The organism is Streptomyces triculaminicus, assembly GCF_017349075.1.
Lineage (GTDB): Bacteria > Actinomycetota > Actinomycetes > Streptomycetales > Streptomycetaceae > Streptomyces > Streptomyces triculaminicus.
Genome location: NZ_JAFMOF010000001.1, coordinates 1,147,418 through 1,604,421, shown reverse-complemented (window position 1 = coordinate 1,604,421; position 457,004 = coordinate 1,147,418). Strand labels below are relative to the sequence as shown.

General features: G+C 71.9%; 403 protein-coding genes, 13 tRNA genes, 1 other RNA gene and 15 pseudogenes (2 of these 432 running past the window's edge). 227 read left to right on the top strand and 205 right to left on the bottom strand.

All coding sequences use genetic code 11. From position 1 onward, the window contains the following. The 3 genes from J1792_RS07430 to J1792_RS07420 form a co-directional block, all read left to right on the top strand. On the top strand, nt 1–126 hold the end of the coding sequence (locus J1792_RS07430; protein WP_086565991.1) for a rod shape-determining protein. Its footprint begins 903 nt before the window's first position; only the last 126 of its 1,029 coding nucleotides appear in the window; its start codon lies off the left edge, out of view; the stop codon is at nt 124–126. A gap of 117 nt (nt 127–243) precedes the next feature. After that, nucleotides 244–699: a tellurite resistance TerB family protein gene (locus J1792_RS07425; protein WP_207246865.1), complete on the top strand. Its 456-nt coding sequence runs from the start codon at nt 244–246 to the stop codon at nt 697–699. A 142-nt stretch (nt 700–841) separates the two neighbouring features. After that, nucleotides 842–2,632, top strand: a complete 1,791-nt coding sequence (locus J1792_RS07420; RefSeq protein WP_242645468.1) for a S8 family serine peptidase — start codon at nt 842–844, stop codon at nt 2,630–2,632. Here the strand turns inward: J1792_RS07420 and J1792_RS07415 are convergent. Together J1792_RS07415 and J1792_RS07410 are read right to left on the bottom strand one after the other, a co-directional pair. Beyond that, nucleotides 2,520–3,641 (bottom strand): type III polyketide synthase, encoded by a 1,122-nt coding sequence (locus J1792_RS07415; protein ID WP_086569037.1) that lies wholly within the window; start codon nt 3,639–3,641, stop codon nt 2,520–2,522. The genes J1792_RS07420 and J1792_RS07415 overlap by 113 nt on opposite strands. Before the next feature lie 179 nt (nt 3,642–3,820). Beyond that, nucleotides 3,821–4,174, bottom strand: a complete 354-nt coding sequence (locus J1792_RS07410; protein ID WP_207246864.1) for a winged helix-turn-helix transcriptional regulator — start codon at nt 4,172–4,174, stop codon at nt 3,821–3,823. 276 nt (nt 4,175–4,450) lie between these two features. Between J1792_RS07410 and J1792_RS07405 the strand changes: the two genes are divergently transcribed. Beyond that, the gene (locus J1792_RS07405; protein ID WP_086569033.1) at nt 4,451–5,095 is read left to right on the top strand and encodes a ScbR family autoregulator-binding transcription factor; all 645 of its coding nucleotides are present in this window, start codon (nt 4,451–4,453) and stop codon (nt 5,093–5,095) included. Between the two features lie 40 nt (nt 5,096–5,135). On the opposite strand, the gene J1792_RS07400 is transcribed toward J1792_RS07405, so the two are convergent. Then, nucleotides 5,136–5,636: a flavin reductase family protein gene (locus tag J1792_RS07400; RefSeq protein ID WP_086569031.1), complete on the bottom strand. Its 501-nt coding sequence runs from the start codon at nt 5,634–5,636 to the stop codon at nt 5,136–5,138. Between the two features lie 222 nt (nt 5,637–5,858). Here J1792_RS07400 and J1792_RS07395 point away from each other — a divergent pair, with 222 nt between their 5' ends. Both J1792_RS07395 and J1792_RS07390 read left to right on the top strand, forming a co-directional pair. Beyond that, entirely contained in the window at nt 5,859–7,403 is a 1,545-nt protein-coding gene (locus tag J1792_RS07395; RefSeq protein WP_207247104.1) for an acyl-CoA carboxylase subunit beta, read from the top strand. A gap of 325 nt (nt 7,404–7,728) precedes the next feature. Beyond that, on the top strand, nt 7,729–8,142 hold the full coding sequence (locus tag J1792_RS07390) for an SgcJ/EcaC family oxidoreductase (RefSeq protein WP_086569043.1): 414 nt from the start codon (nt 7,729–7,731) through the stop codon (nt 8,140–8,142). Nucleotides 8,143–8,206: 64 nt separating this feature from the next. On the opposite strand, the gene J1792_RS07385 is transcribed toward J1792_RS07390, so the two are convergent. Both J1792_RS07385 and J1792_RS07380 read right to left on the bottom strand, forming a co-directional pair. Further along, nucleotides 8,207–9,787 (bottom strand): MFS transporter, encoded by a 1,581-nt coding sequence (locus J1792_RS07385; protein WP_242705386.1) that lies wholly within the window; start codon nt 9,785–9,787, stop codon nt 8,207–8,209. Between the two features lie 84 nt (nt 9,788–9,871). Further along, a complete protein-coding gene (locus tag J1792_RS07380) occupies nt 9,872–10,501 on the bottom strand; it encodes a ScbR family autoregulator-binding transcription factor (RefSeq protein ID WP_179198857.1) in 630 nt (209 codons plus the stop codon). A gap of 225 nt (nt 10,502–10,726) precedes the next feature. Here J1792_RS07380 and J1792_RS07375 point away from each other — a divergent pair, with 225 nt between their 5' ends. From J1792_RS07375 to J1792_RS07345, 7 genes and pseudogenes are all read left to right on the top strand, one after another. Beyond that, nucleotides 10,727–11,701, top strand: a complete 975-nt coding sequence (locus tag J1792_RS07375; protein ID WP_307842943.1) for a DUF1702 family protein — start codon at nt 10,727–10,729, stop codon at nt 11,699–11,701. 110 nt (nt 11,702–11,811) lie between these two features. Further along, a complete protein-coding gene (locus J1792_RS07370; RefSeq protein ID WP_207246862.1) occupies nt 11,812–12,783 on the top strand; it encodes a DUF1702 family protein in 972 nt (323 codons plus the stop codon). Nucleotides 12,784–12,855: 72 nt separating this feature from the next. After that, nucleotides 12,856–14,706 (top strand): CRTAC1 family protein, encoded by a 1,851-nt coding sequence (locus tag J1792_RS07365; RefSeq protein ID WP_086569039.1) that lies wholly within the window; start codon nt 12,856–12,858, stop codon nt 14,704–14,706. Between the two features lie 5 nt (nt 14,707–14,711). Then, on the top strand, nt 14,712–15,698 hold the full coding sequence (locus J1792_RS07360; protein ID WP_086569021.1) for a YccS family putative transporter: 987 nt from the start codon (nt 14,712–14,714) through the stop codon (nt 15,696–15,698). Beyond that, a pseudogene (locus J1792_RS07355) lies at nt 15,695–21,553 on the top strand (type I polyketide synthase). Before J1792_RS07360 ends, J1792_RS07355 begins: the two are co-directional and overlap by 4 nt. Further along, nucleotides 21,550–22,008 carry an acyl-CoA thioesterase gene (locus J1792_RS07350; RefSeq protein WP_207246861.1) on the top strand — a complete coding sequence of 153 codons (459 nt, stop codon included), beginning with the start codon at nt 21,550–21,552 and terminating at the stop codon, nt 22,006–22,008. Before J1792_RS07355 ends, J1792_RS07350 begins: the two are co-directional and overlap by 4 nt. Then, the gene (locus J1792_RS07345) at nt 22,005–23,396 is read left to right on the top strand and encodes a cytochrome P450 (RefSeq protein ID WP_242645467.1); all 1,392 of its coding nucleotides are present in this window, start codon (nt 22,005–22,007) and stop codon (nt 23,394–23,396) included. Before J1792_RS07350 ends, J1792_RS07345 begins: the two co-directional genes overlap by 4 nt. A 75-nt stretch (nt 23,397–23,471) precedes the next feature. Here J1792_RS07345 and J1792_RS07340 read toward each other — a convergent pair whose 3' ends face one another. Further along, nucleotides 23,472–24,239: a helix-turn-helix domain-containing protein gene (locus J1792_RS07340; protein WP_207246860.1), complete on the bottom strand. Its 768-nt coding sequence runs from the start codon at nt 24,237–24,239 to the stop codon at nt 23,472–23,474. A 45-nt stretch (nt 24,240–24,284) separates the two neighbouring features. Further along, nucleotides 24,285–25,253, bottom strand: a complete 969-nt coding sequence (locus tag J1792_RS07335; RefSeq protein ID WP_207246859.1) for a ParB/RepB/Spo0J family partition protein — start codon at nt 25,251–25,253, stop codon at nt 24,285–24,287. A gap of 275 nt (nt 25,254–25,528) precedes the next feature. Here J1792_RS07335 and J1792_RS07330 point away from each other — a divergent pair, with 275 nt between their 5' ends. The 4 genes from J1792_RS07330 to J1792_RS07315 are packed head-to-tail and all read left to right on the top strand — an operon-like array spanning nt 25,529 to nt 29,551. Then, entirely contained in the window at nt 25,529–26,044 is a 516-nt protein-coding gene (locus J1792_RS07330; RefSeq protein WP_372446076.1) for a DUF5987 family protein, read from the top strand. Then, complete coding sequence (locus J1792_RS07325; protein ID WP_207246858.1) at nt 26,041–27,687, top strand: FAD-dependent oxidoreductase; 1,647 nt, start codon at nt 26,041–26,043, stop codon at nt 27,685–27,687. Before J1792_RS07330 ends, J1792_RS07325 begins: the two co-directional genes overlap by 4 nt. Then, the gene (locus tag J1792_RS07320; RefSeq protein ID WP_207246857.1) at nt 27,684–28,694 is read left to right on the top strand and encodes a carboxymuconolactone decarboxylase family protein; all 1,011 of its coding nucleotides are present in this window, start codon (nt 27,684–27,686) and stop codon (nt 28,692–28,694) included. The genes J1792_RS07325 and J1792_RS07320 overlap by 4 nt, the downstream gene beginning before the upstream one ends. Nucleotides 28,695–28,741: 47 nt before the next feature. Further along, the gene (locus J1792_RS07315) at nt 28,742–29,551 is read left to right on the top strand and encodes a TIGR03084 family metal-binding protein (protein WP_207246856.1); all 810 of its coding nucleotides are present in this window, start codon (nt 28,742–28,744) and stop codon (nt 29,549–29,551) included. A 115-nt stretch (nt 29,552–29,666) separates the two neighbouring features. On the opposite strand, the gene J1792_RS07310 is transcribed toward J1792_RS07315, so the two are convergent. Beyond that, nucleotides 29,667–30,611: a ParB/RepB/Spo0J family partition protein gene (locus tag J1792_RS07310; RefSeq protein ID WP_086568066.1), complete on the bottom strand. Its 945-nt coding sequence runs from the start codon at nt 30,609–30,611 to the stop codon at nt 29,667–29,669. A 159-nt stretch (nt 30,612–30,770) separates the two neighbouring features. Between J1792_RS07310 and J1792_RS07305 the strand changes: the two genes are divergently transcribed. The 3 genes from J1792_RS07305 to J1792_RS07295 all read left to right on the top strand — a co-directional run bounded on the left by J1792_RS07305 (nt 30,771) and on the right by J1792_RS07295 (nt 34,511). Beyond that, the gene (locus tag J1792_RS07305; RefSeq protein ID WP_242705387.1) at nt 30,771–32,078 is read left to right on the top strand and encodes an MFS transporter; all 1,308 of its coding nucleotides are present in this window, start codon (nt 30,771–30,773) and stop codon (nt 32,076–32,078) included. A gap of 65 nt (nt 32,079–32,143) precedes the next feature. Then, entirely contained in the window at nt 32,144–33,493 is a 1,350-nt protein-coding gene (locus J1792_RS35015; protein WP_207246855.1) for an NsdA family TPR-like regulatory protein, read from the top strand. A gap of 13 nt (nt 33,494–33,506) precedes the next feature. Continuing rightward, complete coding sequence (locus J1792_RS07295; RefSeq protein WP_242645466.1) at nt 33,507–34,511, top strand: UDP-N-acetylmuramate dehydrogenase; 1,005 nt, start codon at nt 33,507–33,509, stop codon at nt 34,509–34,511. 85 nt (nt 34,512–34,596) lie between these two features. On the opposite strand, the gene J1792_RS07290 is transcribed toward J1792_RS07295, so the two are convergent. From J1792_RS07290 to bldG, 10 genes and pseudogenes are all read right to left on the bottom strand, one after another. Beyond that, nucleotides 34,597–34,670 (bottom strand) — tRNA-Thr (locus J1792_RS07290). 43 nt (nt 34,671–34,713) lie between these two features. Further along, nucleotides 34,714–36,368, bottom strand: a pseudogene (locus tag J1792_RS07285) (alpha/beta hydrolase). Nucleotides 36,369–36,588: 220 nt separating this feature from the next. Beyond that, nucleotides 36,589–37,809 (bottom strand): DNA polymerase III subunit delta', encoded by a 1,221-nt coding sequence (locus J1792_RS07280; protein ID WP_086565939.1) that lies wholly within the window; start codon nt 37,807–37,809, stop codon nt 36,589–36,591. A gap of 143 nt (nt 37,810–37,952) precedes the next feature. Next, nucleotides 37,953–41,678, bottom strand: a complete 3,726-nt coding sequence (gene tmk, locus J1792_RS07275) for a dTMP kinase (protein WP_207246854.1) — start codon at nt 41,676–41,678, stop codon at nt 37,953–37,955. A gap of 265 nt (nt 41,679–41,943) precedes the next feature. After that, nucleotides 41,944–44,790, bottom strand: a complete 2,847-nt coding sequence (gene topA / locus J1792_RS07270; RefSeq protein WP_207246853.1) for a type I DNA topoisomerase — start codon at nt 44,788–44,790, stop codon at nt 41,944–41,946. Nucleotides 44,791–45,062: 272 nt separating this feature from the next. Then, nucleotides 45,063–46,610 carry a DUF7059 domain-containing protein gene (locus J1792_RS07265; RefSeq protein ID WP_086565942.1) on the bottom strand — a complete coding sequence of 516 codons (1,548 nt, stop codon included), beginning with the start codon at nt 46,608–46,610 and terminating at the stop codon, nt 45,063–45,065. A 141-nt stretch (nt 46,611–46,751) separates the two neighbouring features. Continuing rightward, entirely contained in the window at nt 46,752–47,327 is a 576-nt protein-coding gene (locus tag J1792_RS07260) for a small secreted protein (RefSeq protein WP_242705388.1), read from the bottom strand. 195 nt (nt 47,328–47,522) lie between these two features. Beyond that, nucleotides 47,523–49,916 (bottom strand): sodium-translocating pyrophosphatase, encoded by a 2,394-nt coding sequence (locus J1792_RS07255; RefSeq protein WP_086565944.1) that lies wholly within the window; start codon nt 49,914–49,916, stop codon nt 47,523–47,525. Between the two features lie 445 nt (nt 49,917–50,361). Then, nucleotides 50,362–50,811 (bottom strand): ATP-binding protein, encoded by a 450-nt coding sequence (locus tag J1792_RS07250; protein ID WP_086565945.1) that lies wholly within the window; start codon nt 50,809–50,811, stop codon nt 50,362–50,364. A gap of 193 nt (nt 50,812–51,004) precedes the next feature. After that, nucleotides 51,005–51,346 carry an anti-sigma factor antagonist BldG gene (gene bldG / locus J1792_RS07245; protein WP_086565946.1) on the bottom strand — a complete coding sequence of 114 codons (342 nt, stop codon included), beginning with the start codon at nt 51,344–51,346 and terminating at the stop codon, nt 51,005–51,007. A 54-nt stretch (nt 51,347–51,400) separates the two neighbouring features. On the opposite strand from bldG, the gene sftH reads away from it, so the two are divergent. After that, entirely contained in the window at nt 51,401–53,947 is a 2,547-nt protein-coding gene (gene sftH / locus J1792_RS07240; RefSeq protein WP_086565947.1) for a DEAD/DEAH box helicase, read from the top strand. 4 nt (nt 53,948–53,951) lie between these two features. Here the strand turns inward: sftH and J1792_RS07235 are convergent, their stop codons facing one another. The 7 genes from J1792_RS07235 to ssd all read right to left on the bottom strand — a co-directional run bounded on the left by J1792_RS07235 (nt 53,952) and on the right by ssd (nt 59,070). Beyond that, a complete protein-coding gene (locus tag J1792_RS07235) occupies nt 53,952–54,263 on the bottom strand; it encodes an Rv3654c family TadE-like protein (protein WP_086565948.1) in 312 nt (103 codons plus the stop codon). Nucleotides 54,264–54,270: 7 nt separating this feature from the next. Next, nucleotides 54,271–54,651: a TadE family type IV pilus minor pilin gene (locus tag J1792_RS07230; RefSeq protein WP_086565949.1), complete on the bottom strand. Its 381-nt coding sequence runs from the start codon at nt 54,649–54,651 to the stop codon at nt 54,271–54,273. Next, on the bottom strand, nt 54,638–54,943 hold the full coding sequence (locus J1792_RS07225; RefSeq protein WP_372446075.1) for a DUF4244 domain-containing protein: 306 nt from the start codon (nt 54,941–54,943) through the stop codon (nt 54,638–54,640). The genes J1792_RS07230 and J1792_RS07225 overlap by 14 nt, the downstream gene beginning before the upstream one ends. 90 nt (nt 54,944–55,033) lie before the next feature. Next, on the bottom strand, nt 55,034–55,615 hold the full coding sequence (locus J1792_RS07220) for a type II secretion system F family protein (RefSeq protein WP_307842941.1): 582 nt from the start codon (nt 55,613–55,615) through the stop codon (nt 55,034–55,036). 266 nt (nt 55,616–55,881) lie between these two features. Continuing rightward, a complete protein-coding gene (locus tag J1792_RS07215; RefSeq protein WP_207246852.1) occupies nt 55,882–56,580 on the bottom strand; it encodes a type II secretion system F family protein in 699 nt (232 codons plus the stop codon). 226 nt (nt 56,581–56,806) lie between these two features. After that, nucleotides 56,807–57,964 carry a TadA family conjugal transfer-associated ATPase gene (locus J1792_RS07210; RefSeq protein ID WP_086565951.1) on the bottom strand — a complete coding sequence of 386 codons (1,158 nt, stop codon included), beginning with the start codon at nt 57,962–57,964 and terminating at the stop codon, nt 56,807–56,809. After that, nucleotides 57,961–59,070 carry a septum site-determining protein Ssd gene (gene ssd, locus J1792_RS07205; protein WP_372446074.1) on the bottom strand — a complete coding sequence of 370 codons (1,110 nt, stop codon included), beginning with the start codon at nt 59,068–59,070 and terminating at the stop codon, nt 57,961–57,963. The genes J1792_RS07210 and ssd overlap by 4 nt, the downstream gene beginning before the upstream one ends. Before the next feature lie 451 nt (nt 59,071–59,521). Here ssd and J1792_RS07200 point away from each other — a divergent pair, with 451 nt between their 5' ends. After that, nucleotides 59,522–60,421, top strand: coding sequence for an HAD family hydrolase (locus J1792_RS07200; RefSeq protein ID WP_207246851.1), 900 nt, complete (start codon nt 59,522–59,524; stop codon nt 60,419–60,421). 279 nt (nt 60,422–60,700) lie between these two features. Here the strand turns inward: J1792_RS07200 and J1792_RS07195 are convergent, their stop codons facing one another. Beyond that, nucleotides 60,701–61,522: a Fic family protein gene (locus J1792_RS07195; protein WP_207246850.1), complete on the bottom strand. Its 822-nt coding sequence runs from the start codon at nt 61,520–61,522 to the stop codon at nt 60,701–60,703. Between the two features lie 101 nt (nt 61,523–61,623). On the opposite strand from J1792_RS07195, the gene J1792_RS07190 reads away from it, so the two are divergent. The 7 genes from J1792_RS07190 to J1792_RS07160 all read left to right on the top strand — a co-directional run bounded on the left by J1792_RS07190 (nt 61,624) and on the right by J1792_RS07160 (nt 70,567). After that, nucleotides 61,624–62,616, top strand: a complete 993-nt coding sequence (locus J1792_RS07190) for an ATP-binding protein (RefSeq protein WP_207246849.1) — start codon at nt 61,624–61,626, stop codon at nt 62,614–62,616. A gap of 184 nt (nt 62,617–62,800) precedes the next feature. Continuing rightward, on the top strand, nt 62,801–64,897 hold the full coding sequence (locus tag J1792_RS07185; RefSeq protein WP_242645464.1) for a carbonic anhydrase: 2,097 nt from the start codon (nt 62,801–62,803) through the stop codon (nt 64,895–64,897). A gap of 185 nt (nt 64,898–65,082) precedes the next feature. Continuing rightward, on the top strand, nt 65,083–67,050 hold the full coding sequence (gene acs / locus J1792_RS07180) for an acetate--CoA ligase (RefSeq protein ID WP_086565956.1): 1,968 nt from the start codon (nt 65,083–65,085) through the stop codon (nt 67,048–67,050). A gap of 210 nt (nt 67,051–67,260) precedes the next feature. Continuing rightward, nucleotides 67,261–68,658 carry a Na+/H+ antiporter NhaA gene (nhaA, locus tag J1792_RS07175; protein ID WP_207246848.1) on the top strand — a complete coding sequence of 466 codons (1,398 nt, stop codon included), beginning with the start codon at nt 67,261–67,263 and terminating at the stop codon, nt 68,656–68,658. Nucleotides 68,659–68,704: 46 nt separating this feature from the next. Next, the gene (locus J1792_RS07170; protein ID WP_086565958.1) at nt 68,705–69,163 is read left to right on the top strand and encodes a phage holin family protein; all 459 of its coding nucleotides are present in this window, start codon (nt 68,705–68,707) and stop codon (nt 69,161–69,163) included. Then, the gene (locus J1792_RS07165) at nt 69,160–70,167 is read left to right on the top strand and encodes an alpha/beta fold hydrolase (RefSeq protein WP_086565959.1); all 1,008 of its coding nucleotides are present in this window, start codon (nt 69,160–69,162) and stop codon (nt 70,165–70,167) included. The genes J1792_RS07170 and J1792_RS07165 overlap by 4 nt, the downstream gene beginning before the upstream one ends. Nucleotides 70,168–70,360: 193 nt before the next feature. Continuing rightward, the gene (locus J1792_RS07160) at nt 70,361–70,567 is read left to right on the top strand and encodes a hypothetical protein (protein ID WP_086565960.1); all 207 of its coding nucleotides are present in this window, start codon (nt 70,361–70,363) and stop codon (nt 70,565–70,567) included. Nucleotides 70,568–70,627: 60 nt separating this feature from the next. Here J1792_RS07160 and J1792_RS07155 read toward each other — a convergent pair whose 3' ends face one another. From J1792_RS07155 to nth, 3 genes are all read right to left on the bottom strand, one after another. Continuing rightward, nucleotides 70,628–71,827: a MarP family serine protease gene (locus J1792_RS07155; protein ID WP_086565961.1), complete on the bottom strand. Its 1,200-nt coding sequence runs from the start codon at nt 71,825–71,827 to the stop codon at nt 70,628–70,630. Nucleotides 71,828–71,876: 49 nt separating this feature from the next. Continuing rightward, nucleotides 71,877–72,596, bottom strand: coding sequence for an NUDIX hydrolase (locus tag J1792_RS07150; RefSeq protein WP_086565976.1), 720 nt, complete (start codon nt 72,594–72,596; stop codon nt 71,877–71,879). A gap of 110 nt (nt 72,597–72,706) precedes the next feature. Further along, entirely contained in the window at nt 72,707–73,516 is an 810-nt protein-coding gene (gene nth / locus J1792_RS07145; RefSeq protein ID WP_086565962.1) for an endonuclease III, read from the bottom strand. 268 nt (nt 73,517–73,784) lie between these two features. Between nth and J1792_RS07140 the strand changes: the two genes are divergently transcribed. Continuing rightward, nucleotides 73,785–74,459, top strand: a complete 675-nt coding sequence (locus J1792_RS07140) for a Crp/Fnr family transcriptional regulator (RefSeq protein ID WP_004939715.1) — start codon at nt 73,785–73,787, stop codon at nt 74,457–74,459. A 145-nt stretch (nt 74,460–74,604) separates the two neighbouring features. Here the strand turns inward: J1792_RS07140 and J1792_RS07135 are convergent, their stop codons facing one another. The 4 genes from J1792_RS07135 to sp36 form a co-directional block, all read right to left on the bottom strand. After that, on the bottom strand, nt 74,605–75,435 hold the full coding sequence (locus J1792_RS07135) for an MBL fold metallo-hydrolase (RefSeq protein ID WP_086565963.1): 831 nt from the start codon (nt 75,433–75,435) through the stop codon (nt 74,605–74,607). Beyond that, a complete protein-coding gene (locus J1792_RS07130) occupies nt 75,432–76,400 on the bottom strand; it encodes an NUDIX hydrolase (RefSeq protein ID WP_086565964.1) in 969 nt (322 codons plus the stop codon). Before J1792_RS07130 ends, J1792_RS07135 begins: the two co-directional genes overlap by 4 nt. A gap of 107 nt (nt 76,401–76,507) precedes the next feature. Then, nucleotides 76,508–76,972 carry a RidA family protein gene (locus tag J1792_RS07125; protein WP_086565965.1) on the bottom strand — a complete coding sequence of 155 codons (465 nt, stop codon included), beginning with the start codon at nt 76,970–76,972 and terminating at the stop codon, nt 76,508–76,510. Continuing rightward, nucleotides 76,969–77,127 (bottom strand): Sp36 family protein, encoded by a 159-nt coding sequence (gene sp36 / locus J1792_RS07120; protein WP_019992579.1) that lies wholly within the window; start codon nt 77,125–77,127, stop codon nt 76,969–76,971. Before sp36 ends, J1792_RS07125 begins: the two co-directional genes overlap by 4 nt. A 71-nt stretch (nt 77,128–77,198) precedes the next feature. On the opposite strand from sp36, the gene bagA reads away from it, so the two are divergent. Together bagA and bagB are read left to right on the top strand one after the other, a co-directional pair. Further along, the gene (bagA, locus tag J1792_RS07115; protein ID WP_207246847.1) at nt 77,199–78,212 is read left to right on the top strand and encodes an ATPase BagA; all 1,014 of its coding nucleotides are present in this window, start codon (nt 77,199–77,201) and stop codon (nt 78,210–78,212) included. After that, nucleotides 78,209–79,660: an ATPase BagB gene (gene bagB, locus J1792_RS07110; RefSeq protein ID WP_207246846.1), complete on the top strand. Its 1,452-nt coding sequence runs from the start codon at nt 78,209–78,211 to the stop codon at nt 79,658–79,660. Before bagA ends, bagB begins: the two co-directional genes overlap by 4 nt. 129 nt (nt 79,661–79,789) lie before the next feature. Here the strand turns inward: bagB and J1792_RS07105 are convergent, their stop codons facing one another. Beyond that, entirely contained in the window at nt 79,790–80,125 is a 336-nt protein-coding gene (locus J1792_RS07105) for a WhiB family transcriptional regulator (protein ID WP_179198708.1), read from the bottom strand. A 385-nt stretch (nt 80,126–80,510) separates the two neighbouring features. On the opposite strand from J1792_RS07105, the gene J1792_RS07100 reads away from it, so the two are divergent. Continuing rightward, the gene (locus tag J1792_RS07100) at nt 80,511–82,778 is read left to right on the top strand and encodes a transglycosylase domain-containing protein (protein WP_207246845.1); all 2,268 of its coding nucleotides are present in this window, start codon (nt 80,511–80,513) and stop codon (nt 82,776–82,778) included. 172 nt (nt 82,779–82,950) lie between these two features. Here J1792_RS07100 and J1792_RS07095 read toward each other — a convergent pair whose 3' ends face one another. After that, nucleotides 82,951–83,415 (bottom strand): GatB/YqeY domain-containing protein, encoded by a 465-nt coding sequence (locus tag J1792_RS07095; RefSeq protein ID WP_086565970.1) that lies wholly within the window; start codon nt 83,413–83,415, stop codon nt 82,951–82,953. Between the two features lie 142 nt (nt 83,416–83,557). Here J1792_RS07095 and J1792_RS07090 point away from each other — a divergent pair, with 142 nt between their 5' ends. The 6 genes from J1792_RS07090 to J1792_RS35010 all read left to right on the top strand — a co-directional run bounded on the left by J1792_RS07090 (nt 83,558) and on the right by J1792_RS35010 (nt 87,898). Beyond that, entirely contained in the window at nt 83,558–84,484 is a 927-nt protein-coding gene (locus J1792_RS07090) for a metallophosphoesterase (RefSeq protein ID WP_086565971.1), read from the top strand. A 46-nt stretch (nt 84,485–84,530) separates the two neighbouring features. Beyond that, nucleotides 84,531–85,325: a Pr6Pr family membrane protein gene (locus J1792_RS07085; RefSeq protein ID WP_086565972.1), complete on the top strand. Its 795-nt coding sequence runs from the start codon at nt 84,531–84,533 to the stop codon at nt 85,323–85,325. Between the two features lie 47 nt (nt 85,326–85,372). Further along, nucleotides 85,373–85,446: transfer RNA gene (locus J1792_RS07080), tRNA-Pro, on the top strand. A 295-nt stretch (nt 85,447–85,741) separates the two neighbouring features. Further along, complete coding sequence (locus J1792_RS07075; RefSeq protein WP_207246844.1) at nt 85,742–86,707, top strand: DMT family transporter; 966 nt, start codon at nt 85,742–85,744, stop codon at nt 86,705–86,707. A 106-nt stretch (nt 86,708–86,813) separates the two neighbouring features. After that, nucleotides 86,814–87,776: an amino acid kinase family protein gene (locus tag J1792_RS07070; protein ID WP_307842915.1), complete on the top strand. Its 963-nt coding sequence runs from the start codon at nt 86,814–86,816 to the stop codon at nt 87,774–87,776. After that, the gene (locus J1792_RS35010) at nt 87,773–87,898 is read left to right on the top strand and encodes a hypothetical protein (RefSeq protein ID WP_278186205.1); all 126 of its coding nucleotides are present in this window, start codon (nt 87,773–87,775) and stop codon (nt 87,896–87,898) included. The genes J1792_RS07070 and J1792_RS35010 overlap by 4 nt, the downstream gene beginning before the upstream one ends. 20 nt (nt 87,899–87,918) lie before the next feature. Here the strand turns inward: J1792_RS35010 and J1792_RS07065 are convergent, their stop codons facing one another. After that, the gene (locus J1792_RS07065) at nt 87,919–88,827 is read right to left on the bottom strand and encodes a LysR family transcriptional regulator (RefSeq protein WP_207246843.1); all 909 of its coding nucleotides are present in this window, start codon (nt 88,825–88,827) and stop codon (nt 87,919–87,921) included. 184 nt (nt 88,828–89,011) lie between these two features. Between J1792_RS07065 and J1792_RS07060 the strand changes: the two genes are divergently transcribed. After that, complete coding sequence (locus J1792_RS07060; RefSeq protein WP_372446073.1) at nt 89,012–90,883, top strand: S9 family peptidase; 1,872 nt, start codon at nt 89,012–89,014, stop codon at nt 90,881–90,883. Here the strand turns inward: J1792_RS07060 and J1792_RS07055 are convergent. From J1792_RS07055 to J1792_RS07015, 9 genes and pseudogenes are all read right to left on the bottom strand, one after another. Next, on the bottom strand, nt 90,798–91,649 hold the full coding sequence (locus tag J1792_RS07055) for an SURF1 family protein (RefSeq protein WP_086567264.1): 852 nt from the start codon (nt 91,647–91,649) through the stop codon (nt 90,798–90,800). The two genes, J1792_RS07060 and J1792_RS07055, sit on opposite strands and share 86 nt — an antisense overlap. 287 nt (nt 91,650–91,936) lie before the next feature. After that, nucleotides 91,937–93,043: a hypothetical protein gene (locus J1792_RS07050; protein WP_207246841.1), complete on the bottom strand. Its 1,107-nt coding sequence runs from the start codon at nt 93,041–93,043 to the stop codon at nt 91,937–91,939. Next, a pseudogene (locus tag J1792_RS07045) lies at nt 93,040–93,638 on the bottom strand (SigE family RNA polymerase sigma factor). The gene J1792_RS07050 and the pseudogene J1792_RS07045 overlap by 4 nt, the downstream one beginning before the upstream one ends. 413 nt (nt 93,639–94,051) lie before the next feature. Continuing rightward, complete coding sequence (locus tag J1792_RS07040) at nt 94,052–95,173, bottom strand: aspartate-semialdehyde dehydrogenase (RefSeq protein WP_207247101.1); 1,122 nt, start codon at nt 95,171–95,173, stop codon at nt 94,052–94,054. 14 nt (nt 95,174–95,187) lie between these two features. After that, nucleotides 95,188–96,456, bottom strand: a complete 1,269-nt coding sequence (locus J1792_RS07035; protein ID WP_086574972.1) for an aspartate kinase — start codon at nt 96,454–96,456, stop codon at nt 95,188–95,190. Nucleotides 96,457–96,567: 111 nt separating this feature from the next. Next, on the bottom strand, nt 96,568–97,116 hold the full coding sequence (locus tag J1792_RS07030) for a Uma2 family endonuclease (RefSeq protein WP_207247100.1): 549 nt from the start codon (nt 97,114–97,116) through the stop codon (nt 96,568–96,570). A 14-nt stretch (nt 97,117–97,130) separates the two neighbouring features. Then, nucleotides 97,131–98,105, bottom strand: a complete 975-nt coding sequence (locus J1792_RS07025) for a hypothetical protein (protein ID WP_143587881.1) — start codon at nt 98,103–98,105, stop codon at nt 97,131–97,133. Nucleotides 98,106–98,280: 175 nt separating this feature from the next. Then, nucleotides 98,281–98,583: a DUF397 domain-containing protein gene (locus J1792_RS07020; RefSeq protein ID WP_207246840.1), complete on the bottom strand. Its 303-nt coding sequence runs from the start codon at nt 98,581–98,583 to the stop codon at nt 98,281–98,283. Continuing rightward, complete coding sequence (locus J1792_RS07015; RefSeq protein ID WP_207246839.1) at nt 98,580–99,401, bottom strand: helix-turn-helix domain-containing protein; 822 nt, start codon at nt 99,399–99,401, stop codon at nt 98,580–98,582. The genes J1792_RS07020 and J1792_RS07015 overlap by 4 nt, the downstream gene beginning before the upstream one ends. Nucleotides 99,402–99,582: 181 nt before the next feature. Between J1792_RS07015 and J1792_RS07010 the strand changes: the two genes are divergently transcribed. Beyond that, entirely contained in the window at nt 99,583–99,762 is a 180-nt protein-coding gene (locus J1792_RS07010) for a hypothetical protein (protein ID WP_086572952.1), read from the top strand. A gap of 62 nt (nt 99,763–99,824) precedes the next feature. Here the strand turns inward: J1792_RS07010 and J1792_RS07005 are convergent, their stop codons facing one another. From J1792_RS07005 to ffs, 5 genes and pseudogenes are all read right to left on the bottom strand, one after another. Continuing rightward, on the bottom strand, nt 99,825–100,493 hold the full coding sequence (locus tag J1792_RS07005) for a DUF5063 domain-containing protein (protein WP_086572951.1): 669 nt from the start codon (nt 100,491–100,493) through the stop codon (nt 99,825–99,827). Next, nucleotides 100,486–101,085, bottom strand: coding sequence for a recombination mediator RecR (gene recR, locus J1792_RS07000; RefSeq protein WP_086572949.1), 600 nt, complete (start codon nt 101,083–101,085; stop codon nt 100,486–100,488). Before recR ends, J1792_RS07005 begins: the two co-directional genes overlap by 8 nt. Nucleotides 101,086–101,139: 54 nt before the next feature. Further along, on the bottom strand, nt 101,140–101,478 hold the full coding sequence (locus J1792_RS06995) for a YbaB/EbfC family nucleoid-associated protein (protein ID WP_086572948.1): 339 nt from the start codon (nt 101,476–101,478) through the stop codon (nt 101,140–101,142). Nucleotides 101,479–101,621: 143 nt separating this feature from the next. Next, nucleotides 101,622–103,797, bottom strand: a pseudogene (locus J1792_RS06990) (DNA polymerase III subunit gamma and tau). An 86-nt stretch (nt 103,798–103,883) separates the two neighbouring features. Then, nucleotides 103,884–103,978: signal recognition particle sRNA small type (gene ffs, locus J1792_RS06985), an RNA gene on the bottom strand. Between the two features lie 110 nt (nt 103,979–104,088). Here ffs and J1792_RS06980 point away from each other — a divergent pair. Next, a tRNA-Ser gene (locus tag J1792_RS06980) sits at nt 104,089–104,176 on the top strand. A gap of 62 nt (nt 104,177–104,238) precedes the next feature. Here the strand turns inward: J1792_RS06980 and J1792_RS06975 are convergent. Together J1792_RS06975 and J1792_RS06970 are read right to left on the bottom strand one after the other, a co-directional pair. Beyond that, nucleotides 104,239–104,835: pseudogene (locus J1792_RS06975) on the bottom strand (tyrosine-type recombinase/integrase); the annotation flags it as partial. Nucleotides 104,836–104,902: 67 nt separating this feature from the next. Then, the gene (locus J1792_RS06970; RefSeq protein ID WP_307842914.1) at nt 104,903–107,518 is read right to left on the bottom strand and encodes a tetratricopeptide repeat protein; all 2,616 of its coding nucleotides are present in this window, start codon (nt 107,516–107,518) and stop codon (nt 104,903–104,905) included. A 124-nt stretch (nt 107,519–107,642) separates the two neighbouring features. Between J1792_RS06970 and J1792_RS06965 the strand changes: the two genes are divergently transcribed. Next, on the top strand, nt 107,643–107,840 hold the full coding sequence (locus J1792_RS06965; protein ID WP_207246838.1) for a hypothetical protein: 198 nt from the start codon (nt 107,643–107,645) through the stop codon (nt 107,838–107,840). A gap of 427 nt (nt 107,841–108,267) precedes the next feature. Here the strand turns inward: J1792_RS06965 and J1792_RS06960 are convergent, their stop codons facing one another. After that, nucleotides 108,268–108,936, bottom strand: coding sequence for a hypothetical protein (locus J1792_RS06960; protein WP_207246837.1), 669 nt, complete (start codon nt 108,934–108,936; stop codon nt 108,268–108,270). 108 nt (nt 108,937–109,044) lie between these two features. Between J1792_RS06960 and J1792_RS06955 the strand changes: the two genes are divergently transcribed. The 3 genes from J1792_RS06955 to J1792_RS06945 all read left to right on the top strand — a co-directional run bounded on the left by J1792_RS06955 (nt 109,045) and on the right by J1792_RS06945 (nt 112,538). Continuing rightward, nucleotides 109,045–109,671 carry a TetR/AcrR family transcriptional regulator gene (locus J1792_RS06955; RefSeq protein ID WP_207246836.1) on the top strand — a complete coding sequence of 209 codons (627 nt, stop codon included), beginning with the start codon at nt 109,045–109,047 and terminating at the stop codon, nt 109,669–109,671. 146 nt (nt 109,672–109,817) lie between these two features. Next, complete coding sequence (locus J1792_RS06950; protein ID WP_207246835.1) at nt 109,818–110,111, top strand: heavy-metal-associated domain-containing protein; 294 nt, start codon at nt 109,818–109,820, stop codon at nt 110,109–110,111. A 102-nt stretch (nt 110,112–110,213) separates the two neighbouring features. Beyond that, nucleotides 110,214–112,538: a heavy metal translocating P-type ATPase gene (locus J1792_RS06945; RefSeq protein ID WP_207246834.1), complete on the top strand. Its 2,325-nt coding sequence runs from the start codon at nt 110,214–110,216 to the stop codon at nt 112,536–112,538. Nucleotides 112,539–112,629: 91 nt separating this feature from the next. On the opposite strand, the pseudogene J1792_RS06940 reads toward J1792_RS06945, so the two are convergent. The 3 genes and pseudogenes from J1792_RS06940 to J1792_RS06930 form a co-directional block, all read right to left on the bottom strand. Then, a pseudogene (locus J1792_RS06940) lies at nt 112,630–113,305 on the bottom strand (response regulator transcription factor). After that, nucleotides 113,302–114,546, bottom strand: a complete 1,245-nt coding sequence (locus J1792_RS06935) for a sensor histidine kinase (protein ID WP_242705394.1) — start codon at nt 114,544–114,546, stop codon at nt 113,302–113,304. The pseudogene J1792_RS06940 and the gene J1792_RS06935 overlap by 4 nt, the downstream one beginning before the upstream one ends. Nucleotides 114,547–114,645: 99 nt before the next feature. Then, nucleotides 114,646–115,620: a beta-ketoacyl-ACP synthase III gene (locus J1792_RS06930; RefSeq protein WP_086571543.1), complete on the bottom strand. Its 975-nt coding sequence runs from the start codon at nt 115,618–115,620 to the stop codon at nt 114,646–114,648. Between the two features lie 129 nt (nt 115,621–115,749). Here J1792_RS06930 and J1792_RS06925 point away from each other — a divergent pair, with 129 nt between their 5' ends. Then, the gene (locus J1792_RS06925; RefSeq protein WP_207246833.1) at nt 115,750–116,358 is read left to right on the top strand and encodes a TetR/AcrR family transcriptional regulator; all 609 of its coding nucleotides are present in this window, start codon (nt 115,750–115,752) and stop codon (nt 116,356–116,358) included. A 42-nt stretch (nt 116,359–116,400) separates the two neighbouring features. On the opposite strand, the gene J1792_RS06920 is transcribed toward J1792_RS06925, so the two are convergent. The 10 genes from J1792_RS06920 to J1792_RS06875 form a co-directional block, all read right to left on the bottom strand. After that, a complete protein-coding gene (locus tag J1792_RS06920) occupies nt 116,401–116,889 on the bottom strand; it encodes a DUF6083 domain-containing protein (protein WP_207246832.1) in 489 nt (162 codons plus the stop codon). Nucleotides 116,890–117,098: 209 nt separating this feature from the next. After that, complete coding sequence (locus J1792_RS06915; RefSeq protein WP_242645460.1) at nt 117,099–118,301, bottom strand: MFS transporter; 1,203 nt, start codon at nt 118,299–118,301, stop codon at nt 117,099–117,101. Between the two features lie 150 nt (nt 118,302–118,451). Continuing rightward, nucleotides 118,452–119,123 (bottom strand): SAM-dependent methyltransferase, encoded by a 672-nt coding sequence (locus J1792_RS06910; protein WP_207246830.1) that lies wholly within the window; start codon nt 119,121–119,123, stop codon nt 118,452–118,454. After that, complete coding sequence (gene epsC, locus J1792_RS06905) at nt 119,120–119,749, bottom strand: serine O-acetyltransferase EpsC (protein ID WP_242705395.1); 630 nt, start codon at nt 119,747–119,749, stop codon at nt 119,120–119,122. Before epsC ends, J1792_RS06910 begins: the two co-directional genes overlap by 4 nt. Beyond that, complete coding sequence (locus J1792_RS06900; RefSeq protein ID WP_143587714.1) at nt 119,746–120,345, bottom strand: NADPH-dependent FMN reductase; 600 nt, start codon at nt 120,343–120,345, stop codon at nt 119,746–119,748. Before J1792_RS06900 ends, epsC begins: the two co-directional genes overlap by 4 nt. Continuing rightward, entirely contained in the window at nt 120,345–121,628 is a 1,284-nt protein-coding gene (locus J1792_RS06895) for an ATP-grasp domain-containing protein (protein ID WP_207246829.1), read from the bottom strand. Before J1792_RS06895 ends, J1792_RS06900 begins: the two co-directional genes overlap by 1 nt. A gap of 1 nt (nt 121,629) precedes the next feature. After that, a complete protein-coding gene (locus J1792_RS06890; protein ID WP_207246828.1) occupies nt 121,630–122,610 on the bottom strand; it encodes a pyridoxal-phosphate dependent enzyme in 981 nt (326 codons plus the stop codon). 117 nt (nt 122,611–122,727) lie between these two features. Continuing rightward, the gene (locus J1792_RS06885; protein WP_307842913.1) at nt 122,728–123,729 is read right to left on the bottom strand and encodes a formylglycine-generating enzyme family protein; all 1,002 of its coding nucleotides are present in this window, start codon (nt 123,727–123,729) and stop codon (nt 122,728–122,730) included. Then, entirely contained in the window at nt 123,726–125,411 is a 1,686-nt protein-coding gene (locus J1792_RS06880) for a WD40 repeat domain-containing protein (RefSeq protein WP_207246827.1), read from the bottom strand. The genes J1792_RS06885 and J1792_RS06880 overlap by 4 nt, the downstream gene beginning before the upstream one ends. Continuing rightward, entirely contained in the window at nt 125,408–126,064 is a 657-nt protein-coding gene (locus J1792_RS06875; RefSeq protein WP_372446072.1) for a GTP cyclohydrolase II, read from the bottom strand. Before J1792_RS06875 ends, J1792_RS06880 begins: the two co-directional genes overlap by 4 nt. Before the next feature lie 242 nt (nt 126,065–126,306). On the opposite strand from J1792_RS06875, the pseudogene J1792_RS35715 reads away from it, so the two are divergent. From J1792_RS35715 to J1792_RS06845, 5 genes and pseudogenes are all read left to right on the top strand, one after another. Continuing rightward, nucleotides 126,307–127,591, top strand: a pseudogene (locus tag J1792_RS35715) (dihydrofolate reductase family protein). Nucleotides 127,592–127,694: 103 nt separating this feature from the next. Beyond that, entirely contained in the window at nt 127,695–128,309 is a 615-nt protein-coding gene (locus tag J1792_RS06860) for an HhH-GPD-type base excision DNA repair protein (protein ID WP_207246825.1), read from the top strand. 52 nt (nt 128,310–128,361) lie between these two features. Beyond that, nucleotides 128,362–128,571 carry a DUF5988 family protein gene (locus J1792_RS06855; protein WP_086574706.1) on the top strand — a complete coding sequence of 70 codons (210 nt, stop codon included), beginning with the start codon at nt 128,362–128,364 and terminating at the stop codon, nt 128,569–128,571. A 358-nt stretch (nt 128,572–128,929) separates the two neighbouring features. Further along, nucleotides 128,930–129,226: a type II toxin-antitoxin system VapB family antitoxin gene (locus J1792_RS06850; RefSeq protein WP_004929488.1), complete on the top strand. Its 297-nt coding sequence runs from the start codon at nt 128,930–128,932 to the stop codon at nt 129,224–129,226. 145 nt (nt 129,227–129,371) lie between these two features. Beyond that, nucleotides 129,372–130,031, top strand: a complete 660-nt coding sequence (locus J1792_RS06845; protein WP_086566487.1) for a LytR C-terminal domain-containing protein — start codon at nt 129,372–129,374, stop codon at nt 130,029–130,031. A 65-nt stretch (nt 130,032–130,096) separates the two neighbouring features. Here the strand turns inward: J1792_RS06845 and upp are convergent, their stop codons facing one another. Beyond that, on the bottom strand, nt 130,097–130,732 hold the full coding sequence (upp, locus tag J1792_RS06840) for a uracil phosphoribosyltransferase (RefSeq protein WP_086566486.1): 636 nt from the start codon (nt 130,730–130,732) through the stop codon (nt 130,097–130,099). Nucleotides 130,733–130,890: 158 nt separating this feature from the next. On the opposite strand from upp, the gene J1792_RS06835 reads away from it, so the two are divergent. From J1792_RS06835 to gap, 10 genes are all read left to right on the top strand, one after another. Continuing rightward, entirely contained in the window at nt 130,891–131,130 is a 240-nt protein-coding gene (locus J1792_RS06835) for a hypothetical protein (RefSeq protein ID WP_086566489.1), read from the top strand. A gap of 222 nt (nt 131,131–131,352) precedes the next feature. Next, nucleotides 131,353–131,880 carry a tRNA adenosine deaminase-associated protein gene (locus J1792_RS06830; RefSeq protein ID WP_207246824.1) on the top strand — a complete coding sequence of 176 codons (528 nt, stop codon included), beginning with the start codon at nt 131,353–131,355 and terminating at the stop codon, nt 131,878–131,880. A gap of 33 nt (nt 131,881–131,913) precedes the next feature. Further along, complete coding sequence (gene tadA / locus J1792_RS06825) at nt 131,914–132,435, top strand: tRNA adenosine(34) deaminase TadA (RefSeq protein WP_086566483.1); 522 nt, start codon at nt 131,914–131,916, stop codon at nt 132,433–132,435. 91 nt (nt 132,436–132,526) lie between these two features. Then, nucleotides 132,527–132,613 (top strand) — tRNA-Ser (locus J1792_RS06820). Between the two features lie 374 nt (nt 132,614–132,987). Beyond that, nucleotides 132,988–133,947: a hypothetical protein gene (locus J1792_RS06815; protein WP_207246823.1), complete on the top strand. Its 960-nt coding sequence runs from the start codon at nt 132,988–132,990 to the stop codon at nt 133,945–133,947. Nucleotides 133,948–133,951: 4 nt separating this feature from the next. Continuing rightward, entirely contained in the window at nt 133,952–136,771 is a 2,820-nt protein-coding gene (locus tag J1792_RS06810; protein WP_207246822.1) for an ATP-binding protein, read from the top strand. Further along, nucleotides 136,768–138,282 carry a prolipoprotein diacylglyceryl transferase gene (locus J1792_RS06805; RefSeq protein WP_207246821.1) on the top strand — a complete coding sequence of 505 codons (1,515 nt, stop codon included), beginning with the start codon at nt 136,768–136,770 and terminating at the stop codon, nt 138,280–138,282. Before J1792_RS06810 ends, J1792_RS06805 begins: the two co-directional genes overlap by 4 nt. Then, nucleotides 138,279–138,644, top strand: coding sequence for a DUF6086 family protein (locus J1792_RS06800; protein ID WP_207246820.1), 366 nt, complete (start codon nt 138,279–138,281; stop codon nt 138,642–138,644). The genes J1792_RS06805 and J1792_RS06800 overlap by 4 nt, the downstream gene beginning before the upstream one ends. A gap of 803 nt (nt 138,645–139,447) precedes the next feature. After that, complete coding sequence (locus J1792_RS06795; RefSeq protein ID WP_179198747.1) at nt 139,448–140,239, top strand: AfsR/SARP family transcriptional regulator; 792 nt, start codon at nt 139,448–139,450, stop codon at nt 140,237–140,239. Between the two features lie 230 nt (nt 140,240–140,469). Further along, the gene (gene gap, locus J1792_RS06790; RefSeq protein ID WP_086566471.1) at nt 140,470–141,483 is read left to right on the top strand and encodes a type I glyceraldehyde-3-phosphate dehydrogenase; all 1,014 of its coding nucleotides are present in this window, start codon (nt 140,470–140,472) and stop codon (nt 141,481–141,483) included. A gap of 86 nt (nt 141,484–141,569) precedes the next feature. Here gap and J1792_RS06785 read toward each other — a convergent pair whose 3' ends face one another. Continuing rightward, entirely contained in the window at nt 141,570–142,145 is a 576-nt protein-coding gene (locus tag J1792_RS06785; RefSeq protein ID WP_086566469.1) for a TetR/AcrR family transcriptional regulator, read from the bottom strand. 273 nt (nt 142,146–142,418) lie between these two features. Between J1792_RS06785 and J1792_RS06780 the strand changes: the two genes are divergently transcribed. The 3 genes from J1792_RS06780 (at nt 142,419) to J1792_RS06770 (ending at nt 145,354) form a co-directional block, all read left to right on the top strand. Beyond that, nucleotides 142,419–143,429 carry a TauD/TfdA family dioxygenase gene (locus tag J1792_RS06780; protein ID WP_207246819.1) on the top strand — a complete coding sequence of 337 codons (1,011 nt, stop codon included), beginning with the start codon at nt 142,419–142,421 and terminating at the stop codon, nt 143,427–143,429. 135 nt (nt 143,430–143,564) lie between these two features. Next, entirely contained in the window at nt 143,565–143,954 is a 390-nt protein-coding gene (locus J1792_RS06775) for a cupin domain-containing protein (protein ID WP_179198746.1), read from the top strand. A 29-nt stretch (nt 143,955–143,983) separates the two neighbouring features. Further along, a complete protein-coding gene (locus J1792_RS06770) occupies nt 143,984–145,354 on the top strand; it encodes an MFS transporter (RefSeq protein ID WP_207246818.1) in 1,371 nt (456 codons plus the stop codon). A 34-nt stretch (nt 145,355–145,388) separates the two neighbouring features. Here J1792_RS06770 and J1792_RS35330 read toward each other — a convergent pair whose 3' ends face one another. Together J1792_RS35330 and J1792_RS06760 are read right to left on the bottom strand one after the other, a co-directional pair. Further along, nucleotides 145,389–146,108: a response regulator transcription factor gene (locus J1792_RS35330; protein ID WP_086573730.1), complete on the bottom strand. Its 720-nt coding sequence runs from the start codon at nt 146,106–146,108 to the stop codon at nt 145,389–145,391. Between the two features lie 15 nt (nt 146,109–146,123). Next, the gene (locus tag J1792_RS06760; protein ID WP_207246817.1) at nt 146,124–146,858 is read right to left on the bottom strand and encodes an L-threonylcarbamoyladenylate synthase; all 735 of its coding nucleotides are present in this window, start codon (nt 146,856–146,858) and stop codon (nt 146,124–146,126) included. Between the two features lie 122 nt (nt 146,859–146,980). On the opposite strand from J1792_RS06760, the gene J1792_RS06755 reads away from it, so the two are divergent. Continuing rightward, entirely contained in the window at nt 146,981–147,661 is a 681-nt protein-coding gene (locus J1792_RS06755; protein ID WP_086573727.1) for an IclR family transcriptional regulator, read from the top strand. Nucleotides 147,662–147,748: 87 nt separating this feature from the next. On the opposite strand, the gene J1792_RS06750 is transcribed toward J1792_RS06755, so the two are convergent. From J1792_RS06750 to J1792_RS06740, 3 genes are all read right to left on the bottom strand, one after another. Continuing rightward, on the bottom strand, nt 147,749–148,909 hold the full coding sequence (locus J1792_RS06750; RefSeq protein ID WP_207246816.1) for a LeuA family protein: 1,161 nt from the start codon (nt 148,907–148,909) through the stop codon (nt 147,749–147,751). Between the two features lie 270 nt (nt 148,910–149,179). After that, a complete protein-coding gene (locus tag J1792_RS06745) occupies nt 149,180–150,361 on the bottom strand; it encodes a pyridoxal phosphate-dependent aminotransferase (RefSeq protein ID WP_207246815.1) in 1,182 nt (393 codons plus the stop codon). Beyond that, complete coding sequence (locus tag J1792_RS06740) at nt 150,358–150,948, bottom strand: cysteine hydrolase family protein (RefSeq protein WP_086573722.1); 591 nt, start codon at nt 150,946–150,948, stop codon at nt 150,358–150,360. The genes J1792_RS06745 and J1792_RS06740 overlap by 4 nt, the downstream gene beginning before the upstream one ends. 395 nt (nt 150,949–151,343) lie before the next feature. Here J1792_RS06740 and J1792_RS06735 point away from each other — a divergent pair, with 395 nt between their 5' ends. The 4 genes from J1792_RS06735 (at nt 151,344) to J1792_RS06720 (ending at nt 156,585) form a co-directional block, all read left to right on the top strand. After that, nucleotides 151,344–153,332 (top strand): FAD/NAD(P)-binding protein, encoded by a 1,989-nt coding sequence (locus J1792_RS06735; RefSeq protein ID WP_207246814.1) that lies wholly within the window; start codon nt 151,344–151,346, stop codon nt 153,330–153,332. 73 nt (nt 153,333–153,405) lie between these two features. Next, entirely contained in the window at nt 153,406–154,806 is a 1,401-nt protein-coding gene (leuC, locus tag J1792_RS06730) for a 3-isopropylmalate dehydratase large subunit (protein WP_086572709.1), read from the top strand. An 11-nt stretch (nt 154,807–154,817) separates the two neighbouring features. Continuing rightward, the gene (leuD, locus tag J1792_RS06725; protein WP_086572710.1) at nt 154,818–155,432 is read left to right on the top strand and encodes a 3-isopropylmalate dehydratase small subunit; all 615 of its coding nucleotides are present in this window, start codon (nt 154,818–154,820) and stop codon (nt 155,430–155,432) included. Nucleotides 155,433–155,610: 178 nt separating this feature from the next. Then, nucleotides 155,611–156,585 carry a LysR family transcriptional regulator gene (locus J1792_RS06720; RefSeq protein ID WP_179199002.1) on the top strand — a complete coding sequence of 325 codons (975 nt, stop codon included), beginning with the start codon at nt 155,611–155,613 and terminating at the stop codon, nt 156,583–156,585. Nucleotides 156,586–156,651: 66 nt separating this feature from the next. On the opposite strand, the gene J1792_RS06715 is transcribed toward J1792_RS06720, so the two are convergent. Both J1792_RS06715 and pdhA (J1792_RS06710) read right to left on the bottom strand, forming a co-directional pair. Continuing rightward, complete coding sequence (locus J1792_RS06715; RefSeq protein WP_242645755.1) at nt 156,652–157,617, bottom strand: alpha-ketoacid dehydrogenase subunit beta; 966 nt, start codon at nt 157,615–157,617, stop codon at nt 156,652–156,654. A gap of 16 nt (nt 157,618–157,633) precedes the next feature. Then, nucleotides 157,634–158,722 (bottom strand): pyruvate dehydrogenase (acetyl-transferring) E1 component subunit alpha, encoded by a 1,089-nt coding sequence (pdhA, locus tag J1792_RS06710; RefSeq protein ID WP_242645457.1) that lies wholly within the window; start codon nt 158,720–158,722, stop codon nt 157,634–157,636. A 699-nt stretch (nt 158,723–159,421) separates the two neighbouring features. Here pdhA (J1792_RS06710) and J1792_RS06705 point away from each other — a divergent pair. The 4 genes from J1792_RS06705 to J1792_RS35325 all read left to right on the top strand — a co-directional run bounded on the left by J1792_RS06705 (nt 159,422) and on the right by J1792_RS35325 (nt 165,302). Beyond that, nucleotides 159,422–160,804, top strand: coding sequence for a family 2B encapsulin nanocompartment shell protein (locus J1792_RS06705; protein WP_207246813.1), 1,383 nt, complete (start codon nt 159,422–159,424; stop codon nt 160,802–160,804). Next, nucleotides 160,791–162,140: a cysteine desulfurase gene (locus tag J1792_RS06700; protein WP_086572718.1), complete on the top strand. Its 1,350-nt coding sequence runs from the start codon at nt 160,791–160,793 to the stop codon at nt 162,138–162,140. Before J1792_RS06705 ends, J1792_RS06700 begins: the two co-directional genes overlap by 14 nt. Before the next feature lie 161 nt (nt 162,141–162,301). Continuing rightward, entirely contained in the window at nt 162,302–164,308 is a 2,007-nt protein-coding gene (locus J1792_RS06695) for an AfsR/SARP family transcriptional regulator (protein ID WP_207246812.1), read from the top strand. Between the two features lie 64 nt (nt 164,309–164,372). Beyond that, nucleotides 164,373–165,302 carry a tetratricopeptide repeat protein gene (locus J1792_RS35325; protein WP_307842940.1) on the top strand — a complete coding sequence of 310 codons (930 nt, stop codon included), beginning with the start codon at nt 164,373–164,375 and terminating at the stop codon, nt 165,300–165,302. Between the two features lie 43 nt (nt 165,303–165,345). Here the strand turns inward: J1792_RS35325 and J1792_RS06690 are convergent, their stop codons facing one another. Then, nucleotides 165,346–165,720, bottom strand: coding sequence for an STAS domain-containing protein (locus J1792_RS06690; RefSeq protein ID WP_086567534.1), 375 nt, complete (start codon nt 165,718–165,720; stop codon nt 165,346–165,348). 516 nt (nt 165,721–166,236) lie between these two features. Here J1792_RS06690 and J1792_RS06685 point away from each other — a divergent pair. From J1792_RS06685 to J1792_RS06655, 7 genes are all read left to right on the top strand, one after another. Further along, nucleotides 166,237–166,401, top strand: coding sequence for a hypothetical protein (locus J1792_RS06685; RefSeq protein WP_179198797.1), 165 nt, complete (start codon nt 166,237–166,239; stop codon nt 166,399–166,401). 57 nt (nt 166,402–166,458) lie between these two features. After that, the gene (locus J1792_RS06680) at nt 166,459–166,752 is read left to right on the top strand and encodes a Dabb family protein (RefSeq protein ID WP_086567536.1); all 294 of its coding nucleotides are present in this window, start codon (nt 166,459–166,461) and stop codon (nt 166,750–166,752) included. Nucleotides 166,753–166,903: 151 nt separating this feature from the next. Next, nucleotides 166,904–167,803, top strand: coding sequence for an RNA polymerase sigma factor SigF (locus J1792_RS06675; RefSeq protein ID WP_372446071.1), 900 nt, complete (start codon nt 166,904–166,906; stop codon nt 167,801–167,803). A 190-nt stretch (nt 167,804–167,993) separates the two neighbouring features. Then, nucleotides 167,994–168,827: an RNA polymerase sigma factor SigF gene (locus tag J1792_RS06670; protein WP_071964858.1), complete on the top strand. Its 834-nt coding sequence runs from the start codon at nt 167,994–167,996 to the stop codon at nt 168,825–168,827. A gap of 65 nt (nt 168,828–168,892) precedes the next feature. Further along, the gene (locus J1792_RS06665; protein WP_207246811.1) at nt 168,893–169,651 is read left to right on the top strand and encodes a hypothetical protein; all 759 of its coding nucleotides are present in this window, start codon (nt 168,893–168,895) and stop codon (nt 169,649–169,651) included. A gap of 181 nt (nt 169,652–169,832) precedes the next feature. After that, a complete protein-coding gene (locus J1792_RS06660; RefSeq protein ID WP_086574512.1) occupies nt 169,833–170,282 on the top strand; it encodes a MarR family winged helix-turn-helix transcriptional regulator in 450 nt (149 codons plus the stop codon). Between the two features lie 97 nt (nt 170,283–170,379). Further along, entirely contained in the window at nt 170,380–171,960 is a 1,581-nt protein-coding gene (locus tag J1792_RS06655; RefSeq protein WP_483883528.1) for an MDR family MFS transporter, read from the top strand. Nucleotides 171,961–172,485: 525 nt separating this feature from the next. Here the strand turns inward: J1792_RS06655 and J1792_RS06650 are convergent. The 3 genes from J1792_RS06650 to J1792_RS06640 all read right to left on the bottom strand — a co-directional run bounded on the left by J1792_RS06650 (nt 172,486) and on the right by J1792_RS06640 (nt 176,069). Then, nucleotides 172,486–173,115 (bottom strand): TetR/AcrR family transcriptional regulator, encoded by a 630-nt coding sequence (locus J1792_RS06650; RefSeq protein ID WP_086575509.1) that lies wholly within the window; start codon nt 173,113–173,115, stop codon nt 172,486–172,488. A 522-nt stretch (nt 173,116–173,637) separates the two neighbouring features. After that, nucleotides 173,638–175,143, bottom strand: a complete 1,506-nt coding sequence (locus J1792_RS06645) for an MFS transporter (RefSeq protein ID WP_207246809.1) — start codon at nt 175,141–175,143, stop codon at nt 173,638–173,640. Nucleotides 175,144–175,226: 83 nt separating this feature from the next. Further along, nucleotides 175,227–176,069 carry a response regulator transcription factor gene (locus J1792_RS06640; protein ID WP_207246808.1) on the bottom strand — a complete coding sequence of 281 codons (843 nt, stop codon included), beginning with the start codon at nt 176,067–176,069 and terminating at the stop codon, nt 175,227–175,229. Nucleotides 176,070–176,168: 99 nt separating this feature from the next. Between J1792_RS06640 and J1792_RS06635 the strand changes: the two genes are divergently transcribed. Further along, nucleotides 176,169–177,047 (top strand): TIGR03620 family F420-dependent LLM class oxidoreductase, encoded by an 879-nt coding sequence (locus J1792_RS06635; RefSeq protein ID WP_207246807.1) that lies wholly within the window; start codon nt 176,169–176,171, stop codon nt 177,045–177,047. Nucleotides 177,048–177,093: 46 nt separating this feature from the next. Here the strand turns inward: J1792_RS06635 and J1792_RS06630 are convergent, their stop codons facing one another. From J1792_RS06630 to J1792_RS06615, 4 genes are all read right to left on the bottom strand, one after another. Continuing rightward, nucleotides 177,094–177,969, bottom strand: a complete 876-nt coding sequence (locus tag J1792_RS06630) for an amidohydrolase family protein (protein WP_086571024.1) — start codon at nt 177,967–177,969, stop codon at nt 177,094–177,096. 61 nt (nt 177,970–178,030) lie between these two features. Beyond that, nucleotides 178,031–178,104, bottom strand: a tRNA-Met gene (locus tag J1792_RS06625). Nucleotides 178,105–178,133: 29 nt separating this feature from the next. Then, a tRNA-Arg gene (locus J1792_RS06620) sits at nt 178,134–178,206 on the bottom strand. A 205-nt stretch (nt 178,207–178,411) separates the two neighbouring features. Next, a tRNA-Ser gene (locus tag J1792_RS06615) sits at nt 178,412–178,502 on the bottom strand. Nucleotides 178,503–178,721: 219 nt separating this feature from the next. Here J1792_RS06615 and J1792_RS06610 point away from each other — a divergent pair. Together J1792_RS06610 and J1792_RS06605 are read left to right on the top strand one after the other, a co-directional pair. Continuing rightward, nucleotides 178,722–179,195 (top strand): SSI family serine proteinase inhibitor, encoded by a 474-nt coding sequence (locus J1792_RS06610; protein ID WP_086571022.1) that lies wholly within the window; start codon nt 178,722–178,724, stop codon nt 179,193–179,195. Nucleotides 179,196–179,477: 282 nt separating this feature from the next. Next, nucleotides 179,478–183,813, top strand: a pseudogene (locus J1792_RS06605) (response regulator). 110 nt (nt 183,814–183,923) lie between these two features. Here the strand turns inward: J1792_RS06605 and J1792_RS06600 are convergent. Beyond that, entirely contained in the window at nt 183,924–184,520 is a 597-nt protein-coding gene (locus J1792_RS06600; protein ID WP_207246806.1) for a TetR/AcrR family transcriptional regulator, read from the bottom strand. A 108-nt stretch (nt 184,521–184,628) separates the two neighbouring features. Between J1792_RS06600 and J1792_RS06595 the strand changes: the two genes are divergently transcribed. Continuing rightward, nucleotides 184,629–185,879 carry an MFS transporter gene (locus tag J1792_RS06595; protein WP_207246805.1) on the top strand — a complete coding sequence of 417 codons (1,251 nt, stop codon included), beginning with the start codon at nt 184,629–184,631 and terminating at the stop codon, nt 185,877–185,879. Nucleotides 185,880–185,921: 42 nt separating this feature from the next. Here J1792_RS06595 and J1792_RS06590 read toward each other — a convergent pair whose 3' ends face one another. Both J1792_RS06590 and J1792_RS06585 read right to left on the bottom strand, forming a co-directional pair. Then, a complete protein-coding gene (locus J1792_RS06590; RefSeq protein ID WP_086575229.1) occupies nt 185,922–186,269 on the bottom strand; it encodes a DoxX family protein in 348 nt (115 codons plus the stop codon). 160 nt (nt 186,270–186,429) lie between these two features. Further along, complete coding sequence (locus J1792_RS06585) at nt 186,430–186,864, bottom strand: ester cyclase (protein WP_086575230.1); 435 nt, start codon at nt 186,862–186,864, stop codon at nt 186,430–186,432. A gap of 89 nt (nt 186,865–186,953) precedes the next feature. On the opposite strand from J1792_RS06585, the gene J1792_RS06580 reads away from it, so the two are divergent. After that, nucleotides 186,954–187,580, top strand: a complete 627-nt coding sequence (locus J1792_RS06580) for a TetR/AcrR family transcriptional regulator C-terminal domain-containing protein (RefSeq protein ID WP_086575232.1) — start codon at nt 186,954–186,956, stop codon at nt 187,578–187,580. A gap of 32 nt (nt 187,581–187,612) precedes the next feature. On the opposite strand, the gene J1792_RS06575 is transcribed toward J1792_RS06580, so the two are convergent. After that, on the bottom strand, nt 187,613–188,506 hold the full coding sequence (locus J1792_RS06575) for a sigma-70 family RNA polymerase sigma factor (protein ID WP_207246804.1): 894 nt from the start codon (nt 188,504–188,506) through the stop codon (nt 187,613–187,615). Nucleotides 188,507–188,603: 97 nt separating this feature from the next. Here J1792_RS06575 and J1792_RS06570 point away from each other — a divergent pair, with 97 nt between their 5' ends. After that, entirely contained in the window at nt 188,604–189,065 is a 462-nt protein-coding gene (locus tag J1792_RS06570) for a carboxymuconolactone decarboxylase family protein (RefSeq protein ID WP_207246803.1), read from the top strand. A gap of 27 nt (nt 189,066–189,092) precedes the next feature. Here the strand turns inward: J1792_RS06570 and J1792_RS06565 are convergent, their stop codons facing one another. From J1792_RS06565 to J1792_RS06545, 6 genes and pseudogenes are all read right to left on the bottom strand, one after another. Continuing rightward, nucleotides 189,093–189,824, bottom strand: coding sequence for an SDR family NAD(P)-dependent oxidoreductase (locus J1792_RS06565; RefSeq protein WP_207246802.1), 732 nt, complete (start codon nt 189,822–189,824; stop codon nt 189,093–189,095). A 212-nt stretch (nt 189,825–190,036) separates the two neighbouring features. Further along, entirely contained in the window at nt 190,037–190,462 is a 426-nt protein-coding gene (locus tag J1792_RS06560; protein WP_207246801.1) for a lasso peptide biosynthesis B2 protein, read from the bottom strand. Further along, nucleotides 190,459–190,719 carry a lasso peptide biosynthesis PqqD family chaperone gene (locus J1792_RS06555; protein ID WP_207247096.1) on the bottom strand — a complete coding sequence of 87 codons (261 nt, stop codon included), beginning with the start codon at nt 190,717–190,719 and terminating at the stop codon, nt 190,459–190,461. Before J1792_RS06555 ends, J1792_RS06560 begins: the two co-directional genes overlap by 4 nt. Beyond that, nucleotides 190,716–191,129 carry an asparagine synthase-related protein gene (locus J1792_RS35710; RefSeq protein WP_242645747.1) on the bottom strand — a complete coding sequence of 138 codons (414 nt, stop codon included), beginning with the start codon at nt 191,127–191,129 and terminating at the stop codon, nt 190,716–190,718. The genes J1792_RS06555 and J1792_RS35710 overlap by 4 nt, the downstream gene beginning before the upstream one ends. Nucleotides 191,130–191,451: 322 nt before the next feature. Continuing rightward, nucleotides 191,452–192,264: pseudogene (locus tag J1792_RS35705) on the bottom strand (asparagine synthase-related protein); the annotation flags it as partial. A gap of 328 nt (nt 192,265–192,592) precedes the next feature. Then, nucleotides 192,593–192,742 (bottom strand): lasso RiPP family leader peptide-containing protein, encoded by a 150-nt coding sequence (locus tag J1792_RS06545; RefSeq protein ID WP_179199023.1) that lies wholly within the window; start codon nt 192,740–192,742, stop codon nt 192,593–192,595. A 261-nt stretch (nt 192,743–193,003) separates the two neighbouring features. Here J1792_RS06545 and J1792_RS06540 point away from each other — a divergent pair, with 261 nt between their 5' ends. Continuing rightward, complete coding sequence (locus J1792_RS06540) at nt 193,004–194,656, top strand: long-chain fatty acid--CoA ligase (protein WP_207246800.1); 1,653 nt, start codon at nt 193,004–193,006, stop codon at nt 194,654–194,656. 55 nt (nt 194,657–194,711) lie between these two features. On the opposite strand, the gene J1792_RS06535 is transcribed toward J1792_RS06540, so the two are convergent. From J1792_RS06535 to J1792_RS06510, 6 genes are all read right to left on the bottom strand, one after another. Then, on the bottom strand, nt 194,712–195,254 hold the full coding sequence (locus J1792_RS06535; protein ID WP_086573165.1) for a SigE family RNA polymerase sigma factor: 543 nt from the start codon (nt 195,252–195,254) through the stop codon (nt 194,712–194,714). Between the two features lie 116 nt (nt 195,255–195,370). Next, nucleotides 195,371–196,207, bottom strand: coding sequence for a glycoside hydrolase domain-containing protein (locus tag J1792_RS06530; protein WP_242645456.1), 837 nt, complete (start codon nt 196,205–196,207; stop codon nt 195,371–195,373). Between the two features lie 54 nt (nt 196,208–196,261). Further along, nucleotides 196,262–197,419 carry a lipid-transfer protein gene (locus J1792_RS06525; protein ID WP_086573168.1) on the bottom strand — a complete coding sequence of 386 codons (1,158 nt, stop codon included), beginning with the start codon at nt 197,417–197,419 and terminating at the stop codon, nt 196,262–196,264. Then, nucleotides 197,416–197,889: a hotdog family protein gene (locus tag J1792_RS06520; RefSeq protein WP_207246799.1), complete on the bottom strand. Its 474-nt coding sequence runs from the start codon at nt 197,887–197,889 to the stop codon at nt 197,416–197,418. Before J1792_RS06520 ends, J1792_RS06525 begins: the two co-directional genes overlap by 4 nt. Further along, nucleotides 197,886–198,797 carry a bifunctional MaoC family dehydratase N-terminal/OB-fold nucleic acid binding domain-containing protein gene (locus tag J1792_RS06515; RefSeq protein ID WP_086573171.1) on the bottom strand — a complete coding sequence of 304 codons (912 nt, stop codon included), beginning with the start codon at nt 198,795–198,797 and terminating at the stop codon, nt 197,886–197,888. Before J1792_RS06515 ends, J1792_RS06520 begins: the two co-directional genes overlap by 4 nt. 180 nt (nt 198,798–198,977) lie before the next feature. After that, nucleotides 198,978–199,289: a hypothetical protein gene (locus J1792_RS06510; RefSeq protein ID WP_207246798.1), complete on the bottom strand. Its 312-nt coding sequence runs from the start codon at nt 199,287–199,289 to the stop codon at nt 198,978–198,980. A gap of 559 nt (nt 199,290–199,848) precedes the next feature. Here J1792_RS06510 and J1792_RS06505 point away from each other — a divergent pair. Next, nucleotides 199,849–200,508 carry a GGDEF domain-containing protein gene (locus J1792_RS06505; RefSeq protein ID WP_207246797.1) on the top strand — a complete coding sequence of 220 codons (660 nt, stop codon included), beginning with the start codon at nt 199,849–199,851 and terminating at the stop codon, nt 200,506–200,508. A gap of 106 nt (nt 200,509–200,614) precedes the next feature. Here the strand turns inward: J1792_RS06505 and J1792_RS33885 are convergent, their stop codons facing one another. After that, nucleotides 200,615–201,028 (bottom strand): peptidoglycan-binding domain-containing protein, encoded by a 414-nt coding sequence (locus tag J1792_RS33885; RefSeq protein ID WP_307842911.1) that lies wholly within the window; start codon nt 201,026–201,028, stop codon nt 200,615–200,617. 300 nt (nt 201,029–201,328) lie between these two features. Between J1792_RS33885 and J1792_RS06495 the strand changes: the two genes are divergently transcribed. The 3 genes from J1792_RS06495 (at nt 201,329) to J1792_RS06485 (ending at nt 203,323) form a co-directional block, all read left to right on the top strand. Beyond that, entirely contained in the window at nt 201,329–202,246 is a 918-nt protein-coding gene (locus J1792_RS06495; RefSeq protein WP_086573176.1) for an SGNH/GDSL hydrolase family protein, read from the top strand. Nucleotides 202,247–202,394: 148 nt separating this feature from the next. Continuing rightward, entirely contained in the window at nt 202,395–203,054 is a 660-nt protein-coding gene (locus J1792_RS06490) for an HNH endonuclease family protein (RefSeq protein WP_372446089.1), read from the top strand. Continuing rightward, on the top strand, nt 203,051–203,323 hold the full coding sequence (locus tag J1792_RS06485; protein ID WP_207246795.1) for a hypothetical protein: 273 nt from the start codon (nt 203,051–203,053) through the stop codon (nt 203,321–203,323). Before J1792_RS06490 ends, J1792_RS06485 begins: the two co-directional genes overlap by 4 nt. 63 nt (nt 203,324–203,386) lie before the next feature. Here J1792_RS06485 and J1792_RS06480 read toward each other — a convergent pair. Next, nucleotides 203,387–203,460: transfer RNA gene (locus J1792_RS06480), tRNA-Lys, on the bottom strand. A 207-nt stretch (nt 203,461–203,667) separates the two neighbouring features. Here J1792_RS06480 and J1792_RS06475 point away from each other — a divergent pair. Then, nucleotides 203,668–204,570 carry an FG-GAP repeat domain-containing protein gene (locus J1792_RS06475; protein WP_307842910.1) on the top strand — a complete coding sequence of 301 codons (903 nt, stop codon included), beginning with the start codon at nt 203,668–203,670 and terminating at the stop codon, nt 204,568–204,570. 64 nt (nt 204,571–204,634) lie between these two features. On the opposite strand, the gene J1792_RS06470 is transcribed toward J1792_RS06475, so the two are convergent. The 3 genes and pseudogenes from J1792_RS06470 to J1792_RS06460 all read right to left on the bottom strand — a co-directional run bounded on the left by J1792_RS06470 (nt 204,635) and on the right by J1792_RS06460 (nt 206,880). After that, a tRNA-Ser gene (locus J1792_RS06470) sits at nt 204,635–204,721 on the bottom strand. A 161-nt stretch (nt 204,722–204,882) separates the two neighbouring features. Beyond that, entirely contained in the window at nt 204,883–205,107 is a 225-nt protein-coding gene (locus tag J1792_RS06465; RefSeq protein WP_207246793.1) for a hypothetical protein, read from the bottom strand. Nucleotides 205,108–205,270: 163 nt separating this feature from the next. Further along, nucleotides 205,271–206,880 (bottom strand): annotated as a pseudogene (locus J1792_RS06460) (S1C family serine protease). 195 nt (nt 206,881–207,075) lie between these two features. Between J1792_RS06460 and J1792_RS06455 the strand changes: the two are divergent. The 3 genes and pseudogenes from J1792_RS06455 to J1792_RS06445 all read left to right on the top strand — a co-directional run bounded on the left by J1792_RS06455 (nt 207,076) and on the right by J1792_RS06445 (nt 209,764). After that, nucleotides 207,076–207,921, top strand: a complete 846-nt coding sequence (locus J1792_RS06455; protein ID WP_242705402.1) for a glycerophosphodiester phosphodiesterase — start codon at nt 207,076–207,078, stop codon at nt 207,919–207,921. Nucleotides 207,922–208,002: 81 nt separating this feature from the next. After that, nucleotides 208,003–208,605, top strand: a pseudogene (locus J1792_RS06450) (ATP-binding protein). A 187-nt stretch (nt 208,606–208,792) separates the two neighbouring features. Then, nucleotides 208,793–209,764 (top strand): DUF5926 family protein, encoded by a 972-nt coding sequence (locus tag J1792_RS06445; RefSeq protein ID WP_086572199.1) that lies wholly within the window; start codon nt 208,793–208,795, stop codon nt 209,762–209,764. Nucleotides 209,765–210,525: 761 nt separating this feature from the next. On the opposite strand, the gene J1792_RS06440 is transcribed toward J1792_RS06445, so the two are convergent. Together J1792_RS06440 and J1792_RS06435 are read right to left on the bottom strand one after the other, a co-directional pair. Continuing rightward, entirely contained in the window at nt 210,526–211,125 is a 600-nt protein-coding gene (locus J1792_RS06440) for a hypothetical protein (RefSeq protein WP_242645455.1), read from the bottom strand. Between the two features lie 423 nt (nt 211,126–211,548). Then, complete coding sequence (locus J1792_RS06435; protein ID WP_086572194.1) at nt 211,549–212,286, bottom strand: bifunctional DNA primase/polymerase; 738 nt, start codon at nt 212,284–212,286, stop codon at nt 211,549–211,551. An 815-nt stretch (nt 212,287–213,101) separates the two neighbouring features. Here J1792_RS06435 and J1792_RS06430 point away from each other — a divergent pair. The 3 genes and pseudogenes from J1792_RS06430 to J1792_RS06420 all read left to right on the top strand — a co-directional run bounded on the left by J1792_RS06430 (nt 213,102) and on the right by J1792_RS06420 (nt 216,510). Further along, nucleotides 213,102–214,530, top strand: a pseudogene (locus tag J1792_RS06430) (PP2C family protein-serine/threonine phosphatase). A 108-nt stretch (nt 214,531–214,638) separates the two neighbouring features. Then, a complete protein-coding gene (locus J1792_RS06425; RefSeq protein WP_242705403.1) occupies nt 214,639–216,120 on the top strand; it encodes an aminopeptidase P family protein in 1,482 nt (493 codons plus the stop codon). A 138-nt stretch (nt 216,121–216,258) separates the two neighbouring features. Further along, a complete protein-coding gene (locus tag J1792_RS06420) occupies nt 216,259–216,510 on the top strand; it encodes an SCO4226 family nickel-binding protein (RefSeq protein WP_086568997.1) in 252 nt (83 codons plus the stop codon). Between the two features lie 60 nt (nt 216,511–216,570). Here J1792_RS06420 and J1792_RS06415 read toward each other — a convergent pair whose 3' ends face one another. Next, nucleotides 216,571–217,050 (bottom strand): ATP-binding protein, encoded by a 480-nt coding sequence (locus J1792_RS06415; protein WP_086568998.1) that lies wholly within the window; start codon nt 217,048–217,050, stop codon nt 216,571–216,573. Nucleotides 217,051–217,300: 250 nt separating this feature from the next. On the opposite strand from J1792_RS06415, the gene J1792_RS06410 reads away from it, so the two are divergent. From J1792_RS06410 to J1792_RS06370, 9 genes are all read left to right on the top strand, one after another. Further along, nucleotides 217,301–218,086, top strand: coding sequence for a hypothetical protein (locus J1792_RS06410; RefSeq protein WP_086569000.1), 786 nt, complete (start codon nt 217,301–217,303; stop codon nt 218,084–218,086). Between the two features lie 104 nt (nt 218,087–218,190). Next, entirely contained in the window at nt 218,191–218,931 is a 741-nt protein-coding gene (locus tag J1792_RS06405; RefSeq protein ID WP_086569002.1) for a YcnI family copper-binding membrane protein, read from the top strand. Between the two features lie 134 nt (nt 218,932–219,065). Further along, on the top strand, nt 219,066–219,719 hold the full coding sequence (locus J1792_RS06400) for an SCO family protein (protein WP_086569004.1): 654 nt from the start codon (nt 219,066–219,068) through the stop codon (nt 219,717–219,719). Continuing rightward, complete coding sequence (locus tag J1792_RS06395; protein ID WP_207246792.1) at nt 219,719–220,195, top strand: copper chaperone PCu(A)C; 477 nt, start codon at nt 219,719–219,721, stop codon at nt 220,193–220,195. The genes J1792_RS06400 and J1792_RS06395 overlap by 1 nt, the downstream gene beginning before the upstream one ends. A 7-nt stretch (nt 220,196–220,202) precedes the next feature. After that, nucleotides 220,203–222,077, top strand: a complete 1,875-nt coding sequence (locus J1792_RS06390; RefSeq protein WP_207246791.1) for a copper resistance CopC/CopD family protein — start codon at nt 220,203–220,205, stop codon at nt 222,075–222,077. Continuing rightward, complete coding sequence (gene efeB / locus J1792_RS06385; RefSeq protein ID WP_086569009.1) at nt 222,077–223,375, top strand: iron uptake transporter deferrochelatase/peroxidase subunit; 1,299 nt, start codon at nt 222,077–222,079, stop codon at nt 223,373–223,375. Before J1792_RS06390 ends, efeB begins: the two co-directional genes overlap by 1 nt. An 81-nt stretch (nt 223,376–223,456) precedes the next feature. Next, on the top strand, nt 223,457–224,407 hold the full coding sequence (pheA, locus tag J1792_RS06380) for a prephenate dehydratase (protein ID WP_307842909.1): 951 nt from the start codon (nt 223,457–223,459) through the stop codon (nt 224,405–224,407). Nucleotides 224,408–225,057: 650 nt separating this feature from the next. Continuing rightward, nucleotides 225,058–226,335, top strand: a complete 1,278-nt coding sequence (gene serS, locus J1792_RS06375) for a serine--tRNA ligase (protein WP_086569013.1) — start codon at nt 225,058–225,060, stop codon at nt 226,333–226,335. Beyond that, nucleotides 226,332–227,144, top strand: coding sequence for an HAD family hydrolase (locus tag J1792_RS06370; RefSeq protein WP_086569015.1), 813 nt, complete (start codon nt 226,332–226,334; stop codon nt 227,142–227,144). Before serS ends, J1792_RS06370 begins: the two co-directional genes overlap by 4 nt. Here J1792_RS06370 and J1792_RS06365 read toward each other — a convergent pair. Then, complete coding sequence (locus J1792_RS06365; RefSeq protein ID WP_242645738.1) at nt 227,086–227,901, bottom strand: rhomboid-like protein; 816 nt, start codon at nt 227,899–227,901, stop codon at nt 227,086–227,088. The two genes, J1792_RS06370 and J1792_RS06365, sit on opposite strands and share 59 nt — an antisense overlap. Before the next feature lie 94 nt (nt 227,902–227,995). Between J1792_RS06365 and J1792_RS06360 the strand changes: the two genes are divergently transcribed. Both J1792_RS06360 and J1792_RS06355 read left to right on the top strand, forming a co-directional pair. Beyond that, entirely contained in the window at nt 227,996–228,733 is a 738-nt protein-coding gene (locus tag J1792_RS06360; RefSeq protein WP_207246789.1) for a FadR/GntR family transcriptional regulator, read from the top strand. A gap of 47 nt (nt 228,734–228,780) precedes the next feature. Then, nucleotides 228,781–230,055, top strand: coding sequence for a CynX/NimT family MFS transporter (locus J1792_RS06355; RefSeq protein ID WP_207246788.1), 1,275 nt, complete (start codon nt 228,781–228,783; stop codon nt 230,053–230,055). Between the two features lie 68 nt (nt 230,056–230,123). On the opposite strand, the gene J1792_RS06350 is transcribed toward J1792_RS06355, so the two are convergent. Genes J1792_RS06350 through J1792_RS06335 form a run of 4 tightly spaced genes read right to left on the bottom strand, consistent with a single transcriptional unit; the run spans nt 230,124 to nt 233,792 of the window. Continuing rightward, on the bottom strand, nt 230,124–230,843 hold the full coding sequence (locus tag J1792_RS06350; protein ID WP_086570515.1) for an ABC transporter permease: 720 nt from the start codon (nt 230,841–230,843) through the stop codon (nt 230,124–230,126). Between the two features lie 18 nt (nt 230,844–230,861). After that, nucleotides 230,862–231,773, bottom strand: a complete 912-nt coding sequence (locus J1792_RS06345; protein ID WP_086570513.1) for an ABC transporter ATP-binding protein — start codon at nt 231,771–231,773, stop codon at nt 230,862–230,864. Further along, a complete protein-coding gene (locus J1792_RS06340; protein ID WP_086570511.1) occupies nt 231,770–232,693 on the bottom strand; it encodes an ABC transporter permease in 924 nt (307 codons plus the stop codon). The genes J1792_RS06345 and J1792_RS06340 overlap by 4 nt, the downstream gene beginning before the upstream one ends. Next, nucleotides 232,683–233,792 carry an ABC transporter ATP-binding protein gene (locus tag J1792_RS06335; protein WP_086570510.1) on the bottom strand — a complete coding sequence of 370 codons (1,110 nt, stop codon included), beginning with the start codon at nt 233,790–233,792 and terminating at the stop codon, nt 232,683–232,685. Before J1792_RS06335 ends, J1792_RS06340 begins: the two co-directional genes overlap by 11 nt. 189 nt (nt 233,793–233,981) lie before the next feature. Between J1792_RS06335 and J1792_RS06330 the strand changes: the two genes are divergently transcribed. The 4 genes from J1792_RS06330 to J1792_RS06315 are packed head-to-tail and all read left to right on the top strand — an operon-like array spanning nt 233,982 to nt 238,521. Then, a complete protein-coding gene (locus J1792_RS06330) occupies nt 233,982–234,827 on the top strand; it encodes a M24 family metallopeptidase (protein ID WP_207246787.1) in 846 nt (281 codons plus the stop codon). Next, nucleotides 234,824–236,620 carry an SDR family oxidoreductase gene (locus J1792_RS06325; protein WP_086570507.1) on the top strand — a complete coding sequence of 599 codons (1,797 nt, stop codon included), beginning with the start codon at nt 234,824–234,826 and terminating at the stop codon, nt 236,618–236,620. The genes J1792_RS06330 and J1792_RS06325 overlap by 4 nt, the downstream gene beginning before the upstream one ends. A 12-nt stretch (nt 236,621–236,632) precedes the next feature. Beyond that, complete coding sequence (locus J1792_RS06320) at nt 236,633–237,541, top strand: metal-dependent hydrolase (protein WP_207246786.1); 909 nt, start codon at nt 236,633–236,635, stop codon at nt 237,539–237,541. Between the two features lie 11 nt (nt 237,542–237,552). Further along, on the top strand, nt 237,553–238,521 hold the full coding sequence (locus tag J1792_RS06315; RefSeq protein WP_086570503.1) for a MerR family transcriptional regulator: 969 nt from the start codon (nt 237,553–237,555) through the stop codon (nt 238,519–238,521). Between the two features lie 25 nt (nt 238,522–238,546). Here the strand turns inward: J1792_RS06315 and pspAB are convergent, their stop codons facing one another. The 3 genes from pspAB to J1792_RS06300 all read right to left on the bottom strand — a co-directional run bounded on the left by pspAB (nt 238,547) and on the right by J1792_RS06300 (nt 241,082). After that, nucleotides 238,547–239,131: a PspA-associated protein PspAB gene (gene pspAB, locus J1792_RS06310; protein WP_086570501.1), complete on the bottom strand. Its 585-nt coding sequence runs from the start codon at nt 239,129–239,131 to the stop codon at nt 238,547–238,549. A 57-nt stretch (nt 239,132–239,188) separates the two neighbouring features. After that, nucleotides 239,189–240,091 carry a zinc metalloprotease HtpX gene (gene htpX, locus J1792_RS06305; RefSeq protein ID WP_086570500.1) on the bottom strand — a complete coding sequence of 301 codons (903 nt, stop codon included), beginning with the start codon at nt 240,089–240,091 and terminating at the stop codon, nt 239,189–239,191. Nucleotides 240,092–240,182: 91 nt separating this feature from the next. Then, nucleotides 240,183–241,082 (bottom strand): LLM class flavin-dependent oxidoreductase, encoded by a 900-nt coding sequence (locus J1792_RS06300; protein WP_086570498.1) that lies wholly within the window; start codon nt 241,080–241,082, stop codon nt 240,183–240,185. Between the two features lie 130 nt (nt 241,083–241,212). On the opposite strand from J1792_RS06300, the gene J1792_RS06295 reads away from it, so the two are divergent. Next, a complete protein-coding gene (locus J1792_RS06295) occupies nt 241,213–242,082 on the top strand; it encodes a Cof-type HAD-IIB family hydrolase (RefSeq protein WP_207246785.1) in 870 nt (289 codons plus the stop codon). A 31-nt stretch (nt 242,083–242,113) separates the two neighbouring features. Here J1792_RS06295 and J1792_RS06290 read toward each other — a convergent pair whose 3' ends face one another. From J1792_RS06290 to hisC, 6 genes are all read right to left on the bottom strand, one after another. Next, on the bottom strand, nt 242,114–242,968 hold the full coding sequence (locus J1792_RS06290; protein ID WP_086570494.1) for a M23 family metallopeptidase: 855 nt from the start codon (nt 242,966–242,968) through the stop codon (nt 242,114–242,116). Nucleotides 242,969–243,116: 148 nt separating this feature from the next. Beyond that, entirely contained in the window at nt 243,117–244,766 is a 1,650-nt protein-coding gene (locus tag J1792_RS06285) for a sensor histidine kinase (protein WP_086570492.1), read from the bottom strand. 9 nt (nt 244,767–244,775) lie between these two features. Next, nucleotides 244,776–248,312 (bottom strand): thiol reductant ABC exporter subunit CydD, encoded by a 3,537-nt coding sequence (gene cydD / locus J1792_RS06280; protein ID WP_207246784.1) that lies wholly within the window; start codon nt 248,310–248,312, stop codon nt 244,776–244,778. A 36-nt stretch (nt 248,313–248,348) separates the two neighbouring features. Next, the gene (gene cydB / locus J1792_RS06275; RefSeq protein WP_086570488.1) at nt 248,349–249,350 is read right to left on the bottom strand and encodes a cytochrome d ubiquinol oxidase subunit II; all 1,002 of its coding nucleotides are present in this window, start codon (nt 249,348–249,350) and stop codon (nt 248,349–248,351) included. 24 nt (nt 249,351–249,374) lie between these two features. Next, the gene (locus J1792_RS06270) at nt 249,375–250,943 is read right to left on the bottom strand and encodes a cytochrome ubiquinol oxidase subunit I (RefSeq protein WP_086570486.1); all 1,569 of its coding nucleotides are present in this window, start codon (nt 250,941–250,943) and stop codon (nt 249,375–249,377) included. Nucleotides 250,944–251,180: 237 nt separating this feature from the next. Then, complete coding sequence (hisC, locus tag J1792_RS06265; protein WP_086570484.1) at nt 251,181–252,257, bottom strand: histidinol-phosphate transaminase; 1,077 nt, start codon at nt 252,255–252,257, stop codon at nt 251,181–251,183. Between the two features lie 331 nt (nt 252,258–252,588). Between hisC and J1792_RS06260 the strand changes: the two genes are divergently transcribed. The 3 genes and pseudogenes from J1792_RS06260 (at nt 252,589) to J1792_RS06250 (ending at nt 256,204) form a co-directional block, all read left to right on the top strand. Then, nucleotides 252,589–253,701, top strand: a complete 1,113-nt coding sequence (locus J1792_RS06260; RefSeq protein ID WP_086570482.1) for a LacI family DNA-binding transcriptional regulator — start codon at nt 252,589–252,591, stop codon at nt 253,699–253,701. A gap of 342 nt (nt 253,702–254,043) precedes the next feature. Continuing rightward, nucleotides 254,044–255,139, top strand: a pseudogene (locus J1792_RS06255) (metallophosphoesterase family protein). A gap of 180 nt (nt 255,140–255,319) precedes the next feature. Further along, on the top strand, nt 255,320–256,204 hold the full coding sequence (locus J1792_RS06250) for a hypothetical protein (RefSeq protein WP_207246783.1): 885 nt from the start codon (nt 255,320–255,322) through the stop codon (nt 256,202–256,204). Between the two features lie 57 nt (nt 256,205–256,261). Here the strand turns inward: J1792_RS06250 and thiC are convergent, their stop codons facing one another. Then, nucleotides 256,262–258,034: a phosphomethylpyrimidine synthase ThiC gene (thiC, locus tag J1792_RS06245; protein ID WP_086573808.1), complete on the bottom strand. Its 1,773-nt coding sequence runs from the start codon at nt 258,032–258,034 to the stop codon at nt 256,262–256,264. Between the two features lie 194 nt (nt 258,035–258,228). On the opposite strand from thiC, the gene J1792_RS06240 reads away from it, so the two are divergent. Then, complete coding sequence (locus tag J1792_RS06240; protein ID WP_307842908.1) at nt 258,229–259,536, top strand: YibE/F family protein; 1,308 nt, start codon at nt 258,229–258,231, stop codon at nt 259,534–259,536. A 322-nt stretch (nt 259,537–259,858) separates the two neighbouring features. Here J1792_RS06240 and J1792_RS06235 read toward each other — a convergent pair whose 3' ends face one another. The 3 genes from J1792_RS06235 to J1792_RS06225 all read right to left on the bottom strand — a co-directional run bounded on the left by J1792_RS06235 (nt 259,859) and on the right by J1792_RS06225 (nt 261,489). Next, nucleotides 259,859–260,305, bottom strand: coding sequence for an SsgA family sporulation/cell division regulator (locus J1792_RS06235; RefSeq protein WP_086573811.1), 447 nt, complete (start codon nt 260,303–260,305; stop codon nt 259,859–259,861). Nucleotides 260,306–260,734: 429 nt separating this feature from the next. Continuing rightward, nucleotides 260,735–260,953 carry a DUF5326 family protein gene (locus tag J1792_RS06230; protein WP_086573813.1) on the bottom strand — a complete coding sequence of 73 codons (219 nt, stop codon included), beginning with the start codon at nt 260,951–260,953 and terminating at the stop codon, nt 260,735–260,737. A gap of 218 nt (nt 260,954–261,171) precedes the next feature. After that, on the bottom strand, nt 261,172–261,489 hold the full coding sequence (locus J1792_RS06225) for a cupin domain-containing protein (RefSeq protein ID WP_086568383.1): 318 nt from the start codon (nt 261,487–261,489) through the stop codon (nt 261,172–261,174). 104 nt (nt 261,490–261,593) lie between these two features. On the opposite strand from J1792_RS06225, the gene J1792_RS06220 reads away from it, so the two are divergent. From J1792_RS06220 to J1792_RS06210, 3 genes are all read left to right on the top strand, one after another. Beyond that, nucleotides 261,594–261,974 (top strand): phage holin family protein, encoded by a 381-nt coding sequence (locus J1792_RS06220; RefSeq protein ID WP_086568385.1) that lies wholly within the window; start codon nt 261,594–261,596, stop codon nt 261,972–261,974. A 212-nt stretch (nt 261,975–262,186) separates the two neighbouring features. Continuing rightward, nucleotides 262,187–263,083, top strand: a complete 897-nt coding sequence (locus tag J1792_RS06215) for a LysR family transcriptional regulator (RefSeq protein WP_207246780.1) — start codon at nt 262,187–262,189, stop codon at nt 263,081–263,083. A gap of 41 nt (nt 263,084–263,124) precedes the next feature. Then, nucleotides 263,125–263,622 carry an NUDIX domain-containing protein gene (locus J1792_RS06210; protein ID WP_086568388.1) on the top strand — a complete coding sequence of 166 codons (498 nt, stop codon included), beginning with the start codon at nt 263,125–263,127 and terminating at the stop codon, nt 263,620–263,622. 32 nt (nt 263,623–263,654) lie between these two features. Here the strand turns inward: J1792_RS06210 and J1792_RS06205 are convergent, their stop codons facing one another. From J1792_RS06205 to J1792_RS06195, 3 genes are all read right to left on the bottom strand, one after another. Next, nucleotides 263,655–264,983, bottom strand: coding sequence for a globin domain-containing protein (locus tag J1792_RS06205; protein ID WP_086568390.1), 1,329 nt, complete (start codon nt 264,981–264,983; stop codon nt 263,655–263,657). A gap of 199 nt (nt 264,984–265,182) precedes the next feature. Next, a complete protein-coding gene (locus tag J1792_RS06200) occupies nt 265,183–265,821 on the bottom strand; it encodes an HAD family hydrolase (RefSeq protein WP_207246778.1) in 639 nt (212 codons plus the stop codon). Between the two features lie 94 nt (nt 265,822–265,915). Next, the gene (locus J1792_RS06195) at nt 265,916–267,139 is read right to left on the bottom strand and encodes an MFS transporter (RefSeq protein ID WP_086568392.1); all 1,224 of its coding nucleotides are present in this window, start codon (nt 267,137–267,139) and stop codon (nt 265,916–265,918) included. Between the two features lie 190 nt (nt 267,140–267,329). Between J1792_RS06195 and J1792_RS06190 the strand changes: the two genes are divergently transcribed. Next, entirely contained in the window at nt 267,330–267,791 is a 462-nt protein-coding gene (locus J1792_RS06190) for a MarR family winged helix-turn-helix transcriptional regulator (protein WP_086568394.1), read from the top strand. Nucleotides 267,792–267,839: 48 nt separating this feature from the next. Here J1792_RS06190 and J1792_RS06185 read toward each other — a convergent pair whose 3' ends face one another. Further along, on the bottom strand, nt 267,840–268,202 hold the full coding sequence (locus tag J1792_RS06185) for an ArsR/SmtB family transcription factor (protein ID WP_207246776.1): 363 nt from the start codon (nt 268,200–268,202) through the stop codon (nt 267,840–267,842). A 105-nt stretch (nt 268,203–268,307) separates the two neighbouring features. On the opposite strand from J1792_RS06185, the gene J1792_RS06180 reads away from it, so the two are divergent. Beyond that, nucleotides 268,308–269,585: an MFS transporter gene (locus J1792_RS06180; RefSeq protein WP_207247092.1), complete on the top strand. Its 1,278-nt coding sequence runs from the start codon at nt 268,308–268,310 to the stop codon at nt 269,583–269,585. Nucleotides 269,586–269,597: 12 nt separating this feature from the next. Here the strand turns inward: J1792_RS06180 and J1792_RS06175 are convergent, their stop codons facing one another. From J1792_RS06175 to dnaB, 5 genes are all read right to left on the bottom strand, one after another. Beyond that, nucleotides 269,598–270,350: a TetR/AcrR family transcriptional regulator gene (locus J1792_RS06175; protein WP_207246774.1), complete on the bottom strand. Its 753-nt coding sequence runs from the start codon at nt 270,348–270,350 to the stop codon at nt 269,598–269,600. Nucleotides 270,351–270,533: 183 nt separating this feature from the next. Next, nucleotides 270,534–271,661, bottom strand: coding sequence for a pyridoxal-phosphate-dependent aminotransferase family protein (locus tag J1792_RS06170; RefSeq protein ID WP_207246772.1), 1,128 nt, complete (start codon nt 271,659–271,661; stop codon nt 270,534–270,536). Between the two features lie 92 nt (nt 271,662–271,753). Beyond that, the gene (locus tag J1792_RS06165; RefSeq protein WP_207246771.1) at nt 271,754–273,121 is read right to left on the bottom strand and encodes a serine hydrolase domain-containing protein; all 1,368 of its coding nucleotides are present in this window, start codon (nt 273,119–273,121) and stop codon (nt 271,754–271,756) included. Between the two features lie 132 nt (nt 273,122–273,253). Then, complete coding sequence (locus tag J1792_RS06160; protein ID WP_086568402.1) at nt 273,254–273,655, bottom strand: hypothetical protein; 402 nt, start codon at nt 273,653–273,655, stop codon at nt 273,254–273,256. A gap of 137 nt (nt 273,656–273,792) precedes the next feature. Then, nucleotides 273,793–275,274, bottom strand: a complete 1,482-nt coding sequence (dnaB, locus tag J1792_RS06155; RefSeq protein WP_086568403.1) for a replicative DNA helicase — start codon at nt 275,272–275,274, stop codon at nt 273,793–273,795. 516 nt (nt 275,275–275,790) lie between these two features. Here dnaB and J1792_RS06150 point away from each other — a divergent pair. After that, a complete protein-coding gene (locus tag J1792_RS06150) occupies nt 275,791–277,131 on the top strand; it encodes an MATE family efflux transporter (RefSeq protein ID WP_207246770.1) in 1,341 nt (446 codons plus the stop codon). 151 nt (nt 277,132–277,282) lie between these two features. On the opposite strand, the gene rplI is transcribed toward J1792_RS06150, so the two are convergent. The 4 genes from rplI to rpsF form a co-directional block, all read right to left on the bottom strand. After that, nucleotides 277,283–277,729 (bottom strand): 50S ribosomal protein L9, encoded by a 447-nt coding sequence (gene rplI / locus J1792_RS06145; RefSeq protein WP_086567625.1) that lies wholly within the window; start codon nt 277,727–277,729, stop codon nt 277,283–277,285. A gap of 18 nt (nt 277,730–277,747) precedes the next feature. Continuing rightward, nucleotides 277,748–277,984, bottom strand: a complete 237-nt coding sequence (gene rpsR / locus J1792_RS06140; protein ID WP_004950692.1) for a 30S ribosomal protein S18 — start codon at nt 277,982–277,984, stop codon at nt 277,748–277,750. Between the two features lie 78 nt (nt 277,985–278,062). Further along, entirely contained in the window at nt 278,063–278,647 is a 585-nt protein-coding gene (locus J1792_RS06135) for a single-stranded DNA-binding protein (protein ID WP_086567626.1), read from the bottom strand. Between the two features lie 81 nt (nt 278,648–278,728). Then, nucleotides 278,729–279,019: a 30S ribosomal protein S6 gene (gene rpsF / locus J1792_RS06130; protein ID WP_006604399.1), complete on the bottom strand. Its 291-nt coding sequence runs from the start codon at nt 279,017–279,019 to the stop codon at nt 278,729–278,731. Between the two features lie 273 nt (nt 279,020–279,292). Here rpsF and J1792_RS06125 point away from each other — a divergent pair, with 273 nt between their 5' ends. The 3 genes from J1792_RS06125 to J1792_RS06115 all read left to right on the top strand — a co-directional run bounded on the left by J1792_RS06125 (nt 279,293) and on the right by J1792_RS06115 (nt 281,955). After that, nucleotides 279,293–279,619, top strand: a complete 327-nt coding sequence (locus tag J1792_RS06125) for a hypothetical protein (RefSeq protein ID WP_086567628.1) — start codon at nt 279,293–279,295, stop codon at nt 279,617–279,619. Between the two features lie 101 nt (nt 279,620–279,720). After that, nucleotides 279,721–280,839 (top strand): lipid II:glycine glycyltransferase FemX, encoded by a 1,119-nt coding sequence (locus J1792_RS06120; RefSeq protein ID WP_086567629.1) that lies wholly within the window; start codon nt 279,721–279,723, stop codon nt 280,837–280,839. Between the two features lie 84 nt (nt 280,840–280,923). Next, complete coding sequence (locus tag J1792_RS06115; RefSeq protein WP_086567631.1) at nt 280,924–281,955, top strand: alanine racemase; 1,032 nt, start codon at nt 280,924–280,926, stop codon at nt 281,953–281,955. A gap of 37 nt (nt 281,956–281,992) precedes the next feature. Here J1792_RS06115 and J1792_RS06110 read toward each other — a convergent pair whose 3' ends face one another. Together J1792_RS06110 and J1792_RS06105 are read right to left on the bottom strand one after the other, a co-directional pair. Further along, nucleotides 281,993–283,486, bottom strand: coding sequence for a glycosyltransferase family 87 protein (locus tag J1792_RS06110; RefSeq protein ID WP_086567632.1), 1,494 nt, complete (start codon nt 283,484–283,486; stop codon nt 281,993–281,995). Nucleotides 283,487–283,615: 129 nt separating this feature from the next. Beyond that, entirely contained in the window at nt 283,616–286,222 is a 2,607-nt protein-coding gene (locus tag J1792_RS06105) for a transglycosylase domain-containing protein (RefSeq protein ID WP_207246768.1), read from the bottom strand. Nucleotides 286,223–286,652: 430 nt separating this feature from the next. Here J1792_RS06105 and J1792_RS06100 point away from each other — a divergent pair, with 430 nt between their 5' ends. The 4 genes from J1792_RS06100 (at nt 286,653) to J1792_RS06085 (ending at nt 290,351) form a co-directional block, all read left to right on the top strand. Next, entirely contained in the window at nt 286,653–287,240 is a 588-nt protein-coding gene (locus J1792_RS06100; protein WP_086567636.1) for a PadR family transcriptional regulator, read from the top strand. Nucleotides 287,241–287,289: 49 nt separating this feature from the next. Next, a complete protein-coding gene (locus tag J1792_RS06095) occupies nt 287,290–288,372 on the top strand; it encodes an inositol-3-phosphate synthase (protein WP_207246763.1) in 1,083 nt (360 codons plus the stop codon). Between the two features lie 73 nt (nt 288,373–288,445). Beyond that, nucleotides 288,446–289,714 carry an MFS transporter gene (locus J1792_RS06090; RefSeq protein ID WP_207246756.1) on the top strand — a complete coding sequence of 423 codons (1,269 nt, stop codon included), beginning with the start codon at nt 288,446–288,448 and terminating at the stop codon, nt 289,712–289,714. Nucleotides 289,715–289,823: 109 nt separating this feature from the next. Continuing rightward, nucleotides 289,824–290,351 (top strand): LppU/SCO3897 family protein, encoded by a 528-nt coding sequence (locus J1792_RS06085; RefSeq protein ID WP_207246754.1) that lies wholly within the window; start codon nt 289,824–289,826, stop codon nt 290,349–290,351. 113 nt (nt 290,352–290,464) lie between these two features. Here the strand turns inward: J1792_RS06085 and J1792_RS06080 are convergent, their stop codons facing one another. Then, nucleotides 290,465–291,925: a CCA tRNA nucleotidyltransferase gene (locus J1792_RS06080; RefSeq protein WP_086567642.1), complete on the bottom strand. Its 1,461-nt coding sequence runs from the start codon at nt 291,923–291,925 to the stop codon at nt 290,465–290,467. A 210-nt stretch (nt 291,926–292,135) separates the two neighbouring features. Between J1792_RS06080 and J1792_RS06075 the strand changes: the two genes are divergently transcribed. From J1792_RS06075 to trxA, 7 genes are all read left to right on the top strand, one after another. Next, nucleotides 292,136–294,469 (top strand): DUF6049 family protein, encoded by a 2,334-nt coding sequence (locus J1792_RS06075; protein WP_086567644.1) that lies wholly within the window; start codon nt 292,136–292,138, stop codon nt 294,467–294,469. A gap of 45 nt (nt 294,470–294,514) precedes the next feature. Further along, entirely contained in the window at nt 294,515–296,818 is a 2,304-nt protein-coding gene (murJ, locus tag J1792_RS06070) for a murein biosynthesis integral membrane protein MurJ (RefSeq protein ID WP_207246753.1), read from the top strand. 109 nt (nt 296,819–296,927) lie between these two features. Continuing rightward, nucleotides 296,928–298,595, top strand: a complete 1,668-nt coding sequence (locus J1792_RS06065) for a protein kinase family protein (protein ID WP_207246751.1) — start codon at nt 296,928–296,930, stop codon at nt 298,593–298,595. Between the two features lie 31 nt (nt 298,596–298,626). Further along, a complete protein-coding gene (gene sigM, locus J1792_RS06060; protein ID WP_086567648.1) occupies nt 298,627–299,316 on the top strand; it encodes an RNA polymerase sigma factor SigM in 690 nt (229 codons plus the stop codon). Further along, nucleotides 299,313–300,296 (top strand): anti-sigma factor family protein, encoded by a 984-nt coding sequence (locus J1792_RS06055; RefSeq protein WP_207246750.1) that lies wholly within the window; start codon nt 299,313–299,315, stop codon nt 300,294–300,296. Before sigM ends, J1792_RS06055 begins: the two co-directional genes overlap by 4 nt. 118 nt (nt 300,297–300,414) lie before the next feature. Continuing rightward, nucleotides 300,415–301,383, top strand: coding sequence for a thioredoxin-disulfide reductase (gene trxB / locus J1792_RS06050; protein WP_086567651.1), 969 nt, complete (start codon nt 300,415–300,417; stop codon nt 301,381–301,383). 48 nt (nt 301,384–301,431) lie between these two features. Beyond that, the gene (gene trxA, locus J1792_RS06045) at nt 301,432–301,758 is read left to right on the top strand and encodes a thioredoxin (protein ID WP_086567653.1); all 327 of its coding nucleotides are present in this window, start codon (nt 301,432–301,434) and stop codon (nt 301,756–301,758) included. 101 nt (nt 301,759–301,859) lie between these two features. Here trxA and J1792_RS06040 read toward each other — a convergent pair whose 3' ends face one another. The 9 genes from J1792_RS06040 to rpmH form a co-directional block, all read right to left on the bottom strand. Continuing rightward, entirely contained in the window at nt 301,860–302,477 is a 618-nt protein-coding gene (locus J1792_RS06040) for a GNAT family N-acetyltransferase (protein WP_086567654.1), read from the bottom strand. A 321-nt stretch (nt 302,478–302,798) separates the two neighbouring features. Beyond that, nucleotides 302,799–303,968, bottom strand: a complete 1,170-nt coding sequence (locus tag J1792_RS06035; protein ID WP_086567655.1) for a ParB/RepB/Spo0J family partition protein — start codon at nt 303,966–303,968, stop codon at nt 302,799–302,801. Beyond that, nucleotides 303,965–305,017 (bottom strand): ParA family protein, encoded by a 1,053-nt coding sequence (locus J1792_RS06030; RefSeq protein WP_086567657.1) that lies wholly within the window; start codon nt 305,015–305,017, stop codon nt 303,965–303,967. The genes J1792_RS06035 and J1792_RS06030 overlap by 4 nt, the downstream gene beginning before the upstream one ends. 260 nt (nt 305,018–305,277) lie before the next feature. After that, nucleotides 305,278–306,012 carry a 16S rRNA (guanine(527)-N(7))-methyltransferase RsmG gene (rsmG, locus tag J1792_RS06025; protein WP_086567659.1) on the bottom strand — a complete coding sequence of 245 codons (735 nt, stop codon included), beginning with the start codon at nt 306,010–306,012 and terminating at the stop codon, nt 305,278–305,280. Nucleotides 306,013–306,097: 85 nt separating this feature from the next. Further along, entirely contained in the window at nt 306,098–306,610 is a 513-nt protein-coding gene (locus J1792_RS06020) for a Jag family protein (protein WP_242705409.1), read from the bottom strand. A gap of 14 nt (nt 306,611–306,624) precedes the next feature. Next, nucleotides 306,625–307,725, bottom strand: coding sequence for a membrane protein insertase YidC (gene yidC, locus J1792_RS06015; RefSeq protein ID WP_086567662.1), 1,101 nt, complete (start codon nt 307,723–307,725; stop codon nt 306,625–306,627). 3 nt (nt 307,726–307,728) lie between these two features. After that, nucleotides 307,729–308,046 (bottom strand): membrane protein insertion efficiency factor YidD, encoded by a 318-nt coding sequence (gene yidD, locus J1792_RS06010; RefSeq protein ID WP_086567664.1) that lies wholly within the window; start codon nt 308,044–308,046, stop codon nt 307,729–307,731. Then, nucleotides 308,043–308,471: a ribonuclease P protein component gene (gene rnpA, locus J1792_RS06005; protein ID WP_086567665.1), complete on the bottom strand. Its 429-nt coding sequence runs from the start codon at nt 308,469–308,471 to the stop codon at nt 308,043–308,045. Before rnpA ends, yidD begins: the two co-directional genes overlap by 4 nt. Nucleotides 308,472–308,495: 24 nt before the next feature. After that, the gene (gene rpmH, locus J1792_RS06000; RefSeq protein WP_003949374.1) at nt 308,496–308,633 is read right to left on the bottom strand and encodes a 50S ribosomal protein L34; all 138 of its coding nucleotides are present in this window, start codon (nt 308,631–308,633) and stop codon (nt 308,496–308,498) included. A gap of 427 nt (nt 308,634–309,060) precedes the next feature. Here rpmH and dnaA point away from each other — a divergent pair, with 427 nt between their 5' ends. The 10 genes from dnaA to J1792_RS33880 all read left to right on the top strand — a co-directional run bounded on the left by dnaA (nt 309,061) and on the right by J1792_RS33880 (nt 322,376). After that, entirely contained in the window at nt 309,061–310,911 is a 1,851-nt protein-coding gene (gene dnaA / locus J1792_RS05995; protein WP_086567667.1) for a chromosomal replication initiator protein DnaA, read from the top strand. A 950-nt stretch (nt 310,912–311,861) separates the two neighbouring features. Next, nucleotides 311,862–312,992 (top strand): DNA polymerase III subunit beta, encoded by a 1,131-nt coding sequence (dnaN, locus tag J1792_RS05990; RefSeq protein WP_086567668.1) that lies wholly within the window; start codon nt 311,862–311,864, stop codon nt 312,990–312,992. Nucleotides 312,993–313,156: 164 nt separating this feature from the next. Next, a complete protein-coding gene (gene gnd / locus J1792_RS05985) occupies nt 313,157–314,035 on the top strand; it encodes a phosphogluconate dehydrogenase (NAD(+)-dependent, decarboxylating) (protein ID WP_086567671.1) in 879 nt (292 codons plus the stop codon). 35 nt (nt 314,036–314,070) lie between these two features. Beyond that, nucleotides 314,071–315,195: a DNA replication/repair protein RecF gene (gene recF / locus J1792_RS05980; protein ID WP_086567673.1), complete on the top strand. Its 1,125-nt coding sequence runs from the start codon at nt 314,071–314,073 to the stop codon at nt 315,193–315,195. Nucleotides 315,196–315,208: 13 nt separating this feature from the next. Beyond that, nucleotides 315,209–315,751: a DciA family protein gene (locus J1792_RS05975; RefSeq protein ID WP_086567675.1), complete on the top strand. Its 543-nt coding sequence runs from the start codon at nt 315,209–315,211 to the stop codon at nt 315,749–315,751. 336 nt (nt 315,752–316,087) lie between these two features. Continuing rightward, nucleotides 316,088–318,127, top strand: coding sequence for a DNA topoisomerase (ATP-hydrolyzing) subunit B (gene gyrB / locus J1792_RS05970; RefSeq protein ID WP_086567676.1), 2,040 nt, complete (start codon nt 316,088–316,090; stop codon nt 318,125–318,127). A 51-nt stretch (nt 318,128–318,178) separates the two neighbouring features. Beyond that, on the top strand, nt 318,179–320,809 hold the full coding sequence (gene gyrA / locus J1792_RS05965) for a DNA gyrase subunit A (RefSeq protein WP_086567677.1): 2,631 nt from the start codon (nt 318,179–318,181) through the stop codon (nt 320,807–320,809). A 384-nt stretch (nt 320,810–321,193) separates the two neighbouring features. Next, a complete protein-coding gene (locus J1792_RS05960; RefSeq protein ID WP_207247091.1) occupies nt 321,194–321,934 on the top strand; it encodes a DUF3566 domain-containing protein in 741 nt (246 codons plus the stop codon). Between the two features lie 72 nt (nt 321,935–322,006). After that, nucleotides 322,007–322,080 (top strand) — tRNA-Ile (locus J1792_RS05955). A 161-nt stretch (nt 322,081–322,241) separates the two neighbouring features. Continuing rightward, nucleotides 322,242–322,376 (top strand): DLW-39 family protein, encoded by a 135-nt coding sequence (locus J1792_RS33880; protein ID WP_003958712.1) that lies wholly within the window; start codon nt 322,242–322,244, stop codon nt 322,374–322,376. Nucleotides 322,377–322,558: 182 nt separating this feature from the next. Here the strand turns inward: J1792_RS33880 and J1792_RS05945 are convergent. Continuing rightward, nucleotides 322,559–323,685, bottom strand: a pseudogene (locus J1792_RS05945) (serine/threonine-protein kinase). 50 nt (nt 323,686–323,735) lie between these two features. Further along, a complete protein-coding gene (locus tag J1792_RS05940) occupies nt 323,736–324,281 on the bottom strand; it encodes a helix-turn-helix domain-containing protein (RefSeq protein ID WP_086568698.1) in 546 nt (181 codons plus the stop codon). 117 nt (nt 324,282–324,398) lie between these two features. Here J1792_RS05940 and J1792_RS05935 point away from each other — a divergent pair. Next, nucleotides 324,399–324,471, top strand: a tRNA-Ala gene (locus tag J1792_RS05935). Nucleotides 324,472–324,583: 112 nt separating this feature from the next. On the opposite strand, the gene J1792_RS05930 is transcribed toward J1792_RS05935, so the two are convergent. After that, on the bottom strand, nt 324,584–324,820 hold the full coding sequence (locus tag J1792_RS05930; protein ID WP_086568700.1) for an acyl-CoA carboxylase epsilon subunit: 237 nt from the start codon (nt 324,818–324,820) through the stop codon (nt 324,584–324,586). A gap of 216 nt (nt 324,821–325,036) precedes the next feature. Beyond that, entirely contained in the window at nt 325,037–325,684 is a 648-nt protein-coding gene (locus J1792_RS05925) for a DUF5324 family protein (protein ID WP_086568702.1), read from the bottom strand. Nucleotides 325,685–325,910: 226 nt separating this feature from the next. On the opposite strand from J1792_RS05925, the gene J1792_RS05920 reads away from it, so the two are divergent. Then, nucleotides 325,911–326,438 (top strand): peptidylprolyl isomerase, encoded by a 528-nt coding sequence (locus J1792_RS05920; protein WP_207246749.1) that lies wholly within the window; start codon nt 325,911–325,913, stop codon nt 326,436–326,438. Nucleotides 326,439–326,567: 129 nt separating this feature from the next. Further along, complete coding sequence (locus tag J1792_RS05915; RefSeq protein WP_086568705.1) at nt 326,568–327,431, top strand: rhomboid family intramembrane serine protease; 864 nt, start codon at nt 326,568–326,570, stop codon at nt 327,429–327,431. A gap of 366 nt (nt 327,432–327,797) precedes the next feature. Here J1792_RS05915 and crgA read toward each other — a convergent pair whose 3' ends face one another. Continuing rightward, nucleotides 327,798–328,055 (bottom strand): cell division protein CrgA, encoded by a 258-nt coding sequence (gene crgA, locus J1792_RS05910; protein ID WP_086568707.1) that lies wholly within the window; start codon nt 328,053–328,055, stop codon nt 327,798–327,800. Between the two features lie 157 nt (nt 328,056–328,212). Here crgA and J1792_RS05905 point away from each other — a divergent pair, with 157 nt between their 5' ends. From J1792_RS05905 to J1792_RS05880, 6 genes and pseudogenes are all read left to right on the top strand, one after another. Then, nucleotides 328,213–328,974 (top strand): DUF881 domain-containing protein, encoded by a 762-nt coding sequence (locus J1792_RS05905; RefSeq protein ID WP_086568709.1) that lies wholly within the window; start codon nt 328,213–328,215, stop codon nt 328,972–328,974. 18 nt (nt 328,975–328,992) lie between these two features. Continuing rightward, nucleotides 328,993–329,817 carry a class E sortase gene (locus tag J1792_RS05900; protein WP_086568710.1) on the top strand — a complete coding sequence of 275 codons (825 nt, stop codon included), beginning with the start codon at nt 328,993–328,995 and terminating at the stop codon, nt 329,815–329,817. Nucleotides 329,818–329,893: 76 nt separating this feature from the next. Continuing rightward, on the top strand, nt 329,894–330,088 hold the full coding sequence (locus J1792_RS05895) for a hypothetical protein (protein ID WP_086568712.1): 195 nt from the start codon (nt 329,894–329,896) through the stop codon (nt 330,086–330,088). A gap of 4 nt (nt 330,089–330,092) precedes the next feature. Further along, nucleotides 330,093–330,731 carry an aminodeoxychorismate/anthranilate synthase component II gene (locus J1792_RS05890; protein WP_086568713.1) on the top strand — a complete coding sequence of 213 codons (639 nt, stop codon included), beginning with the start codon at nt 330,093–330,095 and terminating at the stop codon, nt 330,729–330,731. After that, nucleotides 330,701–331,639 (top strand): annotated as a pseudogene (locus J1792_RS05885) (class E sortase); the annotation flags it as partial. The gene J1792_RS05890 and the pseudogene J1792_RS05885, both read left to right, overlap by 31 nt. Before the next feature lie 47 nt (nt 331,640–331,686). Beyond that, nucleotides 331,687–332,379, top strand: a complete 693-nt coding sequence (locus J1792_RS05880; RefSeq protein ID WP_242705410.1) for a class E sortase — start codon at nt 331,687–331,689, stop codon at nt 332,377–332,379. A gap of 76 nt (nt 332,380–332,455) precedes the next feature. Here J1792_RS05880 and pknB read toward each other — a convergent pair whose 3' ends face one another. From pknB to J1792_RS05850, 6 genes are all read right to left on the bottom strand, one after another. Next, nucleotides 332,456–334,480, bottom strand: a complete 2,025-nt coding sequence (gene pknB / locus J1792_RS05875) for a Stk1 family PASTA domain-containing Ser/Thr kinase (RefSeq protein ID WP_086568715.1) — start codon at nt 334,478–334,480, stop codon at nt 332,456–332,458. A gap of 162 nt (nt 334,481–334,642) precedes the next feature. After that, entirely contained in the window at nt 334,643–336,094 is a 1,452-nt protein-coding gene (locus tag J1792_RS05870; protein ID WP_086568717.1) for a peptidoglycan D,D-transpeptidase FtsI family protein, read from the bottom strand. After that, nucleotides 336,091–337,488 carry an FtsW/RodA/SpoVE family cell cycle protein gene (locus J1792_RS05865; protein ID WP_086568718.1) on the bottom strand — a complete coding sequence of 466 codons (1,398 nt, stop codon included), beginning with the start codon at nt 337,486–337,488 and terminating at the stop codon, nt 336,091–336,093. The genes J1792_RS05870 and J1792_RS05865 overlap by 4 nt, the downstream gene beginning before the upstream one ends. Nucleotides 337,489–337,537: 49 nt before the next feature. After that, nucleotides 337,538–339,058 (bottom strand): PP2C family protein-serine/threonine phosphatase, encoded by a 1,521-nt coding sequence (locus J1792_RS05860; RefSeq protein WP_207246748.1) that lies wholly within the window; start codon nt 339,056–339,058, stop codon nt 337,538–337,540. A gap of 75 nt (nt 339,059–339,133) precedes the next feature. Continuing rightward, nucleotides 339,134–339,670, bottom strand: a complete 537-nt coding sequence (locus J1792_RS05855; RefSeq protein WP_086568719.1) for an FHA domain-containing protein FhaB/FipA — start codon at nt 339,668–339,670, stop codon at nt 339,134–339,136. A 10-nt stretch (nt 339,671–339,680) separates the two neighbouring features. Continuing rightward, nucleotides 339,681–340,514: an FHA domain-containing protein gene (locus J1792_RS05850; RefSeq protein ID WP_086568720.1), complete on the bottom strand. Its 834-nt coding sequence runs from the start codon at nt 340,512–340,514 to the stop codon at nt 339,681–339,683. A gap of 349 nt (nt 340,515–340,863) precedes the next feature. On the opposite strand from J1792_RS05850, the gene J1792_RS05845 reads away from it, so the two are divergent. The 4 genes from J1792_RS05845 (at nt 340,864) to J1792_RS05830 (ending at nt 344,144) form a co-directional block, all read left to right on the top strand. Continuing rightward, nucleotides 340,864–340,947: transfer RNA gene (locus J1792_RS05845), tRNA-Leu, on the top strand. Nucleotides 340,948–341,452: 505 nt separating this feature from the next. After that, entirely contained in the window at nt 341,453–342,862 is a 1,410-nt protein-coding gene (locus tag J1792_RS05840) for a DUF2252 domain-containing protein (protein WP_207246747.1), read from the top strand. A gap of 81 nt (nt 342,863–342,943) precedes the next feature. Further along, complete coding sequence (locus J1792_RS05835) at nt 342,944–343,786, top strand: J domain-containing protein (RefSeq protein WP_086568723.1); 843 nt, start codon at nt 342,944–342,946, stop codon at nt 343,784–343,786. A gap of 10 nt (nt 343,787–343,796) precedes the next feature. Continuing rightward, complete coding sequence (locus tag J1792_RS05830; protein ID WP_086568725.1) at nt 343,797–344,144, top strand: rhodanese-like domain-containing protein; 348 nt, start codon at nt 343,797–343,799, stop codon at nt 344,142–344,144. 43 nt (nt 344,145–344,187) lie between these two features. Here J1792_RS05830 and J1792_RS05825 read toward each other — a convergent pair whose 3' ends face one another. The 6 genes from J1792_RS05825 to paaA form a co-directional block, all read right to left on the bottom strand. After that, entirely contained in the window at nt 344,188–345,324 is a 1,137-nt protein-coding gene (locus J1792_RS05825) for an acyl-CoA dehydrogenase family protein (protein ID WP_086568726.1), read from the bottom strand. A 102-nt stretch (nt 345,325–345,426) separates the two neighbouring features. After that, a complete protein-coding gene (locus tag J1792_RS05820; protein WP_086568728.1) occupies nt 345,427–346,512 on the bottom strand; it encodes a 2Fe-2S iron-sulfur cluster-binding protein in 1,086 nt (361 codons plus the stop codon). Continuing rightward, nucleotides 346,513–346,971 carry a 1,2-phenylacetyl-CoA epoxidase subunit PaaD gene (gene paaD, locus J1792_RS05815; protein ID WP_207247090.1) on the bottom strand — a complete coding sequence of 153 codons (459 nt, stop codon included), beginning with the start codon at nt 346,969–346,971 and terminating at the stop codon, nt 346,513–346,515. 78 nt (nt 346,972–347,049) lie between these two features. After that, nucleotides 347,050–347,754 (bottom strand): 1,2-phenylacetyl-CoA epoxidase subunit PaaC, encoded by a 705-nt coding sequence (gene paaC / locus J1792_RS05810; protein WP_086570934.1) that lies wholly within the window; start codon nt 347,752–347,754, stop codon nt 347,050–347,052. After that, nucleotides 347,751–348,038: a 1,2-phenylacetyl-CoA epoxidase subunit PaaB gene (gene paaB / locus J1792_RS05805; protein ID WP_086570932.1), complete on the bottom strand. Its 288-nt coding sequence runs from the start codon at nt 348,036–348,038 to the stop codon at nt 347,751–347,753. The genes paaC and paaB overlap by 4 nt, the downstream gene beginning before the upstream one ends. Beyond that, the gene (paaA, locus tag J1792_RS05800; protein ID WP_086570930.1) at nt 348,035–348,985 is read right to left on the bottom strand and encodes a 1,2-phenylacetyl-CoA epoxidase subunit PaaA; all 951 of its coding nucleotides are present in this window, start codon (nt 348,983–348,985) and stop codon (nt 348,035–348,037) included. The genes paaB and paaA overlap by 4 nt, the downstream gene beginning before the upstream one ends. Before the next feature lie 216 nt (nt 348,986–349,201). On the opposite strand from paaA, the gene J1792_RS05795 reads away from it, so the two are divergent. From J1792_RS05795 to J1792_RS05785, 3 genes are read left to right on the top strand one after another with little or no spacing between them, the layout of a single operon-like run. Continuing rightward, a complete protein-coding gene (locus J1792_RS05795; RefSeq protein WP_086570928.1) occupies nt 349,202–349,879 on the top strand; it encodes a DUF5819 family protein in 678 nt (225 codons plus the stop codon). Beyond that, nucleotides 349,876–351,123 (top strand): HTTM domain-containing protein, encoded by a 1,248-nt coding sequence (locus J1792_RS05790; protein ID WP_086570926.1) that lies wholly within the window; start codon nt 349,876–349,878, stop codon nt 351,121–351,123. The genes J1792_RS05795 and J1792_RS05790 overlap by 4 nt, the downstream gene beginning before the upstream one ends. 10 nt (nt 351,124–351,133) lie before the next feature. Beyond that, nucleotides 351,134–351,898, top strand: coding sequence for a TrmH family RNA methyltransferase (locus J1792_RS05785; protein ID WP_086570924.1), 765 nt, complete (start codon nt 351,134–351,136; stop codon nt 351,896–351,898). A gap of 5 nt (nt 351,899–351,903) precedes the next feature. Here the strand turns inward: J1792_RS05785 and paaN are convergent, their stop codons facing one another. After that, nucleotides 351,904–353,604 (bottom strand): phenylacetic acid degradation protein PaaN, encoded by a 1,701-nt coding sequence (gene paaN, locus J1792_RS05780; RefSeq protein WP_086570922.1) that lies wholly within the window; start codon nt 353,602–353,604, stop codon nt 351,904–351,906. Between the two features lie 155 nt (nt 353,605–353,759). On the opposite strand from paaN, the gene J1792_RS05775 reads away from it, so the two are divergent. Further along, entirely contained in the window at nt 353,760–355,283 is a 1,524-nt protein-coding gene (locus tag J1792_RS05775) for a 3-hydroxyacyl-CoA dehydrogenase (RefSeq protein ID WP_207246746.1), read from the top strand. A 2-nt stretch (nt 355,284–355,285) separates the two neighbouring features. Next, on the top strand, nt 355,286–355,879 hold the full coding sequence (locus J1792_RS05770; RefSeq protein WP_086570918.1) for a TetR/AcrR family transcriptional regulator: 594 nt from the start codon (nt 355,286–355,288) through the stop codon (nt 355,877–355,879). 14 nt (nt 355,880–355,893) lie between these two features. On the opposite strand, the gene J1792_RS05765 is transcribed toward J1792_RS05770, so the two are convergent. Then, entirely contained in the window at nt 355,894–356,418 is a 525-nt protein-coding gene (locus J1792_RS05765; RefSeq protein WP_086570916.1) for an Lrp/AsnC family transcriptional regulator, read from the bottom strand. A gap of 170 nt (nt 356,419–356,588) precedes the next feature. Here J1792_RS05765 and pdhA (J1792_RS05760) point away from each other — a divergent pair, with 170 nt between their 5' ends. The 9 genes from pdhA (J1792_RS05760) to J1792_RS05720 all read left to right on the top strand — a co-directional run bounded on the left by pdhA (J1792_RS05760) (nt 356,589) and on the right by J1792_RS05720 (nt 366,303). Continuing rightward, the gene (pdhA, locus tag J1792_RS05760; protein WP_207246745.1) at nt 356,589–357,758 is read left to right on the top strand and encodes a pyruvate dehydrogenase (acetyl-transferring) E1 component subunit alpha; all 1,170 of its coding nucleotides are present in this window, start codon (nt 356,589–356,591) and stop codon (nt 357,756–357,758) included. After that, entirely contained in the window at nt 357,755–358,801 is a 1,047-nt protein-coding gene (locus tag J1792_RS05755; RefSeq protein WP_086571230.1) for an alpha-ketoacid dehydrogenase subunit beta, read from the top strand. Before pdhA (J1792_RS05760) ends, J1792_RS05755 begins: the two co-directional genes overlap by 4 nt. Further along, the gene (locus tag J1792_RS05750; protein ID WP_086571228.1) at nt 358,801–360,165 is read left to right on the top strand and encodes a dihydrolipoamide acetyltransferase family protein; all 1,365 of its coding nucleotides are present in this window, start codon (nt 358,801–358,803) and stop codon (nt 360,163–360,165) included. The genes J1792_RS05755 and J1792_RS05750 overlap by 1 nt, the downstream gene beginning before the upstream one ends. Nucleotides 360,166–360,260: 95 nt before the next feature. After that, the gene (locus J1792_RS05745) at nt 360,261–361,118 is read left to right on the top strand and encodes an NTP transferase domain-containing protein (RefSeq protein ID WP_207246744.1); all 858 of its coding nucleotides are present in this window, start codon (nt 360,261–360,263) and stop codon (nt 361,116–361,118) included. A gap of 486 nt (nt 361,119–361,604) precedes the next feature. Continuing rightward, the gene (locus tag J1792_RS05740) at nt 361,605–362,846 is read left to right on the top strand and encodes a molybdopterin molybdotransferase MoeA (protein WP_086566199.1); all 1,242 of its coding nucleotides are present in this window, start codon (nt 361,605–361,607) and stop codon (nt 362,844–362,846) included. Then, on the top strand, nt 362,843–363,916 hold the full coding sequence (locus tag J1792_RS05735; RefSeq protein WP_207246743.1) for a potassium channel family protein: 1,074 nt from the start codon (nt 362,843–362,845) through the stop codon (nt 363,914–363,916). The genes J1792_RS05740 and J1792_RS05735 overlap by 4 nt, the downstream gene beginning before the upstream one ends. Nucleotides 363,917–363,962: 46 nt before the next feature. Beyond that, nucleotides 363,963–364,940 (top strand): NAD(P)H-quinone oxidoreductase, encoded by a 978-nt coding sequence (locus J1792_RS05730; RefSeq protein WP_086566200.1) that lies wholly within the window; start codon nt 363,963–363,965, stop codon nt 364,938–364,940. Nucleotides 364,941–365,079: 139 nt separating this feature from the next. Beyond that, complete coding sequence (locus J1792_RS05725; protein ID WP_207246742.1) at nt 365,080–365,547, top strand: hypothetical protein; 468 nt, start codon at nt 365,080–365,082, stop codon at nt 365,545–365,547. Between the two features lie 195 nt (nt 365,548–365,742). Further along, a complete protein-coding gene (locus tag J1792_RS05720) occupies nt 365,743–366,303 on the top strand; it encodes a bacterial proteasome activator family protein (protein WP_086566202.1) in 561 nt (186 codons plus the stop codon). 140 nt (nt 366,304–366,443) lie between these two features. Here J1792_RS05720 and J1792_RS05715 read toward each other — a convergent pair whose 3' ends face one another. Continuing rightward, nucleotides 366,444–368,117, bottom strand: coding sequence for a protein kinase domain-containing protein (locus tag J1792_RS05715; RefSeq protein ID WP_086566203.1), 1,674 nt, complete (start codon nt 368,115–368,117; stop codon nt 366,444–366,446). Nucleotides 368,118–368,497: 380 nt separating this feature from the next. On the opposite strand from J1792_RS05715, the gene J1792_RS05710 reads away from it, so the two are divergent. After that, entirely contained in the window at nt 368,498–370,093 is a 1,596-nt protein-coding gene (locus J1792_RS05710; protein ID WP_207246741.1) for a protein kinase domain-containing protein, read from the top strand. Nucleotides 370,094–370,121: 28 nt separating this feature from the next. Here J1792_RS05710 and J1792_RS05705 read toward each other — a convergent pair whose 3' ends face one another. The 3 genes from J1792_RS05705 to J1792_RS05695 form a co-directional block, all read right to left on the bottom strand. Further along, nucleotides 370,122–371,174: a phosphotransferase gene (locus J1792_RS05705; protein WP_086566205.1), complete on the bottom strand. Its 1,053-nt coding sequence runs from the start codon at nt 371,172–371,174 to the stop codon at nt 370,122–370,124. A gap of 15 nt (nt 371,175–371,189) precedes the next feature. Next, the gene (locus tag J1792_RS05700; RefSeq protein WP_086566206.1) at nt 371,190–371,633 is read right to left on the bottom strand and encodes a pyridoxamine 5'-phosphate oxidase family protein; all 444 of its coding nucleotides are present in this window, start codon (nt 371,631–371,633) and stop codon (nt 371,190–371,192) included. Between the two features lie 84 nt (nt 371,634–371,717). After that, nucleotides 371,718–372,377, bottom strand: a complete 660-nt coding sequence (locus tag J1792_RS05695) for a response regulator (RefSeq protein WP_307842907.1) — start codon at nt 372,375–372,377, stop codon at nt 371,718–371,720. A 361-nt stretch (nt 372,378–372,738) separates the two neighbouring features. On the opposite strand from J1792_RS05695, the gene pdhA (J1792_RS05690) reads away from it, so the two are divergent. The 6 genes from pdhA (J1792_RS05690) to J1792_RS05665 all read left to right on the top strand — a co-directional run bounded on the left by pdhA (J1792_RS05690) (nt 372,739) and on the right by J1792_RS05665 (nt 379,482). Continuing rightward, nucleotides 372,739–373,881, top strand: coding sequence for a pyruvate dehydrogenase (acetyl-transferring) E1 component subunit alpha (pdhA, locus tag J1792_RS05690; protein WP_086566208.1), 1,143 nt, complete (start codon nt 372,739–372,741; stop codon nt 373,879–373,881). A gap of 2 nt (nt 373,882–373,883) precedes the next feature. Beyond that, on the top strand, nt 373,884–374,870 hold the full coding sequence (locus tag J1792_RS05685; RefSeq protein ID WP_086566209.1) for an alpha-ketoacid dehydrogenase subunit beta: 987 nt from the start codon (nt 373,884–373,886) through the stop codon (nt 374,868–374,870). A gap of 15 nt (nt 374,871–374,885) precedes the next feature. Next, nucleotides 374,886–376,358, top strand: a complete 1,473-nt coding sequence (locus J1792_RS05680) for a dihydrolipoamide acetyltransferase family protein (protein WP_207246739.1) — start codon at nt 374,886–374,888, stop codon at nt 376,356–376,358. A 223-nt stretch (nt 376,359–376,581) separates the two neighbouring features. Next, nucleotides 376,582–377,391, top strand: a complete 810-nt coding sequence (locus J1792_RS05675; RefSeq protein WP_179199146.1) for a helix-turn-helix transcriptional regulator — start codon at nt 376,582–376,584, stop codon at nt 377,389–377,391. A 106-nt stretch (nt 377,392–377,497) separates the two neighbouring features. Continuing rightward, a complete protein-coding gene (locus tag J1792_RS05670) occupies nt 377,498–378,160 on the top strand; it encodes a GntR family transcriptional regulator (RefSeq protein ID WP_207246738.1) in 663 nt (220 codons plus the stop codon). Then, the gene (locus tag J1792_RS05665; protein WP_207246737.1) at nt 378,157–379,482 is read left to right on the top strand and encodes an MFS transporter; all 1,326 of its coding nucleotides are present in this window, start codon (nt 378,157–378,159) and stop codon (nt 379,480–379,482) included. Before J1792_RS05670 ends, J1792_RS05665 begins: the two co-directional genes overlap by 4 nt. Before the next feature lie 18 nt (nt 379,483–379,500). On the opposite strand, the gene J1792_RS05660 is transcribed toward J1792_RS05665, so the two are convergent. Further along, nucleotides 379,501–380,331: a maleylpyruvate isomerase family mycothiol-dependent enzyme gene (locus tag J1792_RS05660; RefSeq protein ID WP_086567920.1), complete on the bottom strand. Its 831-nt coding sequence runs from the start codon at nt 380,329–380,331 to the stop codon at nt 379,501–379,503. A gap of 143 nt (nt 380,332–380,474) precedes the next feature. Here J1792_RS05660 and J1792_RS05655 point away from each other — a divergent pair, with 143 nt between their 5' ends. Then, complete coding sequence (locus J1792_RS05655) at nt 380,475–381,254, top strand: carbon-nitrogen family hydrolase (protein WP_086567918.1); 780 nt, start codon at nt 380,475–380,477, stop codon at nt 381,252–381,254. 72 nt (nt 381,255–381,326) lie between these two features. Further along, nucleotides 381,327–382,880: a recombinase family protein gene (locus tag J1792_RS05650; protein WP_086567916.1), complete on the top strand. Its 1,554-nt coding sequence runs from the start codon at nt 381,327–381,329 to the stop codon at nt 382,878–382,880. A 31-nt stretch (nt 382,881–382,911) separates the two neighbouring features. On the opposite strand, the gene J1792_RS33875 is transcribed toward J1792_RS05650, so the two are convergent. Next, nucleotides 382,912–383,178, bottom strand: a complete 267-nt coding sequence (locus J1792_RS33875; RefSeq protein ID WP_242645449.1) for a hypothetical protein — start codon at nt 383,176–383,178, stop codon at nt 382,912–382,914. A 523-nt stretch (nt 383,179–383,701) separates the two neighbouring features. On the opposite strand from J1792_RS33875, the gene J1792_RS05640 reads away from it, so the two are divergent. Beyond that, nucleotides 383,702–385,546, top strand: coding sequence for an NHL domain-containing thioredoxin family protein (locus J1792_RS05640; RefSeq protein WP_086567915.1), 1,845 nt, complete (start codon nt 383,702–383,704; stop codon nt 385,544–385,546). A 31-nt stretch (nt 385,547–385,577) separates the two neighbouring features. Here the strand turns inward: J1792_RS05640 and J1792_RS05635 are convergent, their stop codons facing one another. From J1792_RS05635 to J1792_RS05620, 4 genes are all read right to left on the bottom strand, one after another. Beyond that, complete coding sequence (locus tag J1792_RS05635; protein WP_086567913.1) at nt 385,578–385,802, bottom strand: DUF6458 family protein; 225 nt, start codon at nt 385,800–385,802, stop codon at nt 385,578–385,580. 119 nt (nt 385,803–385,921) lie between these two features. Next, nucleotides 385,922–386,551 (bottom strand): DUF4232 domain-containing protein, encoded by a 630-nt coding sequence (locus tag J1792_RS05630; protein ID WP_086567911.1) that lies wholly within the window; start codon nt 386,549–386,551, stop codon nt 385,922–385,924. A 55-nt stretch (nt 386,552–386,606) separates the two neighbouring features. After that, the gene (locus J1792_RS05625; protein ID WP_207246736.1) at nt 386,607–387,899 is read right to left on the bottom strand and encodes a M18 family aminopeptidase; all 1,293 of its coding nucleotides are present in this window, start codon (nt 387,897–387,899) and stop codon (nt 386,607–386,609) included. 96 nt (nt 387,900–387,995) lie between these two features. After that, nucleotides 387,996–389,822 (bottom strand): acyl-CoA dehydrogenase, encoded by a 1,827-nt coding sequence (locus J1792_RS05620; RefSeq protein ID WP_086567907.1) that lies wholly within the window; start codon nt 389,820–389,822, stop codon nt 387,996–387,998. A 131-nt stretch (nt 389,823–389,953) separates the two neighbouring features. Between J1792_RS05620 and J1792_RS05615 the strand changes: the two genes are divergently transcribed. Then, entirely contained in the window at nt 389,954–390,406 is a 453-nt protein-coding gene (locus J1792_RS05615) for an SseB family protein (protein WP_086567906.1), read from the top strand. A gap of 28 nt (nt 390,407–390,434) precedes the next feature. Here the strand turns inward: J1792_RS05615 and J1792_RS05610 are convergent, their stop codons facing one another. Further along, complete coding sequence (locus tag J1792_RS05610) at nt 390,435–391,352, bottom strand: trypsin-like serine peptidase (protein WP_207246735.1); 918 nt, start codon at nt 391,350–391,352, stop codon at nt 390,435–390,437. A gap of 160 nt (nt 391,353–391,512) precedes the next feature. On the opposite strand from J1792_RS05610, the gene J1792_RS05605 reads away from it, so the two are divergent. After that, entirely contained in the window at nt 391,513–392,481 is a 969-nt protein-coding gene (locus J1792_RS05605) for a pirin family protein (RefSeq protein WP_086567903.1), read from the top strand. Nucleotides 392,482–392,487: 6 nt separating this feature from the next. Here J1792_RS05605 and J1792_RS05600 read toward each other — a convergent pair whose 3' ends face one another. Continuing rightward, nucleotides 392,488–393,054, bottom strand: coding sequence for a CD225/dispanin family protein (locus tag J1792_RS05600; protein ID WP_179198816.1), 567 nt, complete (start codon nt 393,052–393,054; stop codon nt 392,488–392,490). 111 nt (nt 393,055–393,165) lie between these two features. Then, complete coding sequence (locus tag J1792_RS05595; protein WP_086567897.1) at nt 393,166–395,304, bottom strand: ATP-binding SpoIIE family protein phosphatase; 2,139 nt, start codon at nt 395,302–395,304, stop codon at nt 393,166–393,168. A gap of 171 nt (nt 395,305–395,475) precedes the next feature. Between J1792_RS05595 and aspS the strand changes: the two genes are divergently transcribed. After that, on the top strand, nt 395,476–397,239 hold the full coding sequence (aspS, locus tag J1792_RS05590) for an aspartate--tRNA ligase (RefSeq protein ID WP_086567895.1): 1,764 nt from the start codon (nt 395,476–395,478) through the stop codon (nt 397,237–397,239). Nucleotides 397,240–397,315: 76 nt separating this feature from the next. Here the strand turns inward: aspS and J1792_RS05585 are convergent, their stop codons facing one another. The 6 genes from J1792_RS05585 to J1792_RS05560 all read right to left on the bottom strand — a co-directional run bounded on the left by J1792_RS05585 (nt 397,316) and on the right by J1792_RS05560 (nt 402,860). Next, a complete protein-coding gene (locus tag J1792_RS05585; protein ID WP_086567893.1) occupies nt 397,316–397,690 on the bottom strand; it encodes a hypothetical protein in 375 nt (124 codons plus the stop codon). A 144-nt stretch (nt 397,691–397,834) separates the two neighbouring features. After that, entirely contained in the window at nt 397,835–399,553 is a 1,719-nt protein-coding gene (gene metG, locus J1792_RS05580) for a methionine--tRNA ligase (protein ID WP_086567891.1), read from the bottom strand. A 97-nt stretch (nt 399,554–399,650) separates the two neighbouring features. Continuing rightward, a complete protein-coding gene (locus tag J1792_RS05575; protein WP_179198815.1) occupies nt 399,651–399,884 on the bottom strand; it encodes a DUF7848 domain-containing protein in 234 nt (77 codons plus the stop codon). Then, on the bottom strand, nt 399,881–400,078 hold the full coding sequence (locus tag J1792_RS05570) for a hypothetical protein (protein WP_086567888.1): 198 nt from the start codon (nt 400,076–400,078) through the stop codon (nt 399,881–399,883). The genes J1792_RS05575 and J1792_RS05570 overlap by 4 nt, the downstream gene beginning before the upstream one ends. Nucleotides 400,079–400,216: 138 nt before the next feature. Continuing rightward, entirely contained in the window at nt 400,217–400,957 is a 741-nt protein-coding gene (locus tag J1792_RS05565; RefSeq protein WP_207555506.1) for a vWA domain-containing protein, read from the bottom strand. Nucleotides 400,958–401,498: 541 nt separating this feature from the next. Continuing rightward, the gene (locus J1792_RS05560; protein ID WP_207246733.1) at nt 401,499–402,860 is read right to left on the bottom strand and encodes a carotenoid oxygenase family protein; all 1,362 of its coding nucleotides are present in this window, start codon (nt 402,858–402,860) and stop codon (nt 401,499–401,501) included. Between the two features lie 379 nt (nt 402,861–403,239). Here J1792_RS05560 and J1792_RS05555 point away from each other — a divergent pair, with 379 nt between their 5' ends. After that, nucleotides 403,240–404,523 carry an alpha/beta hydrolase gene (locus J1792_RS05555; protein ID WP_307842906.1) on the top strand — a complete coding sequence of 428 codons (1,284 nt, stop codon included), beginning with the start codon at nt 403,240–403,242 and terminating at the stop codon, nt 404,521–404,523. 10 nt (nt 404,524–404,533) lie between these two features. Here the strand turns inward: J1792_RS05555 and J1792_RS05550 are convergent, their stop codons facing one another. Continuing rightward, on the bottom strand, nt 404,534–405,493 hold the full coding sequence (locus J1792_RS05550) for a ScbA/BarX family gamma-butyrolactone biosynthesis protein (RefSeq protein WP_086573495.1): 960 nt from the start codon (nt 405,491–405,493) through the stop codon (nt 404,534–404,536). 233 nt (nt 405,494–405,726) lie between these two features. Here J1792_RS05550 and J1792_RS05545 point away from each other — a divergent pair, with 233 nt between their 5' ends. The 3 genes from J1792_RS05545 to J1792_RS05535 all read left to right on the top strand — a co-directional run bounded on the left by J1792_RS05545 (nt 405,727) and on the right by J1792_RS05535 (nt 408,112). After that, entirely contained in the window at nt 405,727–406,458 is a 732-nt protein-coding gene (locus J1792_RS05545; RefSeq protein ID WP_086573497.1) for a haloacid dehalogenase-like hydrolase, read from the top strand. Beyond that, nucleotides 406,455–407,228: an SDR family NAD(P)-dependent oxidoreductase gene (locus J1792_RS05540; protein ID WP_372446070.1), complete on the top strand. Its 774-nt coding sequence runs from the start codon at nt 406,455–406,457 to the stop codon at nt 407,226–407,228. The genes J1792_RS05545 and J1792_RS05540 overlap by 4 nt, the downstream gene beginning before the upstream one ends. A 191-nt stretch (nt 407,229–407,419) precedes the next feature. Beyond that, a complete protein-coding gene (locus J1792_RS05535; protein ID WP_207246732.1) occupies nt 407,420–408,112 on the top strand; it encodes a ScbR family autoregulator-binding transcription factor in 693 nt (230 codons plus the stop codon). A 104-nt stretch (nt 408,113–408,216) separates the two neighbouring features. On the opposite strand, the gene J1792_RS05530 is transcribed toward J1792_RS05535, so the two are convergent. Further along, nucleotides 408,217–408,813, bottom strand: coding sequence for a TetR/AcrR family transcriptional regulator (locus tag J1792_RS05530; protein WP_086573500.1), 597 nt, complete (start codon nt 408,811–408,813; stop codon nt 408,217–408,219). Nucleotides 408,814–409,305: 492 nt separating this feature from the next. Here J1792_RS05530 and J1792_RS05525 point away from each other — a divergent pair, with 492 nt between their 5' ends. From J1792_RS05525 to J1792_RS05515, 3 genes are all read left to right on the top strand, one after another. Beyond that, the gene (locus J1792_RS05525; RefSeq protein WP_207246731.1) at nt 409,306–409,581 is read left to right on the top strand and encodes a hypothetical protein; all 276 of its coding nucleotides are present in this window, start codon (nt 409,306–409,308) and stop codon (nt 409,579–409,581) included. A gap of 136 nt (nt 409,582–409,717) precedes the next feature. Continuing rightward, nucleotides 409,718–410,143, top strand: a complete 426-nt coding sequence (locus J1792_RS05520; RefSeq protein ID WP_086573503.1) for a rodlin — start codon at nt 409,718–409,720, stop codon at nt 410,141–410,143. 209 nt (nt 410,144–410,352) lie between these two features. Beyond that, the gene (locus J1792_RS05515) at nt 410,353–410,802 is read left to right on the top strand and encodes a rodlin (RefSeq protein WP_207246730.1); all 450 of its coding nucleotides are present in this window, start codon (nt 410,353–410,355) and stop codon (nt 410,800–410,802) included. 111 nt (nt 410,803–410,913) lie between these two features. Here the strand turns inward: J1792_RS05515 and J1792_RS05510 are convergent, their stop codons facing one another. Both J1792_RS05510 and J1792_RS05505 read right to left on the bottom strand, forming a co-directional pair. Next, nucleotides 410,914–411,180, bottom strand: a complete 267-nt coding sequence (locus tag J1792_RS05510) for a hypothetical protein (protein WP_086573506.1) — start codon at nt 411,178–411,180, stop codon at nt 410,914–410,916. 152 nt (nt 411,181–411,332) lie between these two features. Next, on the bottom strand, nt 411,333–411,728 hold the full coding sequence (locus J1792_RS05505) for a helix-turn-helix domain-containing protein (protein WP_086573508.1): 396 nt from the start codon (nt 411,726–411,728) through the stop codon (nt 411,333–411,335). A 229-nt stretch (nt 411,729–411,957) separates the two neighbouring features. Here J1792_RS05505 and J1792_RS05500 point away from each other — a divergent pair, with 229 nt between their 5' ends. The 5 genes from J1792_RS05500 (at nt 411,958) to J1792_RS05480 (ending at nt 416,183) form a co-directional block, all read left to right on the top strand. Then, entirely contained in the window at nt 411,958–412,173 is a 216-nt protein-coding gene (locus J1792_RS05500; RefSeq protein ID WP_086573510.1) for a hypothetical protein, read from the top strand. Between the two features lie 141 nt (nt 412,174–412,314). Further along, the gene (locus J1792_RS05495; RefSeq protein WP_086573511.1) at nt 412,315–412,533 is read left to right on the top strand and encodes a hypothetical protein; all 219 of its coding nucleotides are present in this window, start codon (nt 412,315–412,317) and stop codon (nt 412,531–412,533) included. Between the two features lie 97 nt (nt 412,534–412,630). After that, the gene (locus tag J1792_RS05490) at nt 412,631–414,742 is read left to right on the top strand and encodes a zinc metalloprotease (protein WP_207246729.1); all 2,112 of its coding nucleotides are present in this window, start codon (nt 412,631–412,633) and stop codon (nt 414,740–414,742) included. A gap of 19 nt (nt 414,743–414,761) precedes the next feature. Then, nucleotides 414,762–415,409 (top strand): hypothetical protein, encoded by a 648-nt coding sequence (locus J1792_RS05485; protein ID WP_207246728.1) that lies wholly within the window; start codon nt 414,762–414,764, stop codon nt 415,407–415,409. A 36-nt stretch (nt 415,410–415,445) separates the two neighbouring features. Next, on the top strand, nt 415,446–416,183 hold the full coding sequence (locus J1792_RS05480) for a hypothetical protein (RefSeq protein WP_242645448.1): 738 nt from the start codon (nt 415,446–415,448) through the stop codon (nt 416,181–416,183). 24 nt (nt 416,184–416,207) lie between these two features. On the opposite strand, the gene J1792_RS05475 is transcribed toward J1792_RS05480, so the two are convergent. Continuing rightward, nucleotides 416,208–416,564 (bottom strand): MerR family transcriptional regulator, encoded by a 357-nt coding sequence (locus J1792_RS05475; RefSeq protein WP_086574014.1) that lies wholly within the window; start codon nt 416,562–416,564, stop codon nt 416,208–416,210. Between the two features lie 426 nt (nt 416,565–416,990). Between J1792_RS05475 and J1792_RS05470 the strand changes: the two genes are divergently transcribed. Together J1792_RS05470 and J1792_RS05465 are read left to right on the top strand one after the other, a co-directional pair. Further along, on the top strand, nt 416,991–417,194 hold the full coding sequence (locus J1792_RS05470) for a cold-shock protein (protein ID WP_037915390.1): 204 nt from the start codon (nt 416,991–416,993) through the stop codon (nt 417,192–417,194). A 215-nt stretch (nt 417,195–417,409) separates the two neighbouring features. Next, nucleotides 417,410–417,679 carry an SCO5918 family protein gene (locus tag J1792_RS05465; RefSeq protein ID WP_086574012.1) on the top strand — a complete coding sequence of 90 codons (270 nt, stop codon included), beginning with the start codon at nt 417,410–417,412 and terminating at the stop codon, nt 417,677–417,679. On the opposite strand, the gene J1792_RS05460 is transcribed toward J1792_RS05465, so the two are convergent. The 5 genes from J1792_RS05460 to J1792_RS05440 form a co-directional block, all read right to left on the bottom strand. Next, entirely contained in the window at nt 417,666–418,373 is a 708-nt protein-coding gene (locus tag J1792_RS05460; protein ID WP_179199074.1) for a DUF998 domain-containing protein, read from the bottom strand. The two genes, J1792_RS05465 and J1792_RS05460, sit on opposite strands and share 14 nt — an antisense overlap. 165 nt (nt 418,374–418,538) lie before the next feature. Then, complete coding sequence (locus J1792_RS05455) at nt 418,539–421,409, bottom strand: M56 family metallopeptidase (RefSeq protein ID WP_207246727.1); 2,871 nt, start codon at nt 421,407–421,409, stop codon at nt 418,539–418,541. Nucleotides 421,410–421,415: 6 nt separating this feature from the next. Then, nucleotides 421,416–421,910, bottom strand: a complete 495-nt coding sequence (locus tag J1792_RS05450; RefSeq protein ID WP_242705413.1) for a hypothetical protein — start codon at nt 421,908–421,910, stop codon at nt 421,416–421,418. A 168-nt stretch (nt 421,911–422,078) separates the two neighbouring features. Beyond that, complete coding sequence (locus tag J1792_RS05445; RefSeq protein ID WP_307842905.1) at nt 422,079–423,755, bottom strand: serine/threonine-protein kinase; 1,677 nt, start codon at nt 423,753–423,755, stop codon at nt 422,079–422,081. A 134-nt stretch (nt 423,756–423,889) separates the two neighbouring features. Beyond that, nucleotides 423,890–423,960, bottom strand: a tRNA-Gly gene (locus J1792_RS05440). A 524-nt stretch (nt 423,961–424,484) separates the two neighbouring features. Between J1792_RS05440 and dcd the strand changes: the two genes are divergently transcribed. Further along, nucleotides 424,485–425,060, top strand: coding sequence for a dCTP deaminase (gene dcd / locus J1792_RS05435; RefSeq protein ID WP_071962992.1), 576 nt, complete (start codon nt 424,485–424,487; stop codon nt 425,058–425,060). 29 nt (nt 425,061–425,089) lie between these two features. Then, nucleotides 425,090–425,587 carry a phosphoribosyltransferase gene (locus tag J1792_RS05430; protein ID WP_086573381.1) on the top strand — a complete coding sequence of 166 codons (498 nt, stop codon included), beginning with the start codon at nt 425,090–425,092 and terminating at the stop codon, nt 425,585–425,587. A gap of 90 nt (nt 425,588–425,677) precedes the next feature. Here J1792_RS05430 and J1792_RS05425 read toward each other — a convergent pair whose 3' ends face one another. The 4 genes from J1792_RS05425 to J1792_RS05410 form a co-directional block, all read right to left on the bottom strand. After that, on the bottom strand, nt 425,678–426,685 hold the full coding sequence (locus tag J1792_RS05425) for a Yip1 family protein (RefSeq protein ID WP_086573380.1): 1,008 nt from the start codon (nt 426,683–426,685) through the stop codon (nt 425,678–425,680). Between the two features lie 98 nt (nt 426,686–426,783). Continuing rightward, nucleotides 426,784–427,266, bottom strand: coding sequence for a MarR family winged helix-turn-helix transcriptional regulator (locus tag J1792_RS05420; protein ID WP_086573378.1), 483 nt, complete (start codon nt 427,264–427,266; stop codon nt 426,784–426,786). 50 nt (nt 427,267–427,316) lie between these two features. Further along, entirely contained in the window at nt 427,317–427,880 is a 564-nt protein-coding gene (locus J1792_RS05415) for a Uma2 family endonuclease (protein WP_207246725.1), read from the bottom strand. 138 nt (nt 427,881–428,018) lie between these two features. Then, complete coding sequence (locus tag J1792_RS05410; RefSeq protein ID WP_207246724.1) at nt 428,019–430,283, bottom strand: (Fe-S)-binding protein; 2,265 nt, start codon at nt 430,281–430,283, stop codon at nt 428,019–428,021. Nucleotides 430,284–430,563: 280 nt separating this feature from the next. Between J1792_RS05410 and dnaK the strand changes: the two genes are divergently transcribed. The 5 genes from dnaK (at nt 430,564) to J1792_RS05385 (ending at nt 435,820) form a co-directional block, all read left to right on the top strand. Beyond that, a complete protein-coding gene (gene dnaK, locus J1792_RS05405; protein WP_086573376.1) occupies nt 430,564–432,414 on the top strand; it encodes a molecular chaperone DnaK in 1,851 nt (616 codons plus the stop codon). After that, nucleotides 432,411–433,067 carry a nucleotide exchange factor GrpE gene (gene grpE, locus J1792_RS05400; RefSeq protein WP_086573375.1) on the top strand — a complete coding sequence of 219 codons (657 nt, stop codon included), beginning with the start codon at nt 432,411–432,413 and terminating at the stop codon, nt 433,065–433,067. Before dnaK ends, grpE begins: the two co-directional genes overlap by 4 nt. Before the next feature lie 33 nt (nt 433,068–433,100). After that, nucleotides 433,101–434,282 (top strand): molecular chaperone DnaJ, encoded by a 1,182-nt coding sequence (gene dnaJ, locus J1792_RS05395; RefSeq protein WP_086573373.1) that lies wholly within the window; start codon nt 433,101–433,103, stop codon nt 434,280–434,282. Nucleotides 434,283–434,285: 3 nt separating this feature from the next. Beyond that, nucleotides 434,286–434,744, top strand: coding sequence for a heat shock protein transcriptional repressor HspR (locus tag J1792_RS05390; RefSeq protein WP_086573372.1), 459 nt, complete (start codon nt 434,286–434,288; stop codon nt 434,742–434,744). A 158-nt stretch (nt 434,745–434,902) separates the two neighbouring features. Then, complete coding sequence (locus tag J1792_RS05385; protein ID WP_242645445.1) at nt 434,903–435,820, top strand: hypothetical protein; 918 nt, start codon at nt 434,903–434,905, stop codon at nt 435,818–435,820. Nucleotides 435,821–435,831: 11 nt separating this feature from the next. On the opposite strand, the gene J1792_RS05380 is transcribed toward J1792_RS05385, so the two are convergent. Next, nucleotides 435,832–436,236, bottom strand: a complete 405-nt coding sequence (locus tag J1792_RS05380) for a TIGR03618 family F420-dependent PPOX class oxidoreductase (protein ID WP_086573370.1) — start codon at nt 436,234–436,236, stop codon at nt 435,832–435,834. Between the two features lie 232 nt (nt 436,237–436,468). On the opposite strand from J1792_RS05380, the gene clpB reads away from it, so the two are divergent. Both clpB and J1792_RS05370 read left to right on the top strand, forming a co-directional pair. Beyond that, complete coding sequence (gene clpB, locus J1792_RS05375; RefSeq protein ID WP_207246723.1) at nt 436,469–439,123, top strand: ATP-dependent chaperone ClpB; 2,655 nt, start codon at nt 436,469–436,471, stop codon at nt 439,121–439,123. An 85-nt stretch (nt 439,124–439,208) separates the two neighbouring features. After that, entirely contained in the window at nt 439,209–439,742 is a 534-nt protein-coding gene (locus tag J1792_RS05370; RefSeq protein ID WP_179199152.1) for a YbjN domain-containing protein, read from the top strand. Nucleotides 439,743–439,773: 31 nt separating this feature from the next. Here the strand turns inward: J1792_RS05370 and J1792_RS05365 are convergent, their stop codons facing one another. Beyond that, nucleotides 439,774–441,003: a hypothetical protein gene (locus J1792_RS05365; RefSeq protein ID WP_307842904.1), complete on the bottom strand. Its 1,230-nt coding sequence runs from the start codon at nt 441,001–441,003 to the stop codon at nt 439,774–439,776. Between the two features lie 294 nt (nt 441,004–441,297). Here J1792_RS05365 and J1792_RS05360 point away from each other — a divergent pair, with 294 nt between their 5' ends. The 3 genes from J1792_RS05360 to J1792_RS05350 all read left to right on the top strand — a co-directional run bounded on the left by J1792_RS05360 (nt 441,298) and on the right by J1792_RS05350 (nt 445,002). Beyond that, nucleotides 441,298–442,500, top strand: a complete 1,203-nt coding sequence (locus J1792_RS05360) for an aminotransferase class I/II-fold pyridoxal phosphate-dependent enzyme (RefSeq protein ID WP_207246722.1) — start codon at nt 441,298–441,300, stop codon at nt 442,498–442,500. 345 nt (nt 442,501–442,845) lie between these two features. Beyond that, nucleotides 442,846–443,364 carry a DUF2617 family protein gene (locus J1792_RS05355; protein WP_086574103.1) on the top strand — a complete coding sequence of 173 codons (519 nt, stop codon included), beginning with the start codon at nt 442,846–442,848 and terminating at the stop codon, nt 443,362–443,364. 75 nt (nt 443,365–443,439) lie between these two features. Beyond that, on the top strand, nt 443,440–445,002 hold the full coding sequence (locus tag J1792_RS05350; protein ID WP_086574101.1) for a polyamine aminopropyltransferase: 1,563 nt from the start codon (nt 443,440–443,442) through the stop codon (nt 445,000–445,002). On the opposite strand, the gene J1792_RS05345 is transcribed toward J1792_RS05350, so the two are convergent. Further along, complete coding sequence (locus tag J1792_RS05345) at nt 444,990–445,913, bottom strand: helix-turn-helix domain-containing protein (protein ID WP_207246721.1); 924 nt, start codon at nt 445,911–445,913, stop codon at nt 444,990–444,992. The two genes, J1792_RS05350 and J1792_RS05345, sit on opposite strands and share 13 nt — an antisense overlap. Nucleotides 445,914–446,011: 98 nt before the next feature. On the opposite strand from J1792_RS05345, the gene J1792_RS05340 reads away from it, so the two are divergent. The 12 genes from J1792_RS05340 to J1792_RS05285 form a co-directional block, all read left to right on the top strand. Continuing rightward, complete coding sequence (locus tag J1792_RS05340; RefSeq protein ID WP_086574099.1) at nt 446,012–446,662, top strand: NAD(P)-dependent oxidoreductase; 651 nt, start codon at nt 446,012–446,014, stop codon at nt 446,660–446,662. A 78-nt stretch (nt 446,663–446,740) separates the two neighbouring features. Continuing rightward, nucleotides 446,741–447,469 (top strand): SRPBCC domain-containing protein, encoded by a 729-nt coding sequence (locus J1792_RS05335; protein WP_086574098.1) that lies wholly within the window; start codon nt 446,741–446,743, stop codon nt 447,467–447,469. An 80-nt stretch (nt 447,470–447,549) separates the two neighbouring features. Next, nucleotides 447,550–448,341, top strand: coding sequence for an aldose epimerase family protein (locus tag J1792_RS05330; protein WP_086574096.1), 792 nt, complete (start codon nt 447,550–447,552; stop codon nt 448,339–448,341). Between the two features lie 4 nt (nt 448,342–448,345). Then, nucleotides 448,346–448,891, top strand: coding sequence for an orotate phosphoribosyltransferase (gene pyrE / locus J1792_RS05325; RefSeq protein WP_207246720.1), 546 nt, complete (start codon nt 448,346–448,348; stop codon nt 448,889–448,891). 290 nt (nt 448,892–449,181) lie between these two features. Beyond that, complete coding sequence (gene fbaA, locus J1792_RS05320; protein WP_086572930.1) at nt 449,182–450,204, top strand: class II fructose-bisphosphate aldolase; 1,023 nt, start codon at nt 449,182–449,184, stop codon at nt 450,202–450,204. A 134-nt stretch (nt 450,205–450,338) separates the two neighbouring features. Next, nucleotides 450,339–451,829: an MFS transporter gene (locus tag J1792_RS05315; RefSeq protein ID WP_207246719.1), complete on the top strand. Its 1,491-nt coding sequence runs from the start codon at nt 450,339–450,341 to the stop codon at nt 451,827–451,829. Between the two features lie 60 nt (nt 451,830–451,889). Then, nucleotides 451,890–452,303 carry a DUF3151 domain-containing protein gene (locus J1792_RS05310; RefSeq protein WP_086572931.1) on the top strand — a complete coding sequence of 138 codons (414 nt, stop codon included), beginning with the start codon at nt 451,890–451,892 and terminating at the stop codon, nt 452,301–452,303. A 167-nt stretch (nt 452,304–452,470) separates the two neighbouring features. Next, a complete protein-coding gene (locus tag J1792_RS05305; protein WP_207246718.1) occupies nt 452,471–453,337 on the top strand; it encodes a tryptophan 2,3-dioxygenase family protein in 867 nt (288 codons plus the stop codon). Beyond that, a complete protein-coding gene (gene kynU / locus J1792_RS05300; RefSeq protein ID WP_086572925.1) occupies nt 453,330–454,520 on the top strand; it encodes a kynureninase in 1,191 nt (396 codons plus the stop codon). Before J1792_RS05305 ends, kynU begins: the two co-directional genes overlap by 8 nt. Further along, entirely contained in the window at nt 454,517–455,242 is a 726-nt protein-coding gene (locus tag J1792_RS05295; protein WP_207246717.1) for an alpha/beta hydrolase, read from the top strand. Before kynU ends, J1792_RS05295 begins: the two co-directional genes overlap by 4 nt. 109 nt (nt 455,243–455,351) lie before the next feature. After that, nucleotides 455,352–456,623 (top strand): sensor histidine kinase, encoded by a 1,272-nt coding sequence (locus J1792_RS05290; protein ID WP_207246716.1) that lies wholly within the window; start codon nt 455,352–455,354, stop codon nt 456,621–456,623. After that, nucleotides 456,620–457,004, top strand: the 5' portion of a protein-coding gene (locus J1792_RS05285; protein ID WP_278251596.1) for a response regulator. It continues 281 nt past the right edge of the window; the window shows 385 of its 666 coding nt (coding positions 1–385); the start codon lies at nt 456,620–456,622; the stop codon falls past the right edge of the window. The genes J1792_RS05290 and J1792_RS05285 overlap by 4 nt, the downstream gene beginning before the upstream one ends.

Genomic DNA, 457,004 nt, shown 5'->3' with positions numbered 1-457,004 from the left:
ATCGAGCAGGCGACCGGCATGGTCGTACGCGTCGCGGACAACCCCGACACCTGTTCCGTCGTCGGGCTGGGCGCGATGATGGAGGGCAGGATCCGGCCGATGAAGCTGGACCCGATGGTGAGCTGAAATCCGATCCGGAGGGCGATTCCTCAATCGAATCCCATCCGCCGCCTTGGGAACTTCTTTACCCACCGGAACGGTTCTCCCTGTGCACCCCCTATTCGCACAAGGAGATACACGCACATGGCGCTCTGGGACCGGCTCAAGGAATCGGCCACGACGATGCAGGGCCAGTTGCTGGCGAAGAAGAACGACCTGAAGAGCGGGGCGTTTCGTGACGCGAGCATGGCAATGTGCGCTCTGGTGGCGGCCGCTGACGGTTCGATCGACGCCTCCGAGCGGCAGCGCGTCGCCGCGCTGATCGCCACCAATGACGTTCTGCGGAACTTCCCCGCCGACGATCTGCAGGCGCGTTTCAACGACTACTGCCAGAAACTCGCCACCGATTTCGCCTTCGGCAAGGTCAGCGTCATGCAGACCATCGGCAAGGTGCACAAGAAGCCGACCGAGGCACGTGCCGTCATCCAGATCGGCATTGTCATCGGCGGCGCCGACGGCGACTTCGACAAGTCGGAACAGGCCGTCGTCCGCGAGGTCTGCTTCGCGCTGGGCGTCAACCCCGCCGAGTTCGACCTCTGAGCCACCTCTGAGCCCTCGGCACGGGCCCGGGTCGCCTCGGTGACCTGCGCCCGTGCCGCTGAGAGGCGCCCGCCGTCCGGACTGCGGTGTCCGATCCGCCGGCCTTGCCGGCCGCTCGCCCGCCCCAGCAGATTGGGGGCTCATGGCGGACCGGCATCGCCCCGGCGCGGGCGGCTTCAGCTACCTCCCCCTGGACCGCGAACTCATCGTGGTGGCGCGCGCCCAGACGCGGCTGCGCGCGGACCCCTCGGGCGTACGCTCCGAGGCGGGGGCCGACCTGCGCGCGCTCGACGCGTTCCTGGCCGACGAGCGCCTGACCTTGGAACCCCTCTTCGGCGCCGGCCGTACTCCCCCGCTGGGCCTCTTCCACCGGGTGCGCGGCACGGACCGGCGGCAGGAGGAGATCGCCGCCCGGCTGACCGCGCTGCCGGGCGTCGAGGCGGCGTACGTCAAACCGAGCGCCATGCCCGCCCGCGCGCCGGGCGGCCCGGTCGAACCACCTTCGGATCCCATCGATCTCACTCAACGTCAGGGGTTTTTGGACCCCGCCCCCGCCGGGGTGGACGCCCGCTGGGCCTGGACCCTGCCGGGCGGCACCGGCGAGGGGGTGCGGGTCGTCGACGTGGGGGCCGCCTGGCGGCTCGGCCACGAGAACCTGGGCCATCAGCTCGCCGGGATCGTCGCGGGCACGCCCGTGGCGGACCTGGCCTGGCGCAACCACGGCACGAACGCGATCGGCGTCGTGTGCGGCGACCGCGGCGGCCCCGGCACCACCGGGCTGGCGCCCGGCGCCCACGTCGGCGCCGCCTCCTTCCACGGCATCGGCACCGCCGCCGCCATCCACCAGGCGGCGGCGCGCCTGTCGCCGGGGGACGTCGTCCTGGTCGGGCTGCACCGGCCCGGCCCCCGCTTCGGCTACCGCGACCGCGACGACCAGCGCGGCTGCGTCCCGCTGGAGTGGTGGCCCGACGACTTCGCGGCGATCCGGCACGCCACGGCGAACGGCGTCCTGGTCGTGGCGGCCGCCGGCAACGGCGCCGAGTGCCTGGACGACGTGCTGTACCGGGAGCGCCCGGACGGCTTCCCCGCCTGGTGGGACAACCCTTTCGACGCTCGCGGCCCCTCGTCGGGCGCCGTCGTCGTGGGCGCGGGCGCCCCGCCGCCCGGCACCCACGGCCGCGACCACGGCCCGGACCGCTCCCGGCTCGCCTTCTCGTGCTTCGGGACGCGGGTGGACGCGCAGGGCTGGGGCCACGAGGTCACCACGACCGGCGGCCACTGGGACGGGCCCGGCGACCTGCGCGGCGGCCCGGACGAGGACGCCTGGTACACCGACGCCTTCCGGGGCACCTCCGCCGCGGCGGCCGTCGTCGGCGGCGCCCTGGCGTCCGTACAGGGCGTGCTCGGGGCGGCGGGCCTGCCGCCGCTGACGCCGCGGCGGGCGCGCGAGCTGCTGCGCACCACCGGCTCGCCGCAGCGGGACGCGCCCGGCCGGCCCGCCGCCCAGCGCATCGGCGACCGCCCCGACCTGCGCGCGGCCCTCGCGCGGCTGCTGCCCGGCCCGGTCGGCTCGGGCGTCGCCGAACGGCTGCGGGACGAGCTGATGCCCTACCCGCCCGGGTCCGGGCCGCGGCTGCGGCTGTACGTGGCCGGGGCCTGGCGCGGGCTCGAGCGCCCCGGCCCGGACGTCCGCCACGCGGTGCACGCCGCGTTCGCGGGCGGGCGGGCCGGGGCGTCCGCGTCTGGTACGCGGGCGACCGGGTCGTCGGCCTCGTCGTCGACGACCCCGCCGACGGCGGGTGACCCCGCCGGGCCCGGCCTCAGACCGGCTGGGTCACGGGGGCGGCGCGCTCGCCGCCCCCGTGACCGTCGCCGTTCGCGCCGCCGTGGCCGTTGCTCCGGGACCAGGTGCCCAGCGCGATCTCCGCGGTGATGCCCGGGCCGAAGCCGGCGATGACGCCCCGGGCCTGGTGGTCGGCGCCCCCGTCCTGGAACAGCCGCTCGAGGGCGTCGAAGATGACCGCGCTGGCGATGTTGCCGCGCTCGGTGAGGGTCTCCCTGCTGTAGCGGAACGTCTCCGGCGCCAGGCCCAGATAGTGGCTGAGGTCGTCCAGGATGCGCGGACCGCCGGCGTGCACGATGTAGAAGTCGAGCTCGGAGACGTCCCACTGGTGGGGCTCGGCCATGTCGCGCATGGCGGGAGCGAGCATCGCCATCGTGCCCGGCACCCGCTTGTCCAGGATGAAGTGGAAGCCGGTGTCCCGTACTCCGTAGGAGATCCAGTCCTCGGTGTCGGGCACCAGATGCGAGCCGTTGGCCTCGATCCGCACGCCCGTGCCGCCCTCGCCGCGCACGACGGCCGCGGCCAGCGCGTCGCCGAAGAGCCCGTTGGAGAGCAGATTGCCGACGCCCAGGTCGGTGGGCTGATAGAGCAGTGAACAGAATTCGCAAGCCACGATCAGCACGTTCGCCCCGGGATAGGCCCGGCAGAAGTCGTGCGCGCGGTTGATGGCCGCCCCGCCCGCCGCGCAGCCCAGCTGGGCGATGGGCAGCTGCCGGGTCTCGTTGCGGAAGTCCATGGTGTTGATCAGCCATGCCGTCATCGACGGCATCATGAAGCCGGTGCACGAGACGTAGACGATGAGGTCGATGTCGCGGGGGGTCAGCTCGGCATGGTCGAGCGCACGTCGTACGACATCGGGAACGCGCGCCTTGGCCTCCCGTTCGTAGCGGGCGTTGCGCATGGTGAAGCCCGGATGTTTGAGCGTGTCCTCGATCGGTTGCACGAGGTGTCGTTTCTGCACACCCGTATTGCCGATCAGCCGGAGCGCGAGCCCCAGCTGTGGGTGATCGGCATGCAGCGTACGGGCGAGCTCCAGAGTCTCTTCCCTCGTGATCACATGCTCGGGGACGGCGATGGCCGGTCTGCACAAAGTCGCCATGACGGCCTCTCCCAGTCGCGTCGGTATCGATGCTCGATGCCTGGACCGCCGAAATGATCCGGCAGCTTATGTCCAGTACATGCCGCATTGGGAAGACCAACACACATTTGGGTGGGAACTTCACCCGAAGAGTGGAATTTCCCGTAGGGGCCGGGGCCGACGCAAGGGCGCGCCTTCCGTCATCGCCCGGCCCGTGGCGCGCGCTGTTCGTGCTGTTCGCCCCAGGCGGCAAGTGGCCGCAGGCTCTCGTGCAGGGCGAGGCCGAGCTCGGTCAGCGAATAGCGCACGGAGCGGGGCAGGGTCCGGGAGCACTCGTCGCGGTGGACGACGCCGTCCAGCTCCATCTCGCGCAGCTGCTGGCTGAGCACCTTCTCGCTGACGCCGGGGATGGCGCGCCTGAGCTCGCCGAAGCGGAACGGATGGTGGTGCAGCTCGGTCAGGATCACGGGTTTCCACTTCCCGCCGATGACGCCCAGGGCGGCCACCAGCCCACCGGTGAACGACGGCAAGGTCGGTAACGACTGGCCTCTCATGCCCCACCCCTACCCGGCACCACGACCGCAGCTGACTGAGTCTCACCATGACCAGCAGACCATACCGCATAAGCGGTATTTTTTCCTTTCGGAAGGGTCGCCTTTCCGCCCTGCGGACCTCGCCCTCCGCATCGAATTCCGGTTCCCGTACCCGCTCCTGTCGATTCGGAATTCTCTCTTCCAACGTGCAGGATTACTCCACCGCTACGGACACGGCCCCCTGGAATGCCGGCAATCGGGGATCGCCGGACCCGTCGAAACAGAAGGAGGGTTTGCATGCCGCAGCAGGAGCGTGCGATCCGGACCCGGTGGGCGATTCTCGAGGCCGCCGGAAAAGTCTTCGACGAGTGGGGTTACGAAGCGGCCACCATCGCCCAGATCCTTGCGCAGGCCGAGGTGACGCGGGGCGCCCTGTACTTCCATTTCAGTTCCAAGGAGGACCTGGCGCGGGGCGTGCTCGACACGGCCGTCACCACGGAGGGCGTGCTGCCCCAGGAGCTCAAACTGCAGGAGCTGGTGGACGCCTCGCTGCTGCTGGCGTACCGGCTGACGCGGGAGCCGCTGCTGCGGGCCTCCCTGCGGCTGTCCGTGGACCAGCGGGCGCGGGCGCTGTTCGGCACCAGGTGGCCCGACTGGATCGAGGTGCTCGCCGAGCTGTTGCGGCAGGCCGGCGCCAACGGGGAGACGCTGCCGGGCGTGGACCCCGTGCAGGTCGCGCGGCTGCTGGTCGGGTCCTGGACGGGGGTGCAGCTGGTCTCCGACGCCGTGCCGCAGGAGGGGGAGCTGGTGCACGAGATCGCCGCGCTCTTCCGGCTGGTCCTGCCGGCCATCGCCGTGCCCGAGGTGCTGCCCCGGCTGGACGTGGCGGCGGACCGGCCCTTGCGCCTGATGTCGGAGGCCGGCGTTCCGGCCCCGAACTGAGCCGTTCGGGCCGGAGCCGCCGAACCGGTCGCGAGGCCGGTCAGCCGGCGGGCGTCAGGTCGTGGAACCGGCGCTGGAAGTAGACCAGCGGCTCGCCCTCCCGCTCCGAGGCCTGGTGCACCTCGCCGATGAGGATCAGGTGGTCGCCGCCCGGAACGCGCCGCTCGGTGCGGCACTCCAGGCGTGCCAGCGCGCCCGGCAGGAGCGGCTGCCCGGCCGGCGAGAGCGTCACCCCCGACCCCGCGAACTTGTCCGCCCCCTTGCTGGCGAAGCGCCCCGCCAGCTCCTGCTGGTCCCGCGCCAGCAGGTGGACGACGAAGCCCTCCGAGCTGTCGAAGGCGTCGAAGCAGTTCGCTCTGTTGTCGAGGCACACCAGCACGAGCGCCGGGTCCAGCGACACCGAGGAGAACGCGCTGGCCGTGAACCCGTGGTTCTGCCCGGCGGCGTCGCGCGTCGTCACCACGGTGACGCCGCTGGCCCAGTGGGAGAGCGCGGCGCGGAACAGGTCGGGGGAAATCGTCTCTGTCGTCTCTGTGAGCACGCCGACAGACTGGGCGGCCCCACTCGAGGCGGGATCGAGGTACGGGTGAGAGGCGGTGGGGCGCGCCCCAGGCCGGAGTCCACCTCGCTTCGAGCCGCCGTATAGCGGACCTCGCCACGCTGGCGGCGCCGAGCGCCACCCTACGACGGGGCGTTCCCGACCGGAGAAGAGGTCCGCGTGAGCATCGTCGAGGACAAGCCGCCGAACAGCACCCCGGACGGCATGGCCGACCGCGTGGCGGAGCTGGCCGAGCTGCGCGAGCAGATCCTCGAGGGGCCGAGCGCCAAGGCCACCGAGGCACAGAAGTCCAAGGGCAAGCTGACGGCCCGCGAGCGACTGGAACTCCTTTTCGACAAGGGGACCTTCAGCGAGACCGAGGCCTTCCGGCGGCACCGCGCCACCGGCTTCGGCCTGGAGGCGAGGAAGCCGTACACCGACGGCGTCGTCACCGGCTGGGGCGAGGTCGACGGCCGGACGGTCTTCGCCTACGCCCACGACTTCCGGATCTTCGGCGGTGCGCTCGGCGAGGCCCACGCCCAGAAGATCCACAAGCTGATGGACCTGGCCGAGACCGCGGGCGCCCCCATCGTGGGCCTGTGCGACGGTGCCGGCGCCCGCATCCAGGAGGGCGTCACCGCGCTGGCCGGCTACGGCGGCATCTTCCAGCGCAACGTCCGCAACTCCGGCGTGCTGCCCCAGATCAGCGTCATCATGGGCCCCTGCGCGGGCGGCGCCGCCTACTCCCCCGCCCTGACCGACTTCGTCTTCATGGTCCGGGGCACCTCGCAGATGTTCATCACCGGCCCCGACGTGGTCCAGGCGGTCACCGGCGAGCAGATCACCCAGGAGGGCCTCGGCGGCGCCGACGTCCACGCCGAGACCTCCGGGGTCGCCCACTTCGCGTACGACGACGAGGAGGCGGCCCTGGAGGACGTACGGCACCTGCTGTCGCTGCTGCCCTCCAACAACCGCGAGATGCCGCCCTCCGAGATCGCCCACGACCCGGCGGACCGGCGCACCGAGCGCCTGCTCGACCTGGTGCCGGCCGACGGCAACCGCCCGTACGACATGCGCGCGGTCATCGAGGAGATCGTCGACGACGGCGACTTCTTCGAGGTGCACGAGCGCTGGGCCCCCAACATCATCTGCGCGCTGGCCCGGCTGGGCGGCGAGGTGACCGGGATCGTGGCCAACCAGCCGCAGCGGCTGGCCGGCGTGCTCGACATCGAGTCCTCCGAGAAGGCCGCCCGCTTCGTCCAGATGTGCGACGCCTTCAACATCCCGCTGGTCACCCTCGTGGACGTGCCCGGCTTCCTGCCCGGCGTCGACCAGGAGCACGGCGGCGTCATCCGGCACGGCGCCAAGCTGCTCTACGCCTACTGCAACGCCACCGTGCCCCGGATCTCCCTGGTGCTGCGCAAGGCCTACGGCGGGGCGTACATCGTGATGGACTCCCGCTCGATCGGCGTCGACCTCGCCCTGGCGTGGCCCACCAACGAGATCGCGGTCATGGGCGCCGAGGGCGCCGCCAACGTCGTCTTCCGGCGCGAGATCGCCGCCTCCGACGACCCCGAGGCCACCCGCCAGGCCCGCATCGCCGAGTACCGCGACGAGCTCATGCACCCCTACTACGCCGCCGAGCGCGGTCTGGTGGACGACGTCATCGACCCGGCCCTGACCCGCACCGCCCTCATCGACGCGCTGACCATGCTCCGCAACAAGCACGCCGCGCTGCCCGCCCGCAAGCACGGCAACCAGCCGCAGTAGACACGGGGCGACCCCCGGCCCCGCAACGGAAAAGACCCGGACCGTCCGCGACGGTCCGGGCCTGATCCCGGGGGACGGGCCATGTGGCCTGCCCCGATTTACGCAGGTCCAGGCATGCGGGGGCAAGTACCTACCTGAAAGTGCCCACTTACCTCGAAGTGCTTACCGTGACGTAAGCACCGGGCGCGAGGCGCGAGTGAAGTCACCTGTGCGACCGGGTGGTTGACGTTCCACACCGCAACCCGGGAGTTGTCCGCCGCGAGCCGCCGAACGGACGATGAGGCGTTCCGAGGCCGACACCCGAACGCGGAAGGCGGGAACCCTCATGACGACGAACGGCGTGCACCCCGACCCCGAACTGGCGGCCGCGGCCGCCGTGCCGCAGCGCATCGTCGAGGCCTGGGCGGCCCACGACGCCGAGACCTTCGCCGAGGTCTTCACCGAAGACGGCACCATGATCCTGCCCGGCGTCTACGAGAAGGGCCGGGAGGGCATCCGCCGGTTCATGACCGCCGCCTACCAGGGCCCGTTCAAGGGCACCCGGGTCACCGGCACACCCCTCGACCTCCGCCGGCTGGACGCCGGCACCGCACTGCTGATCACCCAGGGCGGGATACTGGCGGACGGCGAGAGCGAGGTCGCCGAGGAGCGGGGCGTACGGGCCTCCTGGCTGCTCGTACGGCGGGACGACACCTGGCTGCTGGCCGCCTACCAGAACACCCCGCGCCACGAGGCGTGAGCGCGACGACGACCGGCCCCGGCGACTCCCGCCGGCGGCCGGTCGTCCCGCGTCCCGGCCCGCGTCAGGGCGTGGCCGCGCCCTCCGGCTCCGCGGACCGCTCGCCGGCGTGGCCCGGGCCCGGGGCGTCCGCCGCCCGCCCGGCGGTCTCCTTGCCCCGCATCGCGACGGCCGTCGTGGCCAGCGCCATCGGCACCGCCACCACGGCGGCCACCCGGCTCAGCGACATGAAGGACGTCATCCAGGCGATGAGCGGCGGCCCGAACATGCCGCCCGACTTCCCGCACGCCGCCGCCAGTCCGCTGCCCATGCCCCGGAACGCCGTCGGGTAGGTCTGCGCGGCGTACGGGCCGAGGACCGCGACCACGCCGCTGGTGCCCGTCAGCAGGCCCATCAGCACGAGGACGACGGCGGGCGCGCTGTGCAGCGGGATCAGCAGCAGGGCGAGCAGGGACACGGAGGCGATGGCGCCGTAGAGGGCCATCGTCTTACGGGACGACCAGCGGCTGTAGAGCCACGCGCCGACCGCCGTGCCGGGGATGGACAGCAGCGACGCCACGAAGAGGATCTGCGGGGGCTTCACCCCGACCCCCACCTTGGACAGCAGGCTCGGCAGGAAGGTGAGGAAACCCCAGTAGATCAGCCCCCAGGCCAGCCCGTAGCCGCAGATGATCAGCGTCTGGACCAGGTAGCCGCGGCCGAAGAGGGCGCCCGGCCCCTGCCGCGGGCCCGGCTCGGCCCGGGGCGTGGTGTTCAGCCCGAACAGGCGGCTCATCCGCCGGGCCTCGGCGAGCCGGCCCCGGGAGGCCAGGAACGCCGGCGACTCCGGGATCCAGCGGTTGAGCACCAGCAGGGCCAGGGCCAGCGGCAGCTGCACGAACCACAGGATGCGCCAGCCGGCGATCGGCTCGAAGACGGCGGCCAGGCCGCTGGCCGCCAGGTAACCGCCCACGGTCGTCAGGCCCGCCTGCAGGACCATGACGCCGCTGCGCCCGGGCAGCACCTCGGACATCAGCGCGTAGACGATGGGCAGCATGCCGCCCGCCGACATGCCCATCAGCAGGCACATGAACACGCTGGCCTCGAAGCTCGGCATCGCCCCGCAGACCGTCGTGGCCACGAACAGCAGGGCCGCCAGCAGCACGGCGGCGCGGCGCCCGATGCGGTCGGCCAGGTGTCCCCACAGCAGCGACCCGGCGACCGTCCCGGTCAGGCCGCCCATGGGCAGCCAGGCCACCTCGGAGGCGGACAGGGCGTACTCGGCGCGGGCGCCGGGCAGCATGAACGCCAGCGTGGCGGGCTTCATCTGGTCGACGACCAGCGCGAAGGACAGCACGGCCACCAGCCGCCTGCGGGCCAGCGTGCGGCGGGCCTCCGGCACGGGTCCCGGCTCCGGCTCGAGGACCTCGCGGGCCTGCCCGGCGGGAAGCCGGCGGGGGACGAGCCCGCCCGCCGCCATGACCAGCCCGGCCACGATCGCCACCATGGCCAGCCACATGGACGCGTCCACCGGCATGTGGGCCATGCGGTAGTCCATCGACGCGGAGTCGGCGAACATCACGACGTGCTCGCCCACCCCGGCCGAGCAGACGAGCACGCCCGCCCAGAACAACGGGGGACGGGGTATCAGGACATGGCTCTCCACTCGTACTCCTCACACAGGGGACGGGGAACGCGGGCCACCAGGATGCTGGGGGCCGTGGACCCTGTCTTCTCCCCCTGTGCTGTGTCACCCGCCCGGGGGTTCCTCGAGCACCGCGTACATCTCGGCGGCGCAGGGCGCGGTGACCAGGCCGGGCAGCAGCGAGCGCCACAGGGCCGTCGCCCAGCCGACCGGGTCGGCGGGTTCCGCTCCGGCCGCCAGTGCCTGCGGCAGCCCGGCGAACGCCGAGACGATCACCACGGCGGTCGGCCCGGGCAGCACGTCCGGCCGCAGGTCGCCCTGCTCGCGCGCCTCCGTCAGCAGCCCCTCGACGGCCGTCACCCAGGAGACGAACGGGCGCGGCACGGAGGGGCCGATGAGGTTGCGCTCGGACATCAGCCGCAGCCCGGCCCGCACCCCGGTCTGGTGCAGCAGCATCTGCGCGATGCGCCGGGAGAGTTCGATCAGCAGCCGTACGGCCCGGGGGTGTTCGGGCCGCAGCCGGCCGGTCAGCTCGGACCACAAGTCGTAGTGCTCACGGACCACGGCCGCCGCGAGGGCCTCCTTCGAGGGGAAGTGGAAGTACAGCGCGCCCTTGCTGATGCCCTGGCCGTCGACGACGTCCTCGAGGCGGGTACCGACGTACCCCCGGTCGTCGAAGACCGTGGCGGCAGCCCGGAGGATCACCTCACGGGTCCGGCTCGCGCGATCCTGCATGTGCCCCTTACCGCCCTGTGTGCTCCGCACTCCTCGGTATCCCAGCGCCTGGGCGTCCTCCCCGGCAACCTCGAGAATGCTCGCCGCTCCCGCCGTCCCCACGGCCCGGCTCCGCTCGTCCGGAGGTTCAGCTCCGCACATCCAAAGATGCCGAAGCCGCCCCGCCGGCACGACCATGAGCTCTCCGCCACCGGCGGACCGGTGGCCCAAGGCCAGGAGGCACCCGTGCCCACCGTGCTCGGATCGCTGCGCAGACTCGCCCTGACCCCGTCGCCCGCGAGCGTCGGATTCTCCCAACGCCGCTTCCCCGGCGCCTCGTCCCCCGCCGCCGGGCACCTCGAGGCCATTCCCCGGGCGGTGGTCTGCGGCTTCGAGTGGGCGATCGACGCCCGCGACCTGTGGGAGATCGAACGCCGGCTCGAACTGGCCGACCCGCCGCTGCGCGGGTTCGCCTACGAGGGCGCGACCATGGCCCTGACCGTGCGGGACGCGATGGGGCCGGGGCGGGGCAACCGCACCCGGGAGCTGCTGTCGGGCCGCGGCGGGCTGCCGCACATCTTCCTCAACTACATCGGCGTCGGCTTCGCGATGGCCCGCCTGCCCAGGATGCTGTGGGGGAAGGTGCTGCCCGCGGTCAGCGGCTCGCCCTACCACCCGGTGATGAGCTGGCTGGCCGTCGACGGCTACGGCTTCGACCGCGCCTACTTCGACACCCGGCGCTGGGTGGACCGGCAGTACCGGCCCGCCCCGCACCCCTGGCAGGGCTCGCCGGAGTACTTCCGGCGGGCCGCCGACCAGGGCGTGGGCCGGGCCCTGTGGTTCGTCCACGGGGCGCGGCCCGACCATGTGGCCGCGGCCGTGGGCCGGTTCGCCGGGGACCGGCACGGCGACCTGTGGAGCGGGGTGGGCCTCGCGGCGGTGTTCGCGGGGGGCGCCTCGCCCGCGGACCTGGCCGCCCTGCGCCGGGCGGCGGGCGCGTACGCGGGCGAGCTCGCCCAGGGCGCGGTCTTCGCCGCCAAGGCGCGCGACCACTCGGGGACCGTGCCCGCGCACACCCACGCCGCGGTCACGGCGCTGGCGGGCGTCGGCGTCGAGAAGGCGTCCGCGCTGGCCGACGAGTGCGCGGTGCCGCCCTCCGAATCGGGCCGTGTTCCGGCCTATGAAACCTGGCGCCGGAACGTGCGAATCCGCCTGCAATAGCAGGGGAATCGAGCACTCCTGAAGTAGACGGAAGTTCGTCGTGCGTGTGTACATTCGAATTCGGCTGACCGAGCACCACGAGGCATATCAACGAGGGGCGGTACAGCGCGTTGTCAACTCTTCTGCGTGCGCTCAGGCGCAAGATCCTCACCCCCGGCGTATCGGCCACGAGCCTGGAGCGACGTGGCTTCCACAAGAAGAATTCCGATGCCCGGGATTTGCTGGAGATGATCGGCCGGACGTTTCTCGAGGGCTATGGTCACGCGGTCGGTGAACGCTCGATCGCCGACGCCGAGGCCCGTCTGGAGTCCGTACTCCGGCAGTTCCGCGGATTCGCCTACGAGGGCGCGGCCATGGGCGCCACCGTCCTCGACGCGCTGCCGGGCAGCGGCGGGCGGCGGCTGCCCGCGCTGCTGTCCGGGCAGGGCCGCCACCACGCGTACATGGCCTACGTCGGCGTGGGCTGGGCCATGGCCCGGCTGCCGAGGTTCCTGTGGCCCGACGTGGCGACGACCGACCCCATGCTGCGCTGGCTCGTCCTCGACGGATACGGCTTCCACCAGGCCTACTTCCATACCGAGCGCTATGTGCGCGGGCAGTTCGAGGGCCCCGGCCTGGCCTGGGGCGCGGAGCCGGCCTCGTACCACCGGCACGCCGTCGACCAGGGCATCGGACGCGCGCTGTGGTTCGTGGCGGGCACCGACCCCGAGCGCGCGGCGGACCTCATCGACGCCTATCCGGCGCGGCGCCGCCCCGATCTGTACAGCGGCACGGGACTGGCGGCCACCTACGCGGGCGGCGCCGACGAGGCCGAGCTGCGCCACCTCGCCGAGCGCTCCGGCCCGTACCGCCCCCAGCTGCTGCAGGGCGCGGCCTTCGCGGCCGAGGCCCGCGAGCGGGCCTCGCTGACCGTCGACCACACCCGCCTGGCGACCCGGGTGCTGTGCGACATGGACCCGGTGCAGGCGGCGAAGCTGTGCTCCGGCACCCGCCCCGACGTGAGCGCCGGCGGCGATGTTCCCGCCTATGAGATCTGGCGGCGGCGGATCGCCGAAGAACTCGTTTCCCGGGGAAGGGGCTGATTCCCCATGGCGATACGGGCGATACGACCCTGGCTCTTCAAACAGCTTCCCGGGATTGTCGCACTGGTCGTGATGGTCGGCATGTTCATCGCCGTTCAACCGCCGTCGACCTCGGCGGCCGACACGGCGAAGATGGCGGACGGTTACGCGTTCACGCCGATGACCATCGAGATGCCGGGCGGATACAAACAGCAGAACGTCCGTAAGGTCAACAAGGCCTACAAGCACATCGAGGCCTGGATTTCCTCGGTCGGCGCCGGCATCGCGATGAACGACATCGACGGCGACGGCCTGGCGAACGACCTGTGCGTCACCGACCCCCGCATCGACCAGGTGGCCGTGACGCCGGTGCCCGGCAAGAACGCGGGCCGCTACCGGCCCTTCGCCCTCGACCCGGCCCCGCTGCCGATGACCCGGACGATGGCCCCGATGGGCTGCGCGGCCGGCGACTTCAACGAGGACGGCCGCCCCGACCTGCTCGTCTACTACTGGGGGCGCACCCCCATCCTCTACCTGGCCAAGCAGGGCTCCGACGGGCGCAGCGCCGCCGCGTTCGAGCCCACCGAGCTGGTGCGGGGCGTGAGCTCCGGCGGGACGTACACCGGCCCGCTGTGGAACAGCAACGCCACCACCATCGCCGACTTCGACGGCGACGGGCACGACGACATCTACATCGGGAACTACTTCCCCGACAGCCCGGTCCTCGACGACACCAAGGACGGCGGCGTGGTCATGAACGACTCGCTGTCCAACGCCCACAACGGCGGCGAGGACCACATCCTGCGCTGGACGCGGGGCGGATTCGAGGAGGCGAAGGACGCCCTCCCCAAACAGGTCCGGCACGGCTGGACGCTCGCCGTCTCCGCCACCGACCTCGACGGCGACCAGCTGCCGGAGATCTACCTCGCGCACGACTTCGGCACCTCGAAGCTGCTCTACAACAAGTCCACGCCGGGGAAGATCTCCTTCGCCGTGGTGGACGGGGCGCGGGACGCGATGACGCCCAAGTCCAAGCAGCTCGGCCGCACTTCCTTCAAGGGCATGGGCGTCGACTTCGGCGATCTGGACAACGACGGTCTGTACGACATGTTCGTCAGCAACATCACGACCTCGTTCGGCATCCAGGAGAGCAACTTCGCCTTCTTCAACCGGTCGCGCGACCAGAAGGCCGCGCGGGAACGTTTCCGCAGCGGTGAGGCGCCGTACGAGGACCGCAGCGCGCCGCTGAACCTGGCCTGGTCCGGCTGGGGCTGGGACGTCAAGACGGGCGACTTCGACAACGACGGCACCCTGGAGATCGCCCAGGCCACCGGCTTCGTCAAGGGCAAGACCAACCGGTGGCCGCAGCTGCAGGAGCTCGCCACCGCCAACGACCAGCTGACGCACAACCCCCTGTGGTGGCCCAACGTCCGCTACGGCGACGACCTCGCCGGCAACCAGGTCATGCGCTTCTTCGCCAAGGGCGGCGACGGCCGCTACACCAACCTGTCCAAGCCCCTGGGCCTCGCCGTGCCGATCCCCACCCGGGGCATCGCCACCGGCGACGCCGACGGCGACGGGCGCCTGGACATGGCCGTCGCCCGGCAGTGGGGCGAGCCGGTCTTCTACCACAACGTCTCCTCCCACCCCGGCGGCTTCCTCGAGCTGAAGCTCACCCACCCCTCCGGCTCACCGGTGGTCGACGCCCAGGTCACCGTCACCCTGCCGGACGGCACCAAGCGGATCTCCCGCGTCGACGGCGGCGGCGGTCACTCGGGCAAGCGCAGCCACGAGGTCCACATCGGCCTGGGCAAGCGGGCCGACGGGCCGGTGCAGGTCCACCTGAAGTGGCGGGACCGCTCCGGCGAGGTGCGCGAACAGGACCTTCGTACGAGCCCGGGCCGGCACTCCTTCCAGCTCGGCTCCGAAGCCAAGGAGAAGTGACACAGATGGCCACTCAGGCAAGCAGCCCCCCGCCGCATCACGACCCCAAGGTCGTCACCGCGCTCCGCCGCTTCGCGATCTCCATCACGGTCCTGAACATCCTCGGCTACACCGTGCTCGGCTTCGAACAGCCCTGGACCTGGCCCCTGATCGCGGTGGCCACCGCCTACACGGTGGAGATCTCCCTGGAGGCCGTCGCGGCCAAGGTCGACGGCCGGGCCCCGCGCTTCATGGGCCGGGGGCGGCGCGGCATGGTGGAGTTCCTCTTCCCCTCGCACATCACCGGTCTCGCGGTGAACATGCTGACGTACGTCAACGACCGCGTCTGGGTGATGATCTTCGGCGTGGTGGTGGCCGTCGGCACCAAATGGGTGCTGCGGGCCCCCGTGCGCGGCCGCATGCGGCACTACATGAACCCGTCGAACTTCGGTATCGCCGTCATCCTCGTCCTGTTCCCCTGGGCCAGCATCGCCCCGCCCTACCACTTCACCGAGAACATCTCCGGCCCCTTCGACTGGGGCCTGCCCGTGGTCATCCTCGGCCTCGGCACGCTGCTGAACTCCAAGCTCACCGGGCGGATGTGGCTGATCGGCGCCTGGCTGGTCGGCTTCGCCCTGCAGGCCGTCGTGCGCGGCCTGGTCTTCGGCACCTCCATCCCGGCGGCGCTGGGCATGATGACGGGCACCGCCTTCGTGCTCTTCACCAACTACATGGTCACCGACCCCGGCACCTCCCCCTCCAAGCGCAACTCCCAGATCGCCTTCGGCGGCGGCGTCGCCGCGATGTACGGCCTGCTCACCGCACTGGGCATCGCGTACGGCATCTTCTTCGCCACCGCCGCCGTCTGCCTGCTGCGCGGCGGCTACCTGTGGTGGCTGCACCTGAGCGAGAAACAGCGCGCGGCCACGGCGGCGGACCCCGCCGCGACGACCGCCGGAACCGAGCGCCCCACGCCGTCCACCGGAGCGGGGAAGGAAGCGGTGGCTGCATGAGCAGGATCGCCATCGTCGGCATGGCGTGCCGCTATCCGGACGCCTCCTCCCCCCGCGAGCTGTGGGAGAACGCCGTCGCCGGACGCCGTGCCTTCCGCAGGCTCCCCGGCGTCCGGATGAACCTGGAGGACCACTGGCACGCGGACCCGGCCACCCCGGACCGCTTCTACGCGCGGGAAGCCGCGGTCCTCGAGGGCTACGAGTTCGACCGCATCGCCCACAAGGTCGCCGGCAGCACCTACCGCTCCACGGACCTCACCCACTGGCTCGCGCTCGACGTCGCCGGGCGGGCGCTCGCGGACGCGGGCTTCCCGCTGGGCGAGGGCCTGCCCCGCGAGCGGACCGGCGTGATCGTGGGCAACACCCTCACCGGCGAGTTCGCCCGCGCCAACGTCATGCGGCTGCGCTGGCCCTACGTACGGCGCGTGATGGCCGCGGCCCTCAAGGACGAGGGCTGGGACGACGACCGGCTCGCCGGCTTCCTCGAGGGCGTCGAGACCGCGTACAAGAGCCCGTTCCCCGCCGTCGACGAGGACACCCTCGCCGGCGGCCTGTCCAACACCATCGCCGGACGCGTCTGCAACCACTTCGACCTGGGCGGCGGCGGCTACACCGTCGACGGCGCCTGCTCCTCCTCGCTGCTGTCCGTCACCACCGCGGCGGCCGCCCTCCTCGCCGGCGACGTCGACGTCGCCGTCGCCGGCGGGGTCGACCTCTCCCTCGACCCGTTCGAGATCACCGGCTTCGCCAAGACCGGCGCCCTCGCCCGGCACGAGATGCGGGTCTACGACCGGGCCGCCAACGGCTTCTGGCCCGGCGAGGGCTGCGGCATGGTCGTACTGATGCGCGAGGCCGACGCCCTCGCCGACGGGCACCGGATCTACGCCTCCGTCGCGGGCTGGGGCATCGCCTCCGACGGCCAGGGCGGCATCACCCGCCCCGAGGTCGGCGGCTACCAGCTGGCGTTGCGGCGCGCCTACGAACGGGCCGGCTTCGGCATCCAGACCGTGCCGCTGTTCGAGGGCCACGGCACCGGGACGGCCGTCGGGGACACCACCGAACTCCAGGCCCTGTCACTGGCCAGGACCACCGCCGACCCCGAGGCCGCGCCCGCCGTCATCAGCTCGGTCAAGGCCATGATCGGCCACACCAAGGCCGCCGCCGGCGTCGCCGGCCTGATCAAGGCCGCGATGGCGATCGACGCCCGGATGCTGCCCCCGGCCCGGCGCCCACCACCGCACCGTCGCCGGCCCCCACCCGGCCCTACGGGTGCTGCGCCGGGCCGAACCCTGGCCGGACGGCGCCCCGCCGCGCGCCGGCATCACCGCCATGGGCTTCGGCGGCATCAACACCCACGTCGTCCTCGACCGGCCCGGCGCCCACCACCGCACCGTCGCCGGCCCCCGCGACCGGACGCTCGCCTCCTCCGCGCAGGACGTCGAACTCCTCCTGCTCGACGGCGACTCCCCGCAGGAGCTCGCCGCCCGCCTCGACCGGCTGACCGGCTTCGTACCCCAGCTGTCCTACGCCCAGCTCGCCGACCTGGCCGCCGCCCTCCAGCGCGAGCTGCGCGACGCCCCCTACCGGGCCGCCGCCGTGGTCTCCTCGCCCGAGGACGCCGAACGCAGGCTGCGGCAGCTGCGCGACGCGGTGGACGCGGGCGAGACCAGCCTGTTCGCCGCCGACGGCCGCGTCTTCCTCGGCCGCGCCCGCGGCCCCGCCCGGATCGGCTTCCTCTTCCCCGGCCAGGGCTCCGGGCACGGCACCAGCGGCGGAGCGCTCGGCCGGCGGATGGCCGAGGCGGCCCAGGTGTACGAGCGGGCCGCACTGCCCGCCGCCGGGGACATGGTGGCCACCGCCGTCGCCCAGCCGCGCATCGTCACCGGCTCGCTGGCCGGCCTGCGCGCGCTGCGCGCCCTGGGCGTGGAGGCGACCGTCGCGGTCGGCCACAGCCTGGGCGAGATCTCCGCGCTGCACTGGGCCGGCGCCATGGACGAGGAGACCCTGCTGCGGGTGGCCACCGTCCGCGGCGAGGCCATGACCGAGCACGGCGACTCCGGCACCATGGCCTCCCTCGCCGCCGCGCCCGAGGCGGTCCTCGCGCTGACCGCCGGGCTGCCGGTGGTCGTCGCCGGCTACAACGGGCCCGAGCAGACCGTCGTCGCCGGGCCCGCCGACGCCGTCGAGGCCGTGGCGGGCCGGGCCCGGGAGGCCGGCGTCGGCTGCACCCGGCTGCCCGTCTCGCACGCCTTCCACTCGCCCCTGGTCGCCCCCGCCGCCGAGGCCTTCGGGGACTGGCTCGCCGGCGTGGACTTCGCGGCGACGGACCGGCGGATCGTCTCCACCGTCACCGGCCGGGCCCTGGCGCCCGGCACCGACGTCCCCGCCCTGCTGCGCCGCCAGATCACCGACCCGGTGCTCTTCGCCCAGGCGGTCGAGCTGGCCGCCAAGGACGTCGACCTGTTCGTGGAGGTGGGCCCCGGACGGGTGCTCAGCGGCCTCGCCGCGACCGCCACCGACGTACCCGCCGTCGCGCTGGACACCGACGACGAGTCGCTGCGCGGGCTGCTGCAGGCGGCCGGCGCCGCCTATGTCGCCGGCACGCCCCTGGCCCACGAACGCCTCTTCCACGACCGGCTGATCCGGCCCCTGGAGATCGGCGCCGAACTCCGCTTCCTGGCCAGCCAGCCTGCGAGCAGGCCCCGGCGCCCCCGCCCCGTACGGACCGCGCCGCCGCCCCCGCCGCGTCGCCGCGCCCGGCGGCCGGCCGGGACGCCGCGCACGACCCGTCCGCCGCTCCCGGCGACGCGGCGCGCGACACGGCGCGCGACACGACGGACGACGGCACCGGCGCGGACGGCGAGCGCGCCGCCGCCCTGCTGCGCCGCCTGGTCGCCGAACGCGCCGAACTGCCCCTGGACCTCGTCGGCGACGACAGCAGGCTCCTGGACGACCTGCACCTGAGCTCGATCACCGTGGGACAGCTCGTCAACCGCGCCGCGCGCCGGCTCGGCGTACCGCCCGCCCAGGTGCCCACCAACTTCGCCACCGCGACCGTCGGCGAGCTCGCCGAGGCCCTCGACACCCTCGCCGGCACGGACCGGGACGGCGACGCCGCCCCCGTACCCGTCGTCGCGGGCGCCGCACCCTGGGCCCGCGCCTTCGCGCCCGGGTACGACGAACTCCCCCCGCCCGCCGGGCCGCTGCCCGAGCCCGACGGGCCCTGGCGGCTGTTCACGCCCGGCGGCACACCGCTCGCCGAGCCGCTGCGCACCGCGCTGGAGAGCGCGGGGGCCGGCTCCGGCGTCCTGGTGTGGCTGCCGCCCGGCTGCTCCGAGGAGCAGCTGGAGCCGGCGCTCGAGGCCGCCCGGGCGGCACTGGCGGACACGACCGCGAGCCGGTTCGTCCTCGTCCAGCACGGGCGCGGCGCGGCCGGGCTCGCCAAGACGCTGCACCTGGAGGCGCCGCGCCTGCGCACCACCGTGGTGCGGGTGCCCGAGGTGCCGGAGCTTCCAGAGGCTGTCGGCTGGGTGGTGGCCGAGACCGCGGCGACCACACGCTTCTCCGAGGCCCACTACGACGCCGACGGCACCCGCCGGGTGCCCGTCCTGCGCGCCCTGCCCATGGCGCCCGCGCACCCCGAACAGCCGCTGGACGACGGCGACGTGCTGCTGGTGACCGGCGGCGGCAAGGGGATCTCGGCCGAGTGCGCGCTGGCCCTCGCCACGGACACCGGCGCCCGCCTGGCCGTCCTGGGCCGCTCCGACCCGAAGGCGGACCCGGAGCTGGCGGCGAACCTGAAGCGGATGGCCGAGGGCGGAACGACCGTGCGCTACGCGCGTGCCGACCTCACCGACCCGGAGGCCACCCGCGCCGCCGTCGAGGAGCTGACGCGGGACCTGGGCCCGGTCACCGCCGTGCTGCACGGCGCGGGCCGCAACGAACCCACCGCCCTGACCGGGCTGGACATGGCGGCGTTCCGGCGGACGTTCGCGCCCAAGGTCGACGGGCTGCGCCACCTGCTGGACGCGCTCGACCCGGCGCGGCTGCGGCTGCTGGTCGCCTTCGGCAGCGTCATCGGCCGCTCCGGGCTGCGCGGCGAGGCCCATTACGCCACCGCCAACGAGTGGCTGACCGACCTCACCGAGGAGGTGGCACGGCGGCACCCGCACTGCCGTGCGCTGTGCCTGGAGTGGTCGGTGTGGTCCGGGGTGGGGATGGGCGAGCGGCTGTCGGTCGTGGAGTCCCTCTCCCGCGAGGGCGTCACCCCCCTCTCCCCCGACCAGGGCGTGGCCGTCCTGCGGCGACTGCTCGCCGACCCCGAGGCCCGCGGACCGGTGGTGGTCACCGGCCGCACCGAGGGCGTCGCGACCCTGCGGCACGACCTCCCGCCGCTGCCGCTGCTGCGCTTCGCCGGCAAGCCGCTCGTGCGCTACCACGGCGTCGAGCTGGTCACCGAGGTCGAACTGAACGCCGGCACCGACCCCTACCTGGCCGACCACCTCCTCGACGGCGACCTGCTCTTCCCCGCCGTGCTGGGGATGGAGGCCATGACCCAGGTCGCCACCGCCGCCACCGGCTGGACGGCCGTACCGGTGATCGAACAGGCGGAGTTCCTGCGGCCCGTCGTGGTGCCCCCCGCGGGCAGCACGACGATCCGCGTCGCCGCGACCGTCACCGGCCCCGAGACCGTCGAGGTCGCCGTGCACAGCGAGGAGACGGGCTTCGCCGCCGAGCACTTCCGGGCCCGCCTGGTCTTCTCCGGGGCCGCCGTCCCCGACGGGCCGCCCCTGCCGGCGGAGGACGACGCGCCGCCCGTGCCGCTGGACGCGGCGGCCGACCTCTACGGGAGCGTGCTGTTCCAGGGCCCGCGCTTCCAGCGGCTGCGCCGCTTCCACCGGGCCGCCGCCCGGCAGGTCGACGCCGACGTGGCCACGGCCGGACCGGCCGGCTGGTTCGCGGGCTTCCTGCCGGACCGGCTGCTGCTCGGCGACCCCGGCATGCGGGACGCGCTGATGCACGGCAACCAGGTGTGCGTACCGGACGCGACGCTGTTGCCGTCCGGCGTCGAGCGGGTGTACCCCCTCGGCGGCGGCACGGCACCCCAGGGCCCGCTGCGCTACCGCGCCACCGAGCGCGAACGCGACGGCGACACCTACGTCTACGACATCGCGGTGCGCGACGGGCGGGGCGAGGTCGTCGAACGCTGGGAGGGCTTGCGGCTGCGGGCCGTGCGCCAGGGCGACGGCGGCGGACCCTGGGCGGCCCCCCTGCTGGGCCCCTACCTGGAACGCGCGGTGGAGGACGTCCTGGGCGCGCGCATGGCCGTCGTCGTGGAACCGCACGGCGGCGAGGACGACCGCAGGGCCCGTACCGCGCTCGCGGTGCGGCGGGCCCTGGGCCGCCCGGCCGCGGTGCGCCACCGCCCCGACGGCCGCCCGGAGACCGACGGCGGCGACGTCGTCTCGGCCTCCCACGGCGCCGGGATCACCCTGTGCGTCGTCGCCGATTCGACGGTGGCCTGCGACGCCGAGACCGTGACCGCCCGCCCCGCGGACGAGTGGGCCGGGCTCCTGGGCGCCCACGCGCCGCTGGCCGCCCTGCTCGCCGAGCAGTCGGGCGAGACGTACGACAGCGCCGCCACGCGCGCGTGGACCGCCCTCGAGTGCCTGAAGAAGGCCGGGATCACGACCGACGCCCCGCTCACCCTCGACCCGCCGCGCGGCGACCGCTGGGCGGTCCTCGCCTCGGGCGGCCTGCGCGTCGCGACGTTCGCCACCGCGCTGCGCGGCGAACCCCGGCCGGTCGTCCTGGCATTCCTGACCGAAGGAACCGAAGGAGCGGCACGCGGATGACCGACTACTTCGAGTACCGGCACACGGTGGGCCTCGAGGAGACCAACCTCGTCGGCAACGTCTACTACGTGCACTACCTGCGCTGGCAGGGCCGCTGCCGGGAGATGTTCCTCAAGGAACGGGCGCCCGGCGTCCTCGCCGAACTGCGCGAGGACCTCAAGCTGTTCACGCTCAAGGTGGACTGCGAGTTCTTCGCCGAGATCACCGCCTTCGACGAGCTCTCCGTCCGCATGCGGCTGGCCGAACTCGCCCAGACCCAGCTCGAGTTCACCTTCGACTACATACGGCTGGGCCCGGACGGCGACCAGCCGCTGGTCGCTCGCGGCCGCCAGCGCGTGGCCTGCATGCGCGGGCCCAACACCGCCACCGCCCCGGCCCTGGTGCCCGAGGCCCTGGCCCGGGCGCTCGCGCCGTACGCCGCCGGGGGCCCGGCGCTCGCGGGGAGGCCGGCATGACACGGCACGGCATGACACCGCACGGCACGCGGCGGCACGGCACCGGCCGCACCCCGCCGGGGCCACCGCGCAGGGCGCTGCCCGGCCTGCTGAAGAAGCTCGCCACGGACCGGCTCGCCCTCATGCGGGAGGCGGCGGACCTCGGCGACGCGGTGCGGGTGTCCATGGGCCCCAAGACGCTCTACGTCTTCAACCACCCCGACCACGCCAAGCACGTCCTCGCCGACAACAGCGCCAACTACCACAAGGGCATCGGCCTGGTGGAGGCCCGCCGCGCCCTGGGCGACGGCCTGCTGACCAGCGACGGCGAGCGCTGGCGGGCCCAGCGCCGCACCATCCAGCCCGTCTTCCAGCACAAGCGCGTCGCAGGCCAGGCCGACGTCGTCGCCGAGGAGGCGGCGAAGCTGGTGGCCCGGCTGCGCGCGCACGAGGGCGGCGCCCCCGTCGACGTGGTGCGGGAGCTGACCGGGCTGACCCTCGGCGTGCTCGGGCACACCCTGCTGGACGCCGACCTCACCGCCCACGCCACGGTGGCCCACGACTTCGAGGCCGTGCAGGACCAGGCGATGTTCGAGATGGTCTCCCAGGGCCTGGTGCCCATGTGGGTGCCGCTCCCCCACCAGCTGCGCTTCCGCCGCGCCCGCAGGCGGCTGCGGGAGGTGGTCGACCACCTGGTCGTTGAGCGCGGCGGCCGCCCCGGCGGCGCCGACGGCGACGACGCGCTGTCCCGGCTCATCGCCTCGACCCGGCTCGACGCCGCCGGGCCCCGCGCGGGCCGGCAGCGGCTCCACGACGAACTGGTCACCCTGCTGCTCGCCGGGCACGAGACCACCGCGAGCACGCTCGGCTGGACCTTCCACCTGCTCGACCGGCACCCCGAGGCGCGGGCCAGGGTGCGCGAGGAGGCGGTGACGGTCCTCGGCGACCGGGCGCCCTGCTACGAGGACCTGCGGCGGCTGACGTACACCACGGCGGTCGTCCAGGAGGCGATGCGGCTCTACCCGCCGGTGTGGATCCTGCCCCGCAGGGCCCAGGGGGCGGACGACGTGGACGGCTGGGCGGTGCCGCCCGGCTCCGACGTGCTGATCTGCCCGTACACCCTCCACCGCCACCCGGACTTCTGGGACGCGCCCGAGCGCTTCGCCCCGGACCGCTTCGGCCCGGACGGCGGGGGCGACCGGCCCCGCTACGCCTACCTTCCCTTCGGCGCCGGCCCCCGCTTCTGCGTGGGCAGCAATCTCGGCATGATGGAGGCCGTCTTCGTGACGGCCGCGGTCGTACGGGAACTCACCCTGAGCACACCGCCGGGCCACCGGGTGATCCCCGAGCCCATGCTCTCCCTGCGGGTGCGGGGCGGGCTGCCGATGACCGTCCGAGCCGCGGCATGACCGCAGCCCCGAGCGGGACGTCCCGCGCGCCGCGGCCGCCCGCCCGGCCCCCGCCCCTCAGCCGGCGACCGTCCCTCAGCCGGCGACCGCCTCGAGGGCCGCCATCCGCAGGTCGAGCAGCGCCAGCAGCACCGGCGGGTCCAGCGTCCGCACGCCGCGCAGCCAGATGTCGGCGGGGGCGAGGACGGTGTCGGGAAGGACGGTGAGGGGGCCGAAGGCCCCGACGGACGGGGTCACGGCGTCGCCGAGACCCGAGGGCACGCCCTCGTATCCGAAGGGGACCGAGTGCACCAGCAGATGCCAGGTGCCCACGGGCACGTCCGGCAGCTCGTAGGCGCCGGGCCCGTCGAGCACCGCGCAGCGCACGGGCTGACCTTGGGGCACGCAGCCGGGGAAGAGGCCCATGAAGACGAAACCCGGCGACCGGGCGGGCGGAAGGAGGACCTCGCCGCGCAGCGACTGCTGCCGGCCGCCCGTCCAGTGACTGTCGTCGGTGCGGATCTCCGAGGTGAATCCGCCCATTTCGCGATACGCGGAGGGAGCGACGCCCACACATATCTTGAAACGTGAACTGAACGTCCCGACGCTGCTGTAGCCGACCTCGCTGCTGATGTCGGCGATGCTCATCGACGTACCGACGAGAAGGCGCTTGGCCTCCTGGAGCCTGAGCGCGGAAAGGAAGCGCCCCGGTGAGACCCCGGTGGTGTCCCGGAAGATCCGGGTGAAGTGGAACTTGCTGAACATCGCCGTACGGGCCATGTCGTCGATGGTGAGCTCTTGGCCGAGATTGGCGTGCATGTCATCGATGACCCTTTTGACGGCCAACTCGGTGGAATTCAGCATGACCCCTCCCTGATTCGATGAAGATGCATCACGGTGTGGCGGCGGTCATTCGGCGGACGTGCGGCGGTGCATTTCCCGGGCGATCTGCCGCCAGGTGTCCGAGCACTGCCGGGCCAGTTCGGCCACGGCGTCCGCGCAGTGCGGCGGAACGGCGTCCATCCGCCTTTTCCAGTCGTCGCCCATGGCGACCTGAGTGTGCAGCCAGCGCAGCAGTTCCCGGCCCGACTCGCTCTGCCGCAGCGAGGGGTCGCCGGCGAGCCTGCGCAGCGTGAAATGAGGATCTCGTGTGCCGTCGTGTTCGTCCCGTCCCGTCCGCGCGGTCGTCCGCACGCGTCCGGCGACGGCGCCGTCGCCGGTCGCGGCGCGCGTCGCGGGGACGGGGGCCTCCCCGCGGCGCAGCCGGGTGCGGACGTCGTGCGCGGTGCCCACGGAGATGCCGGCGACCCTGGCGATCTCGCGAAGGGGCAGGTCGGGCCGCTCGGCGATGACCTCCGAGGCCCGGATGCGGCCGGCGGCGCGGTTGAGCGGGTGCGGCTTGCCGTCGGTGCCGATACGGACGTTCACCTGCAGCGAATCCGCGGCTGAACGCCGTCGCACGGCTCCCACCGACCGGGCGGCCAGGCCCGTGTAGGCGGCGACGGCGCGGTCGGAGAGGAGGGGGTGCGAGGTCAGGATCCGGGCCGCCGCGGCCTTGCGGTCGGCCATCGACAGGGGGAGTCCGTGCGAGATGTTGGCGACGACCGAGCGGAGGAAGGCCTCCGCGGCGGAGCCGTCGAAGAACGTGGCCGCGATCTCCGAGCGGCCGTTCAGTTCGGCGGCGCGTATCCGGTGCATTCCGTCGATGACCCGCAGGGTCGTCCGGTGGACGAGGATCGGCGGTAATTCCGATTCCTTCTCCGCCAGCTGGCGCGCGTGTTCCTCGTCCAGTCCGTTCAGCCGCGGTGAATCCGCGGGAAGGAGGTTGTCGATTCGCACCGAATAGGCGTAGCGCACACCGACGTCGGCTCTTTCCATACTGTCCCCCGTGGTTCGTTCTTGCCTCGCATGATCGGTTCTTCGAGCGGGCCGTACTTCACGGTGGAGCGGACCGGGCAGGCGCACGCGACGGCGGCCCGGCCTTGATCGGTCAGAGCCTACCGGCTGGCCGGTTTTTGGCAAGAATTTCAAACGGGTTTGCACCGAGGGAATTCGGAACGATTCCTTCCGAACTCGCCGGTAACCTGGGCGCGCCCGCGCCCCCAGCCTATTACCGGCACACCGAAAGCCATATCCACGCAGTGGAGGCGGAGTTGAGTGACCGGAAGATACCGGACGAGCAGCACACGGCGCGGACGCTCGAGGCGTACGCGGACACCATCCTCGACGGCGCGGCCGCGGCCGGCGCCCTGGAGCTCCTGCGCTGGGACGCCACCGGCATCTCCCAGGACCTGGACGAACTCGCGCGGCTGCTCGACGAGCACGCCCGGTCCCACGCCGACGAGCACGCGCTGCCGCCCGACGGCACGTCACCGGCCTTCGAGGCGCTCCCACCCGGCCACCGCGCGGCCCTCGTCCGGCGGCTGACCGCTCCCGGCCACCCCGAGCGCGAATTCTGGGTGCTGCTCGCGCTGTTCTGCAACATGGCCTTCGACTCGGCCGCCCACCTGCACACCGCCGAGGCGATCGCCGCCGGCCATCCGGGCCTCGCCGTCATGGGCATGCGCCGGCCCGACCCCGACGGCCTGTGGCGCTACCCCGACCACTCCTACGGCCGGCCGCTGGCGCGCCTGCACCCCGACACGACACCCTCAGGGAGCCCGGCATGAGCAGCACCGAACGCACCGACATCCTCGTCGTCGGCAGCGGCTTCGGCGGCGCGATCGCCGCCTACCACCTCGCCGCGGGCGGCGCCTCGGTCACCGTCCTCGAACGCGGTCCGTGGCTGGAAAGCGCCGACTTCGAGCAGGACTACAAGCTCGGCTCCTCCTACACCCGCGCCTTCGACTTCGTCGTCGGCGACGGCATGAGCGTGCTCGGCGGCAACTGCGTCGGCGGCGGCAGCGTCGTCTACTTCGCGGCGATGCCCCGCGCCCCCCGGTTCGTCTTCGACCGGCACGGCAGCATCGGCCGGCGCATGTGGCCGGCGGCGATCAGCCGCGACACCCTGGACCCCTGGTACGACCGGGTCGCCGAGGCCATGCCCGTCACCCGCCAGGACTGGAACGACGTCACCTACGCGGGCGGACTGTGGGCGGCCGCCTGCCACCACGCCGGCCGCACCGCCAACCCCCTGCCCGTGGCCATCGACGGCGACAAGTGCGTCAACTGCAACTGGATGATGGCCGGCTGCCGCTTCGACGCCAAGCGGTCGCTGCTCTTCAACTACCTGCCCGCCGCCCTCGCCCACGGTGCCGAGATCCGGCCGCTGCACGAGGTGCAGTACCTCTCGAGGACCGACGACGGCGGCTTCCGCGCCCACTACACGCTCATCGACGAGGAGGACTACCGCGTCCACGGCGAGAGCGGCACCATCGACGCCAAGCTCGTCGTACTGGCGGCCGGGGCCGGCGCCACCCCCGTCATCCTCCAGCGCAGCGAGGCCGCCCTCGGCTCCATGCCCCGGGCCGTCGGCCGCTACTTCTCCGGCAACGGCGAACGCCTCAACACCGCCGTCCTCGACGAGGACAAGGTCGCCGAGGTCCTCGGGCTCACCCGCCCCGACGGCACCGCGTACGAGGCCAACCACATCGGCAGGGGACCCACCGCCGCCAGCTGGGACCGCCTCGACGGCTCGCTGCCGGAGTTCTCCCGCTACTCACTCGAACAGCTCTACTTCCCACCCGGCCTCGGCACCATCCTCGCCCAGACGGCCGGCGCCGACGGGCCCGTATGGTTCGGCCCCGAGAAGCGGAAGATGCTCGAGCGGTGGCGCTCCTGGCTGACGATCTTCACGATGAGCGAGGACGACAACGAGGGCGTCTTCGGCCCGCCCCCGGCCACCGGCAACGCCCACCGCATCTCGCAGCAGATGCTCGGCCGCGGCTCGCTGCGGTACGTACCGACCGAGAACACCCTGCGCGGCTGGGCCAGTTCCGACGCCGAGGTGAAGGAGATCCTGGAGAAGGACGGGCTGGCCACCGTCCTGCCCTGGACCAACGACGTCGTCGGCGCCTACACCGTCCACCCGCTCGCCTCCTGCCGCATCGGCGACGACCCCGCCACCTCCGCCCTCGACGACCGCCACGAACTGCGCGGCCACCCCGGGATCTTCGTCACCGACGGCTCGGCCGTGCCCGGCGCCCTGACGGTCAACCCCGCCATGACCATCGCCGCGCTCGCCGAACGCGCCGTGCCCGGCATCGTGCGCGCCGCCCGCGAGCGGGGCGTCAAGGTCGCCTACGGCGCCCCGGCGCCCGACGGCTCGACGGCCGGGCGGCGCGGCGTGCTGCCCGTGGTCTCCGCACGATGACCGCGGCGACCGCGGCGAGAACGCTCGTCCGCACGGCGCTGCGCGGCTCGCTGGCACAGATCCGGCACGTACGGGCGGTGCCGCAGGGCGCCGCCGAGGGCACGGTCGCCACCGTGTACGCCGCCTCCGAGCGGGAGTTCGGGCTGCTCGCGCCGCCGCTGGCCCTGCACTCCCCCGCGCCCGAGTCCCTCGCCGCCTGCTGGCTGATGCTCCGCGAGACCCTCCTCGCCGACGGCCGGGTGAGCCGCGCCGCCAAGGAGGCGGTCGCCACCGGCGTCTCGCGGGACAACTCCTGCCCCTACTGCGTCGACGTGCACCGGGCCCAGGTGCGCACGCTGCCGCCGGACGACGCGGCCGGGCGCCTTTCGGCCTGGGCCCGGCGCGGCGGGCCGCGCCCGTTCCCGGACGAGGACGCGCCGGAGGTCGTCGGCGTGGCGGTGACCTTCCACTACCTCAACCGCATGGTCAACCTCTTCCTGCGCGACTCGCCCGTACCGCCGCTCGCCCCCGCTGCCCTGCGCGGCGGAATGCTGCGGGCCGTCAGCCGCGTCACGCGCCCGCCGGCCCCCGGCGCCCCCGCGCCCGGCGACTCGCTGGGGCTGCTGCCCGCCGCGCCCCTGCCGCCCGACCTGGCCTGGGCGGCGGGGCGGCCCGCCGTCGCGGGGGCCTTCGCCCGGGCCGCCGCGGCCGCCGACGCCGCGGGCGACCGCTCGGTGCCGGAGCCCGTACGCCGGCTGGTCCACGACGCCCTGGCCGACGCGGCCGCCGGGCCGCCGGACCGCCCCGGACCCCTCCGGGCCGAGGCCGCGGCGGACGGCCTGCCGCCGACACTGCGCCCGGCGGGCCGGCTGGCCCTGCTGACCGCGCTGGCCTCCTACCGGGCGGGCCCGGACGCCGTCGCCGCCTTCCGGGCCCGCCGCCCCGGCGACCGGCCGCTGATCGAACTCACCTCGTGGGCCGCGTTCACGGCGGCCCGGCGGGCCGGCGCCCGGCTCGCCCTCCGATGACCGAAGTCGACTGAAGACCAATGAAGTTCGCTGAAGGGAATCCGCACATGGACAACGTCCAGGACGTACTGAAGGACCTGACCGCCGCCATCGACGACCTCGACCGGCTCGTGGCCGGCCTCGACGACGAGAAGTGGCGCGCGCAAACACCCGCGCCGGGCTGGTCCGTGGCCGACCAGATCGCCCACCTGACCTTCATCTTCGACGCGGCCGGCACGGCGGCGAGCGACCCGGAGGCCTTCAAGGCGATGGCCGCCGGCGCGGCGCGCGACTTCGACGGCGCGGTGAACGCGGCCCTCCAGCCGTACCGCGCCATGACCCGCGAGCAGGTGCTGGCCCGCTGGCGGGCCTCGGCCGAGGCGTCGGTGGCGGCCCTGGCGGCGGTGCCCGCCGGGCAGGTGGTGCCGTGGCTGGTCAACCCGCTCCCGCCGGCCGTGCTGGCCTGCGCCGGGCACATGGAGGTCTTCGCGCACGGTCAGGACATCGCCGGCGCGGTCGGCGTCCGCCCCGAGCCCACCGACCGGCTCCGTCACCTTGCCGGATTCATCGCCCTCACCCGGGACTTCGGCTACCTCTCCCGGGGTCTGACACCGCCGAGCGAGCCCTTCCGCTTCGAGCTGACCGCGCCCTCCGGCACCCGCTGGGAGTTCGGCCCCGCCGACGCCGCACAGAAGATCAGCGGGCCCGCCCTGGACCTCTGCCTCCTGGCGACCCGGCGCCGGCACCCCGACGACCTCGCCCTCGTCGCCACGGGCGACGAGGCGGCCCGCTGGCTGCCCATAGCCCAGTGCTATCGCGGCCCGTCCGGCGAGGGACGCAAGCCCGGGCAGTTCGCCGGTACGGACGCCACCTCCTGAGACACCCCCGGCCGGGCCGCGTCACGGCCCGGCCGGGAGCGCCGTGGCCCGGACCGGTGGGGGTCGGTCCGGGCCACGGCTTCGGGAGCGGCTGAGGGCGGTTCCGGGAACCGCTTCAGGAACGGCTGAGCTCGCCCCGCGCCGCCGAGCGCCGCTCCGAACCCCGCTGCTCGATGTCGCGGGCGAATTTCAGCCACTGCTCGGCGCAGCGTCGCGCGGCCTGGGCCACGTCGGCCGTGCGGTGCGGCGGCACGCTCTCGGCGAGCCAGCGCAGCTTCTCGCCGTCCAGGGAGCGGAAGCTCAGCAGCCGCAGCAGGGTCCGGCCGGACTCGGAGAAGCGCAGCGAGGGGTCGCGGCGCATGGCGGAGCCGCTGTCGAAGGGCATCGGCATCTCATCGCCCGTACTGCCCTCCGCGGCGCGCAACTTCGCCGGCACCGGGTCCTCGCCGTGGCGCAGCCGCTCGCGCACGTCCCGTGCGGTGGCCACGGCCACCCCCGCCACCTGGGCGATCTCCCGCAGGGACGCCCCGGGCCGGTCGGTGATGTACTGCACGGCGCGCCGGCGCCCGTCCGCCGCGTTGAGCGGGCGGACCCGCCCGTCGCGTCCCGTCCGCGCGCTCAGGCCCTTGTCCCGGCCTATGGAGCGCCGCCGCTGGGCGACGACGCTGGCGGAGACGCCGGTGAGCGCCGCGATGCGCCGGTCCGACCAGTGCGGGTGGCTGACGAGGATGCGTGCGGCGGCGGCCGTACGGTCCTCATGGGTGAGCGGCATGCCCTGCGTGGTGTTCAGCCGGACGGCGAGGACGAACGCGTCCTCCGGCGTCCCTTCCACGAACCGCACCTCTATGCGCGCGTCGCCGCGGCGCTGGGCGGCGCGATGGCGGTGCACGCCGTCGACGATGCGCATGGTGGGCCGGTGCACGACGATCGGCGGCAGGGCCCCGCCGGACTCGGCCAGCATCCGGGTGTGCCGGACGTTCTCGCCGGCGAGACGCGGGGAGTCGGCCGGCAGCAGCATCCCCACGGGCACGAACTCGGTTCTCGCCAATACATCGGACATGGCTTCAACTCCCCCGTGCGCGTCCTGACTGGTGATCCCACTCCAGCGCACCTGAGATCCTTTCTGAAGGCGTGGCGGCGGTCAGTTCGGTCAGCTTGGTCAGGTCGGGCCTGACCGGCGGGGCGAGTGGCGCGTCCACGGAGGGGAGGAGCGGGGCCGGTGGCTGGATCCGGGGGACGTACGCGCTGGGCGATCGGAGGGCTGATCGCCGGCGGCATCCTGGTCAACTTCGTCGACCGCACCGCCCTGTCCGTCGCGAGCTCCTCCATCGCCACCGACTTCGGGCTCGACCTCGCCCAGCTGGGCATCGTCCTGTCCGCGTTCACCTGGTCGTACTGCCTGGTGCAGCTGCCCGCCGGCCTCCTCGTCGACATGCTGGGCATCTCCCGGCTCACCCGTATCGCCTCGCTGCTGTGGTCGGTCGCCGGTCTGCTGACCGCGATCGCCGGCGGGCTGGGGACGGTGATCGCGGCCCGGCTGCTGCTGGGCGTGGCGGAGGGGCCGTCGATGGTCGGCGCCTCGAAGGCGACCGCGGCCTGGTTCCCCGTGGACGAGCGCGGCATGGCGACGGCTCTCTTCGACGGCGCGACCAAGCTGGCCAACATGGTGGCCTTCCCGGTGCTCGCGTTCGTGATGAGCGAATGGGGCTGGCGGGCGGGCTTCCTGTTCACCTCGGTGCTCAGCCTGCTGTTCACGGCGGTGTGGTGGATCGGCTACCGCGATCCGTCCGAGCACCCCCTGCTGGGCGCGGCCGAACGGGAGTTCATCCTCCGGGGCGGGGCGCGGGACGCCGACCGGCCCCGGGCCGGAGGGCTGCGCCGGGCGCTGGGCTCCCGCCGGATCTGGGCCCTCTCGCTCGGCTTCGCCTGCTACGGCTACACGATCAACATCGTGCTCACCTGGATGCCGGCGTTCTTCCAACGGCAGTTTCACGTCAAGCTGCTGGCCTCCGGCCTCTACTCGATGGTCCCCTGGGCCGTCGCCACCGTGGCGGAACTGCTGCTCGGCGGCTGGCTGGTCGACCACCTCGTACGGAGCGGCCGCGACCCGTGGGCCGTCCGCCGGTGGGTGCTCGTCGCGGGCCTGGCCTGCGGCGCGACGATCGGCGCGGCCGGAACGGCCGGCTCCCCGGGCATGGCCGTCGCCTGGATGTCCCTCTCGCTCGCGGGCCTGGCCGTGGCCGCCCCCGTGGCCTGGAGCCTGCCCGGCCTGCTCGCCCCGGAGGGCGCGGTGGGAGCCGTCAGCGGGCTGATGAACTTCGCCAACACCGCCGCCACCGCGTGCGGCGTGCTGCTCACCGGCTGGCTGGCGCAGACGACCGGCTCGTTCCACGCCCCCTTCCTCTTCGCGGACGGCATGCTGGCGGCAGGGGTGGTCCTCTACTGGCTCGTGCTGCGGCCGCGTCCGGTCGCCGGTTCGCATGCTTCGCACGATGAGTCACCATCTGTGGCTGCCGTCACAGATTGACCACACGGGTAAGGGGAATGCCTGGTTACGTTCACAAGCGTCCGCGAAGGGCGGGGGAGCGAGCGATGGAAGCCGGCGGCACCTCCGTACTCGCCTCCTGCCTGCAGCTCCTCTCCTGGACCCCTGAACAGCTGGCCCGCGAGATCAACAGGAAGTGCGGCCCCGGCACCATCAGCGCCAAGGCGCCCTACAACTGGCTCAAGGGCGCCCTGCCCCGGCGCCGGCTCCCCCACGTCGTCGCCACGATCCTCTCCGAGCGCCTCGGCGAGCACATCACCGTCGGCGCGCTGTGGCCCCAGCACTTCCCGCCGTCCGCCCGCCAGGCCCGCCCCTCGCTCGTCCCGGACCCGCGCGGGGCGACCTCCACCGGGATACCGGACCCGGCCCCCGAACCCCCCTTGCCGGACCCGCTTCCCGCCGCCGTCGACTGGCTGCTCGGCGACGAGAACGCGCCGCCCACGCGCATGCGCGGCGCCGAGATACCCGTCGAGGCGCTGGACATGCTCACCGCCCGCATACGCCAGCTCCGCCTCCTGGACGACAGCTCCCACGGCGGGCTGGTGATGGACTGGGCGCTGCAGGACCTGCGGTGGGCCCGCAAGATGGCCGCCGACTACGCCTACCCCGCCTCCACCGGCGTCCGCCTGCACGGCATCATCGCCGAACTCGCCCAGCTCGCCGGCTGGCTCGCCGCCGACCTCGGCCTCGAACGGCGCAGCCGCTCCTGCTTCCTGACCGCCCTGGACGCCGCGCGCACCGCCGGCGACCGCTCCCTGGCCGCCTACGTCATCTCCTGCATGAGCTACCGCGCCGCCTGGTCGGGCCGGGGCGAGGAGGCGCTGCGGCTTATCCGCATCGCCCGCAAGGGCTCGGCCGGCGAGGAACCCGGCATCACCCAGGCCCTGCTCGCCACCCGCCAGGCCAGGGCGCACGCCGGCCTCGGCGACGAGACAGGCTGCCGACGGGCCCTGGAGGAGGCCGCCGAACTCTCCCAGGCCGGCGGCCCGCCCGCCGACGCCCCCTGGGCGTACTGGCTCTCCCCCGCCGTCATGGTGGCCGACGCCGGCCGCGCCTGGCTGGAGATCGGACGCCCCCGGCAGGCCGAGTGGCACCTCCAGCACGGCATCGAACTGCTCGGCGACAGCCAGCCCCGCAACCGGCTGCTGCACTGCGCCTCCCTGGCCGAGGCCCGGCTCGCCCGCGGCGAGGTCGACGGCGCCGCGGAAGCCGCCGGGGACGCCCTGGACCTCACCGACACCGTCACCTCGCTGCGCGCCACCGCCCGGCTGTCCGAACTGCGCGGACGCTTCCTGCGCTTCGACAGCGCGGCGGCCCGGACGATCGTGCAGCGGACCGACGACCTCCTGAGGGCGGACCGGCCCCAGGAGGAGGACAGCCCTCGCGCGGCCAGTTAGGCAGAAGGAATCCATGCACGTCACCCACGCGTTACCGCTCGCCTCGATGACGACCCTGGGCATCGGAGGTCCGGCCTCCGTCGTCGCCGAGCTGCACGACCCGGCGGACTTCCCCGACTTCGCCGCCCTCGCGGCCACCCGCCCCGGCCCGCCGGTCACCCTCGGCGAGGGCAGCAACGTCCTGGCCGCCGACGCCGGCTGCACCCCCACCGTCCTGAGGATGGCCACCAAGGGCGTACGCGTCGCCGGCACCGCCCCGGACGACGGCCTGCTCCTCGACGTCCAGGCCGGGCACCCGCTCGGCGACCTGGTCGCCCTCACCGTCGCCGAAGGCCTCACCGGCATGGAGATGCTCACCGGCATCCCCGGCACCACGGGCGCCACCCCGGTCCAGAACGTCGGCGCCTACGGCCAGGAGGTCGCCGACACCCTGCGCCATGTCACCGCCTGGGACTGGCAGCAGGGCCGCCGGGTCACCCTCGACGCCGCCGCCTGCCGCCTCGGCCACCGCACCAGCCTCTTCAAGCACACCCGCCGCTGGACCCTGCTCACCCTGACCTTCGCCCTGCGCCGGTCCGCCCTGAGCGCCCCCGTCTCCTACGGCGCCGTCGCCGCCGAACTCGGCGTCCCCCGCGGCACCCGCGTGCCCCTCGCCGAAGCCGCCGGCGCCGTCCTGACCGTCCGCCGGGGCAAGGGCATGGTCCTCGACCCCGACGCCCCCGACCGCCGCTCGGTCGGCAGCGTCTTCCTCAGCCCCGAGGTCACCCCCGCCCAGGCCACCGCCCTCCGCGCCCACGGCGCCCCCGTCAACCGCTTCCCCGACGGCTCCACCCGCGTCAGCGCCGGCTGGCTCATCCAGCACTCCGGCTTCACCCTCGGCACCCCCTCACCCAGGGCGTCCGCGTCTCCACCCTCCACCCCACCCTCGTCGCCGACGAAGGCGCCACCGCCACCGCCTTCGCCCAGGCCGTCACCCACGTCCGCACCCACGTCCTCCACCACACGGGCGTCCGCCTGACCTCGGAGATCGACTACCTGGGCGACTGGACGGAGTGAACGACAAAAGAAGCCCTGGATCACGGAGTGATCCAGGGCTTCGTCTGAGCCGCCTTCGGGATTCGAACCCGAGACCTACGCATTACGAGTGCGTTGCTCTGGCCAACTGAGCTAAGGCGGCAAGCTGCCGGAAACCGAGGTCGGCATCAGCAGCGCGGCCAAGTCTACACAGGTTCCGGGGGTGCTCCGTACACGGCGGCCGGGGAGGGAGCTCGCAGGTCAGGAGCATTTACGGGAGGCGGGGGCGCGGTGGCGGTGAGGAGGTAGGCGTTGACGGCGGAGTCGACGCAGGAGCTGCCGCGGGTGTAGGCGGTGTGGCCGTCGCCGTCGTAGGTCAGCAGGCGGCCGGAGGAGAGCTGGGAGGCGAGGGCGCGGGCCCAGGGGTAGGGGTTGCGGGGTCGCGGGTGGTGCCCACGACGAGGATGGGGGCGGCGCCCGCGGCGGTGATGCGATGGGGGGAGCCGGTGGCCTGCGTCGGCCAGTACGCGCAGGTCAGGGCGGACCAGGCGAAGCTCGTGCCGAGGGCGGGGGACGCCTTCTCGAAGTCGGGGAGGGCCCGCAGGACGCCCGCCGGGCCGTTGAAGGCCGGGGGCAGGTCGAGGCAGTTCACGGCGGAGTTGGCGGGCATGAGGTTGCTGTAGGCGCCGTGCTCGTCGCGCTCGTAGTAGGCGTCGGACAGGCGCAGCAGGAGGGCGCCGTCGCCGTGCTGGGCGTCGCGCAGGGCCTTGCGCAGCAGCGGCCAGGACGCCTCGTCGTACATGGCGGAGATCACACCGGTGGTGGCCAGGCTCTCGGTCAGCTCGCGGGATTTGCCGGTGGGAAGGGGGTGGCGGTCGAGCTGGTCGAAGAAGGACCTGAGCCGGACCGCCGCGACCTCCGTGCGGCCGCCCGAGGCGAGGGGGCAGTCGTCGCGCTGGGCGCAGTCCTGCGAGAAGGAGGCGAAGGCGGTCTGGAAGCCGGCGTTCTGGTCGCGGTTGATCTGTTCCTGGTCGAGCGAGGGGTCCAGCGCGCCGTCGAGGACGAGCCGGCCGACGCGGGAGGGGTAGAGCCCGGCGTAGGTGGCGCCGAGGAACGTGCCGTAGGAGGCGCCGACGTAATGGAGCTTCTCGTCGCCGAGGGCGGCGCGGAAGATGTCCATGTCGCGGGCGGCCTCGACGGTCGAGACGTGCCGCAGGAGCCGGCCGGAGCGGGTCGCGCAGCCGGCCGCGAACTTTTTGTACGCGGCGACCAGTTCGCGGACCTCGGAGGAGTCGTCCGGGGTCTGGTCGACCTGGGCGTAGTCGTCCATCTCCTCGTCGGACAGGCACCGGACCGGCTCGCTCCCCGCCACGCCGCGCGGGTCCATGGCCACCATGTCGTACCGGGCGCGGACGGGCGCGGGGTAGCCGGCGGCCGCGTACCCGCGGAGGAAGTCGATCGCGGAGCCGCCCGGGCCGCCGGGGTTGACCATGAGCGAGCCGAGGTGCTTGCCGGGGCCGGTGGCCTTCTTGCGGGAGACCGCGAGTCTGACGTCCCCGGCCTTCGGCTCGGCGTAGTCCAGGGGGGCGCGCAGCGTGGCGCATTCGAAGCCGGAACCGCCCTTGCCGGCGCAGGGGCGCCAGGCCGGCTTCTGGGCGTAGTACGGGCGCAGGGCGGCGGGCAGCGCGCCGGGCAGGGGTTCCAGCGGGGGCGCCGGCGCGTCGGCCGCCGCGTCCCGCGCTCTGCCGGATCCCGCCGCGCTCGCGCCCGGCACCGCGCCTCCCGCGACGGCTGCCGAGATCAGCAGGGCCGCGGTCGCGACGAGCGTGCCGGATGTACGGAGCAGGCGGCTGGTGTCCATCGGCGGGTCCCTCACGGGTGGGAGGCAGGCGGCATCTCGCACATGACGCGCATCACGCACCACATGCGGGCTTTACGGAGCGTATCCGGACGGATACCCGCCTTGGCCAGGCTTACCGGCCACTAGTCCTCATACGAGTGAGGAATCACCCAACCTGCGGTCTGCCCCGCCCCGCCCGTATTACTCACGCACCCACGCGCCCCCTCGCCCTTCCGGGGCCTCAGCCCGCTCTGAGCGCCACCGCCATCGCCTCGACGGCCAGCAGGGGAGCCACGTTCCGGTCGAGGGCCCGGCGGCAGGCGACGATCGCCTCGATGCGGCGCAGCGTGGCCTCCGGCCGGGAGCCGGCGGCGATCCGCTCCAGGGTGTCGCGGGCGTCGGTGTTGGCGAGCTCGACGCGCGAGCCGAGCTGTATCGCCAGCACGTCGCGGTAGAAGCCGGTCAGGTCGGTCAGGGCCAGGTCGAGGCTGTCGCGCTGGGTACGGGTCGCCCGGCGCTTCTGCCGGTCCTGGAGGTCCTTCATCGCGCCGGCCGTGCCGCGCGGCAGCCGGCCGCCGGTGCCCGCCGCGGCGCCGAGCGCCGCGCGCAGCTCCTCGGTCTCCTTGGTGTCGACCTCCTCCGCGACCTGCTTGGCGTCCTCGGCGGCGGCGTCGATCAGCTCCTGGGCGGCCTTGAGGGCACCGCCCATGTCGGCGACCCGCAGCGGCATCTTGAGCACCGCGGCACGCCGGGCGCGGGCCCGCTCGTCGGTGGCGAGCCGGCGGGCCCGGCCGATGTGGCCCTGGGTGGCCCGGGCGGCCTGGGCCGCCAGCTCCGGCTCGATGCCGTCCCGGCGCACGAGGATGTCCGCCACGGCGCCGGCGGGCGGCGTACGCAGCGTCAGGGAGCGGCAGCGGGAGCGGATCGTCGGCAGCACGTCCTCCAAGGAGGGCGCGCACAGCAGCCACACCGTGCGCGGAGCGGGCTCCTCCACGGCCTTGAGCAGGACGTTGCCGGCGCCTTCGGTGAGCCGGTCCGCATCCTCCAGGACGATCACCTGCCAGCGGCCGCCGGCGGGCGACAGCTGGGCGCGCCGGACCAGCTCGCGGGTCTCCTTGACGCCGATCGAGAGCACGTCCGTACGGACGACCTCGACGTCCGCGTGCGTGCCCACCAGAGAGGTGTGGCAGCCGTCGCAGAAACCGCAGCCGGGTCCGCCGTACGCGCGGTCCGGGCTGACGCACTGCAGCGCGGCCGCGAAGGCCCGGGCGGCGGTGGCCCGCCCCGAGCCGGGCGGGCCGGTGAACAGCCACGCGTGCGTCATCTTCGACGCGCCCCCTGGCCCGGCTCCGGGCCCGCCGGGAGCGGCCTCCGCCGTGACGAGCGCGTCGGCGTCGCGCGCGGCAGCGGCGAGCTGCTCGATCACCCGGTCCTGGCCGACCAGGTCGTCCCACACCGCCATGGCTGTCCTCCGCGCTGTCCGTCCTGCGGTTACCCATTGTGGGACACGCCACTGACAAAGCGGACCGTCGGCCGAGGGCCGCCCGGTGTACGAGGGCGTGGTCCGCGCCGCCCTAGGGGGTGTCCGACGGGTCGGCACAGGCCCTAGTCGCGGTCGCGCTCGTCGCCCTTCGCCCGCTTCTTCCGGCGCCCGAGGAGGTCGTCCGCCAGGGTGGGGGCCTCGTCGTCCGCCCATTCGGGCCGACGGCGCGCCTTGCGCACCGGCCGGCCCGTACCGTCGTCGTCGGCGACGGGCGGCAGCTCGCGGGTGGGCTCGGACCCGTCCCGCGCCCCCGGCCGCGCCTCGGCGCCGGCCTCGCCGCCGTCGCCGTCCTCGGGCCGGAACAGCCAGTCCGGCACCCGGTCCGCCGGGTTCTCCGGCCGGGCGGCCGGTACGGGCGGAGTGGCCGGCTTCGGCAGGACCGTCGTCTCCTCCGACTCCGAGCCGGCGGCGCCCGCCGGGGGCTCGACGCCCCACGTGACGCGCTGGATCACCGGATTGCCGGTGATCACCGGCGGCAGCACGGTCGTCTCGTCCTCGGCGGCGGCCACGGGGGGCAGCACCGCCGTCTCGTCCTCGGCGTCCCGGACAGGCGGCAGGACCGCCGTCTCGTCCTCGGCGTCCCGGACAGGCGGCAGGACCGCCGTCTCGTCCTCCGCGCCCTTCGCACCCTTGGCAGGCTTGGCAGGCTTGGCGCCCTGGGCGCCACGCGATCCGCCGGACCGGCGCGGGGCCGGCGTCTCGACGGTGGGGGCGTCCCCCGCGTTCTCCACGTGCCGCGCGTTCTCCGCGCCGCCGCCGACGGCGTCATGCGCACTGGCCGTCTTACGGAGCGCCGCGGTCCCGACGACCGGCGGGCGCACCGCCGACCGCGCGTCCTCGGACGCCCGCGGAGCGGGCGTCTCACCGGCCGCAGCGGACGGCTTCGCCGTCCACGCTCCCCGGGGGTCGGCCGCACGGGGCGCCGGAGCACCGCCGTCCCGCGCCTCCGGCGCCTCCGGCTTCCGCAGGGACGGCCGCTCGACCGTAGGCGCCTCCGCCGCGTCCCGCGCCCCGGTCGCGCCCGGCACCGGCGTCTCCACGGTCGGCGCGTCCGCACCACCCTGAGAGCCACTGCCCGGCTTGCGCAGCGAAGGCCGCTCGACCGTCGGCGCCTCGTCCGCACCCGCCACAGAAGCACCAGCACCCGCACCGGCACCAGCCGCGAGAGCCGCGACCGCCGCAGCGGCCTCCGCGGCCGAGGCAGCCTCCGCCGCGATCCGCGCCCGCTCGGCCCTCAGCAGGGCCTCCTCCGCCTTGCGCTGCTTCTCCAGGCGCCGCTCCTCGGCCTCGGCGCGCAGCCGGGCCTCCTCGGCCGCCTGCTTGCGCAGCCGCTCCTGCTCGGCGGCGCGGGCGCGCTCCTCCGCCTCGCGGCGCTCGCGCTCCTCCTCGGCCTTCCGGCGGGCTTCCTCGGCGCGCTGCCGGGCCTCTTCCGCCTGGCGTTCCTCCTCGCGTCGCCGGGCTTCCTCGGCCTCGCGCAGCTTGCGGGCCTCCTCCTCGGCGCGCAGCCGGGCCAGCTGCTCCTGGCGCTCGCGCTCCAGGCGTGCCTCCTCGGCTTTGCGCGCGGCTTCTTCCTCGGCCTTGCGCCGGGCCTCCTCCTCGGCGGCCTTGCGGGCCGCCTCGCGGGCCTCGATCTCGGCCTGGGAGAGGGGCAGCGTCTGATCGAGCCGGTGGCGTACGACCTTGGTGATGGCCTCTGGCTCCTGGCCGGCGTCCACGACCAGGTACCGCGCCGGGTCGGCGGCGGCCAGCGTCAGGAAGCCGGTGCGCACGCGCTGGTGGAACTCCGCCGGCTCGGACTCCAGCCGGTCGGGGGCCTCGGTGAAGCGTTCGCGCGCGGTCTCCGGCGAGACGTCCAGCAGCACGGTCAGGTTCGGTACGAGCCCGTCGGTGGCCCAGCGCGAGATGCGGGCGATCTCGGTCGGCGACAGGTCGCGTCCGGCGCCCTGGTAGGCGACCGAGGAGTCGATGTAGCGGTCCGTGATGACGATCGCGCCGCGCTCGAGGGCGGGGCGTACGACCGAGGCGACGTGCTCGGCGCGGTCGGCCGCGTACAGCAGCGCCTCCGCGCGGTCCGACAGCCCGGCCGACGCGACGTCCAGCAGGATGGCGCGCAGCCGCTTGCCGATGGGCGTGGCGCCCGGTTCGCGGGTGACGACGACCTCGTGGCCCTTGGCGCGGATCCACTCCGCGACCGCCCGTACCTGCGTGGACTTGCCGGCGCCGTCGCCGCCCTCGAAGGCGATGAAGAAGCCCTGGGTGCTGACGCCCTCGGCCGGGTCGCCGCCCCGCAGGGAGTCCAGCAGGTCCTTGTGGAACGGCACTCCGTGCCGGTCGTCCGTCTTGCCCAGCACGAGCGCGCCGACGGGCAGGAGCAGCGCGCCGACGAGCATCAGCGTGAAGGCGGCCCCGCCGTGCGCGAAGACGAAGTTGCCGCTCTCGACCCGGTGCGGGCCGACGAGGGCGGCGAAGACGGGGGCCACGACCGCGCCCAGCGCGATGCTGACGCGGACGACGGCGTGCAGGTGCTCGGTGGTGCGGGCGCGGCGGTTCTCCTCGGTCTCCTGGTCGAGCAGGGCGTGCCCGGTGTTGGCGACGATGCCCGCGCCGACGCCCGCCAGCAGCACGAGCAGCAGCACGGTCGTCGGGTCGGGGACCAGGCCGCCGGCCAGCAGCGCCAGGCCGGTCAGCGCGAGCGACAGCGCCAGCAGGCGGCGCCGGGAGAAGCCGGGGAGGACCTTGCGCGCGCCGCGGATGCCGGCGACCGGGCCGCCGGTGAGCGCGAGGACCAGCAGCCCGAAGCCGACGGGGCCGCCGCCGAGCTCGCCGGCCTGCAGCACCGCGACGCCGACGGCCGCGGCGATCGCGCCCGCGACGGCCGCGCAGGCCAGGACGAGGACGGGGATCGCGCCCGTACGGCCCGTGTCGGGCGTGCCCTGGGCGGTCTTGGGGCGGCGCATCCCCTCGAGCGGGGAGCGCACGCGGGGTGCCTGGGCGCCCTCCCGGACGCCGGGCAGCGGCAGGAGGTACAGGATCACGCCCGAGACCGCGAAGAGCGCGGCCGCCAGGTACGCGCCGAGGGCGGGCTGGTGGCTGTGGAACCACTCGATGCCGGCGCCGCCCAGCAGGTTGCCGAAGAGCGTGATCGCGACGAGCACGGCCGCGGCGAGGGGCAGCGCGACGAAGGTCGTACGGAGTGTCAGGCGCCGCAGGGCCTCGTAGTGGTCGGGCAGCGGGCGTACGGCGTCGCCCTCCGGCGGCGCGTTGGGCATCAGCGCCGGGACGGCGCCGTCCTTGGCCACGGTCCACACGCGTTCGGCGACGCCGACGACGAAGGCCGTCACGAGCAGCAGGGCGAGCGACTTGTCCTCGGTGAGGTCGATCCAGGTCGGCGCGAGGCCGAGCAGCACCAGCCGCAGCCCGTCCGCCCCGATCATGGCCCAGCGGCGGTCCAGCGGACCGGCGGGCGCGAAGAGCGCGGACAGCGGCCCCAGCAGGACCGCACCGAAGAGGAGCGTCGCGAACAGCCGCACGGCGATGACCGCGGCGACGGCCAGGGCCGCGCCCCGGTACCCGCCGCCGAACGAACCCGCCACCAGTGCCGCCTGCAGCGACAGCAGCAGCAGGACGAGAACGGCGAGGGCGTCGCCGACGCCTCCGCTGAACTGGGCGCTCCACAGTCGCCTGAGCGGACGGAAGCGCAGCAGGGCCCGTACGGCACGCTCGCGGGAGTCCGCCGCCAGTGCTCCGGAAGTGGGGGTTTCCCCTGTTGGCTGCTCGGCTCGCGTCATCCTGCCAGCCTATCCGGAGTGCCCGAATGCTGAACCTTGCGCCGAACGCGTGAACGAACATACGTGCGGGCGCATACGGCCCGTCGACCGGCCGAAAGGCCGCACGGCGACGGGCCGCACGCCGAAGGGCAGAACACCGAAAGGCGGAACGCCGAAGGACGGAACGCCGAAGGACGGAACGCCGAAGGACGGAACGCCGAAGGGCGGCGAACCGGAATCCGGCCCACCGCCCTCTCGACACCTACAGGACGTACATGGCGCCCGACTACTCGCCGTCCGCCGCCTTCGCCGCGGCGGCGGTGGTCTTCTTCGCCGCCGTCTTCTTCGTGGCGGCGGCCTTCTTCGTCGCCGTCGTCTTCTTGGCGGCCGTCTTCTTCGCGGCGGTCTTCTTCGCCGGAGCCTTCTTGGCCGTCGTCGTCTTCTTCGCCGCGGCCTTCTTGGCGGTCTTCTTCGCCGGGGCCTTCGCGCGCTTCTCGGCCAGCAGCTCGTAACCGCGCTCCGGCGTGATCGTCTCGACGTCGTCGTCGCGGCGCAGGGTCGCGTTCGTCTCGCCGTCGGTGACGTACGGGCCGAAGCGGCCGTCCTTGACCACGACCGGACGCTCGCTGACCGGGTCGGTGCCCAGCTCCTTCAGCGGCGGCTTGGCGGCGGCCCGCCCGCGCTGCTTGGGCTGCGCGTAGATGGCGAGGGCCTCCTCCAGCGTGATGCTGAAGAGCTGGTCCTCGCTCTCGAGCGAGCGCGAGTCCGTGCCCTTCTTCAGGTACGGGCCGTAGCGGCCGTTCTGCGCGGTGATCTCCACGCCCTCGGCGTCGGTGCCGACGACGCGCGGCAGCGACATCAGTCTCAGCGCGTCCTCGAGCGTCACCGTGTCGAGGGACATCGACTTGAAGAGCGAGGCCGTCCGCGGCTTGACCGCGTTCTTGCCGGTCTTCGGGGTGCCCTCAGGGAGGATCTCGGTGACGTACGGGCCGTAACGGCCGTCCTTGGCGATGATCTCGTGGCCGGTCTCCGGGTCCTTGCCCAGCTCGAACTCGCCGCTCGGCTTGGCGAACAGCTCCTCCGCGTACTCCACCGTCAGCTCGTCGGGCGCGAGGTCGGCGGGCACGTCGGCGCGCTGGTGGCCCTCCGCGTCCTTCTCGCCGCGCTCGACGTACGGGCCGTAGCGGCCGACGCGCAGCACGATGTCGTTGCCGACGGGGAAGGAGGACACCTCGCGGGCGTCGATCGCGCCCAGGTCGGTGACGAGCTCCTTCAGGCCGCCGAGGTGGTCGCCGTCGCCGTTGCCGGCGTCGGCGGCGCCGCCCTCGGGGCCCTCGCCGAAGTAGAAGCGGCGCAGCCACGGCACGGCCTGGGCCTCGCCGCGGGCGATGCGGTCGAGGTCCTCCTCCATGGAGGCGGTGAAGTCGTAGTCGACGAGCCGGCCGAAGTGCTTCTCCAGCAGGTTGACGACGGCGAAGCTCAGGAAGGACGGGACGAGCGCCGTGCCCTTCTTGAAGACGTAGCCGCGGTCGAGGATCGTGCCGATGATCGACGCGTATGTCGACGGGCGGCCGATCTCGCGCTCCTCGAGCTCCTTGACCAGGGAGGCCTCGGTGTAGCGGGCCGGGGGCTTGGTGGCGTGGCCGTCGGCGGTGATCTCCTCGGCCGTCAGCGGGTCGCCCTCGGTGACCTGCGGCAGCCGGCGCTCGCGGTCGTCGAGCTCGGCGTTGGGGTCGTCGGCGCCCTCGACGTAGGCCTTCATGAAGCCGTGGAAGGTGATGGTCTTGCCGGACGCGCTGAACTCGGCGTCGCGCCCGTCGGAGGACCGGCCACCGATCTTGACGGTGACGGAGTTGCCGGTCGCGTCCTTCATCTGGGAGGCGACGGTCCGCTTCCAGATGAGCTCGTAGAGCCGGAACTGATCACCGGTCAGGCCGGTCTCGGCGGGAGTGCGGAAACGATCACCCGAAGGACGGATCGCCTCGTGCGCCTCCTGCGCGTTCTTGACCTTGCCGGCGTACGTGCGCGGCTTCTCGGGCAGGTAGTCGGCGCCGTAGAGCTGCGTCACCTGGGTGCGGGCGGCGTTCACCGCCGTGTCGGACAGCGTCGTGGAGTCCGTACGCATATAGGTGATGAAGCCGTTCTCGTACAGCTTCTGGGCCACCTGCATGGTCGCCTTGGCGCCGAAGCCCAGCTTGCGCGAGGCCTCCTGCTGCAGCGTCGTCGTGCGGAAGGGGGCGTACGGCGAACGGCGGTACGGCTTGGACTCGACGGAGCGCACCGCGAAGGACGCGTCGGCGAGGGCCGCGGCCAGCGCACGGGCGTTCGCCTCGTCCAGGTGGAGCACCGGGGCGCCGTCCTTGAGCCGCCCGGTCGAGCCGAAGTCGCGGCCCTGCGCGACGCGCCGGCCGTCGACCGCGCTCAGGCGGGCGGAGAGGGTGCCGGGCTCGCCCGCGTCGCCCGCCCGGCCGGTGCCGAAGACGCCGGTCAGGTCCCAGTACTCGGCGGAGCGGAAGGCGATGCGCTCGCGCTCCCGCTCGACGACGAGGCGGGTGGCGACGGACTGCACGCGGCCGGCCGACAGCCGCGGCATGACCTTCTTCCACAGGACCGGCGAGACCTCGTAGCCGTAGAGGCGGTCGAGGATGCGGCGGGTCTCCTGGGCGTCGACGAGCTTCTTGTTCAGCTCGCGCGGGCTGGCGACGGCGGCCTGGATGGCGTCCTTGGTGATCTCGTGGAAGACCATCCGGCGGACCGGGACCTTGGGCTTGAGGACTTCCTGCAGGTGCCACGCGATGGCCTCGCCCTCGCGGTCCTCATCCGTGGCGAGGAAGAGCTCGTCGGAGTCGGCCAGCAGCTCCTTGAGCTTCTTGACCTGATCCTTCTTGTCGCTGTTGACCACATAGATGGGCTGGAAGTCCGCGTCGACGTTCACGCCGAGGCGGGCCCAGGGCTCGCCCTTGTACTTGGCCGGGACCTCGGCGGCCCCGTTCGGCAGGTCACGGATGTGCCCGACGCTCGCCTCGACGACGTATCCGGGGCCGAGGTAGCCCTTGATCGTCTTCGCCTTGGCAGGCGACTCGACGATGACGAGTCGGCGGCCGCCCTGTGCGGTCTCGCTGGTCGGGGACAACTTCGCTCTTCTTCCGGTCGGCACTCGGTGTGGGCGTTTCTGTGGGCGTTACGTGACGCTGCGGAGTGTGACGGTACATCCCGCCCCCGTGTCAAACGGAAAAAGCCCGCAACGCCACTCGAACGGTAACCCGACAAGCGTCCTGTCTGCCGCCCGGACCGTCACACCACCGTGGGTAAGGGGGACACCACCCGGCCGGACCGGGGGAAGGAAAAGGTGACGCGAACACGACCCCTCCTTCCCCCCTTCTCGTCAGTCGGCCGAAGGGCCCCTCAGCCGGTCACCGGCGTGATGAAGCCCTGGCCGACGAGCATCCGGACGGACTCCGGCGTGCGGTCGCGCAGCAGCACGGGGTCCTCCCCGATCAGCTGGGCGATCGCGTCCAGGATCCGGCCCGCGCTGAGAGAGCCGTCACACACGCCGGCGAACCCGGCACCCACCGTGTCGACCTTGGTCGCCCGCCGCATGCCCCTGTTCTGCCGCAGCACCACGTGCTCGGGGTCCTCGGCCCCCGGCAGCCCGACCTGCTCCTGCACGACCTCGTCGGCCAGCCGGTAGTGCGCGGCCAGCAGCGCGGCGTCGTCGTGGGTGCGCAGGAAGTCCTGCCGCTCGAAATGCGCCCTTACGGTCTCGCCCAGCGGCTGCTCGACCGGGTGCGGCCACTCCTCGGTGATCACGGAGGGGCGGTCGGAACCCGTCTTGCGCAGCGTGATCCAGCCAAATCCGACGCCCTTGGTCTTACGGGCCTCGAACTCCTCCAGCCACGCGTCATAGCGGGACGCGTACTCCTCGGGGGTGGTGCGGTGATCGCCGGCGTCGCGCAGCCACAGCTCGGCGTACTGCGCGACGTCCTGCACCTCCCGCTGCACGATCCAGGCGTCGCAGCCGTTCGGCACCCAGGACGCGAGCCGCTCCCGCCAGTCCTCGCCGCTCACGTGCTGCCAATTGGCCAGCAGCTGGCAGTAGCCGCCGTCGTTGAGCCGGTCGGCCGCCTGGCCCACCAGCGTGCGGCACAGGTCGTCGCCGCCCATGCCGCCGTCGCGGTAGGTCAGCCGGGCGCCGGGGGAGATGACGAAGGGCGGGTTCGAGACGATCAGGTCGAAGGTCTCGCCCGCGACCGGCTCGAAGAGCGAACCCTGGCGCAGGTCGGCCTCCGGTGCGCCGGACAGTGCGAGCGTGAGCCGCGCGAAGTGCAGCGCGCGCGGGTTGAGGTCCGTGGCGGTGACCCGCCCGGCGTGCTGGGCGGCGTGCAGGGCCTGGATGCCGGAGCCGGTGCCGAGGTCGAGGGCGCTCGACACGGGCGTACGGACGGTGAGCCCGGCGAGCGTCGTGGACGCGCCGCCCACCCCGAGGACCAGCTCCGAGCGGTCCACACCGGCGGGGCCCGCCGCCCCCTGCGCGATCCCGCCCGCGCCGCCGACGGCGCAGCCCAGGTCGGAGACGATCCACCAGTCCTCGCCGTCGGGACCGCCGTACGGGCGTACGTCCACGCTCGCCCGCACCTGGCCCTCGTCCCGCGCGTCGCGCACCAGCCAGCCGTCGGCCAGGCAGTCCTCCACCGGCAGCGCGGCGGCGGCCTGCCCGTAGGCGACCGGGCGCTGCAGCAGGAAGAGCCGGACCAGGGTCTCCAGCGGGCCGTCGCCGCGCGTGGCGCGCAGGGCGGGGACGGTCTCGCTGCGGGCGAGCGCGGCGTAGGCGGGGGCGCCGAGCAGCTCGAGGAGACCGTCGGCGGTGAAGGCGGCGGTCAGCAGGGCGTCGCGCAGCCGGGCGGTGCGCGTGGGATCGGCGGCGGGGAGGTGCGTGGTACTCACGGGACCCATTGTCGGGGCGCCACCGGTAAATGGCGAAAGCCCGGCGCGGCGCGGGCGGGCGCGGCGCCGGGCGGAGCCAACTGAATGGCGGCCCGGGTCACTTCTCGACGGTCAGGTCATGCCGTCACGCGTGGCTGTCGCCCCGGGCCGTCACTTCTTGGTCGGCGTCGGCGTGACCGACGACTTCTGACAGCCCGGCTGCTTCGCCATGGCCTTGCCGACGTCACCGGACTGCAGCTTCTTGAGCGCCTCGTCGCTGCGGCTGCTGAGCTTGCCGATGTCCGTGGCGATGCTCTTGAGGCCCTCGGCGAACTTGGCCTTGTCCTTGGTGTCCAGCGCGTCCATGCGCTTCTTCAGCCCGGTGTAGGCCGTGGAGAGGTCGTTGAGCGCCTTGACCGCGTTCTTCTGGCTGGTCTCGCCGTCCTTGACCGGGGGCGCCCCCGCGCGGTCGACGGACGTGCCGAGCGCCCTGTAGGCGTCGGCGTTGGCCTGGAAGGCGGTCGAGTCGGTCTGCTGGATCTTCTTCGAGTCCTCCTCGTTCTGGACGTTGGCGATCGAGGAGTTGGCCTCCTGGATCTTCTTCACCTGAGGCTGCATCTGGTCGCAGACGTTCTTCGCCCAGTCGTCGAGCTTCTTCTTGCTGTCGTCGCCGCCACCGCCGCAGCCCGTCAGCGCCAGGACAAGTGCCGCCCCGCCGGACAGTGCAGCCACAAGCTTCTTGTTCACCGGATTGGTCCCTTCAATGGCTCTCGGCCCCGGAACTTACACGGCCGGGCGGCACGGGCCGGGAGCCGAGCACACCATACGTCCGCTTTTCGATCCATTTGCACCAAGAACGGCGTGGCATTCGCCGCACCTGGCGACCGGTACCGACGGGACGTACGGCGCGCTACGGCTGTCACATTCCGGACTGAGGAACCGTCAGGAGACCACCGCCGGATCGACCGGCTTGGCCGCGGGCTCGGCCTCCCCGTCGTCGCCGTCCACGGCCACACCGCGCCGCTTGGAGACGTAGACCGCGCCCACGATCACGGCGATCGCCAGCGCCGCCACCGCGATCCGCAGCCCCCGGTTGGCGTCCGCCCCGTAACTGAACTTCACCACCGCCGGCGCGATGAGCAGCGCCACCAGGTTCATCACCTTCAGCAGCGGGTTGATCGCGGGACCGGCGGTGTCCTTGAACGGGTCGCCGACCGTGTCGCCGATGACCGTCGCCGCGTGCGCCTCGCTCCCCTTGCCGCCGTGATGCCCGTCCTCCACCAGCTTCTTGGCGTTGTCCCAGGCGCCACCGGAGTTGGCGAGGAAAACGGCCATCAGCGTGCCGGTGCCGATCGCGCCCGCCAGATACGAACCGAGCGCGCCGACGCCGAGCGAGAAGCCCACCGCGATGGGCGCCATGACCGCCAGCAGACCGGGCGTGGCCAGCTCGCGCAGCGCGTCCTTGGTGCAGATGTCCACCACCCGCCCGTACTCCGGCTTCTCGCTGTAGTCCATGATCCCGGGGTGCTCGCGGAACTGCCGCCGCACCTCGTAGACCACCGCGCCTGCCGAACGCGACACCGCGTTGATGGCCAGGCCCGAGAAGAGGAAGACGACGGCCGCGCCGAGCACCAGCCCGACGAGGTTGTTCGGCTGCGAGATGTCCAGGCTCAGCCCCATCTCGCCCGCCTTGGCGTGCACGTCGTCGACGGCGGTGGCGATCGCGTCGCGGTACGAGCCGAACAGCGCGGACGCGGCCAGGACGGCCGTGGCGATGGCGATGCCCTTGGTGATCGCCTTGGTGGTGTTGCCGACGGCGTCGAGGTCGGTGAGCACCCGCGCGCCCGCGCCCTCGACGTCGCCGGACATCTCGGCGATGCCCTGCGCGTTGTCGGAGACCGGGCCGAAGGTGTCCATCGCGACGATGACCCCGACCGTGGTCAGCAGGCCCGTCCCGGCCAGCGCCACCGCGAACAGCGCCAGCATGATGGACGTGCCGCCCAGCAGGAACGCCCCGTACACGCCGAGGGCGATCAGCACCGCCGAGTAGACCGCCGACTCCAGGCCGAGCGAGATGCCGGAGAGGACGACCGTCGCGGGACCGGTGAGGGAGGTCTTGCCGATGTCCCGTACGGGCCGCCGGCTGGTCTCGGTGAAGTAGCCGGTCAGCTGCTGGATGAGCGCCGCGAGGACGATGCCGATCGCCACGGCCACCAGCGCGAGCACCCGCGGGTCGCCGTCGTGGCCGGCGATGTCGGCGTCTTCGATGCCGGTCAAGTCCGCGTAGCTGGAGGGCAGATACGCGAACACCGCCACCGCCACCAGGACGAGGGAGATGACGGCCGAGATGAAGAAGCCCCGGTTGATCGCGGTCATTCCGCTGCGGTCGCTGCGCCGCGGCGCCACCGCGAAGACGCCGATCATCGCGGTCAGCACGCCGATGGCGGGCACGAGCAGCGGAAAGGCCAGACCCGCGTCGCCGAACGCCGCCTTGCCGAGGATCAGCGCGGCGACGAGCGTGACGGCGTACGACTCGAAGAGGTCGGCCGCCATGCCCGCGCAGTCGCCGACGTTGTCGCCCACGTTGTCCGCGATGGTCGCGGCATTGCGCGGGTCATCCTCCGGAATGCCCTGTTCCACTTTGCCGACGAGGTCGGCGCCGACGTCGGCCGCCTTGGTGAAGATGCCGCCCCCGACCCGCATGAACATCGCCAGCAGCGCCGCGCCGAACCCGAAGCCCTCCAGCACCTTGGGCGCGTCCGCCGCGTACACGAGCACCACGCAGGAGGCGCCCAGCAGGCCGAGGCCGACGGTGAACATCCCGACGACACCGCCCGTACGGAACGCGATCTTCATGGCCCGGTGGGCGACCTCCGTCAGGTCCTTCTCGGGCTCGCCCTCGGCCGGAGTCGCCTCCCGGGCCGCCGCGGCCACCCGCACATTGCTGCGCACCGCCAGCCACATGCCGATATAGCCGGTGGCCGCCGAGAACAACGCGCCGATCAGGAAGAAGACCGAACGGCCGAGGCGCTGCGACCAGTTGTCCGCCGGAAGCAGCATGAGCAGAAAGAACACGACCACGGCGAACACGCCGAGCGTGCGCAACTGCCGGGCGAGATACGCGTTCGCGCCCTCCTGCACCGCCGCGGCGATTCTCTTCATGCCGTCGGTTCCCTCGCCTGCCGAGAGCACCTGTCGCACCAGTACCACGGCCACCACCAGTGCCGCGATCGCGACGGCCGCGATCACCATCACCAGCGTGCGATTGCCGTCGGTCAGCTCGACCGCGAGATTCTGAGTGAAGTCCACCTGTCGAGGGGTAAGGGGCCCCGCCATTCGTCCTCCCTGACGTTTGGCACATGGGCGTGCGGCCGCAGCGCGACACAGGGACAACCGCGGGAACAGCCGCCACGCTCAGGCGTCCTGAGCTCAAGATGGACGGATTGTAGGGAGCATGGCGAGATCAAAACAGAGCGCGGGAACCGGAATGAGACTGCGCGCCTACGGACCCCGAAACGATCCGCCGGCCCTTCGCCGGTGTCGTGCCGACCCTTCGCCAGTGTTTCGCCGGTCTTTCACCGGTGATCTGCAGATGACCGGCAGATCATCGGCAGGTGATCTGGCGATTCGAGGACCTTCCCGTGAAGATCCGGAACCCGGCGGGGCCCACGACCGGAATTCCGCGGGCACGATCGAGAATCAGCCAGGTGTTTTCACCCGGGCCGACGACGGGATTACGCCGGTCGGGGCGAGAGACCTACAGCGGAAGGCGGCCGGTGGGCTACGGCGTCGCGGACGCCGGGGTCGTCGGCCAGCTCATCCGGATCAGACCGCCGTCCGCGCCCGCCGACACCTCGACGTCGTCGACCAGACCGCTGATCACGGCCAGGCCCATGTCGTCCTCGCCGTCACCACCGGCGTCGTCCGCCGCCGGCGCGGTCCCCGCGGAACCCGGGGTGGCCACGGCCACGGAGATCGCGTGCGGGGCGTCGTCGGCGACCTCGATGGAGAACTTCTTCTCGTCCTCGGTCAGCACCACCCGTACCGGGCTGGAGATCTCCTGGCTGACATGCAGGCCGACGGCGCGCGAACACGCCTCCCCGACGGCCAGCCGGACCTCGTCCAGCACCGCCTCGTCGACCCCGGCCCGGCGCGCCACCGCGGCCGCCACCAGCCTGGCCGTCCGGACATGCTCGGGAAGGGCACTGAAGAGAAGTTCGACGGTGGCCATGCCATCCCCCTCGGTGGAACGTGCCCTCTTTCCCTCTTCCGGAAGAGGGCGGACTCGCAGAGGGGCCGGACCCTCGGGCCCAGGACCCCCCGGCGTGGCTCTGTCGTCGGGCGTCCGCCGCCGGCCGGTCCTCCCGGCCGCCGGGTCCGCCCGGCCGTCTTGTCCGGTCGCGACGTGTGCGGTCGCGTCCTTCCTAGTCGGTCGCCTGCACCGCGTCCTCGACCGAGGTGTGGATCGGGAACACCTTGGTCAGACCGGTGATACGGAAAATCTTGAGAATGCGCTCCTGGTTGCAGACCAGCCGCAGCGAGCCCTCGTGGGCCCGTACCCGCTTCAGTCCGCCGACCAGAACGCCGAGCCCGGTGGAGTCGAGGAAGTCGACGCCCTCCATGTCCACGACGAGGTGGTAGTTACCGTCGTTGACCAGCTCGACCAGCTGCTCACGCAGCTTGGGCGCGGTGTACACATCAATCTCGCCACCGACCCGGACAACCGTACGGTCGCCTACGGTCTCGGTTGACAGGGACAGGTCCACGGATCCTCCAGCACCTTGCATCGAGCGGTCGCCCCCCATGGATCGGCAGCCGCGATGGCATTCAATCACTTACCGGCAGGCGTGTACGACGCCTTGGCGCCATTGTCCGTCACTCCAGTGACACACTCGATGTCGATGGCCAACGATCAACTCCCGCCGGAGGCGGGCGTACATCCCGCTCCCCGGACGGTCCTCGACCGACTCGCCGCCGGGCCGAGCCGGGCTGCACGCATCACTCATACGGAGCACTTGCCCCCGCGTCCCGGACGTCATGCCCCCTGGCCCGAGAAGATCCGGCCGGAAGTGATCGAGGCCATCCGGGCGGCGGGCATCGAGCGGCCCTGGGCCCATCAGGCGCTCACCGCCGAGCACGCCCTGCGCGGCGAGTCCGTCGTCGTGGCCACCGGCACCGCCTCCGGCAAGTCCCTCGCCTACCTCGCGCCGGTGCTGAGCACCCTCCTGGACGGCTCCGAGGCCCCCAACGGCCGCGGCGCCACCGCCCTGTACCTCGCCCCCACCAAGGCCCTGGCCGCCGACCAGCGCCGCGCCGTGCGCACTCTGGCCGCCCCCCTGGGCAAAGGCGTCCGGCCCGCCGTCTACGACGGCGACACGCCCGTGGAAGAACGCGAATGGGTGCGTCAGTACGCCAATTACGCACTCACCAACCCCGACATGCTCCACCGCTCGATCCTGCCCGCCCACCCCCGATGGGCCTCCTTCCTGCGCGCCCTGCGCTACGTCGTCGTCGACGAGTGCCACACCTACCGCGGCGTCTTCGGCTCCCACGTCGCCCAGGTGCTGCGCCGGCTGCGGCGCATCTGCGCCCGCTACGGCTCCTCCCCCGTCTTCCTCCTCGCCTCCGCCACCGCCTCCGACCCCGCCACCGCCGCGAGCCGCCTCACCGGCCTGCCGGTCACCGGCATCACCGAGGACGCCTCTCCGCGCGGCGAGCTCGTCTTCGCCCTCTGGGAGCCCCCGCTCACCGAGCTCCACGGCGAGCGCGGCGCCCCCGTCCGCCGTACCGCCACCGCCGAGACCGCCGACCTCCTCACCGACCTGACCGTCCAGGGCGTGCGCACCGTCGCCTTCGTACGCTCCCGGCGCGGCGCCGAGCTCATCGCGCTGATCGCCCAGGAGCGCCTGGCCGCGGTCGACCGCTCCCTCCCCTCCCGCGTCGCCGCCTACCGCGGCGGCTACCTCCCCGAGGAGCGCCGGGCCCTCGAGCGCTCCCTGCACACCGGCGAGCTCCTGGGCCTCGCCGCCACCTCCGCCCTCGAACTCGGCGTCGACGTCGCCGGCCTCGACGCCGTCCTCCTGTCCGGCTACCCCGGCACCCGCGCCTCCCTGTGGCAGCAGGCCGGCCGCGCGGGCCGTACGGGCCGGGGCGCGCTCGCCGTCCTCATCGCCCGCGACGACCCCCTGGACACCTACCTCGTCCACCACCCCGAGGCGCTGTTCCGCCGACCGGTGGAATCCACCGTCCTAGACCCGGACAACCCCTACGTCCTCGCCCCCCATCTGTGCGCCGCGGCCGAGGAACTGCCGCTCACCGAATCCGACCTGTCACTGTTCGGCCCCGAGGCCATGGTCGTGATCTCCCAGCTCGAGGCCCGCCGGCTGCTCCGCCGCCGGGCCGCCGCCTGGCACTGGACCCGCCGCGAGCGCGCCGCCGACCTCGCCGACATCCGTGGCGGCGGCGGAAAGCCCGTCCAGATCGTGGAGGAGGGCACGGGCCGGCTACTGGGCACCGTGGACGCGGCCGCCGCCCACAGCACCGTCCACGAAGGCGCCGTCCACCTCCACCAGGGCCGCACGTACCTCGTGCGCCACCTCGACCTGGACGAGGCCGTCGCCCTCGTCGAGCAGGCCGACCCGCCCTATTCGACGACCGCCCGCGACACCACCGCCATCTCCGTCCTCGAGACCACCACCGAGATCCCCTGGGGAGACGCGCGGCTGTGCTTCGGCTCCGTCGAGGTCACCAACCAGGTCGTCTCCTTCCTCCGTCGCAAACTCATCACCGGCGAGGTCCTCGGCGAGTCCAAGCTGGACCTGCCGGCCCGCACCCTGCGCACCCGTGCCGTGTGGTGGACGGTCACCGAGGACCAGCTCGACGCCGCCCGCATCACCCCCGAGGCCCTCGGCGGGGCCCTGCACGCCGCCGAACACGCCTCCATCGGCATGCTCCCCCTCTTCGCCACCTGCGACCGCTGGGACATCGGTGGCGTCTCCGTGCCCCTGCACCCCGACACCCTCCTGCCGACGGTCTTCGTCTACGACGGCCAGCCCGGCGGCGCCGGCTTCGCCGAGCGCGCCTTCCACACGGCCGCCCGCTGGCTCGGCGCCACCCGCGAGGCGATCGCCTCCTGCGAGTGCGACACCGGCTGCCCCTCCTGCATCCAGTCCCCCAAGTGCGGCAACGGCAACGACCCGCTCGACAAGAGGGCGGCGATCCGGCTCCTGACCCACCTCCTCGCCGGCGCCCCCGCCCCGGAGGACCCCGAGGAGGCCGGGAGCCCCGAAGGCGGCCTCGAGGCCCCTGACGCTCCCGAAGGCCCCGAAGGTCCCAAGAGCCCCGGAGGAACGCCCGGGAGGGACTGAGGGGCTAGCCGGGCGGTCCCGCGCGCGAGCGCACCCGTACGGAGTAAGGACCCGCTCGCGCCTCCGCCGCCACTTCCGCGAACTCGCCCTTCACCGTGCAGCGCACCACCCGCGCCGCCTGCGCCGCGGCGACCTCACGAGCCAGAGCGCAGGCCGCGCTCTCGCCGAGCAGAGCGTGATCCGCCGCGGCCAGCACCGCCAGGTCCGCCGCGCCGCCCGCGCGGTGCCGGGCCGCCACGGCCTGGCCCAGGGCCAGGACCGCGGCGAACACCACGCAGAACGCCGTCGCGACGACCGCCACCCACACCGACGCCATGCCCCGATCACCCCACCGTGTCCTCCGCAAGGGCCACCGCCTCCCCGCTCAGCGGCACCGTCAGCGGCCCCGGCCCGTCCGCCTCCGCCCGAACGCGCACCCGCACCAGATCTCCCTCGCGCGCCAGCGAGATCCGCGCCCCACGCGGAGCCGCCGACCGGGCCGCGGCGACGGCCGCCGACGGCGGGTCCGAGCGGGCCGCCGCCCGCGCCCCCGCCCGGGCCGCGTCCACACACTGGATCTGCGCGGCCGACGCCATCACGCCCCAGAGCAGAGCCAGGGCGAAGAATGTCAGCACGGGCAACGCCAGAGCGGCCTCGGCGGTCACGTACCCCGCGTCTACGGCGGCTGCCGTGTCTGCCGCGCCTCCCGCCTCAGAACGTCGCATGGAGGGCCTTCACGATCAGCTGCTGCAGTGCCGCGCTCACCGGCCCGCTGGTGACCACCTTGTAGAGAACCGCCGCCAGCGCACACGCGGCGAGCGTCCCCACCGCGTACTCCGCGGTCGTCATCCCGTCCTCGCCGGCACCCCGCACCCGGTCCCGGCACCGTGACCACCACGTCGCGGCCTTCGAGGCCCTCGCCGACGGCGTCATCGGCGTCTCCGCCGTCGTCCGTGCTGCCGTCGTCGCCTGCATCGCTGCCGTGCCCGTCATCGTCGTGCCCGTCATCGTCGTCATGGCTGATCCCCCTACTCGCCGCGAGGTTCTCGCTTCGCGCATCGTCACTTTCGTTGTCCGAACGCCGCCTTGGCGGCATCGCGCCGGTCCTCACCGGCTCCGCATCAGTCCGCCGGCCAGCCCGATCACCACGGGAACCACCCCGACCGTCAGGAACGCGGGGAGGAAGCAAAGCCCCAGCGGTGCCGTCGCCAGGACGCCCGCGCGCCGTGCCCGTATCCCCGCCGCCCGCGCCTGCGCCGCGCGCAGCTGTGCGGCCAGCCGCGACATTGGCTCCACCGCCGGAACTCCCGTGGCCTGAGCGCGTTCCAGGCAGCGGGCGGTTCCTCCGGCCCCGGGAAGGCTGCCGAGCCGGCCCCAGGCCACACCCGGCTCTCCGCCGAGGCGCACTTCCGCCGCGGCCTGGGCCAGCCGCTCCCCCACAGGGCCGCCGAGCGAGCCCCCGACCGCCTCGGCGGCCTCCCGTGGGCCCGCACCCGCGGCGAGGCAGGCGGCCAGCAGATCCGCTGCGAGCGGCAGTTGCCGCTCCACCTCTTCCACGGACACCTCGCCACGGGCACTGTCCGCTCTCCTGCGCCACCACCGGATGCCGTAAGCGGCGACGAGGCCCGCCACGCACCAGGTGATTCCTCCTACGAGCCCGACGAGGACGAGGCCCACGCCTCCTATCACCGCCAAGGGCCGCCCGCCTCTAGCCAGGGCCTGCCGTGCCCGCCGCCGCCACGGGTTCGCCGCCGCCGGCGAACCCGGCGCGCCACCCGCCGACCCCGCCGGCCCCGCCGACCGCATAGAGCCCGCCCTCGCGCGCATGTCGAGCAGCAGCGCCCCTCGCCGCCGGATCGATCTCCTGTCGCGGGCCCCCTTCCCCAGTACCGTCACGGCCGACGTTGCCGCGACCGCCAGAACCACTGCCCACAGGCTGTGGACAACTTCCGAACTCATTTCCGCCCCCTTCCCGGGCCTTCGGCCGCCCGTACGATCCGCCGCGTCCAAGCGATTCCCGCGCACTCGAGCAGCCCGCCGAGAGCCAGACAGCCGAGCCCGCCCGGGGTGTGCAGCAGCACCCGCAACGGCTCCGCCCCCAGCGCACTGCCCATCAGCAGGGCCAGCACCGGCAGCAGGGCGAGCATCACGGCGGTCGACCGCGTGCCGGCCAACTGCGCCCGTAATTCGTCCCGCTGGTCGCGCTCCGTCCCAAGGGCTGCCGCGACCCGCTCCAGTCCGGCGGCGAGCCCCGCTCCGCCGTCGACCGCGACCCGCCAGCACGCGGCCACTCCGTTGAGCCCCTCCGCGCCCTCCTGCAGCCCTGCTCGCCGCAGCGCTTTCGGCACATCACCCCCGAACCTCGCGGCCGCCGGCACCGCCGACCAGCCCGGGCCCAGGTCGCGTCCGGTCAACCCCGCGACCGCCTCGCCCGGTTGCCGCCCCGCTCGCAGCTCACCCGCGACGGTGCCGCACATCTCGATGACGGCCGTCTCACGCCGCTCGCGCTCCCGATCCCGTAACCGCGCGGCAAGCAGCCGCCGCACCAGTGGCACGGCCAGCACCGCCGCCATGGGCGGCAGCAGGGAATCGCCCAGGAATCCGACCGCGCAGCCGACCGGAAGGCAGGCCCACTCGCGCCTGTCCCGGGCCATCCGCCGCAGCCGGGCGCCCCATTCGGCGACCCGCGGTGGCAGCGGCCCCCACGCTCCGCTCCCGACGGCCGTCTCTCCCCGGCCAACAGCAGCCTGGCCCGTCGCAACCCCGCCCCCGGGCGCGCCCCCAGCCCCACGATCACCGCACCGCACAGCAGCAATGCCACGCCGCTCCACGGCATCGCCTGCGACGCCGTCATGGCGGCGGACAAGCGCACCCCGCCGGTCATGGCCCGCCCCTTCCGCGTCGGCACAACGCCACCAGCCGGCCCCACCCGGGCGCCTGCTCGAAGCCGCCCGCACCCCGGACGGCGGCGGGGACCGTCGTCACGAACCCCGCACGGTCGCGGTCCAGTACGTGCACCTCCGCGACCCGCCGCCGGCCGCCCTGATCGCGTACGAGGTGGATCACCACCGACAAGGCGGCCGCCAACTGGCTGTGCAGCGCGGCCCGGTCCAGCCCGGCCGTCGATCCCAGCGCTTCCAGCCGGGCCGGGACGTCCGAGGCCGCGTTGGCGTGCACCGTGCCGCAACCGCCCTCGTGACCGGTGTTGAGCGCCGCCAGCAGATCGGTCACCTCCGGGCCGCGCACCTCCCCGACCACGAGCCGGTCGGGGCGCATGCGCAGGGCCTGGCGGACCAGGTCCCGCAGGGTGACCAGGCCGCTGCCCTCCTGGTTCGCGGGCCGGGTCTCCAGCCGCACCACGTGCGGGTGGTCGGGGCGCAGCTCGGCGGAGTCCTCGGCGAGCACGATCCGTTCGTCCGGCGCAACCAGTCCCAGCAGGCTGGACAGCAGTGTGGTCTTGCCCGAGCCCGTACCGCCGCTGATGAGGAACGACAGGCGGGCTTCGAGCACGGCTCGCAGGAGCCGTTCCCCGCCGGCCGGCACCGTCCCCTCGGCCACCAGCTCCTCCAGCGCGAAGGCCCTGGGGCGTACGACCCGCAGCGAGAGGCAGGTGGAACCCACGGCCACCGGCGGCAGCACGGCGTGCAGGCGTGTGCCGTCGGGGAGCCGGGCGTCCACCCAGGGCCGGGCGTCGTCCAGCCTGCGTCCGGCGATCGCGGCCAGCCGCTGGGCCAGCCTGCGCACCGCCGCCGGGTCGGGGAAGGACACCTGGGTGCGCTCCAGGCCCGCCCCGCGGTCCACCCACACCTGGTCGGGTGCGGTGACCAGCACATCGGTGACGTCGGGCTCGGCGAGCAGGGGCTCCAGCGGTCCGGTGCCGACCAGCTCCGAGCGCAACCGGGCGGCCACGCCGAGCACTTCGGCGTCCCCCATCAACCGCCCTTCGGAACGCAGCGCCTCCGCGACCCGTGCGGGCGTCGGCTCGGCACCGCTCTCGGCAAGTCGCAGGCGCACCGCCTCCAGCAACGCGCCGCTCATACCGGCATCCCTCCGCCCTCGGTGAGTGACTGCGCCCAGAATTCGGCGCTGAAGCGGGCCAGCGGGCCGCGCTCGGCGCTGCCGGGTGGCCGGCCGGCGTTCAGCGCGTCCGCGAGGCCTGGCTCCGGGGGCAGTTCACCGGCCAGCGGCAGCTCCAGGAGGCGTGCGATCTCCTCGCCCGGCAGCCCGGACCCGAACGGTCCGCGCACCACCGCGCGGAGGTCGCCCAGCATCATCCGCAGCACGGAGGCCACCCGGTGTGCCGCCGCGACGGCCCGCAGCTCGGCGGGCACCACCAGCAGGCCCATGTCGAGCTGCCCGAGGGCCTCCAGCGCCGTGTCGTCCAGCCTGCGCGGCAGATCCACGACCACCACTCCTCCGCGCCTGCGCGCGGCGGCCAGGACGGCCCGCATCGCGTCGGGCGGGACGGCCGCGCAGTCGCCGCGGTCCCAGCTGAGGACGCGCAGGGAGTGCAGCTCGGGCAGGGCCTCTTCCAGCGCCCGGGCGGCCACCCGGCCGCGCGAGTCGGCGAAGGCGGGCCAGCGCAGTCCTTCGGCCCGCTCCCCGCCGAGCAGGACGTCGAGGCCGCCTCCCAGCGGATCCCCGTCGATCAGCATGGTCCGCCGGCCGGCGCGGGCGGCTCCGACGGCCAGGGCGCAGGCCAGCGTGCTCGCCCCGGCGCCGCCCCGGCCGCCGATCACCCCGACCGTGAGCGCGGGGCGCCCCACGCCCTCGACCGCGTCGGCGATGCGGTCGACCAGCCAGCTCTCGCCATCGGGCAGCAGCGTGACGTTCTGGGCGCCGATGCCGACGGCCCGCCGCCAGACGCCGGAGTCGTCGAGGTCCGTACCGACGAGCACGACGCCTTCCCTGCGGGCGACACCGCCCAGCTCCGTCGAGCAGTCGTCGCCCACCAGGATCAGCGGGGCGTTCTCCCATCCGCCCGTGCGCGGGGGCGCCCCGTGGGCGACCTCGGGCACGGCCCCCGCCGCCGCGCACAGCCGCAGTAGATCGTCGAGCAGCTCCTCGTCCGCCGTGACGATCAGCGGCCTGCCCTGGCGCAGGTCCATGGCGGCCGGACAATCGGATGTGTTGGATCCGGTCACGGTCTCCTCCCCTCTCACTACGCGCTCTCGCATCCGCGGACATCGCGGAACACGCGGGGAATCACCGTGCAGCGAACTGGGAAATCGTGTGGATCTTGGTCAAAAACTGTGGACAACTCAACGGATGTGAATATCCCGCTCACCTATACCGGTGACTTCCGGAGAGCAGCCTGTTGATTACCCTGCGTAACAGGTAAGAAGGAAGCGTCGGTCGCGCCCGTCGAGGCGTACGGAGAGAGGGAGGGCCCGAGGGTGATGGCGAAAACGCATCCGGACATGCGACGACCCCCGCCGGGGGGGAGAGCGGGGGTCGTCCCCACGGCCGACTCGGGGGGGGAGGAGTCGGACCGGGTTAGACACGGTCGCGAACGATCCGTGACTTCCATGGTGTACCCGAGAGCCTTCTCAGGCAAACCCACACGCCTCAGCTTACGCCGAATGGAGGGCGCCTATGCTCGGCGACGTGGAAAACCACTCCTTGCCTCGGACTGCCGCGTTCTTTGATCTGGACAAGACAGTCATTGCGAAGTCGAGCACCCTCACCTTCAGCAAGTCCTTCTACCAAGGCGGCCTGATCAACAGGCGCGCCGTGTTGCGCACGGCCTATGCGCAGTTCGTCTTCCTGGCCGGCGGCGCCGATCACGACCAGATGGAGCGGATGCGCGAGTATCTGTCGGCGCTCTGCCGCGGCTGGAATGTCCAGCAGGTCCGCGAGATCGTCGCCGAGACCCTCCACCAGCTCATCGACCCGATCATTTACGACGAGGCCGCGTCCCTCATCGAAGAGCACCACACCGCCGGGCGCGACGTGGTGATCGTCAGCACCTCCGGCGCGGAGGTCGTGGAGCCGATCGGCGCCCTGCTGGGCGCGGACCGGGTGGTCGCCACCCGAATGGTCGTAAAGGAGGGCGTTTTCACCGGGGAGGTTGAGTACTACGCCTACGGCCCCACCAAAGCGGAGGCCATCAGGGAGCTCGCCGCCTCGGAGGGATACGACCTGGCGCGCTGCTACGCCTACAGCGATTCGGTGACCGACATCCCGATGCTGGAATCGGTGGGCCATCCGCACGCCGTCAATCCGGACCGCGGGCTGCGCCGCGAGGCCGTAGCCCGCGACTGGCCGATTCTTTCCTTCAGCCGGCCCGTGCGGCTCAAACAGCGCGTGTCCTCGCTGTCGATGCCCTCGCGCCCCGCGCTGGTGGCGGCCGCCGCGGTCGGTGCGGCAGCCGCGACGGCGGGCCTGGTCTGGTTCGCCAGCCGCCGACGCGCACCCGCATCCGCCTTGGTGGGTTTTGCCCCCAAAAGCAAAGAAGTGCGGCTTGGACTTCCGCTTCTGTCGAGACAGGAGTAGAAAGGACTTAACGGCCCGCGAGACCAGGGACATCCGGGAGGACGCCCTTCACGCACCAAGGCCCCACGGACCGCGCATGAAAGTCGGGCACCCACGCGACGCCGACCCGTCGATTACGGGCCAGCCGCACCAGGTGACGGGCGAAGTACCCGGCCTGATGGGCAAATATCGTGCACGCATGGTAACCCGGCGGACGTGCCAGCGGCGGTACCGGAGCAGTACAGGTACCGCCGCAACCCATGTCCGCACCCGTGCGCCTTTCCGGCGCCGGACGTGCGATCAGGCCGCGCCGCGCTGGAGCGCCTCGCAGACGGCCGTGCTCTCCCGCACACCGAGCTCGACGGCGCGGCCGCAGTGCGCGATCCAGGCCGCCACCCCGTCGGGCGTACCGGACGTATAGCCCTCGAGCGCCGCCACGTAGGCCTGCGACCCCAGCTCCGCGTGGCCGACCTCGGCCGGGCAGATCGACTTCGGGTCCAGCCCGCTGCCCACCAGCACGATCCGCTCGGCCGCCCGGGCGACCAGGCCGTTGTACGAGCCGAACGGACGCAGCGCGAGCAGCTCGCCGTGCACCACGGCGGCCGTCACCAGCGCGGGCGCCTGGCTTCCCGCGAGCAACAGGCCGGCCAGCCCCTCGAGCCGGCCCGACATCTCGTCGGCGTCCGGCAGCGGCAAACGGAGCAACGGCTCGTCGACCGTCTCACCGGCCAGTCGCGGCCTGCCGATCGCGTCGTCCGCTCCGCCGCCCCCGGCGGCCACGAGATGCAGCCGGGCCAGGACCCGCAGCGGCGACTGCCGCCACACGCTCAGCAACTGGCCGGCCTCGGCGGTCAGTCGCAACGCCGCGCCCACCGTGCGCGGCTCGCCCTCCCCGCCGAAGTCGGTGCGGCGACGCACCTCTTCGAGCGCCCAGTCCGCGCCGGACAGCGCGGCCGAGCCCCGCGCGCCCCGCAGGGCGGCCTCGGAGGTGATCTCATTGCTGCGGCGACGCATCACCCGGTGGCCGTACACCCGGTCGACCGCCTTGCGTACGGAGTCCACGGAGTCGGCGACGCCCGGGAGCGAGCCCAGGACGGCGAGCGGATCAGCTGTCGTACTCATGGGTAAGACACTACGCACTTCGCCCTGACACCCCTCGAAAGAGTGGTCCTCTTCACTCACGGCACTCACTCAGGGCACCTCCGCACCTACTCTTGGTGAACATGAAGATCGCTTTCGTAGGGAAGGGCGGCAGCGGCAAGACCACGCTGTCCTCTTTGTTCATCCGTCACCTCGCCGCCGAGCAGGTCCCGGTCATCGCCGTGGACGCGGACATCAACCAGCATCTGGGCGCCGCGCTGGGGCTCGACGAGGCGGAGAGCGCCGCCCTGCCCGCGATGGGGGCACGGCTGCCCTTGATCAAGGACTATCTGCGCGGCTCTAACCCGCGCATCACCTCGGCCGAGACCATGATCAAGACGACGCCTCCCGGTGAGGGCTCCCGGCTGCTGCGCGTCCGCGAGGACAACCCGGTCTTCGACGCGTGCGCCCGCACGGTACGGCTGGACGACGAGGCCGCCGTACAGCTGATGGTGACCGGCCCGTTCAACGACTCCGATCTGGGCGTCGCCTGCTACCACTCGAAGGTCGGCGCGGTCGAGCTGTGCCTGAACCACCTCGTCGACGGCCCGGGCGAGTACGTGGTCGTCGACATGACGGCGGGCAGCGACTCCTTCGCCTCCGGCATGTTCACCCGCTTCGACATGACCTACCTGATCGCCGAGCCCACCCGTAAGGGCGTCTCCGTCTACCGCCAGTACAAGGAGTACGCCCGGGACTTCGGCGTCGGGCTGAAGGTCGTCGGCAACAAGGTCCAGGGCCCCGACGATCTCGACTTCCTGCGCGCCGAGGTGGGCGACGACCTGCTGACGGTCTTCGGCCACTCCGACTGGGTACGCGCCATGGAGAAGGGCCGCCCGCCCCGCTTCGAGCTCCTGGAAGAGGCCAACCGGCAGGCTCTGGAGACCCTGCGCGCCACGGCGGACCGGTCGTACGAGCGGCGCGACTGGCAGCGGTACACCCGCCAGATGGTGCACTTCCACCTCAAGAACGCGGAGCGCTGGGGCAACGCGAAGACGGGCGCGGACCTGGCGGCGCAGGTAGACCCCGCCTTCGTGCTCGACGAACGGCTCCTGGCCGCCCCCCAGCCCGCCTGACGCCCGGAACCACCGCGGCGGACGGCTTTACGGCCTACGTCGGAAACGGCCAAACAGATAAAAGTACATAGTCACCCAATAGAGGGAAGCTTCCGCCTGCCCCTCGGCCATTTCTTTACTCTCCATTACGATTCGTTTACTGAGAGTTGAGAAACACCCGCCATCGCCGACACGAGGACGGGAAATGATCATGCGCGCTCGGCGGGATGTGTCCGCCTCCGTCTCCCTCTTTCTGGCCGCCGTTCCCCTCTCCCTGGGAATCGCGCTCGCCTGCGGCGCACCGTTGTGGGCGGGGCCGGTCGCGGTGGCGGTGGGCGGTCTCGCGGCCGGGGCGTTCGGGGGAGCGTCGCTTCGCGCGAGCGGCGCGGCCACGGGGCTGATCGTGGTGACGGCCGAGCTGGTCCAGCGCCATGGCTGGCGGGCCATGTGCGCGATCACCGTGCTCGCCGGCGCCGCCCAACTCGTCCTGGGTGCGGTGCGGATGGCCCGCCCCTCGCTCATGGGGCGCGCTCTGCCGGCGATCGGTCCGCCGATCGTGCGGGGCCTGCTCGCCGCGACCGGTGTCACGATCGTGCTCGGTCGGCTGCCCGCGGTGCTGGGCAGTCGGCCCAACGAGTCGGCTCTGGGGAATCTGGCGGCTCTGCCCGCCGACATGATGCGTGCGCATCTGCCGACGCTGCTGGTGGGCGCGGCCACCGTGGCGGTGCTGGTCGCCTGGCCCCGGCTGCCCGCACCGGCCGCTCGCTGGGCCCGGCCGGCCCCCGCGGCGTTCGTCGCCCTGGCCGTCGCCACGGCGACGGGTCTCTTTGTCGACGTCGCCAGCGTCACCGCTTCCCCCTGGGCGCTGACAGCGCTTCCCGCCCTGCCGGACGAGCCGGCCCTGGGGCTCCTCGGCGCCGTGGTGATGGTCGTGCTCGTCGCGAGCGCGGAGACGCCGGGCCTTTCGGCGCGGGCCTTCGCCGGACAGGGCGTGGCGAATGTGGTGTCCGGGCTGCTGGGCGGGCTGCCGGTGGCGGGCGGCGCGATCCACCCCTGGCGTCACACCCGGCCGAGCGGCGAGGACGAGAGCACCGCAGGAGACGCGAGCCGGGACCGGGCGCCGTCCTCGGCCGAGGACGGGCCGACAAGGAGCGCACAGAAGGCGGCAGGAGAAGCGGCGGGAGAAGAAGGCTCCCGCGCGGCGACGGTTCTGTACGGCGTCTGGGCGCTGCTGTGCGCCGCCCTGTTCACGGCCGCGTTCGCGTGGATCCCGGCCGTCGCCCTGGCGGTTCTGATCACGGCGGTCGGTGTGCGGATGGTGCGCTTCGCGCACCTTCGGCACGCGCGACGGCAAGGCGACTTCGCGGTGTACGCGGCCACGTTGGGGGCCGTGGTGCTGTTCGGCGTTCTGCAGGGGGTCATCGTGGGCATCTCGGTCACCGCGCTTCTCGCCCTGAGGCGGCGCTGGGCAGGCTTTCGCAGCCGGTACGGACAGGCGGTGGCGGATGCCGTCGACGCCCACAGGTGTCTTCCCTGGACGCCTTGGCGCCAGCATGACTGCACCCGTCCCGCCGACGCCGAGGCGGACACGGCGGAGATCGGTGGCGAGCGGCAACTGCTCGGCGGGGTGAGTGCCTTCCAGCGCAACACCGCCCCGCTCGTCCGCGACGAGCTGGCGCGGCTCGCCCGCGAGGGCCAGCGCCCCAGCCAGCTCTTCCTGACATGTGCCGACTCCCGGCTGGTGACCAGCATGATCACCTCCAGCGGCCCCGGAGACCTCTTCACCGTGCGCAACGTCGGCAATCTGATGCCTCCGCCGGGCAGCGACGCCAGTTGCGACTCGGTGGCGGCGGCCGTGGAGTACGCGGTCGAGGTGCTGAAGGTGGGCAGCATCACCGTCTGCGGCCACTCCGGGTGCGGGGCAATGCAGGCGCTGCTGGACCTCGCCGCCTCGCCCGCCGGGCACGGGCTCCCGGGGGGCGGCCAGACCCCGCTCACCCGCTGGCTGCGGCACGGCCGCCCGAGCCTGGCCCGTATGCAGCGGATCGGGCGGCTGGGGCGCGGGGAGGTGGCGCTGGCCGAGCGGCTCGTGGCGGACGACGTGGAGCGGCTGGCGCTCGTCAACGTGATGCAACAGCTCGACCACCTGATGGCCCATGCCTGTGTCGCCCGACGGGTGGCGGAAGGATCGCTTCAGCTGCATGGGATGTACTTCCACGTCGGGGAGGCGCAGGCCTACGTCCTCGACCGCCGCTCCCGCACCTTCACCGCCGTCCGGCCCGAAGTCCTGGACGCGGCATGAGCCCCTCCCCCGGCCGCGCGCCCGTCACGGTGCGCCCGTAGCACCGGGCGCACCACACCCTCTGACCTCGGGCGATCACCGGGCAAAGGTCTAAACCAGTTTTTACCCACACCCCTTGTCAGGGTGTGCCCCGGGCTGATGAGCTATGGCCGGGAGCAACGAGCCCCCTGGGAAAGGGAGATGTCGTGAGCAACGAAAGCCTGGCCAACCTCCTGAAGGAGGAGCGCCGCTTCGCACCGCCTGCGGGCCTGGCCGCCCGGGCCAACGTCACCGCGGAGGCGTACGAGCAGGCGGCGGCGGATCGGCTGGGCTTCTGGGCCGCGCAGGCCCGCCGCCTGAGCTGGGAGACCGAGCCCACCGAGACCCTCGACTGGTCGAACCCGCCGTTCGCGAAGTGGTTCGCCGACGGCAAGCTGAACGTGGCCTACAACTGCGTCGACCGCCACGTGGAGAACGGCCTGGGCGACCGTGTGGCCCTGCACTTCGAGGGCGAGCCGGGCGACACCCGCTCGATCACGTACGCCGAGCTCCAGAGCGAGGTCTCCAAGGCCGCCAACGCCCTGATCGAGCTGGGCGTGCGGGCCGGCGACCGGGTCGCCATCTACCTGCCGATGATCCCCGAGGCGGTCATCTCGATGCTGGCCTGCGCCCGCATCGGCGCTCCTCACTCGCTCGTCTTCGGCGGCTTCTCCGCCGACGCCCTGGCGACCCGCGTCCACGACGCCGACGCCCGCGTCGTCATCACCGCCGACGGGGGGTACCGCCGCGGCAAGGCCTCCGCGCTCAAGCCCGCCGTCGACGAGGCCCTCACCCGCCCCGGCACCGAGAATGTCCGCAGCGTGCTCGTCGTCCGCCGCACGGGCCAGGAGGACATCGCCTGGACCGAGGGCCGCGACGTGTGGTGGCACGACCTCGTCGAGCGGCAGTCCGACCGGCACACCCCCGAGGCGTTCGACGCCGAGCACCCGCTGTTCATCCTCTACACCTCGGGCACCACGGGTAAGCCGAAGGGCATCCTGCACACCACCGGCGGCTACCTCACCCAGACCTCGTACACCCACCACGCCGTCTTCGACCTCAAGCCGGAGACCGATGTCTTCTGGTGCACCGCCGACGTCGGCTGGGTGACCGGCCACTCGTACATCGTCTACGGGCCGCTGAGCAACGCCGCCACCCAGGTGCTCTACGAGGGCACGCCCGACAGCCCGCACCAGGGCCGCTGGTGGGAGATCGTGCAGAAGTACGGCGTCACGATCCTCTACACCGCGCCCACCGCGATCCGCGCGGCCATGAAGTGGGGCGACGACATCCCCGCCAAGTTCGACCTGTCCAGCCTGCGCATCCTCGGCTCGGTCGGTGAGCCCATCAACCCCGAGGCCTGGATCTGGTACCGCAAGCACATCGGCGCCGACGCCACCCCCGTGGTCGACACCTGGTGGCAGACCGAGACCGGCGCGATGATGATCAGCCCGCTGCCGGGGGTGACCGAGACCAAGCCCGGTTCGGCACAGGTGCCGCTGCCCGGCATCGCCGCCACCGTCGTGGACGACCACGGCGAGGAGGTGCCCGACGGCTCCGGCGGCTACCTCGTCCTGACCGAGCCGTGGCCGTCCATGCTCCGCACGATCTGGGGCGACGACCAGCGCTACATCGACACCTACTGGTCCCGCTTCGAGAACACCTACTTCGCCGGCGACGGCGCCAAGAAGGACGAGGACGGCGACATCTGGCTGCTCGGCCGCGTGGACGACGTCATGCTCGTCTCCGGCCACAACATCTCCACCACCGAGGTCGAGTCCGCCCTCGTCTCCCACCCCAAGGTGGCCGAGGCGGCGGTCGTCGGCGCGACGGACCCGCAGACCACCCAGGCGATCTGCGCGTTCGTCATCCTGCGCAGCGGCGTGGACGCCGACGCCGAAGGCCTCACCGAGGAGCTGCGCGCCCATGTGGCCAAGCAGCTCGGCCCGATCGCCAAGCCCAAGCGGGTCCTGCCGGTCGCCGAGCTGCCCAAGACCCGCTCCGGCAAGATCATGCGCCGCCTGCTGCGCGATGTGGCCGAAAACCGCGCCCTCGGCGACGTGACCACGCTGACCGACTCCTCGGTCATGGACCTTATCCAGGCCAAGCTCCCCGCCGCCCCCAGCGAGGACTGACCTTCACGGCCACCACGGCCGCCACGGCCCGCGTGAACGAAGGGCACCCGGCAACGCGCCGGGTGCCCTTCACCCATTCCGGCTAAAGTAAGTACTTGCCGCGTCAATATCGCGACAAGAATCAGAGGCGCGCCGGGAAGTCTGGTCGGCACACAACACACGTGTACCCACGTGTTTTCAGTCGACGCCGACCCCAGGAGGTCCACCACCGTGGCCGCGCCCAAGAACCGCCGCTCCGTCTTCCTCGGCAGGCTTCCGCTGCCCGAACGGAACCACCTCGCGGAGGCGCTGCGTACCGAGACCGTCGGCGGTGTACTGCTGCTCGTCGCCGCCGTCGCCGCGCTGATCTGGGCGAACACCCCCCTGCGCGACAGCTACGAGGCCGTGCGCTCCTTCCACGTCGGACCCGCCGCCATCGGCCTGGACCTCTCCCTGCAGCACTGGGCCGCCGACGGTCTGCTCGCCGTCTTCTTCTTCGTCGCCGGCATCGAGCTCAAGCGCGAGCTGGTCGCCGGTGAGCTGCGCGACCCCAAGGCCGCGATGCTCCCGGTCGTCGCCGCGCTCTGCGGCATGGCCGCCCCGGCCCTCGTCTACTTCACCGTCGCCTCCAGCGGCGGCGGCTCGCTCGCCGGCTGGGCCGTGCCCACCGCCACCGACATCGCCTTCGCCCTCGGCGTGCTCGCCGTCATCGGCACCGCCCTGCCCTCGGCGCTGCGGGCGTTCCTGCTGACCCTCGCGGTCGTCGACGACCTCTTCGCGATCCTGATCATCGCGGTGTTCTTCACCTCGCGGCTGAACTTCGCCGCCCTCGGCTTCGCCGTGCTGGGCCTGGTGGTCTTCTGGCTGCTGCTGCGCAAGGGGGTGCGCGGCTGGTACGTCTACGTACCGCTGGCCTTCGTCAACTGGGCGCTGATGTACAACAGCGGCGTCCACGCGACGATCGCGGGCGTCGCCATGGGGCTCATGCTGCGCTGTACCCGGCGCGACGCCGAGGAGCGCTCCCCCGGCGAGCACATCGAGCACATCGTGCGCCCCCTGTCGGCGGGCCTGGCGGTGCCGCTGTTCGCGCTGCTCTCGGCGGGCGTGGCCGTCACCGGCGGCGCGCTGGCGGACGTCTTCACCCGACCGGAGACGCTGGGCGTCGTCCTGGGCCTGGTCCTGGGCAAGGCGGTGGGGGTCTTCGGCGGCACCTGGGCGGCGGCCCGCTTCACCAGGGCGGAGCTCAACCCGGACCTGAAGTGGCCGGACGTCCTGGCCGTCGCCTCGCTGGCCGGCATCGGCTTCACGGTGTCCCTGCTGATCGGCGAGCTCGCGTTCGGCGACGACGCGCTCCTGGTCTCGGAGATCAAGGCCGCCGTGCTCGTGGGCTCCCTGATCGCGGCGATTCTCGCGTCCGTACTCCTCAAACTGCGCGACAACAAGTACAAGAAGCTGTGCGCGGAAGAGGACCGCGACGACGACGAGGACGGCATCCCGGACATCTACGAGCAGGACAATCCCGAGTTCCACCTGCGCATGGCCGCCCTGTACGAGGCGAAGGCGGCCACGCACCGCAAACTGGCACAAGTCGCCTCGGAGCGCACCACCCTGGGCGACGGTCCGGCATGATCTGAGAGTCTTTACGCCCGAGCTGATGACGATGAGGGAGCAGCCGATGAGCGCAGCCGACGACGGCGCGAACCGCAGCCTCGGCCAGCTGGTGGCGGCGGCCACCACGGAGCTGTCCGCGCTGGTGCACGACGAGATCGCGCTGGCCAAGGCCGAGCTGCGACAGGACGCCCGCCGACTGGGCATCGGCGGCGGTGCCATCATCGCCGCGGGTGTCCTGGCGCTCTTCTCCCTGCCGGTGCTGAGCTTCGCGGCGGCGTACGGGATCCACAACCTCGGCCTCGGGCTCGCCTGGTCGTTCCTGATCACCGGTGGCGCCTACCTGCTGCTCGCGGCGCTGCTCGGGCTGATGGCCGTGGCCAAGTTCAAGAAGATCAAGAAGCCCGAGAAGAGCATCGCCTCGGCCAAGGAGACGGCCGCGGTGCTCGGCACCGTCAAGCCGCACCCGCGTCCCCTGACCGACACGAGCCCGGCGGACGCATCTGTGACACGCTCGTCCGTATGACGGTGCCCGATACCTCCGCAGCGCCCGCGTCCCCCGACCCCGACCGGCCCGAGGTCCCCTCGGCGCCGCCCGCACCGGGCGGGTCGGGGACCTCGCCCACCGCGGTCGTACGACCGGACGGCCCCTGGACGCACCGGGAGGTCGCGGCGAACGGGGCCCGGTTCCACATCGCCGAGATGGGCGAGGGGCCGCTGGTGCTGCTGCTGCACGGCTTTCCGCAGTTCTGGTGGACGTGGCGGCATCAGATGCCGGCGCTCGCGGAGGCCGGGTTCCGGGCGGTGGCGATGGACCTGCGAGGGGTGGGCGGCAGCGACCGTACGCCCCGGGGCTACGACCCCGCCAACCTCGCCCTCGACATCACGGGCGTGATCCGTTCCCTCGGCGAGCCGGACGCCGCGCTGGTCGGGCACGACCTGGGCGGTTACCTCGCCTGGACCGCCGCCGTGATGCGGCCCAAGCTGGTGCGCCGGCTGGCGGTGTCCTCGATGCCGCACCCGCGCCGCTGGCGCTCCGCCATGCTCGCCGACGTCAAGCAGAGCACCGCGAGCTCCCATATCTGGGGCTTCCAGCGGCCGTGGCTGCCCGAACGCCGGCTGGTCGCGGACGACGCGGCGCTGGTGGGGCGGCTGATCCGGGACTGGTCCGGCCCGAGGCTGCCGGACGACGAGTCCGTCGACGTCTACCGGCGGGCGATGACGATCCCCTCCACGGCGCACTGCTCCATCGAGCCGTACCGCTGGATGGTGCGGTCCATGGCCCGCCCGGACGGCATGCAGTTCAACCGCCGTATGAAGCGGCCGGTGCGGGTGCCGACGCTGCACCTGCACGGCTCCCTCGATCCGGTGATGCGCACGCGCAGCGCCGCGGGCTCCGGCGAATACGTCGAGGCGCCCTACCGCTGGCGGCTCTTCGACGGCCTCGGGCACTTCCCTCACGAGGAGGACCCCGTCGCCTTCTCGGCGGAGCTGGTCAGCTGGCTGAAGGACCCCGAGCCCGACCGGTAGGCGTTTCCGGGCGGCCGGGCACGTCAGGGGCGTCAGGCACCCCCGGACGGCCCCGTATGGCCCTACACACGGGTGATGTACCGATGAACGGACAGGAACGTTCGTTCATCGAACAGCCAATTGCCTCGCGCATAGGCCAATTGCCGGGCCCACGGGCGATTACCGACCTTTGGGCCCGGGCAGAGCTTTTGGTATGGGCTGGACGCACGACTACCGTGACGTGACCGACGTGACTCAGGAGCGCGGCGATGCCGACGCCGCCGTGGCGGTGACGGATACGCCGGGACGGGGCGATCATCGTCCGGGGGCCGAGCCGGACCCCCGGATCGGCATCCCGCGGATCATCCACCGTCGCGCCCGATGGGTGTCGGCGCGGCTGCGGCATCCCCGCAGCCGCTGACGCCGAGGCCGTCACGACCGCCACGGACGGCGTGAGGCCGCTGATCGCCCCGGGACGGGCTCAGAGAGCGCAGCCCTGGGTGTCGGCCCGGGTCGTGGCGGTACGGCCGTAGAGGGCATCCCCACGCACCTCGTCGGCCGTCAGGGCGTACCCCGTGTCGGGATCGTCCAGGGACTTGGCGAAGACGACGCCGTAGACCTCGCCGTCCGGCGTGAGCAGCGGGCCGCCGGAGTTGCCCTGCCGCACGGTGGCGTAGAGGGAGTACACATCGCGGCGGACGTTGCCACGGTGGTAGATGTCCGGGCCCTTGGCCTGGACCCGGCTGCGGACGCGGGCGGCGCGTACGTCGTACGAGCCGTTCTCGGGGAAGCCGGCGACGATGGCGCTCTTGCCGCTCTGCGCGTCGGACCCGGCGAACGGCAGGGCCGGCGCGTCCAGGGCGGGCACGTCGAGCACGGCGATGTCGCGCCTCCAGTCGTAGAGGACGACCCTGGCGTCGTAGAGCTTTCCCTGGCCGCCGATCTGCACGGTCGGCTCGTCCACCCCGCCGACGACGTGGGCGTTGGTCATCACCCGGTTGGGCGCGAAGACGAAGCCGGTGCCCTCCAGGACCTTGCCGCAGCCGGGGGCGCTGCCGACGACCTTGACGATGCTGCGCTGGGCGGCCACGGCCACGGGGCTGTTCGCGAGCGCGGGGTCGGGCGCGGGCACCGACGTGATGGGCTCGGTGGAGAACGGCGCGAAGACCTGCGGGAAGCCGTTCTGCGCGAGGACGGTGCTGAAGTCCGCGAACCAGGTGTTGGCCTGCGACGGAATCACCCGGGCGACGCCGAGCAGCACCTTGGAGCCGCGCACCTCCCGGCCCAGCGTCGGCAGGGTCGTACCGGCGAGCGCGGAGCCGATCAGCCAGGCCACCAGCAGCATCGCGACGACGTTGACGAGCGCGCCGCCCGTGGCGTCGAGGGCGCGCGCCGGGGACCAGGTGATGTGGCGACGGAGCTTGTTGCCGAGGTGGGTGGTGGCGGCCTGGCCCACGGAGGCGCAGACGATGACGATGACGACGGCGAGGATGGCCGCGATCGTGCCGGGCTCGGCGTCGCCGGTGGTGGCGGCCCAGATCACGGGCAGCGCGTAGACGGCGGCGAGGCCGCCGCCCAGAAAGCCGATGACCGAGAGCACGCCGACGACGAAGCCCTGGCGGTAGCCGATGACCGCGAACCACACGGCGGCGATCATCAGCACGATGTCCAGCACGTTCACCGAAAGATGCCTCGCATTGCAGTCGTCGTGGCCTCGCGGGGCCACCGTCTCATGCCGGTCGGGGGCGCCAGTCCAGCGGGACCTCCCGCTCGCGGTCCCAGGGCAGCTCCCATCCCGCGTAGTGCAGGATGCGGTCGATCACCCCTGCGGTGAACCCCCACACCAGCGCCGGGCCCACCTTGAAGGCCGCGCCCCGCTGGCCGCTGGGGTGCACGGTCGTCGCCCGCTTCGCCGGGTCGGTGAGCTCGGCGACCGGCACGGTGAACACCCGGGCCGTCTCCTGCGCGGAGACGGGCGCGACCGGACTGGGCTTGCGCCACCAGCCGAGCACGGGCGTCACCACGAAGCCGCTCACGGGGATGTAGAGCCGGGGCAGCACGCCGAAGACCTGGACGCCGGACGGGTCGAGCCCGGTCTCCTCCTCGGCCTCGCGCAGCGCCGCCCGGACCGGGCCGTCACCCTCCGGGTCGCCGTCCTCCGGGTCGAGGGCACCGCCGGGGAAGGAGGGCTGCCCGGCGTGCGAGCGCAGCGTGCCGGCCCGCTCGAGGAGCAGCAGCTCGGGGCCGAGGTCGCCCTCGCCGAAGAGGACGAGCACGGCGGACTGGCGGCCGCCCGACTCCGGCGGCAGGAAGCGGCTGAGCTGCTGCGGCTCGATGGTCCGCGCGGCCCGCGCGACCGGCTCCAGCCACTCGGGCAGCCCGTCCGAGGAGATCACGATCTCCTCCGCCTGCTCCGCCCCCGCGGCCTGACCGCCGTACGTCCTCGTCATCCGTATCCCCTGGCCTTCCCCGGCGGCTTCCCCGGCTGTCGTACGGTCCTGCGGCGTGCGGTCCTGCAGCGTGCGGTGTTCCGGCGTGCGGTCGTCCGGCGTGCCCTCGCTCACTCGGCTCCCAGGGGACGAGCGGGCAGGCCCGGATAGTCCGGCGGGGGCTTGAGCCGCTGTCCCGGCCGGCCGCCCATCTCGTACTTGAGCAGCTTCTTCGCCTTCTCCGGGTCGGTCTCGCCCTCGCCGTAGGACGGGCAGAGCGGGGCGATCGGGCAGGCACCGCAGGCGGGCCGGCGGGAGTGGCAGACGCGCCGGCCGTGGAAGATCACGCGGTGCGAGAGCATCGTCCACTCGCTCTTCGGGAAGAGCGAGCAGACCTCCGCCTCGACCTTCTCCGCGTCCTCCGCCTCGGTCCACTTCCAGCGCCGGACCAGCCGGCCGAAGTGCGTGTCGACCGTTATGCCCGGCACGCCGAACGCGTTGCCCAGCACGACGTTGGCGGTCTTGCGGCCGACTCCGGGAAGGGTGACCAGGTCCGCCAGGCGGCCGGGCACCTCGCCGTCGAAGCGGTCCCGCAGCGCGGTGGAGAGGCCGATCAGGGACTTCGCCTTGGCACGGAAGAAGCCGGTCGGCCGGATCAGCTGCTCCAGCTTCTCCGGGTCGGCGGCCGCCATGTCCTCGGGAGTGGGGTAGGCGGCGAAGAGGGCGGGGGTGGTCTGGTTGACCCTCAGGTCCGTGGTCTGGGCGGAGAGGACCGTGGCGACGAGGAGCTGGAACGGATTGTCGAAATCCAGCTCGGGATGTGCGTACGGATAGACCTCGGCGAGCTCGCGATTGATCCGGCGGGCGCGCCGGACGAGGGCGGTCCGCGACTCGGACTTCGCCGGGGATTTTTTCTTTTTTGCCGCTTTTGCGCTCTCCATTTCGGCGCGTTCGCCCACAGCGGAATTACCGGTCGACGTCACCCTCCCGGCCCCCTTGCCCTCTGCTCTCACCGGCGTATTGGACACCCGGCCAGACTAAAGCCCAGCACTGACATCCGCCCCGACCGCAGGAAAACCACAGCCCAATCGGACCCCTGCCGTAGGGCTCCGGGCGACGATGCGCCACACTTGTGTTTGATCACACAGTTTTACCGACGGGCATCATGGGGACCACGGTCCTCTGTGCATGTCGACAAGGAGAGAACTCGTGGACGACGTTCTGCGGCGCGCCCCGCTTTTCGCGGCGCTCGATGACGAGCAGGCCGCTGAGCTGCGCGCCTCCATGGGCGAGGTCACCCTCGCAAGGGGCGACGCCCTGTTCCACGAAGGCGACCCGGGCGACCGCCTCTACGTGGTGACCGAGGGCAAGGTGAAGCTTCACCGCACCTCCCCCGACGGCCGCGAGAACATGCTGGCGGTCCTCGGCCCCGGCGAGCTCATCGGCGAGCTGTCCCTCTTCGACCCCGGGCCGCGCACCGCCACCGCCACCGCGCTCACCGAGGTCAAGCTGCTCGGCCTGGGCCACGGCGACCTCCAGCCCTGGCTCAACGCGCGCCCCGAGGTGGCCACCGCCCTGCTGCGCGCCGTCGCCCGCCGGCTGCGCCGCACCAACGACTCGATGTCGGACCTCGTCTTCTCCGACGTGCCCGGCCGTGTCGCCAAGGCCCTGCTGGACCTGTCCCGCCGCTTCGGCGTCCAGTCCGAAGAGGGCATCCACGTGGTGCACGACCTCACCCAGGAGGAGCTCGCCCAGCTCGTCGGCGCCTCCCGGGAGACCGTCAACAAGGCGCTCGCCGACTTCGCCGGCCGCGGCTGGCTCCGCCTGGAGGCCCGCGCCGTGATCCTGCTCGACGTGGAGCGCCTCGCGAAGCGCTCGCGCTGACCCGGCTGATCCACGCGAAGGGCCCCGCCACGCGCCACCACGGCGCACGGCGGGGCCCTTCGTCGTTTCCGCTCGGGCTCGGGCTCCGGCCCGGACCCGGATTCGGATCAGGGGCTCGGACCCGGACCCGGACTCGGACCCGGACTCAGATCAGGCCGCGCTCCTCCAGGTAGTCCAGCTGGGCCCGTACCGACAGCTCCGCGGCCGGCCACAGCGACCGGTCGACGTCCGCGTAGACGGCCGCCACGACGTCCTCCGGCGTGCGGTCGCCGTTCTCGACGGCCGTCTCGACCTGGGCCAGCCGCTTGGCGCGGTGGGCGAGGTAGTACTCGATGACGCCCTTGGCGTCGTCCAGCACCGGACCGTGGCCCGGCAGCAGCACCTCCACGCCCTCGTCGACCGCGAGCGCGCGCAGTCGGCGCAGCGAGTCGAGGTAGTCGCCGAGCCGGCCGTCGGGGTGGGCGACGACCGTCGTACCGCGCCCGAGGACCGTGTCTCCGGTGAGGAGTGAGCCCTCGGCCGGAAGGTGGAAGCACAGGGAGTCGGCGGTGTGGCCGGGCGTGGAGATGACGTGCAGCTCCAGGCCGCCGGTGGTCACCACGTCGCCGACGCCGAGCCCCTCGCCGCCCAGCCGCAGTGCGGGGTCCAGCGCGCGTACGCGCGTACCCGTCAGCTCGGCGAAGCGGGCGGCGCCGTCGGAGTGGTCGGGGTGGCCGTGGGTGAGGAGCGTCAGGGCGACGCGCTTGCCCGCCGCTTCGGCCGTGGCGACGACGTTGGCCAGGTGGGCCTCGTCCAGCGGTCCGGGGTCGACGACGACCGCGAGGTCCGAGCCGGGCTCGGCGAGGATCCAGGTGTTGGTGCCGTCGAGCGACATGGCGGACGGATTGGGGGCGAGCACGCAGGTGGCGCGGGCGGTCGCCGGTCCGCCGGGGGCGCCCGGACGCGGCTGCCCGGGCAGGTCGGTGGTGTTCGTCATGCGTCGGCTCCCGCGGGTCCTGAGGAGTTTGCGTCTGCTTCTTCTGCTGCGGCTGATTCAGATTCTTCGGCTGCTGACTCTGAGCCTTCTTCTGCTGCTTCCGGCGCCCGCGAGGGGATGTGCTTGGTGAACTCCTCGTGCCCCGGCCAGCTCAGCACGATCTCTTCCCCGTCGAGCCGGGCCTGTGCGAGGACGGGCGTGAGATCCCGCTCACCCGAAGCGGCCAGGACCTCGCCGACCGTCGCGTACGGGACGAGGGAGCGCAGCGTCGAGATGGTCGGCGGCATCATGAGCAGCTCGCCGCGGTCGTACCCCGCAGCGGCCTCGGCGGGTACGGCCCACACGGTGCGATCGGCCTCCGTGGAGGCGTTGCGGGTGCGCTGGCCCTCGGGGAGAGCGGCCACGAAGAACCAGGTGTCGTAGCGGCGCGGCTCGAACCCGGGGGTGATCCAGCGGGCCCAGGCGCCCAGCAGGTCGCTGCGCAGCAGCAGGCCGCGGCGGTCGAGGAAGTCGGCGAACGACAGCTCCCGGCTGACGAGCGCGGCCCGGTCGGCCTCCCACTCCTCGCCCGTGGTGTCGGCGACGACCGTGTCCGGGGTGGGCCCGGCCAGCAGGACGCCCGCCTCCTCGAAGGTCTCGCGGACGGCAGCACAGACGATGGCCTGGGCGCTCGCGGCGTCGGTGCCCAGCCGCGCGGCCCACTCGGTGCGCGGCGGGCCGGCCCAGGGGACGTCGCGTTCGTCGCGCGGGTCCACCGAACCGCCCGGATACGCGTACGCGCCCCCACCGAAAGCCATGGAGGCGCGTCTGCGCAGCATGTGGACGGCGACGCCGTCCGGGGCGGCGCGCAGCAGAAGGACGGTGGCGGCGCGGCGGGGCGCCACGGGCCGGAGCTCGCCGCGGGCGAGCGCTCTGATCCGGTCCGGCCACTCCGGCGGGTACCACTGGCCGTTCGCAGTCGACATGGCCGGATGCTATGCGCTCACGCGCGGATGTTCGAGAGCACCGGGCCGCGACCGCTCGCCCCGGGCCGCCTCCGGACGACGTCCGGGCGGCCCCGGGGCAGGGGCGGTCAGTCCCGCACTTCCACCATGATCTCGACCTCGACGGGAGCGTCCAGCGGCAGGACCGCCACGCCCACGGCCGAGCGGGCGTGCACGCCCTTGTCGCCCAGCACCTCGCCCAGCAGCTCGCTGGCGCCGTTGAGGACGCCCGGCTGGCCGGTGAAGTCCGGGGCGGAGGCGACGAAGCCCACGACCTTCACGACCCGCTCGATGCGGTCCAGGTCACCGATGACGGACTTCACGGCGGCCAGGGCGTTGAGCGCGCAGATCCGGGCCAGTTCCTTGGCCGTCTCCGGGCTGACCTCGGCGCCGACCTTGCCGGTCTCCGAGATGGAGCCCTTGACCATGGGGAGCTGGCCCGCGGTGTACACGTACGAACCGCTCCGCACGGCCGGCTGGTAGGCGGCCAGCGGCGGCACGACCTCGGGCAGCGTCAGCCCGAGCCCGGCGAGCTTGGTCTCGACGGCACTCACGGCTTTTCCCGCTTGAGGTAGGCCACCAGCTGCTCGGGGTTGTTCGGCCCCGGGACGACCTGGACGAGCTCCCAGCCGTCCTCGCCCCAGGTGTCCAGAATCTGCTTGGTCGCGTGCACCAGAAGCGGCACGGTCGCGTATTCCCACTTGGTCATGGCCTGACTGTAATGCCTTCCACCGACAGCCTCGTGCGTAGGCCGCGCGGGGACTGGTTAGGCTCCAAATCATGAGCAGGCTCCATGTCGTCAGCGGCAAGGGCGGTACCGGCAAGACCACGGTCGCCGCGGCCCTAGCGCTTGCCCTCGCCGCCGAGGGCAAACGCGCTCTGCTGGTCGAGGTCGAAGGCCGGCAGGGCATCGCGCAGCTCTTCGAGACCGAGGCGCTGCCCTACGAGGAACGGAAGATCGCCGTCGCTCCAGGAGGCGGCGAGGTGTACGCGCTCGCCATCGACGCCGAACGGGCGCTCCTGGACTACCTCCAGATGTTCTACAAGCTCGGCAGTGCCGGGCGGGCGCTGAAGAAGCTGGGCGCCATCGACTTCGCCACCACCATCGCGCCCGGCCTGCGGGACGTCCTGCTGACCGGCAAGGCGTGCGAGGCGGTGCGCAGGAAGGACCGCACAGGTCGCTTCACCTACGACTACGTCGTCATGGACGCGCCCCCCACCGGGCGCCTCACCCGCTTCCTCAACGTCAACGACGAAGTGGCCGGGCTCGCCAGGATCGGACCGATCCACAATCAGGCGCAGGCCGTCATGCGGGTGCTCAAGTCGCCGGAGACGGCGGTGCACTTCGTGACGCTGCTGGAGGAGATGCCGGTCCAGGAGACGGCGGACGGCATCGCCGAGCTGCGCGCCGCCGGGCTTCCCGTCGGCGGGGTCGTCATCAACATGGTGCGGCCCGAGATACTCGGTGAGGCGGCCGTCGAAGCCGCCGCGAACGGCCGGCGCGCGGATGTCGTGCACGCCCTGGCACACGCCCTGGAGCGCACCACCCCGGGCGGCGCACGGCGCACGGGCCTCGCGGAGCAGCTCGTCGATCCCCTGCTGGAGCAGGCGCTCGAGCACACCGAGCGGCTCGCGCTCGAGCACCAGGGGCGCGCCGAGGTGGCCCGCTTCGGCCTGCCCACGTACGAACTGCGGCTGCTCGGCGACGGCGTGGACCTCGCGGGGCTCTACCGCATGGCCCGCGAACTGCGGAAGCAGTTCACCGAGCGATCAGAGCAAGGAGTGTCCGCGTGACCCTCGATCAGGCTGTGGAACCGCTCGACATAGACCCGATCCTCGACAATCCCCGCACCCGCATCGTGGTGTGCTGCGGCTCCGGCGGCGTCGGCAAGACCACGACCGCGGCCGCCCTGGGCGTACGGGCCGCGGAGCGCGGCCGGAAGGTCGTCGTCCTGACCATCGACCCGGCGCGCCGCCTGGCGCAGTCGATGGGCATCGACGAGCTCGACAACGTACCCCGCCGGGTGCCCGGCATCGACGGCTCCGCCGGTGGCGAGCTGCACGCCATGATGCTCGACATGAAGCGGACCTTCGACGAGATCGTCGAGGCGCACGCCGACAAGGAGCGCGCCCGGGCGATCCTGGAGAACCCCTTCTACCAGTCCCTGTCGGCCGGCTTCGCCGGCACGCAGGAGTACATGGCCATGGAGAAGCTCGGCCAGCTCCGCGCCCGCGACGAGTGGGACCTGATCGTCGTGGACACCCCGCCGAGCCGCTCCGCGCTGGACTTCCTGGACGCCCCGGTCCGGCTGGGCTCCTTCCTGGACGGAAAGTTCATCAAGGTGCTGATGGCACCGGCGAAGATCGGCGGACGGGCCGGGATGAAGTTCCTGGGCGTCGGCATGTCCGTGATGAGCGGGCCGTTGAACAAACTGATGGGGGCCCAGCTCCTGCGCGACGTACAGACCTTCGTCGCCGCGATGGACACCATGTTCGGCGGCTTCCGTACCCGCGCCGACGCCACCTACCGCCTGCTGCAGGCGCCGGGTACGGCCTTCCTGGTCGTCGCCGCGCCCGAGCGGGACGCCCTGCGGGAGGCCACCTACTTCGTGGAGCGGCTGGCGGCGGAACGGATGCCCCTGGCCGGGCTCGTACTGAACCGGGTGCACGGCAGCGGGGCGGCCCGGCTCACGGCGGAGCGGGCGCTGGCGGCCGCAGAGGCGCTGACGAGCGGAACATCCGAATACACAGAAAATCTTGACGGCTCCGGCATTGTGGATCGTGGCAGCGGGCAGGCTGGCTCACGTACCGCTGACGACCCTGGCATCGTCACTCCCACGGACACGTCCTCTCCCGAGAGCGGCTTCCCCCAGCCCGCGTCCTCGGGAGCGACGACCTCGGACGCCACAGCGGAATCGGCGGAGACCTCCGCACGGCTCGCCGCCGGGCTGCTGCGGCTGCACGCCGAGCGCATGCGTGTGCTCGCGCGCGAGCAGCGCACGCGCGATCGCTTCACCGCCCTGCACCCCGAGGTCCCGGTGGCGGAAGTGGCCGCACTGCCCGGCGATGTGCACGACCTGGCCGGGCTGCGGGCGATCGGCGTCCGCCTCGCCGTACAGGCGGACGACCTCGCCGAAGAAACACACGGCCCCACGGAAGGGCACGACGGTACGGAAGGGCACGGCCGCACGGAAGAAGCCGACGCGACGAACCCGGAACCGAGGATGTCTCCGTCGGCATGACCCACGACGGCGGACCCGACGACTCCGGGGCGTGGCAGGGGAACTGACGGCGCGCCGATCACCGGCCGGTGCGTCCACGGCGTCCACGCGGCGCGCGGACGGCCGTCAGCGGGCCCTGGGGGCCCGTGGCTAGCCCACCGCGGCGTACTCGTCGTACTCCGGCTCGCCGAGCGGCAGGATGCCCGCACCGCGCTCGTACTCCGTCCGCGCGGTCTCCAGGAGCCTGCGCCAGGACATGACCGTCGGCCTGCGCCGCAGGAGCGCCCGGCGCTCACGCTCCGTCATGCCGCCCCACACGCCGAACTCGACGCGGTTGTCGAGAGCGTCCGCGAGGCACTCGGTGCGCACCGGGCAGCCGGTGCAGACCGCTTTGGCCCTGTTCTGTGCTGCGCCCTGAACGAAAAGTTCGTCCGGATCGGTCGTGCGGCAGGCGGCCTGCGCACTCCAGTCGGTTACCCAGCCCATGCTGGCGCCGTCCTCTCCCGAATCGAGGCTCCCCCACGGCGGCAGCGGCATATTCACCGTTGCCAGTTGAGGACGTTACGGAAGGCGGACAGGGGGCAACACCCCCTTCGGGCCCAATCTTGAATGGCCCGAACGGACTATGCGTACGCGGCAGATCACCCAACGGAGTGAGCGGACGACATCACGGACCAACCCCGTCAAAGTGGGGCGTTTCGCCCGAGCCGCGGTGGGCAGGCGATGACACAGTCGGCAATACGGACACACCTCATCACCCACAAGAGTGAGGTCAGAGGTGATGCGGGAGAGCATCGCAGTGACTGGCGTGAAACAGCGTAGGCGAACACACCTGCGTCTGTCCGCCGAATGAGAACGTAGGCTTCGCCTCATGGCTACGAAGCGCTCCGGCAGGGGTCCCACGGCGACCCAGCAGGCCGCGAAATTCCTTGGCGTCAGCGTGCTCTCGGGAGTAGTGCTGGCGGGTCTCGCCCTGCCGGGCATCGGTGCGTTCGGCCTGGTGGCCAAGGGGACGGTGGAAGGATTCGACGAGATCCCCGCCAACCTCAAGACGCCGCCGCTCAGCCAGCGCACCACCATCCTCGACTCGGAGGGCGGCGAGATAGCCAAGGTCTACTCCCGCGACCGCACCGTGGTGCCGCTGAACGAGATCTCGCCGTACATCCGGAAGGCGATCGTCGCGATCGAGGACTCGCGCTTCTACGAGCACGGCGCCGTCGATCTCAAGGGCGTGCTCCGCGCGGTCAACAAGAACGCCCAGTCCGGCGGCGTCTCGGAAGGCGCCTCCACCCTCACCCAGCAGTACGTCAAGAACGTCTTCGTCGAGGAGGCCGGCGACGACCCCGACAAGGTCGCCGTGGCCACGCAGCAGACCATCGGCCGCAAGGTCAAGGAGCTGAAGTTCGCGATCCAGGTCGAGAAGGAGCTCGGCAAGGAGCGCATCCTCAACAACTATCTGAACATCACCTTCTTCGGGCAGCAGGCCTACGGCGTCGAGGCCGCCTCCCAGCGCTACTTCAGCAAGCACGCGAAGGACCTCACCCTCGGTGAGTCCGCGCTGCTGGCCGGCATCGTCCAGTCGCCCAGCCGCTACAACCCCGTGCTGGCCCCCAAGGAGGCCACCAAGCGGCGCAACACCGTGCTGGCGCGCATGGCGGAGCTGAAGAACATCACGCCCGCCGAGGCCGCCGCCGAGCAGGCCAAGCCGATCAAGCTGAACGTCAGCCGGCCCAAGAGCGGCTGCATCACCGCCGTCGACGGCGCGGGCTTCTTCTGCGACTACGTGCGCGAGACCTTCCTCAACGACCCGGTCTTCGGCAAGACCAAGGAGGCCCGCGCCAAGCGGTGGAACGAGGGCGGCATGACCATCCGCACCACCCTCGACCCGCAGACGCAGAAGTCCGTCCAGAAGTCGATCACCGATCACGTCTACCAGGACGACAAGGTGGCCACCGCCATCTCGATCGTCCAGCCCGGCAGCGGCAAGGTGCTCGGCATGGGCCAGTCGCGCCCGTACGGCTTCGGCCAGTACCAGACGCAGATCAACCTCTCCGCCGACAAGGCGATGGGCGGCTCCACCTACGGCTTCCAGGTCGGCTCGACGTTCAAGCCGATCGTCGCCGCGGCCGCCCTCGAGGAGGGCGTGTCGCCGTACAAGACGTACTCCTCCCCGTTCCGGATGCCGTATCCGGAGGAGGTCGAGACGTGCGGCAAGCCGTGGAAGAACAGCATCGGCGAGACGGTCAACAACGAGAACCGCAGCGAGGTCGGCCCCTACGGCATGAAGGAGGCCATCGCGAAGTCGGTCAACACCTACTTCGTCCAGATGGTCGGTGACATCGGCCTCTGCCCGGTGGTCAAGATGGCGGAGAAGATGGGCGTGAAGCCCGCCGCCGGCGGCAAGCTCGACCAGCTGCCCGCCCTGACTCTCGGCGGTTCGGACGGCATGTCCCCGCTCACCATGGCCGCCGCCTACGCGACGTTCGCCAACCGGGGCACCTACTGCACCCCCGTCCTCGTCGAGTCGGCCACCGGCCCCGACGGCAAGAAGCTGCGCGTCCCCAAGACCAAGTGCTCGCGGGCGATGTCCGAGCAGACCGCCGACACCGTCAACACCCTGCTGCAGGGCGTCGTCGAGGACGGTACGGGCAAGGAGGCCGGCCTCAGCGGCCGCGACAGCGCGGGCAAGACCGGTACGACCGACGAGCGGCGGGCGGCCTGGTTCGTCGGCTACACCCCGAACCTGGCCGGCGCGGTCTGGGTCGGCGGCCCCGGCGACAAGGTCGAGATGGAGGGCATCACCATCGGCGGCGTCTACCACGACAAGGTCTACGGCGCCGACACCCCCGGTCCCATCTGGCGCGACGCCATGAACGGCGCCCTGGACGGCCGGGACGCCCCGTCCTTCGACACCATCCCGATCGCGGGCGCCGACAAGAGCTCCGACAAGGGCTCCGGCAACAAGCCCGACAACGGACGCGGCCAGCGCAAGCCCGGCACCGCCAAGCCCGGCGGTGGCAAGCCGGGAACGAACAAGCCCGGCAACGCCAAGCCCGGCAACAAGCCGGCCGACGTCCCCGCCCCGCTGCTGCCCAACGGGATCTCCATCCCCGGCATCACCGGCGCAAGCGAGCAGTAGGGGTAGCCAGCCGGAGAGGCTCACGGCCTCCCGCAGGCGGCCGAAGCAACGAAGACGAAGGGGCGCCCGGACCACGACGGTCCGGGCGCCCCTTTCGCGTACGCGCGCGTGCGCGTGGCTTTCCGTACATACAGTGCCGTTGCGTACGGCGCCGGGCGTACGGTGCCCGCGGTCAGCCCGCGAGCAGGCGCTTCACCGCGGCGGCCACGCGGCCGCCCTCGGCCCGGCCCGACACCTTCGGGTTCACGATCTTCATGACCGCTCCCATGGCCTTCGGCCCCTCGGCACCGCCGGCCCGGGCCTCGGCCACCGCCTCGGAGACGATGGCGTCGAGCTCCTCGTCCGACAGCTGCTTCGGCAGGTACTCGGCGAGCACCTCGCCCTCGGCCCGCTCGCGCTCCGCGGAGTCGGCCCGGCCGCCCTTGTCGAACGCCTCCGCGGCCTCGCGGCGCTTCTTGGCCTCGCGGGTGATGACCTTGAGCACCTCGTCGTCCGAGAGCTCACGAGCGGCCTTGCCCGCCGTCTCCTCGTAACCGATGGCGGAGAGAGTGAGGCGAAGGGTGGAGGAGCGCAGTTCGTCGCGCGCCTTGATGGCGGTCGTGAGGTCGTCCTTGAGCTTGGACTTCAGCGTGGTCATGCCGCAATCTTCGCATCCCGGCCCGGCGCGCGCCCCGTATTAACCGCCGGGCGCCCGGTGCGGGCGCCCGGTGCGGACGTAACTCCCGCCCCCGCCCCGGCCCGTGACGGCGCACCCCGGCCGGTCTGCGACGATGGGCGACATGCGTGCGCGATACGGAGTACCCCTGGGAATCACCGCCGTCGGCGCGGCGGGCCTCGCCTATGCCGCCGGCTTCGAAGTCCGTTCCTTCCGGCTGCGGCGGGTCACCGTCCCCGTGCTGCCGCCCGGCATGCGGCCGTTGCGGGTGCTCCAGGTCTCCGACATCCACATGGTCGGCGGGCAGCGCAAGAAGCAGCGCTGGCTGCAGTCGCTGGCCGGGCTCCGCCCGGACTTCGTCATCAACACCGGCGACAACCTCTCCGACCCCGAGGGAGTGCCCGAGACGCTGGACGCGCTCGGCCCCCTGATGCGCTTCCCCGGCGCGTACGTCTTCGGCTCCAACGACTACTACGGGCCCAAGCTGCGCAACCCCGCCCGCTACCTGATCGAGAAGGCCACCAAGCGGCACGGCCTCAACGGCAACAAGCCCGTCGTCGGCGCGATCCACAACCCGTGGGAGGAGCTGCGCGACGGCTTCGACGCCGCGGGCTGGGTCAACCTCACCAACGCGCGCGGCTCGCTCAAGATCGACGGGATCGAGATCGCCCTCACCGGCCTCGACGACCCGCACATCAAGCGCGACCGCTACGCCCACGTCACCGGCGGCCCCCGCCCGGACGCCGACTTCTCGCTCGCCGTCGTGCACGCCCCCTACCTGCGGGTCCTGGACGCCTTCACCGCCGACCGCTACCCGCTGATCCTCGCCGGGCACACCCACGGCGGCCAGCTGTGCATCCCCTTCTACGGCGCGCTGGTCACCAACTGCGACATCGACACCGACCGGGTGAAGGGCCTGTCCACCCACCGCGCGGGCGGCCACCGGTCCTACCTCCACGTCTCCGCGGGCTGCGGCACCAACCGCTACACCCCCGTCCGCTTCGCCTGCCCCCCCGAGGCCACCCTCCTCACCCTCGTCGCCCGCGACTGACCTCCGGGCCTCCGGGCTCCCCAGGGCCCGCACGTACGGTGGGGGGATGACCGACCCGGCTTCCCCCACCACCACCCCGCGGCCCGACCTGCCCGAGGCGCCGGACGCCCCGGCGACGGCCCCGCCACCGGCGACGGCCCCGGCGCCCACGGCGGCCCCCACGGGCCGCCGTCCCTTCGCCGCGGCCTGGCGCGCGCTCGTGGCCCTGGCGGCGCTCACCGGCGTCGCCCTGGACACGATCGAATCCGACGACCTGGGCCGGCTCTTCGGCTACTTCACGGTCCAGTCCAACCTCCTGCTCGCGATCGCCTGCGCCTGGTCCGCCCACCGCGCCTGGACCGGCCGTCCGGCCCTCTCCCCGCGGATCACGGGCGGCGCGCTGCTCTACATCTCGATCACGGGCCTGGTGTTCCACTTCGTCCTGTCGAACGACTCCAGCGGCTTCGCCATGACCAGCGAGCGCACCCCCCTCGAGTCGGTCGCCAACCACCTCCTGCACACCGTGACCCCGCTCGCGGCCGCCCTCGACTGGCTCGTGCTCACCGCCCCGGGCGGCTTCCTCCTGCGCCACGCCGGGCAGTGGCTGGCCTATCCCTTCCTCTACCTCCCCTTCGCCCTGATCCGCGGCGCCCTCCTCGACCCGGGCACCGAGGGCCGCTACCCGTACCCGTTCCTGGACGTCGACCTCCACGGCTACGCCGGCATCCTCGGCAACGCCGTCGTCTTCGGCCTGGCCTTCTACACACTGGCCCTCGTCCTCGTCCTCCTCGACCGCGTACGCCCCCATCCGCACCGCTCCCGGAATCGGATTTCGCCTCCTGGCTCCGGTCCGCTAAAGTAGACCTCGTTGCGCCGGGGACCTGCGAAAATCAGGGAAACGACGCACATCGGGGTGTAGCGCAGCTTGGCAGCGCGCTTCGTTCGGGACGAAGAGGTCGTGGGTTCAAATCCCGCCACCCCGACTTCGTAGTACGCATCAGGGCCGGTCTCCTTCACGGGAGACCGGCCCTGATGCGTTGTGCGGGACGATCACCCTCCCGTCGCCGCCTCGTATCACCGCGACCCACGCCCATCGGCTGAGCCGATGGGCGCCATCGGCACAGCGCCCCAGTGGACCGTGGACGGGGATTTTCGCCCATCCGTAGATTTCCTGCTGTCGGACCTACCGATGGCGGGCCTGCACTACGCCTTCCTTCTGCACTGGCCGCTCACCCGCTCGCCTCTCTCCCCCCACCCCCGCACAGAAGGAGCTCTGTCATGTCCACATCACCCACGCCGTCTCAACAAGAGACGAAGGGAGCGATCGAGCTCACGCTCGCCATGGTGCTCTCCGGAACCATCGGCATCTTCGTCGTCGAGTCCGGCGCCTCGCCCTTCAACGTCGTCTTCTTCCGCTGCCTCTTCGGCGCCCTGGCCCTCGGCCTCTACTGCCTCGTCCGCGGCTTCTTCAAGAACCACGGCTTCACCCCCAAGAAGCTCGGCCTGGCCGCGCTGGGCGGCGTCTTCATCGTCTTCAACTGGGCATTCCTCTTCCAGTCCTACGAGACGACGTCCATCTCCGTGGCCACCGTCGTCTACCACACACAGCCCTTCTATGTGGTGCTGCTGGGCGCTCTGCTCTTCAAGGACCGCCTCACCGCCGACAAGCTGGGCTGGCTGGCCGTCGCCTTCGTCGGACTCGTGCTCGTGGCCGGGGTGTCCCTCTCCGACCTCCGCAGCGGCAGCGCCTACCTCACCGGCCTCGGCTACGCCCTGCTGGCCGCGCTCTTCTACGGCTTCTCCACCGTCATCACCAAGCGCGTGACCGGCGTGCGCCCCCACCTCGTGGCCCTGGTCCAGGTCCTCCTGGGCATCCCGCTCCTGCTGCCCTTCGCCGACTTCGGCGAGGCCTCGAACCTGGGCGGCGGCTGGGCGTGGCTGGCCGGCCTGGGCCTGATCCACACCTGCCTGATGTACGTCCTGATGTACTCCGCCTACCAGAAGCTGCCCACCCCGAAGATCGCCGTGCTGGCGTTCGTCTACCCGGTCGTGGCCATGGTGTGCGACTGGGCCGTCTACGGCCACCACGTCAGCCTTCTGCAGGCTCTGGGCATCCCGCTGATCGTCGCGGCCAGCCTGGGCAACAACCTCGGCTGGCGCATCCTGCCCCGCCGCTCCACCGCCCCGGCCCCCGCCGAGCTCCGCGTCCCCCGCCGGACCACCACCGCCGGAAACAACCGATGACTCTCGTCGACGGCGCCACCGTTCCCCGCATCGCCCTCGTCGGAGCCACCGGTGCCGCGATCAACGCCCTGCAGATCGCCGAGGCGCTCGTCGCACGGGGCACGCTGTGACCGCCCCGGCCGCCGTCCTGAAGTTCGGCGGGTCCAGCTTCCGTTCCCCCGAGTCGTACAACGAGCTGGCGGACGCCCTGGCCCGGCGCGTGGACGCCGAAGGCCCCCTGGTCGTGGTCGTCAGCGCGATGACCGGCGAGACGGAGGAGCTGCGGCGGCGACTGCACGAGGTGGACCCCTACCCGGCGGAGGCCACCACCGCGGGCCTGCTCACCATGGCCGACACCATCAGCGCCCACCTGCTGACGGCTGCCCTGTACCGCGCCGGCCGTCGGGCCACCGTCCTGGCCGGACACCAGCTGGGGATCGTCACCGACAGCACGTACGTATGGGCGCGGGTCAAGGAGAACGACCCGGGACCGGTGCTGCGGGCGCTCGCCGAGCACGACGTGGTCGTCCTACCCGGCGGCCAGGCAGTCGACGAGCACGGCCGCCCCACCTGGCTGGGCAAGAACAGCTCGGACCTGACGGCGCTGCTCGTCGCGGCGTCGACCGGCGCCGAACGCTGCGAGATCCACTCCGACGTCGACGGCATCCACAGCGCCGACCCCCACGTCGTCGAAGGCACCCGGCTGCTGCCGCGCGTCTCGTACGACACCGCGGCCACGCTGTCCCTGTACGGGGCGAAGGTGCCGCACCGCGGGGCGGTGCAGCTGGCCAAGAAGCACGGCATCGCCATCGTGTGCCGGCTCGACAAGGCGCCCTTCACGACCGGAACGGTGATCGACGGCGAGGGCGGCCCCGTGTCGGGCGTCATCGCCAACAAGCGGTCGGTCGTCCTCGACCACCGGACCGCCGCCGCGGCCGACCACGCCCACAGCGTCTACCACGCCGAGGGCATCGACTCCGTACGGCTGGAGAGCGGCCCGTACGTCGCCGTCATCGGCGGCTGCCCGAACCTCGATCAGCTGCACCGGCGGCACGACCTGCCGCCCGCCCGTCCGTCGGCATCCCGGTGACCGAACTGAGCGGCTCCAGCGTCACCACGCACATCGCCGAGGACGAGACCGCGGCGGAACACCTCGCGCAGAAGCTCCACGAGAACCTCCCCACCACCCTGGGACGGCTCCACTCGGCCTGACGCGATCAGCGCCAGCGGCGTCAGGCGGACACCATCTGCCGCTTCTCCTCGGCCATGGTCCGCATCGCCTCGTCGACGAACAGCCGCAGTTCACGCGAGAGGCGTTTGCCCTGCCGCCACGCCAGCTGCGTGTACACGGTGAACGGCACCTCCCACGGCAGGATCACCAGCTCGCCCGCGCGGACCGCGTCGGCCACCGTCATCTCCGGCAGCAGGCACACGCCCAGGCCGGCGGCGGCACCCCGCTTGATCGCCTCGATCGTGCCGAACTCCAGGAACCCGACCGGATTCCCGTCCCCCGTGCTCAGTTCGGCCTCGAACAGCTCCCGATACGCGCATCCCGCCTCCGTGGCCAGGACCTGCGCCTGCCGCAGCGCCTCGGTCGTCACCCGCTGCTCGGTGGCGAGCGGATACGACGGCGACGCGACGAGCACCAGCCGTTCCTGGGCCAGCACCACCGTCTCCAGCCCCTGGTGCCCGGTGGTCTGTTCCATGAGGAACCCCAGGTCGTACACCCCGTGCCGGAGTGCCTGGCAGGTCTCGGCGCACAGACTCGGGCGCAGGGACAACTGCACGCGCGGATAGCGATGGTGAAAGAGTTCGAGCAGGGGCGGCATGCGGTAGGAGGTGATGCTCTCCATGGTGCCGATCACCAGCGTGCCCGCCGGTTCGCGCAGCCCCGCCACGTCGGCGCGGGCCTCTTCGGCCAGGGCCAGGATCTGCTCCGCGTACGGCAGCAGCCGGACACCCGCGTCCGTGAGCTGGATCTTCCCCCCGAGCCGGTCGAAGAGCTGCGTCTGCAACGAGCTCTCGAGTGCTTTTATCTGGCCGGTCACGCTGGACTGCGCGTAGCTGAGCTCGGCAGCCGCTCTGGTGAAGCTCATGACGGCGGCGACTTTCTGAAAGGTCGCCAGGTGTCGCAACTCCACTCCCCACCCCCGTTGTCATAGTGACGACAAACGTCACAAATCAACCTGCGATCTTGATCACGCCCGGCCCGGTTGCCTGCCGGGCCCTCCCGCTCACCCTGAGGGGTGAGCGAGTTACGCACAACCGGCCAGTAATCCACAGCCCGCGGCTCCTCTCCCCACCGAGTCAGCCCCTCGGCGCAGAATGGGGGGCATGACTGAGAGCAACGGGGCCCTGCGGGGCGATGCGGGCGTGCCCGACTGGGAGAAGCGCTTCCGGGCGCCGCGGGTGGGGCTGCCGAAGTGGGCGAAGAACGCTCCCGACCGGTCGTTGTTCACCTCCAACGTGACGGGCACCTTCGAGCTGTACGCCTGGGACCGGACCACGGGCGAGCAGCGGCAGGTCACCGACCGGCCGAACGGCACGACCGGCGGAGCGCTCTCCCCGGACGGCGAGTGGATCTGGTGGTTCGCCGACACCGACGGCGACGAGTTCGGCACCTGGGTACGCCAGCCGTTCCACGGCGGGCCGGACGAACCCGCCACCCCGGGGCTCGAGCCCTCCTACCCCGACGGGCTGGCCCTCGGCCGCGACGGCACCGCCGTCGTCGGCCGCTCCACCGACAAGGGCGGCTCCACCGTCCACGTCGTACGCCCCGGCGGCGAACCGGTCGAGGTCTACCGCCACCAGCAATCGGCCGGCGTCGGCGCCTTCTCCCACGACGGCTCGCTGATCGCCATCGAGCACACCGAGCACGGCGACGCCATGCACTCCGCGATCCGGGTCGTCCGCACGGACGGCACCACCATCGGGGAGCTCGACGACACCCACGGCGGCACGCAGGAGCTGGGCCTGGCCGTCATGGGCTTCGCGCCCGTCGACGGCGACCCCCGGCTGCTCGTCGGCCACCAACGGCACGGCCGCTGGGAGCCGATGCTGTGGAATCCGGTCACGGGCGAGGAAACGCCGCTGACCGTCGACCTGCCCGGCGACCTGGACGCCGACTGGTTCCCCGACGGCGGCGCACTGCTGATCGACCACAGCTACCGGGCGCGCAGCGAACTGTGGCGGTACGAACTGGCCGACGGCACGCTGACCCGCCTCGACACCCCGCAGGGCACCGTCTCCGGAGCACTGCCCCGGCCGGACGGCACCGTGGAGTTCCTGTGGTCCTCGGCCGCCAAACCCCCGGTGGTGCGCTCCACCACGGGCCACGTCGTCCTGACCGCCCCGACGGCACCCGCCGCGCCCCACGCCATAGCCCAGGCGCCCGACTCGGTGCCGGTCACCGACGCCTGGGTCGAAGGACCGGGCGGCACCATCCACGCGCTGGTGCAGAAGCCCGCGGGCGAAGGACCGTTCCCCACGGTCTTCGACATCCACGGCGGCCCGACCTGGCACGACAGCGACACCTTCGCCGCCGGACCGGCGGCATGGGTCGACCACGGCTTCGCCGTCATACGCGTCAACTACCGCGGCTCCACGGGATACGGGCGCGCCTGGACCGACGCGCTCAAGCACCGCGTCGGGCTCATCGAGCTGGAGGACATCGGCGCGGTGCGCGAGTGGGCCGTGGCCTCCGGGCTCGCCGACCCCGAGCGCCTGGTGCTGGCCGGCGGCTCCTGGGGCGGCTACCTGACCCTGCTGGGCCTGGGCACCCAGCCCGACGCCTGGGCGGTGGGCCTGGCCGCGGTGCCGGTCGCGGACTACGTGACGGCCTACCACGACGAGATGGAGGCACTGAAGGCCCTGGACCGCACACTGCTGGGCGGCACCCCCGAGGAGGTCCCGGACCGCTACGCCGCCTCGTCACCCCTGACGTACGTCGACGAGGTCCGCGCCCCGGTGTACATCTCCGCCGGCCTGAACGACCCGCGCTGCCCGATACGCCAGGTCGAGAACTACGTGGAGCGGCTGGAGGGGCGCGGCCACCCCCACGAGGTGTACCGCTACGACGCGGGGCACGGCTCGCTGGTGGTGGAGGAGCGGATCAAGCAGCTTCGGCAGGAGATCGCTTTTGCCGAGCGTCATCTGGGCCCCCGGAACCGTCAGGGCTCCCGGGCTCCTCGGGGGTGATGCCGAGCGCGAGATCGCGGGCCGCCTCGGCCTCACGGCGGAACAGCCGGAACCACATGAACAGGACGAAGCCGGCGAAGACGAACCACTCACCGGTGTAGCCGAGGTTCTGGAAGGCCTTGAGGTCGAGGCCGCTGTTCGGGGCGGCGGCCGGAGGCACCGCGGTCAGGGGGCCCGACGCCTTGGACACGGTGATCCACGCGTCGTACACCTCATACGGCACGAGGTTGACCAGCGAGGCGGCGCTGATCACGCCGAGCTGGCCGTCGGGCACCCCGCCGGAGGTCCGTACGCCCTTGGACGACGGGCTCTCCGAGGCCTGCAGGGCGCCGGTCACGGTGACCTCACCGGACGGCGGCGCTGGGACCTTGGCGGTGTCGGTCCGGGAGCGGGCGTCGCCCGGCAGCCAGCCGCGGACGACGGGCAGCGCCTTGCCGCCGTCGGTACGCAGCAGGCTCAGGACGTAGAAGCCCTCGCGGCCGTCGAGGTCACGGTCGGGTACGAGCAGTTGGTGCCCGGCGTCGTAGCGGCCGGCGGCGGTGGCCTGGCGACCCGAGGTCTCGGTGCTCACCGGCAGCAGGTCCCGCAGGGGGGCGGCGTCCGCCGTCCGGGCCTGGTCGGCCTGGGTCTGCTGATCGCGATGCGAGTCGACGCGCGTCTCGAAACGGCCGAGCTGCCAGCTGCCCATGAACAGGCACACAGGGATGGCCAGCACGGCGAAAACGTTGATCCCCCACCACCGGGGAGTCAGCAGGAACCGATACACACCACCACGGTACGGGCACGACGCCGGACACCGTCCCCGGGGCGGGCAGGGGGCGGGGCGGGGTGAGGTCGGCCGAGTGCGCGCGGGGGCGGGGCGGGAGGGGAGGGTGGGGCGGGGGCGGGGGAGGCCCCCTGGATCACCGGGTCATCTGGTCGCCGGATCGCCGGACCGCCGGGGCGTCTACGCCGCCGGGGTCGTGGCGAGGGCCCGTGCGGTAGACGGTGCCGGCGCACGCTTCGGGGATGGTGGCGTCGGCGGCCTTGGGTTCGCCCGCGTCGGGGTGTGGCTCAGGGTGACGCTCGCCGGGGTGCCTGGGTGGCGGCGGCGTTGGCGCTGTCCCGCGTCTGCTGGTTCTCCAGCACGGCGGGGTGGCCGGTGCCGGGGGCCGTGGACGGCGTGGGCGGCGCGCTGGGGGTGGGGCGGCTGGGGCGGGCGCAGCCGCTGGAGCCTCCGTCGGCGGCCGGGATCCAGGCGAACTGGATCTCGTAGGCCTGGCCGGGCTTGAGGATCACCTGGCTGGGTTCGGTGGCGGCGTCGGGCAGGCCGACGGCCGCGTCGCCCGGCGTGTGGTCCACCACGGAGACGCGCGAGCTCTCGGCGCCGCCCTGCGCGTGCACGGCGACCTCGCCGGCGGCGGTCACGGCGCAGACCGTTCCCGAGACGTTGACGACGCGGAAGGCGCCGTAGACCCGGCCGTCCTTGTCGGCGGTGCCGACGGTGCCGGTGCCCTTGCCGAGCTGGTTGCGGTCGCAGGTGGGCGAGGACGCGGCCAGGGTGGGTGCGGTGGCGGTCGGCGTGCTGCCGGTGGTGCCCGCGGGGCCGGCGGTGCTGCCGTCCTTCTTGTCCCGCTCGGCCTTCTCCTTCTTGTCGTCCTTGTGCTCGTCCGGGCCGGAGGTGCTTCCCTGCCGGTCGCCGTCCTTGCCGGTGGTGCCGCGCGTGCCGCTCGCGTAGTCGTCGTGGGAGCGCTGGCGGCTGCTGGCGGCGTTGGTGGACCGCTCGTCGGCGGTGCCGCCGGTCGTCGCGACGTGGATGAGGACGGGCAGGGCCGTGGCGCCGAGGATCACCGCGGCCGCGGCGCCCACGACGGCCTGCCGCTTGCGGGTACGCCGGGCCGGCACGGCGCGCCGGAGGTGCTCCAGCGCGTCCGGGGAGGGTTCGAGGTCGCCGACCGCGCCCTGCAGCAGCCGTCGGAGCGCCTGCTCGTCGACGCCGGCGCCGCTGCCGGTGCCGATGCCGGCGGCCGCGCCCGTGTCCGTACCGCCGCCGCTGCCGTCGTCCAGGCCGTCGGCGTCGTCGCCCGGCAGCCGGTGCCCGAAGCCGCGCCCGTAATCGGCTCCGGCACCGGCTCCGTAGTCGCGTTCCTGGTCGCCGTGATCGTGGTGCTGGTGGCTCATACCGGCGCCTCCATGGCGACCCGGAGCGCCGCGATCCCGCGGGAGCCGTAGGCCTTCACCGAGCCCAGCGAGAGGCCCAGGGTCTCGGCGACCTGGGCCTCGGTCATGTCGGCGAAGTAGCGGAGGACGAGGACCTCACGCTGGCGGCGCTGCAGTCCACGCATCGCTTTGATCAATTGGTCGCGCTCCAGCTGTTCGTACGCACCCTCCTCCGCGCTCGCCATGTCGGGCATCGGCTTGGAGAGCAGCTTCAGACCGAGAATGCGGCGGCGGAGCGCGGAACGGGACAGATTGACCACAGTCTGCCGCAGATAGGCGAGGGTCTTCTCCGGCTCGCGGACGCGGCCGCGTGCGGAGTGCACGCGGATGAAGGCTTCCTGGACGACGTCCTCGCAGGAGGCGGTGTCGTCGAGAAGCAGGGCGGCGAGGCCGAGCAGCGACCGGTAGTGGGCCCGGTAGGTCTCGGTGAGGTGGTCGACGGTGGTGCCCGCTGCCATCGCCTCGTCAGCGTCCCCGGGCCGCGAGGACGCCTGGGCGGGGAGCTGGGGCGGTATCTGCGTGGGGCGGGGGCCGACCAGGGGGCTATCACCGGCATACCGCCCGTTGAGCCGGCACGCGGGCGTGCCGGGGCGCTGCCGCGCCTCGGGACGGTTGCGATGCTGATGACCTCTGCCACGCCTGTTGGACACGCTTCCCCCCGTCAGGGTTGTACGCGCGAGGCATGACGTCCGGCGCGACGTCGGACGCGGTGTCCGGCGACCGGTCTGCCGACACGCCTCCTGACCATGCGTCACATGCCCTCATGCGTACCAACTCTTCCTCACATGCGCCTTTTTGGTACCGCCGCGAGAGGCGGCAACAAAGACGCTCCCCGCCTCAGCTGCGGTTGCAGTGGGCGGGGAGCGAATCGTCGAACAGTTCGTCTGCCCAGTTCAAGAGGTCCGCACCAGTAAGTTGATCACACGCGGCACGCCGATGATCACAGGACCTTCACACATTCCCCCAGTATTACGGAGCGGTCAGCTCCGCCGCCACGGATTCCGCGATCTGAGCCGTGTTGAGGGCGGCGCCCTTGCGCAGGTTGTCGCCGCAGACGAAGAGGTCGAGCGCCCTGGGGTCGTCCAGCGAGCGCCGTACGCGCCCCACCCACGTCGGGTCCGTGCCCACCGCGTCGGCGGGCGTGGGGAACTCCCCGTCCGCCGGGCTGTCGCACAGCACCACTCCCGGCGCGTTCGCCAGGATCTCGTGGGCCCGTTCGACGGTCACCTCGTTCTCGAAGCGCGCGTGCACGCTCAGCGAGTGCGTCGTGATGACGGGTACGCGCACGCAGGTCGCGCTCACCCGCAGGTCCGGCAGCCCCAGGATCTTGCGTGCCTCGGCGCGGACCTTCAGCTCCTCCGAGGACCAGCCGTCCGCCATCAGCGACCCGGCCCACGGCACCACGTTCAGCGCCACCGGCGCGGGGAAGGGCCCCATCGCGTCGCCGACCGCCCGCCGTACGTCGCCGGGCTGGGTGCCCAGCTCGGTGCCCGCCACGGCGGTCAGCTGCGCGCGCAGCGCGTCCACGCCGGCCTTGCCCGCGCCGGAGACCGCCTGGTACGAGGCGACGACGAGCTCGCTCAGCCCGAACTCGGCGTGCAGCGCGCCCACCGCGACGATCATCGACAGCGTGGTGCAGTTCGGGTTCGCGACGATGCCGCGCGGACGTACCCGCGCCGCGTGGGCGTTCACCTCGGGCACCACCAGCGGAACGTCCGGGTCCATCCGGAACGCCGCCGAATTGTCCACGACCACCGCGCCCTTGGCCGCCGCGATCGGCGCCCAGCGCGCGGAGATGTCGTCCGGTACGTCGAACATCGCGACGTCGACGCCCTCGAGCGCCTCTTCGCCCAGCGCGACGACCTCGGTCTCCTCGCCCCGGACGGTCAGCTTCCGCCCCGCGGAGCGCGCGGACGCGACGAGGCGGATCTCGCCCCAGACGTCCGCACGCTGGGAGAGGATCTCCAGCAGGACCGTGCCCACCGCGCCGGTCGCACCGACGACGGCGAGCGTGGGCCTGGCACTACGGGCCGAGGCCCTGCGCGCCTCGGCGGCACGGGCGTCGTCCGCGGTCGTACGTCCGACGCCCATACCGCCGACGGCCGTCATCGGCCGGTGCCTCCGTAGACGACGGCCTCGCTGTCGCTGTCCAGGCCGAACGCCGTGTGGACGGCCCGCACGGCCTCGTTCACGTCGTCGGCGCGCGTGACGACCGAGATACGGATCTCGGAGGTCGAGATCAGCTCGATGTTCACGCCGGCGTTGGACAGGGCCTCGAAGAACGTCGCCGTGACACCGGGGTTGGTCTTCATGCCGGCGCCGACCAGCGAGATCTTGGCGATCTGGTCGTCGTAGCGCAGCGAGTCGAAGCCCACGCGGGCCTTCGTCTTCTCCAGCGCCTCGATCGCCTTGCGGCCCTCGGTCTTCGGCAGCGTGAAGGAGATGTCCGTCAGGCCCGTGGAGGCCGCCGAGACGTTCTGCACGATCATGTCGATGTTGATCTCGGCGTCGGAGATCGCCCGGAAGATCGTCGCGGCCTCGCCCGGCTTGTCCGGCACCCCGACGACCGTGACCTTCGCCTCGGAGGTGTCGTGCGCGACGCCCGAGATGATCGCCTGCTCCATCGGCTGGTCCCCTTGCGGTTCGTTGCTGACCCAGGTGCCGCGCAGCCCGGAGAAGGACGAGCGGACGTGGATCGGGATGTTGTAACGACGTGCGTACTCGACGCAGCGGTGCAGCAGCACCTTCGAGCCGGACGCGGCCAGCTCGAGCATGTCCTCGAACGAGATCCACTCGATCTTGCGGGCCTTCTTCACGACCCGCGGGTCGGCGGTGAAGACGCCGTCGACATCGGTGTAGATCTCGCACACCTCGGCTTCCAGCGCGGCCGCGAGAGCGACGGCGGTGGTGTCGCTGCCGCCCCGGCCCAGGGTGGTGATGTCCTTCTTGTCCTGGGACACGCCCTGGAAGCCGGCCACGATCGCGATGTTGCCCGCGTCCACGGACTGCTGGATGCGGCCCGGCGTGACGTCGATGATGCGCGCTTTGTTGTGGACCGAGTCGGTGATGACTCCGGCCTGGCTGCCCGTGAACGACTGCGCCTCGTGACCGAGGTTTTTGATCGCCATCGCCAGCAGGGCCATGGAGATCCGCTCTCCGGCGGTCAGCAGCATGTCGAACTCACGCCCGGCAGGAATCGGGGAAACCTGCGCGGCGAGATCGATCAACTCGTCCGTCGTGTCGCCCATCGCGGAAACCACGACGACCACCTGGTGGCCGTTCTTCTTGGCTTCCACGACTCGCTTGGCGACCCGCTTGATGCCTTCGGCATCGGCAACGGAGGAGCCTCCGTACTTCTGCACGACAAGGCCCACGTGCGCTCCTCGCAGCTATACGTAATGCGTAATGCGGTCGGGTCCGAGTCTAACGAGCGGCCGGAACCGGCCACGCCGGTATCACATGGTGAGATTTCCGGCCGTAGGCCGTCAGTCGGCGAATTTCTTCAGCTCCTCGGTCTCCAGCACGATGCCGACGGGGGCGGGGATCTCGACGCGGGCACGGAAGGGGCGCGTGGTGATGCTGCGGTACTCGCCGTCCTCCGGTTCCTCGTGGACGGTGACGGCACGACGCCCCCGGTCGACAAGGAGATAGAGCGGGATGCCCGCAGCCGCGTACACATCGGGCTTCTCCACCCGGTCGCGGTAGTCCGTGTCCGGATCGTTGGAGGTGATCTCGACCGTCATCAGTACGCCGCTGGGGTCCGACCACTCCCCATGGCCGACGAAATGCTCCTCAGGCGCGAAGGCGCCGTCCGGTCGCGCCCGCCCCGTACGGCGGGCCCCCACTTGCAGCCCGCGCCCGGGGTAGAGCGCGAAGCCCGGCCGCTGCCGCATGCACTGCTCCATCAGCCACACGACGATCTCACCGTGGTTGCCGTCCGGCGTCGGCTTGACCTCGAGCTTGCCGTTGATGAACTCGAGCCATACGCTCTCCGGCTCCTTGTGGGCGAGTTCCTCGAAGTCCTCTACGGGCATCTGGGGCCGGGCGGTCACGTACGACCCCTACGGGCCTGGCGGGCGGCGACCCGGAGGCCGTCCACGTGGCGCCGGACCTCGTCGGGCGGCAGAGCGTTCCATTCCTCGCTCCGGTCCCCCCAGGGGTCCTCGGGGAGGAACGTGTCCGTCACGTCCGGGACCCTCGCGCACGTCGCGCACGAGTAATCGCCCAGCACCGTGTTGAGGTCCACCCCGCCGCAGTCTCCGCACGGCGAGAAACTCGGGGTGGGGGGCCGACGTGAAACGGAGCGGTCGTCGTACGCCGCGATCAAGCGCGTGGGAATCGGGGGCATCTTTTTCTCCAGTCGTGTGCGAATGAACCCGGCCGGGCTGAAGATCACCGCCGGCAGCCCGGCCGTCACCGATGCCGTCATCTGTTCGACCGTCGTGTCACGTGCCAGCCACTGCTCGACGAGCGGCTCGAGCTCCGCGCACTCGGCGGCGGAGAGCGTCAGCCGGGGGTCGGCGTGGCGGAGCGCGACCAGCGCCCCGTACGCGCGGGAGCGGCGCGGCGCGGGGGCCGCACGGACGGGACCGGGTACGGGCTCGGGCTCCGGCTCGGGGGCGCCCTCCGTGGGCACCTCGCCGCGCTCGAACCGCTTCCACCACTCCCCCGAGCGCGCGGTCCGGGAGAAGAACGTCCGCGTCACCCGGCGCACCCCGGCCTTCGTCACCTTGGACACGTGGCGGATGAACACGTGACCGGCCTCGCGCAGGTACCGCAGCGCTGAGCCGCACGCCTGCTGGCCGTAGTCCGGTAGCACCTTGGCCAGCGTCTTCGCGTCCATCGCCGCCCCTTCGGGCAGCCGGTCGAGGAACGCGGCGATGGCCGCCTCGCGCTTGGGCAGATGTGCGAAGTCGTCACCGGTGGGCGGGGCCTGGTCCGGGGCGTTGCGCTTGCCGAAGCCGGGATTGGCCATGGGGTGTGCGGGGGCGGGCAGGGCAGCACTAGGGTTGGCAGTAGCCACGGATCGACTGCTTTCGATCTCGGAGGTCAGACCCCGGTTCGGTGTTCCAGCACCGGCCGGGGTTGTTTGTTGCTCGCACGCTAGGGCGTCCGTACGCCGCGTCGCAACCCGATCACCCAAAGTCATCCCGCTTGTGGTAAAGGCGACTTGGGGGTGGGTGGGTGGGAGATAGCCCCTACCCACCATTCCTTGAAAGCAGGGCTCGGGTCTCGGAGCTCGGGGCGAACCTCAGAAATGCCGCCCAGGCGGCGGGGTTTACGTCGAGTCTCGGAGCTCGGGGGTCGAGCTTCGAGTCACGTATGTGGACGGTGCCGGGGCAGGCGGCAACTTCGACGCACGCGTCGCCTTCATCGCTGCTGTAGCTGGACTTCCGCCAGGAGAAGGCGACTTCAACACAGGCGCCGCCATCCCCACTGCTGTAGCTGGACTTGAACCATTCCAGCCCTTCGTAACTACCTATCGCCCACTCGCGGTTCATAGCTCCCCTAGCGTCTTCTCCAGCAGACTCACCGTGTCTTCCGGGGTGAGGGCCTGCGACCGCAGGATGGCATAGCGCATGTTCAGCTCGGAGACGCCCTTCGGATCGGAGGTCAGCACGCTGGCCTTCTGGCCTTCGAAGTAGACCAACCGCTGCTGCTCCTGGGTCTCCAGCACATACATGGGCCCAGACAGCCCCGCATGCGTCTCGCGCTGCGTAGGCATCACCTGAATGTCCACGTTGCGCCGCTCCGCCAGCTTGAGCAGAGCACGCAATTGGCCACGCATCACTTCCTTGCCACCGATCCATCGCTCGAGCGTGACCTGCTCGATCACCGCGTTGATCACCGCGTGCGGCGTGCGACACAGAAGCTGTTGGCGCTCTGCACGAGCAACCACGCCCTCCTCGACTTCGTCGTCATCGAGGATCGGGCGATTACTGCGGAATACCGCCCGCGCGTACTCCTCGGTCTGGAACAACCCAGGAATCACGTGGTTCTCGTAGATGCCGAGCGACGCGCACTCCGCCTCGTACCGCGCGAACTCCTCAAACCAGTCCGGGAACTTGCTCTGCACAATGTGCTCGGACGCATCCCGCAACAGCCCACCCGCGTTGCACAACAACTCGGCGGCGTCGATGAGTGGGAGCTGCGGCTTCCGCCGCCCCTGCTCCACCGACTTCACCAGCTCCACCGAGTACCCGGCCTCCTGGGCCAGCTCCTCCCGGCTCACCCCCGCCCGCTTGCGCCAGCCCATCAGCTGACTGCCGAACATCCGCATGGTCGCCGACCGGGTCTCCGCTTGCCTGTCGCCCGACATGTTTCTCCCCTCCCGGCCTTCCCCGCCGGCCGCGCCTTACACGCAGGCTAGACACGATCACGCACCGTGTTCGCCGTAAAGCACGAATCACCCCTCAATCCGGGCGTGTGCGTCCGCACGCCGTCGCGCGTTTTGCGCCGGACGCCAACACTGGAAGGAGGGTCGGCCCTGGGAGGCAGCGATGATCTTCGATCACAAAGCCGAGGTGGACATGCGGCTGTACTCGGAGAAGAAGGCCGCGGAACTGGCGCAGAAGCGTCGCGAGGAGGCCGAAGAGGCCCGGTCCCGGGCCGATGGCGAGGCCGCCGAGGCAACGGAAGCCGAAGCGGACGCCGAGGCCGGCAGCGGCGAAACGCGGTAATTCGCCTGGCGGGCCGCAGGGGCTCAGGGCCCCAGAGCCCCTGCGGCCTCAAAACCTCCTGCTCAGGACTCCAGGGGAGCCCGGGTCCGCAGCCCCAGCGGGCCGCCGATCTCGGCCTGCATGACGCGTCCGGCCTCCTCGGCCAGCTGCTCGTCGGCCACCGCGTCCGTGTCGAGCCCGTCGAGCTCGTCCAGCGGCTGGTCGAGCCGTACGTGCGCGACGAGGGACTGCAGGGCGCGCAGGCAGCCCGAGGCGGTGGGGCCCCAGTTGGAGAGGTAGGAGAACTGCCACCACCACAGGGCCTCGCTCACGCGGCCGTCGCGGTAGTGGGCCATGCCGTGCCGCAGGTCGGTGATGATGTCGGCGAGGTCGTCGGAGATGCGCGACGCGACGGGCGCGCTGCGGGGCACGTAGGGGTCGAAGACCTCGGAGTAGACGTCCACCGGGTCGAGCATGGCCGCGAACCGCTCGCGCAGTTCGTCGACGTCCGGCTCGGGGCCGACGTCCGGCTCGTAGCGCTCGTCGGGGAGGAAGTCCTCGTGCGCGCCCAGCCTGCCGCCGGTGAGGAGGAGCTGCGAGACCTCCAGCAGCAGGAAGGGAACCGCGCTGTCGGGCTCGTCGCCGCGTGACACCTCGGCGACGGCCACGATGAAGCTCTCGATCGAGTCGGCGACCGAAACGACGAAGTCGTCGGGATCGCGCTTGGAGTCGTGCAGCGTTGCGTCAGACATCGAGCAGTCTTCTCCCTTCGAAGGCACGCCCGAGCGTGACCTCGTCGGCATATTCAAGATCCCCACCCACGGGCAGACCACTGGCCAGCCGTGTGACCTTCATCCCCATGGGCTTCACCATGCGCGCGAGGTACGTGGCCGTGGCCTCGCCCTCGAGGTTGGGGTCGGTGGCCAGGATCAGCTCGGTGACCGTGCCGTCCGCGAGCCGCGCGAGCAGCTCGCGGATGCGCAGGTCGTCCGGGCCGACGCCTTCGATGGGGCTGATCGCCCCACCGAGTACGTGGTAGCGGCCGCGGAACTCCCGCGTCCGCTCGATCGCGACGACGTCCTTGGACTCCTCGACGACGCAGATGACGGCGGGGTCGCGGCGCGGGTCCTGGCAGACCCGGCACCGCTCCTCCTGCGCCACGTTGCCGCACACCGCGCAGAAGCGGACCTTCGCCTTGACCTCGGTCAGCGCGTGCGCGAGCCGGCGGACGTCGGCCGGCTCCGCCTGGAGGATGTGGAAGGCGATCCGCTGGGCGCTCTTGGGACCGACACCGGGCAGCCTGCCCAGCTCGTCGATCAGGTCCTGGACCACGCCTTCATACACGGATCAGGTTCTCCTTCTGCGATTTTCCGTACGAACCTACGTACGGGTGTGGGGTCAGAACGGCAGGCCGGGGATGCCGCCGCCGAGGCCCTGGGCGAGCGGGCCGAGCTTCTGCTCCTGCATCTGCTGGGCGCTCGCGGTGGCGTCGCGCACGGCGGCGAGGACGAGGTCCGCGAGGGTCTCGGTGTCCTCGGGGTCCACGGCCTTGGGGTCGATGACCAGGCCCTGGAGCTCGCCGGCACCGGTGACGGTGGCCTTCACCAGGCCGCCGCCGGCCGATCCCTCGACGAGCGTGTTCGCCAGCTGCTCCTGGGCCGCGGCGAGATCCTGCTGCATCTTCTGGGCCTGCTTGAGCAGCTGCTGCATGTTGGGCTGGCCACCACCGGGGATCACGGGTTCGCTCCTGGCTGTAGACGACTGAATGCTTCGGTAGCCCGAGCCTACGTGCTCACCGCGCCGCGCGCCCTACGCCGTGGGAAGGAGACGGGAGGGACGCGGGAAACGCCCGGAAACACAGGCTCCGGGCGGCCCGCGCCTCACTCGTTGGCGATCTCCTCGATGACCGTCGCGCCCAGTTCGCGCACGATCAGGTCGTGGCCGCTCAGCGCGCTGTCGACGAGGTCGGGGTCGTCCTCGGCGGGCATGTCGTCCTCGATCGCGACGGACGGCGGCTCCGGCTCCCGGTACGGCGCGGCGGGCGCCGCGGGCGCGCTGGGCGGGGCCTGGCGGTACTCCTGCGCGCGGGGGCGGGGGCGGCCGGGGCGGCGGCCTGCTGGGGGGCGCCGCGGGCGCGGCGGCCGGGGCGTAGGCCTGGGGTCGCTCCTGCGCCGGGGGCGGGCGTAGGAGGTCGCGCCGCCGCCGAATCCGCCGCCGGCCGGGGCGGCACCCGCGCCGCCGGAGGGGTCGACGAGCAGCTCGGTCTTCCAGTGCAGGCCGAGGTCGCCGAGGGCCTGCCGCAGGACGTCCTCGCTGCCGCCGTTGGCGAAGCTGTCGCGCGCTCCGGCGTTGGAGAAGCCGACCTGGAGCGTGGTGCCGTCGCAACCGGCGACCTGGGCGTTCTGGCTCAGCAGGATCCACGTGAAACGGCGGCGGTTCTTGACCGCCTCCAGGATGTTCGGCCAGAGCTGGCGGGCCTGGGTGGCGTCGCCGTGGGGCTGGGGGCGCCACCGCCGGCCGGGGCGGCGGACGCGGGGGCGGCGGGGGCCGCGGCGGCCTGCGGGGCCGTGGCGGCGGTGGGCCAGGCGCCGGCCTTCGGCGCGGCGGCGGGGCGGGAGCGGCCGGGGTCGCGGCGGAGGGCCAGGCTCCTACGGTCGGGGCCGGCGCGGCGGGGGCCGGGGCCGGGGTGGGGGCCTGCTGGGGCTGCGGCGGCTGTACGTGCGCGGGGGCCGGGGCCGCCGGGGCGGGCGGGGCCATGGGGGCGGCGGCAGCGGCCGCCGGGCCGCCGACGGCGGCCCGGGCCGCGGCGGGCCCGGAGAGCCCGGCAGCGGCCGGAGCGTGCGCCTCCGGCCCTGGGACGTACCCGACGGGGGCGCCGCCGGGGGGCGCGGCGACGATGCCGCCCCGCTCGAGCCGGTCGAGGCGGGCCCGTACCGAACGCTCGTCGTCGAAGGCGGCCGGGAGCAGCACCCGGGCGCAGATCAGCTCCAGCTGCAGCCGCGGCGAGGTGGCGCCGCGCATCTCGGTCAGGCCCTCGTTGACGATGTCGGCGGCCCGGCTGAGCTCTCCGGCGCCGAAGACGGACGCCTGGGCCTGCATGCGCTCCACGACGTCCACAGGGGCGTCGATGAGGCCCTTCTCGGCGGCGTCCGGCACCGCGGCGAGGATCACGAGGTCCCGCAGCCGCTCGAGGAGGTCGGAGACGAACCGCCGGGGGTCGTTGCCGCCCTCGACGACGCGGTCGACGACCTCGAAGGCGGCGCCGCCGTCGCCCGAGGCGAAGGCGTCGACGACGGCGTCGAGCAGCGAACCCTCCGTGTAGCCGAGGAGGGACGTCGCCATGGCGTATGTCACACCGTCCTCGGCGGCGCCGGCCAGCAGCTGGTCCATGACGGACATCGAGTCACGCACGGATCCGGCGCCGGCGCGCACGACGAGCGGCAGCACGCCGTCCTCGACGGGGATGGCCTCGCGCCCACAGACCTCGCCCAGGTACTCACGCAGGGTGCCCGGCGGGACGAGCCGGAAGGGGTAGTGGTGGGTGCGCGAGCGGATCGTCCCGATGACCTTCTCGGGCTCCGTGGTGGCGAAGATGAACTTCAGGTGCTCCGGCGGCTCCTCGACCACCTTCAGCAGGGCGTTGAAGCCCGCCGAGGTGACCATGTGGGCCTCGTCGATGATGTAGATCTTGTACCGGCTGCTGGCCGGGCCGAAGAAAGCCTTCTCGCGCAGCTCGCGCGCGTCGTCGACGCCACCGTGGGAGGCGGCGTCGATCTCGATGACGTCGATCGAGCCGCGGCCGTTGCGCGCGAGGTCCTGGCAGGACTGGCACTCCCCGCACGGCGTGGGGGTCGGCCCCTGCTCGCAGTTCAGGCAGCGCGCCAGGATGCGGGCGCTGGTCGTCTTTCCACAGCCGCGCGGCCCGCTGAACAGGTACGCGTGATTGACCCTGTTGTTGCGCAGCGCCTGCTGCAACGGGGTGGTGACATGCTCCTGCCCGATGACCTCGGCGAAGGACTCGGGACGGTAGCGGCGGTAGAGCGCGAGGGACGACACACCTACGACGATATCGGGCCCCACCGACAAGTGGCCTCGCTCACACTTTCCGGGGCCCCACGGCCCCCGGTCCGCCCCCGGAAAACACAAGGGCCCCTCACGCACCCGCCAGAGCCCACTTACCCTTGCTGCCTTCCGGCCCTGGGGGAGTTGGGTGAGATAGCGCCACGTGAGGGGCTTACCCCCACCTTAGCCGATCCCGGGGGGTGCACGGGCCCGCTCACCCCTTCCGAGACCCCCGTCCCGGATCAGGTTCGCGAGCACTGCCCGGAGTCTTGTATTGTTTGCCGCGGAGGATTCGCCTAGAGGCCTAGGGCGCACGCTTGGAAAGCGTGTTGGGGGCAACCCCTCACGAGTTCGAATCTCGTATCCTCCGCCAGTGCCTCACCGGGCACGACTCGAAGGGCCCCACCGCTTGCGGTGGGGCCCTTCGACGTTTCCTCAGCCCTTGTTGTCCTGGTTTTCGCCCACAGGGGGCGTCCCCGGGGCTCCCCAGATCGCCGTACCGATCTTCTGCGCCACCTCCTTGAGCAAGCGGTCAGGCGCGTGGAGGTACCGCGCTCGCATCCTCGCGGCGCCACCCGGCTCCCATCCCATGATCTGGTCGATGACCCGGTCCGGGACGCCCAGCAACATCAGCACCGTTCCGGCAGTGTGACGTGCGTCATGAAGCCGACCGTCCCGCACCGCAGCGTCTTCGAGCAGGCGCTTCCAGTCGTGCTAGTCCGTGTTCGGGCTCAGCGGCCCGCCCAGCGGCTTGGTGAACACGTACTCCGACTCGGCCCACAGGTTGTCGGCGGCCTCGCGCTCACGTGCCTGGTCCTCTGCGTGCGAGCGGAGCATGACAACCAGAGGACCGGGCAGGGGCACCGCACGGCGCCCCGCCCTCGACTTGGTGTTCTTGGTCTCGCGCCGCACCTGTTTCCGTTCCAGGCAATATCCGGCCTTCCGGCCGCAGGGCGCGGTCTCCGAGCAACCATGCTCGTACGACGCCGGCCGCCGCGAGGTCCAGCGCCGTGCGCAGGTGATTCCCGTCCGGGCGATTCTCGGTGCGGGAGCGCCGGGTCTTGCAGTCAGGTGTCATGCTGTCTGGAGACTCGCCAGCTCATGGCGCTGTTGGAGCGCCGTCCGGATCAAGTCCGTAGGGCCACCGGGCTTCCAGTAGGCGGCCCATGTCATCAGTACGGCCAGCATCAGCGGCCTGCCGGGCCAGAACTTCGGCCCGCTCATGGTCTCCGGTTCTCTCCCACCGGGAAACCAGGCGTGCCAGAACGTTCGGATTGCCAGCGTGGGCGGCTTGCCAGGCCAGGGCTTCGGCCCCCTCGTGGTCTCCCGCTTCCTCCTGCCAGTGGGCCAGGAAGTCAAAGGCATACATGTCGCCGGCGTCAGCGGCCTGCTGCATCAGTGCTTCGGCCTTTGCCCGGTCACCGGTCCCCTCAATGACTCGCAAGGCCAGGAAGGTCAGCGCGTTCGGGTTACCGGCCTCAGCGGCTCGCTTGGCCAGGGCCTCAGCCCTCTCATGCTCCCCGGCTTCCTCTCGCCGGATGGCCAGAAGCGTTAGGGGGGTGCAGTGTCCGGCGTCAGCAGCCTGCTGAGCGAGGGCTTCAGCTCTCTCGTGCTCTCCGGCTTTCTCTCGCTGCGAGACCAACGATGCCAGGGCGGTCGGAGCGCCAGCGTCAGCGGCTTGCCGAGCCAGGACCTCGGCTCCCTCAAAGTCTCCTGCTTCCTCCCGCTGCTCAGCCAGAAGTGCCAGGGCATACCAGTCTCCAGCGTCAACGGTTTGCTGAGCCAGAGCTTCGGCTCCGTCGTTATCTCCTTCTTCCCTCCGCCAGGCAGCCAGCAGCGCGAGGGCCTGTGAATCACCAGCGTCAGCAGCTTGCCGAGCCAGAGCTTCGGCTTCCTGTCGTTTTCCTGCTTCCCTCCGCCAGCCGGCCAGGATTCTCAAAGCGCCTGGATCACCGTCGTCAGCAAATTTCCGCACCAGGGCTTCGGATCTCTCGCGATCTCCGTCTTCCTCTCGCCAGGAAGCCAGAAGCGCGAGGAGTCTCGGGTAGCCAGCGTCGGCGGCTTGCTGAGCCAGGGCTTCGGCTCCCTCGAGGTCTCCCTCGTTTTCCCGCTGGAAAGCCAGGGAGGTCAGAGCTCGCGGGTCGCCGGCGTCAGCCGCTGACCGGAGCAGGGCTTCAGCCTCCTGTCGGTTTCCGGCATCCTCAAGCCAAGTGGACAGGCGGTGCAAGGCGTCCGGATGTCCGGTGTCGGCAGCACGGTGCATGAGGTGGTGAGCCCACTGGAGGCGGTGCCGCGCGCGGGCTGCCTCTGCGAGCATTTTAAGGTCGTCAGGATTCGTGATTTTGGCGTGGGCGGCGTACCAAAAGGAGGCGGGTGGACACGCCAGGAGGCGCGTCTCGCGGCCGTGTTGTTCGAGGTAATCGGCGAGCCGAAAAACCGGCCCTGGTGTAGAGCTGAGCGGTGCGACGTGGTGCGGCGGGCGCCGGGGCGGGCGGACTGTGACGCGGCGCAGGGGGGCTTGCTTGCCATGGACGGGCTCGGCGAGTTCAGCGAAGGCGGCTTCCGCCCAATCATCAGTGAGGTTGTCGTAGTCGGTGTCGGTGAGGTAGTCGATTGCGGCGTCGATGAGGAAGGTCTGGGGCAGGTGCAGTCCGACGCCGAGCCGACGCGCGTCCATCGCCACCTCCAGCAACGCCCTGGCCGCAGGGGAGCTGTGTTCGTAGCGACGCAAGAGTTCGGGGGCACCGGCCAGGTCCTGTGTCACACGTCCGTGGTTGCCCGCCCGGGTGAGAGCGTCGGCCAGCAGCCGGTCACCGCTTTGTGCAAGGACAGTGGCGGCACGTAGTGCCTCTGCGTCGAAGCTGTCCGGGACGCTGACAGTGCGTCCGGACAGCAGTTCTCGCACGCGGCTGTGCGGGTCCGACTGGCCGGGCGCAGACACGGCGGCATATTGACGGCCGTACTCGGGCCACAGGGTTCCCAACACCAAGACGGGCATACGCCTTTCATCAATGAGCAGTGCGTGGAGTGCGGCGGCGATCTGCTCGCCCACGTGGGCATCCCCGAGGTAATGCTGGGCCTCGTTGAGCCACACAACGGTCTTTGGGCGGACGCGTTCGATTGCGTCGAAAGCGGCTTCGGCACGCGTGGGATCAAAGGGGTGCCACAGTCGCCACCCAGCATTGGCCAGCGGCCGAACGGCTTCCCAGCAGGCCCGGGTCTTGCCGGTTGAGGAGGTACCGACCAGGACCACCATGCGGCTGCGCCCCGCTTGGGCATGCCGCACCGCTTCCGCCAGGGTTCGGTCATGCGCCCGCAACACATAGCCCGGCAGCTGCCGCTGTCTTGGTGGGTCGGCCCCGTCTGTTGCCGTGCTGGCGGAGTGGACCTCCAGGTCATGAGGCTCCCACTGGTCGATGGGCTTGCCCGGTCCCGATGCTTCCTCGATCGTCGGTTCTGCCTCTTCAGCCGTGGCAGTTCGCCGGATCTCCAGTAACTCCTCCACGGGCAGGCCCAGAGCCTTGGCCAGTGCGGCCAGCGTCCTGGCGGACGGCGCCGGCTCGTCAGGCTGAAAGGCCGACCACACGGTCGTACGCGCCAGCCCGGAGCGACGAACCAGCTGTGTTTTGTTCAACCCGGAGACGGCCAGCCTGTCGTTGAGCCGCTGACGCAGCTCGGCGAGAGCCACATCGGGCTTGCTCTGCTCGTCGTTCACCTGTTCACCACCGGCCGCTTGGTGTGTTCGCCAACGTTCATCTTCGTCCGCCGTGAACCCCGGCGTACACCGTTTTCGCGACCTTCGATCGCGTCAACGCCCCATCGCCTACAGGGAGGCCGGCGTGTCCGTCGCCGTCGTTTTGCTCACTGCCGCTCTCGTGGTCGTCTTCGCGCTTCTCGCCGCCGCCGGCGCAGGGAAGCTCGCCCGTCTGGACGGCGCCAGCTACCCCAGCGCCGTCCAGCTGGCGGCCGCTGCGTTCACAGCGACACTCAGCCTCGCGGCTGCCGTGACATCCGCCATCGCCGCCGTGCACACCTGATCTGCAACAACCCCGCGTCAAACGACGTGACCCCACGCAGTAGGGCCAGCTGGCCAGAGGTGGTCTCCAAGGGCTCCCCTGGTTCCGTCCTTGTCCCGGTCTTTATCCAATGCACTGCCGGACGCTGTGGTTCATGGTCGTCCGCTGCCCCCTCCTGACCTGCAGCGCGAACGTTCATGAACCACCTCGGACCGCCGTGCGCACAGTTGGAAAGCGTGTTGGGGCAACCCCTCACGAGTTCGAATCTCGTATCCTCCGCCTCTGCCCGCCAGGGCAGACGAAGGCCCGGACCGCTCGGCGGTCCGGGCCTTCGTCGTGTTCCGGTGGGCGGTCCGCTGTGGTGCACTGAGATCGCCCCGTGATCTGGCAAGAGTCGTCGATTACGGGCTTCCCTCCGTGCCGCGAGCGGCCGCCGAAGTGCCGCGGGTCAGGTCGTCCGGCCGGGTGCCGGGCGAGCCGCCCGGCGGCGGACCGCCCACACCGCCGCGGCGAGGGCGAACCCGTAGACGGACACCAGCCCGTGCCCGTTGTCCTGGGCGAGCCACATCGCGAGGCCCAGCGCCGGGACGCCGGCCGCCAGCGCGATCTCCTTGGGCAGGCGGGTTCGGGTGAGGAAGGCGAGAGCAAGGGTGGCGCCGAGGAAGTAGGTGGCACCGGAGCTGCCGGCGAAGTTGCGGGGGTCGATGCTGGGGCCCTCGCCGAATCCGAGCAGGGTGTCCACGCGGCCGGGCAGCACGATGCCGGCGAGGAAGAAGGCGAGGGTGAGCGGGCCGCCCCAGCACCACTGGGCGAGCGCGGCGACGGCGGCCAGGGTAACGAGGTTCCACAGGCCGCCGAAGAGGCCGCCGTTCTGCATGAACACCGAGGTGAACTCGCGCCACCAGCCGGACTTGGCGGGGTCGGCGTCCAGCGCGTCCATGGCGCCGGACCAGGCCAGCTGGAGCAGGACGCCCCCGACGGCGAGCGCGGTCAGGGCGATCGCCGCCCAGGGCAGCGGCCGCCCGCGCAGCGTGTCGCGGCCGACCACCCCGAGCCCGCAGTTGACCATCATGACCATCAGCGCGGCCGTGGTCACGTTGAAGACGATCGCCTCCATGGCCTGACTCTCCCCCCGTTGCGGTTTTTTCCAACACCGTTCGAAACCTGCTGACGCAAAGCTAGCACAGCTTTCGAACGGTGTTGGAAAACGCTGTACGGTGGCCCCATGAAGCTCACCAAGGAGCGCATCGTCGCCGCAGGCATGGCCGTCTTCGCCGAGGTCGGATACCACAACCTGTCCATGCGCCAGGTCGCCGACCGTCTCGACGCCCACGCCGGAAGCCTCTACTACCACGTGCGCGGTAAGGACGAACTGCTCGCGCTGATGGCCGACCAGGTCTGCCGACAGGCCTACGACGCCGGCACCGAGGCCCTGACCGCCCTCGCGCCCACCGCCACCTGGCAGGACCGGGTCGAGGCCCAGGCCATCACCCTGCGCCTGAGCATCAAACAGCACCCTGGCGGCGCCCAACTCCTCGCCGAGAGCCCCGGCATGCTCAGCACCGGCGCCCTCTCCCTGATGGAACGCCTACTGCGCACCCTCCTCGACGCCGGCCTACCCGCCGACCACTGCGACATCGCCGCCGACACCCTGCTCAGCCACGTCACCGGCTTCGTGCTCCAGGAGCAGAACCAACCGACGACGCCGCCGGCCGTCACCGCCGAGCGCTACGCCGAACTGCGCGAGCAGTTCCCCCTGCTCATGAGCCCGTCGATGCCGCGCCCGAGCCAGGACGAGAAGTTCACGCGGAGCCTCCGCCTACTCTGCACCGGCTTCGCAACACCCGCCTAGCCACCGGCGTCGGCGCGGCCGCACACCCACCCTTCCCATATACCCCTGGGGGGTATATGTTTCTGCTCGTGGGAAGGAGACGCCCGGCACCATCCCGGACTTCTCCCCCCGCAAGGCACCGCACCAGCGTCCCGAAGGAAGCAGCCATGACCTCCCAGATGAACTCCACCTCCTGCTGCACCCCGGCCGGCACCTGCGGCTCCGACGCCCGGGCCGACGTCCAGGTCGGCATCACCACGGTCTACAAGGTGACCGGCATGACCTGCGGCCACTGCGAGGGCTCGGTCTCGCGGGAGGTCTCCGCGATACCCGGCGTGACGTCCGTCAAGGCCGTGGCCGCCACCGGCCTGCTGACCGTCACCTCCACCCGTCCGCTGGACGACGAGGCCGTCCGCGCCGCCGTCGACGAGGCGGGCTACGAGCTCGCCGGCCGCGTCTGAGATACCCCCACCCCGTACTCCCGTAGTTCCCGGTACCGCCGGATCGTGCCGCTCCACTGATATGGACGCCCGCAGCTCCGGCCCTCCTCCAGGAGACTCCGTATGACCAGCACCGCTCTCGAGAAGGCCCCGACAACCGCCGCGCCCGCCGCCTCCGAAGTCGAACTTTCCATCGGTGGCATGACCTGCGCGTCCTGCGCGGCGCGCATCGAGAAGAAGCTCAACCGGATGGACGGCGTCACGGCGACGGTCAACTTCGCGACCGAGAAGGCCAAGGTCGCCTACGGGCCGGGTGTGGAGGTCGCCGAGCTGATCGCCACCGTCGAGAAGACCGGCTACACCGCGCAGGAACCGCCCAAGGCGACCGCCCGCGCGGAAGCGGAGACGCCGCAGGGGCAGGAGCCCGGCCACGGTGGCGGAGAAGTCGGCGCCCTGCGGCAGCGGCTGCTGGTCTCGCTGGTGCTCGCGGTGCCGGTCGTCCTGATGGCGATGGTGCCGGCGCTGCAGTTCGACAACTGGCAGTGGCTGTCCCTGACCCTGGCCGCGCCGGTGGTGGTGTGGGGCGCGCTGCCGTTCCACCGGGCGGCGTGGACCAACGCCCGGCACGGGGCGGCGACGATGGACACGCTGGTGTCGATCGGTACGCTCGCGGCCCTCGGCTGGTCGCTGTGGGCCCTGTTCTTCGGCCACGCCGGCATGCCGGGCATGCGCCACGGCTTCGACTTCGCCGTCTCCCGTACGGACGGCTCCTCCTCCATCTACCTGGAGGCCGCCGCCGGCGTCACCGCCTTCATCCTCGCCGGGCGCTACCTGGAGGCGAAGTCCAAGCGCAAGGCCGGTGCCGCCCTGCGAGCGCTGCTGGAGCTGGGCGCCAAGGACGTGACCGTGCTGCGCGACGGGCGCGAAACCCGCATACCCGTGGCGGAGCTGATGGCCGGCGACCGGTTCGTCGTACGGCCCGGCGAGAAGATCGCCACCGACGGCACGGTGGTCGAGGGCAGTTCGGCCGTCGACGCCTCGATGCTCACCGGCGAGTCCGTCCCCGTCGACGTGACCGTGGGCGACGCCGTCACCGGCGCCACCGTCAACGTCTCCGGCCGTCTGGTCGTCGAGGCCACCCGGGTCGGCTCGGACACCCAGCTCTCCCGCATGGCCAAGCTGGTCGAAGACGCCCAGAACGGCAAGGCCGCCGTCCAGCGCCTGGCCGACCGCATCTCCGGCGTCTTCGTCCCCGTCGTCCTTCTCATCGCCCTCGGCACCCTGCTCACCTGGCTCGCGGTCACCGGCGACGCCACCGCCGCCTTCACCGCCGCCGTCGCCGTACTGATCATCGCCTGCCCCTGCGCCCTGGGACTCGCCACCCCCACCGCCCTCATGGTCGGCACCGGCCGCGGCGCCCAGCTCGGCATCCTCATCAAGGGCCCCGAGGTCCTGGAGTCCACCCGCCGCGTCGACACCGTCGTCCTGGACAAGACCGGCACCGTCACCACCGGCAAGATGGCCCTGCACGAGGTCATCACCGCCCCCGGCGTCACCGAACAGGACCTGCTGCGCCTGGCCGGCGCCCTGGAGCACGCCTCCGAGCACCCCATCGCCCGCGCCATCGCCGACGGCGCCACCACGCGCACCGGCGCCCTGCCCGTCCCCGAGAGCTTCGAGAACATCGCCGGCCTCGGCGTCCAGGGCGTCGTCGACGGACACGCCGTCCTCGTCGGCCGCGAGAAGCTGCTGGCCATGGGGGCACCCCCTGGACCGGAGCTTGTCGGAGGTCCTTGGGGGAGGGTCATCGAACTGCCGGTCGAACTCGCCGCGGCGAAGGCCGCCGCGGAAGCCGAGGGCCGCACCGCCGTGGCCGTGGCCTGGGACGGCCAGGCCCGCGGCGTCCTCACCGTCGCCGACGCCGTCAAGGACACCAGCGCCGCCGCCATCGCCGAACTGCGCCGCCTCGGGCTGACCCCCGTCCTGCTGACCGGTGACAACAAGGCCGTCGCCGAGGCAGTCGCCCGCGAGGTGGGCATCGACGAGGTCATCGCCGAAGTCCTCCCCCAGGACAAGGTCGACGTCGTCAAGCGCCTGCAGGCCGAGGGCCGTACCGTCGCCATGGTCGGCGACGGCGTCAACGACGCGGCAGCCCTGGCCACCGCCGACCTCGGCCTGGCCATGGGTACCGGCACCGACGCGGCCATCGAGGCCGGCGACCTCACCCTCGTCCGCGGCGACCTGCTCGTGGCGGCGGACGCCATCCGGCTCTCCCGCCGCACCCTCGGCACCATCAAGGGCAACCTCTTCTGGGCCTTCGGCTACAACATCGCCGCCCTTCCCCTCGCGGCGGCCGGCCTGCTCAACCCGATGATCGCCGGTGCGGCCATGGCCTTCTCCTCCGTCTTCGTCGTCACCAACAGCCTCCGCCTCCGCCGCTTCCGGTAAGGAGTCCAGGCAGGCCCGCCGGCGGCCGTATCCGGGAATCCCCCGGATACGGCCGCCGGCCTTTGCCCGTCGTCAGGCCCCGGCGGCCGGCTCAGGCCGGCCGGGGCGGGACGTGGCCGCCGCCCGCGGTGACGTAGCCGTATTCGTAGGCGAGGATCACGGCCTGGGTGCGGTTGCGGGCGGAGAGTTTGGCCAGGAGGTTGCTCACGTGGGTCTTGACCGTCTCCAGGCTGACGACGAGGGCGTGGGCGATGTCCGGGTTGGACAGGCCGCCCGCCATGAGGCGAAGGATCTCCAGTTCCCGGTGGGTGAGGGCGGGGTACCGCGTGGGGGCCGGGGAGCGGGGTGGGGCGGGCGGCGGCGAGGTTGCGGACGGCATCGGGGAAGAGGAGGGAGTCGGTGGTGGCGACGACGCGGATGGCGTGGGCGATCTGTTCCGAGGGGGAGCGTTTGAGGACGAAGCCGGCGGCGCCGGCGCGGAGGGCGTCGTAGACGTACTCGTCGTTCTCGAAGGTCGTGATCACCACCACCTTCGGCGGGTCGGGGAAGTCTGCCTGCAGGCGGCGGGTGGCCTCGATGCCGTCGACTTTGGGCATGCGCACGTCCATCAGCACGACGTCGGGGCGGAGTTCGGCGGCGAGGGCCAGGGCCTGCTCGCCGTCGGCGGCCTCGCCGACGACGCGCAGGCCCTCTCTGGCCGAGAGAAGGGTTCGCAGGCCGGTGCGGGTGAGTTCCTCGTCGTCGGCGATGAGCACGGTCACGGTCATGCCGCCGACCGTAGGGGGATGCGGGCGGTGAGCAGCCAGCCGGTGCCCTCGGGGTCCGGCCCGGCGTAGGCCTCGCCCCGCAGGAGCTGGACGCGCTCCACGACGCCGTCGACGCCCTGCCCGTGGCGGGAGCGCCGCGCGAGGCGGGCGCGGCCGGAGACCGCGTTGGCTATCTCCAGCTCCAGGCGGGCCGCCGTGACCGTCACCCGCAGGCCGATCCGGGACCGGTCGCCGTGCCGCAGGGCGTTGGTGAGGCCTTCCTGGACGATCCGGTACGCCTCGCGGGAGACGGTGGCCGGTACGGCCGCCAGGTCGCCCTCGAGGTCGGCGCGTACGTCCGTACCGGTGTGCCGGACGCGGTCCACCAGCGCCGGGAGGTCGGCGAGGGCGTACGGCGGGGCGGTCGGGGCGCGTTCCTGGCGGAGGATGCCGAGGACGTGGTCGAGGTCGTCCATGGCGGCCCTGGAGGCCTCCTCGAGGCCGGTCAGGGCGCGGCGGGCGGCGGCCGGGTCGGTGTCCATCAGCTCTCTCGCCACCGCCGCCTGGATGGTGGAGGACGTGAGCGTGTGACCGATGGAGTCGTGCAACTCCTGTGCCAGGCGGTTGCGGTGCGTCAGGTGACGCATCTGCGTCTCGAGCGCGGCGAGGCGTTCGTCGGGGCGGTGGCCCAGCAGGGTGGGCGCGAGGAGCCGCAGGAGCGCTGTCGTGGCGGCGGCGGTGCAGCAGGCCAGGGCGAGGAGCGCGGCAGCCGCCGGCAGCGTCCACGCCCCGCGCACCCCGCCGGCCACGTCGACGGGCACGAGCAGGGTGATCCGCTCGCCGCCCTTCAGCCAGACGGCGACCAGGGGGACGGCTACCACCAGGGCGAAGGCCGTCACGGCCGCCGTCACGCATCCGGCCAGCGCGTGCAGCACCAGCCAGGCCGCCGTACGCGTCCGGTGCGGCACGCGCGGGTGCTCCGCCGCCGCGACCGGGGCCGGAAGGGCCGTGCCGAGCAGGCGGTTGGCCAGGCGTACGCAGGCGTGGCGGGCGGGACGCGGGCAGCCGGCGGCCGCCGTGAGCGCCGCCCAGGCGGCCAGGAGCACCGTGGTGCGCACCGGCCCCGGCCAGTCCCGCGGGGTCGCGGCGGTGACGAGCGTCGCCACGGGAAGGGTCAGGAGGCCGGTGGCCGCGCCGAGCAGTGCGTACAGCCAGCCTCGGTAGGTGTCCGCGCGCGAAAGCGGACGTATCAGCGTGAGCACATCGGCAGTCTCGCAGCGGCCTCGCACCCGGCGCCTCCCCCGCGCGAGCCAGATCGCGAGCCAGATCACGGGCAGTGCCGGGATCAGTGCCCGGCTTCGTCAGGGGCAGGTGACGACCTGGCCCGCCCAGGACAGGCCGCCGCCGAAGGCCAGCAGCAGCACCGGGCCGCCCTGCGGCAGTCGGCCGCTCTCGGTCAGCTTGGACAGGGCGAGGGGCACGGACGCGGCGGAGGTGTTGCCGGAGTCGACGACGTCCTTGGCGATCAGGACGTGTTCCGGCAGGTCGAGGTGGCGCGTCAGGGCCTCGATGATGCGGAGGTTGGCCTGGTGGGTCACCACGCCGGCGAGATCGGCCGGGGTGATGCCGGCGCGGCGGCAGGCCTCGCGGGCGATGGCGGGGAGTTCACCGGTGGCCCAGCGGAAGACGGTCTGGCCTTCCTGGGCGAAGCGCGGGTGCCAGTCGCCGGCCAGGCGGACGGCGTCGGAGCGTGTGGGGTCGGAGCCCCAGACGACGGGACCTATGCCGTCCCGCTCGCCGGCGTTCCCGCCGTCCCGCTCGTCGCCGCTGACGCTGATGACGGCGGCGCCCGCGCCGTCGCCCAGCAGGACGCAGGTGCCGCGGTCGCTCCAGTCGGTGACGGCCGACATCTTCTCGGCACCGATGACCAGGGCGTGGCGGGCCGCACCGGCGCGCAGTGAGTGGTCGGCGGCGGCGAGGGCGGTGCAGAAGCCGGCGCAGCCGTTGTTCAGGTCGTAGGCCACGGCGGCGGGGATGCCGAGGCGGCCGGCGACCTGGGCGGCGGTCGAGGGGCAGCGGTCGACGGCTGTGCAGGTCGCCACGGTGACCAGACCGATGTCGCGGGGTTGCAGGCCGGACGCGGCGAGGGCCTTGGCCGCGGCGGCGGCCGCCATGTCGGTGACCGTTTCGGTGTCGGCGGCGATGCGGCGGGTGGCGATGCCGGTCCGCCGGCGGATCCATGCGTCGCTGGTGTCGACCATGCCCGCCAGGTCGTCGTTGGTCAGGACGCGCGACGGCTGGTAGTGGCCCAGGGCGGTGATACGGGATCCCGGCACGGCTGATCTCCTCGGCTCGGTGGCGGCAGGGCGGAGTGCGGCGCGGGCGGTGCGCCGCGGGCGATGCCGGGGAATATAGCAACCGATCGATCGGAAGCTAAATGGGAGCCGAGTGGCTAGGATGACGGCATGAGCCCACGCAAGTCCGCCGCCGAAGCCCGCAGGACGCGGGAGCGGATCGTCGAACGCGGCGTCGCGATCGCCTCGGTCGAAGGGCTGGAGGGGCTGACGATCGGGCGCCTCGCGACCGACCTGGGCATGAGCAAGGCCGGCATCCTCGGCCACTTCGGCACCAAGGAGACCCTCCAGCTCGCCACGCTCGACGAGGCGTCGGCGGTCTTCCTGCGCGTGGTCTGGCAACCCGCCGCGCACGAGACTCCGGGCCTGCCGCGACTGCGGGCCGTCTGCGAGGCCTGGATCACCTACCTGGAGCACGAACGCGAGATCTTCCCCGGCGGCTGCCTCTTCACGACCGCCTCCGTGGAGTTCGACGCCCGCGGCGGCCGCGTACGGGAGGCGGTGGCCCGCCTCCACCGGCTGTGGCGGCGCCGGCTCGTGGGCGAGCTGCGGCTCGCCGTCACGGCGGGCGACCTGCCGTCCGGCACCGACCCCGAGCAGGTCGCGTACGAGCTCGTCGGCCTCTACCTGGCGCTGAACCAGGCCATCCAGCTCTTCGCCGACCCGCTCGCCCCCGACCGCACCCGGCGCGCGCTCGACCGCCTCCTCGCCCAGGCCTGACCCCCGGCCGGTCCGATGGTCCCGGCAGCCACCACCCCACCCTCATAACGCCGCCCGCCGGGCGTTGCGGTTCCACAGCGCGAGCAGCGGCGGCGAGTCGTACGGAGCCGGGCGCGCCGGGCACACGTCGGCATGGCCGACCCGGCACCGGTCGGACGGGGCGGCGGCCGCCCCGAGGCGGACGGCCGTGCCGTCACCCGCGATCCGCCAGCGCCTGCCGGCCGGAACGGCGGCCACCGGCCATTCGCCCGCCTGGATCAGGACCCATCGGCCCCCCGCGGTGCGATGCCACGCGGCGCGTCCGCCACAGGCCCGGCACACCGCTCCGCCCCCGCCCCACGGGCCCGGCACGACCGGGTCCGGACGGCTCGCGAGCCCCAGCGCGTCGGCCGTGGCCCCCAGCACCTCGCCCACGAGCACCGGCTCCCGGCTGCGCCGCCCGGCGCCGACCCGCTCGCACGGCACGCAGAGCGCCGTGCCCCGGCCGACGACCCACCTGGCGTACGGACCGTCGCACGCTTCGCAGACCATGTCCCACCCCCTCCGTCGGGATCCCTCGCCGGGATCCCCAAGATCCGTCGTAGTGAGCCGACTTCACGGAAAGCGTCGCACCCACCACTGACAATCGGGCGGGAGTACGAGGTCACGGCACCTTTCACGGGCTTCGCCGAGCGGGCGCGCAACGCCCTTTGCCAGGCGGGAGGTTCACTGGGGGCGGCGCCCCGGCCGGCGCTCCTGACCTACGGCGTGGCGGGGCGCGGGCCGCGGCGCGTCAGGGCGAGGGCGAATACCGCGGCGGCCAGGGTCGCCACCGCGCCGCAGGCGAGGATGCCGGACCTGGCGCCGTAGTGTTCGACGACCCAGCCGACCACGGGGCCGCCGATCGGGGTGCCGCCCGTGTAGACGAGCATGTACAGGCCCATGACGCGGCCGCGCATCGCGGGGTCGGTCGCCAGTTGCACCAGCGAATTGGCCATGGTGCTGAAGACGACGCTGAGCAGGCCGACGAGCACCAGCACGAGGCCGAACACCCACAGCCGGGGGGCCAGCGAGCTCGCCATCTCCAGGGCGCCGAAGCCGGCCGCGGTGGCGACGAGGAGCCAGGGCCGGCCGCTGCGCCGGCGGGCCGACAGCAGGGCGCCGCCGAGGGCGCCGACGCCGACCGCGGTGGTCAGCCAGCCGTATTCCTTCGCGCCGCCGTGGAAGACGTTGTAGGTGAAGCCCGACAGCAGGGTCGGGAAGTTGAAGCCGAAGGTGCAGACGAATCCCACGAGCAGGATGGGCCACAGCAGCTTGGGGTGTTCCCGGACGTGGCGCAGGCCGGCCCGGATCTGTCCCTTCTCGCGCGGCTGCGGGCGGGAGGGGAGCAGGTCGGCGGTGCGTACGGCCAGCAGGGAGACGATCACGGCGACGTACGACAGCGCGTTGACCGCGAAGGCCCAGCCGCTGCCGATCACCGCGATCAGCGGGCCGGCGGCGGCCGGGCCGAGCAGCCGGGCGCTCTGGAAGTTGACCGCGCCCAGACTGACGGCGTTGCCCACCCGCTCCGGGCCGACCATTTCCACGACGAACGTCTGGATCGCGGGATTGGTGAAGGTGTTCATCAGGCCGAGCAGGAACGCGAAGCCGTAGACGTGGGCGACCGTGACGGCGTCGGTCAGCGTCAGCACCGCCAGCAGCGCGGCGAAGACGCCCATCGCGCTCTGGGTGGTGAGCAGGATCCGGCGCTTGGGGTAGCGGTCGGCGACCACTCCTCCGAAGAGGCCGAAGAGCAGCACGGGAAGGAACTGCAGGGCGGTGGTGACGCCGACCGCGAACGTGCTGCCGGTCAGGTCGAACACCAGCCAGTCCTGGGCGACGAACTGCATCCAGGTGCCGGAGTTGGAAAGGAACTGCCCGATGAAGAAGAGGCGGTAGTTCCGCACCCGCAGGGAGGCGAACATCCCGCCGCCCGCGGCCTTTCCGGATGCGGCGGCCGGGGCGTCGGACGTGGCGGTGCCGCGCCCCTTCGGCGCATCAGGCGCATCAGGTGAACCAGGTGAGTCAGGTGAGTCAGGTGAGTCAGGTGAAGCATTCATGCGTTGTGCCAGTCCTCAGACATCGATACGCCGGGCCAGCACCAGCAGATAGGCGAGGCCCGGAAGTTCCCTGCGCACCAGGCGCGTCGCCGTCACCGCGAAACCGGCGCCGGACAGCAGCTCGGCCGCCTCCCGCTCGTTGAACCAGCGCGACAGACGGCCGTCGTCGGCGCGGTTCAGGACGCCTTCGTCGAGCTCCTCGGCGGTGGTGAACAGGCTGATGGCCAGCGTTCCGCCGGGGCGCAGGCGGCGGCGTACGCCCGCGAGGTACGCGGGGTAGTCGGCGGGGTCCTGGTGGTGGAGGACGCCGTTGTCGACCGCGGCGTCGAAGCCGGTGTGGCCGTCGAGTTCGGTGAAGTTCCCGACCGCGAACTCGACCTGGTCGCCCCAGCGTTCGGCGAGGTCGTCCCAGTCGGGAAGGCGCACGAGGTCGACGACGGTGACCCGGTGTCCCGCGGCGAGGAGCGCCTCGGCGTCCCGGCCGCGGCCCGCGCCGATGTCGATCACGCGGCTGCCCGGCGCGAGCCCGTCGGTGAGCAGGGGCACCAGCAGCCGCATGGCGGGTTCCTCGCTCCAGGAGTCCGCGCCGTCCTCGTAGCGCCGGCTGAAGGACTCCCGCAGGAGGCGGCGGTAGCCGGGGGCCACGGCGGCGTCGCCGCCGGGGGCGTCTGTGCTGCTGCTCGTCACGCGCTTCTCTTCTCCGTTGTCGCTTCGGCTCCCGTCGGCACGACGACGGGTCTCTCCTTCTGCTGGATGTGGCTCTTGGGGGCCCACACCCGGCCCCCGGCCGGCACATCGCTCGTGACCAGGGAGTGGGCGCCGACCAGGCTGTCGTCGCCGACGCGCACGGGCCCCAGGACGGAGGCGTTGGCGCCGACCACGACGCGGTCGCCGATCGTCGGGTGCCGCCGCTCCCCCGGCGGCCTGCGCCGGTCCCGCCACCAGCCCAGGGCGCCGATGGTGACCTGGTGGTACAGCGTCACGTCGTCGCCGATGACGGCGTCCTCGCCGATCACGACGGCCGCGCCGTGGTCGATGAACAGCCGCCGCCCGACCTGGGCGCCGGGGTGGATGTCGACGCCGCCGGAGAGGAACCTTCCGATCAGCGACAGCACCCTGGCGGTCACCCGGTGGCCGCGCCGGTAGAGGCCGGAGGCGATCCGGTGCAGCCACAGCGCCGGCAGGTGCGGGGCGAGCAGGGCCTCGCCCCGGCTGCGGACGGCCGGGTCGCGTTCGACGACGACGCGCAGGTCCTCGCGCATGCGGCGGACCGTGCGAGCCGCCGTACGGCCCGGCTCGCGGGCGGCGCTCACGCGACGGCCCCCTCGGTCCCCTCGGTCCCCGCGGTGCCCTTGCGCATGGCCCGGGTGAAGGCGGCCAGCTGGTCGGCCATGCCGGCGCACCGGTCGTGGAGGGGGCCGCTCGCGTCGAGCGCGGGCCGCTCGTCGGCGCCCGGGGCGAAGTCGGCGGCGACCGTGCTGACCTGGGCCGGTACGGGCCAGCCGCCCAGCGCCTTGACCACCTGCCGCAGTTGCTCGCAGGCGCCGGCGCTGCCGCGCGGCCCGCCGGCGTTGGCGGCCAGGCCGACGGCCTTGCCGTCGAAGGCGTCGTACGGCAGCAGGTCCAGGGCGTTCTTCAGCAGCCCCGAGTAGCCCGCGTGGTACACGGGCGTGCCGAGCACCACCGCGTCGCAGTCGCGCGCCGCCGCCACGAACTCGCGTGCGGCGGGTACGGGATGGGGCTCGCCGCTCCAGTAGTGCTCGGGGCGGCTGTGCGGGAGTTCCCGCTCGGCCAGGTCGGCCAGGGTGACCGTGAAGCCGCGCCGTTCCAGGAGGGCGGCGATGTGCAGCACCAGCGCCCTGGTGTGGGAGTGCGGGCTGGGGCTGCCGACGACACACAGGGCGCGCATCACGCCACCACCCCCTCCGGCGCCTCCGGCTCCCGCCCCTCGGGCTCGGGCGTCACGCGCACCTCCACCCGGTCGTGCGCCGCCTCGGCGGCCGCCCGGGCCTCAGGCGCGGTGGCGCCCGTGGTGATGAGGAAGCCGAGCCGGTCGAAGTTGTCCCGGGCGGGCCGCACCCGCCGGCCGGGGCGGGCGTGCAGCATGACCTCGGCGACGCCGGGGCCGCGCCGGGCGGCGTCGGCGCCGATGCCGGCGAGCACGCCGGCGGCCGGGGCGGTCAGGGCGCGGATGCAGCCCACGCCGTGCGCCGCGGAGGGGCGGGGGCTGCCGCCCAGGGCGAGGTCGATGACGTCGTGGTAGACGTTCCGGCCGAGGACGTGATTCATCATCGTGGGCACGTAGCCGCCGATGAGCCGGCCGTTGATCTCGATGATCGCCGGCCCTTCGGGGCCCAGCACCACCTCGGTGTGGGTGTGCCCCCGCCGCACTCCGGCGGCGTCCAGCGCCCGGGCGCAGACGTCCACGACCGCGTCCCGTACGTCGTCGGGGAGTTCGGCGGGGAAGCAGCCGCCCAGCTCCACGGGGTAGGGCGGCGGGCTGAGCATCTTGTCCACGCAGCCGTACGGGTGGTGGGCGCCGTCGACGGTGAGCATCTCGCAGCTGACCACGGGGCCGGGGACGTAGCGCTCCAGCAGCACCACGCCGATGCCGGTGATGCCGCGGCCGTAGACGCGGGTGGCGAGGACGGCCTCGGCGAGCTCGGCGACCTCGCCGGCGGTCTCGGCCACGCCGACGCGGACGGAGCCGAAGCCGTCGGCCGGCTTGACCACCACCGGGTAGCCCAGCTCCTCGGCGGCCGCCACGGCCTCCTCGGCGGTCAGCGCCTGGCGGAACGCGGGCTGGGGCACCCCGGCGTCGTCGAGGAGGAGCCGCACCTCGTGCTTGTTGCGCAGCCGCTTGGTCGTCTCCGGCGACTCGAACGGCAGGCCGAGGGCGTGGGCGGCCTCCGCGATGGCGGGGAGGTGGCCCTCGCTGAGGGCGAGCAGACCGTGCACGGGGTGTTCGCGGTGGAGCCGCTCGAGCTCCTCGCGCAGGCTGCCGGGGTCGGCGGTGGTGATCCCGGTACGGATCCGGGTGGGCGTCCGTACGGCCTCCTCGCCGCCCTCGGCGGCGAGGTAGGGGTCCAGGGACTCGGCGACGAAGGTCACCTCGTGGCCGAGCGCGACGGCCTCCTGGACGATCTTGAAGCCGGCGGTGGGGGTGGTCTCGACGAGCACCAGATGCGCCATGTCACTCACCCCTGCCTATCCGCTCCCACTCCTCGGGCGTTCCGGCGTCGGGGAGCACGGTGACGACCGTGGCGGACGGCGGCAGCGTCGCCGCGACCGCCCTGGCCGTCAGCCAGTTGGCGGCGGCCGAGCTGCCGATGCGGACGCCGGTGAGGTCGTGGAACTCCGCCATGCCCTCGAGGGCGCGGGGGTAGGAGACGGTCCGGTGCTCGATCTCGTCGTCGTGCAGCGTGACGAAGGGCTGCCGGATGCCGTGCCCCATGCCGCCGGAACCGCCGTACTTCGGCAGCCCGTTGGGCGGCCGGTCGCTGCCGTAGGGCAGCTCCTCGGGGGTGACGCCCACGGCCCGCACCCCGGGGAAGGCGCCGCGCAGGGCGCGCAGGACGCCCACGAGCGTTCCGCCGGTGCCGATGGAGGCCACCCAGGCGTCCGCCCGGGGCACGCCCGGGAGTTCGCCCAGCTGCCGGACGATCTCCGCGCCGGTGGTGCGTTCCTGCAGCAGCAGGTTGGCGGTGTTGCGGTGCTGGTAGAGCAGCGTCCAGCCGCTGTCCGCGGCGGCGATGTCCAGCGCGGTACGGACGACGTCGAGGAAGCCGCGCTCCTTGTCGACGAGGTCGACCTGGGCGCCGCGCTCGGCGAGGACGTCCAGGAGGCTGCGCGGGCTGGCCGAGGACAGTACGAAGCGCGCGGTGACGCCCAGCTCCGCGCAGAGGTGGGACAGGGCCTTGGCGAGGTTGCCGCCGGAGTACTCCAGGACGCGCAGTTCCTCGAGCGGGCGGTCGCCGTGCCGGTGCAGGGCGCTGCCCAGCAGGGCGTAGGCGACCCGGTCCTTGATGGAGCCGACGGGGTTCTCCCACTCGCACTTGGCGAGGACGGTCGCGCCGCCGTCCGGGCCGGGCACCTCGGTCAGCGGGGTGTTCCCCAGGCGGGCGGCGAAGCGTCCGTACGCCGGGTGGCGCCGCTCCAGGGCCGCGTAGTCCACGGCGTCCACGGGCTGTGCGCCGGCCCCGGTCCGGCCGTCGAGGGAGACGGGCGCCTCGAGGGAGAAGGGCGCCTCGAGGGCCTCCGGGGGGGGTGGCGGTGGGGCCGGGGGTGGGGGTCATGGTGTCTCCGCGAGTCGGAAGCCCATGGCGTAGATGGGCTTGCGGTACCAGCCGTGGCGGCGCCGGCAGCGGGCCAGGTCCCCGAAGCGGGTGAAGCTGCCGCCGCGGGCGATGCGGTAGGGGCCCTCGGCGACCAGCAGGTCGTCGTCGATCCGCTCGCCGCCGGGGTAGGGGCCGTAGGCGTCGGCGACGTACTCCTCGACGTTGCCCGCCATGTCGTCGTTGCCGAAGGGGGCCCGGCCGCCGGGGTAGACGCCGACCGGGGTGGTGGTCAGCGGTCCCTGCTCCACGGTGTTGGACAGCTCGGGGCGGAACTCCTCGCCCCAGGGGTAGGCGCGGCCGTCGCCGCCGGAGGCCGCGTACTCCCACTCGGCCTCGGTGGGCAGCCGGAAGGCGCGCCCGGTGCGCTCGGAGAGCCACTGGGCGTAGGCGTCCGCCGCCTGCGGGGGCACGGTCCACACCGGGTGGTTGGCGAGATGCTCCGGGTAGGCGCCGAACTGCCAGGAGGTGGGCAGCCAGTGGGTGCCGGTCTCCTCCGCGAAGAGCCGGTACTCGGCGTTGGTGACGGGGTAGCGGGCGATGCGGAAGGCCGCGATGTCCGCCTCGTACCGGGGGGTCTCCTTGGCGATCCACTCGGGCAGGACGCCGACGTGGCGCCAGGCCGCGGTCACGGCCTCGACGTCCTCCTCGGCGAGGCCGAGGAGGATCCGGCCGGCCGGGACGTCGGTCATGGCCGGGTCGAGGGGACGGATGCGGGGGTCGCCGAGCAGGGCCAGCAGCGTGCCGGCCGCGTAGCGCTCGGCGAACGGCCGCTCGGGCGACTCGGCGGCGGCCGCCAGCTCGTCGGGGCCGAGGCCGGCCAGCGCCCGGTGGGCGCCGGCGAGCCCGGCCCGGTCGAGCCGGGAGACGAAGGAACGGGGAAGTCCCATCGCCTCCCGGTCGTCCAGGGTGTTGGGGTTGGCCGTCAGCGTGGCCGGGGGCGTCTCCTGGGTCCTCACGCCTGCCCCGGGGTGATGCGGTGGACGTCGCCGTCGTAGGAGCTGGCGAGGAAGCAGCGCTCGGCGGCGTCGTAGTGCAGGGACGAGATACCGGCCGTGGTGGGGCGCAGCACGGTGGTCCAGGCGGCGGCCTCGCGGTCGTAGACGGCGACGAGGCCGTTGTAGGCGCCGGTGGCGATGAAACGGCCGTCCGTGGAGGCGCTCACGCTCTTGATCGAGTGGTCGTGCGGGGTGTCCAGCACCTCGGCCTCGGTACCGGTCCAGATCCGCAGCTTCAGGTCGCGGCTGATGCTCGCGAACTCGCCGTCGGCGAAGCCCACGCAGCCGTTGGCGATGCGGTCGTGCGCCTCGGGGACGCGCGCGACCTCGGTGAGCGTGCCGGTGGAGAACCAGGCGGCCTCGGCGTCGGCGCACACGGAGAAGATGACGTCGCCGGCGACGGCGACGCCCTTGACCGCGTTGGAGTGCAGCGGCAGCGTCGCCTCGTGGCGGAACTCGCCCGCCTCGGTCAGCGAGAAGACCAGGCCCTCGCCGGTGTACGTGCCGACGACCACGTGCGGGCGGCCGTCGCGGACGAACGCCGCGCCGCAGTTGAGCGGGGAGCGGTGCTGGTGGAGGACGTCGCCGGTGAAGGCGTCGAAGACGGTGCCCATCTGGCCGCCGGTGACGACGCGGTCGCCCACGGGGGTCAGGAAGTTGCACAGGCTGCCGGTGCGGGCGCGCTCGGCGCCGTCCTGCCACAGGATGCCGGCGTCGCCGATGGTCAGGGTGGTGTCCTGGTGCGTGATGACGGCGTTGGCGCCCTGGGTCGGCTCCACGCCCCGCAGGTCCCACTTCTCGTCCTCGATGCGGTACGTGGCGTAGGACGAGCCGAAGGTGGCGAAGACGAGCGTGGTGTCGTCGAGGAAGGCGCAGGAGCGCGGCCAGACGTCGCTGGGCAGCGAGGAGGAGGCCACGGGGGCGAGCCCGGCGGCGGTGTCCCACACCCGCAGGGTGCGGTCGTAGCTGAGGCTGACCAGCAGTTCGCGGGCGCCGTTGTAGACCAGGCGCTTGATGCCGGCGTCGTGGGCGGGGCGGGTGCTGGTGCCGTCGGCGGTGACGATGACGATCTCGCCGTCGTCGTTGCCGGCGTAGACCGTGCCGTTCGAGGCCAGGGCCACGGTGTCGGTCTCCACGCCGCCCAGGTCGATGTCGGCGACCATGGAGCCGGACGCCAGGGACCAGCGCTTGATGGTGCCGTCGTCGCTGGAGGAGACGATCTCGTCGTCACCGGCCCAGACGACGGAGATGACGTCGGCGGTGTGGCCCTCGAACGTGGTGCGCAGGGCGCCGTCGAAGCCGTAGACCCGCACCCTGTGGTCGCGCGAGGCGGTGGCGATCAGGGGCTGCGAGGGGTGGAAGACCGACATCTCCACGTCGTCCTCGTGGTCCGCGAGGACGGCGAGGAGCTTGAGGTCGGGCAGCGACCACAGCCGCGCGGTGTAGTCGCTGGAGGAGGTGACGAGGAACTTGCCGTCGGGGCTGAACGTCACCTGGTTGGCCAGGTGGTCGTGCTGGCTGCGGGCGAGGGGGCGCTTGTCCGCGGCGTTCCACAGGATGACCTGGTTGTCGTAGCCGGCCGTGGCCACGTAGGTGTCGGGCAGCGCGGCGATGCCGCTGATGGGCCCGCGATGGCGGATCACAGGGTCACCCTTCCAAGATCAATGGCGTGGTTCGTCTCGGAGACCTTGGCCTCCAGATACCGGTAATTGCTGGGATTCACGTGCGCGCCGGTGGAAATGCTGTCCCGCACCCGGATGCCGAGCGCGGTGAGCTGCGCGGCCTTGTCCGGGTTGTTGGAGAGCAGGTCGATTTCCTCGGCATTCACACAACGCAGCATCTGGGCGGCCGAGAGGTAATTCCGCTCATCGGCACCACGGCCCAGCCGGATATTCGCCTGGTACGTATCGTATCCCTCGTCCTGCAAACGATAGGCGTCGAGCTTGTTGTACAGGCCGATTCCGCGTCCTTCTTGACGCAAATACAGCAGGTAGCCGCCGCGCTCGTGGATACGGGCGAGCGCCTCGCGGAGCTGCGGGCCGCAGTCGCACCGGAGCGACCCCAGGGCATCGCCGGTCAGGCACTCGGAGTGCAGCCGCACCAGGGGCACGCCGGAATCGGCGTCGCCCAGCCGGATCGCGAGATGCTCCTGCCCGTCGGCCAGGCCTTCGAAGGTGATGATTTCCGATTCCACCGGCGCCTCGAGCCCGATATCCAGCGGAACCCGGGTGCTGCTGCGAACGGCGACCAGAGCGGAGGCCGGATACTCCTGGTCTCTTTCGCTGACCTTATTCACTGTCAGTCTCCCACTAATTGCACAGGTCCGACCACCTCAAACCCCGGTGTACACGGCGGGGTTATGTAGGCATGATCACCATAGGTGGCTTCACCAATTGACAATGCAATTTGTGACCTGCATCACAGGACCGGAGCAACTATGGCTGATTCCTATTGCATTTCCCGCCGCCCACGGCCGTCCGCACCCGCCAGGCCGTGGGCCGTAACGACCGATTCGCCTGCTTCCCCGGGGTCGCACACATGAACATTCAGTCGCAGTCCGACGAGATCAAGCCAGCCCCGGCTACGCGCCCGTACGGCCGCCCGCACGTGCTACTGAGCGTCGCGGTCTCCATAGACGGCCACATCGACGACGCCTCCCCGGAGCGGCTGATGCTCTCCGGGCCCGAGGACCTGGACCGGGTGGACGGGGTCCGCGCCGCGTCGGACGCCATCCTCGTCGGCGGCGGAACGCTGCGCGCCGACAACCCCCGGCTCCTCGTCAACAGCCCCCGGCGACGCGCCGACCGGCTGGCCTCGGGCCGGCCCGAGTACCCCCTGAAGGTCGCGGTCACCGCCGGCGGCGACCTGGACCCGGAGCTGAGGTTCTGGCACTGCGGGGGCGCCAAGGTCGTCTACAGCACGGACGCGGGCGCCGTGCGGGCCCGCGAGCGGCTAGCCGGCCTCGCCGACGTGGTGGGCCTCGGCCCCGGCCTGGACTTCGGCGCCCTGCTCGACGACCTCGCGGCGCGCGGCGTCCGGCGGCTGATGGTCGAGGGCGGCGGCGGCATCCACACCCGCTTCCTCGCCCAGGGCCTGGCCGACGAGCTCCACCTCGCCCTCGCCCCCCAGCTGGTCGGCCAGCCGGCCGCCCCCGCTTCCTGGGCCCCGCCGACTACCCCGGCGGCCCCGCCCGGCGCCTGACCCTGCTCGGCGCCGAACCCGTCGGCGACATCGTGCTGCTGCGCTACGCGACCAAGGAGACCCCCGCATGACCACCGGCCCCGACGACCACGGCACCCCACCCGGCCACGCCACCCCGGACGACCGTGCCACCCCGGAGACCCCGCCCGGCCCCGCCGCCGACGCCGGCGACCGCCGCGCGAGCGACCGCGCCTGGCTCGAACTCGCCATCGAACTGGCCCGCGACTGCCCGCCGTCCACCACCGCCTACTCCGTCGGCGCCGTGATCGTCGCGGCCGACGGCACGGAGCTCGCCCGCGGCCACAGCCGCGAGGACCACCCCCTCTCGCACGCCGAGGAGGCCGCCCTCGCCAAGCTCTCCCCCGACGACCCCCGGCTGGCCGGCGCCACCCTCTACAGCTCTCTCGAGCCCTGCTCCGTGCGCGCCTCGCGCCCCCGCGCCTGCACCCACCTCGTGCTCGGCGCCGGCATCCCGCGCGTCGTGCTCGCCTGGCGCGAGCCCGCACTGTTCGTCGCCGACTGCACGGGCGTCGAGCTGCTCGAACAGGCCGGCGTCGAGGTCGTCGAGCTCCCCGAACTCGCCGACGCCGCACGGGCGGTCAACGCCCACCTGGACGTCTGACGGAGAACGGGGCGCCGCCCGGCCACCGTCCCGCGCCGCGCGCCGACACGCCCGGCCGGGCCGGCGGCGTGCGGCGCGTGCGGCTCCAGGGGACCATCGGCACATGGACCCCACGGACCACCCTCTTCGGCTCGCCCAGCAGCCCGAGGCCGACGCGCTGCTCTCGCGCAGCCCGCTGGCCGCCCTGACCGGGATGCTGCTGGACCAGCAGATCCCCATGGAGTGGGCGTTCACCGGCCCGTACACCCTCGCCGAGCGCCTGGGCGGGGACGACCTGGACGCCCACGAGATCGCGGCGTACGACCCCGAGGCGTTCGCGGAGCTGTGCGCGCGCAAGCCGGCGGTGCACCGCTACCCCGGCTCCATGGCCAAGCGGGTGCAGCAGCTGTGCCGGTACCTCGTGGAGCACTACGACGGCGACGCGAGCGCGGTCTGGCGCGACGCGCGCACCGGCGACGAACTGCTCGGCCGCCTCACCGCGTTGCCCGGCTACGGCACCCAGAAGGCGCAGATCTTCCTGGCGCTGCTGGGCAAGCGGCTGGGGGTGCGGCCGGAGGGGTGGCGCGAGGCGGCGGGCGCGTACGGGGAGGAGGGCTCGTACCGCTCGGTGGCCGACATCACCGGCCCCGAGACGCTGGAGAAGGTGCGCGCCCACAAGCAGGAGGCGAAGCGCGCCGCCAAGGCCGCCAAGGCGGCCAAAACCTCCGAGAAGCGCTGAAGTCGGCGCGTCGTGGGGCCCCCGGCGGGCGGGCGCCGCGACACTGTCCCCCATGACCAGCAGCGCCAAAGCTTTCCTCCGAGGTGGCCCCGACGAGCTCCCCGAGCGGATCGTGCCGATCACTCCGCCCGGCACCGAGCTGAAGATCAAATTCCGGGGTGGATACGAGCACTTCAAGAAGAGCACGGGAAAGCACGAGGACACGGTCGAGGGCCGGCTACCCGTCTACGAGTGGTGGGAGCGCACCGAGATCGCCGAATAGGCGCCGCCCTCGGCCCGGCCGGAACACCCCACTGTCGACCGCCTGTTCGATCGGTGAGGGTTCGGATCCGGCCTTCTTCCGCTCCCCCTCCCACTCCCCCTTCCGCCCCTTCTTCCGCTTCTCCCCCGGCGGCGCCGCCGGCTCGGGCCCACCACGAGGCCGCGCCGCCGGCTTCTCGCGCGCCGATTCGCGGTCCACAGGCTGTGCATAACCTTTGCGCGGCCGCGGATTCGATGCCGGGCGAGAAGAATTGTCGCTCGTTCGGCCCATGCATCACTCCCGGTATGCGGCCGATTGTCACCTTCGCACTCCCGCGCCATGGCTGCGCTCGGAGCCACCGGCCCGGTAGGCTTTCCGTGTGATCTTCAAGCGCATCGGAAACGGGCGGCCGTATCCCGACCACGGCCGGGAGAGCACCCGGCAGTGGGCGGACGTCGCCCCCCGCCCGGTGCGTCTGGACCAGCTGGTGACCACGAAGCAGCAGCTCGACCTCGAGACGCTGCTCGCGGAGGACTCGACGTTCTACGGCGATCTGTTCGCCCACGTCGTGAAGTGGCGCGGCGACCTCTACCTGGAGGACGGGCTGCACCGCGCCGTGCGCGCCGCCCTGCAGCAGCGCCAGGTCCTGCACGCGCGCGTCCTCGAGCTGGACTGACCCCGGCCCGCAGCCCGCACCGCCACCCGCCCGGGGGGCCCTGCGGCCGCTCGTACGCACGGCTATTGACCCTTTTGGGTTGGCGTCCGCGCAACCCATTGATCATCTAGTAGGCAGCGGCTCCGCCCCGCACTACGCTGCGCCCATGAGCATGCTCACGCCTCCCGGCATGGGTGGTAAGTACCGCATCACGGGCAATCGGTACCCGCATATGCGTCGCCCCCGCAACCGCCGCAGGATCGTGCTCGCCGTGGTCGCCACGGCCGCCGTCCTCGGACTGGCCGGGTGGGGGACGCTCGAGCTCGTCGACGTCTTCTCCGGAGACCACACGAGGCAGACCCAGGCGGCCGCACGGCAGAAGAAGGGCGCCGGGGACTGCAAGGACGGCGACGAAGCCCTCCCGGCCGGACGCGCGGCCCCCAAGGAGCTGCCCAAGCCCGGCGACATCACCGTCAACGTCCTCAACGCCACCCCGCGCGGCGGCCTCGCCAAGATCACGGCCGACGAGCTGGAGCGGCGCGGCTTCCGGATCGGCAAGGTGGGCAACGCCGAGGCCGACTACGACAAGAAGGTGCCCGGTACCGGGCTGCTGGTGGGCCCGCAGGCCGCCGTCGAGGGGGCGCTGAAGGTGCTGGGCACCCAGGTGGCCGGCGCCGAGACCAAGGGCGACCAGCGGGAGGGGCAGGACGTCGACCTCGTCCTGGGCGACGCGTACAAGGAGCTGAAGCCCAAGGAGGAGGCCGAGAAGGCGCTGGCCGGGCTGACGGCACCGCCCACGCCGCAGCCGTCCGCCACGAAATGCTGAGGCGCGTCCGCTCGGGACACGCCCTGGCCCGCCGGTGATACGTCACCCCGGCGGGCCGGACGGGCTCAGCCCGCGGTGCCGTACATCCGGTCGCCGGCGTCGCCGAGGCCCGGGACGATGTAGCCGTTCTCGTTGAGGCGCTCGTCCACCGAGGCGGTCACGACGGTCACCGGCGCGCCCTCGAGCTCGCGCTCCATGACCTCGACGCCCTCCGGCGCGGCCAGCAGGCACAGCGCGGTCACGTCGTCGGCGCCACGGGCGATCAGCTCGTTGATCGCGGCGACGAGGGTGCCGCCGGTGGCCAGCATCGGGTCCAGGACGTAGACCTGGCGGCCCGAGAGGTCCTCGGGCATCCGCGTCGCGTAGGTCTCCGCCTTGAGGGTCTCCTCGTTGCGGATCATGCCCAGGAAGCCCACCTCGGCCGTCGGCAGCAGACGGACCATGCCGTCGAGCATGCCCAGGCCGGCCCGCAGGATCGGCACCACCAGCGGGCGCGGGTGCGAGAGCCGGACGCCCGTGGTCGCGGTGACCGGGGACTCGATGCTGACCTGCTCGGTGCGCACGTCGCGCGTGGCCTCGTACGCGAGCAGGGTCACCAGCTCGTCGCAGAGACGCCGGAAGGTGGGGGAATCGGTGCGCTTGTCGCGCAGCGTGGTGAGCTTGTGAGCCACCAGGGGGTGGTCGACGACGTGGATCCGCATGACATCGACATTAACCGAGCTTTAACGGCCGGGCGCCCGCCGGGACTCCTTCGACGGTCTGTCGCAGCCCTGGCATCAAACCACCACCAAGGGGGAAAGTGGGCACGTACGCCCGGTCTGTCGCCGGGCGAGGACCTCGGCACGAGGTGGTGCTGCCCATGGCCGGCCATGAAAAACGCGGATCCAGCAGGCCCGATGAGCTCCGGGAACGCCGCGAGCCCCGGGAGCGGACGAGACCGGACGACGCCGGCGAGAGCAGCGAGGACCGCCGGCGCAGACGCGCCCAGTTCCTCCGCGAGCTGAACGAGGCCAAGGAACTGCGCGACCGCGTCCAGCCCCGCCGCGCCCGGGCCGCCCGGATGCGCCAGCAGATGCGGATGCGGACCTTCCGCTGGTAGCGCGTACGGGCGCCGGGAAGGCCGGCGACGCGCCGCGCGTCCGGGTCCGCGCGGACGCCCTCCCGGTCCCGCCCCGGGCCGCGCGTGAGGGACATCTCTTCGGACTGCTGCACGACGCAGCGCGGAAGACCTCTCGCAACGCCCGGCTTTCTGCCACGATTCCGATGGGCGGGGTGGTCCCCGTCCGACCCGGCACCGCCTATGACCAGTGGGAGAGTCACGGTGTACTTCGCCGCATTGCTCGCGCGCACCGACGACGGGTGGGAAGCGAGCGACACAGAACTCGACAACGTGGAGACCCTGTCCGACCTCGCCGACCTGGCCCGGGCGAGCTCGGTGGACGACGACACGGTCCTGGCCCTCATCGAGCAGGAGGACTCCTGGTTCGCCATCGTCCGGGTGGACGGTGAGGACGACCCGCGCGTCTTCGTCTCCAACGCCGCCTTCGCCAAACGCAGCTCGTACGGCGCGATGCTCGTCGACGAACTGACCGGCCGCGAGGAGGACGCCGGGGACGAGCTCGACAGCCTCGACCTGGACGGCACCGAGGACGGCGAGCCCGAGGCCGCCGAGGAGGACGTGGACGCCGCCGCGGCCGCCGGGCCGGCCCCGCACGGGCCGCTGGGGGACGACGCGCTCCTGGACGACCTGGGGGTCGGCGCGAAGGAGCTGCGGGCCCTCGACGGGGACGCGCTCAGCACGATCGCCGACGCCCTGGGCTGCACGGAGGTCCTCGAGGCCGTCCGCTGACGGCCCCGGGCCGGCTTCGCCCACACTGGTGCCATGAACGAAGCCGTCCGAGACCAGGGGGGTCCCTCCCGCGCCGCCGAGGCCGCGGGGGGCCCCGACCCCGTACGCGATCCCTGGCGCGCCCCGATGCGGGCCGCCCTCGAGGAGGCCGTACGGGCGCCCGGCACCGGCGACGTGCCGGTGGGCGCCGTGGTGCTGGCTCCGGACGGCTCCGTGATCGGCCGCGGCCGCAACGAGCGCGAGGCGACCGGCGACCCCACCGGCCACGCGGAGGTCCTCGCGATCCGTGAGGCCGCGCGGGCCGTCGGCGAGTGGCGCCTGTCGGGCTGCACGCTGGTCGTCACCCTGGAGCCGTGCACGATGTGCGCGGGGGCGATCGTCCTCTCCCGGGTGGACCGGGTCGTCTACGGCGCCGTCGACGAGAAGGCCGGCGCGGCCGGCTCGCTGTGGGACGTCGTGCGCGACCGCCGCCTCAACCACCGGCCCGAGGTGATCTCCGGCGTCCTCGCCGACGAGTGCGCCGAGCTGCTGACCCGCTTCTTCCGCGACCGCTGAGCCCCCGGCGCGCGCGGCATGACGAGCGTCACACCCCTCGCGCCCGGATCGGATTTCAGACCACGGCCACCAGTCCGCTAAGCTCTCTCTCGGTAGCGTGTCCGAGCGGCCTAAGGAGCACGCCTCGAAAGCGTGTGTGGGGGCAACTCCACCGTGGGTTCAAATCCCACCGCTACCGCTTCAAGAGAACCGCCCTTGACCTGTGAAGACAGGCCAGGGGCGGTTTTTCGTCGTGCCGCTTGCCAGCACGACGCCGGCACGGCCTGCTGTTCGGCATTCTCCCGTCGGCAGTCGACGCGGACAAACCCCTGCGGTCTTCCGCGTCAGCCGCTCTCTCACCGCCGGCCTCAGGTCGGGTCCGGCCACTCGGAGCGCCAGTGATTCCCAAGCCCGGCGCGCGAGTTCGATTCCCCTCGCCCGCTCCACCCAGGCCCTCCAGGTCAGGTCTTGGCGGGCTTTTTGATCTGGTCCTCCATCGACCTGATGTTCGGATATGTTGCCGTGTTGCAGTGATCAACGATCTCCGTCAGCCCTCCGATGTGGAGTATGCACATGAGCACTTACCCGGGCAGCGCCGCCGGGCCGGCCGGCTGGGCGGCCTCGGGTGCGACCGGTCCCAACGGCTCCTATCGGAACCAGACGCTGAAGTACCAGCCCGTCGAGCTGAGCTTCGACGAGTCGGTCACGCTCCGGACGGTCATCGGCCACTGGTGCACCGCGAGCTTCGCCGCGATCATCGTCTGGCTGTTGTGCGGACTTCTCGGGCTCGCGCTGACCGGTTTCGACGACGCCGAAACCGGTTTCACCGTGGGCGGCGTCCTGAGCTTCATCATCTTCTGGACCGTCCTGCTGATGGCGTCCTTCACCGAGCCCGTCGCGGAGTGGCGGACGCTGTTGGAGGACAAGGCCCCGGCCTCCCCGTCCGCCTACGCCGCGATATACGGCGCGCTGGCCCGCCGCCGCATCCCGGTGGCCGCCGTGGCGTCCCGGATACGCAGCGACATCCTGCAGCCGGAGGCGGTCAGCAATCGTCTGGTCGTCAGCAGTGGACGGTACGTCGCCTACATCTCCGTCTTCGAGTACGGCACCAGCCTCTACCTGGGCTGGACGATGTGGCGCATCCGCCCGGGGGCCGTGATCATCGGCACGTACCTCAAGGACCTCCTCGGCGGGCTGCTCGGCCGCACCGGCGACGTCAACCAGATGCTGCGCACGGAGCGACCGCGCGCCATGCGCGAGGCCGTGCACTCGGCGGTCCGGGAAGGCGTGGAGATCGCCGTGCAGGGCGTCGAGGTACCCATCGCCTCGACGTTCGGGCAGGACCTGCCCATCACGAGCACGATCGGCCAGAGGCCGGCACCGGCCGCTCCGCCGACCCCGACCGCGCCGCCGAACCCGACCGTGCCGCCGGCCATGCCCGCCGTACCGCCGGGACAGCCAGGACAAGGCCCGCAGGCCGGGCAGCCCGCGGCGACCGGGGGTCACGGCCCTTCCTCTCCCTGGTCCCGCTGACGCCATGGAACAGCAGACAGACGGGACGACCCCACCGGGCGTCCTGACCGCCGGCGACGGCACGGCCGTGTGGGCCTGGACGGCCGTGCGCATCGAGGCCGCCGCCGACCTCACCGAGACCAGGGAGTACGCGGACCTCCCCGAGGACGAACGCCGAATCAAGGCGGTCGCGGCGGAGACCGCCTGGCTGGCGGGCCAGTGGGACACCCATCACGACGCCCGCATCGAGCTGCGCTACCTGACGGACCCGGCCGAGCGGCGGATCTCGTGTGCGCTGCTCGCCCGGGTGCGCTCCGACAGCCAGGGCTCCGCCGTGGCGGCCGCGCTCGCTCTGCGCGACCGGCTGGGGCAGCTCCCGCATCATGTGCACAGCGCCCCGATCGAGGACGACGCCGAAGTGTCCCGATGGCTGGCGCCGTTCGCTCCCGACCCGGCGGGGCTCGCCGAGATCCGCAAGCGCTACCGGACAGGCCGGCCCAACCGGCCGGACGCGGGCGTGCACTACTACCTCGCCCCGCAACCCTTCACCGCGGCAGCGCCTCCGTGGGACGCCCTGTGGCAGGCGTTCGCCGCCCATCCGCACCCGCTCATGCTGACGGTCGGCCTCGAACCGTACCGGCTGCCGGACGACCTCGGACCGCTGCTGCACCGCATCGCCACCCACTACGGGCGGCTGGCGACTCCGGGCCAGATGCCGGAGGGGCTGTGGAGCCCCGGTGCCCAACTCGCCCCGGACGCCTTCGCCGTGGACGCCGCCAAGGTGTACACGGACGCCACGCGCCGCTACACCGACCGTGCCTTCCGCATACGAATAGCGCTCGCGTCCTCGCATCCGCTTCCCGAGTCCCTCGCCGAGCTGGCCGGCACCACGGTCTCCCCGCAGGAACGGCCCGCCCAGGGCACCGCACTGACCGGCACCTTCACCGGCCCCGCCTACGTCACCGTACGACCGGCGCCACCGGAGCTGGCCGCGGCGTGGACGGGCATCACGACACTGGAGCACACGCGCTGGGGCGGCGACCAGCGCTGGCAGCTGCCCGAACCGCTGTCCCCGCCGCTGCGCCTGCTGTCCGAGCTGGTCGACGCCCGTGAAGCCGGCGCCGCGATGCGGCTGCCGCTCGCCGTTCACGGCCACATGCCGGGCTTCCCCGTGCGCAGGCCCGACATGGCGCTGGAAACCGACTACCGGCCCGACGGTCCGGCCGTCGAACTCGGCCGGCAGCTGGTGCACGGCGCCCCGGCCGGCCCCCTGGGTATCGGCATCGGCGCTCTCACCCGGCATGCCCTGTTCGTCGGCACGACCGGCTCGGGCAAGACGAACACCACCCTGGCCTTCTGCCAGCAGCTCTGGCGGGACCACAAGGTTCCGTTCCTGGTGTTGGAGCCGGTCAATTCCGAGCTCGACGACTACCGCTGGCTGGCCACCCGTCCAGGCTTCGAGGACATGCTCGTCCTCACTGTCGGCGACGAGACCACGGCACCGTTCCGGCTCAATCCGTTCGAGGTGCCGCCCGGGGTCCGGATCAGCACCCATACGGCGGGACTGCTGGCCTGTTTCGACGCCGCGTTCGGTCTCTGGGACCCGCTCCCGGCCATCTACAACCGGGCGCTGCGCAACACGTACGCGCGGAAGGGCATCGTCCCCACCGACCTCTCCACCTCCGCGCATGCCGGTTCCTGGCCCACGCTCCGCGACTTCATCACCGAGATGCGCAAGGAGTGCGAGCAGCTCGGCTATTCCGGGGAAGTCCGGGACAACATCATCGCCGCGTCCCGGCTGCGGGCCGAATCACTGGCGGAGGGCGCCTGCGGCAGCACGCTGGACTGCGCACGCTCGTACCCCGTGGAGGAGCTGCTCAACCGCCCGGTCGTCATCGAACTGGCGGCCGTCGGCGACAACGAGAAGGAGCAGTCCCTCGTCACCGCTCTGATCCTGCAGACGATGACGGAGCACTACAAGGCGACCCGGCGGGGCGACGGCCTCTCCCACGTCACCATCATCGAGGAGGCCCACCGACTGCTGGGACGCCCCGTGGCCTCCGGCGGGGAGGGCAAAGAGGGCAACGCGCAGGCCCGCGCGGCGCAAGCCTTCGCCAACACGCTGGCGGAGAACCGTAAGTACGGGGAAGGCCTGGTGATCGTCGAGCAGGTGCCGGGGAAGCTCGTCGAGGACGCGTACAAGAACACCAACCTCAAGGTCATGCACCGGCTTCCGTCCGCGGCCGACCGCGAGCTCATCGGCGGGACGATGCGCTTCGCCCCCGACCAGGAACGGTACGCGTCGTCCCTGGAGCCGTTCCAGGCCTTCGCCCACCATGACGGGATCGACCGCCCGGCGCTGATCCGGGTGCCGAACGTACGGGCCGAGGCGGCGGCGGAGAGCGGGCTGGCCCGGGCACCGCTCGCCGGCAACACGGAGCTGGCCGACCGCTTCCGCGCCTTCGTCGAGGCGACACCGGGCGTGGACGCGGCGCTTGGCCCTTTCCCGGACTGCGAGGGCTGCCGCCATCGCTGCACGTTCCGCTCGCGGGCGGCGACCGCGGTGTGGCCGGAGCACGGGACCGCGCTGAAGAAGAAGGTCGCCGACTATCCCAGGACGTCGGCGGAGCAGGCGGAGTGGTGGTCCCGCACCTCGGAATGGGTGGCGGGGATCGCCGACACCGTCGCCCCACTGGGCGCCGACCAGGACGCGGTCGAGGACTACCGCGCCTGCGTCTTCATCCACTTGGCCCAGACGGCGTGGAAACGGAAGACGCTGCCTTGGGTGCGTCTGTACCGCAGTCATGCCCTACAGAGCCGAAGCCGAACGAGAAATGATCCATGAGCGATCGTCCTACTGAGACCGAAGCGCCGCCCGAGCAACCGTCGACGTCGGAAGCGTCGGCCGAGGCGCCCGAGCCGGCGGCGGCCCAGGACGCATCCGCGGCGGACGGCGCCCCGCCTCCGGAACAGCCGAGGAACAGCGCTGAGACAGGTGACAGCGCGGCCCCCACGGATGACGCCGACGACGATGCGCCCGAACCGGACCGGGCGGACGAGGCCCCGGACTCCGCCGATGCTGGAGCGGAATCGGCAAGCGCCACGGAGGCGACCGAGGACTCCGACGACGCACCGGAGCCGGCGACTGCGGCAGAGGCGGAGGCGGAGGCGGAGGAGATACCCGAGTCCGCCGACACCGCGCCGGAAACCCAGAACCCGGCCGAATCCCAGGACGCACCCGAAGCCCAGGACGCGCCCGAGCCGGGCGCCTCCGAACAGCCGGACACACCGGCCGAATCGCCCGGAGCCGACGACGGCGCCACTGAACACACTGGCGGCGAGGACACGGACGCATCCGGCGCCGAGTCCTCCGAACCGGCGAGCTCCACAGACTTCGAAGAGACGGTGGAGACGCCGGACGACGCCGCCCAGGAGTCCAGCGAGGATCAGGACCAGCCGTCCTGGTCCGGCGAATCCGAGAGCCCGGCGGAGGCCGGGAATCCCGAGGGGCAGTACGAGTCCGACGACGCCTCGGAGGCACCTGAGCCTGAGGATGCCCCGGAGGCAACTGAGTCCGAGGAAGCTCCTGAACCGACCGAGTCCGAGGAAGCCGTCGATTCCGTCGACGAGGCTCCTGAGCCACCGGAGGCCGAGAGTGCCTCCGAGGCGGCCGACGACGCTCCCGACCCGGCCGAGGCCGAGGCGGACGAGGTCGCGGAATCAGCACCGGAAGGCGAGGACGCGGACGATCCCGACGAGGCCCCCTACCCCTTTCAGGCAGAGGATGGAGATCTCTCCGAGAGCGCCTTGCCGCAGAAGGACGCGTCACCCGAGCCGCCCATGGAGTCGAACCCGGAAACAATCTCCGCCGCTGACTCATCCGCCGACCCGCATGGGGACCCGTATCTCAAACTTGCTGCCGAGACCCCACCCGGAAACAATACCGCCGATTTTACCGACGCCAGTGGAAATGAAACTGAAGAGGAGCTATCAAACCGTATACGACCTCCCCGCGAAGGTGACAAAAATTATGTCGTGTACGACTTGAATAATCTGTCGGACACCATAACGGACATCGATGACATTCAAGACGGAATACTTTGGGAAGAAAAGACAGCCACCGGCCAGGACCCCCGAGTCGATATTGACAAATGGGTCGACAAGCATGTGCATAAGAAGCTGGATTCTTATGTGCGCGCACGCCCACATATGGAGAACTACGAACAGGCTCCTATCGGGCTGGATTTCACACGCCCTGGGGCGACGCCGCGCTTCAGAGCTGCGGTTGAGTCTGGTATGAAAGACTGGGAAAATAGAAACCCAGGAACCCAATTGAAGGTCAGGTGGGCCGAGTGAGCTGCTACTTCCAAACAGCCGATGAAGATCTCTGGAATCCGTCGAATTCCGTCGCCAGACTTTTCCTGGACCAGGCCAACACATTGGCCCGCTTGATCGACAGGAAATCAGGCCTGGGACCGATCATCGAGGATGAATGCGAGATCAACTTCCCCGAATTCCTCAAATTCGTAGACAGTCTGGTGGAAGCGTATCAGAATTCCAATAACAGGCCCTTCAGGGCACTGCTGCGGGGTTTCATTTCGGTGGCCCTCGTACTGGTTGAGCGCGGCGGTGGCGTGCTCGAATCCGTCAGTCCAGAGGATTCCGAAATGTGGGAGAACCTTCGGTCATCCAATGCTTTGGGGATGCCGAAAGGATGACTTAACCGCCCGACCGGCCCCGTCACCTACGCGCTGCGCGCCCAGGCCGCTGTCCGACCGGGCGAATGGGTGTAAGCGATCGCTCCCTACTTCGATCCCAACGGTGAGATTCCGCCGTCGGGATCGTCGAGGCCTGGAAGGTCGACGAGCAGCGGCGGCTAAGGACTGTGTGATGTCTTGCTCAAACCTGCGGATTCACCTTCGCTCGGAGGCCGGGTCCGGCAGTAAGCCGATCACGACTCGCAGGCAACACAGCTACGAGCAATGAAGGTTATTCGAGCCGCACCTGCCGACAGGCGAGTGCGGCCCGCACCCTGCAAGGCTGCGGCACCCGTTCGAGTGGACGGCCCGTACCCCCGTGATGCCGCCAGGATTCTCATGCGGAGGACGCCCGAGGCGGCCGGCCCGTCAGCCACACCTGCAGCAACCACTCGTGCGCCACGATCCCAGCAGTCCTCTGGCGGACCTTCGCGGGCCGGCGGGCAGGTCACTCGCCATCGGAGAAGCGATCCGGGCCGAGCGCGCGAACCGGATCGCAGGGGCATATAGAACTGCGATTTGTCCGGTTCTTCAGTGAAGCCACAAGTGAGAAGCGCCACTTGCCGGGTTCACATCCCACCGCTACCGCCGCGACATGCGCTGCAACCGCGGGTGAAGGCTGCAGGCAAAGAGATGGCAAAGGCGGGATGCCGACGAGAGACGGGATCGGGCCAAGATCACCGTTGGGGTACGGTCGAAACCGACGGCTCGAGGTCCCTCGCGGGGGGCCACGGGGGGGCCGAGACCGACGGACAAGGACTCTCGTGCAGTTCCGGATACTTGGACACTTCGAAGTCGCGGGCGACAAGGGAACGGTGTGCACACCGCGGGCGCCCAAACAGCGATCGCTGCTGGCCTACCTCTGTGTGAACAACGGCCGGTGCCTGTCCGTCGACGAGCTCATCGACTTCCTGTGGCGGGATTCCGCTCCCCCCACGGCACGGGCCGCCCTCCAGGTGTACCTCTCCCAGATACGCCGCCGGCTCGGCGCCTTCGGGTTCGACCCGGCCGACCTCACCAACGTGTATCCGGGCTATGTGCTCCGGCTGGACCGCTACTCCTTCGACCTCAACGAGTTCACCCGGCTCTCGTCCCGTGGCTACGGGCCGCGGAGCGCCGCCGAGCTCGAGCGGGAGGCCGAGGACCTGCGGCAGGCGCTGGCCCTGTGGCGGGGGCCCGCCCTGGCCGACCTGCGCACCGTCCCGGCCCTGGAACGGCTCGGGCGGTCGCTCGACGAGTCCTGGATGGCGTCGTACGAGCGCCGGCTCGAGATCCAGCTGCTGCTCGGCAAGGAGCGGACCATACTGAGCGAGCTCTACCGCCTGGCCTTCGACTACCCCGAGCGCGAGAACATCCACGGCTATCTGATGCTGGCGCTCTACCGCAGCGGCCGCACGGCCGAGGCGCTCTCGAAGTACGACGAGCTCCGCGACCGGCTCGTGGAGAAGCTGGGGATGGAACCGGGCGACCGGCTGCGCCGGCTGCACCGGGCGATGCTCCACCGCGAGGCCTGGCTCGAGCAGCCCGTCGACGGAATACTCCCCGCGTCCGCCTGAAGCGGCGATCAGGCGTCACTTATGCCGGACTAAAGGCCGATCGGCGCGATGGATGCAGAACGCATGTAGTGGGTAAGTGGTGTTGTCGGGGGACCGCCTAGACTCTCGGTAGCGGGCACTGAATTGCAACGGCGCTTTCTCTTACGCCCCGCCGGTCCTCCCTCTGGCGCGCCGTTGCCACGACGCGCGCCTTGGCATCCGTTTGAACCTTGAGAAGGGACTCGGATCACATGACTCTGCGTCTTGCCATCAACGGCTTCGGCCGCATCGGCCGCACCGTCGCCCGCGCAGCACTGCGCCGGAGCGACGTGGAGGTCGTCGCCGTGAACGACCTCAGCGAGCCCGCCCTGCTGGCCCACCTGCTGAAGTACGACTCCGTGCACGGCCGCCTCGACGGAACGGTGGAGGTCGACGGCGACCACCTGGTGGTGGACGGCCGCCGCATCCGCGTGCTCAGCGAGAAGGACCCGGCGAACCTGCCGTGGGGCGAGCTGGACGTCGACGTGGTCGTCGAGTCCACCGGTGTGTTCACGAACGCGAAGGATGCCCAGCGCCACCTGGACGCCGGCGCGCGCCGCGTCCTGATCTCGGCCCCGGCCACCGGCGAGGACCTCACCGTCGTCATGGGCGTCAACTCCGACGCGTACGACGGCAGCCAGCGGATCATCTCCAACGCCTCGTGCACCACGAACTGCGCCGCGATGATGGCCAAGGTCCTCGACGACAGCTTCGGCATCCAGCGCGGCCTGATGAACACGGTCCACGCCTACACCAGCGACCAGCGCATCCAGGACGTCCCGCACAAGGACTACCGGCGCGCGCGGGCCGCGGCCTCCAACATCGTGCCCACGAGCACCGGCGCCGCCCGCGCCATCGGGCTGGTCCTGCCGAAGCTGGCCGGCCGCCTGGACGGCCTGTCGATGCGGGTGCCCGTCATCGACGGCTCCGTGGTCGACCTGACCGTCGAGCTGGACCGCGTGGTCACCGCCGAGGAGGTCAACGAGGCGTTCCGCAAGGCGGCCGAGGGCGAGCTCGCGGACTTCCTGGTCTACACCGAGGACCCGATCGTCTCCTCGGACATCGTCAGCACCCCGGCCTCGTGCACCTTCGACGCCCAGCTGACCATGGTCAGCGACCGCCCCGGCGGCGGCTCGGTGGTCAAGGCCATCGGCTGGTACGACAACGAGTACGGCTTCTCGCACCGCACCCTCGACCTGGCCCTCATGGTCGGCGGCCGGGCCTGATCCCTGACCGGCGCGGCCGCCCTCGTCCCGCGCGAGGACCGTGGCACCCCACGCCACGGGCCGCGCCGGGCGGGCCGCGCCGGCCCTCAGGCCGCCACGGCGGCCGACGGGATCCCCAGCAGGTCCAGCACGCCGCCGACGGCCCGCTCGAAGGGCTCGGCGCTCCCGGCGGCGCGCGCCAGGACGTACCCGCCCTGCAGGACCGCCGCGATCACGGCCGCGGTGCCGCTCGCGTCGAGGCCGGCGGGGAACTCGCCGCCGCGCCGGCCCTCCTCCAGCACCTCCTCCAGGCGGCCGCGCAGCCACCGGAAGGCGCCGTCCACCGTCTCGCTCATCCCCGGGTCGCCGACGACCTCCGGGTCCTGCGCCATGCGCCCCACCGGGCAGCCGCGCAGCACCTCCCTTTCCGAGAGCAAATATCCGGTGATGCGCTCGGCGGCGCCGCCCGGGCCCCCGAGCCACGCCTCGGCATCGGCCCTGAGCTGCTCGGCGCTGCGCCTCATGGCCGCCAGGGCCAGCTCCGGCTTGCCGGAGAAATGGTGGTACATGCTCCCCTGGCCCGCCCCGGCCCGCTGCTGGATGGCCCGCGGGCTGGTGCCCGTGTACCCCCGTTCCCACAGCAGTTCCCGCGTGCTCTCGATAAGGCGTTCCGCAGTCGACATACGGCGACTATGCGCACGGCCCGAATGCCGCGCAATCCCCGCCCGGGCCGTCGCTCCCCCGCCACGGCCGGTCCCGGTCTCCTCCTTTGGTGGTGGTCCGGCCGGCCGTCTCCACTTTTTATGCGGTCGATCCACTCCCCCGGTGGGAGGCGAATACCGGGTCCTCAACCGTAGGGCGATGCCCGAACGGGCCGCGGAACGGACACTTCTCTTGACCACAAGTCTTGGGCACCGGCCACAAGTCATTGCCCTTGGGGAAAGATTGGTGAGGTTATGGAGCCGACCTACGTCCTGTCCGACGCCGAACGCGATGAGCTGTACGGGGTCCTGAGCGCGGTCGACAAGAGCCCGTACGAGGACTACTCGGCGTTCTCCCGCGCGGTGGGCGACCTGGTGGACCGTGGCGAGGTTCCCGCCTTCTTCACCGAGGTGTGCGGCCGTGTCCGCAACGACCGCGAGACGGGCGCCGCCGAGGCCCACGTGCTGCGCAACTGCCCGCTCGACGCGGAGATCCCGGTCCTGGACCTGGACGACCCGGTGGCGGACAAGCACGCCAAGAAGAAGACGTTCGTCGGCGAGACCTTCCTCGAGCTGTTCGCCCAGCTCGTGGGCACGCCGCTGCTCTCCTACGGCACCCGCTTCAACGGCGACTTCTTCATCGACGTCGTGGCCATCAACCGCTACAGCGGCATGCAGACCGGCTTCAGCGACAGCGAGCTCGTCTACCACAACGACCGCACCGCGCACCCGGTCCGCGCCGACTTCATCTCGCTGCTGGGCATGCGCAGCCCCGACGGCGACTACATCTACACCGGCTTCGTCGACGGTCGCGACCTCCTCAAGCACCTCTCCGAGGAGCACCAGGAAGTGCTGCGCCAGCCGCACTTCTTCACGCCGTACGACGTCTTCTCGCGCGACAACAACGGCGACCTGACGGTGTCCGAGAAGCACGCCATCCTCGAGAACCACCACAGCTTCCGCTACCTGGACACGAGCACCACCGTGGCCGAGGGCTCGCCGGAGATCGCCAAGGACGCCCTGCTCGAGCTGAAGAACGCTCTGGTCCGCGCGGACAAGACGCGTCACCGCATCCTGACCGGCGACCTGTTCACCTTCGCCAACCAGGACGGTCTCCACAGCCGCGACAAGATGGAGATCAACGACCCGGAGCGCGCCCGCCAGCGCTGGCTGCTGAAGACGTACGCCTTCCGCAACCAGGCCGCCGCCGACCGCCACGCCGACCGTTGGATCGACGGGGTCCAGGGCCGCGTCGGCGACAAGTAAGCCGCACCGCACCGCCGCGCCCGTACGCCTCCCCCCCTTGACGAGGTGCACGGGCCGCCCTGCGCGGACGCAGGCCTACCGCCTGGGACCGCGCGCCCCCGCTCCGTCGCACCATCCCACCAGGAGATGATCCGCATGTCCGCCCAGACCCTGGCCGAGCGCCTGCCCCAGCTCTTCGCGTCCCTGCCCGACGGCCGGTTCGACCTGCAGGAGCTCGAGTTCGAGCCCCTCGTCAGCGACGGCCGCGTCGGCGCCGAGGTCCACCGGCTCTACAGCACCGTGGAGACCGGCGAGAACGGCCCCGCCGCCGCGATCGTGCGCTACCTGCCGGGCGCCCAGGCCCAGCAGCACCGTCACCCCGGCTACGAGCTGATCTACGTCCTCAGCGGCGAGCTCCGCACCGAGGACGGCATCTACCCCGAGAACAGCCTTCTGCTGATGAAGCCGGACAGCATCCACGCCCCGGCCAGCCCCGAGGGCTGCATCGCCCTCGTCGTCTGGGAGCAGCCGGTCAAGCCCCTCTGACCGAGCTCTCCTTGGGTGGGCGGCGGGTCGTGCCGCCGCCCGCCACCCCGCCCGTCGGATCCCGGTCCCCGGCTTCCGGCCCGGCACACCCCGCCGATCCCCCACCTCGCCAGCCTCGAAGGAGTGAGTGTGACACTCTCCCCACAGCCGCCCCGCAACAGACGGGCGGCAAGCCCGCCCGGCGGTACGGCCCCAACCACCGTTGGACCGTCCTCGGCATCGGCGTCGCCGCCCAGGCCAGCTTCTCCGCCACGTTCGCCGGCATCCCCGTCACCGGCACCACCATGCGGGGCGAATACCACCTGTCCAACGGGCAGCTCGGCGTCGTCCTCGGCGGCATCCTGCTGGGCGTCGCGGTGTCCGAGATCCTGTGGGGCCTGCTGACGGACAAGTTCGGCGACCGCAAGGTCCTGCTGACCGGTCTGCTCTCCACCGGCGCCGTGCTCGCCCTGATGTCGCTGTTCACGGTGCCCTCCGGCGACTCGGTGCCGTCCGTGGCCCTGCTCGCCGCCGCCATGCTGCTCGTCGGCATCCTCGGCGGAAGCGTCAACGGCTCCTCCGGGCGCGCGGTGATGATCTGGTTCCGCGAGGGGGAGCGCGGATTCGCCATGAGCATCCGGCAGACCGCCATCCCGGCGGGCGGTGCCATCGGCGCCGCACTGCTGCCCTGGCTCGCCTCGAGCTACGGCTTCCGCCCGGTCTTCGGCGTGCTGGCGGCCTTCTGCTTCATCACGGCGGGGGCCACCTGGCTCTGGCTGCACGAGCCGGACGACGCCCCGGCGGCGGCCAAGGCGGCCGCGGCGGCTGCGGACGACCGCTCGCCGCTGCGCCGGTGGGACTGCTGGCGGCTCGCCCTGGCGAGCGCGCTGCTCACCATGCCGCAGATCGCGGTGCTGTCCTTCGCGGGCATCTTCCTCCACGACGCCAAGGACGCCGGTCTCGTCGTCGGCAGCGTGACCATCCTCGCGGTCCAGATCGGCGGCGCCGCCATCCGCGTGTGGAGCGGCCGCTACACGGACCGTACGGGCAACCGGCGCGGCTACGTCCGGGCGGTCGGAGTGATCACGGGTGTGGCCATGGCCGCCGCGGCCGTCCTCACCCACGCGCCGACCGTGCTGGTCGCGATATCGCTCGCCATCGGCGGCATGCTGGCCAACGCCTGGCACGGCGTCGCCTACACCGAGATCGCCGCCATGGCCGGTGCCCAGCGGGCCGGCACCGCGCTCGGCCTGGAGAACACCACGGCCTTCGCCGGCGCCACGCTCACCCCGCTGCTCATCCCCCTCCTGCTGGGCTGGTCCTCCTGGACCGTGGTGTGGGCGGCCGTCGCCGCCGCGTCGCTGATCGCGGTGCCGCTGGCGCCCGGCAAGGCCAAGCCCAAGCCGGTCACCGCCGGCTGACCGTACGGGCGGACGCCATGTCTCCCGGTGCCCCTCAGCGCATGCTGCGCGCCTGCTGCATCATCAGCACCGCCTCCAGGCGGTTGCGGGCGCCCAGCTTGCTCAGCGAGTGGGAGACATGGCTCTTGACCGTGGCGGGCGACAGGGTGAGGGCGCCCGCGACCTCCGCGGTCGACAGCCCGTCCGCCAGCAGGTCGAGGACCTCGCGTTCGCGCTCGGTGAGCGCGCGCAGCAGCCGTTCGGGGCTGCGGGCCTCACTCCGGTGGGCGGCGAGGACGGCCCGCGGCCCGTGGACCCGCGGCGAGGCCGTGAACAGGCCGAACAGCTGCGGCGACATCACCACATGGCCGGACGCCACGGCGCGGGTGGCCGTGGCCAGGCGCCCGATCTCGGTGTCCTTCACCAGGCAGCCGGTGGCGCCGGCGGAGAACGCGGCGTCGACCCGGTACCTGCTCCAGCCGGTGCCGATGAGCAGGACCCTGATGCGGCGGGAGGCCAACTGCCGGACGATCGGCACCGGGTCGTCCTGCGGCCCCACCGAGAGGACGACCACGTCGGCCTGGGACAGCGGCCACTCCTCCAGCGGGCGGTGGCTGTCGACGCAGCAGATGTACTGCAGTTGAGCGGCGTCCCGGAGCACCGTGCCCAGGACGCGGCGCGATATGGGATCGGCATCGGCGAGTACGACGCTGGCTCTGGGCTCGCTCTGGTCCTCTCCGACCAGCCATTCGTCCTCAAAAGCGCGGATCTGCACCGCTTTTCCTCCCGCTCATCTCATCGTCACGGAGTCGTCGAGGTCGGGGAGACGGCGGCGCACCGCGTCGGCGAGGACGTCGCCCTCGCGGACGAGCACGGGTCGCCGGCCGGTCAGGTCGACGACGGTCCCGATGCCGGTCGTACGCTCCCGGCCGCTCCTCTCCCCCTTGATCACGATGTCGGCGCCCCTCCCCGGGGACATCATGACAGCGTCCGGGGCGGCAGGCCCGAAGCCGCCGGCCGCCCTGTTTTCCCCGAAGCCTTCCCCGAGGTTTTCCACGGCGGTTTCCGCAGCGTTTTCCGCGACGCCTTCCCCGGCCCCGGCGTTTTCCGCAAAAGCGCAGGCGAGCGGCAGTCCGCTGTAGATCGACAGCAGGTTGAGGGAACGGCGATCGGGGTGGGCGACCGTCACGGTCCCGTCGTCGGACGTCATCCAGGCGGGCAGTGTCCGGCGCGCTCGGGCGACGATTTCCAGCGGGCCCGGCCACACCTCGTCGAGGAGATCGTCGACACCCGGATGCGGCGCGTACGCCCATCGCCGCCATTCCACGGGAGAGGAGACGAGGAGGGCCGGCGGAAATCCATCGGATCCCAGCGCGCCCACCCGGTGGGCGGCCTTCTCGTTGAACGGGTCGCAGAGGATCGCCCATCCGCCGCCGGCGGGAGTGGCGATCACGGCTCCTCGCCGCAGCCGGTCGGCGGCGGATATCAGGCCGGCGAGGTCATCCGACTCGACAATGCGCGTCAACTTCTTCTCCTCCCACGGCCGATCACCCGAAGAACAAATGATTTCACGAGCCACACATTACTATTACCGGCGTCGCTGATACTTTTTCAGCAGTCTTGCAGTCGGAGGGGAGTTGCAGACCGGTGGCCAACGTCGTACGCATATTGGCGGTCATGGACGCGGTGTCGCGGGGGGCACGCTCGCCGAGCGACATCCGCAGGGTCACCGGAATTCCCCATTCCACGCTGCATCGCATCATGCGGGAACTGACGGAGCAAGACATTCTGCGGCGTGACGAGGACGGCGGAATCAGCATCGGGGCGCGCATCAGGGCATGGGCGGACGACACCGGGGCGAAGCCGGAGGCCTCCACCGACTACGCCGTCCTGGAACGACTTCTCGGGCAATGCGGCGAGAGCGTCCAGCACTTCCGGAGAATGGGCGAGAGCTACGCCTGCGTCGCCTCGGTGGAACCCGCCGACGGACTGCGCGACACCGTCCCCGTCGGCAGCGCCTTCCCCCTGCGGGACGGACCCGCCGGGCGGATCCTCCTCGCCTATTCCGCCGAACCCGCGGGACTTTCCGAGCGGGAGCGCAGAAAGCTCTCCGTCATCCGCGACCAGGGATACGCCATGGGATCGCGCGAGGCGGAGAAGGACGTCCTGGGCATCGCCGTCCCCGTCCACGAGGGCCACACCCGGGTCAACTCCGCACTGTGCGTGAGCGGACCGGCCTGGCGCATGGGCCCACGGGCCGAGGAGATCCGTTCCCACCTGGCGGCCGCCGCCCAGGACCTGCGCCGCACGCTGCGCGACGCCGCCTGACCCGCCCGCCGGCGGGGCGGGTCGTGGCCCGCCGCCGGCGGCGGGCCACGACCCTCGCTGTCCCTCGGAAGTCGCCGTCAGTCGTTCCTAGGCGGCCACCAGTCCCGCGCCGAGCTCGCGCGCGAGGCGGTCCTTGAGCACCTCCAGGTCCTCGCAGTCGCCGCCCTCGCGCTCGGCGATGTGGACGCGGTACAGCTCGTCCAGCTCGGTGTCCGAGACCTCGAGGCCGAGCTGGTCCAGCAGGTGACGCAGGACCGAGCGGCCGGAGTGCCGGCCGATCAGGATGGAGCGACGGCGCCCGAACCGGTCCGGCTCGACGTACTCGTAGGTCGCCGGGTTGCGGAGCATGCCCTGCTGGTGGATGCCGGCGGCGGTGCCGAACGCGTAGGCGCCGAAGATCGCCTTGTTGCGCGGCTCCTCGAGCCTGATCACACGGCGGAGCACGTTGTAGGCCTCGTACATCGCCGCGAGGTCGATGTCGGTGCGCAGGCCGTTGTGGTCCTCCTTGTAGGCCAGCAGCGCCGCGATCTCCTCGAGCGCGGTGTTGCCCGCGCGCTCGCCGATGCCGCCGAGCGTCGCCTGGACCTCGTCCGCGCCGGCCTCCAGGCCCGCGAGGGCGTTGGCGGTCGACAGGCCGAAGTCGTCGTGGCAGTGGGTGGCGATCCGCACCGGGGACGGGGCCCAGGAACGGAACTTGCGGATCAGGCCGGCGTACTGGTCCGGGGTCATGGCGCCGGAGGTGTCGGCGACCACGAAGCAGGTGGCGCCGGCCTCGATGGCCTTCTCGGTCATCGGCTGCAGCAGGTCGTCCTCGCCGCGGCTGGAGTCCTCCAGGCCCACGGAGACGTGCTCGACGCCCAGGGAGCGGGCGAGGGCGACCGCCTCGGCCACCTCGTCGATACCCTGCTGACGGGTGATGCGCCGCTTGTGACGCAGGTGCATGTCACTGGCGGTCGCCGCGACCTGGATCTGGTGGTTGGCGGTGCCGCCGGCCTCGATCGCGGTCTCGATGTCCTGGGGGACGGCCCGGCAGAAGGTGGTGAAGCGGGCCTTGGTCAGGTGCTGCGAGATGAGGCGGGTGGCCTCGAAGTCGCTCGGGGACGAGGCCGGGAAGCCGGTCTCGATGTAGTCCACGCCCAGGGCTTCGATGCGCAGTGCGAGGTCCAGCTTGTCCTCGGGGCCCATCGCGTTGGCAGGCGCCTGCTCTCCGTCACGGAGAGTGGTGTCGAAGAAAGAAATCCGACGCATAAGAGGTCGTTCTCCCATTTCATCCTCTGCTCGCGGGCCCCTGCGGGAAAAGGGCAGCAGGCCGCCAGAGGCGCTGAACAGAAAGGTCTGGAGTGAGCTCGACGGCACAGACAGAATTTCCGCCGGTCGAGTGCAGGCCGGAAACAATGAAAAGAAATTCCGGCCGCAACAATTGATTCCACGCTACAGCAGTTCAATTTGCCCGGGCAAGAGAATTACCCCGGCAAAGGCCCGGCGGAAACCCGCCGCCGGACCTCTTTCAGCGACGTGCTACGAGCGCTTCGCCAAGGCCCGGGCCATACGCCCGACGGCCTCCTCGATGACGTCCCGCGAGGTGGCGAAGGAAAGCCGGATGTGCCCCTCGCCGCCGGGTCCGAAGGCGGTTCCCGGCATCACCGCGACGCCCGCCTCGGTCAGCAGCCACTCGGCGAATTCCGCCGAGCTCGAGAATCCGGTGCCACGAATGTCGGGGAAGACGTAGAAGCCGCCCCCGGGAATGTCGCAGGTGATTCCCGGCAGGGAGTTGAGACCCTTGACGATCAGCGCCATGCGGGCGGCGTACTCGTCCGCCATCTCGGCGATGACGCCCTGGTCACCGGTCAGCGCGGCCAGCCCGCCGCGCTGCACGAACGAGCCGGCGCAGCCGACCGAGTGCTGCTGGACCTTGAGCACTTCCGAGATGACCGGGGCGGGGCCGGCGACATAGCCCAGGCGCCATCCGGTCATGGCGTATCCCTTGGAGAACCCGTTCACGGTCAGCGTCCGCTCGGCCATGCCCGGCAGGGCCGCGATGCTGATGTGCTCGGCACGGTTGTAACGGATCTTCTCGTAGATCTCGTCGGAGACGACGAAAAGGTCGTGGTCCCGTGCGAAGGAGGCGATGCCCTCGGCCTCTTCGGGGGTGAGGGTGTGGCCCGTCGGGTTGTTCGGCGAATTGACGAGAATCGCCTTCGAACGGTCCGTCACATACCGCTCGAGGAGCTCCCGCGTGACGCGGAAGCCGTTCTCGGACGACAGCTCGGCGGACACCGGGACGGCCCCGATGAGATGCGCCATGGACTTGTAGCTGACCCAGCTGGGCGTCGGGATGATGATCTCGTCGCCCGGGTCCAGCAGCGTCATGAGCGAAATGAATAGAGCGTGCTTGGCCGACGGCGTCACGATGATCTCGGTCGCCGGGTCGGCCACCACGCCGCTGTCCTCGCGCAGCTTGTGCGAGATCGCGGTCAGCAGCTCGGGCAGGCCGCGGCTGGGCGAGTAGTGGGTGAAGCCGTCGTGCAGCGCGTCCACGGCGCCCGCGACCACGTGCTCGGGCGAGTCGAAGTCGGGCTCGCCGCCGCCGAGGTCGAGGACCGAGACGCCCTTGGCGCGCAGTTCGTGGACCAGCTCGAGGACGGCGTAGGTGGCCGACTTCTCGATGCCGGAGAAGCGGGTCGCGACGTGGTTCCTCACCGGTCCGCCTTCAGGGCCTCGTCGACCGTGGTGATCTTCGCGCAGCGGCCGATCACCTTGAGCGCGGCCTCGTGCATCTCCGGGCCGTCGGCGGCGGTGGCGTCCTCCAGGACCTCGACGGCGTAGTCGCGGTCGTGGGCGTCGCGCGCCGTGGCCAGGATGACCATGTCGGTGGAGACACCGGTCAGCAGGAGGGTGTCGATGCCCTGGTTGCGCAGCAGCAGGTCCAGGCCGGTGCCGTAGAACGGGCTGATCCGGTGCTTGGCGATGACCGGCTCGCCGGGGGCGGGCTTGACCGACTCGTGCACCTCGGTCGCCCAGGTGCCCAGCTGGATGCGCCCGTCCTCCTTGGCGATCTTGAAGATGGGCGAGCCCGCCGGCCACTCCGGGTACCCCTCGGAGAACCCGACCACCACGTAGATCACGGGGATGCCGGCGGCGCGGGCCCCCTCGATCGCCCTCGCGGCGTTCCCGAGCACCCCCCGCTCGGCCACCTGCCGCTCGTAGCCGTCCGCCCCGTACTTGCCCTCCGGGTGCACGATCTCGTTGATCAAATCAAGAACCAGCAATGCCGGGCGCTGCCCCATTTTCCCTCCCAGTGCGCAGCGGCTGGCCAGAGCCAGCCGGTGAGCGCGATTAGACCGAACAGATCGTTGGCACGTCAAACGATGGATATGGGAATAGGGCTCGAGAAAGCCCGGGGAGCGGTCGCGAACGCCCACCCAGCCGCCACGCCAAGCTTCTGACCTGCATGTTTGCCTTCCAGGTCACCCTCGGAGGCCCATGAGGAGAGCTCATACAAAGCATGAACGGCTCGGTATTGATCAGCGATGCAGATCGAGACTAGAGTGATCATCCGCAAGGTTATCGGTGAATTGAATTCGAGCTGAATAAATGTCGGCCGAACGACCCGAAACCCCTCGCCGGCATGAATTCCTCGTGCCGGGCCCCCGCGGCGATTGTTTTCGAGAGAGGTTGACAAGTGAAGGACCGCGCTGACGGCAGTTCCTCCCGGCTCACCAAGCCGTCCGAGGCCGGCTTGCTCGACCCCCGCCCCGGGGCGGCGGGTGCGCACCGGATCGCGGTGGTGGGCAGCGGCCCGCGCGGGCTGAGCGTGGTGGAGCGGCTGGCGGCCCGGCTGGCGGAGGAGCCGGCCCGGGGGCCGGTGGAGATCCTCCTGATCGACCCCGTACAGGTCGGCAGCGGCCGGGTGTGGCGCACGGACCAGCCCGAATGGTTCCTGATGAACACCGTGGCGGCCGAGGTCTCCTCCTTCTCCGGCACCCCCGACGGCGGCCCCGCCCGCCCCGGCGCCGGCCCCTCGCTCGCGCAGTGGTGGCAGGCCAACGAGCCCGACACCTACGCGGGCCCCAACGGCTACGCCCCGCGCGCCCTGCACGGCCGCTACATGCAGTTCGTCCTGGAGACCGTCGAGGCCGGCCTGCCCCCGCACGCGGTCCTGCACCGGGTGCGCGGCGAGGTCACCGACCTCGAGCGCACGATGGACGGCTACCGCCTGTCGCTGGCCGACGGCTCGGCGCTGGACGCCGACCGCGTCGTCCTCACCACCGGCCACACCACGCCCGAGCTGTCCGGACAGCAGAAGACGCTCGCCGAGTTCGCGGCCGCCCACCCGGACGTGCGCTACGTCCGCGGCGACTCCGCCGCCGACATGCCGCTCGCGGAGATCCCCGCCGGCTCGTACGTCGGCGTGCTGGGCCTGGGCCTGTCCTTCTACGACGTCATGGCCGCGCTCACCCTGGGCCGCGGCGGCCGGTTCACCGAGGGCGCGGACGGCCGGCTCGCCTACGAGCCGAGCGGTGACGAGCCGGTGCTGGTGGCCGGCTCGCGCAGCGGCATGCCGCTGCCCGCCCGCGGCCGCAACCAGAAGCACCACGACTTCCGTTACAGCACCCTCCTGTTCACCGCCGACCGGGTCCGCGCCCAAAGCCCCGACGGCACCTGCGACTTCAACCGAGACGCGCTGCCCCTGCTGCTCGCCGAGGTCGAACTCGTCTACTTCCGCACGGAGATACGCCTGGCCTCCGGCGAGGAGCGGGCCGCCGCCTTCACCGCCGACGTGGTGAGCGCCGCCGAGCACGGCGTGCCGGACGTCCGGGCCATCGCGGCCCGCCACGACGTCGGCGGCCTGCCGCCCGTGGACCTGGAGTCGCTGGCGCGCCCCTTCACCGGCCGCGTCTACGACAGCCCCGAGGCCTTCGCCAAGGACCTGGACGAGGCGCTGCGCGACGACCTGGCCCACGCCGAGCGGGGCAACGTGGACTCGCCGCTGAAGGCGGCGCTGGACGTCCTGCGCGACACCCGGGGCATCATCCGCGGCCTGGTGGACTTCGCCGGCCTCACCCCGCGGTCGCACCGCACCGACTTCCTCGGCTGGTTCGTGCCGCGCAGCTCCTTCCTGGCCGCCGGCCCGCCCATGATCCGCCTGCGGCAGGTCGCCGCCCTGATCGACAGCGGCCACCTGCGCATCGTGGGCCCCCAGACCTGCTTCGAGGGCGACGAGGACAGCGGACGCTTCGCCATGTCCTCCCCGGCCGTGGCCGGCTCCCGTACGCTCGTCGACACCGTGATCGACGCCCGTATCCCCACCCCCGACGTGCACCGCGACCCCGCGCCGCTCACCCGGCGCCTGGTCGAGCGGGGCATCTGGACCTCCTACGTCAACGGCCGGGGCGACGAGGCCTTCGACACCGGCGGCGTCTTCGTCACGCGGGCGCCCTTCCACCCGGTGGGCCGGGACGGGCAGCCCGACGAGGGCCTGTACGTCCTGGGCATCCCGACCGAGCACACCCGCTGGTTCATGCAGGGCGGCAGCAGCCGGCCCGGGTTCTGGACCGACTTCGTCCAGGACGCCGACGCCATCGCCGCCGCCGCGCTGACCGTTCCCGAGCGCGAGCCGATCGCCGTGGGCACGGGCGCGGCCATCGGCCGGGCCGACGGCGACCAGTGACCCGACGGGCGGCCCCACGGCCGCCCGTCCCGTACCACCGACACCACGAACCGCAGGGAGCAGAGAGAGTCACATGGGCTCGACATTGGCGCAGAAGACCTGGGACGCACACGTCGTACGACACAACAGCGCCGGAGACGACCTCCTCTACATCGACCTGCAGCTGCTGCACGAGGTGAACACCCCGCAGGCGTTCGACCGTCTGCGGGCCGCCGGGCGCACGGTCCGCAGGCCCGACCTCACCGTCGGCACCGAGGACCACAACACCCCCACGATCGCCATCGACCGCATCATCAAGGACCCCTCCGGGCGCCGCCAGGCCGAACTGATGCGCTCCAACTGCGCCCAGTTCGGCATCCCGCTGCACCGCCTGGGCGACCCCGGTCAGGGCATCGTGCACGTCATCGCGCCCGAGCTGGGCCTGACCCGCCCCGGCATGACCATCGTCTGCTGCGACTCGCACACCACGACGCTCGGCGCCTTCGGGGCACTCGCCTTCGGCATCGGCGCCAGCCAGGTCGAGCACGCGCTCGCCACCCAGACGCTGTCGATGCGCCGCATGAAGGACCTCGCAGTCAACGTCACCGGCGAACTGCCTGCCGGCGTCACCGCCAAGGACGTCATCCTCGCCCTCATCGCGAAGATCGGCACCGCGGGCGGCCAGGGCCACATCATCGAGTACCGGGGCGACACCATCACGGCCCTGTCGATGGAGGCCCGGATGACCCTGTGCAACATGTCCGTCGAGGCGGGCTCCCGCGCGGGCCTGATCGCCCCCGACGAGACCACGTTCGCCTACCTCAAGTCCCGCCCCGGCATGCCCCAGGGCGCCGACTGGGACGCGGAGGTGGCCTACTGGAAGACCCTGCGCACGGACGCGGACGCGGTGTTCGACAAGGAGGTCCACCTCGACGCCGCCACCCTGAGCCCGTACGTCTCCTGGGGCACCAACCCCGGCCAGAGCATCCCGCTCGACGGCCACGTGCCCGCGCACACCGACTTCGAGGGCGAGGAGGAGCGCGCGGCCGCCGAACGGGCCCTGGAGTACATGGACCTCAAGCCCGGCACCGCCATGCGCGACATCTCCATCGACACCGTCTTCCTCGGCTCGTGCACCAACAGCCGCATCGAGGACCTGCGGGCGGCCGCCGACGTGCTCAAGGGCCGGCGCGTGGCGGACGGCCTCCACATGGTGATCGTCCCCGGCTCGGCGCAGGTGCGCCTGCAGGCCGTGGAGGAGGGCCTCGACCGGGTCTTCGCCGAGGCGGGCGCCGACTTCCGGGCCGGCGCGGGCTGCTCGATGTGCGCGGCCCTCAACGAGGACCGGCTGCGCCCGGGCGAGCGCGCGGCGTCCACCAACAACCGCAACTTCGAGGGACGGCAGGGCAAGGGCTCGCGGACGCACATCGTCTCGCCTCCGGTCGCCGCCGCCACCGCCGTGGCCGGCCGCCTCGCCGCCCCCGCCGATCTGTGAGGTCCACGTTCATGGAGAAGTTCACCGTCCACACCGGCACGGCGGCGCCCCTGCGGCGCAGCAACGTCGACACGGACCAGATCATCCCGGTGCGTTTCTGCGCCAGCACCACCCGCGACGGCCACGCGGACGCGCTCTTCGCCGACTGGCGCGGCGACGACCCGTCGTTCGTCCTCAACCAGCCCCGGTACGCCGGGTCGACGGTGCTGATCGCGGGCAACGACTTCGGCACCGGCTCGTCCCGCGAGTACGCGGTGTGGGCCCTGCAGGACTACGGGTTCAAGGTCGTCATCGCCCCCCGGTACGGGGACATCTTCCGCGGCAACTCGCTGATGAACGGGCTGCTGACGGTCCAGCTCCCGCTCGCCACGGTCGAGGAGCTGTGGGAGGCCGTGGAGGCCGAGCCGCGGACGGAGGTGATCGTCGACCTCGAGCGGCTGGAGGTCCGCTGCGCGGGCCGCGTCCATCCGTTCACGCTGGACGAGGACGCCCGCGACCGGATGCTCGCCGGCCTGGACGCCATCGCCGCGACCCTGCTGCACGAGGAGGCCATCGCGGCCTACGAGCGCGGCCGCCGGCCGGCCCTGCCCACCACCCTCGCCGACGCCGTGGCGCCGCCGCGCTGAATGACAAACGGCACCGGCCGCAAAAAATTACACAGTAAAGCCGCTATTTCCCCTATCGGCTTCAGCCCCGCTTAAGCGCCGCGCAAGCAAGTTACTTTCGGGTTACATGAGTCTCGCTCACGGTTACTCGAGGCGCTATCCTGTACGAGCCGAGCTGAACTTGAGGGGGGTTGGCTCCGTGCGCCGCGTCATCTGGCGTGCGGAGCCATATCGTTTTATGAAGCTTTCGCAATGCGCCGCCTTTGCCGCGATTATTGACACGGGCAGCTTCACCGCTGCGGCCCGAGCACTTGACATCAGCCAGTCCGCCGTGAGTCATGCCATATCGAGCCTGGAAAAAGAGCTCGGTGTCGGCCTCATGAAGCGCGACCGCACCGGAATCGAACTCACCGAGACGGGACGTCGCGTGTTGGCCCACACGCGCGCCGTGCTCATGCACTCGGAACAGATGCGGCACGCCGCCAACAGCGCGCCGGAGGACCTGCGGGGCCGGATCAGGATCGGCACGAGCCAGAGTTTCGCGTGCCGGTTGCTGCCGGCCCTGATGACCGCTCTGCGCACCCGTCACCCACAGCTGGAAATCGAGTTGCGGGACGGCCCGGATATGCAGATCGCCGATTGGCTGCGCGGTTATGCCATCGACGTGGGCATCGTGACGCTGCCCAAGAAGGACCTCTCCACCATTCCGCTGCTGCAGGACCGGATGTACGCCGTCCTGCCCGCCGCGCACCGTTTGGCACAGAATGCCGGTGCCGGGCTGCGCGTTCAGCAGCTCTCCACGGAACCGCTTCTGCTGCCGGTGGGCGGAATGGAGGCGATGGTCCGGGCGATGTTCCGTACGGTCGGCCTCGAACCGCACATCGCCTATCGGGTGCAGGACGTGAACGCCCTGCTCGCCATGGTCGCGGGAGGACACGGCATCACGGTGCTGCCCTCCCTGGCGATGCCCGTCATGCCGGCCGGCCTGCGCGTCGTGCCGCTGACGCCGGCGGTCTCCCGCAAGCTGGCCATCGCGATGAGCCCCCGGGCCAAGAACTCGCGGGCGGTGGCCGCGTTCATCTCCGTCGCCCAGACCCTCGCCAACCGCGAGGACTGGACCCAGCCGCCCAGCAGGACGGGCCGCCCGGCGAACCCGCTGGCCGTCCGCTCGTAGGCGCCGGCCGTACGGGCCCGCCGCGACCCTCCGGCCGCGGCGGGCCCGTACGCCGTCGCGCGGGAATCAGTACGCGAGCACCTGGTCCACGCTGTCGAGCACCCGGTCCAGGCCCGGAAGGTAGTCGTCCTCCAGCCTCGACGGCGGGTACGGGGCGTGGAAGCCGCCGACCCGCAGGACCGGCGCCTCCAGGTGGTAGAAGCACTGCTCCTGGACGCGGGCGGCGATCTCGGCGCCGGGCCCGACGAAGACGGGGGCCTCGTGGACGACCACCAGCCGCCCGGTCTTCTCCACCGACGCCCGCACCGTGCCGAAGTCGAGCGGGGAGAGCGACCTGAGGTCCACCACCTCCAGCGACGTGCCGTCCTCGGCCGCCGCGGCGGCCGCCTCCAGGCCCACCCTGACCGTGGGGCCGTAGGTGACGAGCGTCGCGTCGGTCCCGGGCCGGACGACGCGGGCCTTGTGCAGGGGCGCGGGCGCGACCGAGGTGTCGACGGGCGCCTTGTCCCAGTAGCGGCGCTTCGGCTCGAAGAAGATCACCGGGTCGTCGCTCTGGATGGCCTGCCGCAGCATCCAGTAGCCGTCCTCGGCGGTGGCCGGGGACACCACCTTGAGGCCCGCGGTGTGCATGAAGTACGCCTCGGGCGACTCGCTGTGGTGCTCGATCGCGCCGATCCCGCCGCCGTACGGGATCCGCACGACGACCGGCAGCCGGACCTTGCCGAGGGAGCGGGCGTGCATCTTCGCCAACTGCGTGACGATCTGGTTGAACGCGGGGAAGACGAACCCGTCGAACTGGATCTCCACCACCGGCCGGTAGCCGCGCAGCGCGAGCCCGATCGCCGTCCCGACGATGCCGGACTCGGCCAGCGGCGAGTCGGAGACCCGGGTCTCGCCGAAATCCTTCTGCAGGCCGTCGGTGACGCGGAAGACGCCACCCAGCCGGCCCACGTCCTCGCCGGAAATCCGCACCTTCGGGTCGTCCTCCAGCGCTCTGCGCAGGGAGGCGTTGAGGGCGCCTGCGAGCGTCATCTCCTGGGACACCACGTCAGTTGCCCTCCTCGAACGAGGCCTGGTAGTCAGCGAATCGTTTCTGCTCTTCCTCGACGAGCTCGTGGCCGTCGGCGTAGACGTGCCGGAACATCGCCGCGCTGTCGGGGTCGGGCATGGCCCGCACCCCCTCGCGGATCCGGCGCGCGAGCCGTTCGCCCTCCTCCGCCACCTCGGCGTAGAAGGCGTCGTCGGCGTGGCCCTCCTGGGTCAGGTGCCGCTCGAGCCGCAGGATCGGGTCCTTGGCCTCCCACTCCCGCCGCTCGGCGTCCTCGCGGTAGCGCGTGGGGTCGTCGGAGGTGGCGTGGGCGCCCATGCGGTAGGTCAGCGCCTCGATGAGCATCGGCCCCTGCCCCGAGCGGGCCCGCTCCAGGGCGTCCCGGGTCACGGCCAGACAGGCCAGCACGTCGTTGCCGTCGACGCGCACGCCGGGGAAGCCCCAGCCGGCGGCCCGGCGGTGGATGGGCACCCTGGTCTGGCGCTCGGTGGGCGTGGAGATGGCCCACTGGTTGTTCTGGCAGAAGAAGACGACCGGGGCGTTGTGGACGGACGCGAAGGTGAAGGCCTCCGCCACGTCGCCCTGGCTGGAGGCGCCGTCGCCGAAGTACGACAGGACGGCGGTGTCGGCGCCGTCGGCGAGCACGCCCATGGCGTATCCGGCCGCGTGGAGCAGCGGCGGGCCGATGACGATGGTGTAGAGGTGGAAGTTGTTCTCGTTGGGGTCCCAGCCGCCGTGGTTGACACCACGGAACATGCCGAGCAGCTTGAGGGGGTCCACGCCCCGGGTCCAGGCGACGCCGTGCTCGCGATAGCAGGGGAAGACGTAGTCGTCGGGCCGCGTCGCGCGGCCCGAACCGATCTGCGCGGCCTCCTGGCCCAGCAGCGAGGCCCACAGGCCCAGCTCACCCTGGCGCTGCAGCGTCACCGCCTCGGCATCGAAGCGGCGCGTCAGCACCATGTCCCGGTAGAGCCCGCGCAGGGCGTCCGGTCCGATGTCGAGGGAATAGCGCGGATGATCGATCCGCCGGCCCTCCGGGCTCAGCAGCTGGACGAGCTCCGGCTCGTCCACGAGGTCTTTCGCACCCAATTCTGCTCCTCCATATGTCCTGCCGTCGGGATCCGCCGTCGGCAGGGCCCCTGCCGCGAGGCAGGGGAGGCGGCTTCACCCGGAGCCGGCGAGTCCGCACGGTCTGCGCGCCACACACCGGTCCCGGGCGTATCAAGGCTCAGGCGAGAGGCGTGGCGCGATGCGCCCCACCCGCACCGTCGGACACTAGCGGAAGAGATCCTGAAACTGCCCCTTTGTTCGGCAGTCCTAGTAAATTCACGGGCCGCCAGGCGGCGTTGATCCCCCGTCCATACGGCGGAACAGAACATTCCAGGGATGGGATCCGGCCAGCCGAGAGGCCGAATTCCGACAGCATTACCGCGCCGGGACAACGATCACCGCATTGCGGACCGTCGATTTTCGGACGCCTCTCACCGGGAGCGGCGCATTCCGGGCGGATGACGGGGATCGAATCCGGCCGAGTCCTGGTGCGGACCAAACCTCCGCCGCGGGCTCCGGGCCATACGACCGACAGGCGCCGGCCGCTCGACGCACATGTCACGGGCACGTGAGACCGGCCGACGGCCCCCCGCACCGGGCCGGTCGCTCAAGATGTCGATCATTTCAGGACGCGCGCCCCAGGCCGGAGGCCTTGTGACGGACGACGGCCCGACCGGACGATCGGTCCTCGATGGCCCGCATGGCCCCTCCACGCGGGCCCGACCGAGGAGGACACCCGTGAACGATCGCCTCAGTCTCGCGCCCGACGCCGCACGGCAGTTGGCCACCACCACCAAGACCACCCCGCAGATGCGCGGCATCACGCCCCGCTACCTGCTGCGCGCCCTGCCCTGGGTCGACGTCGAGGGCGGCGTGTACCGCGTCAACCGGAGGCGGACGTTCATCCTCGGCGACGACCGGATCAGCTGCTACGGCGAGGCCGGCACCCACCGCGTCGTACCGGAGGACCTGCGCGAGCTGCCCTTCCTCCGGGGCGCGGAGGGGGGTCAGTTGGCGGAACTCGCCGGGGCCTTCACCGAGGCGTCCTTCGAGCCGGGCCAGGTCCTCGCCGACGAGGGCACCGCCTGCGACAAGCTGTGGGTGATCGTCACCGGCCGCGCGGAGAAGCGCGTGACCGGACGCTACGGCGAGGACGCGCTGCTCGAGGTCATCGGCGACGGGCAGTTCTTCGACCTCGACTCCTGGGCCCGATGTCAGCCCTTGCCGTTCCGCGTCAAGGCGCTCACCTCCGGCGTCGCCCTGACCATCGAGCTCGACGCGCTGAACGCCCTGGCGGACCGGGACGCGGGCCTGCGCGCCGCGCTCGACGCCCACATCGCCGGCGAGGGGCCCGTGCCCGGCGCCGAGGTGCCCGTGGACCTCGCGGGAGGCCACGTCGGCGAGCCCGAACTCCCGGGCACGTACGTGGAGTACGAGGACACGCCGCGTGAATACCACATGACCCTCGCCCAGACCGTCCTGCGCGTCCACACCCGGGTCTCCGACCTCTACAACGCGCCCATGGACCAGACGAAGGTCCAGGCGGGCCTGACCATCCAGGCGCTGCGCGAGCGCCAGGAGGCGCTGGTCCTCAACCACCCCGAGTTCGGCCTCCTCCACAACATCGCCCCGGGCCAGCGCGTGCAGACCCGCACGGGCGCGCCGACCCCCGACGACATGGACGAGCTGCTGTCGCGGGTATGGAAGCAGCCCGGCTACTTCGTCGCGCACCCCAGGGCCATCGCCGCGTTCGGCCGCGAGTGCACCCGCCGGGGCGTCCCGCCGGTCATCGACACCCGCTTCGGCAGCCCGCTGCTGACCTGGCGCGGGGTGCCGCTGCTGCCCTCGGACAAGATGCCGTTCACCGGCTCCGGCGGCGCCGGGATGACCCAGGTGCTGCTGATGCGCACCGGCGAGGCCGAGCAGGGCGTCATCGGGCTGCGCCCGGCCGGGGTGCCGGACGAGGTCGAGCCGGGCCTGTCCATGCGCGACATGGGCACCGACAAGAAGGCCATCACCTCGTACCTGCTCACGGCGTACTTCAACGCGGCCGTGCTGGTGGAGGACGCCGCCGCCGTCCTGCAGAACGTCGAGGTGTCCAAGTTCCATGACTATTCCTGACGTTCGGGCGCACGACGCCTTCGCGGCGACGAACCCCCTCCCGCCGGGCGCCCTGCCGCCGAACGCCCTGCCACCGGCCCCGGCCGCGCCGGCGTCCACCCCGCCCCGGGGCGCCGGCGGCTTCGACCCCGAGACCGCCCGCCGCGACGTCCCCGTCCTGCACCGCACGGTCAACGGCCGGCCGCTGGTCTGGCTGGACAACGGCGCCACGACGCAGAAGCCGCGCCAGGTCATCGAGGCGCTGGGCACCTACTACAGCGCCGCCAACTCCAACATCCACCGCGGCGCCCACACCATGGCCCGCGAGGCCACGGAGACCTACGAGGCGGGGCGGGCCGCGGTCGCCCGCTTCCTGGGCGCCGAGTCACCCGACAGCATCGTCTTCACCCGCGGCACCACCGAGGCGATCAACCTCGTCGCCCAGACGTGGGGACGGACGAACATCGGCCCCGGCGACGAGATCCTGGTCCCCCGGCTGGAGCACCACTCCAACATCGTCCCCTGGCAGCAGCTCGCCAAGGAGAAACGGGCGCGCCTGGTGCCCGTACCGCTCCTCGCGGACGGCAGCGTCGACCAGGCCGCCTTCGCCGACCTGCTCTCCTTCCGCACCCAGCTCGTCGCCGTCAGCCAGGCGTCGAACGTGCTGGGCACCGTCCCGCCGGTGAAGGAGATGGCGGCGCTCGCCCACCGCTACGGCGCCAAGGTGCTGGTCGACGGCGCGCAGGCGGTCGCGCACTTCCCCGTGGACGTGCGGGACCTGGGCGCGGACTTCTACGTGTTCTCCGGGCACAAGCTGTTCGGCCCCACGGGCATCGGCGCGCTCTACGGCCGGCCCGAGCTGCTGGAGGCCATGCCGCCCTGGCAGGGCGGCGGCAACATGATCGACCAGGTGGATTTCACGGGCAGCACGTACGCGCCCGTGCCGCACCGCTTCGAGGCCGGGACCGGGCACATCTCCGGCGTCGCCGGGCTGCTGGCGGCGATCGACTGGCTGACGGGCTTCGACCGCGAGGCCGTGGCCGCGTACGAGCACGAGCTGCTGGCCTACGCCGAGCGGGCCCTCGCCGAGGTGCCGGGGCTGGAGATCCTGGGCTCCGCCCCCGGCAAGATCGCGGTGCTGACCTTCACCCTCGCGGGCCTGGACCCGGCGGACATCGCCCGCCTGCTGGACCGGGACGGCATCGCCGTGCGGGCCGGGCACCACTGCGCCCAGCCCTCGTTGCGCCACTACGGCCTGGAGACCGCGGCGCGGGCGTCGCTCGCGCTCTACAACACCCCCCAGGACGTGGACCGGCTGGCGACATCGTTGCTGCGGATGCGCGAGGACATCGCCTGACCGGGTGAAAGGGGTCCGGGTCGCGCTTCCGGCGCGGCCCGGACTCGCGCTAGTACTGTGCTCTTCAGACAATTCCCATGAGTTCCGGCCAGCCTCTATCAATTCCGATTAAACCGGTACAGCTTTCAAATGGTCACAGCGCAGCGAGGAGCGAACGGCCCGTGCCCGGCGACGAGGAGACCCAGCGCCTGCGGTTCCATGTGCTCGGCCCCGTACGGGCGGACATGGACGGCCGGCCCCTGCCGCTGGGCTCCCCCGAGCAACGGGCGGTCCTCGCCATCCTGCTGCTGCGCGGCGGCCGGCCCCTCACCACGAACGAGCTCGTCGAGGCGCTGTGGGGCGGCAGACCTCCCGCGCGCGCCGTGGACACCCTCAACGCCTACCTCGCCCGGCTGCGGGCCGCCCTCGAGCCGGAGCGCACGCCCGGGTCGAACGCCCGCCTGCTGGTCTCGGAGGGCGACGGCCACGCCGTACGGGTGCGCCCCGACGCGGTCGACGCCGCCGTGTTCGACCGCCACCGGGAGGAGGCCGAGGCCGCACGGGCCGCCGGCGACCTCGCCGGGGCGTACGAACACCTGGGCGCGGCCCTCGCCCTGTGGGAGGGAACCCCGCTCTCCGCACTGCCCGGCCCGTACGCCGAGCGCGAGCGGGCCCGCCTCGCCGACCTGCGCGTGGCGGCCCAGGAGGACCTGTTCGCGTGCGCCCTCGCGCTGGGGCGCGACGCCGGCGCCGTCGCCGCGCTGCGCACGCTGGCCGCCGAGCACCCCCTGCGCGAACGCCCCCGCGCCCTGCTCATGCACGCCCTGCACCGCGCCGGGCGGCAGGCCGAGGCGCTGGCGGTGTTCACCGACGCCCGGCGCGCCCTCGAGCGGGAACGGGGCCGCGGCCCCGGCCCCGAACTCACCCGGATGCACGAACAGGTCCTCGCCCGCGACCCCGCCCTCACCACCCCCGCGGGACCGCTGCCGGCCGCCGCCCCCGACGCCGCCGCCGGGCCCGACCCGCTGCCCTGGAACGACGCCACGGACGCCGCCGGCGCCGCCCCGGACCCCGCCGGGCGCGAGGAGCTCGCCGCCCGCGTCCGGGACGCGCTCACCGCCCCCGCAGGGCGGCCCGCGCCCGTCGTCGTCCTCACCGGCCCCGCCGGCGCCGGCACCACGGACCTCGCCCTGCACGCCGCCCACGCCCTGCACGCCCGCCACCCCGACGGCCTGATCACCCTCGACCTGCGCGGCGACGGCCCCGAGCCGCTGGACACCGACGCCGCCCTCGACCGGCTCCTGCACGCCCTCGGCGTCACCGACGGAGCCCTGCCGGAGGGCACCGCCCGGCGGACCGCCCTCTACCGCTCACTGCTCGCCGAACGCCGCGCGCTCCTGCTGCTCGACGACGCCGCCGGCACCGGCCAGGTCCTGCCGCTGCTGCCCGGCGCGCCCGGCTGCGCGGTCCTGGTCACCGGCCGCACACCGGACCTCGAGGTGCCCGGAGCCCAGCACCTCGAGGTAAGCGTGCCGGAGGAGAAGGAGGCGCTGGCGATGCTCGCCGCGCTCGCGGGCGACACCGCGGCGGGCCCCGCCGAGGCCGCCCGGGCCGTGGTGACCGCCTGCGGAACGCTCCCCTCGCCCTGCGCGTCGCGCCGCCGCCCGCCTCACCACCCGCCCCTTCCTCACCCCCGCCGACCTCGCCGCCCGGCTGCGCGACGAGCGCCACCGCCTCGAGGAGCTCCACACCGGCGACACCCACCCGGGCGACCTCGCCACCGAGGCCGCCTTCCGCGTCGCCTACGACGCCCTCGAACCCGAACCCGCCCACGCCTTCCGGATCCTGGCCCTCGCCGACGTGCCCTCCTTCGACGCCGCCTCGGCCGCCGCCGTCCTGGAACTCCCCCAGGCCGCCGACGCCGATCCGCTCCTCGCGGCCCTGACCGCCGCCGGACTGCTGACCTCGCCCGGCCCCGGCCGCCACCGCCACCCCGCCCTCCTCCGGGGATTCGCCCGGCGGCAGAGCGAGCGCACCGACAGCCCGCCCGTGCGCGACGCGGCGCTGCTGCGACTGCTCGACCACCACCTCGCCACCGCCGTCACCGCCCTGCTCCGCGTACGCCCCGACAGCCCCGTACCCCGCCACCTGCGCCACCGCCTCGCCACCACCGGCCACCACCTGCCTGACGCCCCCGCCGCCCGCGCCTGGCTGCACGACGCCCACCCGCACCTGCTCGCCCTCACCGGCCAGGTGCTGGACCTCGACATCCCCGACGCGCTGCGCCCGGCCGCCGACCTGCTGACCGTCTGGGACCGGCTGACGACGGGCACCGCCCGGCAGCGGGACCTCGAGGCGCCCGCCCGCCGGGCGCTGGAGAGGGCCCGGCGGTGGGAGGACGACGCGAGCGCCGCCCGCGCGCTGCGCGTGCTCGCCGCGCCCCGCTTCGGCCCCGACACCTACGAGCGGGCCGAGCGCGACCTGCGGGCGTGCCTGCGGCTGGCCGAGAAGGCCGGCGACCCGCTCGCGCTCACCCTGGCCTCCGGCGAACTCGGCGTGGTCCTGCTGTCCCTGGGCCGGCCCGGCGACGCCCTGCCCCTGCTCGTCCAGGCCGAGGAGCGCCTGCGCGCCGAGGGGGCGACGACCTCGGCCCTCGAGGCGCGGGCCCAGGCGGGGCGGGCGTACATCGGGCTGGGCCGGGCGGAGGAGGCGCTGGCCGCCGTCAACGAGGCGACCGAGGCGGCCCGGGAGGAGGAGCACGCGGTGGTCCTGCCCGCCGTCCTGCACCTGGCGGGCCGTACGTTCCTGGCCGCCGACCGCGCGGCGACGGCCACCGACCGGCTGCGCGAGGCCCTGGGCCTGGAGACCGATCCCCGCCGGACGGCGCTGCTGTGGGCGCATCTGGCGCACTGCCGGCTGGACCAGCGCCAGCACCGCGAGGCCGTCACGGCCGCCGACCGGGCGCTGGAGGCCGAGGCCGGGCTCGGCGACGCCTACTGCCGGGGGCTGGCCCTGGCCGCCCGCGGCCGGGCGCTGCCGGCCCTGGGCGAGCCGAGGATCGCGCTGGGCTGCCTGCGGGAGGCGTACGACGTGCTGGAGCGGCGCGGCGCCGCGGAGGCGGCGGACGTCCGGGCGCTGCTGGACGAGGAGTTCCCCGACTGGCACGCCACGGGCGGCGCCTGACGCGGGGCGGCCCCGCCGGCACCGTACGACCGTGAACGGAGCCTCAGGCCGGCACGCTGCCCACCGCCGACGGCGGGAAGGCGTCCAGCCAGGTGAACGCCGGCTCGACCCCGGATATCCGGATCACCTTCGACACCATCGACCCGCCCCGTACGACCCGCAGCCGCGCCCCGCACCGGACGGTCCGCCCGCGCGCCCGCAGCAGCAGCCGCACTCCGCTGGCGTCGAGGAACGTCACTCCGCGCAGGTCGATGACGAGGTCCCCGCGGCACCGCCCCGCCAGCGTCTCGAGGCGGGGCCCCAATGTCTGTTCCGCCAAGATGTCGATCTCGCCGAGCAGTTCGACGACGACCGCTCCCCCGGCCACGCGTTCCCGCATGGTGAAGGCGAGCTCGTACACGCCCATGGCGAACCTCACCGCCCTCCCTCATCGGGCATATCGTGTGCCTTTCTGGTGCCCCGGCGGAGGTCCGATATCACCTCCGACACGCACCCGTGATGACAGGAAAGCCCCGGCTCCGGACCTGTGCGCGAAACGGTCCGGAGCCGGGGCTTCCGGCACCTGCAGGACGGGGGAGGCGGCATCGGGGGGGGCCGGCCGCCTCCCCCGGCGAGGACACGGTCTCCACGTACGGGCCGCGGTCGGGGGGAAGCGCGCGGCCCGGACCCCGCAGTGAGGTTCCGTGTCCCTGCCCGCCGGATTCCTGCCAGACCCGCGGGCACCCCCATCCTCCGCCCGGCCTGCGCCCGGAAAGACCGGCGAAGGGCCTTCCTCACAGGGCCGAAGGTCCTTGAAGACGGCGTGAGGGCGTGAAGAGCCCCACACCGTCCGTCCAGGCGACGCGCCCATGCGTTTCGGCCATACGTCCGTTCGCACGCCTGCACGGATAGACTCTCGCGACCGCACAGGGGACAGCAGGGGAGGCAGCGCGTCATGGTGCAGACGAAGAAGGTCGCGCTCTGGGGACTCGGCATCTTCGTGGCCTACACGATCATTCACTCCCCCGCCCGTGCGGCCGAGCTGGTGCAGATAGGGTTCGAAGGGATCTCGGACGCCGCCAACAACATCGGCGAGTTCATGACCCAGCTGATCAGCTGAGGACCCGGCCCGCCGGGCGCCCGCGGCGCGTCGGCACGACAAGCGAAGAGGCAGCCTGTGATCCGCCACCTCGTCCTGTTCAAGCTCAACGAGGGCGTCGAGCGCGACGACCCGCGCGTCGCCGCGGGCGTGCGCGCGTTCGAGGAACTCGGTGGGCAGATCCCGGAGCTGCGCTCCTGGGAGTGCGGCTGGAACATCTCCGACCGCCCCATCGCCTATGACTACGCCATCAACTCCGCCGTCGAGGACACCGACGCGCTCCAGCGTTACCTCGAGCACCCCGCCCACCAGGCGGGCGTCGGCCAGTGGCGCGAATTCGCCACGTGGGTCATCGCCGACTACCCGTTCTGACACCCCGGTACGGCCCGCAGGAGCGCCCCTCACCGCCTTGGTGAGGGGTCCTTTTTCACGTCAACACGGTGTTATGCGGTGCTTGCACACACTGCACATGTCTTGTGATGCTATGACCGCTTTTGCCGGATGAGTCGACCGAAAAGGGGTGGTGACCGTGCCGGCCCGTACAGCGCCCGAAGCCCCCCTCCGGAGCGACAACCCCACCGACGAACCGCACCGGACCGACGACGCCGAGGAGCCCGGCGACGGCGACCTCGCCGGGGCCGCCGCGCGCAGCCGCGAGAGCCGCGGCGCGGACGCCCGGGCCCTGACGCAGGTGCTCTTCAAGGAGTTCGCCGCGCTCGAGCCCGGCACGCCCGAGCACGCCCGCGTGCGCGCCGCCCTGATCGAAGCCAACCTCCCCCTCGTGCGGTACGCCGCGGCGCGTTTTCGCAGCCGCAACGAGCCGATGGAGGACGTGGTCCAGGTCGGCACCATCGGACTCATCAACGCCATCGACCGCTTCGACCCCGACCGCGGGGTGCAGTTCCCCACCTTCGCCATGCCGACGGTCGTCGGGGAGATCAAGCGGTACTTCCGCGACAACGTCCGCACCGTGCACGTCCCGCGCCGCCTCCACGAGCTGTGGGTGCAGGTCAACGGCGCCACCGAGGACCTCACCGTGCTGCACGGCCGGTCCCCGACCACCGCCGAGATCGCCGACCGCCTCAAGATCGCCGAGGAGGAGGTGCTGGCCTGCATCGAGGCCGGCCGCTCGTACCACGCGACCTCCCTCGAGGCCGCCCAGGAGGGCGACGGCCTGCCCGGACTGCTCGACCGGCTCGGCTACGAGGACCCCGCGCTCGCGGGCGTCGAGCACCGCGATCTCGTGCGCCACCTGCTCGTACAGCTGCCGGAGCGGGAACAGCGCATCCTGCTGCTGCGCTACTACAGCAATCTGACGCAGTCGCAGATCAGCGCCGAGCTGGGGGTGTCGCAGATGCATGTGTCCCGGCTACTCTCACGAAGCTTCGCCCGGCTGCGCTCCGCAAATCGAATCGAGGCGTAACCCCCCCGGGTGACCCTCCCCCCGGCGTCATGGGGAAGATAAGTCGACTTGACGCTACAGCGTGTTGCCGACATGTGACATTCTGCAGGAACTGCGTTTGCCACAGCGCAGCCTCCGGTATTCAGGTGGAGGCTGAACCCCCTCACCCGAGAGGGTTGCTGTGACCCGTCCGCGACCTCAAGGGGGTGGCATGTCCGTAGACCTGGGCAGCGCGAAGGTGCTCGCCAACGACGCACCGCACGCCGTGCTCGACGACTGCGAAGCCATCGACACCCGCACCCTCTCCCGCTCCCTGTTCCTGCGGCTGGCCACGCTCGAACGGGACAGCGCCGAACGCACGTACGTACGCGACACCCTCATCGAGCTCAACCTCCCCCTCGTGCGCTACGCCGCGGCCCGCTTCCGCAGCCGCAACGAACCCATGGAGGACATCGTCCAGGTCGGCACCATCGGCCTGATCAAGGCGATCGACCGGTTCGACTGCGAACGGGGCGTGGAATTCCCGACCTTCGCGATGCCCACCGTCGTCGGCGAGATCAAACGCTTCTTCCGCGACACCAGCTGGTCCGTACGCGTGCCGCGCCGGCTGCAGGAGCTGCGCCTGGCCCTCACCAAGGCCAGCGACGAGCTCGCCCAGAAGCTCGACCGCTCCCCCACCGTCCCGGAACTCGCCCTGTGCCTGGGCGTGTCCGAGGAGGACGTGGTCGACGGCCTCGCCGTCGGCAACGCCTACACCGCCAGCTCCCTGGACTCGCCCTCCCCCGAGGACGACGGCGGCGAGGGTTCGCTCGCCGACCGCCTCGGCTACGAGGACACGGCCCTGGAGGGCGTGGAGTACCGCGAGTCGCTCAAGCCGCTGCTGGCCAAGCTGCCGCCGCGCGAACGGCAGATCATCATGCTGCGCTTCTTCGCCAACATGACGCAGTCCCAGATCGGCGAGGAGGTCGGCATCTCGCAGATGCACGTCTCCCGGCTGCTCACGCGCACGCTGGCACAGCTGCGCGAGGGGCTCATCGCGGACTGAGCGGGCGTGGAGCACATCGGCCCGGAAGCATGTACAGCTGACGCACCGTCAGCGACACTGGGCCGATGCGACGGAAGACGCTCGCCCGCGCCACGGCGCTCTGCGCGCTCGCTCTGAGCGCGTCACTCACGGGCTGCGGCGGCGGCGAACGCGACGGATACGTCGCCACGGGGGCCGCCGGACGCGGCGCGTACGGCCCGGGCCCGGTGCCGCCGAAAGGCGGCGTGGAGCTCGTCCCCCTCCAGGACGCGACGCCGACGCCCTTACCCGCGCGAAGCCCGGCCTCCTCCTCCGCGCCGGCGAACGGCACGAACGGTACGAGCGCCACGCACAGCCCCCGCCCGGCCCCCGCCAACCCGAGCGGCAGCGGCGGCATCCCACCCACGCGCCCGCCGCGCCCCTCGCCCCTGCCGCGCGACCGCCGGCCCCGGGCCACGCCACGCCGCCCTCCCCGCCGTCACCCCTCGCGCCCCTCGCCGCCGCCCTCCCCGTCCTCGCGCCCCACGCCCGCGCCCGGGCCCGCCGTGCTCGGCGTGAGCGAGCCGCGTCGCGAGCCCGCCGACGACCGCTGGTGCGAGCGGGTCACCCTCACCTTCACCAACACCGGCGGCAGCCCCGTGACCGGCGGCACCGTCACCCTGGGCACCCACATCGTCGATCTCTTCGGCATCGACTGGTGGACGGTCTCCTCCGCCCACGCCCTCCCGGCGCCGATCCGCCCCGGCGAGTCCGTGGAGGGGACCTGGACGGTGTGCGCCGACGCCTGGCGCGTGCCGCCGGGGCTGCGCGTGGAGACCCGTGACGTGGCCGTCGACTGGGTCTGACCGGGCCCGACCGGGGCTGCCCGCCGCCGAACCGGGGCTCTGACCTGCCGCTTTACGGCCAAGCAAGCAACCTTTGAGCCTTCCTTTACCCGATTTGCGCATTATTCGTTTGCCTTCAGCAACCAATCAACCCTATGGTTGCCCTAAGCAACCTAACTCCGGAATCGAGGAGCCGAAGCCGGTGGCGGCACAGGAACAGTACGAAGAGCTGGCCAAGCAACTCAGCGCCATCGGCGCGGTCAAGCGCGGCCTGGGCCGCGCCCTGCCGCACGACTGCCCACCCGCCACGGCCGCGCTCCTCGCCCTGCTCAAGCAGCACGGCGACATGCGCATGAGCCGGCTCGGCGAGCTGATGGGCATCGACGCCTCGGTCACCAGCCGGCACGTCGCCCACGCCGCCGACCGCGGCTGGATCGACCGGCAGCCCGACCCGCTGGACAAGCGGTCGCGGCAGCTGAGCCTGACCCCCAGCGGCACCGAGAAGCTGCGCGAAGTGAGCGGGCGCTACACCGACGCCCTCGCCACCTGCCTGCGGGACTGGTCCGACGACGACATCGGCCAGCTCATCGACCTGATGAAGCGACTCCGCGAGAGCTTCGGCGAATGCCGGATCCCCCGTACATCAGCCTGAAAACCCGAGCAAGAAAAGGAAGTCCATGGCCAAGTCCACACCAGCAGGTGTGCGGGACGCCGCCGACGCCGACGCCAAGGCGCCCGCCGGCGCGCCCATGACGCACCGTCAGATAATGGAGGCGCTCTCCGGACTGCTGCTGGGCATGTTCGTGGCGATCCTGTCCTCGACGATCGTCTCCAACGCCCTGCCCGAGATCATCCACGACCTCCACGGCAGCCAGTCCTCCTACACCTGGGTCGTCACCGCTTCGCTGCTCGCGATGACCGCCTCCACCCCGCTGTGGGGCAAGCTCTCCGACCTCTTCAGCAAGAAGCTGCTGGTCCAGCTGGCCCTCGTGGTCTACGTGGCCGGCTCCGTCGTCGCCGGCCTGTCGCAGAACACCGGCATGCTGATCGCCTGCCGCGTCGTGCAGGGCATCGGCGTCGGCGGCCTCTCCGCCCTCGCCCAGATCGTCATGGCCGCCATGATCTCCCCGCGTGAGCGCGGCCGTTACAGCGGTTACCTCGGCGCGACCTTCGCCGTCGCCACCGTCGGCGGCCCCCTCCTCGGCGGCGTCATCACCGACACCGACTGGCTCGGCTGGCGCTGGTGCTTCTACGTCGGCGTGCCGTTCGCGATCATCGCGCTCATCGTGCTGCAGAAGACCCTCAAGCTCCCCGTCGTCAAGCGCAAGGTCAAGGTCGACTGGCTGGGCGCGTTCTTCATCACCGCCGCCGTCACCCTGCTGCTGATCTGGGTCACCCGGGCCGGCAAGGGCAAGGACTACGACTGGCTCTCCTGGCAGACCGCCGTCATGGTCAGCGGCTCCGTCCTCCTCGGCGCGCTCTTCATCCTCACCGAGGCCAAGGCCGCCGAACCGATCATCCCGCTGCGGCTGTTCCGCAACAAGACCATCGCCCTCTCCTCGCTCGCCAGCCTCTTCGTCGGCGTCGCGATGTTCGCGGGCACCGTGTTCTTCTCCCAGTACTTCCAGCTCGCCCGCGGCGAGTCGCCGACCATGTCCGGCGTCCTCACCATCCCGATGATCGCCGGCCTGTTCGTCTCCTCCACCGTCTCCGGCCAGATCATCACCAAGACCGGCCGCTGGAAGGCCTGGCTGCTCAGCGGCGGCGTGCTGCTCACCGCCGGCCTCGGGCTCCTCGGCACCATGCGCTACGACACCGCGTACTGGCACCTCGCCCTCTTCATGGCCCTCACCGGCCTCGGCATCGGCATGATGATGCAGAACCTCGTGCTCGCCGCGCAGAACCAGGTCGAGCCCAAGGACCTCGGCGCCGCCAGCTCCGTCGTCACCTTCTTCCGCTCCCTCGGCGGCGCGGTCGGCGTCTCCGCGCTCGGCGCGGTCCTGGCCACGCGCGTCCCCGACTACGTCAAGGACGGCATCACCGCCCTCGGCCCGAAGGCCGCGGCCGCCATGGGCCACGGCGGTACGGGCGGAGGCGGCATCCCCGACCTCGACGCGTTGCCCGCGCCCATCCGGACCGTCGTGGAGAGCGCTTACGGGCACGGCGTCGGCGACGTCTTCCTCTACGCGGCGCCGTGCGCGCTGATCGCGTTCATCGTGACCCTCTTCATCAAGGAGGTCGCGCTGAAGTCCAACGCGGACGGGGGGCCGAAGGCCGCCACGTCCACCGAGGCGCCCTCGGGCGCCGAGCCGGCCCGGCAGGCCGGCTGACCCACCGAACCCCGGCCGACGGGGGGCGCGCCACGAGCGGAACGCGCCCTGCGGCGGCCGGTGGCCCCGGACCTGAACGGCATGAACGGTCCGTGGGCCTTGGCCCCGGCAGTGGTCCGCACGTCATATGAGGCAGGGGACGGCCTCGTGCGGAGCAGTGCCGGGGCCGTCGTCTTGTGCCGTCGTCTTGTGCCGTCGTCTTGTGCCGTCGTCTTGTGCCGTCGTCTTGTGCCGTCGTCTTGTGCCGTCGTCTTGTGCCGTCGTCTTGTGCCGTCGTCTTGTGCGGGTGGGTTGGGGGCGGGGCCGGGGCGGGATGGGCCGGGCCCTTACGGGACTGGATTATTTACGGCCCGGAGCCCTCTACGGGCTTGGTCACCCCGCACTTGGGCCGCAAATAACCCTTACGTCCCTCTCAGGGCCCGGCCCATCCCACCCCGGCCCCTCCGGTCGGATCCCGTCCGCGGGTGGTCCCTCAACAGCGCAGCCCCACGCGCCTTCGGCGCGTGGGGCTGCGGCTGGGGGCCTTCAGCGGGCCTGCATGGCCTCCATGCCGGCGATCATCATGTCCAGGGCGTAGGTGAAGTCCTGGTTCCGGATCGTGGCGATGGACTCGGTGCCGCGCGCCTCCACCAGCTCGGCCGCTTCCTTGTACTGCTTCGAGAACTCGGGCCGCTCGGCGATCACGCCCATGACCTGCTTGAGGTAGTCGTCCTCGCTCACCCCGGCCTCGCGGCAACGCTCCCGGTAGAGCACTTCGATCGTCGCGAAGCCGTAGACGAACTGGAAGACGGCGTTGAGCGCACCCGTCACCCCGCGATCGTCCAGCCCCATGCGCCGTATCACCGCCAGCGCGGCTTCGGAGAAGGCCATCGAGTGAGGGCCGATGTTGAGGTACCTGCCCACCAGCTGGGCCACCCAGGGGTGGGCGACGAGCATCTTGCGGTACTCGGTCGCCAGCTCACGCACCTGATCGCGCCAGTCGGCACTCTCGTCGGACACGTCGGGGACGCTCATGCCGGCGGACGCCTGGTCCATCGCCAGCTCGAGGAGGTCGTCCTTGTTGTCGACGTACCAGTACACCGACATGGCCGTCACCCCGAGCTCCGCCGCCAGCCGGCGCATCGAGAACTTCGCCAGCCCGTCGGTGTCGAGCATCCGGACCGTAGTGGCGACGATCCGATCCCGGTCGAGCCCCCGACCTCCGCCCCCGCCCCCTTGCGCTTCGAGGCCTTGCCCTCTCCCTCACCGGCCAGCCACACGCTGGTGGTCCGCAGGCTGCTTGCCATGGATTTCTCACTTTCCGACGCCTGTGGATGTGGTGGATGTAGCGGTGCGGTGTATGCGATCGACATAGATGCTAGATGGGGCCGGCCGCCCCAAGCCCCGGGCAGTGCCCCCGGCCGGTGAGCCGGTCAGAGGCCCGTTTCCCCTCCCTCCCGCAGACAGGAGGGGGGCTCCCCAGACGGGGTGGCACCCTCGGGACGGCCCGGGGCGGGGCCGGGGTGGGATGGGCCGGGCCCTGAGAGGGACGTCAGGGTTATTTGCGGCCCACGTACGGGCCAACCATCACTGCGAAACGGCTCCGGGCCGTAAATAATCCAGTCCCGTAAGGGCCCGGCCCATCCACCCCGGCCCCGCCCCCACCCCCAACAAGCCCCGCCCCACCAACAACCCCCGTCAGCGATCCTGCCGCTCCGCCCTCCACAGCAGCACCGCCGCCACCACACCACCAGCCATGACGGCCCCCGCCCCCACCAGCTGACTCGCCTGCACCCCGGAAGCGAACGCCTCCGAGATCGACGACCGCTCCGCGTCCGACCCCGCCCGCGCCAGCGCCTCCGGCAGGGATCCGGCCCCCGCCGCCACCGCGGGCAGCAGTGCCGCGAAGCGGGAGTTGAGCACGGCGCCCAGTACGGCCACGCCGAGGCCGTTGCCGCATTCCTGCAGCGTGCCGTTGACGCCGGCGCCGACGCCCGCCTTCTCCGGCGGTATCGCGGACATGACGGCGGTGGCCATGGCGGGCATGGACAGGGCGATGCCGATGCCCATGAGGACCAGGCCGAGGAGCATTCCGTTGTAGCCGTGGGCGCCGAGCACGGCGATCGCGGCGAGGCCGGCCGCCAGCAGTCCCATGCCGCCGGCGATGGCGACGGGCGTACCGATCTTCGGCAGCAGGCGGGCGCCCACGCCGGTGAAGTTGAGGACGACGATGACGAGCGCCAGCGGGGTCATGCGCAGGCCGGTCTCGAGCGGGTCGTAGTGGAGCACGAGCTGCAGGTGCTGGCCGAGCAGGAAGAAGGAGCCGCCCATGCCGAAGGCGACGAGGATGCCGCCGGAGACGGCGCCGACGAACCGGCTGTTGCGGAAGAAGTGCATGTCCAGCATGGGGTACGGGCAGCGCCGCTCCCACAGGGCGAAGAGGGCCAGCGTGACCACGCCCACGGCGGCGGAACCCAGCACCCGACCGGAGGTCCACCCGTGGCCGGGGCCGGAGATGATCGCGAAGACGACGCCGGTCATGCCGATCGTGGACAGGAGTGCGCCGAGCAGGTCGGGGCGGTCGCCGGTGGGGTTCTTGGACTCGGGCACCCACTTGAGGACGGCCAGCAGGCCGAGGAACGCGACCGGCAGGTTGATGAGGAAGATCGAGCCCCACCAGTAGTGGTTGAGCAGGGCGCCGCCGATGAGGGGTCCGGCCGCGAAGCCGAGTGCGCTGACCGCGCCCCACAGGCCGATGGCCTTGGTGCGCTCCTCGTCGTCGAAGACCTGGACGACCACGGCCAGCGTGGTGGTCATCAGCAGGGCGCCGCCGACGCCCATGCCGGCTCGGGCGGCGATGAGCTGCCCGGCGGTCTGGGAGAGCGCCGCGCCCAGCGAGCCGATGCCGAAGAGGGCGAGGCCGGTGGCGAGGAGCTTCTTGCGTCCGTAGCGGTCGGCGGCGCTGCCGGCGGTGAGCAGGAGGCCGGCCTGCACCAGCGAATACGCGTTGATCATCCACTGGATGTCGGAGGTCGCGGCGCCCAGGTCCTCGGTGAGGGAGGGGATCGCGACGGTCAGGACGGTGTTGTCCAGCAGCACGGTGAGCTGGGCCAGGCAGATGACCGCGAGGACCAGCCACCGGGTGGGAAGCCGGTGGTCTTCGCCTGTGGTGGCGGGTGGTGAGTCGGTGGTCGTCGCAGCCATGGGAGCCCCCTTGTACGGTGTACGTCTGATGACGCTGTACACCGTACAAGAGCCCCTCTACGCCGTACAAGTGAATTTCGGCGTCACTCTCCTCCGGCCGGTTTGATGAGGTATCCGGCCCCGCGCCGGGTGTGGATCATCGGCGGGCGGCCGGCGTCGATCTTCCGTCGGAGGTAGGAGATGTAGAGCTCGACGACGTTGACCCGGCCGCCGAAGTCGTAGGACCAGACCCGGTCGAGGATGAGCGGCTTGCTGAGCACCCGGCGCGGATTGCGCATGAGGAAGCGCAGGAGCTCGAACTCGGTGGCGGTCAGGTGGATCTCCGCGCCTCCCCGGGAGACCTCGCGGCTGTCCTCGTCCAGGACGAGGTCGCCGACGGTCAGGACGGCGGCGGCGCGCGGCGCCGCCGTCCGTGACCTGCGCAGCAGACCGCGCAGCCGGGCGACGACCTCGTCGACTCCGAACGGCTTGACGACGCAGTCGTCGCCCCCGACGGTGAGCCCGGCGGCGGCACGGACCTCCCCGGGGCCCCCGCCGGAACTCCCCCCGGCGAGGAAGAGCACCGGCACACCCGGCAGTTCCCCCCGCAGCCGCCCGAGCGCGGCCGCGCCGCCCGGGCCGTCCGCGCCGGACGTCCGCGCGCCCACGACAGTGGCGCCCACGACAGCGGCGTCCAGGACGACGGCGTCCGGCCGGAAGTCATGGGCGATACAGATCGCTTCGGCGCCGTCGGCGGCCGTACGCACCTGCCAGCCCTCGGAGCGCAGGGCGTGGGAGAGCCGTTCGGCCGGCACGGCTTCGTCGTCGACGACCAGAACGCGGACGGCGCCCGCGTCGTCGTGCGGCAGCGCGGCAGGAGCGTGCGGCGACTGGGGACGACGCCCGTGGGCCGGCCGGGTACGCCCGTGAGGCGTGGCGGTGGTCATGCCGCGATAGTGGGCGGGAAGGCTGAGAGCGCTCTTTCGGCATCCTGTGAAACGCCTGAGAATCGGAATAACCGGAAGCGACCTCCGATTGGAGTGATCATGGATCTCTCTTCCGACCTCGGCACGATCGGCATCTGGAGCGCAGGCCTCCACTCGGATGACCCCCACCTGCAGGGCGAAATCGGCGAGGCGGCCGCCGAATTGGAGGAGCTCGGCTTCTCGGCCCTGTGGATCGGCGGCAGCCCCGGCCTCGCCGCGGCCGCGCACGTCCTCGAGGCGACGCGGCGCGTCGCCGTGGGCACCAGCATCCTGAGCATCTGGGACCACGAGGCGGCCGACGTCGCCGCGGGGTACGCCGCCCTCGCGCCCTCGGCGCGCGAGCGCCTCGTCCTCGGACTCGGCGTCAGCCACACCGCGCTCACCCCGCGCTACGCCCGCCCGTACTCCGCCATGCGGGACTACCTGACGGCTCTGGACGACGCGCCCGTGCCCGTGCCCGCGGAGCAGCGCGTACTGGCCGCCCTCGGCCCCAAGATGGCCGGCCTCGCCCGGGACCGCGCGGCCGGGGCGATCCCCTACCTGGTCACCACGGACCACACCGCGCGCACCCGGGAGCTGGTGGGCGACGACGCCTTCCTCGCCCCCGAGGTGAACGTCGTCCTCGACACCGACCTCGGCCGCGCCCGCGACACCGCCCGCAGCTTCCTCGCCCGCTACCTCGCCCTGCCGAACTACACCAACAACCTCCTGCGTCTCGGCTTCACCGAGGACGACTTCAAGGACAACGGCAGCGACCGCCTGGTCGACGCGCTCTTCGCCCTCGGCGACGAGCAGCGCATCCGGGACCGGATGGACGAGTACGTGGCCGCGGGCGCCGACCACCTGGCGGTGCAGGTGGTCCTCCCGCAGGGGAAGGAGCGGGTCCGCTCCCTGGCGCGGCCGCAGTGGCGCGAGCTGGCGCAGATCCTGCCGCTCTGACGGGCGGCGGAGTCAGGGTCCGGGCCGGCTCACGGCCCGGACCGGATCACAGCCCGAACAGCCGCGCGGCGTTGTCGTGGCACACGCCGCGCAGCCACGCCTCGTCCTGCCCCAGCCGCGTCAGGGACTCGAGCGCGTGCGCGTAGCCGTACGGGATGTTCGGGAAGTCGCTGCCGAAGAGGATGCGGTCCCCCAGCGCCGCCAGGCGTCCCCGTTCCGCCGGTGGGAACGGCGCGATCCGCTCGGAGAAGTCCGTGAACGCCATCGTCGTGTCGAGGTGCACACCGGGATGACGCTCGGCCAGGTCCAGGAAGTCGGTGTACTCCGGCATCCCCATGTGGGCGATCACCAGCCGCAGCCGCGGATGCCGGGCCAGTACGCGGGCCACCGGAGCGGGCCCGGTGTGCTTGCCGGGCGCGGGGCCGGAGCCGCAGTGGATGACGACGGGCGTCCCGGCGTCCTCGAGCGTGCCCCACACGTCGTCCAGCAGCGCGTCCTCGGGGTCGTAGGCGCCCACCTGCACATGCGACTTGAAGATCCGCGCCCCGGCGTCCAGCGCCCGGCGCACGTAGTCCGCGGCTTCTGGTTCGGGGAAGAAGGTCGCGGTGTGCAGGCAGTCGGGCGTACGGGAGGCGAAGTCCGCCGCCCAGCCGTTGAGCCAGGAGGCCATGCCGGGCTTGTGGGGGTAGATCATCGAAGTGAAGGCCCGCACGCCGAAGCCGCGCAGTATGCCGAGCCGCTCGAGCTCCGCGTGCCGGTAGGTGATCGGCCAGGGCCGGCCGATCAGAGGGCCGGCGGCGTCGAAGTACGCCCAGACCTTGTCGAGCACCCGCTCGGGCATGAAGTGCGTATGGACGTCGATCAGGCCCGGCAGGCCCAGAGCCCTCCGGAAGGCCAGGACCCCGTCGTCGCTCACCCGCATGCCTCCCGCACCGGAAACGCCACAGGCCCGGTACCTTGTGGTACCGGGCCTGTGGTTCTAGTAGCGGGGACAGGATTTGAACCTGCGACCTCTGGGTTATGAGCCCAGCGAGCTACCGAGCTGCTCCACCCCGCGACGGTCGGAAGTCCGAGGACTTCCGGCTGTGCGCTCGGCAGGATTCGAACCTGCAACCTCTTGATCCGTAGTCAAGTGCTCTATCCGTTAAGCTACGAGCGCTCGGCTTTCCGGCGTTTTTTCTTGCCGGTCGGCGTTGCGTGGACAACATTACATGACCTGCGCCGGGAGACGAAATCCATTCGCCACACCTTCTCTGAGCTGCAAAAACGCCGAAGAGAAGATCGTTCGCGATGCCCCGGGGACGCCCTCGCGAGGGCGGGAACGCAAAAGCCCCGGTCGTATCGCTACGACCGGGGCCCGGCTGCGGAGGCGGAGGGATTTGAACCCTCGATGGGATTTAAGTCCCAAACCGCATTAGCAGTGCGGCGCCATAGACCGGACTAGGCGACGCCTCCAGCACACCCGCGCGAGCGCGAGTGTTGCGTGCAGATGATGACACAGCCTTGCGGCTTCTCACCAATCGCACCCTACGGTACCGGCCCTTGGGTGCCTCGGGCAAAGGCGTTCGCGGCGCGCAACGCGGGGCGCTCCGGAGCGTTAGTTCGGAAGAAGGGCTCCGCCGGCGCTTCCGGCGCTCCCTCCGCCCCGTACCGCCGCACCCCAGGAGCTTTCGCATGTCACTCCGCAGCCTCGCCCTCGCAGCAGCGCTGGCCCCGGCGCTCCTCGCCGTGCCCGCCGCCTCGGCCGCCCCGCTCCCGCTCGGCGGTGCGGAGGCGCTGGAGACCGGCGGCGACCACCTCACGATCACCGTCTCGGGCAGCGGCGGCCACGACCGTACGTACGAGCTGTACTGCCACCCGGCCGGCGGCACCCATCCGCACCCCCAGCAGGCCTGCGACCAGCTCGACACCCAGACCAAATGGGGCAAGGACGTCTTCGCGCCCGTGCCGGAGGACGCGAACTGCACCCAGATCTACGGCGGCGACGAGCAGGCCCATGTCAGGGGAACGTGGGCCGGGCGCCCCGTGAACGCCGACTTCAACAAGAGGAACGGCTGCGAGATGGCCCGGTGGGACCGTTTCTCCACTGTGTTCGCACAGTCGAAGGGCTCGCCGAAGAAAACGTCCGCGGAGAGTGGTCGGAGCTGACCGTCAGGTCGCCACGAAGGTGGACACGAGGGGCATGTCCGGCCTGCCCGAGACGCCCTGGAGAGGCCCGGCGGAGGGTGTCGCCACACCCGTCATCCGCAGTAGCGCCCGTATCGGCAGCCCGTAGACTTCCCCTCAATGACACGCCGAGGGGCGGTGCAAACCCGCCCCAAGCGGTCGGCAAAGTGCAGTAACCAGGGAGGAAGCGTCGTCGTGAGCAGCAGGCCATCCCGAGGCGCTGCTCGCCTCGCAGCCATACTCGACGCCCTGCCCGACGCGCTGTTGCTCGTCAACTGCAACGGCACGGTCGTCAACGCCAACCACATCGCGCTCGAGACGTTCGAGGTGCCCGGCACCGGGCTCGTCGGGCGCGGTCTGCTCGATCTGCTGCCGGAGTTCGACTCCCGCCGCATCCCGGGCGGGCTGCGGCCGCCGCGCGACGATCCGGACGGCGGGCGCACCAGGCCCACCCGGATGATCGCCCGGCGCACGGACGGCACCCAGTTCCCCGTCGAGGTCACCAGCGCCAACCTCGACGGCCGCACCCCCTACGCCGAGCCGAGCGCCTCCTACGACGACGAGCTGCTGATGCTCGTGGTCCGCGACCTGACCGGCACCCTCGACACCGAGGCCGAACTGGCCCGTTCGCAGCGCCAGACCGAGATGATCCTGCGCGCGGCGGCCGAGGGCGTCGTCGGCGTCGACACCGCCGGCAAGGTCGTCCTCGTCAACCCCTCCGCCGCGCAGATCCTCGGCTACCGCGCGAGCGACCTCGGCGGCCGCGAACTGCACGCCCTCATCCACCACTCCCGCGCGGACGGCACGCCGTTCCCGTACGAGGAGTCGCCGATCGCCGACACCCTGCGCTCCGGCCGCAAGCACCGGGTCCGCGGCCAGGTGCTGTGGGCCAAGGACGGCCGCGCGGTGTCGGTCGACCTGACCACCGCGCCCGTGCGCGACGGCGATCAGCTCGTCGGCGCGGTGATGACCTTCACCGACCGCCGCCCCTACGACGCCCTGGCCGCGCGCCACGCGCAGCTGGTGGCCATGCTGGACGAGTCGCTGCGCGGGCCCCTGGACCAACTGCGCGCCGAGCTGGGCACCCTGGCCGACGACCCGGCCGGGCAGCTGTGGCCCGAGGCCAACCAGATTCTTCACCACTTGGCCGCCGGTTATGCCCGGATGACCACTCTTGTCGATAATGTGCTGGCCTATCAGCGTCTGGACGCCGGGGAGGACAAGCTCGCGCGGGAGAAGGTCGCACTCGACGAGGTCGTGGCGGCCGGCGTCGAGGGCGCCGTCGAGCTGATCGGACCCGGGCGCGCCCAGTTCGCCGTGCACGCCCCGGCGATCGAGGCCGACGTGGACCCCGAGCGGTTCGCCCAGGCGCTGGCGCACCTGATCGCGGACGTGGCCGGGGTCGACTCCACGGGTTCCACTTCGGCTTCCGCTTCCGCCGCCGCGGCGGGCTCCGGTTCCGTCTCCGGCGACTCGACGATCGTGGTCGCGGCCGCGCAGCGCGGCGAGGTCGTACGCATCGAGGTGCGCGGTCCCTTCCCGGGCGGCGACCCCGTGCACGGCCCCCTGGTGCGCGGCATCGTCCGCCGGCACGGCGGCGTGCTGCAGACCCACGACCTGCCGGGTGCGTCGGGCGGCAAGGCGTACGTGCTCGAGGTCCCGGTCTCGGCGGACGCGGGCCCCGTCCCCCCGTCGGCCGAGCGGCGCGGGCCGGACACCGAGAACCTGACCACGGTCATGCCGATGCCCACGCAGCGGGGCCGCGGCACCAGCCCCGTTGCCCCGGCGCCCGAGCCCGCCCGCCCCCAGGGCGGCGGCCGCCGCGCCCGCCGTCCGAGGCGCCGGGCGGCGCGGGGACGGGTGTTGGCAGCGGCGTTGGTGGCGGTGCGGGTGCCAGTGCCGGTGCCGGTGCGGAGGGCGCGGCCACGACGGCCGGGACGCCTTCGGGCACGCGCGCGGGGACGAATGGCGTGGGTATGCCGTCGGGCACGCACGCGCCGGGGACCAACGGCATGGGTATGCCGTCCGGCACGCACGCCGGAACGAACGGCGTAGGCATGCCGACGGGCACGCACGCGGGGACGAACGGCGTGGGTATCCCGTCGGACGCGCACGCGCCGGGGACGAACAGCACGGGTATGCCGACGGGCCCGCACCCGGGGACCAGCGGAACGGGCATCCCGTCCGGCACGCACGCGGGGACCAACGGCGTGGGTATGCCCGCCGGTGCCGCTGCTGCCGCCGCTGCCGACGCCTCCCCGGGCGCGGCCCCGGTCGCGGCGCCCGTCGCGGCGCCGCAGCCCACCGGGCGCCGACGGGGGCCCGCCCGCCCCGAGGAGGAGCCCGCCGACGACGCGCGAGGCGGCCGTACGGGGACCGGCCTGGTGCCGCCGCAGGCCACCGGGGCCGCGCCCACCGGCCGTCGGGCGCGCCGTGAGGCCGCGTCGACCGCCGCGCCCGAGGGCGCCGAGGCGCAGCGCACCGCGTTCGCGCTGCCTCCGGCCGACGCCGACCGGGCCGCGGGCACGCCCGCCGACTCCGGCCGTCCGACGGGCCGCCGCGCGCGCCGCGCGCTGGCCGAGGCGGAGCACCCGCACCAGATCCCCGGCCAGGCGACCGACGAACCGTCCATGCCGCGCACCCCGTTCGCCCTGCCCGCGGCGGACAGCGACCGCAAGGCGTCGCCGGACGGCCCCGCCGAGGCTCAGCCCGCCGCTCCGGTTGCGGTTCCGCCGCAGGGCCCGGGCACGGGTTCGCCCGCGGGCCCGGCTACGGGCACCGGTGTGGAGGCGGCCGACGGCGCCCCCGGCGGCCCGTCTCCCGCAACGCCCGGCCTCACGGCCCCGGTTCCGGGTGCCGCCGGCCCGTACGGCCCGCAGGGCCCCGGGCGGGAGAGCACCTCCCCGGCCACGACCGCCCCCGGCGGTCCCGCAGAGCAGAGCGGCCCGGGCACCCCGGTCCGTACAACCAGCACGGCCCCCGCCCGGAGGGCAGCGGCCCGGCCGCTGCCGCCGTTCCCGGCGCGCCCGCAGGCCAGGCCGGCCCCGGCACGACAGGTCGTCAGGGCCCTGACGGCGGCCCCACCGCGACGCCCGCCCCCGCCGGACCCGCGGGTCGGAACGGCTCGGACGCCCCCACCGGTCCCGCCGCCACAGGCGGCCAGGGCGGCCCGGGTGCGCCGGCTCCGTTCGCCCTGCACGGCCCCCGGCCGGAGGGCGGACCCGCCGGTCAGGTGCCCGGTGCGCGACCCGCCGGGGACGCTTCGCCGAGCGGCGGCGCGCCCACGGGCCAGGGCCGGGCCGACGCGAGCGCGGGCACCACGCCCGCGCACGGCACGCCGGTCCCGCACCCGGCCCCGGCGGGCGACAATGCGCCGAACGCCGCCGGCGGCGGCCAGGGCGCGCCCGAGACCGAGAGCGCCCAGGCGCAGGCCGCCGACGTGCCCACCGGGCGCCGCCGGGCGCGCCGCGCGCTCGCCGAGGAGCCCGGGGCGGCCGCCCCGGCGGCGGGAGCGGCGGCGGCCGAGGGGCCGCGTCCGATCAGCGTGCGCGCGCTGGGGCAGCGGCCTGGGACGAGCGACACCCCGCCCGGCGGGACGCCGACCTCCGGTTCCGGTCGGCGCCGGAAGCTGGCCAACCCCGCCGAGGGGGAGCGCGAGGCCCAGGCGCAGGCTCAAGCGGCGGCAGCAGCCGCCGGCCCCGTGCGCCCGCAACCCCACTCGCATCCGCACCCTCAGCCGTCGCTCGGGGCGCCCGAGGTCCGTGCGTTCGCCATAGGAGCACCGGACGAGGGCGCGGAGGGGCCGGAGCCGCTCGACGGGCCGAACAGCGCGGTCGAGGTCGTGGAGGCCGTGCGCCCGCCGATGGACGACGAGTTGCCGCCCGAGCCGCTCGACAATCCGCGCCGGCTGCTCGTGTGGCCCGCGCCGGACGAGTCCACCGAGAAGGCGCTGACCGAACGCGGCTACCGCCCGGTGATCGTGCAGTCGCGCGAGGAGGTGGACGAGCAGATCTCCGCGTACCCGGCGGCGCTGTTCGTCGACCCGCTGACCGGTCCGATCACGCGGGCCGCGCTGCGGTCGCTGCGCGAGGCGGCGGGCGCGGCCGAGGTGCCGGTCCTGCTGGCGGCGGGGCTGGGGCACGCCACGCGGGAGGCGGCGTACGGCGCCGACCCGGCGCTGCTGCTGAAGGCGCTGGCGCCGCGCGACAGCGAGATGCACCCGCCGCGCGTGCTGCTGGTCGAGGAGCACGAGCCGATCGCGAACGCCCTGACCGCGACCCTGGAGCGGCACGGCATGCACGTGGTGTGCGGGGCGACGGACTCCGAGGCGGTGACGCTCGCCGCGCAGACCAGCCCGAACCTGGTGGTCATGGACCTGATGCAGGTGCGCCGCCGCCGCGCGGGCATCGTCGACTGGCTGCGCGGCAACGGCGCGCTGAGCCGTACGCCGCTGGTCGTCTACACCTCCGCCGACATCGACCCGTCCCAGCTCCCGCGCCTGGCGTCGGGCGAGACGGTGCTGTTCCTGGCGGAGCGCTCGACGAGCGCGGAGGTGCAGGGCCGGATCGTGGACCTGCTGGCGAAGATCGGTACGAACTGATCGGCACGAACTGATCGGTACGAGCTGACCTGACGGCGACCGGCCGGGTTCCGGCCCCGTCGGCCCGGCTGACGCCGGGTCGGCTCCGGTCGGTCAGGTACTCCGGCCGGTCAGGACTCCGGCCGGTCGAGGCCGGCGATGCGGCGGGCGGCGGTGCGGACCGAGGCGCGCAGGCGTGCGCGGTCCTCGTCCGTCTCGCCGACGAGGATGCGCTGCATGTGCGGCTGGACGGTCGGCCAGGAGGCGAGGGCGGTCAGCATGAACAGCAGGTCGCCGGCCGGGATGGTGGAGTCGATGATCCCCTTCTCCTGGGCCTCGGCGAACGCGGCGGCCTTGCCCGCGTAGTGGCGTCGGCGCTCCGCCTCGTGCGGGAAGCCCCCGGTGCCGTACTCCAGGCCCTCCCAGAAGACCAGCCGGATCAGCTCGGGGTTGGCCGCGTGGTAGTCCATGATGCGGTCGATCCAGCCGTCGACGTCCTCGGCGTCGACGGGGTGGGCGGCGGCGAGTTCGACGAGGCGGCGCTCGAGGACCTGGGAGAAGAGTTCGGCCTTGTTGCCGAAGTAGGCGTAGATCAACTGCTTGTTGGCGCAGGCCTCGCGTGCGATGCGGTCGATGCGCGCGCCGGCGATGCCGTACGCGGCGAACTCGGCCGTCGCCGCCTCGAAGATGCGCGCCTTGGTGGCCTCGGGGTCCCTGACTGCTGCCATGCCGCACAGAGTAACCAACCATTTGGTTGACAAGCCTCGCGGCATTCTGGGATCTTGCAACCAACCAGTTGGTTGCAAGACCGTTCCACGCAGGGGGCCTCCACCGTCATGACCACCCACAGCCATCCGGACCAGGCCGCGCGGCCCTCCGTACACCCCTCCGCAAGCCCCGAGGCGGCGCCCGCCGGCCCCCGGCCGGGCCTCCTGCTCGGCGTCATCGCCCTGTGCACGGGCGTCACCGCCGCCAACATCTACCTCGCCACCCCGCTCCTCGGCCTGATCGCCCAGGACCTCGGCGCCTCGACGTCCGCCGCCGGCTGGATCGCCTCCATATCCCAGCTCGGCTACGCGATAGGCCTGTTGTTCTTCGCCCCGCTCGGCGACACCGCCGACCGCCGCCGCCTCGTCGCCGTCCTCTGCGGCGTCGCCGGAGTGGCCCTGGTCGCGGGCGCCCTCGCCCCCGGGCTCCCCGCCCTGGCCGCCGCCGTGCTCGTCGCCTGCGCCGCGACGGTCGTACCGCAGCTGCTCGTCCCCCTCGTGGCCGAACGCGCGCCCGCCGACCGGCGGGGGCGGCACGTGGCCGCCGTGGTGGCGGGTCTCTTCACGGGCATCGTCGCGGCCCGCGTGCTCGGCGGACTCGCCGGCCAGGCCTACGGCTGGCGCGCGGTGTTCACCGGCGCGGCCGTACTGACCGTGGCCGTCGGCCTGCTGACCGCGCTCGTCCTGCCGGCCGAGACCCGCCCGCGCGGCAAGGGCGTCAACCCCTTCAAGACCATCGCCGGCCTGCCCGGCCTGCTCGCCTCGTCGGCCCCGCTCCGCGCCGCCTGCCTGCGCCAGGGCGGCATCTTCGGCGCCTGGAGCGCCCTGTGGACCACGCTCACCCTGCTGCTGACCGGCACGAGCGGCGCCTACCATCTCTCCCCCGGAACGGCGGGCCTCTTCGGCCTCTTCGGTCTCGTCTCCACCGCCGTCGCCCCTGTCTCCGGCAGCCTCATCGACCGCTTCGGCGCCCAGCGCGTCGTCAACACCGGCTTCGCCCTGACGGCCGCGTCCCTGCCCTTCTTCTGGCTCGGCGCCCACCACCTGTGGGCCCTGTGCGTGGCCGCCGTCCTCATCCACGCGGGCCTCATGGCAGGCCAGGTCGCCAACCAGACCCGCGCCCTGGCCGCCACCCCCAAACCGGCCGTCGCCAACACCGCGTACGTCGTCTGCGGCTTCATCGGCGGCGCAACCGCCTCGGCCGTGGCGGGCCCGGCCTTCGACCACTGGGGCTGGACCGGCGTCTGCGCCATCGCCGTCCTGTGGCTCACGGTGGGCTGGACCGGCGGCCTGGCCGCGGCGGGGCGCCGGTCCGCGTAAGGGGGGCGCGGGGTCGGCGAACGCTCCGGCGGCGTACGGGCCTCAGGCGCTGAAGCCCAGCGCCAGGGAGCCGATCACCGGTGCCGCGTACACCATCGGGAACGGGATGTGCGCGTACGACCGCGCCCGCATCACGCTGACCACGGCCCCGGCGAAGTACAGCACCAGGCCGATCCCGGCCATGACCCCGATGACCGGCACGAACAGGCCGGCCAGCAGCCCCAGCGCCCCCGCCGCCTTGGCCGTACCGAGCCACACCCACCACGACCGGGGGACGCCGTAGTCGGTCAGCGACTGCACGACCCACGTGGCGCCGGAGAGGACCGCGTAACCGGAGTAGCCCGCCATGGCGGCGGCCAGGATGGTGACGACGATGTAGGCGGTGGACATCAGAGATGCTCCTCATCAAGCGGATGCCGGGAGGAGCTTGCGCGCCCCGCTCCGGCCGTGTCGTGTGCGGTTGGTCCGTCGCTCTATCGACCCGGCGCGGCGCGAGGATGTGACAGGACGGCCGAAAGTCTTTTTCTGCTTCCGGTGCGCGCCCCGCGGCTCATGACGCCGTCGGCCAGTCCCAGCCCAGCTGCAGGAACAGGCCCAGCCGGTCGGACACGCCACGGATCTCGCTGATCCGGCCCGTCTCCCCGGCCACGGTGAAGACGAAGACGGCCTCGTTCTCGAAGCGACGACCGGTCGGCACCGGCATGCGGGGGTGGGCGCCGGAGCTGACGCCGGTCTGGGTGATGCGGGCGACGACCTTGTCGCCCTCGGCGATCAGTTCGTCGACGCGGGCGCGGTAGGGGCGCAGCGCCATGAGCTGCTGCTCGATGGCCGCGAAGGCGGCGCCCGGCTCGTCGGGCTCACCGTGAATGATCTTGTTGTGGTCGATGACGTCATGGGCGAGGTAGTCGCCGAGGTCGGCCGTGCGGCCCTCGTTGAGGGCCGTGAAGAAGCCGTTGACCAGCTGCTTGTTGCGATCGGCGGTCATCTCCGACCCCTTTCTTACACCGTAAGAGTTCGTTGGGGAGTACTCTGTCCTTACGGCGTAAGAAAGTCAAGAAACGCGGGGAGAAGTCGATGAACGCCACCGCCAAGCGGGCCGGGCTCACCCGGGAGAAGGTGCTGCGGGCGGCACTGGAACTGGTCGACCGCGACGGCATCGAGAAGCTGTCCATGCGCAGGCTCGGCGCGGAACTCGGCGTCGAGGCCATGACGCTGTATCACTACGTGCCCCACAAGGCCGCCCTGCTGGACGGCCTCGTCGAGCAGGTGGTCTCGGCCGTCCGGCCCGCCTTCGACGGCCCGGCGGCCGAATGGCCCGCCCGTCTACGGGAGTTCGCCGTGGCGTTCCGGGACGAGCTACTGCGTCACCCGGGGGTGATTCCGCTGGTCGCCACGCGCCCGGCGCGCTCGGCCACCGCGTTGCGGGCGGTGGAGGACGCCGCCGCCGCGCTGGGAGAGGCCGGGATCGCCCCGGTCCAGGCGCTGCGGATCGTCAACGCGGTCTCCACGCTGGTGATCGGCCACTGCCTGGCCGAGGCCGCCACCACGCCCGGTCACCCCGAGCAGCCGGGCGACGACCTCGACCTCACCGCGTTTCCCACCCTGGCCGAGGCCGTCGCGGGCGGCCTGGGCACCCCCGCCGATCACCAGGCCCGCTTCGACCTCGCCCTGGACGCCCTGCTGACCGGACTCCAGGCCTGAGAACCGGAGTTCATCGGAAACCCTGGGGATCCTCAGACCCCCAGGGCGCTCAGGTCGAGGCGCGCCAGGCGCTCGGGGTCGGTCAGGATGTCGAGGGCGATGACGCGGTCGCCCTGGATGGTGAACGCCATGACGGACATCGGGCGCCCCTGCGCGAACGCGACGACGCCCGGGGTGCCGTTGATCAGCGCCGGACGGCCGGCCTCGGCGAACCGGGCGAACGTGATCGCCTGGGACGCGACCTCGGCCGCCCCACGGCGCAGCGCGCTGGGGAGCAGGGTGCCGCCGTCGGAACGGGCCACCACGTCCGGGTCGAGGACGGCGACCAGGGCGTCGAAGTCGCCGCCGCGCGCGGCGGCCAGGAAGGCGTCGACGACCCGGCGGCGCCGGGTCAGGTCGGCGTCGGGGGCGGGTGCCGCGCCCTGGACCCGGCGGCGGGCGCGGCTGGCGAGCTGCCGGGTGGAGGCGGGGGTGCGGCCGAGGACGGTGGCGATGTCGTCGAACGGCACGGCGAACATGTCGTGCAGGACGAAGGAGAGCCGTTCGGCGGGGGCGAGGGTCTGCAGGACCACCATGAGGGCGATGCCGACCGAGTCGGCCAGGAGGATCTCCTGCTCGGGGTCGATCCGGTCCGGGCCGCTGATGAGCGGGTCGGGGAGGCGGACCCACCCGTCCTGGTCATGGAGGGGCTCCTCGCCGCGCGTGGAGCGGGAGCGCAGCATGTCCAGGCAGACGCGGCCGACCACCGTGGTCAGCCAGCCGCCCAGGTTCTCCACCGCGTCCGTGTCGGAGCGGCTGAGCCTGAACCAGGCCTCCTGCACGGCGTCCTCGGCCTCGCTGAGCGAGCCGAGCATCCGGTAGGCGACCGCCCGCAGATGGGGTCGGTGCTCCTCGAACCGCTGCGCCAGAAAATCTTCTTCGCTCACCTGTCACATCCTCGCGTCCTGATCCGTCAGTGGAGTGTCGGACCCACCGAGCGGGCGGCGCGGGCAACGCCGCCGTTCAACGGACGGAGATTTGATCATGAAGGCTCGCATGAAGAACCCCGCGATGATTCTGCCCGACACCATGCAGGGGATCCAGAACCTCTACAAGGCCATGCGCCAGGGCGGCGTGCCGCAGGAGCTCCTGGAGCTGGTCTACCTGCGCGTCAGCCAGATCAACGGCTGCAGTGCCTGTGTGTACGCGGGCGTGACCAGCGCCAAGAAGGCCGGTGAGAGCGACGAGCGGCTCCACGCGGTGGCGGCCTGGCGCGAGGCCCCCTTCTTCACCGACGCCGAGCGGGCGGCCCTGGCGCTGACCGAGGCCGCCACCCGGATCGCCGACCGCTCCGGCAAGGCGGTGCCGGACGACATCTGGGCCGAGGCCACCGGCCACTTCGACGAGCAGCAGCTGGCCGCCATCATCCTGATGATCGCCACGACCAACTTCTTCAACCGTCTCAACACCACCATCGAGGAGTCTGCCGGCGCGACGTGGGCCTGAAGGGCCCCGCGCGCCGCGCCCCGGCCGCTACGCCGCGTGGCCGCCGTCCACGGTGATCTCGGCGCCGGTGACGTAGCGGGCCTCGTCGCTCGCGAGGTGGGCGACCGTCGAGGCGATCTCGTCGGGCGTGCCGAACCGGCCGAGGGCGGTCATCGCGCTCTGGCCGGCCGCGTACGGGCCGTCGGCCGGGTTCATGTCGGTGTCGACCGGGCCCGGGTGGACGATGTTCGCGGTGATCCCGCGCTCGCCCAGCTCCCGTGCGAGCGCCTTGGTCATCCCGACGAGCGCGGCCTTGCTCATCGCGTAGAGCGTGCCGCCGGGGCCGGGCACCCGCTGGGTCATGCAGGAGCCGATGGTGACGATCCGTCCGCCGCGCGTCATCAGCGGGGCCGCCGCCTGCGCGGCCAGGTAGGCGCCGCGTACGTTGACGGCGAGCACCCGGTCGACGTCGGCCGGCGCGATCTGCTCGAGCGGGCCGAGCACGCCGACGCCCGCGTTGTTGACCAGTACGTCCAGACGGCCGAGGGCTTCGGCCGTCCGCCGCACCGCGTCGGCCGGGGCGGTCGCGTCCCCGGCGTCGGCGCGGATCGCCAGGCCGCGCCGGCCCTCCGCCTCTATCGTGCGGACCACGGCCTCGGCCGCCGTCCCGTCGGACACGTAGGTGATCGCCACGTCCGCGCCGGCGGCCGCCAGCCGCAGCGCTGTCGCCGCGCCCATGCCCCGGCTGCCGCCGGTCACCAGAGCCACCTTGCCGTCCATGTGTCCTCCTCGCCTTACCGGATCACCCGGATACCCCGGATCGCTCGGATCCCTACGGATCGCTCGGATCCCACGGATTCCCGAGTTCCCGAATCCCAGGAACTTCGTTGCGTGTTCAATAAAACTCCGGAGAACGGGCGCCCCGCTGGCGGGAATCGGACCTCGCGTTCGGCCGGGCGGGGCGGGAGAGCGGGGAGGGAGAACGAAAGGGGCTAGCGCTCCCCCACGGGCCCCGTCGGCCCCACCGTGAGCGTCGGTGTGTAGTACCCCGGCGGCTCGGTCTCGCCCACCGGCAGGCCCTCCGCCTCCACCCACGCGTGGGCGCGGAACGGGGACGTACGGATGCCCGTGCACCACGTCGGCCACGCACCCCCCATGCGGCACAACAGCACCACCGCCAGCGACCGTTGGAGGCACGCGCGCCCCGCGCAGCGCGTGCTCGCGTACACCACGGCGTCACGGGCGGCGCCGGCCTGAGCGGTCGTGGCCGGGGCGGCGCCCCGGCGGAGGGCGTACAGCACGGCGCGGATGCGGCACGGCGGCATCAGGGCCAGCAACCGGGCCGCGGCCACGGCCAGATGGGCGCCCGCGCGGGTGCGGGCGGGCAGGGGCTCCCAGAGAGCGAGCGGCGTGGTCATCGCTCCGCCAGCCGGGTCCTGCGCAGGGTGTCGACCAGCGACGCCACGTCCGCCTCCGCCCGCGCCACGGGGATGCCGTAGCGCTCGCGCAGGGCCCGCGCCGCGCCCTGCGGGCCGCCGCCGTCCAGCAGCACGCGCAGGATCAGGGCTCCTGTGGGGTTCAGTTGGTAGTACCGGCCGCGGCGCTGGTCGAAGAGGACCGTGGCGTGCTCGGTCTCGGTCGCCGTCACATGGCGGCGCAGCGCGAACGCGGTCACGGGGTCGCTCCTTCGCGCTGCCGGCCGGCGGCCAGGGTGCGCAGCCAGGCCTCGCAGGCGAGCGTCGGCTCCAGGGCGAGCAGTGGAGCGACCGTGACCGGTGTGGTGCGCAGGGCGGCGCGGACGGCGGCGTCGTCGACCAGGCCCATCCGGCCCAGCTCCGAGCCGTCGAACAGCTCGAGCAGCGCCCTGCGGTGGCGGCGCATGCCGTCCATGACGTCCTCGCCGTAGTGGCCTCCGGGCGTCCGGCCCAGGATGTCGTCCGGGACGAGGTCCCGTACGGCCGCCGCGAGGAGCGGCTTGCCGCGGCCGGGCGGCGCGGCGCGCTCGCAGGGGCGTACCGCCAGGGCGGCCTCGATCACTCGGTCGTCCAGGAAGGGGGCGGCCAGGTCGACGCCGTGGGCGGCCATCAGCCGGGTGGCGTAGCCGGCGGCGGCGCCGGCGCGGCGGAGGGCGTCGAGGGCGCTGTGGGCGCCGCGGTCGGGGGCGAGCGGTTCGTACGAGGCGTCGGTGATCATCTCGTGGACGGCGTCGATGGCGTCGGGCGTGGCCCAGCGCGGCATCCGCAGCTCCGCCGTCCATCCCAGCTGGGGGTGGCAGGGGCGCGGCGGGGGCGCGGTCAGACGCAGCGCGCTGTGGGTGAGCCAGGCCGGGAAGCCCCGGGAGTCGGCGACGGCCCGCCAGGTGGCGCCCAGCGGCCAGCGGGTCAGGGCTCTTCGGCCCCGGATGCGGCGGAGGGCGGCCAGGGGGTGGGAGCGGGCGAGGGTGTGGAGGTAGGGGCGGGGGCGCGAACAGCTCCTCCCCGCCGTGGGCGCCCAGGTGCAGCCGCGCGCCCCGGGAGGCGACCTCGCGCGCGGTGTGCTCGACGCGGGCGCCCGCCCGGACCCGGTGCGGGGGCTCGGCGGGCAGGACGCCCGCGCCCTGGTCCAGCCCGGCGTAGAGGGCGGGGGCGTGGGCGTACTCGAGCACCACGTGCTCCGCACGGGGCAGGCGGGCGGCGATCCGGCGCGCCCACGGGGCGTCGTCGCCGCCGGGGTCGAGGCGGGCGGTGCGCACCGTGATCAGGCGGTGGTCGCCGGAGGCGGCGAGGTGGGCCAGGACGGCGGACTCCATGCTGCCGGGCAGGGCGACGCCGATCGCGGCCGCGCCGCTCTCGTCGCCGCCGAGGGCGCGCAGGCGCGTACCCACCGCCTCGGTGAGGGCGTCGCGCACCGCCGGCGCGCCTTCCTCGAGGCCGAGCTCCGGCGGGGGCGGGGTCCACCAGCGGACCGTGCGCGCCGTGCCGTCGGGATCGATCGTCAGATAGCTGCCGGGCGGCACGGCCTCCACGCCGCACCACGGTGTGCGCTCCCTGAGCGGGTGGGGCACGAAGGGGGTCAACAGGCGCAGGCCCACGAGGCGTTCGTCGATGGACGGGCCCGTCGTACCGGCGAGGGCGTCGGGCCGGTCGGCGGCGACGCTCACGCCGGCGATCCGTGCGCGGTAGACCGAGCGGACGCCCGCCACGCCGCCTTGCACCCGGACCCGGCCGCCGACGGACGCCATCAGATGCGCGCTGCCGCCGAGGCGCCGGGCGAGGTCGTCGAGACCGGCGACGCCGCCCGTCAACCGGGTGGCGCAGGCGGCGAGTTCGGCGGTGGCGAGCGGGCAGAAGCCGGCGACCACGACGCGCGTGCGCCCGGCCGTGGCGACCTTGACCGCGTCGGCGGGCCAGCGGCCCATCAGCCATGGACGGCCCGAGGCGTGGTTGATCACCCGGGGGCCGGGGGCCGGCACGGCGGCCGCGGCGGCGCTGCCCGCCGCGCTGTCGGGCAGCGCGACGAACGACACGTCGGCGGAGACGGAGGTCATGACGGACACCGGGCCACCGCCCTCAGTCGTCCATGCCGAGGAGCGCTTCGGGGCCGGCGTCGCCGCCACCGAGCGTCAGCTCGGCGAACGTGCCGACTTCGATCAGCTCGGGGGGTTCGTAGTCGCTGACGTCCTGAGCGGTGGTGTCGGCGTCGTCGGCTCGCTGTTCCATGGCAATCACTCTACGTAATCGACTGATTACGCGACAACACGAGCCGGGGGCGCGCGGGGTCTCGGCGCGCACTACGGCAAACGTCGCACGCCCCCCGGCGCACACGCCCCGCCGCCGCACCCCGCCATCCGAACACGAAGGCGCCCGAACGCGAAGTGTGGCGGACTCGTTTCGTCCGGGTAGTGACTTACCAGCGGATACCCCAGCACAATCGCCGGGAACTACCCTCGCGTCCACGCGCGCAGATTGGGAGGCCCCCCGGTGCAGAGCACGATGCAGGACGTCCCGCTGACCGTCACACGGATCCTGGCCCACGGAGCCAAGGTGCACGGCAGCGCGCAGGTCACCACCTGGACGGGCGAAGGCGAGCCGCAGCGCCGCACGTTCGCCGCCGTCGGCGGCCGTGCCACGCAGCTGGCGCACGCCCTGCGCGCGCTCGGCGTCGCCGAGGGGGAGCCCGTCGGCACGCTCATGTGGAACAACGGCGACCACCTCGAGGCCTACCTCGCCGTGCCGTCCATGGGCGCCGTGCTCCACACCCTCAACCTCCGGCTGCCTCCCGAGCAGCTCGCCTACATCGTGCGGCACGCCGCCGACCGCGTCGTCATCGTCAGCGGCTCCCTGCTGCCGCTGCTCGCGCCGCTGCTGCCGCACCTGGACTGCGTCGAGCACGTGATCGTCTCCGGCGCCGGCGACACCTCCGTCCTCGACGGTCCCCACCCCCGGGTGCACCGGTACGAGCAGCTGATCGCCGGCCACCCCGCCGACCACTACGCCTGGCCCGCGATCGACGAGCGCCAGGCCGCCGCCCTCTGCTACACCTCCGGCACCACCGGCGACCCCAAGGGCGTGGTCTACAGCCACCGTTCGATCTATCTGCACGCGATGGAGGTCTGCAACCCGGCCTCCTTCGGCCTGACCCCGGCCGAGACCTGTCTGCCGGTCGTGCCGATGTTCCACGTCAACGCCTGGGGCCTGCCGCACGCCGCGTTCATGGCGGGCACGTCGCTGCTGATGCCCGACCGGTTCCTGCAGCCCGCCCCGCTGGCCGAGATGATCGAGTCGGAGCGTCCGACAGTGACGGCCGGCGTGCCCACCATCTGGCAGGGCCTGCTGGCCGAACTCGACGCCAAGCCGCGCGACATGACCTCGCTGCGGACCGTCGTCAGCGGCGGCTCCGCCTGCCCGCCCGCGCTGATGAAGGCGTTCGAGGAGCGGCACGGCCTGAACGTCGTCCAGGCCTGGGGCATGACCGAGACCTCGCCCCTGGGCTCCGTGGCCTACCCGCCGGCCGGGGTGGGCCCCGAGGAGGCGTGGCCGTACCGCGTCACGCAGGGCCGCATGCCCTGCTCGGTGGAGGCCCGCCTGATCGGCCCCGGCGGCGAGGTCCTGCCCTGGGACGGGACGTCGGCCGGCGAGCTGGAGGTCCGCGGCCCCTGGATCGCCGGCGCGTACCACGGCGGGGCGGGCAGCGAGCCGGAGCGCCCGGAGGACAAGTTCAGCCCCGACGGCTGGCTGCGCACGGGCGACGTCGGCACGATCACCTCCGACGGCTTCCTGACGCTCACCGACCGCGCCAAGGACGTCATCAAGTCCGGCGGCGAGTGGATCTCCTCGGTCGAGCTGGAGAACCACCTCATGGCCCACCCGGAGGTCGCCGAGGCCGCCGTGGTGGCCGTCCCCGACGACAAGTGGGGCGAGCGCCCGCTGGCGGCCGTCGTGCTCCGCGACGGCTCGTCCGTCGACTACGAGTCGCTGCGCGCCTTCCTCGGCGAGCGCGTCGCCCGCTGGCAGCTCCCCGAGCGCTGGGCGCTGATCCCGGCGGTGCCGAAGACGTCGGTCGGCAAGTTCGACAAGAAGGTCCTGCGCAGGCAGTACGCCGACGGCGAGCTCGTCGTCACCACCCTGGGCTGACCCGACCGGCGGCGGGGCCGGGGCGGGACGCTCCGGCCCCCGCGGTGTCCCTGGCCTACGCCGCCGCCGCGAGGTCCGGGTCCTCGCGGAGCTTGCCGAGGGCGCGGGAGACGGCGCTCTTGACCGTGCCGACGGAGACGCCGAGGAGCTCGGCGGTCTGGACCTCGGTGAAGTCCTCGTAATACCTGAGGACGACCATGGCCCGCTGACGGGCGGGGAGCCTGTGGACCGCTCGCCACATCGCGTCGCGCAGCGCCTGCGCCTCGGCGGGGTCCGTGGAGGGGGCGTGCTCGCGCTCGGGGAGCTCCTCGCAGGGGAACTCGTCGACGCGGCGCTTGCGCCACTGGGAGGTGCGGGTGTTGACCAGGGCGCGGCGGACGTAGCCGTCCAGGGCGCGGTGGTCCTCGATGCGGTCCCAGGCCAGATAGGTCTTGGTGAGGGCCGTCTGCAGCAGATCCTCGGCGTCGCACGGGTTCGAGGTCAGGGAGCGGGCGGTGCGCTGCAGCGCCTGGCCGCGGACCCGTACGTACGTGGAGAACGACGGGTACACGGCGGCGGTGGATGCGCTGGTGCACACAGACGTCGTGGTTGCTGTCATGCCTCCACGCTAGGAGCGCGCGCCCTCCCGGCGGATCGGCCGGAGGTGCCGAAGAACCGTCCGCCTCAGGTCGTACCCCGGGGGTTTGCCCCACCTCCCGCAGGGGGAGGGCGAGGTCAGTCCCGGATGACCGCCACCGGGGCGTCGACGAGGTTGCGGTCGATGGTGAGCTTGCGGCCACCGTGCGTCTCGGTCACGTTGCCCGCGTACTGGTGGATGCGGCGGTGCGCCCAGGACCCGGCGGAGAGCACCCGCTCGCGGGCGGTGGAGGCGGGCACCCGCCACCGGGCGAACCACAGGATCTCCGGCAGGTCCCCCTCGCCGGCCCGCCGGGCGACCTCCATATGGCGCACGCCGGAGGCGGCGCTGCTGTAGAAGCCCGGGATGTAGCCGTGGCTCTTGACCGTGGAGCTCCAGGCCTGGACGAAGGTCAGGGTGATATCGGCGCACTCCTCGTCACGGTAGTCGTACGCCTCCATGTCGTAGTAGAGCGGGCTGCCGGCGGCGATGCCCAGGTCGGCGGCGGTACGTACGGCCTCGTGGCCCTCGTCCGTGCCCTGCCCCCAGGGGTCGTCGCCGATGGGGAAGCCGTCCTTGGAGGAGGCGCCGACGCACGGCGACTGGGAGCCGACGAAGACCGGGAGCACCCGCCAGCCCAGGTCGCGGGCGCCGGTCAGCCAGCGGTGGCTGAGGTAGCGCTGGCGGGGGCAGGCGCGGGCACGGCCCCCGTAGTAGACGCCCACGGCTCCGTAGGTCGCGGCCGCCCCCCAGGCGCTGAGCGTGGTCAGCGGCGGGGCCTGACAGGTGTCGAAGCCCCGGCCCCGGTAGACGCTGGGCCCGGCGGCCTCGGCCGGCACGGGTGCGGCGGGGGCGGGCAGCGCGAGGACGACCACCTGGGCCAGCGCCGCCATAAGAGCGACGAGATATCCGATGATCTTCTTCCGTGGGTCCATACGGAGGAGTCAAGGTGCCGGAACACCACGGCTATGCGATGACACGCCCTGGTTTCATCCGTCTGCGCCGAGAATGAGCCCCGAGGTGGGAACGCCCGTACCGGCGGTGACGAGCACGCGCGCGGTGCCCGGCACCTGGTTCACAGAAGTGCCGCGCAGCTGCCGGACGGCCTCGGCGATGCCGTTCATGCCGTGCAGATACGCCTCCCCCAGCTGCCCGCCGTGGGTGTTGAGCGGCAGCGCGCCGGAGGCGACGAACGCCCCGCCCTCGCCGGGGGCGCAGAAGCCGAACTCCTCCAGCTGCATGAGCACGTACGGCGTGAAGTGGTCGTAGAGGATGCCCACGTCGATGTCGGACGGGCGCAGTCCGCTGTCCGCCCACAGCCGCCGGGCGACGACGGCGGTCTCGGGCAGGCCGGTCAGCCCGTCGCGGTAGAAGCCGGTCATCTGCTCCTGGGCGCGGCCCGCCCCCTGCGCGGCGGCGGTGATCACGGCGGGCGGGTGGCGCAGCGTACGGGCGCGCTCGGTGCTGGTGACCACGAGGGCCTGGCCGCCGTCGGTCTCCTGGCAGCAGTCGAGCAGCCGCAGCGGCTCGGCGATCCAGCGGGAGGCTGCGTGGTCGGCGAGGGTGATGGGGCGGCGGTGGAAGTACGCGGCCGGGTTGGCGGCGGCGTGACGGCGGGCGGTGACGGCGACGTGGCCGAAGACCTCGGGCTCCAGGCCGTATGCGTGGAGGTAGCGGCGGGCGGCCATGGCCACCCAGGAGGCGGGGGTGAGCAGGCCGAACGGCATGACCCAGCCGAGCGCCACCCCTTCCGCGGTGGGTTCGCGCCGTCCCACCCCGGCGCCGAAGCGGCGGCCGGAGCGCTCGTTGAAGGCGCGGTAGCAGACGACGACCTCGGCGACGCCGGCCGCGACGGCGAGGGCCGCCTGCTGGACGGTGGCGCAGGCGGCGCCGCCGCCGTAGTGGACGCGGGAGAAGAACGACAGCTCGCCGATGCCGGCGGCCTGGGCGACGGTGATCTCGGGGCTGGTGTCCATGGTGAAGGTGACCATGCCGTCGACGTCGCCGGGTGCGAGTCCGGCGTCGGCGAGGGCCGCGCGAACGGCCGCGGCGGCCAGGGCGAGTTCGCTGCGGCCGGAGTCCTTGGTGAAGGCGGTCGCGCCGATGCCGACGACGGCCGCCCTGCCGCCGAGGGTGCTGCCGCTCATGGCGACTCCCTGAGGGGTGGCTGTGCGGTGGGGAGCGCGACGACGACCGTTCCCGTGACGTGGCGGCCGAGGCTGTTGGTGCCCACGACGGCGACTTCGGCGAGGAGGCGGAGGGCGTCTTCGGAGAGGCGATCGACGTCTTCGGCGTGGCGTTCGTCCGCACATATGGAGTTAATGGTTCCGGTCAAAAGGAGGGTGTCTCCGGGGTAGTTGGGCACACCCAGCCGGATGGCCACCTTGCGCAGGACGGCGCCCGGGCCGAGACGATCGGTGATGTAGCGGCCGACGAGGCCGTTGGTGGTGAGGATGTTCATGAAAATGTCCGGAGCACCCTTGGCCCGTGCGGCCTCGGCGTCGTGGTGCACGTCCTGGTAGTCACGCGACGCGATGGCCCCCGCGACGATCAGGGTGCGGGTGATGGGCACCGTGAGGGACGGGAGCACGTCGCCGGGCGACGGGGCGGGCGTCATACGGCCCCCTCGTCGGCGGGCCGAAAGAGCGGCAGCACCAGATCGTCGTCCACCCGCACAAACTCCAGCACCACCGGCATCCCCACCCTCACCCGCTCCGGCTCCACCCCGACGATGTTGCTGATCATCCGTACGCCCTCGGCGAGTTCGATCAGCCCGACCGCGTACGGGGGTTCGAAGGCCGGGAAGGGCGGGTGGTGCATGACGACATACGAGAAGACCGTCCCGGCGCCCGAGGCCGGTACCGCCGTCCAGTCGGGCGATCCGCAGTCGCCGCACCCCGGCAACCAGGGGAAACGCGGCCTTCCGCAGGCGTCGCAGCGCTGGATGAGCAGCTCGCGCGCGGCGACGCCCTCCCAGAAGCCGGCGTTGTCGCGGTTGATCACGGGGCGTGGGCGGGCGGGGCGGTCCCCGGCCCGGCCGGCGGGCGCGTACTTCAGGAAGCGGAAGAGATGCGTTCCCGCGAGTTCGCCGTTCGCCCGGATCTCCGTGCGCGTGGTGACGAAGTGACCCGTGCCCAGCCGGGTGGTCTTGCGGGGCGAGACCGACGCGATGACCGAGTCGAAGGTGATCACGTCTCCGGGGCGCAGCGGCCGTAGATACTCCTGCTCGCAGTCGGTGGCGACGATGGCGGTGCAGCCGGCCGCCTCGAGCAGGGCCATCAGCTCGCGGTACGGGCCGGGGCGGACCTGGGCGCCGCCCGGGCCGCCGAGGCCGGCCAGGGTCCAGGCCTGGAGCATGGTGGGCGGGGCGACGGGGTCGGGGCCGGTGTAGGCGGGGTCGGTGTCGCCCATGGCCTCGCACCAGTGCCTGATCATCGGGGAGTTGACGGGGTCCGGGCCCCGACCCGAGACGGCGACGGGGCGGCCCTCGTACGTCTTCAGGAGGTCGTGGAGATCGTCCCTCACGCTTCTGACTGTCCGTCAGATGCTGTCGTCTGTCAACGGTGCCGACGACGTGCGGGGATGGTGCGAACGCCGAGCGGCGGCACCTGAGGCGCCGCCGCTCGGTCCGTACAGACCCAGTCCACATCTCACCACGTCACCTGTGGGCCACCCCGGGGGCGGGGCGCCGCACAGGGCCCCGGCTCACCAGATCTGAGTGAAGGTGATCCGGATGTTGTCCTGCCGGATCACCGTATGGCCCGAGCCGTTGACGCTGGCCGTATTCGCCTGATTCGTAGCGTTCCTGCCTGTGGCCTGTTGCAGCGCGGTGGTGCTGTTGCCGTGGTTCCTACCCGTGATGCCGCTGCCGACGATGCCGGCGGCGGCCGCGTTCGAGCCCCGGTTGGCCAGCTGGCCGCCGTCGTCGGCCGTGGCCACGCCGGAGAAGAGCAGGGCCGCCATCGGAAGAGCCACGAGGGCGGCGAAAACGCGGGCGGCAGTGCGGGTGCTTGCCATGTCGATTCCTCCAGGAAGAACTACCGGTTTCTGCCAGGAGGTTGGCCGACCGCCCCGGCGCTTCTTTCGACGTCGCGCCTCCAGACTTGCCCACCGAATCTCCACCGAACCCCCAGCTCATCCCCATTCCCTCGCAAGCATGACGTCCCGGACTTAAACCACTACCTCATAGAAACCGTCGCGTATCGACCGTAACGGCGCCCTCTCAACGCCCTCCGGCCTCCTGCGCCCCACAAGGCGAACCGTTTCGGCGGATCTGTGCACCGCGTCAGCGGCGCGGCACTTCCCGGCGCCCGGCACCGCTCCCGCCCGCCGGAAACGGGGGACGTCCTTGCTTGACGGCCCGATCCACCGCCCGGTCCCGCCGGCCCGTCACCGGCGGTCCCGCGACGGCGCGATCGGGCCGCCGGTCCGCCAGGTCCGCTACGGGCGCGCCTGCCGGCGGCCTCCGGCGGCCGAGCCCTCAGAGCTCTCAGGTCACCGAAGCCCCCCGGGCCACTGGCCGCCACCCCACACCCAACTGCCCCTGCAACCACCAAAAACCACAGGAAGGTACCCGATGAACCTCATACTCCAGGCCCTCCCCGTCGCCGCCCCCACCATCGGCTGGGTCGTGCACGCCCTCTTCCTGAGCCGCCGGCTGCGCACCGCCCGCACCGACCGGCTGACGGGCCTGATGCGGCGCGAGGAGTTCACCTCCCGCGCGCTGCGGGCCATGCGGCACCCGCACACGGCCGTCCTGCTGCTGGACCTCAACGGCTTCAAGCAGATCAACGACACGCACGGGCACGAGGCCGGCGACCAGGTCATCGCGGCCGTCGGCCGACGGCTGGGGGCCTGGAGCCGGGAGTACGGCGGGTTCGCGGCGCGGCTGGGCGGCGACGAGTTCACCGCCCTCGTACGCCTCGCCCCGGACGCCGACGCGGACGCGGAGATGACCCGGCTGTCGTCCCGGTTGTCGCAGCCCCTCGACACGGGCCGAGTGACTCTGGCGCCCCGGGCCTCGATCGGGCTGTGCCACACGAGTTACCGTCCGGGCGCCGGGCTCTCGGACCTGCTGCGCAGCGCGGACGAGGCCATGTACGCGGCGAAGCGGTGCGGCGACCACTGGCGGCCCGCCGGAGCCGCCGGTGCGCACCGCACCGCTCATGGCCGCCGCGCCGGCCGGCCGGGTCCTCATCTGACCCTGCTCACGCCGGTGTGGCGGAAGGCGTCGTAAGCGGCCGGTCCGGCCGTCGGGGTCCTGCTGGTTGCCGGACCCCGCGGCCGGACCCCCACGGTCCGGTCACCGGACCGTGGACGACGCCCGGTCGTCGCCGCGACCGTCAGTCGAGCCGGGTGTGGACGTACATCGCCCCGAGCCGCCAGTCGCTGGGCATCTTGGCGTTGCAGTACCCGCCGGTGCCGCCGTAGTACTGGTCACCGAAGTAGAGCAGGTAGTCGCCCGTCTCGGGGCCGACGATGCCGTCCTTCTTCAGGCCCAGCCGGTCCTGGAACCACACGACCTGCGCCTTGGTCTTCGGGCCCCACTCACCATCCTCGTCGACCGTGGCGCGGCCGGCCTTGCGGGCGACGTCGTTGGCCAGGTGCTGCACGCACCAGACGCCCGAGCCGCTGGTGGTGTCGGTGCCGATGTAGCCGACGCCCTCGGCGGCGCTGGCGGAGCCCATGGTCGCCCCGACGGCCATGGCGACCGCGCCGAGTACGACGCCGGCCCTCGCCGCGTACTTCTTGAACACGTGCGTGTCTCCCCGTTGAAAGTTGATCTTCGACAGGGAGATTAGGTGCTGATGCGGCCATGTCAGGCCGTTCGCCCGTTCCCGGAATGCCCCTGATGCGCGTTCGAGGCGGTCCGGTGAAGTCCGTGACAGAAGCGGAACGTTCCGGCACCCCGTCAAGCCCGCACGGCCGGACACTCGAGTCCGATATCCGGTCATGTGAATCCGACATCACGGGCATCGCATTGACCCCCCGGGCCGTCGGGCCCGAGTCTGACGCCCGCATCCACGGAACGGAACCTTCCTCACGAGGAGCGAGAAATGGTCCGTAGCGGACGGAACAGAATCCGGTTCACCGTCGCCGCGCTCGCCACAACGGCCGCCCTGGCGACAGGCACCGCCCTCACACCGGCCACGGCCGCCACGCATCCGCAGCCCCAGCCGCTGGAACGCACCCAGCGCTACGTCGCCCTCGGCGACTCCTACGCCTCGGGCCCCGTCATCCCCCGGCAGACCGACCTCACCTGCCTGCGCTCCAGCGTCAACTACCCCTCCCTCATCCGCAAGGAACTGGGGGTCACGGACTTCCAGGACGTCTCCTGCATGGGCGCCAAAACCGACGACATGTGGCGGCAGCAGCGCGACACGCGCAGGCCCCCGCAGCTCGACGCCGTCAGCGGCGACACCCGCCTCGTCACGATCAGCGTCGGCGGCAACGACATCGACTTCGCCGACATCCTCAAGCGCTGCACCTACCCCTTCAGCCCCATCCCCGACGGCAACCCCTGCCAGCGGCACTTCTCGCAGCGCGGCACCGACGAGCTCGACAAGCGGATCGACGACACCGCCCCCAAGGTCGCCGCCCTCCTGAAGGCCGTCCACAAGAAGGCCCCGCACGCACGCGTGGCCGTCGTCGGCTACCCGGCGCTCATCGGGGACGACGCGCGAGGCTGCCGCGAATCCCTGCGGATCGCCGACGGCGACGTGCCCTACCTGCGCGGCACGCTCCGCCGCCTGAACGCCATGCTGCGCCGGGAGGCCTCCGCCCAGGGCGACCTCTACGTCAACACCAACGCCACGACCGCCGCCCACTCGGCCTGCCGGCCTTTCGCGGACCGCTGGATCGAGGGGATCCGCTCCTTCCCCCGGGCCTCGGCCGCCTTCCACCCCAACGCCAAGGGGGAGAAGGCCATGTCCGGCGCCGTGGTCGACGCGCTGGTCTTCGGTCCCAAGCGCTGACGCGACGACGAGGCGTTTCCCGTTCCAGGCCGCGGGCTCCGCACCTCCGGCCCTCCGGGGAACGCCTCGCCGCCAATACGGTCAATCACGGCATATCCGGCACGCCGCCTGCAGGTGAAGATCCCCGCCCGACCACCCGGAACTCGGTATCCGTGGGCTCGTGATCAGACGTAACCGGTGGCATCGCGCCACCATCGCCGCCACAGCGGCCCTGTGCCTGTGGAGCACCGCCGCACGGACCACCGTCCGCCGGGACCTTCCGGAGCCGCCTCCGGCATCCGTCGCCCGCGAGGAGCTGGCGGAGCTGGTCGTCGAGGCGCCACACTCGATGGATGGCTACAGCCGCGCGAAGTTCCCGCACTGGATCAAGCAGATGGGCACCTGCGACACCCGCGAGGTCGTCCTCTCGCGCGACGGCGGGAACGTGAGGACCGACAGCGAGTGCCGGGCCGTGTCCGGCACATGGACCAGCGCCTACGACGGCAAGGTCCTCGGCGCCGCGAGCCAGGTGGACATCGACCACATGGTCCCCCTGGCCAACGCCTGGCGTTCGGGCGCCGACGGCTGGGACACCGGCAAGCGCAAGGCGTTCGCCAACGACCTGACGAACCCCCAGCTGATCGCCGTGTCCGCGGGCTCCAACCGCAGCAAGGGCGACCAGAGCCCGGACCAGTGGCAGCCCCCGCTCGCCTCGTACTGGTGCACGTACGCCCGCGCCTGGACCCACGTGAAGCACCTCTACCGACTCCGCGTCACCCAGCCCGAACAGGCCGCCCTCGTCAACATGCTGGACACCTGCGACCGATGACCGCCGAACGCTACGTGGACGAGGTGACGGCCGGCCCGGGCGGCGCCATGACCGACGACGTCGGCGTCATCACCGGCGACCTCACCATCGCCACCTCGGCCGCCCCCGGCGAGCGCCGGGCCCGCATCGACATCCAGTACACGGGCGCCGAGGAGTGGTACGCCCTGACCGGCAGCCCGGCCCCGATCCCACCGGGGGGCCTGGCGGCCCTGCACGCCGAGGTCACGGCCCGCGTGCGCGCGGGCGGGGCGGCGCAGGCGCCGACCTGACCGGAGCCCGGCCGGGAAACGCGAAGAGGGTGTCCCTTGCGCAGGGACACCCTCTTCGTTCTGTGCGCCGCCAGGGACTCGAACCCCGGACCCGCTGATTAAGAGTCAGCTGCTCTAACCAACTGAGCTAGCGGCGCGTGAGGAAATATTACACGAACGTGTCAGTGGTCCCGCCGGACCGGCCCCGGCCCGCCCTCCGCTTCGCCGTCCGTACGGAATTACTCATTCCGGACCCCTCGCGCAAATCCACTGGGACACACGTGCAAAGATCCGGACAATGGTGCGGGCGCTCCCGGTACATGGGGGCGTCCCAACGTGATTCGGCACAACTCATGGAGTCATACGTGACCCAGTCCTCCCGACGAGAGCGCACCCTGTCGCGTCTCGTCACTTCGGCGATAGCCGTCACCCTGGTCGGCGCCGCCGCCGGTACGGCCGTCGCCGACGCTCCCGCGGCCTCCGGTGCGAAGAAGAGCATCGCCCGGAGCGCCGCCGCGGCCGGGCAGAACAAGCCGACCCCCGCCGCGCCGTTCTACTTCCTGTCCGGGATCCTGCCGTCGGGCCAGATGTACGCATACATGCCCAACGGGAAGGGCGGCTTCGAAGAGCGCTCGGGCGCCTACATGTGGCAGCACTTCAAGTTCGGTGTGCCGATCGACCTCAAGCTGACCGGTTACCAGGACGGCGCGTACCACGTCATGGACGACGGCACGCTGAACCTGTGGCTCGACGGGAAGCTCACGAAGGTGGCCACCGGCTGGGGCGGGTACGACACCGTCTTCTCGCCCGGCACCCTGGGCGGCTCCGCCCACCCCGACCTGCTGGCCCGCGACAAGCAGGGCGTTCTCTGGCGCTACCGGACCAAGACGGACGGCTCGCTGGAGTCGCGCGCCGAAGTCGGCCCCGGCTGGAACCAGTACACCCAGATCACGGGCCTCGGCGACCTGAGCGGCGACGGGAAGTCGGACATCGTCGCCCGCGACAAGCAGGGCGTCCTCTGGCTGTACAAGGGCACGGGCGACCTGCGGAAGCCGTTCGCCCCCAAGGTCAAGGTCGGCCCCGCCTGGAACCAGTTCAACAAGCTGGTGGCCACGGGTGACGTGGACGGCGACGGTCACAGCGACCTGCTCGCCCGCAACCCCAAGGGCGACCTGTACCTGTACAAGGGCACGGGCAAGGCGGCCTCGCCGTTCAAGCCCAAGGCCAAGATCGGCACCGGCTTCGACCAGTACCGCGACCTCTTCTGACAGAGCGCGAAAGGGGCGCCCCGACTTGGGGCGCCCCTTTTGACCTGCGGCAACGCAGGAGCGGCGGAGGCTGAGGGATTTGAACCCTCGGTGACATCGCTGCCACGACGGTTTTCAAGACCGTTCCCTTAGGCCGCTCGGGCAAGCCTCCCCACGTCGTCCACGGGGGATGACGCGGGGACCAGCGTACCCGGTGCCGGGATCGTGGTCGGCTGGCGGCCGGGCCTAATGGCCCTCGGCCGGGCCGGGTTGGGTGCTCGGGCCGGGGGCGACGGAGAGGGGACGCGGCGTCAGGGGAGGCTCAGGGGCGGTTCAGGGGAGGTTCTGGACGACGCGTTCGGCCGCCTCGCTCTCGGCGGCCGCCGGGGAGAGTTCGCTGAGGGTGTCGAGGTCGGTGTCCTCGGCCAGCTCGGCCTCCCACGCGGCGGCGAGCTTCTCCTGCTCTCCCGGCGGCAGCTGCCGGATCTTCTCCCGGGCGGCCGGGCTCGCGGCGTTCAGGAACCGGTTCACGGTGTCGTCGGTGTCGTCGGTCGGCATGGGCGGGGCCTTCGCTCGTCGTCGGGGTCCGGGCCGCCCCGTCCGGGGGGCCACCCGTACGTCTTCCAGCCCAGCCCGCCGGACGATCGCCCGGCGGGCCGACGTCACCTGAAAGACGCACGCCGGCCGCCGCACCCGGCGCCGCCCCGAAGAACCCGGAGGGTCAGCTGTTGTCGCCCCGGCGCTCGCCGAGGACGATCTGCGCCGTGGTGGTCTTGCCGTCGCGGGTGTAGGTGACCGTGACCTTGTCGCCGGGGCGGTGGGTCCAGATCTCGCTGATCAGGGTCGGACCGCTGTCGATCTTGGTGTCGTCCAGCTTGGTGATCACATCGCCGGCCTTGAGGCCGGCCTTGTCCGCCGGGCCGCCCGGGGTGACGGCCTCCGAGCCGCTGCCGTCGATCTTGGCGCCCTGGCCGGTGTCCTTCATGTTCACCGTCGCCTGGATGACCGGGTAGACGGGCGTGCGGTACTTGATCAGCTGCTCGGCGACGTTCTTCGCCTGGTTGACCGGGATCGCGAAGCCGAGGCCGATGCTGCCGGCCTGGCCCTGGCCGCCGCCGAAGCCGCCACCGCCGCCGCCCGCGGACTGGATGGCGGAGTTGATGCCGATGACCGCGCCCTGGGCGTTGAGCAGGGGGCCGCCGGAGTTGCCGGGGTTGATCGAGGCGTCCGTCTGCAGGGCGCTCATGTACGAGGCCTTGCCGTTGCCGCCGTCGCTGGAGGCCACCGGCCGCTTCTTGGCGCTGACGATGCCGGTGGTGACGGTGCCGGACAGGCCGAACGGGGCGCCGATGGCGACGGTCGCGTCACCGACGGCCGTACGGTCGGAGTCGCCGAGCGGGAGCGGCCGGAGCTTCGCGCCGGAAGGATTTTTCAGCTTGATGACCGCGACGTCGTAGCCCTGCGCGCGGCCGACCACCTCGGCGTCGTACTGCTTGCCGTCCGAGAAGGTCACCGCGAGCTTGCCGCTGTCGGCGGCCGAGGCGACGACGTGGTTGTTGGTGAGGATGTGGCCCTGCTTGTCGTAGACGAAGCCGGTGCCCGTGCCGCCCTCGCCGTTGCTGCTCTGCGCCTCGATGGTCACGACGCTCGGCAGCGCCTTGCTCGCGATGTCCGCGACCGAGCCGGGGCTGCGGCTCTCGGTCTTCGGGTCGCCGGAGGAGGAGAGCGTGGTCGAGCTCTCGCCGACCCCCTTGTCGGCCGCCCAGTACCCGACGCCGCCGCCGACGCCGCCGGCGATCAGGGCCGCCGCGACGACGGCCGCGACGAGTCCGCCGGAACGCTTGCGCTTCGGCGGTACGGGCGCACCCCAGGGCGCGGGCGTGGCGCCGTAGGGCGGGGGCGCGTCGGCGCCGCCGTACCAGCCGCCGGGCGCGGCGGCCGGGGCGCCCGCCGGGGCACCCGGTGCGCCGGGCGCGGCCGCGAACGCGGCGGAGTCCTGGGGGCGGGCGGGGCCGCGGGGAACTGTCCGGTGGGCGCCGCCTGGGCGTACGGGTCGGCGGTGGGCGGCGGCACCACCTGGCCGCCGGCGCCGGCAGTGCCGGCAGTGCCCTCCGTACCGCCCGTGGCCGCGGTCGCCTCGTCGGGCCGCGGGGGCGTCGTGGCCTCGGGGGCCGCCGGCGCGGGCGGAGCGAGCGGAGGCTCGGCCGGAACGGCCGGAAGCTGCGCCGTCCGATCGGTGGCGGGCGCCTGTGGCATGACGCCCTCGGACGGAGCCGCCTTGTCCAGCCCGGCGTCAGCCGGACGGGCGGCGCCCTCGTTCTCGGTGCTCACAGTCGTCGTCTCCTCAATCAGGTGCACGTCAGGTCGGTCGCGATTTCCGGCCACGCTCGCATATGTCTGCGACCAGCTTTTCCCATGGCGCGTCAGACCACCGTAAGCGCAGCCTGTGACCTCGGCGGCCCGCCCTTACTATGGGACAAATTGGACCGCATGCGGGATTGTGCCAGCCGGTGGCACCATAACGCGGTGACCTACGCGTACCCGGCCGGGAACGACCGCCCCGAGCGCCGTCCCCTCGACGTCGTCGCCCACCGCGGAGCCTCGGACGACGCCCCCGAGCACACGCTGGCGGCCTACCGCAAGGCGATCGAGGACGGCGCGGACGCGCTGGAGTGCGATGTACGGCTGACCGCCGACGGCCACCTGGTCTGCGTGCACGACCGCCGGGTCAACCGCACCTCCAACGGCCGCGGCGCCGTCTCCACCCTCGAGCTCGCCGACCTCGCGGCGCTCGACTTCGGATCCTGGAAGGCGCCGACCGGCGAGCACGAGGCGCCCGACCGCGACCCCGAGCGCGACAACCGCGAGCACACCTCGGTCCTCACCCTCGAGCGCCTCCTCGAGCTCGTCGCCGACTCGGGGCGGCGCGTGGAGCTCGCCATCGAGACCAAACACCCCACCCGTTGGGCCGGCCAGGTCGAGGAGCGGCTGCTGGCCCTGCTCGGCCGCTTCGGCCTCGCCGACCCGCCCCGGGACGACCCCTCGCCCGTACGGGTGATGAGCTTCTCGGCCAGGTCCCTGCACCGGGTCCGGGCGGCGGCTCCCGCCCTGCCCACCGTCTATCTGATGCAGTTCCTCTCCCTCCGCTACCGCGACGGCCGGCTGCCGGCGGGCGTCGACATCGCCGGGCCGAGCATCCGGATCGTGCGCAACCACCCCGAGTACGTGGCCCGGCTGCACCGCGCGGGCAACCGCGTGCACGTCTGGACGGTCAATGAACCCGAGGACGTCGAGCTGTGCGCCCGCCTCGGCGTGGACGCGGTCATCACCAACCGGCCGAAAGCCGTCCTGACGCAGCTCGGGCGCCGCTGACGATCGTGGCACCACGGGTGCCGGGCGGCGCCCATTACATGGAGTGCACCGGCGCGTTCGGTACGTATTCGACCCGCGCGAGTGCCCCACCCGGTGAAGGATGGCCGGTTTCCGGTCCAGTCCATTGGGGCATCCATCCCCTGACGTGGGGCAAAGGAGGTCTCGGGGGTGGCGTTGGTGGTGGCACAGGAGGTGCCCACGTCGTCGATCATGGCCGTACCCCATGGTCCCGCCGGTGTGGGCGAGGCGAGACACCGGATGCGCGAGGATCTGCGCGCCGGTGGGGTACCGGACACGGTCATCGACGACGCCGTACTGATCCTTTCGGAGTTGCTCAGCAACGCGTACCGGCACGGTCGCCCGCTGAGCCGGGAGAACGGCGACAGAGGCCTGGGAACGGACGGCGCCTTCCGCGCCGCCTGGCGGGTCGACGCCCGCGGCAGGCTCACCGTCGAGGTCACCGACGGCGGCGGTCCGACCCGGCCCTTTCCGGCCACTCCGTCCGTCACCGCGCGCGGTGGCCGAGGCCTGAACATCATCAACGCGCTCTCCCAGGACTGGGGCGTACGGGACGCCTGCGGCGAGGTGACCGTATGGGCGGCGCTCTCCGCGCGTGCCGGTTTCGCTACGCGCGTCGACGTGGACCCGCTCCTCCTCTACTCCGACCTCGACGAACCGGCCTAGCCGAGGCCTGGCCGCCCGTCGCCGACTCCGCGCCCTCTTCCTCCCCTCCACCTCTTCCCGACCCGGTTCGCCCGGCTCGCGCGCGTGCCCCGTCGCACCGCACGCCGGGCGCTAGGCTCGCGCCCGTCAACGAAGTGATGCCGCCAGGCACACGAGCCGGACGCACCGATCGGGAGACACGCACACCATGGCCAAGAAGCGCCGCCCCCAGACCCAGGCTGCCGCCAAGCCGCAGGCCGGCGACGCGCCGATCCCCGTCGTCGGCGCCCGCGAGCCCTGCCCCTGTGGCTCGGGCCGGCGTTACAAGGCCTGTCACGGCCGTGAGGCCTCGCACGCCGTGGCCGAGCTGGTGCGACGCCCCTTCGAGGGGCTGCCCGGCGAGGCCGACTGGGTCGCCCTGCGCGAGCTGGTGCCCGCCGCGACCGTGGAGCTGAAGCTCAAGGGCGGCCTGCCCGAGGGCGTGCCCTCCGTGACGCTCGCGACCGTCCTGCCGATGGCGTGGCCCGCGCTGCGCCGCGACAACGGCTCGGTGCTGCTGGGGCTGCAGAACGACACCCCCACCGGCGACCTCAGCCGCGACCTCGCCGACACGCTGCGGCGCGCCCTGGCCGCCGAGCCCGGCACGCCGGTCGCCGCCGAGCGCCACGGCGCCGAGGGCCCGCGCCTGCAGGACCTGCTGGACCCCGAGGGGCCGTTCGAGCCGGTCGTGCACACGGGCTTCGAGTTCTGGGTGGAGAACGCCGAGAACGCCACCGGCGAGGTGGCGGCCTCCCTGGAGCGCGCCAACGCCGCCGCGATCCCGACCGTCCGGCTGTCCGGCCTGGACGCCGCGTACTGGTGCGAGACGCCGGAGAAGAACCACCTGCGCTGGGTCATGACCCACCCCGAGGAGACGCTGCTGGACGCCCTCGCGCGACTGCACGCCGCGGGCGGCACCTCGCTGGGCGAGGGCACCCGCCTGGTGGGGTCGTTCCGCGCGCACGGGCTGACCGTGCCGGTGTGGGACCTGCCGAGCGGCATGGGCGCGGCGGACATCGAGAAGCCGGCCCACGCGTTCGCCGAACGGCTGGCCGGGGCACTGGCGGACGGGTCCCCGCTGACCGCCGACGAGCGGCGCGCCCGCGCGGGCCTTACGAGCCGTCAGGTCACGCTGAACTGACGGCGATAGCGCCCGCGAGGTTGGGCGAGACCCGGCCACGTGGGCGCCGATCGTGGGCGCCCCGGACGCCGAATCGATTCCGTCGCGCCGCGTCACGCGGGCGGAGGTTTGGATTCCGGTGAGGGCGGCGGGTAAACGACGAGTCAAAGCGCGTGACTCCTGTCACAACTCCCGCTGCCAGACCGGAAATCGGCGTCCGGAAATCCACGATCGAATTTGCGAACCGCCGATCTCTTGTTACGGTTCTAAAAGCCCGGTCGCTGGTGCATCCCCCGTCGCCAGCGACCGGGCGTTTCCATGCCCGGACCGGTACGGACCCGCGGAGGACGCCCGCCGGCCGAGGCCCTCGGACATCGCCGGGCCACCGGGCACACGCCGTCCCCGCTCCGCCCCCGCACCGGCCGCGGAGCGCCCCGTGACGGACTCCGGGCGCACATCCGAGCAGCACCGGACCGGCACCAGGACGAACACCTGACCGATGCAGGGTCGTCCTCCGCGAGCCCTCGAAAGCCGCCCGCGCCCCGCCGCCCGCGTGCACGCCCCTTCCGCGACTCCCTGCGCCCGCCGCCGGACAGACCGCCCCCGGGCGGACCCAAGGCCGACCCCAGGGCGCCTCACCTGCGACGATGCCACCTCGCCGGCCCGTACTCCCCCTCCCCGCAGGGCGTGCGGACCGCTCGCCGGACCGCGCCCGATGTCCCCTCGGGGTGCACTCCGCCGGGGCGCTCCGCCGGAGTGCGCGGTGGGCGGTGGGCGTGCGATCAATCCTCTTCGGGTTCCGGCGAGTTGCTGCCGGAGCGGAGGAGAAGCTTCCCGTCCGCCGAGGCGATCTCCGCGACCGCTGCATACGAGCCATGTCCGCGCACCGTCGGTTCGTGGGGCGTCTCGCACATGTCCGGATCATCGGTTGCGGCCATGCCGCAATTCACCTGCACGGTCCGCCCGGCCGGGCCCATGAGGGTCAGGACGCCGGTCAGAGGGGTGCCCGTGGCGTTGCGGTAGTAGGTCCGGGCCCAGGTGTCGTTCGCCTGTTCAAGGACGCAGGTCTGGGCCTCCACGCCTTCGGGGGCGGTGAGTTCGGGGCCGCAGCGGGCGATGCCCCGGTCGCCGTCGTCCGGCCCGGCGCCCATCAGTCCGTCGGAGGAGAGCCGGCTCCCCAGGACGTCGCCGGCGACCGCCTTCTCGCCGGAGCCGCCGTACGGGGCGTACGCGCCGGAGGGGCCCGCGGCGCCGGAGCCGCCGCGTCCGGTGCCGCCGGCCGGGGACCTGCCCGGTTCCGCGCGCCGCACCACCGGACCTGCCGAGGCGACCGCCAGCGGCAGCACGACGGCCAGGACCACCGTGCTCGCGAGAGCGATCATGCGGAAGTTCACCGCACGCCGCCGAACCGAGCCGGACACACTGGAGGCACTGGACGCACGCACCATCGGACCCACCTGCACTTCGCCTGCGATGCGCCACGGAAGCGCGCACGCCGCCGAAGGGGACGGCGGCGCGCTCGCGCGGCGGGAACGGATTGATCGCGAGGACGTATTCGTGCGTTCGCGATCGGAACGCACGCACGCATGCCCCGCCGGGCCGTCGGCGGTCCTGTGACAGGCGCCCGATACGGCCTTGCTCCGAACATACGGGCACGACCGCGCTCTCAGCGCCCTCGCACGCCCGTTTCCTGCGGTTCTCGGAGCGGCTTGCACCCGTAAGAGTGAGAGCGCGGGCGTCTCCCGTCCGTACGCGCCCTCACGTCCGCCTGCCGGAGCCGGCCGCTCCGTTCACCGCGCCGGCGGTCAGTACGCCAGCTTGCTGCCGTCGCCACCAGGCGTGCCCGTGTTCGCGCTCTGCTCCACCAGGACGTCGACGACCGTCGCCACATCGGGCAGCCAGGGCCGCGCGAGACCGTCAACACGCCGTCCGGAGCCCGGCCTTCCGCCGCGCCCGGCCACGGCCCCGGCCGGCCTGGGCGCGCGTTCCCAGCGGACCCGGCCGGCGCCCGTGGGGGACGGCGGCAGGACGGCGTAGCCGCCCTCGCCGTGGAAGCGCAGCGAGCTCGGCACCCAGTCCTGGCGGTGCAACAGCTCGCCGAGGACCTCGAGGGAGTACGGGGCCACCAGCAGGGACCAGCGGGTGGGGGTGGCCACCACCGGGCCCAGCCGCACGCCCGCGCGGTCGAAGGCCGCCAGCGCGCGGGCGCCGGCGACGGCGGGCAGGCTCACCGCGCAGGGCGCGCGGCCGCCGGTGGCCAGCACGACGGGGGCCTCGGGCCGGTTGGTCCACCACCAGCGCACCATCCGCGCGTCGGTGGTGGCGGCCAGCAGGCCGGGGTCGAAGGGGTGGGCGCCCGGCACCACGCACTCCGGATCAGGGCAGCCGCACTCGCGCACGCGGCCGATGCCGGGCCGCAGGCCCACACCGGGGAGTACGGGCCACTGCCACTCCGTGGCGTAGGTCAGGGCCGCGGTGAGCACCGCGGACCGACCGGCCCGCCGGAGGGAGAGCCTGCGTCGCCTTCCGAGGATCTCGCGCATGAGCGCTCGTTCCTTTCCGTGAACGCCGAAGGTGGGTCCTTGCCTGGGGGCAAGGGCCGTATCGCACAACTGAACACGCTGACATGAACCGCGAGCACCGCAGGGGTTGCGGAAGCCGCGGGCACCGCCTGGACTGCATGGAACGCGTAGCCCCTGGAAGCGCGAGGGCTACATGGCACTACGGGCACTGCTCGGCGCGGTACTCAACGCGCCGTGGCCCCTCGGGCCGGCACACCACGTGGATCACGAGTCACTGCGTAGACACACGCAGCGCATCACGCCGCGGGCCGAGCGTGAAACCTGGCGGGGGGTGGCGCGCGTATGGCGCTTCGTGCTGAACCGGTGCGCCCCTCGCCTGCGGCATGGGTTGCCCCACGCCGCTCGGGGATGGGCGTGGCCGTCGACCGATAGGACGCTCAGGTCCGCCGCCGGGTTGCGGGGCGGCCCCAACTGCCCCTGCCCTTCTCCGAGTACGTACCCACCGTGCCGGGTGTGACGCGTTGTTGGAGCGAGGCCAGTCGATCGCAAATCGAGGGTCAGGGCACTATTTTCCGGCCAAACTTTACGGCTTCCTCCAGAGGCACGGAACCCCATCAGACACCACCAATCCCACTGGTCCAATGCTGGACATTCCCTTGCCCGGGCGTGTACATGTGGAGCACCGCTCGCAAGCGACACGACAGGGGGTTTGCGATGCAGTCACGCAGAACGCCCAGGCCAAGCAGCTGGTCGAGAGCGCTCGGCGGGCTGCCCCGACCCGATCGGCGCCCCGGCCCCCGGGGCGGCCCCGCACGGCTCGGCCGGAGCGGACGGCCATGAACGCGCCCCACCTGCCGAAAGTGGCCGGAATCGATCCCTCGGTGCCCGCTCCCGCCCACACTTCCGCCCCTGCGGTTCCTCCTCCCCCTTCCGCCCCCACCTCCTGCGCCACCGCCGACCCCCGGTGCAGGACCGCCTCGCGGGCTGGGTCTCCGACCTGACCACGCTCCAGGAGCTGACCGAGCGCCTGACCCGGACCTCGGAGCTGGAAGGCGCCCTGCGCGAACTCCTGCGTGCCGGGGCCTCGCTCATGGGCGCCGGACGCGGCCTGGTCACCCTCCACCCCGACCACCACGGCGGGCACCCGCTGACCGTGGGCCTGGGCCTGGGCCACGCCGACATCGGCCACCTCGAGACCATCCCGCACGACCCGGCCTCCGCCCCCGGCCCCTACGTCCGCCTCCTCGACGACCTCCCGCCCGTGGGCGACCGCTCCGGCAGGGCCCACCCCGACATCCCGGGCGAGGACGACCTCGACCCCGCCACCGCGAGGTCGCCGCCCGCCTCGGCTACGCCGCCAGCTACGCACTCCCCCTGGAGTCGGCGGCCGCCCCCACCGGCGAAACCCCCTCCGCCGGCCGCGTCGGCGCGGCCGTATGGCTCTACGACGAACCCGCCGAGCCCACCGAACGCCAGCGCCATCTGGCCGGCCTCTACTGCGGCTACGCCGCCGAGCACCTCGTCCGGCTCCTGGAACTGACCCGCGCCCGCCGCACCCTGGGCGCCCTGCGCGAGGAGCTGCTGCCCGGCCGGCTGCCCCGGGTGCCCGGCATCCGGCTGGCCGTCCGGCACCGCACCGGGCCGCAGGGCGGCGGCGACTGGTACGACGCGCTGTCCCTGCCGGAGGGGGCGCTGGGCCTCGCGATCGGCGGGATCAGCGGCTCCGGGCCCGGGGCGACGGCCGCCACGGCACGGCTGAGGGCCTCCCTGCGCGCGTACGCCGTCATAGAGGGTGAGGATCCGGTCGCCGTCCTGTCCGACCTCGAACTGCTGCTCAGGCTGACCGAGCCGACCCGCACCGCGACCGCCCTCTTCGCGTACTGCGAGCCGGGCACCCGCAAGGTCGTCGTCGCCGGCGCCGGGCACTGCTCGCCGCTGATCATCGGCGCGGACCGCGCCGAGTACGTGGAGACCTCGCTCTCGGCGCCGCTGGGCATGCTCGCCTGCTGGGAGGCCCCCAGCGTGGAAATCGAACCGGCACCCGGAGAAACGCTCCTCTTCTACAGCGACGGTCTGCTCAACCGCCCCGGCGACGCCATGGACCGGTCCTTCGCCCGGCTGCACTCGGCGGCGGCGAGCGTGCCGCGGTCCGCGCGGAGGGATCCGGAGGCGATCGCGGACCACGTGCTGCGCACGGTCCTGCCGGACGGGCCCGCCGGGCCGGGCGACGAGGACGTCGTCCTGCTGGTGGCGCACTTCGACTGAGCGCGACCCCTGTCGCGCCCGGTCTTCGATCGCCATCGGTCATGGCCTTCTCGGCCGCATTCCTCCGCACATACGATGGAAAGCGGCCCCGTTCGAGGAGGAAAACCAGTGACCGAGCAGCAGCCCGCGCCCGAGAACCCCGAAGGCGACGAGCCGATCAAGCAGCGGAAGAACGGCCTCTACCCCGCCGTCTCCGACGAGCTCGCCGAGAACATGAAGTCCGGATGGGCCGACACCGAGCTGCGTGATCTCCAGCCGATACCCCAGGCCGCCGAGACCGCGCGCCGCCGCGCCGAGCTGTCCGCCCGATTCCCCGGCGAGCGGCTGGTGATCCCGGCGGGCAACCTCAGGACCCGCTCGAACGACACCGAGTACGCCTTCCGCGCCTCGACCGAGTACGTCTACCTCACCGGCGACCAGACCCAGGACGGCGTCCTGGTGCTCGAGCCCACGGGCCCGGAGGGCCACACGGCGACGCTCTACCTCCTGCCCCGCTCCGACCGTGAGAACGGCGAGTTCTGGCTCGACGGCCAGGGCGAGCTGTGGGTCGGCCGCCGCCACAGCCTGACCGAGGCCGAGCTCCTGCTGGGCCTGCCCGCCAAGGACGTCCGCGAGCTGGCCGACGCCCTGCGCGAGGCCACCGGCCCCGTCCGCAACGTCCGCGGCCACGACGCGGGCATCGAGGCGGCCCTGACGGACAACCCCGGCGGCAACGCCACCGCCGAGCGCGACGAGGAGCTGCGGGTCTTCATCAGCGAGCAGCGCCTGGTGAAGGACGCGTTTGAGATCGGCGAGCTGCAGAAGGCCGTCGACTCCACCGTCCGCGGCTTCGAGGACGTCGTGAAGGTCCTCGACAAGGCCGAGGCGACCAGCGAGCGCTACATCGAAGGAACGTTCTTCCTGCGCGCCCGCGTCGAGGGCAACGACATCGGCTACGGCTCCATCTGCGCCGCCGGCCCGCACGCCACCACCCTGCATTGGGTGCGCAACGACGGCCCGGTCCGCTCCGGCGAGCTGCTCCTGCTGGACGCCGGCGTGGAGACCCACACCCTCTACACCGCCGACGTCACCCGCACGCTGCCGATCAACGGCACGTACACCGAGCTGCAGCGCAAGATCTACGACGCGGTGTACGAGGCGCAGGAGGCCGGCATCGCGGCGGTCGTGCCGGGCGCGAAGTACCGCGACTTCCACGACGCCGCCCAGCGCGTCCTGGCCGAGAAGCTCGTCGAGTGGGGCCTGGTCGAGGGCCCGGTCGAGCGCGTCCTGGAGCTGGGCCTGCAGCGCCGCTGGACCCTGCACGGCACCGGCCACATGCTCGGCCTGGACGTCCACGACTGCGCGGTCGCCCGCACGGAGACCTACGTCGACGGCGTCCTGGAGCCCGGCATGGTGCTGACCGTGGAGCCCGGCCTGTACTTCCAGGCCGACGACACCACCGTGCCCGAGGAGTACCGCGGCATCGGCGTCCGCATCGAGGACGACATCCTCGTCACCGAGGACGGCAACCGGAACCTCTCCGCCGGTCTGCCGCGCACGTCGGCCGACGTCGAGGCCTGGATGGCGGCCCTCAAGGGCACCCAGGGCTGAGCCCCACCGCCTCCGGCGACCCCGTGGCCCGCACCGGCGGGCCACGGGGTCGCGCGCGTCACGGGCCGGGCGGCGGGCGGGCGCCGACGGGCGGATGATGGGCGTAGAGGACATTCGCACCAAGGGAGGTGCCCGGTCATGACCCTGTTCATGGACGTCCATCACGGCATGCAGGGCGTCAGCCAGAAGCAGCTCGCGGAGGCGCACCGGGCGGACCTGGCCATCGAACGCGAGGAAGGCGTCCACTTCCAGCGGGCCTGGGCGGACCCGTCGTCGGGCACCGTCTACTGCCTGTCCGAGGGCCCCTCCGAGGAGGCCGTCCAGCGCGTCCACACGCGGGCCGGTCACCCCGCGGACGAGATCCATCCGCTGGCCCTGTCGGTCTCCTGACCGGCGAGCCTGTCGGTCCCATGACCGGCGGGCCGCTGCGCGCGGAGCACCGGCGGCGGGTCAGGACGCCTTCAGCAGGGCCGCCGCCGGGGGCGCTCCGTCGCGCCACTTGAGGATCTTGTCGAAGCTCACCACCGCGCCCTGCCGGCCCGGGCGGTTGCGGACGCGCACGTGGTCGGTGAGGGAGGCGATCAGAAAGAGACCCCGGCCGTGTTCGTCGTGAACCGAGGCCGGGGTCCTTTCGCGCGTCGGGGGGGCCGGCCTGCGGCCCGGTCGCGAGCGTCCGGAGAATCCGGGCCCGGAATCGGTGACCTCGATGCGACAGGTGTCGCCGTCGATGAGGGCGGTGACGCGATAGCCGGTCGAGGCGTCACCGCCGTGCTCGACGGCGTTGGCGCACGCTTCGCTGAGGGCGACCGCGAGGTCGTAGGACGTCTCCGGGTCGACCCCGGCCGTCTCCATGGCACCGATCAGGAGCCGCCTGGCGAGCGGAACGCTCGCGGCCTCGCGCCGCAAGTGGAGTGACCACCAAATGCTCATGCTCAGCCTCCTGGCTGCGGCTCGACATACCGATACGTATAGCCGGGTGAGGCATGCGGTAAGCCTGCCGGGACTGTGAGACCGCTCATTCGGCCGACGCGCCGTGTGGGTGAGGGCGTGTACGGGGACCGGGTGACCGACCGGGCCGGGCGGCCCCGGTGATCCGGGTGACGGACCGGGCCGGGCGGCCCCCGGTGATCAAGCCCCTGCCGTAGGGATCCGGTCGGCCCGATGGGATGATGGCGCCGCCATGCCTCACCCCGTCGCGCGCGCCGGCGCCGATCTGCGACTGATCCGGGCCGCGGTGTTCACCGCGGTCTGCGTTCTGCTGTCCGCAGGCGGGCACGTGCTGGCGTCCTGCGCGAGCGTCCCGCTGTGGACGCTGGGCGCGGGCTTCGCGCTCGTCCTCGCGGCGGTCGTACCACTGGCCGGCCGGGAGCGCTCGCTGCCGGGCATCACGGCCTTCCTGGCCGTGGGGCAGCTCGCCCTCCACACACTCTTCGGGCTCGGGCAGCGCGGCGCCGGAACCTCCGGCCGGGCCGTCCCCTCCGAGGGCCACCTCGTCCACTTCGCCGGGCAGCTGATCTGCGATCAGCGCCCGATGTCGGCCGCCCAGGCCCGACGGGTCATCACCGACGCCGGGCTGGACCCGTCCGTCCACCCGATGGGTCCGGCCGCGCCGGCGCCCGCCACGGGCGGCGCCTCGGCCGCGTTCCCGCACGCCCTGCTGCCGTCGCTGCCGATGGTGCTCGGCCACCTGCTCGCCGCCCTGGCCGTCGGCTGGCTGCTGCGCCGCGGCGAGGCCGCGCTGTGGCGGCTGGTGCGGCTGTCGGCGCGCTCCGCGCGCGACGTCGTGGACGCCGCGCTCGTCCGGGCGCTGGGCGCCGCCCTGGTGCTCGTGGGCCTGCGGGCGCCCGCGTCGCCCGCCGTTCCGGCGCGCCGCACGCGCGCGGACGACGAATCCCCGCTCAGGGCGCCGGAACTACGGCATTCCGTGATCAGGCGGGGCCCGCCGCGCTGCGTTCTCGCGGCCTGACGACGCGACGCACCACTGCCCGACAGGGGCGGGAGGGCGGTCGCGGCGCCGCCGCACGCGCGCCACCCCCACCCTCATCCCTTCCTGCCGTGGAGTGTTGTCCCATGAACGCATCGCGTGTCCGTACCGCCCGTGCCTCCCTCGTCGCCGCCCTCGCCGCCGGTGGCGTGCTGCTGCTCGCCGGCCCTGCCTCCGCGCACGTCGGTGTGCAGCCCGGCACCGCCGAGAAGGGCGGCTACAGCACCATCAACATCAAGGTGCCCAACGAGAAGGACGACGCCTCGACGGTGAAGCTCGAGCTCAACCTCGACCCCAAGCACCCGCTGGCCTCGGTGATGCCGCAGGCGGTGCCGGGCTGGGAGGTCAAGGTCGAGAAGACCAAGCTCGACAAGCCGCTGCAGATGCACGGCAAGACGATCGAGGAGGCCGTCAGCAAGGTCACCTGGACCGGCGGCAAGATCGAGCCCGGCCAGTTCCAGCAGTTCCCGCTGTCGGTCGGCCAGCTGCCCACCGACGCCGACGAGCTGGTCTTCAAGGCCCTGCAGACGTACTCCGACGACGACGTCGTCCGCTGGATCGACCCGTCCAAGCCCGGCGGCCACGAAGCCGAGCACCCGGCCCCGGTCCTCAAGCTCGTCGACAAGGCCGCGAAGCCCGGCGAGAAGAACGCCGCCGACGACAAGGGCCCCAAGGCCGAGGCGGCGTCCGCCACCACCGAGAAGGCCGCCGGCTCCGAGGGCGGCTCCGACACCACCGCCCGCGTCCTGGGCGCCGCCGGCATCGTCGTGGGCGTGGCCGGCGTCGTCTTCGGCGTGCTCGCCGGCCGCCGCCGCGCCTCCGCCTGACCTTCCGCCGACGCCGCCGGCACTCCGCCGGCGTCACGGCGTCCGGTCCACCGCACGGCCACGCCCGGTCCGGCGGCGCGTACGAACGCGCCCGCCGGGCCGGGCGGCACCGACCCTCTCTGGAGAAGCACTCCATGCGCACCACGTTCGCGGGCGCGGCGATCGCCATAGCCGCCGTGCTCACCCTGACCGCCTGCGGCGGCTCCGGCGATGCGGGCGACAAGCCCGCGGCCGACGTCTCCGTCGAGCCCACCAAGGCCGGCGCGATCGTCCTCGACGCGCCCAAGGCCAAGCCCGACCTGGTCCTGACCGACACGTCGGAGAAGAAGTTCGAGCTGGTCAAGGAGACCAAGGGCCACCCGGTCCTGCTCTACTTCGGCTACACCTACTGCCCCGACGTCTGCTCGACGGTCGTCTCCGACATCGCCGCCGCCGAGAAGAAGCTCTCCAAGGCCGACCAGGAGAAGCTGCGGGTCGTCTTCGTCACCACCGACCCCGAGCGCGACACCCCCAAGCGGATGCGCGAGTGGCTGGACGCGCAGGGCGGGCAGGACATCGTCGGCCTGACCGGCGACTTCGCCACCATCCAGGCGGCGGCCAAGCCGCTGGGCATCCTGGTCGAGCCGCCCAAGAAGGAGAAGGACGGCTCCGTGACGGTCAGCCACGGCGCCGAGGTCGTCGGCTTCTCGCCGAAGGACGACGGCGGGCACTGGATCTACACCGCCTCCACCACGTCCGAGCAGTACGCCAAGGATCTCCCGAAGATCGTCAAGGGGGAGAACCCGTGATGCGCAAGTCCACCGTCGCCACCGCCGCCGCCCTGCCGCTGCTGCTCGCCGGCGGCCTGCTGCTGGTCACCGGCTGCCAGTCGGAGAAGAACGCCCTGGCCGGCGACAAGCCCGAACTGTCCGTCAGCGGCGCCTACCTGCCGGAGCCCGCGATGGCCGACATGGCCGCCGCGTACTTCACCGTCGTCAACGACGGCGGCAAGGCCGACCGGCTCACCAAGGTCACCAGCCCGCTCTCCCGCGACGTCACCCTGCACACCACCGAGGGCGCGCGGATGAAGCACGCGGAGACGCTGGAGGTGCCCGCCAAGGGCAGGCTGTCGCTCGCGCGCGGCGGCACCCACCTGATGCTGGGCACGCTCGACCACAAGCCGAAGACCGGCGAGAAGGTCGAGTTCACCCTGCACTTCGCCGCCTCGGCGCCCATCCGGATCCAGGTGCCGGTCGAGAGCACCACCTTCCGCCCCAAGGACTGAGGTCACGATGAGGACCCCGACCGCCGCGCGGCGCACGGTGTCGCTCCTCGGCACCCTCCTCGCCGCGCTGCTGTGGACGTGGACGGCCGGCGCGGGCACCGCGTCGGCGCACGCCGCGCTCACCGCCACCGACCCCGCCAACGGCTCGGTGGTGGCGAGCGCGCCCCGGCAGGTCCGGCTCACCTTCTCCGAGGGCGTGCTGCTCGGCGCCGACTCCGTGCGGGTCCTCGACCCGCGCGGCGAACGCGTCGACCAGGGCGCGCCGGAGCACGTGGGCGGCAGGTCGGAGACGGCCGCCGTCGCGCTGCGCGCGGGGATCGCCGACGGCACGTACACCGTGGCGTGGCAGGCGGTCTCGGCCGACAGCCACCCGGTGGCCGGGGCCTTCACCTTCTCGGTGGGGGCGCCGTCGGAGACGACGGTCGCGGCGGCGTCGGCCGCCGGCGGCATCGACCCGGCCGTCGACGCCTTCTACGGCATCGGCCGCTTCGCCGCGTACGGGGGCTTCGTCCTGCTCGTCGGCGGCGCCGTCTTCGCCGGCGTGTGCCGCTCGTCGCGGGCCGTGCAGCGGGTAGCGGTGGGCGGCTGGGTCGCCCTGTTCGTCTCGACGACCGTGCTGTTGCTGCTGCGGGGCGCGTACGCCGGCGGCAAGGGCCTGGGGTCGGTGGCGGACCTGTCGCTGCTGGGCGACGCGCTGTCCACCAAGCCCGGGGCGGCGCTGCTGTCCCGGCTGCTGCTGCTGAGCGCGGCGGCGGTGTTCCTGGCGGTGCTGTTCGGCACCCACAGCCGCGAGGACGGCGGGGCCGCTCCGGAGCGCGGGCGCGGCACGGCCTGGGGGCTGGGCGCCGGCGGCGCGGTCGTGGCGGCCGGGCTGGCGGCGACCTGGGCGATGGCCGAGCACGCCTCCGCCGGCATCCAGCCGTGGCTGGCGGTGCCGGTGGACGTCGCCCACCTGCTGGCCGCGGCGGTCTGGCTGGGCGGGCTCGCGGCGCTGCTGGCCGCCCTCTGGTCGGGCGATACGGTCCGCCGGGCGGCGGTGCAGCGCTTCTCGCGGATGGCGTTCGCGTCGGTGGGCGTGCTGGCGGCCACCGGGCTCTACCAGACCTGGCGGCAGGCCGGCTTCTCGTGGAGCTCGCTGACGGGAACGGAGTACGGGCGGTGGCTGCTGCTGAAGACGGCGCTGGTCGCCGTCCTGCTGGCCGCCGCCTTCCTCTCGCGGCGGTGGACCGGCCGGCTCGCGGACGTCGCGGCGCCGAGGGCGGCCGCGAAGAAATCCGCCGGGGTTCCGGCCGGCCGGGCCGGCGCGGGCGATCCCGTACGCGCCGCCCAGCTCGCACGGCAGCGCGCGGCATTGGCGAAGGCCGAGGGGCGGCGCCGGCGCGACGCCGACGCGCACCGCAGCGGCCTGCGGCGCTCGGTCCTCGCCGAGGCGGCCGTCGCCGTGGCCGTGCTGGCCGTCACCACCCTGCTCACCGGCACCCAGCCCGGCCGCGCCGAGGCGGAGCAGAAGCGGTCCGGGGCGCCCGCCGCACCGGCCGCCGGCCCGGCCGAGGTGAGCATCGCCTACGACACCGGCGGGACCAACGGGCGCGGCACCGCCCGCGTCACCGTCGACCCGGCCCGTACGGGGGCCAACACCGTCGACGTCACTCTCCTGGACGCCTCGGGCCGCCCCGTGGACGTACCTGAGCTGACACTGTCCATGACCGCGACTGAAAAACGCATCGGTCCGCTGCGGGCCGATCTGAAGCGTCAGTCCGCCGGTCATTGGCAGGCCACCGACTTCCGGCTGCCCATGGCCGACAGCTGGCAGCTGTCCCTGACCGTACGGACCTCGGACATCGACCAGGTCACCGAGATCGAGAACGTGAAGATCAATTGATGGCTGACAAGACTGACACCACGTCCGAACCGAAGCCCGGCGACGCCTCCAGGAACACACCGCCCGGCCCGGCCCATGTCTCCCGCAGACGGCTGCTGGGCACCGCCGGCGCGGCCGGCGCCGCCGCGCTCGTCGCCGGCGGGGCGGCCGGCGCGGCCGGCGCCGAGGCCGTGCGCGAGGGCCCCGACCCGCTGTCCTCCGTCGGCTCGGCCGCCGTGCCCTTCCACGGCCCCCACCAGTCCGGCATCCTCCAGCCCGCGCAGGCGCACGCCCACCTGGCCGCCTTCGACCTCATGCCCACGGCGGACCGCAAGGCCGCGGCGGCCCTGATGCGCCGCTGGTCGGACGCGACGGCGGACATGATGGACGGCCGCACGCCCCAGGGCGACGAACTGGGCGTCGCCCTGGACGCGGGGCCCTCCTCCCTGACGATCACCTTCGGCTTCGGCCGTACCTTCTTCGACCGGACCGGCCTGGCGGCCAAGCGCCCCGACGCGCTCGAGCCGCTGCCCGCCTTCACCGCCGACGCCCTCGACCCCAAGCGCAGCGAGGGCGACCTGTGGGTGCAGATCGGCGCCGACGACACGCTGGTCACCTTCCACGCGCTGCGGATGCTGCAGAAGCTGGCGGCGGGCACCGCCCGGATGCGCTGGCAGATGAACGGCTTCAACCGCACGCCGGGCGCCACCGAGCAGCCGATGACCGGCCGCAATCTGATGGGCCAGATCGACGGCACGAACAACCCCAAGCAGTCCGACGCGAACTTCAACACCCGGATCTTCGTGCCGGACGACCGCAACGGCGCCGACGGGTGGATGGCGGGCGGCTCGTACGCCGTCGTGCGGCGCATCCGGATGCTGCTCGACACCTGGGACAACCTCTCCCTGGACCAGCAGGAGAAGGTCATCGGCCGCCGGAAGTCCGACGGCGCGCCGCTGTCCGGGGGCCAGGAGACCACCCGCGCGGACCTCAACAAGGTGGGCTCCGACGGAGCCCTGGCCATCGCGGGCGACGCGCACATCCGGGTGGCGTCGCCGGCGACCAACCGGGGGGCGGCGATGCTGCGCCGCGCCTTCAACTACCACGACGGGTTCCGCGACGACGGCGCACCGGACGCGGGCCTGCTGTTCGTGGCCTGGCAGGCGGACCCGCTGAAGGGCTTCACGCCGGTGCAGCGGAAGCTGGACCGGGGGGACGGCCTCTCGCGCTTCCTCCGGCACGAGTCCAGCGGCCTGTTCGCGGTGCCCGGCGGGTGCGAGCGAGGGGAGTACGTGGGGCAGCGGTTGCTGGAGGGATGAACCCCTTCGGGGGAAACGGCCTCACGCCACCCACCGGTATCGTGACTGCTCCAGCAGATGATCGGTTCGGAGGGACAGCGCGTGAGGTCGGCAACCCGCTACACCTACCTCGGCCCCGAGGGCACCTTCACCGAGGCGGCCCTGCGCACCCTGCCCGAGGCGGCCACCCGCGAGCTCGTTCCCATGGTGTCGGTGCCCGCCGCGCTGGACGCGGTCCGCGCGGGCGAAGCCGCCGCCGCGCTCGTGCCGATCGAGAACTCCGTCGAGGGCGGCGTCACCGCGACCCTGGACGAACTCGCCACCGGCGAGCCGCTGATGATCTACCGCGAGGTGCTGCTGCCGATCGCCTTCGCACTGCTGGTGCGGCCCGGTACGCGCCTGGAGGACGTCAAGACGGTGACCGGGCACCCGGTCGCCCAGCCGCAGGTGCGCAACTGGCTGGCGGCGCACCTGCCGGACGCGGCGTGGGAGTCGTCGGCGTCGAACGCGGACGGCGCGCGCCTGGTGCGCGAGGGCCGCTACGACGCCGCGTTCGCGGGGGAGTTCGCGGCGGCCACGTACGGGCTCGAGCCTCTGGTGACGGACATCCACGACGCGCAGAACGCGCAGACCCGCTTCGTCCTGGCCGGCCGTCCGGCGCGGCCGGCGGCGCGCACGGGCGCGGACCGCACGTCGCTGGTGGTGTGGCTGGGGGACGATCACCCCGGTGCTCTGCTGGAGTTGCTGCAGGAGTTCGCGGCGCGCGGGGTCAACCTGATGCGCATCGAGTCGCGGCCGACGGGCGAGGGGATGGGCCGTTACTGCTTCTCGGTCGACTGTGAGGGCCACATCACCGACCGCCGGGTGGGCGAGGCCCTGATGGGGCTCAAACGGACCTGCCCGAAGGTGCGCTTCCTGGGCTCGTACCCGCGTGCGGGTGTTGACCCGGACGACCGGTCGGGTGCCCTGGGGGCGGTCCGGCCCGGGACGTCGGACGGCGATTTCGTGGTGGCGGCGGACTGGCTGGCGCGCTGCCAGGACGGCCGGGCCTGACGCCACGGGCGGGCCCTGGGGCCCGTACGGTGCGCTGGGAGGCGGGCTCGGGGCGGGCCTTCTGTGAATACCCACAGAGTTATCCACAGGTTGCTCTCGAGCTGGGGATAAGTCGACACATCCAGACGTGGCCGCGAGGGGCGAAACGGTCAACGTCGACAAATCTCTCTAGCTATCCATCCGACCATCCACAGGCCCCCGCCGCTTACCCACCGGCGCCCTGTCCATCGAAAAGCCTCGAACAACCCGTTAGAGGGAGTGAATACCACCCTAAAGAGCGGCCGCGCGAGGTTTGCCCCAAGAAACTCTGACGAATGACAGAGCGGGGCGGAATGCTGCATTCCGAAATCCACAGAGGGGAGGCGCACCCTGTGGACAAAGAAGCGGAAGGCGTCGTTCCTGTGGACAACGACTATTCTGGGCCGCGGTGCCGACCGTTCGCCAACTGCCGGGCGCGCCAAGGCGGCTCACCCCGCCCGCGCGGCGCGACGGGGGGATGAATACCGGCCACCCGTAGGCCTTTTCCGGAATATTCGCGATCACCCTCGCCCTTTGTTCAAGGGATTTTTCTCGTCCACAAAACCGGACAGAACACCACGAAGGGGAATATCATCTCGAACAATCGCAGCTCACGACGGTAGCCTGGTGGGGTGATTGACCTTCGCCTGCTTCGTGAGGACCCCGACCGTGTGCGCGCGTCCCAGCGTGCCCGTGGAGAGGACGTCGACGTCGTCGACGCCCTGCTCTCCGCCGACGAGCGGCGCAGGTCCTCCAGCGTCCGCTTCGACGAACTCCGTTCCGAGCAGAAGTCGCTCGGCAAACTCATCCCCAAGGCCACCGGCGACGAGAAGGCCGAGCTGCTCAAGCGGGCCGGCGAGCTCTCCGCCGCCGTCAAGGCCGCCGACGCCGAGCAGAACGAGGCCGCCGAAGAGGCGCAGCGCCTGCTCCTGCAGATCGGCAACATCGTCCACCCGGACGTGCCGCGCGGCGGCGAGGACGACTTCGTCGTCCTCGAGACCGTCGGTACCCCGCGCGACTTCGCGGCCGAGGGCTTCGAGCCCAGGGACCACCTCGAGCTCGGCCAGACGCTCGGCGCCATCGACGTCGAGCGCGGCGCCAAGGTCTCCGGCTCGCGCTTCTACTACCTGACGGGTGTCGGCGCGCTGCTGGAGCTCGCCCTCGTCAACGCCGCCATCGCCCAGGCCACCGCCGCCGGCTTCACCCCGATGCTCACCCCGGCGCTGGTCAAGCCGCGCGCCATGGAGGGCACCGGCTTCCTCGGCCAGGCCGCCCAGGACGTCTACCGCCTCGACAACGACGACCTCTACCTGGTCGGCACGTCCGAGGTCCCCCTCGCCGCGTACCACATGGACGAGATCATCGACGCGGACCAGCTGCCGCTGCGCTACGCGGGCTTCTCGCCCTGCTTCCGCCGCGAGGCCGGTACGTACGGCAAGGACACCCGGGGCATCTTCCGCGTCCACCAGTTCGACAAGGTCGAGATGTTCTCGTACATCGCGCCGGAGGACGCCGAAGCGGAGCACGCGCGCCTGCTCGAGTGGGAGAAGCAGTGGCTGACCAGCCTCGAGCTGCCCTTCCAGGTGATCGACACGGCCACCGGTGACCTCGGCTCGTCCGCCTCGCGCAAGTTCGACTGCGAGGCGTGGATCCCCACCCAGGGCAAGTACCGCGAGCTGACCTCGACGTCCAACTGCAACGAGTTCCAGTCCCGCCGCCTGTCCGTCCGGATGCGCGACGGCAAGAACGTCAAGCCGCTGGCGACCCTCAACGGCACGCTGTGCGCCGTCCCGCGCACGATCGTGGCGCTGCTGGAGAACCACCAGCAGGCCGACGGCTCCGTGCGGGTGCCCGAGGTGCTGCGCCCCTACCTCGGCGGCCGCGAGTTCCTGGAGCCCGTCGCCAAGTGACGCCGCCGCCCCCGCCGCCGTACCGCCTGATCGCCACCGACCTCGACGGCACGCTGCTGCGCGCCGACGAGACCGTCTCGGAGCGCACCCGTGCCGCGCTCGGTCTGGCGACGGCGGCGGGCGCCGCGCACATCGTCGTCACCGGGCGGGCCGTCGCCTGGACCCGGCACATCCTCGAGGCCCTGGACTACCGGGGCCTCGCGGTCTGCGGGCAGGGCGCGCAGGTCTACCACGCCGGCGAGCACCGGCTGCTGACCTCGGTGACGCTGGACCGGCAGCTCGCCGCCCTGGCCGTCGCCAAGATCGAGGCGGAGGTCGGCCCCCTGTACCTCGCCGCCAGCCGCGACGGCATGGACGGCGACGTCCTGGTCGGCCCCGGCTACCGCGTCCAGGAGGGGCCGCTCCCGGCCGTTCCGATCACGGACGCGTCCGAGCTGTGGTCGGCTCCGCTGAACAAGCTCTACCTCCAGCACCCCGACCTCGGCGACGACGACCTGGCGGAGGCCGCGCGCACGGTGGCCGGAGGCCTGGTGGGCGTGACGCTGGCGGGCGCCGGCATCGTCGAGCTGCTGCCACTGGGTCTGAGCAAGGCCACGGGTCTCTCGCTGGCGGCCCGCCGGCTGGGCGTCAAGGCCGCGGACACCATCGCGTTCGGCGACATGCCCAACGACGTCCCGATGTTCGGCTGGGCGGCGCACGGCGTGGCCATGGCCAATGCCCACCCCGAGCTGTTGGCGGTGGCCGACGAGGTCACCGCTTCGCACGAGGACGACGGAATCGCCGTGGTTCTCGAGCGCCTGTTCGGGTAAGGGCGGCTTCCGGGCCGAGGGCGTCCGCCGTGACGGGGACGTCCGACGGGCCGAGGGCGTCCGTCGCGCCCAGGGCCTCCGCATCACCGGCAGCCCGGAACCGTCGGCGCGCCGCGGGGCCCAGGTCCCACCGCCACGTCGGCCGGCCGCGCGTCAGCGGCCACAGCGCCAGCCCCAGGGCGAGCGCGATCGCGTGGCCGGCGTCGGTGAACGTACCGCCGGTCGTCAGCGGTACGGCGAAGAACAGCACGGCTCCCGTCAGGTAGAGCCAGCGCCACGGGCGGGGCATCCGGTAGGTGAGGATGCCCACGGCCCCGGCGAGCCCGTAGGAGACGCCTATGTCGACGACGTGCTTCATCGAGCGCGGCGCCGAATGGCTCTCTATCGCCAGCAGCAGGATCTGCTGGCTGACGAGCGTGGCCGCGACGTGTGCGACGGCGACCGCGCACAGCCAGCGCAGCGTGCCGGTCCAGCGTTCGACGTTGGCGTGGAAGACCTCGAAGAGCACGGCGTAGAAAAGGAACGAGGACGGGTCCGCCATCCAGAAGCCGCTGATGAGCAGCGACTGCAACGGGTGCTTGTCGAGCTCGTGGATGTTGCTGCTGGTGCGGTGGAGGAGGAAGGTCTCCAGTCCCTCGCTGGCCGAGGCGATGACGAGGCTGGTGATGCCGATGATCAGCAGATAGATGTGCGTGCCGGGAGAGGAACGCACCCAGGCGCGGGCCGAGGACCACAGCGACCACAGCCGGTCCGGCAGCCCTTCGAGGTTCACCCTTAGACGGTAGCCCGGGGAACGCGGACGCGCAGTTGTAGGATGACTGGGCAACCGGATGAGAGAAGGGGTTTCGGCCATGGCACTCCGTGCGGCGGGACGGCAGTCCCTGGTGGACACGGTCGTCGAACAACTGCGCGCGCAGGTGGGCGCCGGCGAATGGCGGGTCGGGGAGCGCATCCCCACCGAACACGCCCTCGCCGAACAGCTGCAGGTCGGCCGCAATACGGTCCGTGAGGCCGTCCGCGTGCTCGTGCACGCCGGAATGCTGCGCTCCAGGCAGGGCGAGGGCACCTTCGTGGTCTCCACCGCCGACCCCTCCGAGATCATGCGCGGCCTGCGCCGCGCCCGGGTCCGCGACGTCCTCGAGCTGCGCATCGCCCTGGAGGCGGAGGGCGCCCGGCTCGCCGCGCTCCGGCACGAGCCCGCCGACCTCGACCGGATGCGGGCGGCGCTGGACGCCCAGGCGGCCTTCGAGGACGCCGAGGGCCAGCCCGACTCCACAAGCCTCGAGCTCTACGCCGACCACGACGTCGCCTTCCACCGGGCCGTCGTGGAGGCCGCCCACAACCCCGCGCTGACCGCCACCTACGCCTGGTTCAGCGACGCCGTGCGCGAGGCCCTGCTCGCCGGGCTCGGCGACCGGGAGATGCCGCCCACCGTCCGCGGCGACCACCACGCCGTCATGGACGCCATCGCCTCCGGAGACCCGGAAGCGGCCGCCCACGCCGCCCGGGCGCTGCTGGAGCGCCCCAAGCAGGCCGTCGAGTCGCTGCTCACCGAGAGCAGCGTCGAATCGCTGCTCGCCGAGAGCTGAACCGGCCCGCTCCACACCCCCGCACCACCCCTTTGGAGAGCACCCGCATGCCCGAGACGAGGCCGCCCGCACCAGTGATCGACACGACGGCCGCACCGAAGACCCCCGCGTCCGTCCCCGCGCCCGCCGCCCCGCGCGTCGCGCGCGCCCACCCGGCCCTGGTGATGCTCGGCATCGTCCTCGCCTCGCTCAACATGCGGGCCGCCCTCGCCGGGGTCTCGCCGCTCATGGGCGAGATCGGCGGCTACTTCCACCTGGCCGCCGCCACGAGCAGCCTGGTGACCACCATCCCGCTGATCTTCATGGGCCTGGGCTCGATCGTCGCCCCCCGGCTGGCCCGGCGCTGGGGCACCGAGGCCGTGCTGTGCGGCGCCCTCGTCCTGCTGGCCGGCGGCATCCTGCTGCGCGTCGCTCCTCCCCTCGTCGCCCTCTTCGTCGGCTGCGCGCTCGTCGGCACCGCGATAGCCCTGCTCAACGTCCTGATGCCCGGCCTGGTCAAGCGGGACTTCCCGGACCGGGCGGCGAGCATGACGGCGCTGTACTCCACCACGCTCATCCTCGGCGCCACGGGCGCGGCCGCCTCGTCCGTACCGTTGGAGAACGCCCTCGGCGGCTGGCGGGGCTCCCTCGCCTCCTGGGCGCTGCTAGCGGCCGTCGCGGCGATCGTCTGGCTCCCCCAGGCGCTCCTCGCCCGCCGCGGCGCCACCCCCGGCGTACCCGCCCCGACGGCGCGGCGCGGCACGGCGGCGCCCGTGGCGCTCACCCGCTCGCCCCTGGCCTGGCAGGTGACGCTGATGATGGGCACGCAGTCGCTCATCGCCTATGTGTGCATCGCCTGGATGCCGACGGTCTTCACCGACCACGGCATGAGCAGGAGCGAGGCCGGCATGGTCTACGCGTTCTACACCCTGGTGCAGATGGCCGGTTCGTTCTTCGTTCCCCTGATCGCCGGGCGTACGCGCGACCAGCGGCCGCTCGCCGTGGCCGTCGTCGCCCTCATGGCGGCGGGCGTCACGGGCCTGCTGATCGCGCCCGTGGCGGGCGCGTGGGTGTGGGCGACGCTGATGGGCGTGGCCCAGGGCGGCCTGCTCGGCCTCGCCCTGACGCTGATGGTGCTGCGCACGCGCGACGCCCATACGGCCTCCCGGCTGTCGGGCATGGCACAGACGTGGGGCTATCTGCTGGCCTCCGTCGGGCCGTTCGCCATCGGTGCGGTGCACCAGGCGACCGGTGACTGGACGCTGCCCGTCGCCCTGCTGCTCGTCGCCTGCGCGGCGCTGCTGTTCCTGGGGCTGGGCGCGGGGCGCGACCGCAAGATCTGACGCCGACGCCCGTACGGCCGCCGCGTCATGTGCGGCGGCCGTACGGGCGTCCCTGCGGGCTTCTTCGTCTATTCCTCCCCCGCGAGCGTCAGCGAGCGGAGCTTGCGGGCGGCGAAGGCCGTCGCGGCCACCGTCACCACCACCAGCAGCGTCAGCCCCAGCGTCAGGCCGACCTCGGCGTCGACGGCGCCCTCGCCGGCGATCCGCTGGGCCAGGGACAGCGCCCACTGCTGCACGCTCAGCGTCCGGGCGCCGGGGATGACGCTGCCGAACAGCGACTCCCACACCAGGGCGTAGACGAGGCTCGCGACGACCGCGTGCCGGGTGACGGTGCCCAGCAGCAGGAAGATCGCGCTGTAGGCGACGGAGGCGACGGCGGCCGCGACGGCGTAGGCCACCGCGATCTGCTGGCTGTTGCCGTTGAGCACGAAGCCCGCGATCAGCGTGGGGAGCGCCGAGAAGGCGACGGAGACCCCTGCCGCGACGGTGAGCTTGGTCAGGATGATGCTGGTCCGCTTGACGGGTTTGGCCAGGAGGTAGACGACGGACCCGTCGTCGATCTCCGGGCCGATCGCGCCGGTACCGGCGACGACGCCGATCAGCGGCACCATCGTGGCGAGCGCGAAGCCGCCCAGGACGCCGGCCGCCGTCCGGTCGTCGGCCTCCGTCAGCAGCCGGACGGCGGCCGAGATGACGAGCAGCAGGGCGGGGAGCGCGAAGAGGATCAGCGCGCGGCGGCGGCCGAGGAGACCGCGGTAGGTGAGCCGGGCGACAGTGGGGTGGTACATGGGCTGTTACCGCTCCCTTCAGGCCGTGACGAGGTAGGAGAAGACCGATTCCAGGGACTCGTCGGAGGGCGAGACCGTCAGGAGCCGGATGCCGTGGGCGCGGGCGACGCGCGGCAGGAGTTCGGTGAAGCGGCCGAAGTCGGCGGCCTCGACGCGCAGGACGCCTTCCCGCACGTCCACTTCGATGCCCGAGGTCGACGGGTCGGCGATGAGCGCCGCGGCCAGGGCGCGGTCGTCGCCGGACCGTACGACGTAGCGGTGCGGCCGGTCCGTCATCAGGCGACGGATCTTGCGGAAGTCGCCCGAGGCGGCGTGCCGTCCGGCGACGACGACCTCGATGTGGGCGGCCAGTTGCTCGACCTCCTCCAGGATGTGGGAGGAGAACAGCACGGTGCGGCCCTCGGCGCCCATGGTCCGCAGGAGCTCCATCAGCTGCATGCGCTGGCGCGGGTCCATGCCGTTGAACGGCTCGTCCAGCAGCAGCACGGACGGCTCGTGGACGAGGGCGGAAGCCATCTTCACGCGCTGGCGCATGCCCTTGCTGTACGTGTCGATCCGGCGGTCCTGCGCGTACTCCATCTCGACCGTGGCCAGCGCCCGCTGGGCCTCGCGGTCGCCCAGGCCGTGCAGCTCGGCGTTGGCCCGGACGAACTCCTTGCCGGTGAGGAAGTCGTACATCGCCTCCCGCTCGGGGACGATGCCGATGTGGCGGTAGATCTGTTCGTTGCGCCATATCGTCTCGCCGTCGAGGGTGACCGTTCCGGCGGAGGGGGCGAGGAAACCACCCATCATGTTGATGAGGGTGGACTTGCCGGCGCCGTTGGGGCCGAGGAGGCCGGTGACGCCGGGGCCGACGGTCATGGAGACGTCGTTGACGGCGACCACGTTGCCGAACCAGCGCGAGACGTTGTCGATGCGGATGGTTGTCACAGGCCCGCCTTTCGGTAGCGACGCATCAGCAGGCCGTACGAGCCGGCGATCAGGGCGAGGACGACGAGGAGGTAGACCGCTCCCGTGCCGGTCCCGGGGCCGTAGCCGTCGGGGAAGGCGGAGTGGGCCGAGAGGAACGCCGTCTGCACGCCGTCGATCAGGGTGATCGGCGAGAAGAGCCCCAGCCACTCGACGGCCCGGGTGTTGTCACCGGCGAGCGCGATGCTCTGCAGGGTGCTGACCGCGCCGTAGGGGATGGTCAGCACGGCGATGACGGCGGCGACGCCGAAGCCGCGGCGCGGGGTGAGGGCCGCGACCACCAGGCCGATGCCCGCGTAGAGGAGCGAGAGCAGGGCCACGGAGACCAGCCCGTAGGCGAAGCCCTTCGTCTGGACGGCGAAGTCCATCTTGGCGAGCAGGGCGCCGGCGTAGAGGATCAGCAGGGGCGTGGCGGTGAGCACGAACAGCGCCGAGGCCATCGCCGCGAACTTCGCCACCACGTAGTCGACGCGTTCGATGGGGCGGGAGAAGTACAGCGGCACGGTCCGGAACCGCAGGTCCCGGGAGACCGACTGCGGCGCCTGGGCGGCGAGGTACAGGCCGATGACGAGCTGGAGCCAGATGGCGTAACGGGTGTAGTCCATGGGGAGCTTGGTGAGCTTCGTGCTCACCGCGACCGCCACGACGATCGCGGCCGGCAGGCACATCACGCCGAAGAGGATCATCGGCATCACCTTGGACTTCGCCGAGCGGCCCAGTCCGTAGGCGCCGCGCAGGCTCTGGGCGTAGAGCGAGCGGCGGGCGTAGCCGCGGCCCAGGCGGATGCCGTCGTACTTCCGGTAGCCGATGTTGTGGATGACGTCCGGGGCGGCGCCCCGCTGCCGGCCGGACGGGGCCGGGGTCCTGGTCTCAGGCGGCATCGACGGTGCCTCCGTTCTGCTGCTGCTCGCTGTGGGTGCCGCTGTCGGTGCCGGACGCCTTGCGCCAGTCGGCGCCCCGGGCCGGGGCGGGGACCGCGGGCTGCCCGCCGTCCGCCGGGTGCTCGCCGTCGTCGTCGCGGAAGACCTCGGCGATGCGGTGGCGGCGCTGCTCCATGCGGACCAGGCCGAGGCCGAGGCCGGCGACGGCGTCGCGGACGATGTCGTACGTGCTCTCGTCGGCGATGTCGACGAGCAGGACCCGGCCGGAGGCGGGCGAGCCGTCGGCGGCCCGGCCGGCGGGTCGGGTCTCCAGGCCGGCCCCGGCCAGGGCCGCGAGCAGCGCGGACGTGCCGTCGGGGCAGGCGTCGGTGTCGGTGACCTCCACGGCGAGCGAGCCCGTCGCCTGGGTGAACTCCTCGGTGGAGGAGGAGCGCAGCAGCCTGCCGCCGTCGATGACCACGACGTGGTCGCAGGTGCGCTCGAGCTCGCCCAGCAGGTGCGAGGTGACCAGGACCGAGATGCCGAAGTCGGTGTGGACGCGCCGGATCAGGGCGAGCATCTCGTCCCGCCCGACGGGGTCGAGGCCGTTGGTGGGCTCGTCGAGCAGCACCAGGTGTGGGTCGTGGACGAGCGCCTGCGCCAGCTTGACCCGCTGCTTCATGCCCGTGGAGTAGCCGCCCATGGGGCGGTAGCGCTCCTCGTACAGGCCGACGTGGCGCAGGGTGTCCGCCGTGCGCTCGCGGGCGGCGGCGGGCGGCAGGCCGGACATGCGCGCCATGTGGACGACGAACTCGGTGGCCGACACGTCGGGCGGGAGGCAGTCGTGCTCGGGCATGTAGCCGACGCGTTCGCGGATCTCGGCGCCCTGGGTGGCGACGTCGAGGCCGAGGACGCGGGCGCTGCCCTCCGTGGCCGGGGACAGGCCGAGCAGGATCTTGATCAGCGTGGACTTGCCGGCTCCGTTGGCACCCACCAGACCGGTGACACCCGGGGTGATGTCGACGGAGAGCCGGTCGAGAGCGGTCACCCGGGGGTACCGCTTGCTGAGGCTTTCGGTAGCGATCACAGTCACACCTTCGACGGTAGTGGCGCGGACCACAGCGGGCGTCAGACCAGACGGCTGGATCCGCGTAGTCCTCGGGTCTGACATGGGCGGGGAGGCGGGACCGAAGGGACGAGGGAAGTTGTCCACAGGCCTGTGCGGGGCCTTGACGCAGCCGCCGCACATTGTCACAGTCACCAGTGTCAACTTGCGGGCATGGCTGGGCCCTTGGTCGGAGGGGTGGGCATGGCGACTGCCGTGACGGACGCTACGGAGCTGGACGGCTTCCGGGAGGTGCAGCACCTGGCGTACGCGTGCGCGGAGGCGGTCGCCGCGCGCCTCGCACCGGGGGTGACCGAGCGCGAGGCGGCCCGGATGCAGCGCGAATGGCTGCGCGAGCGCGGGGTGCGGGACTGGTTCCATCTGCCGTTCGCGTGGTTCGGCGACCGCACGGCCTTCACGGGCTTCCGGGTGCCCACGCAGTTCTTCCCCACCGGGCGGCGGCTGGAGCCGGGGATGCCGTTCATCCTCGACCTCGCCCCGGTCCACCGGGGCTTCACCGCCGACGTCGGCTACGCGGGCTGCCTGGGCCCGGACCCGCTGCACGACCGGCTCATGACGGACCTCGCGGCCCATCGCGCGCTGATCCTGCGCGAGGTGCGCGAGCGCCGGCCGCTGCGCGCGATCTACGAGAGCGTGGACCGCCTCATGACCCGCCAGGGCTACGCCAACCGCCACCGGGCCTATCCCTTCGGGGTGATCGCCCACAAGGTGGACCGCATACGGGAACGCCGCTGGTCGCCGAGCCTGTTCGGGTTCGGCACGCGGTCGCTCGGAGGGCTCGCATCGGATGCGGTCCGCGGCCACCGTGAGGGCTGGTCGCCGCTGTGGAGCCCGCACCGCTTCTCCGACCATCCGCCGCGGGCCGGCCTGTGGGCCGTCGAGCCCCATCTGGGCTTCCGGGGGAAGGGCGTGAAGTTCGAGGAGCTCCTGGTGGTCACGGACTCCCGGGATCCCGAGGAGAGCGCTTTCTGGCTGGACGACGATCTGCCGCACGTGCGGCGCTGGCAGGAGGAGGGGGCACTCGCGTGAGCGGGGACGGCACGGGAATCGAGGGGGCGCGCGAGCGCCGCGTCCGTACGGGCGGCATCGAGCTGAGCGTGGTGGAGCTCGGTGACGCCGGCCGGCCGACGGTCGTGCTGCTGCACGGCTATCCGGACAGCAAGGAGATCTGGACCGACGTCGCCCTGCGGCTGCGGGACCGCTTCCACGTCGTGCTCTACGACGTCCGGGGGCACGGCCGCTCCACGGCGCCCGTCCCGCTGCGGGGCGGGTTCACGCTCGAGAAGCTGACGGACGACTTCCTGGCGGTCGTGGACGCGGTCAGCCCCGCCGAGCCGGTGCACCTGGTGGGGCACGACTGGGGATCGGTGCAGGGCTGGGAGTTCGTGACCGTCCCGCGCACGGAGGGACGCGTGGCCTCCTTCACCTCCCTCTCGGGCCCCTCGCTCGACCACTTCGGGCACTGGATCAAGGAGCGGGCCGCCCGCCCCACCCCGCGCCGCCTGGCGCACGTGCTCGGCCAGGGCGCCCGGTCCTGGTACGTGTACGCCCTGCACACCCCGGGCCTGCCGGAGGCGGCCTGGCGCGGACCGCTCGGCCGCCGGTGGCCCGCGATGCTCGAGCGGATGGAGAAGCTGCCCCCGGCCGCCTCCCGCGACTACCCCACCGCCTCCCTGCCGCAGGACGCCGCCCACGGCGCCTGGCTCTACCGCGACAACGTCCGTGCCAGGCTGCGCCGTCCGCGCCCGGACGCCTTCGCCCACGTCCCCGTCCAGCTGATCACCCCCACCGGCGACGCCTATCTCTCCGAGCGGCTCTACGACGACCTCGAGCGGTGGGCGCCCCGCCTGGTGCGGCGCACGATCACCGCCGGGCACTGGGTGCCGCGCACCCGCCCCGACCAGGTCTCCGCCTGGCTCGCCGAGTTCGTCACGGCCCAGGAGGCGGCCCGGCAGGAGGGCGCACCGGCCCGGACGCCGGCGGGCGGCGGGCCGTACGCCCAGCGGTTCGGCGGACGGCTGGTGCTGGTCACGGGCGCGGCCGGCGGGATCGGGCGGGCCACGGCGTTCGCCTTCGCGGAGGCCGGGGCGCGGATCGTCGCCGTCGACCGGGACGCCGAGGGCGCCGCCCGCACGGCCGAGCTCGCCCGCCTGACCGGTGCGCCGGAGGCCTGGGCCGAGACCTGCGACGTCTCGGACGAAGGGGCCATGGAGAAGCTGGCCGCCAAGGTCGCCGCCGAGTACGGCGTGGTGGACGTGCTGGTCAACAACGCCGGCATCGGCCTGGGCGGCACGTTCATGGAGACGTCCGCCGAGGACTGGCGCAGAGTCCTCGACGTCAATCTGTGGGGCGTCATCCACGGCTGCCGGGCCTTCGGCCGGCAGATGGCCGAGCGCGGCCAGGGCGGCCACATCGTCAACACCGCCTCGGCCGCCGCCTTCCAGCCCTCCAAGACCCTCCCCGCCTACAGCACGTCCAAGGCGGCCGTGCTGATGCTGAGCGAGTGCCTGCGCGCCGAGCTGGCCGGCCAGGGCATCGGCGTGAGCGCGATCTGCCCCGGCATCGTCGACACCGGCATCGTCGCCGCCACCCGCTTCGCGGGCCTGACCGAGGAGGAGCAGCGGCTCCGCCGGGAGAAGGTCGGCCGGGCCTACACCCGGCGCGGCTATCCCCCGGAGAAGGTCGCCCAGGCCGTCCTGCGGGCCGTGCTCCGCGACCAGGCAGTGGTGCCGGTGGCCCCCGAGGCGCACGCCCTGCGCATCGTCTCCCGCTTCGCGCCCCGGCTGGGGCGCGCGATCGCCCGGATCGACCCCCCGCTGTAGAGGAGATCCCTGATGAGCGTCACCCACCCCTACCGGATAGCGCCACGGCGCGTGTCGTTCGACTGGCGGGACACGCCGCTGCACTGGATACCCGGCGAACCCACCGCCACCCACGTCATCAACGTCCTCCACCTGCTGCTGCCGGCCGGGGAGCGCTGGTTCGTCAAGGTCTTCAAGGAGGCCCTGCCGCTGGTGCGCGACGAGGAGCTGCTGAAGGACGTCAAGGGCTTCATGGGCCAGGAGTCCACCCACAGCACCCAGCACTCCTACGTGCTGTCCCACCTCGCCGCACAGGGCCTGGACACCGGCCCGTACCTCCGCCGGGTGGACTTCCTCTTCGACGTACTCCTCGGCGAGAGACCGCCGTTCGGCCTCCCGGTGAGCGAACGCGAGTGGCTGCGCTGGCGGCTGTCGGTGGTCGCGGCGGTCGAGCAGTTCACGGCGGTGCTGGGCGACTGGGTGCTCGGAACGGACGACCTGGACCGGGCCGGGCCCGACCCGGTCATGCTGGACCTGCTGCGCTGGCACGGCGCCGAGGAGGTCGAACACCGCGCCGTGGCCTTCGACATGTACGAGCACTGCGGCGGCGAGGACCCCGGACGCTACGCCCGCCGCCTGCTGGGCATGGCGGTCGCCGCCCCGTGGCTGGCGTACCTGTGGGCCACGGGAGCCGCCTATCTCATACGCAACGACCCGAAGCTGGCGGGCCGGCTGCGCTACGGACTGCGCGCGCACAACCGCGCGGTCACCAAGGGGCTGCTGCCCACCTGGCGGGAGCTCGGCTCGGCCGTCCCCCGGTACGTGCGCCGGTCGTACCATCCCTCGCAGGAGGGGTCGCTGCGAAGAGCCGTCGACTATCTGGCGACCTCACCCGCGGCACGGGCCGCGGCGGGCGCTATAGGGCGCGCGGCCATCTCGTAAGGAGCCACCACATGACCGACGCCGAGTACCGCACCGAGCACCGCGCCAAGCACCGGGCCGAGTACCGGATCGAGTACCGGATCGAGGACCTGGCGCACCGCAGCGGCGCCACGGTCCGCACGATCCGCGCCTACCAGGACCGCGGGCTGCTGCCCAAGCCCGAGCGACGCGGCCGGGCGAACGTCTACCGCGACACCCACCTGGCCCGGCTGCGCCAGATCGCCGGCCTCCTGGACCGGGGCTACACCCTGGCCAGCATCAAGGACCTGCTGGAGGCCTGGGACGCGGGGCGCGGGCTCGGCGGGGTGCTGGGGCTGGTGGCGGAGGTCGACGGGCCCTGGACGGACGAGGAGCCGGGCCGGATCACCCGCGCGGAGCTCGGCGAGAGGTTCGGCGGCGGGCCGGACGACGACGCCGTCGAGGAGGCGGTGGAGCTCGGCGTGCTGGTACGGGTGCCGTCCTCGCCCGACGAGTTCCTCGTGCCCAGCCCCCAGGAACTGGCCGTCGCCGCCGAGCTGCACGCGGCCGGGGTGCCGCTGCTCGCCATATCCGGTCACCTGCGCGAACTGCGCGTCCAGGTCGAGCACATCGCCACCCGCTTCCTGGACTTCACCACCGAGCACGTCTTCCATCCGTACCTGAACCATCCGCCCACCGACGAGGAGGCGGCCGAGGCCGCCTCCCTCGTCCGCCGGCTGCGCCCCCTCGCCCAGCAGACGGTCGACGCCGAACTGGCCCGCGCGATGCGCACGTTGGCCACCCGCTATCTCCGCGACCACCTGGGCGCGGTGGCGGCGGAGGATCCGTCGCAGGCCGGGCGGCCGGCGCCGGCGGCGAAGGAGGACGTCGCCCTGCCCGCCGGCACGGTACGGGCCGTACGGGCGCTGGTCGGGCCGGAGAACGCCACCGCGTTCATCACCGCCGCCGCCGAGCGCGAGGTGCGGGCCCGGGCCATGGACGGGCTCGTCCGCCGCCGCTGAGGGCGGCGGCCACCTGGGGCCCGCCTCACAGCCCCGGCGCGCCCCACACGGGGAACCAGCGGCTCAGGTCGCGCTCGATCGGCAGCTCGCCCTCCAGCAGCGCCCTCACCTGGAGCTCCAGGGCGTTGTCCCGCCGGTCCGCGCCGCCCGGAAGGGGCGCGAAGGGATAGAAGGTGCCGCGCTTGTAGAGGTAGACGAGCGCGAGCGGGCGTTCGGCGGCGTCGCGGAAGCCCACCAGCGAACAGAGCAGCTGGGGCCCGAATCCCCCTTCCTCCAGCAGGGTGTTCACCGCGTGCAGGTCGTTGACCAGCGCGGCCGTGTCGTCGGCGGGCTGCCGGGCGAGCAGCCAGGTGTAGCCGTAGGAGTCCCGGCCGAACTCCACCGGCACCCCGCCCCGCCCGGTGTCGGCGTCCAGCAGCGCCCGTACGTCCTCGCGGATCCGCTCGAACGCCCCGCCCTCCACGCTGGCGAAGCACACCGAGCCCGCCCCGGTGGGGGCGAAGCCCGCGCCCGCCCGCAGCGTGACGGCGGCGGACGGCAGGGCGAAGAGCCGGTCGAGGTCGGGGCGGACCGGCTTGCTGCGGCCGAGGACGACGTCCAGGAAACCCACGGTCGGTCCCTCCTTCCGGCTTCCTTCCAGCTTCCTTCCGGCTTTCGTCCCGGTGTCTCAGGCGAGGCCGAGGCGGGCCGAGATCCTGCCCAGCTGGTCGAGGCGCTGTTCGAGGGTGGGGTGCGAGGACAGCAGCCGGTTCAGGCCCTCCCCGGAGAGGGCGGGTGCGAAGTAGAAGGCGTTGAACGGTTCGGCCTGGCGCAGGTCGCGGGTGGGGATCCGGGCCATCTCGCCGCTGATCTTGGTGAGTGCGGAGGCCAGGGCCGAGGGGCGGCCCGTCAGCAGGGCGGCAGCCCGGTCGGCGGACAGCTCGCGGTAGCGGGAGAGCATCCGGGTGAGCAGGAAGCTGATGGCGTAGACCAGGGCGCTGACCAGGGGGATCAGCACCACCAGCACGGCGGTGTTGCTGTCGCGGTCGCCCACGCGGCGCAGGCCGCCCCACAGGCCGGCGCGCGTCATGATGCCGGCGAGGACGCCCAGGAAGGACGCGACGGTCATGACCGCGACGTCGCGGTGGGCGACGTGGGAGAGCTCGTGGGCGAGCACGCCCTCGAGCTCCTCCGGTTCCAGCCTGCGCAGCAGTCCGGTCGTCGCGCACACCAGGGCATTGCGCCGGTCGCGCCCGGTGGCGAAGGCGTTGGGCACGTCGCTGTCGGCGACCGCCACCCTGGGCTTGGGCATGTCCGCGAGCGCGCACAGCCGGTCGACGGCGCCGTGCAGTTCGGGCTCCTGCTCGGGGGTGACCTCGCGGGCGCCCATGGCGAAGGCGGCGATCCGGTCGCCGAACCAGAACTGGGCGACGAACATCCCGCCCGCCACGAGCAGGATCAGCGGCCAGGCCCCGCGCAGCAGGGCCACCAGCACGCCCACGAAGACCACGTAGAGCAGCCCGATGAGGAACATCGTGCCGGCCATGCGGGTGGTCAGCCCCCGGTCGGGGACGAATCGGGTGCTCTGCACGGCGCACCTCCAGGGCCCGCGGGCGGCGGCCCGCGGAGAAGCGTTCCTCTCCCGATTCTCCCTCGCCGGCCGGCACCAGGGCCGTCGGCGGTCAGGACAGCTGCGCGAGCGCCTCCGTGGCGATCTTCTCGAAGACTGCGACGTCCGAGGCGAACATCGAGTCCGCGATCGGCCAGTGCACCACGATCTCGTCGATGCCCGCCTCCGCGTGGGCGCCCGCGAAGTCGACGAAGGCGTCGAAGGACTCCAGCGGCCGGTCCGGGGTGAAGCCCGTGAGCATCACCTTGTGCAGATCCGCGGTGTCCCGGCCCGTCTCGGCGCAGAACATGCCCACGCGCTGGATCTGCCCGCGCACGGCCTCCAGGGACTGCTCCGGGGTGCCCGCCTCGTAGAGCTTCGGGTCGCCGGTGGTCACCCAGGCCTGTCCGTGGCGGGCGGCCAGCCGCATGCCGCGCAGGCCGGTGGCGGCGACCGCGAAGGGCAGCCGGGGGCGCTGCACGCAGCCGGGGATGTTGCGCACCTCGTGTGCCGAGTAGTGCTCGCCCTCGTAGGAGACGACGTCCTCGGTGAGCAGGCGGTCCAGCAGCGGGACGAACTCGGCGAAGCGGTCGGCGCGCTGCCGCGGCGTCCACGGGTCCTGCCCGTCCTTGAGCAGGGCCGTGGCGTCGAAGCCGGATCCGCCGGCGCCGATGCCCACGGTGACGCGGCCGCCGGAGATGTCGTCCAGGGAGATGAGCTCCTTGGCGAGCGTGACGGGGTGGCGGAAGTTCGGGGAGGTCACCAGCGTGCCCAGGCGCATCCGGGAGGTGACGCCGGCGGCCGCCGTCAGGGTCGGTATCGCGCCGAACCACGGGCCGTCCCGGAAGGTGCGCCAGGACAGGTGGTCGTAGGTGTATGCCGTGTGGAAGCCCAGTTCCTCGGCGCGCTGCCAGGACTCTCGGCCGCCCTCGGACCAGCGGCGGTCGGGAAGGATCACGGTGCTCAGTCGCATGCCCCCGAGCCTAGGCGGTGGGTCCGGCGGGCGCGGCACCCGGCGGTCCCACGGGCGCCGTCCGGCTCAAGAGCACACATGAGTCGCACGCTTGTGCACCGGTCTCCCGCCGGTGGACGAGAATGGGGCCGTGACTTCCGCTACCGAGCCCGAGACCCCGGCGACCCGCCGGCCGGCCGCCACTCCCCGGCTGATCGCCACCGACCTCGACGGCACCCTGCTGCGGGACGACCAGACGGTCTCCGACCGTACGGTCGCGGCCCTCGCGGCCGCCGAGGAGGCCGGCATCGAGGTCTTCTTCGTCACCGGCCGCCCGGCCCGCTGGATGGACGTGGTCAGGGACCACGTCCACGGCCACGGCCTGGCGATCTGCGCCAACGGCGCCGTCGTGGCCGACCTGCACGACGGGGGCCGGTTCATCGAGGTCCGCCCGCTGGCGGAGGCCGCCGCCCTCGCCATCGTGCGGGCGCTGCGCGCCGCCGCTCCCGGCACCTCCTTCGCCATCGAGCGGACCTCGGGCATCCACTACGAGCCCGAGTACCCGCCCTTCCGGTCCGAGCCGGGCGCGCCGATCGCCTCCGCCGAGGAGCTGCTGGACGGCGCCGACGGCCCCGGGGCGCCCATCATCAAGCTGCTCGCCTTCCACCCCGACATCGCCCCGGACGCGTTCCTGGAGCGGGCCCGCACGACGGCCGGCGAGCACGGCTCGTTCACCCGCTCCAGCCCGACCGCGCTGCTGGAGATCAGCGGCCCGGGCGTCAGCAAGGCCAGCACCCTCGCCCTGTGGTGCGAGCGGCGCGGCATCGCGTCCGAGGAGGTCGTGGCGTTCGGCGACATGCCCAACGACCTGGAGATGCTCGCCTGGGCGGGTACCTCGTACGCCATGGCCAACGCCCACCCCGAGGTGCTGGCCGCGACCACGTACCGCACCGCGGCCAACACCGAGGACGGCGTGGCGCTGGTCATCGAGCAGATCCTGCACGGCCTGCCCCGCCCGTAGCCGCCCCGGCGCCGCCCACCGCCGGCCGCCGCTAGAGGTCGACCCCCCGGGCGCGCAGCCAGCCCACGGGGTCGACGGCCGAGCCGAACTCCGCCGTGCGCCGGATCTCGAGGTGCAGGTGGGGGCCGGTGGAGTTCCCGGTGGTCCCCGACAGGCCGATCCACTCGCCGGCGCGCACCCGCCGCCCCTGCGGAACGATGGGCGCCGACAGGTGGGCGTACTGCGAGTACCAGCCGCTGTCGTGCCGGAGGACCATGCTGATGCCGAAGGGGCCGCCGCACCCGATCGAGGCCACGGTGCCGGCCCCGACCGCCCGCACGGGGGTGCCGATGGGGACGGCGAAGTCCTGTCCGGTGTGACCGTTGCTCCAGCGCCCGCCGGCGCTGCCGAAGCGGGCGGTGAGCTCGTACGACAGCAGCGGCCGCGTCCAGCCGCCGGAGGAGACCGCCGGCGTGCCGGCGGAGCCCTGGTCGCCCTCGGTCTCGCCCTGCAGGCCGTCGAGATCGACGGGCGTGCAGTGGCCGCTGCGGATGGACGCCTCCGCCATGCCGTGCAGGTCGCTGCGCGCCTTGGCCAGCCGCCCCTCGAGGCCGGCCTTCTCGCCGCGCGTCCGGCCGACGTCGGCGTCGACGACTCCGTAGGGGCCGGGGTCGGCGGGGCTCTCCTCCCCGGCCGCCGGGCGGCGGCTCCGGGCGTCCGCCGCGATCAGTATCCGCGCCAGCCGCTCCCGCCGGTCGGTCTCGCCCGCGCGTGGGGCCGGCAGCCCGACGGGGGCGGCGGCCGCGACCGGCACGAGGCCGTCGAAGGGCCCGGCGGGGGCGGGCAGGAGGACGGCCGCCATCCACAGGGCGCCCAGGGCCATACCGGAACGATAGGAAGATCGCATGTTCGCGATCCTGACCCGGGCGCCACCCGAGCGCGCCCACACAGGACCGTTCGGCGGAATATTTACGGCTGGACGGCATACCGGAGCCCCACGGGCGGCCCCGGAGCCCCACCGGGGCCGGGTCCGGAGCCAGACCCGGGGCCGGGCCTCACAGGGGCGCTTTCCACACCACCTTCGTGCCGCCCCCGTCCTCGCCCAGACCCGGCCCGTAGGAGCTGGACCCGCCCAGCGACTCGGCCCGCTTGGCGAGGTTGCGCAGCCCGCTGCGCCGGCCGCCCTCGGGGATGCCGACCCCGTCGTCGGCGACCGTCAGCCGCACCGCCTCCCGGCCGTCCGGCAGCGTGGCCGTCGCGTCGACCACGACCTCGATCCGGGACGCGCGGGCGTGCCGGAAGGCGTTGGAGAGCGCCTCGCGCAGCGCGGCGATGAGGTTCTTGCCCGTCCGCTCGCCGACCTTCGCGTCGACCGGTCCGACGAACGTCGCGGAGGGCTGGAAGCCGAGCGGCACGGCCGCCGTGCCCAGCTCGCGCAGGACGCGCGTGCGCAGCCCGGCGGGGGCCTCCGTGGGCTCCTGCTGGAGGGCGAAGATGGCCGTCCGGATCTCCTGGATGGTCACGTCCAGCTCGTCGACGGCCTGCCCGACCTTGGTGCGGACCTCCGGTACGACCGCGCGGCGCTGGGCGCTCTCGAGCAGCAGCCCGGTGGCGAACAGCCGCTGGATGACGAGGTCGTGCAGGTCCCGTGCGATGCGGTCGCGGTCCTCGAAGACGGCCAGCCGCTCCCGGTCGCGCTGCGCCTCGGCCAGGACGAGGGCCAGCGCGGCCTGGGCGGCGAACTGCGCCGCCAGGGTGCGTTCGGTGGCGGTGTACTTCCGGGCGCCGCGCGCGCGGGGCGTGGCGAGGGTGCCCAGCACGCGGTCGCCGCTCTTGAGCGGCAGGAGCATGCTCGGGCCGAAGCGGGGCGCGACCTCGGTGATCATGCGGGGGTCGGTGGCCGAGTCGTCGATGAAGACCGGCTCGCCCGCGAGCAGCAGGGAGGCGACCGGGCTGTGCGGCGGTATCACCGTCCCCAGGAGCCCGGTGGGGTCGTCGGCGGAGACGGCCACCATCTCCAGGCCGCCCTCGCCGTCCGGCAGCAGCACGATGCCGGCGGCGGAGTCGGCGAGCCGTCGCGCCTGCTCGGCCACCACGGAGAGCGCGTCCTCGGCGTCGCTGCCCGACAGCAGCGCGGTGGTGACGGCCACGGAGCCGTCGATCCAGCGCATGCGCTGGCGGCTCTCGTCGTGCACGCGCGCGTTGCCGATGGCGATGCCCGCCTCCGTCGCCAGGATCTTCACCATGTGCAGGTCCGCGACGCTGAACTCGCCGCCCCCGCGCTTCTCGGTGAGATAGAGGTTGCCGAAGATCTCGCCCCCGACCCGGATCGGTACGCCCAGCGCGTGCTGGCCGTCGGGGAAGGCGGCGATGTCGGCGATGTCCTCGTACTGGTCCGCCGCGACCCCGTAGGTGATGAAGTCCGACAGCCCGTGGCCGGAGGGGTCGATGACCCCGATGGCGGCGTACCGGGCGTCGGCGAGCTCGGCGGCGGTCTCGGCGATCCGGTCGAGGGTGCTGTGCAGCTCCGGTCCGGTGCCGACCGAGCGCATGGCCTCCAGCAGCTGCGGCACCCGCCCGGTCAGCTCGGTGGACAGGCCCTGGAGGCTGCGGGTGGCCTCCGTGGCGGCGTCCAGCGAGTCCTGGGCGCCTCCGGGCGCCCCGGGGGTGTCCCGCGGGGCTGAGGGCTGATCCGTGGCTGCCATGACACGAGCCTAATAAGTGCCATTTGCCAGGGAAAGCGCCTTTCGACTGGTGTCCTCGGCGGAGTACGCGTCGTCGGCGGCCTCCCGCTCCAGCATCCGCCGGAACGGCCCGTTCTCCCGCGCCAGCTCCGCGTACGCCCCCCGCTGCACCACGCGGCCCGCGTCCAGCACGATCACCTCGTCGACCGCCTCGAGCCCGGCCAGCCGGTGGGTGATCAGTACGGCCGTACGACCCTCGGTCGCCGCCAGCAGGTCGGCGGTCAGCGCGTCGGCCGTGGCGAGGTCGAGGTGCTCGGCGGGCTCGTCCAGCACCAGCACGGGGAAGTCCGCGAGCAGCGCCCGGGCCAGGGCCAGCCGCTGCCGCTGGCCGCCGGACAGCCGGGCCCCGTGCTCGCCGACCATGGTGTCCAGGCCCTCGGGCAGCCCGTCGACCCAGTCCAACAGCCGGGCCGCCGCCAGCACCCGCCGCAGGTCGGCGTCGCCCGCGCCGGGGCGCGCGAGGCGCAGGTTCTCGCGCAGGGAGCTGTCGAAGATGTGCGCGTCCTGCGCGCACAACCCCACCAGGCGCCGCACCCCGTCGCCGTCCATCCGCGCCGCGGGCCGCCCGCCCAGGGTGTACGAGCCCTCCTCGGCGTCCAGGAAGCGCAGCAGCACCTGGGCGAGCGTCGTCTTGCCCGCCCCCGACCGGCCCACCACGGCCACCCGGCGCCCCGCCGTCAGCTCCAGGGCGAACCCTTCCAGGGCCGGCGCCGCCTGCCCCGGATGGCGTGCCGTCAGCCCCGCCACCCGCAGCGGGAACGGCGACGCGGGCGCGGGCTCCGAGCCGTCCCGTACGGGCACGGGCGCGTCCAGCACCTCGTGCACCCGCTCCGCCGAGCGCCGCACCAGGTGGCGGCTGCGCACCGCGAGCGGCAGCCCGGCCACCGCCTCGAACGCCGCCAGCGGCACCAGCACGACCACCGCCAGCCACACCCCACTCAGCCGCCCGTCGTGCACCGCCCGTACGCCCACCCACGCCGCGGCGGCCACCGTCAGCCCGCAGACCAGCGCCGACAGGCCCGAGCCGAGGGCGGTGGCGGCGGAGCCGCGGCGGGCGATCCGGGTGAGCTCGCCGTCCACCCGCCGCAGCCGCTCCCACCGGGCGGGCAGCGCACCGGCGACGGTCAGTTCGGCCGTACCGGTCAGCAATTCGACGGTGTGCGAGGAGAGTTCGCCCCGGACGCCCGCCAACGTCCGCTCCGCACGCCGGGCGACCGCGCCCGACAGGGCCGCCACCACCGGCCCGGCGACCAGCAGCCCGGCGGCGAGCACCGCGCCCGCCTCCGGCAGCAGCCACGCCGTGAAAACCACGGAGGCCGTGCCGACGACCACGGCCGAGCCGACGGGCAGCGCCCAGCGCAGGAAGTAGTCCTGCAGCGCGTCCACGTCCCCGACCAGCCGCGAGAGCAGATCGCCGCGCATGGCACCCCGCAGGCCCGCGGGGGCGAGCCGCTCGAGGCGCCGGTAGACGGACACCCGCAGCCCGGCCAGCACCCGCAGCGCGGCGTCGTGCGAGACCAGCCGCTCGGCGTAGCGGAAGACGGAACGCCCGATGCCGAAGGCGCGCGTCGCGGTGACGGCGACCATCAGGTAGAGCACGGGAGGCTGCTGCGAGGCCCGCGAGATGAGCCACCCGGAGGTGGCCGTGAGCGCGACGGCACTGCCTAGGGCCAGGGCGCCCAGCAGCAGGGCGAGGGCGAACCGCCCCCGCAGGGGGCGCCCGGCGGCCCGTACGCGCGCGAGAGCCCCGGCGCCGGGCCGGGAAGCGGGCGCGGCGGCCTCGGCGCGGTCCGCGGCCTCGGGCACCACCGGTGCCCCGTACGCCGCCGGACCCTCGGCCGTCCGGACGGGCGATCCCCCCGCCGCGAAGGGCCGGCGCCCCAGGCGCACCGTCCGGTCGGCCACGGCGAGCAGCGCCGGCCGGTGCACCACCAGGATCACCGTGCGGCCCTCGGCCAGCCGCCGTACGGCCGCCACCACGGCGGCCTCGGTCTCCCCGTCCAGCGACGCCGTCGGCTCGTCGAGCAGCAGCACCGGCCGGTCGGCCAGGAAGGCCCTGGCCAGTGCCAGGCGCTGGCGCTGGCCGGCGGAGAGCCCCGCACCGTCCTCGCCGAGCCGGGTGTCAGTGCCCTCCGGCAGCATGGAGACGAACTCGAGCGCGCCGGCCGCCCGCAGTGCGTCCCGCACCTGTGCGTCCGTCGCGTCCGGCCGGGCCAGCCGTACGTTCTCGGCGACGGTCCCGGCGAAGAGGTGGGGTCGTTGCGGAACCCAGGCCACCTGGTTCCGCCAGCTGTCGGGGGAGAGCGATGCCAGGTCCGTACCGCCCAGGAACACACGCCCGCTCGCGGGCCGTTCGAAGCCCAGCAGCACGTTCAGCAGCGTGGACTTGCCCGCTCCGCTGGCGCCCGTCACCGCCACGGTCTCCCCGGCCCCCACCTCGAACGAGGTTTCGGCCAGGGAGGGTTCGGTGCGGCCCGCGTGCCGCACCACGAGCCGGTCGATCGTCAGCGCCGCTCCGCGCGCGTCCGGCGCCGACAGGGTGCCGGCCGGCGCGGGCGTGGTCTCCAGCACCGCGAAGACCTCGTCCGCGGCCGCCAGTCCCTCGGCCACCGCGTGGTACTGCGCGCCGACCTGACGCAGCGGCAGATACGCCTCGGGGGCCAGGACAAGCACCATCAGGCCGGTGGCCAGGTCGAGTTCGCCGTGCACGAGCCGCATGCCGATACCGACGGCGACGAGCGCCACCGACACCGTCGAGAGCAGTTCCAGCGCGAAGGAGGACAGGAAGGCCAGCCGCAGCGTCCGCAGCGTCGCCCGCCGGTAGTCGGCGGTGATCGCGCGGATCGACTCGGCCTGCGCCTTGGCGCGGCCGAAGACCTTGAGCGTGGGCAGCCCGGCGACGACGTCGAGGAAGTGCCCGGACAGCCGGGACAGCAGCCGCCACTGCCGGTCCATCCGACTCTGGGTGGCCCAGCCGATGAGGGCCATGAACAGGGGGATGAGGGGAAGCGTGAGGACGATGACGAGGGCCGAGAGCCAGTCGGCGGTGACGATCCGGGCCAGGACGGCCACGGGCACCACGGCCGCGAGACCGAGCTGGGGCAGATAGCGGGCGAAGTAGTCGTCCAGCGCGTCGATTCCGCGGGTGGCGAGGGCGGTGAGCTCGCCGGTGCTCCGGCCCGCCCGGCCCGGTCCGAGCCGGCTCGCGTGCTCCAGCAGCCGGGTCCGCAGCGCGGACTTGACCGCCGCGCTCGCCCGGTGCGCGGCCAGCTCGGTCAGCCAGGACACCGCCGCCCGGCCCAGGGCGACGGCGGCCAGCAGTACCAGCGGAACGGCCAGGTCACCGGCCGTGCGCCCGTCCTGGAAGGAGCCGGTCACCACCTCGGCGATCAGCATCGCCTGGGCGACGACCAGCCCGGCCCCCGCGAGGCCCAGGACGACGGAGGCGGCGAGGAAGAAGCGGGTCGCGGAAGCGTGCTTCAGCAGCCGGGGGTCGATGGGCCTCATGGCGCGAACCTCTCGGTCTCGGTGCGCTGTTCGGTCTCAGTGCGCTGCCGGGATGTGCCGGGTGCTGATCCGCTTGCGGAACACCCAGTAGGTCCAGGCCTGGTAGCCCACGATCAGCGGGGTCGCGAAGCCCGCGACCCACGTCATGATCTTCAGCGTGTACGGGCTGGAGGCGGAGCCGGCGGCGGTCAGGCTCCAGGCCGGGTCGGTGGAGGAGGGCAGCACGTCGGGGAAGAGGGCGAGGAACACCGTGGCGAAGACCGCCACGACCGTCACTCCCGACAGGGCGAACGCCCAGCCCTCCCGGCCCGCCCGGTTGAGGGCCAGGGCCGCGAGCAGCGCCACCACGGCGACGAGCGTCGCCGGCAGGCTGCGGCCGTTGCCGTACGCCGCCTGCGTCCAGGCCAGGAAGGCGACGGCGAGCGCCAGCGCCGCCAGGCCGTACCACCGCGCCTGGGCCCTGGCCCGGTGCCGGATGTCCCCGTCGGTCTTCAGTGCCGCGAAGACCGCGCCGTGGAAGGTGAACAGCACCAGCGTGAACAGGCCGCCGAGCAGGGCGTACGGGCCCAGCAGGTCGAGCACGTCACCGGAGAAGTTCTTGTCCGGCCCGATCGGCACGCCGCGCACGATGTCGGCGAAGGCCACGCCCCACAGGAAGGCGGGCAGCAGCGAGCACCAGAAGATCGCGTGCTCCCAGTTGCGCTGCCAGCGCTCCCCGGGCCGCTTGTGCCGGTACTCGAAGGCCACACCGCGCACGATCAGGCAGACCAGGACGGCCAGCAGCGGCAGGTAGAAGCCGCTGAAGAGGGTCGCGTACCAGTCGGGGAAGGCCGCGAAGGTGGCGCCGGCCGCGGTGATCAGCCAGACCTCGTTGCCGTCCCAGACCGGGCCGATCGTGTTGATCAGGACCCGGCGTTCGGTGCGGTCCCGGGCCAGCAGCCGGGTCAGGACGCCGATGCCGAAGTCGAAGCCCTCGAGGAAGAAGTAGCCGGTCCACAGGACGGCGATCAGCAGGAACCAGAAGTCGTGGAGGTGCATGGTGGTCTCTCCTTCCGACGCGCGTCAGTACGCGAAGGTCATCGGCTTGTCGGCGTCCTCGGGCTGCCCGCCGGAGGGCATGCGCAGCCGGGGGTCCTTCGCCGGGGGCTTCTCGTCGGTGTCCGGGCCGGCCGTGCCGTACTTCACCAGCAGCCTGACCTCGACCACCGCGAGCACCGCGTACAGCGCGGTGAAGACGACCATGGAGGTGAGGACCTCGCCCTGGCTCACGCCGGGCGAGACCGCGTTGCCGGTCTTCATCAGCCCGTAGACGGCCCAGGGCTGGCGGCCCATCTCGGTGAAGATCCAGCCGAAGGAGTTGGCGATCAGCGGGAAGCCCATGGTGAGGATGCCGATGCGCCAGGACCACTTGGTGAAGAAGGGGCTCATCTCGCGCGTCTTCGTCAGCATCAGCCGCGGGATCTCGCCCTCGGCGGTGCGGTACTCGGGCGCCAGCCAGAACTTCTTGCGCGTGGTCCACAGGCCGATGAGCGCGGCGACGAAGGAGGTCATCCCGAAGCCGATCATGAGGCGGAAGCCCCAGAAGGTCATGAAGATGCTGGGGATGTAGTCCTCGGGGTCGCCGCCGTAGAGCGCCGCCTCCTGGGCGGCGATGTCGTTGATGCCGGGGACGGCGTCGGAGAAGTTGTTGTGGGCGAGGAAGGAGAGCAGGCCGGGGATCTCTATCTCGACGCTGTTGTGGCCCTTGCCCACGTCGCCGACCGCGAAGACCGAGAACGGCGCCGGCGACTGGGTCTCCCACAGCGCCTCGGCGGCCGCCATCTTCATCGGCTGCTGCTCGAACATCACCTTGCCCAGCTCGTCGCCGCTGACCGCCGTGCCCAGACCGGCGATCACCGCCACCACCAGGCCGACCCGCAGCGAGGTCAGCATCGCCGGAAGCTGCCTGCGCTGCTTCTCGCCGAGCTCCTCGCCCTTGATCCGGCGGCGCTTGGCGCGCCACAGGTGGAAGGAGGAGACGCCCACGACGAACGCGGCGCCGGTGAGGAAGGCCGCGGTGAGGGTGTGGAAGACGACGACCAGGGTGGTGTTCTGCGTGAGCACGGCCCAGATGTCGGTGAGCTGTGCCTTGCCGGTCGCCTTGTCGACGGTGTAGCCGATGGGGTGCTGCATCCAGGAGTTGGCGGCCAGGATGAAGTAGGAGGAGAGGATCGTGCCGACGGCCACGATCCATATGCACGCGCAGTGGATCTTCTTGGGCAGCTTGTCCCAGCCGAAGATCCACAGGCCGATGAAGGTCGACTCGAAGAAGAAGGCGAGCAGCGCCTCCATCGCGAGCGGGGCGCCGAAGACGTCACCGACGAAGCGCGAGTAGTCGGACCAGTTCATGCCGAACTGGAACTCCTGCACGATGCCCGTGACCACGCCCATCGCGATGTTGATCAGGAAGAGCTTCCCCCAGAACTTCGTGGCGTGGAAGTACTTCTCCTTGCCGGTGCGGACCCAGGCCGTCTCCAGGCCGGCCGTGATCGCGGCGAGGCTGATCGTGAGCGGGACGAAGAGGAAGTGGTAGACGGTCGTGATGCCGAACTGCCAGCGGGCCAGCGTTTCCGGAGCCAAAGCCAGATTCACTCGGTCTCTCCTTGCCTCTGGCGCCCCCGCCGACGCACGCCGCCGACGCTTTGCCCCCATATGACACAGATAAAGAAGGACATAAAGGCGCGCTTGTGAACGCGTTCACATTCACAAGCATTATTGCGCACCGGCTTTTCGGACAAGAAAGGGGGGTACCCCCTTCGGCCCTGGCGCGAAGGGGACACCCCGTCTGCTGATGGTCCGTACGGCCCCGGGGCCGTACGGACGCCGCGGCTACAGCTCCTTGCGGAACTCCTCCGCCGCGCGCAGGAAGAGGTCGTTCGCCTCCACCTCGCCGATGGTCACGCGCACGCCCTCCGGGAACGGCCGGACGACCACGCCCGCGCGCTCGCACGCGGCCGCGAAGTCCTGCGACCGCTCCCCCAGCGGCAGCCACACGAAGTTGGCCTGCGACTCCGGCAGCGTCCAGCCCTGCCCGGCCAGCGCCGCGACCACCCGCGTCCGCTCCGCCACCAGCGCGTCCACCCGCTCGCGCAGCGCGTCCTCGCTGCGCAGCGAGGCGACCGCCGCGTCCTGGGCCACCTGGCTCACGCCGAACGGTACCGCCGTCTTGCGCAACGCCGCCGCGACCGGCTCGTGCGCGACGGCGAAGCCGATCCGCAGCCCGGCCAGGCCGTAGGCCTTGGAGAAGGTCCGCAGGACGCAGACGTTCGGGCGGGTGCGGTAGAGGTCGATGCCGTCGGGGACGTTCTCGTCGCGGATGAACTCCAGGTACGCCTCGTCGAGGACCACCAGGACGTCGGCGGGCACCCGGTCCAGGAAGGACTCCAGCTCGGCCCGGCGCACGACCGTACCGGTGGGGTTGTTGGGGTTGCAGACGAAGATCAGCCGGGTCCGCTCGGTGATCGCGGCGAGCATCGCCTCCAGGTCGTGGACGTCCCCCTCGGCCAGCGGCACCGGGACCGGAGTGGCCCCCGAGACCTGGGTGATGATCGGGTACGCCTCGAACGACCGCCAGGCGTAGATCACCTCGTCGCCCGGCCCCGCCGTCGCCTGCACCAGCTGCTGCGCCACACCGACCGAACCGGTGCCCGTGGCCAGGTGCGACAGCGGGACGTCGAAGCGCTCCGCCAGCTCGGCCATCAGGCCCGCGCACGCCATGTCGGGGTAGCGGTTGAAGGAAGCGGCCGCGGTGAGGGCGCTCTCGAGCACGCCGGGCAGCGGCGGATAGGGGTTCTCGTTGGAGGACAGCTTGTACGCGACCGGTCCGCCGGGCGCCGCAGGCCGGCCCGGCTTGTAGGTCGGCACGCTGTCCAGGGCCGCGCGCAGCTTCGGGGTCTTCTCGGTCACCGCTGGTCCTCCTCCACTCAAGCCAATACTGCACACCTTATGAGGATTGACCCGGGCGGCGTCCAGAGCTGAGGGGGCGCTCCTCTTTTCGGCGCGCGCCGTGGCGGACGCCGTGGCGCGCATCCCCCGTGAAGGTGAGTTGAGACCTCTTCGAGACCTGGACCGGTGCCGAGACGCGGATCCACCAGAGGGCGACAGCCCACCGTGGATGGGCTCAACTACCTGCATTTCCATGATCATTGATGGAAATCGGTAGAGCAGAAACGTGCCTGTCAACAGTCAAACTCGGTGCCCTGCCAAAGGACCACCCGAGCCCTACTATCGGCTCGCCATGACAGCAGCAGGGAAGCATCAGGTGAGCCGGGCGGATCCGTCCCGCAGGGGCAGCCGGCAGGGGCGGGCGGGCATCCGTGATGTGGCCGCCGCCGCCGGGGTTTCGATCACGACCGTCTCCGACGCGCTCAACGGCAAGGGCCGGCTACCGGACGCGACCCGCCGCCATGTCCGCGAGGTCGCCGACCGGCTGGGCTATCGCCCGTCCGCCGCGGCCCGAACCCTCCGTACGGGAAAGTCGGGCCTCATCGGCCTCACCGTCACCACATACGGGGATGAACCTTTCACCTTCACCGAGTTCGCCTATTTCGCGGAGATGGCGAGAGCCGCCACGTCCGCCGCGCTGGCGCGCGGCTACGCCCTGGTCATCCTCCCCGCCACCTCCCGGCACGACGTGTGGTCGAACGTCGCCCTCGACGGCACCGTGGTCATCGACCCCTCCGACCACGACCCCGTCGTCTCCGACCTGGTCCGCCAGGGCATCCCAGTGGTCTCCGACGGCCGCCCCGCGGGCACCCTGCCCGTGACGGCCTGGGTCGACAACGACCACGAGGCCGCCGTACTGGGCATCCTCGACCACCTCGCGGACGCCGGGGCCCGCCGGATCGGCCTGCTCACCGGCACCACCACGGACACCTACACGCGCCTGTCCACCACCGCCTACCTGCGATGGTGCGAGCGCGTCGGCCAGGACCCGGTCTACGAGGAGTACCCCGCCCACGACCCCTGCGCCGGCGCCGTGGCCGCCGACCGCCTGCTGGCCCGCCCCGACCGTCCCGACGCGGTGTACGGGCTGTTCGACCCCAACGGCACCGACCTGCTCGCCGCCGCCCGCCGCTACGGGCTGCGCGTGCCCGACGACCTGCTGCTCGTCTGCTGCAGCGAGTCCACCGTCTACGCCACGACCGAGCCGCCCATCACCACGCTCTCGCTCAAGCCACGGCGCATCGGCACCGCGGTCGTCCAGCTCCTGATCGACGCCATCGAGGGCCTGGACACCGGCCGGCCGGTGGAACAGGTCATACCCACCGAACTGATCGTGCGGACCTCGTCCCTGCGGCGCCCGCCGCGCACCACCGTCAGCGCGCCGCGCGGACCCGCCGCGACCTGACGCACGTCCCCCGGACACCTCCCGGCGACCCGCCGCGGGGACCGGTGAACGTCCCACGGCCCGACCCGCGTCAACCGGAAGTGGACCCGCATCCGGCGCACGGGCAAGCCGGCCGCGACCCGGGGGAGCCGCCCCGGCACGCTGCTGACCGGCGCGAACGGCTCATTTAACGGCTCATTTGGGGAGAAATGACCGGCGATCCCGGTCTCCTGCCCCGATTCACGGCCCCTGGTGCGTCACAAGCCGCGACGGTCATTCCTATGATGGGCGCACGACACCACGGACCGCCATCGACCAGGCAAGGTCCACAAGGTGCACGGCGGCGCGATGGTGGAGGGGTCGATGACTCAGGGGGCCGGGCAGGCGGCACGGACCACGGCGGCGATGGCGCCCTTCCCCGGGTACGCCGCGCCCGGTCCTGTTCCGGGCTACGCGCACACCGCCCCGCCCGCTCCGGACTATCCGGAATACCCCCGGCTACACCCCGACCGCCCGCGACCTGCCGGTGATCGGCCCGGGCGTGCCGCGGGACGTACCCACCGTGGAACTGACCCCCATCGCCCCGCCCCAGCCGCAGCCGCAGCCTCAGCAGCACCAGGGCGCGCCCGTCGGCCGCGGCCCGCTGTACGTGGTCGGCGACGTGCACGGCTACCTGGACGAGCTCTACGAGGCGCTCGCCGCCCAGGGGCTCATCGACGCCCACGGCCACTGGGCCGCGGGCAACGCCCGGCTGTGGTTCCTCGGCGACTTCACCGACCGGGGCCCGGACGGCGTCGGCGTGATCGACCTGGTCATGCGGCTGTCCGCCGAGGCCGCCGCCGCCGGCGGCTACTGCAAGGCCCTCATGGGCAACCACGAGCTGCTGCTCATCGGCGCCAAGCGGTTCTCCGACACCCCCGTGAACTCCGGCGCCGGCACCGCCTCCTTCCAGGCCGCCTGGCTGCTCAACGGCGGCCAGCGCACCGACATGGAGCGCCTGGAGGACCACCACCTGCAGTGGATGTCCCGCCTCGACGCGATCGCCGAGGAGGACGGGCACCTGCTGGTGCACTCCGACACCACCGCCTACCTCGACTACGGCGACTCCATCGAGGCCGTCAACGACGCCGTCACCGAGGCGCTGCAGCGCAACGACCCCGACGAGTGCTGGGACCTGTTCCGCAAGTTCACCAAGCGGTTCGCCTTCCGCGACGAGGACGCGGGCCCCGTGGCCGTGCGGGAGCTGCTGCAGACCTACGGCGGCAGCCGCATCGTCCACGGCCACAGCCCCATCCCCTATCTGCTGGGCGAGGTCGGTACCGAGGACGCCGACGGCGAGGACGGCACTCCGCTGGTCGAGGGACCCCATCTGTACGCCGACGGGCTCGCCCTCGCCATGGACGGCGGGGTCACGATGGCCGGAAAACTGCTGGTAGTGCAACTTCCGCTGGCCGGCTGAGGGTTCAGCCGGCCGGTGCACGGGCAAGTGTGGAGTTCCACCGCCTCGGGGTAATTCGGGAAACCCGCTGTCACCCCGCGCCGGTGCGGCTCTACCATCGGCTTATCCGTAGCAGGCTCTCCTCCGTTTCCGCCCACTGCCCGGTACAAGCCGGCACCAGGCCCTACGGAGCATCGGGGGATGCACATGAACAGCGTTCCGCACCTGCTGGCCGAGGACCGCCCGGAATTCGAGCGGGTTCTCGACCAGGCGCTGCGTACCGCGAACCATGACCCGGAACTCGCCGCCGCGATAGGACAGCGGCTCAATACCGAACAGCTGCGCGCCATGGCGATGAGCGCCATGACCGCCATCTCCGCCTGTGCAATGGCGGAATACGAGAACCTCCTCGCCGCCCGCGAGGACGTGCGCACCCGTTCGTCGGCCGCCCAGCCGCAGCCGGCCGGTGCCGGAATAGGCCACCCCGGCGAGAGCGGTCACGGCGCTCCGCTCGCCCCCGCCGCCGCGTCCGACGTCCCCGAGGGCCAGGGCGCGGGCGCCGGCGCCGTCCTCGCCGTGCTGGCACCGGTCCTCGCCGGGATCGCCGCGTTCCTTTTTCTTCTCATCGGTTATGTCATGCGAACGGTCGGGGAGGGCGAGTCCGTCGCCCGCCCCATGATCTCGATCGGCTGGTGGTTCGGCGCCTTCACCGTCGCCGGAGTGCTCGTCGCGATGTCCGGGATGCTGCGCACCGCCCTGCGCAACGGCCGGCGCGAGGACGAGGCCCCACCGCCCGACCACCTCGCCGAGGAGGTCGAGCGGGCCCGCGAGGCCTGGCGGCAGGCGCTGCTCGAGCGGGGCGTACGGCCCTTCCTCCGGGAGGCACTGGCCAAGGCCCCTCCGGCACCGCGCCGTCCCCGTAACCCCAGGAAACCCACCAGCCCCAGTCGGACGCCCCACCTCGGCTACTCCCGCCCCGGCTTCTCCAGCCCCGACAGCGGTCCCTCCGCCCCCACCCGCACCGGCCGCCCCGGCCCGGACCGCACCGGTCCGGACGCGGGAGGGCCGGACCACCGGGCCGACTAGGCCCGGCGGTCCGGCCGGTGACCGCGCGACCGGCCGCTCGGCGGCCGGTCGCCCGGCCTACTCCGCGATCGGCAGGTAGACGCGGTTGCCCGAGGCCGCGAACTCCTTGGACTTCTGCTCCATCCCGGCCGCGGCCTCGGCGTCGACCGCGAGGTCGCCGCCGTGCTCGCGGCGGATGTCCTGCGAGATCTTCATGCTGCAGAACTTGGGCCCGCACATCGAGCAGAAGTGCGCCGTCTTCGCGGGCTCCGCCGGCAGCGTCTCGTCGTGGAAGGCGCGGGCGGTGTCCGGGTCGAGGGCCAGGTTGAACTGGTCCTCCCAGCGGAACTCGAAGCGCGCGTCGGACAGCGCGTCGTCCCACTCCTGGGCGCCCGGGTGACCCTTGGCCAGGTCCGCCGCATGGGCCGCGATCTTGTACGTGATGACGCCGGTCTTCACGTCGTCGCGGTCCGGCAGGCCGAGGTGCTCCTTGGGCGTGACGTAGCAGAGCATCGCCGTGCCCCACCAGGCGATCATCGCGGCGCCGATGCCGGACGTGATGTGGTCGTAGGCGGGCGCGACGTCCGTGGTGAGCGGGCCGAGCGTGTAGAACGGCGCCTCCTCGCAGATCTCCTGCTGGAGGTCGATGTTCTCCTTGATCTTGTGCATCGGGACATGGCCCGGGCCCTCGATCATCGTCTGCACGTTGTGCCGCTTGGCGATGGTGTTGAGCTCACCGAGCGTCTTGAGCTCGGCGAACTGCGCCGCGTCGTTGGCGTCCGCGATCGAGCCGGGACGCAGCCCGTCGCCGAGCGAGTACGTCACGTCGTAGGCGGCGAGGATCTCGCAGAGCTCCTCGAAGTGGGTGTAGAGGAAGTTCTCCTTGTGGTGCGCCAGGCACCAGGCGGCCATGATCGAGCCGCCGCGCGAGACGATGCCGGTCTTGCGGCGCGCGGTCAGCGGCACGTAGGGCAGCAGCACGCCCGCGTGCACGGTCATGTAGTCCACGCCCTGCTCGGCCTGCTCGATGACCGTGTCCTTGTAGATCTCCCAGGTCAGGTCCTCGGCCTTGCCGTCGACCTTCTCCAGGGCCTGGTAGAGGGGCACGGTGCCGATGGGGACGGGGGAGTTGCGCAGCACCCACTCGCGGGTGGTGTGGATGTTGCGGCCGGTGGAGAGGTCCATGACCGTGTCGGCTCCCCAGCGGGTGGCCCAGGTCATCTTCTCCACCTCCTCCTCGATGGAGGAGGTGACGGCGGAGTTGCCGATGTTGGCGTTCACCTTCACCAGGAACCGCTTGCCGATGATCATCGGCTCGATCTCCGGGTGGTTGACGTTCGCCGGGAGCACGGCACGGCCGGCCGCGATCTCCTCCCGGACGGTCTCGGCGGAGACGTTCTCGCGCAGGGCGACGTACTCCATCTCCGCGGTGATCTCACCGCGCCGGGCGTACGCCAGCTGGGTCACCGCGGCGCCGTCCCGCCCCCGGCGGGGCAGGCGCGGGCGGCCGGGGAAGACCGCGTCGAGGTTCTTCAGGCCCCCGCGCGGCGAGGTGTGCTTGATTCCGTCGTCCTCCGGGCGCATGGGGCGCCCGGCGTACTCCTCCGTGTCGCCACGGCCGATGATCCAGTTCTCCCGCAGCGGCGTCAGGCCGCGGCGGACGTCCGTCTCGATCGCCGGGTCGGTGTACGGGCCGGAGGTGTCGTACAGCTGTACGTCCTGCCCGTTGGTGAGGTGCACCCGTCGCACCGGAACCCGCAGGTCCGGCCGCGAACCCGTCACATAGTCCTTGTGCCAGCCGATCTTCGCGTCGGACTCGGCGGCAGACATGCGTGCATCCTGCGAGGTCATGAGACCAGTAACTCCCTACGCCGGCATTACCCGGTAACAGGTTCGGCGGTCGGCGCAGCGGCTTCCGTACATTTCTTCGTACGGACGTCAGCGCCCTCTCAGCCCGGTGCTCCGAGCTCCCGCGATTGCAAAGGTGCCACCACGCTAGCGCCTCTCCGGCGGGGAGGACCAGTGGGGCTTGCGATGATGCCCCGGTGACCAGCACCAGCCATCCCCCCCACCGTCACTCGCACGGCCATGCGCACAGCCACTCGCACAGCCATGGCCCCGCGACCCCCGTCTCGGCACATCTGCGCAAGGTGATCGCCGCCCTTCTCGTCCCGTTCGCGGCCGCGGTCGTGGCCGGCCTGATCATCCTGTGGCCCGGTGGCGTCCCACCCCACCCGCACACGGGACTGGGCCTCGACCAGCAGACCGAGTCGGGCCGGGTCGTGAAGATCGAGGAGCTCGACTGTCCCAAGTCCGGCGCTCAACCGCCCCCGTCACAGCAGCAACAGGGAGCGCCTCAGCCCACCAAGGGCAAGTGCGAGAAGGCCGAGATCGAGGTGACCTCGGGCAAGGACAAGGGCCACACCTTCACGGAGATGGTGCAGCCGGACGCCTCCCGCCGCTACGACGTGGGCCAGGAGGTCGTCCTGGCCTACGCCCCGAAGGCGCCGGAGGCCCTTCGCTATTCGGTCACCGACGTGAACCGGACACTGCCGATGGCCATACTCGCGGGCATCTTCGCCCTGTCGGTCGTGGTGGTGGGCCGGCTGCGCGGCGTCTTCGCGCTGGTGGCGCTGGTCATCAGCTTCGGCGTGCTGACGATGTTCATCCTCCCGGCCATCCTGCAGGGCTCCGATCCCCTGCTCGTCGCGGTGGTGGGCGGCAGCGCGATCATGCTGATCGCGCTCTACATGTGTCATGGGCTCAACGCCCGCACCTCCGTCGCCGTCCTCGGAACGCTGACGTCCCTGCTGGTCATCGGCCTGCTCGGGTCGTTCTTCATCGACTGGGCGCACCTGACGGGCAACACCGACGACCAGACGGGTCTGGTGCACGGGCTCTATCCGGAGATCGAGATCCGCGGCCTGCTGCTGGCCGGGATCATCATCGGCTCGCTGGGCGTGCTGGACGACGTCACGGTGACCCAGACGTCGGCGGTGTGGGAGCTGAAGGAGGCCGACCCCACGGCCAATTGGCGGAAACTGTACGGCTCGGCGATGCGCATCGGCCGGGACCACATCGCCTCCGTGGTGAACACGCTGGTACTGGCGTACGCGGGCGCCTCGCTGCCGCTGTTGCTGCTGTTCTCGATCGCGGACAGCGGGGTGAGCACGGTGGCGACCAGCGAGATCGTCGCGGCGGAGATCGTCCGCACGCTGGTCGGCAGCATCGGGCTGGTGGCCTCGGTCCCGGTGACGACCGTGCTGGCGGCGCTCGTTGTCAGCGCCGACCGGCAGACGGCGACCACGGGGAGGGGAAGGGCGCGCGGAGGCAGGCGGCGCCGCGCGAAGTGATCGACGGGTGATCGACGGTGATCGACGGGTGGTCCGCCGGGGTTCGGTGAACTGGGGAGGGTCACGGGGACGATCGGCCCGGGCGTCGTCAACGGCCCCGGCGGGGGATGGCAGTTGTTCGCGACCATGGGCACGGCCTGCGGGCCGGACATCGGTGCGAAAGGTGACAGTGTCGACAAAACCACTGTGAAGGGAGCAGCGGCGGGGGAAGCGGCGGCGGTCCGGCGGTCCGGACTGCGGCGACCGCGCCGCGGGGGGTGGCACCGCGCGCCGAGCGGGTGCCGATCGGGGAGGGCGCCGGCCGGCCGGGCCGGTCGGCCCGCTAACCGGCGTTCTGACCCTCGGGATTGCCGGCGAGGATGCTGTCCAGCGCCGCGGCGAGCTCGTAGTCGAAGTCGGCGACCGTGCGCTCCTCGCCCAGGGGGGCCACGCGGTCGGTGCGGTCGAGGAAGGCCACCAGCGGCGCCGCGCCCGCCCGGAACAGCGCGCCCTCCCCACCCACTTGCAGCCGGATGAAGACGTCCGACAGGTGCTGGGAGGAGGCGGGGGCGATGTGCACATCGCCCTCGCCGGACGGCTGGCTCAGCCCGTCGAGCAGCAACTCCCGGGCGAAGGCCCAGGTCACCGGGGCGTCGCCGGGGAGGTGGAAGGTGAACTTCACCGCGTACGGATCACTGCTGTCGTAGCCCAGCTCCACCGGGATCCGGAAGGACAGCTCCTCGGAGACGAGGAACGTCATGACCACTTCTGCCTGAACTGTGTCGCGCATCGCCCAATGCCCCGTCTTCGTCGGTTTGGCAGGGATTGAAGCCTGATGGCCCCAATGACGCCATAGTCTGACAAGAACGCCCAGTGGATCACAAGGAGTGATTTTCCAGTTACTCATGGAGACCGAGGGTGAGCATACGAGCTCGCCGACTCTGGAGCGTAGCGACTCGACTACTGCATGGAGTCGTAACCAGGGGATTTGCTGGCACGGAACAGCCGAGAACTGGCCAAAGTGGCCCGAGGGCGCACGGATTACCGTTTACGCCCCCGGGCTTCGCGTTCACGTTGACGGAGAGATGTTGACGGGAGAGATAACTCCCCGCCTTCCGCTTCGTTGAGTTGACCGAGCGGACACCGGACGGTGGCGTGGGCGACGCCGTCTGCCGGTGGGGTCGTTCCGGGCGGCACGTCACGCCCGGAACGACCGCCCCTACCAGTCGCCCCTCGACGACGAGGACGACGTGAACTTCTTGACGACGAAGATCAGGCCACCGACGAGAGCGACCAGCAGCAGCGCCTTGAAGAGCAGGCTGATGACAAAGCCGAGCACGCTCATGATCAGGCTGCCGAACACCAGCAGGACGAGGACCGGCACGGCGATCCACTTCACCCACCACGGCATCCCGTCGAATATCCCCTTCTCGGCCATGTCGATCCCTGCTCTCCGCTTCGCGCGTGATTTCACGCGGCCTCGTCACATCACGGCCGGTCGGACTTCCACGGCGAATGCCGTGGGGGGAGTCTGCGGCCGCCCGGAGCGGAATGCCCCGGCCTGCATTCGATGCTAGGGCGACAGGACCTTCCGGCGGGGCCCGCGCAGCCCCCGTCCTCCCCTGAACCGCCCCCTACGGGATCGCGGGGCCCGGCTCAGCTCTCGGGCGGAGAGAAGACCACCAGAACCCTCAGATCCTCGCTGATGTGGTGGAAGCGGTGGACCACCCCGGCGGGGACGTACACCACGCTGCCGCGCCCCACCGTCGTGGTCTCCTCCCCGACCGTGACGGACGCCCGGCCGCTCATCACCACGTACACCTCGTCCTGGAGGTGCGGCCCCTGGGGGTCGGCGTCGCCGGCGTTCAGCGCGTACAGCCCGACGGACATGTTCCGTTCGCGCAGGAACTGCAGGTAGGCGCCGTCATTGGCGACCCGCTCGGCCTCGAGCTCATCCAGCCGGAACGCTTTCATGCGTGGTCCATCCCTCGCCGTACCGATCGCCGCGCCGGTCGCCCCGGCGCCCGCGCCCATCGAGCGGATCTTCATCGACCGCGCCCGTCTGCAACGATCTCACCATGAAGAATTTCGTAGTCAAGACGATCGCCAACGCGGCGGCCCTGGCGGTAGCCATCTGGCTGCTCAAGGGCATCACCCTGTCCGGCGAGAACACCGCCCGCAAGGTGGTCACGCTCTTCCTCGTCGCGCTCGTCTTCGGCGCGGTCAACTTCATCGTCAAGCCGGTGGTGAAGCTGCTGTCGTTCCCGCTTTTCATCCTCACCCTCGGCCTGATCACGCTGGTCATCAACGCCCTGATGCTGTTGCTGACCTCGTGGCTCGCGGACCGGCTGGACCTGGCCTTCCACGTGGGCGGCTTCTGGCCCGCCCTGGTCGGCGGCGTGATCATCTCCGTCGTGGCCTGGGCGATGCACATGATCCTGCCCGACGAGAACGACTGACGGCGGGCCGCGCCCGGCGCCGGCGGCCCACGGCGCGAGGACGGCTCGAGCCTCCCCCCTCTTGGCTCGAGCCGTCGCGGCTCCACGCGTGAAGAACCGCGCGACCCAGGCTAGTTGACTCTGCGTCAGTGTCCAATCACGCTAGCGACACAGACCTATCGACTTATTTATAGTTCCCCTACGGTCGGTGGTGGCGAACAAGGGGAGACAGCATGGATCTGGCCCTTTTACGCACATTCGTCACGGTGCACCGGGCCGGCTCCTTCACCCGTGCCGCCGCCCTGCTCGGCCTCTCCCAGCCCGCCGTCACCAGCCAGATCAGGACCCTGGAACGGCAGCTGGGCCGCCCCCTCTTCCTGCGCCAGGCCCGCGGCGTGCGCCCCACCACCACCGGCGACGAACTCGCCCACAAGATCGCCCCGCATGTCGACGCCCTGCTGGAGATCGCCGAGGCCGACCTCGACGACCAGCGGGCCAACCGCACACTGCACCTGGCCGGTCCCCCCGAGTTCACCGCCCTGCGCGCACTGCCCGCGCTCACGCCCCTCATCGTCCAGGGGCTGACCGTGCGCGCCGCCCACGGCATGGCCGAGGACCTCTTCGAGGGCCTGGGCGCGGGCCACCACGACCTCGTCGTCACCACCTCCCGCCCGCGCGGCCGGCTGCTGGCCGCCACCCCCCTCTGCGACGAGGAGCACGTCCTGGTCGCAGGCCCCCGCTGGGCGGCCCGCCTGGGCGGCGCCGCCGTCGTCCGCGACAAGGGCGTGCACGCCCTGGAGGACCTGCCCGTCGTCGAGGTCCACGAGAGCCTGCCGTTCGTCTCCCGCTACTGGGCCGCCGTCTTCGACACCAAGCCCGCCGCCGCGGGCGCCGTCATCGCCCCCGACCTGCGTGCCGTCCTCTCCTGCGTCGCGGCCGGGGCCGGCATCGGCGTCCTGCCGCGCTACCTGTGCGGCGACGCCCTCGACAGCGGGGAGGTCGTCGCCCTGCTCGACCCGCCGGTGCCCCCGCTGCGCACCTATTTTCTGGTCGTCCGGGCCGGCTCCCTGGCCCACCCGCATCTGGCCAGGGCGCACGAGTGGCTGTTGCGCGCTGCCGTTTCCTGGTGAGAAAGGGTTTCGCGGAGGGGACCGTGCGGCAGATGTCCCCTATGACCGAACGGCCCGTGGTCAAACGCACCGCCCGCGCCATCCTGCTCGACGGCGAGCCCGGCTCCGACGCGCTCGACATGATCCTCATCAAACGCACCAAGCCCGACGAGGCTCCGTACTGGATCACCCCCGGCGGAGGCGTCGAGCCCGAGGACCCGACCGTCGTCGCCGCCCTCCACCGGGAGGTCGACGAAGAGCTCGGGGCGAAAGTCGTCGACGTGGTCCCCGCCTTCGTCGACACCGTCTCGCACTCCCTGCACCACGCCGCCCACGGCGTGAAGGTGCAGCACTTCTTCGTCTGCCGGCTCGCCTCCATGGACCTCTCACGCCGCCACGGCCCGGAGGTGGACGAGCCCCTCGGCACGTACGAGGTCGTCCGCATCCCCTTCACCCGGGCGGGCATCGACTCGGTGGAGGTGGTGCCGCCGTCGTTGCGCGCCTTCCTCCACGCCAACATCGAGGGCGTACGCGCCCTGCTCGCCGCCGACCTGGGGTGACGGATCCGGCCCGGCGGCCGCGCCGCCCGGCCCTACGTCGCGGACGCCGTCAGCTCGTCGAGCGAGTCGTGCCGTATGCGGTCGGCGGGCATGCCGATGCCGACCAGGGTGTCCACGCCGCTGCGGATCATGCCGGGCGGGCCGGAGAGATACGCGTCGTAGGAGTTCCACGGCCCGTACTTGCGGACGACCTGAGGGAGTTGCCCGCTCAGGCCGAGGGTGGGTCCGTCGGAGATCACCGGGCGGACCATGAGCCAGCGGTGCGTCTTCTGCAGTCTGAGCATGGTGTCGATGTCGTAGAGATCGTCGTTGTGCCGGGCGCCGTAGAAGACGTCCACGGGACGGCTGCGGCCGTGCCGCGCGACGTCCTCCACCAGGGCCTTGATGGGGGCGATGCCGGTGCCGCCGCCCAGGCAGAGCAGGCCGTTGTCGCTGCCGTGGTCGACGGTCATCGAACCCGTGGGCGGCCCCAGGCGGATGACGTCGCCGGGGCGGGCGCGGTGCACCAGCGCACGGGAGACCCAGCCGGCCGGAACGGCCTTGACGTGGAAGGACAGCAGACCGTCGGGGCGGGGCGCGCAGGAGAAGGAGTAGTTGCGCCAGACGCGCGGCCACCACGGCGTCTCCAGGCTCGTGTACTGGCCGGCGCGGAAGGAGTAGGGCCGGTCGGGCCGTACGGTCACGACGGCGATGTCCGGCGTGCGCGACTCGTGCGAGACGATCTCGGCCTGCCACCAGGCCGGGGACGTGCGCGCGTCCTCTGCCGCCGCGTCGATCATGATCTGGGAGATCGCGGTGTAGGCCCGCACCCACGCGGCCTCGGCGTCCGCGTTCCAGCTGTCCCGCGCGTAGTGGGCCAGCGCCCCGATCAGGCACTCGCCGACGGCGGGGTAGTGGGCGGACTCGGTGCCGTACTTGCGGTGGCCGCGGCCCAGTTGGGAGAGGTACTCGGTGAGGGTGGCGGTGTCGTCGACGTGCCGGGCGGCGGTGAGCAGGGCCCTGAAGAGCCGGTCGCGCTGGGTGTCCATGGCGGCGGGGAAGAGGGCCCGCAGGCCGGGGTGGCGCAGGAACAGCAGCGCGTAGAAGTACGAGACGGCCTTGTCGGCGCTCGGTTCGATCTCGGCCAGTGTGCGGCGGATCAGCAGGGCGTCGGGCGACGGTCCGGCCGCCGGCGCACCGGCGGAGGCGGGGCCGGGCGGCGCGGGGCGCCGGCCGGCCGGGCCCCCGGTTCGGCGCGAGGGCGCGGCACCCTCCGGTAACCGAGGCGGTCCCTCGTGGGCGCCCGGCCGGGTGAACCAGCCCCGCTCACCCGCGTCGCCGGTGGTGCGGCCGTCGGCCGAGGGGGTGGTCGGAGCGTTCATGGTCGCGTCGCCTCGCCTCGAACATCTCGGTGTTCCAGCACGCGCAGCATTCCACCCCTTGCCCGGCGCCCGGCAAGCTTTGCCGGAAGTCCCCGCACCGCTCCCCCGGTTGGGGATAGGCTGCGCTCCTTTCCGGCCCGCCGGTAAGCCCGCCGGACGCCAGGGCGTGTCCCGCCCGCGCCGGCCCGCCGGAGGCGCCCTACGCCCGGGGCGCGTCCGCCACCAGCGCGTAGGCCTCCCTGAGGTCACGCCCCCCGTAGGCGTGCGAGGCGATGTCCCGCACATGGTGGTCGGCGTTGACGGCGACCGACACCGGCACCATCGCGAAGAGCCGGGCGTCCGACATGGAGTCGCCGTACGCCACGCAGTCGGCGCGGCCCAGGCCGTAGCGCTCGCACAGCTCGTCGGCGATCCGGACCTTCGCGGACGCGTCGAGGATGCCCGCCGGGTCCACCGGATCGCGGAACGGCACGGCGGGCCACCGCGAGCCATGGGCCGCGTCCGCTCCCCAGTCCAGCAGGCGTTCGACGAAGAACCCCGGCGACAGCGAGATCACCGCGCACCGCTCGCCCCGCGCCCGTATCTCCTGCCAGACGTCCCGGATGCCCGCCAGCCAGGGCGCGCCCTCGAAGGCCGCCGCCACCTGCGGCTCGGTCAGCTCTCCCCAGAGCTCCACCGCCAGCTCGGCGAACCGGGGCGGCGTCAGCTCCCCCGCCGCGAACGCCTTCTCCAGCTCGCCGATCTCCGTCTCCAGCCCGAGCTGCCGGGAGATCTCCACCGCGGCCGCCGATCCATGGATCAGCGTCCCGTCGAGGTCGAACAAGTGCAGTCTGCTCATGACGACCGAGCGTAGGCGCACTCCCGCCGCGAGGGATCACGCCCCTGACCTCGGCCCGGGCCACGACCGGCCCCGGGCCCCGGCCGCCCGCCGCTCAGCGGGTGGCCGGCGCGGCCTCCCGCTCGGCGGCCGCGGGCGATCCCCCGGCGACCACGCGCCCGGCCGAGGGGGCCGTGGTGCGCCGCTCGAGCGCCGCGGAGAGCAGGGCGAGGAGCAGCGCGGAGGCGGCCATGGCGGCGCCGACCCAGTTGGGGGCGGTATAGCCGAAGCCGGCGGATATCACGAGGCCGCCGAGCCAGGCCGCTATGGCGTTGCCCAGGTTGAAGGCGCCGATGTTGACGGCGGAGGCGAGGGTGGGGGCGTCGGCGGTCTGGTCGAGCACCCGCTTCTGCAGCGGGGGGACGGTCGCGAAGCCGAAGGCGCCGATGAGCGGGATGGTGACGGCGGCCGCGGTCTTGTCGTGCGCGGTGAGCGGTAGCAGGGCGAGCAGGACCGCCAGTCCGCCGAGGGCGGTGAAGAGCATGGGCATCAGCGCGCGGTCGGCGTACCGGCCTCCGATCAGGTTGCCGACGAGCATGCCGAGGCCGAAGAGGACGAGCAGCCAGGTGACGGACGAGGGGGCGTAGCCGGCGACGTCGGTCATCATCGGGGCGAGGTAGGTGCTCATGGTGAAGACGCCGCCGAAGCCGAGGACCGTCATCGCCATGGCGAGCAGGACCTGGGGGTTGCGGAAGGCCGCGGTCTCGCCGCTGAGCCGGGTGCGCTCGGGCCGGGGCTGCGGGGGCACGAGGGCGGCGATGCCCAGGACGGCGAGGACGCCGAGCCCGGCGATGATCAGGAACGTGACGCGCCAGCCCACGTTCTGGCCGACCAGGGTGCCCATCGGCACGCCGACCACCGTGGAGGTGGTCAGCCCCGTGAACATCATCGCTATCGCACCCGCCTTCTTCTGCGGGGCGACGAGCCCGGCGGCGACGATCGACCCGATGCCGAAGAACGCCCCGTGCGCGAGCGACGCGACGATCCGTCCGGCGAGCATCAGCGAGAAGACGGGGGCGGCGGCGGAGAGCGCGTTGCCCACGACGAACAGGCCCATGAGGCCCATCAGCATCGCCTTGCGCGGGATCCGGCCCCCGAGGATGGCCAGGACCGGCGCCCCGACGACGACGCCGAGTGCGTAGCCGGTGGTCAGGAGGCCGGCGGTGGGGATGGAGACGCCGAACTCGTCCGCGATCTCGGGGAGCAGGCCCGCGGTGACGAATTCGGTGGTGCCGATACCGAAGGCGCCGATGGCGAGCGCCAGCAGGGCGAGTGGCATGACGGAGGGGTCCTTAGCGGAGGCAGCGGTGGGCGAAGTCTTTGCGGCAGACTTTTACCGGCCTCCACAATAATTGCATACGCGGGTTACTTGCAAGCGCGGGCTATTGCGGCGGGGGGATACGCTGGTCGGGAGCGACTCGAACGGCATGCGCCCGGCGACCGCGTACGACTCCGAAGGAGGGTCATCCATGTCCCGCACCCCGGACCCCGCCCTGACCGGCCTGGCGCAGGGCTGGTGCGCGCTGTCCACGCTGCACAGCCGCATAGAGGCCCATCTCGAGCGGGCGCTGCAGGCCCATCACGAGCTGAGCGTGCGCGAGTTCTCGGTGCTCGACGTCCTCAGCCGCCAGCACGACGGCGAGGGCGGGCACCTGCGCATGAACGAGGTCGCCGACGCCGTCGTACTCAGCCAGAGCGCGACGACGCGCCTGGTCAACCGCATGGAGGACCGCGGTCTGCTGACCCGCTACCTCTGCCTCACCGACCGCCGCGGCATCTACACCGACGTCACCGACGCCGGCCGCTCCCTGCTGGACCAGGCCCGTCCCACCAACGACGCCGCGCTGCGCGAGGCGCTGCACGAGGCGTCGGGCCGCGCCGAACTGGCCCCGCTGGTCGCCGCCATGGAGGGCCTCACCCCGGCTTCCTGACCGGCGCCCCGCGCCCCGCCGTGAGGCCGGACGCGGCACGCCCCGCCGTCAGGCCGGCTCGGGCGGCGTCCAGTCGGCCACCAGTCGCAACAGCCCCGGGAAGCGCGCCTCGAGGTCGTCGATCCGCACATGGCTGCGGCGCTCGAGCCCGTACTGCCGCTGCCGGATGACCCCGGCCTCCCGCAACACCTTGAAGTGATGCGTGAGCGAGGACTTGGGCCGGTCCAGCCCGAGCCACCCGCAGCTGTGGTCGAACTCCTCCCGCTCCAGCAGGAATTTGCGCACGATCCCCAGTCGCAGCGGGTCGTTCAGTACCCCCAGCACCGCCTCGAGCCGCAGGTCGCCGACCGCGGGCTCGGGAAGCGGCTCGGGCGCGTCCGCCGGCACGGGCAGAACCTTGAAGGCCGTCATCGGCGTTCTCACCTTTCCGTCAACCTTGTACGACTCCAATCGTACAGCGTGCTAAGTTCGATAAAACTCGTACTGAGCGCGAACCGAGGGGGACCCATGACGACCATGACCACGGCCACGACCACGGCAACGGCCCCGACCACGAAGGCGACCGCCTGGACACAGGCGGCGCCACCGCCTGCGCCCGCGTCCCGCCGGTGGATCTGGCTCGCGGCCTGGCCCGTGACGGCGGTGTTCATCCTGTCCAACGCGGCGACACCGCTGTACGTCCTGTGGCAGCGCGACATCGGCTTCTCCCGGGGCACGCTGACGATCGTCTTCGCCTCCTACATCGCCGGTCTCATCGGCTCGCTGCTGGTCTCGGGCGTGGCCTCGGACCGGATCGGCCGCAAGCCGGTGCTGATCCCGGCGCTGGCGCTCGCCGCGATCGCCTGCGTGATCTTCGCGACCGCGTCCTCCGTCGCCGCGCTGATCACCGCCCGGCTGCTCAGCGGAATCGCCGTCGGCGCGGTCGTGTCCGCCGGAATGGCGGCGGTGGCGGACGTGGCGGGCCCGGCGCGCAGGCGGCTGGCGGCGCTGCTCGCCTCGAGCGCGATGGTGCTCGGCGCCGGGCTGGGCCCGCTGCTGGCGGGCGTGCTGTCCGAGACGCTGCCCGCCCCGACGGTGACCGTCTTCCTCGCCGAGACCGTCCTGCTCGCCCTGGCCTTCGCCGTCGTCGTGCGCATGCCGCTGCCGCGCCCGGCCGAGGGGCCGGGCCGGCGCACGGGCGGGTCGTGGGTGCGGCTGCCCAAGGTGCCGCGGGGCGCGGGCGGCCGGCTGCTGGCGGGTGCGGCGGCGTTCGCGCCGGGCCTCACCGCGACGTCGTTCGTGCTCTCGCTCGGCCCGTCCCTGCTGTCCGGGCTGCTGGGCACGACCAGTCGGGCGATGGCCGGCGGCATGGCGTTCGCGATGTTCCTCACCTCGACGGCGGTGCAGTTCGCGGTCCGGCGGCTGCGCGTCCGTACGATCCTGCTCGCCGCCTCGGTGAGCACGGCCGTGAGCATGGCCGCCCTGATCGGCGCGGTACGCACCTCGTCCGTCGTCCTGCTCGCCGCCGCCGCGATCGTCGCCGGAGCCGGGCAGGGCATGGGCCAGCTCGGCGGTCTCTCCCTGCTGAACTCCACGGTCCCCGCCGGGCGTCTGGCCGAGGCCAACGCCGCACTGAACGTCAGCGGCTACCTCCCCGCCGGCCTGCTGCCCGTGGCGGCCGGCTACCTGAGCGACGCCGTCGGCCTGACCTCGGGGGCGACCACGTTCGGCGTCGCGCTCATCGGCCTCGCGGCGGCCGGCGGCCTCGTCATCGCCAAGGGCCGCGGGTCCGCCGGGACCACCGGGTCCGCATGAGGCGGGCCGCCGTCACGTGCCCGTACGCGCCCGGGCCCGCTCGCGGTGCGCCCGCTGCCGACAGGCGCCGCCGCAGTACCGCGCGGGCCGGCCCGTACGCGACACCCGCACCGGGCCGCCGCACGCCGCGCATCCTGTTTCGTTACGCCGTACGGCCGGATTCTGGGGCAGTTTCGTCACATGGCGCCCCGGCCGCAGGCTGTCGCACAGCAGCGCCGTCATCCTTCCCGGCGCCACCGCCGGACCCCGCCGCTGCTCCATCGACAGACAGCCCATGAGCAGGGCCATCACATCGTCGATGGTGACGTCCTTCCGTACGGCGGCGGCCTGTTGGGCCCGCTCGAGCAGGACCGTCAGCGCCTCGCGGAAGCCCTCCTCGACGCCCGGAGAGGGCTCGAGACTGCCCTCCAGGGCGTCACAGAGGCCCTTGTTCCGCACGGACAGCCGTACGACCGCCGACAGGTAGCGGAAGAAGACCGCTCCGGGGTCGTCCGCGTGCGCCAACTCCCTTGCAGTGTCGGTGAATAGTCGCACCCGGTCCACGACCGTGGCCCTGAACAGGGCTTCCTTGGACGGGAAATGGCGGTAGACGGTGCCCGTGCCGACGCCGGCACGGCGCGCGATCTCACCGAGCGGGACCGCCAACCCCGCTTCCTCGAAAGCGGATCGGGCGGCCTGGAGGACGAGTTCCCTGTTGCGGCGCGCGTCCGAGCGGAGCGACGGGGCGAGGGGCGGGGGCGGAGACGGACTCCTGCGCCGGGCCATGCGCGGGGACCTTCCGGGAGGGCGGATCGAAACGGGACGTGGGTTCCGATTCTATTCGTGCGTGACGACGAGGAGCCCCACACGACATAAGGGTGATAAGCGATAGAGAACGCAAAAAGGCCGCTTCCGGTGCGTGAAGCACCGGCAGCGGCCTTGCGCGAAGGGCAGCCCGGAGGCCGTGCGTCAGCCCGCGATCACCGCGTCCCAGGCGTCGCCCGCGGCCCGCACGACCGCGGCCGGGTCCGCGACCGGCACGCCCAGCGCCCGCAGGCCCTCGCCGAACGCCGCCAGCGAGGCGAGCACGACCTCCCGGTCCGCGTCCAGGCCGTAGTGGTTGACGCGGATCATCTCCTTGGCCAGAGAGCCAGCCGCCGCCTGTACGGGCACCGACGCGTCGGCCGCCAGGGCCGCCGCCACGACGTCCCGGGCGTCGACGCCCTCCGGGGCGCGCAGCGTGGTGGCCGCCGGGGCCGCGTCCTCGTCACGGATCACGTAGGGGGCCAGGGCGCCGAGCGCCCGTACGCCCGCGCGCGTCGCGGCCGAGGCGGCGCGGTGGCGGGCGATGACGCCGTCCAGGCCGTCGGCCTCGATGCGGTCGAGGGCCTGCTCCAGCGCGAGCATCTCCAGCTGTGCGGGGGCGTGCGGCAGCGCGGTGCGACCGCCGTCGATCCAGCGCTCCTTCCAGTCCAGGAGGGAGAGGTAGGAGCGGCGGGGCGCCTGCTCGTTGGCGGCGATGCGCTCCCAGGCGCGGGCGCTGACCGACACGGCCGACACCCCGGCCGGCCCCGCCATGGCCTTCTGACCGCCGATCACGCACAGGTCGACGCCCCACTCGTCCGTGAGCAGCGGCTCGGCGGCGACGGAGGCCACCGCGTCCAGCAGCAGCAGCGCGCCGTGCTCGCGGACCACCGCGCCGATCTCCGCGACGGGGTTGGTGTTGCCGGTGGCCGCCTCGGCGTGGACGAGGCTGACGAAGTCGATGTCCGGGTGCGCGCGCAGCGCGTCGGCGACCTGGGCGGGGGTGACCGCGCCGCTGAAGGGCGCGGCCACCGTGACGACCTCGGCGCCGCAGGAGCGCAGCCAGCCGCCGAACGTCTCGCCGTACGGGCCGGTGATGATGTTGAGCGCGGTGCTGCCGGGGCGTACGGCCGAACGAATGCACGCCTCCAGCGGCAGCAGGGCCTCGCCCTGCATCGCGACCACGGTCTCGCGGGTGCGCATCAGCGCCGCGACCTTGTCCTCGATGCGGGCGAAGTGACCGGCGCCGAGGGGCGCCAGGTCGAGCAGGGCCGGTGCGGTGTTCGCAGTCACGGTGCCTTCCAGGTGGTATCGCGCCGCGTGTCCGGCGCCGCCAGTCTCCCGTCGACTCTACGTCCGCGCCCCGGCCCGGTCAGACCATCGGACTAACGCCAGCCGCCCGCGTCGACGCCGCCCGGCACCGCCTCTCCCGCCTCGTAGGGCTCGCGGGTGAACACGAAGGTGCCGATGTCCAGATGGCTCACCGCCCCGCCCTCGCCCCGGACGACCGACAGGGTCTCGCCGGCGTAGTAGCCGTCGAGACCGGTCCAGGTCCCGTCCTCCTCCGCGCGGAAGCGCGCCGCGCGCCCGCCGTCGCCCAGCGGTGCCAGCCGCAGCTCCCGGCCGCCGGCCAGGCGCAGCGCGAAGGGGGCGGCGCCCCAGTACCAGGGCCCGGTCAGCTCCAGCAGTCGCCCGTCCACGTCGTCGAGGGGGCGCCACGGCACCGGAATGCGGGGCTCCCGCTCGGCGACCGTGCCCACGAGGTCCGCGGCGATGGCCGGGATGCCGAGCTGGGAGGTGGCGTTGCCGAGGACGACCGCCGCGACGCCGTCCTCGGCGCTGATCCACAGGGTTCCCACGAACCCCGGCATCGTGCCGACATGGCCGTGCAGGAAGCGCCCGGACCGCCAGCTCAGCAGGGTGCCCAGGCCATAGGCCGCCGCGCGGTCCGCGTCCTGCGGCTCGGTGCGCGGGGTGCGCATCTCGGCGAGCGACCGTGCGCCCAGCACCCGGTCGTCGCCGTCCAGCAGGAACGCCGCGAAGCGGCACAGATCGGCCGCCGTGGACCACAGCTGACCGGCCGGGGCCATCCGCCCGGTGTCCACCGCCGGTTCCGGAAGGAGCACGTCCGCCCAGGGGTGCACGGCCCAGCCCCGGGCATGCGGCGCCTGGGGCTCGAGGGTCGTACGGTGCATGCCCAGCGGCTCGAGCACCTCCCGGCGCAGCACCTCGTACCAGTCCTGCCCGCGCAGCCGCTCGACCAGGGCGCCCAGAAGCGCGAAGCCGACGTTGGAGTAGTGGTGCAGGAGCCCCGGCGCGTGGCGCTGGGCGCGTGCGCCGAAGAGGTCGGCGAGCTCGGGGCGCAGTGCGCCGTCCGTGCGCTCCCACCACGGGCCGCCGGTCTCGGCGGCCAGCCCCGAGGTGTGCGACAGCAGTTGGGCGATGGTCGCGTCGCCGCCCTCGGGCGTCTCCACGTACGCGCCGAGCCGGTCGTCCAGGTCGAGCAGTCCCTCGTCGCGCAGCCGCATCACCAGGACCGCGACGAACGTCTTGGTGATCGAACCGATCCGGTACTGCGTGTCCGCCCCCGGAACGTCCCCGTCCACGGCGCCCCACCCCGCCGACCACACCATGCGCCCCTCACGCATCACCGCACCCACGAGCGCGGGTGTGCGCCCCTCCACCTGGCCGGTGGCGAGGCGGTGCAGCAGGGCACGGCGGGTATCGGGCAGCAGTTCGTACGAGTCCGTCATGTCCGCACCCTAACCAGCCGGATGATCACCTCGCAGGGGACCGGCTGTAGGATCTCGCGGCTCACGTCATAGAGCAGTGGCCTGACCAGCAGGCTTCTGAGCTGTCTCAGCCACTGTCCGAGTGCCCGTGTCTCAGTTCCGTGGCATTTCCTCAGGATGCATCCGCTCTGACCATTCGCGCTGAGTCACGGCTCGCTCGATGCGGCTGACAATGTCCTTCCTTGCAGCCGCGTCCAAGGTCTCCGGAAGTCCGTCAAACCTCTCAGGGAGCACGTCGAGCAGCCCCCAGATCTGTTCGCCGGTCGTGACGGTCAGCAGTAGCTGGCACCTCCACTGTGGCGATACTTCAGGGCGGTGGCGAAGCTGGTGCACGAGTGTGGGGACCAGGTAGTGCGTCGCCTCCGTGGCGAGGTGCGCGCGGAGCCAGTCGACCGGAAGTCGCTGGCTGAAGCCAAGTGTGGCGGCCTCCTGTTCCAGGTCGAGAAGCTGGTTGGTGTCGACGGCTCGGACGGTGCGGGGAGGGACTGCGGTCATGTCGAGATGATGCCAAGAAGGTCCCCGCCGGGCCGAGGGGTCGGTCAGCGGGGCTCACGGGCGCTTCATAAGCGCAGCCAATATGAAGCGGGGCGTGAGACTGTGCAGCGAAATCTGAGACCCTGCAGACCGGCGGATCAGGTCTGTGCCATGTCCACGAAGCGCGAGTAGTGACCCTGGAAGGCCACGGTGATCGTGGCCGTGGGGCCGTTACGGTGCTTGCCGACGATGATGTCGGCCTCGCCGGCGCGGGGGGACTCCTTCTCGTAGGCGTCCTCGCGGTGCAGCAGGATGACCATGTCGGCGTCCTGCTCGATGGAGCCGGACTCACGGAGGTCGGAGACCATCGGCTTCTTGTCCGTACGCTGCTCGGGGCCACGGTTCAGCTGCGACAGCGCGATGACCGGCAGCTCCAGCTCCTTGGCCAGCAGCTTGAGGTTACGGGACATGTCCGAGACCTCCTGCTGGCGGCTCTCGGCGCGCTTGTTGCCGCCGGACTGCATCAGCTGGAGATAGTCGATGATCACGAGCTTGAGGTCGGCGCGCTGCTTGAGGCGGCGGCACTTGGCCCGGATCTCCATCATCGACAGGTTGGGCGAGTCGTCGATGTAGAGCGGGGCGGCCGAGACGTCCGGCATGCGGCGGGCCAGCCGGGTCCAGTCGTCGTCGGTCATGGAGCCGGAGCGCATGTGGTGCAGGGCCACCCGGGCCTCGGCGGACAGCAGGCGCATCGCGATCTCGTTGCGGCCCATTTCGAGCGAGAAGATCACGCTCGGCAGGTTGTTCTTGATCGAACAGGCACGGGCGAAGTCCAGCGCGAGCGTGGACTTACCCATCGCGGGACGGGCGGCGATGACGATCATCTGGCCGGGGTGCAGGCCGTTCGTCAGGGCGTCCAGGTCGGTGAAGCCGGTGGGCACACCCGACATCTGGCCGCTGCGCGAGCCGATGGCCTCGATCTCGTCGAGCGCGCCCTCCATGATGTCGCCGAGGGGGAGGTAGTCCTCGCTCGTGCGCTGCTCGGTGACGGCGTAGACCTCGGCCTGGGCCTTGTTGACGATGTCGTCGACGTCGCCGTCGGCCGCGTATCCCATCTGGGTGATGCGCGTGCCCGCCTCGACCAGGCGGCGCAGCACCGCGCGCTCGTGGACGATCTCGGCGTAGTACTCGGCGTTGGCCGCGGTCGGGACGGACTGCACCAGGGTGTGCAGATACGCGGCGCCGCCGACGCGGGTGATCTCGCCGCGCTTGGTGAGCTCGGCGGCGATGGTGATCGGGTCGGCCGGCTCGCCCTTGGCGTAGAGGTCGAGGATGGCCTGGTAGATCGTCTCGTGCGCCGGGCGGTAGAAGTCCTGGCCCTTGAGGACCTCGACGACGTCGGCGATGGCGTCCTTGGACAGCAGCATGCCGCCCAGGACGGACTGCTCGGCGTCGAGGTCCTGCGGCGGCACCCGCTCGAAGCCGGACCCGCCGCGGTCCCAGGAGCCGCCCTCGTCGCCGCCGCGGTCGTGCTGCTCACCGCGGCCCTTGGCGTCGCCGCGACGGGAGCGGGGGAAGGGGAGCCGGTCTCCGGGGCCGCCGTCGCCCCAGGGGTCGTCCATGGGCTCGGGGATACTCACCCGGGCCACCTCCTCCCGTCCGCGACGCGGACCTCGCCGTGCCACTCTTTCCTACGGCACAGCTCTGACAAATGAAGACGCCCGACTCCGCTTCTTCCGCGTCGACTTCGCGGTGCGTTCGTGTCGGTCCCGTAAGGTCCACGAGACGCGAACGAGGACGTGGACGGGACCGTGAACGGGGCCGGAACGGACGGCAGGCGCCGGTCCACGGTAGGCCCGCGGGCACCGTCAGCCAATCTGGTTATCCACAGGGCTTGTGGATGAGCGGCCCCAGCCTGTGGAGAACCCCCTCCAAACTGTGCACGGCGCGGGGGAAAGCACTGTGGACAAACACACAATCGCCCTCCGTCCACCCCTCTGACCTGCGACTTTGCCATCCACCGGCTGTTGAGGAGAAAAACTTTCCCGCCCGGGCGGAGATCGCGACAAACGGCGCAGAGAAGATCACACACATCGCAGACGGGTAAGGGTCGTAAGCTGGATGCGCTGATTACCTGTGGAAGATTGGACGGCAGCGTGACCCAGGCCCCCGCGCGCCGGCGGCGCAGTGCCCGCCATCACGACCGCGAGATCCTCGCACTCGCCGTACCCGCCTTCGGCGCGCTCGTCGCCGAACCCCTCTTCGTGATGGCCGACAGCGCCATCGTCGGCCACCTCGGCACCCCCGAACTCGCCGGCTTCGGCATCGCCGCCCCGCTGCTCACCAGCGCCGTCGGGATCTTCGTCTTCCTCGCCTACGCCACCACCTCCGGCGTCGCCCGCCGGGTCGGCGCCGGCGACACCCGGGCCGCCATCCGGCAGGGCCTGGACGGCATATGGCTCGCGCTCATACTCGGCGCGGCGGTCGCGGCCGCCGCGCTCCCCACCGCCCCCGCCCTCGTCGACGTCTTCGGCGCCTCCCCGGCCGCCACCCCGCACGCCGTGGACTACCTGCGGATCAGCTCCCTGGGCGTGCCCGCCATGCTCGTCGTGATGGCCGCCACCGGCGTGCTGCGAGGCCTGCAGGACACCCGCACCCCGCTGTACGTCGCCGTCGGCGGCTTCGCCGCCAACGGCGCCCTGAACCTCGGTCTCGTCTACGGCGCCGGCCTGGGGATCGCCGGCTCCGCCTGGGGCACCGTCATCGCCCAGTGGGCCATGGCCGCCGTCTACCTCGCCGTCGTCGTCCGGGGAGCGAGACGGTACGACGCCTCCCTGCGGCCCGACGCCGCCGGCATCCGGGCCTGCGCCCAGGTCGGCGTGCCGCTGCTGGTCCGTACGCTCTCGCTGCGCGCCGTGATGCTGATCGCCACGGCGGTCGCGGCCCGGCTCGGGGACACGGACATCGCCGCGCACCAGATCGTGCTGACCCTGTGGAGCCTGCTGGCCTACGCCCTGGACGCCATCGCGATCGCGGGGCAGGCGATCATAGGGCGCTGCCTGGGCGCCGACGACGCGGAAGGGGCCCGGGCCGCCTGCCGCCGCATGGTGCAGTGGGGCATCGCCTCCGGCGTGGTGCTGGGGCTTCTGGTGATCGCGGCGCGGCCGGCGTTCACCCCGCTGTTCACCTCCGACCCGGCCGTACGGGACGCGCTGCTGCCGGCGCTGCTGGTCGTGGCCGTGGGCCAGCCGGTGGCGGGCGTGGTCTTCGTCCTGGACGGGGTACTGATGGGGGCCGGCGACGGGCCGTATCTCGCCTGGGCGATGCTGGCGGTCCTGGCGGTCTTCGCGCCCGCCGCGGTGCTCGTCGTGGGCCTCGGCGGCGGTCTGACGGCCCTGTGGTGGGCGATGACGCTGATGATGACGGCCCGGCTGGCCACCCTGTGGCTGCGCGCCCGCTCCGGACGCTGGCTGGTGACGGGAGCCGTACGCGCCTGAGGGCGCCGGCGGGCTGCGGGCCCAAGTCCCGGCCAAGAACACGGGGCCCAAGTCCCGGCCAAACAGGGGCCCAAGGCCCTGCCAAAAACAGCGGAAGGGCCGCACCCCGAGGGGTGCGGCCCTTCCTTCAGGCTGTGCCTGATCGCAGCCGTCAGGCGGCGATGACCTCGATGCCGAGCTTGGCAACGACGTCGGCGTGCAGACGCACGGACACCTGGTGGGCGCCCAGGGTCTTGATCGGCGAACCGACCTCGACGCGACGCTTGTCGACGTTCGGACCACCGGCGGCCTTGATCGCGGCAGCGACGTCGGCCTGGGTCACGGAGCCGAACAGACGGCCGGCGTCGCCGGCGCGGACGGCAAGCTTGACCTTGACGCCCTCGAGCTGACCCTTGACCTCGTTGGCCTGCTCGATCGTCGCGATCTCGCGGATCTTGCGAGCGCGGCGGATCTGAGCGACGTCCTGCTCGCCACCCTTGGTCCAGCGGATCGCGAAACCGCGCGGGACCAGGTAGTTGCGGGCGTAACCGTCCTTGACGTCGACGACGTCACCGGCGGTGCCGAGGCCGGAGACCTCGTGGGTGAGGATGATCTTCATTAGTTGGTCACCCTTCCCTTATCGCGCGGACGAGGTGTAGGGCAGCAGCGCCATCTCACGGCTGTTCTTCACGGCCGTGGCGACGTCACGCTGGTGCTGAGTGCAGTTGCCGGTCACGCGACGGGCACGGATCTTGCCGCGGTCGGAAATGAACTTCCGCAGCATGTTCGTGTCCTTGTAGTCCACGTAAGCGGTCTTGTCCTTGCAGAACGCGCAGACCTTCTTCTTGGGCTTGCGCGGGGGCGGCTTCGCCATTGTCTCTCTCCTGTGAATCAAGAAGTTTTGTGCTGTCGCCCTCGGGCCGCCAGGCGGCCCGGGCCCGTGGAGACGGGCCTAGAAGGGCGGCTCGTCCGAGTAGCCGCCGCCGGAGTTGCCGGAGCCGCCGCCCCAGCCGCCTCCGCCGCCGCCCTGCTGGTTGCCGGACGGAGCGCCGGTGGCCCAGGGGTCGTCGGCGGGAGCCCCGCCGCCGCTCTGCTGGCCGCCGGGACCGGAGCCCCAGCCGCCACCCTGGCCACCACCACTGCCACCGCCATAGCCACCCTGGCCACCGCGACCCGCGGTCTTGGTGACCTTCGCCGTGGCGTTCTTCAGGCTGGCGCCGACCTCTTCGACGTCGAGCTCGTAGACCGTGCGCTTGACGCCCTCACGGTCCTCGTAGGACCGCTGCTTCAGACGGCCCTGCACGATGACGCGCATGCCTCGCTGAAGCGACTCGGCGACGTTCTCCGCCGCCTGCCGCCACACCGAGCACGTGAGGAAGAGGCTCTCGCCGTCCTTCCACTCGTTGGTCTGGCGGTCGAAGGTGCGGGGAGTGGACGCGACGCGGAACTTCGCGACCGCCGCACCGGACGGGGTGAAGCGCAGCTCGGGGTCGTCGACGAGATTGCCGACGACCGTGATGACGGTCTCGCCTGCCATGGATGAACCTCTCGGCGGGTGTGCTGCTGGCTGCTTGCTACTCGTGGAGATGCAGCCCGATTACCTCTGAACCGCTGGGGTTCAGTGGGTCTCGGGACGAAGGACCTTGGTCCGGAGGACCGACTCGTTCAGGTTCATCTGGCGGTCGAGCTCCTTGACGACCGCAGGCTCGGCCTGCAGGTCGATGACCGAGTAGATGCCCTCGGGCTTCTTCTTGATCTCGTACGAGAGACGACGACGGCCCCAGGTGTCGACCTTCTCGACCTTTCCGTTGCCCTCACGGACGACGGAGAGGAAGTTCTCGATCAGCGGGGAGACAGCGCGCTCCTCGAGATCGGGGTCGAGGATGACCATCACCTCGTAGTGACGCATGTGGAACCCACCTCCTTTGGACTCAGCGGCCACGGTCGATCCGTGGCAGGAGGGTCGTGATGCGTGAACAACGGTATCGGCGGACACTGACAATCAGCGGAAAGTCCCTGGGTTGCCCCTGGGACCGAAGCTGGGTCCGGGCAGACACCGGTGCAGACCGTACAGAGTACCCGCTCACGGGCGCCGGGTTGAAATCGGTCCTCCGGGCCCCCCAATCTGGACGCATCGTGTGTGACCGGCGCTACATCGCGCTCGCCATCAGGAGGTGGCCCCATGACACAGGCGGTTCGGCAGCCCCATGGATCCCGCGGCCTGCTCGCGGTCCTCAACAGCGACGGAAGGTCCCACCCCGTCGAGAACACCCTCGCCGCCGTGACGGTGGTCCTCGGTGCGCTCGCCGCCATCTCGTCCCTGTGGACCGGGCTGCACCTGCTCAGCTCCTGGAGCGGGCTGGCGGGCATCCTCACCGGGGCCTGGGGACAGTTCATCTCCGCCACCACCGGCGAGCGATTCCTGCTGATCATCGGACTAGGAGCGTCCGCTTTTGGCTTCTTTCTGGGCATGGCGCACGGGGGGCTCTTCGGGGGTGTGATCGGATAGCGGGCCGTACGCCCGATCGGGGCGCTCCCCTGTCGCAGTAGGCTTCGGCGCGAGAGCCGGAGCCCCGACCATGGGGACACACCTGCCGAGGAGCGCCCCGCATGAGTCTGACCCTGAGGACAATCAGCCGAGAGCAGCATCTGGCTTACATCCAGAGCCTGCCCGCGGCGAGTCACATGCAGGTCCCGGGGTGGGCGGACGTCAAGAGCGAGTGGCGCTCGGAGAACCTGGGCTGGTTCGACAAGACCGGCCAGATGGTGGGCGCCGGTCTGGTGCTCTACCGCCAGCTGCCCAAGATCAAGCGTTACCTGGCCTACCTGCCCGAGGGCCCGGTCATCAACTGGTTCTCGCCGAACCTGAGCGACTGGCTGCAGCCGATGCTGGCCCACCTCAAGCAGCAGGGCGCCTTCTCCGTGAAGATGGGCCCGCCGGTCGTCATCCGGCGCTGGGACGCCAACGCGATCAAGACCGGCATCGCCGACCCCGACGTCAAGCGCCTGCGCGACGTCGAGGCGACCTTCATCGAGCCGCGCGCATTCGAGGTGGCCGACCAGCTGCGCCGGATGGGCTGGCAGCAGGGCGAGGAGGAAGGCGCCGGCTTCGGCGACGTCCAGCCCCGCTACGTCTTCCAGGTGCCGCTGGAGAACCGTTCCCTGGAGGACGTCCACAAGGGCTTCAACCAGCTGTGGCGCCGCAACATCAAGAAGGCCGAGAAGGCCGGCGTCGAGGTCGTCCAGGGCGGCTACGAGGACCTGCCGACCTGGCAGCACCTGTACGAGATCACCGCCGAGCGCGACAAGTTCCGCCCGCGCCCGCTGAGCTACTTCCAGCGCATGTGGACGGCCCTCAACTCCGAGGACCCCAACCGCATGCGGCTGTACTTCGCCGTGCACGAGGGCGAGGCCGTCGCCGCCGCGACCATGCTGATCGTCGGCGGGCACGTCTGGTACTCCTACGGCGCCTCGGCCAACCACAAGCGCGAGGTCCGGCCGTCGAACGCCATGCAGTGGCGGATGCTGCGCGACGCCTACGCGCTGGGCGCCAGCGTCTACGACCTGCGGGGCATCGGCGACTCGCTCGACGAGAACGACCACCTCTTCGGCCTCATCCAGTTCAAGGTCGGCACCGGCGGCCAGGCGGCGGAGTACCTCGGCGAGTGGGACTTCCCGCTCAACAAGCTGCTGCACAAGGCTCTCGACATGTACATGTCGCGCCGCTGATCCTTCCGTCCGTCCGCGGAGCGACTCCGCCGGGCACACGACCACGTCACTTCGCAGCCACAGGGAAAGGTTCCGGGACCGGCCATGGCGCTCACGCTCTACGTCGACACCGCGCGTTGGCGGGCACACCAGCAGTCCGTGATCCAGCAGTTTCCGGGGATCGTCCCGGTCTGCAAGGGCAACGGCTACGGCTTCGGCCACGAGCGGCTCGCCGAAGAGGTGACGCGCTGGGGAGCCGACACCCTCGCCGTGGGCACCACCTACGAAGCGGCCCGCATGAAGGACTACTTCGGCGGTGACCTGCTGGTGCTGACGCCGTTCCGGCTCGGCGAGGAGCCGGTCCCGCTGCCGGACCGGGCCATCCGCTCGGTCTCCTCGGTGGAGGGCGTGCGCGGCCTGGTGGGCGCGCGCGTCGTCATCGAGGTCATGAGCAGCATGAAGCGGCACGGCATCAGCGAGGAGGACCTGCCCAAGCTGCACGCGGCCATCGAGGACGTGCGCCTGGAGGGCTTCGCGATACACCTGCCGCTGGACCGCGCCGACGGCACCACCGGCGTCGACGAGATCACCGCGTGGATGGAGCGGCTGCGCAACGCGCACCTGCCGCTGCACACCATGTTCGTCAGCCACCTCAAGGCCGACGAGCTGCACGAGCTGCAGCAGCGGTTCCCCCAGACCCGCTTCCGCGCCCGCATCGGCACCCGGCTGTGGCTGGGCGACCACGAGGCCACCCACTACCGCGGCGCGGTGCTGGACGTCACGCCCGTCTCCAAGGGCGACCGCTTCGGCTACCGCCAGCAGAAGGCGGCCGGTGACGGCTACCTCGTCGTGGTGGCCGGCGGCACCTCGCACGGCGTCGGGCTGGAGGCGCCCAAGGCGCTGCACGGCATGATGCCGCGCGCCAAGGGCGTCGCCCGCGCGGGGCTGGCGACCATGAACCGCAACCTGTCGCCCTTCGTCTGGGCCGGCAAGCAGCGCTGGTTCGCGGAGCCCCCGCACATGCAGGTCTCCATCCTCTTCGTGCCGAACGACGCCCCGGCCCCCCAGGTCGGAGACGAGCTGGTGGCCCATCTGCGGCACACCACCACGCAGTTCGACCGCATTCTCGACCACTGATCCCACCCCCGTGGTTCGGGGCGGGGAGCCGCCGGCCCTACAGGCCGCGGCTCCCGGTGCCCCACTGGACGCGTGCTCCCTGGGAGAGCTCCGCGTGCCGTTCGCGGCGCGCGGAGCCGAGGACGAATATGTCGGGAGCCCCGTCCAGCACGCCCCCGGACGGGTCGTCCGAGCCGTCGCGCCGGACGACGTCCCGCTCGGGCTTGAGGATGTCCCGCACCACCAGCGCGCACAGGTACAGCGTGCCCAGCAGGTGGACGATGATCGCGAGTTGGTAGCCCTCGGGCGGCAGGCCCTGGTGCTTGTCTCCGCTTCCCGTGTACGCCAGGTAGAACCAGATGCCCAGGTAGTACATGACCTCGCAGGCCTGCCAGATCAGGAAGTCACGCCACTTCGGGCGGGCCAGCGCGGCCAGCGGCACCAGCCACAGCACGTACTGCGGCGAGTAGACCTTGTTGACCAGGATGAACAGCGCCACCACCAGGAAGGCCAGCTGCGCGAACCGCGGCCGCCGGGGAGCGCACAGGCCGAGGGCCGCCATGCCCAGGCAGCCCAGGATCATCAGCAGCGTCGCGTAGTCGTTGGCGTCGTTCAGCGGATCGCCGGTGCGCTGCGAGATGAAGAGCCAGACCGACCCGAAGTCCACCGGCCGGTCCTGGCTGAAGGTGTAGAACTTCGCCCAGCCCTCGCGGATGTGGAACCCGTCGGCGTCGTACGTGAGCATGACCGGCAGATTCACCACCAGCCAGGCCCCCACGGCCGCGGCGGCGGCGCCGAGGAACGCCCGCATCCGGCCGGCCCGCCAGCACAGCACCAGGAGCGGTCCCAGCAGCAGCGCCGGGTACAGCTTCGCCGCGGCCGCCAGGCCGATCAGCACACCGGCCGCGACCGCCCGGCCGCGTGACCACATCAGCATCGCCGCGGCGGTGAGGGCCACCGCGAAGAGGTCCCAGTTGATGGTGGCGGTCAGCGCGAAGGCCGGGGCCAGGGCGATCAGCAGCGCGTCCCAGGGCCGGCGCCGGTGCGTACGGGCCGCGCACACCGCGATGACGGCCGTACAGGCCAGCAGCATCCCGGCGTTGATGAACCAGTACATCCGCTCGCGGTCCTGGAGGGTGCCGCCACCCGGCGTGAGCAGCGCCGCGATCTCCATGAACAGCCCCGTGAGGACCGGGTACTCCAGATAGTCCATGCCGCCGGAGAGCGACTGCGGAATGCGGTCGAAGTACGGCAGCAGGCCCTCGTCGAAGCCGCGCCCGCTGTACAGATGCGGGATGTCGGAATAGCAGGCGTGGGTGTACTGCGTGGTGGCGCCGAAGAACCAGCCGTGGTCGTAGCACGGCAGCTTCTGCACCATTCCCAGCGCGAACATCCCGATGGCCACCAGCGCGATCACCCGCACCGGCGTCCACCAGTTCACGCCGATCAGCGCCCGCCGCCCCACCGGCCCGCCGATGAGCTCGCTGCCGGCGGCGGCCACCTCGTCCTCGACGGTGGGCCGTACAAGCTGGTCGTCCCGCGCGCTCCTCATGCCCACATCCTGCCGTACCGGTCCGCGACCCGGCGGAACCTGTGGACAACTCGAGGGCCGCCCCGCGCGAACGCGGGACGGCCCTCGAAAAGACCTGCTCAGCAGGGGTATGACGGATTCATAGGATGATCAGCCGCCGGGGCCGCCGAACAGTCCTCCGTCCGGCTGGCGCCCGGTCGGATCCGGTGACGGCGATCCTCCGCCGCCGCCCGCGCCGCTGCTGGTGCCACCGTGCTTCCCTCCGCCGCCGCCGTTGCCGCCCGGCTTGCACTTGGGGTCGAACGGGTTGCAGGACTGCTTCGGGGAGGGCGAGCTGGACGGGTGCTTGGACGGCGAGGACGACGCCGACGGGGACGGCGTGACCGAGGGCGACGTCGACGGCATCGGGCTGGGGGAGGGGCTGGCGCCGTCCCCGTAGACCTTCTCGCCGATCGCCTGCGGCGCGTCGAACTGCAGGACGGGCTGGCCCTTGAGCGCCTTACCCATGTAGTCGGCCCAGATCTCCGCCGGGAACGACGCACCGTGGATGGTGGGCTGGCCGCCCACACCGCGCATCGAAAGGAACTCCTGCTTCTTGGCGTTGGGGTCGACGCGGTACATGCCGATCGCCGTCGACAGCTGCGGGGTGTAGCCCGCGAACCAGGCCGAGCGGTTGCCGTCGGTCGTACCCGTCTTGCCCGCCACCGGGCGGTCGCCGAGCTTCGCGGCGGTGCCGGTGCCCGACTCCACGACGGTCTTCAGCACGTCGGTGACGTTGTTGGCCACGTTCGAGTCGAAGGCCTGGGCGCTCTTCTTCTCGTGCTCGTAGGCGGGCCGGCCGTTCTTCTCGACCTTCTCGACCGAGTAGGGGTCGGTCTGCTTGCCGTTGGCCGCGAACGTGCCGTACGCGCCCGCCAGGCGGATCGCGCTGGGCGCGGAGGTGCCCAGGGAGAAGGTGGGCGTCAGCGAGGACAGCTGGTCCTTGTCCAGGCCCGCCTTGAGGGCGGCCTCCTGCACCAGGTCGGTGCCGACGTCCATGCCCAGCTGGATGAAGGGCGTGTTGACCGAGAACTGCATGGCGGTGCGCAGGGTGACCAGGCCCTTGTCCTCGTCACCGTCGTTCGGCTGGCGCCACTCCCCGCCGTTCTGGTCGTGCCAGACCCGGCCGTTGTACTCCCGCAGGGTCAGCTTGTTGTTGCCGTTGTAGACGCTCTCCGGCGAGACGATCGTGCGCTGGCTGTCGCTCTGCTGCGGGCCGAGCCCCGGGTTGCGCTTGCCGTGCGTCATCGCGGCGGCCAGGACGAAGGGCTTGAAGGTCGAGCCCACCTGCACACCGGTGTAGTCGGCGTTGTTGGTGAAGTGCTCCAGCGCGTTCTCGCCACCGTAGATGGCCACGATCTTGCCGGTCTTGGGCTCCACCGACGCCCCGCCGAACTGCACGAACTGGTCGACCTCGCGCGCCTTCGGCTTGATGTTCGCCTTGCGCACCTCATCGACCGACTTCGCCAGCGCGTTGACCTTGTCCCGGTCGAAGGTGGTGTAGATCTGGTAGCCGCCCTTGTCCAGCTCCGCCTTGCTGAGCCGGGAGTGGGCCACGATGTAGTTGTCGGCGAGGTCGGTCAGGTAGCCGATCTGCCCGGTTTTGTTGGTCGCGGGCTTCGGCTTCTGCACCTTCGGGAAGCCCTGCGCGACCCACTTGTCGCGCTCGAGACCCTGCATGCGGCCGACCTGGACCTCGCGGTCCAGCGTCCACTTCCAGCGGTCGGTGGCCCGCTTGGTGTTCTTCTCGGGCGTGGCCGCCGGGCCCTGGCCGCCGTACGGGTCGTAGAGGTTCGGACCGTTCAGCGTGGCCGACAGGAACGCGCTCTCGCTGGGCGTCAGGTCGGCGCAGTCCTTGTCGAAGTACGCCCGCGCCGCGGCCTGGATGCCGTACGCGCCACGTCCGTAGTAGGCGGTGTTGAGATACCCCGCCAGGATGAAGTCCTTGTCCTTGGTGGCACCCACCTTCACCGAGATGAGCAGCTCGGTGGCCTTGCGCTTGAGCGTCTGCTCCTGGCTCAGGTAGGTGTTCTTCACGAACTGCTGCGTGATCGTCGAGCCGCTCTGCGTCTCACCGCCCTGCGCCATCTTCACGACGGCGCGCGCGATGCCCATCGGGTCGACGCCCCAGTCCTTCTCGAAGCTGGCGTTCTCCGCGGAGATCACCGCGTTCCGCATCGACAGGGGGATCTGTGCGATGGGCACGATCTGCCGGTTGAGACTGCCGCCGCCGGCGACGACCATCTGCTTGCCGTCGGCCCAGTAGTAGACGTTCTTCTGGACGGCCGAGGCCTTCTGGGCGCTGGGCACCTGCACCAGCGCCAGGGCCACGCCGACGATGCCGACCACCAGGCCGACCGTGGTGACGATCAGGCCCGCCATGAGCTTCCAGGACGGCAGCCAGCGCCGCGCCCCGGTCTTGCCCGCGCGCGGATAGTCGATGAAGCGCTTCACAGGGGGGCGTCCGCCGTCCCTGCGGCCCCGCCCCGCGTCCGGGGAACGTCTGCGCCCGCCGGCCGCGGCATCGCCGCGCTGGGGCACGCGGCGCGCGCCCGTCCGCCCGGCGGACCGGGGATCCTCTCCGCGCCCGTTCCCGGGACCTGCGGAGTTGCTGGCTGGTGTGACGCGACGGCCGGATGTCGGCGGCTGGGCCGCGCGACGGGCCGAGCCTCGTCCCCCGCCCTCGGGCGGTGGCGGCTTGCGGCGGTGCTCGCTCATCGAACGATTACTCCTCGGGCAGGCGCTATCGCCTGACAGCGGCAGGTGGCTTGCATTCCCCCCGATGTGCGATCCGGCTGTCCCCCAAAACGACGGGCCGCACTGCATACGGGACGAGGACGTCTGGCGACGTCACCCGGTTCCCGTTGGTCTGCATGGCGCACAGACTACGCACGGCCAAATCCAGCCCACTGGGGATGTTCACTCCAAATCAGGCCTGTTGTGTCCCACGAATCGGTGATGTGACCTCGTTCACCGTGCCCCCTCTTGTCGCCGCAGGACGCTCGTTCTATCGTCTGGATGTATCGAGTCGATACATCAGCTCGGCACATCAGCTCGGAACACCCGGTCGGCACATCAAGTCGGCATAAGGGACCAATAAGGATTAGGGATCACAAGGACTAGGCTGTGGGGGACAAGGAGGCGAAACATGAGCAGACGCTCCGGCATCCTCGAGTTCGCCGTCCTCGGCCTGCTCCGCGAGTCCCCGATGCACGGCTACGAGCTGCGGAAGCGCCTGAACACCTCACTCGGGGTGTTCCGTGCGTTCAGCTACGGCACCCTCTACCCCTGCCTGAAGTCCCTTGTGGCGAGCGGCTGGCTGGTCGAGGAGCCCGGGAGCGCTCCGGAGGACGCCCGTGCGGCGTCGCTGGCCGGACGGCGGGCGAAGATCGTCTACCGCCTCACGGCAGAGGGCAAGGAGCACTTCGAGGAGCTGCTCGCCCACACCGGTCCGGACGCGTGGGAGGACGAGCACTTCGCCGCCCGCTTCGCGTTCTTCGGACAGACCTCGCGGGATGTACGGATGCGGGTGCTGGAAGGCCGCCGCAGCCGTCTGGAGGAGCGTCTGGAGAAGATGCGCGCCTCCCTCGCCCGCACCCGGGAGCGGCTGGACGACTACACCCTCGAACTTCAGCGACACGGCATGGAGTCCGTGGAGCGAGAGGTCCGCTGGCTGAACGAGCTGATCGAGAGCGAGCGGGCCGGGCGTGACAAGCGCAACGGCCCGGACCAGTGAGCTCTGCACTCCGCAGAGCTTCGTCGAGTACAAACAGGGAGCAACCGGAATGGGTTCGGTTCGCGTAGCGATCGTCGGCGTGGGCAACTGCGCCGCCTCGCTGGTGCAGGGCGTCGAGTACTACAAGGACGCCGACCCGAAGGGCCGCGTGCCGGGTCTGATGCACGTGCAGTTCGGCGACTACCACGTGCGTGACGTCGAGTTCGTCGCCGCCTTCGACGTGGACGCGAAGAAGGTCGGCCTCGACCTCGCGGACGCCATCTGTGCCAGCGAGAACAACACCATCAAGATCTGCGACGTTCCGCAGTCCGGTGTCACGGTCCAGCGCGGCCACACCCTCGACGGCCTGGGCCTGTACTACCGCCAGACCATCGAGGAGTCCCCCGAGGCCCCTGTCGACATCGTCCAGGTCCTCAAGGACAAGCAGGTCGACGTTCTGGTCTGCTACCTGCCGGTGGGCTCCGAGGACGCCGCCAAGTACTACGCGCAGTGCGCCATCGACGCCAAGGTCGCCTTCGTCAACGCCCTCCCGGTGTTCATCGCCGGCACCAAGGAGTGGGCGGACAAGTTCACCGAGGCCGGCGTCCCGATCGTCGGTGACGACATCAAGTCGCAGGTCGGCGCCACCATCACGCACCGCGTCATGGCCAAGCTCTTCGAGGACCGGGGCGTCGTCCTGGACCGCACGATGCAGCTGAACGTCGGCGGCAACATGGACTTCAAGAACATGCTCGAGCGCGAGCGCCTGGAGTCCAAGAAGATCTCCAAGACGCAGGCCGTCACCTCCCAGATCCCCGACCGCGACATGGGCGAGAAGAACGTCCACATCGGTCCGTCGGACTACGTGGCCTGGCTGGACGACCGCAAGTGGGCGTACGTCCGCCTCGAGGGCCGTGCCTTCGGCGACGTCCCGCTGAACCTGGAGTACAAGCTCGAGGTCTGGGACTCCCCGAACTCCGCCGGTGTCATCATCGACGCCGTGCGCGCCGCGAAGATCGCCAAGGACCGCGGCATCGGCGGCCCGATCCTCTCCGCCTCCTCGTACTTCATGAAGTCCCCGCCGGTGCAGTACTTCGACGACGAGGCCCGCGAGAACGTCGAGAAGTTCATCAAGGGCGAGGTCGAGCGCTAAGCGCCGGCTTCCCTGATCACAGGCCCCTGGGTAATACACCCAGGGGCCTGTGTGTTGTGTGAGGCTGGGGAACATGCCTGTTGTGCGTGATCTTCGCGTCCTGCTGCATCTGCGCGATTTCCGCCACCTGCTGGCAGTCCGGCTGCTCTCCCAGGCCGCCGACGGCGTCTACCAGGTCGCCCTCGCCACCCACGTCGTCTTCTCCCCCGAGAAGCAGACCTCCCCCGCCGCCATCGCCTCCGCCATGGCCGTCCTGCTCCTGCCCTACTCGCTCCTCGGCCCCTTCGCCGGCGTCCTGCTCGACCGCTTCAGCCGCCGTCAGGTGCTGCTGTACGGCAACCTGATGCGGGCCGCCCTGGCCACCGGGACCGCGCTGCTCGTCGTCGTCCACGTCCCCGACTGGCTCTTCTACGCCTCCGCGCTGTCGGTGACCGCCGTCAACCGCTTCGTCCTCGCCGGGCTCTCGGCCGCCCTGCCCCGCGTCGTCGACTCGCCCGAGCGCCTGGTCATGGCCAACTCCCTCTCCCCGACCGCCGGCACCCTCGCCGCCACCGCGGGCGGCGGGCTCGCCTTCGCGGTGCGCCTGGCCGGGTCCGACAGCGCCACGACCGACGCCGGGGTCGTCCTGCTCGGGGCCGCGCTGTACCTGTGCGCCGGCCTGTGCGCGCTGCGCATGCCCATCGGACTCCTCGGACCGGACGCCGCGGTGTCCCGGACACGGCTGCGCACCGCTTTGACGCTCACCCTCCGCGGCCTCGCCGCCGGACTGCGCCACCTGGCCGAACGCCGCCTCGCCGCCGGTGCGCTGGCCGCGATGACGCTGATGCGCTTCTGCTACGGCGCGCTGACGGTCACGCTGCTGATGCTGTGTCGCTACGCCTGGGCGGACAACGAAGCCGAAGGGCTGGCCCTGCTGGGCTACGCCGTCGCCGCCTCGGGCGCGGGATTCCTCACCGCGGCCCTCATCACGCCCTGGGCGGTCTCCCGGCTGGGCCGCCTGGGCTGGATGACCTTCTGCGCCGCGGCGGCGGCGGTTCTCGAGCCCGCCCTCGGTCTCCCCTTCGCCCCGGCCCCGATGCTCGTCGCGGCCTTCATCCTGGGCATCATCACCCAGAGCGCCAAGATCACGACCGACACGGTGATCCAGTCCTCGGTCGACGACGCCTTCCGGGGCCGGATCTTCTCGCTCTACGACGTCGCGTTCAACGTCGCCTTCGTCGGTGCGGCGGCGGTCGCCGCGCTGATGCTGCCGCCGGACGGAAGGTCGTCCGTACTGATCCTCACCATCGCCGTGATCTATGCGGCGATTGCCGCCGCTATGGCCGCTTTCCGACGCCGGTAAGTGTCACATCAAGGCCACAGGATCGCTGTGAGCTGCAGAAATGTCATGGACACCGGATAACTTACGGGCTGCGTTCAGCGACCGGATCTCGCCTTCCGAAGGATTCCCCGTGACCACTCCGCCGCCCCAGCCCTACCCGCACGCCCCGCAGGGCGGCCACCCCTACGGCCAGCAGCCGCCGGCCCCGTACGGCCAGCAGCCCGGCCCGTACGGCCAGCAGCCCCCGATGCCGCCCTACGGCCAGGCGCCCGCCGCCCCCTACGGCCAGCCCGGCGGCTTCCCGGGGGCGCCGGTGCCGCCGCCGGCCCGTCCGAAGCGCTCGGTCATCAAGATCCTCCGGAACATCGTCCTGCCGATCCTCGGCCTGATCGTGGCGGGGGCCGCCTGGCTCTTCGGCAAGGACGACGTCAAGACGCTGTCGGTCGGCCAGTGCCTGGAGAACACCGGCTCCAGCTACAAGCCGAACATCGAGCAGCGCGACTGCTCGGCCTCCAACGCCACCCACAAGGTGCTGAAGAAGGTCAAGGGCACGTCCTCCGCCTACACGGCGTGCGAGAACGTCGAGGGCACGGTCGCGGCCGTGACCTGGAAGGAGCGCAGCGACTCCTTCGTGCTCTGCCTGGCGAAGAACAAGTAGCGCTGCCGAACCTCCCCGGCATACGACGAGGGCCGGTGTTTCACGTGAAACACCGGCCCTCGTCATGTCCGCAGCGGGTCATGTTTCACGTGAAACATGACCGGGAAGCACGATCAGCCCTGCTGGGTCGCCCACCACTCCTTGAGCGCGGCGACGGCGGCCTCCCGCTCCATCGGGCCGTGCTCCAGGCGCAGCTCCAGCATCTGCCGGTAGGCCTTGCCGATCTCCGGGCCCGGGCCGATGCCCAGGATCTCCATGATCTCGTTGCCGTCCAGGTCGGGCCGGATCGCGTCCAGCTCCTCCTGCTCCTGCAGCCGTGCGATGCGCTCCTCGAGCCCGTCGTAGGCGCGGGAGAGCGCGTTGGCCTTGCGCTTGTTGCGCGTCGTGCAGTCGGAGCGGGTGAGCTTGTGCAGCCGGTCCAGCAGCGGGCCGGAGTCGCGCACATAGCGGCGCACGGCCGAGTCGGTCCACTCGCCGGTGCCGTAGCCGTGGAAGCGCAGGTGCAGCTCGACCAGCTTCGAGACGTCCTTGACCAGGTCGTTGGAGTACTTGAGCTTGGTCATCCGCGCCTTGGTCATCTTGGCGCCCACCACCTCGTGGTGGTGGAAGGAGACGCGGCCGTCCTTCTCGAAGCGTCGCGTCCTCGGCTTGCCGATGTCGTGCAGCAGGGCCGCGAGCCGCAGCACCAGGTCCGGGCCGTTCTCCTCCAGGTCCATGGCCTGCTCGAGGACGGTCAGGGTGTGCTCGTACACGTCCTTGTGCCGGTGGTGCTCGTCCCGCTCCAGGCGCAGGGCGGGCAGCTCCGGCATGACCAGGCGGGCGAGGCCGGTGTCGACGAGGAGCTTGAGGCCCTCGCGGGGGTGGCTGGAGAGGATCAGCTTGTTCAGCTCGTCCCGGACCCGCTCGGCCGAGACGATCTCGAGGCGGTCGGACATCTCGGTCATCGCGGTGATGACCTCGGGGGCGACCGTGAAGTCCAGCTGCGCGGCGAAGCGCGCGGCACGCATCATGCGCAGCGGGTCGTCCGAGAAGGACTCCTCGGGGGTACCGGGCGTGCGCAGCACGCGCGCGGCCAGGTCCTCGAGGCCGTTGTGCGGGTCGATGAACTCCTTCTCCGGCAGCGCGACGGCCATCGCGTTGACGGTGAAGTCACGGCGGACCAGGTCCTCCTCGATGGAGTCGCCGTAGGAGACCTCAGGCTTCCGCGAGGTCCGGTCGTACGCTTCCGACCGGTATGTCGTGACTTCAATCTCAAAGTCCGATTTACGGCAGCCGACCGTGCCGAAGGCGATGCCGACCTCCCAGACCGCGTCCGCCCACGGACGGACGATCTTCAGCACGTCCTCCGGGCGGGCGTCCGTGGTGAAGTCCAGGTCGTTGCCGAGACGGCCGAGCAGCGCATCCCGTACCGAGCCGCCGACCAGGGCGAGCGTGAATCCGGCCGCCTGGAATCGGCGGGCGAGGTCGTCGGCTACGGGAGACACCCGCAGAAGCTCGCTCACGGCACGGCGCTGCGCCTGGCTGAGCTCGTTCGTCGACGGCGGGGTATGGCTGTCATTGTTGGCGTTCGGCACAACAGAAGAGGGTACGTGTCCGCGCGCGTGACGGCCTCCTCGTTATGAGGCGCCCCTCGGCGGCCTGCGCAAAGCAGGCGCAGCCCGGACAACGGCCCCTGGGGGCGATCTTGTAGCGCGGTCCGCAGCACTTCGTCGCAGCGGGCCTCGTTACCATTCACGGACGCACCATCCGACGACCACTGACGACGACGAGGGACGGGCGAGCGCGTGGCCGAGGCGGCAGAGGTCCAGGGGGCCTTCCAGGGGACAGCGCCCGCTCCTGCCTGCCGGTGGTTCCGGCACGTCGCGATGTTGCTCGCGGGGGTGCTGGTGTTCCTGGGCCTGGTGGAGCTGCCGACGGCGCCCGCCGCGCACGCGGAGCCGGCCGGATCACGTGTGTCGGTCACGGTGGACTCGCTGGCACCGGTCGCTCCCAAGCAGGACGACACGCTCACGATCTCGGGCACGGTCACCAACAACGGCAAGTCGACGGTCACCGGCGCCCATGTGGACCTGCGGGTGGGCCAGCAGATCAACACGCGCAGCGACATCGACGACATCGGCGACCGCAGCGGCTTCTCCCAGGGCACCGACGGCTCCGAGGTCGGCGGCAACCACGCGCAGAAGCTCCAGCCGCTGGCCCCGGGCGTCAGCCGTGACTACACCCTGACCGTCCCGGTCAAGGACCTGAACCTCGGCAAGGACGGCGTCTACCAGCTCGGCGTCACCCTCTCGGGCCAGGCCGACGGCCAGTCGTACGAGCGCGTGCTCGGCATCCGGCGGACGCTGCTGCCCTGGCAGCCGTCCGGGACCGACGGCAAGAAGACCCAGCTGACGATGATGTGGCCGCTGATCTCCGGGACACATCTCACCGCCCGCACGGAGTCCGACCAGCAGCAGACGCCGATCTTCCCCAACGACGACCTGGCGGCCGAGCTGGCCCCCGGCGGCCGGCTCCAGCAGCTGGTGGCGCTGGGCAAGGGCCTGCCGATCACCTGGGTGATCGACCCCGACCTGCTCGCGACGGTCGAGGCCATGACCAAGAGCTACCGGGTGAGCGGCCCCAGCGGCCAGAACGTCCCCGGGAAGGGCCAGGCGGTCGCCAAGCAGTGGCTCTTCCAGCTGCAGGACGCGGTCAAGGACCACCAGGTCGTGGCGCTGCCGTTCGGTGATCCCGACCTGGCCTCGCTCGCCCACCACGGCAAGGACGTCTCGGGCTCCCTGAGCCACCTGCAGTCCGCCACCGAGCTCGCCTCGACCACCGTGGACACGATCCTCGGCGTGAAGCCCCGTACGGACTTCGCCTGGCCCGTCGACGGCGCGGTCGACTCCTCGATCGTGGACGTGGCCACGTCCGCCGGCGCCCACAACGTGATCGCCCGCAGCGACAGTCTCCGCGAGGGCGGCGGCTCTCCCTACGCGCCCACCGCGGCCCGGCAGATCGGCGGGGGCAACACGGCGATCGTCGCCGACGCGCGGCTGTCCACCGCCTTCGAGGGCGAGATGATCAAGGCCGACGACTCCGCGCTCGCGGTGCAGCGGTTCCTCGCCCAGAGCCTCATGGTGAACAAGCAGGCCCCGGAGAACGAGCGCAGCATCGTCGTGGCCCCCCAGCGCATGCCCACCACCAGCCAGGCACAGGCCATGGCCACCGCGCTCAAGGGCCTGTCCGACGGCCGCTGGACCCAGCCCCTGGACCTCGGGGACGCGGCCAGGGCCAAGCCCGACCCCGCCGCGAACCAGCAGGTTCCCGGCTCCGGCAGCTACCCGGAGACGCTGCGCGACCAGGAGCTGTCGACCGAGGCCTTCGAGGCGATCCAGCGGACGCAGAACACCCTGGACAGCTTCAAGGTGATCCTCACCTCCCAGGACCGGGTGGTCACCCCCTTCGGCAGCGCGATCATGCGGGCGATGTCCACCTCCTGGCGCGGCAACCCCCGGGGCGCCGCGGAGTTCCGCGACGCCGTCCAGTCCTACCTGGACCAGCTCACGCGCCAGGTGCACCTGATCAAGAAGTCCGACGCGACGCTCTCCGGACGCAGCGCGACGATCCCGGTGACCGTGCAGAACGGCCTGCTCCAGGGCGTGCGGGGGCTCAGGCTCGTCCTCACCTCCAGCCAGCCGAACCGTCTCAAGATCGACGACGAGTCGCAGCAGATCCACGTCGAGGGCGGCCGCAGCCAGTCGGTGAAGTTCGAGACACGGGCCAACGCCAACGGTCCGGTCCAGGTGAAGGCCCGGCTCTACGCCGACGACGGCCAGCCGTACGGCGAGCCGATCACCTTCACTGTGCATGTCACGTCCATCACCCCTATGGTGCTGCTGGTCATCGCCGGTGGCGTCCTCCTCCTGGTCCTCGCGGGGCTTCGTATCTACCTCCAGCGCAAGCGGGCCGCGGCCCGTAAAGCCGCAGGTGGCGAGCCGGGCGGCGAAAACGGGGGAGACTCGGGCGACGACGGCGGATCCGGCGACGGCGAGCCCGAGCAGCCGGGTGATCCCGAGGCGGGAACCGGAGCGCGAAACGGTGACCCGTCCGGCTCAGGTGAGAAAGTGGAACGTTGACGTGTAGTGGGGCCAAGCGGCCGCGGACGATGAGGTGGGGTAGCGATGAGCGCGCCGTACGACGGTGACCGCGGTCAGGGCATGGGCGGTGACCAGCGGGATCAGTACCCGCCGGCTCCGCCTGCCCCGGTCCCTCCCACGCCGGCCCCCGGCCACCCGGGAGGCCCGGCGCAGCAGGGCCCGTACGCCCGTGATCCCTACCTCCGGGACGCCTACGCGTCGGACCCGTACCCCGGCCACGACCCGGCCGCGCAGGATCCGGTGACCGAGGCCCTGTACGACCGGGGCACGCCCCCGCCGCCCCCGGGCGGCTACCAGCAGCCCTCCGCGCCTCCCTACGCCTCCGACGGCCGGATGTGGGATCGGCCACAGGCCCCGCAGCCCCCGGCTCCGGGACGCCCGTACGCCGACGACGCCGCGGCGACCCAGGTCATGGGCCGGGGCGGCCTCGTGGGCCAGGGCACGCCCACCGACGGTCCCCAGCAGCGCGACGCCTTCACGCACCTCTACCGCGACCAGCAGCAGCCGTACGAGCCCCAGCGCCCGTCCGGCCGGCAGGTGCCGCCGCCTCCGGGCCAGATGGTGCCGCCGCCCCCCGGCCAGATGGTGCCGCCGCCTCCGGGCCAGATGGTTCCCCCGCCGATGCAGCCGCCGGCCGCCGAGCCCGGCCCGGAGCCGGAGCCCGCGCCGGCTCCGGCCAAGGGCGGCGGACGTGCCGCGAGCCTGATGAAGTCGAGCGCGCTGATGGCGGCGGGCACGATGGTGTCCCGCATCCTCGGCTTCGGCCGGAACCTCGTCATGGCGGCGGCGGTGGGCGTCGGCACGCTCAACGACGACTACCAGGTCGCCAACGTCCTGCCGACGATGATCTACATCCTGGTGGGAGGCGGCGCGCTCAACGCCGTGTTCATCCCCCAGCTGGTGCGTTCGATGAAGAACGACGAGGACGGCGGCGAGGCGTACGCCAACCGGCTCCTCACGCTCGTCGTCGTCCTGCTGGCGGGCGTCACCACCGTCTGCGTCCTGGGAGCCCCGTTCTTCATCCAGGCGATGTCGCCGACCATCGCCTCCAACCCGGACCGGATGGACGTGGCGGTGGCGTTCGCGCGCTACTGCCTGCCCACGATGTTCTTCATGGGCGTCCATGTCGTCCTGGGTCAGATCCTCAACGCGCGCGGCAAGTTCGGCGCGATGATGTGGACCCCGGTCCTCAACAACATCGTCATCATCGCCACCTTCGGCTCCTTCATCTGGGCCTTCGGTCCCTACTCCAGCACCCAGGTCAACGCCTCGAGCATCACTCCCGAGGGCGTGCGCCTGCTCGGCCTCGGCACGCTGCTGGGTCTGACCGTTCAGGCCCTGGCGATGCTGCCCTACCTGCGCGACGCCGGCTTCCGGATCCGTCCCCGCTTCGACTGGCGCGGCCAGGGCCTCGGCAAGGCCGCCGGGCTCGCCAAGTGGACGTTCTTCTTCGTCCTCGCCAACCAGCTCAGCATGGTCGTCGTCACCCAGCTCGCCACCAAGGCGGGCGCGCTCGCCGAAAAGGGCGGCCACACGGGTACCGGCATCGCCGCCTACAACTTCGCGCTGCAGCTCTGGCAGATGCCGCAGGCCATCATCACCGTCTCGGTGATGACCGCCGTCCTGCCCCGCATCTCGCGCGCCGCCCACGACGGGGACGTCTCGGCCGTCCGTGACGACCTCTCGCACGGGCTGCGGACCTCGGCCGTCGCGATCGTGCCCTGCGCCTTCGCCTTCCTCGCCCTCGGCGTCCCCATGGCGACGCTGATGTTCTCCGGCGGCTCGGGCACGGAGGGCGCCACCAACATCGGCTTCATCCTCATGGCCTTCGGTCTCGGCCTGATCCCGTACTCCGCGCAGTACGTGATCCTGCGAGGCTTCTACGCCTACGAGGACACCCGCACCCCCTTCTACAACACCCTGATCGTCGCGGCCGTCTTCGCGGCGGCCTCCGTCCTCAGCTACGTGGTGCTCCCCGCCCGCTGGGCCGTCGCCGGCATGGCCGCCTCCTACGGGCTGGGCTACGTCGTCGGCGTCGGCGTCGCCTGGCGCCGTCTGCGCAGCCGGCTCGGCGGCGATCTGGACGGCGCGCGCGTCATCCGCACCTACACCCGCCTGATCGGCGCGTGCGTCCCCGCCGCCCTGATCGGTGGAGCCGTCTCTTACGGAATCGGTCAGGTTCTGGGCAGCGGTGTCCTCGGATCGCTCGCCTCCCTGGCAGGCGGTGGTCTGACCCTGATCGCGGTCTTCTACATCGCCGCAAAGCGGATGCGGATCGAGGAGCTGACCGCCATGGTCGGTATGGTTCGCGGTCGGCTCGGTCGCTGACCGAGCACAACCATCGCCCGCCGGAGTGTGTCGTGCATTACGCCGGACTGTGGGCACAATTGGTCTTGGCTGTGGACAGCGTGCAACGGATGGGGAGGCAGGAACGACGGTGGCGGAACGGAGCACGGCTGCCGTCGACGTGGCCGACAACAGCGGCGAGCAGCCACTGACCGCCGCGGCGGGCAAGGCCACGACCGACGGGGCGGCGGCCGACAAGAAGGTCAGCACGCACAAGGACACCCAGCGCGCGGGGCACGAAAGCCCCGCGCGCGACGCACAACCGCCCGAGTTGCACAGCGGACACAAACTCGCCAGAAGGTACCGCCTGGAGGAGTGCGTCACCCGTCTGGAGGGATTCAGCAGCTGGCGCGCCGTCGACGAGAAGCTCCGCCGCGCGGTCGGAGTGCACCTGCTGCCCGCCGACCACCCGCGCGCCCGTCCGGTGCTCGCCGCGGCCCGTTCCGCCGCGCTGCTCGGCGATCCGCGGTTCGTCCAGGTCCTCGACGCCGTCGAGGAGAACGACCTGGTCTACGTCGTCCACGAGTGGCTGCCCGACGCCACCGAGCTCACGCCCGTCCTGGCCTCCGGCCCGATGGAGCCGCACGAGGCCTACCAGCTCGTCAGCCAGGTCTCCCAGGCCATGGCCGCAGCCCACCGCGAGGGCCTCGCGCACCTGCGCCTGAACCCCGGCTCCGTCCTGCGCACCGGGACCGGCCAGTACCGCATCCGCGGCCTCGCCGTCATGGCCGCACTCCGCGGCATCACCTCCGAGCACCCCCAGCGGACCGACACCGAGGCCATCGGCGCGCTCCTGTACGCCGCGCTCACCCAGCGCTGGCCCTACGAGAACGACGCCCACGGCCTGTCCGGGCTGCCCAAGGGCCTCGGCCTCATCGCGCCCGACCAGGTGCGCGCCGGGGTCCACCGCGGCCTCTCCGAGCTGGCCATGCGGGCCCTCGTCAACGACGGCGCCACGGCCTCCCGGCAGGAGAAGCCCTGCACCACGCCGGAAGAGCTCTCCAAGGCGGTCGCCGCGATGCCGCGCATCCGGCCCCCGGAGCCGGACTTCGCCACGCCGCCGGCCTATCCCCGCGCGCAGACCTCGCCCCGAGGCGGCGGCCCGCTCCAGCCCCTGCCGGTGGCTCCGCCGCCCCCGCTCCAGAGCCGCACGGGCCGGGCCCTGAAGTGGAGCGTGTCGGCCCTGCTGATCGCCGCGCTCGGCCTCGGCAGCTGGCAGCTCGCGGACACGCTCCTCGAGGACGGCCAGCCGGACAAGCCGCGGACGCAGTCGTCCAGCGACGACGCGTCGCGGCGGGCCGACGGCAAGCCGGTGCGGATCGAGGACGTCAAGGACTTCGACCCACTGGGCGACGGTGAGGAAAAGGCGGGCGGCTTCCACGCCGTCCGCTTCTCCCACGACGGCAATCCCGCCACGTTCTGGTCGACGAACAACTACAACAACGCCGATTTCGGAGGCCTCAAGAGCGGCGTCGGCATCATCGTGGACCTGGGCAAGAAGCAGCGGGTCGGCGAGGTGAAGGTCACCTTCCTCAACGAGGTGTCCGTCCAGCTGATGACGGCCAAGGACAGCTCCTCGATGCCGACGAATCTCTCGGGCTTCGAGAAGGTCGCCGAAACGAAGGCCACCCGCGAGGTCTCGCTCAAGCCGAAGAAGCCGGTGGAGACGCGCTACGTCCTGATCTGGCTGACCAAGCTGACGCAGACCGAAGACGGCGAATATCGAGGCCGGATCTCCGAGATCCAGGTGACCAGCTAGTCGTAAGGCCACTCAGGGGGAGGGCTCGACGTTGGACGACGTCACACGTGGCGGCGCGAGCGACGCCGAGCTCCTGGCGCGGCATGTCGACGGTGATCCCGACGCCTTCGGGGAGATAGTGCGGCGCCACCGCGACCGGCTCTGGGCGGTGGCGCTGCGCACGCTCGGGGACCGGGAGGAGGCCGCCGACGCCGTCCAGGACGCCCTGGTCTCGGCCTACCGGGCCGCTCACACCTTCCGGGGGCAGTCCGCCGTCACCACATGGCTGCACCGCATCACCGTCAACGCCTGTCTGGACAGGGCCCGCAAGGCGGCCTCCCGGCGCACCGCGCCGCTCGCCGAGACCGAGCGGCTCGAGCAGCTTCTCGAGCCCCATGAGTCCGCCGCCGCGCCCGCCGAGCGCAGGGATCTGCAGCGGGAGCTGGTGCGGGCCCTCGCCAAGCTGCCGCCGGAGCAGCGGGCGGCCCTGGTCCTGGTCGACATGCAGGGCTATCCGGTCGCCGAGGCGGCCAGGGTTCTCGACGTCCCAGCCGGCACGGTGAAGAGCAGATGCGCGCGCGGACGGGCGCGGCTGCTGCCATTGCTCACCCATCTGCGCCCGGATGGCAGGGGTAGCCCCCCTCTTGACAGGGAAAGGAACCGGTCGCAGGGCGCGTCCGTCCCACCACCGGCAGGACAGAACGACGCGGATCCAGTGAAGGGCGGAGGTGGGCGAGCGTGACTTCTACGACCGGCACGGATGAGCACCCGGAGGTCGAGGAGATCTCCGCGCTCACCGAGGGAGTGCTGCCCCCTGCCCGCACCGCGGATCTTCGGGAGCATCTCGCGGCGTGCGAGCTGTGCGACGACGTACGGACCTCACTGACCGAGATCCGGGACCTGCTCGGCACGCTCCCCGGGCCGGCCCGGATGCCGGCCGACGTCGCCGAGCGCATCGACGCCGCTCTCGCGGCCGAGGCGCTGCTGAGCGCGACCGGCCCCGGTCCCGACCCGAGTGCCGATGTTTCACGTGAACCGGAGACGGCGGCGATGGCACCCGTCACTGCCACCGCCCCGCATGTTTCACGTGAAACCAGCCGCGAAACCGGCCGGGAAAGCCGTGGCACCGGCCGGGAAGCGCCCGACCGCCCCGACGGTCGCCCTCGCGTCTCCACCGGCCCGGGCCGGCAGCGGACGGGCACCGCCGGCCCCCGGGCCCGGCGCGGACGGCGCTGGCGTACGGCTCTGCTCGGCACCGCCTGTGCCGCGGCCGTCATCGGCGTGGGAAGCTTCTTCCTGACCTCCGGGAGCGTCGGCGACCACCACGCGGCATCTCCCCGCCCCACGGGCCACCAGGCGTCGGGGCCGACCACCCTCGGCTTCGACGAGCTCCGGACCCATGTGCGCGATCTGCTCCAGACCACCAAGAGCAGCGAGACCGCCAAGGGCACCGAGACGCGGGGGATGAAGACCTCACCCGAGACCCTGCGTGATTCCGGCCTCACGGCCCCGGTCTGTGTGCAGCAGGGCATCGGGCGTCCCGAGTCGGCGCTGGCCTCCCGCCAAGAGAAGTACAACGGGCAGGACGCCTATCTCGTCGTCCTGCCGCACCCCGGCGACGACACGCTCGTCGACGCCTACCTGGTGTCCTCCACCTGCGAGGGCGCCTCGCCGTCCGCTCCCGGGAAGGTCCTGGCGAACCGGACCTTCCCGCGCGACTGAGCCCTCGCGCTCCGTGCTGTCGTCCGCGTCGGGAATGCTCGCCCCGTAGGATCCGTTGGGTGGGGTGAGACCCAGCAAGGACCCAGAACAGCTGTCGGCTAAGACAAGGAAGACACCCGTGAGCGACGTCCGCAACGTGATCATCATCGGCTCCGGGCCCGCGGGCTATACGGCCGCGCTCTACACCGCCCGCGCGTCCCTGAAGCCGCTGGTCTTCGAAGGCGCCGTGACGGCCGGTGGTGCGCTGATGAACACCACCGAGGTGGAGAACTTCCCCGGTTTCCGTGAGGGCATCATGGGCCCGGACCTGATGGACAACATGCGGGCCCAGGCCGAGCGCTTCGGCGCCGAGCTGATCCCGGACGACATCGTCGCCGTCGACCTCAGCGACGAGATCAAGACCGTCACGGACTCCGCCGGCACCGTCCACCGCGCCAAGGCCGTGATCGTCACCACCGGCTCCCAGCACCGCAAGCTGGGCCTGCCGCGCGAGGACGAGCTCTCCGGTCGCGGTGTCTCCTGGTGCGCCACCTGCGACGGGTTCTTCTTCAAGGACCAGGACATCGCCGTCATCGGCGGTGGCGACACCGCGATGGAGGAGGCCACCTTCCTCTCCCGGTTCGCCAAGTCCGTCACCGTGGTCCACCGCCGCGACGCCCTGCGGGCGAGCAAGGCGATGCAGGAGCGCGCCTTCGCCGACCCGAAGATCTCCTTCGTGTGGGACAGCGAGGTCGCCGCGATCCACGGGGACACCAAGCTCTCCGGGCTGACGCTGCGCAACCTCAAGTCCGGTGAGACGTCCGAGCTCCCGGTGACCGGCCTCTTCATCGCGATCGGTCACGACCCGCGCACCGAGCTGTTCAAGGGCCAGCTGGACCTGGACGACGAGGGCTACCTCAAGGTGAACGCCCCCTCGACCCGCACCAACCTCTCCGGTGTGTTCGCCGCCGGCGACGTCGTGGACCACACCTACCGCCAGGCGATCACCGCCGCCGGTACGGGCTGCTCCGCCGCCCTCGACGCCGAGCGCTTCCTCGCGTCCCTCGGGGACGGCGAGAACGTCCGCGAGCCCGAGCAGACCGTCTGACCCCCGCCTCCCCCCCACCCGACGTAGAGAAGACTCAAGGAGACCTCAATGGCTCTCAAGGCCGTGACCGACGCGTCCTTCGACGATGATGTGCTGAAGAGCGACAAGCCCGTCCTGGTGGACTTCTGGGCCGAGTGGTGCGGTCCGTGCCGCCAGATCGCTCCCTCCCTGGAGGCGATCGCCAAGGAGTACGGCGACAAGATCGAGATCGTCAAGCTCAACATCGACCAGAACCCGACCACCGCGGCCAAGTACGGCGTGATGTCGATTCCGACGCTCAACGTCTACCAGGGCGGCGAGGTCGTCCAGACCATCGTCGGTGCCAAGCCGAAGGCGATGCTCGAGCGCGAGCTGGGCAACTTCATCCACGCCTGAGCCACATACGCTCCGGGGCGGCCGGGTGCTGTTTCACGTGAAACAGCACCCGGCCGCCCCGTTTTCATGACCCTGCCGGCGGCTGCCGGCGCGGCGCGCCGTTAGAGCGGCCTGAGCGCCGGCTCCTTCTGGACCGCCCCGAGGAGTCGGTCCAGCGCCAGCTCGACGTCCTCCTTCCAGGAGAGCGCCGTGCGCAGTTCCAGCCGCATGCGCGGATGACGCGGATGCGGCCGTACGGTCTTGAAGCCGACCGCCAGCAGATGGTCGGCGGGCAGCACACACGCCGGTTCCTTCCAGCGGGCGTCGCCGAAGGCCTCGATCGCCTTGAAGCCCCTCCGGAGCACGTCCTTGGCCACCGTCTGCACCATGGTCCTGCCCAGCCCCTGCCCCCGATGGGAGGGCGTCAGCCAGGCGGTCATCAGCTGGACGGCATCGGCGGCGACCGGGCTGGTGGGGAAGGCGGTCGACCGGGGCACATAGGCCGGAGGCGCGTAGAGCACAAAGCCCACGGGCACCTCGTCGACATAGACCACCCGGCCGCAGGAGCCCCACTCCAGCAGCACGGCGGAGATCCAGGCCTCCTTCTCCAGCTCGGGACGGCCGGCCCTCAGCGCGGCTTCGCCGCTGACAGGGTCCAGTTCCCAGAAGACGCAGGCCCGGCAGCGCTTGGGGAGGTCAGGGAGGTTGTCCAGAGTGAGCGGTACGAGCCGACGCCCCATGCGGTCAGTTCCTCACTTCCGTCGCGTGCCATGCTCCGGGCGGCGCTCAGCGCACTGCGCTCCCTGAGGAGACTGCCGACGAATCCGCCGACTGCCCCCAGGCCCAGGCCTGCTGCCACCAGTCCGGTCCGGCTCACCGTTCGCATGGCCTCGCCCCTCCGTGAACCGCGTCCAACGTGGATGTGCCATACCTCAACGCATCGTATCCGGAGGCCGTTTGAGTCGACAGCGCGACAAGGCAAAGGGCGGGTTGTGTTCCGGGAACCCACAACGGTTCCACGTGAAACACAACCCGCCCTCAGCGCGAGCGTCGACGAAGAGCTAGCCCTCGGAACTCTCCTCGCCGGCGCCGGAGAGCTTCTGCTCCAGGACCCGGCCCTCACCCGGGGCGAGCGTGCCGAGGATCCGCTCCAGGTCGTCCATCGAGGCGAACTCGACGACGATCTTTCCCTTCTTCTGACCCAGGTCCACCTTCACCCGGGTCTCGAAGCGGTCCGACAGCCGGGAGGCGAGGTCGGTCAGCGCCGGCGAGACCCGCCCGCCGGCCCGGGGCCCCTTGGCCTTGCCGGAGCCCTTCGACCGCGACCCCATCAGGGTCACGATCTCCTCGACCGAACGGACCGAGAGGCCCTCGGCCACGATGCGCCGGGCGAGCTGGTCCTGCTCCTCCGAGTCGTCGACGGAGAGCAGAGCCCGGGCGTGTCCGGCGGAGAGCACCCCGGCGGCGACCCGCTTCTGCACGGCGGGCGACAGCTTCAGCAGCCGCAGCGTGTTGGAGACCTGCGGACGCGAGCGCCCGATGCGGTCGGCCAGCTCGTCATGGGTGCAGCTGAAGTCCTTCAGCAGCTGGTCGTAGGCGGCGGCCTCTTCCAGAGGATTCAGCTGAGCCCGGTGCAGGTTCTCCAGCAGCGCGTCCAGCAGAAGCTTCTCGTCGTCGGTCGCCCGGACGATGGAGGGAATCCTCTCCAGTCCGGCCTCACGGCAGGCCCGCCAGCGCCGCTCGCCCATGATGAGCTCATAGCGCTCGGGAGCCAGCTGCCGGACCACCACGGGCTGCAGCAGGCCGACCTCGCGGATGGAGGTGACCAGCTCCGCGAGGGCGTCCTCGTCGAACACCTCCCGCGGCTGCCGGGGGTTGGGCGTGATGGAGTCCAGGGGCAGTTCGGCGAAGTACGCACCGGCCTCCGTGCCCGGGGACTGCTCGGGCGCACCCTGCGAGGCGCCCTCTGTTTCACGTGAAACGCCGTCCACCGCAACGGAAGCGGGAGAGCCCCCCTCCCGCGAGACGGTTTCACGGGAAACGGTGATCTCGTCCAGCGGAAGCGCGGTCACCTTCGCGGCGGCCACCCCCCGCTCCGCCGTCAGCACCGGCACCGCGGTCGGAGACATGACGCCGGGCCCGACTGCCGGTCCGCTCTGCTCCGCTCCCTTCGGCGCCGGCGGGATCAGCGCACCGAGCCCCCGGCCCAGTCCTCTGCGTCGCTCACTCACTGAAGCCCCTCCGACATGCTGTGCTGGTCTTGCTGTTGCTGGCGGCCCACCGTGTGAGCCCTGCTGCCGTCGTAGTGCACACCGACCCCCCGTAGTGCGATTTCCCGGGCGGCCTCCAGATAGGACAGAGCGCCACTGGATCCCGGGTCGTACGTCAGAACCGTCTGCCCATAGCTGGGCGCCTCGGAAATACGGACCGAGCGGGGAATGCTGGTCCGCAGCACCTCCTTGCCGAAGTGGGTGCGCACCTCCTCGGCCACCTGGGAGGCCAGCCGCGTCCGCCCGTCGTACATCGTCAGCAGAATCGTCGACACATGGAGCTCGGGGTTCAGGTGGCCCCGCACCAGCTCGACGTTGCGCAGCAGCTGGCCCAGGCCCTCCAGTGCGTAGTACTCGCACTGGATGGGGATCAGCACCTCGGCACCCGCGACGAGGGCGTTGACCGTCAGCAGGCCGAGCGACGGCGGGCAGTCGATGAGGATGTAGTCCAGGGGCTGCTGATAGGCCTTGATCGCCCGGTCCAGCCGGCTCTCCCGGGCCACGAGCGAGACCAGCTCGATCTCCGCACCGGCCAGGTCGATCGTGGCGGGGGCGCAGAAGAGGCCCTCCACATCCACCACCGGCTGCACCACGTCGGAGAGCTTCCTGTTGTCCACGAGAACGTCGTAGATCGACGGGACGTCGGCATGATGGTCGATGCCCAGAGCCGTCGAGGCGTTGCCCTGCGGGTCGAGGTCGATGACCAGCACACGATTGCCGTGCAGCGCCAGCGAGGCCGCCAGGTTCACGGTGGTCGTGGTCTTGCCGACCCCGCCCTTCTGGTTGGCGACCACCATCACCCGGGTCTGCTCCGGCCGGGGCATCGGGGGCGGTGACGTTTCACGTGAAACGACCTCGCCGCCCGGCGGCGGAACGGGAGCAGCCATGGATTCGGAGTCGGCGGGGCGGGGGCCGGGGACCGGGTCGGTCATCGGCCCCGCGATATTGGCGTCGGACCGCAAGGATTCACTCTCCTCGACATCAGGCTCGCGATGGACAGAGCCTGCCATGCTTTCGGGGTCGTGAACCAGCGAGGCCTGTTCTCCTGTGGATGAATCCCGTGGGCCTGTGGATGAACCCACTTCCTCGACCGGTCGACGGTCACGCGGCGCGGCGGCCGCACGGGTGCGACCGATGATTCCATGCAGCAGGGAGCGATGTTTCACGTGAAACACGATGCATGGCACGCGCCGCTACCTCGTCGCGACACTCCGTAATGCGTAGTTTTGCCAGCTTGTAGGAGCACGGCCCCCGGCGGGGGCCGCTCACCTCAGCGACGCCGGCGGGACCGGCTCGTCCTGGCGGCCTTCGCCCGCTTGGCCGCGAAGCGCACACCGCCGGGGCTCTCCCCGACCTCGACCCGGACCACGGTGGACAGCGGGTCGACCACGCCCTCACCCACGTGCAGCACCGAGGTACGCACCACACCGAGCTTGCTCAGCGCGGCACGGGCACCCTGGAGCTCCTCCTCCGCGGTGTCACCCTTGAGGGCCAGCATCTCGCCGTAGGGGCGCAGCAGCGGCACTCCCCACCCGGCCAGCCGGTCCAGCGGCGCCACGGCCCGCGCGGTGACCACATGCACCGGCTCGACCTTGCCCAGCATCTCCTCGGCCCGGCCGCGGACGACGGTGACATGGTCCAGCCCCAGCAGCTCCACGACCTCCTGGAGGAAGTTGGTGCGGCGCAGCAGCGGCTCGAGCAGGGTGATCTGCAGATCGGGGCGGACCAGGGCCAGCGGAATGCCGGGCAGTCCGGCACCGGAGCCCACGTCGCACACCGAGACGCCGTCCGGCACGGCCTCGGAGAGCACCGCGCAGTTCAGCAGGTGCCGCTCCCACAGCCTCGGGACCTCACGGGGGCCGATCAGCCCGCGCTTGACGCCCGCGTCCGCGAGGAGCTCGGCATAGCGGACGGCCTCCGGAAAGCGGTCACCGAATACCGCCCGAGCCGCCTCGGGCGCCGGAGGGAGCTCCGCTGCCTCTTCCACGGGAAACCGTCCTTCCATACAAAAAGGGTCTGAATATCAGGCTGACAAGGATCGGCCCCGCCTGCGAGCAGACGGGGCCGTACACACCTGGAAGTGGAGCTGGTCAGGCGGGGAGGACGACCACTCGACGCTGGGGCTCCTCGCCCTCGGACTCGCTGCGCAGGCCCGCGGCGGCCACCGCGTCGTGGACGACCTTGCGCTCGAAGGGGGTCATCGGGTCGAGCTTGACCGGCTGACCGGTGCTCTTGGCCTCCTCGGCCGCCTCGGCGCCCAGGCCGGCCAGCTCCTCGCGCTTGCGCGCGCGGAAGCCTGCGATGTCCAGCATCAGACGGCTGCGGTCGCCGGTCTCCCGGTTCACCGCGAGCCGGGTCAGCTCCTGGAGCGCCTCCAGCACCTCACCGTCGCGGCCCACCAGCTTCTGCAGGTCACGGCTGGTGGAGTCGCTGATGATCGACACCGAGGCACGGTCGGCCTCGACGTCCATGTCGATGTCGCCGTCGAGGTCGGCGATGTCCAGCAGCCCCTCGAGGTAGTCGGCCGCGATCTCGCCCTCCTGCTCCAGGCGGGACAGGGTGTCGGTGCCCTCAGCGGCGTTCTGGCGCTGCGTCTCCGTCACGGTGGACTCCTTCATCACTTCTTCGAGGGGTGCTTGGGCCGCTGCGGGCCGCCCTTGCGCTGTCCGGACTTGGCACTGCGGGAGGAGCCGCCGCCCTGCTGGGGCGTCTCGTCGCCGGCCTGCCCGGACTGGCCCTTCTCCAGGGTGGTCTTCTTGTCGGAGCCCGCGGTCGGCTGCGTGGTGCCGGTGACCTGACGCTTGGACTTCGTCTGACGCTTGGGCTGCTGGCGAGCGGCACGGGCGGCCTCGACGGCCTTCCTGGCCTCGACGTCCGCCGGGTCCTCCTTGAGCTTGCCCCTGGCCTTCAGGCGCTCCTGGCGCTGCTGGAAGGCGAGGCTGCCCGGGGTGGGGTTACGGCGGATGACGAACATCTGCTGGCCCAGGGTCCACACGTTGGTGGTCAGCCAGTAGACCAGGACACCGACCGGGAAGTTGATGCCGAAGACGGCGAACATGATCGGGAAGACGTACATCAGCATCTTCTGCTGCTGCATGAACGGCGTCTTCACCGTGAGGTCGACGTTCTTCGTCATCAGCTGGCGCTGCGTGTAGAACTGCGACAGCGACATCAGGATGATCATGATGACCGTGACCACGCGGACATCGGTCAGCGTGGCGCCGAGCGACTCGACCTTGGCCGCGCTGTCCATGAACTTCGACGCGATCGGGGCACCGAAGATGTGCGCCTTACGGGCGCTGTCGACCAGCTCCTGGTCCAGGAAGCCGACCTCGTGGCCACCGGCGATCTTGTTCAGCACCTGGTACAGCGAGATGAAGAACGGCGACTGGGCCAGAATCGGGAGGCAGCTCGAGAGCGGGTTGGTGCCCGACTCCTTGTAGAGCTTCATCATCTCTTCGGACTGGCGCTGCTTGTCGCTCTTGTAGCGCTCCTGGATCGCCTTCATCTTCGGCTGGAGCGCCTGCATGTTCCGCGTGGCCTTGATCTGCTTCACGAAGAGCGGGATCAGGCAGATACGGATCAGCACCACCAGCGAGACGATGGACAGACCCCACGCCGCGCCACTGTCCTTGTTGAAGATCAGGCTGAAGAACGAGTGGAACTGGACGATGATCCAGGAAACGGCGTAGTAGAGAGGATTCAGGATCGTGTCCACGAATCAGGCTCCTTGGGCGTTGGGCTGAGTCTCGGGCTGCGCGGCGGTCCCCGCAGGGGGGTTTCCGCCCATGCGGCTCCTCAGCCGCTGGTGCCAGACCGGACGCTTCCGGGGAGGGACGTGGTCGACGCCACCGAGCGACCACGGGTTGCAGCGCAGGATGCGCCAGGCCGTCAGCACCGTCCCTTTGACCGCGCCGTGCACATTGATGGCCGTGTAGCCGTAGTGCGAGCACGAGGGGTAGTACTTGCAGACCGGGCCCAACAAAGGGCTGATGGTCCACTGGTAGAGCTTGATCAACCAGAGCAGCGGGTACTTCACTGTGCGCTCCCTCCCGGGTGACCGGGGTTCCGGGGGTCACCCCCCGGGGGATTGCTTCGCGGCGCCCCTCCCAGCAGCCGCTGCAGTGCGGTGTCGAGATCACGGCCCAGCTGTGTGTGGTCCGCCTCGCCCGCGCCCGGCAGGGCTCGCACCACCACCAGGCTACCGGCGGGCAGCTGATCCAGCCGGTCACGCATGAGGTGGCGAAGACGCCGCTTGACGGAGTTGCGGACGACGGCACCGCCGACGGCCTTGCTCACGACGAAACCCGCACGCACCGGAGGGGCGATCCCCCCCGGTGTGTGCGGGTCCGTGTTACCGCTGCGTAGGTGGACGACGAGGAGCGGGCGGCCGGCCCTGCGTCCTCGACGAACCGCGGTCGCGAAGTCCTCGCGCCGCCTCAGCCGAGACTCGGAAGGCAGCACGTCAGGACCTCGACGTCAGACTGGTCAGGCCGACAGGCGGGCGCGACCCTTGCCACGGCGGGACGCGAGGATCGCGCGGCCGGCACGGGTGCGCATGCGCAGGCGGAAGCCGTGGGTCTTCGCGCGGCGGCGGTTGTTCGGCTGGAAGGTGCGCTTGCTCACTCGGGGACTCCAGAAATGAATTGATGGCGGGACATCGCCTGGCTGTCACCGTGCGCCCGCGAGGAGCTCGCAATACGCCCAAGTGCACCGCTTCATAACCACGACCCGTTAGGATCATGATCTTTGCCCATCGGAGGCAGGCGGCAGCAGCCATCGACAACTCGACCTGGTCACGGTACGCGCGGTTACGCCATCCGGTCAAACCGGCAGTGCACCAGGCATACACCGTAGCTTCTTCAGGGCCGGAACGGCGCCACGCGCCACGGCATGGCACATTTGTACACACCCTGTGGACAACGACTTGAACCGCACCACTCGCCCTGACTACCGTGACTGAACTCCGAATCCTTCCCGCCCGTCCCGAGAACCACACATTCGTGGGACTCCCGGGCACCCCCCGTGACCCGTGACTGAGAGAGCGTGCCCTGTGGCTGACCTGCCCGCCGATCTTGCCGCAGTGTGGCCGCGCGTGCTCGAACAGCTCCTCGGTGAGGGGCGGGGCCAGGGCGTGGAGAGCAAGGACGAGCACTGGATCAAGCGGTGCCAGCCGCTGGCGCTGGTGGCCGACACCGCGCTGCTGGCCGTGCCGAACGAGTTCGCCAAGGGCGTCCTCGAGGGCCGGCTGGCCCCGATCGTCAGCGAGACCCTCAGCCGTGAGTGCGGCCGCCCCATCCGGATCGCGATCACCGTCGACGACTCCGCGGGCGAGCCCCCGGCCCCGCAGGCCCCGGAACCCCGCCAGCAGCCTTCGCACGGCTCCGGCCAGGGCGGCCGGGACACGTACGAGGGATACGGGGACCGCGGCGGCTACGACGGCCGTGACGCCTACGGCGCCCGGCCCGGCGGCGACGACCTGCCGTCCGTACGGCCCGCCTACCCCGACTACCAGCAGTCCCGTCCCGAGCCCGGCGCCTGGCCGCGCGGCTCGGCGTCCGCCGGCCCGTCCGGCGGCGACCGCGGCGACCGCGGCGACTACGGCTGGCAGCAGCCGCGGCTCGGCTCCTACGGCGAGGGCGAGCGCGATCCCTACGCCTCCCCGTCGCAGTACGAGCAGCAGTCCTACGAGCAGCAGCAGGACTACCGCTCGCCGGAACGGCCCGAGCGCATGTCCTACGAGCAGCAGCGCCGGGAGCTGCCCGACGTCCCCGCCCGCGGCGGCTCGGCGTCCGGCCCCGGCGCGCACTCGGACCGCTCCTCCTCGTCCTCCGGCTCCGGCGCGTCCTCGACCGGTGGCGCCGCGGAGCCGACGGCCCGGCTGAACCCGAAGTACCTCTTCGACACCTTCGTCATCGGTGCGTCCAACCGCTTCGCCCACGCGGCGGCGGTCGCGGTCGCCGAGGCGCCGGCCAAGGCGTACAACCCCCTGTTCATCTACGGCGAGTCGGGGCTGGGCAAGACCCACCTGCTGCACGCCATCGGGCACTACGCGCGCAGCCTCTATCCGGGCACGCGGGTGCGCTACGTGAGCTCCGAGGAGTTCACGAACGAGTTCATCAACTCCATCCGCGACGGCAAGGCGGACGCGTTCCGCAAGCGCTACCGCGACATGGACATCCTGCTGGTCGACGACATCCAGTTCCTGGCGAGCAAGGAGTCGACGCAGGAGGAGTTCTTCCACACGTTCAACACCCTGCACAACGCCAACAAGCAGATCGTGCTCTCGTCGGACCGGCCGCCCAAGCAGCTGGTGACCCTGGAGGACCGGCTCCGCAACCGCTTCGAGTGGGGCCTGATCACCGACGTGCAGCCGCCGGAGCTCGAGACCCGCATCGCGATCCTGCGGAAGAAGGCGGTCCAGGAGCAGCTCAACGCTCCGCCGGAGGTCCTGGAGTTCATCGCGTCCCGTATCTCGCGCAACATCCGTGAGCTCGAGGGCGCGCTGATCCGGGTCACGGCCTTCGCCAGCCTCAACCGGCAGCCGGTCGACCTGGGCCTGACCGAGATCGTCCTGAAGGACCTGATCCCCGGCGGCGAGGACGCCTCCCCGGAGATCACCGCGCCGGCCATCATGGCGGCGACCGCGGACTACTTCGGGCACACCGTCGAGGACCTGTGCGGCGCCTCGCGCAGCCGGGTGCTGGTGACGGCCCGGCAGATCGCCATGTACCTGTGCCGCGAGCTCACCGACCTGTCGCTGCCGAAGATCGGCGCGCAGTTCGGCGGCCGCGACCATACGACCGTGATGCACGCGGACCGCAAGATCCGTGCGCTGATGGCCGAGCGGCGCTCCATCTACAACCAGGTGACCGAGCTGACGAACCGCATCAAGAACGGCTGACAGAGCCTTACGAGGGCCTGCGCGAGGGCGCTTCGGGACGTTTTCCCGGGGCGCCCTTCGCCGTTCCCGGGCCCCTGTGGAGCCTTCCGGACGTCCCTCGGACGGCACCCGGACGGCACCCGGACGGCCTCCGAACGACCCCAAAACGGCCCCTGGACCGCCCCCGCGCCGTCCCCGGAGCGTCCCCAGCCTGTCGCCCGCGGCCTCGCGTCTGTTCGAATTCGGGTCCTGACCTGGCGGTTCTCCACAGATTCGGCCCCAAGTCACCGTCCACACCCTGGGGACCGGGAGGTTATCCAGATGATGTCCACAGACCAGGCTGTTGATATGCCATCAGGCGAGGTCAGGGGGGTGTGGATTTGTGGTCGACGGGGTTCCACAGCCTGTGGACAGACGATCTGTGCCCAGCGGCCCCGGAGGTTGTCCACCGGCCGCCCACAGGAGGACCGGTGTTATACACAGTCTTTCCACACGACTGTCCACTGTTCGGCAACGAAACGCCCAAGCTCACCGCACCGAGTGAAAGGCGTCACACCAAGCTGCCGGGTTGGCCTGTGGGCAACGTGGGTAAACCTGGGGACGCACCTGGGGAGAAGTGGGCCCTGCCTGTGCACCGGGTGTGCAGAACTTTCCGTGGTCCACAGAACCCCCCGGTTATCCACCGTCGTCACCCACAGGCCCGGTGGACAAAAAATCCGGCCTGACCTGGGCAAAGGAAGTTTTCCACGGTTTCCACAGGCCCTACTACTACGACCACTGAGATGTAGCGGAGAACTCGTTTCGAAGTGGGTGCTGTGGATGAAGCGGCTGCACGCCGCGCCACGCCCCGGACCTCGACTTGACCGCCACCCGCACCGACTGTCAGCGGCGTGCGTCAGACTGGTCTCCGGCGACTGAAGCCGACGAAGAAGCCAGCAGGGCGAGCCAGCAACAAGCAGGAGGCGGTTCCGGTGAAGATCCGGGTGGAGCGCGATGTACTCGCGGAGGCAGTGGCCTGGGCGGCCCGCAGCCTCCCGGCCCGTCCGCCGGTGCCGGTCCTCGCGGGGCTGCTGCTGAAGGCCGAGGACGGCTCGCTGAGCCTGTCCGGCTTCGACTACGAGGTCTCCGCCCGCGTCTCCGTCGAGGCGGATGTGGAGGAGGACGGCACCGTCCTCGTCTCCGGCCGCCTGCTCGCCGACATCTGCCGCGCACTTCCCAACAGGCCTGTGGAGATCTCCACCGACGGCGTGCGGGTCACCGTGGTCTGCGGCTCCTCGCGATTCACACTCCACACACTGCCTGTGGAGGAATACCCCGCCCTGCCCCAGATGCCGACCGCCACGGGCACCGTCCCGGGCGAGGTCTTCGCCTCGGCCGCCGCCCAGGTGGCCATCGCCGCCGGCCGCGACGACACGCTCCCGGTGCTCACCGGCGTGCGGATCGAGATCGAGGGCGACACCGTCACCCTGGCCTCCACCGACCGCTACCGCTTCGCGGTCCGCGAGTTCATGTGGAAGCCGGAGACCCCGGACATCTCCGCCGTCGCCCTGGTGCCCGCCAAGACGCTGCTGGAGACCGCCAAGTCGCTCAGCGGCGGCGACACCGTCTCGATCGCCCTGTCCGGCTCCGGTGCCGGCGAGGGCCTGATCGGCTTCGAGGGCGCCGGCCGGCGTACGACCACCCGCCTCCTCGAGGGCGACCTGCCGAAGTACCGCACGCTCTTCCCGACCGAGTTCAACTCCGTCGCCGTGATCGAGACCGCCCCGTTCGTCGAGGCCGTCAAGCGCGTGGCGCTCGTCGCCGAGCGCAACACCCCGGTCCGTCTCAGCTTCGAGCAGGGCGTGCTGATCCTGGAGGCCGGTTCCAGCGACGACGCACAGGCTGTGGAAAGGGTCGACGCCCAGCTCGACGGCGACGACATCTCGATCGCCTTCAACCCCGGCTTCCTGCTGGAGGGCCTGTCCGCGATCGATTCGCCGGTCGCCCAGCTGTCCTTCACCACGTCCACCAAGCCGGCCCTGCTCAGCGGCAAGCCCGCCGTCGACGCCGAGGCCGACGAGGCGTACAAGTACCTGATCATGCCGGTGCGCCTCTCGGGCTGACGCCCGGAGAAGCGCGCGGTCCACAGGGCCGCGACCGCCTGTGGACCGGGGCGCTCTCACCCGATGAGCGCCCCAGCCCACAGCTGTGCACGGACCCTCGGGCGTAGGCTCGGGAGCACGTACCTCCGGTACGCATCGGACGACTACGGCATGAAGGATCACTGATGGAGCTCGGTCTCGTCGGCCTCGGCAAGATGGGCGGCAACATGCGCGAGCGCATCCGCCGCGCAGGCCACACCGTCATCGGATACGACCGCAACCGCGACCTGGCGGACGTCCACAGCCTCAAGGAGCTTGTGGACGGCCTGCAGGGTCCGCGCGTCGTCTGGGTCATGGTCCCGGCCGGTGCCGCGACCCAGTCCACCATCGACGAGCTCGCCGAGCTGCTGTCGCCCGGCGACGTCGTCGTCGACGGCGGCAACTCCCGCTGGACCGACGACGAGAAGCACGCCGAGGAACTGAAGGCCAAGGGCATCGGCTTCGTCGACTGCGGCGTCTCCGGTGGCGTCTGGGGCCTGGAGAACGGCTACGCCCTGATGTACGGCGGCGACGCCGAGGACGTGGCGAAGGTCCAGCCGATCTTCGACGCGCTCAAGCCGGAGGGCGACTTCGGCTCGGTCCACGCGGGCAAGGTCGGCGCGGGCCACTTCGCCAAGATGGTCCACAACGGCATCGAGTACGCGATGATGCAGGCCTACGCCGAGGGCTGGGAGCTGCTGGAGAAGGTCGACTCCGTCACCGACGTGCGCGAGGTCTTCCGCTCCTGGCAGGAGGGCACGGTCATCCGCTCCTGGCTGCTCGACCTGGCCGTCAACGCCCTGGACGAGGACGAGCACCTGGACGGCCTGCGCGGCTTCGCCGCCGACTCCGGCGAGGGCCGCTGGACGGTCGAGGCCGCCATCGACAACGCCGTGCCGCTCCCCGCGATCACGGCCTCCCTCTTCGCGCGCTTCGCCTCGCGCCAGGAGGACTCCCCGCAGATGAAGATGATCGCCGCGCTGCGCAACCAGTTCGGTGGCCACGCGGTCGAGACCAAGAAGTAACACCCAGCACAGCCGGGGGAGGTCGGCGCGCAACCATGCATGTCTCGCATCTGTCGCTCGCCGACTTCCGCTCGTACGCCCGGGCCGAGGTGGCCCTCGACCCGGGCGTCACCGCCTTCGTGGGCCCCAACGGCCAGGGCAAGACCAATCTCGTCGAGGCCGTCGGCTATCTGGCCACCCTCGGCAGCCACCGGGTCTCCTCCGACGCGCCCCTGGTGCGCATGGGCGCCGAGCGCGCGATCGTCCGCGCCGCCGTGGTCCAGGGGGAGCGGCAGCAGCTGATCGAGCTGGAGCTCAATCCGGGCCGGGCCAACCGGGCCCGGATAAACCGTTCCTCCCAGGTCAAGCCGCGCGACGTGCTGGGGATCGTGCGCACCGTGCTGTTCGCCCCGGAGGACCTCGCGCTGGTCAAGGGCGACCCCGGGGAGCGCCGCCGCTTCCTGGACGAGCTGATCACCGCGCGCGCCCCGCGCATGGCGGGCGTGCGCTCGGACTACGAGCGCGTCCTCAAGCAGCGCAACACCCTGCTGAAGTCGGCCGCGATGGCCCGCCGCCACGGCGGCCGCGGCATGGACCTGTCCACCCTCGACATCTGGGACCAGCACCTGGCCCGCTCCGGCGCGGAGCTGCTGGCGCAGCGGCTGGACCTGATCACCACGCTGCGGCCGCTGGCCGACAAGGCGTACGAGGAGCTCGCGCCCGGCGGCGGTCCTGTCGCCTTCGACTACCGCGGTCCGGCCGGCGTGGAGGGCGCCCGGACCCGCGAGGAGCTGTACGAGGTCCTGCTGGCCGCTCTCGGCGAGGTGCGCAAGCAGGAGATCGAGCGCGGCGTGACGCTCGTCGGGCCGCACCGCGACGAACTGCTGCTCAAGCTCGGGCAGCTGCCGGCCAAGGGCTACGCCAGCCACGGCGAGTCCTGGTCGTACGCGCTGGCGCTGCGCCTGGCGTCGTACGAGCTGCTGCGCTCGGAGGGCAACGAGCCGGTGCTGGTGCTGGACGACGTCTTCGCCGAGCTGGACGCCCGCCGCCGCGAGAGGCTGGCGGAGATGGTGGCGCCCGGCGAGCAGGTGCTGGTGACGGCGGCTGTGGACGACGACGTCCCGGGCGTCCTGGCGGGTACGCGGTACGCGGTCGCCGAGGGCAGGGTCGAGCGCGCGTGAACGGACACCGGTCATGAACGGACACGGCGAGAAGCCGGCGGCACCGAAGACCCCCGAACCCTCGGGCGTGGACCTGGCGCGGGTGGCCCTGCGGGCGGCCAAGGAGCAGGCGCGCGCCAAGGGCAACGCCGCGCAGCAGAAGAAGCAGGTGCGCCGTGGCGGCAGCCTGCGCTCCGGCGCGCGCGCCGACGGGCGCGATCCGCTGCCCCTGGGCGCGGCCATCAACCGGCTGATCACCGAGCGCGGCTGGGAGACGCCCGCCGCGGTCGGCGGGGTGATGGGCCGCTGGCCGCAGATGGTGGGCCCGGAGGTGGCGCTGCACTGCGAGCCGCAGCGTTATGACGAGGACGCCCGGGTGCTGACGGTGCAGTGCGACTCGACGGCGTGGGCGACGCAGCTGCGGCTGCTGGCGCCGACGCTGGTGGCCCGGCTGAACGACGACCTGGGCCAGGGGACCGTGAAGATGATCAAGGTGCTGGGGCCCGGCGGCCCCGGGCGCCGGTACGGGCCGCTGCGCGCCCCCGGGAGCACGGGACCGGGCGACACCTACGGGTGATCCAGTGCCTCGGATCGACCTTCGGGCGTCGCGGCGGTGAACCGAGTGACGCCCGCCGACGGCTGAGACTGCGCTCACGGTAGCGGGCGGTTGACAGCTCGAAGCGCTGAGTGCCGCTGTGAGCCTCTTGGAGCCCCGGTCCCCATATAGGGAGTCGGCTGATGCCGGTTCAGGGCGGCACATGAGGACCCAGGCACCGCCAAACCCCCATTCATGTCAGTGCCACCGGTACACTGTGTAGTAATCCCGCCGGAATCGCGGGACTCGTCGATACACGCTGAACGACGCAGCCGCTCCTGCCTGCCCCGGACACCCCCGCCGCAGCAGGGAAGGCCTGTGCTGTGCCAGAAAGGGCGCTTCGTGGCCGATTCCGGCAACCCCAACGAGAACACCAACCCCTCCGAGACCCCGGGCACCGCGCCCGGAGGCGAGGCGTCGTCGTACGACGCCAGCGCGATCACGGTGCTGGAGGGTCTGGACGCGGTCCGCAAGCGACCCGGTATGTACATCGGCTCCACCGGTGAGCGCGGCCTGCACCACCTTGTGTACGAGGTCGTCGACAACTCCGTCGACGAGGCGCTGGCCGGCCACGCGGACACCATCGGGGTGACGATCCTTCCTGACGGCGGCGTGCGCGTCGTCGACAACGGCCGTGGCATCCCGGTCGGCATCGTGCCCTCCGAGGGCAAGCCCGCCGTCGAGGTCGTCCTGACCGTGCTGCACGCGGGCGGCAAGTTCGGCGGCGGCGGCTACGCCGTCTCCGGTGGTCTGCACGGCGTCGGCGTCTCCGTCGTGAACGCGCTGTCCACGCGCGTCGCCGTCGAGGTCAAGACCGACGGCTTCCGCTGGACCCAGGACTACAAGCTCGGCGTCCCGACCGCCCCGCTGCAGAAGAACGAGGCGACCGACGAGACGGGCACCTCCGTCACGTTCTGGGCCGACGGCGACATCTTCGAGACCACCGAGTACTCCTTCGAGACGCTCTCGCGGCGCTTCCAGGAGATGGCCTTCCTCAACAAGGGCCTGCGCATCTCGCTGACCGACCTCCGCGTCGACCACGTCGACGAGGAGGGCAAGGCGCTCACGGTGGAGTACCACTACGAGGGCGGCATCGTCGACTTCGTGAAGTACCTCAACTCGCGCAAGGGTGAGCTGATCCACCCGACCGTCATCGACATCGACGCCGAGGACAAGGAGCGCATGCTCTCCCTCGAGGTCGCGATGCAGTGGAACAGCCAGTACAGCGAAGGTGTCTACAGCTTCGCCAACACCATCCACACCCACGAGGGCGGTACCCACGAGGAGGGCTTCCGCGCCGCGCTGACGGGTCTGATCAACCGTTACGCCCGCGACAAGAAGCTGCTCCGCGAGAAGGACGACAACCTCACGGGCGAGGACATCCGCGAGGGTCTGACCGCGATCATCTCCGTCAAGCTCGGCGAGCCGCAGTTCGAGGGCCAGACGAAGACGAAGCTGGGCAACACCGAGGCCAAGACGTTCGTCCAGAAGGTCGTCCACGAGCACCTCACGGACTGGCTGGACCGCAACCCCAACGAGGCCGCGGACATCATCCGCAAGGGCATCCAGGCCGCGACGGCCCGCGTCGCCGCCCGCAAGGCGCGCGACCTGACCCGCCGCAAGGGCCTGCTGGAGACCGCCTCCCTGCCGGGCAAGCTGAGCGACTGCCAGTCGAACGACCCGACCAAGTGCGAGATCTTCATCGTCGAGGGTGACTCCGCCGGCGGCTCGGCCAAGTCCGGCCGGAACCCGCAGTACCAGGCGATCCTCCCGATCCGAGGCAAGATCCTCAACGTCGAGAAGGCGCGCGTCGACAAGATCCTGCAGAACACCGAGGTCCAGGCGCTGATCTCCGCCTTCGGCACCGGTGTGCACGAGGACTTCGACATCGCGAAGCTCCGCTATCACAAGATCATCCTGATGGCGGACGCCGACGTCGACGGTCAGCACATCAACACCCTGCTGCTCACCTTCCTGTTCCGCTTCATGCGGCCGCTGGTCGAGGCCGGGCACGTCTACCTCTCCCGCCCCCCGCTGTACAAGATCAAGTGGGGTCGCGACGAGATCGAGTACGCCTACTCCGACCGCGAGCGCGACGCCCTGATCCAGCTCGGCCGGGAGAACGGCAAGCGGATCAAGGACGACTCGGTCCAGCGCTTCAAGGGTCTCGGTGAGATGAACGCCGAGGAGCTGCGCGTCACCACGATGGACGTCGACCACCGCGTGCTCGGCCAGGTCACCCTGGACGACGCCGCGCAGGCGGACGACCTGTTCTCGGTGCTCATGGGTGAGGACGTCGAGGCACGGCGCTCCTTCATCCAGCGCAACGCCAAGGACGTCCGCTTCCTCGACATCTGAGCCTGTCGGCCCACGAGAAACAGCCGCAGCGCGAAAGGACTTTGAACACCAATGGCCGACGAGACCCCTGAGACTCCCACCGCTCCCGTGCCCGAGGTGACGCCCGAGGGCGCGCCCGCGCCGCTGGAGGGCGTGGGGATGCGTGTCGAGCCCGTCGGGCTCGAGACGGAGATGCAGCGCTCGTACCTCGACTACGCGATGAGCGTCATCGTCTCGCGTGCGCTGCCCGACGTGCGGGACGGCCTCAAGCCGGTGCACCGCCGCGTGCTCTACGCGATGTACGACGGCGGCTACCGCCCCGAGAAGGGCTTCTACAAGTGCGCCCGCGTCGTCGGCGACGTCATGGGTACGTACCACCCGCACGGCGACGCCTCCATCTACGACGCCCTGGTGCGCCTGGCGCAGTCCTGGTCGATGCGCATGCCGCTGGTGGACTCCAACGGCAACTTCGGTTCCCCGGGCAACGACCCGGCCGCCGCCATGCGGTACACCGAGTGCAAGATGATGCCGCTGTCCATGGAGATGCTCCGGGACATCGACGAGGAGACCGTCGACTTCCAGGACAACTACGACGGCCGTAACCAGGAGCCGACGGTCCTGCCGGCCCGCATCCCCAACCTGCTGATCAACGGCTCGGCGGGCATCGCGGTCGGAATGGCCACCAACATCCCGCCGCACAACCTGCGCGAGGTGGCCGAGGGCGCCCAGTGGTTCCTGGCGAACCCCGAGGCGACGTCCGAGGAGCTCCTCGAGGCGCTCATGGAGCGCATCAAGGGCCCCGACTTCCCGACCGGCGCCCTCGTGGTGGGCCGCAAGGGCATCGAGGAGGCCTACCGCACCGGCCGCGGCTCGATCACCATGCGTGCGGTGGTCCAGGTCGAGGAGATCCAGAACCGCCAGTGCCTGGTGGTCACCGAGCTGCCCTACCAGGTCAACCCGGACAACCTCGCGCAGAAGATCGCCGACCTGGTCAAGGACGGCAGGGTCGGCGGCATCGCCGACGTCCGTGACGAGACGTCCTCCCGCACGGGCCAGCGCCTGGTGATCGTCCTCAAGCGGGACGCGGTCGCCAAGGTCGTCCTCAACAACCTCTACAAGCACACCGACCTGCAGACGAACTTCGGCGCCAACATGCTGGCGCTGGTGGACGGCGTGCCGCGCACCCTGTCGCTGGACGCCTTCATCCGCAACTGGGTCACCCACCAGGTAGAGGTCATCGTCCGGCGCACCCGCTTCCGGCTGCGCAAGGCCGAGGAGCGCGCCCACATCCTGCGCGGTCTGCTCAAGGCCCTGGACGCCATCGACGAGGTCATCGCGCTGATCCGGCGCAGCGACACCGTCGACGTCGCCCGCGGGGGTCTGATGGGCCTGCTGCAGATCGACGAGATCCAGGCCAACGCGATCCTGGAGATGCAGCTGCGCCGCCTGGCGGCCCTGGAGCACCAGAAGATCACCGCGGAGCACGACGAGCTCCAGTCGAAGATCAACGAGTACAACGCGATCCTCGCCTCGCCCGAGCGGCAGCGGATGATCATCAGCGAGGAGCTCGCCGCCATCGTCGACAAGTTCGGCGACGACCGGCGCTCCGAGCTGATCCCCTTCGACGGCGACATGTCCATCGAGGACCTCATCGCCGAAGAGGACATCGTCGTCACCATCACCAACGGTGGCTACGTCAAGCGCACCAAGACCGAGGACTACCGCTCGCAGAAGCGCGGCGGCAAGGGCGTACGGGGCACGAAGCTCAAGCAGGACGACATCGTCGACCACTTCTTCGTCTCCACCACGCACCACTGGCTGCTGTTCTTCACCAACAAGGGCCGGGTCTACCGCGCCAAGGCCTACGAGCTGCCGGACGCCGGCCGGGACGCGCGCGGCCAGCACGTGGCCAACCTGCTGGCCTTCCAGCCGGACGAGAAGATCGCCCAGATCCTCGCCGTCCGCGACTACGAGGCGGCGCCCTACCTGGTGCTCGCCACCAAGTCCGGCCTGGTGAAGAAGACCTCGCTCAAGGACTACGACTCGCCGCGCTCCGGCGGTGTCATCGCCATCAACCTCCGCGAGACGGACGGTGGCGTGGAGGACGAGCTCATCGGCGCCGAGCTGGTCTCCGCCGAGGACGACCTGCTGCTCGTCAGCAAGAAGGCCCAGTCCATCCGCTTCACCGCGACGGACGAGGCGCTGCGCCCCATGGGCCGGGCCACGTCCGGCGTCAAGGGCATGAGCTTCCGCGAAGGGGACGAGCTCCTCTCGATGAATGTGGTCCGTCCCGGTACGTTCGTCTTCACCGCCACCGACGGTGGCTACGCGAAGCGGACGAACGTCGACGAGTACCGCGTCCAGGGCCGCGGCGGCCTCGGCATCAAGGCCGCCAAGATCGTGGAGGACCGCGGATCGCTCGTCGGTGCTCTGGTGGTGGAGGAGACGGACGAGATCCTCGCCATCACGCTGAGCGGCGGCGTGATCCGTACACGGGTCAACGAAGTCAGGGAGACGGGCCGTGACACCATGGGCGTCCAACTGATCAACCTGGGCAAGCGCGATGCCGTCGTGGGCATCGCCCGGAACGCCGAGGCCGGTCGCGAGGCTGAGGGTGTCGAGGACTTGACCGACGCAGCCGGCGGCGACGGGTCCGAGGCGGCCGAGGGTGTCGCGCCCCCGGTCGAGGACACCGAGGAGTAATTCGTGAGTCGAGCCACGGGCACCGCCGACGGCGGTGCGGGTACCAAGCGGCGGGACCCTGCCCGGCCCGCCACCGGCAAGACCGGTGCCCGTGGCTCGGATACGGATACGGATACGGCCAAGCCCGTCGACGCCGACGGGAAGCAGGCCGGGAAGTCGTCCGCCGAGCCGACGGAGAAGCCGGCCGCTCAGGCGGCCGACAAGGCGGCTGGGACCGAGCCGGACGCCAAGGCCGAGGCCGAGCCGGACGCCAAGGCCGAGGCCAAGACCGAGGCCAAGGCAGCTGACGCCAAGACCGACGCCAAGGCGGTCGCAGGCAAGGCCGACCCCCGGGCCGCGGTCGCCAAGGGCGAGGCCGGGAAGACCGGCGACGAGACGGTCGCCATGAAGAAGGTCGCCGCCGGCAAGGCCGGTGACAAGAAGTCCGACGCGGACGGCGCCGGCTCCGTGGACGGCGGGGCCGGGCCCGCAGGCAGGGGGAAGACTGTGACGGAGACCCGAGGTCCGCAGCCGTACCACCCGCCGAAGGCCTACGAGCCTCCGGCCGAGCGTTCCGCTTCCGGTTCCACTTCTGGTTCCGCTTCCGCGGCCCAGCCCGCCGAGGCCGCGGCCGACGGCAAGGGTGCCAAGGCCGCCAAGGCCGCCAAGAACGCGGGGAAGGCCGTCCCCGCCGCCCGGCAGGCGCCCGACCGGGCCGAGGCCCCCGCGGCGCGCCCGGCGGCCCGTACGGCCCCGGCGGACGTCACCGCCCCTCGTACGCGCAAGGCCCGGCTGCGGGTGGCCAAGGCCGATCCGTGGTCGGTGATGAAGGTCAGCTTCCTGCTGTCCGTCGCGCTGGGCGTCTGCACCATCGTGGCCGCGACCGTGCTGTGGCTGGTCATGGACACCATGGGCGTCTTCTCCGCCGTCGGCGGCACGGTCAGCGACGCCACGGCCTCCGGTGAGGGCGGCGGCTTCGACCTGGAGTCGTTCCTGTCGCTGCCGCACGTCCTGCTCTTCACCTCGATCATCGCGGTGATCGACGTGGTGCTGGCGACGGCTCTGGCGACGCTGGGCGCCTTCGTCTACAACCTCTCGGCGGGCTTCGTGGGCGGCGTCGAGCTCACTCTCGCCGAGGACGAGTAGCACTCGTGAGCACGGGGCCCGGACACGATTTTGGGACTGGGCCCCACGTGCGCTAATCTTTCGGTGTCGCGAGGGGCTATAGCTCAGACGGTTAGAGCGCTTCCCTGATAAGGAAGAGGCCACAGGTTCAAGTCCTGTTAGCCCCACTCGCACGATCGGCCCGGACGGAATTCTCCGTCCGGGCCGATCGCTTTTGGGAGTTCGCCGGCCGCGGGCGGACCGGACGCAGGTCACCGATCGGTATCGGCCGGTGTGTATCATCGGCCCCCAGAGGTCCCCTCACGTCAAGGAAAGACGAGGTCGCGCGGTGAAGAAGCTGCTCCTGGTCGCACTGGCCGCCATCGGCGGGCTCCTCGTGTACCGGCAGATCCAGGCGGATCGCGCCGAGCAGGACCTGTGGACGGAGGCGACCGACTCCGTGCCCGCAGGTTCGGGTGTGTGAGCCACAACAAGCCTGATGCAGGGCCCTGACCGCTTCGGCGGTCGGGGCCCTGTCTCGTTTTCGCCGGTGCCGGCCGCCACCGGCCGGAGGCGCCGCGGCCGGGCGGCCCAAGGGACGGAACGATTTTGTTGCGTTCGCAAATAAAATGATTGCGAAAGTGAAGAATGTCCCGCCCTGGCGGTTCAGCCCGCCCTGAGCGCCCACACCCCCACGGCGATGCAGAGCAGCGCCACGATCAGCACGGGGACGGCCACCTTCGCCGGCGGCCCCGAGTGCCCGCGCGCGGCCCGTACGGGCGCCGCCGGGGCCTGGCGGGCCGAGGGTGGCGGCACGGCCCGGGGACGGGCTGTGGGGCCGTGTAGGGGCGTGTGGGCGGGTAGTTCGGGCGCGGCGGGACCTGGGGAGGGCCGGGCGGCGGCATCGGGTGGCGCTCCGGCCCCTCCGGGCCGAATCCCGGGGGCAGCGGGCCCAGCTGGTCGAAGACCTCGATCTCTTCCTCGTCGGCGGGCCGTTCGCCCAGCAGCTCGACGGCCGCCGCGAGGGCCTTCCTCGCCCCGGCGGCCGTACGGAAGCGGGCGTACGGATCCGGGTGCAGCAGGCTCGAGATCACCTCCCACAGGGGCGCGGGCACCTCCTCGGGGGCATTCGGCATCCCTTGTTCCTGAAAGCGCTCCACCAGTGCCTCGGCGTCCGGTTTCCGGCCGGTGAGCAGATAGAGCGCCACCAGGCCGACGGCGAAGAGATCCGCGGGGAAGTCGGGCTCCTCGCCCAGCATTTGCTCCGGCGCGAAGTAACCGGGCGTACCCATCACAAAGTTGGTGTCGGTCAGCCGTGGCTCGCCCTTGCGCATGGCGATCCCGAAATCGGAGAGCCGTAAATGCGGCCGGCCCGTACCGGTCGCCTCCAAAAGGAGATTGGCGGGCTTGATGTCCCGGTGCACCACGCCTTCCGCGTGCACCGCCGTGAGCCCGGACAGCAGCTGATCCAGGAGAACACACACGAAATGCGGCGGTAACGGCCCATAGTCGCCGATGAGATGGGCGAGCGAACCGCCGCCCACCATCTCCATGGTGAACAGCACCTTGTCGTCGTCCGCCGCCCAGCTCATCGGTGCCAGCACATGCGGGTGGTCGATGCGCAGCGCCTGTTCGCGGACGAACCTCAGCAGCGTGTGGGCGTCGCTCTGCTGCAGCACCTTCGCCGCCACATAGCGCCGCCGTCGCTGGTCCCAGGCCCGCCAGACGGCTCCCACCCCGCCCCGCCCGATCGGGTCCACCAGCTCGTACCGCCCAGCGAAGACCTCACCCATGTCCGACGCGTCGCCCCCGCTTCCCCGGCACCGGTCCCGCCCCGGCACGGTCAGCTCTGATGCGCCTCGTAGTGCGCGACGGCCTCGGCCGTCCGTCCGGCTCCGTACACCCGGAGGAACTCGGCCAGTTCGGGATGGGTGGGGGCGAGCGTGCCGGCGGCGTCGATGATGTCCCCCGCGCCCGCCACCGACCGCAGCAGCGACTGGATCTCGCGCACGACCCGGCGCACGGTCGGCGCCCCGCTGCTGGCGGTGGTCTGCGTGGAGTTGAGGACGGAGCCGCCCGAGCTCTTCTTGACCTCCTCCATCCGCTCGGCGGCCTCGGCGGCGCTCACGCTGCCGTCGGCGACCTGGCTGGAGAGCTCCTGCAGGGCCTGGACCCGCTGGACGACGGCGGGGTTGCCGATCTTGGCTCGCTGACCACTCATCAGCTGGGACAGCATGGGCGCCGACAGGCCCAGGACGGACGCGAGCCGGGCCTGGTTGAGGCCGAGATCGTCGATGAGGCGACGGAAGAGCGCCCCCAGAGGCTCCCCGTACCAGCTGCGCTGCAGCTCCCGTGCGCGGGCGGTGGCTTCCTGCTGTGCTGCGTCCATTCGCTCTCCCCTTCGCTTCGCTGCAGCGAATCTTGCGGTGCATCCTACGGAGAGTGGTGGGTCGCGGCGATACCCGGTCGGGAAACACTCCAGGCACCGGGTAGTCTGGTCCCCGACGGGGCCTTAGCTCAGTTGGTAGAGCGCTGTCTTTGCATGGCAGATGTCAGGGGTTCGACTCCCCTAGGCTCCACAAGAAAAACCCCCTGACCTGCGCACATGCGGGTCGGGGGGTTTTGCTGTAGGGCGCCGGCGCGAACTCTTGCGCAACGGCTGCGACCGCTGGGATCCATGTGATCCGTGGGTCAGAAAACGGTGTTCCGCAGCCGGGGGCTCGTCCAGCAGGCCGGTGGCCGGAACGCGGCGAGCGTCGTCCAATGGGGCGTGGGCAGCGCCGCGCCGCCCGCCGGCGAGTCGTCCTCCGGCTCGCCCGAGCACAGGGCGAGGCCGATGACCAGCGCGGCGAGCTCGTCGGGGTCGGGGCGGCCGCGCGTCACCCGAACCGTGGTGGGGTCGAGGGCGCCGGACAGGTCGTCGTTCATGAGCGGGGCCTTACTGCCGTACCGGGTCGCTGGGGACGCCTTCCACCGTGCGCTCGATCACCGGCGGACGGGAAGCCGGGTACCTCCGGACGAGTGACGGCCGCGCGGTCGACGGAAACCTCGAGGGTCGACGGAAACCTCGAGGAACGACGACGGGCCCGGAAACCCCGTGGGTCTCCGGGCCCGCTCCCGGTCGTCCGCCCGCCTCCGTGCCGGTCAGCGCGGCGGGCCGTTGTCGTCCGGGGACGACGCCTCCGTGTCCGCCCGGTCCTGCTTGGCCTGGACCTCCGGGTCGAGGCCGGCGGAGCTGCCGTCGACGGAGGTCAGCGAGGACCGTTCGCCGGGCTCGGTGGCCTCCGGGGGCTCGACCAGCCAGTCGGGGTTGGCCTGCTTGTCCCACCACTTCCACACGGCGACGGCTGCGCCGACGAGGACGCCCAGCACCACCAGGCGCTTGGCCGCCCGCCCCGCCCGGCCGCGGCGGCACCGGCGCTTGCCGAGCTTGCGCACGTCCTCCGCCGACACCTCCCCGCGCAGTGCGGCGAGCGCGGCCGTGCCCCGGGAGAGTGCCTCGTCCCGCATCGGCTCGGCGACGGCGCGGGCCCGCACGGCGGCGTGGTCGATCCTGGGTGGCAGCGCTTCCCGGGCGTGTTCGAGGCGGGGATGGAGGTGTGCGTCGTACTGCGAACGGGCCTGGTGCGCCGCCTCGGCCACCTTGGGAGCGAGCCGGGTGCGGGCCTCATGCGCGTAGTGCACGGCCGTGTCCTTCGCGGTGCCGGCGTAGGGCGCCACCACTTCCGCGGCGTGGCGCACGCTGTCCTTGGCAGTGTTGGTCGCGGCGCGCACGCTGTCCTTGCGGGTCACGAGTACCTCCTCCTCGGTGGCGTATGGTTTGTCGCCTTTCCACCCATTGAAAAATCATGCCTGCCGATGGGCGGTGCGGCATGTGCGAGCGGGCATCCGGGTCAAAGGGGGGCTTCGGTCGACAATGCCATGCTTCGCCGCCGCGCGCGGGGCTTTGGTGGTTACTCGCCGCGAAGGCGCCGTGCGAGGATCGTCAGTCGTCAGCGAAGACTATGGAAGGTAGATCGTGGCTGAGCAGCTCTACGCCACCCTGAAGACCAACCAGGGCGACATCGAGATCCGGCTTCTCCCGAATCACGCACCCAAGACGGTCGCGAACTTCGTCGAGCTCGCGGAGGGCAGGCGCGAGTGGGTGAACCCCGAGACCGGGGAGAAGACCACGGACAAGCTGTACGACGGCACGGTCTTCCACCGCGTCATCGAGGGCTTCATGATCCAGGGCGGTGACCCGCTGGGCAACGGCACGGGCGGCCCCGGCTACAAGTTCAAGGACGAGTTCCACCCCGACCTCGCCTTCACCAAGCCCTACCTGCTCGCCATGGCCAACGCCGGCCCGGGCACCAACGGCTCGCAGTTCTTCATCACCGTCTCGCCCACCGCGTGGCTGACGGGCAAGCACACCATCTTCGGCGAGGTCGTCAGCGACGCCTCGAAGAAGGTCGTGGACGCCATCGCGACCACGCAGACCAACCCGCGCACCGACCGCCCGGTCAACGGCGTCGTCATCGAGTCGGTCGTCGTCGAGACGCGCTGACCCCCGGGCCGTACGGTCCCACGGGAACCTGCCGCCCCGCCCGTGCGTATGACCGGGCGGGGCCGCGCGGTGCGGACAGGGCACACCGGCCCAGGGCCGACCGGCCCGCGACAGGGGCAAGGGGAGAGCATGAGCGACCAGGCCGTCCGCTGCTACCGGCACCCGGACCGGGAGACGGGCATTCGCTGCACCCGCTGCGAACGTCCGATCTGCCCCGAGTGCATGGTCAGCGCCTCGGTCGGCTTCCAGTGCCCGGAGTGTGTGAGCAGCGGTTCCGGTACGGGTCACGCCCCCCGCGCCAACGCCCCGCGCACGGTCGCGGGCGGCGCCCATGTGGACGACCCGCGCCTGGTGACCAAGGTCCTCCTGGGGATCAACGTCGCCGTGTGGATCGCCGTGATGGTCACGGACGGCATCCTGCTCGACAGCCTCGAGCTGTTCGGGCGGGCGGCGCTGACGGAGGGCGGCCCGCTGGAGGGCGTCGCCGAAGGGCAGTGGTACCGCCTGCTGACGGCGACCTTCCTGCACCAGACGCCGATGCACATCGCCTTCAACATGCTCTCGCTGTGGTGGCTCGGGCCTCCGCTCGAGATGGCCCTCGGCCGCGCCCGCTTCCTGGCGCTCTATCTGCTCTCAGGCCTCGGCGGCAGCGCGCTGACCTATCTGGTCGCCCCCGAGAACCAGCCCTCCCTGGGCGCCTCCGGTGCGATCTTCGGGCTGCTGGGCGCCACGGCCGTGCTGCTGCGCCGGCTGAACTACGACATGCGCCCGGTCATCATCCTGCTGGTGCTCAACCTGATCTTCACGTTCACCTGGAGCAACATCGCCTGGGAGGCCCACGTCGGCGGCCTGGTGGTGGGCACACTGGTGGCGTACGGGATGGTGCACGCGCCCCGCGAGAAGCGGGTGCTCGTCCAGCGCCTCACCTGCGCGGCGGCGCTGCTGGCGATCATCGTCGTGGTGGGCGTACGGACGCTGCAACTGACGCCCTGAGGGGCCCGCGACCCGCTGAACGGGCCCGTTTCCGGGCCCCGCCGCCCCTCACCCACACCGGTGGACGCACAGGTTGTCCACAACGAGTGGGGAATCTTGTGCACGACGTGGGGAACATGTGTTCGTGGCGGCCGTCACGCCCCTGAGCTGGGTTTCTGTCCCGAGATGCCGGGGCCGCCATCGATACGCAGTGCTCGCGATCAGTCACACCGGCGTCAACTTCGGGGAAGTTATCCACAGACAGTCTGAGTTTTTCCCCACTGTGGACGAGGGTGTGGATAACTCCACGGCAAGCTCAGGGCAGGGTTTTACGGGTGCGGCGCCCGGCCATGGTCCGGGCGCCCGCCGCCTCGCTCGGGACGTGCCCTACTTCCACTGTGTGGAGACGACGAATCCCGCGGCGATGAAGCCGAAGCCGACCACGATGTTCCAGTTGCGCAGGGCGTGGATCGGCATGTCGCCGCTCGTCACGTAGAAGACCACGATCCAGGCCAGCCCGATCAGGAACATCGCCAGCATCAGGGGTGCCACCCAGCCACGCCCGGTGCTCAGCTTGAGGTTCTGCTGCTGCTTCGCCGGCGGGGGCGTGAAGTCTTCTTTCTTGCGGATCCGTGACTTCGGCACGAGGGAACTCTCCTGTCGATGCGCTGCGTGACCGCGCTGGGATGAACGCTGGGATGAAACGGGCCTGTCCGCCGGGGCCGGAACGACGGGAACGCCGCCTTCCCCCGGGCGTCCGTTAGCGTAGTGCTTCCGCGGCGTCGGAGAGGATAAGGGTACGTTGAGCAATTCTGCCGACTCCACCGGTGCGCCCGTCCGGCGGTTCCGTCCGGTACGACTGTTGACCGGCGGCGTCTTCGCGCTGGCCGGGCTCATCTTCTGGATGAGCTTCAACACCGCCCAGGGCACCAACATCCGTACCGACGCCTCGATGCTGCGGCTGTCCGACCTCATCCAGGAGCGCAGCCGCAAGAACGCCGACCTCGAGGACAGCGCCGCCGGCGCCCGGGCCCAGGTCGACGCCCTGGCCCGGCGCGACACCGGCAACACCGCGCAGGACCGCAAGCTCACCGCGCTGGAGACCGCCGCCGGCACCCGCAGGCTCGACGGCCCCGGACTGACCGTCACCCTCATGGACGCCCCGCCCAACGCCACCGCCAGGATCCCCGGCGTCCCGCAGCCCCAGCCCAACGACCTGGTCATCCATCAGCAGGACCTCCAGGCCGTCGTCAACGCCCTGTGGAAGGGCGGCGCCAAGGGCATCCAGGTCATGGACCAGCGGCTGATCTCCACCAGCGCCGTCCGCTGCGTCGGCAACACCCTCATCCTCCAGGGCCGCGTCTACTCACCGCCCTACAAGGTCACCGCCGTCGGTGACCGCGGCATGCTGCGCAAGGCCCTCGACCAGTCCCCCGCGATCCAGAACTACCTCCAGTACGTCAACGCCTACGGCCTCGGCTGGAAAGTCGACCAGCACGACGCGGTGACGCTGCCCGGATACTCGGGCACAGTGGATCTCCACTACGCCAAGCCCGTGGGGTGACCCGGGAGGGAGCCGGCGATGGGGTTACGGCTCGTCGTCCGCACGCTCAGCGAACTGTGCCTGACCATCGGCACGTTGATCGTCCTTTTCGTGGTGTACGTCCTGTACTGGACCTCGGTCCGCGCGGACGGCGCGATGGCCAACGAACTCGACCGCCTCGAGCAGCGGTGGGCGGCCGGACCTGCCGCGCCCGCCGCGCCGGGCTCAGGGCCCGGCACCGCCACCGGCACCGAACCCGCCCCGGACGCCGGTGACGCCGGCCCGTCGGCCCCTCCGCCCCTCGCGGGCGAGCAGCCGGATGACGCCGCCGTCCCCCCGTCACCGGGCGGCGGAACGCGACGCCCGGCCGTTCCCGCTCCCCGTACGGACTACCGCTCCGGCGCGTCCTTCGCCGTGATGCGCATCCCCCGCTTCGGCCCCGGCTGGGTCAAGCCCGTCCTCCAGGGCACCGGCACCGAGCTGCTCAAGAAGGGCCTGGGCCACTACGAACGCACCGCCCGCCTGGGGGAGACGGGCAACTTCGCGGTCGCCGGCCACCGCCGCACCTACGGCGACCCCTTCAAGGACCTCGACGAGCTGCGGCCCGGCGACGCCGTGGTGCTGGGCGACGGCACCAGCTGGTTCACGTACCGCGTGGACACCCGCCCGTACCGCACCCTGCCCGGCGACACCGCCGTGCTCGACCCCGTGCCGGCGGCCGCCGGCTACCGGTCGCCCGGCCGCTATCTGACGCTCACCACCTGCGATCCGGAGTGGGGACACAGCCACCGGCTGATCGTCTGGGCGCACCTGGAGGAGACCCGCCCGGTCGCCGCGGGAAGGCCCGCGGCTTTGTCCGGCTGACCCCCCGCTCACGGCGTGTCGCCCCTTAGGCTGGTGCCGCACATTACTGAACCGACCATCGGCGAGTGGGTAGAGCATGTACGTCTGGATCTGGCGTCATCTGCCGGGCAACGCGTGGGTGAAGGCGCTGGTCTCGCTGCTGCTCGTGCTGGGGACGGTCTACGTCCTCTTCCAGTACGTCTTCCCCTGGGCGGAACCGCTGCTGCCGTTCAACGATGTGACGGTCGACAACGGCATGCCCGCCGGCGGCGCAATGACGGAATGGCGGTAACGCGGTGAGCGCGCGCATCCTCGTCGTGGACAACTACGACAGCTTCGTCTTCAACCTCGTGCAGTACCTCTACCAGCTCGGCGCCGAGTGCGAGGTGCGCCGCAACGACGAGGTCGAGCCCGGCCACGCCCAGGACGGCTTCGACGGCGTCCTGCTGTCCCCCGGGCCCGGCGCGCCCGAACAGGCCGGCGTCTGCATCGACATGGTGCGGCACTGCGCCAACACCGGCGTGCCGGTCTTCGGCGTCTGCCTGGGCATGCAGTCGATGGCCGTCGCCTACGGCGGGGTCGTCGACCGGGCCCCCGAGCTGCTGCACGGCAAGACCTCGCCGGTCACCCACGAGGGCAAGGGCGTCTTCCAGGGCCTTCCCTCGCCCTTCACGGCCACCCGCTACCACTCGCTGGCCGTGGAGAGGGACAGCTGGCCGGACGAGCTGGAGATCACCGCCTGGACGGACACGGGCATCGCCATGGGCCTGCGCCACCGCGACCTGCCGGTCGAGGGCGTGCAGTTCCACCCCGAATCGGTGCTCACCGAATGGGGCCACCGGATGCTCGCGAACTGGCTCGCCGCCTGCGGTGACACGGGGGCGGTGGAACGTTCGGCCGGACTGGCCCCGGTGGTGGGCAAGGCCGGAGCGTGACCACGCTCCGGCCCGAGCAGGAACCCCGGAGTACGGCGGCGGCCGCACGGCCGCCGCAGGGCGCCACGCACCACGCGTACGGCACGGGCTCCCTCTCGCAGCCGCTGCCGCCCGAGGACGTCCCGACGATGACGCTGCGCCGCCTCGAGCCCGAGCCGCCGGCCGCCACCGGAGGGCGCGCGGAGCGCCGCCGGGCCGCCCAGCGCGCCGCGCGCGCCCGCAAGGACAGCCCCGGCGTGATCGTGAGCCGGTTCGTGGGCGAGCTGTTCATAACCGTCGGTGTCGTGATGCTGCTGTTCGTCGCCTACCAGCTGTGGTGGACCAACGTCATCGCCCAGCGCCAGGCGGGCGGCGCCGCCAAGGACCTGCAGCACAGCTGGGCCGGCGACGACGCCGGAGCCGACCGCGACGCGGGGGAGTTCTCGCCCGGCCAGGGCTTCGCCATCCTCTACATCCCCACGCTGGACGTGAAGGCCCCGATCGCCCAGGGCATCGGCAAGCAGAAGGTGCTCGACCGCGGCATGGTCGGCCACTACGCCGACGGCCCGCTCAGGACCGCCATGCCCTGGGACCGGACGGGCAACTTCGCCCTCGCCGCCCACCGCAACACCCACGGCGAACCGTTCCGCTACGTCAACAGGCTGAAGCCCGGCGACAAGATCGTCGTCGAGACCAGGAGCGCCTTCTACACCTATGAGATGACGAGCCGCCTGGATCAGACGTCTCCCGCGAACGTGCGGGTCATCGAGCCCGTGCCCGCCGGTTCCCGCTTCACCGGGCCCGGCCGGTACATCACGCTGACCACCTGCACCCCCGAGTTCACCAGTACCTACCGCATGATCGTGTGGGGCAAGATGGTCGACGAGCGGCCCCGGAGCAAGGGAAAGCCGGACGCGCTCGTCAACTGAGACACGCGAGAGACGCACCAGAACAGCGAAGCGGGGTACGAACGTCTGTGGCACGGACAGACCGCGTACGGGGGCGCATCGCCGCCACCGTCAGCGTCATAGGCGAGCTGCTGATCACAGCAGGCGTGATCATGGCCCTCTTCGTCGTCTACTCCCTGTGGTGGACGAACGTCCTGGCCGACCGCGAGGCGAAGAAGCAGGGCAACCAGGTGCGCGACCACTGGGCCAACGCCCCGTCCGGCCCCGGCGCCCTGGACACCAAGGACGGCATCGGCTTCCTGCACGTACCCGCCATGAAGAACGGCGAGGTGCTGGTCAAGCCCGGCACCGGCGGCAAGGTCCTCAACGAGGGCGTCGCCGGCTTCTACCGCGAACCGGTGAAGGCCGCCATGCCCTGGGACAAGCGCGGCAACTTCACCCTGGCCGCGCACCGCGACGGACACGGCGCGAAGTTCCACAACATCGACAAGATCAGCACCGGTGACCCGGTCGTCTTCGAGACGCGCGACGTCTGGTACGTCTACAAGGTCTTCGCCGAACTCAAGGAGACCTCCCGCTTCAACACGGACGTGATCAACCCCGTCCCCAAGGAGTCCGGCAGGACCGCACCGGGCCGCTTCCTGACCCTGACGACCTGCACGCCCGTCTACACCTCCGACTACCGCTACATCGTCTGGGCGGAACTGCAGCGCACGGAGAAGGTCGACGCCAAGCGCACACCGCCCAAGGAACTGCGCTAGCGGCGCCCACACGGCACGAAGAAACCCCGGCGGCCATCGGGATGGCGCCGGGGCTTTCGCGTGCCCTACGGGGCGATCAGCTGCGTCGGCCGCCGGTGAAGCCGCCGAAGAGGCCGCCGATGTCCTGGTTGCCGCCCGTCTGACCGCCGGTCTGGCCGCCGGTGGCGGGGTTGGGCGGGCCGGCCAGCGTCATCAGGTTGACCGGGGTGTCCTTGGCGACCTGGGCGCCGGCACCCGGGTCGGCGGTCACGACCACGGCGTTGTCGTCCTGCGGGCCGTTGATGCTGCCGACCTTCAGGCCCGCGTCCGTCAGCGTCTTCTTCGCGTCCTTCAGCTTCTGCTGGAGGACACTCGGCACGGTGACCTTCGCGCCGCCCTTGGAGACGTACAGGGTGACCGTCGAGCCTGCCCGGGCCGAGGTGTTGCCGTCGGGGCTCTGGCGGGCCACGGAACCGGCCGGGACGGTCGCGGAGTCCTCTTCGTCCCTGACCACCTGGAAGCCGAGGTCGCTGAGCTGCTTCTTGGCTGCGTCGAAGGTCTGTCCGACGACGGACGGGATCGTCTTGGTCGCGGCCGGCGTGGCGACGGTGAGCGTGATCTCCGAGCCCTTCGGCGCCTTGTTACCGCCCTTGGGGTCCTGCGCGGTGACCACGCCGGGGGTCCGCTCGGACTCCTCTGCCTTCTTGCTGACGGTGAAGCCCTTGGCCTCGAGCTCCTTGCTGGCGGCGTCGAACTGCTGGCCGGTCACGTCCGGGACGGCGATCTGCTCCGCGCCCGTCGAGACCACGACCTTCACGTCGCCGCCGCGCTTGACCTTGGAGCCGACGCCCGGGTCCTGCGAGCAGACCTTGCCCTTGTCCTGGTCGCAGGGCTTCTTCTCGGCCTCGACGACCTTGAAGTCGCCGTTCTCGCCCAGCTTCTGGGCGTCCGCCAGCGATTCGCCGATCAGCTTGGGGACCGAGACCTCGTCGTTGTTGCCGCCGCCGCTGAAGAGCGAGCGGCCGATGAAGATGGCGCCGACGAGCACCAGGATGCCCGCGACGACCAGCAGGATCGTCGAGAGGTTGCTCTTCTTGCCGCCGTTGCCGCCCCGGTGCCCGCCGGAGTGGTCGTCGTAGCCGCCGTAGCCGCCGCCGTCGGAGACGGGCGGCATCATCGACGTCTGGCCGGCCGCGCCCGCGTGGTCCTGGGAGCGCAGCATGGTGGTCGGCTGGTCGTCGCCGTAGCCGACGACGCCCATGGAGGCCGTGGCGGCCACGGGCTGGCCCTCGAGGGCCGCCTCGATGTCGGCGCGCATCTCGTCGGCGGACTGGTAGCGGTAGTCCGGGTCCTTGGCCAGCGCCTTGAGGACGATGGCGTCCATCTCCGGCGTGACCTCGGGGTCGTGGATGCTCGGCGGGTTCGGCTCCTCCCGCACGTGCTGGTACGCGACGGCCACCGGCGAGTCGCCCACGAACGGGGGCCGGACCGCCAGCAGCTCGTAGAGCAGGCAGCCGGTGGAGTAGAGGTCGGAACGCGCGTCGACCTGCTCGCCCTTGGCCTGCTCGGGCGAGAGGTACTGGGCGGTGCCGATGACGGCCGCGGTCTGGGTCATCGTCATGCCGGAGTCGCCCATCGCACGGGCGATGCCGAAGTCCATGACCTTCACCTGTCCGGTGCGGGTCAGCATGACGTTGGCGGGCTTGATGTCGCGGTGGACGATTCCGGCGCGGTGGGAGTACTCCAGCGCCTGCAGCACGCCGATGGTCATCTCCAGCGACCGCTCGGGCAGCAGCTTGCGCCCGGAGTGCAGCAGTTCCCTCAGGGTCGACCCGTCGACGTACTCCATGACGATGTACGGGATCGAGACGCCGTCCACGTAGTCCTCGCCGGTGTCGTACACGGCGACGATGGACGGGTGGTTGAGGGAGGCGGCCGACTGGGCCTCGCGGCGGAACCGGGCCTGGAAGGACGGATCGCGGGCCAGGTCGACCCGCAGCGTCTTCACGGCGACGGTGCGACCGAGCCGGGTGTCGTGCGCGAGGTAGACCTCGGCCATGCCACCGCGGCCGAGCACCGAGCCCAGCTCGTACCGGCCGCCGAGGCGACGCGGCTCTTCCATAGCTCCAGCCCTTCCGTGTTCCTGACCTCACCGGCGTGGGTCCGGCGGTGTGCTGTCCGGCATACCGTACCCGGCGCGATGGGCGCCTTCCGGGCGCCACCGTCACCCGATATACGACCGGTACAGACGGCGGCGCTCAGCGGAAGCGGCGGGTGAGCCGGATCACTTCTCCGTGGCGAGCACCGCCTGCATGACGCTCTTCGCGATGGGCGCGGCCAGCTTGCCACCGGCGATGTCGTCGCGGACCGTCTCCGAGCCCTCGATGACGACGGCGACGGCGACCGGCGAGCCGTTGTCGGTCTTCGCGTAGGAGATGAACCACGCGTAGGGGTTGCCGCTGTTGTCGACACCGTGCTGGGCGGTACCGGTCTTGCCACCCACCTTGACGTTGTCGATCTGGGCCGCGGTTCCGGTGCCCTTCTCGACGACCGTCTCCATGATGCTCTGCAGCTTCTGCGCGTTCTCGGCGCTGAGCGGCTGGTTCATCTGCTTGGGCTGGTGGTGCTCGATGACGTTGAGGTTCGGGGCGCGCAGCTTGTCGACCATGTACGGCTCCATGAGCTTGCCGTTGTTGGCGACGGCCGCGGCCACCATGGCCATCTGCAGCGGGGTGGCGCGGTTGGACGCCTGGCCGATGCCCGCCATGGCGTTCTGCGGGCGGTTGTCCTTGGGGTAGACGCTGGGCACGGCGCGCACGGGCGTGTCGACCGGCTTGTTGAAGCCGAACTTCTCCGCCGTGTCCATCATCTTCTTGTTGCCGAGGTCGGCGCTGACCTTGCCGAAGACGGTGTTGCAGGAGTACTGCAGGGCGACCCGGAGCGAGGCGTCCTTGCAGGGGATGCTGCCCTCGTTCTCCAGCGCCACCCGGGTGTCCGGCAGGATCCACGGCAGCGGCGAGTCGGTCTTGGAGTCCACGTCCTTGTACAGGCCGTTCTCCAGCGCCGCGGCGGCCGTGACGACCTTGAAGGTCGAGCCCGGCGGGTAGGTCTGGCGCAGCGCCCGGTTGAGCATGGGCTGGTTCTTGTCGTCCTGCAGGCTCTTCCACGCCTTGTCGTCCTGCGCCCCGGCGATCTTCGACGGGTCGTACGACGGGGTGGAGGCGAGGGCGAGGATCTTGCCCGTGCGCGGGTCGAGGGCGGCGACCGCGCCCTTCTTGTCGCCCAGGCCCTTGAAGGCGGCCTCCTGGGCCTTGCTGTTGAGGGTGGTGATCACGTCACCGCCCTTCTTGCCCTTGCCGGTGATCATGTCGACGGTGCGGTTGAAGAACAGCCGGTCGTCGTCGCCCGTGAGGACCTTGTCCTCGAGCTTCTCGATCTGGTTGGCGTCGAACACCTGCGAGCTGTAGCCCGTGACCGGGGCCCACATATCGCCGTTCTTGTAGGTGCGCTTGTACTTGAAGTCGATGCCGCCGGTCTCCTGGGAGCCGGTGACGGCCTGCCCGTCGACGATGATGTTGCCGCGGGGCTGGCTGTAGCGGGCGATGGTCACCCGGCGGTTGTGCTTGTTCGACTTGAGCTCGTCCGCCTGGACGAACTGGATCCAGTTGTCCCGGATCATCAGCGCGAGGACGAGGAGACCGCAGAAGATGGCGATCCGGCGCACGGGCTTGTTCACGGGCGGACCACCTGGGTCATCTCGGCGTCGGGGGACGGGGCAGGGGCGGGCGCGGGACGCCGAGCGGTGTCGCTGATCTTGATGAGGACGGCGATCAGGGCCCAGTTGGCGATGACCGACGAACCACCCTGCGCCATGAACGGCATGGTCATACCGGTCAGCGGGATGAGGCCCATGACACCGCCGGCGACCACGAAGACCTGGATGGCGAAGGCGCCGGACAGGCCCGTGGCGAGCAGCTTGCCGAAGGGGTCGCGGGCGGCCAGCGCGGTGCGCACGCCGCGCTCCACGATCAGGCCGTAGACCAGGAGTATGGCCATGACGCCCGCCAGGCCCAGCTCCTCGCCGACCGTGGCCAGGATGAAGTCGGAGTTGGCGGCGAAGCCGATGAGGTCCGAGTGACCCTGGCCCCAGCCCGTGCCGAAGACGCCGCCGGAGCCGAACGCCATCAGGGCCTGGGCGATCTGGTCGGAGCTGCCGTCCTTGAACGCGTCGAAGGGGTGCAGCCAGGCGGTGACGCGCTCCTGGACGTGGTGCTCGAAGGTGGACACGGCCACCGCGCCGACGGCGGACATCAGCAGACCGAAGACGATCCAGCTGGTGCGCTCGGTCGCGACGTAGAGCATCACGACGAACATGCCGAAGAACAGCAGCGACGTACCGAGGTCGGTCTCGAAGACCAGGATCAGGATGGAGAACGCCCAGACCGCCAGGATCGGGCCGAGGTCACGGCCGCGGGGCAGGTACAGGCCCATGAAGCGGCGGCTGGCCAGGGCCAGGGCGTCGCGTTTCACCATCAGATAGCCGGCGAAGAAGATCGCCAGGACGATCTTCGCGAACTCGCCCGGCTGGATCGAGCCCAGGCCGGGGATGGTGATCCAGATGCGCGCGCCGAACTTCGCCGGGAAGAACATCGGGGCGACCAGCAGGATCAGCGCGGCCACCATGGAGATGTAGGTGTAGCGCTGGAGGATGCGGTGGTCCTTCAGGAGGACCAGCACGGCGACGAACAGGGCGATGCCCAGCGCCGAGAACATCAGCTGGTTGGTGGCGCTGGCCGTGAAGAACTTGCGGGCCTGCAGTCGCGGCGACTGGTCGAGCCGCCAGATGATGACCAGGCCGATGCCGTTGAGGAACGTGGCCAGCGGCAGCAGCAGGGGGTCGGCGTACTTGGCGAACTTGCGCACCACCAGGTGCCCGACGCCGGCCATCAGGCCGAGGCCCATGCCGTAGCCGAGCAGACCGGAGGGCATCTCGCCGTCCATGGCGAGGCCCACGTTGGCGTAGGCGAAGCACGGGATCAGCACCGCGAAGGCCAGCAGCGCGAGCTCGGTGTTGCGCCGGCTCGGCGCGCCCTCGGTGCTGATCGTCGTCGTGTTGGTGGTGTTGGGCATGTTCGGCATGGGTGAAATAGGTGACATGGCTTGATGGCCCCCTACGGCTTCACTGCGATGCGCTGCTGCACTGCGGGACCAACTTCTGCTCTTCCTCGCTGAGGGTGGGGCCCGGGGACGGTGCCGGGGTGGCCTGGACGGCGTTGTTGCGGGTCTCGGGGGCGCCGGGTTCCTTGGTGGCGCCACCGGTGCGGTCGCTGTTCTGCTTCTCGCTCTCCCGCTGCTGCGCCTCGGCCTTGCGGCGCTCGTCGTCCTTCTTGCAGGCGCCCGCGAGCGTGCCGAGCTCCTTGGCCTTCTGCAGGGCCTGTTCGCGGCTGCCGACCGTGATCGTGTCCACCACGCGGCTGCGCTGGTCGACCGGGAGGTACTTGAGTTCGATCTCGGGGTGGTCCTGGTAGAGCCTGCTCAGGCTCACCCATGCCAGGTCCTGGTTGATGCCCTGGTAGACGGCCACGTGGTCGTTGTCCTTGGCGCCCACGTAGTACTGCGTCTGGGTCCACTGGTAGCCGCCGTAGAGGCCGCCGCCGACGAGACCGAGCGCCAGGGCGATGATCAGCGACCGCTTGAGCCACCGGCCCTTGCGCTGCGGCTTGACGAAGTCCTGGTCCGTGAACGGGCCGAAGGAACCGTCCGGCGCGCCGCCCATCACCGGGTCGCCGCTGCCGGGCGGGCCGAAGCCGCCCGAGGCGTCCTGCTGCGGTACGGGCCGGTGGGCGCGGGCGTGCTCGGCGGCCCGGCCGGCCGGGGTCTGCATGGCGCCGTTGTCGCCGAGCTGCATCTGGTTCTCGGCCACCGCGCCGACGATCACGGGCGTGTCGTTGAGCTGGCCGGCCATGGTGTCACCGCCGTCGACGTCGAGGACGTCGGCGACGATGCAGGTGATGTTGTCGGGGCCGCCGCCGCGCAGGGCGAGCTGGATCAGCTCCTGGATCGTCTCGTGCGGACCCTGGTAGCTGGCGAGGGTCTCCTCCATCGTCTGATGGCTGACCACGCCGGAGAGCCCGTCGGAGCAGATCAGATAGCGGTCGCCGGCCCGCACCTCGCGGATGGAGAGGTCCGGCTCCACGTGGTCGCCGCTGCCCAGCGCGCGCATCAGCAGGGAGCGCTGCGGGTGGGTGGTGGCCTCTTCCTCGGTGATGCGGCCCTCGTCGACCAGGCGCTGCACCCAGGTGTGGTCCTGGGTGATCTGCGTCAGCACGCCGTCGCGCAGCAGGTACGCGCGGGAGTCGCCGACGTGCACCAGGCCCAGGCGCTGACCCGTCCACAGCAGCGCGGTCAGGGTCGTGCCCATGCCCTCGAGCTGGGGGTCCTCCTCGACCATGACCCGCAGCTGGTCGTTGGCGCGCTGCACGGCGGTGCCGAGGGAGGTCAGGATGTCGGAGCCCGGGACGTCGTCGTCGAGCGTGACCAGAGTGGAGATCACCTCGGAGGAGGCGACCTCGCCGGCGGCCTGGCCGCCCATGCCGTCGGCGATGGCGAGCAGGCGGGGGCCGGCATAACCCGAGTCCTCGTTGCCCTCCCGGATCATGCCCTTGTGCGATCCGGCGGCGAAGCGCAGTGACAGACTCATGCGCACCTCGCCCGTCGGCTCCGGGTACAGCCCCTTCCCAGCCACGCTGCCCACCCTCCGGTCGTCATGGTCCTACTACTTCCGCAGCTCGATGACGGTCTTGCCGATGCGGATCGGCGCGCCGAGCGGGATCGGGGTCGGAGTGGTCAGCCGGGTCCGGTCGAGATAGGTGCCGTTGGTCGATCCGAGGTCCTCGACGATCCACTGGCCGTCGCGGTCGGGGTAGATCCTGGCATGCCTGCTGGAGGCGTAGTCGTCGTCGAGGACGATCGTCGAGTCGTGCGCGCGGCCGAGGGAGATGGTCTGGCCCTGCAGGGCCACCGTGGTGCCGGTGAGGGTGCCTTCGGAGACCACCAGCTTGGTGGGCGCGCCGCGTCGGCCGCGGTCCGCGCGGCGACCGCCGGCCGGCGGCTGCTGCTGCTGGCGCTGCTGCGGCGGCGCGGCCTGGGCGCGCTGGGCGCCCGCGGCCCCGGCGCCGCCCCGGCGCGAGCCGCGCTGGGTCACGCGGGTGCCGAAAAGATCACTACGAATGACCTGTACGGCCACGATGACGAACAGCCACAGTACGGCGAGGAAACCCAACCGCATGACCGTGAGGGTCAGCTCTGACATTGCCCCCGCTTCACCCTTCGGCTTGCCTGTAAACGATGGTGGTGCTGCCCACGACGATGCGTGAGCCGTCGCGGAGCGTAGCGCGCGTGGTGTGCTGCCCGTCCACCACGATGCCGTTGGTCGACCCCAGGTCCTGGACCGTAGCGGGGGTGCCGACCCGGATTTCGCAGTGCCGGCGCGAGACCCCGGGGTCGTCGATGCGTACGTCCGCTTCGGTGCTGCGGCCCAGCACGAGGGTGGGCCGCGAGATTTGGTGACGGGTGCCGTTGATCTCGATCCAGCGGCGCGTCTGGGTGCCCGGCACGGCTCCCGGCCCCGGACCACCGGTGCGCGGCAGGGGGCGGGCGCCGGGCGGCGGCGAGGTGGGCATGGGCGGCGCGCCCGCGGGGGAGGCGTAGCCGGCCCCGCTGGTGACGGCGCCGCTGCCCCGTGGGGCGGCCTGCTGCCGGGGCTGCGGGTCCTGCGACTCGCTGGAGGCGAGGGTGCGGCTGCGGACCCGGTACAGACCGGTGTCGAGGTCGTCGGCCTTCTCCAGGTGGACCTTGATGGTCCCCATGAAGGTGTACCGCTGCTGCTTGGCGTAGTCGCGGACCATGCCGGACAGCTCGTCGCCGAGCTGGCCGGAGTACGGGCTGAGCCGCTCGAAGTCCGGTGCGCTCAGCTCCACGATGAAGTCGTTCGGAACGACGGTGCGGTCGCGGTTCCAGATGGTCGCGTTGTTGTCGCACTCCCGCTGGAGTGCGCCCGCGATCTCGACCGGCTGCACCTCGGACTTGAACACCTTGGCGAAGGTGCCGTTCACGAGACCCTCGAGTCGCTGCTCGAAGCGCTTCAGTACTCCCACGGGGCACCTCCTTCCCTCAGTGACGTCTCTGATGCTCAGTGTCGTTCCTGATACTGCTTACTGATCGTATCCACGCGTCGGGAAAAGAGCTGGTTCCCCTTCGACGCCATGAGTGACGAGTGTCGCCTTGTTCGGCCGCGCACGTCGCCCACGGGGGATCGTAGAGCCGCCTTGAGGCCAGTGTCCCGCAACCGGAGCCCTCCTCGCGGCCCCCCTGAGCACGGGGCGGCGGCAATGGGTGTGAAGGTGCCGTCCGGGCCGTGCTAATGTTCTGCATGTCGGAAGGCGGACGGACACGAACCGGGCGGAAACGCCGGGGGAACGGTCGGAAAGCAGAAGACACACCCATGCGCGGGTGGCGGAATAGGCAGACGCGCTGGATTCAGGTTCCAGTGCCCGAAAGGGCGTGGGGGTTCAACTCCCCCCTCGCGCACAATGCGATGCGGCCCCTCCGAGTGACGAGAGTCACCCGGAGGGGCCGTTTCGTCATGTCCGTAACCGGCGGGCTTCGGCCCGTCGCGGGGGCGGGGACGGGGCGCGGCCTCCTCCGGTCGTCGCCGGAGCACGAACCGGAATCCGCGACGGCGGGCCACGAGCCGGACGACGAGCACGGTCGCGCCGATCGGCCGTCGACAGTGACGATTACCACGATGCCGCCGACGAACATCGGACGAACGTCAGCACAGGACGTGCCGGACCGCCGCGGGCGGTCGGCGGACACGGACCGTCCGCTGCGTCCCGTCCGCTGCGTCCGGGCGGACCGGAGCGAAGTCGTCCTCCCCCGGGAGGAGTTGCCGCCCCCGGCCTCGAGGGCGCCCCCGTATCCGGACCGTCGGAGCGTTGTCGGTGGCGAGGGGTACCGTCGTGGGGAGTCGACGCCGGTGACGCCGCGCGGGGGGAAGCCGCCGTGCCGTGCTGAAGGGGGAGGTGGCGCCGCGATGACGCGACTGCCGCACATACCTGGGTTCGCTGGTCCTGTGGCCGAAGGGGCCGCGCGCAAGGGCGGCAAGGCCGAGGGGAAGGCCGCCGGGAAGGCGCTGCGGGAGCGGGTGCCCCGGGGCGCGCACGCCGACTGGAAGCCGGACGGCGCCCGGCCCGGCGCGGTGGAGTCGGTCGAGGCGGGCAACGCCGGGCGGCTGACGGAGCTGACGCCGATACGCGTGGGCCGCATGGCCGCCTCGCCCTTCGCCTTCCTGCGCGGCTCCGCGGCCCTGATGGGTCACGACCTCGCGGACACGGCCGTCACCGGCGTGGGCGCGCAGCTGTGCGGCGACGCCCACGCCGCCAACTTCGGCCTCTACGGGGACGCCCGGGGCGAGCTGACCATCGACCTGAACGACTTCGACGAGACCCTGCACGGGCCGTGGGAGTGGGACGTCAAGCGGCTCGCCGCGTCGCTGGTGCTGGCCGGCCGGGAGGCGGGGGCGGACGAGCTCACCTGCCGACAGGCGGCGCGCGACGCCGTCGGGGCCTACCGGCACACGATGCGGCTGCTGGCCCGGATGCCGGCCATAGAGGCGTGGAACGCCATCGCCGACGAGGAGCTCGTCTCCCACGCGGACGCCCATCAGCTGGCCGGCACGCTGGAGCTGGTCGTGGAGAAGGCCCGGCGCAACACGAGCGCGCGCTTCGCGGCCAAGGCCACGGAGAAGGACGGCACGGGCGGGCGGCGCTTCGTGGACGCGCCGCCGGTGCTGCGCCGGGTGCCGGACCGGGAGGCGGCGGCCGTCGCCGCCGCGCTGGGCCCGTACACCCGGACGCTGCCGCCGGACCTGCTGCCGCTGCTCGCGCGGTACGCGGTGCAGGACGTGGCGTTCCGCGTGGTGGGCACGGGCAGCGTGGGGCTGCGCTCGTACGTGGTGCTGCTGCTCGACCACCGCGGCGAGCCGCTGGTGCTCCAGGTGAAGGAGGCGCGGCCCTCGGTGCTGCTGCCGTACGCCCGCGCGGCGGGCTTCGCGTCGCCCGACGAGGGGCACGAGGGGCGGCGCGTGGTGCTGGGGCAGAAGTCGATGCAGGTGGTCAGCGACGTGCTGCTGGGGTGGACGACGGTCGAGGGACGGCCGTACCAGGTACGGCAGTTCCGCAACCGCAAGGGAAGCGTCGACCCGGCTGCCCTGGCGGGCGACGAGCTCGACGACTACGGGCGCATGACCGGCGCCCTGCTGGCCCGGGCGCACGCCCACAGCGCGGACCCCCGCCTGATAGCCGGCTACTGCGGCAAGAGCGAGGAGCTCGACGACGCGATCGCGACGTTCGCCGTGGCCTACGCCGACCGTACGGAGGCGGACCACGCGGAGCTGCTGGCCGCGGTGCGCTCCGGCCGGCTGCCGGCCGAGACGGGGGTGTGAGGAGGGTCCGGGGCCGGTTCCGGGCCGCGTGGCGGGAAGCCGTGCCCGGGGCCTGCGGGCACCTCGTACGCTGGGCGGGTGATGAACCCGGAAGCTGAGCAGAGCGCCGACCCCGGATCCGCGAGCCCCGGAGCCGCCGGTCCCGGCCCCGCCGAGGACACCACGCGGCTGGAGCGGGCCGTACGGGCCGCCGAGCAGGCGCTGATCGAGTTCGAGATCGCGGTGGAGACCTTCCGCGTGGAGGTGGAGAACTTCTCCCGCCTGCACCACCAGCGGCTCGGCCCGATGTACGCCCGCCTCGACGAGCTGGACGCGCTGATCGCCGAGGCGGTCGCCGCGCGCACGGGCGACGCCGAGGACCAGCGGCGGGCGCGCGAGATGCGCGGGCTGGTGCAGCCCATGCCGGGGGTCGACGAGCTGTTCGGCGGCTGGATGGACGGCGAGGGACTCTCGCCGGAGGCGACGGCGATGCTCACCGAGAAGCCGGTGCAGCCCCCCAAGCGGGTGCGCCCCAGCGACGAGGCCCGCCGCGCCTACCGCGAGCTCGTCCGCAAGGCCCACCCGGACCTGGCACCGGACGAGGCGGACCGGGTGCGCCGCGAGGCCTTCATCGTGCGGGTCAACGCCGCCTACGGCGAGGGCAACGAGGCGCTGCTGCGCGAACTGGCCGAGGAATGGGCGGCCGGGCCGGTGCCCGCGCAGCGCCGGCCCAGCCTCGGCGAGGAGCTGTACGCCCGGCTGGAGTGGCTGGCCGAGCGCAAGGAACTGCTGTCGATGGTGGCCGCCGAGCTGGAGTCCTCCGCGATCGGCGCGATGATCAAGATGGCGCCGGACGACCCGGACGGGCTGCTGGTGGAGATCGCCGACGGCCTGGTGGTACAGATCGCCGAGCGCGAGGCCCATCTGGCGTCGCTGGTCGGGTAGCGTCGGGCTCATGGTTTTTGGTTCCGGGATTCCCACCGTCGGCGTCGACGCTCTCTCGTCGGACGACTTCCTGCTGGACGTGCGCGAGGACGACGAGTGGCAGGCGGGGCACGCCGAGGGCGCCCTGCACATTCCCATGAGCGACTTCGTGGCGCGCTTCGGTGAGCTGACCGAGAAGGCGCCCGAGGGCGGCCGCATCAACGTCATCTGCCGCGCCGGCGGCCGTTCCGCGCAGGTCACCGCCTACCTGGTGCAGCAGGGCATGGACGCGGCGAACGTCGACGGCGGGATGCAGGTCTGGGAGGCCGCCGGCCGCCCGGTCGTGTCCGCCGACGGCACTCCCGGCACGGTGATCTAGCCGGGCGTGACTTAGCCGATCGGTGACCCGGCCGGTCGGCGATCTAGCCGTTCGGCGGGTGGGCGGCCAGGAGGTCGCCCAGGGCCTCCTCGTGGGCGGCGGCCGGGCCGAGCGAGAGCTCGAGCTGCTTGGCCCACGCGTGATAGCGGTGCAGGGCGTAGTCGGTGTCCGCGCCGAAGCCGCCGTGCAGATGCTGTGCGGTCTGGACGACGCGGCGCACGCCCTCCGCGGCCCAGACCTTGGCGACGGCGATGTCGGCCGCCACGGGCAGCGGGCCCGACGCTCCCGATTCCAGGCGCCAGGCCGCCTGCCAGAGCGTCGCCTCCATCGAGCGCAGGTCGATGTAGCGGTCGGCCGCCTGGACGGCCACCGCCTGGAACGTCGCGATGGGGAAGCCGAACTGTTCGCGCTTGCTCGTGTACGCCCCCGTCATCGCCGCTGCGGCCTCGCCCAGGCCGAGGGCGAGGGCGCAGGTGCCGGTGGCCAGCAGGCCGCGCAGCCACTCCCACGCACCGTCCGCGGTGATCAGCTCGTCCTCCCGGACGCGTACGGACTCCAGCGCCACCTGTGCGTACCGCTCGCCGCTGGTGGACACCTGGTCGGCGAGGGCCACTCCGGGGCGGTCCGGTGGGACGAGGGCGAGGACGGCGCGGCCATCGGCGGTGTGGGCGGGCAGCAGGACGCGGTCGGCGCCCTGAGCCCAGGGAACGGCCGTCTGTAGCCCGTCGAGGAGCCAGTGGGCCCGACCGTCGGGGCGGGCGGTGACGGCCAGCTCGGCGCCGTCGTGGCCGGTCCGGCCGCTGGCGGCGACGGTCACGACGAGCTCGCCGCGGCCGATCGCGGGCAGCACGCGGCCCGGTCCGGCGGTGCCGTACGTCCGCAGGACCAGGGCTGCCGCGCTCGTCTCCAGCAGCGGAACACGCGCCAGCACCTTCCCGGCCTCGCGCAGCACCAGGCACAGGGCGATCGGCCCGAGCCCCGCGCCGCCGTGCTCCTCCGGAACCATCAGGCCCAGCAGGCCGGAGCCGGCCAGCCGGCGCCACAGCGCGCGGTCGAAGTCCTCGGCGACGGCGCCCGGCACCAGCGCCGGGCTGGGCACGGCGTCGGGGGCGACCCCGGACAGGACGGCCCGCGCCGCCTCGGCGGCGGCCTGCTGTTCCTCGGTGAAGGTGAAGTCCACTGCCCGGCCCTTCCGCTCGCGCCCACGCCAGGGCGTCGGCATACCTGACGGTTCGTCAAGTTAGGGCAGTGTGAGGGAATTGGGAACAGCGAATGGGGAACCTCAGCGGTCGAAGTCCAGCTCCACCTTCTCCGTGGCCGGGTGCGACTGGCAGGCCAGTACGTACCCCGCGTCCAGCTCCTCCCGCTCCAGAGCGAAGTTCCGGTCCATCCTCACCTCGCCCGACACCAGATACGCCCGGCACGTCCCGCACACCCCGCCCTTGCAGGCGTACGGGGCGTCGGGGCGGTTGCGCAGCACCGTCTCCAGCAGCGACTCCCCGTCCCGTACCGGCCAGCTTCCGCTGCGCCCGTCCAGCGTCGCGGTCACCGCGCTGTGCTCCGGACCGGGCGGCGCCCCGGCCCCGGCGCGCGGCCCGGAGGGCGCGTCCTCCACGTGGAAGATCTCCTCGTGGATGCGCTCGCGGGCCACTCCCAGGGCGCGCAGCGCCGCCTCCGCGCCCAGCACCAGGCCGTGGGGGCCGCACAGAAACCAGCCGTCGACCGTGTCCACCGGCAGCAGCGCGGGCAGCAGCCGGGTCAGCCGCTCCTCGTCGAGCCGCCCGGACGCCGGACCGGCCTGCTGCTCCTCGCGGGAGAGCGTCTGGACGAGCTGGAGGCGGCCGGGGTAGCGGTCCTTGAGGTCGGCGACCTCGTCCAGGAACATCGTCGACGCGGTCGTGCGGTCGCTGCGTATCAGGCAGAACCGGGCCTCGGGCTCGCGGGCCAGCAGCGTGGAGACGATGGAGAGCACGGGCGTGATGCCGCTGCCGCCGACGATCGCGGCGAAGTGACCGGGGCGCGGCTCGAGCACGAACCGCCCGGCCGGGGCCATCACCTCGACCGTGTCCCCGGGGACCAGCTCCTTGAGCGCGTAGGTGGAGAACGCGCCGCCGTCCACCAGCCGCACCGCCACCCGCAGCGTGCGCGGCCCGTCGGCGCCGGGCGCCTGGCCGCAGAGGGAGTACGTGCGGCGGATCTCCCGGCCGTCCACGGTCCGGCGCAGGGCCAGGTGCTGGCCGGGGACGTGGCGGAAGTCCTCGCGCAGCGCCGGGGGCACGGCGAGGGTGACGGCGACCGCGTCGTCGGTGAGCGGGTCGACGGCCGCCACTCGCAGGGAGTGGAAGGCGCCATGGCGGGCCGCTGCCATCTACAACTCCTTGAAGTGGTCGAACGGTTCGCGACATGCCTCGCAGCGGCGCAGGGCCTTGCAGGCGGTGGAGGAGAAGCGGCTGAGCAGCGTGGTGTCGGTGGATCCGCAGTGCGGGCAGCGGATGGCGAGGTCGACCGGCACCGGGCCGCTCACCGGGCCCGTCGTCCTGGGCGGGGCTATGCCGAACTCGGCGAGTTTGCGCCGTCCTTCGGCGGTGATGTCGTCCGTGGACCAGGCCGGGGAGAGGACCGTACGGACGGTCACCTCCTCCTGCCCCCGCTCGCGCAGCACGCGCTCGATGTCCGCGGACATCGCCTCGACGGCGGGGCAGCCGGTGTAGGTGGGGGTGAGCTCCACCTCCACCCGGCCGGGGCCGGTGACGTGCAGGCCGCGCAGCACGCCGAGGTCGGCGAGGGTGAGCACCGGCAGCTCGGGGTCGGGGACGGCCCCGGCCAGCGCGCGGAGTTCCTCCTCGAGGGGCGTGGGGCCGAGGGGCGGGGTCGAGAGGAGTAGGGCCGATGGGCGTGTGCGTGGTCACCATGTCGCCCCCGGGTGGCTGCGGTGCAGGTGCTGCATCTCCGCGAGCATCCTGCCGAACGGTTCGGTGTGGATGCCCTGCCGTCCGGCGCCGGCCGTCCAGGCACCGACCTGGGGGCCGCCGGGCAGGGTCAGCGTGGCGCGGGCCACGACGTCGGTCACGGTGGTCAGCCAGCCGTCCCGCAGCGCGGTCCAGTCGACGGGCAGGGCTTCCACCGGCTCGAAGAGCTCGCCCGTGTACCGCCACAGGGAGTCCAGGGCGCGCTGCATGCGCTCGTTGCTCTCGGGCGTTCCGTCGCCGAGGCGCAGCGTCCAGTGCTCCGCGTGGTCGCGGTGGTAGGCGACCTCCTTGACCGCCTTCGCCGCGACCGGCGCGAAGGCCGACCGTCCCTCGCTCGCCAGCTGCCCGTACAGCAGCTCCTGGTAGGAGGAGAAGTAGAGCTGGCGGGCGATGGTGTGCGCGAAGTCGCCGTTGGGCTGTTCGACGAGCTGGACGTTGCGGAAGGCGCGTTCTTCCCGGAGGTAGGCGAGTTCGTCCTCGTCGCCCTCGAGCGAGAGCAGCACACGGGCCTGTCCGAGCAGGTCGAGGGCGATGTTGGCGAGGGCGACCTCCTCCTCGAGCACGGGAGCGTGCCCGGCCCACTCCCCCAGTCGGTGGGAGAGCACGAGGGCGTCGTCGCCCAGAGCGAGTGCGGCGGTCACAGGTGCTGCACCCCCTCGGGGATGTCGTAGAAGGTCGGGTGGCGGTAGGGCTTGTCGGCGGAGGGCTCGAAGAAGGGGTCCTTCTCGTCGGGCGAGGAGGCGGTGATCGCCGTGGACGGCACCACCCAGATCGAGACGCCCTCGCCGCGCCGGGTGTACAGGTCGCGGGCGTTGCGCAGGGCCATCTCCGCGTCGGGCGCGTGCAGGCTGCCGGCGTGGGTGTGCGACAGGCCGCGCCTGCTGCGCACGAACACCTCCCACAGCGGCCAGTCGGTGCCGGTCATGCGCTTGCCTCCCCATGCCTGGCCGCGTACGCCGCGGCAGCCTCGCGCACCCAGGCGCCTTCCTTATGGGCCCGCCGACGCTGGGCGAGCCGCTGGTCGTTGCAGGGGCCGTTGCCCCGGAGCACCTCGTGGAACTCGTCCCAGTCGATGGGGCCGAAGTCGTGGTGCCCGCGCTCCTCGTTCCACCGCAGGTCCGGGTCGGGGAGCGTCAGCCCCAGCGACCGGGCCTGCGGGACGCAGATGTCGACGAATCGCTGGCGCAGCTCGTCGTTGGAGTGACGCTTGATCTTCCAGGCCATGGACTGGGCGGAGTGTGCCGACTCGTCGTCGGGCGGGCCGAACATCATCAGGGAGGGCCACCACCAGCGGTCCACCGCGTCCTGGGCCATCGCGTGCTGGGCCTCGGTGCCCCGGCTCAGGGCCAGGAGGAGTTCGTAGCCCTGGCGCTGGTGGAAGGACTCCTCCTTGCAGACGCGGATCATGGCGCGGGCGTAGGGCCCGTAGGAGCAGCGGCACAGGGGGACCTGGTTGGTGATGGCCGCGCCGTCGACGAGCCAGCCGATGGCGCCGACGTCCGCCCAGGTCAGGGTGGGGTAGTTGAAGATCGAGGAGTAGCGCTGGCGGCCGCTGTGCAGCTTGTCGAGCATCTCCTCGCGGCTGGTGCCCAAGGTCTCCGCAGCGCTGTAGAGATACAGGCCGTGGCCCGCCTCGTCCTGGACCTTGGCCATCAGGATCGCCTTGCGCCGCAGCGAGGGCGCCCGAGTGATCCAGTTGGCCTCGGGCTGCATGCCGATGATCTCGGAGTGGGCGTGTTGGGCGATCTGCCGGACGAGGCCGGCGCGGTAGGCGTCGGGCATCCAGTCGCGTGGCTCGATGCGCTCGTCGGCGGCGACGGCGGCGTCGAACACCGCCTCGAGCGCTCCTGCCTCCGGCGCAGTCGTGGTCATGCCGTGCCCCCTCGTGCTCGTTGGTGCCGAATCTCCCTACCGACCGATCGTTCGGTTCAATGGTGAGGGGAGCCCAGGACCGTGTCAACCCTGTGGATAACCCGTGGGCGCTGTGCCTCGTGGGGCGTCGTCGGTACGGTTCGGGTGCGCGCCGAGACGGCGTGCACATGGCAGCAGGGCGCGGCACCAGGCGCGGCACAGCGGAACGGGGCGGGTATGGAAACGGACGACGGACACGAGCGGCCCGGCGGCGACGCCGGACTGGAGGGGCTGTCCCTGCTCTCACGCGTCGTCGTCGCGGCCGGGGCCGCGGTGGTGGCGGTGGCCGCGGCCGTGCATCTGACGATGGTGTTCCTGCACGTGGCGCCCGCGAACACTGTCAGCAAGCAGCACGCGGCGGAGATCGACGACTACGTCCTCCCGGAGTTCGAACAGAACTGGAAGTTCTTCGCCCCCAACCCGCTGCAGCAGAACATCGCCGTCCAGGCCCGCGCCGAGCTGCGCGGACCCGGCGGCCGCCCGGTCGTCACCCCCTGGACCGACCTGTCCGCCCAGGACGGCGCGGCCATCCTTCACCACCCCCTGCCCAGCCACACCCGGCAGAACGAGCTCCGCCGCGCCTGGGACTTCTACTCCGGCACCCATGACGCCCGCGAGCAGCCGAGCGGCCTGCGCGGCCGCCTCTCCGAGCAGTACATCCGCCGCCTCGTCGTCGCCCGGCTGGGCGCCGAGCGGGACGGCCGGCCGGTCGACCGTGTGCAGGTGCGGTCCGTGACCGTGCCCGTCGCACCGCCGCCGTGGAGCGAGGAGAAGGCCGACACCAGGCCGGTCCACCGGGTGCTGCCCTGGTGGCCGGTCGCCACCGCCGACCTCCCGGAGGCGAAGAACCGATGAACGCCTCCGCCCTCCAGCGCGGGCTCGCCCGCGTCACCGGTTCCTCCCTGGGCCCGTACCAGACGGCCGTCGTCCGTATCGGGCTGTCCTTCACCTGGCTGTGCTACCTGCTGCGCGAGTGGCCCAACCGCCATGAGCTCTACGGGCCCGACTCACCCTGGAGCTGGGACCTGGCCCGGCAGCTGATCGCCGACAACCACGCCTTCACCCCGCTGATGTGGTCCCGGGGAAGCCTGTGGTTCGAGACGGTCTACGCGCTGGCGATCGTCTCCAGCGCGCTGCTGCTGCTCGGGTGGCGCACGCGCACCATGTCGGTGCTGTACATGCTCGGTGTGCTGGCACTGCAGAACCGCAGCGTTTTCATCGGCGACGGCGGCGACAACGTCATCCATCTGATGGCGCTGTACACGGTGTTCACCCGCTGCGGCCAGGTCTGGTCGCTCGACGCCCGGCGCGCCGCGCGCCGCGCCGGACGCGACGCCGCGGAGCGCGGTGCGGACCGGGACGTGCCCGGCATCGTGCTGTGGGCGGCGTGCGGTCTCGCGCTCGTCGCCGCGCAGGCCCTGGGCGGGACCGGGCTGTCGTGGACCGCGCGCGGCCCGCTGCCGGGGATCGGCTGGGCGACCGCCCTGTGGGGCCTGTGGCTGGTGCACGGCCTGTGGTGGCTCGCCCGGCGGCACGCCCCCGGCGAGCCCCGGGCCGTGCTCGACACGCTGGCCCATCTGGCGCACAACGCCGCGCTGTTGGTGATCATGGCCGAGGTCTGCCTGATCTACGCCACGGCCGGCTGGTACAAGGTGCAAGGCTCGCGCTGGCAGGACGGCACCGCGCTGTACTACCCGATGCACCTCGACTACTTCTCGCCCTGGCCGGGGCTCTCCCACCTGCTCGCGGGCAGCGGGGTCGTCGTGCTGCTGCTGAGCTACGGCACGGTGGCCGTGCAGGTGGCGTTCCCCTTCACGCTGCTGAACCGGCGGGTCAAGAACGTCCTGCTGGCGCTGATGATGGCCGAGCACGTGGGGATCGCCGTGCTGCTCGGGCTGCCGTTCTTCTCCCTGGCGATGATCGTGGCGGACGCCGTCTTCCTGCCCACGTCCTTCCTGCGGCGGGTGGGGGCGGCCGTACGGACGCTGGTGCTCGGCGCCCGTCCCGCGGCGCGGCCGGAGCTCCCCGCCGGACCCGGGGCGGTCGTTCCCGGCATCCGCCGGGAGGCGCCGCCGGAGACGGAGAAATCCGCCCCGTAGGCTGAGGCGCATGACCGAGGACGACGCCAGGGCCGCCGCCGCGCTGCGGCTCTGGGAGGCCACCGCCCCCGACGCCGTACTGCTCGACGGCTTCCACGCGCTCAAGCACGCCCTGCGCTTCGAAGCCCCCGTACGGGCGGCCGTCACCAGCGACAAGGCGGCCGCACTCGCGCTCGCGGCCGATCTCGCCGACGACCTGACGGACACCCTCGACCGGCTCCTGGTGGAGGTGCCCGCGGGGACGCTGCGCGAGCTCGTGCCCAGGGTCCACCCGACGGGCGTGGCCGCCCTGGCCGATCGCCGGAACCGCACGGCCAACCTCGACGCCATGTCGCGGCTGCCCCGGCGGTCGCCCGTCGTCGTCCTGGACAACCCCCGCAACCTCGGCAACGTCGGCGCGGTCGTGCGCCTGGCCGCCGGGTTCGGGGCCGCGGGCGTGGTCACCACCGGCGACCTCGACCCCTGGCACCCCAACGCCGTGCGCTCGGGCGCCGGCCTGCACTACGCCACGGCCGTCGAGCGGCTGCCCCTGGAGGAACTGCCGCCCGGGCCGCTGTACGTCCTGGACCCGGAGGGCGACGACATCCGGTCCGTCCCCCTCCCCGACGACGCTCTGATCGCCTTCGGCTCCGAGCGGCACGGCATCTCGCCGGACCTGCGGGAGAGGGCGACCCGGCTGGTCGCCCTGCCCATGCGGCCCCAGGTCTCCAGCTACAACCTCGCCACCAGCGTCGCCATGGCGCTCTTCCACTGGGGCGGCCCGGCGCCGCTCTGACCGGATCAGGCCGGCCGGCGCACCTCCACCGTCCGGAAGCGCGTCGCCACGAACGCGCTGTCGCACAGCGCGGCGTTGGCCGCCGGGTTGCCGCCGGAGCCGTGGAAGTCGGAGAAGGCGGCCGTCTGATTGAGGTACACGCCGCCGGTGAGGTTCAGGGAGAGCTGGGCGCACTCCTCCAGACAGGCCTCCTCCACCAGCCGCTCGACGTCCGCCGCCGTGGTGTACGCGCCGACCGTCATCGCGCCCTTGTCATGCACCGTGCCGCGCAGCAGCTCCACGGCGTCCGCCGCCGAGTCGACGGCGACCGCGAACGAGACCGGGCCGAAGCACTCCGAGCGGTAGACCGCCTCGCTGTCCGGCTTCGCCCCGTCCAGCTTGACGATCACGGGGGTACGGACCGTGGCGCCGGGGAAGTCGGGGTTGGCCACGGACCGGGAGGCCAGCGCCACCTCGCCGAGCTGCGCGGCCGCCTCGAGGCGCGACTTCACCCCGTCGTTGACGATGGCGCCCAGCAGGGCGTTGGCCCGGGCGTCGTCGCCCAGCAGCTTGTCCACGGCGGTCGCCAGGTCGGCCACGACCTCGTCGTAGGTCTTGTGGCCGGCGTCGGTGGCGATGCCCTCGCGCGGGATGAGGAGGTTCTGCGGGGTGGTGCACATCTGGCCGCTGTAGAGCGACAGGGAGAAGGCCAGGTTGGAGAGCATGCCCTTGTAGTCGTCCGTGGAGTGGATGACCACGGTGTTGACCCCGGCCTTCTCCGTGAAGACCTGGGCCTGGCGGGCGTTCTCCTCCAGCCAGTCGCCGAAGGCGGTGGAGCCGGTGTAGTCGATGATGCGGATCTCCGGGCGCAGGGCCAGGGACTTGGCGATGCCCTCGCCGTCCCGCTCGGCGGCCAGCGCCACCAGGTCGGGGGAGAAGCCGGCCTCCCGCAGTACCTCGCGGGCGATGCGCACGGTCAGCGCGAGCGGCAGCACCGCGCGCGGGTGCGGCTTGACCAGCACGGCGTTGCCGGTGGCCAGGGAGGCGAACAGCCCGGGGAAGCCGTTCCACGTGGGGAAGGTGTTGCAGCCGATGAGCAGCGCGATGCCCCGCGGCACGGCCGTGAACTGCTTGTTCATCTCCAGGGGATCACGCTTGCCCTGTGGCTTGACCCACTGGGCGGACGCGGGAGCGGCGGTCTGGGCCTCGTAGGCGTAGGCGACGGCCTCCAGGGCGCGGTCCTGGGCGTGCGGGCCGCCGGCCTGGAAGGCCATCATGAACGCCTGGCCGCTGGTGTGCATGACCGCGTGCGCGAACTCGTGGGTGCGGGCGTTGATGCGGGCGAGGATCTCCAGGCAGACCGCCGCCCGGGCCTGCGGCCCGGCGTCCCGCCAGGCGGGCATGGCCGCGCGCAGGGCCGGCAGCAGGACATCGATGTCGGCGTGCGGATACTCCACGCCCAGCTCCAGGCCGAAGGGCGAGACCTCGGTGGCCGTCCAGCCGTCCGTGCCCGGCTGGTCCAGCTCGAAGCGCTTGCCGCGCAGGGCGTCGAAGGCGGCCTGGCCCGCGGCGGCGTCCAGGCTCCCGGCGATGCCCTCAGGGCCGTAGGCCTTGGGGTGCTCGGGATACGGGGACCAGTACGCGCGCGTGCGGATGACGTCCAGCGCCTGGTCGAGGGTCGGGAGGTGCTTCTCGGTCAACTGGGCGGTGGTGAGTGCGGCGGTCACGTCTGACCAACTCCTCGTCGAGCGGGGCTCCGATACGGGGGACCGACAGATACGGGGGACCGGCAGCACCCCCGGTGGATACAGTAACCGAACGATCGGTCGGGACAAGAGGGCCCGGCGAACCTGTGGACAACTCATCGGGGAGGATCACTGCCATGACCGCAATCGACCCGGCCCGCACCGTCTCGGTCGTCGGTACCGGGACCATGGGCCAGGGCATCGCCCAGGTCGCCCTGCTCGCCGGGCACCCCGTGCGGCTGTACGACGCCGCACCGGGCCGCGCGGCGGAGGCCGGACGCGCCATCGCCGCCCGCCTCGACCGCCTCGTGGACAAGGGCAGGCTCGACGCGGCCCGCCGGGATGCGGCCCTCGAGGGCCTGCGCCCCGCCGAGGACCCGGCCGAACTCGCCGACTCGGCGCTCGTCATCGAGGCGATTCTCGAGCAACTCGACGCCAAACAGAAGCTGTTCGTCCGCCTGGAATCGGTCGTCCGCGACGACTGCCTGCTCGCCACCAACACCTCCTCCCTCTCCGTCACCGCCGTCGGCGGCGCGCTGCGCCTGCCCGGACGCCTCGTCGGCCTGCACTTCTTCAACCCCGCACCGCTGCTGCCGCTGGTGGAGGTCGTCCGCGGCCACGCCACGGACCGGGCGGCCGCCGACCGCGCCCGGGCCACCGTGGCCGCGTGGGGCAAGGCGCCGGTGAGCTGCGCCGACACCCCCGGCTTCATCGTCAACCGCGTCGCGCGGCCCTTCTACGCCGAGGCCTTCCGCGTCCATGAGGAGGGCGCGGCGGACCCCGCCACCATCGACGCGGTGCTGCGCGAGAGCGGCGGCTTCGCCATGGGGCCCTTCGAACTGACCGACCTCATCGGCCAGGATGTGAACAACGCCGTCACCCGTTCGGTCTACGAAGCCTTCTTCCATGACCCGAAATTCAGGCCCGCGCTCTCCCAGCAGCGCCTGGTCGAGGCCGGCCTGCTGGGCCGGAAGTCGGGCCAGGGCTGGTTCGACCACGCCGAGGGCGCGGCGCAGCCTCGTCCGCACACCGCCGAGCCGTGCGCTGCCCCCGACACGGTCGGCCTGCACGGCCGGCTGCCCGCCAACGCCGACGTCCTGCGCTCGATGATCGAAGAGGCGGGCATCAAGGTCGTCCACGACCGTGCAGTCGCAGGTCAGGACGGGTTCATCGCACTGCCCGGCGGCACGGAGCTCACCCTCGCCGACGGCTCGGGCGCCACGGACAGGGCGCACCGGGGCCCGCGCATCACCTTCGACCTGGCCCTCGACTACCGCGACTGCCCCCGCGTGGCGCTCGCGGCCTCCGAGAACGTGCCCGCAGCGGACCTGACGGCGGCGACCGGCCTGTTCCAGGCCCTGGGCAAGAAGGTCAGCGTCATCGGAGACGTCCCCGGGATGATCGTCGCCCGGACGGTCGCGATGCTCGTCGACTTCGCCGAGGACGCCGCGGGCCGTGGCGTCGCGAGCCGCGAGGACACCGACACCGCCATGCGACTGGGCGTGAACTACCCGATGGGCCCCCTGGAGTGGGGCCGGTCGATCGGCTACGACTGGGTCCGCCGCGTGCTGCGGAACCTGGACGACGAATACCCCGGCGGCCGCTACGCCGCCTGCCAGCCCCTGCGCCGCCGTGCGGCCGTCGAAGAGAGCCTGCTGTAATCATGACCATGGCCAAGCGCGACACCTACACGCCCGAATCGCTGCTCGCGGTCGCCGTCACGGTGTTCAACGAGCGGGGCTACGACGGCACGTCCATGGAGCACCTCTCCAAGGCGGCCGGGATCTCCAAGTCCTCCATCTACCACCACGTCAAGGGCAAGGAGGAGCTCCTGCGGCTGGCGATAAGCCGCGCGCTCGACGAGCTCTTCGCCGTCCTGGACGAGCCGGGGGCCACCGGCGGGCCGGCGATCGACCGGCTGGAGTACGTCACCCGGCGCACGGTGGAGGTGCTCATGGCCGAGCTGCCGTACGTGACGCTGCTGCTGCGGGTGCGGGGCAACACGGGCACCGAGCGCTGGGCGATGGAGCGCCGCCGCGAGTTCGACCATCAGGTCGCCGAGCTCCTGAAGGAGGCCGCCGCGGACGGCGACCTGCGCGAGGACGTGGACGTCCGGCTGGCGACCAGGCTGCTCTTCGGAATGATCAATTCCGTCGTGGAGTGGTACCGCCCGGAGCGCGGTGGTGCGGCCACCAGCGAAGAGGTCGCCGACGCCGTCGTCCGCACGGCCTTCGCCGGCCTGCGCACGTACCGCTAGCGGCGCACGTACCGCTAGCGGCCCTCCTCGAGGGGGCGGTCCTGGCCGGAGTGCCGGTCCTCCTTCAGGTCCGTCTCCTCGAAGACCAGTAACGTCCGGGTGCTCAACACGTCCTCGATGGCCTGGATGCGGGTCAGGACCAGCTCGCGCAGAGCGCGGTTGTCCTTGGTGTGCACCAGCAGAAGAACGTCGAAATCGCCGCTGACCAGGGCGATGTGCGCGACCCCCGGCAGCTCTCTGAGCTGTTCGCGGACCGTCCGCCAGGAGTTCTGGACGATCTTCATGGTGATGTACGCCGACGCGCCGTGACCGGCCCGCTCCTGGTCGATGCGGGCGCCGAAGCCCCGGATGACCCCGTCGTCGATGAGCCGGTTGATCCGCGCGTAGGCGTTCGCCCGCGAGACGTGTACACGCTCGGCCACGGACCGTATCGAGGCCCGGCCGTTGCTCTGGAGCATGCGCAGAATCGAGCGGTCGATGTCGTCGAGCGGACGGGCGGCCTGCCTGCCGCCCGAAGTGGCCATCTGTTCGTCCGGCATACCGCCATGCCTCCCCTTCATGGACGCCCTGCCCATATCTCAGGCTGTGGAGAACCGTTTGTCCACAGGCTTGGGCCGCCTGTAGCCAAAAAGTGCCGTCAACCGAACAATCGGTAGGGAGAGCGCACGTCGCTTTCCGGTCAAGCTCGTCCCAAGAGGAGGTGCTCGCCATGACGGTTCTGGAGCAGCCCGGCTCGTACCGGCCCACCCCGCCCCCGGCCTGGCAACCCCGTACCGACCCCGCGCCGCTGTTGCCCGACGCGGAGCCCTACCGTCTGCTGGGCACCGAGGCCGCCGACAGGCTGGACCCGGAGCTGCTGAAGCGGCTGTACGGCCACCTCGTGCGCGGCAGGCGCTACAACACCCAGGCCACCGCCCTGACCCGGCAGGGCAGGCTGGCCGTCTATCCGTCCTCCACCGGCCAGGAGGCCTGCGAGGTCGCCGCCGCCCTGGCCCTGGAGGAGCGCGACTGGCTCTTCCCCAGCTATCGCGACACGCTGGCCGCCGTGGCGCGGGGCCTGGACCCCGTCGAGGCCCTGACGCTGCTGCGCGGCGACTGGCATACCGGCTACGACCCGCACGAACACCGCATCGCCCCGCTGTGCACCCCGCTGGCCACCCAGCTTCCCCACGCGGTCGGCCTCGCGCACGCCGCGCGGCTCAAGGGTGACGACGTCGTGGCGCTGGCCATGGTGGGCGACGGGGGCACGAGCGAGGGCGACTTCCACGAGGCGCTCAATTTCGCCGCCGTCTGGCGGGCCCCGGTCGTCTTCCTCGTGCAGAACAACGGCTTCGCCATCTCCGTGCCGCTCGCCAAGCAGACCGCCGCGCCGTCGCTCGCCCACAAGGCGGTCGGCTACGGCATGCCCGGCCGGCTGGTCGACGGCAACGACGCCCCCGCCGTCCACGAGGTCCTCTCCGAGGCCGTGCGGCGAGCCCGCGCCGGCGGGGGCCCCACGCTGGTCGAGGCCGTCACCTACCGCGTCGACGCGCACACCAACGCCGACGACGCCACCCGCTACCGCAGCGACGCCGAGGTCGAGGCCTGGCGCGCGCACGACCCCATCGCGCTGATGGAGCGCGAGATGACCCGTCGCTCTCTGCTCGACGACAGTGTCGTGCAGGCCGAACGGGACGCGGCCGAGCGCATGGCCGCCGATCTGCGCGAGCGGATGCACCAGGATCCCGTGCTCGACCCGATGGAATTGTTCGCACATGTTTACGCCGAGCAGACTGCCCAACTGCGCGAGCAGCAAGCACAATTGCGAGCCGAGCTGAACGCGGCGGGGGAGTTCCCGGACGCCCACGGCGGCGGCCCCCAGGAAGGAAGGCAGCGATGACCACCGCGCCCGTCGACGCCGGCCGCAAGCCCGCCACCATGGCGCAGGCCCTCGGCCGCGCCCTGCGCGACGCCATGGCCGACGACCCGGCCGTCCACGTCCTCGGCGAGGACGTCGGCACCCTGGGCGGCGTCTTCCGGGTCACCGACGGGCTCGCCAAGGAGTTCGGCGAGGAGCGCTGCACGGACACCCCGCTGGCCGAGGCCGGCATCCTCGGCACGGCGGTCGGCATGGCCATGTACGGGCTGCGGCCCGTCGTGGAGATGCAGTTCGACGCCTTCGCCTATCCCGCGCTCGAGCAGCTCGTCAGCCACGTCTCCCGCATGCGCAACCGCACGCGTGGCGCCCTGCCCATGCCGATCACCGTCCGCGTCCCCTACGGCGGCGGCATCGGCGGCGTCGAGCACCACAGCGACTCCTCCGAGGCCTACTACATGGCCACGCCCGGCCTCCACGTGGTGGCTCCGGCGACCGTCGCCGACGCCTACGGCCTGCTGCGCGCCGCGATCGCCTCGGACGACCCGGTGATCTTCCTGGAGCCCAAGCGGCTCTACTGGTCCAAGGCCGACTGGGACCCCGACCGCCCCGAGCCGGTCCCCGGCATCGGCCGCGCGGTCGTCCGCCGGCCGGGCACCTCCGCGACGCTCATCACCTACGGGCCGTCGGTGCCGGTCTGCATGGAGGCCGCCCAGGCGGCTACCGCCGAGGGCTGGGACCTGGAGGTCGTCGACCTCAGGTCGCTGGTGCCCTTCGACGAGGAGACCGTCTGCGCCTCCGTACGCCGCACCGGCCGGGCCGTGGTCGTCCACGAGTCGCCCGGCTTCGCCGGCCCGGGCGGCGAGATCGCGGCCCGCATCACCGAACGCTGCTTCCACCACCTGGAGGCGCCGGTGCTGCGCGTCGCGGGGCTGGACATCCCGTATCCGCCGCCCATGCTGGAGAAGCACCATCTCCCCGGCGTCGACAGGGTGCTGGACGCGGTGGCGCGCCTGCAGTGGGAATCGGAATGGACCGTCGACGAATATGAGAGTGGTGCGCGCTGATGGCCGTGGTGCGCGAGTTCACGCTGCCCGACCTGGGTGAAGGACTCACGGAGGCACAGGTCGTCCGCTGGCTGGTGAACGTCGGTGACGTCGTCGCCGTCGACCAGCCCGTGGTCGAGGTCGAGACGGCGAAGGCGATGGTGGAGGTCCCCTGCCCCTACGGGGGAGTGGTCACCGCCCGCTTCGGCGACGAGGGGACGGAACTGCCCGTCGGAGCACCGCTGCTGACGGTCGCGGTGGGCGAGCCGTCGCCCCGGCCACCCGCCGGGGACACGGCCGCCGCGGCCGCCGCCCGGGACGGCGACGGCGGCCAGGACGAGGGCTCGGGCAATGTGCTGGTCGGCTACGGCACGCAGGCCCCCGCGGCGCGTCGCCGCCGGGTCCGGCCGACGGGCCAGGACGGCGCGCGCCCGGTCGAGCCGGACCCCGCGCCCACGGCCGTCGCGGTCATCTCCCCGCTCGTACGGCGCCTCGCCCGCGAACGCGGCGTCGACCTCGCCCAGGTGCGCGGCACCGGCCCGGACGGGCTGATACTGCGCGCCGACGTCGACCAGGCGGCGCGAGCGGCACAGACGGTGCCCGCCGCCCCGGCGTCGCGCGAGACGCAGGCCGGCCACGCGGGCCGCCCGGCGGCCCGTTCCGGCCGCCGCGTCGCGGCGGGCCGCCGGACGGCCGACGGGCTGCGCGTGCCGCTGCGCGGAGCGCGCGGCGTCGCCGCGGAGAAGCTGAGCCGCAGCCGCCGGGAGATCCCCGACGCGACGTGCTGGGTGGACGCGGACGCCACGGAGCTGATGGCGGCCCGCCATGCGATGAACGCCTCCGGAGGGGCCAAGGTGTCCCTGCTGGCCCTTCTGGCGCGGATCTGCACGGCGGCTCTCGCGAAGTACCCCGAGCTCAACGCGACCGTCGACGTCGACGCCCAGGAGATCGTCCGGCTGCCCGACGTCCACCTGGGGTTCGCGGCGCAGACCGACCGGGGCCTGGTCGTGCCGGTCGTCCGGGACGCCCACGCGCGCAACGCCGTCGAGCTGTCGGTCGAGATGGCCCGGCTCACCGAGGCCGCGCGGGCGGGCAAGCTCAGCCCGGCCGAGCTGACCGGCGGCACGTTCACCCTGAACAACTACGGGGTGTTCGGCGTCGACGGCTCCACGCCCATCATCAACCACCCGGAAGCGGCCATGCTCGGCGTCGGCCGGATAGCCCCCAAGCCATGGGTGCACGACGGGGAGTTGGCGATACGGCAGGTGGTCCAGCTGTCGTTCACCTTCGACCACCGGGTGTGCGACGGCGGAACGGCGGGAGGGTTCCTGCGGTACGTGGCCGACTGCGTGGAGCAGCCGGCGGTGCTGCTGCGGTCCGTCTGACGATGTCCGTCTGACGCGGGCGGTCTGCTGCGGGCCGTCCGAGCAGGGGGCCCGTCGCCGTCCACCGTGCCCGTAGGCCTGGCCATACTCGACGGATGACGGTTTACGACGCGGTAGTGCTCGCCGGAGGCGCCGCACGGCGGCTGGGCGGGGCGGACAAGCCCGGGCTGCGGGTCGGGGGCCGGACGCTCCTGGACCGGGTCCTGGGCGCCTGCGACGACGCCGGGCGCACGGTGGTGGTCGGACCGCGGCGTGCCACGGCCCGGCCGGTGACCTGGGCCCGCGAGGAGCTCCCGGGCGGCGGCCCCCTGGCCGGGCTGGACGCCGGGCTGCGCCGGGTCGCGGCCGAGCGGGTGCTCGTCCTCTCGGCGGACCTGCCGTTCCTGACCCCGGCCGCCGTACGGGCGCTGCTCGAGGCGCTGGACGGCGACGGCGCGGTACTCACCGACCCCGGCGGCCGGGAGCAGCCGCTGGTGGCCGCCTACCGCACGGAGTCGCTGCGCCGCGAGCTCGCCCTGCTCGCGGCCGAGCACGGCACGCTCGCCGGGCTGCCGCTGCGGCTGGTCACCGCCGACCTCTCGCTCGCCCGGGTCCACCACCCCACCGCCTCCTTCGACTGCGACACCTGGGAGGACATCAGCACCGCCCGTGGGCGCATCAGGGACGATAGGAGCGTGCTGGATGAATGGATCTCCGCGGTCAAGACCGAGCTGGGCATCGATCTCGACGTCGACAAGACCGGTCTCCTCGATCTCGCGCGCGACGCCGCGCACGGTGTGGCGCGGCCCGCGGCGCCCCTGACGACTTTCCTCGTCGGCTACGTCGCCGCCCTGCGCGGCGGCGGACCGGAGGCGGTGGCGACGGCGATCCGCGAGGCCGAGGCGCTGGCGGCGCGGTGGGCCGAGGAGGCCCGGGCGGCCGAGGGGCCGGGGACGCCGGACGGCTCGTCATGAGGGACCTGGAGGGCGACTCGGGGCTCGACCGGGCCACCGACGAGGCGCTGTCCCTGCTCGCCGACGAGCGCCGCGCGGCCCCCGGCCCGGGGCCGCGCGCCGGCTCGGCGCACCCGGGCGGCGGCCGCTTCTTCTTCGACTTCGTCGAAGACCCGTTCGCCGACGAGGCCACGTCGCCGCCTCCTGGCAGGCCGGCCGGAACGCCCGCCGGAAGGACACCCCGCACGACCACCGGCATGACCACCCCCACGACCACCGGCACGACCGACAGCACACCGGCCGGAACGACCGCCCGCGCCGCCGACGACGAGCTCGACGTGCCCTTCGCCGGGGTCCGGTTCTACGACACGATGCGGTCGCGGGAAGGCACCGCCTCCGCCCCGCCGTCCCCCGGGCCGGGAGCCCCGCCGGCCCCTCGCCCCTCGGGGCGACCCGGCCGGCCCCGCCCCCGACAGCCCGGCCCACCTCCTGGACGCCCCTCACGCCATGGCAGAGACACACCTCTCCTGGGCCGCCGCCCGCGCCGCGGCCTCCCGGGCGGCCCGGCCGCTCGAGCCGACGGTACGGCCCCTCGGCGACGCCCTCGGGCACCTGCTCGCCGCACGGCTGACCGCGCTCACCGACCTGCCGTCGTTCGACACCTCCGCCATGGACGGCTGGGCCGTCGCGGGGCCCGGGCCGTGGCGGCTGCCCAAGGACGGCGGCGGCGTGCTCGCCGGCCACGGCGACGCCGGCCCGCTGGCCGACGGCGAGGCCGTCCCCATCGCCACGGGCGCGCGCGTGCCGCCCGGTGCCACCGCCGTCCTGCGCAGCGAGCACGGCACCGTACGCATGGACGAGGAGCTCTACGCGAGCCGGCACCTGACGCAGGGCCAGGACATCCGGCCCAAGGGCCAGGAGTGCCAGGCGGGCGACGTGCTGCTGCCCGCCGGCACGCTCGTCACCCCCGCCGTGGTCGGCCTGGCGGCCGCCGCGGGCTACGACCAGCTGCGCGTCGTCCCCCGGCCCCGCGTGGAGGTGCTCGTGCTCGGCGACGAGCTGCTGCGCGAGGGGCTGCCGCACGACGGCCTGATCCGCGACGCCCTCGGGCCGATGCTCGCCCCGTGGCTGCGCGCCCTGGGGGCCGAAGTGGCCCAGACCCGCTGCCTCGGCGACGACGAGACGGCGCTGCGCGCCGCCCTGGAGGCGTCCGACGCCGACGTCGTCCTGACCACCGGCGGCACCGCCGCAGGCCCCGTCGACCATGTGCACCCCACGCTGCGCCGGCTGGGCGCGGAGCTGCTGGTGGACGGAGTGGCGGTGCGGCCGGGTCACCCGATGCTGCTCGCCCGCCTCGCGTCCGGCCGCCACCTGGTGGGCCTGCCCGGCAACCCGCTCGCCGCCGTCGCCGGCCTGCTGACGCTCGCCGAGCCCCTGCTGCGGGCGCTCGCCGGCCGGCCGTCCGCGCGGCCGGTGGCGGCCCGGCTCACCGAGCCCGTGGCCGGTCACCCCACCGACACCCGCCTCGTCCCCGTCGTCCGCCGCGGCGACGGCACGGCCCGCCCGCTGAGCTTCCACGGGCCCGCCATGCTGCGCGGCCTGGCCGCGGCCGACGCGCTGGCCGTCATCCCGCCGGGCGGCACGGTCCGGGGCGGCGAGGCCCTCCTGCTGACCTTCGCCCGGCACGCCGAGTGGTACGCCGAGCGGCACGACGAGTGGCACGAGGCCGCCGGGGGCGGCGCCCCGTGATCCTCCCGCGCCAGGACGCCGCCGCCCGCGAGGCCCACCACGACACCGACTTCCGCGTCCTGCTGCCGCGCTACGGCGTGGCGCCGATACGGCAGGTCGGCCGGCGTCTGCTCATGGCGTTGCTGGTCATGGTCGCCACGATCTTCATCGTCTACTCCGACCGCGCCGGCTACCACGACAACGCGGACGGGAGCGTGGACTTCCTCGACGCCGTCTACTACTCCACCGTCACCCTGTCCACCACCGGATACGGCGACATCGTCCCGTACAGCGACAGCGCCCGGCTGAGCAACGTGCTGCTGGTGACGCCCCTGCGTGTCCTGTTCCTGATCATCCTGGTCGGCACCACCCTCGAGGTCCTCACCGAGCGCACCCGCGAGCAATGGCGTCTGACCCGCTGGAGGTCCGCCTTGCGCGATCACACCGTCGTCGTCGGCTTCGGCACCAAGGGGCGCTCCGCCGTGCAGACCATCTGCGGTCCCTCCGCCTCCCCCCGGGAGAAGGAGCGGATCGTCGTGGTCGACCCCAACCCCAAGGTCGTCGAGTCGGCCACCGCCCACGGCTACGCGGGCGTCATCGGGGACGCCACCCGCAGCGACGTGCTGCTGCGCGCCGAGGTCCAGAAGGCCCGTCAGATCATCGTCGCCACCCAGCGCGACGACACGGCCGTGCTCGTCACGCTCACCGCCCGGCAGCTCAACCGCGCCGCGAAGATCGTGGCGGCGGTGCGGGAGGAGGAGAACGCCCCGCTGCTGCGGCAGTCGGGCGCGAACGCGGTCATCACGAGCGCCAGCGCCGCGGGCAGGCTGCTGGGTATGTCCGTGCTCAGCCCCAGCGCGGGCACCGTCATGGAGGACCTGATCCAGAAGGGCAGCGGCCTCGACCTCGTCGAACGGCCCGTCGTCAAGGCCGAGGTGGGACGCGGGGTGCGGGACACCGACGACCTCGTGGTGTCCGTGCTCCGCGGCCACCGGCTGTTGGCGTACGACGACCCGGAGGCGAGCCCGCTCAAGGCGACGGACCGTCTGATCACGATCGTCCGGGCGTGCCCGGACGGATCCGGCGCATAGCGCGCGCCACGGGAATCAGGACGGCACCGGGAGTAGTTTCGCTGGCATGCATGCGATCACCATTCCCGTTCCCGGCGGACCCGAGGCCCTGGTGTGGGCCGAGGTCCCCGACCCCGTGCCCGGCGAGGGCGAAGTGCTGGTCGACGTCGTGGCCAGTGGTGTCAACCGCGCCGACGTGGTGCAGCGGCAGGGCTTCTACGACCCGCCGCCCGGCGCCTCCCCCTACCCGGGGCTGGAGGTCTCCGGCCGGATCTCGGCGGTGGGGCCGGGCGTGAGCGGCTGGACCGTCGGCGACGAGGTGTGCGCGCTGCTGGCCGGCGGCGGCTACGCCGAGAAGGTCTGCGTGCCGGCGGGGCAGTTGCTGCCCGTGCCGGCCGGCATGGACCTCGTCTCGGCGGCGTCCCTGCCCGAAGTGACCGCCACGGTCTGGTCGAACGTGTTCATGGTGGCCGGGCTGCGGCCCGGCGAGACGTTCCTGGTGCACGGCGGCGGCAGCGGCATCGGCACGATGGCCGTGCAGCTGGCGAAGGCGGTCGGCGCCCGGGTGGCGGTCACGGCCGGCGGCCAGGACAAGCTCGAGCGCTGCCGCGAACTGGGCGCCGACATCCTCATCGACTACAGCACCCAGGACTTCGTCGAAGAGCTGCACAAGGTGACGGGCGGCGTCGGCGCGGACGTCATCCTCGACATCATCGGCGCGAAGTACCTCGACCGGAACATCGACGCCCTCGCCGTCAACGGCAGGCTGGCCATCATCGGCCTCCAGGGCGGCCGCAAGGCCGAGCTGGACCTGGGCAAGCTGCTCACCAAGCGGGCGGCCGTCGCCGGCACCTCGCTGCGCGGGCGGCCGCTCGCGGAGAAGACGGCCATCGTGGCGGCCGTGCGCGAGCACGTCTGGCCGTTGATCGCCGGCGGGCGGGTACGGCCCGTGGTCGACCGCACGCTGCCGCTGCGGGACGCCGTGACGGCCCACCGGGTGCTGGAGGAGAGCTCGCACGTCGGCAAGGTGCTCCTCACTACGTGAGGAGCGTGACGGCGTGACGTGAGGAGGGTGGCCGTCCGTGGCCGCGTTCACCCGACCGGCCGCTCAGCGCGCCTCCCGGCGGCGCGCGTGTGAGGGTGGGGGTGTCCGTAGGGGGGTGACTCGTACGGAGGACGGCGACATGAGCGGTGGAACGAGGGCGGCGATCCTCTTCGGGCTGGCGGTGTCGGCCTCCCTGATAGCGCCGGAGGCCGCGCGGGCGGACGACCCCGAGCCATCGGCCCCGCCGCCCTCGATACCCGTCGCCTCCACGACGTCGACCACCGTCTTCCCGTCCGCGCCGCCGTCGCCCGGGGCCGGGGACCTGGCCGGCACGGCGGCGGGCGCCGGCCGCAGACACCCCGGCCGAGCCGCCGAACCGTCCCCGGCCACCTCGGCGGAGGCCGAGGGCCGGAAGGCCGCCGAGGAGCCGGTCCCGAAGCCGGCGCCGCCTCGCGCCCCGGCCCGGCGCGCCGCGCCCGAGCGACCCCGGCACGAAGCCTCCGGCGCCGACCGGGAGCGGGTGATGCGGGTCCTGCCGCTGGGCACCGGAATGGCCCTCACGGGCCTTGGCCTGGGCTTCATCGCCCTGCGCCTGCGCCGCAGATAGAACCCCGGTCAGGGCCCGTACAGGCCCCGGACAGGCCCCCGACAAGGCCGTCGCGGGAGCGGCGAAGGCCCGTTGCGCGGGCGGCGGTACGGGCGTGCGCCCGAAAATCTGTGCGCCCCTGTGCGCCCCTGCGTTGGATCAGGTGTGTACGGGGGCATCACCAGGGGGAAATCACTTGTGCGAGAGAATGGCGGCATGGATATGCCGAGGAATGAACGGTCGCAGGAGAGCCCGCACGTCCTGGTCGTGGGACCGGACGGCATGGCTCTCGGCAGCGCCAGCCCCGGCGGCGGGGAGGGCGACGACGAGTCGCGCGAGGTCCCGGTGACGGAGATGGTGGAACAGCCCGCCAAGGTCATGCGCATCGGCAGCATGATCAAGCAGCTGCTGGAGGAGGTGCGCGCGGCACCTCTGGACGAGGCGAGCCGCGTCCGGCTCAAGGAGATCCACCACAGCTCCGTCAAGGAGCTGGAGGACGGACTGGCTCCCGAGCTGGTGGAGGAGCTGGAGCGCCTGTCGCTGCCCTTCACGGACGAGACGATTCCGACCGAGGCGGAACTGCGCATCGCGCAGGCCCAGTTGGTCGGCTGGCTCGAGGGTCTCTTCCACGGCATCCAGACCGCGCTCTTCGCCCAGCAGATGGCCGCCCGGGCCCAGTTGGAGCAGATGCGCCGGGCCCTGCCGCCCGGGATGTCGGGCGACGACGACCACGAGGACCTGCAGCACGGCGGCGCCCGCTCGGGCCCGTACCTGTAGGCACGCCGGACACGCTCGACGGATACGACGGATACGCCGCGACACGCCGAAGGCCGGTCACCGGGGAGCACCCGGTGACCGGCCTTCGCCGTAAGGTCGCGCCGGCTCCCGGCCGGCGACAGCCCCCTGGAAGGAGCCCCCTAGGAGGGCGCCTGGCCCGACGACACGGTGAGCACGAACTGACCGGTCTTGGGGTCGAACGGGTCGCTCGAGTCCGGGAGCTGGGTCATGACGGTGCCCTTGCCCCAGGTGTTCTCGTCCACCGTGTCGATCCGGTACTTCCACCCGGCGGCGACGAGGCACTCCTTCACCGAGTCGATGTAGATGTACTTGAAGTCCGGCGCGCTCTTCTTCGTCTTGTCGCGGTAGCTGTCGTAGGCCTTCGTGCACCGCTCGGAGTCGATGGTCTTGGACTTGTCGCCTTCCTTGACCTTCGCCTGGGTGCCGCCGCCGGTGGTGCCACCGGTGACGCCTCCGCCGCCGCCCGGGGAGGCCGCGGACGCCGACGGGGTCGGGCTGTCCTTCGCCTCGTCGGTTCCGCCGCCGCGGTTCAGCGCGATGGCCGCGATGACGCCGATGACGGCCAGCACCGCCACCACGCCCGAGCCGATGAGGACCGGCTTGTTGCTCTTGCCGCCGGAACCGCCGGGGCCGGAGGCCGAGGGGTTGGCGTAGGGCGGCGGGGTGCTCGGGCCGCTCTGGTAGGGCTGCGTGACGGTCGGGTAGCCCTGCGGGCCGGGAGGCGGCGTGGAAGGGCCGTAACCGCCGCTGTACGGGCTCTGGGGGGCCGTCTGGGGCTGGTACGGGGTCTGGACGCTGTGCGGGCCGGGAGCGGCCGCCTGACCGTCCACGGGCGGGAAGACCGCCGAGCCGACGCCGGCGCCGCTGCGGGCCGGCGGACCGCCCGCGATGATGATCGGCGAGGGCGCGGACATGGCCGTGCCGGCCACCCGGGCGCACTCGTCGCGCATCGCCTCGGCGCTGGGGAAGCGCTCGTTCGGGTTCTTCTTCAGCGCGCGCAGGACCAGCGCGTCCACGGCCGGCGGGATCGACCGGTTGATCGTGGAGGGCGCGACCGGCTCCTCCTGGACGTGCGCGTAGGCGATGGCCAGCGGGGAGTCCGCGTCGAACGGCAGCCGGCCCGTCAGCAGCTCGAAGAGCATGATGCCGACCGAATACAGGTCGGAACGGGCGTCGACGCCGCGCCCCAGCGCCTGCTCGGGCGAGAGGTACTGCGGGGTGCCGACGACCATGCCGGTCTGGGTCATCGAGGTGACGCCCGACTGCATGGCGCGGGCGATGCCGAAGTCCATGACCTTGACCACGTTGCGCTTGGTCATCATCACGTTGCCGGGCTTGATGTCGCGGTGGACCAGGCCCATCTCGTGGCTGACCTCGAGCGCCGCCAGCACATCGGCTGTGATCTTGAGCGCCTTCTCGGTGGGCATCGCGCCGTACTGCGCCACGTCCGCGTCCAGCACCGAGCGCAGCGGCTGGCCCTCGACGTACTCCATGACGATGTACGGCATGGTCGAGCCGTCGAGGTCGTCCTCGCCGGTGTCGAACACCGAGACGATGTTGGTGTGGGTGAGCTTGGCCACCGACTGCGCCTCGCGGCGGAAGCGCTCGCGGAAGGAGGCCTCGCGGCCCAGCTCGGTGTGCAGCGTCTTGATCGCGACCTGGCGGTCGAGGACCGAGTCGTAGGCCAGGTGTACGGACGCCATGCCGCCCTCGCCGAGCAGATCGCGCAGCTGGTAGCGGCCGCCGCCGACCGTCCGGCCCGCGTAACGGCCCTGTGCGCCGTCCTGGCTCATGGTGTTACTTCCCCCTCGGCGCACTGCCTCGCGTCGAACAGATCATCGAACAGGCTAGTGAACAGGCCATTTCGGACTCTTCTGAGTGCCTGTTCAAAGGTCTGATCCAGCTGTTCCTCGTTGAATCTTCGTCGTATCCCGGCCAAGTCTGCCCCAGGCCACGGGCACGTCAAGCCGCGTGCCCGTTCCGTGACCGGATGCGCGACAAGGTGTCACGGGATTTGCCTTGCTCATACCGGTACGGGTTTGATAACCGGTCCATCCCGGACCGGCGCATGCCCCGGAGGCTGTAGCGTGCCTTAGCGGAAGGCAGCTTCAAAGAGTTTCCCCGCGCATTCGCCTCTCAGTGCGAAGCGGACCAGACACGACGGCGAGGACTGATGGCACAGACGCAGAGCGCCCAGGGTCCATCCGACCCTGACGCCAACGGGGGCGGAATGCCCGATGTGCCTGAAATGTGGGGTAACGGCGGACTGGTCGGGGACGGCCGCTACCGCCTGACCCACCGGCTGGGCCGCGGCGGCATGGCGGAGGTCTTCGCCGCCGAGGACGTCCGCCTGGGCCGCACGGTCGCCGTGAAGCTCCTGCGCGCCGATCTCGCCGAGGACCCGGTCTCCAAGGCCCGCTTCACCCGCGAGGCACAGTCCGTCGCCGGCCTGAACCACCACTCCGTGGTCGCCGTCTACGACTCGGGCGAGGACACCGTCGGCCGCAACGTCGTGCCGTACATCGTCATGGAGCTGGTCGAAGGCCGCACCATCCGCGACCTGTTGCTCAACGCCGAGGCGCCGCCGCCGGAGCAGGCGCTGATCATCGTCTCGGGTGTGCTCGAGGCGCTGGCCTACAGCCACCAGCACGGCATCGTGCACCGCGACATCAAGCCCGCCAACGTGATCATCACCAACACGGGCGCCGTCAAGGTCATGGACTTCGGCATCGCCCGCGCCCTGCACGGCGCGGCGTCGACCATGACCCAGACCGGCATGGTCATGGGCACCCCCCAGTACCTCTCTCCCGAGCAGGCCCTCGGCAAGACCGTCGACGCCCGCTCGGACCTCTACGCCACCGGCTGTCTGCTCTACGAACTGCTGGCCCTGCGCCCGCCATTCACCGGCGAGACCCCCCTGTCGGTGGTCTACCAGCACGTCCAGGACACCCCCGTGCCGCCGTCCCAGGTGACGGACACGGTGCCGCCGGAGCTCGACGGCCTGGTCATGCGCTCCCTCGCCAAGGACCCGGACGACCGGTTCCAGAGCGCCGAGGAGATGCGCGGGCTGGTCCAGTACGGCCTGCAGATGCTGCACGACGCCGGCAGCCACACGGGCGTGTGGAACACCGGTCCGGTCGACCACGCCACCGCCGCCACCCAGGTGATCGGCGGCGTCGGCATGGGCGCCACCACGGCCATGCCGCACCCGCAGCACGGCGACACCTCGCAGCAGCCGGTCATGCCGCGGCGCCCGGGCGGCGACGACGGCGGCTTCGACGGCTACAACGGCGGCCGGGGCCCGGGCGGTGCCGGCAAGGGCAAGATGTGGCTGGTCGCCGCGCTGGCGATCGTCGCGGTCGTGGCGGGCATCGCCTTCATGGTCAAGAGCGGCTCCCTCGGCAGCAGCGGCGGCGGGACGAAGGGCAAGGACAAGCAGACCACCGTGTCCACCTCGCCGACCCCCGAGGCCAGCAAGGGCTCGAAGAAGCCGAGCGCCACGCCCAAGGACCAGGGCGGCACCACCGGCAACACCGGTGAGCGCGACAACGGTTCCGACTCGGAAGGCGACACGAACACCTGGCACAGCCGCGGCCCGCAGAGCCCGGAGCCGTCGACCCAGCCCTCGACCGTGCCGTCGACCCAGCCCTCGAAGGAGCCGTCCACCGGCCCGTCGGGCGGCGGTGGCGACAACAAGCCGCCGACCGCGAACCCGCCGACCCCCGACCCGGCCACCCAGGGCAACGCCGCCCAGGGCCCGACGGGCTGACCCCGGGGCCGGGCCGTAGGGGCCCGGCTCAGTCGGTGAACGCGTCGCGTACGGACTCGTACGCGCGCGTCCACCACACCGACAGCGCGGCCGACGCCGGGAAGCCCGGATCGGCGCGGTGGTCGCCGAGCTGGTAGCGCCAGCGCAGCATCCAGAAGTCGTTCAGCCGCTCCCACCACACCCGGTGCACGGCCGCGGCCAGCTCGGCCGCGTCCGCGCCCGTCGCCCGGCGGTAGGCGCGCGCGTACGGCCGTATCTTCGCCAGGTCCAGCGTGCCGTCGGGCTTCAGGAAGAAGATCACCGCGGCCCGCACGGCCTCCTCGGCGCGGGGCTGGACCCCGAGCCGGTCCCAGTCGACGATCGCGGCGGGCTCGCCGCCCTGGTAGAGCAGGTTCAGCGGGTGGAAGTCGCCGTGCACCCAGCCGCGGGCCGGTGTGGCGGCGGCGGGCGGCCTGCGGTGGGCGTGCCGCTCCAGCAGGGCGCGGCGCTCGACGAGGCGGTGTTCGGCCAGTTCGTCGAAGGAGTCGCGGGGACGGACGCGGATCAGCCTCAGGAGCTCCTCGATGAGGGTGAAGGTCTCCTCCGGCCGGGCCGCGGTGTCCGAGGCCCCTGAGGGGCCCGCAGCGGCCTCCTCGGGGCCGTTCATGACCTGTTCCAGGCAGGTGTGCACATGGCCCAGCAGCGCGCCCAGGCGGCGGGACTGGGCGGCGGTGAGCTCGCCGCCGTCGCGGTGGCGTCCCTCGATCCAGGGATGCAGGGCGTAGCAGCGGCCGCCCAGAACGGTGACGGTGTTGCCGTCGTCGTCCGCGACGGGCGGGGCGACGGGCAGACCCAGGGCGTCCAGGCGGCGGGTCACCGCGTGCTGGCGGGCGATGGCCTCGCGGTCCCCGTCCAGGTGGTGTTTGAGGAAGAAGCGCCCACGGGTGGTGGAGAGGCGGTAGCCGCGGTTCAGCAGGCCTTCGGTGAGGGTTTCGCAGGCCACGGGCTCGCCGGCGCCGTCGTAGCGGCGCAGGAGCGTGCGCAGGGTGCCGGTGTCGGGGCCGGTGTCGGGTGGGGCATCGGTGACAAGTGAGCGCGGCACGCCCCAAATGTTAGTTCACGCTGAGTGCTCGACTCGTCGCGCGGGTACACCTTCGAGGTGGTGCAGGGAGATGAACTGGGGTTCTATGCACAGGTATTCGGGGATGAAGGGGGCGTCGTCCGCCGAGCGGGGGGCCCGGCCGAAGAGCCCGAGCTCCGCGGGCCCCGGCGTGAAGATCCGGGCGGTCCCGACGAACTGCACGGTCCAGACGGACTCGTCGCCCTCCTCGCGGCCGGCGAGGTTGTCGGCGCCGTAGGCCACCACGCTGCCGTCGCAGGCCTGCGCGTAGCCGAAGCCGCCGTGCAGCCGCAGCAGCACCTGCCCGTCGACGACGACGTGCCGGGCGACGGTCACGAACGGCAGTGCGCGCATGCTGACCGACACCCTGCCGTAGGGGGTGCGGGCGAGCAGTTCGAGTGCCCGGTAGTCGTCGGAAGGCCCGGAAGGCGCTGCAACCATGGGCACCACTGTGCACTGCCGTCACCCGGTCACCTAGAGCCACCCGCCCCTGCCCGGGAGGGACGTTGGTCCCGGAAATCCGCCCTAGCGCTTCTCCGCCTGCAGCCGGGCGACGTAGGCCGCCGCCTGGGAGCGGCGTTCCATGCCCAGCTTGGAGAGCAGGCTGGAGACGTAGTTCTTGATGGTCTTCTCGGCGAGGTGCAGCCGCTCGCCGATGACGCGGTTGGTCAGGCCCTCGCCGATCAGGTCCAGGATGCGGCGTTCCTGCTCGGTGAGGGAGGCGAGTCTGTCGTCCCCGCGCGAGGTCTTGCCGTCCCGGAGCCTCTCCAGCACCCGCGCGGTCGCCACCGGGTCGAGCAGGGATTTCCCGGCGGCCACGTCGCGTACGGCCGAGAGCAGTTCATTGCCCCGAATGGCCTTGAGGACATAGCCGGACGCGCCCGCCACGATGGCATCGAAGAGCGCTTCGTCATCGGCGTACGAGGTGAGCATCAGGCATTTGATGTTTTCGTCCTGCGAACGGATCTCACGACAAACTTCCACTCCGCTGCCATCCGGAAGGCGAACGTCCAGTACGGCCACGTCGGGCCGCGTGGCGGGAATGCGGACCAGGGCGTCGGCCGCGGTACCGGCCTCTCCCACCACTTCGATGTCCTCTTCACCGGAGAGCATCTCGTGGACGCCACGGCGTACGACCTCATGGTCGTCAAGCAGAAATACCGTGATTTTTCCTTGTTCGGGCACGCTGCCAGTCTCACACATCGACTCTTCCCCTGCTCTTGTCCTCCGGGATAACGTGCCCCCGTTCCGGCGGCTCGCAAGGCGCTGACCAGTGGATTGACCTCCGCTTTGGCCCGGCTTTCTCGATTTACTTGGAAATCCAAGCAAAATCGCAGGTCAGGTGGGGTTTCGCAGGAATGCCACGCACTGGGTAACGTGCTTATTGCAGGCCATTGGCCGGGGCGACCTGTCACGCCCGGTTCCGGCCTCGGCACACCCACCCCGTGTGCCGTCGGGGATCGGGCGAGCCTCTCTCCGCCTCGCGGCGGAGGGACCCCCTCTGGCCGCCGGCGACCCCGGGGGCCGGACAGACGGAGGAGCACACGTGACCGTGGACAGCACTGCCGCGCGCAAGCCGCGACGCAGCAGCAAGCGCGCCGGCGCCAAGAAGGCGGCCGGCGAGCCCGAACTCGTCCAGCTGCTGACGCCGGAAGGCGAACGGGTCGAGCATCCGGACTACTCCATCGACCTGTCGCCCGAGGAACTGCGTGGTCTGTACCGCGACATGGTTCTGACCCGCCGCTTCGACGGCGAGGCGACGACACTCCAGCGCCAGGGCGAGCTGGGCCTGTGGGCCTCGCTGCTGGGCCAGGAGGCCGCGCAGATCGGCTCCGGCCGGGCGACGCGCGACGACGACTACGTCTTCCCGACCTACCGCGAGCACGGCGTGGCCTGGTGCCGCGGGGTCGACCCCACGAACCTGCTGGGCATGTTCCGCGGCGTGAACCACGGCGGCTGGGACCCCAACGAGAACAACTTCCACCTCTACACGATCGTCATCGGCTCCCAGGCGCTGCACGCCACCGGCTACGCCATGGGCGTGGCCAAGGACGGCGCCGACTCGGCCGTCGTCGCCTACTTCGGCGACGGCGCCTCCAGCCAGGGCGACGTGGCCGAGGCCTTCACCTTCGCCGCCGTCTACAACGCCCCCGTCGTGTTCTTCTGCCAGAACAACCAGTGGGCGATCTCCGAGCCCACCGAGCGGCAGACCCGCGTCCCGCTCTACCAGCGCGCCCAGGGCTACGGCTTCCCCGGCGTCCGGGTGGACGGCAACGACGTGCTGGCCGTGCTGGCCGTGACCAAGGCCGCCCTGGACCGCGCCCGCACCGGCCAGGGCCCGATGCTGGTCGAGGCGTTCACCTACCGCATGGGCGCCCACACCACCTCCGACGACCCCACCCGCTACCGCCGCGACGAGGAGCGGGAGCTGTGGGAGGCGAAGGACCCGATCCTGCGCCTGCGGGCCTACCTGGAGAAGCAGGGGCTGGCGGACGAGGCGTTCTTCGCCGGGCTGGAGACGGAGAGCGACGCGCTCGCCAAGCGGGTACGGGAGACCGTGCGCTCCATGCCCGACCCCGACCACCTGGCGATGTTCGAGCACACCTATGCCGACGGGCACACCCTCGTCGACGAGGAGCGCGCGCAGTTCGCCGCGTACCAGGCTTCGTTCGCCGAGGAGAGCAAGTGACCATGAGCACCGAGAAGCTCACGATCGCCAAGGCGATCAACGCCTCCCTGCGCACCGCCCTGGAGACCGACCCCAAGGTCCTGGTCATGGGCGAGGACGTCGGCAAGCTGGGCGGCGTCTTCCGCGTCACCGACGGCCTGCAGAAGGACTTCGGCGAGGACCGTGTCATCGACACCCCGCTCGCCGAGTCCGGCATCGTCGGCACCGCCATCGGCCTGGCGCTGCGCGGCTACCGGCCGGTGGTGGAGATCCAGTTCGACGGGTTCGTCTTCCCCGCGTACGACCAGATCGTCACCCAGCTGGCGAAGATGCACGCCCGCGCGCTCGGCAAGATCAAGCTGCCGGTCGTCATCCGCATCCCCTACGGCGGCGCCATCGGCGCGGTCGAGCACCACAGCGAGTCGCCGGAGTCGCTGTTCGCGCACGTCGCGGGCCTGAAGGTGGTCTCGCCGTCGAACGCGGCCGACGCCTACTGGATGCTGCAGCAGGCCATCCAGAGCGACGACCCGGTGATCTACTTCGAGCCCAAGCGCCGCTACCACGACCGCTCCGAGGTCGACACGACCGCGATCCCGGGCCCGCTGCACGCCGCCCGCACGGTCCGTGAGGGCACGGACCTGACGCTCGCCGCGTACGGCCCGATGGTCAAGACCTGTCTGGAGGCCGCGGCGGCGGCCGCCGAGGAGGGCAAGTCGCTGGAGGTCCTGGACCTGCGGTCGATCTCGCCCATCGACTTCGACGCCGTCCAGAAGTCCGTGGAGAAGACCGGCCGGCTGGTCGTCGTCCACGAGGCGCCCGTCTTCTTCGGCTCGGGCGCCGAGATCGCCGCCCGGATCACCGAGCGCTGCTTCTACCATCTCGAGGCCCCGGTCCTGCGGGTCGGCGGCTACCACGCGCCCTATCCGCCGTCCCGGCTCGAGGACGAGTACCTGCCCGGCCTGGACCGGGTTCTCGATTCCGTCGACCGCGCGCTTGCGTACCAGGGCTGAGGGAGGGCCGTGACCATGACTGCGAACAGCCAGCGTTTCCGTGAGTTCAAGATGCCGGACGTCGGTGAGGGACTCACCGAGGCCGAGATTCTCAAGTGGTACGTCGCCGTCGGCGACACCGTCACCGACGGGCAGGTCGTCTGCGAGGTCGAGACCGCCAAGGCGGCCGTCGAGCTGCCGATCCCCTTCGACGGCGTGGTGCACGAGCTGCGCTTCGGCGAGGGCACGACGGTGGACGTCGGCCAGGTGATCATCTCGGTGGACACCACGCCCGACGCGGGGCCCGCGGAGGAGGCCCCGGCCTCGACCGCCGCCCACGCGGAGCAGAGCGCCGCGGAGAGCCTGGAGGCCGAGCCGGAGCAGCCGCGCCGCCAGGCCGTGCTGGTCGGCTACGGTGCCGCCCCCTCGTCCACCAAGCGCCGCCCCCGCAAGGCACGCCCCGGCGCCCCGGCGCGGCCGCCGGTCGCCGCCGCCGTCCAGGCCGAGCTCAACGGCCACGCGGCCGTACCCGCCCCGGCCCCGGCTCCGGTCGCCCCGGCTCCGGTCGCGCCCGCCGCCCCGGCCGTGCCCGCCGGCTCCCGGCCGCTGGCCAAGCCCCCGGTGCGCAAGCTCGCCAAGGACCTCGGCATCGACCTGACCGTGGTCGTCCCGACCGGGCGCGACGGCGTCGTCACCCGCGAGGACGTGCACGCGGCGGCGAGCGCCGCCACCCTGGCCGCGACCCCCGAGGTCCCCGAGCAGGCCGTCGCCCCGGCGCCCGCGCCCGAGGGCGTGGCCGCCCTCGCCGCCCGCGAGACGCGGATCCCCGTCAAGGGCGTCCGCAAGGCCACCGCCCAGGCCATGGTGGCCAGCGCCTTCACCGCGCCGCACGTCACGGAGTTCGTCACCGTCGACGTCACCCGCACGATGAAGCTGGTGCAGAAGCTCAAGGACGACCCGGACATGGCGGGCCTGCGGGTCAATCCGCTGCTGCTCGTCGCCAAGGCGCTGCTGGTGGCGATCCGGCGCAACCCGGACGTCAACGCCGCCTGGGACGAGGAGAACCAGGAGATCGTCCGCAAGGACTACGTGAACCTGGGCATCGCCGCCGCCACCCCGCGCGGTCTGATCGTCCCGAACATCAAGGAGGCCCAGGCCAAGACGCTCCCCGAGCTGTCCCGGGCCCTGGGCGAGCTGGTCGCCACCGCGCGCGAGGGCAGGACCAGCCCCGCCGAGATGTCCGGCGGCACCGTCACGATCACCAACGTGGGCGTCTTCGGCGTCGACACCGGCACGCCCATCATCAACCCGGGCGAGTCCGCGATCCTGGCGTTCGGCGCGATCAAGCTGCAGCCGTGGGTCCACAAGGGCAAGGTCAAGCCGCGCCACGTCACCACCCTGGCGCTGTCCTTCGACCACCGCCTCGTCGACGGTGAGCTGGGCTCCCGCTTCCTCGCGGACATCGCGGGCGTCCTGGAGAACCCCCAGCGTCTGATCACCTGGGGCTGACGGACGGCGGAAAAGGACACAGGGCCCGGACTCCCGCTCCTCACCCCCCTCCAGCGAGGAGAGAGCTGTGCGTCCGGGCCCTCTGTCTGTGTACGGAGCGGCCTCGGGCCATCCGTCGGCGACCGGGTGGAATGGCAGCCCCCGGCAACCGGGTGGAATGGCCCGTGCTGGGCAATTTACTTAAGATTGACCGACACTTGCAGTGTCGGAATTGGAGGCTGCGGTGGACCGCGAGGACGGCGAATCCATCAGCCGCCTGCTCCGGGCCTGGCGCGGCCGGATCGACCCCAGGACCGTCCGCGAGCTGCGCGGAGTCCTGCCGCGTCCCGGCCGGCGGCTCTCCCAGAAGCATGTCGCCCGGATGACGGGCGTCAGCGAGGGCTGGTACCGGGCCCTGGAGGCGGGCCGCCGCCAGGACTTCTCCGAAAGCTTTCTGCTGAGGGTCGCCGAGGCGCTGCGGCTGAGCGAGGCGGAGACGCTCACGCTCTTCCTCGCCGTCTGCGGCCGACGGCCCCCCGAACGCGGCCACGCCGAGGAGGACTTGCCGCGCGGCGTCAAGGCCCTGCTCGAGCAGCAGGTCAGCTATCCGGCCTACCTCTCCGACGTGGCCTGGAACATCGTCGCGTCCAACGCCCTGATGGGCGAGTGGTTCCCCTGGGTCCACCGCCCCCGCCCCAACCTCATGCGCTGGGCCCTGCTGCATCCCGAGGCACGCGAACAGATGCTCGACTGGGAGGACAGCTGCGCCCGCGTCTACCTCGCCATGCTCCGCGTCGCCGCGAACAGCGACCCCGGCAACGAGGAACTGCGCGGCCTCGTCCACGAGATCCTCGACGCCGACGCCGACTGCCGCCGCATCTGGGCACAGGAGTACGACGTGGTCGAGCACCGCGACGGCCATGTCTTCCGGCTGCGCCTGCCGTACCACGGCAACGCCGAGATCCGGGTGACGAGCCATGTCCTGCTGCCCATACAGCGCACCGACCTGCGGTTCGTCTTCATCACCCCCGTCGACGGCTGGGCGGGCGTCTAGCGGGCGCGCCACGGCCCGTACGCCCAGGCCGGTCTGACGATCCGTCGATCGTCCGGATCGCGGACGCCCCCTCACCAGGCGTCCTTGTTGTATCTATGCTGTGCGCATGTCTCCCGCGCCCACCGTCCAGGACAGACAGCCCCCCGCCGCCGAGCGGGTGTACGCGCACGTCAAGGAGGCGGTACTGCAACGGCGCTACGAGGGCGGCACGCTGCTCACCGAAGGCGATCTGGCCGAGGCCGTGGGGGTCTCCCGCACGCCCGTCCGCGAGGCGCTGCTGCGGCTGGAGGGGGAAGGGCTGCTGAAGCTCTACCCCAAGAAGGGGGCGCTCGTGCTCGCGGTGTCCGCCCAGGAGATCGCGGACGTGGTGGAGACCCGGCTGCTGGTGGAGAAGCACGCCGTCGGCAAGGCCGTACCCGCCCCGCCCGCGCTCCTCCACCGGCTCGAGGAGCTCGTCGACGCCATGCGCCGGCAGGCGGCCGAGGGTGACCTGGCCGCCGTCTCGCTCAGCGACCGCGCCTTCCACGCCGAGATCGTCCGCAGCGGCGGCAACCGCATCCTCTCCGGGCTCTACGAACAGCTCCGCGACCGGCAGTTGCGCATGGGCGTGGCCGTGATGCACGCCCACCCCGACCGGATCGCCAAGAACATCGCCGAGCACACCGAGATCCTGGAGGCCCTGCGCTCCGGGGACGCCGCCGCGGCGACGGCCGTCGTCGACCGGCACATCAGCTGGGTCCGCAATCTCGCCCGGGGGGAGACCCGATGAGCTCAGGCCCGATATCACTGCCCGGCGACCCACCCGGCGGCCGCCGGGCCGTGGCCGTATGGGGCATCGGCGTCGCCGTCTACTTCGTCGCGATCATCTTCCGCACCAGCCTGGGCGTCGCCGGCCTCGACGCCGCCGAACGCTTCCACATCAGCGCCTCCGCCCTGTCGACCTTCTCCATCCTCCAACTCCTCGTCTACGCCGGCATGCAGGTACCCGTCGGCCTCATGGTCGACCGGCTGGGCACCCGCAAGGTGCTCGCCCTGGGCATCGTCCTGTTCACCGCCGGACAGCTCGGCTTCGCCCTCGCCCACTCCTACCCCGCCGCCCTGGCCTGCCGGGCGCTGCTGGGCTGCGGCGACGCCATGACGTTCATCAGCGTGCTGCGCCTGGGCGCCCGCTGGTTCCCCGCCCGCAACGGCCCGATGATCGCGCAGGTCGCGGCCCTCTTCGGCATGGCGGGCAACCTCGTCTCCACACTCCTGCTGGCCCGGCTGCTGCACACCGCCGGCTGGACGGCCACCTTCGCCGGCAGCGCCGCCGCGGGCGTCGTCGTCCTCGTGCTGATGCTCGCCTTCCTCAAGGACCACCCCGAAGGCCACGAACCCGCCCCCGGCCCCCGCCCCGCCAAGGGCTACGTACGCCGGCAGATCCTGCGCGCCTGGCGCGAACCCGGCACCCGGCTGGGCCTGTGGGTGCACTTCAGCGCCCAGTTCCCCGCAATGGTCTTCCTGCTGCTGTGGGGCATGCCGTTCCTCATCGAGGCCCAGGGCCTGGACCGGGGCACGGCCGGCTCGCTGCTCACGCTGATCGTGCTGGTGAACATGGCGGTCGGGCTCGTCTACGGCCAGATCATCGGCCGCCACCACGCCGCCCGCCTGCCGCTGGTGCTCGGCACCCTGGCCGCCACCGCCCTGCTCTGGGCGGCCGTCGTCGGCTGGCCGGGGGAGCGCGCCCCGATGTGGCTGCTGATCACGCTGTGCGCCGTGCTCGGCGCCTGCGGCCCCGCCTCCATGATCGGCTTCGACTTCGCCCGCCCCGCCAACCCGCCCGAGCGCCAGGGCACCGCCTCCGGCATCGTCAACATGGGCGGCTTCGTCGCCTGCATGACCACGCTGCTGGCCGTGGGCATCCTGCTGGACGCCACCGGCGGGAGCTACCGCGTGGCCTTCGCCTCCGTGTTCGTCCTCCAGGCCCTCGGGCTCTCCCAGATCCTGCGGCTGCGGGGCAGAGTCCGCCGGCGCGAACGGGAGCGGATCGTGGCCTCGCGCGTGACGACCGTCCACGTGCCCGTATGGGCGGACGGCGACGTCAGGGGGTGACCGTCAGAGGGCGACCTGTCAGGGGGTCACCGCGAACTCCCGCAGGATCGCCCCGGCCAGCCGCCGGTCCCCCTCGACCCCGATACGGTCGGCCACCGCTGCCGGCCGCACCCGCCCGCACGCCAGCCGGACGTAGGTCTCCCAGTCCAGCGAGAACGACACCGTCGGCCCCAGCGAGACGCTGCCGTCGATCGTCCCCTTGCCCTGCGGCCCCACCCGCACCGTCCGCAGGAACTCCAGCGGCCCGTGCACGTCGAACGCCGCCGTCACCCCCGGCCGCGCCCCCGCCTTGCGCGCGACCACGTCCGGCAGCGCCCGCAGCAGCATGTCCCGGGCGAGCTGCGCGGCCGGCGAGTCCAGGTTGCCCGGCACGCCCAGCGCCCGGCGCAGGTCCTGCTCATGGGCCCAGACGTCGAAGGCCCGTACGTGCAGGGTGCGTTCGAGCGTGCGCTCGTCGCCACTGCCCAGCGGCCAGCGGATCATCGTCTGCGGGGAGCGCGACTCGTTGCGCAGCTGCCGGGAGCGCCGGATGATCGTGTACTCCAGCTCGGAGGTCATCTCCAGCGCCGTGTGACAGCGCCGCACGTCGACCTGCACCTCGATGTAGCGCGAGAACTCGTCGGTGACATGGCGCAGATCGCGCGGCAGCGTATGGATCGGCCGCGGCTCGCCCAGCATTTCGCACTCGACCCCGATGACGTGCGAGACCACGTCGCGCACCGACCACCCCGGGCACTCCGTGGCCCGGTTCCAGTCGCTCTCGGCGAGCGGTCTCACCAACTCGTTGACGGCTTCGACGGAGTGGGTCCAGGCGTCGATCGCGGGCTGAAGACTGGGATGGACTGTCACGGGCGGATCCCTCGGGCGGTGCTCGGCGATGGCTGCGTGCGCGCGGGTGGCAAGTGCGGTCTGGGTTCTACCCAGTTAAGTTACGCTGCGGACGGTCGCCCCGGCAGAGGTTTCGTGTGACGCATGCGGAGAGTGGTGGTACTGTGCGCGCTTCTTTGATCCAGCTCGGTGTCGATGACGACGAGCCCGTCGCCGCCCGCCGCGAGCGCGCCGCCGGCCTCGTCCGGGCGCAGAGCGGCAGCGACCTGGTGGTCCTCCCCGAACTGTGGCCCGTCGGCGCCTTCGCCTACACGTCCTTCGCCGCCGAGGCCGAGCCCCTGGACGGCCCCACGGCCGAGACCATGTCGCGGGCCGCGCGCGACGCGCAGGTGTGGCTGCACGCAGGCTCGATCGTCGAGCGGGCCGCCGACGGGCCCATGTACAACACCTCGCTCGTCTTCTCCCCCACCGGCGCCCTCGTCCGCACCTACCGCAAGATCCACCGCTTCGGCTTCGACCAGGGCGAGGCCGTCCTCATGGGCGCCGGCGACCGCCCCGTCACCGCCCGCCTCCCCGAGACCGTCGTCGGCCTGGCCACCTGCTACGACCTGCGCTTCCCCGAACTCTTCCGGGCCCTGACCGACGCCGGCGCCCAGACCTTCGTCATCCCCGCCGGCTGGCCCGAACGCCGCCGCGAGCACTGGAGCCTGCTCGCCCGCGCCCGCGCCGTGGAGAACCAGGCCTACGTCCTGGCCTGCGGCACCGCCGGCACCCACGCGGGCGTACGGCAGGCGGGCCACAGCGTGGTCGTCGACCCCTGGGGCGAGGTCCTCGCCGAGGCGGGCCACGACGAGGAGGTGCTCACCGCCGTCCTCGACACCGGCCGGGTGGCGAAGATCCGCGAGGAGTTCCCGGCGCTGAAGGACCGGGTGCTCGGACGTTAAAGCGGGAAGATCGTAGTTCTCGACTTTCTGAAATAGACAACAGAGCACCGAAGCTTTCGCCACACTGAGTGTGTGCACAAAGACACGATCTGTGATCTGTGCCTCCGCTTGTCCCTCGACCGGGACGGCAAGACCGCAATCGAACGGCAGGAAACCGACTGCCGTGCCTGGGCCGACCGCAATGGACTGACGGTCCGCAAGGTGCACATAGACAGAGGGCGCTCCGGCTACAAGACCGTTGAGCGCAAGGGCTTCGACGCCGCACTTGCGGCAGTCACCGCAGGTGTTGTCGGCACACTGATCGTCTGGAAACTGGACCGCCTGTCTCGCAAGGGCATCGGTCAGGTCGGCAAGGTGCTGGACGACATCGAGAAGGCCGAGGGGCGTCTCGTCTCGGTTGTCGACGGACTGGACACATCGAACGACTCGGCGCGCATGGTTGTCGCGATGCTCGCCGAGCTTGCGCGCTCGGAGTCCAAGAACCTCGGCACCCGGGTCGGACACGCGAAGCGGTACCTGCGCAGCAAGGGCCGGTGGATCGGCGGACAGCCTCCGTACGGGCTGCTCATCGACCCGAGGACCAAGAAGCTCGTCCACGACCCGGAGCACGCCGTCTACGCACGTCTCATCGCGGATGAAGCGTTGGCTGGAACCTCACTGGTAAAGATCGCCCGACTTCTCAACGAGTACGAGATTCCTTCGCCGAGGGGAGGGCAGTGGAATGCGGCCAGCATCATGCAGCTCCTGCGTTCCCCCGCGTTCGCCGGCCTGATGCCGGAGACCGAGACCGTCGCGACGGACGATGGTGAGCGGAAGTACACGGGCAGGGTCTTCCCGTATCGCGATCCCCGGACGCTCGACACGGTCGAGATCGGCGAGGGGATCATCACGGTCGGAGAGCGGGAGCAGATCATCCGCACCCTGGAATCCAGAACGTTCGTGCACGCGGGAAAGCGGCGGCCGAAGCCCGAGGGGACGGCGCTGCTCACCGGACTCGTCTATTGCGCGGTTCCTGGCTGCGGTCGCCGGATGCACCGTGTGGGCGGCAGCTATCAGTGCATGGCTCGACGTGCGGGAAATCAGTGCGTCGGAGCATCGGCGCTGGCTGAGGCGGTTGACCAATACGTGACCGAACAGTTCCTCACGAAGCTCCCGGCGCTCGAACCGGACGATCCGCTGCTTGTTGCGATCGCGGATCGCTGGGTGCACCGTGTGGACCCGGAGACCTTTGCGAAACGTGATGCCCTCACTGCGGAGATCCAGGACGTGGAAGTTCGTCTGGCTGATCTGGAGGATGCACGCTACCTGCGTGGTGAGTTCAGCGACGCCGCAGCCGTGGAGCGCTACAACCGGCTTTCAGAGCGCTTGAGAGGACGAATCGACGGCCTCCGCGGCGATCTCCACAGGCTTCCCATGCCGTCCGTGGACGTGTCTCCGATGCTTGATGGCGTCACCCTGCGAGAAGCGTGGGCGGATGCGACGAGTGAAGGCAGGCGCGAACGGCTGTCGCTCGCCATAGACCGCGTTGAGGTGAGCAAGGGGGTACGTGGGCGGAGGATCGTCCCCGAGCAACGCATCCAGATCCATTGGGCGAAGCTGGTGGGCACCGACAGTGCCGCGCGCTGATGACGAGCGCCATGCGTGCCCAGTGAGGGTGTCAGTCGCCAACCTGGTGTTCCACGCGGTGGCGGATGTACTCGTCCGCATGGGACCGGGCTATCGCCACCGCGGCGTCCACCAAGTCGTGCAGCTCCGACGGGTAGGCCTCCTTTCGGAGCGACAGGCCCGGCAGGACGCAGCGCCGGACGTCCAGGTGCTCGTTGCTCACGAACTCGCGCAGGGCAGCCTCGTTCCACTCGGCCACCACGGCCGAGCCGTCATGCGGCTCCGCCCGACCGGTGGTTCCGGGGTTCTCCGCCCGCACGACGGGCATCCGCAGGGGCAGGGCTGACCAGCACCAGGCCCGTGCGGCGCCCGCCCGCTCAAGGTCTGTGCCCGTTCGCAGGTACCGAGCAGAGCGGTGCGGACGCGTCTGTGCCCGAATGCGTTCAGGGCCGGCTCGACGAACTGGCGGTTGAAGCTTGGGTCGGGATCGTGGACGGCTGCTTTGAGCAGCACGTCGAAGGACTCCTCGGAAAGGGTCAGGCTCCGGCGGCAGGCGTCGCGCAGCGCTGCCCGAGCGCGACGCTGCCAATTCCAGAGATCGCCGCCCTCCGATTCGGGGGCGACAACGAGCCCGAGGCTCCGGACGACTTCCGCCAGGCACGCCTCGAACGCCTCCCTCCGGTCCTCTGTGCGTCCCGGCAGCGCCCCGAAAAGCTGTGCCTTCGGCGCCTTCCCGTCGGCAGTCGTCTCGTTCCCGTCCGCAGTCATCCGTCGCTCCCCTGCCGTGCGCGGTGCCGTACGCGTGTAATCCGACGTTCATACCGGGATGGCAAGCTTGAAGCATGAACGATGCCGCCCCGACGCCCACCTCCGCGCCCGAGCCTCGCCGACGTGCCCGTGTCCGCGCCCCCGAGCTCATCGGCAAGGGCGGCTGGCTCAACACCGGAGGCAAGGAGCTGACCCTCGCCGACCTGCGAGGTAAGTGCGTCATTGTTGATTTTTGGACGTTCTGCTGTGTGAACTGCCTGCACGTCCTCGACGAGCTGCGCGAGCTCGAGGAGGCGCACCGCGACACCGTGGTGATCATCGGCGTCCACTCGCCGAAGTTCGTCCACGAGGCCGAGCACCAGGCCGTCGTCGACGCCGTCGAGCGCTACGAGGTCCACCACCCCGTCCTCGACGACCCCGAGCTCGCCACCTGGAAGCAGTACGCCGTCCGGGCCTGGCCCACGCTGGTCGTCATCGACCCCGAGGGCTACGTCGTGGCCCAGCACGCGGGCGAGGGCCACGCCCACGCGCTCGCGAAGCTGGTCGGCGAGCTGGAGGCCGCCCACGAGGCCAAGGGCACGCTGCGGCGCGGCGACGGGCCGTATGTCGCGCCCGAGCCCGTCGCCACCGACCTGCGCTTTCCCGGCAAGGCCGTGCTGCTGCCGAGCGGGAACTTCCTCGTCTCCGACTCCACCCGGCACCAGCTGGTGGAGCTGGAGGCCGACGGCGAGACCGTCGTGCGCCGCGTCGGCACCGGCGAGCGCGGCTTCACCGACAGCCCCCCGAGTTTCAGCGAGCCCCAGGGCCTTGCCCTGCTCCCCGACGGCACGGTGATCGTCGCGGACACCGTCAACCACGCGCTGCGCACCTACGATCCCGGGACGCAGGCCGTCACGACCGTGGCGGGCACCGGGCGGCAGTGGTGGCAGGGTTCGGCCGCCTCGGGTCCGGCCCGTGAGGTGGACCTGTCGTCGCCGTGGGACGTGGCCTGGTTCGCGGACCGGGTGTGGATCGCCATGGCGGGCGTGCACCAGCTGTGGACGTACGACCCGGAGAAGGGGACCGTCGAGGTCGCGGCCGGCACGACCAACGAGGGTCTGGTCGACGGCCCGGCCGCCGAGGCGTGGTTCGCCCAGCCCTCCGGCCTCGCGGCGGCCGGGGAGCGGCTGTGGCTCGCCGACTCCGAGACGTCGGCGCTGCGTTACGTGGAGGCGGACGGCGAGGGCTTCGCGGTCCGTACGGCCGTGGGCGAGGGCCTGTTCGACTTCGGGCACCGTGACGGGGACGCCGGGCAGGCGCTGCTCCAGCACCCGCTCGGGGTGACCGCGCTGCCCGACGGCTCCGTCGCCGTCAGCGACACCTACAACCACGCGCTGCGCCGCTACGACCCGGCGACGGGCGAGGTGACGACGCTCGCCACCGATCTGCGGGAGCCCTCGGACGCGGTCCTCGTCGGGGAGGACATCGTGGTCGTGGAGTCGGCGCGGCACCGGCTGACGCGGCTGCGGCTGCCGGAGGAGGCGGTGCGGGTGGAGTCCGTGGCGCACCGGACGCGGCGGGAGGCCACGGAGGTCGCTCCCGGGAGGCTGGCGCTGGATGTGGTGTTCCAGGCGCCGGCCGGGCAGAAGCTCGACACCCGCTACGGTCCGTCGACGCGTCTGCTGGTCAGTTCGACCCCGCCCGGTCTGCTGGCGGAGGGTGCGGGCCAGGGCACGGACCTGAGCCGGGAGCTGGTGCTCGCGGACGGGGTGGGCGAAGGGGTGCTGCACGTCTCCGCGATGGCGGCGTCGTGCGACGACGACCCGGCCAACGAGTATCCGGCCTGCCATGTGCACCAGCAGGACTGGGGAGTTCCGGTGCGGGTCGTCGAGGGCGGTGCCGCGCGGCTGCCGCTGGTGCTGGCGGGTATGGACAGCTGAGCCGCCCGGCCCGCCGGGTGGCCCGCCGGGCTCAGCGCGTGATCCGGTGGTCCTCCTCGACGACGTGGGCGGCCGGGGGCGGCGGCTGCATCCTGCGGCGCTTGAACACGCTCACGTAGGCGCTCAGCCCCAGCAGGCCGGCGGCCATGAGGATCAGGCCCACCAGGGTGATGTTCATGCCGTCGATCTGCCAGTCGACCGCGAAGGTGAGGATGCCGCCCGCCGCGATCAGACCAATGCACCATCCCATTCCCATGGGAAACGCCTCCTGACGTGGTCGGCCCCTACCGGCGTCGCCGGCCGGGCACAGGGCGGGTACCCCGGCCCGGCGGAGCGAACCACGTCCCGGTCACGCCGGGGCTGTCGCCGCCGGGGCTACCACTTCAGGGCGGTGGCCTCGTCGGACAGCCAGTACGAGGTACTGGCGGAGTCGTCGATGTGCAGCTTTCCGCCCGGCAGGGGCGCCTGGGACGGGGTGCCCTCGAGGGGGTCGCCCTTCGGCGTCTGGAAGGTGACGGAGATCTGCTGGGCGTCGCGGCCCTTGCCGCCCGAGCCGTCGGCCGCCGAGGCGCGGACCCCGGCGTAGGCGGACGCGCCGGGGGCGAGGCGGATCGGGTTCTTCGGCTTGCTCTCCTCGACGACTCCGGCCGTGGCCTGGTCCTGGTCGAAGCGCAGGAACGGGAAGCCGTAGGCGGAGCAGGGCGACTTCGAGGTGTTCGTCGCCACCAGCAGCACGTGGTCGACGGGCGACTTCACCGCCTTGACCTCGAGCTTGACGGCACCCGCGGCGCAGGCGTCGCCCTTGTCCTGGGGCTTGGCCGACTCGTCGCCCGAGCCGTCGTCGCCGCCGTCACTGCCCTCCGCCCCGTCTCCCGGGGCCATGGAGGCCTGCTCCTCGCCCTGGGCCTTGTCCTCCTTGGCGGACGAGCCGCCGCAGGCGGTGAGGGTGAGGGCGGCCGCGGCCGTGAGCGCGGCGGCGGCGATCCGCAGGGTGCGAGTGGTCATGCTTCCCCCGGTGGGCTGTTCGAGTCGTCGGGCTGTGTATATCAGCCCTCGTGCATCAGCCCTCGAGGAAGGCGGTGAGCGCGGCGGCGAGGAGGTACGGGTCGTCGGCGCCGCACAGTTCGCGCGCGGAGTGCATCGACAGGATGGCCACGCCGATGTCGACGGTGGAGATGCCGTGGCGGGCGGCGGTGATGGGGCCGATGGTGGTGCCGCAGGGGACGGAGTTGTTCGACACGAAGTGCTGCATCGGCACGCCGGCGCGCTCGCAGGCGGCGGCGAAGACGGCCCGGCCGCTGCCGTCGGTGGCGTAGCGCTGGTTGACGTTGACCTTCAGCAGGGGGCCGCCGTTGGGCATGGGGTGGTGGCCCGGCTCGTGGCGCTCGGCGTAGTTGGGGTGGACGGCGTGGCCGGTGTCGGAGGACAGGCAGATGGTGCCGGCGAAGGCGCGGGCCTTGTCCTCGTAGCTGCCGCCGCGGGCGAAGACCGAGCGCTCCAGGACGTTGCCGAGCAGGGGGCCTTCGGCGCCGGTGTCGGACTGGCTGCCGTTCTCCTCGTGGTCGAACGCGGCCAGTACCGGGATGTAGGGCAGTCCTTCGGAGCCGATGGCGGTGGTGAGCGCGGCCAGGCCGGCGTGCACGGACAGGAGGTTGTCCATGCGGGGGCCGGCCAGCAGCTCGTGGTCGCGGCCGAGGTAGGCGGGCGCCTCGACGCTGTGCGTCATCAGGTCCCAGCCGCTGATCTGCCCGGCTTCCAGGCCTGCTTCCTCGGCGACGAAGCGGATGAGGTCGCCCTCGGTGACGTGGCCCAGGCCCCAGATGGGCGTCATGTGGCGCTGCTTGTCGAGCTTGACGCCGTCCTGGTTGACGGTGCGGTCCAGGTGCACGGCGAGCTGGGGGACGCGCAGCAGGGGCCGGTCGATGTTGACGAGGTGGTCGCTGCCGTCGCGCAGGGTGACGCGGCCGGAGAGGCCGAGGTCGCGGTCGAGCCAGGTGTTGAGCAGCGTGCCGCCGTAGAGCTCGACGGCGACCTGCTGCCAGCCGTGGGTGCCGGTGTCCGGCAGCGGCTTGACGCGCAGGTTGGGGGAGTCGGTGTGGGCTCCGATGATGCGGAACGGGGTGGCGGCGGTGGCCCCTTCGGGGACGTACCAGGCGATGATGGCGCCGCCGCGTGTCACGTACTTGCCGCCGGCCTGTGCGTCCCAGGCGTCGGTCTCCGCGACCTGGCGGAAGCCGGCCTTCTCCAGCCGCTCGGCGGTGTTGGCCACCGCGTGGTACGGCGACGGGCTGGCCGCGAGGAAGGTCATCAGGTCGTCGGTGTGGCCGCGGTCGAAGCGGTGCGCAGAGCTCATGGCCTCAGGATAGGGATCAGGGCAAGGGCCGGGCGCTCCTTTTGAGGCGCCCGGCCCTTGCCCTTCGTCACGGTGTTCCGGTGGTCGGCAACCGCCTTAGAAGGCGGCCTCGTCCAGCTCCATCAGCGACTGGTCGACGGCCTCGGCGAGCGAGCGCTCGACGGCCACGGCCGGCAGGACGGTGTGGGCGAAGAACTTCGCCGCCGCGATCTTGCCCTCGTAGAAGGCCTTGTCCTTGGTGGAGGCGGTCGGCAGCTTCTCGGCGGCCACGGCCGCGCCCTTGAGGAGCAGGTAGCCGACGACGACGTCACCGGAGGCCATCAGCAGGCGGGTGGTGTTCAGGCCCACCTTGTAGATGGACTTGACGTCCTTCTCGGTGGCGGCGAGGTCGGTCAGCATGGCGCCGACGATGCCCTCGAGGTCCACGGCGGCCTTGGCGAGCTTCTCGCGGGCGTCGGCGAGGTCCTCGCCGCCGGCGGCCTCGGCGAGGAACTTCTTGATCTCCTCGGAGAGCGTGGTCAGGGCCTGGCCCTGGTCACGGACGATCTTCCGGAAGAAGAAGTCCTGGCCCTGGATGGCCGTGGTGCCCTCGTAGAGGGTGTCGATCTTCGAGTCGCGGATGTACTGCTCGATCGGGTACTCCTGCAGGTACCCGGAGCCGCCGAAGGTCTGCAGGGACTGCGCCAGCTGCTCGTAGGACTTCTCCGAGCCGTAGCCCTTGACGATCGGCAGGAGCAGGTCGTTGAGGCCGTGCAGGGCCTTGGCGTCCTCGCCCGCGGCCTCCTTGACCAGGATCTCGTCCTGGACCGAGGCGGTGTAGAGCACCAGGGCGCGCATGCCCTCCGCGTACGCCTTCTGCGTCATCAGCGAGCGGCGGACGTCGGGGTGGTGGGTGATGGTGACCTTGGGCGCGGTCTTGTCCATGAAGTTGGCCAGGTCCGGGCCCTGCACGCGCTCCTTGGCGTACTCCAGCGCGTTGAGGTAGCCGGTGGAGAGGGTGGCGATCGCCTTCGTGCCGACCATCATGCGGGCGAACTCGATGATCATGAACATCTGGCGGATGCCGTCGTGCTTCTCGCCGATGAGCCAGCCCTTGGCGGGGTGCTTGTCGCCGAAGGTCATCTCGCACGTGTTGGAGGCCTTGAGGCCCATCTTGTGCTCGACGTTGGTGGCGTAGACGCCGTTGCGGGCGCCCAGCTCGCCGGTCTCGAAGTCGAACTCGTACTTCGGGACGAGGAAGAGCGACAGGCCCTTGGTGCCCGGGCCGTGGCCCTCGGGGCGGGCGAGGACGTAGTGGAAGATGTTCTCCGCCATGTCGTGCTCACCGGAGGTGATGAAGCGCTTGACACCCTCGATGTGCCAGGTGCCGTCCTCCTGCTTGACGGCCTTGGTGCGGCCGGCGCCCACGTCCGAGCCGGCGTCCGGCTCGGTCAGCACCATGGTGGAGCCCCACTGCTTGTCCACCGAGAGCTTGGCGATCTTCTTCTGCTCCTCGGTGCCCTCGGCGTAGAGCACGCCGGCGAAGGCCGGGCCGGAGGAGTACATCCAGATCGCCGGGTTGGCGCCCAGGATCGTCTCGGCGAAGCCCCACAGCAGCGAGCGCGGCGTGGTCGTGCCGCCGATGCCCTCCGGGATGCCCAGGCGCCACCACTCGGCGTCCATGTAGGCCTGGTAGCTCTTCTTGAAGGACTCCGGGACCGGAGCGGTGTTGGTCTCCGGGTCGAAGACCGGCGGGTTGCGGTCGGCGTCGACGTAGGAGGCGGCCAGCTCGTTCTCCGAGAGGCGGGCGATCTCCGACAGCACGCTCTTCGCCGTCTCGACGTCCATTTCACCGAACGGGCCGGTGCCGTACAGCTTGTCGCGACCGAGAACCTCGAAGAGGTTGAACTCGATGTCGCGGAGATTCGACTTGTAGTGGCCCATGACAGACGGCTCCGTAAGGTGACGGGAGGGCGATCCTCTGTGCGTACCGGTCAGTAAGAAACATGATGCTACCCAGCGGTAACAAGACGCAAGGCCTGATCGCCCAACTGTGACTCGTTACGCTTCGGTCCATGTACGGCTACGACCAGAACGCGGCACAGCAGGGCTACGCGCCTCCGCAGCAGCCCGGCGGCTACGGCGAACAGCCGCTCTACCCCGAGCCGTCGCCCCCGTCGCTCGCCGACGCGGTACGGGCCTTCACCACGGGTCAGATGTCCGCCGAGGACTTCCAGACGATCTTCTCCAACTCCAAGGTCTACTGCCCGCGCGGCGACAACCCCGGCTTCCTCGCGCTGCACAACACCCAGCAGCCGGTGATCCCGATGTTCACCTCGCTCAAGGAGCTGCGCCGGTACGCGGGCAAGGAGTCCAAGTACTTCGTGATCACCGGCGCCGAGGTCCTGGACCTCCTGCCGACGGGCTACGGCTTCGTCCTGGACATGGAGGGCGACCACCGCATCGTCTTCGACGCGAAGTCGGTGGAGCAGATGGTCGACTTCGCCATGCGGCGGATGTACGGCTGACAGGCCCGAGGGCGCGGCGCCCGGGCGGCTACCGCGCGGCGCGCTCGTAGAGCTTCTTGGCCGCCTGACCGAGGTAGGGGCTGTACGACGTCTCCTCGTCGCCCCCCTCGTCCTTGCCGCCCAGGACGCCGGCGAGGGTGCCCAGGCCCGTCGAGGCGTCGACGTCGGTGAGGAAGGGGCTGCCGCTCGTGCCGTTCGGCAGCCGCTCGCAGTCGAAGCGCTGCTGTGTCCCGCTCTCGGCGGCCGTGGCGTTCTGGCAGGAGACGGGTCGCTCCGCCTCGTTGGGGTAGCCGAGAACGCGGGTGGGCCGCTCGCGGGGCGGATCGAAGCGGACGCGCTCGGCGCCGGTGACGCGCTCGAGGCGCGCGCTCCCCTCCACCGGTCGCATGCGCAGGAACGCCACGTCGTGGTCGGGGTCGCGGTCGTCGGCCCACTCGGGGGCGACGTCGACGGCGACGGGCACCCACACCCCGTAGGGCGCCGCCCCGTCCCGGTAGCCCGGCACGAAGGCGATGTCAGTGCGGAAGCCGCCGGTGTGCACGCAGTGCGCGGCGGTCGCGATCAGGTCGCCCCTGGGGCTGTGGACGACGCTCGCCGTGCAGCCGTGGGCGGGTATGCCCCCGGTGGTGTAGAAAAGCGGGCCGATCGCGGGCGACGGCTCGGCCTCGGCGGCGGCCAGGGGGCTCGAGGCCGGCAGCGGGTCCTTGCGCCCGGCCGCGCCCCGGGCGGCGGGGGCGCTCAGCGGTGCGGGCGCCTGGGTGCGCACGGCGGCCTTCATGGCCCGGCCCGCCGCGTCCGCCTGGTCCCGGGGCTGCTCGAAGTGCCCGGTGGAGTCCCCCTCGGCCGTGGGTCCGCCCGTCGCGGGGACGCGGCCGGCCACGAGCAGGCCGACGGCGGCCAGGGCCGCGACGACGGCGGCGAGGAGGGCGAGCTGTCTCAGGCGCATTGATCAAGTGTCCCTCGTGGGAACGCACGTGTTTGTCGCCGGGAACGCGACCGTCTCCGTCGCCGGGAATGCCCGCGTCCCTCGCCGGGAATGAAGTCACCCTTGCTGATGGTTCACTATTCAACTAACTTGGAAGGCGCAACCACCCGAGGAGGCCGAAATGCCCGCCGTGACCGTAGAGAATCCGCTGGTCCTGCCCCGTGTCGCCGCACCCGCGCAGACGGCGCCGCAGCGCCCCGTGCTGCACGTGGGCACCGCGCCGGGAGGATTCGAGGGCGAGGGCTTCCCCGTGCGCAGGGCGTTCGCGGGGATCAACCACGCCTACCTCGACCCGTTCATCATGATGGACCAGATGGGCGAGGTGGAGTACGCGCCCGGTGAGCCCAAGGGCACCCCCTGGCACCCCCACCGCGGCTTCGAGACCGTCACCTATCTGATCGACGGCACCTTCGTGCACCGCGACTCCCACGGGGGCGGCGGCACGATCAACGGCGGCGACACCCAGTGGATGACCGCCGGCTCCGGGCTGCTGCACATCGAGGCCCCGCCGGAGGAGCTCGTCGTCAGCGGCGGACTCTTCCACGGCCTCCAGCTGTGGGTGAACCTGCCGAAGAAGGACAAGATGATGCCGCCCCGCTACCAGGACATCGGCGGCGGGAAGGTCGCGCTGCTCACGTCCCCGGACGGCGGCGCGCTCATCCGCCTCATCGCGGGCGAGCTCCAGGGAGAGGACGGCGGCCACCAGGGCCCCGGCATCACCCACACGCCCATCACGATGGCGCACGTGTCCCTCAGCCCGGGCGCCGAGCTCACCCTCCCCTGGCGCCCCGACTTCAACGCCCTCGCCTACGGCCTCGCCGGGCGCGGCACCGCGGGCACCGAGCGGCGCCCGTTCGGCACGGGACGCACCGTGGTCTTCGGCGACGGCGGCTCCCTCACCGTCACGGCCGACGCCACGCAGGAGTCCCGCAGCCCGAACTTCGAGTTCGTGCTGCTGGGCGGGCTGCCGATCCGCGAGCCCATGCGGCACTACGGGCCGTTCGTGATGAACACCGACGCCGAGCTGAAGCAGGCCTTCGAGGACTTCCAGGCCGGACGGCTCGGCACGATCCCGGTGGGCGAGGAGTGACGGCGGTCAATAGCCGTTGCCCGGGTTGTAATCGTTCCACCAGGAAGCCGTCAGCGCTGCGAAGACGACGAAGAGCACGACGCCGATCGCCGCGATGATCGTCGCGATCAGCGAGAACAGCCGTGCCTTCGACGACGAGTCCGCCGCTCCCGCGTAGTCGCCCATCTCGTACTTGCTGTTCACTTGCGCGGCGAAGATCACCGCCGCGATGCCGAGCGGCCAGAAGAGGATGATCGAGATGATCGCCCAGACCAGATGGCTTGCCGGTCGCGGGGGCCGCATGCCGTGGCCGTAGTACGGCTGCTGCTGGGGAGCGCCGTAGCCGGGAGGGTACGTGCCCTGCGGGGCGTACGGGCCCGGCTGCTGCTGGGCGCCCGGCGGGGGCGGCCAGGAGCCGGGCTGCGGGCCCGTGCCGGGCTGCGGGTTTCCCTGGGGCCGGCCCTGCGGTGGGGGCGGCGGCGGATATCCCGGACCGCCGTCGGCACGGGTGGGTTCTTCGCTGCCCGGCGGAGGCCGGGAAGGGGGCCGGTCCTCCGGAGGGGGTTGGCGGTCCTGCCACGGGTTCTGGCTCATGAGCTCTCCTCGTCCGCGTGATGAACCCGGAGTCCCCTGATTCCAGGCTCACCCCGGCGGAGTACTGCCGCAACCAGCCGCGCCCGCCGGCCGGCACCGGCGGGGGACGGATCAGGTGATCGCGTCGAAGTCCGTCTCCCGGGCGGGCTCGAAGAGCTCGAACCAGATGTTCTTGCCCTCGCCCCGGGGATCGACGCCCCACGCCTCGGCGAGCAGCTCCATCAGCACCAGCCCGCGCCCGGAGGAGGCCATCTCCCCCGGCTGCCGGCGGTGCGGCAGCTCGTCGCTGGCGTCCTCGACGTCGACCCGTATCCGCCGCTCGCCCGGCCGCCCCGATATCTCGGCGATCAGCAGCGCGTCCCCGTCCGTGTGGACCAGCACGTTGGTGACCATCTCGGAGACCATCAGCACCGCCGAGTCGGTCTGGTCCGGGTCGGGCCAGTCGTGCATGAGGTCGCGGATGTGCCGGCGGGCCTCGGCGATCCGCTCGGGCTCGGCCTGGGCGATGGTCAGCACCGTGCGCCGGGGCGGCCGCGGCGTGACGGGCGGCGCGCCCACCTCGGTGGGCGCCGGGAGCTCGCGGCGCAGGAGCAGCAGGGCGATGTCGTCCTCGCGGCGGTCGATGAGCGGCCCGGTGGTGTAGTGCGAGGGCGGCCCGTGGACGGCCTGGACGAGGGCGTCGGCGAGCTTCTCGAGATTGCCGCCGTCGCCGTCCCCCGGATGCCCCTCGACGACCTCCCGCAGCCGGTTCCAGCCGGTCTCCAGGTCGTGGCCGCCCGTCTCGATCAGGCCGTCGGTGCAGACCAGCATCGTCTCGCCGGGCTCGAGGGTGATCCGGGTGATGGGGTAGTCGGTGTCGGGCACGATGCCCAGCGGCAGCCCGCCCGCCGTGGGGCGTACGAGCATGGTGCCGTCGCTGAGCCGGATCGCGGGGTCCGGGTGGCCGGCGCGGGCGATGACCAGCAGTCCGCTGTCGGGGCAGGCCTCGATGTAGAGGCAGGTGGCGAAGCGCTGGTCGGCGGACGGCTCGCCGGAGTCCACGTCGTCGTTGATGCCGGCCAGGAAGCGGGAGGCGCGCGAGAGCACGGCGTCGGGGTGGTGGCCCTCGGAGGCGTACGCGCGCAGGGCGATCCGCAGCTGCCCCATGAGCCCTGCGGCGCGCACGTCGTGTCCCTGGACGTCCCCGATGACCAGGGCGATCTTTCCGTTGGGCAGCGGGATCATGTCGTACCAGTCGCCGCCCACCTCCAGGCCGCCGCCGGTGGGCACGTAGCGCGCGGCGACGGACATGCCGGGGACGTCGGGCCGCAGCGTGGGCATCATCGAGCGCTGCAGGCCGACGGTCAGCTCGCGCTCGGACTCGTGGACGCTGGCCCGGCCGAGCGCCTGGGCGAGCATCCGGGCGACGGTGGTGAGCACCGAGCGCTCGTCGGGGGTGAAGGAGACCGGGACGCTGAAGCCGGCCATCCAGGCGCCGATGGTGCGGCCCGCGTTGATCAGCGGCAGAAAGGCCCAGGACCGCCGGCCGAAGCGCTCCACGAGGGGGTAGATGGCCGGGAAGCGGCGGTTGTAGTCCTCGGGGGAGGGCAGGTAGACGGCGCGCCCGGTGCGGATCACCTCGGCGGCCGGGTCGCCGGTGTCCATGGGCTGGTCGAGGAACTCCTCCATGTCGCCCGGCGCGTAGCCGTGGTGCCCGATGAGCTTGACCCGGCCGCCCTCGCCGACGAAGACGGCCAGCCCCGACGGCTCGAAGCCGGGCATCGACAGCGTCGCCGCCACCCGCAGCACCTCGGCCGTCGAGCGCGCCTCGGCCAGCGCCCGGCCGGCGTCCAGCAGGAAGGCCTCGCGGTTGCGCCGCCAGTCGCCCGTGACCGGGGTGCGGGCGGCGGTGGTGCCCGGCTGCGGCTCGGGGACCTCCTCGATGGTGCCGACGAGGGTGTAGTCGCCGTCGCGTCCGACGGGCCTGGTGCGGCTGCGTACGGTCCGCAGGACCCGGCCCTCCTCGTCGACGACCCGGATCCGGGCCTCGGCGAGGGTGCCCTCGGCCACGGCGAGGTTGATGATGCCCTGGACCTCCACCCAGTCCACGGCGTGGAAGCGGGCGCGGGCGGCGGATTCGGTCAGCTCCACGCGGGTGGGGGGCATGCCCAGCAGCCGCGCGGCCTCGGCGTCGAAGGTGGCCCTGCGCGAGGCGTTGTCCCAGTGCCACAGCCCGGTCGCGACGGCGGCCAGTACGTCCTCGGTGCGCATTGCCCCACTTTATGCAGGTATGCGCAGCAGAGACCACCGATGCCGGGTGGGGCGATACCCTTGCTGGGTGCTGTATGCACACTGCCCGCACGGTAACCCGGTGCGGGCGCCCTGTGCAGCTCGGCACGGCGCGCTATACGACCAACGCCCTCGACCCGACTTGGATGAACGATGCATCGGTACCGGTCCCACAACTGCGGCGAGCTCCGTGCGGCTGACGTCGACACCGACGTCCGTCTGAGTGGCTGGCTGCACAATCGGCGCGACCTGGGCGGCATCCTCTTCATCGACCTGCGGGACCACCACGGCCTGGTCCAGCTCGTGGCCCGCCCCGGCACCGCCGCCAACGAGGCCCTCAGCCACCTGACCAAGGAGACCGTCGTCCGCGTCGACGGCAAGGTCATGAGCCGTGGCGCCGAGAACGTCAACCCCGAGCTGCCCACCGGCGAGATCGAGATCGAGGTCACGGAGGTGGAGGTGCTCGGCGCGGCCGAGCAGATCCCCTTCACGATCAACGCCGAGGACGGGGTGAACGAGGAGCGCCGCCTGGAGTACCGCTTCCTCGACCTGCGCCGCGAGCGCATGCACAGCAACATCATGCTGCGCTCGGCCGTCATCGCCTCCATCCGCGAGAAGATGACCAACCTCGGCTTCAACGAGCTGGCCACCCCGATCCTGTCCGCCACCTCTCCCGAGGGCGCGCGCGACTTCCTGGTGCCCTCGCGTCTGCACGCCGGCAAGTTCTACGCGCTGCCGCAGGCCCCGCAGCAGTTCAAGCAGCTGCTGATGATCGCGGGCTTCGACCGCTACTTCCAGATCGCGCCCTGCTTCCGCGACGAGGACGCCCGCGCCGACCGCTCGCCGGGCGAGTTCTACCAGCTCGACATGGAGATGTCCTTCGTCGAGCAGGAGGACGTCTTCCAGGTCATCGAGAAGGTCATGACCGACCTCTTCGAGGAGTTCGGCAACGGCCGCCACGTCACCTCGCCGTTCCCGCGGATCCCCTTCCGCGAGGCGATGCTCAAGTACGGCTCCGACAAGCCGGACCTGCGCGCCAAGCTGGAGCTCGTCGACGTCAGCGACGTCTTCGCCGGCTCGGAGTTCAAGGCCTTCGCCGGCAAGCACGTCCGTGCGCTGGCCGTGCCGGCCCTCCAGGACCAGTCGCGCAAGTTCTTCGACGGCCTCGGCGAGTTCGCCGTCGAGCACGGCGCCAAGGGCCTCGCCTGGGTCCGCGTCGGTGAGGGCAACGCCCTGACCGGCCCGATCGCCAAGTTCCTCACCGAGGAGAACGTCAAGGCCCTCGCCGAGCGCCTGGGCCTCGAGCCCGGCCACGCGATCTTCTTCGGCGCCGGCGAGTTCGACGAGGTCTCCAAGATCATGGGCGCCGTGCGCGTCGAGGCCGCCAAGCGCGCCGGCCAGTTCGAGGAGAACGTCTTCCGCTTCTGCTGGATCGTCGACTTCCCGATGTTCGAGAAGGACGAGGAGACCGGCAAGATCGAGTTCTCCCACAACCCCTTCTCCATGCCCCAGGGCGGCCTGACGGCCCTGGAGACGATGGACCCGCTGGACATCCTGGCCTGGCAGTACGACATCGTCTGCAACGGCACCGAGCTGTCCTCCGGCGCCATCCGTAACCACGAGCCCGAGGTCATGTACAAGGCCTTCGAGATCGCCGGTTACTCGAAGGACGAGGTCGAGAAGGAGTTCGGCGGCATGCTGCGCGCCTTCAAGTTCGGCGCCCCGCCGCACGGCGGCATCGCCCCGGGCGTCGACCGCATCGTGATGCTGCTGGCCGACGAGCCGAACATCCGCGAGACCATCGCGTTCCCGCTCAACGGCAACGCGCAGGACCTGCTGATGGGCGCCCCGAGCGAGGTCGACGAGGCCCGCCTGAAGGAGCTCCACCTCTCGCTCCGCAAGCCGCAGGCGAAGTAACACCCGTACCGCGTGAACGCCGCCGGGCGGGCTCGACACCGAGCCCGCCCGGCGGCGTTCGCACGTTCGGGGGCGGTCAGACCAGGGCGGCGGTTATCGGCACTCTCGGGCAGCAGCCCGCCGCCTGGTGGACCGCCCGCGACAGCCGGCCCGGCGTCAGCCTCTCGCCCCACAGCACGGACCGCACGCCGTACTCCGCCACGGCCATCAGCTCCGTCTCGCCCAGTTCCTCGGCGACCACCACCAGCGGCGCGCGGCCCGCGCGCGCCAGCCGGCGCAGCTCGCCGGGGGCGGCGTCGTCGTGCCGTCCCATGATCAGGATGTCCACGGTGGCGTCCTCGTCCCCCCGGACGACGCCGACCCCGGGCAGGGTCCGCAGCTGCCTGATGACGCGATGACGGCCCAGTTCGTCGGCGGCCCGGACGTTCACGGTGATGCGTTTCTCGAACACTGCTCTTCCTCGTCTTCCCCCGAGTATCGACTCCCTCATGGTCACCGGGCGGGCTGAACGATCGATTGCCGAACGATCAACGGGCGCGCGAAGGGCCCGGAACCGCGTCGGTTCCGGGCCCTTCGTCCGTGTGGAAGGCGGTGCCTACGCCTCGCCGTCACCGCCGCCGAAGCGCTCGACGTACGAGGCCAGGTCGTCCTCGGTGATCTTCGCGAAGAGCACCGGCGGCACGGTGAAGGGCGTGCCCGCCGGGACGAAGGTCAGCGAGCGGGCCTCGTCCTGGGTGACCCAGGTCGCGGTGTCGCCCTCGAGCTGGAAGGCCGAGCGCATGGCCGCGGCCGAGGCCGGGATGAAGGGCTCGGAGACGACCGCGTAGAGGTGGATGAGGTTCATCGCCGTGCGCAGCGTGAGCGCGGCGCCCTCGGGGTCGGTCTTGATCTCCAGCCAGGGGGCCTTGGTCTCCAGGTAGGAGTTGCCCGCGCTCCACAGGGCGCGCAGCGCCTGCGCGGCCTTGCGGAACTGCAGCTCCTCCATGTGCCGCTCGTACTCCGCGAGCAGCTCCGCGATCTGGTGGCCCAGCTGCGCCTCGGCCTCGCCCTCCTCGTTGCCCGCGGGGACGTTGTCGCCGAAGCGCTTGCGCGAGAACGACAGCACGCGGTTGACGAAGTTGCCGAGGGTGTCGGCGAGGTCCTTGTTCACCGAGGCGGCGAAGTGCTCCCAGGTGAAGGAGGTGTCGTCCGACTCCGGCGCGTTGGCGATGAGGAAGTAGCGCCAGTAGTCGGCCGGCAGGATCTCCAGGGCGGCGTCGGTGAAGATGCCGCGCTTCTGCGAGGTGGAGAACTTGCCGCCGTAGTACGTCAGCCAGTTGAAGGCCTTGACGTAGTCGACCTTCTTCCAGGGCTCACGGGTGCCGAGCTCGGTGGCCGGGAACATCACCGTGTGGAAGGGGACGTTGTCCTTGGCCATGAACTGCGTGTAGCGCACGTCGTCGGCCTCGTACCACCACGACTTCCAGTCGCGGTTCGCCTCGTCCTGGCTCGCCCACTCCTTGGTGGCGCCGATGTACTCGATCGGCGCGTCGAACCAGACGTAGAAGACCTTGCCCTCGGCCGCCAGCTCCGGCCAGGTGTCGGCCGGGACGGGCACGCCCCAGTCCAGGTCGCGGGTGATGGCGCGGTCGTTCAGGCCCTCGGTCAGCCACTTGCGGGCGATCGAGGAGGCCAGGACGGGCCAGTCCTTGCCGTGCTCGTCGATCCAGGCCTCGACCTCGCCCTGCAGCTTCGACTGCAGGAGGAAGAGGTGCTTGGTCTCGCGGACCTCCAGCTCGCCGCTGCCGCTGATCGCCGAACGGGCGTCGATCAGGTCGGTCGGGTCCAGGACGCGGGTGCAGTTCTCGCACTGGTCGCCGCGGGCCTTGTCGTAGCCGCAGTGCGGGCAGGTGCCGACGATGTAGCGGTCGGGCAGGAAGCGGCCGTCGGCCAGGGAGTACACCTGGCGGATCGAGCGCTCCTCGATGAACCCGTTCTTCTGCAGCTGGCGGGCGAAGTGCTGGGTGATCTCGCGGTTCTCCGGCGAGGAGCTGCGGCCGAAGTAGTCGAAGGACAGCGCGAAGCCGTCGTAGACGGCCTTCTGCGCCTCGTGCTGCTGGGCGCAGAACTCGGCGACGGGCAGCGCGGCTTCCTTGGCGGCCAGCTCGGCGGGCGTGCCGTGCTCGTCGGTCGCGCAGATGTACAGCGCCTCGCGGCCGGTCTGGCGCAGGAAGCGGGTGTAGACGTCCGCCGGGAGCATGGACCCCACCATGTTGCCCAGGTGCTTGATCCCGTTGATGTACGGAAGGGCGCTGGTGATGAGGTGTCGAGCCATTGCGGCTGCTCCCTGGTCGGTGTGTGTTCAGGTTGAGGTGCACCTTTAGCGTATCCGAGGGCCAGGGGCGGGACGGGCGGTGTTTATGACGGCTGTGTCAACGCATCCAGGCCCGCCAGGGCCGGGTGATCAGCTCTCTGTACGTGTGGTGCGCGGGGTTGCGCCCGGCGTGCTTGAAGGTCCAGCTCTGGGCCACCGACGCGTCCTCGCTCGGCTCCGAGGCGGCCCCGCACACCGCGCACTCCATGGCGTAGGTCAGCGGCTCCGCGTCGGGCTCCTGGTCGGGCTGCAGCGTCCAGGTCCCGAAGAGGAAAACCGTTCGTGCAGTCATGGGCGCCACCTCCGCTCGCCCTCGGCCGTCTCCTCCTCGGCCACGGGCCGCGCGTGCTCGGGCGGGCAGTTCCACTCGAGCCCGCCGCGCGGCGGTCGTAGCTGTACGTAACCGGCGTGGTGGTCCATGACCTGTCCGAGCCGGCCGGTCCTGGTATCGACGGCATAGGCGCCGGCGGGAATGTCTTTGCTCACGCCTTATGCATGCCCACTGGGACGGAACCTGATCAGCCGGAGGGTCGGCACGGAGAGTGATATTTCGATGGGCGCTCCGCACGACGAGGGCCGCCCGCCGGCCATGGCGGGCGGCCCCCGTACGGCCCGGAGCGCTCGCTAGCGCACGATCCCGGCGGCGCGCGCCTCGGACAACCACTCGGGGAACTCGACCATCAGTTCCCGGTAGAGCTCGTCGTCCGACACCAGCCGCGGGTCGCGGCCTGCGTGGAAGAAGCCGGCGTTGTCGACCACGCGCTTCTCCGGCACCGGCAGGTCGTCCAGCTTGCGCAGGAAGTCGAAGCCCTTGCCCTCGGGGTCGCCGAATCCCACGAACTGCCAGAAGATCGGCAGCTTCGCCGCCTCGCACAGCGCCCGCTCGGCGGCCGGCTTGCTGTACGGGGCGCCGTCGGTCTGGAAGATGACGAAGGCCGGGTCGGTCGCGCCCGACTTCGTGTAGTGGTCGACGACGGCCTCGATGGCCCAGTGGTAGTTGGTGCGGCCCATGTGCCCGTAGGACTCGTGCAGCTCCTGGATCCGGCCGTCGTAGTCGCTCAGGTCGAGCTCGGCGGTGCCGTCGACGTCGGTGGAGAAGAAGACGACGGGCACGACGCCGTCGTCGTCCAGGTTGGCCGCGAGTCCCAGCGCCTGCTCGGCGAGGTGCTGGACGGTGCCGTCCTTGTAGTAGCCGCGCATGGAGCCCGACCGGTCGAGGACCAGGTAGACGGCCGCGCGCTGTCCGGCCAGGCCCTGCTTGCGCAGTGAGACGCCGGCGGACTTGTAGAGGCTCACCAGGCCGGGCGCGGTCTGGCGGACCTTCTCCAGGCTGACGGCCGGGGCGCCGTCACCGGCGGCCGTCATCGCGGGGGAGGGCTCGGGTTCCGGGCCAGGGGTGGGCTCGGGGAAGGGGCCCGGTGCGGGCCTCGGGGCCGGCTCCGGCTCGGGAACGGGCTTCGGGGACGGCATGGGGCGGGGCTCGGGCTCGGGCTCGGGGACCGGCTGGGGCCGGGGCGGGCCGGGCGTGGGGATCGGGCCGAGCGGGCCGGGGTCGGGGACGGTGGGGCGGGTGCGGTCCGCGGTCTCGGCGGTCGACTGGGCCGGGACGGACACGGCGGCGGCGGCGCTGTCGTCGGGCCCCGCACTCTGCTGAGGCAGGCTCGGTTCGTCGCGCCCGGCTGTTCTGGACCGGCCGAACGCGTTCCGCAGCAGACTCCGAATGCCCATGGGGAGATGTCCTTCATGTGTCTCGGGTGCGAGTGAATTGTCCGTAGTGCGGGGATAAATCCCCTGGCTGGCGACTACGTAAGGCTAGCCGTCAAGTCCGGTCCCGTCCGTTCACACCCGACACGCCGTCAGTACGTGTCATCCCGGGGCATTGTGGTCTGTAGCGGTGCGTCTCCGGTCATTCGTGATCGGGAATCCAGTTGCCGTGAAAGCCCAGCGGCACCCGTACCGGCAGATGGACGCGCGCCACGGGCCCGGCCGCGAAGTCCTGGGCGGCCAGCACCACCAGGTCCGTGGCGGCGCGCTCCGGCGCGTAGGCGTACGCCAGCACCCAGCCGTCGTCCTCGGCCGCGTGCGGCGCCGCGGGGACGAACACCCCCTCGCCCACGTCGCCGCCCGCCGGAACCTCGAACTCCACGCAGCTGCCGCGCTCCAGGTCGTACTTGAGCAGGGCGGTGTCCGCCTCCGCCGTCCGCTCGCGCATGGCGTAGCCGTAGCGGTGCGGCCGGCTCAGCCGGCGCGGGTCGACGCGGGGGTACTCCACCGGGCGGTCGTCCACCCGCTGCCGCCGCACGGTCCCCGCGGCCAGGTCGACGGTCCAGCGCTCCAGGTGCGCCGTCCGCTCGCCGGGCCGGGGGCGGCCGGTGTCGAAGAAACGGTCGTAGCGGACGAGGTGCACGGTGATGAAGCGGCCGTCGTGCTCGAAGGCGTTCATGGGGTGGAAGACGAAGCAGGGGTCCGTCTCCAGCCAGCGCACCTCGTGCGCGGCCCCCTCGCGCGGCAGCACCCCCAGGCGGGCCGGCCGCCCGGGGACCCAGGCCGGATGCGGGCCGTCCGCACGGCCGTTCCCGGCGAAGACGACCGGGAGGTCGTACAGCAGCACGTACCGCTCGGTGAGCGAGAAGGCGTGCATCATCGGATGCCCCGGGACGGGGATCTCCACGTGCCGGCGGATCCGTCCGTCGACGCCGGCGACGACGTACTGCACATACGGCCAGGCCAGGCAGTAGGACACCGCGTGCAGCTCGCCGTTGCGCGGGTCGACGACGGGGTGCGCGGACAGCCCGCCCGGCAGCGTGCCGTGGAAGTCGAACGGCCCGATCGTGTAGAGCTCCGGGTCGAGCTCGTAGGGCAGGGTGCCGCCCTCGACCAGCGCCAGGCAGTGCCCGGCGAAGAACTGCACATGGGTGTTGGGCGCGAAGTCCATGTCCAGGTGGCGCGGGCCGTGCAGCAGCTTCTCGCCGAGCCGCCCGGCCACCGCGTCCGAGCGCACCCAGCGGTTGCGGTACCACTCGGCGCGGCCGTCGCGCAGCCGCACGCCGTGGATCATGCCCTCGCCGCCGAACCAGTGGTAGCCGGCCGGGTCGTCCACGTGCAGCGGGTTGGGACCGTTGCGCAGGTAACGGCCGCGCAGGGACTCGGGAAGCGTGCCGGTCACCGGCAGGTCGACCGCCGTCGTCTCGTCCCGCACCGGCGCGTAGAGGCCACTCAGATAGGGATTGGCCGCGCCGTGCCCGGGGCCGTGTGTCGTGCCGGTCATCTCGCCCACCTCCACCGGCCCTTCCCCGGCTGCCACCGGGCGGTGCCCCCACCGCGGAGCCGTCTTTTCACCATCCAGCGGAAGGCAGGGTTCGGCCAGCCTCCATCTGCGCGTCGGCTCGCCGTCATCCATCGCGGGTAACCGGCCCGAGCCGGGATTCGTTGCCGGGAACGCCGGGAGAAGAACAGGACACCGGCAGGACAAGAGCGGGGCAATAAACGGTCATAGGGCAACCCTGTCCGCCCGTTCCCGCCTCTTTATCGGTGACTATTGCCGGACCGAACATGAGTACCCACCACGGGGGCAGGGAGTTGAGGGGCGCATGGGCCTGACCAGCCGGTCACTCTTGTACACGGTGGCGTTCGTCGCCATTGTGTGTGTGGGGCTCACGATATGGCTCTGGCCGAGGCTCGCCGGGCGGGGCCCGCTGCCCGTCCTGGGACGCCTCGGCGCGATCCTGGTGACCCAGTTGACGATCATGTCCACGGTGCTGCTCGCGGTGAATTCCGCCAACAGCTTCTTCGGCACCTGGGGCGAGCTGATCGGCAGGTACGACCGGTCGCAGGGGCAGGTCACCCAGGGGGCCGCCGAGGCCGGCGGCAACGCCCGGGTCGACGCGGGCAAGGGCGGCCTGGTGCGCCCGGCGGGCTCCGAGGGCCTCGACCGGGCCGCGCTGCCCAAGGGCCCCCGGGACCGGGTCGGCGCCCTGGAGTCGGTGCGCCTGGTCGCCCGCCGGGCCAACGTGATCGAGCCCGCCTTCGTCTATCTTCCGCCGCAGTATTTCCAGAAGCAGTACGAGCGGGCCCGCTTCCCCGTCATCGTGGCCATCAGCGGCTATCCGGGCGGCATCAACAACCTTTCCCAGTATCTGCAGGTCCCGAAGACCGCGAGCACCCTCATCTCCGAGCGCCGGATGCAGCCCACCATCGTGGTGATGGTCCGGCCGACCATCGCCCCGCCGCGCGACACCGAATGCGTGGACGTCCCCGACGGCCCGCAGGCGGAGACGTATTTCACCAAGGACCTTCCCGAAGCCCTCAGGAGCGCCTACCGGGTCGGCCACGAGGCGAGCGCCTGGGGCGTCATGGGCTATTCCTCGGGCGGCACCTGCGCCCTCGAACTGGCCATGCGCCAGCCTGGGATCTATCCCGTCGCGGGCGCCCTGTCCGCCGATTACAAGATCAAGAATGATCTCACCACCGGAAAGCTCTTCGGCGACGACGAGGCGGGCCGCAAGCGGCAGCGCGAGCACGACCTGATCTGGCGGCTGAAGAATCTGCCCGTTCCGCATGTGTCGGTGCTCGTCACCAGCAGCGAAAAGGGCGAGAAGAACTACGAGGAGACGAAGAAGTTCCTCGCCGCGGTCAAGGAACCCATGACGGCCGCGAAGATCATTCTTCCGTCGGGCAGCCACAACTTCACCACGTGGCGGCGGGAGATCTCCCCGACGCTGGAATGGATGGGAAAGCAGCTCACCTTCCCGCAGGACACGGCGGACAAGCAGAAGCCGGGCGACAAGCGGCGCGAGGAGGAAAAGAAGAAGGAAGAGCAGAGGAAGGAGGAGGAGAAGAAGCGCGCGGAGGAGGAGAAGAAGAAGAGCGCCGAGGACGGGGCGTCCAAGGACGAGGCGGAGCAGGACGGCGACCAGCCGTCCGGCGAATGACCCGGCGGTCTCACACCGCCGCGGGACCGGCGGGCGGGGGAGCCGCCGAGATCGTGCAGGAGAAGAGCAGCTCGTCGTCCTGATGCCCGCTGACGCGGGTGACGAAGGACCCCGACGCGTCCGGGTCGTCGCGGTCGGCGGCTATCCGTACGGGGCTGTCCAGCTCGGCGTAGCGGTGGAAGGCGCCGGTCAGGGACGCGGGGAAGACCACCGGGTGCGGGGCCAGGGCGGTGGCGGCCTGCCGGGCGGCCTCCAGCAGCACCATGCCGGGGATGTGGTCGACGGGGTGGTCGAAGAGTATGGGGTGCCGGCCGTCGGCCCGCAGGAGCCAGCGCCCCGGGCGGTCCCGGTCGTCGCCGCCCAGGACCACGTCGAAGGCCGAGGCGCGGCCCACGTGTTCGGGTGCCACGGGCGGCGAGCCCGCCTCGGTGGGGGTGCCCGGCAGCCGGGGGCCGCGGATCCTGCGGTATACCTCCGGCGAGGTGCAGGTGAAGGACGCGCTGCCGGTCGCGGCGACCGCGCCGTCGCGGTGGACGGCGACGTCGTAGCGCATGCCGGTCAGGACCCGCCCCCGCCGCCGTACCTCCGAGCAGACGACGTCCAGCACCAGCTCGGCGGGCGCCGCCCCGATCGCCAGGTGCTCGGTGTGGACCGCGTAGTCCAGGTGCCACATCAGGAACTGGTAGCCGAGGGGGACGTCGAACTCCGCGTGGGCCAGGAGCGAGCCGACCTGGCGGACCGTCTCGGCGACCATCATGGGGTCGTGCCACCCGCCGCTCACCGGCGTGAAGAAGCTGTGCCCGCGTGGCCATTGGGCGCGGACGCGAAAGCGCTCCTCGTCCACCCGGCTCCACCCGGTGAGCAGCACCTCCGCCACGGCCGCGCGATGGACGAACTCGCGGGGCACGGTCGTCGTCAGCCGGGGCAGATCGGGCGCGAAGGACCCCGGCACGGTCGTGGACGGGTACATGTTTCCCCCTCAGTCGATAAGAAGAGCGGGCCGGATGGCCGCCAATGTCAAGGTGCGCGCCATCGGGTTTTCTTTTAAAGTGCTACGGTTTCCCCGGCCAACGCCCTCCGGGGGGCCAAGATACAAGGCGGTTGACGGCCGATCAGCCCCGATGTGAGTTACCTCTCGCGTGCGGAACATCCGGACGGGACGGTTTAATTTCGAGGCTCTTCCCCCAACAATGGAGGTCGATAGTGGCCGCTCCGCTGAGCCGGATACGACTGGCCGCCGTCAATATCGACGGCGTCCTTCTCAATGACACGTTCAGTCCGATGATCCACCGCTTCGTCACCCGTCGCGGCGGGCGCTACACCGCCGATGTCGAGCGGGCCGTCTTCTCCCAGCCGCAGCTGGTGGCCGCCCGCGCCATGGGCGAGGCGGCCGGCCTGGACTGGGCCCCCGAACGCGTCCTCGAGGCCTATTTCGAGGAGCGCGCCGACTACCTCGCGAGCGACCCGATCCGCCTCCTCGACGGCGCCCTGGACCTGCTGCACCGGCTCCGCGCCCTCGGGCTGCGCACGGTCTGTTACGGCGGACTCGACGCCTCCCACTTCACCCGGTACCTCGGAGAGCACGCCGCGCTCTTCGACGGCCCCGGGTATGTGTGCACCAACGATTTCCGGCCAGGCATCACCGAGATCGCCGAGGGCGTCTTCGGACTGCGTCCCGACGAGGCGCTGTTCATCGACGACGTCGCCCGCGTCGCGGAGACGGCGCGCACTCTCGGCACCGCCTTCATCGGCCACCCCTCCGGTTTCCCGCACGGCTTCCAGGGCGAGCTGATGCGCGCGGTGGGCGTGCGGCACGTGGTCGGTTCACTGTCCGCGATCGACGAGGCGCTGCTGCGCACGGTCGACGCGGAGACCGAGGCCGGAACCCTGTGGTCGGGGTCCGGCGCAGACGAGGAAGAAAAAGGGTACGCATGATGGCCGGTGAGCACGGGCTGCTCCGGGGCAGGGTCGCACTGATCACGGGAGCCAGCAGCGGCATCGGCGCCGCGTCCGCGCGGGTGTTCGCGCGCGAGGGGGCCACGGTGGTGCTGGCGGCCCGGCGCGAGGACCGGCTGCGCGAGCTGGTGGAGGAGCTGCGGGGCACGGGCGCCGAGGCCGCGTACGTGGTCACGGACGTCTCCCGGCGCGAGGACACCCGGCGCGCCGTGGGCTTCGTCCTCGAGCGGTACGGGCGGCTGGACTCGGCGTTCAACAACGCCGGCTGGGGCATGGGGCGCACCCCGCTGCACCTGATGGACGACGCCGCGTACGACAGCATCATGGACGTCAACGCCCGCGGCGTGTGGAACTGTCTGCGCGACGAGATCGCCGCGATGCTGGCCAACGGCGGCGGCACGATCGTCAACAACAGCAGCGTCGGAGGCCTGTTGGCGACGCCGGTCGCGGCCCCGTACGTGGCGGCCAAGCACGCGGTCATCGGCTTCACGAAGGCGGCCGCCGCGGAGTACGCCGCCCAGGGGATCCGGGTCAACGCCGTGGCCCCGGGCACCACCCGCAGCGAGGTCGTCGCGGACTGGTTCGCCCAGAACCCGGGCATCGAGGAGGCGCTGCACGCGGCGACGCCGCAGCCCCGCACGGCGGAGCCCGAGGAGATCGCGGAGGCCGCCGCCTGGCTGCTCAGCGACCGGGCGTCCTTTGTCACCGGCGCCACGGTGCCGGTGGACGGCGGATTCACCATGGTGTGATTCGGCCACTGCGATTCGACCTGGCGGAAGACATTCACCAGGGTGAGAATTGCGCCAGATTGCGAGGCCGGGCTTGATAGGATACGGACTCGCCGGTTTGATTTCGGGGGCGACAACCGCACCAGGGGGGTGCACCCGTCGTCCTCGCCGCCGACTTGCGGCGAAGAGACCCAATTGATCCGGAGGCAACCGTGGCAAAGCAGGACCGTGCGATCAGGACTCGCCAGTCCATTCTGGAAGCGGCCGCGGTGGTGTTCGACGAGCGGGGCTACGACGCCGCCACCATTACGGAGATCCTGGCGCGGGCCGAGGTGACCAAGGGGGCGCTGTATTTCCACTTCGCCTCCAAGGAGGAACTGGCGCTCGCGGTGATAGACGCCCAGATGTCGACCGTCCCCGATCCTTCCGACCTGGCCGGCACCTGCAAGATGCAGCAGCTGGTCGACATGGGAATGATCTTCGCCTGTCGGATGGTCGAGGACCCGCTGCTGCGCGGCAGCGTCCGGCTGACGCTCGAGCACGGCTCGTCGAACCTCAACCGCGCCAGCCCCTTCAACGGCTGGACCGAGGTGCACACCCGGGTCCTGGTGGAGGGCAAGGAGCGCGGCGAGGTGCTGCCCCATGTGGTGCCGGACGACACCGCCGAGCTGATCGTCGGCGCGTACGCGGGCATCAACACCATGTCCCAGGCGGTCACCAACCGCGCCGACCTCGAGCGCCGGGCCATCGTGCTCTACGAGCACCTGATGCCCAGCGTGGCGGTGCCCTCGGTGCTGGCCCGGCTCGACATGAGCCCCGGCCGCGGTCCCCGCGCCCTGGCGCTGGCCGAGGCGGAGCGGAGCGCGGGCCGGGCGGAGGACGGGCAGCTGATCGCCGCCGGCTGACGGGGCGGATCCGTTCCGGGAAGCGGCCCGGACCCGCCGGCGGCCCTGCGGCGAGCCATCAAACCGACTCGACGGTATGGAGTGCTCGCGGGGGCCGTGCGGGGTCACCGGACCGCGGCCGGCTTCGCCTCCGCGCGGCCGGCCGAGTCCAGGATCTCCAGGGCGACCTGCAGGAGGGCGGCACGCTTGTCCTCGGGGTCGCCCTTCACGCCGTCCAGGGCGAAGGTTCCGAAATGGACCGTCAGCAGGGCGCTGGAGGACCGTACGGAGCTCTCCAACGCCCCGTCACCCGACTGGATGAGCGTGGAGACGGCGGTCACCCGCCGGTGCAGCGTCTCGCCGATGGTCAGCTCGCGCAGCGTCGCCTGGTTCTCCTGCAGGATGCGGTAGATCGGGGCGGCGTCCCGCAGGGCGGCGCTGTAGCGGCGCAGCAGTTCGCGCTTGGTCTCCAGGGTGGGGGGCTGGGCCTCGCCCCAGGCGATGAGCTCGTCGACGGGCCGCCCGAGCTGCTCGGAGAGGGCGCTGAGAATGTCCTCCTTGGTCTTGAAGTGGTAGTACAGCGCGGCCTTGGTGACCCCGAGCTCCTCGGCGATCTCGCGCAGCGACGTCTTCTCGTAGCCCCGTGACACGAACAGGTCCAGTGCCGTCTTCTGAATGCGCTCGCGGGTGTCGCTCTTGCGGGGCTGTGGCGTGCTGCCCATGGGCTCACTCTCCTGCTGTCCGTCGTCCGTCGCACATGTACTCAACTAACCCGCTGGCAAGTAAGTACAGGTGGGCCTCCCGCACACGTTAGGGGAGAAAGATCGCCCCCCAGGACCTGATCGGCACGGGGTTACCGCCCGACACCGGTACTCCAGGGGGCGTAGGGGCGGTGGTCGCGGCGCCCGCCGCCTTCCTGCCGGGCGCTCGGGGCGGTGCCGCCCCCGCGGCGGCGCCGGACGGACGTGAACAAAACTCTCCGCTGGTCACCGTGTTCGCGGTCAACCGATCGATGTGATGTGGCGTCACCCGGCCGCCGCTGGCCGGTTCCTTGTGGCCGGGATTTTTCGTTGAGTGGTCTCTTACCTGTCGACAAGTAAGTAAAAAGCATACTTGACGCCCGGTTAGGGGCTGCATACTCTTCCGGCGGAGCTGGCTGGCCTGGCGGCAAGTACGAAAAACGCGACTGGACCGAGGGGATGGTGCGCGTCGGGATGGCACACAACATTGCTGCCGCGATCGACTACTACGCCGTACACGACTACGACGCGGTGGACCACGAGGTGGACGGCGGTGCGGCCGAGGAGCCCGTCCCCGCGGTCTTCGAGGGGCTGAGCGTCCCGGTGCGGACCGCGGCCTCGTTGCTCGGGCTGACGCCATGGACCGTCGCCCACCTCATAGAACGCGGCGAATTGCGCAGCGAACGTGGCGGGCAGTATCGCTACGTCACGCTGACCAGAATTTTTTCCTATCGAAGGCTTGCACGTTGATTCCGATTTCGCGGTAGCGGCACCCACTGGCTCGAATGAGTGAAAGCCCGAGTAATGCCCGGAACTTCCCGAATGGGCCGGAGTTATTCAGAACGCTTTCTCAGTGGGGGCGCTACTCGATCGAAAGGCAATTGACGTGCTCAAGAAGGTACTCGCGACGACCGCCCTGTCGGCTTCCGCGGTCGGCGTCATCGCTTCCCCCGCGATGGCCATCGGCAACGACCAGGATGTCTTCAACGCCAACGGTGCGAAGACCGGCTACGGCAACACGCACACCGGCGGCAAGGAAAGCCCCCAGATGAGCCTGATCCAGGGCACGCTGAACAAGCCGTGCCTGGGCATCGGGAAGATCAACGCGCAGGGTCTGGTCGGGGCGGTGCCCATCAACCTCCAGGACATCCCGATCCTGACGTCCCAGCAGCAGCAGCAGTGCACCGACAACTCCACGATCAACGACGGCGACGACCCGCTGTCGCACATCCTGGACGAGATCCCGATCCTGTCGGGCAACGGCTCGGGGAACGCCGGCCCGCTCTTCGGCGAGTACGGTCACGGTCACTGACCGGAGTCCGGACCACTGGGAATTACCCCTGCGGCGGGTGTGCGGGACCCGCTGCGGGGGGTTTCCCTATGGTGTGGAAAAAAGAATCGGGCCGGGTCTTCCCATGGGCCGAATGAATGAAGCCCGATAACCTTTGCGGACCGCTCCGGGTTAGACATGGTGTTCTCTGTCATTCGTCGGCCCGGTCGGCTCGGAGCGAAGGAACAACTGTGATCAAAAAGGTAATGGCCGCGGCCGCGCTCGCCGTCTCCGCCGTCGGCGGGACCGCCGCCCCGGCCATGGCCGTCGGCGGAGGCGGTGACTCCAAGGACCTCTACAACGCCAACGGGGCCACCCAGATGTACGGAAACACCTGGACCGGCGGCTATATGAGCCCTCAGATGGGCCTGATCAACGGCTCGTTCAACAAGCCCTGCATCGCCATCGGCAAGCTGGGTATCCAGGGACTCCTCGGAGCGGTGCCCATCAGCCTCCAGGACATTCCGATCCTGTCCTCGCAGCAGCAGCAGCAGTGCACCGAGAACTCCGTGATCAACGACGGCGACGACCCGCTGTCGCACATCCTGGACGACGTCGCGATCCTCTCCGGCAACGGTTCCGGCAACGCGGGCGGGCTGTTCGGCCGGCTCGGCGGGCACGGCAAGCACCGCCGCCACTGACCGGGGCGCGCCCCGCACACGAGAGCCGCCCCCCGGCGATCCCAGGGGGCGGCTCTCCGCGTCACCGGCACCGGCCGGCGCGCCCGCCCGGCGCGGACGGAGGCGGCGCGGTCAGCCCTCGTAGTAGACGGTGAGCACGGCGCCGCCCACGTCCACCCGTCGCCGGCCCAGCCGTTCGCCGCGGCGCAGCGCTCCCAGGCACGTGCGGAACATGCCCATCTCCTCGTCGGTCAGCACGGCGGCCGCCAGGTCGAGGAGTTCGTCGACGCTCCGGTCGGTGAGCACTTCGGGCAGGTCGCCGGAGAGCAGGACGACGGATTCCCCGGTGCGTCCCCGGACGACGGCATTGGACGTCGAGCCACCACTGACAACGAGCACGCATTCCCCCTGGCCTCGGCAGGTCGAGACGATAGCCGGGAGCGGGCATGATCCTCGGCCGGACGGGAATATTCGCTGGATTCAACCATCCCGGGAACCGGGGCAGTTGAGGGCGGCGTCCGGGACGCCGGGATGCCGGGGAAACGGCCGGTTCAGTCCTGTGAGGGTGACTCCTTGGGCGCGCGTTCGAGCAACGACTCGACCAGCGCGGCCACATGCCGGCGGTCGTCGGAGGACAGCCGCTGGACGCTCGCGATCAGCAGGTCGACCTCGGGGTCCGGCGGGGACTGCGGGGCGTCCTGGCTCGCGGGGTAGAGGTGGATGCCGCAGGCCTCGGCGGCGGCCCGGCGCACGGTGTCCAGGGGCAGGTCGAGCCCCCGCGACAGCCCCTCGAGCGTGGCGGGCTGCGGCATGCGCACCAGGCGTTCGGCGGTGGCCAGATGGTGCACGGTCGAGCGGGGGATGCCGCCCCTGCGGGCGACCTCTCCGTAGGACCACCCCTGCCGGTCCAGGCGCTGTCTCATCAACTGCTGCAGTGCGTTGGCCACTGACGGTCGCTTCCTGCTCTCGGCGGTTCGGCTCTCGGCTGGCCCGTCCCTCGGGTGGAACCGATTCTACGGGCGGCGTCCAGACGAACCGCTTGCGCGGGGCGGACGCCCGCCGCTAGTGTCCAATCTCGTTGGACAAGCCGTCCGACCGCATCGGACGCGAGGCCGGGGGGTCCTGCCCGTGCCCGAGAGCGCAGTACGTGACACACCATCCCGGAGGGGGACGACCATGCTCGACGCGCATGAGCTCGAGGCCGAGTCCGCTGAGCTGCTGCCGGGCCGTGAGGCCCTGGGCAAGCTGAAGTTCAGCTTCACCCGCACCACGAACGTCACCAAGCACGTCGCCGACGTCACGGCGCACAACTCCTCGACGGCGCTCAACGTCTGCTCGCCGGACGCCGTGGCCCAGTCCGCGGCCGGTCAGTCGATCGCCATCCAGCAGTAGCACCCCGCGGCGGTAGTACACCGCGGCCGCACGCCGTCGTAGGCGACAGGCGTGCAACAGAACGTCATCAGAGGTGTCCGCGGGCCGCATCGGTCGCACGGCACGTCGTTGCACACGTCGTTGGAACAGAGAGGCACAGCCATGAGCATGAACCCGATCGAGCTCGAAGCCGAGTCCGCCGAGCTGCTGCCGGGCCGTGAGGCCCTGGGCAAGCTGAAGTTCAGCTTCACCCGCACCACGAACGTCACCAAGCACGTGGCCACCGTCCACGCGCACAACGAGTCCCTGGCCGTGAACGACAGCTCGCCCTGGGCCGTCGCGCAGTCCGAGGCGAGCCAGGCCATCTCGATCAAGCAGTAGCCCGGCCCACGCACTCGGCGGGCCGCGTCCAGGGGAAGGCGCGGTCCGTCGACAGGGGGGGGGAACAACAGCGGTTTCGCCGAGGGGGAGGACGTGGATGACGGTGGTCGGAGACCACGAGGCCGGCCGCAGTCGCCATCACGCCATCGGCGAGACCGCGACGCTCCAGATCGACACCGGGACGTCCGGCGTCCGGACAGGGGACGCCGGAGCCCCGGTGCCGGGGCCCGGCGGCTTTCCGTACACCGCCGCCCCGGAGGCGTACGGGACCGGGGAGCCCGAGGACGTCACCCGCCGGCCGCCGCTCGCGCGGCCGCCGGAGCCCGAGCCGCGGTCCGAGGCCGAAGCCGTCGTCCCGCGGCTCGGCGCCGGACTGCGGCTGCACGGCGAATACCAGGGCTCGGGCTTCAACGAACCCAAATACATCGCCCGGCGCGGCGACGGCCAGGTCGTACAGCTCTCCAGGCTGCTGCACCTGGTCGCGTCGGCCATCGACGGCGTGCGCGACATGCGGGCGGTCGCGGCCGAGGTCAGCGCCGGATACGGACGCGAGGTCAGCGGCGAGAACATCGCCTACCTGGTGGAGAAGAAGCTCGAGCCGCTCGGCATCACCGTGCCGCAGGGCCAGGAGAGCGACGAGGTCCACGGCCCCCGCTCGGACCTGCTGCTGAGCCTCAAGGGCCACCGGGTCGTCTTCAACGAGAAGCGGGTCGCCGTCATCGCCCGCTCGCTCGCCTGGCTGCACCGCCCGCCCGTCGTCGCGACCGTGCTGTCCCTGGCCGTCGCCATGGACGTGTGGCTCTTCGGCTTCCACGGCGCGATGGAACCCGTACTCAGCGTCCTCGACCAGCCGTTGCTGCTGCTCGTGGTCTTCGTGCTCACCGTCGCCTCGCTCGTCTTCCATGAATTCGGGCACGCCTCGGCGTGCAGATACGACGGCGCGCATCCCGGCTGCATCGGCTGCGGCATCTTCCTGATCTGGCCGTCCATGTACACCGACGTCACCGACGTCTACCGGATCGGGCGCGCCGGGCGGATCCGCACCGACCTCGGCGGCGTGTACTTCAACGTCGTCTTCATGCTGCTGCTGACCGGGGCGTACTTCGTCACCGGCCAGCCGTTCCTGCTCTGCGCCGTCTACCTCGGGCACTTCGAGGTGCTCGAACAACTGATGCCGGCCGTACGGCTCGACGGCTACTTCATCCTCGGCGACCTCGCCGGCGTCCCGGACCTCTACGGCAAGATCAAGCCGATCCTGCTCAGCATGATCCCGGGCCGCAAGCCCGATCCCGCCGTCGCCGACCTCAAGCGCAAGACGCGCGTCATCGTCACCACCTGGGTGCTCACCATGGTGCCCTTCCTGCTCGGCGAGCTCTGCTACGCCCTGTGGAACCTGCCCCGCCTGGTCGCCACCGGCATCCGCTCGCTCACCCAGCAACTCACCGGCACCTACGAGGCGTTCGCCGCCGGCGAGCTGCCGGCCGGGCTGGCCGGCGTGCTCGGCAGCCTCATGCTGATCGTTCCGCTGGCCGGCATGACGTACCTGTCCATCCGCCTCTCGGGACGGCTGGGCCGCAACGCCCTGCGCTACACGGCCGACCGCCCCCGCCTGAGGATCGGGCTCGTCCTGGGCGTGGGGGCCGTCGCCACGACCCTCGCCTACGCCTGGACCAGCGGCGTCACGCCCAAGCCGCTGCCGCCCGCGCCGCCGATCGCCCCGATCCTGCAGCCCCACGTGCCCACCGCCCCGGCGTCCCCGAGCCCCACCCTGCCGGGTCACGACCCGTCCAAGGAGAACGGGCCGGGCGTCTGGGCACCGGACGGCGCGGCCCCGGTCGTGACGCCGCTGCCCTGGCGCACTCCGCCGGCCGCCCCGGGCTGCCGACGCCGGTGCCCGCCGTGGTCCCCGCCCCGCCGGGCGCCCCGGCCGCCGCACCCGCCCCGGCCGCACAGCCCACGAAGGCCCCCGTGCCCGTCGTCCTCCCGCCCACGATGCCCCCGCGCTCCCGCCCGCCCTGCCGCCGAGCGCCCCGCCCAAGCCCGCGCCGGCGCCCAGCGCCACGGCCGCGCCCTCCCCGGCCGCGTCCCCGACGCCCGCCCCGGCCCCGGAGCCGTCGGCGAGCCCGTCCGCGGCGGCCACCGCCCCGGCGCCACCCGCGCCGGCCACGTCGCCGCCATCGTCACCGTGAACCGCGGTGAATCACCGTGAACCGTTCCAGGAGAAGACCGTGAAGCCTGCGAAGTCCCGTACCTCCCGTCACTTCCTGCGCCTCGGCCTGCTGGCCGCCGGCCTCGCCGCGGTCGCCACCGCGGGCCCGGCCCAGGCCGCCGAGGCGGTCGCCATCGCGCACGACGGCGTCCGCACCACCGCCGACCACCGCCACCACACGCAGTTCCGCGACAGCTTCTCCGTCCGCCAGCTCGGCACGGTGGCCGCCGCCCGCGTGGACAACCGGGCCGTCGCCCGCTCGGCGGGCTGCACCGCCGACGACGCCTGCCGGTCGGTGGCCCTGTCCTTCCAGATCATCACGCTCTCGGGCGAGCACGTCCGGCTCGCCGCCGTGAACAACGGCCGCGCCATCAACGACCACTGCACCGGCTGCCAGACCCTCGCGGGCGCCTACCAGTTCGTCCTCTCCACCCCGAAGGCCACCCGCCTCACCCCGGCCGCCCAGCGCCGCCTCGCCGACATCCACCGCCGCCTGGACGCCCTGGGGGCCTCCCGCCTCCCGGCGGCCGACCTCAGGAAGAAGGCCGACGCCCTGGCCGCCGAGGTCACCTCCGTCCTCGCCGCCCCGTCCTCGACGACCGCCGACCACTCGGCCCGGCCCACCGTCAAGGTCCACCGCCAGCTGGACGGCTGGCCCGGCCGCTGACGGCACGCGGGCCCCGCCTGCGCGATAATCCCGATCATGAGGCTCACCGGGTCGCACCAGCGGCTGCTCGCCGATCTGGCCGCCGTCGGGGCGTCGTACCCGCTCGCCCTGTCCGGCGGCCACGCCATGGGGGCGCACGACCTGGTGGACCGCCCGTGCCGGGAGGTGGAGCTGGCCACCGACAGCCCGGTGCCGATGGAGGACATCGCGGCGGTCGTCCGCTCCGGGCTGACCGAGCGCGGCTGGCGGGTGAGCGGGGCCGACACCGTCCCGCTCGGGGCCCGGCTCCTGCTGACCGACGCCACGACCGAGGAGGAGCACACGGTGGTCCTCCTCAAGGAGACGGTGTGGCGGCCGCCCGTCCGTACGGAGTACGGCCTCGTCCTCGCCGCCGAGGACGTCGTCGGCACCCGCGTGCGCGCCCTGGCCGACCGGGGCCTGGCCCCGGACCTCGTCGACGTCCAGGCCGCCTCGGCCCGCTGGCCCCTCCTCGAGCTGGAGGAGTTCGGCCGCCGGCACGCCTCCGACACGTTCGATCCGGCCGATCTCCAGGCCCGCCTGGAGGCGGCCGACTGGATCGACGACGGAGAGTTCGCCGCCTACGGTCTGGACGCCGCCGCCACCGAGGAACTGCGCCGCTGGGCCCACGGCTGGGCCACCGAGATCGCGGAGCGGATCGCCGAGGAGACGCCGTACGAGGACGAGGACGGCGTCGGCGGCGGAGACGGGGACGACGGCGGGGACGTCAGCGGGGACGACGGCGGGAACGGCTGACCGGCGGCCCGTGCGGGCGCCCGGTCAGGGGCCGGCGGGCCGGTCCGGGCGATCCGGGCGGTCCTCGCGGCGGCGCAGTTCCTCGTTCAGCCGCAGGGCCTCCTCGAGCTGGTCCTCGAGGATGATGATGCGGCAGGCGGCCTCGACCGGGGTGCCCTGGTCGACGAGCTCGCGCGCGCGTGCGGCGATGCGCAGCTGGTAGCGGGAGTAGCGGCGGTGGCCACCGCCGGATCTCAGCGGGGTGATGAGCCGTGCCTCGCCCAGGGCCCGCAGGAAGGCGGGCGTGGTACCGATCATCTCGGCGGCGCGGCCCATGGTGTAGGCGGGGTAATCGTCGTCGTCGAGATTGCCCGCGGCGTTCTGTCGGGCCTCTGGAGCCATGCGGGGACCTTATCGGCTGGCGGAGAACGATGTCTATCGCGGCCGTTGCAGGTTTGGGCCGGTGAGGGCCTTGTGCCGCGTGGGCCCCGTCCCCGGACCGGTGCGGCCGTGCCGTCGGGCGGGGGCGGGGACGAAGGACTTTCTAGCGATGAATATCTCTTGCGGCGGCGGCAGAAATTACGTGTCCGCCGGCGCCGGTATTTCCGGCGCGGACCCGCCGATCCGGGAAATCTCTATACGGCGGCGGATGGCCCGTGCTACTGTCGATTTCAGTTGCAGTTGTGGTTCCCATAGCCTCGGATGTCTGTCTTCCGTCTTTTTGTCGGTGGCGGCTTCTAGTACCCCGGAGTTCTCCGGATGGGGCGATCGCGGCGACGCGAGGCTCACGAGGTGTGAGTCCAAGGCATTTCCCCGAAGGAGAAAAACATGGCCACCGGTACCGTGAAGTGGTTCAACGCGGAAAAGGGCTTCGGCTTCATCGAGCAGGACGGCGGCGGCGCCGACGTGTTCGCCCACTACTCGAACATCGCCACCCAGGGCTTCCGTGAGCTTCAGGAAGGCCAGAAGGTGAGCTTCGACGTCACGCAGGGTCAGAAGGGCCCGCAGGCGGAGAACATCGTCCCCGCCTGATCCCTTCAGGTGTTGCAGCGCCGGGGCCCGCATCTTGGGTGCGATCCCCGGCGTTTGCTGTTTGTACAGAAATTCCTCGGCGTGTGCGCGTCGGGGGTCGCGACGGCCGAATGTGCTCGATATTTTAATTCGACCCGTTCGTGCGATTTCCTGCACGGCCTGTAGCGGGGAATTTCCCGTGACGCCAGCTCTTCCTCCCATCCTGATGAGGCTCCATGCGATGCGTGATCGCTCGTTTTCCCTTCGACTTCATCAAGAGTGAGGTGCAGACGCTGATGTCCGGCGTCGAGCCCGAGGACGCCACCGGCCCCTGCGCCGTCATCGACGACCGCACCTATCCCGTCAAGCAGGTCGGCCAGGTGATCACCGGCCTGGACCGGCGGGACTTCACGGCGCTCGAGCTCACCCGGGCGCTGGGCCGTCTGGGGTTCACCTGCGTCACCGCTCCCGTCGCCGGCCGGCTGGGCCCCATCACCGACTTCTGACGGCCTCAGGCGTCACGGCACCCGCCCCGCGAGCGGCGCGGAGCATCGCGACCGCCATGACCAGGGCCCACGCGTCCACCCCGAAGGCGGCGACGCGTTCCAGGCCGCCCAGCCCGGTCCCCGGGTCGGCCTGGGCGAAGAACATCCCCGCCGCGGCCACCGCGAGGGCGGCCAGGACGAGCGAGACGGCGCGCAGCCTGCCGAACAGGGACCGGCCGGGGACGAGCCCCGTGCAGAGGAGCCCGAGGTTCCCCAGGCCCATGATGAGCAGCGCGCCCAGCACGTGGACGTTCTCGTCGGCGTCCGCGGGCACCAGGCCGACCAGGACCCAGCCCCCGGCGTTGACGGCCATGAGTATTCGGGCGGTCACCGCCGCCCCGCCGCGCCCCCAGCAGGCGCCGGCCAGCAGGGTGCCGGCGAGCAGCAGGACGCCGTGCACCACGAACGAGGCGTTCATGGCGTCGTGCCAGGGTGAGCAGACGTACCGGGGCCGCGATGCGTCCCAGGTCCCGCAGTGGATGTTGCCCAGGTCGCTGATGTTGTTGGCCGCCCAGCTGTAGGGCGTGCGCCAGCCGGACTCCACGACGAGCTGGACGACGAAGAACTGCGCGACGGCGACGATCCATACGACCGCACCGGCCTTCGCGGCCGGTGGGACGAGGCTGCCGGAGTGCGGCGCGGGTCTCGGTTTCACGATGTGCCTTTCAGGGCCGCCGACTTGAGTCACGCGAGTTGCGTGAGTCGTTTGCGTCCCGTCAACGCTCTCAGCCGGCGGTACCCCGGCACATCGCTGCGCGGAGGGAACCCGGAATCCCCCTCTCGAGCGAGCCGGCACCGGCTCGCGCGGGGGAGGGGCGCCTCAGCGCGGTGACCTTGGCCCCGGCAGCGGCAGCTTGCTCGCCACCGCGTTCATCCGCGCGGTCGTCGCACTGGCGGAGGCGGCCGCCCCGACGAGTTGCCGCACCGACGCCATGAGGAGCTCGCCGTCCGACCGGGCCGTGGCCTGTTCGCAGGTGCGGCCGGCGCCCTCCAACTGGGTGGTGAACCTCTTCCAGTGCGACTGGGCCTGCGGATCGGGCACCCGGAAGTAGTCCCCGGCGTCCCGTGAGATCCGGAGGAACGCGGCGCAGTAGGGGCGGACCCGGGATTCCTCGATCGTGCCCTTCCCCTGGACGAGAAGTCCCGTGAACGCGCGGGAGGTGGTCATGAAGCGGCCGACCAGGTCCTCTCCGCCGTAGGCGTACCAGATGATCACCTGGACCTGCCGGGTCCGGTCGGACACGGGCACGTCCGGCGTCCGTGCGAGCGAGGCCGTGCCCGGCCGTGAGGTCTGCCGCGGCGTGTCCGCCATCGCCGTCGCGGTGACGCCCAGCGCGGCGGCGCACAACGCCCCCACCCAGACGCGGCGGGCGGCGGTTCCGCGCCCCTGCCCACCGGGCGGCCACGCGGGGGCCGCGCTCCACGCCGACGGTCCCCGTGAGCTCCGTACCGCCGCCACGGCCGCCACCGCCATGGCCGCGACGACGGCGGTGAGCGCGCCGAGCAGGAGGGCCGGGCCCATGAGGTAGTGGAAGACCGGCCAGGACATGCCGGGTCGCCAGTCGCAGGTCCGTACGAGCGTGTTCAGCGGCTGGACGCATCCGTCGGTGGAGGCGAGGACGAACGTCCCGGCGAAGGCCACCGCCGTCGCGGCCTGGGCCGCGATGAGCGCCGTGAGCAGCCGGAAGCGGCGCGCCCGCGCGCTCGCGACGAGGGCGGCCGTGGCCGCCGCCGCGCCCAGGGCCACCAGCGCCCACGCGTAGTAGCCGACCGCGAAGTGCCGCGTCAGCTGCCCGGGCGCCGGCTGCCGGGTGTGCAGGACGGCCATCACGCCGACGAGGGCGGACCAGCCCGAGGCGCCGCCGAGTACGCCGGCGAGCAGTACCCCGCGCAGCGACGGCACCGCGTCCTCCGCCCGGCCCGGCGTCTCCTCGTCGCCGCCCTGCACGGCGCCGCGTACCCAGGCGGGCGTGCCGGCGGCCGGGCGGATCACCCAGGCGAGCAGCGGGACGATCCACAGGGCCGCGATCGCCGGGAGGGTGAGGGGGCCGCTGGTCACCTTGCCGAGGTTCACCATGGCCGCGACGGGTGTGGTCCGGTACGCCTCGGGGACGGACTCCAGCGCCGAGGGCTCGTACAGCCTGGTGAGGTCGAGGGGCGTTCCCATGGCGAAGAACGTGCCGCTGCGCTGCCACCACGCGAACCACGCCGACAGCACCAGGCACATGGCGGCCAGGCCGAGCAGCATCGCCGGGCGGATCGTCCGCCCCCGCCACACCCGGACCCACAGGTGGGCGCACTGGGTGGCCCACCAGACGATCACCCCTCCGGCGAGCACCACCAGGGCGAGGACCTCGGGCCGGGCGGGCAGCCAGCGGAAGAGGGTGACGTCGTCCACGACCAGTTCGCCGACGGCCATCCCGGCCCCCAGCCACAGCCCCGCGCGTACGCCGGAGGGTACGCGGCGGCCGGTGAGCACGGCGTGGGCCACGCTCCGCCACAGGGCGATCCCGACCACCGCGGTGATCAGACCGGCCGAGAGGAGCACCCTCACGTGCTCCGCCCACAGGCCGTTCCACCGGGATGTCGCGGTCTGGGCCTGGTAGTTGATCAGGGTGGCGGCGGCTCCGGTGAGGAACAGCGGCAGCGCCCGTATGCCGAACAGCGCCGCCGAATCGGTGAGGGAGTCCCGGCGCAGGTCCCATCGCGGGTGTGTGCGCCAGAGCTCGGCGAAGGCCGCGAGCGCCCGCCGCGCCGCGCTCCGCGCCGGCGGGGGCGTCGCGACGGCCCAGCCACGGGGGTCCGCGCCCCAGCGCATGGCGGCGCGGTCCGCGTAGATCTCCCGGTGGCGCAGCACGTCCGCGCGCGCCAGATAGACCAGCACGACCATGAACGCCATGAGCGCGACGCCACGGGTCAGGGCCGGAAGCTCGGCGGGGCGGAGCATGGGCGACATCCGGACGGCGGACCGGACGAAGTACGCCACGGCGGGCACGAGCACCACGACGACGAACGCCCGCCACACCGCGACGGTGACGTAGGTGACGGTCACGTCGCCGTGGCGGATGTGGGCCATCTCGTGCAGCAGCACCGCCCGGAAGCCCTCCGGGTCGGTGCGCCGGCGGGCGAGCAGGCCCCCGTGCAGGCACACGGTCGGGCGACGGTTGCTGCCGAACACCACGGCGCCGGTCGAGGGCGCCGCCGGATCGACGACGACACGCGGTACGCGGGCCAGCCCCGCCACCGCCGCGAACTCCTCCAGCAGGCGGCCGATCGCGCCGTCGTGGTCGATCGCCGCCAGCGGCACGACCCGGCCGCGCCGCGCCTTCCAGGCGGGCAGGCCCCAGAACAGCAGACAGGCCACGGCCAGCAGCAGGACCGGCCAGGCGAGGCTCACCCACCAGGGCAGCTGTGGTTCGTAGCGGGCCGTGCAGGCGTCGTAGGCCTTGCTCTGACTGGACGCGCTGAGCAGGCTGTCCAGGGCGGTGCCGTGGAAGGGGTCTCCCCCGGAGGCGAGCAGACAGCCCATGCGGCCGAAGCCGGCCGGGTGGGAGAACGCCCGGGTGATGCCTCCCATCACATAGCCGCAGCTCACCAGCAGCAGGACCACCAGCAGCACGAAACGCACCGTGGTGCCCGCGCCCATCGACCGCTCGTCGACGACCCGTGTCCGGGGGAGTGTCGTGGTCATCCCGCCCTAGCCCTGGGCCGGAGTTCCGCTTCCCGCCGTGCTTTCGGGGCCCGGTGGCCCCTGGGCCTCCTCGCCGGGTCCGGCCAGCGCGAGCCTGGCCACCACCGCGTCGGCGATCACCGCAGCGCGTTCGCCGCCCAGCCCGCGCTGTACGGCCGACTCGACCACGCGCCGGTGGATCTCGGCGAGCTGCTCCCGGGTCAGCTCGGGGACGGTGACGGGCGCGTCCGGCCGGCGCAGGAGTCTGCGCATGACGGTCCTCGTCCCGGTGGTGGCACCGGTGGCGACGGCGGCGGCTATCTGGCGTGCCGTCTCGTCCACCACCAGCCACACGACGGGAGCCACCATCGCCGCGATCTCGCCCAGCCCGAACCCCAGGGGCTCACGCCGCCCGCCCCGCCGGCCCAGCCGTCGCACGACCGTGGCGTCGTCGAACCGGGCCAGCGCCTCCACCAGAGGCAGTTCCTCGGGCGCGACCCGGGCCACGACATCACGGACCACGTCGCGCACCCTGGTCCCTTCCGTCAAGAAGTGCTCGCCGGCCGAAGCTGCTCCAGAGCCCATCGTGCCCTCCTGTGGCCCGTGTTCCGCCAGAGCACGCTACTGCGGAAGCTCAGACTCCGTCCTGGATTACGCCTATCCGGTCGGCCGGCCGGTCAGGAGCGTCCCTCAACAGCGAGGAGGCTGGCCGATCTGGCGGGTGAGATTGTCGCCGGACATCCAGCCCGAGGTGCTCGTACCGTCCACACGGACGTAAATCCATTTGTTGCCATAGGCGTTGACGACGGAGCACTGGTACAAGAGCTTCGTGCCGCTCTTGGCCCGGGACACGGAGGGGCACGTCTGGTACGGCCCCGTCACCACGTGGTAGTCGCCGGACAGGTAGCCGTACGAGCCGGGCTTGGGGTCCTTGTGGCTCCAGCCGCCGCAGCTCTTCGACACCGAACCGGGCTTGGCCGTCGGCGTACTGGCCTTGGCCGTCGGAGAGGCCGGGCGCGAGGCCGCGCCGGACGGCTTCCCCGGCGGGTGCATGGACGACGAGGCGCTCGGGGCGGTGGATGTTCCGCCCCCGCTCGGGTCGCCGCCGGCCGCTGGGGAGGCGCTCCCGGGCGCCGCCTGGGCCCCGCCGCCCTTCGTACCGCCGTCCTTGCCGGCCAGGGCGTACGTGACGCCGCCCCCGGCGAGCAGGACGGCGGCGACGGCCGCCGCGACGAGGGTGCGGCTGCGGCGCCGACCTCGGTCGGCCGCGGAGCTCCCGACGCCCGGAGCGTGGGTCGCGACCGGTCCTCCGGGCTGCCCGAGCGCGTGCGGCGGCCCGGGCGGCGGGTAGCCGGTGTGGGGAGGCTGGGGGGACGGCGGGGGAACGGTGCCGCCGGGCCGAACCCGGGCGGCGGCGGGGCGACGGCCGGCGCCGGGCGGGCAGGGGCGCCGGCATGGGCATGGGTGCGGGGGCCGGCGTGGGCGTGGGTATGGGCGGTGCGGGGGCGTCGTCCCGCCCGCGGCCACCCGCTCCAGCATCTCGCGCGCCTGGTCGGCGGTCGGCCGGCTCTCCGGCTCCTTCGCCATCAGTGCCCGCAGTACGGGAGTGAGCGGCCCGGCCCGGCGGGGCTCCGGCAGCGGCTCGTTGACGATGGCCGTCATCGTGGACCACACCGACGTACGGCGGAACGGTGCGGCGCCCTCCACGGCCGCGTACAGCGTCATGCCGAGCGACCAGATGTCGGACGCGGGGCCGGGCTCCTTGCCCTGCGCCCGCTCCGGCGGCAGGTAGTCGATGGAGCCGATGATCTGGCCGCTCTGGGTCAGCTTGGTCACGGCGTCGTCGTCGGCGTCCATGGTGGCGATGCCGAAGTCGGTCAGCACCACCCTGCCGCCGCGCTCCAGCAGCACGTTCGCCGGCTTGACGTCCCGGTGCAGTACGCCGACGCGGTGCGCGGCGTCGAGCGCGTCCATCAGCTTGGCGCCGATGGCCGCGGCCTCGTGCGGCTCCAGCGTGCCGCGCTCCGCCAGTACGTCGTCGAGCGAGGGCCCGTCGACGAGCTCCATGACGATGACCGGCAGGCCCTGCTCCTCGGTCACGTCGTGCACGGTGACCACGCCGCCGTGCCGGATGCGGGCGGCGGCCTGCGCCTCCCGCTGCATCCGGGCGCGCAGGTCGGCCAGTTCGGGGGCGGAGGCGTCGGTGAAGGCGCGCAGGAGCTTGACGGCGACCTCGCGGTTCAGCAGTTCGTCGACCGCCCGGGCGACCACTCCCATGCCGCCGCGCCCGATCGTCGACGTGACCCGGTATCGCCCTCCGAGCAGCTTGCCCGCCAGTTCTTCGCCGTTCGCTTCCCCCGAGGTCACCGCACGCTCCGTCCCGTCACCGTTCGTCATTCGTATGGGCGGCCCAAGAGTAAGGGGAAGAGTGTGGGGAGGAGCCGGACCGCCGGGTGCAGCAAAGAACCCCCAGGTCGATGACCTGGGGGTTCTTTATGAAGAGCGGGCGACGAGAATCGAACTCGCGCTCTGAGCTTGGGAAGCTCATGTTCTACCATTAAACTACGCCCGCGCGAGGCGCCCATCGGGGCGTCGCATCGTCGCACACTGTACCCCATCGAAGGCCCCCGGCGCACTTGCCGTGGTGGCCTTCTCGTCGTGTGTGGGGGTGTGGCGGGGGTGGGGATGCGGGCGTGGGGCGCGGGAGTTGGGGCGTACCGTGGGGCACGGCAAGAGGCGCGGGGGCGACGGGGTGCCGCCTTAAGGTCGGCTGGATGGATCCCCTAATGTGGCTTTTGTCTTTCATGTCGTGCCGGAGGCGCGCATTCAGTAACGCCATGGGGAAAGGGAGCTCGATGGAGCGCACCGTCGTTCGTTGTGCCGAAGGGCACGTGTTCAGCACCGCTTCGTTCCCGATGCAGAACCTCGGTACCGGCCGGATCGGCCCGGGGCGGCTCCTGCGCTGCCCACGCTGCGCGCGACTGCGCCGGTCGGTGCCGGTGGGGAGCGAGAAGAGGTGATCGGGCGCGGGCCCGGGCCGGGGCGGCCCGGGCCCGCGTTGTCAGGTTGTCCGTCTTCTTTGCGTATCCTCGAGGCGTGCTTCTCTCAGACAAGGACATCCGGGCCGAGATCGACGCCGGCCGAGTGCGGATCGACCCGTTCGACGAATCGATGGTGCAGCCGTCGAGCATCGATGTGCGGCTCGACCGCTACTTCCGGGTGTTCGAGAACCACCGGTACCCGCACATCGACCCCGCGGTCGAGCAGGCGGACCTCACGCGCGAGGTGGTGCCGGAGGGCGACGAGGCGTTCATCCTCCACCCCGGTGAGTTCGTGCTGGCCTCCACCTACGAGGTGATCACGCTCCCGGACGACGTCGCCTCGCGTCTGGAGGGCAAGTCCAGCCTCGGCCGGCTCGGCCTGCTGACGCACTCCACGGCCGGCTTCATCGACCCGGGCTTCTCCGGGCACGTGACGCTGGAGCTGTCGAACATGGCCACGCTGCCGATCAAGCTGTGGCCCGGGATGAAGATCGGGCAGCTGTGCATGTTCCGGCTGACGTCGCCCGTCGAACATCCCTACGGGTCCGCGAAGCACGGTTCCCGGTACCAGGGCCAGCGCGGGCCGACGCCCTCGCGGTCCTTCCAGAATTTCCACCGCACGCAGGTCTGAGCGACCAGGGAACAAGGCGAAGAGCAACAGTGAGCGATATCCGCGAGAACCTGACCTACCCGATCTTCGGGCAGGCCGTCCGTGAGCTGGCGCAGACCATCGCGGACGACGGCTACGAGCCGGACATCATCCTGTCCATCGCGCGCGGCGGCGTCTTCGTCGCGGGCGGCCTCGCCTACGCGCTGGACTGCAAGAACATCCACCTGGTGAACGTCGAGTTCTACACGGGCGTCGGTACGACGCTGGAGATGCCGGTCATGCTCTCCCCCGTCCCGAACGCGATCGACTTCTCCAACAAGAAGGTCCTGATCGCCGACGACGTCGCCGACACCGGCAAGACGCTCAAGCTCGTGCACGACTTCTGCCTCGACCACGTCGCCGAGGTGCGCAGCGCGGTCATCTACGAGAAGAGCCACTCGCTCGTGAAGTGCGAGTACGTCTGGAAGAAGACGGACGAGTGGATCAACTTCCCGTGGTCCGTCGAGCCGCCGGTGGTGCGCCGCGAGGGCCAGATCCTCGACGCCTGAGCGCGCTGAACGCCAACGGGGAAGGGCCCGTCGCGATCTCGGAGACGAGATCGCGACGGGCCCTTCCCCGTGGCTGCCGTACGGCTACGGCTACAGCGTGCCCAGCTTCATCAGCGACAGCAGCGCGACCAGCTGGATCGCCGAGGCGCCCAGCGCCCGCGGCCAGGGCAGGTCGTGCGACTTGGCGACCATCGAGGTCAGCAGGGCGCCGCCGGCCACCCAGGTGGCCCAGCCCAGCACCTGCACGAGCGTGCTGTCGCCGCCCAGGAACATCGCGAAGAGCAGCCGGGGCGCGTCCGAGATCGACATGATCAGCATCGACAGGCCGACCGTCGGCTGCCAGAGGCCGTCGCCGCCGAGCTGCCGGGCGAGGGTGTGGGTGACAGCGCCCAGGATCAGCCCGGCGATCACCACCACGACGCCGGTGATCAGCACCGCCGGCAGGCTGTTGGCGAGCGAGGCGTTCAGGACGTCCTCGCGGGCCTTGTCGAAGCCGAAGACGGCGAGCAGGCCGTAGACGAACGTGACGATCAGCGCCGGGCCCCACATGGCGTGGTCGCGCATCTGCCAGAACGTCCCCTGCGGGCGCAGCACGATGCCGCTCAGCAGGTCCTTCCAGTGCAGCCGCGGCCCGGGGGGCGGGGCGGGCACCCCGGCGTCGCCGTACGGGGCGTCGCCGCCGTACCCGCCGTACGCGTCCGGCGCCTCGCCGAGGCTGAACTGCTGCGTGCGGCCCGGATCGTCGGGGGTCCGGCCGTAGTACGGGTCGTGGGCCGCCGGCCCGCCGTACTGCTGCCCGTACCCGGACTGCGGCGGCGCCTGGTGCCCGCCGTTGCCGAAGTACTCCGGCTCGTCGTACCCGCCGGGCTGCTGCTGCCACTGCTGCTGGCCGCCGCCGTAACCGGGTATGCCGGGCTGCCCCGGCGCACCCTGGCCGCCGTAGGGAGCCTGCTGTCCTTGCCGCGCGGGTCCGGGGTCGTGCGAGTCCCGTCCGCGTCCCATCCTGAATCCAGCCACGCTTTGAACGTACCCGGTCCCGGAGTGTCCGGGAGCCGGGCCCGGGGCTACGAGCCCGGCATTGCGGCCGACCTGTGACATCCCTTAGGGGAAAGGTCCGGGACCGGTGCGGCCGAAAGTACGTTTGGAGGCGCGATAGCGGCCAAGAGGCGCGTAGTCAGGGAGTGGTCGGCGCGTGCTCAGGAAGAGAGCGCCCCGATGCCCCCGGTGTTCTCGACCATCCGCTGCAGCACCCTGACCACGGTCGCGTACTCCTCGTCGCCGATGCCGTCGTGGATCTCCCCGCGCACCCGCACGACGACCTCCTTGGTCCGCTCCTTGGCCGCACGGCCGGCGTCGGTCAGCCGGAAGCGGCCGGCGTCGTCCGGGCCCGTCACCCAGGCGCGGGCGACGAGGGAGTCGAGCGCCAGGTCGATCGAATCGCGCCCCTCGTCGAGGAACGTGGCCAGCAGCCCGTGCAGCTCCTGGCGCGTCAGCCCGTCCGTGGCGGCTTCGACGCGGTTGAGGATCCACCACTGTGGCTGGGTGATGTCCACCTGGGCCATGGCCGCGCGGATGTGCCGGATCACGGCCTTGTTGGCGACCCAGCTCCAGTAGCCGATGGGCTGGCCGGCGAGGTTGGCCGTGTCGGGGTTCGGGATGTCCGGCTTCGTCGTCGTCATGCGAACGACGGTAGAACCTCAAGCTCGCTTGAGATCAAGTGTGTTGGGGGTCACGAGGGGTACGTGCGGAATTCGGAGGTGTCGACGGTCCAGGGGCCGACGGTCACCTTGTCGCCGAAGACGTAGTCGTGGCGAGTGCGGTAGCAGGGCCGCCCGCCGGGACCGGGACCGGGATCGGACATCACCGACCCGGTGCCCTTGCGGGGGTCGACGAGCAGGTACAGCGGGATGCCCATGGCCGGGTACTCGTCCATCTTGTCCAGGTAGTCGTTGCTGTGATTGGACGGCGAGACGATCTCGGCGACAAGGAGCAGGTCGTGCGGAGCGAACGGTGCGTTCTCCTCACCGAAGACTTCGTCCGGCACGACGATCAGGTCCGGGCGGCGGAGCCTGCCGAGCGCGGGGTCCTCGACGTCACCGCCCGGGAAGGAGACGAGCCCGTCATCCAACTGGCCGTCCAGCTGGCGGTTGAGGCGCATGGCGATGAAGTCGTGGAACCTGGACGGCGACATCATCATGTAGATCCCGTCCCCGCTGATCTCGAAGCTCTTGACCGGCTCGGGAGCGTGCTTCATCAGCTCCTCGGCGATGGCGCGCATACGGGCGTAATCCATGACGTGGCTCCTGCTGATTGCGAGCTGCCTACCGCGTACGACTTCATCGTCCCACGCACCTACGACAACGGCCGGGCCCCGCGGGAGGTCGCGGGGCCCGGCCGTTGTCGTAGGTGCGTGGGACGCTTACTTCACCGGCTACTTCACCGGCTCCGGCTCCGGCGTGTCCGCCGTCTCGCCGTCGCCCTCCGGGGCGGCCGGGGTCTTCACCGACTCCAGCAGCAGCTGGGCGACGTCGACGACCTGGATGGACTCCTTGGCCTTGCCGTCGTTCTTCTTGCCGTTGACCGAGTCGGTCAGCATGACGAGGCAGAAGGGGCAGGCGGTGGAGACGATGTCCGGGTTGAGGGACAGGGCCTCGTCCACGCGCTCGTTGTTGATGCGCTTGCCGATGCGCTCCTCCATCCACATGCGCGCACCGCCGGCGCCACAGCAGAAGCCGCGCTCCTTGTGACGGTGCATCTCCTCGTTGCGCAGGCCCGGCACCTTGGCGATGATCTCGCGCGGCGGGGTGTAGACCTTGTTGTGGCGGCCCAGGTAGCAAGGGTCGTGGTAGGTGATCAGACCCTCGACCGGGGTGACGGGGACCAGCTTGCCCTCGTCGATGAGGTGCTGCAGCAGCTGGGTGTGGTGGATGACCTCGTACTCGCCGCCGAGCTGCGGGTACTCGTTGGCGATGGTGTTGAAGCAGTGGGGGCAGGTCGCGACGATCTTCTTCTTCGCCTTCTCGACCTTGACGCCCTCGTCCGCGTCCTCGCCGAAGGCCATGTTCAGCATCTCGACGTTCTGCTGGCCGAGCTGCTGGAAGAGGAACTCGTTGCCCAGGCGGCGCGGGGAGTCACCGGTGCAGTTCTCCTCGCCGCCCATGATGGCGAACTTCACGCCCGCCATGTGGAGCAGCTCGGCGAAGGCCTTGGTGGTCTTCTTGGCGCGGTCCTCGAGGGCGCCGGCGCAGCCGACCCAGTAGAGGTAGTCGACCTCGGTGAGGTCCTCGATGTCCTTGCCGACGACCGGGACCTCGAAGTCGACCTCCTTGGTCCACTGCAGGCGCTGCTTCTTCGCCAGGCCCCAGGGGTTGCCCTTCTTCTCCAGGTTCTTGAGCATCGTGCCCGCCTCGGACGGGAAGGAGCTCTCGATCATCACCTGGTAGCGGCGCATGTCGACGATGTGGTCGACGTGCTCGATGTCGACCGGGCACTGCTCGACGCACGCGCCGCACGTGGTGCAGGACCACAGCACGTCGGGGTCGATGACGCCGTTCTCCTCGAGCGTGCCGATCAGGGGGCGCTCGGCCTCGGCCAGGGCCGCCGCCGGGACGTCCTTCAGCTGCTCCTCGGTCGCCTTCTCGTTGCCCTCGGCGTCCTTGCCGCCGCCGGCGAGCAGGTACGGGGCCTTGGCGTGCGCGTGGTCGCGCAGCGCCATGATGAGCAGCTTCGGCGACAGCGGCTTGCCGGTGTTCCAGGCCGGGCACTGCGACTGGCAGCGTCCGCACTCGGTGCAGGTGGAGAAGTCGAGGATGCCCTTCCAGGAGAACTCCTCGACCTTGGAGACGCCGAAGACGTCGTCCTCGCCCGGGTCCTCGAAGTCGATCGGCTTGCCGGCGCTGACCATCGGCTGCAGCGCGCCGAGGGCGACGTCGCCGTCGGCCTCGCGCTTGAACCAGATGTTGGGGAAGGCCAGGAAGCGGTGCCAGGCGACGCCCATGTCCGTCTTGAGCGAGACCGTGATCATCCAGATGAAGGAGGTCGCGATCTTCAGGCCCGCGAAGAAGTAGGTGAGGTTCTGGAGCGTGGAGACGTCCATCCCCTCCAGCCACGAGACCACCGGGTACGAGACGAAGAACGAGGCCTCGTAGCCGTCCACATGGTGCTGGGCGCCCTCGAGCGCGTGCAGCATGAAGATGCAGACGCCGACGATGAGGATGACGGCCTCGACGAAGTACGCCTGGCCGGTGTTGGAGCCGGTGAAGCGGGACTTGCGGCCCGGCTTGTCCGGCCGGTTCAGCTGCCGGATGACGATGAGCGTCAGGATGCCGAGCGCGGTCATCGTGCCGAGGAACTCGACGAAGACGTTGTACGGCGTCCACTCACCGATGATCGGCAGCAGCCAGTCGGCCTGGAAGAGCTGACCGATGGCGTTGACGATCGTCAGCAGCAGGGAGAAGAAGCCCACCGCCACGAACCAGTGCGCCACGCCGACCACGCCCCAGCGGTTCATCCGCGTGTGGCCGAGGAACTCCTTGGCGACGGTGACGGTCCGCTGCGTGGGGTCGTCGGTGCGGGTGCCGGCCGGTACGGGCTGACCCAGCCGTACGAAGCGGTAGATCTGCAGGAGGGCACGGCCGAACAGCGCGACGCCGACCGCGATAAGGACCAGCGACACAATGATCGCGGCGAGTTGCATGGGAAGGGCTCCTCGAACCTGCGAGAGCGGGATTACTAATCGGTAACTTATCCAGTCCGTACGAGACTACTCACTCCCGCGTGCGCGATATACCCGCACCGCCGGTGATCTGTGTCGCCAAGGCAAGCCTTGCTCCCTTCCTCGCTCCCTGCTGTGCGATCGCGACTGCCGGTAAGACCTACATAAAAGTTGAGCGGGTCCGACTCAGGTCTGTTGACAGGTTTGCGGGGGCTGTTGCACCCTTGAGTCTGTTCCACTCAAGTCAGCTGGAGGAATCGACATGGCACGTGCGGTCGGCATCGACCTGGGTACGACGAACTCCGTCGTCAGTGTTCTCGAAGGCGGTGAGCCCACCGTCATCACCAACGCCGAGGGCGCCAGGACCACGCCGTCCGTCGTCGCCTTCGCGAAGAACGGCGAGGTGCTGGTCGGCGAGGTCGCCAAGCGCCAGGCCGTCACCAACGTCGATCGGACGATCCGCTCGGTCAAGCGCCACATGGGCACTGACTGGAAGATCAACATCGATGGCAAGGACTTCAACCCGCAGCAGATGAGCGCCTTCATCCTGCAGAAGCTCAAGCGGGATGCCGAGGCCTACCTGGGCGAGAAGGTCGTCGACGCGGTCATCACCGTCCCGGCGTACTTCAACGACTCCGAGCGTCAGGCCACCAAGGAGGCCGGTGAGATCGCGGGTCTGAACGTCCTGCGCATCGTCAACGAGCCCACCGCGGCCGCCCTGGCCTACGGTCTCGACAAGGACGACCAGACCATTCTGGTCTTCGACCTCGGTGGCGGCACCTTCGACGTCTCGCTGCTCGAGATCGGCGACGGCGTCGTCGAGGTCAAGGCCACCAACGGCGACAACCACCTCGGTGGTGACGACTGGGACCAGCGCGTCGTCGACTACCTGGTCAAGCAGTTCGCCAACGGCCACGGCGTCGACCTGTCCAAGGACAAGATGGCGCTGCAGCGTCTGCGCGAGGCCGCCGAGAAGGCGAAGATCGAGCTGTCCTCGTCCACCGAGACCTCGATCAACCTGCCCTACATCACGGCGTCCGCCGAGGGCCCGCTGCACCTGGACGAGAAGCTCACCCGCGCCCAGTTCCAGCAGCTGACCGCGGACCTGCTCGACCGCTGCAAGACCCCGTTCCACAACGTCATCAAGGACGCCGGCATCAGCCTGTCCGAGATCGACCACGTGGTCCTGGTCGGCGGTTCCACCCGTATGCCCGCCGTCGCCGAGCTCGTCAAGGAGCTGACCGGCGGCAAGGAGGCCAACAAGGGTGTGAACCCGGACGAGGTCGTCGCCATCGGCGCCTCGCTCCAGGCCGGTGTCCTCAAGGGTGAGGTCAAGGACGTCCTGCTCCTCGACGTGACCCCGCTGTCCCTCGGCATCGAGACCAAGGGCGGCATCATGACCAAGCTGATCGAGCGCAACACCACGATCCCGACCAAGCGCTCCGAGATCTTCACGACGGCCGAGGACAACCAGCCGTCCGTGCAGATCCAGGTCTACCAGGGCGAGCGCGAGATCGCGGCGTACAACAAGAAGCTCGGCATGTTCGAGCTGACCGGCCTGCCGCCGGCCCCGCGTGGCGTCCCGCAGATCGAGGTCTCCTTCGACATCGACGCCAACGGCATCATGCACGTGACCGCGAAGGACCTGGGCACGGGCAAGGAGCAGAAGATGACCGTCACCGGCGGCTCCTCGCTCGCCAAGGACGAGGTCGACCGCATGCGCCAGGAGGCCGAGCAGTACGCGGAGGAGGACCACCGCCGCCGCGAGGCCGCCGAGACCCGCAACCAGGGCGAGCAGCTCGTCTACCAGACCGAGAAGTTCCTCAAGGACAACGAGGACAAGGTCCCGGCCGAGGTGAAGACCGAGGTCGAGACCGCGGTCGCCGAGCTGAAGGAGAAGCTCAAGGGCGAGGACGCGGCCGAGATCCGCACCGCGACCGAGAAGGTCGCCGCGGTCAGCCAGAAGCTCGGTCAGGCCATGTACGCCGACGCCCAGGGCGCCCAGGCCGCGGGCGGTGCCGACGCCGGTGCCGGCCAGGCCAAGGCCGAGGACGACGTCGTCGACGCCGAGATCGTGGACGACGAGAAGCCGAAGGGCGGTGCGTCGGCGTGACGGAGGAGACCCCGGGCTTCGACGAGAACGAGAAGCCTGAAGGCCCCTCCGACGCCACGACCCCCGATGACGCGGCGAAGGCCGCCGGATCCGCCGACAAGGCGGGTCCGGCCGGCCCGGCCGCGCCCGGCGAAGAGCTCGTCGAGGTAGGCCTCCAGGCACAGCTGGACCAGGCCCAGGCCGCGCTCACCGAGCGCACCGCGGACCTCCAGCGGCTCCAGGCCGAGTACCAGAACTACCGTCGCCGTGTGGAGCGGGACCGCGTCACGGTCAAGGAGATCGCCGTCGCGAACCTCCTGTCCGAGCTCCTGCCCACGCTCGACGACATCGGTCGCGCCCGTGACCACGGCGAGCTCGTCGGCGGCTTCAAGTCCGTCGCCGAGTCGCTGGAGACGGTCGTGTCCAAGATGGGCCTGCAGCAGTTCGGCAAGGAGGGCGAGCCCTTCGACCCGCTGGTGCACGAGGCCCTGATGCACAGCTACGCGCCCGACGTCACCGAGACCACCTGCGTGCAGATCCTGCAGCCGGGGTACCGGATCGGCGAGCGCACGATCCGCCCCGCGCGGGTCGCGGTCGCCGAGCCGCAGCCGGGCGCCGGCCCCAAGGGCGACGAGGCGTCGGACGAGGAGAACGGTGGCCCGGAAGAGGGCTGACGCCCTGGGTGACGGGAAGGAGGGACGTCGGGGATGAGCCTGAGCAGGGACTTGCTGGAGAAGGACCTCTACAAGGTCCTCGGCGTCCCCAAGGACGCCACCGAATCGGAGATCAAGAAGGCGTACCGGAAGCTCGCCCGCGAGTACCACCCGGACGCCAACAAGGGTGACTCCTCGGCCGAGGAGCGCTTCAAGGAGATCTCCGAGGCGAACGACGTCCTCGCCGACGCCAAGCGCCGCAAGGAGTACGACGAGGCGCGCGCCCTGTTCGCCAACGGCGGCTTCCGCGCCGGGCCGGGCGGCGGCGGCTCGTTCAACTTCGACCTGGGCGACCTCTTCGGGGGCGCCCAGGGCGGCGGCGGTGCGGGCGGTGCCGGCGGCTTCGGCGGCGGGCTGGGCGACGTGTTCGGCGGCCTCTTCAACAGGGGCGGTACGAGCACCCGCACCCAGCCGCGTCGCGGCCAGGACATCGAGTCCGAGGTGACACTCAACTTCACCGAGGCGGTGGAGGGGGCCACGGTCCCGCTGCGGATGTCCTCCGCCGCGGCGTGCAAGGCCTGCTCCGGCACCGGCGACAAGAACGGCACGCCCAGGGTCTGCCCGACCTGCGTCGGCACCGGCCAGGTGTCGCGCGGCTCGGGCGGCGGCTTCTCGCTGACCGACCCCTGCCCGGACTGCAAGGGCCGCGGGCTGACCCCCGAGAACCCCTGCGACGTCTGCCACGGCAGCGGGCGCGCCAAGTCCTCCCGCACGATGCAGGTCCGCATCCCCGCCGGCGTGTCCGACGGCCAGCGGATCCGGCTGCGGGGCAAGGGCGCGCCGGGCGAGCGCGGCGGCCCGAACGGCGACCTCTACGTCGTCGTCCACGTCGGCACCCACCCGGTCTTCGGGCGCAAGGACGACAACCTCACCGTCACCGTGCCCGTCACCTTCGTGGAGGCGGCGCTGGGCGGCGAGGTCAAGGTCCCCACGCTCGGCGGCCCCCCGGTCACCCTCAAGCTGCCCGCGGGTACGCCCAACGGCCGTACGATGCGCGCCCGTGGCAAGGGCGCGGTGCGCAAGGACGGCACCCGCGGCGACCTCCTGGTCACCGTCGAGGTCGCCGTGCCCACGGACCTCGACGACAAGGCCAGGGAAGCCCTGGAGTCCTACCGCGAGGCCACCGCGGGCGAGGATCCGCGAGCGGAGTTGTTCGAGGCTTCGAAGGGAGCGTGACCCATGGAAGGTGTCGGCCGCCGACGAAACCCCTATGAGCTGACCGACGAGTCGCCGGTCTACGTGATCTCGGTCGCCGCTCAGCTATCGGGGCTGCATCCGCAGACGCTGCGGCAGTACGACCGTCTCGGCCTGGTCTCCCCCGACCGTACGGCCGGGCGTGGCCGACGCTATTCCGCGCGCGACATCGAGCTGCTGCGGCAGGTCCAGCAGCTGAGCCAGGACGAGGGCATCAACCTGGCCGGCATCAAGCGCATCATCGAGCTGGAGAACCAGGTGGCCGCGCTCGCTGCGCGCGTCGCCGAGCTCCAGGCCGTCGTCGACGGCGCGGCGGCCGCCATGCAGCAGCGCGAGGCCCAGGTCCACGCCTCGTACCGCCGCGACCTGGTGCCGTACCAGGACGTCCAGCAGGCCGGCGCGCTGGTCGTGTGGCGTCCGCGACGGGACCAGCGGGAACGCTGACACCGGGACCCGGAAGGGGCCGGGAGAGCCAGAGGCTCTCCCGGCCCCTTCGTTTTTCCCTGGCGACTTTTCCCTGGCGACTCATCCACGGCGACTTGTCCACAGAGAGTTATCCACAGGCCTGGCGGGTGACGGTGGGTGACCGGGACACTCGGGGCATGACGGGGGACACGACTTCTCTGCGGGCCCTGGCCGATGCCCAGGGCGGGGTGGTGCTCACGGCCCAGGCGCTGGCCGGGGGCTGGACGCGGGGGCGGCTCGGCCTCTTCCTGGCGTCGGACGGATGGGCGAGGATCCGCGGCGGCGCCTGGCTCGCGCCCGGCCGCGAGGCGGGGCCGGAGGAGCTGCTGTGGGCGCATCAGCTGCTGCGGCCGGAGTTCGTGGTGAGCCACTGGTCGGCCGCCGCGCTGCACGGTGTCGAGGGCGGGCCGCCGGCCCGGCCCGAGTTCGTCTGCGCCGCCCGGGCGGCGGTGAAGGGCGTGACGCTGGCACCGGCTGCCGCTGGAGCCCGGCGAGGTGACGGCCGTCGGGGGCCTGCGGGCGACCACCGCCGCGCGGACCATGGCGGACCTGCTGCGGGCCGGGCCCCGGGACGAGGCGCTGCTGGCGGTCGACTCGGCCCTCGCCTGGCGGCACGTCGCGGCACCGGGCGCGCGGGGCGCGCGAAGACCCCCGCTGACCACGCTCGACGCGATCGGCCGTGCCCTGACGAGCGCCCCGGCGCTGCGCGGTGCCCGGGTCGCCGCCTGGTGGCTGGCGCTGGCCGACCCCAGGGCGGGCTCCCCCGCCTGCGGATGCACGACGCGGGGCTCCATCCCGAGACGCAGGCCGTGCTGGTGGTCCCGGCCACGGGCCGGCGCGTCTATCCCGACTTCCTCTTCCGGCGGCAGGGCCTGGTCGTGGAGACCGAGGGGTACGCCTGGCACGGCAGCAGGGCGCAGCACCAGCGGGACGTCATACGGTTCAACGCCCTCGCGGCCTGCCCGGAGGCGCGCCGCATCCTGCGGTTCACCACGGCCGACGTCCGTGACCGCCCGGCCTTGATGATCCGCGACATCCGCGCCGCGCTGGCCTGACGGCCCGGGACTCAGCCCCGGCCCAGCGCCCGGGTGACCGTGATCTCGATGACCACGCGCTCGGGGTTGGGGCGCGGGACGCGCTCGTAGCGCTCGGCGTAGCGGGTGACGGCGTCGGCGACGGCGTCGGCCTCGGTGCGGACGACGGCGCGGCCCTCGAGGGTGGCCCAGCGCCGGCCCTCGAGCTGGCAGACGGCCACGCGGGCGCCGTCGGGGCCCGCGGCCAGGACGTTGAGGGCCTTGCGGCTGTTCTTGCCGGTGATGACGCGGGCGATCCGGGCCCCGGGGTCGAAGGTGACGCCGACGGGGACGACGTGCGGCGAGCCGTCCGGGCGGGGGGTGGTGAGGGTGCAGATGTGCCGTTCGCGCCAGAAGGCGAGGTAGGCGGGGTCGAGATCGAGGAGGTCCAGAGCCATGGAAGGAAGCCTAGGCGGCCGGGGGGCCGGGCCGGGGGCGGTCGCGCCCCCGCTCGCGGGTTCGGGGCGCGGCGGCTTCACTCACAAGTGGGGCATTTCGCCGTGACCGTCTACCGAAGACGAGGTTGAGTGGAATAGACTCAACTTATCGCATGCTGATCCCAGCAGGACTGTGAAATCCAGGCCTGCGACACCGCAGGCGAGCACGAGCCACAAGGAGGAGCGCGAAGCCGTGGATGCCGAGCTGACCAACAAGAGCCGTGAGGCGCTCAGCGCCGCGAACGACCGCGCCGTGTCGGCGGGCCACGCCGACCTGACGCCCGCGCATCTGCTGCTGGCGCTGCTGGCCGGCCGGGACAACGAGAACGTGATGGACCTGCTGGCCGCCGTGGAGGCCGACGCCGCCGCCCTGCGCTCGGGCGCCGAGCGGATTCTCGCCTCGCTGCCCAGCGTCCAGGGGTCCACCGTGGCCCCGCCGCAGCCCAACCGCGAGCTGCTGGCCGCCCTGGCGGACGCCTCGGAGCGGGCGCGCGACCTGGGCGACGAGTACGTCTCCACCGAGCACCTGCTCATCGGCCTCGCCGCCAAGGGCGGCCGGACCGGCGAGCTGCTGGCCGACCAGGGGGCCTCGGCCCGGAAGCTGCTGCAGGGCTTCGAGACCGCCCGGGCCGGGCAGCGCGTGACCTCGCCGGACCCGGAGGGCACGTACAAGGCGCTGGAGAAGTTCGGTACGGACTTCACCGCCGCCGCCCGGGAGGGCAGGCTCGACCCCGTCATCGGGCGGGACCACGAGATCCGCCGCGTCGTGCAGGTCCTCTCGCGGCGCACGAAGAACAACCCCGTGCTCATCGGCGAGCCGGGCGTCGGCAAGACCGCCGTCGTCGAGGGGCTCGCGCAGCGGATAGTGAAGGGCGACGTCCCCGAGTCCCTGAAGAACAAGCGCCTGGTCGCGCTGGACCTGGGGGCCATGGTCGCGGGCGCGAAGTACCGGGGCGAGTTCGAGGAGCGGCTGAAGACCGTCCTGGCCGAGATCAAGGCCAGCGACGGGCAGATCATCACGTTCATCGACGAGCTGCACACCGTCGTCGGGGCCGGCGCCGGCGGGGACTCCGCCATGGACGCGGGGAACATGCTCAAGCCCATGCTGGCGCGCGGCGAGCTGCGTATGGTCGGCGCGACCACCCTCGACGAGTACCGCGAGCGGATCGAGAAGGACGCCGCCCTGGAGCGCCGCTTCCAGCAGGTGCTGGTCGCCGAGCCGTCCGTGGAGGACTCGATCGCCATCCTGCGCGGTCTCAAGGGCCGCTACGAGGCCCACCACAAGGTGCAGATCGCCGACTCCGCGCTGGTCGCGGCCGCCACGCTGTCCGACCGGTACATCACCTCCCGTTTCCTGCCCGACAAGGCCATCGACCTCGTCGACGAGGCCGCCTCCCGGCTGCGCATGGAGATCGACTCCTCGCCCGTCGAGATCGACGAGCTGCAGCGCGCCGTCGACCGGCTGAAGATGGAGGAGCTCGCGCTCAACAACGAGTCCGACGAGGCCAGCAAGGAGCGGCTCGCCAAGCTGCGCCGCGACCTCGCCGACAAGGAGGAGGAGCTGCGCGGCCTGACCGCCCGCTGGGAGAAGGAGAAGCAGTCCCTCAACCGCGTCGGCGAGCTCAAGGAGCGCCTCGACGACCTGCGGGTGCAGGCCGAGCGTGCCCAGCGCGACGGCGACTTCGACACCGCCTCCAAGCTGCTCTACGGCGAGATCCCGGCCGTGGAGCGTGAGCTGGCCGAGGCCGCGGAGGAGGAGGCCGAGGCCGAGCAGGAGGCCGCGGCCAAGGACCTCATGGTCAAGGAGGAGGTCGGCCCGGACGACATCGCCGACGTCGTCGCCTCCTGGACCGGCATCCCGGCGGGCCGCCTGCTCGAGGGCGAGACGCAGAAGCTGCTGCGCATGGAGGACGAGCTCGGCAAGCGGCTGATCGGCCAGAGCGAGGCCGTGCGGGCCGTCTCGGACGCCGTGCGGCGCTCCCGGGCCGGCATCGCCGACCCCGACCGCCCCACCGGCTCCTTCCTCTTCCTCGGCCCGACCGGCGTCGGCAAGACCGAGCTGGCCAAGGCGCTCGCCGACTTCCTCTTCGACGACGAGCGGGCGATGGTCCGCATCGACATGAGCGAGTACGGCGAGAAGCACTCCGTCGCCCGGCTGGTCGGCGCGCCGCCCGGCTACGTCGGCTACGAGGAGGGCGGCCAGCTGACCGAGGCCGTGCGCCGGCGCCCGTACAGCGTGGTGCTGCTGGACGAGGTGGAGAAGGCCCACCACGAGGTCTTCGACATCCTGCTGCAGGTGCTCGACGACGGCCGGCTCACGGACGGCCAGGGCCGGACGGTGGACTTCCGCAACACCATCCTCATCCTCACCTCCAACCTCGGCTCGACGTTCCTGATGGACCCGCTGCTGAAGGAGGAGCAGAAGAAGGAGAGGGTGCTGGAGACGGTACGGGCCTCCTTCCGCCCCGAGTTCCTCAACCGCCTCGACGACATCGTGGTCTTCCACCCGCTCGGCACCGGCCAGCTGGAGCGGATCGCCCAGATCCAGCTCGGCCATCTGCAGCGCCGCCTGGCCGACCGCAGGCTCACCCTGGAGGTGGGCGACGACGCGCTGCGCTGGCTGGCCACGCTGGGCCACGCGCCGCAGGCGGAGGGTGGCGAGGCGCCGGACCTCACCTACGGCGCCCGCCCGCTGCGCCGCCTGGTCCAGACCGCCATCGGCGATCAGCTCGCCCGGGCCATCCTGGCGGGCGACGTCCGGGACGGGGACACGGTCCGTGTCGATGTCGCCGAGGGACACGGGTCGCTCACCGTTTCGCCTGCTCGTGAGGGTGCCATCGGGAAATAGATGGGACAACAGGCCGGGCGGGGGTTGCCAGCTCCCGCCCGGGATGGGGGAGGATGGCGTCAGACCGTACGAAGGGAATAACACGGTGAGCATCGACCCGTCCTCGATTCCGAATTTCGGGGGCCAGCCCGAACCGCAGCCTGAGGCGGGCCCGACAGGCCCCGTCATCCCCGACCAGGACCTGGTCAAGCAGCTCCTCGAGCAGATGGAGCTGAAGTACGTCGTGGACGACGAGGGTGACCTCGCCGCGCCGTGGGAGCAGTTCCGGACGTACTTCATGTTCCGCGGCGAGGAGGAGCAGCAGGTCTTCTCCGTGCGCACGTTCTACGACCGTCCGCACGGCATCGAGGAGAAGTCCAAGCTCCTCGAGGTCATCGACGACTGGAACCGTCGCACGCTGTGGCCGAAGGTCTACACCCACACCCACGACGACGGCACTGTTCGCATGATCGGTGAGGCGCAGATGCTGATCGGCGTCGGCGTCGCGCTGGAGCACTTCGTCTCCAGCACCGTCAGCTGGGTGCGGGCCTCGATCGAGTTCGACAAGTGGCTCGTCGAGCAGCTCGGCCTGGAGGCCGACGTCGAGTCGGACGACGAGAAGCCGGACGACGAGGCGTAGGACCCGGCCACGGGGCCCCCGGGGCTGCGTGTCACATCGGGACTCTGGCGACCGCCAGCAGGTAGGTCCCGTAGAAGAACGACAGCCCGGCCAGCGCGCCCGCCGTCATGGCGACGGTGCGCGGCCGGGCTCTGGCCATGGCCACGGCGGCCGGCAGCAGCAGCGGGAAGGCCGGCAGTAGGAAGCGCGGCTTGGACGCGAAGTAGCTGGAGCCGCCGACCGCGATGACGGTCAGCACGAGCACGTACACCAGCAGGGCCGCCGGCGGGCGGTCCAGGGCGAGGAAGAGCAGCGCGACGAGGGCGGCGCCCAGGATCGCCAGCGTGACGTAGTACGCCATGTAGTCCCGCGCGACGATCAGGTGCCGGGCGAAGAGGAACGCGTCCCGCCCGAAGTCGAAGCGCGAGCCCCACAGCCGCTGCACCTCGAAGTAGCCGAGCGGCCCGCCGCCGGAGCGGAGCCCGGCCCACAGCACGTAACCGGCCCAGCCCAGCGGCGCCATGGCCGCGCACGCCCACACCCGCCAGTCCCCGCGCGAGCGCCCGTCGCGCCACAGCGCGAGGCCGGCCGCGCAGGCGACGGCCGCGGCCACGGCGACGGCGTTGGGCCGGGAGAGCCCGGCCAGCAGGGCCAGCGCCCCCGCCGGCAGCCACCGCTCGGAGATCGCCGCGTACAGCGCCCATGCCGCGAGCGCCGTCATCAGGGACTCGGTGTAGGCCATGGTCTGCACGATCCCGTGCGGCAGCAGCGCCCACAGCAGCACCAGCAGGGTCCCCACCCGCGGCCCGTGCAGCCGCTCGCCGACCGCGTAGATGCCCCAGGCCGCCGCTCCGGCCGCCGCCCAGGCCACGAGCAGTCCGGCGCTGACGATCGTCAGCGGCAGGACGGTCGCCACGGCGCGCACCAGCCCGGGGTAGAGCGGGAAGAAGGCGAGGTCGTTGTAGAAGACGTCGGGCGAGGTGGGGGAGGGGACGATCAGCCCGTAGCCGTCGCGCGCGATGCCGGCGTACCAGATGCCGTCCCAGAGGTGGCCGAGCAGCGTGCGCGGATGCTTGCCCACCCACCACGCCCACGCCGCCATCACCGTCATGCCGGTCAGCCGGACGGACGCGTACAGCCAGAGCGCGGGCAGCGCCCGGCGCAGCGCCTCGCGCACCCGGTCCGCGCGGTCGGCGCGGCGGCGGTCGCGGGCGGTGCGGCGCTGACCGGGCGTGCGGGCGGGCGCCGCGACGCGGTGGACGGTGGGGCCGGCGGCGGACACGGGGGCACCTCCGGTGCGGTGCTGCGGGAACGTGGAGGTATACCGAGGCATACCGACGGCAGCCCGTTCGGCATCCCGGCGGCATACCGACCATGCGGCCCGTGCCTCGCGCGCGCGACCTGCAGCGCCCGTAAGCGGTGCACCTTCCACCCGCTCGGCCGCACAACCGGAGTGTCTGCGTCCGGTCGATCCCGCGTCGTGTGCCGCGCGGGTGTGCTGTGCCGCCCGGGGCGTTCTGCCTAGGGTGAGGACGATCAGCGGAGCCGATGAGGACCGAGGGGAGCGGGATCGGGGATGGCCGAGAACGTCGAGATCACGGTGGGTGCGCGGGGGGCGGACTGGAGTCCGGCGGCGCGGGTGCGCGGCCTGGGGACGTCCGTCTTCACGGAGATGACCGAGCTGGCCCGCAGCACGGGAGCGGTCAACCTGGGCCAGGGGGTGCCCGAGCTGGACGCTCCCGCGGCCCTGCTGCGGGACGTCGCCGAGACGGTGCTCGCGGGCGGCAACCAGTACCCGCCCGCCCACGGCTTCCCCGCGCTGCGGGAGGCCGTCGCCGCGCATCAGCTCCGGCGGTACGGGCTTTCGTACGACCCGCGGGACGAGGTGCTGGTCACCACGGGCGCGACGGAGGCCCTGGCGGCGGCGCTGCTGGGGCTGTGCGACCCGGGCGACGAGGCCATCGCCTTCGACCCCTGCTACGACGCCTACCCGGCGGGGGCGCGCTTCGCGGGCGCCCGGCTGGTGCCCGTACCTCTCGCGGAGGACGGCGACGGTTTCGTGCTCGACGCGGACGCGCTGCGTGCCGCGGTCACCCGGCGCACCCGCGTCCTGCTGCTCAACACCCCGCACAACCCCACCGGCAAGGTGTTCACCGACGGGGAGCTGGCCGCGGTGGCGGAGGTCTGCCGGGAGCACGACCTGACGGTGGTGACGGACGAGGTCTACGAGCACCTGGTCTACGACGGGGCCGGGCACCGGACGATCGCCGCGCTGCCGGGGATGCGCGAGCGGACGCTGACGGTCTCCTCGGCCGGCAAGACCTTCAACGTCACCGGTTGGAAGGTCGGCTGGGTGTGCGGCCCGGCGCATCTGGTGGCGGCCGTGGCGGCGGCGAAGCAGTTCCTCACCTACGCCTCGGGCACGCCCTACCAGGAGGCGCTCGCGCGGGCGCTGGGGGGCGTGGAGGAGTGGGCGGCCGAGCTCAGGGCGGCGCTGCGCCGCAATCGCGATCTGCTGAGCGAGGGGCTCGCGCGGGCGGGTCTGCGCCCCCTTCGCGCGGACGCCGGCTATTTCGTGCAGGCGGACATCCGCGCGTGGGGGCACGCGGACGGCGTGCGATTCTGCCGTGAACTCCCTTTGCACGCCGGGGTGGTGGCCATTCCCACGTCCGCCTTCCAAATGCGCCCGGACGCCCCGTCCTATCTGGTGCGATTCTCCTTCTGCCGGCGCGAGAAGTCGGTGGTCGAGGCGGTGGAGAAGCTGGTAGCCGCTATGTGATCAGTGGGTTTGCAACCTGCTCAAGGCCATTCGCATATGCGTCCGGCGGATTTCGACATCCGTCGGACGCCGGTGTGTTGAACATTTGAGCTGCACGGCCCTCGCGTGGATGGAAAGTTGCAGATGATGGGTAAAACTGCTGTGCACGCGGCTCATTCGTGATTCCCTCTCATTCAGAGCCACGTTGAGAGACAACTCCTCGGAATCGCCGGAATCCGGATTCCCACCCGCCGGAGCGGAACCAGGGGCCTCGAATGTGGGTATGAGCCGGCGCACTCGAAAGGAATCTGGTCCTCCTCGGGGCGGGCCGGCCCACCCTCCACTGCTCGCTCGCGGAGCCGACCCATGCTCACCACCCTCAAGACCACCTACACCGATACCCGCGCCGCCGATCTCGCCTGGTGTCTGGGCAAGGAGCCCCTTCCCGCGCTGGCGGTGCTCGACCTCCACCTCGACGGCGCGGCCGTCCAACTGCGCCTGCTGGGCGCCTCCCACCAGGTCATACTCGAAGAGGAGGGCGGCATCTGCTCGGAGACGGTCGCCTGCATAGCCGGCAGCAGTACCCCGCTCCCGCTGGGGGTCGCCCGGCGCGTCGGCGCATGGGAGTACGAATTCGCCGCCCGCGTCGAGACCCTCTCCAGCTGCTCGTTCGCAGGGCGCGCCCAGGAGCTGCTGGCCCTGGTCGCCGAGCACCCGCAGGGCCTGGCCGGCACCTTTCCCGGCAGCCCCCACGCCTTCACCGCGCTGCTGGCCCAGCGCCACGACGGCCAGATCAGCTGGCGCACCTGGCACGCCTACCCCCAGGAGGGGAGGCTGGTCGCCACCCGCACCCGCGTGGGCGTGCGCATGGCGGCCCCGATCTGAGGTCACCCCAGCGTGTGACGATTAAACCCGTGTGGGTGACAAAGGGTATGCCGGTTCGTGACGTAGCGTTCCCGCATGGTCCACCACCCCCCGGTACCAGCGAGGCTGCCCGTACCGGCCGGGCTCGGCCGCCTCCTCGTTCTGACCACGGTCTTCGTCTGCGCGGCCTGCGGGCTGGTGTACGAGCTGGAACTGGTCGCCCTGGCCTCGTACTTGATCGGTGACTCCGTCACCCAGGCCTCCGTCGTCCTGTCGGTGATGGTCTTCGCCATGGGCGTCGGCTCCCTGCTCGCCAAACGGTTGCGCGACCGCGCGGCCGTCGGTTTCGCGGCGGTCGAGGCGGGGCTGGCGCTGACCGGCGGGCTGTCGGCCATGGCGCTGTACGCCTGCTTCGCCTGGTACGGACAGGCCCGGCCCGCGCTGGTGGGCTTCTCGCTGGCCATCGGGGTGCTGATCGGCGCCGAGGTACCGCTGTTGATGACCCTCATCCAGCGCATCCGCCGGCAGGACGCGGGCGGCGCGGTCGCGGACCTCTTCGCCGCCGACTACGTGGGCGCCCTGGTCGGGGGGCTCGCCTTCCCGTTCCTTCTGCTGCCCGTGCTGGGCCAGTTGACGGGCGCCCTGCTGACCGGCGCGGTGAACGCCGTGGCGGGCGGGGCGCTGGTGCTCTGGCTCTTCCGGGGCGACCTGAGCGCGCGGGCGCGCTGGGTGCTGGTCACCGCGAACGCGCTGGTGCTGGTGCTGCTGGCCGTCTGCTCGGCGCTCACCGGACCCTTCGAGCGGGCCGCGCGCAACGCCGTGTACGGGGCCGACGTCCGGGTGGCCGTGCAGTCGGAGGTGCAGGAGGTCGTCCTGACCGGCGGCGGCGCCGACGGCCATCCGCTGTCCCTCTTCCTGGACGGGCGGCTGCGGGTCAGCGGCGACGACGAATACCGCTACCACGAGGCCCTGGTGCACCCCGCGATGGCGGGCCCCCACCGCGACGTCCTCGTCCTCGGCGGCGGCGACGGCCTCGCCGTGCGCGAGCTGCTGCGCTATCCGGACGTCGGCTCGGTGACCGTCGTCGAGCTCGACTCCGCCGTGCTGCGGCTGGCCCGCACGGACGCCGGCCTCGTGGCGCTCAACCGCGGCGCCTACCGCGACCCGCGCGTCAGGGTCGTGGCCGCCGACGCGTTCGAGTGGCTGCGTGCGCCGCGCGGGGCCGCCGAGGGCCCGTACGACGTGGTGATCTCAGACCTGCCCGATCCCGGCGTGACGCCCAGCGCCAAGCTGTACTCCCAGGAGTTCTACGGGCTGGTGACGCGGGTGCTCGCGCCCGGTGGCCGATTAGCCGTGCACGGGGGCGACCTCGACGTGCGTCCGCGCACCTTCTGGACCGTGGACGCCACGGTCCGTTCCGTGGGGCTGCGGACCGCGCCCTACGAGGTCCGGGCGCCGACCGCGCGGGACGAGCGCCGCCCGGGCTGGGGCTTTCTGCTCGCCGCCCGCTCACCCGTACGGCTGCGGCTGCCCGACGCCCGCCCGTACCTGCCCTCCCTGACGCCCGAGAAGCTGGGCGAGGAGGCCCACGAGGCCGCACTGCGCAGGGAGACGGGGCTGCTGCCGTCCACGTTGATGCACCCGCGCTACGCGCAGTGAGGCCCACCGGGCGGCGCCGGCCGCAGGGACGCGCGGAAGGCCCCCGGGGCGAGGCCCGCGCGGTGCTGGAAGAACTTGGAGAAGTTCGCCGCGTCGTCGAAGCCCAGGCGGCCGGCGATCCGGGCGGCGGACAGGTCGCTGTGCGCGAGCAGCCGCTTGGCCTCCAGCACCACCCGCTGGTCGACGAAGTCCTTGGCCCCCGCCCCGGTCGCCGCCAGTGTGGCCCGGGAGAGGGTGCGGGAGGAGTAGCCGAGCGCGCGGGCGTAGTCGGCGACCCGGCGGTGGGTGGCGAAGTCACGCTCGACCGCGGCCCGGAAGCGCGAGAACGCCTCCCCGGCGGCGGGCGGCGGCCCCACCACGGCCGCGGTGTGCGCCAGGCGGAGCACCAGCACGGAGAACAGGTGCCGCAGGACGTCCGTGTGCACACCCGGGGGGAGCCCGGAGCCGGTGCGGTAGTCGGTGGCCAGGTGGCGTACGGCGCAGAAGACGGCCTCCCGGTCGCCGCCCTCGGGCCGCCACAGCACCGGTCGGAACGGGTCGTCCGCCGTGGCCGCGACGCTGCTGCCCGGCGGCAGGAAGCCGGGCTCGACCAGGACGACGGTGCCCTCGACGGCGGTGACGTCGTCGCCGAACTGCTGCACCTGGCCGGGGCGCACCCACAGCACGCGGCCTGCGGCGAGGGAGTGGGCGGTGAAGTCCACGACGTGCGAGGCGGCACCGGAGTCGACGGCGATGATCTGGTGGAAGTCCAGCCGCTGGGGCCTGGTCAGCAGGCCGTCCAAGGCGCGCTCGCGGAGCTCGGCGAGCGTCATCACCTCGAGGCCCGCGGGGCTGCCGGGCGGGGGGTCGTAGGCGAGGTCGAGGATCTCGCCGGGCTCGCCGTCCGGGTCGTCGTGTCGTTTTCTCACCATGAGCAGGCGCGAGCCTACCTCGCCGCGGGGCACCGGTCTGCCTAGCGTGGGTGTTCGGCACTGACCGCCGTTTCCGCAGTTCCAGAGGAGAAACCCCCATGGCCAAGATCGCTCTCTTCGGCGCCACCGGCACGATCGGCAGCCGCGTCCTGCGCGAGGCGCTGGACCGCGGCCACCAGGTCACCGCGGTCGTCCGCGACCCGGCGAAGGTCACCGAGCAGCACCCCAACCTCACCGTCACCACCGGTGACGTCCTCGACCCCGCGTCGGTCACCGAGGCCGCCCGGGGCCGGGACGTCGTGGTCAGCGCGGTGGGCGGCGGCGACGGCCCCGGCCACCTGGCGACCATCGAGCCCGCGGCCAAGTCGCTGGTGGAGGGCCTGCGCGCGCTCGGCGACGAAGCCCCGCGGCTGGTGGCGGTGGGCGGCGCGGGCTCGCTGCGCACGCCGGACGGCAAGCAGGTGTGGGATGCCGAGGGGCTGCCGGAGTTCCTGCTGCAGATCATGCACGCGCACGGTGACGCGCTGGACTTCTACCGCACGGTCTCCGACGTCCGCTGGACCAACATCAGCCCCGCGGGCCTCATCGAGCCCGGCGAGCGCACCGGCACCTACCGCACGGCGCTGGACGACCTCGTGGTGGACGCGGACGGCAAGAGCCGGATCTCCGCCGAGGACTACGCGGTGGCGCTCATCGACGAGATCGAGACGCCGAAGCACGTCGGAGAGCGCTTCACTGTCGGAGACTGACCGTCTTCTGACGGAAAGTTCGATCGGATTCGACCGGGGCGGTACCGGTACGGGGCCCGGTGGGTAGGCTCGCTAGCTATGGAGCATGAGGTGTTCGTTCCGTTTCCCGTGGAAGCGGTGCGGCGAGTTCTTTCCGACCCCGCGCGCGTCGCGCGCTGCGTGCCCGGCCTGCAGCAGGACGCCTCGGCCGGCGCCGCGCTCACGGGGCGCCTGAGGCTGCGCATCGGCGGCTCGACGATCACCTACCGGGGAGCGCTCCGGCTCACCGAGCGGGACGGCTCGTACGAGCTGTCCGGCGAGGGCACGGAGGCACGGGGCTCCGGCACGGTCACCCTCATGCTGAGCGCCATGCCGGAGGAGATGCCCGGCGGCACCCGGCTGACCTGCACCGGAACGGTGGGCGGCGCCGGACGGCTCACGGAGTTCGACACCAAGACCGCGGAGTCGGCGGCGCGGCGGCTGCTCGACCGGTTCGCCGCGGCGCTGGCCGAGGAGCTGCGCGACGACGCCGCGGCGGCGGTGGAGGCGGTGCCGCCGGCCGCCGTGGAGGCGGAGGGCGCCCCCGAGTTCGAGGACGACGTCCTCGACGACGAGGAGCCCCCGGCCGAGGCCGCGCACGCCCGCCGCACGATGATCGGCCGCAGCGCGGAGGAGGTCGACCACGCGCCGCCGAGGGGCCGTTACGCCCCGGTCCCGGCACCGGAGACGGCCTCCGGCACGGCGGTCCTGCGCTGGGCCGGCCCGGCGGCGGCCATCGCCCTGGCGGGCGCGGTGGTCGTGACCCGGGCCCTGCGGCGCAAACGCTGAAAGTCCTGACCGTCTCCAAACCGTGCGTCTCCCACCGGAATCGGTGGGTGTGTCCGGGCGTCAGGACATAGGCTCGAAGAGTGAGCGATGACGTACGCCTGAAGGCCGCGAACGCCGCGGTGACCCTGGATCCCGGCAACGGCTGCCGCCTGAACAGCCTCAAGATCGACGACACCGAACTCCTGCGCCAGGGCGACCACTACGGCGCCTTTCCCATGGTCCCGTGGTGCGGCCGCATCGAGCTCGGCCGCTTCCGCAACGGCGGTGACGTGCACCAGATGCCGGTCAACCACCCCCCGCACGCCATTCACGGAACCGGGCGGGACACCGCCTGGCGCACCGCCCGTGCGGACGAGCGCTCGGCGGCGTTCACCTACGACCTCGCCGACCCCTGGCCGTACTCCGGCCGCGTCACCCAGCTGGCCGAGCTGACGGAGAATTCCCTCACCCTCACCATGGGCGTCGAGACCTACGACGACTCCTTCCCGGCGCAGGCCGGCTGGCACCCCTGGTTCCTGCGCAACCTGGGCACCGGCAAGGACGTGGAGATCGGCTTCCAGGCCGCCTGGCAGGAGGAGCGCGGCGACGACCACCTCCCCACCGGCCGCCGCATCACCCCCCGGCCCGGCCCGTGGGACGACTGCTTCGGGATGCCCGACGGCGTGGACGTCACCCTCACCTGGCCCGGAGCCCTGGAGCTGAAGATCACCAGCCGTGCCGAGTGGGTCGTGGTCTACGACGAGCAGACCGAGGCGGTCTGCGTCGAGCCGCAGTCCGGCCCGCCCAACGGGCTGAACACCCACCCGCGCCTCGTCACGCCGATCGACCCCCTGGAGATCTCCACGACGTGGACCTGGCGGTCGCTGGCCTAAGCTCATGGCCATGAGCGATGCGCGTGACGCCCTGCTGCAGCAGATCAAGGACAAGGCCGTGGTGCACGGCAAGGTGACCCTCTCCTCCGGCAAGGAGGCCGACTACTACATCGACCTGCGCCGGATCACCCTGGACGCCGAGGCCGCGCCCCTGGTCGGCCAGGTGATGCTGGACGCCACGGCGGACCTGGACTTCGACGCCGTCGGCGGTCTCACCCTGGGCGCCGACCCGGTCGCCACCTCGATGCTGCACGCGGCCGCCGCGCGCGGCCGCAAGCTGGACGCGTTCGTCGTCCGCAAGGCGCAGAAGACGCACGGCATGCAGCGCCGCATCGAGGGCCCGGACATCACGGGCCGTCGCGTGCTCGTCGTCGAGGACACCTCCACCACCGGCGGCTCCCCGCTGACCGCCGTCGAGGCGGCCCGCGAGGCCGGCGCCGAGGTCGTGGCCGTGGCCACGATCGTCGACCGCGGCGCCCAGTCGGCCATCGAGGGCGCGGGCCTGCGCTACATCACCGGCTACTCCCTGGGGGACCTGGACCTGGGCTGACCCCGCCGCACCCTCCGGGCCGGATGAGGTCCGGACTCGGGCCGGATTCGGGCCGGATGCGGGCTTTCCCGGAAAAGCGTCGCCGAAGGGCGCGTGGTTTCACGTGAAACCACGCGCCCTTCGTCCGTATACGCCCTTCGCATATGTGTATACGCCCTTCGCAAATGAGCGTGGTGGACCTCATGTGGAGCAATTCGAGGAGTCTGGGAAGATGGGTCCGACGATGACCGTCGCCCCCTAGGTCAGGGCCCGTATTTCGCCCGTACCCGCACATCACAAGGAGCGGACAGATGCCCATCGCAACCCCCGAGATCTACAACGAGATGCTCGACCGGGCGAAGGCAGGCAAGTTCGCCTACCCGGCCATCAACGTCACCTCGACGCAGACGCTCCACGCCGCGCTGCGCGGCTTCGCCGAGGCGGAGAGCGACGGCATCATCCAGATCTCCACGGGTGGTGCGGAGTTCCTGGGCGGCCAGTACAGCAAGGACATGGTCTCGGGCGCCGTCGCGCTCGCCGAGTTCGCGCACGTCGTCGCCAAGAAGTACCCGGTGAACATCGCGCTGCACACCGACCACTGCCCGAAGGACAAGCTGGACGGCTACGTCCGTCCGCTGCTGGCCATCTCGCAGGAGCGCGTCGCCGCCGGCCTGAACCCGCTCTTCCAGTCCCACATGTGGGACGGCTCCGCCGAGAAGCTCGACGAGAACCTGGCCATCGCCAAGGAGCTGCTCGCCGAGGCCGTGAAGGCGAAGATCATCCTCGAGGTCGAGATCACCCCGACCGGCGGCGAGGAGGACGGCGTCTCCCACGAGATCAACGACGACCTCTACACCACCGTCGCGGACGTGGAGCGCACCGCCGAGGCCCTCGGCCTGGGCGAGAAGGGCCGCTACCTGCTGGCCGCCTCCTTCGGCAACGTCCACGGCGTCTACAAGCCGGGCAACGTCGTGCTCCGCCCCGAGCTGCTCCGTGACCTCCAGGACGGCATCGCCGCCAAGCACGGCAAGGCCGACCCGTTCGACTTCGTCTTCCACGGCGGCTCCGGCTCCACCGAGGAGGAGATCCGCACCGCGCTGGAGAACGGCGTCGTGAAGATGAACCTCGACACCGACACCCAGTACGCCTTCACCCGCCCGGTGGCGGCGCACATGTTCAAGAACTACGACGGCGTCCTGAAGGTCGACGGCGAGGTCGGCGACAAGAAGACCTACGACCCGCGCACCTGGGGCAAGCTGGCCGAGGCGAGCATGGCCGAGCGCGTGACCAAGGCCTGCGCCGACCTGCGCTCCACGGGCACCAAGCTCAAGTAAGCGCGTGAGCGTCGAGTGAGCGACGTCGAGGGCCCGGCACGGATCACCGTGCCGGGCCCTTCGCGTTCGCACAGGCCGTCCGGAGCGTCCGGCCCGCACTGGCCGTGGGCGCCCGGCGCGGGGATCATCCAGGTATGAGCGACTCGGCAGCGGACGCCGGCGCCGTCCGTCTCGGCACCCCCGCGGGGCGCTGGGTCGTGCTCACGGCGGTGCTCGGGTCGGGCATGGCGATGCTGGACAGCACGGTCGTCAACGTCGCCCTGCCGCACATCGGCAAGGACCTCGACGCGGACCTGGGCGCCCTGCAGTGGACGGTCAACGCCTACATGCTCACCCTCGCGGGCCTGATCCTGCTGGGCGGCTCGCTGGGCGACCGGTACGGGCGCCGGCGGGTGTTCGTGACCGGCACGGTGTGGTTCGCGCTGGCCTCGCTGCTGTGCGGGCTGGCCCCGGACGCCGGGATCCTGATCGCCGCCCGCGCGCTGCAGGGCGTCGGCGGGGCGCTGCTGACCCCCGGCTCGCTGGCGCTGATCCAGGCGGTGTTCCACCCCGACGACCGGGCGGGCGCGGTGGGCGCCTGGTCGGGCCTGGGCGGCGTGGCGTCGGCCGTCGGCCCGTTCGTGGGGGGCTGGCTGGTGGACGGGCCGGGCTGGCGCTGGGTCTTCCTGATCAACCTGCCGCTGGCCGCCGTCTGCGTGCCGGTGGCCCTCAAGCACGTGCCCGAGACCCGCGACCCGTCCGCCCACGGCCGCTTCGACGTCCTCGGCGCGGCGCTGGGGGCGCTGGCCCTCGCCGCGGTGACGTACGCGCTCATCGCGGCCCCGGACAAGGGCGCCTCGCCCTGGGTGATCGTCCCGGGCGTCGCCGGAGTGCTGCTGGGCGTTGCGTTCGTGTACGTCGAGAGGCGGCGGGCGAACCCGATGCTGCCGCTGGAGATCTTCCGCGTCCGGCAGTTCTCGGCGATCAACGTCGTCACGGTCTTCGTCTACGCCGCCTTCAGCGGCTTCTTCTTCCTCTCCGTCCTCCAGCTGCAGGTGGTGCTCGGCTGGTCGGCCCTCGAGGCGGGTACGGCCCTGCTGCCCACGACCGTGCTCATGCTGATGCTGTCCGCCCGTTCGGGACGGGTCGCCCAGCGCGTGGGCGCGCGCCTGCCGCTGACCGTGGGGCCGCTGCTGTGCGCGGCGGGCCTGCTGCTGATGACGCGGGTGGGCGCGGGCGCGCGGTACTGGACCGACGTGCTGCCGGCCCTCGTCGTGCTGGGCCTGGGCATGGTGGTGCTGGTGGCCCCGCTGACCGCCACGGTCCTGGCCTCCGTCGACGTCGCCCGCGCCGGGCTGGCCAGCGGCATCAACAACGCCGCCGCGCGCGCGGCCGGCCTGATCGCGGTGGCCGCGCTGCCGCTGGCGGCCGGGATGGGCCCCGACGTGTACCGCGACCCGGCGGCGTTCTCGGCCGCCTTCGACCGCGCGATGCTGCTGTGCGCGGGCGCGCTGCTGGTGGGGGCGGCGCTGGCCTGGGGGACGGTCCGGGCGCCCGAGCGGGGCGTGTGTCATCCCGAGTGCGAATACCACTGCGGGGTCACCGCGCCGCCCCTCGACCCCGGGGAGGCCTTGGGGGAGCCTTAGGGGACGTCCAGCCCGGCACGGACCGTGGCCGCCGTCCGCCGCTGGGGCAGACTGGAGCCCATGTCCATTCACGAGAACCTTCTCGGGGGCCCGGCCCCGACGCACCTGCCCGACGACCCCGAGCCGCGCGAGCTGCTCGCCTCCGGAGCGGCCCCCTCCGAGGTCGCCGCGAAGTACCCGGCGTCCTCGCTCGCCTGGGCCCAGCTCGCCGACGAGGCGTTCGAGGCCGGCCGCGTCGTCGAGTCCTACGCGTACGCCCGCACCGGCTACCACCGCGGCCTCGACGCGCTGCGCCGCAGCGGCTGGAAGGGGCACGGCCCCGTGCCGTTCGAGCACGAGCCCAACCGGGGCTTCCTGCGCGCCCTGCACGCCCTCGCCCGGGCCGCGCAGGCCATCGGCGAGAACGAGGAGTACGAGCGCTGCTCGACGTTCCTGCGCGACAGCTCCCCGACGGCCGCCAACACCCTGGGCTGAGCCTTCGGCACCGGCCGGAACGCCCCGCCGCCGCGGGGCGTTCCGGCCGGTCAGCTCTTGCGCGAGCGAAGCGGGCGACGCATGATGCGCGCAGGGGACCGGGGCTCCGATGCCGACAGGAAGGGGCGGACCGCTACCCGGAAGCACGACGTGCCGAGGAGCCCGCCATGCCGCACGCGCAGCCCGCCTTCCCCCCTGCCCTCAGGGACTCCGCACCCGAGACCGGGGCGTCCCCGAACCTCGCCTTCGAGGGCACCACCCCGTACGAGGACTACGTACGGGCCGAGATCCTCACCAACCTCCAGAAGCCGATCTCCGACGACCCCGGCGAGATGGTCTTCCTCGTCACCACCCAGGTGATGGAGCTGTGGTTCACCGTCATCGTCCACGAGTGGGAGACCGCCGCGCGGGCCCTGCGCGAGGACGACCTGCCGGTCGCGCTGGCCGCGCTCAAGCGCTCGACGTACGAGCTCACCTCCCTCAACGCCTCCTGGGAGCCGCTCGCGCACCTGACCCCCGCGCAGTTCAACGCCTTCCGCTCCGCGCTCGGCGAGGCGTCCGGCTTCCAGTCGGCGACGTACCGCCGGCTGGAGTTCCTGCTGGGCGAGAAGTCCGCCGCCATGCTCGTTCCCTATCGCAACGCCCCCGGCGTCCACGCGCGGCTCGAGGGGGCCCTGAACGCGCCGAGCCTGTACGACGAGGCGCTGGGCTGGCTCGCCCGGCGCGGGCACGCGATACCCGCGGCCGTCCTGGAGCGCGACCCGTCCGAGCGGTACGCCCCCGTCCAGGAGGTCGAGGACGTGTGGCAGGCCGTCTACGCGGGCGACCAGGGCAGCGAGGAGTGCCGGCTGGGCGAGGCCCTGACGGAGGTCGCCGAGCTCGTCTGGCGCTGGCGCAACGACCATCTCGTCGCGACCCGGCGGGCGATGGGGGCCAAGGTGGGCAGCGGCGGCTCGGCCGGCGTCGCCTGGCTGGAGAAGCGTGCCGGCAAGCACGTCTTCCCCGAGCTGTGGACGGCGCGCAGCAATGTCTGACCTCACGCACGAGGCCCTCGCGCTGGACGCCGCGGACGGACTGCGCGCCAAGCGCGCCGAGTTCGTCCTGGACGACGACACCGTCTACCTCGACGGCAACTCCCTGGGCGCCCTGCCGGGCGCCGTCGCCGGCCGCCTCGCCGACGTCGTCGAGCGGGAGTGGGGACGCCTGCGCATCCGGTCCTGGACCGAGTCCGGGTGGTGGACGGCGCCGGAGCGGGTGGGCGACCGGATCGCCCGGCTCGTCGGCGCCGCGCCGGGTCAGGTCGTGGTCGGCGACTCGACAAGCGTCAACGTCTTCAAGGCCGTTGTCGCCGCCGTCCGCCTGGCCGGCGAGGGCCGTGACGAGATCCTCGTCGACGCCGCCACCTTCCCCACCGACGGCTACATCGCCGCCTCCGCCGCCCGCCTGACCGGCGCCCGCGTGCGGGCCGTCGACGCCGCGGACATGGCCGCCGCGGCCGGGCCCCGCACCGCCGTCGCGCTCGTCAACCACGTCGACTACCGCACCGGCCGGCTGCACGACCTGCCCGGCACGACCGCCGCCGTGCACGCCGCCGGGGCGCGCGTGGTGTGGGACCTGTGCCACAGCGCGGGCGCGCTGCCCGTGGCCCTCGACGCGGACGGCGTGGACTTCGCGGTCGGCTGCACGTACAAGTACCTCAACGGCGGCCCGGGTTCGCCCGCCTACCTCTACGTCCGCCGCGAGCTGCAGCCCCGCTTCGACTCGCCGCTGCCCGGCTGGAACTCCCACGCCGACCCCTTCGGCATGTCGGCCGTCTACGAGCCCGCCGACGGCGCCCCGCGCGGGCGGGTCGGCACGCCCGACATCCTCTCCCTGCTCGCCCTGGAGGCCGCGCTCGACGTCTGGGACGACGTCGACGTCACGGCCGTACGGGCCAAGAGCCTGGCCCTGACCGACTTCTTCCTGCGCTGCGTCGCGGCGTACGTGCCGGCGGGGCGGGCCGAGCCCGTCACGCCGCTCGCGCACGCCGAACGCGGCAGCCAGGTCTCCCTGCGCTGCACCGGCGCGGAGGAGGTCATGGCCGAGCTGATCCGCCGGGGCGTGGTCGGCGACTTCCGTCCCCCGGACGTGCTGCGCTTCGGGTTCACCCCGCTCTACACCGGCTTCGCCGACGCCGAGCGCGCGGCCCGGGTGCTGGGCGAGGTGCTGGGAGGGTGACCTCCGAACGGGAGGAGGAGGCGCTGTTCGGCCTGCCGTACGTGCCGCCGGACGAGACGGTGGCCTACGGCCCGCATCCGAGCCAGGTCGTCGACTTCTACGGCCCGCCCGGCGCCGCGACCCGCATCACGCTGCTGCACGGCGGCTTCTGGCGCGAGGCGTACGACCGCCGTCACCTCGCGCCGCTGGCCGCCGCGCTGGCGGGGGAGGGGCTGCGGGTCGCCCTGGCGGAGTACCGGCGCGTGGGCGGCGGGGGCGGCTGGCCGGCGACCTTCGACGACGCCGCCCGGGCCGTCGGCACGGGCGGCACGGGCCGGGCCCCGGCGCGGCACGTCGTGGCCGGCCACTCCGCGGGCGGCCACCTCGCGCTGTGGCTGGCCTCCGGGCCTACGGCCGCGCAGCTGGACGGCGTGGTGGCGCTCGCCCCCGTCGCCGACCTCGCGCGCGCCCGGGCCCTGCGGCTGAGCGACGGCGCGGTCGCCGGCCTCGTCGGGCCCGCCGACGAGGCGCAGGCCGACCCCATGCGGCTGCCGCCGCCGGCCGTACCGGTCACGCTGCTGCACGGCGACGACGACCGCGAGGTGCCGGTGGCCTTCTCGGCGGCCTACGCCGCGTACGCCCCGGCCGTGGCCTTCCGCCCGCTGGCCGGCACCGGCCACTACGCCCCGGTCACGCCGGGCACGCCCGCGTACGGGGCGCTGCTGGCGGCGATCGTCGGGTAGGGCGCAGGAGGGCCTGCGGGGGTTCGCGTAGTACTTGAGACGGACCCCCGTAGATCCTCATCGGTGCGGACGCCGGGAGCACGCGCGCGTGCCTACCGTTGACGCTGTGATGGACACGTATGAGACGAACGGGCTGCGCAGCGAGATGCGCATCGCCAAGAGCGCCCTCGAGGGCATACGCCAGGACCTTTTCACCGACCCGTTCGCCTTCCGGCCGCTGCCACCGCTCGGCGGCGGACGCGGGCGGTACGTCCGGTGGCTGCCGCACGCCGCCGTCATCGCGTTCACCGGCATGGTCATGCTCGCGGCGATGGCCTACGAACCCAGCAGGGGCGGCGTGCTGCTCGCGCTGCTCGCGGGCGCGCCGCTGCTGACGACGCTCTTCCGGCCGGTCGGCGCGTGGTGGCTGTCGCTGGGCTTGGTGTTCGCCACCGGCATCCTGTTCGTCCCCGCCCCGTGGACGCCGTCCGGTTTCGTCTCTCACCTCGCGGTGATGGTGATCGTCACGATCCGCACCCGGCCGCGCGCGGCCGCGTGGATGTGGCTGCTGACGGCCGCCCTGGGGGTGTTCCTCGGCACGGTGCGCGGCCACGAGTACGACTCCTCCGTGTACGCGATGACCCTGCTGTCCGCCGTCGTGCTCTTCGCCGTCGCGGCCGTGCGGGGGCTGAACGACTCCAAGCGGCAGGTCGCCGCGCAGGCCGCCGTCACCGAGGTGGAGCGCTCCCGGCGCACCGTCCTCGAGGAGCGCACGACCATCGCCCGCGAGCTGCACGACGTGGTCGCCCATCACATGTCCGTCGTCGCCATCCAGGCCGAGGCCGCGCCCTACCGCGTCCAGGACACCCCGCCGGAGCTCGCCGCCGCGTTCCAGACCATCCGGGAGAACGCCGTCGCCGCCCTGACCGAGCTGCGCCGCGTCCTGGGCGTCGTACGGTCGGAGAACCCCGACGCCTTCGCCGGCCCGGAGGCCCCCCAGCCCACCCTCGACGCGCTCCCCTCGCTGATCGACAACGTCCGCGCGGCCGGACTGGCCGTCGAGCACGTCACCACCGGCGCGGTGCGCCCGCTGCCGCAGGGCGTGGAGCTCTCGGCCTACCGGATCGTCCAGGAGGCGCTCAGCAACGTGCTGCGGCACGCGCCGGGCGCCCAGGCCCGCGTCGAGGTGTCGTACGTCCTCGGCGGGCTCGGCCTGCGCGTGGTCAACGGCCGCCCGGACCGGCTGGCCAAGCCCTCGCCGGGCGCCGGCCACGGCGTCCTCGGCATGCGCGAGCGGGTCGCCATGCTCGGCGGCGACATGACGGCCGAGGCCACCGGCGAGGGCGGCTACGAGGTCGTGGCGTTCCTGCCCGTCGCGAACCCGGCCGAGGCCGCCGCGTGAGCGCCCCCATCCGCGTCCTGATCGTGGACGACCAGATGATGGTCCGCGAGGGCTTCTCGGTGCTGCTGGGCGCCCAGCCGGACATCGAGGTCGTCGGCGAGGCCGTGGACGGCCGCCAGGCGCTCGCGCAGGTCGCCGCACTGCGCCCCGACGTCGTCCTGATGGACATCCGCATGCCGGAGCTCAACGGCCTGGACGCGACCCGCGAGATCGTCGCGGCCGACGCGGACGCCAAGGTGCTGGTGCTGACCACCTTCGACCTGGACGAGTACGTCTACCAGGCGCTGCGGGCCGGAGCGAGCGGCTTCCTGCTCAAGGACGCCTCCGCCCGGCAACTGGCCGACGGGGTGCGCGTCGTGGCCGCCGGCGAGGCCCTGCTGG

Bases quoted from the DNA above. Each gene is read 5' to 3' on its own strand.
- J1792_RS07425 (WP_207246865.1), top strand. From the start codon at position 244: ATGGCGCTCTGGGACCGGCTCAAGGAATCGGCCACGACGATGCAGGGC.
- J1792_RS07420 (WP_242645468.1), top strand. From the start codon at position 842: ATGGCGGACCGGCATCGCCCCGGCGCGGGCGGCTTCAGCTACCTCCCC.
- J1792_RS07415 (WP_086569037.1), bottom strand. From the start codon at position 3,641: ATGGCGACTTTGTGCAGACCGGCCATCGCCGTCCCCGAGCATGTGATC.
- J1792_RS07410 (WP_207246864.1), bottom strand. From the start codon at position 4,174: ATGAGAGGCCAGTCGTTACCGACCTTGCCGTCGTTCACCGGTGGGCTG.
- J1792_RS07405 (WP_086569033.1), top strand. From the start codon at position 4,451: ATGCCGCAGCAGGAGCGTGCGATCCGGACCCGGTGGGCGATTCTCGAG.
- J1792_RS07395 (WP_207247104.1), top strand. From the start codon at position 5,859: ATGGCCGACCGCGTGGCGGAGCTGGCCGAGCTGCGCGAGCAGATCCTC.
- J1792_RS07390 (WP_086569043.1), top strand. From the start codon at position 7,729: ATGACGACGAACGGCGTGCACCCCGACCCCGAACTGGCGGCCGCGGCC.
- J1792_RS07380 (WP_179198857.1), bottom strand. From the start codon at position 10,501: ATGCAGGATCGCGCGAGCCGGACCCGTGAGGTGATCCTCCGGGCTGCC.
- J1792_RS07365 (WP_086569039.1), top strand. From the start codon at position 12,856: ATGGTCGGCATGTTCATCGCCGTTCAACCGCCGTCGACCTCGGCGGCC.
- J1792_RS07360 (WP_086569021.1), top strand. From the start codon at position 14,712: ATGGCCACTCAGGCAAGCAGCCCCCCGCCGCATCACGACCCCAAGGTC.
- J1792_RS07350 (WP_207246861.1), top strand. From the start codon at position 21,550: ATGACCGACTACTTCGAGTACCGGCACACGGTGGGCCTCGAGGAGACC.
- J1792_RS07345 (WP_242645467.1), top strand. From the start codon at position 22,005: ATGACACGGCACGGCATGACACCGCACGGCACGCGGCGGCACGGCACC.
- J1792_RS07340 (WP_207246860.1), bottom strand. From the start codon at position 24,239: ATGCTGAATTCCACCGAGTTGGCCGTCAAAAGGGTCATCGATGACATG.
- J1792_RS07335 (WP_207246859.1), bottom strand. From the start codon at position 25,253: ATGGAAAGAGCCGACGTCGGTGTGCGCTACGCCTATTCGGTGCGAATC.
- J1792_RS07325 (WP_207246858.1), top strand. From the start codon at position 26,041: ATGAGCAGCACCGAACGCACCGACATCCTCGTCGTCGGCAGCGGCTTC.
- J1792_RS07320 (WP_207246857.1), top strand. From the start codon at position 27,684: ATGACCGCGGCGACCGCGGCGAGAACGCTCGTCCGCACGGCGCTGCGC.
- J1792_RS07315 (WP_207246856.1), top strand. From the start codon at position 28,742: ATGGACAACGTCCAGGACGTACTGAAGGACCTGACCGCCGCCATCGAC.
- J1792_RS07310 (WP_086568066.1), bottom strand. From the start codon at position 30,611: ATGTCCGATGTATTGGCGAGAACCGAGTTCGTGCCCGTGGGGATGCTG.
- J1792_RS35015 (WP_207246855.1), top strand. From the start codon at position 32,144: ATGGAAGCCGGCGGCACCTCCGTACTCGCCTCCTGCCTGCAGCTCCTC.
- J1792_RS07295 (WP_242645466.1), top strand. From the start codon at position 33,507: ATGCACGTCACCCACGCGTTACCGCTCGCCTCGATGACGACCCTGGGC.
- J1792_RS07280 (WP_086565939.1), bottom strand. From the start codon at position 37,809: ATGGCGGTGTGGGACGACCTGGTCGGCCAGGACCGGGTGATCGAGCAG.
- tmk (WP_207246854.1), bottom strand. From the start codon at position 41,678: ATGACGCGAGCCGAGCAGCCAACAGGGGAAACCCCCACTTCCGGAGCA.
- J1792_RS07265 (WP_086565942.1), bottom strand. From the start codon at position 46,610: ATGGGTCCCGTGAGTACCACGCACCTCCCCGCCGCCGATCCCACGCGC.
- J1792_RS07255 (WP_086565944.1), bottom strand. From the start codon at position 49,916: ATGGCGGGGCCCCTTACCCCTCGACAGGTGGACTTCACTCAGAATCTC.
- J1792_RS07250 (WP_086565945.1), bottom strand. From the start codon at position 50,811: ATGGCCACCGTCGAACTTCTCTTCAGTGCCCTTCCCGAGCATGTCCGG.
- sftH (WP_086565947.1), top strand. From the start codon at position 51,401: ATGGCATTCAATCACTTACCGGCAGGCGTGTACGACGCCTTGGCGCCA.
- J1792_RS07235 (WP_086565948.1), bottom strand. From the start codon at position 54,263: ATGGCGTCGGTGTGGGTGGCGGTCGTCGCGACGGCGTTCTGCGTGGTG.
- J1792_RS07230 (WP_086565949.1), bottom strand. From the start codon at position 54,651: ATGCGACGTTCTGAGGCGGGAGGCGCGGCAGACACGGCAGCCGCCGTA.
- J1792_RS07225 (WP_372446075.1), bottom strand. From the start codon at position 54,943: ATGACGACGATGACGGGCACGACGATGACGGGCACGGCAGCGATGCAG.
- J1792_RS07215 (WP_207246852.1), bottom strand. From the start codon at position 56,580: ATGGCCCGGGACAGGCGCGAGTGGGCCTGCCTTCCGGTCGGCTGCGCG.
- J1792_RS07210 (WP_086565951.1), bottom strand. From the start codon at position 57,964: ATGAGCGGCGCGTTGCTGGAGGCGGTGCGCCTGCGACTTGCCGAGAGC.
- J1792_RS07200 (WP_207246851.1), top strand. From the start codon at position 59,522: ATGCTCGGCGACGTGGAAAACCACTCCTTGCCTCGGACTGCCGCGTTC.
- J1792_RS07195 (WP_207246850.1), bottom strand. From the start codon at position 61,522: ATGAGTACGACAGCTGATCCGCTCGCCGTCCTGGGCTCGCTCCCGGGC.
- J1792_RS07190 (WP_207246849.1), top strand. From the start codon at position 61,624: ATGAAGATCGCTTTCGTAGGGAAGGGCGGCAGCGGCAAGACCACGCTG.
- J1792_RS07185 (WP_242645464.1), top strand. From the start codon at position 62,801: ATGATCATGCGCGCTCGGCGGGATGTGTCCGCCTCCGTCTCCCTCTTT.
- J1792_RS07170 (WP_086565958.1), top strand. From the start codon at position 68,705: ATGAGCGCAGCCGACGACGGCGCGAACCGCAGCCTCGGCCAGCTGGTG.
- J1792_RS07165 (WP_086565959.1), top strand. From the start codon at position 69,160: ATGACGGTGCCCGATACCTCCGCAGCGCCCGCGTCCCCCGACCCCGAC.
- J1792_RS07160 (WP_086565960.1), top strand. From the start codon at position 70,361: ATGGGCTGGACGCACGACTACCGTGACGTGACCGACGTGACTCAGGAG.
- J1792_RS07150 (WP_086565976.1), bottom strand. From the start codon at position 72,596: ATGACGAGGACGTACGGCGGTCAGGCCGCGGGGGCGGAGCAGGCGGAG.
- nth (WP_086565962.1), bottom strand. From the start codon at position 73,516: ATGGAGAGCGCAAAAGCGGCAAAAAAGAAAAAATCCCCGGCGAAGTCC.
- J1792_RS07135 (WP_086565963.1), bottom strand. From the start codon at position 75,435: ATGACGAACACCACCGACCTGCCCGGGCAGCCGCGTCCGGGCGCCCCC.
- J1792_RS07130 (WP_086565964.1), bottom strand. From the start codon at position 76,400: ATGTCGACTGCGAACGGCCAGTGGTACCCGCCGGAGTGGCCGGACCGG.
- sp36 (WP_019992579.1), bottom strand. From the start codon at position 77,127: ATGACCAAGTGGGAATACGCGACCGTGCCGCTTCTGGTGCACGCGACC.
- bagA (WP_207246847.1), top strand. From the start codon at position 77,199: ATGAGCAGGCTCCATGTCGTCAGCGGCAAGGGCGGTACCGGCAAGACC.
- J1792_RS07105 (WP_179198708.1), bottom strand. From the start codon at position 80,125: ATGGGCTGGGTAACCGACTGGAGTGCGCAGGCCGCCTGCCGCACGACC.
- J1792_RS07100 (WP_207246845.1), top strand. From the start codon at position 80,511: ATGGCTACGAAGCGCTCCGGCAGGGGTCCCACGGCGACCCAGCAGGCC.
- J1792_RS07095 (WP_086565970.1), bottom strand. From the start codon at position 83,415: ATGACCACGCTGAAGTCCAAGCTCAAGGACGACCTCACGACCGCCATC.
- J1792_RS07090 (WP_086565971.1), top strand. From the start codon at position 83,558: ATGCGTGCGCGATACGGAGTACCCCTGGGAATCACCGCCGTCGGCGCG.
- J1792_RS07085 (WP_086565972.1), top strand. From the start codon at position 84,531: ATGACCGACCCGGCTTCCCCCACCACCACCCCGCGGCCCGACCTGCCC.
- J1792_RS07075 (WP_207246844.1), top strand. From the start codon at position 85,742: ATGTCCACATCACCCACGCCGTCTCAACAAGAGACGAAGGGAGCGATC.
- J1792_RS07060 (WP_372446073.1), top strand. From the start codon at position 89,012: ATGGGGGGCATGACTGAGAGCAACGGGGCCCTGCGGGGCGATGCGGGC.
- J1792_RS07050 (WP_207246841.1), bottom strand. From the start codon at position 93,043: ATGAGCCACCAGCACCACGATCACGGCGACCAGGAACGCGACTACGGA.
- J1792_RS07040 (WP_207247101.1), bottom strand. From the start codon at position 95,173: ATGGGCGTCGGACGTACGACCGCGGACGACGCCCGTGCCGCCGAGGCG.
- J1792_RS07030 (WP_207247100.1), bottom strand. From the start codon at position 97,116: ATGCCCGTAGAGGACTTCGAGGAACTCGCCCACAAGGAGCCGGAGAGC.
- J1792_RS07020 (WP_207246840.1), bottom strand. From the start codon at position 98,583: ATGAACCGCGAGTGGGCGATAGGTAGTTACGAAGGGCTGGAATGGTTC.
- J1792_RS07015 (WP_207246839.1), bottom strand. From the start codon at position 99,401: ATGTCGGGCGACAGGCAAGCGGAGACCCGGTCGGCGACCATGCGGATG.
- J1792_RS07010 (WP_086572952.1), top strand. From the start codon at position 99,583: ATGATCTTCGATCACAAAGCCGAGGTGGACATGCGGCTGTACTCGGAG.
- J1792_RS07005 (WP_086572951.1), bottom strand. From the start codon at position 100,493: ATGTCTGACGCAACGCTGCACGACTCCAAGCGCGATCCCGACGACTTC.
- J1792_RS06960 (WP_207246837.1), bottom strand. From the start codon at position 108,936: ATGGAGGCGATCGTCTTCAACGTGACCACGGCCGCGCTGATGGTCATG.
- J1792_RS06955 (WP_207246836.1), top strand. From the start codon at position 109,045: ATGAAGCTCACCAAGGAGCGCATCGTCGCCGCAGGCATGGCCGTCTTC.
- J1792_RS06950 (WP_207246835.1), top strand. From the start codon at position 109,818: ATGACCTCCCAGATGAACTCCACCTCCTGCTGCACCCCGGCCGGCACC.
- J1792_RS06945 (WP_207246834.1), top strand. From the start codon at position 110,214: ATGACCAGCACCGCTCTCGAGAAGGCCCCGACAACCGCCGCGCCCGCC.
- J1792_RS06925 (WP_207246833.1), top strand. From the start codon at position 115,750: ATGAGCCCACGCAAGTCCGCCGCCGAAGCCCGCAGGACGCGGGAGCGG.
- J1792_RS06920 (WP_207246832.1), bottom strand. From the start codon at position 116,889: ATGGTCTGCGAAGCGTGCGACGGTCCGTACGCCAGGTGGGTCGTCGGC.
- J1792_RS06915 (WP_242645460.1), bottom strand. From the start codon at position 118,301: ATGTTCGCCTCCCTGCGGGTGCGGAACTACCGCCTCTTCTTCATCGGG.
- J1792_RS06900 (WP_143587714.1), bottom strand. From the start codon at position 120,345: ATGCGCGCCCTGTGTGTCGTCGGCAGCCCCAGCCCGCACTCCCACACC.
- J1792_RS06895 (WP_207246829.1), bottom strand. From the start codon at position 121,628: ATGGCGCATCTGGTGCTCGTCGAGACCACCCCCACCGCCGGCTTCAAG.
- J1792_RS06860 (WP_207246825.1), top strand. From the start codon at position 127,695: ATGGACCCCACGGACCACCCTCTTCGGCTCGCCCAGCAGCCCGAGGCC.
- J1792_RS06855 (WP_086574706.1), top strand. From the start codon at position 128,362: ATGACCAGCAGCGCCAAAGCTTTCCTCCGAGGTGGCCCCGACGAGCTC.
- J1792_RS06845 (WP_086566487.1), top strand. From the start codon at position 129,372: ATGAGCATGCTCACGCCTCCCGGCATGGGTGGTAAGTACCGCATCACG.
- upp (WP_086566486.1), bottom strand. From the start codon at position 130,732: ATGCGGATCCACGTCGTCGACCACCCCCTGGTGGCTCACAAGCTCACC.
- J1792_RS06835 (WP_086566489.1), top strand. From the start codon at position 130,891: ATGGCCGGCCATGAAAAACGCGGATCCAGCAGGCCCGATGAGCTCCGG.
- tadA (WP_086566483.1), top strand. From the start codon at position 131,914: ATGAACGAAGCCGTCCGAGACCAGGGGGGTCCCTCCCGCGCCGCCGAG.
- J1792_RS06815 (WP_207246823.1), top strand. From the start codon at position 132,988: ATGAGCACTTACCCGGGCAGCGCCGCCGGGCCGGCCGGCTGGGCGGCC.
- J1792_RS06810 (WP_207246822.1), top strand. From the start codon at position 133,952: ATGGAACAGCAGACAGACGGGACGACCCCACCGGGCGTCCTGACCGCC.
- J1792_RS06805 (WP_207246821.1), top strand. From the start codon at position 136,768: ATGAGCGATCGTCCTACTGAGACCGAAGCGCCGCCCGAGCAACCGTCG.
- gap (WP_086566471.1), top strand. From the start codon at position 140,470: ATGACTCTGCGTCTTGCCATCAACGGCTTCGGCCGCATCGGCCGCACC.
- J1792_RS06785 (WP_086566469.1), bottom strand. From the start codon at position 142,145: ATGTCGACTGCGGAACGCCTTATCGAGAGCACGCGGGAACTGCTGTGG.
- J1792_RS06780 (WP_207246819.1), top strand. From the start codon at position 142,419: ATGGAGCCGACCTACGTCCTGTCCGACGCCGAACGCGATGAGCTGTAC.
- J1792_RS06775 (WP_179198746.1), top strand. From the start codon at position 143,565: ATGTCCGCCCAGACCCTGGCCGAGCGCCTGCCCCAGCTCTTCGCGTCC.
- J1792_RS06750 (WP_207246816.1), bottom strand. From the start codon at position 148,909: ATGCGTCGGATTTCTTTCTTCGACACCACTCTCCGTGACGGAGAGCAG.
- J1792_RS06740 (WP_086573722.1), bottom strand. From the start codon at position 150,948: ATGGGGCAGCGCCCGGCATTGCTGGTTCTTGATTTGATCAACGAGATC.
- leuC (WP_086572709.1), top strand. From the start codon at position 153,406: ATGGGCTCGACATTGGCGCAGAAGACCTGGGACGCACACGTCGTACGA.
- leuD (WP_086572710.1), top strand. From the start codon at position 154,818: ATGGAGAAGTTCACCGTCCACACCGGCACGGCGGCGCCCCTGCGGCGC.
- J1792_RS06715 (WP_242645755.1), bottom strand. From the start codon at position 157,617: ATGACGCTCGCAGGCGCCCTCAACGCCTCCCTGCGCAGAGCGCTGGAG.
- J1792_RS06700 (WP_086572718.1), top strand. From the start codon at position 160,791: ATGACTATTCCTGACGTTCGGGCGCACGACGCCTTCGCGGCGACGAAC.
- J1792_RS06685 (WP_179198797.1), top strand. From the start codon at position 166,237: ATGGTGCAGACGAAGAAGGTCGCGCTCTGGGGACTCGGCATCTTCGTG.
- J1792_RS06670 (WP_071964858.1), top strand. From the start codon at position 167,994: ATGTCCGTAGACCTGGGCAGCGCGAAGGTGCTCGCCAACGACGCACCG.
- J1792_RS06665 (WP_207246811.1), top strand. From the start codon at position 168,893: ATGCGACGGAAGACGCTCGCCCGCGCCACGGCGCTCTGCGCGCTCGCT.
- J1792_RS06655 (WP_483883528.1), top strand. From the start codon at position 170,380: ATGACGCACCGTCAGATAATGGAGGCGCTCTCCGGACTGCTGCTGGGC.
- J1792_RS06650 (WP_086575509.1), bottom strand. From the start codon at position 173,115: ATGCTCGACACCGACGGGCTGGCGAAGTTCTCGATGCGCCGGCTGGCG.
- J1792_RS06645 (WP_207246809.1), bottom strand. From the start codon at position 175,143: ATGGCTGCGACGACCACCGACTCACCACCCGCCACCACAGGCGAAGAC.
- J1792_RS06640 (WP_207246808.1), bottom strand. From the start codon at position 176,069: ATGACCACCGCCACGCCTCACGGGCGTACCCGGCCGGCCCACGGGCGT.
- J1792_RS06635 (WP_207246807.1), top strand. From the start codon at position 176,169: ATGGATCTCTCTTCCGACCTCGGCACGATCGGCATCTGGAGCGCAGGC.
- J1792_RS06630 (WP_086571024.1), bottom strand. From the start codon at position 177,969: ATGCGGGTGAGCGACGACGGGGTCCTGGCCTTCCGGAGGGCTCTGGGC.
- J1792_RS06610 (WP_086571022.1), top strand. From the start codon at position 178,722: ATGTCACTCCGCAGCCTCGCCCTCGCAGCAGCGCTGGCCCCGGCGCTC.
- J1792_RS06600 (WP_207246806.1), bottom strand. From the start codon at position 184,520: ATGGCAGCAGTCAGGGACCCCGAGGCCACCAAGGCGCGCATCTTCGAG.
- J1792_RS06595 (WP_207246805.1), top strand. From the start codon at position 184,629: ATGACCACCCACAGCCATCCGGACCAGGCCGCGCGGCCCTCCGTACAC.
- J1792_RS06590 (WP_086575229.1), bottom strand. From the start codon at position 186,269: ATGTCCACCGCCTACATCGTCGTCACCATCCTGGCCGCCGCCATGGCG.
- J1792_RS06585 (WP_086575230.1), bottom strand. From the start codon at position 186,864: ATGACCGCCGATCGCAACAAGCAGCTGGTCAACGGCTTCTTCACGGCC.
- J1792_RS06580 (WP_086575232.1), top strand. From the start codon at position 186,954: ATGAACGCCACCGCCAAGCGGGCCGGGCTCACCCGGGAGAAGGTGCTG.
- J1792_RS06570 (WP_207246803.1), top strand. From the start codon at position 188,604: ATGAAGGCTCGCATGAAGAACCCCGCGATGATTCTGCCCGACACCATG.
- J1792_RS06565 (WP_207246802.1), bottom strand. From the start codon at position 189,824: ATGGACGGCAAGGTGGCTCTGGTGACCGGCGGCAGCCGGGGCATGGGC.
- J1792_RS06560 (WP_207246801.1), bottom strand. From the start codon at position 190,462: ATGACCACGCCGCTCGCTCTCTGGGAGCCCCTGCCCGCCCGCACCCGC.
- J1792_RS35710 (WP_242645747.1), bottom strand. From the start codon at position 191,129: ATGGCCGCCCACGGCGTCGACCTGGCCGCCCCCTTCCTGGACGACCGA.
- J1792_RS06545 (WP_179199023.1), bottom strand. From the start codon at position 192,742: ATGGAACAGCGAGCCGACGACGCCGACACCACCGCTCAGGACGTCAGC.
- J1792_RS06535 (WP_086573165.1), bottom strand. From the start codon at position 195,254: ATGACAGCAACCACGACGTCTGTGTGCACCAGCGCATCCACCGCCGCC.
- J1792_RS06530 (WP_242645456.1), bottom strand. From the start codon at position 196,207: ATGGACCCACGGAAGAAGATCATCGGATATCTCGTCGCTCTTATGGCG.
- J1792_RS06525 (WP_086573168.1), bottom strand. From the start codon at position 197,419: ATGAGCGGCAGCACCCTCGGCGGCAGGGCGGCCGTCGTCGGCATCGGC.
- J1792_RS06520 (WP_207246799.1), bottom strand. From the start codon at position 197,889: ATGACGCCCGCCCCGTCGCCCGGCGACGTGCTCCCGTCCCTCACGGTG.
- J1792_RS06510 (WP_207246798.1), bottom strand. From the start codon at position 199,289: ATGGCAAGCACCCGCACTGCCGCCCGCGTTTTCGCCGCCCTCGTGGCT.
- J1792_RS06505 (WP_207246797.1), top strand. From the start codon at position 199,849: ATGAACCTCATACTCCAGGCCCTCCCCGTCGCCGCCCCCACCATCGGC.
- J1792_RS06495 (WP_086573176.1), top strand. From the start codon at position 201,329: ATGGTCCGTAGCGGACGGAACAGAATCCGGTTCACCGTCGCCGCGCTC.
- J1792_RS06485 (WP_207246795.1), top strand. From the start codon at position 203,051: ATGACCGCCGAACGCTACGTGGACGAGGTGACGGCCGGCCCGGGCGGC.
- J1792_RS06465 (WP_207246793.1), bottom strand. From the start codon at position 205,107: ATGCCGACCGACGACACCGACGACACCGTGAACCGGTTCCTGAACGCC.
- J1792_RS06445 (WP_086572199.1), top strand. From the start codon at position 208,793: ATGGCCAAGAAGCGCCGCCCCCAGACCCAGGCTGCCGCCAAGCCGCAG.
- J1792_RS06440 (WP_242645455.1), bottom strand. From the start codon at position 211,125: ATGATCGCTCTCGCGAGCACGGTGGTCCTGGCCGTCGTGCTGCCGCTG.
- J1792_RS06435 (WP_086572194.1), bottom strand. From the start codon at position 212,286: ATGCGCGAGATCCTCGGAAGGCGACGCAGGCTCTCCCTCCGGCGGGCC.
- J1792_RS06420 (WP_086568997.1), top strand. From the start codon at position 216,259: ATGACCCTGTTCATGGACGTCCATCACGGCATGCAGGGCGTCAGCCAG.
- J1792_RS06415 (WP_086568998.1), bottom strand. From the start codon at position 217,050: ATGAGCATTTGGTGGTCACTCCACTTGCGGCGCGAGGCCGCGAGCGTT.
- J1792_RS06410 (WP_086569000.1), top strand. From the start codon at position 217,301: ATGCCTCACCCCGTCGCGCGCGCCGGCGCCGATCTGCGACTGATCCGG.
- J1792_RS06405 (WP_086569002.1), top strand. From the start codon at position 218,191: ATGAACGCATCGCGTGTCCGTACCGCCCGTGCCTCCCTCGTCGCCGCC.
- J1792_RS06400 (WP_086569004.1), top strand. From the start codon at position 219,066: ATGCGCACCACGTTCGCGGGCGCGGCGATCGCCATAGCCGCCGTGCTC.
- J1792_RS06395 (WP_207246792.1), top strand. From the start codon at position 219,719: ATGCGCAAGTCCACCGTCGCCACCGCCGCCGCCCTGCCGCTGCTGCTC.
- J1792_RS06390 (WP_207246791.1), top strand. From the start codon at position 220,203: ATGAGGACCCCGACCGCCGCGCGGCGCACGGTGTCGCTCCTCGGCACC.
- efeB (WP_086569009.1), top strand. From the start codon at position 222,077: ATGGCTGACAAGACTGACACCACGTCCGAACCGAAGCCCGGCGACGCC.
- J1792_RS06360 (WP_207246789.1), top strand. From the start codon at position 227,996: ATGGCACTCCGTGCGGCGGGACGGCAGTCCCTGGTGGACACGGTCGTC.
- J1792_RS06355 (WP_207246788.1), top strand. From the start codon at position 228,781: ATGCCCGAGACGAGGCCGCCCGCACCAGTGATCGACACGACGGCCGCA.
- J1792_RS06350 (WP_086570515.1), bottom strand. From the start codon at position 230,843: ATGTACCACCCCACTGTCGCCCGGCTCACCTACCGCGGTCTCCTCGGC.
- J1792_RS06340 (WP_086570511.1), bottom strand. From the start codon at position 232,693: ATGCCGCCTGAGACCAGGACCCCGGCCCCGTCCGGCCGGCAGCGGGGC.
- J1792_RS06330 (WP_207246787.1), top strand. From the start codon at position 233,982: ATGGCGACTGCCGTGACGGACGCTACGGAGCTGGACGGCTTCCGGGAG.
- J1792_RS06320 (WP_207246786.1), top strand. From the start codon at position 236,633: ATGAGCGTCACCCACCCCTACCGGATAGCGCCACGGCGCGTGTCGTTC.
- J1792_RS06315 (WP_086570503.1), top strand. From the start codon at position 237,553: ATGACCGACGCCGAGTACCGCACCGAGCACCGCGCCAAGCACCGGGCC.
- J1792_RS06300 (WP_086570498.1), bottom strand. From the start codon at position 241,082: ATGCGACTGAGCACCGTGATCCTTCCCGACCGCCGCTGGTCCGAGGGC.
- J1792_RS06290 (WP_086570494.1), bottom strand. From the start codon at position 242,968: ATGCGATCTTCCTATCGTTCCGGTATGGCCCTGGGCGCCCTGTGGATG.
- J1792_RS06285 (WP_086570492.1), bottom strand. From the start codon at position 244,766: ATGGCAGCCACGGATCAGCCCTCAGCCCCGCGGGACACCCCCGGGGCG.
- cydD (WP_207246784.1), bottom strand. From the start codon at position 248,312: ATGAGGCCCATCGACCCCCGGCTGCTGAAGCACGCTTCCGCGACCCGC.
- cydB (WP_086570488.1), bottom strand. From the start codon at position 249,350: ATGCACCTCCACGACTTCTGGTTCCTGCTGATCGCCGTCCTGTGGACC.
- J1792_RS06260 (WP_086570482.1), top strand. From the start codon at position 252,589: ATGACAGCAGCAGGGAAGCATCAGGTGAGCCGGGCGGATCCGTCCCGC.
- J1792_RS06250 (WP_207246783.1), top strand. From the start codon at position 255,320: ATGCACATGAACAGCGTTCCGCACCTGCTGGCCGAGGACCGCCCGGAA.
- thiC (WP_086573808.1), bottom strand. From the start codon at position 258,034: ATGACCTCGCAGGATGCACGCATGTCTGCCGCCGAGTCCGACGCGAAG.
- J1792_RS06235 (WP_086573811.1), bottom strand. From the start codon at position 260,305: ATGCGCGACACAGTTCAGGCAGAAGTGGTCATGACGTTCCTCGTCTCC.
- J1792_RS06230 (WP_086573813.1), bottom strand. From the start codon at position 260,953: ATGGCCGAGAAGGGGATATTCGACGGGATGCCGTGGTGGGTGAAGTGG.
- J1792_RS06225 (WP_086568383.1), bottom strand. From the start codon at position 261,489: ATGAAAGCGTTCCGGCTGGATGAGCTCGAGGCCGAGCGGGTCGCCAAT.
- J1792_RS06220 (WP_086568385.1), top strand. From the start codon at position 261,594: ATGAAGAATTTCGTAGTCAAGACGATCGCCAACGCGGCGGCCCTGGCG.
- J1792_RS06215 (WP_207246780.1), top strand. From the start codon at position 262,187: ATGGATCTGGCCCTTTTACGCACATTCGTCACGGTGCACCGGGCCGGC.
- J1792_RS06210 (WP_086568388.1), top strand. From the start codon at position 263,125: ATGACCGAACGGCCCGTGGTCAAACGCACCGCCCGCGCCATCCTGCTC.
- J1792_RS06205 (WP_086568390.1), bottom strand. From the start codon at position 264,983: ATGAACGCTCCGACCACCCCCTCGGCCGACGGCCGCACCACCGGCGAC.
- J1792_RS06200 (WP_207246778.1), bottom strand. From the start codon at position 265,821: ATGAGCAGACTGCACTTGTTCGACCTCGACGGGACGCTGATCCATGGA.
- J1792_RS06195 (WP_086568392.1), bottom strand. From the start codon at position 267,139: ATGCCACTCGCCCTGCTGGCGCTCGCCATCGGCGCCTTCGGTATCGGC.
- J1792_RS06190 (WP_086568394.1), top strand. From the start codon at position 267,330: ATGTCCCGCACCCCGGACCCCGCCCTGACCGGCCTGGCGCAGGGCTGG.
- J1792_RS06185 (WP_207246776.1), bottom strand. From the start codon at position 268,202: ATGACGGCCTTCAAGGTTCTGCCCGTGCCGGCGGACGCGCCCGAGCCG.
- J1792_RS06180 (WP_207247092.1), top strand. From the start codon at position 268,308: ATGACCACGGCCACGACCACGGCAACGGCCCCGACCACGAAGGCGACC.
- J1792_RS06175 (WP_207246774.1), bottom strand. From the start codon at position 270,350: ATGGCCCGGCGCAGGAGTCCGTCTCCGCCCCCGCCCCTCGCCCCGTCG.
- J1792_RS06165 (WP_207246771.1), bottom strand. From the start codon at position 273,121: ATGACGGACTCGTACGAACTGCTGCCCGATACCCGCCGTGCCCTGCTG.
- J1792_RS06160 (WP_086568402.1), bottom strand. From the start codon at position 273,655: ATGACCGCAGTCCCTCCCCGCACCGTCCGAGCCGTCGACACCAACCAG.
- rplI (WP_086567625.1), bottom strand. From the start codon at position 277,729: ATGAAGATCATCCTCACCCACGAGGTCTCCGGCCTCGGCACCGCCGGT.
- rpsR (WP_004950692.1), bottom strand. From the start codon at position 277,984: ATGGCGAAGCCGCCCCCGCGCAAGCCCAAGAAGAAGGTCTGCGCGTTC.
- J1792_RS06135 (WP_086567626.1), bottom strand. From the start codon at position 278,647: ATGGCAGGCGAGACCGTCATCACGGTCGTCGGCAATCTCGTCGACGAC.
- rpsF (WP_006604399.1), bottom strand. From the start codon at position 279,019: ATGCGTCACTACGAGGTGATGGTCATCCTCGACCCCGATCTCGAGGAG.
- J1792_RS06125 (WP_086567628.1), top strand. From the start codon at position 279,293: ATGACACAGGCGGTTCGGCAGCCCCATGGATCCCGCGGCCTGCTCGCG.
- J1792_RS06120 (WP_086567629.1), top strand. From the start codon at position 279,721: ATGAGTCTGACCCTGAGGACAATCAGCCGAGAGCAGCATCTGGCTTAC.
- J1792_RS06115 (WP_086567631.1), top strand. From the start codon at position 280,924: ATGGCGCTCACGCTCTACGTCGACACCGCGCGTTGGCGGGCACACCAG.
- J1792_RS06110 (WP_086567632.1), bottom strand. From the start codon at position 283,486: ATGAGGAGCGCGCGGGACGACCAGCTTGTACGGCCCACCGTCGAGGAC.
- J1792_RS06105 (WP_207246768.1), bottom strand. From the start codon at position 286,222: ATGAGCGAGCACCGCCGCAAGCCGCCACCGCCCGAGGGCGGGGGACGA.
- J1792_RS06100 (WP_086567636.1), top strand. From the start codon at position 286,653: ATGAGCAGACGCTCCGGCATCCTCGAGTTCGCCGTCCTCGGCCTGCTC.
- J1792_RS06095 (WP_207246763.1), top strand. From the start codon at position 287,290: ATGGGTTCGGTTCGCGTAGCGATCGTCGGCGTGGGCAACTGCGCCGCC.
- J1792_RS06090 (WP_207246756.1), top strand. From the start codon at position 288,446: ATGCCTGTTGTGCGTGATCTTCGCGTCCTGCTGCATCTGCGCGATTTC.
- murJ (WP_207246753.1), top strand. From the start codon at position 294,515: ATGAGCGCGCCGTACGACGGTGACCGCGGTCAGGGCATGGGCGGTGAC.
- trxA (WP_086567653.1), top strand. From the start codon at position 301,432: ATGGCTCTCAAGGCCGTGACCGACGCGTCCTTCGACGATGATGTGCTG.
- J1792_RS06040 (WP_086567654.1), bottom strand. From the start codon at position 302,477: ATGGGGCGTCGGCTCGTACCGCTCACTCTGGACAACCTCCCTGACCTC.
- J1792_RS06030 (WP_086567657.1), bottom strand. From the start codon at position 305,017: ATGGCAGGCTCTGTCCATCGCGAGCCTGATGTCGAGGAGAGTGAATCC.
- rsmG (WP_086567659.1), bottom strand. From the start codon at position 306,012: ATGGAAGGACGGTTTCCCGTGGAAGAGGCAGCGGAGCTCCCTCCGGCG.
- gnd (WP_086567671.1), top strand. From the start codon at position 313,157: ATGGAGCTCGGTCTCGTCGGCCTCGGCAAGATGGGCGGCAACATGCGC.
- recF (WP_086567673.1), top strand. From the start codon at position 314,071: ATGCATGTCTCGCATCTGTCGCTCGCCGACTTCCGCTCGTACGCCCGG.
- J1792_RS05975 (WP_086567675.1), top strand. From the start codon at position 315,209: ATGAACGGACACGGCGAGAAGCCGGCGGCACCGAAGACCCCCGAACCC.
- gyrA (WP_086567677.1), top strand. From the start codon at position 318,179: ATGGCCGACGAGACCCCTGAGACTCCCACCGCTCCCGTGCCCGAGGTG.
- J1792_RS05960 (WP_207247091.1), top strand. From the start codon at position 321,194: ATGAAGAAGGTCGCCGCCGGCAAGGCCGGTGACAAGAAGTCCGACGCG.
- J1792_RS05940 (WP_086568698.1), bottom strand. From the start codon at position 324,281: ATGGACGCAGCACAGCAGGAAGCCACCGCCCGCGCACGGGAGCTGCAG.
- J1792_RS05930 (WP_086568700.1), bottom strand. From the start codon at position 324,820: ATGAACGACGACCTGTCCGGCGCCCTCGACCCCACCACGGTTCGGGTG.
- J1792_RS05915 (WP_086568705.1), top strand. From the start codon at position 326,568: ATGAGCGACCAGGCCGTCCGCTGCTACCGGCACCCGGACCGGGAGACG.
- J1792_RS05900 (WP_086568710.1), top strand. From the start codon at position 328,993: ATGGGGTTACGGCTCGTCGTCCGCACGCTCAGCGAACTGTGCCTGACC.
- J1792_RS05895 (WP_086568712.1), top strand. From the start codon at position 329,894: ATGTACGTCTGGATCTGGCGTCATCTGCCGGGCAACGCGTGGGTGAAG.
- pknB (WP_086568715.1), bottom strand. From the start codon at position 334,480: ATGGAAGAGCCGCGTCGCCTCGGCGGCCGGTACGAGCTGGGCTCGGTG.
- J1792_RS05865 (WP_086568718.1), bottom strand. From the start codon at position 337,488: ATGCCCAACACCACCAACACGACGACGATCAGCACCGAGGGCGCGCCG.
- J1792_RS05860 (WP_207246748.1), bottom strand. From the start codon at position 339,058: ATGAGTCTGTCACTGCGCTTCGCCGCCGGATCGCACAAGGGCATGATC.
- J1792_RS05855 (WP_086568719.1), bottom strand. From the start codon at position 339,670: ATGTCAGAGCTGACCCTCACGGTCATGCGGTTGGGTTTCCTCGCCGTA.
- J1792_RS05840 (WP_207246747.1), top strand. From the start codon at position 341,453: ATGACGCGACTGCCGCACATACCTGGGTTCGCTGGTCCTGTGGCCGAA.
- J1792_RS05835 (WP_086568723.1), top strand. From the start codon at position 342,944: ATGAACCCGGAAGCTGAGCAGAGCGCCGACCCCGGATCCGCGAGCCCC.
- J1792_RS05830 (WP_086568725.1), top strand. From the start codon at position 343,797: ATGGTTTTTGGTTCCGGGATTCCCACCGTCGGCGTCGACGCTCTCTCG.
- J1792_RS05820 (WP_086568728.1), bottom strand. From the start codon at position 346,512: ATGGCAGCGGCCCGCCATGGCGCCTTCCACTCCCTGCGAGTGGCGGCC.
- paaB (WP_086570932.1), bottom strand. From the start codon at position 348,038: ATGACCGGCACCGACTGGCCGCTGTGGGAGGTGTTCGTGCGCAGCAGG.
- paaA (WP_086570930.1), bottom strand. From the start codon at position 348,985: ATGACCACGACTGCGCCGGAGGCAGGAGCGCTCGAGGCGGTGTTCGAC.
- J1792_RS05795 (WP_086570928.1), top strand. From the start codon at position 349,202: ATGGAAACGGACGACGGACACGAGCGGCCCGGCGGCGACGCCGGACTG.
- J1792_RS05790 (WP_086570926.1), top strand. From the start codon at position 349,876: ATGAACGCCTCCGCCCTCCAGCGCGGGCTCGCCCGCGTCACCGGTTCC.
- J1792_RS05785 (WP_086570924.1), top strand. From the start codon at position 351,134: ATGACCGAGGACGACGCCAGGGCCGCCGCCGCGCTGCGGCTCTGGGAG.
- J1792_RS05775 (WP_207246746.1), top strand. From the start codon at position 353,760: ATGACCGCAATCGACCCGGCCCGCACCGTCTCGGTCGTCGGTACCGGG.
- J1792_RS05770 (WP_086570918.1), top strand. From the start codon at position 355,286: ATGACCATGGCCAAGCGCGACACCTACACGCCCGAATCGCTGCTCGCG.
- J1792_RS05765 (WP_086570916.1), bottom strand. From the start codon at position 356,418: ATGCCGGACGAACAGATGGCCACTTCGGGCGGCAGGCAGGCCGCCCGT.
- pdhA (WP_207246745.1), top strand. From the start codon at position 356,589: ATGACGGTTCTGGAGCAGCCCGGCTCGTACCGGCCCACCCCGCCCCCG.
- J1792_RS05755 (WP_086571230.1), top strand. From the start codon at position 357,755: ATGACCACCGCGCCCGTCGACGCCGGCCGCAAGCCCGCCACCATGGCG.
- J1792_RS05750 (WP_086571228.1), top strand. From the start codon at position 358,801: ATGGCCGTGGTGCGCGAGTTCACGCTGCCCGACCTGGGTGAAGGACTC.
- J1792_RS05745 (WP_207246744.1), top strand. From the start codon at position 360,261: ATGACGGTTTACGACGCGGTAGTGCTCGCCGGAGGCGCCGCACGGCGG.
- J1792_RS05740 (WP_086566199.1), top strand. From the start codon at position 361,605: ATGGCAGAGACACACCTCTCCTGGGCCGCCGCCCGCGCCGCGGCCTCC.
- J1792_RS05730 (WP_086566200.1), top strand. From the start codon at position 363,963: ATGCATGCGATCACCATTCCCGTTCCCGGCGGACCCGAGGCCCTGGTG.
- J1792_RS05725 (WP_207246742.1), top strand. From the start codon at position 365,080: ATGAGCGGTGGAACGAGGGCGGCGATCCTCTTCGGGCTGGCGGTGTCG.
- J1792_RS05720 (WP_086566202.1), top strand. From the start codon at position 365,743: ATGGATATGCCGAGGAATGAACGGTCGCAGGAGAGCCCGCACGTCCTG.
- J1792_RS05715 (WP_086566203.1), bottom strand. From the start codon at position 368,117: ATGAGCCAGGACGGCGCACAGGGCCGTTACGCGGGCCGGACGGTCGGC.
- J1792_RS05710 (WP_207246741.1), top strand. From the start codon at position 368,498: ATGGCACAGACGCAGAGCGCCCAGGGTCCATCCGACCCTGACGCCAAC.
- J1792_RS05700 (WP_086566206.1), bottom strand. From the start codon at position 371,633: ATGGTTGCAGCGCCTTCCGGGCCTTCCGACGACTACCGGGCACTCGAA.
- J1792_RS05685 (WP_086566209.1), top strand. From the start codon at position 373,884: ATGAGCACCGAGAAGCTCACGATCGCCAAGGCGATCAACGCCTCCCTG.
- J1792_RS05680 (WP_207246739.1), top strand. From the start codon at position 374,886: ATGACTGCGAACAGCCAGCGTTTCCGTGAGTTCAAGATGCCGGACGTC.
- J1792_RS05670 (WP_207246738.1), top strand. From the start codon at position 377,498: ATGTCTCCCGCGCCCACCGTCCAGGACAGACAGCCCCCCGCCGCCGAG.
- J1792_RS05665 (WP_207246737.1), top strand. From the start codon at position 378,157: ATGAGCTCAGGCCCGATATCACTGCCCGGCGACCCACCCGGCGGCCGC.
- J1792_RS05640 (WP_086567915.1), top strand. From the start codon at position 383,702: ATGAACGATGCCGCCCCGACGCCCACCTCCGCGCCCGAGCCTCGCCGA.
- J1792_RS05635 (WP_086567913.1), bottom strand. From the start codon at position 385,802: ATGGGAATGGGATGGTGCATTGGTCTGATCGCGGCGGGCGGCATCCTC.
- J1792_RS05630 (WP_086567911.1), bottom strand. From the start codon at position 386,551: ATGACCACTCGCACCCTGCGGATCGCCGCCGCCGCGCTCACGGCCGCG.
- J1792_RS05625 (WP_207246736.1), bottom strand. From the start codon at position 387,899: ATGAGCTCTGCGCACCGCTTCGACCGCGGCCACACCGACGACCTGATG.
- J1792_RS05620 (WP_086567907.1), bottom strand. From the start codon at position 389,822: ATGGGCCACTACAAGTCGAATCTCCGCGACATCGAGTTCAACCTCTTC.
- J1792_RS05615 (WP_086567906.1), top strand. From the start codon at position 389,954: ATGTACGGCTACGACCAGAACGCGGCACAGCAGGGCTACGCGCCTCCG.
- J1792_RS05610 (WP_207246735.1), bottom strand. From the start codon at position 391,352: ATGCGCCTGAGACAGCTCGCCCTCCTCGCCGCCGTCGTCGCGGCCCTG.
- J1792_RS05605 (WP_086567903.1), top strand. From the start codon at position 391,513: ATGCCCGCCGTGACCGTAGAGAATCCGCTGGTCCTGCCCCGTGTCGCC.
- J1792_RS05600 (WP_179198816.1), bottom strand. From the start codon at position 393,054: ATGAGCCAGAACCCGTGGCAGGACCGCCAACCCCCTCCGGAGGACCGG.
- J1792_RS05595 (WP_086567897.1), bottom strand. From the start codon at position 395,304: ATGCGCACCGAGGACGTACTGGCCGCCGTCGCGACCGGGCTGTGGCAC.
- aspS (WP_086567895.1), top strand. From the start codon at position 395,476: ATGCATCGGTACCGGTCCCACAACTGCGGCGAGCTCCGTGCGGCTGAC.
- metG (WP_086567891.1), bottom strand. From the start codon at position 399,553: ATGGCTCGACACCTCATCACCAGCGCCCTTCCGTACATCAACGGGATC.
- J1792_RS05575 (WP_179198815.1), bottom strand. From the start codon at position 399,884: ATGACTGCACGAACGGTTTTCCTCTTCGGGACCTGGACGCTGCAGCCC.
- J1792_RS05565 (WP_207555506.1), bottom strand. From the start codon at position 400,957: ATGACGGCCGCCGGTGACGGCGCCCCGGCCGTCAGCCTGGAGAAGGTC.
- J1792_RS05560 (WP_207246733.1), bottom strand. From the start codon at position 402,860: ATGACCGGCACGACACACGGCCCCGGGCACGGCGCGGCCAATCCCTAT.
- J1792_RS05550 (WP_086573495.1), bottom strand. From the start codon at position 405,493: ATGTACCCGTCCACGACCGTGCCGGGGTCCTTCGCGCCCGATCTGCCC.
- J1792_RS05540 (WP_372446070.1), top strand. From the start codon at position 406,455: ATGATGGCCGGTGAGCACGGGCTGCTCCGGGGCAGGGTCGCACTGATC.
- J1792_RS05530 (WP_086573500.1), bottom strand. From the start codon at position 408,813: ATGGGCAGCACGCCACAGCCCCGCAAGAGCGACACCCGCGAGCGCATT.
- J1792_RS05525 (WP_207246731.1), top strand. From the start codon at position 409,306: ATGGCACACAACATTGCTGCCGCGATCGACTACTACGCCGTACACGAC.
- J1792_RS05500 (WP_086573510.1), top strand. From the start codon at position 411,958: ATGCTCGACGCGCATGAGCTCGAGGCCGAGTCCGCTGAGCTGCTGCCG.
- J1792_RS05495 (WP_086573511.1), top strand. From the start codon at position 412,315: ATGAGCATGAACCCGATCGAGCTCGAAGCCGAGTCCGCCGAGCTGCTG.
- J1792_RS05490 (WP_207246729.1), top strand. From the start codon at position 412,631: ATGACGGTGGTCGGAGACCACGAGGCCGGCCGCAGTCGCCATCACGCC.
- J1792_RS05480 (WP_242645448.1), top strand. From the start codon at position 415,446: ATGAGGCTCACCGGGTCGCACCAGCGGCTGCTCGCCGATCTGGCCGCC.
- J1792_RS05475 (WP_086574014.1), bottom strand. From the start codon at position 416,564: ATGGCTCCAGAGGCCCGACAGAACGCCGCGGGCAATCTCGACGACGAC.
- J1792_RS05470 (WP_037915390.1), top strand. From the start codon at position 416,991: ATGGCCACCGGTACCGTGAAGTGGTTCAACGCGGAAAAGGGCTTCGGC.
- J1792_RS05465 (WP_086574012.1), top strand. From the start codon at position 417,410: ATGCGATGCGTGATCGCTCGTTTTCCCTTCGACTTCATCAAGAGTGAG.
- J1792_RS05455 (WP_207246727.1), bottom strand. From the start codon at position 421,409: ATGACCACGACACTCCCCCGGACACGGGTCGTCGACGAGCGGTCGATG.
- J1792_RS05425 (WP_086573380.1), bottom strand. From the start codon at position 426,685: ATGTCACAGGTCGGCCGCAATGCCGGGCTCGTAGCCCCGGGCCCGGCT.
- J1792_RS05420 (WP_086573378.1), bottom strand. From the start codon at position 427,266: ATGACGACGACGAAGCCGGACATCCCGAACCCCGACACGGCCAACCTC.
- J1792_RS05415 (WP_207246725.1), bottom strand. From the start codon at position 427,880: ATGGATTACGCCCGTATGCGCGCCATCGCCGAGGAGCTGATGAAGCAC.
- J1792_RS05410 (WP_207246724.1), bottom strand. From the start codon at position 430,283: ATGCAACTCGCCGCGATCATTGTGTCGCTGGTCCTTATCGCGGTCGGC.
- dnaK (WP_086573376.1), top strand. From the start codon at position 430,564: ATGGCACGTGCGGTCGGCATCGACCTGGGTACGACGAACTCCGTCGTC.
- dnaJ (WP_086573373.1), top strand. From the start codon at position 433,101: ATGAGCCTGAGCAGGGACTTGCTGGAGAAGGACCTCTACAAGGTCCTC.
- J1792_RS05390 (WP_086573372.1), top strand. From the start codon at position 434,286: ATGGAAGGTGTCGGCCGCCGACGAAACCCCTATGAGCTGACCGACGAG.
- J1792_RS05385 (WP_242645445.1), top strand. From the start codon at position 434,903: ATGACGGGGGACACGACTTCTCTGCGGGCCCTGGCCGATGCCCAGGGC.
- J1792_RS05380 (WP_086573370.1), bottom strand. From the start codon at position 436,236: ATGGCTCTGGACCTCCTCGATCTCGACCCCGCCTACCTCGCCTTCTGG.
- J1792_RS05360 (WP_207246722.1), top strand. From the start codon at position 441,298: ATGGCCGAGAACGTCGAGATCACGGTGGGTGCGCGGGGGGCGGACTGG.
- J1792_RS05355 (WP_086574103.1), top strand. From the start codon at position 442,846: ATGCTCACCACCCTCAAGACCACCTACACCGATACCCGCGCCGCCGAT.
- J1792_RS05350 (WP_086574101.1), top strand. From the start codon at position 443,440: ATGGTCCACCACCCCCCGGTACCAGCGAGGCTGCCCGTACCGGCCGGG.
- J1792_RS05345 (WP_207246721.1), bottom strand. From the start codon at position 445,913: ATGGTGAGAAAACGACACGACGACCCGGACGGCGAGCCCGGCGAGATC.
- J1792_RS05340 (WP_086574099.1), top strand. From the start codon at position 446,012: ATGGCCAAGATCGCTCTCTTCGGCGCCACCGGCACGATCGGCAGCCGC.
- J1792_RS05335 (WP_086574098.1), top strand. From the start codon at position 446,741: ATGGAGCATGAGGTGTTCGTTCCGTTTCCCGTGGAAGCGGTGCGGCGA.
- pyrE (WP_207246720.1), top strand. From the start codon at position 448,346: ATGGCCATGAGCGATGCGCGTGACGCCCTGCTGCAGCAGATCAAGGAC.
- fbaA (WP_086572930.1), top strand. From the start codon at position 449,182: ATGCCCATCGCAACCCCCGAGATCTACAACGAGATGCTCGACCGGGCG.
- J1792_RS05315 (WP_207246719.1), top strand. From the start codon at position 450,339: ATGAGCGACTCGGCAGCGGACGCCGGCGCCGTCCGTCTCGGCACCCCC.
- J1792_RS05310 (WP_086572931.1), top strand. From the start codon at position 451,890: ATGTCCATTCACGAGAACCTTCTCGGGGGCCCGGCCCCGACGCACCTG.
- J1792_RS05305 (WP_207246718.1), top strand. From the start codon at position 452,471: ATGCCGCACGCGCAGCCCGCCTTCCCCCCTGCCCTCAGGGACTCCGCA.
- kynU (WP_086572925.1), top strand. From the start codon at position 453,330: ATGTCTGACCTCACGCACGAGGCCCTCGCGCTGGACGCCGCGGACGGA.
- J1792_RS05290 (WP_207246716.1), top strand. From the start codon at position 455,352: ATGGACACGTATGAGACGAACGGGCTGCGCAGCGAGATGCGCATCGCC.